Raw genomic sequence first — 447,127 nt, 5'->3', positions numbered from 1 at the left:
CGGCGACCTTGCCCCGACGCATTTCCGAGCCGTCGACGATATCGTCATGCAGCAGGGTGGCGGTGTGGATGAACTCGACCGAAGCGGCCAGTTTCTTGGGGCCTTCGATATCGCCCGTCTGTCCCGTCGCGCGGGCCGCAGCGACGGTCAGGAGAGGACGCAGACGCTTGCCGCCCGCCGACACCAGATGCTCGGCCAACAGGGGGATCACCGGCACGTCGGACTGCATCCGCGCGATGATCAGGGCGTCGACCGCCGCCATGTCGTCCTTGGCCAGACGAACCAGGGCGTCCACGTCGCCCTTGGGCCGGGAGGCGACGGCGAGAGCTGCGTCCACGAAAATCTCTTTCAGCACAGGGGCGAAGGGGAGATCGCCCGAAATTCACACGCATCCGCTTGCCCGGACGCGACGCGGCGCACAATGGTGGCGGCGTCATGATGGGTCAAGCCGAGTCATCCCTTACAACCGCCGCTGAAGTTGCGGAATCCGCCCTGCTGGGCGGACGCGTCCGCCTGCGCCAGCCGGCGCGCGGCTATCGCGCCGGTCTGGATGCGGCTCTGCTGGCCGCTGCGGTAAGCGCTCGGCCGGGCGAACGGGTGATCGAGGCCGGTTGCGGCGCCGGGGCGGTGCTGATGCAGATCGCGGCGCGACGGCCCGAGGCCCTGCTGACCGGGCTGGAGCGCGACGCCGCCGCCGCCGCCCTGGCCCGCCAGAACGCCGAGTTGAACCGCGCCGCCTCGCGCACGACCATCCTGGACGGCGACGTGGCCCACGCCTTCCGCGCCCTGGACCTGCCGCCGTTCGACTGGGCTGTCAGCAATCCGCCCTTCTTCGACGACCCCGGCGCCCTGCGCGCTCCGGCAGAGGGCAAGCGCGGCGCCTGGATGGCCGACGACGGCCTGGCCGCATGGACCGGGTTTCTGTTGAAGGCGGTGCGCGAGGGCGGACGCATCGTCATCATCCACCGCGCCGACCGGCTGGCCGACATCCTGTCGCTGCTCGCGCCCAAGGCCGGCTCGTTCGCCATTCGCCCGATCCAGCCCTACGTCGATCAGCCCGCCAAGCGGGTTCTGGTTCAGGCCATCAAGACGGGCAAGGCGCCGCTGCGCCTTCTGCCGCCGTTGATCGTCCACGACCGGGCGGGGGCCAAGCACACGCTCCAGGCCGAGGCCATTCTGCGCGGCGAGGCCGAACTCGGCTTCTGACCGCCGGGCCTCTACTCCTTCAGCAGGCGATCGCGCGCGGCATTGACGCGGGCGGCCAGCCCTTCGGTGCCGCCCTGATCGGGATGGGCGCGCGCCATCAGACGTCGCCAGGCGGCCTGCACCGTCTGGGCGTCAGCGCCTAGAGACACGCCCAGGATCGCTCGCGCCTCGGCTTCGCTCATCCGCTCTGAGGGCTGAGCCTTCGGCGCGACGGGCCGGACGCGCGACTGCACCGCCAGCCAGACCCCGGCCAGCGCCATGCCGCCGCCGATCAGCCACGCCCCGCGCGCCGCCGCCAGCACCGCCCCGGCCAACAGGGCCGCGCTCAATATGGTCGCCGAGATGCGCCAGTGGCCGCGCCGCGCGCGCTCGGTCTGACGGCCCAGCCGCACCAGAGCCCACAGGGCCACGGCGGCCAGGCCCAGCCAGATCAGCCCCATGAAGCTCTATCGGCCCATGAAGCGATCAAGCCGCCGCGTCCATCGCCGAGATGGCGTCGTCCAGACCCAGGGCCTGCATCAGGTTGCGCATCTCCTGACGCGCGGCGACGTGCGCCAGGGACACCGACACCGGGCGGATGTCATTCGACAGGTCCGCCACCGTCAGGCCGAACGGGAAGAGTTCGCGATAGATGACCCGGTCGCGCAGGCCGGGCCCGACCCGGAAACCGACCCGCTTGGCCAGCTTGGCCATCCGCGAGGCCAGACGGCGACGGTTGCGCGCCTCGGCCACGGCCAGACGGTTGGTGACGACGATCCAGTCGATGGTCACCTGGCGGCCCTCGGCGATGGCGCGGTGCTTGCGCGCCTCCCAGACGCTTTCCGAATAGATGGACGGACGGATCAGATCCAGCGTCACCGGGTCCACCTCGCCGAGCAGGTCGAAGTCGACGAAGCTGTCGTTCATCGGGGTGACGATCTGATCGGCCCGGCCGTGCGCGGCGCGCGACAGCGGGGTGTCCCCGCCCGGCGTGTCGATGACGATGACGTCCGCCGACGACTTGGCGTAGCTGAACGCCGCCTCGAAGCGCGACATTTGCTCGGCCTCGTCCGCCTTATGCAGCAGCTTGCCGTCGCCCATGTCCGGAACGATGGGCAGCGGCAGCTCATGGCCGTTGGCCTTGGTCCAGGCGATACGGTTGGCGAAGAAGCGCTCCAGCGAACGCTGGCGCAGGTCCAGGTCGATGATCGCGACCTTGCGCCCGGCGTGCAGAAGGCCGGTGACGATATGAATGGCCAGGGTGGACTTGCCCGCCCCGCCCTTTTCATTGCCGATGACGATGACCTGAGGCTGCGCCATGTGAAATCCCACTGTGATCAGCAGGCGCGACTCATCTCTGTCCGCAGCCCGCCCATGCCGCGCAGGATCGGGCCGCGAGGGCCAATCGTCAACGAAACCTTAAGCTGAGCCTGTGGACGATCAGGCCGCCGCGCCGCCGGCGCGCGCGCACCAGGGGTCCGACGCCGCCAGATCGCGGCACAGAACCTGCGCCTGTTCAGCCGTGGCGGCGACCTTCAGCCGGACCAGCCGGCGCCCGCCGACCTCAACCGCTTCATAGGCGGGCTGAAGCCCCGACAAGGCCGCGCCGCCAGCCCCTGGCTCATCCGTCGCCATGCCGCCCGGGCGCTGTCCTCGCTGGAGAAGGCGCCCAGTTGCACATGGCGGGCCGTCGGCGCCGGCGCGCCTGGCGGGGGAACGACGGGCGCAGCGGCGACGGGCGGGGGGCCTCGAAATCGTGATAGCCGGTCGGAGCAGGCGCAGGAGCCGACATCCGGCGAACCTTTGCGCCCAGCCCGTCGCGGGCGTCCCACAGCTCGTGCGGGGTCATCAGCTCAACCTTCAGAGGCGCTGCGCGCTGCTGTGAAGCGCCGGGAGCGGCGGCTGGCCGCGTCGTGTCGTCCCTCTCCCCGTCCTCGTCTGCCGATACAGGAATAGCCGCGACCGACTGGGCCAGGGCCTCGAACCGATGCGGGTCGGCTTCGTTCACGCCGCACCCCGCAAGCGCCAGAGCGGCCGCCGAGAGGGCGACGACACGCGGCAGTCGATGCAGGACGGGCTGGGCCATGTCGCCACACTCGCCCGCCCTGCTTTGAGACGGAGTTAACGCCCTGCGTCAGCCGATGGCGCCGACGCCGCCCTCGACCTCGCCCGGCGCCACATCGGCGTCGGTCAGGGCCAGGGTCCAGCCGTGGTGGGTGTTCAGGCCCCAGCGGCGCGCGCCCGACCCGTCGCCCGCATCCCCGCCCGCCGTGACGACGACGCGACGCCCCTTGGGCAGAGCCGGCGGATCGATCTTGCCGACAGCCAGAGACGTCGGCGTCTCGCCGCCGTAGCCGTCGAACACGCTCAGCATCGACCACTCGCGGCGCAGGCCGATCCACCAGGGATCGTCGCCGCTGATCGACAGGACGGCCACGCCCTTGCCCTCGGCCGCGTGGGCCAGCGCGGCCTGCGGGTCGAGGACCAGCTTGATGTCGGCTGCGGCGCCGAAACGCAGCCGGGCGCCGTCCACCGCCTTGGACGGGTCGATCGGGGCCCAGACTTGGACCTGCAGGCGCCCCTGACGCGCCAGGCCCCAGCCGACGATCTCGCGCCACAGATGCTCGACGGCTTCACGGTTCGCGGGATCGCACTGTTTCAGGATGCGGGCCTGAACGGCCTGCTCGCGGTCGGGACGCAACTTGGTGTGGGGGCCGACGGGCGCGTCCTTGGCCTGGCCCACCTGGGCGGCGACGGCCAGACGGCGCTCGAACAGTTCGAGGATCTGATCGTCCAGGCTGTCGATTTCGGCGCGCAGGGCGGCCAGCGCCTTCTGTTCGGCGCTCATTTCAGTGATTTCAGCGGGCCAGACTTGCTGGATGGCGGATTGCGGCATGGGAGATGGCTTTCGGCATAGGATTTCGATGGGAGGTCGCGTCCCGCTGACAGAAGGTCAGGCGTGAACGCGCGTACTGGCCGCTTGGGGAGAAGCGGTCGCCAGCGAGACAGTCAGGGTTTGGTTAGAAGCCCGACGCCTCAGCCGGCGTATCGAAAGCCGTAATAGCCGTAGCCAAAATAAAAGCCGGCCACCGCGCGCGTGGTGGTTTCAGGGGTCATTTGTGCGCGCAGCGAGGACATTAATCCGGTCCGGTTTCCGGATCAGGGTTGATCCGACCGGGCCTTACAACAGCAAATTTTATGCGCGGTCAAGCCTCAGGGGCCGTGAACAGGACAAAACGCGTCCGGTTGTCGCTGAAATCCTGCAAATCGTTGCGTAGAACCATCAGCCCATAAACCTCGGCCGCGCGCGCTGGCGCGACGGCGGCGCGCGAGACGTCACCCGCCTCGGCGACGGCGGCGGCGGCGCCCCGGTGTCGAACACTTCAATCGCCGAGATTTTCATCTCGTTCAGAGCCTTGGAGCACTGCTGCAGGGCGACGGGATGGCTCTCGGCCGTTTTTATGTCGGACAGGCGCGCGTCAGGCACGCCCATCAAGGCCAATCGGATCGGCCGCCAGGCGTCGCTGACCGCCACCAATCCCGCCTCCCGCACCAGAGTTGCGGCGGGCTCGACCACGCCCACGGTCGAGTTCTCGACCGGGATCAGGGCGCAATGGCAGTCGCCGCTCAGGACCGCGTCGATCGCCCCCTGAAAGGTTTCAAAGCCGACCGCTTCGTCCCACGGGCGCAGGTCCAGGCAGGCCTCATGGCTGAAGGCGCCCGGCGCGCCCTGATAGGCGACGCGGCCGGGCGTGTGGTCTTCTGCCGTCATGCGGCCTCGGACCGGGCCTGCCGCCCGGCCTTGAGACGCTCGGCGACCAGGAAGGCCAGCTCCAGCGCCTGATCCGCGTTCAGGCGCGGGTCGCAGTGGGTGTGATAGCGGCTCGACAGGTCGTCCTCGGTCACCGCCTGGGCGCCGCCGATGCATTCGGTAACGTTCTGGCCCGTCATCTCCAGGTGGACGCCGCCGGGATGGACGCCCTCGGCCTCGGCCACGTCGATGAAGGTGCGAACCTCGCCCATGACGCGGTCGAACGGACGGGTCTTGTAGCCGTTGCCCGCCTTCAGCGTATTGCCGTGCATCGGGTCGATCGACCAGACGACGCGCTTGCCCGCCGCCTTCACCGCCCGCATCAGGCCCGGCAGGCGGTCGCCCGCCTTGTCGTGGCCGAAGCGGCCGATCAGCGTCAGACGGCCCGGAATATTGTTCGGGTTCAGGGCGTCGATCAGCGGCAGCAGGTCGTCCGCCGTCATGGTCGGCCCGCACTTGACCCCGATGGGGTTGGAGATGCCGCGCATGAACTCGATGTGGGCGCCGTCCAGCTGGCGGGTGCGCTCGCCGATCCACAGCATGTGGGCCGAGGTGTCGAACCATTCGCCGGTCGAGCCGTCCAGGCGCGTCAGGGCGCTCTCGACGTTCAGCAGCAGGGCTTCGTGGCTGGTGAAGACCTCGACGCGCGACAGGTCGGGATGCGTCTCGGGCGTGACGCCGACCGCCTCCATGAAGGCCAGGGCCTCGGTGATCTTGTCAGCCAGTTCGCGGTAGGCCGCGCCCGCGCCGTCGTCGGCGAAGCCCAGCGTCCAGCGATGGATGTTGTAGAGATCGGCATACCCCCGCCCGCAAAGGCGCGCAGCAGGTTCAGCGTCGAGGCCGACTGGTTATAGGCGCGGATCAGGCGCCGCGGGTCGGGCGTGCGCTCTTCCGGGGTGAAGCCCATGCCGTTGATGATGTCGCCGCGATAGGACGGCAGCTCGACCCCGCCGATCTCCTCGACCGGGGACGAGCGCGGCTTGGCGAACTGGCCGGCGATGCGGCCTACCTTCACCACCGGCTTGCGGCCGGCGAAGGTCAGGACAACCGCCATCTGCAGGATCAGGCGGAAGGTGTCGCGGATGTTGTCGGTCGAGAACTCCTTGAAGCTCTCGGCGCAGTCGCCGCCCTGCAGCAGGAAGGCGTCTCCCGCCTCGACCTGGGCCAGATGGCTGGTGAGCTTGCGCGCCTCGCCCGCAAAGACCAGGGGCGGCATCGCGCGCAGCTCGTCTTCGACGCGCGCCAGTTCGGCGGCGTCCGGATAGTCCGTCGGCATATGCAGGACGGGCTTGTTTCTCCAGGATTCGGGGGTCCAGCGCTTACTCATTTCGCCAAGATAGGCTTTTCCCCGACCCGGACAACAAAGCTAGCGCGAAATCAGTCGATCAGCGGTTTCCATGCCTCAGCGGCGGACAGCGGCTCGAACAAGGCCTCGATCTGGGCGTCGGAAACCGAAGAAAGCTCGGCGGGCGACCACTTCGGCGCATTGTCCTTATCGATGATGACGGCGCGCACGCCTTCCTGGAAGTCATGGGTCTGAACCACGCGGCCGCCCAGGGCGTATTCCATCGCCATGTTGTCGGCGAAGTCGGTCAGCGTCGCGCCAGTGCGGATTTGGCGCAGCGACACCTTCAGCGACTGCGGCGACTTGGTCTTCAGAATATCCAGTTGCTTCAGCGCCCACTCCGAACCGTCGGCCTGAAGCGCGGCGACGATCTCCTCGACCGTGTCGAAGGCGAACAGGCGGTCGATGGCTTCGCGGTGCGCGGCCAGCGGCGACGGCCCGGCGTCTGCGGCGACGCGGTCCGCGACCGCTTTCGGGTCGGCAGGCGTGGCCAGCAGTTCGGCCTTGAACGCCTCGACGGCCTCCGACGCGACGAAGTGCGTATGGATATCCAGCGCCACCGTATCCGCCGCCTTCAGCCGCGCGCCGGTCAGCGCCAGCCAGACGCCCGTCTGGCCTGGCAGGCGCGGCAGGAACCAGCCGCCGCCCACGTCGGGGAACAGGCCGATGCCGGTCTCGGGCATGGCGTAGGTGGTGCGCTCGGTGGCGATGCGGACGTCGGCGGGTTCGCTGATGCCCACGCCGCCGCCCATGACGATGCCGTCCACCACCGCCGTGATGGGCTTGGGATAGACGAACATCAGATGGTTCAGCTGATACTCGGCCTTGAAGAAGGCCCTGGCCTCTGACGCGTCCCCCGCCCCGCTCTCGGCGATCATGCGGATGTCGCCCCCGGCGCAGAAGCCGCGCTCGCCCGCGTGGTCGATCAGCACCGAGGCCACGGCGGCGTCGTCCCGCCACGCCAGCAGCGCCTCGATCATCGCCTCGCACATGCCCCGGTTCAGCGCATGGATCGCCTTGGGCCGGTTCAGGGTGATGCGGCCGACGCCGTTTTCGATGCGGGTGATGACTTCTTCCATGATCACGGGGGCTTCGCTCATTTCGCCAGCTCCCGCGCGATGATCACCCGCATGATCTCGTTCGTGCCTTCCAGAATGCGGTGCACCCGCAGGTCGCGCACGATCCGCTCCAGCGGATAGTCCTTCAGATAACCGTAGCCGCCGTGCAGTTGCAGCGCCTGGTCGGCGATCTGGAAGCAGGCGTCGGTCGTCAGGCGCTTGGCCATGGCGCACCACTTGGTTTTCTCGGGGTGGCCGGTGTCGATAGCCCAGGCGCCGCGCAGAACCATTAGGCGGGCGGCCTCCAGATCCGTGGCCATGTCCGCCAGCTCGAACTGGGTGTTCTGGAACTGGCCGATGGCCTGACCGAACTGCTTGCGGCCGGCGACGTATTCCTGCGCCGTCTCCAGCGCCAGACGCGCCCCGCCCAGCGAGCAGGCGGCGATGTTCAGACGCCCGCCGTCCAGACCGGCCATGGCGTATTTGAAGCCCGCGCCTTCCTCGCCCACCAGATTGGCGACCGGCACGCGGCAGTCGTCAAAGCTGACCACGGCGGTCGGCTGGGCGTTCCAGCCCATCTTCTTCTCATTGGCCCCGAACGACAGGCCGGGCGTGCCCGCCTCGACCACCAGGGTCGAGATGCCCTTCGGCCCCTCCCCGCCCGTGCGGACCATGACGACATAGACGTCCGACGTTCCGGCGCCGGAAATGAAGGCCTTGGAGCCGTTCAGCACATAGTGGTCGCCGTCGCGCACCGCCGTCGTCCGCAGCGCCGCCGCGTCCGAGCCCGAGCCCGGCTCGGTCAGGCAGTAGCTGGCGATCTTCTCCATCCCGACCAGCGACGGCACGAAGCGCGCCCGCAGTTCGTCGGAACCGAACTTATCGATCATCCACGTCGCCATGTTGTGGATCGAGATGAAGGCCGCCGTCGCCACATCGCCGCGCGACAGTTCTTCAAAAATCAGCGCCGCCTCGACCCGGCCCAGACCCATGCCGCCGTGTTCCTCGCCCGTATAGATGCCGGCGAAGCCCATTTCGGCCGCGGCCTTCAGCACGTCGACGGGGAAATGCTTGTCCTCGTCCCAGCGGGCCGAGTGCGGAGCCAGTTCGGCCTCAGCGAAGGCGCGGGCCGCGTCCTGAATGGCGCGTTGATCGTCGGTGAGGGCGAAGTCCATGAAAGCTCCCGCATTACAAGCCTGCCCTCTGACGGGGCGTTCGGGGCGCTTCTAACGGCTGGCGGCGCGCGCGTCACCTTGCTGTCGGCGCCTGCTCAAGATTTCCGCTCATCCCGGCGGACGCCGGGATCCAGTACTTTGGCTTCAAACCTACCCATTCAAGTTCATGCTATGGCGCCCTCAATGTCAGCGATGCGCGCGTGGCGCTCACTGGGTCCCGGCGTCCGCCGGGATGAGCGGAGAGAAAGGGTGTTCGCCCGCTTGGACAGTTCGTCTTTTGCCTCTCCCCCGGTTTGTTTTAAGCCCCGCCCATGACCATGCCCTTCCAGCCCGCCGCCTTTCCCTACGCCCGCCCGCGTCGCCTGCGTTCGCAGCCCTGGGTGCGCCGTCTGGTCGCCGAGACGACCCTGACGCCGGCCGATCTGATCTGGCCGCTGATCGTCCACGACGGCCCGGAAGACCGTCAGCCGGTCGCCTCCATGCCGGGCGTCTTCCGCCTGTCGCCCAAGGAAGCCGCCAAGGCCGCCGTCGAGGCTCGCGACCTGGGCATCCCGATGGTCGCCCTGTTCCCCAATGTGAACGGCGGCCTGAAGGACAATGTGGGCGCCGCCGCCAGCGATCCGGACGGCCTGATCCCCGACTGCATCCGCGCTATCAAGGACGCCGCGCCCGAGATCGGCGTTATGACCGACGTGGCTCTGGACTGCTACACCGACCACGGCCACGACGGCGTTCTGGAGAACGGCCGCATCGTCAACGACCCGACCTTGGAGCGGCTGGCCGAACAGGCCTTCATCCACGCCCACGCCGGCGCCGACGCCGTGGCGCCGTCCGACATGATGGACGGCCGCGTCCAGGCTATCCGCGAGGCGCTGGAGGCCAATGGCCTTAGCGACACCCTGATCATCAGCTATGCGGCCAAATACGCCTCGGCCTTCTATGGCCCCTATCGCGACGCGGTCGGCTCGTCCAAGTCGCTGACCGGCGACAAGAAGACCTATCAGATGGACTTCGCCAACGCCGAAGAGGCCCTGCGCGAAGTGGCGATGGACCTGTCGGAAGGCGCCGACGCCCTGATCGTCAAGCCGGGCCTGCCCTATCTGGATATCGTCCGGCTGGTGTCCCAGACCTTCAAGGTGCCGACCTTCGCCTATCAGGTGTCCGGCGAGTACGCGATGATGCAGGCCGCCTTCGCCAACGGCTGGCTGGACCCGGACCGCGCCATCCTGGAAAGCCTGCACGCCTTCAAGCGCGCGGGGGCATCCGGCGTCATCAGCTACTTCGCGCCGCAAGCCGCGCGGATGATGGGCTGATCTTTTCCTTCTCCCCTTGTGGGAGAAGGTGGGCCCGAAGGGCTCGGATGAGGGGTGTTGGCGGGCGGTATGAAGCGGGAAACGCGAGCGCGTGTCTTCGCACCCTCATCCGTCTGGCTCCGCCATCCACCTTCTCCCACAAGGGGAGAAGGAAGCGTCACGCCGTCGGATCGACCGCCTTGCCGTACTTGCCTCGGAAATAGGTCAGAGCATCCCCCGGCCGCGTATCGAACGCCTCGACCCGGCCGACGATAACCAGATGATCGCCCATGACGATGCGGTCGTGGGTCCGGCAGGTGAGACGCGTCACGGCGTTCCGCAGGCGCGGCGGCTCCGGGTCGTCCACCGCGAACTCATCGTCCGACAGGCGGCACGCGCCCCAGGCGAAGCGGTCGGACATGGCCTTGTCCTCGACCGGCAGCATATGGACGGCGAACCGCTCCGCGCCGGCGAAGGCGTCGTGGCGGTCGGATTTGACGTCCATGCACCACAGCACCAGGGGCGGGTCCAGCGAGACGGAGGTGAAGCTGTTCACCGTGATCCCCAACGGCCCGTCGCCCGTATGGGCCGTCACCACGCACACGCCCGTCGCAAACCCGCCCAGCGCCCGACGATAGGCGCGAGGATCGAAATCAGCGGCGGGAGAAGCGGACGCATTGGTCATGGCCATCAGCTAGGCCGTGAAGTCCGCATCGGCAAGGGCGCGGCGCGCCGCCGCAGTTCGCCGCAACCGCTTCTTAAGCCCCGCATGGGATGTAAGGCGAACGAACACGGTTAAGACGGACCCGCCCCCATGGCGCTGAACGATCGCCCGATCCTGATCAAGAAGGTGAAAAAGGTTTCCGGCGGCGGGCACCACGGCGGCGCGTGGAAGGTGGCCTATGCCGACTTCGTCACCGCCATGATGGCCTTCTTCCTGCTGATGTGGCTAATCAACACGACCGACCCGGAACAGAAACGCGGCATCGCCGAATACTTCGCCCCGGCCAGCGTATCCGCCTCCACTTCGGGCTCGGGCGGTATCCTCGGCGGCACGTCGCTGGGCGATTCCGAAGGGGCCAAGGGCGCCGGCTCCAACGCCGTGATTGAACAACTGGCCCCGGCCGCGCCCGACGCCCCCAGGACGCTGGCCAGAATCCCAACCTGGCCTCGGCCAGCGAAGCCGCCCTGCGCGCCGAGATCGCCCGGCGCGAGGCCGCCGACTTCGCCAGCGCCGCCGAATCCCTGCGCCAGGCCATGCAATCCATGCCGGAACTGGCCGAGCTGTCGAAACAGCTGATCATCGATCAGACGCCCGAAGGCCTGCGCATCCAGCTGGTCGATCAGGAAGGCCGCTCGATGTTCGAGAACGGCTCGGCCCGCCCCAACCCGCGCGCCCAGTTGCTGCTGCGCGCGGTGGCCAAGGTCATCAACCAGCTCCCCAATCGCATCTCCATCACCGGCCACACCAGCGCCGTCGCCGGCTCCAGCCGCGCCAGCAGCCCCGGCGACTGGCCCCTGTCCTCGGCCCGCGCCGACGCCTCGCGCCTGACGCTGCAAAGCGCGGGGGTGAACGCCGACCGCGTCTATTCCGTGGCGGGCAAGGCGGGCTCCGATCCCCTTTATCCCGACGACCCGTCGCTGGCGGGCAACCGCCGCATCGCCATAGTCCTGCTGCGCGAAGCGCCGGTCCTGCCCATGGACACCAGCCTGTGACAAAGCGCGGCGAGACGCCCGCCGCGCGAAGAAGGCTTGCGAAATCGGCTGGTTGCGCGCCAAATCAGGACATGAGCCGCGCGTACCCATCCAGCCCCTATGCGGGCGCTGACACCGTCACGGAGCGACAGCCGTGACCCAGCACTTCTTCTCGCGCCAGCTCCGCTTCTTCATGACGGCCAGCGCCCCTTGCCCTTACCTGCCGGGCAAGTTCGAGCGGAAGGTCTTCGCCAACCTGCCGTTCAGCGACGGGGCGGACGTCAACGACGCCCTGACCCAGGCTGGCTTCCGTCGCAGCCAGAACATCGCCTATCGCCCCGCCTGCGAGGCCTGTGCGGCGTGCGTTTCGGTGCGGATTCCGGTGGCGGATTTCGAACCCTCTCGCTCGCGCCGCCGCATCCTGGCGCGCAACGGGGACCTCTCGCGCGGTCTGGTCGAAGCCGAGGCGACGACGGAGCAGTTCGACCTGCTGCAACGCTATCTGAACGCCCGCCACCCCGGCGGGGGATGAGCGACATGGGCTGGTCCGACTATGTTTCCATGGTCGAGGACACGGCCGTTCGCACCCATCTGATCGAATACCGCCTGCCCAGCGAAGACGACGGCCCCGGCCGTCTGGTCGGCGTCTGCCTGACCGACCTGCTGCATGACGGGCTGTCCATGGTCTACAGCTTCTTCGACCCGGATCTGGAGCGCCGCAGCCTGGGCCGCTTCGCCATTCTGGATCACCTGCAGCAGGCCGAGACGGTGGGGTTGCCCTATGTCTATCTCGGCTACTGGGTCCAGGGCTCGCCCAAGATGGACTACAAGGCCGAGTTCCGCCCGCTGGAGGCCCTGCGGCCGTGGGGCTGGGAGCGGTTTTAAAGCCGCACCTTCCTTCTCCCCTTGTGGGAGAAGGTGGCTGGCGAAGCCAGACGGATGAGGGGTGTCAGCGCCCCGTATCCAATGAAATCTAATTGTCAGAGCGCAACGGCCCGCCGCCGCGCCGACACCCCTCATCCGCCCCTGACGGGCCACCTTCTCCCACAAGGGGAGAAGGAAAACCTACGTCGTCGGCACCGCCGTGCCCGTGGCTTGGGACGCTCCGCCCCAGGGGCCATCATCACGGCCGCCAGCGAACTGCACCAGCGCGGCGATACGCTTCTCGATCGGCGGGTGCGTGGCGAAAAGGCCCGAGAACCCCGTCTTCTCGGCCGTATTGTCCAGGAACATCCCGCGCAGTTCGTCCGGCGCCTCAAGCTTTGACTGACCCGACACCTTCCTCAGCGCCGAGATCATCGCGTCCGGGTTCTTGGTCAGCTCCACCGCCCCCGCATCCGCCACATACTCACGCGTCCGCGACAGGGTCATGCGGATGACGGCGGCCAGACCAAAGCCGATCACCCCGATGGCCAGGCCGATCAGGATCAGCGGCATGGCGTTCTTGTTGTCCCGCCCGCGCACGCCGCGCATGTAGAACAGGCTGCGGAACACCAGTTCGGCGATCACGCTGATGATGCCGGCAAAGATCGAGGCGATCACCATGGTCCGCACGTCCTTGTTGATGACGTGGGTCAGTTCGTGGGCCAGGACGCACTCCATCTCGTCCCGGCTCAGGGTCTGCATCAGGCCGCGCGTGACGGTGACGCTGTAGTTGCCCTCATGCAGGCCTGACGCATAGGCGTTCAGCGACGGGCTCTCGATGATGCGCAGGGTCGGCGTCTTCATCCCGCGCGAGATCGCCAGATTCTCCAGCAGGTTATAGAGTTCCGGCTCGACCCGGCGCTCGACCTTGCGCGCCCCGGTCATGACGTCGATCATCATCTGATTGCCGAAATAGGCGATGACGAACCAGATCGCCGCGGCGATGGCGGCGAAAGGCACGGTCCAGCCCAGCATGGAGGCCGCCAGCGCCAGGTCCTGGCCCAGATCGCCGCCCGAGTTGGGCAGCAGGCCGAACCCCATCATCAGCACCTGAACGCCGAACAATATGCCGACCAGCAGCACCGGGAACCCGGCCAGCAGGATCGCTGACCGGGCGTTGTTCTGCCAGATGTGGGTCTTGAGGCCGACGGCCTGACCGAAAACCGCCATTGGGGCTTAGAACTGCACCGTCGGCGGCGCGGCGTTCAGACCGGCGCGCTCGCTCTCGCCCACGTCAAAGAAGGGCTTGTCGACGCCAAAGCCGAACATCCCGGCGAACAGGACGGTCGGGAACTGGCGGCGCACGGCGTTGAACTCGCTGACCGCATTGTTGAAGAAGCGGCGCGCGGCGGCCAGCTTGTTCTCGATGTCCGACAGGTCCATCTGAAGTTGCTGGAAGTTGGCGTTGGCCTTCAGGTCAGGATAGGCCTCAGACACGGCGAACAGGCGGCCCAACGTCGCCGTCAGCATGTTCTCGGCCTGCACCTTTTCATCGACGGTGCGCGCCCCGCAGCGGCGGCGCGCGCCTGGGTGACGGCGTCCAGGGTGCCGCGCTCATGCGTGGCGTAACCCTTCACCGTCTCCACCAGATTGGGGATCAGGTCCTGACGCTGCTTCAGCTGCACGTCGATATCGGCGAACGACTGGTTCGCCGTCTGATCCAGCTTCACCAGCCGGTTGTAGGCGCCGACCACGACGAACAGCAGAATGGCGACGATGACGCCGATGATGATCAGGGTGATCATTGAGCCTCCTCCGAAAGAAGGGCGGAGTATGGGGTGCGATCCCGCCCCAACCAATGAATTCGCCGTCACCTCTCCTCCCCATGCAATGGGGAGGTGGCGCGGAGCCGAAGGCGACGTGACGGAGGGGCGTCTTGGTTCCGCGGTCCCCCTCCCCACAAAGTGGGAAGGAAAGACGCGCACCAACCTTCTCCCTCCCCGTCCCGGGGAGGGTTGCTGAGCCCGAAAGGGCGAAGCCGGGTGGGGACGGCAAGGCTATTCAAGCGCACCCTGATCACCAAGCCCTCCCCACCCGGTCGCTGCGCGACCCCCTCCCCGGGACGGGGAGGGAGACAGGGATCAGCGGAATTTCCTTAGCCCGCGCGGACCCTGCCGCCCGGCCCCGGCGCGCTTGCCCAGCCAGTCCTTCCAGTCCGGCCAGTTGCGGCGGCGGCCGCCGCCATCGACCCATTCCGGTCCCTGCTCGGCGTTGAACACCGTCACATCGGCCAGGCCGCCCTGCTTGTAGTTCTGCAGCTTCACGCCCTTGCCCCGGCCCATTTCGGGAAGTTCGGCCAGGGTGAAGACCAGCGTCTTGATGTTCTCGCCGATGACGGCGACGTGGTCGGCCTGCGGGTTCGAAGGCACGCGCAGCATGGCCAGCATCTCGCCGTTCAGCACCTGCTTGCCGCCGCGCTTCTGCGCCAGAAGGTCGTTCTCGGGGGCCACGAAGCCGTAGCCGGCCTTCGACGCGATCAGCAGCTTGGCGCCCGGCTCATGCGCCACGACGTTAATGATGTCGGCCTTCTCGTCCAGGTCGATCATCAGGCGCAACGGCTCGCCGTGGCCGCGCCCGGAGGCCAGCTTGTCGGCGCCGATGGTGAAGATGCGCCCGTCCGAGGCCCCGACCAGCAGCTTGTCCGTCGTGAAGGCGGGGATCAGGAAGCCCAGCTTGTCGCCTTCCTTGAACTTCAGCTCGGAGGGATCGTCGACCTTGCCCTTGGCGGCGCGGATCCAGCCGCGATCCGACAGGATGACGGTGATGGCTTCGCGCGGGATGAAGGCTTCCGGCGCAACGAAGGCCGAGGCGTCGACCGCCTCTCCGATCACGGTGCGGCGCGGCGAGATCAAGGCCTTGCGCACGGCCTCAAGCTCCTTGCCGATCGCCTTCCACTGTTTCGCCTCGGAGGACGTCAGCGCCTGCAACGCTGCAAGTTCTTCCGACAGCTCCTTGAATTCCTTCTCGATCGTCATCTCTTCGAGGCGGGCCAGCTGACGCAGGCGGGTGTCGAGGATGAAGTCGGCCTGAAGCTCGCTCAGCCCGAAGGTCGCGATCAGGGCCGCCTTGGGCTGTTCTTCCTCGCGGACGATGCGGATGACCTCGTCCAGGTTCAGGAAGACGATGCGCAGGCCTTCCAACAGGTGCAGGCGCTTCTCGACGCGGGCGATGCGCCACTGGCTGCGGCGGTTCAGCACTACCCGGCGGTGATCCAGGAAGGCCCACAGGCATTCCTTCAGCCCCATGACGCGCGGCGTGCCGGTAGCGTCCAGCACGTTCATGTTGATGGGGAAGCGCACCTCGAGATCGGACAGCTTGAACAGGCTTTCCATCAGCATTTCAGGCTCGATGGTGCGGTTCTTCGGTTCGAGGATGAGGCGGATGTCTTCGGCCGACTCGTCGCGCACATCGCCCAGCAAGGGCGCCTTCTTGCTCTCGATCAGATCCGCCAGCGCCTCGATCAGGCGCGACTTCTGCACCTGGTACGGCATCTCGGTGACGACGATCTGATAGGCGCCGCGATCAAGCTTTTCCTCGACCCACTTGGCGCGCAGGCGCACGCCGCCGCGGCCCGTCTCATAAGCGTCCAGAATGGCGGCCTGGCTCTCGACCGACACGCCGCCGGTGGGGAAGTCCGGTCCCGGCACGATCTGCATCAGGTCGACCGTCGTCGCGTCCGGCCGCTCCAGCAGCAACTGGCAGGCGTCGATCAGTTCGCCGACGTTATGCGGCGGGATCGAGGTCGCCATGCCCACGGCGATGCCCGACGAGCCGTTGGCCAGCAGGTTAGGGAAGCCCGCCGGCAGAACAACAGGCTCCTCGTCCTGATCGTCATAGGTGGGGCGGAAGTCGACGGCGTCCTGATCGATGCCGTCCAGCAGCAGGACGGCGGCGGGCGTCAGCTTGCACTCGGTATAGCGCATGGCCGCCGCGCTATCGCCGTCGATGTTGCCGAAGTTCCCCTGCCCGTCCACCAGCGGATAGCGCTGGGCGAAGTCCTGAGCCAGACGGACCAGCGCCTCATAGATAGAGGCGTCGCCGTGCGGGTGATAGCCGCCCATGACCTCGCCGACGACCTTGGCGCATTTACGCGCCGCCGCCTGCGGGTTCAGCCGCATCTGGTGCATGGCGTACATGATGCGCCGATGCACCGGCTTGAAGCCGTCGCGCACGTCGGGCAACGCCCGGTTGGTGATGGTCGACAGGGCGTAGGCCAGATAGCGGCGCGACAGCGCCTCGCCCATCGGTTCTTCGACGATGCGGCCGCCGTCGGGCGTCGGGGTGTGGATGGTCATACGACTTCGAATCAATGATCGGACGAGGAAAGTCTAGCGCAGCGGAGGCCTGACGCCGGGATTGTCCGCGCCTAACTGTGCAGAAACGCGCGAAGGGGCTTTGACGCGGGCAGGCGCTACAGCCGCCCAGCCTCGCCCAGCTTGTCGATCATCCAGACGCGGGCAGGCGGCAGCGGCCGGTTCAGGGCGTGGAAGACGAACTGCTCGAGGAAATGCCCTGTCAGCTCCAGCCCCGCCTTCACGTCGCCCGCGCCCAGCCCCGCCTGCGCGCCCAGCATGAAGGGCGGCAGGACCAGCAGCTTGTCGGCGTAGGGCGCGCCCGCCTCGCGGCTGACGGCGCGGCCGGTGCGGGGGCTGACCCAGACCAGATCGTCCATCGACCCCGTGGAGGCGCACCGCGACAGATCGAGACCAAAGCCCAAATCCTCCAGCAATCCGGCCTCGAACCGCACGAAAATGGCGGGCCAGACCTCGGGCATGGCGAAGGCCGTCATCAGCGCCTCGAAAGCATAGAAGGCGCCGGGATGCGGCTCTCGTTCCGGCAGGGCGCCCTGCGCCACCGCAGCGGCGGCGCTCAGCCCGGTCAGGGCCAGCGGATCGTCGAACAGGGCGGCCGGCCCTTCGCCCACGGGCTCCAACCGCGCCGAACCCAGTTGATCCGAGGTTCGCGACCTCAGATCCGCCACGACCCGTGCGCCCGGCTGAAGGAAGGGCCGCATCTTGCGCGAGGCCCCGCCTGCGACATAGGCGGCGCGGCGGCCATGCCGCTCAGTCAGCAGATCGACCACCGCCCCCGTGTCGCCATGCGCCCGCGCCGACAGCACGAAGGCGTCGTCCTGAACCTCCATCAGTCGGCCTTGATGGCGTCGACGACGGCGCGCGCCCGGTCGTTCGGCACGGCGAAGCTGAGGACGTACTGCTCGATCTTCCAGCCGTCGTCGGTCAGGCGCAGCACGCCCGAACCGCGCGTAGTCCCATAAGCGTCGTTGTCCAGCACCTCGTCGAACCAGGCGACGCAGCGGCAATCGATCGGAGCGATGGTCACGGTTCGCGCGGTTGGGCGATAGGTCCAGCCACGCCCTTGCGAGAAGTAGGGCATGGCGTAGGCGCGGAACTCCGGCAGGGTCCAGCGCTCAGCCGCATCCGTGCCGATGAAGCGCGCGTCCGGCGTGAAGGTCGCGAAGTAGGCCTCGCCGTCCGCGACGGAGGCGGCGGCGTGCATGGCGTCCAGCGTCCGCTCGATCGGCGCGGTCTCGGCAGGCGCGGCGGACAGTTGAAGCATCATCAGGGCGGCGGTGATCATGGCTTTGTTCTAGTCCTGTTCCGTCCGTGGGGGAAGCACGGCTCGCCTCGTCGCATTCCTGATCCGTCCCCGCCTGCTGACGCCTTTGTGATCACAGACTGTTACGACCAAAGCCGTATTGGAATCAGGGTGATGCGGCGCCTATGTCCGCTTCGTTTTCCGAGCCCTTCCCGGCTCCAGTCGTCAGGTTTGCGATGTCCCGCGTCCGTAACGCCGCCCTCAAGTCGAAGATCATGTCCGCGCAGGACGCCGCCGCCCTGATCCCGGCGAACTCGACCGTGGGCATGAGCGGCTTCACCGGCTCGGGCTATCCCAAGGTCGTGCCGATGGCTCTGGCCGAACGGATCGAGGCCGAGCACGCGGCCGGCAATCCGTTCCGGCTCAAGGTCTGGACCGGCGCCTCGACCGGGCCTGAGCTCGACGGCGCCCTGGCCAAGGCGGACGGCATCGAGTTCCGCCTGCCCTACAACTCAGACCCCATCGCCCGCGAGAAGATCAACAAGGGCGAGATGGAATACCTCGACATGCACCTGTCGCAGGTGGCGCCTGTGGCCTGGCAGGGCTTCCTGGGGCCGTTGGAGACGGCGGTGGTCGAGGTGTCGGGCATCCGGGAAGACGGCGCCCTGATCCCCTCCTCCTCCATCGGCAACAACAAGACCTGGCTGGACCGCGCCGACCGCATCATCCTTGAGGTCAACAGCTGGCAGAATGCGGCGCTGGAAGGGATGCACGACATCTACTACGGCACCGCCCTGCCGCCGAACCGGGTGCCGATCCCTCTGACCAAGCCGACCGACCTGATCGGCGAGACGGTCTTCCGCGTCGATCCGTCCAAGATCGCCGCCATCGTCGAGACCGACAGCCCCGACCGCAACCTGCCCTTCGCCGCGCCGGACGCCAGCGCCAACGCCATCGCCGGCCACCTGATCGAGTTCCTGCAGCATGAGGTGAAGGTCGGGCGCCTGCCCGCTCATCTGCTGCCGCTGCAATCGGGCGTGGGCAATGTCGCCAACGCCGTGCTGGCCGGACTTCAGGATAGCCCCTTCGAGAACCTGACCGCCTATACGGAGGTGCTGCAGGACGGGATGCTGGACCTGCTGGACTCGGGCAAGCTGACGGTCGCCTCGGCCACCGCCTTCTCGCTCAGCCCCGAAGCCGCCGCCGATCTGAACAGCCGCATGGAGCAGTTCCGCGGCAAGATCATCCTGCGCCCGCAGGAGATCTCGAACCACCCAGAGATCATCCGCCGTCTGGGCTGCATCGCCATGAACGGTCTGATCGAGGCCGACATCTACGGCAACGTCAACTCGACCCACGTCATGGGCTCGCGCATCCAGAACGGCATCGGCGGTTCGGGCGACTTTGCGCGCAACGCCTACATCTCCTGCTTCGTCACGCCGTCGACGGCCAAGGGCGGCAAGATCTCGGCCATCGTCCCCATGGCCAGCCACGTCGACCACATCACCCAGGACGTGCAGGTCATCGTCACGGAGCAAGGCCTGGCCGACCTGCGCGGCCTGTCGCCCAAGCAACGCGCGCGGGTCATCATCGCCAACTGCGCCCACCCCGACTATCGCGACGCGCTGGCCGACTACTACGCCCGCGCCATGAAGGGCTCATACGGCCTGCAGTCGCCGCACCTGCTGACCGAGGCCCTGTCATGGCACCAGCGCTATATCGAAACGGGGTCGATGAAGCCGTGACCGCCTCTACTCCCCACTTCGTGGGGAGGGGGACCGCGTAGCGGTGGAGGGGCTTAATCACGGCGCAACCAAGCGGCCCCTCCGTCTCGGCGGCTATCGCTGCCGATCCACCTTCCCATGAAATGGGGAGGAGAAACCCGCACCTCAGCGGCTCAGCGCGGCCGGGACCGGACGACCGAGAGCCTCGGCCATCGCCTGCTGATTGATCAGCAGCACCAGATCGCGCAGGTGGTAGTTGTTGGACAGCACCACCACCGTCACCTGCTCGTCCGGCTGATAGGACACCAGGTTGCGGAAACCCGCCCAACTGCCGGTGTGATAGATCTGGCGATCGCTGAACGGCGCCGAGGTCCGCTCGCCCAGGGCGCTGACATAGAGGCCATAGCCATAGGCCCGGTGCGGTCCGCGCCGCTCAGGCATGTCGTCGGGCGCGTGGTCGGCGATCAGGTCGGCATAGGCCTTGCGGCTCAGCACATGGCCCTGATGCAGGCCGCGGTTCCAGGCCAGCATGTCGTCCAGCGTCGAATACAGCGCCCCTGCCCCCGCCACGATGCTGACGTTGGCGATCGGCTGCGGCGTCAGCCCGGCCGGGAACAGGCCGTAGCCCATGGCCAGGCCCTGAGCATCGTCGTGCACGTCAGACCCGGTATCCTTCATGCCTAGCGGCCGGAGGATGGACTTCTCCAGATAGTCTTCGAACGTCTGGCCGCTGGCCTTGGCCACGATTACGGCGGCCAGATTGAAGGCGGCGTTGTTGTAGCGGACCTTGGTCCCCGGCTCGAACTGCAGGCCATAGCGGGCCGAGGCCTCGGTCAGCTCCTGCGGCGTGCGATGGGTGACGCGAATACGCCCCCATTCGGCCTGAGCCATCAGGTCTGGAATGCCCGAGGTGTGCGACAGCAGGTGGTGAATGCGCAGCGGCGCCCATGCGGCGGGGCACGGCTCAATCCATTTGCAGACGGGATCGTCAACCGACAGCTTGCCCTCGTCCTGAAGCTTCAGGACAGCGACGGCCGTGAACTGCTTGGACACCGAGGCCAGGCGGAAACGGGTGTCCAGGGCGAACGGCGTGTCCTGCTCATAGTTCGCCTTGCCGTAGACCTGGCGGAATAGCACCTGATCGCCCTTGGACACGAGCACGGCGCCGGTGAACTGCTTGGCCGCGGCCAGGCGATCCAGTCGTTCCTTCAACTGCGGCAGGGCCTCGACCACCTCGACCGGCGGGCGCTTCGGCGCAGCCGGTTGGTTGACGACCGCCGCCTGGGTCTCAGGCGCAACGGCGTTGAGGAACCACGCGCCCGCCCCGGCCGATATCAGGCCGGCCGCGACGAGCGAGCCGAGAAACCAGGGCCTGCCGCCCGCAGTCTTGGGAACGATGAACACGAGACTAGACGTCAAACTCCAGGCCGAACTGGGCGTACAATGCCTTTGAGTCTTGCCATTTGGGATCGACTTTGACGGTCAAAAACAGGTGAACGGGCCGATCCAGGATCTCGATCAGCTCCTCGCGCGCCTTCTGACCGATCCATTTCAGGGTCTGGCCGCCCTTGCCCAGGACGATCGGGCGCTGGCTTTCCCGCTCGACATAAATGGTCTGTTCGATGCGGGCCGAACCGTCGGCGCGGTCCTCGAAGCTGGTCGTCTCGACCGCCGCCGAATAGGGCAGCTCCTCGTGGACGCGCAGATAGACCTTCTCGCGCGTGATCTCGGCGGCCAGCACGCGCAGGGGCACGTCCGCCGACTGGTCTTCGGGATAGAGCCACGGCCCCTCGGGCATGGCCATCGCCAGCCGCGTCATCAGATCGTCGACGCCGTCGCCGCTAAGGGCCGAGATCATGAAGACCTCGGAATAGACGCCCGTCTCGAACAGGCGCTGCGACAGGGCCAGCAGCGTATCGCGGCGCATCCCGTCAATCTTGTTCAGCGCCAGGATGACCTTGGTGTCCGTCGCCTGCAGGTTGGCGATGATGGTCTCTGTGTCCTCGGCCGAGCGACGGTCCGCAGGTGTGCCTTCACGTCCTTCCGCGTCGATATGCGACTGGGCGTCGATCAGGTGCACGACCACATCGGCGTCCTGCGCTCCGCCCCAGGCCGAGGCGACCATGGCGCGATCCAGACGGCGGCGCGGCGTGAAGATGCCGGGCGTGTCCACCAGAACGATCTGGGCGTCGCCCTTGATGGCGATGCCGCGCACAGGAAAGCGCGTGGTTTGCACCTTCTGGGTGACGATCGAGACCTTGGAGCCCGTCAACCGGTTCACCAGCGTCGATTTGCCCGCATTGGGCGCGCCGATGATGGCGGCGAAGCCCGCGCGCTGGTTGCTGATCTCGGTGGTTTCGGGGTCTCGGTCAAATCACGCCTTCACGTTTCAAAAGAGCGACGGCGGCGGCCTTTTCCGCCTCCTGTCGCGAACGCCCTTGAGCTCGGGCGGGTTCATATCCTGTCACCGTCGCCTCGACCGTAAAGGTCGGCGCGTGGTCCGAACCGGTGCGCTGGACCACCGCATAGGTCGGCAGCGGACGGCCCTGGCCTTGCGCCCATTCCTGCAGGGCGGACTTGGGATTGGTGATGGCCGGCGCCGGGGCGCAGCCAGTTCCTCGGCCCAGGCGCGCTCGAACACGGCCTGCGCCGCGATCAGGCCGCCGTCGCGATAGACGGCCGCCAAGATCGCTTCAACAGCATCGGCGATGACTCCGGCCTTTCTGCGGCCGCCGGTCTTGGTCTCGCCGGGCGACAGGCGCAGGGCGTCGCCGACGCCCAGTCGCTCGCCTACGCGGGCGCAGGCGGTCTTATCCACCAGAGCGTGCAGACGGGCGGACAACTGCCCCTCGTCCGCCGCCGGAAACTCGTGCACCAGCCGGTCCGCGACCAGCAGGCCCAGCACCCGGTCGCCCAGGAATTCCAGACGCTCATTGTCGGCCGGAACCTGCGGCCCCGCGCCCTCGCCCACGCTGGAGTGGGTCAGGGCGCGTTCCAGAAGCTCAGGCTCGGCGAAAGCATGGCCAAGCCGACGACGCAGAGCCGCCACGGCCTCGGCGCGCACATTCGTGCGTCCGCCCGCCATCAGTCGAGGATCTTGAAGAACCGGCTGAAGCGCACGTTGGCGAACCAGCTGACCGGGTTGAACAACGAGGCGCCCGGCGTCCACGAGAACATGATGATCTCGGCCTTGCCGACCAGGTTCTCGGCCGGAACCATGCCCACGCCCGACGACATCTCGACGCGGCTGTCGATCGAGTTGTCGCGGTTGTCGCCCATCATGAAGTAGTGGCCGGCCGGGACCTCATACAGCGGCGTGTCGTCCAGTTCGTTGCCGGGGCCGAAGTCCTGGGTCATGAAGCTCTTGCCGCCGGGCAGGGTCTCGCGGACCTGGGTCACGGCGCGCGGGCCGAACATGTCCGCCATCTCGGCGCGGGTGACCACCACGTCCTGCACCGGCGCGCCGTTGATGTAGAGCTTGTTGGCGATCATCTGCACCTTGTCGCCCGGCAGGCCGATCACGCGCTTGATGTAGTCGGTCTTGTTGTCGCGCGGCAGCTTGAACACGGCGATGTCGCCGCGCGCGGGCTCGCGCCCCAGGATGCGGCCGTTGAACACCGGCGGGCTGAACGGGATCGAGTGCTTGGAATAGCCGTACGACCACTTCGACACGACGATGTAGTCGCCTTCGTACAGGTTCGGCTCCATCGAGGCCGACGGGATGGTGAAGGGCTGGAACAGCAGCACCCGCAGCACCAGCGCGATCAGCAGGGCGAAAACGACGGTCTTGATGATCTCGACCGTTTCGTTGCTCGCGGACTTTTCTTTCTTCACTCGCTTGGCCTTCCTGGAGCGCCGAGGCGCATAGATCGGGGTCTCGCTATCGAGAGCCTCGGGGTCGTCCCCGATGTCGAATGGCGCGTCGCCGTCATCGCTCCAGATCGGCCGTTGTTCAGCCGGATGAAGAGCTGGGTTGGCCGCTCCGCCGTTCGCCTTGGGGTCGTCGCTCATCGTCTGCTCGAATCCCCCGCCGAACGCGGGGTTTGAAGGTCGAGGCGTAGTCTCTGAAACGGCCGCGAGCAAGACTTTGGATGATGAAGGAACCGCAACCTTCGCGGCGGCGTCAGGCCTTGGGCAGGGCCTCGATCACCACGAAGGCGAGCGCATAGGGATGCTCGTCGCTAAGCGTCAGATGGATGCGCGCCTCATGACCTGCCGGGGTCAGGCGGGCCAGATGCTCGGCCGCGTGGCCGGTCAGGGCCAGGGTCGGCTGGCCGGACGGCAGGTTCACCACCCCCATGTCGCGCCAATAGACGTCGGAGCGCATCCCGGTGCCGAGCGCCTTGGCGCAGGCCTCCTTGGCCGCGAACCGCTTGGCGTAGCTCCACGCCGGGTCGGCCTTGCGGTCCGAGCGGGTGCGCTCCAGCTCGGTGAAAACCCGCTGTTTGAAACGGTCGCCGAACCGGTCCAGCGAGGCCTGAATGCGCCGAATGTCCGACAGATCGGCGCCGACGCCGATAATCACGACCCGGCTCCGGAAGTCGCCCCGAACGAGGCCTCGTCCATCGCCGCCCGCATCCGGCGGATGGCGGCGTCCAGCCCGACGAAGACCGCCTCGCCGATCAGGAAGTGGCCGATGTTCAGCTCGACGATCTCGGGAATGGCCAGGATCGACCCCGCCGTGGCGTAGTTCAGACCGTGGCCCGCATGGACCTCCAGCCCCAGAATATCCGCCTGAGCGGCGGCGGCGGCCAGGCGCTCGAACTCGGCTTCACGCTCGGCCGGATCGCCCAGCAGGCAATAGCGGCCGGTATGGAACTCGACCACCTGGGCGCCGACCGCGGCGGCGGCCTCGACCTGATCCTCGGACGGTTCGATGAACAGGCTGACGCGGATGCCGGCGTCCGACAGGGCCTTCACCACCGGGGCGATGCGGGCCTCATGACCGGCGACGGCCAGGCCGCCCTCGGTCGTCACTTCCTCGCGGCGTTCAGGCACCAGACAGGCGGCGTGCGGCGTGTGGCGCAGGGCGATGGCCAGCATCTCCTCCGTCACAGCCATCTCGAAGTTCAGCGGCTTGTCCGCGCGGCGGCACAGGGCCGTCAGCACGTCGATGTCGGCGTCGGTGATGTGGCGGCGATCCTCGCGCAGATGGGCGGTGATGCCGTCGGCTCCGGCCGCCAGCGCCGCATCGGCCGCGCGGGCCGGATCGGGATGAGCGCCCCCGCGCGCGTTACGAACCGTGGCGACGTGGTCGATATTGACGCCCAGACGAACCCGCTGACGCTTCATCCCGTTCTCTCTTCTCTACTTTGACCGTCTCTTTTATTTGGAAAGGCGGCGGCTGCCCGGATCCTCGACCGGCAGGGCGGCCAGTTCCGGCGGCAGGGCGTCGGCCGGATAGGCCGGCACTTCCATCGAAGCCAGGGCGATAAGGGGCACGCCCACATCGACCTTCCCGCCCGAACGGTCGACGATGCAGGCGGCGGCGACGACTTCGCCGCCCGCGTTCTGGATCGCGGCGATGCATTCGCGCGAGGAAAGCCCCGTGGTGACGATGTCCTCGACCATGACGATCTTCTCGCCCGGCTCGACCGAGAAGCCGCGACGCAGTTTGAACTCGCCGCCCTCGCGCTCGACGTACATGGAGCGGACGTTCAGGTGCTTGGCGGTCTCATAGCCGGGAATGATGCCGCCCACGGCGGGCGAGATCGCCGCATCGACCGGGCCGACCGTGGCGACGATCTTTTCCGCCAGCGCCTTGCACAGGCGCTCGCAGCGAGCCCCGTCCATGAAGACCAGGTTCTTCTGCAGGAAGACCGGGCTGTGCAGGCCGGACGAGAGGACGAAATGGCCTTCGCGCAGGGCGCCGGCGTCGCGGAATTCGTTGAGGACGTCTTCAGTGTTCATGAACGCCGTCCTTAGACCCTGTGACGACGCCCCTCAACCCACGCCCTATTTGATCTCGGCGTTGGGCTTCAGCCCGCCTTCCAGCAGCTTGGCCCAAACCGTCTCCGCGTCGTCGGCGAAGGCGAACAGGTCCATGTCCGAGGCCTTGACCATGCCGTGCTCGATCAGGGTGTCAAAGTTGACGACCGAGCGCCAATAGGCCTCGTCGAACAGGACGATGGGGATCGGCGGCGCCTTGCCGGTCTGGCGCAGGGTCAGGATCTCGAACAACTCGTCCAGGGTGCCGAAGCCGCCGGGGAAGACCACCAGCGCATTGGCCCGCATGGCCAGGTGCATCTTGCGCATGGCGAAGTAGTGGAACTGGAACGTCAGTTCCGGCGTCGACCACGGATTCGGGAACTGTTCGTGCGGCAGGGTGACGTTGAAGCCGATCGACGGCGCCCCGGCCTCGTGCGCGCCCTGGTTGGCGGCCTGCATGATGCCCGGCCCGCCGCCCGTGGCGATGACGTTGTCGCGCACCTCGCCCGGCTCGCCGCGGAAGGCGCCGCCGCGTTCAGAGGCGATGCGGCCAAACTGGCGAGCCTGTTCGTACCAATAGGCGTGGCGGCCGTCGCCGTTGGCGCCCACGCGGGCGCTGCCGAAGACGACGATGGTCGAGCGCACGCCCCAGGCCTTCAGCGCCTGCTCCGCCTTTTCATACTCCATCAGGAAGCGCACGCCGCGCATGGATTCGCCCAGCAGGAAGTCCTGATCCAGGGCGGCCAGACGATAGGAGGGCGAGGCCACCTGGGCCTCGTTGGCGAGTCTTTGTTGTTCGGGGGACATTTCGACCTTTGAGAAAATGGATAGCGTCGGCGCGGCTCAGCCGCGCGCGCGATCGACCGTATCGACGTAAGGGTTGGCCCTCAGCGCCGCAATGATCATGGTGGCGTGGCGGGCGTCCTCGACCTCCACATCGATGTCGACGTCGTAGAAGTCGTGCTGACGATGGGCCATCGACAGGTTCAGGATGTTGCCGCCCGCCTCGCCGATGATGGAGGCCACCTGTCCCAGCACGCCGCGCGTATTGGTCAGGGTGGCGTGCAGCTTGACCGATCCGACGGCGCTGCGCTCGGCCTGCGGCGTCCATTGCAGGTCCTGCCAGACAGAGTCGTCATCGGCGAAATCGGCCAGGGTCTGGCAGTCGATGGTGTGGACCGTCAGCCCCTTGTCCGGCTCAAGGATGCCGACGATTCGGTCTCCCGGAACCGGCGAGCAACACTGGCCGAAATGGATGCTGACGCCGGGCGTCAGCCCGCCGCCGCGCACGAACAGACGCGGCGATTCCTCGCCGATGCGCTTGCGCTCGGGTCCCGCCTTCAGCTGCCCCTTCAGCGCCGGGAACAGGGTCTCGGCCACGCGCGTCGCGGCCAGTCGGCCGCGACCGATAGCGTCGAACATGTCCTCTTCGGACGGCATGGCGAAGGTCTTCAGCACCTCCGTCAGCTTGACTTCGGCCAGCGACTTGCCCGCCCGCTCCAGCGTCTGCTCCAGCGTCGTCTTGCCCAGACGCACGAACTCTTCACGCTCGGAGGTGCGGATGTGGCGGCGAATGGCCGAGCGGGCCCGGCCCGTGACCGTCAGACTGCGCCAGTCGGTGGGGACTTCCCGCTTGGTCCCGCGAATGATCTCGACCACGTCGCCGTTCTGAAGCGCCGTGCGCATGGGCTTCAGCTCGCCGTTGATCTTGACCCCCACGGCCGTGTCGCCGACCTCGGTGTGGACGGCATAGGCGAAGTCCAGCGGCATCCCGCCGCGCGGCAAGGTGATCAGCGTCCCCTTGGGCGTGAAGACGAAGACCTGGTCCAGGTACATCTCGAGCTTGGCGTGCTCGACCCAGTCCTCGCCCCCTCCCCGTGCTCGATCACCTGAACCAGATGGCGCAGGTTCAGCAGGGGGTCGCGGCCGCCATCGGCTTCCATCGCCTCGCGGTCAAAGCCATAGGACTGGTTCTTGTAACGCCAGTGCGCCGCCACCCCGTCCTCTGCCACGCGGTCCATCGCCTCGGTGCGGATCTGCATCTCGATGCGCAGACCGCCCGGCCCGACCACCGTGGTGTGCAGCGAGCGGTAGTTGTTCGACTTGGGCGTCGAGATGAAGTCCTTGAACCGCTCCGGCACCATCGGCCAGGCGCGGTGGATGACGCCCAGGGCGCGGTAACAGTTGTCCTCGCTCTCCACGATGACGCGGAAGCCGTAGATGTCCGACAGGGACGAAAAGCCGACCGTCTTGCGCTGCAGCTTGCGCCAGATGGAATAGGGCGTCTTTTCCCGTCCCTTGACCCGCGCCTGCACGCCAGCTTCGGCCAGAACGCGCTCGATCTCGGGCGAGACGGCCTCGATGGCGCTGCCGTTCTCAAGCTTCAGGGCCTCCAGACGACGCTGGATGGCGACGCGGGCCGTGGCGTTCAGATGCTCGAACGCCAGTTCCTCCAGCTCGGCGGCGATGGAGTGGATGCCGATAGAACGGCCCAAAGGCGCATAGACTTCCAGCGTTTCGCGGCTGATGCGCTCGCGCTTCTCCGGCTTCACGAAGTGAAGGGTCCGCATGTTGTGCAGACGGTCGGCCAGCTTGACCAGCAGCACCCGCACGTCCTTGGAGATGGCCAGGATGAATTTGCGCAGGTTCTCGGCCTGGCGCGTGTGTTCGGCCTGAAGCTCCAGCCGCGACAGCTTGGTCACGCCCTCAACCAGGATGGCGATCTCCTCGCCGAACATGGCGGCGATATCGTCGCGGGTGGCGGAAGTGTCCTCGACCACGTCATGCAGCAGGGCGGTGACGATGGTCGCCGTGTCCAGCCGATAGTCGGTCAGAATCCCCGCGACCTGGATCGGATGGGCGAAATAAGGATCGCCCGAGGCCCGCAGCTGCGAGCCGTGCATCTTCATCGCATAGACATAGGCGCGGTTCAGCAGCGCCTCATCGGCGGTCGGGTCATAGGCCTTGACCGCCTCGATCAGTTCGAACTGGCGCATGATCGGTGCGCGCTTGGTATCAGACAATGCAGGGCCTTCAGACGACTTCGGCGCCGCCTCGGGAAGAGACGACGCCGATGTGTTGTCTTGCAGATTCGCGGCGGGGTCCATCGGCGTGTCCATCTGAGGCCGCGCCGTCCGCCTGGCTACCTTGGTGACCGGGTCGGTCGTCAGTAGCGCTCCTCCTGGCCCCCGTCGCGGTCGCTTTGCAGCGCACGGATCAGTTCGGCTTCGGCCATGTTCATGTGCTGCGGCTCGGCCAGCAGGGCCACGACTTCGGCTTCGTCCTCGGCCTCGGTGCGCTCATCGACGCGCTGCAGGGTGGTGATGATGTTCTCGCGCAGTTCTTCCGGCACGACGGTTTCGTCGGCCAGTTCGCGCAGGGCCACGACCGGGTTCTTGTCGTTGTCGCGGTCCAGCGTCAGCGCGGCGCCGTTGGCGATGTTGCGGGCGCGGTGGCCGGCCAGCAGAACCAGACCAAAGCGGTTCGGCACCTTTTCGATGCAGTCTTCGACAGTGACGCGGGCCATGAAAATCCTCTGGCGGCAGGGAGAACCGCACAAAATATAGGTTGAAAGCCGATTGTGCAACGCCGCGAAGGCGTCATTGAGGCGGATCGGCGTCCGTCATCCCTCCCCTCGCCCGACAGCCCGCCCCGCGTCAAGCCCTGTGCAGCGGGAAGGCGTCGCGCCCGACCGGCGCCGCCGCGGCCAGATCGCGCGCCATCCGGCCGCACACGGGGTGCCTCCACTCGGGCGCCAGCTCGGCCAGCGGTCCCATGACAAACAGCCGTTCAGCCGCGCGCGGGTGCGGCAGGATCAGCCCATCCAGGTCGCCGCTCAGCCGTCCATAGGCGATCAGATCCAGATCCAGGGTGCGCGGGGCATTGCGCGTCGTGCGCACCCGCCCGCAGACATCCTCGATCCGCGCCAGCGTCCGCATCAGGGTCCGGGCGTCCTGGGCGGTGCTGACGATCGCTACCCCGTTCAGGAACGGCGGATCGGTCGGATCGGGCCAGGCCTGCGACGACCACCAGGAGGACCGCGCCAGCACGTCGATCCCCTCGGCGCGAAATCGGGCCAGGCCCGCCTCCAGCGCCTCGACGCAGGACGACCATGCGCCCTTGTCATTGCAGCCCAGGGCGACGATGACTGCGTCATCCAGACCAGACGCCGTTTCGGCCGCGTCGTTCCGGGCGTTCATTTTCTCGATCATTCCGACGGACTCATTTTCTTCATGACCGACCATCCCGACGACCGCATCGCCCTGTTCATCGACGGCGCCAACCTCTATTCGGCGGCTCGCGCCCTGAACTGCGATCTGGACTTCAAGAAACTGTCTCAGCGCTTCACCGGCGAGGGCCGGCTGATCCGCGCATATTATTACACAGCGGTGATCGAGGGCGAGGAATTCTCGCCGATCCGCCCTCTGGTCGACTGGCTCGACTACAACGGCTTCACCGTCGTGACCAAGCCGGTCAAACGCTATGTCGATGCTCAAGGCCACAGCCGCACCAAGGGCAATATGGACATCGAGATCGCGGTCGACATGCTGGAACTGGCGCCGCGCCTCGACCACGCCGTGCTGTTTTCCGGCGACGGCGACTTCCGCCGTCTGGTGCAGGCCATGCAGGCCAAGGGCGTGCGCGTCACCGTCGTCTCGACGGTCAAGAGCCAGCCGCCCCAGATTTCGGACGACCTGCGCCGTCAGGCGGACGCCTTCATCGACCTGGCCGACATCGTCAATGAGGTGGGCAAGCCCAAGGCCCCGATGAATCAGGGCGTGACCCGCACCCTGGATCGGAACGACCGCGCGTGAGCGCTTCTGTGAACCCCGAGCCGCCCCGCGACTGCCCCCTGTGCCCGCGACTGGTCGCCTATCGGGCCGAGAACGCGCGCCAGAACCCGGACTGGTGGAACGGCCCCGCGCCCTCGTTCGGCGACCCGAACGCGCGCCTGCTGATCGCAGGTCTGGCCCGGCCGCACCGGCGCCAACCGCACCGGCCGCCCCTTCACCGGGGACCACGCAGGCTGGCTGCTGTACGACACGCTGAAGAAGACCGGCTTCGCTGAAGGCCGATATGATCCGAACGGCGACGACGACCTGCGGCTGATCGACTGCATGATCACCAACGCCGTGCGCTGCGCCCCGCCGCAGAACAAGCCGACGGCGGCGGAGGAGAACACCTGCCGGCCCTTCCTGGTGGACCGGCTGGCCGCCCTGCCCCGCCTGAAGGTGATCGTCACGCTGGGCGACGTGTCCCGGCGCAGCATCCTGCGGACGCTGGGCTATCCCGGCTCGGCCATTCCGGCCGGGCATGGGGTCGAGGGCAAGGTCGGCCCCTACACCCTGATCAACAGTTATCATTGCTCGCGGCTGAACACGAACACCGGCCGACTGACCGCCGAAATGTTCGAGGACATCTTCCGGCGCGCGAAAGCGGCGCTGGAGGAATAACGCAAGGCCTTTTCCCCTCCCCATCGCATGGGGAGGACATCAGCCCCGGCGATCTCGCCGGCGACCATCACCGGGGCGGCGGGTTCGCGGAAATAGCGGTCGATGCCCTCGGCGACCGAGCGCATCAGGCGGCGGCGGGCGCGTTCGTCGGTCAGGACGCGTTCGTCTTCCGGATTGGTGATGAAGCCCATCTCCAGCAGCACGGCGGGCACGTCGGCCAGCAGCACCGCCAGACCCGCGTCGCGGTGGCTGCGGCGCAGCAGGGGATGGTTGTCGCCCTCGATATGGGTCAGCAGCACCCGCGCGAACTGGGCCGAGCGGTTCTGGGTGGCGCGCTGGGTCATGTCCAGCAGGATGCGGTCGACGGAGGGATCGCGCCCCGGCAGGCGCAGGTCGCGCTGCCAGTCTTCGCCCTTGGTGAACTCGCGCACGGCCCGTCCGGCGCCCTGTTCAGACAGGGTGTAGACGCTGGCGCCGCGCAGGGCCGGATCAGAACCGGCGTCGGCGTGCAGGGAGATGAACAGGTCCGCGCCCGCATCGCGCGCCACCTGAACCCGGCGGCCGTGAGCGACATAGACGTCGCCGTCTCGCGTCAGCCGCACGCGATAACGGCCGGTGCGCTCCAGCGCGGCCTTCAGCTCCTGAGCGGCGGCCAGGGTGACGGCCTTTTCCTGAACATGCTGGCCTTGCGCGCCCGGATCGCGGCCGCCGTGGCCTGCGTCGATGACGATCAGGGGCTTTTCAGCCCGAACCTGTTCGCGCCGCGGGGCGACGGCGGGCGCAGCGGCCGCGCCGGTCGCCTTCAGGTCGATGACATAGCGATAGTGAGCCACCCCATCGCCGGGCGGCAGCAGGAAACGGCGCTCGATCTCCGCGCCGCGCGCCAGGTCCAGCCGCACGCGCGACGAAGAGCCCGAAGCCGACACCTCATAGCCGCGCACCAGCCCGGAGCCTGAACCGTCCAGACCCCGCCCCGGCTGAACGCCCGACATCGCCAGGATCACCCGCCCCGACGACCCGTCCTCAATCACCTGACCGCGCGTGCTGCGGCCCAGATCGACGACGATACGGGTGCGCTGGGCGTCGCCGCCGAAGCGCAGGCGCATGACCTCTCCGTCCGGCCCGAAAGCCAGCCCGCGTCCGGCCGCCAGCACGACGACGCACACGACGAGAACGGCCACGGCCGTCATCGCCCATTCGCGGACGCCCCAAAGGGCGAGATTGTCGCGCCACCGACCGGCCATGAACCGAAGTTACCCTGTAGTTTGTCCTTGCAGGATGCCGCCGCAGTTTAAGGATTTCGTTAAGACCTCTTATCGTCGCGGTTCTTTTATTTTCCGCCGCATGTGCCTATTATGAGTTCCGCATGCGACTGATCGCGCCGCCCGCAGTTCTGCGGGACCGGCCGCGCCCTCCTCGCGGCGTTGACTTTCACCTATTCCGAGGATCGCCCGGCCTGGCCGACGATCCGGAGAACGGGTTCAGGACGCAGCCTTGATCGGCGCGTTCGGGCCCAGGACCGACAACCTTATGGGCCACTACGCCTGCGATCCTCTTCGGCAAGACCTTGCCGCACTCGCTTTCTGCGAGGGGATGACGCGCGCCCCGGCCCCCATTTCCATTCGGCGAGCCGCCCCCATTCCCGCGATTGAACTCGCGGCGCACGGCCTGGCGCGCCTGAGAGAGACCCTTCATGTCAAAAACCATGTTGATCGACGCGGCGCACGCGGAAGAAACGCGCGTCGCGATCGTAGACGGCCGCCAGGTTGAGGAATTCGATTTCGAATCCCGCGCGCGTCGCCAGCTTCGCGGGAATATCTATCTCGCCAAGGTCACCCGCGTAGAGCCCAGCCTGCAGGCCGCCTTCGTCGAGTACGGCGGCAACCGCCACGGCTTCCTCGCCTTCAACGAAATTCACCCCGACTACTATCAGATCCCGGTCGCCGACCGCGAAGCCATCATGGCCGAAGCGCAGTCGGACGACGACGACGATCACGATGATCTGGGCCGTGAGAGCGACGACGGCGATCGGAAGGCGGCCTGGCCGACGAGGAGCGCCTGAAGCGTCGCCTGATGCGCCGCTACAAGATCCAGGACGTCATCAAGCGCCGTCAGATCCTGCTGGTGCAGGTCGTCAAGGACGAGCGCGGCGCCAAGGGCGCGGCCCTGACCACCTGGCTGTCGCTGGCCGGCCGCTACTGCGTGCTGATGCCCAACACCGGCAAGGGCGGCGGCATTTCGCGCAAGATCACCAACACCTCGGACCGTCGCCGCCTGAAGGCCGCCGCCGCCGCGCTGAAGGTGCCGCAGGGCATGGGCCTGATCATCCGCACGGCGGGCGCCAAGCGCACCCGCGCCGAGATCAAGCGCGACTATGAATATCTGCTGCGCCTGTGGTCGACGATCGCGAGACGACGCTGAGCTCCAACGCGCCGGCGATGATCTACGAGGAAGAAAACCTGGTCCGTCGCGCTGTGCGCGACATGTACGACAAGGACTTCGACGGCATTCAGGTCGAGGGCGTCGAGGGCTTCAAACAGGCGCGCGATTTCATGCGCGTGCTGATGCCCTCCCAGGCCAAGAAAATTCATCTCTATCAAGGCTCGCGCCCGCTGTTCGCCGCGAACGGCATCGAAGAGGTGCTGGCCCAGATCCACCAGCCGGTCGTGCCGCTGAAGTCGGGCGGCTATCTGGTCATCAACCAGACCGAGGCCCTGGTGGCCATCGACGTGAACTCGGGCCGCTCCACCAAGGAGCGCAACGTCGAGGCCACGGCCACCAAGACCAACATGGAAGCCGCCGTCGAGGCCGCCCGCCAGCTGCGCCTGCGCGACCTGGCCGGTCTGATCGTCATCGACTTCATCGACATGGACGAGGGCAAGAACAACCGCGCGGTTGAGAAGGCCGTCAAGGACGCCCTGGCCAAGGACCGCGCCCGCATCCAGATGGGCCGCATCTCGGGCTTCGGCCTGATGGAGATCAGCCGTCAGCGCCGCCGTCTGGGCGTGATCGAAGGGGCCACCGAGGTCTGCGAATGCTGCCAGGGCGCCGGACGCGTCCGCTCGGCCGAATCGGCGGCCCTGACCACCCTGCGCGCCGTCGACATCGAGGCCGGCAAGAACGGCGCGGGTTCGGTGAACCTGCGCGTCTCGACCGCCGTGGCGCTGTACATCCTGAACCACAAGCGCGCCTATCTGCAGTCCCTGCTGGAACAGCGCGGGTTGAACGTCGTCATCCAGATCGACGACAGCCTGGCTCAGGGCGAGCACTCGATCGAGCGCACCGAAACCAACGAGGACTTCGTCGCGCCGGAAAGCCACATCGACCTGGCCGACCTGGACGACGGCTTCGACGACAGCGCGTTCGACGATGAAGACGAGGATCACGACGAGGACGAGGACTTCGGCGACGATCAGAACGAGGCCGAACTGGAGTCTGAAGACGAGGACGACGACGAAAGCCGCGCTCGTCAGGAACAGGACGATGACGGCCGTGGCGGCCGTCGCCGCCGTCGCCGTCGCGGCGGAGGTCGGGAGGATGAAGCCGAAGCCGTCGTCGCAGACGACGATGACGACGGGCGCGGCGGCCGTCGTCGCCGGGGCCGCCGCGGCGGTCGCCGGGTGCGCGAGGAAGGCGAACGCGACGTCTTCACCTGGGTGCGCGGCCGTACGCCGTCGCTGCAGGACCCCTATGTCTGGTTCGACCCGATCAACCCGGCGCCGGTGCGCGCCGAACGCGTCGCCGAGGATGACGCCGAGCGCAGCCACGAGCCGCGCGATGTTCACGCCGAACCGGCGACCGAGGGCGAAGGCCGCAACGGCCGCTCGCGCCGTCGTCGCGGTCGTGGTCGCGGCCGGGGCGAGGTGACGCATGAGGCCAAGGTCGAGGATCGCGCCGTCAACGAAGGCCTGCCGCCTGTCGGCTCGCCCGACACGCCCATCGCCGTGGTGATCGACGACGAAACGTCGAACGCTTCGCCCGAAACGGCGACCGAGGCCGTCCCGGTGCTGGAGCCCGTCGAGGCCCAAGCGTCGCCGCGTGCGCCGCAAGGTCACCTCGGCCATCGCCGAGGAGCTGAACGAGGTCGCCGCCGAGCAGCAGGCCGAAGCCGCCGCCCCCGAGGCGATCGCTGCCGAGGCTGAGGCTGCCGCAGAGGCCGAGCAATCGGCCCCGGTCCCGGCCGAGCTGGACGTCACGCCCGCCGTGGCCGCCCGCATCGAGCAGGCGATCGAGGAGGTTCTGGCCGAGGAAGCCGTCGTCCTGGCCGAGCCGGTCACGGCGCCGACGCCCGAAGTCGATATCGCCGCCATCATCGCCGAGGATCCGAACCAGATCGTCGCCCCGCCGACCAAGCCGAAACGCGGCTGGTGGCGCCGTTGATCGGACACGATTAGGCTGGAAGCTGCGGGGGAGACGATCGCTCTGGAGTTCTTCATGACCAGGACGCCCCCCGCCGCACCCCGCTTCCGGCGCTATCTGGCCGCCGGGGTCGGCGCCCTTGCGGTGCTGGCCTCGGCCGCTGCGGCCCAGGCCCAGAGCCTGATCCGCGACACCGAGATCGAAGGCATCATCCACGACTGGTCCGAGCCTGTGCTGGACGCGATGGGCCTTGACCCGAACGAGGTCGAGATCCTGCTGGTCAACGACAACGACCTGAACGCCTTCGCCACGCGCGGGCGGATCATGGGGTTGAACACCGGCCTGATCCTGCGGACCAAGAGCCCCAATCAGCTTCTGGGCGTGATCGCTCACGAAGCCGGCCACATCAAGAACCGCCACACCCTGCGCGACGGCGCCCAGAACGCCGGCATGCAGCCGATGATCATGACCATGGCCCTGGGCGCCCTGGCCGCGATCGCGGGCGCCCCGGACGCGGGCGCAGCGCTTTTGGCCTCAAGCCAGTATTTCGGCACGCTGGGCGCCCTGCGCTACATGCAGAGCCAGGAGGGCGAAGCCGACATCACCGGGGCCCGGGCCCTGGAGCGCGCCGGGGAATCCGGGCGCGGCATGGTCGAGTTCTTCGAGAACTTCCGCTCGCAGGAAATCTTCTCGGATCAGCGCCGCTATCCCTATTTCCGCAGCCACCCCCTGTCGTCACAGCGGATCGAGGCCCTGCGCCCCGCCGTCGAGGCCGCCTCCCACTACGACAAGCGCGACAGCACGCAGCGCATGGCTGAGCACGCCTTGGTCGTGGCCAAGATCCGCGCCTTCATGGACGCGCCCAACGCCACCTTGCGCGACTATCCGTCCAGCGACGCCTCCCTGCCCGCCCGCTACGCCCGCGCCATCGCCTGGTACCGGGACGGCCAGACGCAGAAGGCGTTGGACGCGGTCGACGTCCTACTGACCGAACAGCCCGAAAACCCCTACTTCTGGGAGCTCAAGGGCCAGATCCTGTTCGAGGAAGGCCGCCCGGCCGAGGCCATCGGCGCCCATGAACGCTCCGTCGAGCTGAAGCCGGACGCGCCCCTGCTGCGCATCAACCTGGCCCATGCCCTGATCGAAACCAACGACACGGCCCGGCTGACCGAGGCGGAAGACCAGTTGAAGCGCGCCCTGGCGCTGGAGGCCGACAACAACCTAGCCTGGCGCCTGCTGTCTCAGGCCTACTCCAGCCAGGGCAAGGAGGGCGAGGCGCGCCTGGCTTCGGCCGAATACTGGTTTGCCCTGCGTCGCCCGGATCAGGCGGCCCAGTTCGCCATGCGCGCGCGCGACATGCTGGACCGCAACTCCATCGAATGGCGCCGCGCCACCGACATCGTCCTGGCCTCGGGCGCGACCGAGAAGGACATCACCGACGCCGAGCGCCGCAACGAACAGCGCAGCCGCTCGGGCGTCATCCCGCCCGGCGGGGAATGATCCCGGCCCGCCCTACCGCCCTGACACCTGAGACGAGACCCTGATGACTGACGACGCGCGCCCCGAACCGACCCCGACCGCCACGCCGAAGAAGGCGCGGCTGGGCCTGTCGGGCACGACGCTGGGCTGGGCCGCCGCCGGCATGTCGGCTGTCGCCCTGGCCCTGTCAGCTGCGCCCTATCTGACCGGCGGTTTCGGCGAGCGGGTGCGGGCCTATCTGATTCAGAACCCCCAGGTGCTGGACGAAGTGCTGGCTGCGCGTGAGACGGCCGAATCCCAATCGCGCGTGCAGAGCATCAACGCCGCCGCCGCCGCCAATCCGACCCTGCTGGCCGCCGATCCGCGCGACCCGGCGTTCGGCCCTGAGAACGCCAAGGTGACGGTGATCGAGTTCTTCGACTTCCGCTGCCCCGGCTGCAAGGCGGTTGCGCCCGAATACCGCGCCCTGATGGCCGCCCACCCCGAGGTGCGCTTCGTCTTTAAGGATTGGCCGATCCTGGACCGGGGCGAGGATGTGACGTCCCAATACGCCGCGCGCGCCGCCTTGGCCGCGCATCAACAGGGCAAATACCTGGCCGTCTATGACGCCCTAATGGCCGAGCGCGCGCTGGACCGCGCCGCCATCGACCGCATCCTGACCGACAACGGCGTCGACATGACCAAGGCGAACGCCGCCATCTCGGCGCCAGAGATGACGCGCCACGTCACCGACATCCACACGGCGGCGGCGGCGCTGGGCCTGCAGGGAACGCCGACCTTCTTCATCAACGGCGTCGCCAGCCCCGGCATCGACCCCCGCGAAGTCGGCGCCCTGATCGAGGCCGCCAAGAAAAAGGGCTGACGCCTTTCCTCCCCATTTCATGGGGAGGGGGACCGCGAAGCGGTGGAGGGGGCTCAGCAACGGCTGAGCCAAGCAGCCCCTCCGCCAGTCGCCTATCGGCGCCGCGCCACCTCCCCACGTCGTGGGGAGGAGATCAGATCAGCCCCGCCAGCGGCGAGGACGGATCGGCGTAGAACCGCTTCTTCATCCGCCCGGCCAGATAGGATCGCGCCCGGCGATAACCGCGTGCTTCATGGCGCTGGCCATCAGGATCGGATCGCGCGCCTCGGCGATGGCGGTGTTCATCAGCACGCCGTCGCAGCCCAGTTCCATGGCGATGGCCGCGTCCGAGGCCGTGCCGACGCCCGCGTCGACCAACACCGGCACCTTCGATTGCTCGACGATCAGGCGAATGTTGATGGGGTTCTGCACCCCCAGCCCCGAGCCGATCGGCGCGCCCAGCGGCATGATGGCCACGGCGCCCGCGTCCTCCAGCTTGCGCGCATAGACCGGGTCGTCGGTGCAATAGACCATGACTTCAAACCCCTCGGCGGTTAGCAGCTTCAGCGACCGCAGGGTCTCTTCCATGTCGGGGAACAGGGTCTTGGGGTCCGACAGGACCTCCAGCTTGACCAGGGTCCAGCCGCCCGCCTCGCGCGCCAGACGCAGGGTCCGCACGGCGTCCTCGCCGGTGAAGCAGCCCGCCGTATTGGGCAGATAGGTGTATTTCTTGGGGTCAATGAAGTCCGTCAGCACCGGCTGGTTCGGATCGGTCAGGTTCACCCGGCGCACGGCCACGGTGACCATCTCGGCGCCCGACGCCTCGGCCGCCGCCGCGTTCTGGGCGTAGTCGCGATACTTGCCGGTGCCCACGATCAGGCGCGAGTTGAAGGTGCGGCCGGCGACGGTCCAGCTGTCGGTGCGGGGAGCGGTGTCAGTCATGCCTAGGGAAGTAGCGCCGCCCGCCGCCGGGGGAAGCGCCGTTGCGGGATTTGATGAGCTGTCCCCCTCCCGCTCCTCCCGGCGGACGCCGGGATCCAGTAAGAGCCTCACGCGCAACCTTTGAAGGGCGAACCTGTCGCCAAGGACTGGATCCCGGCGTCCGCCGGGAGGAGTGTAGGGTCAGCCCCCGCCCACGAACTGCACCAGTTCGATCTTGTCGCCCTCTGCCAGCGCCGTCTCGCCATGCAGCGAGCGCGGCACGATCTCCAGATTGCGCTCGACCGCCACCTTCTTGGGGTCCAGCGACAGCTCCTGAACCAGACCCAGAATGGTCGTGGCGGCGGTGTCCCGCGCCTCGCCGTTGACTTCGATACGCAAACTGTTCGCTCCAGAGGATGCAGGGTGGGCGTCAGATATGGGGGTTTAGGCGCGAGACATCAAATGCACGGCCTCAGCCGCTTTCGACCCTTCGCAGACATCAAGAAACATGGTTCTTTAAGTTGATGGCACCTAGGCTGATCACGGCGGCTGCGCTTGGACTAGCACTTTCTGCGTGCTCGGACTTCAGGATAGAGGGCCGCTCACGTGAGTTCTCTGGCGTCTGGCTGTACGAGTTCGAAGGGTCTACATTTGTGGACGGCGCAACCACGGTGCCAACACAACGTCCACCGTACAAAGCGACGGATTGGCTGGACCACCCGGCGGAACAAGAAATCCGCGTAGGAGAACCGGCCGATGAAAGCCTAAACTGCTATCCAGTCCAGCCATTTTTGGTCACCTTCATCGGATACAGGACACGCTACCTGTTCGGGTCGGGTCATCTGGGGCTGTGGCGCTCAGAGATCACTGTACAAAAGCCGATCTCAATTGAATCGCTCGGTCCCGCTTTTTGCTACACTAGCTGAGTCCGCTTTCTCCCCTTGGCGGACTTCCCCAAGGTCCGCTCCCAGTCTCAATCCTCCCCCTACGTCACCCTTTTTCCTCGCCCGCTTTGCGCCGCGCGCCACCTGGGCTACAACGCGCGCTCGATTCCGCGCGGCGGCGCGCCTGTTTTGCGAGCGAATGCCCGAAACCCTCACCCTGTATGTCCTGAACGGGCCGAGCCTGAACCTGCTGGGGGTTCGGGAGCCAGACATCTATGGCCGCGAGACGCTGGCCGACGTTCAGGCCATGTGCGAGGCGGCGGCCGACGGCGCGCGCGTGGTGTTCCGTCAGTCGAATCATGAAGGCCAGCTGGTCGACTGGATCCAGGAAGCCAGGACCGAGGCCGACGCCCTGGTCATTAATCCTGCCGCCTTCACCCATACCTCGGTGGCCCTGCTCGACGCGCTGAAGACGCTGAGCATCCCCGTGGTCGAATGCCACCTGTCGAACCCCGCAGCGCGCGAGGCGTTTCGGCATCACTCCTATGTGTCCCTGGCCGCGACCGGCGTGATCGCCGGCTTTGGCCCCCACAGCTATGAATTGGCCGTCCGGGCCGCTCTGGACCTGGCGCGTCGCGCCGGGGCCAAGGGCTGACCGCCGCGCGCCGTCAGAAGATCAAGTAGAAGAGACCCCCATGTCCGACGACAAGAACAAGCACATCGACGCCGATCTGGTCCGCAGCCTGGCCGACATCCTGAACGACACCGATCTGACCGAGATCGAGGTCGAGCGCGGCGATCTGAAGATCAAGGTGAAGCGCGAAGTCACCGTCGCCGCCGCCCCGATCCAGTACGCCGCAGCGCCTGCCCCGGTCGCCCACGCGGCCCCGGCCGCCGCCCCGGCCTCCATGCCGTCGGACCCGGCCACTATCGTCGCCCGCGCGGGCGAAGAGGTGAAGTCGCCGATGGTCGGCACCGCCTATCTGCAGCCGGCGCCGGGTTCGGATCCCTTCATCAAGGCCGGCGACAAGGTCAAGAAGGGCCAGACCCTGCTGATCGTCGAGGCCATGAAGACCATGAACCCGATCCAGGCGCCGCGCGACGGCGTGGTTGCTGAAATCCTGGTGGGCGACGCCCAGCCGGTCGAGTTCGGCGAAGCCCTGGTCGTGCTGGAAGCCTGAGCCCCATGTTCACCAAGGTCCTGATCGCCAACCGGGGCGAGATCGCGCTGCGCATCCACCGCGCATGCAAGGAGATGGGAATCTCCACCGTCGCCGTTCACTCCGAGGCCGACCGCGGCGCCATGTGGGTGCGTCTGGCCGACGAGAGCGTCTGCATCGGCCCTGCGCCGGCGGCCAAGTCCTATCTGAACATCCCCTCGATCATCGCGGCGGCCGAGATCACCGGCGCCCAGGCGATCCACCCGGGCTACGGCTTCCTGGCCGAGAACGCCCGCTTCGCCGAGATCATCGAAGCCCACGGCATGACCTTCATCGGTCCCAAGCCGGAGCATATCCGCGTCATGGGCGACAAGATCACCGCCAAGCAGGCCGTGAAGGACGCGGGCATTCCCGTCGTCCCCGGCTCTGACGGCGAGGTCGAGACGGTCGAACAGGCCATCGAGGCGTCCAAGGCCATCGGCTTCCCCTGATCGTCAAGGCGGCCGCCGGCGGCGGCGGTCGCGGCATGAAGGTGGCCCAGACGGCCGACGACCTGGTCGAAGCCGTGCAGACGGCCCAGGCTGAGGCCTTGGCCGCCTTCGGCAACGGCGCCGTCTATATGGAGCGCTATCTCCAGAAGCCGCGCCACATCGAGATTCAGGTCATCGCCGACAGCCACGGCAACGTCGTCCACCTGGGCGAACGCGACTGCTCGCTGCAGCGCCGCCACCAGAAGGTGCTGGAAGAGGCCCTCTCCCGCCCTGTCCGCCGAAGGCCGGGTCAAGATCGGCGAGACGGTCAACAAGGCCATCGCCGCCATCGGCTATCTGGGCGCCGGGACCATCGAGTTCCTGTGGGAGGACGGCGAGTTCTTCTTCATCGAGATGAACACCCGCCTGCAGGTCGAACACCCGGTCACGGAAATGATCACGGGCGTCGATCTGGTGCGCGAACAGATCCGCATCGCCGCGGGCCTGCCGCTGTCGTTCAAGCAGGAAGACATCACCTTCGAGGGCCACGCCATCGAGGTGCGGATCAACGCCGAGAACGCCGAGACCTTCACCCCTTCCCCGGGCACGATCACCGAGTTCCACGCCCCAGGCGGCCTGGGCGTGCGTCTGGATAGCGCCATCTACGCCGGCTATTCGATCCCGCCCTATTACGACAGCCTGATCGGCAAGCTGATCGTCCACGGCCGCGACCGCGAAGAGGCGCTGGCCCGTCTGAAGCGCAGCCTTGGCGAGACGGTCATCAGCGGCGTCGACACCACCATCCCCCTGTTCCAGAAGCTGTTGCAGGAGCCGGACATCCTGTCGGGCGACTACGACATCCACTGGCTGGAGAAGTGGGCGGCGGCGCAGAAGGCCAAGGCCTAAGCAGCCCCTTGGACGAACCCGGCTTCAGCGCGAGCGGCGCCTCTGACGTCTTCGGACCGGAGGCGCTGCTCGCCTGCTACGCGCGGGGCGTCTTTCCCATGGCCGAGGCGCACGACGATCCGCGCGTCTTTCTGGTCGAGCCGGACCAGCGCGGCCTGATCCCGCTGGATCGCTTTCACATCCCCTCGCGCCTGCGCCGCACCGTGCGGGGCGAGCCGTTCGAGGTGCGGGTGAACACGGCCTTCGCCGCCGTGCTGGACGCCTGCGCCGCCTCAGCGCCGGGCCGCGAAGACACCTGGATCAACGCCCCGATCCGCCGCCTCTATGTCGAACTGCATCAGCGCGGCTTCGCCCACAGCATCGAATGCTGGCGGGACGAGGCGTTGGTGGGCGGGCTTTACGGCGTGACGCTGGGGGCGCCTTCTTCGGCGAGAGCATGTTCAGCCGGGCGACGGATGCGTCAAAGGTGGCGCTGGTCCATCTGGTCGCGCGCCTGAAAAAGGGCGGCTGGCGGCTGCTGGACACCCAGTTCCTGACCGAGCACCTGGGCCAGTTCGGCGCCGTGGAGACGCCGCAAGAGGCCTATTTGCGGATGCTGCCCTGGGCCACGCAGGCGACGCCCGACATGGAAGCCTTTACGGCGCCCCTCAGCGGGGCCGAGGCCGTGGCTTACGCCTTACAGCCGACCACCCAGGCGTCATAGACCGGGTGCTGCAGGCCGCTGACGCTGGGCGATGAGGCGAACATCCAGCCCTTGAACACCTGACGCGCCTCGGTCGGCGCCGCCAGGCCGCGCGGCTGAACCCCGACCTCCAGATAGGCGATGGCGTCCTCGGTCATTTCGTCAGAAGCCGAGACCTCGCAGGCGCGGGCCTTGAACAGCAGGGTCCTGCCGAACCGTACCGGACGGCCGCCCACCTCGACCTCGAACCGCATGGTCTCGGCCGTGGTCTTGTCCACCGCCTGAATGACGGCGATGCGGCGACGCTGACGCACGCCCGGCGGCGAGGCCGGCTCCGTGGGCGCAGGCGCGACCTCTTCGGCCGGAATTTCGTCCGGCGCCTCTTCCTGAACCGCCACTTCCTCGCCCGGCGTGACGATAACGGGCGTCGCGGGCGTCGCGGCGGGCGCGGTCGGCATCACAATGGCCGGGCTATTGGACGACGCCGGTTGCTGCGCTTGCGTCGCCGGGCCCTGCGGATTCTGCAGCGGCGTGCGGTTGGTGTCGCGCAGCATGTCGCCGACAGGATCAGCCGGCGCGGGCGTCGCGTCCTGCGGCAGGTCCATCAGGACGCTGGCCACGCCGGCGCCCGATATCGCCAGTCCCGCGACGACCACCCCGGCCAGCAGGACATGGCGAAGGCTCATTCCGGGCTCCAGGCCTGATAGTCGCCGGTGGCGGCCGGGCGTTGGCCCAGTGCGGCCAGCGACCCTTGCGGACGACGCGCCATGGGCGTGCCCGTCATGTTCGGCAGGTGATCCTTTTCCCACGCCTGACGCGGCAGCGGGCGCTCAGTCGGCGTCTCGTCATAGGTGTAGCGCAGCCAGCCCTGCCATTCCGGCGGCACCTTGGTCGCCTCGGCATAGCCGTCATAGATGACCCAGCGGCGCTTGCGGCCGTCATAGCTGACGGTGTCGCGGGATTCGTAGTAGCGGTTGCCGAACTCGTCCGTGCCGACCTGCTGGCCGCGTTTGCCAATGGTGAACAGGGTGCCGATCGTGGCGCCGTTCCACCAGGTGAAGATCTTGCTCAGCACGTCGTTGAACTCACTCGAATCCACCGCCCCGGGGAGGTCCGGCGGCGCGGGCCGATCATAGAAACCGCGACGCCCTACGTCCAGCGTCGAGCGCATTGGAAACGCCTCAACATCTTGTGGGCAACACCCACGACAGCCGCAACATCTATTGAACGCCGTCATGATCGCCCGATAGGTTGTCTTCAGGACACGCTCCACCTCCAGCGTGGGAGACGCCTGATGCGCTTCAAGCCCCTGTTTGCTCCCCTGGCCGCCGCCGTCCCCGTCGCGCTGCGCGAGATCGAGCGGCCCGACGTCGTCGACAGGGTGCTGGCGCCCGACGCCTGGACCGATGTGCAGGTCGAGACCTGGCTGGACTGGGCCGACGCGTCCTCCTCTCGCCCCGACCTGCCCCTGAACGGCGCCGTGCACGACTGGGCGGCACGTCTCGCCGCCGCCGGGCAAAACAGCGCGGTCTTCGCCAAAGCCGCCGAGGGCGCCCGATTCGAGGCGGAACTGACGGGCGCGGTCCTGCTGGGTCTGGCCGCCGTCAGCGATGCGGATACACCCGCCGTAACCGCCCTTCGTCTGGACCTGTCCGAGCCCGAGGCCGAGCGCCGTCTGGCGCAGGAGGCCGCCGCCTGGCGCCGCGAGCGGCTTGCCGGTCAAGCCGCCGAGGCGCTGGCTCAAGCGCTGGCCAACGTCGCCGACGCCGTGGCGCGGTGCGAGGGCGACGCCGCCGCCTGCGCCGACCCCGCCTCCAACCCCGCCCTGACCCGCGCCGCCCATGTCGCGCGACAGTGCGGCGCCGCCGATGCGGACATCCTTCGCGCCATCAAGGGCGAGGGTCTTTCAGCGACCGCCGCGCCGCTGGCTGACGCCCCGCCGGCGCCCCTGATCGTGCTGGTCCAGCCAGACACGGCCGCCGCCGGCGGACCTCTGGCGCTCGCCGTGGCCGAGGCGGCCCTGGAAGGCCCCGTCGCCGCCGTCTTCACGCCCGCTGACGCCGACGCTGCCGCCGATACGCCTCTGGCCGCACGCGCGGCGATCAACCTGCCCGCGCTGGCCGCCGCCTTCCCGCAAGCGTTCGACTCGGCGCTGGCCGCCCTGACCGAACTGCTGGTCACCGCGCTGGACCTGAAGCTGGACGCCCAGGAGCGCCGCGCCGCCGCGCGCCCCATCGCCCTTGGTCTGAGCGGTCTGGCCGACTGGGCCGTGTCGCAGGACGCCGCTGAGCCGGCCCTGCCCGCCGCCGCCCTGGCCGCTCAGGTTGCGCGCCTCGCCAACGCCGCCTCGGCCGATCTGGCCGCTCGCCTTGGCCCCTGCGCTGAGTGGGAAGCGGCGAAGGACGAAACCCTCGCCGCCCTGACCGAACGCGGCGAGCCGGTCGATGCCCTGCACGCCCATGGGCGGCGCCATGCGGCCATCAGCCTGTTCGCCGACGACGCCGAACTGGCCTTGCGCCTCGGCCTCTCGCCCTTCACGGCGACGGATGTCTGGCAGACGGCGGACGGCGAGGTCGAACGTCGCCTGCGCCCCGCCCTGGCCGACGCCCTGACCCGCGCAGGCGCCGACGTCGAGGCCGCCGAGCGCCACCTGTTCGGCCGCCGCAGTCTCGCCGAGGCGCCCGGCGTCAACCACGCCCGCCTGCGCGAACTGGGCTTCACCGACCTGGAGCTTGAAGGGATCGAGCGCGCCCTGTCCTCGGTCGAGGATTTCGCCGCCGCCTTCGCTCCGCCTGTGCTGGACGAGGGGTTCATCGGCGACGTGCTGGGCCTGACTTTGGCGCCGGGCGAAGCCCTGCTGCCGCGCCTGGGCTTTGACGAGGCGGCGATCCGGGCTGCGGCGGACTACGTCTTCGGTCGTCCCGACCTGTCCGACTGGGCCGAAGCGCCCGAGGCCCTGCGGCAGTTGCTGTCGCAATCCGGCGAGGCGCTGGAAGCCGGCCTGCGCCGCGCCATTGAGCCGTTCAGCGACGCGCCCGACCTAGCGCCTGTCACGCTGGACTGGCGCGCCGACCGGCTGGACCTAGCCCGCGCCCTGGCCGATGCGGCGCTGGACGGCCGCCGCGCCGTCGCCCTGCGCCGCGCCCCGGCCCCCGCCGATTTCCGCCTGCGCCTGCCCGAGGTCGAGGCTCCACGCCGCGCCGAAGCGGCCCCCGCCCCCGAGGCCGCGCCCCGCACCGTCGAACGCGTGGTCGAAAAGGTGATCGAGCGCGACCGCACCCGCCGGCGCCTGCCCGATCGCCGCAAGGGCTATATCCAGAAGGCCTCGGTGGGCGGCCACAAGGTCTACATCCACACCGGCGAATACGAAGACGGCGAACTGGGCGAGATCTTCATCGACATGCACAAGGAAGGCGCCGCCTTCCGCTCGATGATGAATAACTTCGCCATCGCCATCTCCATAGGCCTGCAATACGGCGTGCCGCTGGACGAGTTCGTCGACGCCTTCGTCTTCACCCGGTTCGAGCCGTCGGGGCGGGTCACGGGCAACGACTCCATCCGCTCGGCGACCTCCATCCTCGACTATGTGTTCCGCGAGTTGGGCGTCTCCTATCTGGACCGGCGCGAACTGGCCCAGGTGACGCCGGAGGCGGCCAATCTGGACGGCGTGGACGGCGTTCCCGCTGAGACGCCTCAGCCCGTGCCCGCCGCCCGCTTCATCTCCAAGGGCTTTGCGCGGGGCGCGGCGCCCGACAACCTGATCGTCGCCCCCTTCGGCCGCAAAGAGCCGTCGCCACGCGCCACGCCGCAGGTTCAGGCCGGCCCCTGCCCTGAGTGCGGCGATCTGATGCTGACGGATCGGAGCGGGACGCCCGCGTGCGGTTCCTGCGGCGCGGCGCCCAAGGTCCAGGGTTGAAACGGGACGCACTGTCCCGAAACGGCGGCCCGCTTCTTGCTGCAACAGGCGCAAAGCCTGGAGCCATTCGCATGATCCGTCCCGCAATCGCCCTTCTCGCCGCCGTCGGCCTGACGCTGACGGCCCTGCCCGCCTCGGCGCAGAACGCCTCGCAGATCGCCCAGGTGCGTCGCGGCGCCTCCTGCCCCGGCTGCAACCTGTTTCAGGGCGACTTTTCCGGCATGGAGCGCACCGGCCTGAACCTGTCCGGCGCCCGCATCCGTCAGGCCGACATCAGCCTGTCGGTGATGAACCGCACCAACTTCAGCCGCTCTGACCTGCGCGATGTCGAAGCCTATGGCGCCGTCCTGTCCAGCTCGAACTTCAACGGCGCCGACCTGACCAACGCCAGCTTCGTCGGGACCTTCCTGGAAGGCGCCTCCTTCACCGGGGCCAAGCTGAACGGGACCAATCTGTCGGGCGCCGAAATGGCGCGCGCGCGCGGCCTGACCCAGTCGCAGCTCAATCAGGCCTGCGGCGACCAGAACACGGTTCTGCCTTCTGGCCTACGCATTCCCGCCTGTTGAGCGTCGCCTTCGTTACCGCGATTTAAGTAGGGTTTTTACCGACTAAGGCGCATTCAATAAGGGTGATGAAACGCTCGATTTCTCCCCTGCGCCGTCTGGCCCTCGCCGCCTCAGCCCTCACGGGACTGATGGCGGCCGCCCCCGCCTTGGCCGGCGCCGTGGAGATGACCTGGGCCCAGGATCGCGACGTGGCCCGCATGGTGTCGCTGGGCGGAAGCTGCACGCGTTGCGAACTGTCGGGCCGCGACCTGTCGGGCGCCACCCTGACCGGCGCCAACTTCGCCCAGGCCACCCTGGTGGGCGCCAATCTGCGCGGCGCCGAACTGGTCGGCTCCAACTTCACAGGGGCGGACTTCAGCCGGGCCGACATGCGCGGCATTGAAATGGTCGGCTCGAACTTCACCAACGCCAAGATGACCGGCGTCCAGTTGATGGGCGCCGAAGCGACGGGCGCCGTGCTGATCCGCGTCGACCTGAGCGGCGCCAACCTGAGCGGGGCCGAGCTTCAGGGCGTGAACATGAACAGCGCCAACCTGACCCGCGCCCGCCTCAACGACGCCGAGATTTTCGGCGCCACCCTGGCCAACGTCAACGCCAGCGGCGCCGACTTCGGAAACGCCGACATCAAGGCCTCGAACCTGACCGGCGGCAACTTCAGCGGGGCCTCCTTCCGGGGCGCCGATCTGGACAGCGCCCGCCTGTCCGGCGGCGACTTCACCCGCGCCGATTTTCGCGGCGCCTCCATGCGCCGCACGGACATTCGCGGTCTGGACCTGACCCGGGCGCGCGGGCTCAGCGCCGATCAGGTGTCCGAAGCCTGCGGCGACGCCGCCACCCGCTTGCCCGGCGACATGACGGCCCGCAACTGCCGCATCGGCGGCGTGCGCGTCATCCGCACGCCAGCGGCCCCTCCGGCTCCGCCATCGCCCCCTATTCCGCCGCGCCAGCGCAACCTGGTGATCGTTTCCGGCAACTGAAGCCGGGATGCAAAAGGGAGGGGTCGCCCTCCCTTTTCCACCGGCGCTCGCCTGGATCAGACCTTGATCGGCAGCTGGGTGCGGATCGACAGCTCCTTCAGCTGACGCTCCTCGACTTCGGCCGGAGCGTTCATCATCAGGTCCTGACCCTGCTGGTTCAGCGGGAAGGCGATGACCTCGCGGATCGCCTGTTCGCCCGCCAGCAGCATGACGATGCGGTCGATGCCCGGCGCTAGGCCGCCGTGCGGCGGCGCGCCGTAGCGGAAGGCGTTCAGCATGCCGCCGAACTGCTCCTCGACCACCGAGGCGTCGTAGCCGGCGATCTCGAAGGCCTTCAGCATGATCTCGGCCTTGTGGTTCCGGATCGCGCCCGAACACAGCTCATAGCCGTTGCAGACGATGTCGTACTGATAGGCGCGGATGGTGAGCGGGTCCTGAGTCTCCAACGCCTCCATGCCGCCCTGCGGCATCGAGAAGGGGTTGTGGCTGAAGTCGACCTTCTTCTCTTCTTCCGACCATTCGAACATCGGGAAGTCGACGATCCAGCAGAATTTGAACTGATCCTCGTCGACCAGCTTCAGCTCGGTGCCGACGCGGGTGCGCGCCAGGCCGGCGAACTTGGCGAAGACGGCCGGGTCGCCGGCGGTGAAGAAGGCGGCGTCGCCCTGGCCCAGGCCCAGCGAGGTCATCAGGGCCTGCGTCGGCTCCTGACCCAGGTTCTTGGCGATCGGGCCGCCCCACGACTGCTGATCGTCCGACCAGAAGATGTAGCCCAGGCCCGGCTGGCCCTCGCCCTGCGCCCAGGAGTTCATGCGGTCGCAGAAGGCGCGCGAACCGCCCGTGGGCGCCGGGATGGCCCAGACGGCGTTCTTTTCGTCCGCGCCCAGGATCTTGGCGAACAGGCCGAAACCGCCATCGCGGAAATGGTCCGACACGTCCTTCATCTTGATCGGGTTGCGCAGGTCCGGCTTGTCGCTGCCGTACCACTTCATCGACTGGGCGAACGTCAGGCGCTCGAAGCCCTTGTGCTCCATCGTCTGACCGAAGTCGTTGGTGAAGGTCTTCACGTCGTCGATCGGCGAGACCGGCTTGCCCTCGCCGAACTCGGTGAACAGGCCGTGCATCAGCGGCTCGATCGCCTGGAAGACGTCTTCCTGGGTGACGAAGCTCATTTCCACGTCGAGCTGGTAGAATTCCAGAGAGCGGTCAGCGCGCAGATCCTCGTCGCGGAAGCAGGGCGCGATCTGGAAATAGCGGTCGAAGCCCGACACCATCAGCAGTTGCTTGAACTGCTGCGGGGCCTGCGGCAGGGCGTAGAACTTGCCCGGGTGCATCCGGCTCGGCACCAGGAAGTCGCGCGCGCCTTCCGGCGACGAGGCCGTCAGGATCGGCGTCTGATACTCAAGGAAGCCCTGCGCCACCATGCGGGTGCGGATCGACTGGATGACGCGCGAACGCAGGACGATGTTCTTGTGCAGACGCTCGCGACGCAGGTCCAGGAAACGGTTGCTCAGGCGATCTCTTCCGGGTACTCCTGCTCTCCGAAGACCGGCATCGGCAGTTCGGCCGCTTCCGACAGGACTTCCAGCGACAGGACGCGCACCTCGACCTCGCCGGTCGGCAGGTTGGCGTTGACGGTCGAACCTTCGCGCAGGACCACTTCGCCGTCGATCTTGATGACGCTCTCGGCGCGCAGGCGCTCGACCACGTCAAAGCCCGGCGTTTCGGGGTGCAGGACCAGCTGGGTCAGGCCGTAGTGGTCGCGCAGGTCGATGAACAGCAGGCCGCCATGGTCGCGCTTGCGGTGGATCCAGCCCGACAGACGAACATTCGCGCCGGCATCCGTCGAACGGAGGGCGCCGCAGGTGTGGGTGCGATAGGCGTGCATGATCGGATTTCGTCTGAAAACGGCTGTCGAACAGCGTGAATTAGGAGCGGGGAAAGGCCCATCATCGCCCCCGAAAGTCAAGGCTGACGCCTCAAACGCCCCTGATACGCCATCCACAGCGGCGCGCAGGTTGTCCCCGTGATCCCGCCCTATCAACAGAGACGCCCGCATCCCCGCCCGGCTAGGGTTCATCGTCATGAACGCCCCAGCCGCCGAGATCCGTCAACTGCGCCTGCCGCTGCAGCAGGAGACGCCCCAGCGCGCCTCCGACCTGGCGATCTCGGAAGCCAACGCTGGGGGCGTGGCGACCCTGGCCGTCTGGCCCGAAGCGCCCGGCGCCATGCTGGCCCTGTTCGGGCCGGCGGGCTGCGGCAAGAGCCACCTGGCCGCCGCCTGGGTCGAGCGCACCGGCGCCATCGCCCTGCACGGCGCCGAGGCGGCCCTGGTCGACCCGCTGGAGCTGGAAGGCCGCCCCGTCCTGCTGGACGACGCCCAAGACGCCGATGACGAGAGCCTGTTCCACCTGATCAACCTGACACAGTCGGGCGGCGGCGCCCTGCTGCTGGTGTCGCGCGATCCGCCAGGCGCCTGGCCGACGGACCTGCCCGACCTGCGCTCGCGCCTGAACGCCATCCGCACCGTGGGGATCGAGGCGCCCGACGACGTCGTCTTCGCCGCCATGCTGCGCCGCGCCTTCGCCAGCCGAAACATCACCCCGGCCGATGAACTGATCGAGTATCTCGTCCGCCGCATCGACCGCTCGGCCGACGCCGCCGAGGCCGTGGTCGACCGCCTGGACGCCCTGCACCGTCCCGTGACGCGCGTTTTGGCTCGCCAGGTGCTGGACGGGGAATAAGCGCCCCTCCACCACCCCTCATCCCGGCGGACGCCGGGATCCAGTAAGAGCCTCGGACGCCCCACTAAAAAACCTGCTCACCAATACACGCGTGAGTTTGTAGCCAAAGCACTGGGTCCCGGCGTCCGCCGGGATGAGCGGAATTGCAGGTAGCGTTCCAAAGTCCCGCGCGCCGCGACACAATCGCGGTTGCAGCCGTCACAGGCGCGCGCGACAACGGAATCATGACCGATATCGCGCCCATCGCCGTCGACACCACCGGTGAGGAAGTCCCCTCCTCGCGCGCGCCGCAACTCAAGCTGTCCGAGGCGCTGATGGCCTCGCCCGAGCGGTTCATCAACCGCGAGCTGTCGTGGCTGGCCTTCAACGGCCGGGTGCTGGAAGAGGCCGCGAACGAGGGCCACCCCTGCTGGAGCGCGTGCGCTTCCTGTCCATCTCGGCCAACAACCTGGACGAGTTTTTCATGACGCGCGTCGCCGGTCTGAAGGGCCAGGTCCGTGAGCGCATCCGCGTCGTCTCGCCCGACGGCCTGACGCCGGCCGAGCAGTTAGAGCAGGTCAATGCGGCGGCGGGCGGCCTGATGGCCGAACAGCAGCGCCAGTGGCGCGTCCTGCGCAAGGAGATGGCCGCCGCCGGGATCGAGATCGTCGAGCGCGCCCGCATCACCAAGACCGAGCGCGAGCGGCTGGAGCCGGAGTTCCTGAACCAGCTCTTCGCCGTCTTGACGCCGATGGCGATCGACCCGGCGCACCCCTTCCCCTTCCTGCCGAACCTGGGCTTCTCCCTGGCGCTGAAGCTGCGCCGCAACAGCGACAACCGCGTGCTCTACGCCCTGGTGCCGGTGCCGACGCAAGTGCGGCGCTTCTGGGCGCTGGCGACGGACGGGCGGTCGACGCCGGGGCGGACGCGCTATGTCTCGCTGGAAAACCTGCTGCTGCTGTTCATCGACCACATGTTCCCGGGCTGCGAGATCCTGGAAAAGGGCCTGTTCCGCCTGATCCGCGATTCCGACATCGAAATCGAGGAAGAAGCCGAAGACCTGGTCATGGAGTTCGAGGAGGCGCTGAAGCAGCGCCGCATGGGCTCGGTCGTCCGCATCAAGATTCAGGCGGACATGCCCGACGACCTGCGCGACTTCATCATCGCCCAGTTGCACGCCCAGCCGCAGGACGTGGTGCTGGTCGACGGCATGCTGGGCCTGGCCCAGTTGTCCGAACTGATCCCCGGCGGCCACCCCGACCTGAAGTTCAAGGGCTATGAGCCCCGCTACCCCGAGCGGGTGCGCGACAACGGCGGCGACATCTTCGCGGCCGTGCGCGAAAAGGACATGCTGATCCACCACCCGTTCGAGAGCTTCGACGTGGTGGTCCAGTTCCTGCGTCAGGCGGCGCGCGACCCGCACGTCATCGCCATCAAGCAGACCCTGTATCGCACCTCCAAGGACAGCCCCATCGTCGCCGCCCTGATCGAGGCGGCCGAGAACGGCAAGAACGTCACCGCCCTGGTGGAGCTGAAGGCCCGCTTCGACGAAGAAGCCAACCTGCGCTGGGCGCGCCAGATGGAGCGGGCGGGCGTCCACGTCGTCTTCGGCTTCGTCGAGTACAAGACCCACGCCAAGATGAGCGTCGTCGTGAGGCGGGAGGGCGAATCCTTGCGCACCTACTGCCACTTCGGCACCGGCAACTATCACCCGGTCACGGCCAAGATTTACACCGACCTCAGCCTGTTCACCTGCGATCCCGCGCTGGGCCGGGACGCCACGCGGGTGTTCAACTACATCACCGGCTATGCCGCGCCGGACGAGTTGGAGGCTCTGGTCGTCTCCCCGCTGAACATGAAGACCAGCCTGATCGAGATGATCGGCAAGGAGATGTCGGCCGCCGCCAAGGGCAAGCCCGCCGCCATCTGGGCCAAGATGAACGCCCTGGTCGATCCCGAGATCATCGACGCCCTTTATCGCGCCAGCCAATGGGGCGTGCGCATCGAGCTGGTCATCCGCGGCATCTGTTGCCTGCGCCCCGGGGTGCCGGGCCTGTCGGAGAACATCCGGGTCAAGTCGATCGTCGGCCGCTTCCTGGAGCACAGCCGCATCGTCGCCTTCGCCAACGGCCACGACCTGCCCAGCAACCGGGCGCGGGTCTACATCTCCTCGGCCGATTGGATGCCGCGCAACCTGGAACGCCGCGTCGAGGTGATGACGCCGATCCTGAACGCCACCGTTCACGACCAGGTGCTCGACCAGATCATGGTCGCCAATCTGAAAGACGACGCCCAGAGCTGGGTGCTGGAGCCTGACGGCTCCTATCGGCGGGTGATCCCCAGCGGGTCCGAACGGCCCTTCTCGGCGCACAAATACTTCATGACCAACCCCAGCCTGTCGGGGCGCGGCCGCAAGGTGAAGACCCTGCCCGGCGCCCTGTCCTATCCGGGCCTCAAGCCGCGGAAGCGCCGCTGATGAGTCCCGAGCGCGAATACGATCAAAGCAAATCGCCGTCATCGACATCGGCTCCAACTCGGTGCGTCTGGTGCTGTACCGGCTGGAAGGCCGGGCCGTCTGGACCATGTTCAACGAGAAGGTGCTGGCGGGTCTGGGCCGCGACCTGGCGGCCACCCGGCGCCTGTCTGAGCCGGGCGTAGTCATGGCCATGACGGCGCTGCGCCGCTTCGCCGCCGTGATCGAAGGGGTCCAGCCCGATCAGGTGCTGGTCGCCGCCACCGCCGCCGTGCGTCAGGCCGAGGACGGCCCCGAATTCTGCGAGCGCGTAGCCGCCGAGACGGGCTTGCGCATCCGCGTCCTCAGCGGCGAGGAAGAAGCGAAATATTCCGCGCTGGGCGTGTTGGCAGGCGACCCCGGCGCGCGCGGCGTGGCCGCCGACATGGGCGGCGCCAGTCTGGAGCTGACGCGGATCGGCGACGGTCCGCGCGGCAAGGGCGCGACCCTGCCGCTGGGGCCCTTCGCCCTGCTGGACGACAGGGGCTTCGACGCCGACCGCCTGCGCGGCCGCATCGCCAAGCGGCTGGAGCCGATCGAGGACCATTACGCCACGTCGACGCTCTACGCCGTCGGCGGCGCCTGGCGCAGCCTGGCCCAGATGCATATGGCGATGGTCGAGCATCCGATCCGCATCGTCCACCAATACGCCATGAGCGCAGCCGACGCCCGCGACATGGCCCGGCTGGTCGCGCGCCAGTCCCGCGCCTCGCTGGAGAAGCTGCCCGGCCTGTCCAAGCGCCGCGCCGAGACCCTGCCCTACGCCGCCCTGGTGCTGGAGGGGCTGATCGACCGCCTGGGGCTGACCTCGGTCAGCTTCTCGGCCTGGGGCGTTCGCGAGGGACTGCTGTATCACGGCATGGACCCCGCCATGCGCGTGGTCGATCCCCTGCTGGCAGGGTGTTCGGCCTGGGGCGGCCGTCAGGGCGTGGACCCGGCCCTGCCCCGCGCTCTGGACGGCTGGCTGCAGTCCGTGGTCTCCGCCCTGCCCGAAGTGTTCGGAGAGGAGCGCGACGCCCTGCTGACCTCCTCGGTGTGCCGTCTGGCGGACCTGGGCGCGCGCCTGCACCCCGACCACCGCGTCAGCCTGGTGTTCGATCAGGTTCTATGGTCGCCCATTCCCGGCCAGACCCACGCCGAACGCGCTTTCATGGCCGTGGCGATGAACGCCCGCTACGGCGGCGAGGCGCGCACGCCGGCGCCCGAAACGGTCGAGCGCCTGCTGTCGGAAAAGGGCCAGAAGCGCGCGCGAGCCCTGGGGCTGGCTATGCGGCTGGCCTGCGACCTGTCGGGCCGCTCGCCGCAGTTGCTGGCCAACGCCGCGGTCACGGTCGAGAAAGGCGCCCTGCGCGTCACCGCCGCCAATGGCTACGCCGACATGCTGCTGGGCGAACAGACGAAACGGCGCGCCAAGGCGCTGGCGGAAGCGATGGATCTGACGCTGAAGATCTAGCGCAACGCATCTCCCTCCCCTTCATGGGGAGGGTGGCTGAGCCTGAAAGGCGAAGCCGGGTGGGGGCGGCAAGGCTATTCAAGCGCTGAGGGCCGATCACCCAGCCCTCCCCACCCGGTCGCTTCGCGACCACCCTCCCCTTGAAGGGGAGGGAGAAAGGGCTACCCCTCGATCTCGACCACTTCGACGCGGGCGCCGTTCAGCACCAGGGCGATCTCGCCCTTTTTCAGCTTCAGCGCGTCTTCGCCGAACAGTTCGCGGCGCCAGCCCTTCATGGCCTCGATGTCCGCATTGTCGTTCAGAGCGATCTTTTCCAGGTCCGAAACCGTGGCGATCAGCTTGGCGGCCACGCCGGCGTTGTCGCTCTTGGCCTTCAGCAGCACCTTCAGCAGCTCCACCACCGAGGGCGGCGCGGGCTGGCTGTTGGCCGGGCGCTCCAGCTTGGGGGCATGAGCTTCCGGGTCGGCCAGGACGCGCTTCAGTTCCGCCGCCAGCTCCAGCCCCAGACGCGAGCCGCCGAAGCCCTTGGGCACCGAACGCAGACGATTGAAGGCGTCCGGGTCGGTCGGCCTGGACGGCGATCTCGTCGATGGCCTCGTCCTTCAGGATGCGGCCGCGCGGCTGGTCGCGCTCCTGCGCCGCGCGCTCGCGCCACACGGCGGTGGCGACGAAACCGGCCAGATATTTGGCGTTGAACTTCTTCGGCTTCAGACGCTTCCAGGCGTTCTCGGGGAGGTGTCGTAGAGCGCCGGATCGGTGACCGCGCCCATTTCCGACATGACCCAGTCCAGACGGCCTTCCTTCTGCAACCGGTCGCGCAGTTTGGGATACAGCGCCGACAGGTGCGTCACGTCGCCCAGCGCATAGGTCAGTTGCGCCTCCGACAGCGGACGGCGAGCCCAGTCGGTGAAGCGGCTGCCCTTGTCCAGCTCCTGACGCAGCATCTGGCGGACCAGCTGTTCATAGCTGACCTGATCGCCAAACCCGGCGGCCATGGCGGCGACCTGGGTGTCGAACAGCGGGCGCGGCATGGCGCCCAGCTTGTTGAAGATCTCCACGTCCTGCCGGGCCGCGTGGAAGACCTTCAGAATCGATTCGTCGCGCAGGATGTCGAGGAAGGGCTCAAGATCCAGCCCCTCGGCCATCGGGTCGATGATGGCGGCGTCGGACGGCGAGACCGCCGCCTGAATCAGGCACAGCTTGGGCCAGTAGGTGGTTTCCCGCATGAATTCCGTATCGACGGTGATGTACGGGGCCTTGGCCAGACGATCGCAGAAGGCGATCAGCGCGTCATTGGTGGTGATTAGCGTCATTCCGATGCTATAGCCCCGCGCGACGCCGTCGTGGCAAGAGCGCCGCGACATATTTTCGCCCCCGATTTCGAGCCGTGACCGATGAGCGACACCCCTGAGGCCCAAAAAGCGGTCTGACCTACGCCGACGCAGGTGTGGACATCGACGCCGGCGAGCAGCTGGTCGACGCCATCAAGCCGCTGGCCAAGTCCACCCGTCGTCCCGGCGCGGAGGCCTCTCTGGGCGGTTTCGGCGCCTTGTTCGACCTGAAGGCCGCCGGTTTTGAAGACCCGCTGATCGTCACGACGACGGACGGCGTGGGCACCAAGCTGAAGATCGCCATCGAGACCGGCCGTCACGACGGCGTGGGCGTCGATCTGGTCGCCATGTGCGTCAACGACCTGCTGGCGCAGGGCGCCGAGCCGCTGATGTTCCTGGACTACTACGCCACGGGCAGGCTGGACGTGGACGCCGCGCGCCGCGTCGTGGCCGGCATCGCCGAGGGCTGCCGCCAGTCGGGCAGCGCCCTGGTCGGCGGCGAGACCGCCGAAATGCCGGGCATGTATTCGGGCGGCGACTATGATCTGGCCGGGTTCTCGGTCGGCGCGGTCGAGCGCGGCAAGGTCCTGCCCTATCTGGAGCAGCAGAAGGCCGGCGACGTCATCATCGGCCTGGCCTCCTCGGGGCCGCACTCGAACGGCTATTCCCTGATCCGCAAGGTGGTCGAGAAGTCCGGTATGGCCTGGGGCGACGACGCCCCCTTCGCCAAGGACCTGTCCCTGGCCCAGGCGCTGATGGAGCCGACCCGCATCTATGTGAAGCCGGTCCTGCCGCTGATGAAGGCCGACCTGATCAAGGGCGCGGCCCACATCACGGGCGGCGGCCTGATCGAGAATCCGCCGCGCTGCATCGCCGAGGGCCTTGAGGCCAGCTTCGACTGGGACGCCTGGCCCATGCCCGACGTCTTCCAATGGCTGGCCGAGACGGGCGGAATTTCGGACCACGAGATGCGCCGCACCTTCAACTGCGGCGTCGGCTTCATCCTGATCGTCGCGCCCGAGAACGTCGAGCCGGTGCTGGCCGCCCTGCTGAACGCGGGCGAGACGGCCTTCGTCTGCGGGCAGCTTCAGGCGGCGTAAAGCCACCCCATTCCGACAAGACAAAAGCCCCGGCCAACGCGGCCGGGGGCTTTTGCGACCTCGCCTCCAACCGCTCACCCCGGCGGACGCCGGGGCCCAGTGAGAACCGCAAGCGCCGCGCCCTTGGCCAAAGGACTGGATCCCGGCGTCCGCCGGGATGAGCGGACATGAAGGGTTTCAGCCAAGAAAAAGGCCCCGGTCGCGCTGACCGGGGCCTTCTTCATTTCAGACTGTCGCCGGGATCAGCGCAGACCGCCGTTGACCGTCTCGTCGTAGAATTGGCCATGTCGGTGTAGAGCTGCTCCAGCGCCGGGCGGGCCGTGTACATCATGTGGCCGCCTTCATAGTAGGTGAACTCCAGGTTCCGGCGCAGGTGCGGCTCCAGCATCATCTGGGCCAGGTCGTACTCCGTGCTGAAGAAGGGCGTGGCGGCGTCGTAATAGCCGTTCAGCGCCAGCACCTTCATGTGCGGATTGCGGCGGATGGCGGTGGCCAGGTCGACGGCCGTGTTCGGCGTGGTCTGCGGACCGCCGACCGGCGGGCGGTGGCTCCAGTCCCAGTTGAAGCCCGGCAGGCCACGCGCCGACTGGCGGTAATCCACATCGGTGCGATAGTTCAGCGTCGTGGCGATGTAGTCGCGGAAGATGCTGAAATAGGCCCCGGTGATGGCGCTGCTGGACGGGTCTTCCTCGGGCGAGCCGCCCACAGCACTGGCGTCCATGCCCAGGTAACGCGTGTCCAGACGGCCGATCGTCTGGCGACGGTCGCGCAGCAGTTCCTTGCGGAAGGGGCTGAGCTCAAGGCGCAGGTTGGCCTGATCCAGCACCGTCGGCGAAATGCCGATCAGCGCGCTCATCTGCTGGGCGATCTGAGCGCGCTCGGCGTCCGAGATCAGGTGTCCCTTCGACAGGGCCGCCGCATAGGGGCCGATGGCGAATTCGCGGGCGCGCTGGACGTGTTCTTCCAGGCTGGGCTTGTTCGGGATCTTGTTGTGATACCAGGCCGTGGCCGCATAGGTCGGCAGCAGGGTGACGAAGTTCTGCGGATAGCCCGGCTGGCGCACGCCGTAGTTCATGATCGACGACAGCAGCACCACGCCGTTCAGCGACATGCCGCGATCTTCCAACTGGTGCACCAGGGCGCCGGCGCGCAGGGTGCCGTAGCTTTCGCCCAGAACATATTTCGGGCTGGACCAGCGGTCGAACTTGGTCGTGTAGCGCATGATGGCGCGGGCGAAGGTGTCCGCATCCTGATCCACGCCCCAGAAGGCCGAACCCGGCGTCTCGCCCAGCGGACGCGAATAACCGGCGCCGACCATGTCGATGAAGACCAGGTCGGTCTTGTCCAGCAGGGTCATGTCGTTGGGCGCCAGGTTGAACGGCGCCGGGCGCTCGACCACCGGCTCATCGGTCTGGACCCGCATCGGGCCGAAGGCGCCCATGTGCAGCCACACCGTCGGCGAACCCGGCCCGCCGTTGAACATATAGGTGATCGGACGACGACCGACCGGCTGTCCGTCCAGCGTATAGGCCACATAGAAGAGGCTGGCCGTCGGCATGCCCGCATCATTGCGGACCGTCAGCGTCCCCGCCGTCGCCTTGTAGCGCAGGGTGCGGCCGTGGGCGTTGATCGAGTGGCTGGTGGTCACTTCCGATTCATCGGCCGTGGCGCGCGCCCAGTTCTTTTCGATCTGTTCGGCGGTGACGTTGCGCAGGCGATCAGAGGCCGAGCGGACCGGCCCCGAGCCGCCGCTGGACGCGGCTTCCTGAGCCATGGAAACGGCCGGCGCGGCCAACAGGGCCGCTGCGCAGGCGGCGGTCAACAGACGACGCATATAGGATACTCCCCCTTGGATGCCGGACTCCCCGGCGCATGGACGCTAACGCCGCTGTTTCCGAAGAAGCAACGGAGTTTACGTCAGTTCAGCAACAATGGTTCGGCGGCGACCCGCCCTTCCCCTCGACCCTGCCGCCCCTCTTGCTAAGTCGCCTTCGGGGCCGCATGGCAGTCACGCCATATTCCACGCGTGAGCCGCCCATGTCCGTCGCCAAAGCCCGTGTCGCCGTCCTGATCTCCGGGACCGGCTCCAACATGGTCAGCCTGATCGAGGCAGGACAGGCGCCGGATGCGCCGTATGAAGTCGTGCTGGTGGTCTCCAACATCGCGAGCGCCGCCGGCCTCGACAAGGCGCGGGCGCTGGGCGTTCAGGCCGTCGCCGTCGAACACGCCCCCTTCGGCAAGGATAGAGAGGCGCACGAACGCGCCGTGGACGCCCTGCTGCGCGAACATGGCGTTCAGGTCGTGGCCCTGGCCGGTTATATGCGCCTGCTGACGCCGTGGCTGGTGCGCGGGTGGGCGGGCCGGATGCTCAACATCCACCCGTCGCTGCTGCCGCTCTATCCCGGCCTGAACACCCACGCCCGCGCCATAGAAGCGGGCGACCAGGAGGCGGGCTGCACCGTTCACATCGTCACCGAGGGCGTGGACGAAGGCCCTGCTCTGGGCCAGGCGCGCGTGCCCATCCTGCCCGGCGATACGGCTCAAATTCTGTCTGAGCGGGTCAAGGCGGCGGAACATCAGCTTTACCCCCGAATTCTGATGAATTTTCTGGACGCTCCGAAACCTTAACGATTTTTAATGCGACAGCCGGTCGCACGCAGGCGCAGGTTGCCCGCAAGCACGAACGCGCCTTCCTGACGGCGCTATCGCGCACGTCTGCACCACTGGGAAAGACCCGATGATGAAAACCCGCCTGATGGGCGCCGCCGCCATGGCGCTCGCCCTCGCCTTCACGGCTCAACCGACCCTCGCTCAACACGCCCACGCCTCGACGGCGGCCTCCACCGCGCCCGAGATCAAGCCCTGGGGCTTCGACCTGGACGGCCGCGACCTGACGGTGAAGCCGGGCGACGACTTCAACGCCTACGCCAACGGCGTCTATCTGAAGAACACCGAGATTCCGTCCGACAAGGCCCGCTTCGGTCCGTTCGACGTCCTGTATGAGAATTCACAGGCCCAGCTGCGCGCCATCATCGAGGCCAGCGCCGCCAATCCGACCAACGCCAACGCCCAGAAAGTCGGCGCCCTGTACGCCAGCTTCATGGACGAGGCCCGCGTCAACCAACTGGGCGCCCAGCCCCTGGCCGCCGACCTGGCCGCCATCCGCGCCGTGACGAACCATAGCGACATGGCCCGCCTGATGGGCGCCAGCCACGAAGGCTTCGGCGGCTCACTGTTCGGCCTGGCGGTGTTCGAGGACCTGCAGGACCCGAACATCAACTCGGCCTATCTGGGTCAGGGCGGCCTGGGCCTGCCGGACCGGGACTACTACCTGAAGCCGGACTTCGCCCCCCAGCGTGAAGCCTACGTCGCCTATGTCACGCGCGCTTTGACCGCCGCAGGCTGGGACAACCCGGCGCAGGCCGCCGCCGACATCCTGGCCTTCGAGACCAAGGTGGCCGAGAAGCACTGGACCACGGTCGAGCGTCGCCAGATCGACAAGATCTACAACCCGACCCCGGCCGCGCAACTGGCGACCTTCGCGCCGGGCTTCGACTGGGCCGCCTTCCTGCAGGCGTCCAAGGTCGAGAGCGTGCCGACCCTGGTGCTGATGGAGAACACCGCCATCCCAGGCATCGCCCAGGTGTTCGCCGATGCGCCGATCGAGACGCTGAAGGCCTGGCAGGCCTTCCAGACCGTCGATCAGGCCAGCCCCTATCTGTCCGACGCCTTCGTCGACTCGCGCTTCGAATTCCGCGGCAAGACCCTGCGCGGCCAGCCTGAAAACCGTCCGCGCTGGAATCGCGGCGTGGTTCTGGTCGACGGCCAGCTGGGCGAGGTTCTGGGCCAGGAATACGTGCGCCTGCACTTCCCCGCCTCGTCCAAGACGCAGATGGAGACGCTGGTCGCCAACCTCAGGGACGCCATGACCGAGCGCCTGAAGGCGCTCGACTGGATGAGCGAGGCCACGCGCGAGCAGGCCCTGCTGAAGATGTCCAAGTTCGGCGTGAAGATCGGCTATCCCGAGAAGTGGCGCGACTATGACGGGCTGGAGCTGAAGGCCGACGACCTCTACGGCAACGTCGAGCGCGCGGCCGCCTTCGACTGGGCCTGGAACCGCGGCAAGATCGGCCAGCCGGTCGATCCGCTGGAGTGGGGCATGACGCCCCAGACGGTGAACGCCTATTACAACCCGCCGCGCAACGAGATCGTCTTCCCGGCCGCCATCCTGCAGGCGCCCTTCTTCGACCCGAACGCCGATCCGGCGGTCAACTACGGCGGCATCGGCGCCGTGATCGGCCACGAGATCACCCACGGCTTCGACGATCAGGGCCGCAAGACCGACGCCAACGGCGTGCTGCGCGACTGGTGGACGCCCGAGGACGCCGCCCGCTTCGAGGAGCGCGCCAAGACCCTGGGCGCCATCTACGCCGCCCAGGAGCCGGTACCGGGCACGCCCATCAACGGCGACCTGACCATGGGCGAGAACATCGCCGACCTCGGCGGTCTGCTGATGGCGCTGGACGCCTATAAGCGCAGCCTGAACGGTCAACCGGCGCCGGTGATCGACGGACTGACGGGCGAACAGCGCGTCTTCCTGGGCTGGGCCCAGGTGTGGCGCGAGAAGTCGCGTGAAGAGGCTCTGAAAGAGCAGCTGACCACCGACCCGCACTCGCCCGGCATGGCGCGGGCCGCCACTCCTCCGCGCAACATCGACGCCTGGTACGCCGCCTTCGGCGTCACCCCGGATCAGGCGCAATACATCGCCCCCGAAAAGCGCGCCCGGATCTGGTAGGCGGCGCGTCCGGCGACGGACAAAGGAAAGGGCGTCGGCCGCAAAGCCGACGCCCTTTTTCTCCTCCCCATTCCATGGGGAGGTGGATCGGCGCCGAAGGCGGACGGAGGGGCCGCTTGTTTCCGCTGAGCTGGGATTAATCGCCCGCCCCAGCTCGCCCCTCCACCACTTCGCGGTCCCCCTCCCCACTTTGTGGGGAGGAAAGCGGTTACTCGTTCGGCTTCTTCGGCGTGGTGGCCGCGCCGGCGACGGCGCCGATGACGCCCCCGGCGACCGTCGCGCCGGTGTTGCCGCCGATCGCCTGACCAGCGACCGCGCCGCCCAGGGCGCCCGTGGCGGCGCGTTGTTCCGTGGTGGTGCCGCAGCCGGCCAGCAGAGCCGTCAGGCCCAGCACAGGGGCAAGCTTCAGCATCGTCTTCATGGCGGTCATCCTTGTTGTTGCGAGCGAGCGTAACGAGACCGTGAAAACGAAACGGCCCGCCCCCGGTTCCGGGAGCGGGCCGAATTGTCACACAGCTTGACCGCAAACGATCAGGCCGCGTCGGGTCGGGAGGTCCCGAAGGGCCGACGAGCGCGGCCCTTCAGCATCAGCCGACGATGTCGGCGTCCGTGAAGAACTGCTCGATCTCGATCTTGGCGTTTTCCAGCGAGTCCGAACCGTGGACCGAGTTCTCGCCGATCGACAGGGCGAACAGCTTGCGGATGGTGCCTTCAGCGGCGTCGTTCGGGTTGGTGGCGCCCATGACTTCGCGGTATTTGGCGACGGCGTTGTCGCCTTCCAGCACCTGCACGACCACCGGCTCGGCGATCATCTGCGACACCAGCTCGCCGTAGAACGGACGCTCGGCGTGCACTTCGTAGAACTTCTTGGCTTGCTCTTCGGTCAGCTTGATGCGGCGCTGGCCGACGATGCGCAGGCCGGCGCCTTCGATGACGGCGTTGATGGCGCCCGTCAGGTTGCGGCGCGTGGCGTCGGGCTTGATGATCGAGAACGTGCGTTCGGTCATGGGAGTGACTTCTTGTTTGGGTGTTTGAGGGTCGGCGGCTTATAGCGAGCGCCGCACATCTTTCCAATATCCCCGCTTGTAAGCCTTTTTCGGTCCGGATCCCATGCTGCAGATCAAAAACCTGACCTACAACGCTTGGGGCCGCGAGTTCCTGGACGACGCCTCCGTCAGCCTGCCGCCGGGGTCCAAGGTCGGCCTGGTCGGCCGCAACGGCATCGGCAAGTCCACCCTGTTCAAGCTGATCCTGGGCGAGCTGGCCGCCAACGGCGACGAAATCTCCCTGCCCAAGACCGCCCGCATCGGCTCGGTCGATCAGGAACACCCCGCCACGCCCGTCAGCGTTCTGGACACCATCCTGGAAGCCGACGTCGAGCGCCACGACCTGCTGACCCGGCTGGAGACCGCCGAACCCGAGGAAATGGGCGAGATCTGGGGCCGCCTGATCGAGATCGACGCCGACAGCGCCCCCTCGCGCGCCTCGGAAATCCTGGTCGGCCTGGGCTTCAGCCAGGACGACATGCAGCGCCCGATGGCCGAGTTCTCGGGCGGTTGGCGGATGCGCGTGGCGCTGGCCGCCGCCCTGTTCGCCGAGCCGGACATGCTGCTGCTGGACGAACCGACCAACTACCTCGACCTGGAAGGCGCCCTTTGGCTGGAGCAGCGGCTGAAGCGCTATCCGCACACGGCCCTGATCATCAGCCACGACCGCGAGCTGCTGAACGGCGTCTGCACCCATATCCTGCAGCTGTCGAACCGCAAGCTGGACCTCTACACCGGCAACTACGACACCTTCGAAAAGACGCGGGCCGAGAAACTGCGCCTGATGGAGGCCAACAAGTCCAAGCAGGACGCCGAGCGCGCCCACCTGCAGAAGTTCATCGACCGCTTCAAGGCGAAGGCCTCCAAGGCCACCCAGGCCCAGTCGCGCGTCAAGCGGCTGGAGAAGATGCAGCGCATCGAACTGCCGCCCGAAGAGCGCGTCGCCCCCTTCACCCTGCCCTCGCCCGAACGCCCCCTGCCCCCGCCGCTGATCCGGCTGGAAAAGGCCAATGTCGGCTATGAGCCGGGCAAGCCGATCCTGAAGAACCTGAACCTGCGGATGGACCTGGACGACCGCATCGGTCTGCTGGGCGTCAACGGCGCGGGCAAGTCGACCTTCGCCAAGCTGATCGCCAAGGCGCTGACCATCGAGACGGGCGAGTTCCACCGCGACGGCAAGATGCGCGTGGGCTGGTTCCACCAGCACCAGATCGAGGCGATGGACCCGACCGACACGCCGCTGGAGATCATCCGCCGCGCCATGCCGGACGCCTCGGAAAGCAGCCGCCGCAGCCGTCTGGCCCAGTTCGGCCTGCCCTTCGAGAAGCAGGAGACCACCGTCGGCTCCCTGTCGGGCGGCGAGCGTGCGCGCCTGCTGCTGAACCTGGTGGCGATGGATGCGCCGCACATCCTGATCCTGGACGAACCGACCAACCACCTGGACATCGACAGCCGCCGGGCCCTGCTGGACGCGCTGAACGAATATACCGGCGCGGTCATCCTGATCACCCACGACCGCTCGCTGATGGAACTGGTCGCGGACCGCCTGTGGCTGGCCGCCGACGGCACGGTGAAGCCGTTCGACGGCGACATGGACGACTATCAGAAGTTCGTCCTGGACCGCGCCAAGCAGGCCGGCATGAAGCCGAGCCAGGTCAAGCACGAGGAAGCCGTGGCCGAGGCCCCCGCGCCCTCCGCCGCGCCCAAGGCCGAGAAGAAGAAGGGACCGTCCCCGTCCACCCTTCGCCATGCGGTGAAGAAGGCCGAGGACCGAATGGCCCAGCTGACCGCCGATCTGGCGCGTCTGGACGACGATTTGGCCAACGCCGCCGTCAGTGACCCGAAGAAGCTGGAAGGCCTGACTCGCGCCCGCGCCAAGGCCCAGGCCGACCTGGATCAGGCCGAGGCCGACTGGATCGCCGCCGAGGAAGCTCTAGCCGAGGTGTCGTAATGAGCAAGGCGCCGCCCCTGTTGACCAAGGACGAGATGCAGGAGGCGGTCGCCCGCCTGCAGACCTATCTGCGCGACGAAATGGAGGTCGAGGTCGGCCGCCTGCCCGCCGAAATGCTGGTCGAGTTCATCGGCCGGGACATCGGCCGCTTGATCTACAACCGCGGCCTGCGCGACGCCGAAACCGTGGTGCGCAAGAAGGTCGAGGACGTCGCCGACGCCCTCTACGGCCTGGAACGATAAGTCCCCCTCCGTCATCCCGGCCGTAGCGCAGCGCAGAGCCGGCACCGCCCAAGTCTCGACGGACGGCGTATTTTGCGGTCACTGATAGCGGTTGCGCCGCTTCCGGGGTGCCGATGAGAATTGCCCCCACCATAACATATCGAAGTTATGTCAGCGTCATGCTACCCGTAGCCTCGCCACTTGAAAGGACGCCGACATGCACCGCCTGTTCGCAGCGATCACGCTCGCATCCGCCCTGATCGCCCTTCCCTCTCTGGCTCAGGACGCGACGCCTCAGCGTTACGCGGTCGAACTCCAGTTCATTGAGGCAGGCAAGGACGTGGTTCAGGCCACGACCTTTGTCGCGGTCGGCGGCTCGGCGAAAGTGACGCTGATCGGCGACCAGGATCAGTTCGAGTTCAACGCCAGCCTCGACGCCCAGCAAGGCGACGGCGCAGACGACCTATTGATCAGCGAGATCAATCTGGTCCGCAACGGCGAAGAGATCGCCTCCCCTCGCCTGATGATGCGGCGCACCGGCACGGCCCGCTATGAAGTGGGGGCCGAAGGGGCGGAGGTGGTCCGGGTCACGATCAAGCCCGCCCCCTGATCCCGATCAGCCGCAGCTGACGCGCGTCACGATGTCCGTCTTGTCGTCGTAGGTGAAGGTCACGCGGTTGTCGCGATAGTCCATCGTCGCCGCGCAACTGCTGCACAGGACGCGGAAGATGCGGCCTTGTGGTGCGGCCGGAATGGTCGAGCGATTGCGGCCGACATACTCCTGATAGTCGCTGGCCTTGCAGGCCACCGGCGTCGCCTCGCCGCCCGGCGCGGTCGTCGTCCCGCCCCTTGCGTCGGCGCACAGGCCGCCAGGACCAGGAAGCCTGCGGCGGCGCTCAGCGTCAGAAATGACTTCATAACGTCGTCCCTCATGATCATCCGCAGCGGACCTGTTCGATCAGGCCTGTGCGCTGGTTGTAGAAGATGTTGAGCCGATAGGGCGAATAGTCCTCGGTGATCGGGCAAGTCGTGCAGGCGACCCGACGGTTCACCACATCCACCGGAACGGGGATTTCAGTGCGAGGTTTCCCGATCAGCCACTGAAACTCATCCGCCTTGCACATGGCGACGCCCGAAGCGTTGCGGATGCCCGGCTCGGATAGATAGGGGCGCTCGGTCGGCGATGCGGGCGCGGCCGGCGTGACCGGCGGATAGTTCGGATGGGCGGCCGTCCGCATCGTAGTCGTGGCGTTCGGGGGCGGCGCAGCGCAGGCCGCGACAGCCAGCGCGCCAAGCGTCAGGATCAGGCCGCCTTTTCCCAGCGCCCTTCGTCCGACTGTTTCCAATAGGCCAGGTCGGCGCCGTCCGCCTTCAGCGTCCGCCAGCGCCCGCGCGCATGGTTCAGCGCCTGCTCGTCCCGACCGTCGAAGATGATGAAGCAACGTGCGAACTCCTGCGTGGCCCCAAGCTCTGAATCATCGACGATGAACAGCGCCTGAGCGCCATTCAGATTTTCGCCCGATTCGGACAGAAGCACAGGCTGGCGCGCGGCGTGGTCGCCGTCGGCCCGTCCGTGAGGCAGGAAGCTGTCGTCGCGGTAGGTCCACAACAGCTCGTCGATATCGTCGAGCCGATGCGAGGTCGCCCCCGGATCAGGGCGCGCCAGCCCCGCTGAAGCGTGCGCTCCAGCAGGGTCGGCAGCACCTGTTCCAGCGTCGACCGCTCCAGGTGGTAGAACCAGATTTCCGGCTTGGCGTCAGACACCCGGCCCTACCCTCCTGAACAGAACTTAGCCTTCGTAGTGGTCGGCGACCATGCGGTCGAGCAGACGCACGCCATAGCCGACGGCGCCGTCCGGCACGGTCGGGTTCTGGAGTCCTTCACCCAGGCGGTCGAGGCGATGTCGAGGTGCGCCCACGGCACGCCGTTGGTGAAGCGTTGCAGGAACAGGGCCGCGGTGATCGAGCCGCCGGCGCGGCCGTTGCCCATGTTCTTCATATCGGCGATCGGGCTGTCGATGTGGCGGTCGTATTCGGCCGGGATCGGCATGCGCCACGACTTCTCGCCCACCTTCGGACCAGCGTCGGCGATGTTGGCCGCCAGTTCGTCGCTGTTGGTGAAGACGCCCGCATATTCCAGGCCCAAGGAGATGATGATGGCGCCCGTCAGGGTGGCCAGGTCGATCATGAACTTCGGCTTGAAGCGGTCCTGCGTGTACCAGAGGGCGTCGGCCAGAACGAGGCGGCCCTCGGCGTCGGTGTTCAGCACTTCGATGGTCTGGCCCGACATGGAGGTGACGACGTCGCCCGGACGCTGGGCGTTTCCGTCCGGCATGTTCTCGACCAGGCCCAGGACGCCGACGGCGTTCACCTTGGCCTTGCGGCCGGCCAGGGCGTGCATCAAGCCGGCCACGGCGGCGGCGCCGCCCATGTCCCACTTCATCTCTTCCATGCCCTCGGCGGGCTTCAGGCTGATGCCGCCGGTGTCGAAGCAGACGCCCTTGCCGACGAAGGCGATGGGGGCCTCGCCCTCCTTGCCGCCGTTCCACTGGATGACGGCCAGCTGGCTTTCACGCACCGAGCCCATGCCGACGCCGAGCAGCGAGCCCATGCCCAGCTTCTCCATCTCGGCCTCGCCCAGGATCTCGACCTTGGCGCCCAGGGCCTCCAGCTCCTTCACGCGGCGCGCGAACTCGGCCGGGTGCAGGATGTTGGCGGGCTCCGACACCAGATCGCGCGAGAACAGCACGGCGTCGGCCACGGCCGACAGCGGGCCGAAGGCGGCCTCGGCGGCCTTCACGTCCGAGGTCACGACGCGCACCGTCGTCACCGACGGAATCTTGTCGGCCTTCTGCTTGGTCAGATATTTGGCGAAGCGATAGGCGGCCAGGCGAACGGCGAAACCGGCGCGGGCGGCCAGCTCCGGCGACAGGTGGGACGCCTCGATGGTCAGGACTTCGGCGCCCGACATCTTGGTCGCCTGATAGGCGGCGGCGGCGGCGGTTTCGACCGCCAGATCGTCCTGCTTGTCCGCCGCGCCCGCGCCGACCAGCAGCACGGCGTTCGCGTCGATCCCGGCCGGGGCCGCCACGTTCAGGCTGCTGTTGGCCGCGCCGTTGAAGCGGCTGTTCTTCATCGCCTTGGTCAGGGCGCCCGAGGCCGCCTGATCCAGCGCCGAACCGGCGCCGGCGAGGGCTCGTCCTTCATGCACCAGCACGGCGAGAATTTCTGCGGCGCCGGGCGAAGCGACGAATTCGATTTTCATGAAACTGACTCCAGACCGGAAGAACCTGTCCCGATCACGCTTGAATTTGCCATGGTCGCGGCGACGGTTTCGTCGGGGCGGCCGGATGTGTATTACATGGCTCGCATCGCCCCGGGCTGCAACACGTTCGCAGCCGATTATACGACCTTTCCGGCCTTATGACCCTGATCCAGAGGTATCTTTTCCGCCAGATCGGCCTGCCCGTCGTGGCGGCGGTCGCGGCGCTGGCCGGCATCGGCCTGCTGAGCCAAAGCCTGGATCAGCTGGAAGTCATCGTCGAGCGCGGACAGAGCGTCTGGGTGATGGTCAAGCTGACCCTGCTGGCCCTGCCGCAACTGATCGCCGTCATCCTGCCCATCGGCCTGTTCGTCGGCGCCCTGATCGCCCTGACGCGGCTGCAGCGCGAGCAGGAGCTGACCGCCGCCTACGCCGCCGGGGTCAGCCGCTGGGCCCTGATCCGGCCCGCCCTGCAGATCGCCTTGATCGTCACCGTCATCGCCCTTTTGGTGAACGTCTTCGTCCAGCCGTGGGCCCAGCGCGAAGGCCGTCGTCAGGCCTTCGCCATCCGCACCGACCTGGCCGCCCTGCTGGTCGAAGAAGGCCAGTTCGTCCAGGGGCCCGACGGCCTGACCGTCTACGTCCAGCAGATCGAGCAGAACGGGCTGATGAAGAACCTCTTCGTCTATCTGGACAACGGCAAGACGGTCACCACCTGGGACGCCGAAACCGCCCGATTCGGCCGCGTCGACGGCCTGCCTGTGCTGACCATGCAGAACGGGTCGATGCAGCGCTATTCCTCGCGCGAGGTGTTGAACCAGCTGTCGTTCGACCAGCAGGTGTTCGACCTGTCGCCCTACGCCAAGACCACCGAGCGCATCCGCTTCAAGCCCTCGGACCTGTGGCTGACCGACCTGTTCGACCCGACGCCCGCCCTGCTTGAGACCGCCGGAACGCGGGGCGAGCTGGCGGCCGAGGGCCATTCGCGCCTCGCTTCGCCCTTCTACGCCCTGGCGGCGATGGCCTTTGCCCTGGCGGCCATTCTGGGCGGCGCCTTCAGCCGGACAGGCTACACCGGCCGCATCGCCAAGGCGGCGGGCGCCTTCCTGCTGCTGCGCGTCATCGGCTACGGCCTGGTCGCGGCCAGCGCCTGGAACGGCGCCCTGAACATCCTGCAATACGTCGTGCCGTTGGCCGCCACGGCCCTGGCCCTGCGCGTCCTGTTCCGCGCGCTCAAGCCGCGCCGTCGCCGCCCCGGATCGCCGCTGGCCCGCGTGAAGGCGAGGCTCGCATGAAATTCCGTCTCGGCCGCATCGAACGGTATGTCCTGATCCAGCAGATGAAGTCGCTGGGCGTAGCCTTCGCCGTCATCGCCGCCCTGGTCATGCTGATCGACTTCGTCGAGGTCTCGCGCGGGCTGAACTCCTCGGGCGAGCTGTCCAGCGCGAGGATTTTCGGCCTGGTGCTGGTCAAGTCGCCCTCGGTCATCCTCCAGCTCCTGCCCTTCGTCTTCCTGTTTGGGACCCTGGGTGCCTTTGTCAGCCTGAACCGGCGCAGCGAACTGATCGCCATGCGGGCGGCGGGCGTGTCGGCCTGGCGCTTCGTCCTGCCCGCGGCGGGCGCCGCCGTGCTGCTGGGCGCCCTGACCGTCACCGTTCTGGGCCCAATGGCCGCCGCAGGCGACGGGGTCTGGCAGCGCGAGCGCGGCCGCATCTCCGGCTCGACGCCCGGCGGCGACTCGCGCGAATCCGTCTGGCTGCGCGAAGGCGACGAGAACCGCCAGATGATCATTCGCGGCGGGCGGCAGGACCCGGCCACCGGCCGCCTGCTGGACGCGACCTTCTTCATCTACACCACCACTTCGGGCGGCCATCGCGTCTTCACCGAGCGGGTCGATGCGGCCACGGCCACCCTGAACGCCGGGCGCTGGCGCTGACCGACGCCTCGGGCGCGCAGACGGGCCAGCGGGCGGTCCGCTACGCCACCCTGGATCTGCCGTCCAACCTGGCCGACAAGGAAGCCTTCCAGCGCTTCGCCCGGCCCCAGTCGACGCCCTTCTGGTCTCTGCCCAATCAGATTCGCCGCATCGAGGACGCCGGCTTCGCCTCCACCGCCTATCGCCTGCGGTTGCAGCAGTTGCTGGCCACGCCGCTGGTCTTCGGCGCCATGTCGATCCTGGCGGCGGCCTTCTCGCTGCGGCTGATGCGTCTGGGCGATCTGGCGCGGATGACGGTGGCGGCCGTGGTGCTGGGCTTCGCCTTCTTCTTCCTGAATCAGTTCTCCTCGGCCATGGGCTCGGCTGAGGTCGTGCCGCCGGTCATCGCCGCCTGGCTGCCGCCCATATTGACGGCTCTCGCCGCCTTTACCTTGCTGTTCTATACCGAAGACGGCTAATCGGGCGGTTTCCGCCCGGCCGGTAATGAGTGGACTCCGCATGACCCATCGCCGCCTCCCCCGTATGGGAGCCCTGCGCCTTCGGCTGTTGACCGGCGCGGCGTTGGTCATAGGCGCGCCCCTCTCATCGCTGGCGTTCGCCTCGGCCGCACAGGCCCAGACGGCGCCCGTCCCCGTTCAGGCCCCTGCGCAGACCACGACCGAGGCCGCCCCCGGCGCCGACGGCCTGACGCCCGACGCCGTCTTCGTGGACGCCGATTCCGCTCAGCGTCAGGGCGACGTCATCTCGGCCCAGGGCTCGGCCGAGGATCGGGTCATGGCCCGCTTTCAGGACCACAGCCTGCGCGCTCAGGACCTCACCTATGACCTCCAGAACCGCGTGGCCACGGCCTCGGGCGACGCCGAACTGACGGCGCCGGACGGTTCGGTCGTCCACGCCCAACGGATCGAACTGGATTCCGACCTCAAGGCGGGCGTCGCCGTCGACCTGGCCACGCGCCTATCCAACGGCTCCAGCCTGATGGCCGCCACCGCCGTGCGCCGCTCCGAGACGGTTAGCGAGCTGAACAACGTCATCTTCACCCCCTGCCCGATCTGCACCGTGGACGGCGCGGCCAAGACGCCCAGCGTCTCCATCCAGGCGTCCAAGGCGGTGCAGAACGAAGAGCTGCGCGCAATCCTGTATCGCGACGTGGTGTTCCGGCTGGGCGGGGTGCCCATCTTCTATCTGCCGGTCTTCTCGCATCCTGATCCGACCGTGGATCGCGCGTCGGGTTTCCTGGTGCCGTGGGGCGACTATCAGGCGGGACGCGGGGTCTCGCTGGAGATTCCTATCTGCACGTCATCTCGCCCTCTGAAGACGTGCTGGTCAGCCCCCAGTTCAACACCAAGGTCGCCCCGCTGCTGAACCTGCAGTGGCGCAAGCGATTCACCGACGGGATGATCGTCGCGCGCGGCGGCGCCACCTACGGCCGCAGCTTCGGCGACTTCGACCTGGACGGCGACGGCCAGGCGGAAAGCAACGTCCGTTTCGGCGACACGACGACGCGCAGCTATCTGCTGGCTCACGGCAAATTCGATCCCGACGGCCCGTGGCGCTGGGGCTTCACCGCCGAGCGGGTTTCGGACAAGACCCTGTTCGACCGCTACGACATCCGCGACGCCTATCAGGACAACGGCCTCTACTACGGCGACAGCCGCCGCCTGATCAGCCAGATCTACGCCGAGCGCCAGACCGAGCGGTCCTATCTGTCGGTCGCGGCCTTCACCTTGCAGAGCCTGCGGGTGGCCGAGTTCAACCCGATCACCCCGGCCCTGAACGTCTTTGAAGACGACAACACCCTGCCGCTGGTCGCGCCGCTGATCGAGGCGCGCTGGGAGCCTGAAGGCCCCGTGCTGGGCGGTCGCCTGCGCCTGCGCGGCTCGGCCGTGGCGCTTACGCGCGACGCCTATGTCGGCTTCCCGACCCTGGCGCCCGAACTGATTCCCGCCGGGCCGACCGACGGCCTGCCCGGCGTCGACAGCCGCCGCATCACCGGCCAGGCCGAGTGGCGCCGGGTGCTGACCTCGCCCATCGGCGTGCGGTGGGAGCCTTTCGTGGACCTGCGCGCCGACGTCTATTCGGTCGATGATCTGCCGCCCGCCCTCGGCGTCGAGGACGAGACCCATTTCCGCGCGCGGACCAGCGCCGGGGTCGATGTCAGCTATCCGCTGTATCGCGGCCTCAGCGCCTCGTCCGACCTGATCCTTGAGCCGATGGCCCAGCTGTCGATTTCCAACAAGGCGGACCTGGACCCGCGCATCCCGAACGAAGACAGCCAGATCACCGAGCTGGACCACCTGTCCCTGTTCCGCATGGACCGTTTCCCCGGCTACGACCTGCTGGAGGGCGGCCTGCGCTTCACGGCGGGTGCCCGCGCCACCTTGCGCTGGGACGAGGTGCGCTCGGCCAGCCTGTTCATCGGCCGCAGCATGCGCGCCGACGACCAGGACGAATATCTGACGCCGATCCCGGACGATCCGGCCCGCCTCTATGACCCGTCGGGTCTAGCCAGCCGGACCTCGGACTGGGTGGTTCAGGGGACGTTCAATCCGTCGGACCGGATGCGCGGCTGGTTCCACGCCACCGTCGACGGCAATGGCGAGATTCGCCGCGCCGAAGCGACGGTCGACGGCCGCTGGGGTCGCCGCAACCTGGCCAGCGTCAGCTACATCGTCGACCGCTCCAATCCGCTGGACGGACCCGAGAACCGCAACTACGAATTCGTCCAGCTGTCGGCCAACCAGTTCGTCTATGGCAACTGGGGCGTGGCGGTGACCGGCATCGCCGATCTGGAACGCGACATCATCACCCGCTCGGAGGTCGGCCTGTTGTTTGACGACGACTGTTTCCGCATCGAGCTGGGCTGGCGTCGCGACAACACCCGCGTGCGCCCCACCGGCCCGGCCGAAGGCGTCTACATCCGTCTTAACCTCGCCACTTTTGGAGGTTCAGGCTATGATCGCGGCAATATGCGGTAGGCATGGCGTGGATTGCGGCTTACGGGGACGTGCGCCCTGGCGCGGCGGCGCGGACAGCGTCGCTTACCGGATTGGGCCGGATTGGGACCGCTTTAGGGAATCAGGACTGACGATGCGTTTGAAGCGTTACTCTACGGGAGCCGCCCTGGCCGCCCTCATGGTCGTGACGGCCGTGGAGCCTTCATGGGCCCAGACGGCGCCGGCGGCTCAGGCTCAGCCCGCCGCCCCGCCCGCAGCCGGCGCCCTGAATCCGGCGGCGGAAGAAGCGCCTCAGCGCGCGACGCCGGCGCCTCAGTTCCGCATGGCCGACGGCATCATCGCTACGGTCAACGACCGCATCATCACGGGCTTCGACCTGCGCCAGAGGATGCTGGTCGTCATGGCCATGTCCCAGTTGCAGCCGACCGAAGAGAACATCGCCGCCATCCAGCAACAGGCGCTCAACGACCTGATCGAACAGCATCTCCAGGCGCAGGAAATCGCCAAGTTCGACCAGTTGAAGATCACCGACGACGAGGTTGATCGCGAAATCGCCGACATGGCCCGCCAGGCCGGCGCCAGCCCCGAATCCTTCCTCGCCTTCCTGCAACAGGGCGGCATCGCCCTTCCCGCCTTCCGCGAACAGATCCGCACCGAGGTGGGCTGGCGCGAACTGGTTGGCGGCCGCTTCCGCGACCGCGCCCGCGTCAGCAAGAGCCAGGTCGACCAGGCCGTGCGCCAGCTGACGGAATCAGCCACCAAGCCCCAGTATCTGGTCGGGGAGATCTACCTCGAAGCGGCCCGCGTCGGCGGGATGCAGGAAGCCATGAACGGCGCGCGCCAGTTGGTGCAGCAGATGATCCAGGGCGCCCCTTCATGGCCGTGGCGCGCCAGTTCTCGGCCGCTCCTTCAGCCGCGCGCGGCGGCGACGCCGGGTGGATCGTCAAGGGCGCCGCCCAGCCCGCCCTGGAAACGGTCATGGAGACCCTGGAAGTCGGTCAGCTGTCCAACCCGATCCCCGTCGATGGCGGCGTCTACATCCTGTACATGCGCGACAAGCGCTCGGGCGCCTCGACCAGCATGGTCAAGATGAAGCAGGTCATGATCGAACTGCCCGAGACCGCCGACGAGGCTCAGGTCGCCGCCGCGACCCAGCGTCTCGAGGCCCTGCGCGGCCAACTGACGTGCGACAACATCCTGACCCGCGCTCGCTCTGAGACGGGCCTGCTCGGCGCCGACCTGGGCGAAAGCGACGTCGACGATCTGGCGCCGCAGTTCCAGCAGGTCGCCCGCTCGGCCGAGATCGGCTCGGTCAGCACGGCGGTGCGTACGCCTCTGGGCGTCCACCTGCTGGCTGTCTGCGACCGCCGCCTGGGCGGCCCGGAAGCCCCCTCGCCGCAACAGGTCGAAGCGCGTCTGCAGAATCAGAACTACGCCATGCTGGGCCGCCGCTATCTGCGCGACCTGCGTGAAGACGCCCTGATCGAAATCAAGCAATGACGATGCTCCGGCCGCTCATCGTCACGATGGGCGACCCCGCCGGGGTCGGGCCGGAGATCATCGCCCGCGCCTGGTCGGCGCTGTCGTCGCCGCCCGGCCCTGTGGCCCCGATCACGCCCTTCGTCGTGGTCGGCGACGTGCAGGTGCTGAAGGCCCAGGGCCAGCCGGTCGAGGCGGTGCTCAGCCCGTCGGACGCCGCCTCCGTCTTCGACCGCGCCATCCCTGTCCTGCACCATCCGGCGCCCGCCCCCGTGACGCCCGGCCAGCCCGAACCCGCCAACGCCGTCGCCGTGGCGGACTGGATCGAGCGCGGCGTCGATCTGGTGCTGTCGGGCGAAGGCTCCGGCCTGGTGACGGCGCCCATCGCCAAGGCGCCCATGTACGCCTCCGGCTTCCGCTTTCCGGGCCACACCGAGTTCATCGCCGAACTGACCGCCGACGTCCCGTTCAGCGGCACGCGCGGCCCGGTGATGATGCTGACGGCGAAAGACCTGCGCGCCTGCCTCGTCACCATCCATGTGCCGATCGACCAACTGCCCGAGCTGGTGACCGGCGAGCGCGTCGCCCGGGTCGCCCGCGTCGTCCACGAATCGATGAAGCGCGATTTCGGCATCCACGCCCCGCGCCTGGCCATGGCCGCTCTGAACCCCCACGCGGGCGAAGGCGGCGCTATCGGCCTGCAGGAGACGACGGTGCTGCGCCCCGCCGCCGAGGCTCTACGCGCCGAGGGATTGAACATCACCGACCCCCTGCCCGCCGACACCCTGTTCCACGAAGAGGCGCGGGCGCGCTACGACGCCGTGGTCTGCCTCTATCACGACCAGGCGCTGATCCCGGTGAAGACGCTCGACTTCTGGGGCGGAGTGAACGCCACCCTTGGCCTGCCGATCGTCCGCACCTCGCCCGACCACGGCACCGGCTTCGACATCGCCGGCAAGGGCGTGGCTCGCGCCGACAGCTTCATCGCCGCCGTCCGCCTGGCTTCGGAGATGGCGTCCGCCCGCGCCAGCCGATAGCCTTCTCCCCTCGGGGAGAAGGTGGGCGCCGAAGGCGCTCGGATGAGGGGGCGGTCAACCATGTGGCAAACGCCAGCCCGGACGAAGCGCGCCCGTCGGCAACGCCGAACCCTCACCCATGCCGAGGAAATTTTGGCGTCTTGTCCGCGACCGTCGCTTCGATAATCTCAAGTTTCGCCGCCAGACGCCCGTCGCCGGCGCGATCTGCGACTTCGCCTGCACGGAAATTCGACTCGTCGTAGAACTGGACGGCGGCGTCCATAAGCTTCATGAGGCGCAGGATGTGGAACGTGACGCCAGACTGGAGCAGGCGGGATTCATGGTGCTGAGATCGGGCAACGAGGCCTTCCTGTCCGACCCTAACGTCCTGTTGGGCGCGATCCGCCTTCGGGCCGACCAGATGCGGACCCAGCCCCTCATCCGTCTCGCTCCGCGAGCCACCTTCTCCCCCGAGGGGAGAAGGGCGAATGACCTTGCCCTCCCTGCGTGAAACGCTCGACGCCCACGGCCTGTCGGCCAAGAAGAGCTTCGGCCAGCACTTCCTGCTGGACCTCAACGTCACGCGCAAGATCGTCCGCTACGCCGGACCGTTTGACGGCCGCGCCGTCATCGAGGTCGGCCCCGGCCCCGGCGGCCTGACCCGCGCCCTGCTGGAAAGCGACGCGGGCAAGGTGGTCCTGGTCGAGAAGGATCCGCGCTTCATCCCCCTGCTGTCCGAACTGGACGACGGCTCGGGCCGCCTGACCATCGTCGAGGCCGACGCCCTGAAGGTGAAGGAAGCCGAACTCGTCGAGGGCCCCGCGCACCTCGTCTCCAACCTGCCCTACAACGTCGGCACGCCGCTGCTGATCAAATGGCTGACGGGGCCGTGGACGCCGTGCGCCCTGACCCTGATGTTCCAGAAGGAAGTCGCCGAGCGCGTGGTGGCCCAGCCCGGCGAGGACGCCTATGGCCGTCTGGCCGTCATCACCCAGGCCGTGGCCGAGGCGCGCATCGTCATGCACCTGCCCGCCGCCGCCTTCACCCCGCCGCCCAAGGTGGCCTCGGCCGTGGTGCATCTGATACCCTTGGCGGAGCGCCCCGCCCCCGACCGCCTGAAGCGGCTGGAACGGGTCACGGCGGCCGCCTTTGGCCAGCGTCGCAAGATGCTGCGCTCCAGCCTGAAACAGCTCGGCGGCGCCGCCCTGTGCGAAGCCGCTGGAATCGAACCCGACGCCCGCGCCGAGACCATCGACGTGGCGGGCTTCCTCAGATTGGCCGACGCTTTGACATGACAGTAGAAATCCAACCCTTCCGCGCCATCGCCATCAGCCGCATCGCCCATGAGATGAAGGCCCGAGGCCAATCGGTCATCCACATGGAGTTCGGCCAGCCCTCGACCGGCGCCCTGCGCCCGCCCTGGCTGAGGCGCACCGCGTGATCGACGCCGAAGCCGGCGGCTATTGGGAAAGCCCCTGCTGCGCGCCCGCGTGGCCAAGCTGTACAAGGACCGCTACGGCGTCGAGATCGATCCCGAGCGCGTCATCATGACGGCCGGCGCCTCGCCCGCTCTGGTGGTGGCGTTGAACATGCGCTTCGCCCCCGGCGACCGCGTCGCCATCGCCCGCCCCGGCTATGTCGCCTATCGCAACACGATGAAGGCCCTGCACATCGTCCCGCAGGAGATCGACTGCGGCGCCGACGTGCGCTTCCAGCTGACGGCCAAGGCCCTGCGCGACCTGGACCCGGCGCCCCAGGGCGTCATCATCGCCAGCCCCGCCAACCCGACCGGCACGGTCATCGCCGAGGACGAGCTGAAGGCCATCGTCGAGGTCTGCCGCGAGCGCAACATCAGCATCATCTCGGACGAGATCTATCACGGCATCACCTACGGCCACGACACGCCCTGCATGCTGCAGTTCGACGACAAGGCCATGATCGTGAACAGCTTCTCCAAATACTGGAGCATGGCCGGCTGGCGCCTGGGCTGGCTGATACTGCCGGAAGAAGAGGTCCAGCAGGCCCGCGCGCGCATGGGCAACATGTTCCTGACGCCGCCGACGCTCAGCCAGTTCGCAGGGCTCGCCGCCATGGACTGCGAAGACGAGCTGGAAGCCAATATCGACGTCTATCGCGCCAACCGCGAGTTGATGCTGAACGCCCTGCCCGCCATGGGCCTGCGCTCGATCGCGCCGCCGGACGGCGCCTTCTACATCTATGCGGACATCGGCCACCTGACCAACGACAGCATGGCCTTCTGCGAGAAGCTGGTTCGCGAAACCGGCGTGGCCACGGCGCCGGGCGTCGACTTCGACCCGGTCAACGGCCACCGCTTCATCCGCTTCAGCTTCGCCGTCTCGACGCCCGAGATCGAAGACGCGCTCAGCCGGCTGAAGCCCTTCTTCGCCGCCCGCACCGAAGAGGCGCAGGAACAGCACACAGCGTAAGGACGTTCGACAAGCCCCGGACCCTTCGGAGCTTTCATGTCGAAATCGCGCCTCGCCGCCTCTGCCCTGCCCTTCATCGCGGCCGCCCTGGCGGCCTGCGGCTCTCCGGCTGAAACGCCCAAGCCGCAGCAGCCGCCGGCGTCGGCCCAACCCCGGCGCCCGCCGCCCTGACCCGCGACGCCGTCGAAAGCGCCGTCTTCGAGGCCGCCCCCGCTCCCGTAGAGGGCCAGCCCGCCCGTCCCGACGCGGCGACGGCGCGCGCGCAGATCCTGCTGGACCGCGCCAACTTCTCGCCGGGCGTGATCGACGGTCTGGGCGGCGACAACACCCGCCAGGCCATCGCCGCCTTCGAGAAAGCCGCCGGCCTGCCGCAGGACGGGGTGCTGGACGCCGAGGTCTTTCGCCGCCTGACGGCAAGCGACGACGGCCGCGTCCTGACCGACTACACCATCACCGCCGCTGATCTCAGCGGTTCCTTCATCGGACAGGTTCCGGCGATCTGGCCGACATGGCTAAGCTGAAGACCGTCGGCTACGCGACGCCGCTGGAGATGCTGGCCGAGAAGTTCCACATGACCGAGGGCCTGCTGCAGGCGCTCAACCCCGGCGTCGACTTCGCCAAAGCGGGTCAGACCATCGTCGTGGCCGCTGTCGCCCAGACCGATCTGGCGGCCGAGGTGGCCCATATCGTCGTGGACAAGGCCGAGCGCTCGGTGCGGGTCTATGACGCGGCGGACAAGCTGCTGGCCTTCTATCCCGCCACCATCGGCAGTTCGGCGCGCCCGGCGCCCTCGGGCGAAGTGACGGTCGTCGGCGTCGCGCCCGAGCCGAACTACACCTACGACCCCGACCGGGTCAGCTATGACCGGGGCGACCGCAAGGTCATCGTGCCGCCGGGGCCGAACAATCCGGTGGGATCGGTGTGGATCGACCTGTCGCGCGACACCTATGGCATCCACGGCACGCCAGACCCGTCCAAGGTCGGCAAGACCTTCTCCAGCGGCTGCGTGCGCCTGACCAACTGGGACGCCGAGCAACTGGCCTCAAAGGTCAAGCCGGGCGTGCGCGTGACCTTCCGCTAGGCGCCGTAAAGCTCCGCCGCCGTCCGCCCCGGCACGTTCAGTTGCGTCAGCGGCAGCGGCGGCGGGTCCAGCCTCACCCCCAGCGTCTGATAGGTCGCCGCGCTGGAGAAGCCGTAGGGCTCGGCGTCCGCATTGCTGAAGGCGTAGTAGACGGCGCTGACCCGCGTCATCACTGCCGCCGCCAGGCACATCGGGCAAGGGTGGCCGCTGGCGTAGAGGACCGCGCCCGACAGGTCCACGCCGCCCAGCGCCGGTCCCGCCTGACGCAGGGCCTCCATTTCGGCGTGTGAGCTGGGATCGTTCGTCGCCAGCATCCGGTTGACGCCGCTGGCGACCAGCGCCCCGTCCTTGACCAGCACCGCGCCGAACGGCCGCCCGCCCGCCCGGACGTTCTCCAGCGCCAGATCGACGGCCTGGGCCAGCCAGCGGCGGTGTTCGGCCTCGTTCATGGGCGTCAGACCACTTCCTTCAACAGGGCCGCCTTATAGCCGTCGACCCACAGGTTGCGGCGCCGGCAGCTGCGCTCGGCGTGGTAGATGTGGGCCAGCTCGGCGTAGGATCGGTCGAAGTCCTCATTGACCAGCACATAGTCGAACTCGTCGCAGTGCTCGATCTCGCCCTTGGCGTTGGCGACGCGGCGCTCGATCACGTCCTCGGCGTCCTGAGAACGCGTCACCAGGCGGCGGCGCAGTTCCTCAAGGCTGGGCGGCAGGATGAAGACCCGCACGGCGTCGCCGGGGCATTTGGCGGCCACGTCGCGGGCGCCCTGCCAGTCGATGTCGAACAGGACGTCGCGGCCCTCGGCCAGCGCGCGCTCGACCGGGGCGCTGGGGCTGCCGTAGCGGTTGCCGTGCACATCGGCCCATTCCAGGAAGGCGTCGGCGTCGATCAGACGCTGGAATTCCTCGGCGGAGACGAAGTTGTAGTCGCGCCCGTCCACCTCGCCCGGACGGATGTCGCGGGTCGTCATGGAGACCGACAGTTCCAGCCCCTTGTGGTCAGCCATCAGGCGGCGGCACAGCGAGGTCTTTCCGGCCCCCGACGGGCTGGCCACGATCAACAGGACGCCACGGCGGGGAGTGCGGTTATTCGACATTCTGAACTTGTTCTCGAAGCTGTTCGATGACGGCCTTCAACTCCAGGCCGATTCCGGTGAGCGCGGTCGTAGCGGATTTCGAACAGAGGGTGTTCGCCTCACGCATGAATTCCTGCATCAGGAAGTCGAGTTTTCGACCGGCGGGGGTTGCTGCAACAGTGCGCGGGCCGAGGCGACGTGGGCCGTCAGCCGGTCCAGCTCCTCGCGCACGTCGGCCTTGGTCGCCAATGCGGCCGCCTCAAGGAAGACCCGCTCGTCCAGACCGGGCGCATCGGGCGCCAGTTCGCTGATCCGGCGGGTGAAGCGGTCGCGGATGGCCTCGACCTGGGCCGACGCCTCAAGCTCGGCGCGCGCGACCAGGGCCTCGATGGTTCCGACGAAGTCGTGGATCACCGGCGTTAGTTGCTCGCCCTCGCGCTGGCGCGACGCTTTCAGCGCATCCAGCGCCTGCTCGACCGTGGCGGCCATGGCGCTTTCCAAGGCGGCGCGGCCTTCCGCGTCCTCATCCTCTTCGGCGACCTCGATGACGCCGCGCAGGGCCAGCAGGCCGTCAGCGGAGGGCGCAGTGGCCCCTCCTGCGCCAACTGGTTGGCCAGCCGCAGATAGGTCGCCAGCACCGCCTCATTGACGCGCGGCGCGGGCTCGAACCCCTCGGCGCGCTTGGCCTGCAGGCCCAGCGTCACCTGGCCCCGGTTCAGGCGCGCCTGCGCCGCCGCCTTGGCCAGCCGCTCCAGATTGTCGAAGCCGCCGGGCCCGCGAAAGCGCGTCTCCAACGTCCGCCCGTTGACCGAACGCGCCTCGACCGTCCAGGTCCAGCCGTCCAGCCCGCCGTCGGCCCGGCCGAAGCCGGTCATGCCGCAGATATGACTTCCGCTCATCGCCCGGCCTCCGTCGGCACGCGAATGACCTTGGCGCCGGGCGGGATGGCGATGGCCGGGACGGCCTCATCCGTCATCGGCGCGGGCGAGGTTTCCGGCGCGCCTTGGCCCGGCGCCAGGCCGGCCTTGCGGCGCTCGATCTCGCGCCAGCGGGCCACGTTCAGCAGGTGCTCCTGATAGGTGCGGGCGAAGACGTGTCCGCCCGTGCCGTCAGCGACGAAGAAGATGTATTCCGAACGCGGCGGGTTCAGCACGGCCTTCAGCGCCTCTTCGCCCGGATTGGCGATCGGCGTCGGCGGCAGGCCGTCGATCAGATAGGTGTTCCACGGCGTCGGCTTGCGCAGCTCCGACAGCAGGATGCCGCGCCCCAGCGGCCGCCCCTTGGTCACGCCGTAAACGATGGTCGGGTCGCTCTCCAGCCGCATCCCCAGCCGCAGCCGGTTGGTGAAGACGGCCGCCACCTGGGGCCGTTCGGAGGCGATGCCCGTCTCCTTCTCGACGATGGAGGCCAGAATGACCGCCTCTTCGGGCGTCGTCACCACCGTGGCGGGCGAGCGGGCGGCCCACAGGGTCTCCAGCTTGGTCTTGGCGGCGCGCTGCATGCGGGCGACGACGGCGGCGCGGGTTTCGCCGCGCGTGACTTCATAGGTCTCGGGCCACAGGCTGCCCTCGGGCGGAACCTCGACCTCGCCGGTCAGGACCGGCTGCTTCATCAGGATGTCGACCGCCTGGGCGCTAGACCAGCCTTCGGGCAGGGTCACGTAGTGGCGCACCGACTTGCCGTCGACCAGCAGGCCCACCACCGTCGCCAGAGAGCGCCCGACGGCACCTCATATTCGCCCGCGCGGATCTTGCGGTCGGCGCCGGTCAGGCTGATCGCCGCACGAAACAGGTCGGTCGAGCGGATCACCCCCGCCGATTTCAGATTGGCCGCAATGGCCGGAACGCCCGCCCCGGATGGCAGGGTGACGATGGTCGCCTCCCCTTGCGCCGCTCTCGGCCCCGGCCCCCAGTAGATGGCCCACAGCGCCACCAGCGCCGCGACCAGGAACAGGCCCAGCGTCCCGGCGGCGGTGATCAGGCCGACGCCCAATCCTGTCTTGGGGCCGGAACGACCGCCTCCGCCCCCGCTTCCCTTTTTCGGAACGCGCGACTTGGGAATGCGAACCTTGGGGGTGCGGCGGGACGGAGCCTTGGCCAAGTCAGTCGACCTTCTTGAAGATCACAGAGGCGTTGGTGCCGCCGAAGCCGAAGCTGTTGGACATGGCGACATCGATCTTCATGGCCTTGCCCTTGTGCGGGACCAGGTCGATCGGCGTCTCCATCTCCGGATCGTCCAGGTTGATGGTCGGCGGCGCCATCTGATCGCGGATGGCCAGGACCGAGAAGATGCTCTCGATGGCCCCGGCGGCGCCCAGCAGGTGCCCCGTCATCGACTTGGTGGACGACACAGCCAGGTCCTTGGCGTGGTCGCCGACCAGCCGCTCGACGGCCTTCAGCTCGATCCAGTCGGCCATGGTCGAGGTGCCGTGGGCGTTGACGTAGTCCAGGTCGGACGGCTGCATCCCGGCCCGCTTCAGCGCCGCCTTCATGGCCCGCAAGCCGCCGTCGCCGTCTTCCGACGGGGCGGTGATGTGATAGGCGTCGCCGCTCATGCCGTAGCCGACGACCTCGGCGTAGATATTGGCGCCGCGCGCCTTGGCGTGTTCGTATTCTTCCAGAACCATGACGCCAGCCCCCTCGCCCATGACGAAGCCCGCGTGACCACGGTCATAGGGGCGCGAGGCCTTCTCGGGCGTGTCGTTATAGGCGGTGCACAGGGCCTTGCAGGCCAGGAAGCCCGCGATGCCGATCGGCACGACCGAGCTTTCGCGCCGCCCGCCACCATGACGTCTGCGTCGCCCAGGGCGATCATCCGGGCCGCGTCGCCGATGGCGTGGGCGCCGGTAGCGCAGGCGGTGACGACCGAGTGGTTCGGTCCCTTCAGGCCGTGGCGGATCGAAATCTGGCCCGAGGCCAGGTTGATCAGGGCCGAGGGGATGAAGAAGGGGCTGACGCGGCGGACGCCCTGTTCCTTCAGGATGATGGCCGTGTCGGCGATGGGGCCCAGGCCGCCGATGCCCGAACCGACCATGACGCCGGTCGCTTCCTTGTCGTCTTCCGTTTCCGGCTTCCAGTTCGCATCGGCCAACGCCTCGTCGGCGGCGGCGATGGCGTACAGGATGAAGTCGTCCACGCGCTTGCGGTCCTTGGCGGACATGACCTGATCAGGATCAAAGACGCCCGGCTGACCAGGCTCGCCGCCGCCGCGCCCGTCGACGCTGGGGACCTCGCCCGCGATGGTGCAGCCGTAGCCCTCGGTGTCGAAGGCGGTGATCGGACGGATGCCCGAGCGGCCTTCCAGGATGCCCTTCCAGACGTGCTCGACGCCCGTGCCCAGAGGCGTAACCAGGCCGAGGCCCGTGATGACGACGCGGCGCATGGTTCGCGCTCCTTCTTGGTCAGAATCGTAACCAGAAACACTAATGGCCGCCGGACGGTCCCGCTAGGGGTCCGTCACGGCGGCCATCAGCTGGTAAGTGCGACGAATCGCAGCCGGATCAGGCGGCCAGCTTCTCGTCGATGAACTTCACCGCGTCGCCGACGGTCTGGATGTGCTCAGCGGCGTCATCCGGGATTTCGACGTCGAATTCTTCTTCGAAGGCCATGACCAGTTCGACGTTGTCGAGCGAGTCAGCGCCCAGGTCGTCGATGAAGGAAGCCTTCTCGGTGACCTTGTCCGGATCGGCGTCCAGGTGGTCGATCACGATCTTGCGGACGCGTTCGAGGGTGTCGGACATGAGTGTCTCTCTTGCCTGTTTGAAATCGCCGTGATGGCGGGTCGTGGGTTGTTTCGCCGTGTCACGGCTGCCTGCCGGGATCAAGCCTCAATGAGACTCACCCCCGAAAGACGTCCGTGCCCTTTAGCACAGGGTGCGGAAGTGGAAATAGTCTGTTGCGCGTCGTGATGACACTTCACGCCTTGATCAAATCATCGCCATGCCGCCGTTAACGTGCAGCGTCTGGCCCGTCACATAGCCCGCTTCATCCGACGCCAGATAGACGGCGGCCGAGGCGATTTCGTCGCCCTCGCCCAGGCGCCCGGCCGGAATCTTGGTCAGGATGGCCTCGCGCTGCTGGTCGTTCAGCACGTCGGTCATCGGCGAGGCGATGAAGCCCGGCGCGATGCAGTTTACCGTGATCCCGCGCGAGCCGACTTCCTGGGCCAGCGACTTGGAGAAGCCGATCATCCCGGCCTTGGAGGCGCAATAGTTGGTCTGGCCGGGGTTGCCGGTGACGCCGACGACCGAGGTGATGCCGATGATGCGGCCCGAACGGCGCTTCATCATCCCCTTCACCGCCGCGCGGGTCAGGCGGAAATAGCTCTCAAGATTGATCTGGATGACGGACTGGAAGTCTTCGTCCTTCATCCGCATCAGCAGGCCGTCCTTGGTGATGCCCGCGTTGGCGACCAGGATGTCCAGCGGGGCGCCGGCCGCTTCCTCGGCGCGGGCGACCAGACCGTCGACCGAGTCCGCATCCGACAGATTGGCGGCGGCGAAGAAGGCGCGCTCGCCCAATTCCTTGGCCAGATCGGCCAGCACGGCTTCACGCGTGCCGGACAGGACGACCGTCGCCCCTTGCGCGTGCAGGGCGCGGGCGATGGCCCCGCCGATGCCGCCGGTCGCGCCGGTCACGAGGGCGGTCTTTCCCGAAAGATTGAACATTGAAATCTCCGCTCATCCCCGCGGAGGCGGGGACCTAGGCTTTAGCTTCAAGCGCCGCATCTCGTTCCCAAAGAACTGGGTCCCCGCCTCCGCGGGGATGAGCGGCTTCAGATGGATTTCGCGAAGGCTTCCAGCTCTTCGGCCGTGTTCAGCGCCAGGGCCTCGGCGGTGGGGGCGATGCGCTTGGCCATGCCGGTCAGCACCTTGCCCGAGCCGACCTCGACGAAGCGGGTCACGCCGCCTTCAGTCGCCATCCACTCCATGCTCTCGCGCCAGCGTACGCGGCCCGTGACCTGCTCGACCAGCAGGCGGCGGATGACCTCGGCGTCGGTTTCCGGGCGAGCGGTGACGTTGGCGACCACAGGCACGACGGGCGCGACGATCTTGGCGTCGGCCAGAGCGGCGGCCATCTCGTCCGCAGCCGGCTGCATCAGCGGGCAGTGGAAGGGCGCCGAGACGTTCAGCGGAATGGCGCGCGCGCCCAGCTCCTTGGCTTTCTCGATGGCCAGATCGACAGCGGCCTTGTCGCCCGAGATGACGACGTTGCCCTTGTTGTTGTCATTGGCGACGACGCAGACGCCCGCCGCCGAACCGGCCCTGGCGGCTTCCTCAGCCAGCGCCAGATCGGTCTTGGGCCCGATCAGCGACGCCATCGCCCCCTTGCCCACCGGCACGGCGCGCTGCATCGCCTGACCGCGCAGCTTCAGCAGGCGGGCGGTGTCCGACAGGCTGATCGCGCCCGCCGCCGCCAGGGCCGAATATTCGCCCAGCGAGTGACCCGCGACGAAGGCGGCGCGCGCCACGTCGACGCCGAACTCGACCTTCAGCACCCGCGCCGTAGCGACCGACACGGCCATCAGGGCCGGCTGGGCGTTCTCGGTCAGGGTCAGCTGATCGTCCGGCCCTTCGCGCATCAGCTCGAACAGCTTCTGGTTCAGGGCGTCGTCCACCTCGGCGAAGACCTCGCGCGCGCTGGCGAAGGCCTCCGACAGGGCGACGCCCATGCCCACCGACTGGCTGCCCTGACCGGGAAAGAGAAGCGCGAGGCTCATCCGGGATCGTCCGTCATCCGTTGAATCAAGCCGCGAGGGGTAGGCGAATCCCTCCCCTACGGCAAGAAGAAGGGCGGATGGACGCGCCGCTCGCCGCGCCCGCGCCTTGCCCTTTCACAGGTTTTCCCGTATAGGCGCGCCCTTTCCAGGGCTTCGGTCCTGCTGCGGAACGTCAAAGGGCCGGGAAACTCCCGTCCGCCGCATCAGGAGCCATCGTGGACGAACTCCCCGGTTCGCTCGCGCCGATGTCCGCCAAGGGAGAATACCGCATGGCTCTTTACGAGCACACGGTCATGACGCGCCAGGATATCTCGGCGCAACAGGCCGAAGCGCTGAACGACACCATCAAGGCTCTGATCGAAGAAGGCGGCGGCTCCGTCGCCAAGATCGAGTACTGGGGTCTGCGCAACCTGACCTACCGGGTCAAGAAGAACCGCAAGGCTCACTATTCGCTGATGGCCGTCGACTGCCCGCCGGCCGCCATGGCCGAAGTCGAGCGCCAGCTGTCGATCAACGAAGACGTGCTGCGCTGGCTGACCATCCGCGTCGAGGAACTCGACCTGGAGCTGTCGCCCCTGCTGGCTCGCCGCGAACGCGAGCGTGACCGCAGCGCCCCGCGCGGCGAAGACGCCGCGGCTTCGGAATAAGGAACCGGATCATGACCGATACGACTGCCCCCATCCCGGGCGCTCCGGCCGGCTCCGGCCCGGCCCGTCGCCCCTTCTATCGTCGCCGCAAGGTGTGCCCGTTCTCGCGCCAACGCGCCGAAGATCGACTACAAGGACGTGAAGCTGCTGCAGCGTTACGTCTCCGAACGCGGCAAGATCGTGCCCTCGCGCATCACCGCCGTTTCCGCCAAGAAGCAACGCGAATTGGCCAAGGCCATCAAGCGCGCCCGCTACCTGGCCCTCCTGCCGTACGTGGTGAAGTAAGATGAAGGTCGTTCTGCTGGAACGCGTCGAGAACCTCGGCGCCATCGGCGACGTCGTCACCGTCAAGGACGGCTTCGCCCGTAACTACCTTCTGCCGCGCGACAAGGCTCGTCGCGCCACCGAAGCCAACCTGAAGGCCTTCGAAATCGAGCGCGTCGCCATCGAGCAGCGCAACGAGAAGAACAAGGCCGACGCTCAGAAGATCGCCGACAAGATCGACGGTCAGAGCTACGTCATGATCCGTCAGGCGGGCGAAACCGGCCAGCTGTACGGCTCGGTCGCCGGCCGCGACGTCGCTGAGGCCGTCCGCGCCGAAGGCGGCAAGGTCGAGCGTTCGCAGGTCGTGCTGAACACGGCGATCAAGACGCTGGGCGTCCACGAGGTGCTGGTCCGCCTGCACCCCGAGGTCTCGGCCACCGTCAAGATCAACATCGCCCGTTCGGCCGACGAAGCCGAGCGTCAGGCCAAGGGCGAGGACGTGATCCGCAGCCAGTTCGACGACGAGCGTCAAGCTGCTGATCAGGCCGCTCAGGAGCTGCTGGAAGGCGGCGCCGGCCAACAGGAAGGCTTCGGCGACGAAGCCTGATCCTGTCGCTTCGGCGAGATGATCCAGGGGCGCTTCCGCAAGGAAGCGCCCCTTTTCTTTGCCCGGGTCCTGCCCTGCCGACAGGACGAGGCCGCCGCCTACCCTTAGCTTTTCTAACTAAGCCGTGAAGTAATCTCGATACCCGACGCCGTCTTCGCGCCGCAGTATCGCCGCGCCTCGCCACATTCGACGCGCCGGAGACGCCATGCCTTCAGTCCAGCCCCGCCCGACCCGGGAGCCGCGTTCGCAGGCCGCTCCCTGTCGCCGATGGGACTGATTTCGCCTCCCCGGAAACTTCTCGTTAGTCTTACCGACGCAGGCTTGGACCGTCGCGCTTTCAGTATGCGGCGCATTCCCCGCGTCCAACCAGAAAAGCTGATCTCTCCCATGCCCATCGCCTCGTTCCGTCGCCCCGCCCTTTTGGCCGCCGCGTCCGGCGCCGTCCTTCTGATCGCCGGCGCGGGCGCCGCCCAGGCCCAGAACGCGCCCGGCAGCGCCACCTCGGTGGACGACATCGTGGTCACCGGCACCCGCGTCGCCAACCGCTCCCGCCTGGACACGGTCGCTCCCGTCGATGTCGTCACCGCCGAGGCGCTGGAACAGCGCGGCACCACCGAACTGGCGGCCCAGTTGGCGGCGACGGTTCCGGCCCTGAACTTCCCCGCCCGTCGGCGACCGACGGCACGGACTCCATCCGCCCGGCCACCCTGCGCGGTCAGGGTCCCGACCAGACCCTGGTCCTGGTCAACGGCCTGCGTCGTCACCAGACCGCCCTGGTCAACCTGAACGGCTCGGTCGGGCGCGGCTCGTCCGCCGTCGATCTCAACGCGATTCCGTCCACGGCTGTCGAGCGGATCGAGGTCCTGCGCGACGGCGCTGCGGCCCAATACGGCTCGGACGCCATCGCCGGGGTCATCAACCTGCGCCTGCGCGAGGCCCGCGAAGGCGGCGGCGCCAGCGTGACCTACGGCTCCTATGTCACCGACTTTACCGGCTTCTATGGCCGCGAAGGGGACATCCGCGACGGCGACACCGTCACCGTCTCGGCCTGGCAGGGCTTCGGCCTGGGTCAGGACGGCTTCCTGACCGCCTCGGTGGAATACCGCGACCGCGACAGCACGAACCGCTCCGACATCAACCCCACGCTGGGTCGGGTCACCGGCGGCCAGGGCGACGCGGCGGTCGAGGATCTCTCGGCCTATCTGAATGCAGGACTGCCGCTGGGCAATGGCTGGGAGGCCTACGGCTGGGCCGGGTATCAACAGCGCGACGCCTCGGCGGCCGCCTTCTACCGCACCCCCACCGACAACGCCCAGAACCCGGACTATGGCTCCGGGCGCAAATATCCGAACGGCTACCTGCCCTACATCCTGACCGAGACCACCGACTGGACCGCCGCAGGCGGCCTCCGCGGCGAAGCCGGCGGCTGGGCCATCGACGTCAACCTGGGCTATGGCTCGAACAAGATCGAGTTCGGCGCCGAAAACACCATGAACCCGACCTATGGGATCAACGGCCAGACCTCGTTCGACGCCGGTTCGCTGGAATACGGCCAGCTGGTGTTCGGCGCCGACGCCGCGCGCCAGTTCGATCTGGGCTGGGCCGGTCCGCTGAACGTCGCTGTCGGTCTGGAAGCGCGCCGCGAAACCTACAAGATCGGCGCGGGCGAAGAAGCCTCCTATGCCCGCGGCCCCGTCCTGAGCGCCGGCGGGACGGCCCTGAGCTGGGGCTCGCGCGGCTTCACCGGCTTCACGCCCAGTAATGAAATCGACGAGGACCGCAGCAACGTCGGCGTCTATCTGGATCTGGAAGGCGAGGTCGTCGAAAACCTGACCCTGTCCGGCGCCCTGCGTTACGAGAACTATTCGGACTTCGGCGACAACGTCTCGGGCAAGATCGCCGGCCGCTACGACTTCAACCCGCACTTCGCCATCCGGGGCGCCCTGTCGACAGGCTTCCGCGCGCCCAGCCTGCAACAGCAGTATTACACCCAGACCGCCGTCCTCTACATCAACAACGTCCCCTATGAGACCGGCACCTATCCCTCTGTCAGCGACGTGGGTCTGGCGCTGGGCGGCACGGCGCTGGAGGCCGAAACTTCGGTCAACTATTCGCTGGGCTTCGTCGTGCGCAACGGCCCGTTCGAGCTGACGGCCGACGCCTACCGCATCGACATCGACGACCGGATCATCCTGTCCGAGACCCTGACCGGCAGCAACACCGCTGCGCCGGGCAGCAACGCCAAGACCATCTTCGACCTCTTGGCCCCCTATGGCGCCACGGCGGCGCGCTTCTTCATCAACGGGGTCGACACCGAGACGACCGGCCTGGATGTCGTGGCCCGTTATCGCGCCGAAACCTCGGTCGGCCACCGCCTGGACTTCACGCTGGCGGGCAACGTCAACGACTTCAAGGTGACCAAGACGCCGATGACGCAGACGGGCGTCCTGCCGACGCCGACCTCCCTGTTCGGGCGTCAGGCGGTCACCCGCTTCGAAGAAGGCACGCCGCCGTGGAAGGTCGTCTTCCAGACCGACTGGGAGGCGCAACGTCTGGGCGGCACCTTCCGCCTGACCGGCTATGGCGACGTTCTGGCCGCCGGCGCGACCGAAGCCACCGACCTGCAACTGGGCGACGCCCTGGTGGCCGATGTCGAGGCCCGCTACCGCTTCAATGATCGCGTCACCGTCTCGGTCGGCGCCGACAACATCCTGGACCAGTATCCGCGCCAGAGCCTGCGGGAAAACAATACCACCGGCGCCTTCCCCTTCTCCAACTTCTCGCCGTACGGCTTCAACGGCCGCTTCGTTTACGGGCGACTGGCGGTGAAGTGGTGATCGCTGCACAGCGCGCGCCCGAAGGCTTCCCCTCCGGCCTTTAGAGCCTACCTGTCTCGTCAGGCGCGGCGGGCATCGCAGCCGCCGCGCCTGACAAAAACTTAATGCACGACGGCGTTCGACGGGCATGGTTCCGCCGCAAGCGGCACGTTAGGCTTCATCGTCGCTCGAGAGGAAAGCCATGAAAGCCGCTGCATTCGCCGTCGTCGCCGCCCTGGCTCTGTCCGCCCTGCCGGGAGCCGCCGCCGCCATGTCGGTTCAGGAGTTCCTGACCTCGGCCAACCGCATCCCGCGCAATCCGACCGCCCTGCTGCGGTCGGACACGCGGCGGCTGATGAATGAGATAGGTGGGGCCTTCAAGGCCGTGCGCGACGATCAGGCCGCCGCCAGGGCCGCCGGCCGTCGCCCCGCGACCTGCATCCCCGAAGGCAAGATCAGCCTGTCGGCAGAGCAGATCCTGGCTCGCTTCAACGCCATCCCCGCCCAGCGGCGCAACATCAGCGTCAATCAGGCCGTCCGCGAATGGATGGGCGAACGTTATCCCTGCCCGGCCTGACAGGCGCCCGCACTTGCACGGCGGCGTCGGCGAGCGCATTTATCGCCTCATGTCGCGTTTCGTTCCCGCCCTCATCGCCGCGCCGCTGGCTTCGGCGGCGCTGTTCGCCGCCGCTCCCACGGCCCAGGCCCAGTCGTCCGACATGACGGTCCAGCAGTTTCTGACCATCGGCCAGAACATCCCGCGCAATCGCGCCGTGGCCATGATGCGGCCGGACACCCGTCGCCTGATCCGCGAAGTCACCGGCGCCGTCAGCACGGTGAAGGCCGAGCAGGCCTCGGCCGTCTCGGCGGGCGCCGCCCGGCCCACTGCATCCCCGCCTCCGGCACCGGCATCACGCCTGAGACGCTTGTCGCCCGCTTCGAGACCATGCCCGAGACGCGGCGTCGCGTCACCGTGACCCAGGCCGTGCGCGACTGGATGGTCGAGCGCTACCCCTGCCGCAACTGACGACCCCGCACTGATCCGACAGCGGTTTTCCGCGCCCGTCCACAGGCGCAGGCGACTGTCCACGACCACGACCGCGCCCGCGTCTGACGCAGGGCGCGCCTATGGCTATTGATGATGTCGATGAACGCTTTCGCCCCTCTGCCCTATGATTCCGCCCACGACCCCGTGCAGGTGTCGTCCATGCCCCACAACCTGGAGGCGGAGCAGGCCCTGTTGGGCTCGCTGATGTTCGACAACGCCGTGTTCGAGCGCCTGTCGGACCGACTGCGCGGCAGCCATTTCTACGAGCCCTTCCACCAGCGCCTGTTCGACGCGATCGAGGACCACATCCGGCAGGGCCTGCTGGCCGAGCCGACCATCCTGATGGAGCGGTTCAAGCAGGACCCGGCCTTTCAGGAGTTCGGCGGCCTGCGCTATCTCGCCGACCTGGTGGACCGTGCGCCGCCCGCGGCCAACGCCCCCGACTACGCCCGCGTCGTCTATGATCTGGCCTTGCGCCGCGAGCTGATCCGCATCGGCGGCGAGATCATCAAGGAGGCGCCCAACCCCGAGACGCCCGCCGACGAACAGATCGAACAGGCCGAGCAGACGCTGTATTCCCTGGCCGAGACGGGCAAGCCGTCGTCGGGCTTCGTGTCCTTCTCGCAGGCGCTGTCGGGCGCCGTCGAAATGGCGGGCGAGGCCTATCAGCGCGAGGGCAAGCTGGCGGGCCTGGCCACCCGTCTGGACGACCTGGACCAGAAGCTGGGCGGCCTGCACCCCTCCGACCTTCTGATCCTCGCGGGCCGTCCGTCGATGGGCAAGACGGCGCTGGCGACCAACATCGCCTTCAACGTCGCCCGCAACTATCGCTGGGAGCCGACGCCGGACGGCGGGCGCAAGACCGTCGATGGCGGCGTCGTCGCCTTCTACTCGCTGGAAATGAGCGCCGAACAGCTTGCCATGCGTATTCTGGCCGACGCGTCAGGCGTGTCCTCGGACAAGCTGCGTAAGGGCGAGATCGACGCCTCGGACTTCGGCAAGATCCGCGACGCCGCCATCGAGATCGGCGAAAGCCCGCTCTACATCGACGCCACCGGCGGCCTGTCCATCTCCAAGCTGGCGGCGCGCGCGCGCCGGCTGAAGCGGATGGAAAACGGTCTGGACCTGATCGTGGTCGACTACCTCCAGCTCGTCACCACTGGCGACAGCGGCGGCCAGAAGAACCGGGTGCAGGAAGTCTCCGAAATCACCGGCGGCCTGAAGGCGCTGGCCAAGGAGCTGAACGTCCCCATCATCGCCCTGTCGCAGCTGTCGCGTCAGGTCGAGCAGCGCGAGGACAAGCGGCCGCAACTGTCCGACCTGCGGGAATCGGGCTCGATCGAGCAGGACGCCGACTGCGTCATGTTCGTCTATCGCGAAAGCTACTACCTGGGCCGCGCCGAGCCGCGCGAAGGCACCGAAGAACACCTGAAGTGGCAGGAAGACATGGACCGCCTGCAGCACCAGGCCGAGGTGGTCATCGGCAAGCAACGTCACGGCCCCATCGGCATCGTCAAGCTGGCGTTCGATTCCAACACCACCCGCTTCGGCAACCTGGCCCACGACGGCCGCTACGGCGGCGCCTATGCGGATATCCCGGAGTAGGGCGAGGCGTCGCCCCTCGCCCCTACGCGCGCCATCTCGCCCCCCAATCTCCGTCATCCTCGGGCTTGACCCGAGGATCGAGCGCAGGGCGCGCTCGGCCTTTTCCAATGTCGCGCAGGCGGACAGCCCGATCCTCGGGTCAAGCCCGAGGATGACGATGTGGAAGCCTTGAAGCAAAACCCGGTAGCGCCGCCTGAGCAGCGGCCTATAACCCTTTTCATGACCTCCCCGCCCTTGCTCCCGCCGTCCTCAACGTCGATCTGGACGCGCTCGCCCGCAACTATCGCACGCTTGAAACCGTGACCGGCCGTCCCGTCAATCCGGTCGTGAAGGCCGACGGCTACGGCTTGGGCGCCGCCGCCGTGGCGCGTCGACTGATGGCCGAGGGCGCGCGCACCTTCTTCGTCGCCCGCGCGGCCGAGGGCGTGCGTCTGCGCGAGGCCATCGGGCCCGAGCCGATCATCTACATTCTGGACGGTTGCCACGGCGGTGGGGCCGCCATGCTCAAGGCCTCGAACCTGCGGCCCGTCATCAACCACCCGACCCAGCTTCAGACCTGGCAGGCGGCGGGCGGCGGCGCCTGCGCCCTGCAACTGGACACCGGCATGAACCGGCTGGGCTTCCGCGTCGAGGACGCGCCTGAAGCGTTCGAGGGCCTCGAACTGGTGATGACCCACCTGGCCTGCGCCGACGAACCGTCTAACCCGCTGAACCGCGCCCAGCGCGACGCCTTCGCCGCGGCGGTCCAGCGCTATCCCGGCGTGACGCGCTCCTTCGCCAACTCGGGGGCTGCTTCCTGGGCCCGGACTTCGCCTTCGACGTGGTGCGGCCGGGCATCTGCCTGTACGGCGGCGGGCCGGAAGGCCGACCGCATGAGAAGATCGCCCCCGTCGCCAGCCTGATCGCCCAGGCGGTGCAGGTGCGCGACGTGCCGGCAGGCGAAACGGTCGGCTATTCGCAGGGCTACAAGGCGGAAAGGCCCATGCGCGTGGCGACCTGCGGCGCCGGCTACGCCGACGGCGTGCTGCGGTCCTACAGCCCCAGGGGACAGGTCTTCATCGCGGGCGAGATGCGGCCGATCATCGGCCGGGTGTCGATGGACGTGCTGGCCGTCGACGTGACCGGCCTGGACGTCACGGCGGGCGATCCGGTCGAGATCTACGGCGCCAACCGCCTGATCGACGACGCGGCTGCGGCGGCCGGGACCATCAGCTATGAGTTGCTGACCTCGATCACCCCGCGAGTGCCTCGCGTCTACAAGGGCTGAGGCGCACCGCCCCAGCCCTCTCTCTGACTCAGCTCAGCGCGAAAGCTGCGGCGCCCAGGCCGACGATGGCGAAGCTGGCGATCACCGCCGCGACCAGCGACCAGACGATCGCCCACAGGATGATGGCCGCCACGACCACGACGATGGTGTAGCCCAGCGCCTTTTCGGCCGTCGTCTTCATCAGCACCGGCAGGCCCAGATACATCAGGTAGAAGCCGTAAAGGCCGATCAGCAAGGCTAGCCAGCCCAGCGTCGGGATGATGTTCAGCACGCCCGCCACCCACATGGGCGTCATGGAATAGACAGCGACCTGCATCGCCTTCACCGGGTTCTTGGTCCCGCCGAAGGTCGGCGCCAGCGCGTCGATGATCATGCCTAGGATGTAGACGCTGATCAGGCTCAGCACATAGCTGAGCGCACCCGCCAGCAGCGGTCCGACCAGACCGCGATGACCGAAGGCGATCTGGCCCACCACGGTCGCCACCGCCGGAATAGCCGCCAGGACGACGGCGTAGTTCGTGAACAGCCCCTTGATGGTGGCGCTCTCGGCGTCGATCACCGGCCATTCGAACTTGGGCCGGGTCAGGATGTATTTGACCCGCGCGACAAGCGACGGATCGACGGCGGGGGATTTTCCAGGGTCATTCGATTTGCCTTCCAGGCGTTGAGTCGGATCACGGCCGTATCATGGCAGAATGACGGCCCTGTGGACGCCAGCGCAACCCCGCCGTCGCCCTATGACAAATTGGGACGCAGCGTGGTCCAACCCGCCTGCCCTCGCCCGTCTGATCTGCTAGGTCTGACACATGGCGCGCGACTCTCTTCTCTTCGTCTGCAAATCCTGCGGAGCGGTTCATTCCAAATGGGCGGGGCAATGCTCGGCCTGCGGCGAGTGGAATGCGCTGGTCGAGGAAACCAAGGCCGCCCCGCCGGGCGCCATGAAGCCCGCCTCGACCGCGCGCGGGCGCGGGGTGCAGTTCGAGACGTTGCAATCCGACACGCCTGAGCCGCCGCGCATCGTCACCGGCGTGACCGAGTTCGACCGCGTCTGCGGCGGCGGCGTGGTGCCGGGCTCCGCCATCCTGCTGGGCGGCGACCCCGGCGTCGGCAAGTCGACCCTGCTGCTGGAGGTCACGGCCAAGGCCGCCCGCAACGGCGCCAAGGTCGCCTATATCTCGGGCGAAGAGGCGATCGAGCAGATCCGCGCCCGCGCCAAGCGCATGGGCGTGGCCGACGCCGAGGTGTCGCTGGCCTCCGCCACGGCGCTGCGCGACATCCTGACGACGCTGAAGCGCGATCCGTTCGACATCGTCATCATCGATTCCATCCAGACGCTGTGGAGCGACGCGCACGACGCCGGTCCCGGCTCCATCACCCAGGTGCGCGCCTGCGCCGCCGAACTGGTGCGGCTGGCCAAGAACGGCGGCCCGGCCATCGTCCTGGTCGGCCACGTCACCAAGGACGGCCAGATCGCCGGGCCGCGCGTGGTCGAGCACATGGTCGACGCCGTGCTCAGCTTCGAGGGCGAACGCGGCTATCCGTTCCGTATCCTGCGCGCGGGCAAGAACCGTTTCGGCGCCACCGACGAGATCGGCGTGTTCGAGATGGGCGACGCCGGCCTGCGCGAAGTGCCCAATCCCTCGGCCCTGTTTCTGGGCGAAGGCAAGGACCGGGCGCCCGGCGCCGCCGTTTTCGCCGGCATCGAGGGATCACGCCCGGTTCTGGTTGAAATACAAGCTCTTGTCGCCCCCTCTGCATACGGCACGCCAAGACGCGCCGTGGTCGGCTGGGACTCCGGCCGCCTGGCCATGCTGCTGGCGGTGTTGGAGGCGCGCTGCGGTCTGGGGTTCGGAGACAAGGACGTCTATCTGAACGTCGCGGGGGGATGCGAATCAACGAGCCCGCCGCCGATCTGGCCGCCGCCGCCGCCCTGATCTCCTCCGCCCTCGACATGCCCCTGCCGCAGGGCTGCGTCGTCTTCGGCGAGATCGGCCTGTCCGGCGAGGTCCGCGCCGTCGGCCGCGCCGAGGCCCGTCTGCGCGAGGCCCAGAAGCTGGGCTTCGAGCGCGCCCTCGCGCCGCCACAAGCCAACGGCAAGGTGAAGAAGGGCGATGTCGCCCTGACCGTCGTCACCCGCCTGACCGATGCGGTCGAGCGAATCTCCCAGAACCGCTACTAAGGCGCGTTCCCCATCCTCCTTGAGGCCCACAGCGCGCGTGACCGGCTACGACGTCTTCGTGATCCTGGCCCTGCTGGCCTCGGGCGCCGCCGGATGGTTCCGCGGCGGCATGCGCGAGATCACGTCCCTGTTCAGCTTCCTGCTGGCGGCGCTGCTGGCGCTGATCACCCTGCCGTGGACGGCGCCGGTCGGACGTTCTCTGGTCGATCCCGACTGGGCCGGATCTGTGCTGGCCGTGGGGCTGGTCTTCGTCCTCCTCTATTTCGGCCTGCGCTTTATCGGTTCAGCCATTTCTCAAGGCGCGCGCGGCCATGCGCTGGGCGTGCTGGACCAGACGCTGGGCCTGGCGGTCGGTCTGGTTCGCGCCCTGGCCCTGATCGGCGCGGTCCACCTGATCATTATGGGCGCCATGCAGGACAACCCGCCGCGCTGGCTGTCCGAGGCCGCGACCGCCCCCGTCAGCGAAGGCGCCGCGCGGGCCATCCAGATCGTTTTGCCTACCCTCGGAAAGGGCGCCGACGCCCTCACCCCCGTGGTCGGTTCTTCCGTCCGCGAAGGGTTTTCCACCCCTTAAGCCTTGCCCCCGACGCATTCGCAGACTACGTGCGCGTCGCCGCCCATTGAGTTATCTTCCCCCGGTCATCGGAGCCTGACGATGCGCCACCATATCGCCGAACCCGTCGTTCACCGTGAGCATTGGCGTGAGCCGGAGGACGACCAGCTTCGTCTGGAATGCGGCGTCTGCGGGGTCTGGGGGCGCCGAAAAACGAAGCCTCGTCCATCGTCGCCCTGGGCCTGCACGCCCTGCAGCATCGCGGCCAGGAAGCCTGCGGCATCGCCAGCGTCCACGACGAACTCTTCTATACCGAGCGGCATCAGGGTCTGGTCGGCGAAGCCTTCGGCAACGCCGAGCTGAGCAAGCGCCTGCCCGGCACGGCCGCCATCGGCCACACCCGTTACTCGACCGCAGGCGGCAGCTTCCTGCGCAACATCCAGCCGATGTTCGCCGACCTGGACCAGGGCGGCATCGCCATCGCCCACAATGGCAACCTTACCAATTTCAAATACTTGCACGCGCAACTTGTGCAGGAAGGCGCGATCTTCCAGTCGACCTCGGACTCCGAGGCCATCCTCCACCTGATCGCCCGCAGCCGAAAGGCCAAGATCGTCGACCGCTTCATCGACGCCCTCAGCCGCATCGAGGGCGGTTACGCCCTGATCGCTCAGACCCGACTGAAGCTGATCGGCGCGCGCGACCCGCTGGGCATCCGCCCGCTGGTGCTGGGCAAGGTCGGCGAGGCCTGGGTGTTGGCGTCCGAAACCTGCGCGCTGGACCTGATCGGCGCCACCTTCGTGCGCGATGTTGAGCACGGCGAGGTCGTGGTCATCGACGATGACGGCCTGACCTCGATCAAGCCCTTCGCCGCCCGCGCCGCCCGTCCCTGCCTGTTCGAATACGTCTACTTCGCCCGCCCCGACTCGGTCGTGAACGGCCGCGCCGTCTATGAGGTCCGCAAGGAGATGGGCCGTCGCCTGGCCCGCGAACATGTGGTCGAGGCCGATGTCGTGGTGCCAGTGCCCGACTCGGGCGTCCCCGCCGCTCTCGGCTATGCGCAGGAAAGCGGCCTGCCCTACGAGATGGGCATCATCCGCAGCCACTATCTGGGCCGCACCTTCATCCAGCCCAGCCAGGGCGCCCGTCAGAAGGGCGTGCGCATGAAGCACAGCCCAAACCGCGCCGCCCTGGAAGGCAAGCGCGTCGTGCTGATCGACGATTCCATCGTGCGCGGCACCACCTCGCTGAAACTGGTCCGCGCCGTGCGCGCGGCGGGCGCCAAGGAGGTGCACCTGCGCTCGGCCAGCCCGCAGATTCTCTACCCCGACTTCTACGGCATCGACATGCCCGAGCGGTCGCAACTGATGGCCGCCACCCACAGCATGGAAGAGATGCGCGCGGTGCTGGAGGTCGATTCCTCGGCTTCCTGTCCATCGACGGCCTGTACGACGCCCTGGGCGCCGGGCCGCGCGATCCCGCCAACCCGCAGTTCACCGACCACTACTTCACCGGCGACTATCCGACCCGCCTGCTGGACCGTGAGATCGAGGAAGGCGGCCGCGATCCGCGCGGGAAGCAACTTTCTCTGCTGGTGACCGCTTAAGGCTGGATGATCCAGCTCGGCTACTTCACGCTCGACACCCCTGACGTCGACAAGGCCCGCGCCTTCTATGCGGGCCTGTTCGGCTGGCGCTTCGACGACGCCTCGTCCAGCCCGACCTACGCCCATGTGGCGGAGGGGACCCCGCCGTTCGGCCTCACCAAGGGCGAGCACAAGGCCTTCCCCAACCTCTATTTCCGCGTCGACGACATAGAGGCGGCCTGCGCCCGGGTGGTCGAACTGGGCGGCCGCGCCGCCGTGCCGGCCGAAAGCCCGTCCGGCCTGTCCGCGGTCGTAAGCGACGACCAAGGCGTCAGCTTCAGCCTGTGGCAGCCCGCGCCGGGTTACTGAGCCTTTCGCCGGACGGCCTGCCGCGCTATCAGCGGGCTATGTCCGAGAACGCTTCCTCCCCTCGCCAATCGCGTCGCCCTGGTCGTCGGCGCCTCGCGCGGCATCGGCCGCGAGGCCGCCCTCGCCCTGGCCAAGGCCGGCGCCCACGTCATCGCCGCCGCCCGCACCCAGGGCGCGCTTGAGGAGTTGGACGACGAGATCTTCGCCGCTACCGGCCAGCACGCCAGCCTGGTCCCCTTCGACCTGGTGGATGGCGGCGCCATCGACCGGCTGGGCGGCGCCCTGTTCGAGCGGTTCGGCAAACTGGACATCTGGGTTCAGGCCGCCGCCACGATGGGCCCGTCGGGCCTGACGCCGGTCGCCCACGCCGAGCCGCGCGAGTTCGCCAAGGTCGAGAAGATCAACTTCACCGGCGTCTATCGCCTGATCCGCTCGCTGGAGCCTCTGCTGCGCGCCTCCGACGCCGGTCGCGCCATCCACCTGACCACCAGCGTCGCCAGCCAGCCGCGCGCTTTCTGGGGCATGTACGCCGCGACCAAGGCAGGCGCCGAGGCCCTGGTCAAATGCTGGGCGGACGAGATCGAGAGCACCCCGGTTCGCGCCTGCATCGTCGATCCGGGGCGGATGCGGACCCAGTTGCGCGCCCAGGCCTTTCCGGGCGAAAATCCCGAAACCCTGCCTCATCCTTCGGAGATCGGCCCCCTGATCGTCGAACTGGCCCGCCCCGACTTCACCCCGCCCCTGACGGTCAGCTTCAAGGAATGGAAGCAGGGTCTGTCGGCAGACGCGCTGATCTGACGTCACCATGTTCAGGGAGGCGGGCGCAGACGAACAGGTGATCCCGCCCTCGGCGGCGAAGCGCCCGGCGCTGCCGCTGGCGCGCGCCGCCCTCTGGCCGACATCGTGGCGGTCATCGCCTCGATAGGACTGGTCCTGACCTACGTCGGCTTCTGGAGCGCCCCGCTGACGGGGTATGGCGCCCGCTCGGCCGACTTCCTGCGCAACTTCTACTATCCGGCCTATCTGCTGGCCCTGGTGCTGGTCTGCATGCGCCCCGGCCGTGCGTTGAAGGGGATGCTGCGCTCGCCGCTGCTGATCGCCTTGCTGCTGCTCACGGCGGCGACCTATTTCTGGTCGATCATGCCGGACCTGACGGCGCGGCGCATTCCGGCTCTGGTCTTCACCACTCTGGCCGGGGTGGCGCTGGCGTCGCGCTGGAGCTGGAAAAGCCTGACCGAGATCATCGCCGGGACGCTGGCGGTGCTGGCGGTGATTTCCTTCCTGTTGGGCCTGTTGCTGCCCGACATGGGCCGGATGCAGGAACTGTTCCCCGGCGCCTGGCGCGGCCTGTGGCTGGAAAAGAACTCGCTCGGCAACGTCATGGTGAAGTCGACCGTCTTCATGCTCGCCGCGGGCATGATGGCGCCGGAACGACGCAAGCTCTGGTTCGGCCTGGCGCTCCTGCCTGTCATGCTGATCTTCCTGTCGACATCGAAAACCGCCCTGGTGGTGCTGTTCCTGTCGATGGCCGCCATGGGCTTCGTGGCGATCGTGAAGTCCGGCCCGCTGCGCGCCGTCATCGCCACCTGGCTGGCGGTCGTGGTGGTGATCGGGGCGGGTCTGCTGATCGCGACGGAGACGGACACGTTCTTCGCCCTCCTGGGCAAGGACGCCACCCTGACCGGACGGACCGAGATCTGGTCCGGCATCATGCAGCAGATGTCCGAGCATCCGTGGCGCGGCTTCGGCTATGGCGCGGTGTGGGACGACCCCAGCTTCACCGGCCCCAAGGCGTGGATCGGCTATCAGGCCCACTTCATTCCCGCCGACGCCCACAGCGGCTGGCTGGAGCTCTACATCGCCCTGGGGCTGGGCGGCGTCATCCTGTTCGCCCTCTTCCTGCTGCAGATCTGGGCTCAGTCCTTCTGGGCGGCCTATACCAGCCCGGCGGGATGGCTGGTCCTGCCGATGATGACCTCCTACACCATCACCATGATGACCGAGAGCATCGCCATGAACTGGCATGAGCTGCGCTGGGTGGTCGTCGTCGCCATCGCGCTCAAGCTGGCCCTCGGCGACGAGCCCGAGGCCCCGAACGCGCCAAGACGGCTATAGCGCAGGCGGATTCATCAGGGCGTCAGCCCTGTATCAGCCCCTCTGGCCCAGCCAGCTTACGTTCGCATATCCAATAGCGGCTGGCGGCCGCCGCATAGTCGGACAAGACCGCCGTATAGTCGTTCAGCGTATCGACACAGGCGTTGAAGGCTCGCGCCCGCGCCTGATCGAAACCGGACGACGTCGCAACCCTGCAGACGCCGTCCTGACGACGCCCGCTTGAAAGAAGCGGCGCCTTAGCGCTGGCGCCGCCCTTCTGGCCCGTACGGACGCGGCCCGAGCGTGACACTTGCCGCGCGCCGCCCCGGGCGCCCTTGCCGATGAAGGCGTTGGAGCCCGACTTCTTGGACGCGCTGGCTTTCAGCCCGCCCAGCGGCTTCACCTTGGGCTTGATGCCGGCCTTGGCCTTCTGCTCCAGCGCCTTGCCGGGCAGGTTGGACAGCTTCTCGGCCTTCTCGGCCTTGATGACCCGACGCGGCGCGGTCTTGGCGTCGCCTTTGAAGCGTTCCGGCCCCGACTTGGCGCCGCCCGCGGCATAGGGGTTGGCCGAGCCCGACTTGACGTTCAGGCGGATCGGCGTGCCCTGCAGGTCGAAGCTCTCGCGGATCGAGTTAACCAGATAGCGCTTGTAGTGGTCCGGCATCGCCTCGGCCCGGCTGGCCATCATCACGAACGTCGGAGGACGGGCCTTGGTCTGGGCGATGTATTTGGGCTTGATGCGCTTGCCGTCCACGGCGGGCGGCGGGTGCCTCTGCGTCGCCAGGGACAGCCAGTCGTTGAGGTCCTTGGTCTTCACCTTGACCGACCAGGTGTCATAGGCCTGAAGCACGGCGGGCATCAGGCGCTCGACGCCCCGGCCGTTGAACGAGGACAGGGCGACAAACGGCGAGCCGCGCAGCTGCGGCAGCTTTTCGTCGGCCAGACGCTTCAGCTCGGCCAGACGCGACTGGGGCTCTTCTTCCAGGTCCCATTTGGCGGCGACATAGACCAGCGCCCGCCCTTCCCGCTCGACCAGATCGGCCAGTTGCAGGTCCTGGGTGTCGAAGGCGTCGTCCTTGTCCATCACCATGATCACCACCTCGGCGAAGGTGATGGCGCGGATGGTGTCGGCGACCGACAGCTTTTCCAGCTTCTCCTGGACGCGGGCCTTGCGGCGCATCCCGGCGGTGTCGATCAGGCGGATATTGCGGCCTTCCCAGACCCAGTCCACCGAGATGGAGTCGCGCGTGATCCCCGCTTCCGGCCCGGTCAGCAGGCGGTCGTCGCCGATCAGACGGTTGATCAGGGTCGACTTGCCCGCGTTCGGGCGGCCGATCACGGCGATGCGGATCGGCTTTTCGGGCTCGTCGACTTCCTCGATGAAGATGTCCGCCGAGGCCGCCAGAACCGCCTGATACAGATCGGCCATGCCCTCGCCGTGCTCGGCCGAGATCGGCACCGGCTCGCCGAAGCCCAGGCCGTGCGCCTCGCCCACGCCGCCGCCGCTCTCGCGGCTTTCGGACTTGTTGGCCAGCAGGATGATCGGCTTGTGCACCTTGCGCAGGCGATCGGCGAAGATGCGGTCCAGCGAGGTCACGCCTTCGCGCGCGTCCATCATGAACAGGATCAGGTCCGCGTCGTCGATCGCCGCCTCGGTCTGCTCGCGCATCCGGGCTTCCAGGCTTTCGTCGGTGACGTCCTCATACCCCGCCGTGTCGATCAGGGTCAGATCCATGTCGCCGATCACCCCGTCGGCGTAGCGGCGGTCGCGGGTCACGCCGGGGCGATCATCGACCAGCGCAAGGCGCTTGCCGACGAGGCGGTTGAACAGTGTCGACTTGCCCACATTGGGGCGGCCGACGATGGCGACCTTCAGAGCCATGTCGGCCTTCTAGCTTAAATCGAGGGAAAGGTCAGCGGATGCTGACCAACTGACCCTTGTCGGTCAGAACGTAAAGCGCGCCGTTATAGGCGGCCGGGGCGATATAGGCGGCCGAACCCAGCTTCAGGCTGGCGGTCTGCGCGCCGGTCTTCGGATCAAAGGCCACCGCCTCGCCGTCCGAGTTGACCAGAACCAGACGGTTGGACGCCATGATCGGACCCGACCAGACCGGACGCACGGTGCGCTTGCCGAAGCCCAGGAAGCCGCCTTCCTTGCGCACGCGGCCTTCGTTCAGGTCGCGGGTCCAGTAGACCTGCCCCGTCTCGCGGTTGACCACGGTCAGCTCGCCCGACTTGGACACCACATAGAGCACGTCGCCGACCGGCAGGGGCTGGTTCACGCCTGCGACCGGCAGGGACCACTTCGGCTGGCCGCTGCGCAGATCCATCGACTGCAGCACGCCCGACTGGCTGACGGCGTAGACCTGGCCGCGGCTGACCACCGGGCGACCGGCGATGTCGCGCAGTTCCGACAGGGCGCTGGTGCGGCTGGTGCGCGACAGCACCTGCTCCCACACCGGCTGGCCGTTCGAGGCCTGCAGGGCCACGATCTGACCCGAGGAGAAGGGCGCGACCACCGTGCCGCCGCTAACCGCCGGGCTGGAGGCGCGCATGATGCGGGCCGGCTCCGTGATGCCGCGATAGGACCAGTCCTGCTGGCCGTTGGCCACGTTGAAGGCCATCAACTGGTTGTCGACGTCGACGACATAGACCCGCTGGCCCGACACCGTCGGCGCGCCGTGGATCGGCAGGTCGACCGAGGTGCGCCACAGCTCGGCGCCCGTATTGGCGTCGAACGCCGTCATGACGCGATAGCCGGACGAGACGAAGACCTTGCCGTCGCTGACGGCCAGCCCGCCGCCGAAACCGCCGCCGCCCGCGCCGCCGCCGAAGCCGACGCCCAGGATGCGGCGACCGCGGTCGGCCTCGTCGACCTTGACGCTGGCCTTCCAGGCCACTTGGCCGGTGCCGGCGTCAACAGCCGTCACGCCCGCCTCGCCGTCCAGCACGAAGATCTTGCCGCCGTCGGCGACGACCGGCGACATCACCTGATTGGTCCGCCCCGATCCGGCGCCGATGTCGCGACGCCAGGCGACGGCGAAGTCCGGCGCGGCGATGACGTGCTCGACGGCGTTCTCGGCGTTGCCGCCCGGCTGGCTCCAGCTGGTGGCCGCCTGCGGTCCGGGCAGGAAGAAATCACGGCCCGACAGAGCGGCCGACGGCGTCAGCTGCTGTTCGAACTCAAGAATGGAGATCCGCTGGCCTTCGCTGGCGGTCGCCACCGGCTCCTTGTCGCCGCCCAGGCCGAACGGCAGGACCTTGCGAACGGTGCCGCAGGAGGCGACGGTCATCGCCAGGCCGCACAGCAGAGCGACTTTCAGGGTTTTGTTCATGCGAATCATCCCGAAGGCGTCAAATCAAGGGCGAGCGGCCGGGGCCGCAGCGGCGGGAGCGGCGTCGGCCGCAACCGCAGGAGCCGCCGTCGCGGCGGGCGTCGGCAGGGCCGCCGCGGCCTTGACGATGGCGGGCAGGCTGGCCGCCGTGCCGGTGTCGATCGCCTGAACGGCGGCCTGGGCGCGCTGACGCACCGGGTCGGGCACGTCCTGTCCCAGTTGCAGCTGAACGAAGGCCTGACGCGCCTCGGCGGTCTTGCCGTGCTGCAGCTGCGCCATCGCCAGCGCCTCCTGGGCGAACGGTTGCAGCGGGCGCTTGTCGCCGGCCAGCGGCTCCAGACGTTTCTGCACGTCTTCCAGCGAACCGGTGTCCATGACCAGGAAGGCGGCCTTCAGCGCGGCCATGTCCGACAGGATCGGATCGCGCGTCGCCTTGGCGGCTCCGTCGAACAGGGCGACGGCTTCAGTCGTCTTCTTGTCGGCCAGCGCCAGTCCGCCCTGTTGCATCAGGGCCAGGACCTTATAGCCGCCCCCGGCCTTGGCGGCCTCGGCGAAGGCGGCGTCGGCTTCGGCCGACTTGCCCGACTGCAGGGCTTCGACGCCCTTTTCATAGGCGGCCGAGGCCTTGTCGGCCTGCGAGGTCACGTAGGACTGCCAGCCCCACCAGGCCAGGGCCGCGACCAGGGCGACCGCCAGAACGCCGCCCAGAACGGGCAGCCAGGTGCGGGCCAGACGCCGATAGCGTTCGGAGCGAAGCTCCTCCTCGACTTGTTCGAAGACATCAACCACGAAGCGTCGCCCCAAAAAATGCAGCCAAGGCCGAACATTAAAAACGCCGCGACCCTAGAGGTTCGGCGTCATCGCCGCAACGCAGGCATTGGGCGCGAAACGGCTTTTTCCAGCCCTAAGCCGGGACTGGGGCGGGAAAACGGCGCTCAGATCTGTTGCGACAGCTTCACCGCCCCCGCCGCCAGCAGGGCGACCAGCACCCCGGCCGTGGCCCAGAACATCTGCATCCCGCCCATTGAGCCCATCGCGCTGAGCGCTGCATCGCCCAGTCCGGACCGCTCCAGCAACGACTGTATCGCCACCCCGCCCTGAGCGCCGGCCGAATCGAGCGACCCGGCGGCGGCCTCGGCGGCGAAGCCTTCGGGGCCCAGATGGAAGTTGACGTTCAGCAGTTCGCGCACGGCGATGACCCCGCCCGCCAGCCCCGCCACGGACAGGGCCATCGAGCGGAACCGCGACGCCTTGTTCAGCCGCGCCGCCACATCGGCTTCAAAGAAGACCGAATCGGGACCGGCGCCTGGGCGAACAGGCGCTCGATCGCAGGGTCGAATTCATCAGCCGACATGGGATGCGCTCCCGAGTGCAACCGGCCCCGGCTGGAGCCGGGCCCGAAGTTTATCCAGACCACGCTTGACATGAGATTTCACCGTTCCAAGCGGCAAATTCATGGCCGCGGCGATTTCCGGGTGCGACAGCCCCGCGCCATGGCACAGAGAGACGCACAGGCGTTCAGCCTCGCTGAGGCCCTTGAGCGCCTCGTCCAGATCGACGCGGCCGGCGCTGTCGACCGCGGGCGCGGCGTCTTCTGTTTCCGTTTCAGCCACATACCGCGCCTCCTTCGAGATACGCTTTAGGTACAGGCGCGCGGCGATGCGCTTGATCCAGGCGGCGAAGGTGCCCTCGCCCCTGAACTCGGCGCATTTCTCGAACGCGAGCAGAAAGGCGTCCTGAGCCACGTCGTCGGCCAGCGCCGGCTGGGCGCCCATGCGGCGCAGCAGGCCCCGCACCGTCGAGCCGTGCCGACGAACCAGCTCGCCGAACTCGCGGCGGCCGCCCGCAGCCGCCAGCCCGGCCAGCTCGACATCGTGCAGATCGCGTAAAGGTTTAGCCATGACGGCATCCCTGCCCCGATCCGCCTTAGCCCCTGTTCTTGTTGAAGATGCTCAGGATGATGAAGGCCAGACCGATCATGCCCGGAATCGCCGCCCCGCCCGCGATGGGATAGAAGGCGTCGCCGGCCTTGAAGCTGATCATATAGCCCATCAGGCCGATGCCGATCGCCACCGACAGCAGGATCACCCCCGTCCGCAGATCGCGCATCGCCGTGGCGGGCGGCTTCACGTTCTCCTTGCTGATGGCTTCAATCACCTCCGGCGGCAAAGACTGACCTTTTTCAATCGAAGCGCGCAACGTGGCCTGCATCTCTCGCCGTTCCTTGCTCTTGAGCCACGTCGGCACAATGACAATGGCGGCGATCATCGCAAACAACGTGAGAGGGATGAGGATTTCATTGTCCATGATGTCGACCTTTTGGATCCCTGTTCGGCCGAGCCTGATACGGCGGCCTTCTGATCACAAGAGGCGGCGATGATGGCCTACGGATGCAGCCGCGCGCATGAACTCTTCGTAATGCGTCACCACAGCGTGACTCGACACGCTCCGGGCCGCGTTCAACGGTGTCGCCAGACCCTTCGGAGGCGCCGAATGAACATCACCTATCGCATCGTCCAGCACGACGGCGGCTGGGCCTATCAACTTGGCGACAGCTATTCCGAGACCTTCTCCAGCCACGCGGCGGCGTTGGCGGCGGCCTCAGCGGCGGCGCGCGAACAGCGCGTGCCGGACCGCACCTCCTGGATCGAGTATGAAGACGCCTCGGGCCAATGGATCACCGAACGCGCCCATGGCCGCGACCGCCCCGACGCCGTCGTCGAGGACTGAGCCCCAGCCGCGTCTCAGCCCTTCAGCGCCTCGGCGTAGATGTCCGGCTTGAAGCCCAGCAGCGTCCGCCCGTCGCCCAGATCCAGCACCGGCCGCTTGATCATCGACGGCTGGGCCAGCATCAGGTCCACCGCCTTGGCCGCGTCGATACCGGCCTTGTCGGCGTCGGGCAGCTTGCGGAAGGTCGTGCCCGCCCGGTTCAGCACCTTTTCCCAGCCATGCTCGGCCACCCAGCGCTCCACATCGGCGCGATCCGCGCCTGCGGCCTTATAGTCATGGAAATCATAGGCCACGCCGTTCTGATCCAGCCAGACGCGCGCCTTCTTCATCGTGTCGCAGGCCTTGATGCCATACAGGGTGCGGGTCATGGGCGAACTCCAAGCGTGACAGACAGCCGGGGTCTGGCATCGAAGCGCGGAGGGGTCAATTTTCTCGTCACATGAAGAAATCTTCACTCGACGGACCAACGCTCACTTGAAAGAGTCAAGTTATCAAACGGATGCGGAGGCAGAGATGAAGCTTGCAGCGGCCTTAACGACCCTAATGCTCATATCGGCCTGCTCCGAGCCCCGTCATGAAGTCAGTGTAAAGGTGACGACGCCTGTTGAGGCGGGCAAGGTCGCAGGCGTCCAACAATCTGTCGAAGCTCGCGCCGAAGTCCCCGCAGAAGCGACAGAAGCCATTGAATCCCATCTTCGAGCGCAAGCGCGGGAATCTGAAGCTCAGAAGCCCGCACGCCCCTAAAGCACCTCCAGCACCGCCTCCACCGGCCGCCCGATCGCTGCGCCCTTAGGCGTCTCGACGAGGGGACGCTCGACGATGACCGGGCTTTCGATCATCGCGGCCAGGATCGTCGCCTCATCCGCGTCCTCGGCCAGAAGCTCTGCGGCCTTCGCCTCCTTCTTGCGCAGCAGGCCCTTCAGCCCCCACCCGTCCCGCGCGCCAGACGGTTCAGCGTCTCGGCGTCCCAGCCGGTCTTCAGATACTCGACCACCGTCGGCTCGAGTCCCCGGTCGCGCAGCAGCTCCAGCGCCTTGCGCGAGGTCGAGCATTTCGGGTTGTGATAGAGGGTGACGGTCATGGACGAACTCCTGTCTGCACCCTGACCTAGGCCGTGGGGCCGTCTTTCGCCAGCGCCGTCGCCCCGCGCAGGCCGCCGATGTGCAGCAGCAGGCACAGGACCATCGCCGCCCCCGCCACGCCGAAGCTCCAACCCGGCAGGCCCGCCGCGCCCAGCGGCGCGCCGACCATCAGGCTGACCAACAGGGCGCTGAGTTCATAGATGGCCCACACCATGCCGAAGCCCGGCAGCAGCCGGTTCGGACGGCGCCATTGCACCCATCCCAAGCCAAAGGCGATGGCGGCGAAGACGACCGCGAAGCCTGCCGTCGTCCCGCGCATGGCCTCATGCTCGGGCGTAGCCAGAAACCAGACCAGCCCCGCCTGCATCAAGCCGACCGCGCCCCAGATCCAAAAGGCGATGGCGCTGCCGCGCGCCAGCGCCGCCGCCGTCTCGGCCGAATCGACCGGGGCGAAGGGTTGGGGCGGTGCGATCCGACGGTTCATGCGCGACTCCTGACTGAGGCGGCGAAACTATCCCGCCGGGCGCCGAAATCCCAAGTGCGTGAGAGAGATATCGCCCCGCCTTCACCTTTTTCCTCGCCCCGTCTAGGGTCGCCGCCATGCGGATCGAACCTCAGGATCAGGCCGTGCTGGACCACGTCGCGGCCCGTGGCGACGCCATTGTTCAACGCGCCATAGACTGGTCCGACATCAACTCAGGCAGCCGTCACGCCGAAGGGCTGGCGCGGGTTCTCGACGTTCTGGACGCCACAGCGCGCGCGGCGTTCGGCGCGGCGGCGACGGTCGAGCGCGTCCCGACCCAGGGCTCCACCACCGTCGCCGACAGCGGCGCGGTGATCGCCGAGAGCTATGCCGATTGCTTGAAGATCACCGCCCGGCCCGAGGCGCCGCTTCAGGTCGTGCTGACCGGCCACTATGACACCGTCTTCCCCGCCGACAGCGCCTTCCAGCGCGTCGTCACGCGCGACGACGGCGCCCTGAACGGCCCCGGCATCGCCGATATGAAGGGCGGGATCAGCGTCATGCTGGCGGCGCTGGAAGCCTTCGAGACCCATCCTGACAAGGCCCGCGTCGGCTGGACCGTGCTGCTGTCACCGGACGAAGAGATCGGCTCCCCGCCTCGGCCCCCTGCTGGCGGAACTGGGCGCGCGCGGCCACGTCGGCCTGACCTATGAGCCCGCCCTGCCCGACGGGACCCTGGCGGGCGAGCGCAAGGGCAGCGGCAACTTCCACCTGATCGTCACCGGCAAGGCCGCCCATGCGGGCCGCGCCTTCCACGAGGGCGCCAACGCCGTCGCCGGCGCCGCCATCATCGCCGCCCGCCTGCACGGCCTGAACGGCCAGCGCGAGGGCGTCACCGTCAATGTCGCTAAGATCGCCGGCGGCGGCCCCCTGAACGTCGTGGCCGACAACGCCGTGGTCCGCTTCAACGTCCGCGTGCCGGACGCGCAAGCCGCCGCCTGGATCGACCAGACGGTGCGCGCCATCACAGCCGAGCCACCCTTCCCCGGCCTGACGCTGGACCTGCACGGCGGCATGACCCGCGCGCCCAAGCCGATGGACCCATCGCAGACGGCCCTATTCCACGCCGTGCGCGACGCAGGCGAACTGCTGGGCCAGGCCATCGCCTGGAAGCCGTCGGGCGGCGTCTGCGAAGGCAACAACCTGCACGCTGCGGGCCTGCCCAACGTCGACACCCTGGGCGTCGTCGGCGGCGACATTCATTCGGATCAGGAGTTCGCCTGGCCCGCCAGCTTCGTAGAGCGCGCCCAGTTGTCCGCCCTGATCCTGTGCAAGATCGCCTCGGGCGAGATCGACGCCCTCAAACTGAAACAGCTCCGACTGGAGACGATGTAACCGCATGCTCGTTGTTCGCCCCGCCGGCCCCGCCGACCTCCATCACCTGCTCGAACTGGCCATCCTGTCCGGCCCCGGCTTCACCAGCCTGCCCGAGGACGCCGATGTCCTGAGCGAGCGGCTGGAACTCAGCAAGGCCAGCTTTGAAGGCAAGGTCGCGCCCGAAGAGGCCTGGTACACCCTGATGCTGGAAGACGGCGACACCGGCGATGTCGACGGCATCGGCTCGGTCAAGGCGACGGTGGGGCTGAAACGGCCCTTCTTCAGCTTCCGCGTGGTCAACAACACCGTCCAGTCGCCGTCGCTGAACGTGAAGCTGAACCATCAGACCCTGGTGTTGGTCAACGAGTGCACCGGTTGGACCGAAGTCGGCTCCCTGTTCCTGAAGGCCGACCGGCGCAAGGGCGGCGCCGGGCGCCTGCTCAGCCAGTCGCGCTATATGCTGATCGGGGCCCAGCCGGACCTGTTCGCCGACAATGTGCTGGCCGAGCTGCGCGGCGTCTTCACGCCCGACGGCTACTGCCCCTTCTGGGACCATGTGGCGCACAAGTTCTTCCCGATGGACTTTGACGACGCCGATCGCATGACCGGTTCGACTGACAAGCAGTTCATCCTGGACCTGGCCCCGCGCCACCCCATCTACATCGACCTGCTGCCCGAACCCGCCCGCGCCGTGATCGGCAAGGTCCACCCCCAGGGCGTGCCCGCCATGGCCCTGTTGGAAAGCGAAGGCTTCCGCCCCAACGGCCTGGTCGACATTTTCGACGCCGGGCCGACCGTGGCCTGCGGCCGCGACAACATCCGCACCGTGCGCGACGCCCGCGTCCTGACCGCCCGCATTGAGAACGAGGTCGAGGTCGACCTGCCCTCCCTCGTCTCGACCGACAGCGTCGCCGCCTTCCGCGCCGTGCGCGCCCGCGTCCTGGTCGACGGCGACCTGGCCCGCATGACCCCCGACGTCGCCGCCGCCCTGAAGATCAAGGACGGCGCCACGGTGCGGGTGAAGTCGTGATGAGCATCGCCGCCCTCTCCCTTCTCCCCTTGGGGAGAAGGTGGCTCGCGCAGCGAGACGGATGAGGGGAACGCTCGCCTCGCACTCGACACTGGCTGACCGTAAGCCCATTTCCACCCGCCCCCTCATCCGAGCGGCTCCGCCGCCCACCTTCTCCCCCGAGGGGAGAAGGGGAGACTTGATATGACCCGTTTCACCTCCACCAACCCCGCCACCGGCGAAACCGTCTGGGAAGGCCAAGCCGCCTCCCAAGCCCAGGTCGGCGCCGCCGTCGAGGCCGCGCGCGCCGCTTTCCCCGACTGGGCCGACCGCCCGCGCCAGGACCGCATCGACGCGGTGAAACGCTATCAGGCCGTGCTCAAGGAACGCGCCCCCGAAATGGCCGAGGCCATCGCCAGAGAGACCGGCAAGGCCCTGTGGGAGACGAAAACCGAACTGGCCTCCATGCAAGGCAAGGTCGACATCTCGATCCGCGCCTATGACGAGCGCACCGGCGAGCGCACCACCGACACCGCCTTCGGCCGCGCTGTCCTGCGTCACCGCCCGCACGGCGTCTCGGCGGTGCTCGGCCCATTCAACTTCCCCGGCCACCTGCCCAACGGCCACATCGTCCCGGCCCTGCTGGCGGGCGACACCGTGGTGTTCAAGCCCTCCGAGGAAACGCCCCTGACCGGCCAGCTGATGGCCGAATGCCTTGAGGCCGCCGACCTGCCCAAGGGCGTGTTCAACATGGTGCAGGGCGGGCGCGACACGGGCGCGGCCCTGCTGGACCAGCGCATCGACGCCCTGATGTTCACCGGCTCGGGCGCGGCGGGCGCGCACTTCCGGCGCAAGTTCGCCGACGATCCCCACGTCATCCTGGCGCTCGAGCTGGGCGGCAACAACCCGCTGGTCGTCTGGGACGCCGCGGACACCGAGGCGGTCGCCGGCATCGTGGTCCAGTCCGCCTTCGTCACCACCGGCCAGCGCTGCTCCTGCGCGCGCCGCCTGATCGTGCCGGAAGGCGGCCAGGGCGACGCCATCGTCGAAGCCGTCGCCGCCCTGTCCGACCGCCTGACCTTCGCGCCGTGGGACAGCGACCCTGAGCCCTACGCCGGCCCGTTGATCTCGGAAAAGGCGGCGACCGCTGCCCTTGCCGCCCTGCAACAGCGCATCGACGCGGGCGCCAAGGTCATCCGCGCCTCCGGTCCCGTCGACAACCTGCCCGGCGCGTTTGTGAAGCCCGCGATCATCGACGTCACCGGCGTCACGGTCGAGGACGAGGAGATGTTCGCCCCCTTCCTCCAGGTCGTCCGCGTCCCGACCTTCGACGCCGCCATCGCCGCCGCCAACGCCACCAAATACGGCCTGTCGGCCGGTCTGGTCAGCGACGACGCCCGAAACTGGGACCGCTTCATCAACCGCATCCGCGCGGGCGTGGTGAACTTCAACCGCCCGACCACGGGTGCCGCCGGCGACATGCCCTTCGGCGGCCTCGGCGCCTCCGGCAACCACCGCCCCAGCGCCTACTACGCCGCCGACTACTGCGCCTATCCGGTCGCTAGCTTCGAGGCCGGCTCGGTCAAGAACATCGAAAGCGAGATCAAGGGCTTGCGCTAATGTCTTCTCCCCTTGTGGGAAAAGGTGGCTCGCGGAGCGAGACGGATGAGGGGTGTCAGCGCCATGTTGGATAGTTCAAACTCAAGGTCCCGGATGATCGGAAGCGGCGCCGCCGTCACCCCTCATCCGAGCGCCTCCGGCGCCCACCTTCTCCCACAAGGGGCGAAGGAAGCATGACCGCCATCGAAGCCAACGCCGACGGCCTGATCGGGCCGACGCACTCCTATGCGGGCCTGTCGCCGGGCAACCTCGCCTCCAGCCTGAACAAGGGCGAGGCGTCGAACCCGCGCGCGGCGGTGCTGCAGGGCCTCGACAAGATGAAGACCCTGGCCGACCTGGGCCTGCCCCAGTTCGTCCTGCCCCCGCATGAGCGGCCGAGCATCCCCTTCCTGCGCGACCTCGGCTTCTCGGGCTCCGACGCCCAGGTGCTGGAGCGCGCATGGAAGGACGCCCTCCTTCGCCGCCGCCGCCTGTTCGGCCTCGCCCATGTGGGCCGCCAACGCCGCCACGGTGACGCCCAGCGCCGACAGCCGTGACGGCCGCGTCCACTTCACCCCCGCCAATCTGATCACCAACCTGCACCGCTCTCTGGAGCACGATCAGACCAGGCGCGCGCTGGACGCCCTCTTCCCCGACGCCAGCCGCTTCGCCGTCCACGACGCCCTGCCCTGCGTCGCCCATCTGGCGGACGAGGGCGCGGCCAACCACGTCCGCCTGTGCCGCGACCACGGCGAGCCGGGCGTCAATCTGATGGTCTGGGGCCGCGAGGCCTGGGAGCATTGGGACGGCCCCTACCCCGCCCGCCAGACGCGCGAGGCGTCTGAGGCGATCATGCGCCGCCATGGCGCGTCCGGCGCCGTCCTGGCCCGTCAGGGCAAGGCCGCCATCACGGGGGTGCCTTCCACAACGACGTGGTCTGCGTCGGCGCCCTGGACACCCTCTTCTTCCATGAGCTGGCGTTCGAGGACACGGACGCCACCAAGGCCGCCATCCGCGGCGCCGTCGTCGGCTTCGAGCCGCAGTTCGTCGAGGTCTCGGCCGCCGACCTGCCGCTGGCCGACGCCATCAGCTCCTATCTGTTCAACTCCATGCTGATCCGGGTTCCGGGCCAGGACCGCCTGACCCTGATCTGCCCGACCGAAACGCGCGACAACCCGCGCAGTCATGCGGTGGCGCAGAGCCTCGCCGCCTCCAACGGGCCGATCGGCCATGTCGAATACGTCGACGTGCGCCAGTCGATGCGCAACGGCGGCGGCCCCGCCTGCCTGCGTCTGCGCGTCGTCCTGACCGAGGCCGAACTGACCGCGACCAACCCGGCCATGCGCCTGACCGAGGCGCTTCACGCCCGCCTCAGCGACTGGGGCCGCCGCTGGTATCGCGACAGCCTGACCGCCCGCGACCTGGCCGACCCCGCCCTGCTGGACGAGACGCGCGGCGCGCTCGACGAACTGACGCAGATCCTGAACCTGGGAGGGGCTTCTACCCGTTCCAGCGCACTTAGGCCCTTCTCCCCTTGTGGGAGAAGGTGTCAGGCGACAGCCTGACGGATGAGGGGAAGCGCCGTCGCTCACCGATCACCCGCGCCGTCTCTGTCGCACGCCCTCATCCGACCCGCTACGCGGGCCACCTTCTCCCACAGGGGGAGAAGGAAGAAGCTACGGCATCGCCGACCATCCTAGTTCGATCTCCCAATCCCGGAAAAACATGGGCTCTGCGAGCGCCCGGCAGGCTTTCACCCGCCCGCCCTTCGCCGCGCGCCATCATCGCCTCCCGCCCGCGCCGCGATGGAGATTTCAGACGATTCAGACGAATTGGACTCTGTTTTTCGTCAGCCCCGTCAGGCCGCGAACCGCCCGCCCTTCCTGGCGTAGGCCTGGGTGCCCTGCGTGAAGACCTTGTCCGTCGGCAGCACAGCCTCGATCGGCAAGGCCTCGGCGCCCTTCAGCCGCTCATAGACCGGGCCGAAGTCCTGCAGCGTCACCGTCTTCAGCGCCTCAATGCTGTCGATAACGAAATAAACCTGCTGGAAGTCGTCGATCCGATAGAGGGTCTTCATCACCCGCTCCAGGTCGAAGCCCAGGCGGTTCGGCGAGGGGTCTTCCAGGCTGAAAACGCTCTCGGTCGCCGACGACACGATGCCCGCGCCATAGATGCGAAGGCCGCCCGCCTCCTGCATCAGGCCGAACTCGACCGTGTACCAGTACAGGCGCGCCAGATTCGGCAGCATGCCCAGCGACGCCGCCCGCTGCCCGCCCTTGCCATAGGCCTCCATATAGGCGGCGAAGTCGGGGTCGGTCAGCATCGGCACGTGGCCGAACACGTCGTGGAAGATGTCCGGCTCCTGCAGGTAATCCAGTTGGTCCGGCTTGCGGATGAATTGGCCCGAGACGAAGCGGCGGTTGGCCAGGTGGTCGAAGAAGACCTCGTCCGGCACCAGGCCCGGAACGCAGACCACGCTCCAGCCGGTCAGGGCCTGAAGCTTGGGGTTGATGACGTCGAAGTCGGGGATGCCGCCCGCGTTCAGGTCCAGCGCGTCCAGGCCGCGCAGGAAGGCCTCGCTGGCGCGACCGGGCAGGATCTTCATCTGCCGCTCGTACAGGGTGTTCCAGGTCTGGTGCTCGACCTCGGTGTAGGCCGCCCAGTTCTGGGGGATGGTCCAGTCGGCGGCGGCGCCTTCCGGCGGCTGCTCGAAAACGTGCTCGAAGTCGGACATGGAACGCTCCTCACGGCTCTGATGGCCTTTCGGGGCAGATTAGCGCGGCGGTTCGCCGTCGTCACGCATGACTGTTGCAACGCTGGGCCGAGGCCTCTCATTCGTCACCGCATGCGACGACGGACTGGCGCGACAGGGAGTCGCGGTCTAACCTGTCAGGGACGGGCGCCGCTTCGGACCGCCCACATGAAAGCTCGGCCCATGCCGGAGACCCCTGGCGCGCCTGAACGGCGCGACGCGCGGTCCCTGCCTCGGCGTTCCCGCAGCGGCGGGAGCATCGATCGAGACGCCCCTCTGTACGGCGCGCTCGACCTGGGGACCAATAACTGCCGCCTGCTGATCGCGCGTCCGGCGCGTGACGGATTTCGCGTGGTGGATTCCTTCAGCCGCATCGTGCGCCTGGGCGAAAGCCTGTCGCGCACCGGCCGGCTGGACGACCGGGCGATGGACCGGGCCTATGACGCCCTGGCCCTGTGCGCCGAGCGTGTGGTGCGCAAGGGCGTCGATCCCAAGCGCCTGACCGCCGTCGCCACCCAGGCCTGCCGCATGGCCGAGAACGGGCCTGCCTTTGTTGAGCGCGTGCGGCGCGGCACCGGCCTTCGCCTGCGCATCATCGACCCTTCCGAAGAAGCCGCCCTGTCGGTCGCGGGCTGTCTGAACCTGTTCGATCCGCGCGCCGAGGCTGTGCTGGTGATCGACGTGGGCGGCGGCTCGACGGAACTGTCCTGGCTGATGAAGGGCGCGCGCGGGATTGAAACCGTGGCGTGGATGTCGGCGCCGCTGGGCGTCGTCAGCCTGGCCGAGCGCCACCCGGAACCCGAGGGCGAAACCAGCCAATGGTATGAGGCTATGGTCGCCGACTTCGGCGCGGCCATCGCCTCTGGCGGACCGGGCCCTGAATTCCTGGCCCGTATCGAGGCGGGGCGCGGCCATATGGTCGGCACCTCGGGCGCCATCACCAGTCTGGCCGGGATTCATCTTGGGCTGAGGCGTTATCAGCGCGATCTAGTCGACGGTCTGTGGATGACGCGCGGCGACTGCGAAAAAGCGGCCGACCGCCTCATCGCGCTCGGTCCCGCGGGACGGGCGGCGGAAAGCTGCATCGGGCCGGACCGGGCCGATCTGGTGCTGGCCGGGGCCGCGATCCTTGAAGCCGTCCAGCGCGCTTGGCCGTGCGAGCGGGTCCGCGTCGCCGACCGCGGCCTGCGCGAAGGGCTTCTGTTGCAGAAAATGCGCGAGGATCGGCAGCCGAAGCCGCGCCGTCGCAGGCGGCGCAAGCGCGGCGGCGCAAACGGCGGCGGGGGCGCGGCTGAATAGGCGGCGCCTAGTCCACCGCGACCGGCAGGTCGATGTCGCAGGCTGAGAAATCCCCCTCTGGCTGCTCTTGTGCTCTCGACCAGAGTGCGGAAACGGGCGCTGTCGGTGCTCAGCACCCGCACGGACGGCCGCTCGCTCTGCGCCAGATCGCCCGCCACGCGCACCCGCGTCATCCGGTCTGGGTCCGCGACGATGCCGTCCGGATTGGGGCTGAACTTCAGGGCGCGCACCACATCCAGCCCCGACACGACCCGGCCCCAGATGGTGTAACGCTTCTCCAGCGCCGGATAGGGCTGGCGCATCAGGAAGAACTGGCTGTTGGCGCTGTCGGGCGCATCGTCGCGGGCCATGCCCGCCACGCCCGGACAGTACAGGCCCCAAGCGTGAACCTTACGATCCGCCGTTGTCGCCATCACGGCGTCAGGCTGGGTCTGGACCGGCAGCGACTGCATAAAGCCGATCAGCGCGCCCGCCGGCGCAGCTATGGGAGCGAAGGGCGTCTGGGCGTCGCGGCGGAAGGTGAACTCGGCCTTGAGGTCGGGATGCCAGCTCTGGCCCTCGCCCGTGCCCAGCGGATCGCCGGTCTGGGCCATGAAGCCGTCGATGACCCGATGCCAGGGTATGCCGTCATAGAAGCCCGCCTTGGCCAGCAGGCGAATGCGGGCGACATGGCCGGGGGCCGCCTCGGGCGTCATCTCGACCAGGATGCGGCCCTTGTTGGTGTCGATGATCAGCAGATTGTCCGGCGCCACAGGGCGCCAGTCGCGGGCGGCGATGGCCGCCGCCCGGTCTTGCTCATCCGCAATCGCGGCGGCGTCCTGAGCCACGGCCGAACCGGCCAGCATGGCGGCCAGCAACGCCGCCCCGATCGTGTGAAGTTCCCGCTTCATGTCCCCGCACCTCCCCGAGCGCGGCGCGCGCCTCAGCCGCCCTGCACAGGCGGCTGGACGTCGCAGATGTTGAAGGTCGCGCCCTTCTCAGCGCGCGCCGCCTCGACGGCCGCGTTGAACGGCGCCGAACCGGGCACGGCCACGCGGATCGTCGGCCGTTCGGCCTCCGGCATGGCCGAGGCCAGACGCACGCGGCCCATCGCGTCCGCATCCGGCCCGACGGCGCCGTCGCCGGCGTCATTGCCCTTCTTGAGCGACTTCACCACGTCCAGCCCTTGAAGCACGCGCCCGAAGACCGTGTAGGAGCCGTTCAGATTATCGTTCTGGCCGGTCATCAGGAAGAACTGGCTGTTGGCGCTGTCGGGCGAGCCGGCGCGCGCCATGCCCGCCACGCCAGGGCAGAACAGCCCTTGCGCCGAGGTCTTGAAGTCGGCGGTCACGAACATCTGGGCGTCCGGCTGGGTCACGATGGGAATAGAGCCCATGACGCCGCGCAGGCCCGGCCCGCTGTTCTCGACCGGGGCGAAGCCGCTGTCGCGCCCGCGCCGGAAGGTGAACTCGCCCTTCAGATCGGGCAGTTCGCTGCCGCCCTCGCCCGTGCCCTTGGGGTCGCCGGTCTGGGCCATGAAGTCGGGAATGACGCGGTGAAATTTCAACCCGTCATAGAAGCCCTGATTGGTCAGGGTGCGGATGCGCTCGATATGGTTCGGCGCCGCGCGCGGCTCCAACTCCACCAGGATGCGTCCCTTGGCCGTGTCGATCACCCACAGGTTCTCGGGCGACACCGTGCGCCACTCACTCGACTGGGCGACCGCTCCGCCAGCCAGCAGGGCCACGCCCGTCGCCAGCGCCATCACAGACTTGATCTTCAAACCCGACCTCAAACCTTCTTGACCTTGGCCAACACGCTCGCGGCGACCGCAGGGCTGACGAAGCTGTCGATCCGGCCGTCCAGCCGGGCGATTTCCTTCACCAGTCGCGAGGCGATCGCCTGATGCCGCGGATCGGCCATCAGGAACACCGTCTCGATGTCGCTGTTGAGGCGCTGATTCATCGCCGTCATCTGGAACTCATACTCGAAATCGGCGACCGCGCGCAGGCCGCGCACGATGACGCTGGCGTTCAGTTCCTCAGCGAAGTGCATCAGCAGGCTCGAGAACGGCCGCACCTCGATGTCGGCGTTGAAGCGCGCGACCTCGGCCTTGATCATTTCGACCCGCTCGGCGGTCGAGAACAGCGGGCCCTTGTCGTCGTTCTGAGCCACGCCGATGACCAGACGGTCCACCAGCTTGACCGCCCGCCCGATAATATCGAGGTGACCGTTGGTGACCGGATCGAAGGTGCCCGGATAAAGTCCGATACGCATGGCCAGCGGCCTCCCCATCGTTTGGGCCCGTTTAGCAGGTGCGAAATGAACGGCCTAGATTTTCTGACGCGGCTGTGATCGCCAAAGCGCGTTTAAATGCTGCACTGCATCAGTCGCGCCGGTGAAAACATGGTCGTCGATGGCCGCGATCGCGGCCGCGGGCGTGGCGCTGTTGCACGCGAAGGCGCCGTCGAAGCGCGGCAGGTCCGATAGGCGCACGGCTTCGATCCGTTGCGGCGAACCTGCTTGATCCAGCGCCCCGCGGATCATGGTCTGCGTTACGCCGTCCAGCATGGGCGCATCGGGCCAGACCACCGTATCACCCTGAATAAAGCCGATATTCCACAACGAGCCTTCGCAAATCTGGCCCTCAATGTCGGTGAAAAGGGCGTCGTCATAGCCCGCCAGCCGCGCCATGCGCCGCGCCCCCAACAGGCCCATCGCGGCGACATGCTTCAGATGCGGCGCCTCGCGGGCGTAGGTCTGGCTTTGCAGGCGCACCCCGTCGGCCAGCGGCGATGGAGGCGGCGAAACGCTGATCATCACCTGCGGCGCGCCGATCCAGTCCGGCTGACGCAGGGACAGGTCGCGGGAGAACAGGCTGACCCGCAGCCAGGCTTCGGTTCGCCCGCCTAGAGCTGCTCGCATCTGATCACGCAGGCGCTCCTCGGCGACAGCCTCGCCGAACAGTTGCAACGCCGAGCGGTTCAGACGGTCCAGATGCCGGTCCAGCCCGCGCACGCCGCCCTGCTCCACAACGAAGGAGGTCAGGGCGCCGTAGTTGATCAGGGCCTGATGACCCAGGTCCTCAAGCCCGGCAGGACGGCCGTCGATCCAGAGTTCAGGAGCGACGGCCATACAGGATCAGGCCTCCCCGCCCTCGACCGCCGGGGCCTCGCCCGCGTCGCCGTCTTCATCGTCGCCGCCGGAATCGACCAGACGCTCGACCGAGACGACCTTCTCGTCCTTGCCGGTGCGGAAGATGGTCACGCCCTGGCTGGAGCGGCCGACGATGCGGACCTGGCTGACCGGAGTACGGATCATCTGACCGCCGTCGGTGACCAGCATCAGATCGTCCGACTCCTCGACCGGGAAGGCGGCGGCCAGGCGCGTGCCCGCGCGGCCGCCCAGGCCGTGGGCCGTCAGACCCTGCCCGCCACGCCCCGTGCGGCGATACTCATAGGCCGAGGACCGCTTGCCGAAGCCGGTTTCCGTGACCGTCAGGATGAACTGCTCGGCCGCGCCCAGCTCAGCAATGCGCTCCACCGACAGGGCGGCGTCGCCGGCCTCTTCATCGTCCGCCTCGACCGTGACGCCTTCGTCTTCTGCATCGGCCCCGGCCAGCGCCTTGCGCATGGCGTTGGCGTGTTTGACATAGGCGGCGCGTTCTTCCGGCGTCGCATCGACGCGACCGAGGATAGCCATCGAGATGACCTCGTCGCCGTCCTGCAGGCGGATGCCCCGCACGCCGGTCGAATCGCGGCCCTTGAACACCCGCACGTCGTCGGCCTTGAAGCGGATGGCCCGGCCCAGCGCCGTGGTCAGCAGCACATCGTCTTCAGCCGTGCACAGGCCGACGCCGACCATGCCGTCGCCGTCTTCCAGCTTCATGGCGATCTTGCCCGCGCGGTTCACTGTGGCGAAGTCGCTGAGCTTGTTGCGGCGCACGTCGCCCGACTTGGTGGCGAACATGATGTCGTAGTCGCCCCAGGTCGCCTCGTCCTCGGGCAGGGGCAGCACGTTCATGATGCTGTCGCCCGGCTCGATCGGCAGCAGGTTGACGAAGGCCTTGCCGCGTGACTGCGGATTGCCCAGCGGCAGGCGCCAAGTCTTCAGCTTATAGGCCTTGCCGTTGGTGGCGAAGAACAGGACCGGCGTGTGGGTCGAGGCGCTGAACACGCCGGTGATGGCGTCCTCGTCCTTCATCGACATGCCGCTGCGGCCCTTACCGCCGCGATGCTGGGTCCGATAGGCGTTCAGGGCCACGCGCTTGACGTAGCCCGAGTGGGTGACGGTCACGACCATGTCCTCGCGCGGGATCAGGTCTTCGTCCTCCATCTCGGCGTCGCCCTCGCCGATGAGGGTGCGCCGGTCCACGCCGAACTGATCCTTCACCAGCAGCAGGTCTTCGCGGATGATGGCCAGGACGTTCTTGCGGTCCGACAGGATGGTCAGATGGCCCTGAATGGTATCGGCCAGGCTGCGCGCCTCACCGAAGATGTCGTCGCGGCCCAGGCCGGTCAGGCGCGACAGGGTCAGGGCCAGGATGGCGCGGGCCTGTTCGTCGGTCAGGCGGATCTTGTCGCCCTCGACCAGCACGGTGCGCGGATCGGCGATCAGCTCGACCAGGGCCATCATGTCCCCGACCGGCCAGGCCTTGCCCTGCAGCCGTTCGCGCGCCTCAGCCGGGTCGGCCGAGCTGCGGATGATGTGGATGACCTCGTCGATATTGGCGACGGCGACGGCCAGACCGACCAGGACGTGGCCGCGGTCGCGGGCCTTGGCCAGCTCGAACTTGACGCGGCGGACCACCACCTCCTCACGGAACTCGAGGAAGGCTTCCAGCAGGGCGCGCAGGCCCATCTGCTCGGGGCGGCCGTGGTTCAGCGCCAGCATGTTGACGCCGAACGAGGATTGCAGCGCCGTATAGCGATACAGCTGGTTCAGGATCACATCGCCCGACGCGTCGCGCTTCAGCTCGATGACGATGCGCATCCCGGCGCGGTCGGATTCGTCGCGAACGTCAGCGATGCCTTCCAGACGCTTCTCGCGCACCATTTCGGCGATGCGCTCGATCAGGGTCTGCTTGTTCACCTGGAACGGCAGTTCGGTGATGATGATGGCGTCGCGATCCTTGCGGATCTCTTCGATCGAGGCCTTGCCGCGCACGATGACCGAGCCGCGCCCGTCGCGCAGGGCGTTGCGCGGGGCCGTGCGGCCCATGATCTCGCCGCCCGTGGGGAAGTCAGGCCCCGGAACGATATCCAGCAGGGCGTCGTCCGAGACGTTAGGATCGTCCAGCAGGGCGACCGAGGCGTCGATCACTTCGCGCAGGTTGTGCGGGGGATGTTGGTGGCCATGCCGACGGCGATGCCGCCCGCGCCGTTGACCAGCAGGTTCGGAATCCGCGCCGGCAGGACGACAGGCTCCAGCTCCTTCTCGTCGTAGTTCGGCTGGAAATCGACCGTGTCCTTGTCGATGTCGGTCAGCAAGGCCACGGCGGCCGGGGCCATCTTGGCCTCGGTGTAACGCATGGAGGCCGGCATATCGCCGTCGACCGAGCCGAAGTTGCCCTGGCCGTCGACCAGCATCAGCCCCATGGAGAAGTCCTGGGCCATGCGCACCAGGGCCATATAGACCGAAGCGTCGCCGTGCGGGTGGAACCGGCCCAGCACGTCGCCGACCACGCGGGCGCACTTCGAATACGACCGCTCGGGCGTCATGTTCAGGTCGTGCATCGAATACAGGATGCGGCGATGCACAGGCTTCAGACCGTCGCGCGCGTCCGGCAGAGCCCGGCTGACGATCACGCTCATGGCGTAGTCGAGGTAGGAGCGCTTCAGCTCCTCCTCGATGGTGATGGTCGAGATATCGCCCGGCGCCGAAGGGGCGGCGTTTTGGTAGCTGTCGTCGGTCAAGGAAATCAGGCTTTAAATGGCCGGAATCGGAACGTGATCCGCTGTTCCGGTTTCTATCATCCGGGGGCCTGCTGGCAAAGAAACGCCGCTGAAATCCCCATGCCGAAAAGGACAGGAAAGCCATGCGTCTAGCCGCTTCGAAACTGATCGCTCCCAGCGCTCTCGCCATCACCCTGATCGCCGGGGCCGCTTGCAGCCAGAGCCCGGCCGCGCCGCCGGCTTCCGACGCCGCTCCTGCAGCTTCCACCGAGGCCGCCGCCCGCACGACGCCGGGTCAGACGGCGCAGGTAGCCATCATCAACGGGCAAGGAGCCGAAGCGGGCAAGGCGACGCTGACGCAAGGCGCCACGGGCCTGCTGATCAAGGTCGAAGCTGCCGGCCTGACGCCCGGCTGGCACGGCATCCACATCCATGCGACGGGCCAGTGCGAAGCGCCCTTCACCTCGGCCGGCGCCCATATCAACCACGGCGATCCGAAGCAGCCGCACGGCCTGCTGAACGCCGACGGGCCCGACGACGGCGACCTGCCCAACGTCTTCGCCGACGCGACAGGCGCGGTGAACGCCGAAGTCTTCACCACCCGCGCTCGCCTGGCCGACGCCGGGCCGGGCCAGTGGCTGCTGGACGACGACGGCTCGGCCCTGGTGATCCACGCCAACGCCGACGACCATTCCAGCCAGCCGATCGGCGGCGCGGGCGACCGCGTGGCCTGCGCCGTCATCAAGGCGCAGTAAGCGAACCTAAACCTTGGCGGGGCGCCGGCGCGCAGGCCGCGCTCCCCCAGGGCCACCGTCACTACGCCCAGCAGGGAAATGGCGACGCCTGTCAGGATCTGCGGCGTCAGCACGTCGCCCATGAACAGGCCGCCGATCATGATCGACACCAGGGGCGACCCCAGCAGGTAGGGCGTCACCCGCCCAGCCTCGCGCCGCTGGACCAGCCAGAACATCAGGCTGGTGGCGAACACGGACGAGATCACCCCCGCCCAGATCAACGTGCCCCACACCAGCGGCGTCGCAGCCTTGGCGGCTTCCCACTGCCCGTTCTCGAACAGGACCGACCCCAGGGTCAGGACCGGAAAGGCCATCAGAGCCAGCAGCCCCTGCATCTTCAAGGGCGGGATGGAGGTCGTCCGGCGCGCGATCACCGTCGTCAACGCCCAGGCCGACGCGCCCAGCGCGCCAACCAGAATGGCCTTCCAGTCGTTCAGCGCGTGGGGGTCCAGCGTCATCCACGCCACGCCTGCGAAGGCGATCACCAGACCTACCGTCGCCATCCTCGAAATCCGCTCGCCCAGCATCAGAAAGGCGAACAGGGAGGTCAGGGGAATCCACAGCTGGGTGGCGACCGTCACCGGGCTGACGTCATGGGCCAGCCAGAAGGCCAGATAGATCAAGCCATAGTGGATCGGGCCGCCCACCACGGCGATGATCAGCAGGCTTTTCCAGTTTGGGAACGGCGGCTGCACGAACCAGACCAGACAGGCCGCGGCGATGGCGAAACGCAGCGCGCCCGTCATCAGCGGCGGCAGCATCTCGGTGGCGACCTTGGCGGCGGCGTTGTTCACGCCCCAGATGACCAGAACGGCCACGATGGCTGCGATTTCAAGCGGCGTCAGCGCGTGCGGGGAGGAGGAGGAGGAGCTGGACACGCCCTCATGCTTGCCACAAGGCGCGACCTTTCGCCTCTCACGAAGCATGAGCGGAGGTTACCCCTCCCCTCGCATCTCAACGAAAAAGGCCGCGCCCCCAGCGGAGGCGCGGCCTTCATTTTTCGATCCCGCGAACCTTTAGAACGGAATGTCGTCGTTCAGGTCGTAGCTTTCCTTCGGGCCCGAGGGCTTGTTGGCGCCGCCGGTCGAGAAGCCCGAGGAATAGTCGTCGTCGCGACCGCCGCCGTAGCCGCCGCGATCACCGCCGCCCTGGCTGTCGCCGCGGCCGCCCAGCATGGTCAGCTGACCGTTGAAGCGCTGGATGACGATCTCGGTCGAATACTTCTCGACGCCCTGCTGATCCGTCCATTTGCGGGTCTGCAGCGAACCTTCGATGTAAACGGTCGAGCCCTTCTTCAGATAGTTCTCGACCACCTTGACGATGTTGTCGTTGAAGATGACCACCGAGTGCCACTCGGTCTTTTCCTTGCGCTCGCCGGTCGACTTGTCGCGCCAGGTTTCTGAGGTGGCGATGCGCAGGTTGGCGACGCGGTCGCCGTTGTTCAGCGAACGGATTTCCGGATCGCGGCCCAGATTGCCGATGAGGATGACCTTGTTGACGCTGCCCGCCATGACGAATGTCCTTTTATCTTCTTGCGTCGATTCTAGCGGATTTCGACGAGATGTTCCAGTTTTGTTCACGCCCAATTCCGGGCGCTGAAATCAGTTCGGAGCGACTGCGACCGGGCGTCCGTCGATCTGGCGCTGGATCGCGCCCGGAATGGCCAAGCGGCCATCCCCCGTGCGCGCCAGGGCGAAGAAGCGCGGGCCGTCCAGGGACTTGCCGAACTTGACCCCCGCGCGGTCGATGAAAATGAACTGCCCCTGATAGGCGCCGACCATCTCGGTCTTGCTGCCGCCCAGACGCAGGAAGCGCAGACGCATCTCTTCCAACCGCGCGGCGCAGAACTCGATCTGCGGCTGGTCGCGGGCGACGACGTTGAAGCGCACGCCCCCGCCCTCGGCGTCCTGGCCCATATGGTAGCAGACGCCCGTCCCGCCCGGCGCCTCCGCCTTCTTGGCGCAGGCGCCCAGAGCCGCAGACACCGCGACAATCGCCAGCAGGGTGATCGAAGCGCGGCCCATGCTCACAGCTCCGGGAACTGACATTGGCGGTCCTGCTGGGCCAGGGTGCGGAAACGGTTGTTGTCGGTCGACTGCTCAACGCGGCGCGGGACCAGACGCAGGGTCGTGTCGCCCCACCGGCCATAACGCGCCTCGCCCGGCGCGACGCAGGTTCCCGAATAGAGAGCCTGGACACAGGCCGCCAGGCTCATATTGCCCGACACCTGGCGCCATTCCGAACCGGTGTGACGCAGGCAGGCCGTGCCCGAGGTCGAAGGCGCCGCGCGCGTATCCTCGACGGCGCCCGGCTGGCCCGCAGGGGCGATCTCGACCGCCGGGTTCGAAGGCAGTTCCGGCGGCGGCGCGAAGGAGGCGGTCGGCGCCGCGACGAGCGAGCCCGAAGCATCCAGCCCCACGTCCAGGGCGCTGGTGGCCACGCCGTTGCGCTGGGCGCAGTCGGCCAGGGTCGCCAGGCCGACGAACTGGCCATCCACGAAGCAGCGCAGTTCGCGCGTCGGCTCCAGCGTCGGGGCCTCGGCCACGTCGATGGTCAGGCCGCCCTTGGACGCAGGCGGCGGCTCGGACGGCGCATCCTTCCCGCCGCTGAAGACCAGGGCGGCGGCCACGGCGCCGACGACGGCCAGGCCGGCGCCGACGATCAGAACCGTACGATTGTCTTTCGAAAGGGCCATGCAGCTCTCAACGCGCCAAAGAAGGCCCCACTAACCCCGAGCGCCCCACAGCCGTCAACCGAAAGCGCCCTCAACCCCGGCTTAGCCTGTGAGTCTCGCCAGGGCGGCCTGGTAGTTGGCCAGTTGCGCCTGCAGATAGGCCGGGGCCTGACCCGTCACCTTGGGCTTGTCGCTTGCCGGGTCCAGGGCGCGATAGGCGTCGCGCATGGCCTTGATCGCCAGTTGCACCTGATCGCGCGACTTGGCGATGGCCTCTGCGCCGGACAGGTTCAGCAGCGGCGACAGGTCGATGCCGAAGGTCTTGGTCTTGTCCTGCGTCTTGCCGATGAAGCCGGGCGTCAGGCCCAGTCCCGCCAGGGCGTCCCTCCCCGCTTCGCCTGGCGTCAGAACCGCCCCGGCCCGCCCGTCGGCGCTGGTGATGGAAAGGCGCTGGACCCCGCCGCTGGTCACCCGCGCGTCGCCGTCCATGCCGGTGACATAGTCGCGATCGGTCTTCACCGTGACCTTCAGATAACGCCCCGACGCCATTTCGATCTTGCGCGCCAGCGACTGCAAGGTGTCCTTGGCGTCGATCGTCACCGCCGTTTTGCGGCCCGTCGCCGGGTTCTGCACATAAAAACGGTCGCCCGCACGCACTGCCGTCGCATCCACCAGGGTCTTGGACTGGCTCTGGCTGATCTCGCCCTGCGGCAGGCCCAGCCGGTCCAGCACGCTGGCGCCGCCCGAAGACACCGTCAGGGCCAGGGCTTGGCCTGGCCGTCAGCCGCCGTCCAGGTCTGGCTCCACTCTACCTGCCCCGTCTGCACGTCCAGTCGCGCCAGATATCCGCGCGAGGGGTCTTCGGCCTTGGCCCCGATGGCGCGATCCGACACGCCGGTCAGCCAGACCTTGCCCTCATGCACCTTGACGTCGGCGGCGGTGTCGTCGCCCGCGCCGCCGTAATAGGTCACCCGATCCGCACCCGATGCGGCCAGGTCCGTGGACAGGACGGCGACAAAGGCGTCCTGACCGCCGGCATGAGCATTGGCGACCTGACCCGCGTTCAGGGCGCCGTTGCCGGACGCGCCCGAGATGATCAACCGCCCGTCCGCCACCGCAAGACCAGCGATCTCGCCGCCCGATGAGGAGCCCAGATTGCGCACGCTCAGAAGCTCGGGCGCGCCCGTCGCCCCGATACGGAAATGACGCACGACAAAGGCGCCGTTCTCGACGCCCGCCGTGTACAGATTGTCGCCGTCGACGGTCATGGCCTGGACGTTGTCGTCGCCGGCCGTGCCGAACTGGGTCGCCCCGGTCGCAGTCGCCGTGATCGGCGCCAGACTGTGGACCTGGCTTTCGCTGAAGGCCTGAACATAGCCGTCCCAGCCGCCCACGGCCAAGGTCCCCGGCATGGCCGACTTGGCCCGCCCGGCCACATAGACCCGCCCGTCCGCGCCGAAGGACACGGCGGTGGCTTCATCCTCGGCCTTGGCGCCGCGCCTTTGGGTCCACTGTTCGCGGCCCTGGGCGTCGAAGACGGTGACGAAACTGTCGGCCGTCGTGGCGGAAGCGCCGGCCTCGCCGGGCACAAGGGCGCCGATCACCGACCCGGCCACGGCCACCCGCCCATCCGCATCCACGGCGATGGCGTAGCCGCTGGCCTTGGACGCCGCGCCCAGAGCGCGACTGACGACCACATTGCCCGCCGAATCCAGCTTCATCAGAACGACGTCGCCCTGGCCCTTGATCGGCTGGGTCGAGGCGCCGGTGCTGACATCGGCCACGATCCACATCGAACCGTCCGGCCCGGCCGCGCTGGCCCGCACCGTCTCGACGCCGTCCGGCAGGGACGAGACGCCGCTGCGGCCCTCGACCCAGAACCCGCCGCCGGCGCCCGCCACCGGATTGCCGTCCGGGTCGAACTTCAGCACCTCATGGGCGCCCTTGCTGCCTGCGCCCTGTACGACCTGAATCGAATCCCGCGCCTCGGCGGGGGTGAAGCTGATCGTCTCCAGCGAGACGCCGGCGACCGTCAGCCCCCAGCGCGCCGGGCCGGCCGGAAGGGTGATAGTCTTGTCGCCCGCCTTGACCGTGCGCGGCTCGGCCTCGATCATCTGACGGTGGATGCGGGTCTGGACGCCCGCCTCTTCCAGCTTGCCGTTGATGTGCTGCACCACCGCATCCATCGTGCGCGGCGTCGCCCCCATCTCCGCCAGGTCGATATCGACCGTCTGGCTTCCGGTCGTGGTTTTCACCGTAATCCCGAACCGCACATCGCCCTGGAAGGCGGCGACCTCGTCGGTCAGGGCGCCGTCGTGGATCGGGCCGGTCAGATATTTGGGATTGTCGCGTGGTACGGCCGCGGTCGACTGGCTCTGCGAGGCCGAGACGCCCTGAACCACCCGCACGCCCTCGAACTGGGCTGAATTGAGGAAATCCATCACCTCCGCCATGCCGGAAGCGAACCGTCGCGACAGTTGCTCGGACTCCATACGGGTGACCCCGCGTTCGCCCGCGCGGGTCGTCAGGGCTTCAAGCATGGACAGCCCCTGATACAGGGCGAAAATCTTGCGGTAGTCGCTTGAGGAGACGCCCTTGACGTCGAGAACGGCATTGTCCTCGTTGACGAGCTTTCGCCCGCTCAAGGCCGTACGCAGAAGGTCCGACTGGCTGGGCTTTTCCTTGCCGCTCAAGGTCCACGGCGCGGTCGGCTGCGTCTTCGGCTTGGGCGCGCTTTGCCCAGCCGAGCCCGCGCCCGCTCCTCCGGCGAGACCATAAAGACCCAGCAGATAGCTGTTGTTGATCACCGCCACGAAAGCCTCCGCGGGCCAGCTTGTCTCAGGCGCGGTAACGAATTGTTTAACCGCCCCACGCAACCGGCTAGCGCCAGCCACAGTTCCACTTCGTCTACAGCCTGATGTGGAGATGTTTCATGTCGCGCGTACGCTGGTTTTTGATGCGGCTGATCAGCCTGTACGGCCTGATCCCCCGCCCTTCTCCGCCCCGCCGACGGCCGCCCGTTCTTTTGGGAGACTGGCCGACCCGGCGAATAGGCTAGCGCCTTTAGCCCTTGAACAGCGACAGGATGATCTGCGGCGCCTGATTGGCGATCGACAGAGCCTGGGCGCCGAGCTGCTGCTGCACCTGCAAGGCCTGAAGCCGCGCGCTTTCACGGGCCATGTCCGCGTCCACCAGATTGCCAACGCCGACTTCCAGCGAATCCATCAGCTTGGTGACGAACAACGTGTGCTTTTCGATCTGCTTGGACTGAGCGCCCAGCTCGGCGAGCTTCGAACTGGCCGTCGCAAGCGCCGTCTCGACGGCGGCCAGAACCTCCGTCGCACTCGCTTCCGTCAGCAGGCTGGGCGCAGCCGTTCCGGGCACCGGCGCCACGTCGTCCCCGCCCCCTGGAACCCCATCCGGCCCATTATTACCGGGGGTACCACCGAAAACGTTGTTCAGGCCAAGCCCCTCCAGCGTCATGTCCTGGCGGTTCATGGTGATCGACTCTGACGCGTCAGCATTGGCCAGGAAATCCAGAGGCGTCAGCGTGGCCGGAGCCACAGGCCGCACGCCCCCAACCTTGCCGTTCAGGATGTTCTCGCCGTCAAAGGTGGCGTTGTCCGCAAACGACTGCAACGACTTCAGCAGCGACTGAAATTCATCGTTGTAGGCCTTGCGCGTCGCATCCGACGCTGACGGGTCGGCCGCGGCCGTGGCCTTCTGGCGAAGCTCGACGAGGATGTCGGAAATCTGCTGACCGGCCGCCAGGGCCACATCGGCGACCGATGTGGCGCGGTTCAGGCTGGTCTTGACCGATTCCAGCGCGTTCATGTCGGCGCGCTGGTTCTGGGCGATGGCCCAGGTGGCGGCGTTGTCCTTGGCGCCCTGGACCTTCAGCCCGGTGTTCACTCGGCTCTGGGTCGCCGCCAACTTGGAGTTGGTGGCGTTCAGGTTCTGAAGCGCGATAAGCGCCGACGCATTGGTGATTACGCTGTTGGTCATGGCCATTCTCGCCTCAGATCCGATTCTGGCGAGTAGTAATGACTCTGATTCCTGAGCGTATGGTTAACGGCGCAGCAACGCCTGTTAACGCCGCCGCCTTCCGTCGCCCAGACCGCCGCTCAGATCTCGGTCTTGATGATCTTGCCCACGTCATAGGCCGGGCTTTGACGCAGCTTCAGGACCTCTTCACGAGGGAACTGGCGAACCACCTCCCCGGTGACGCGATCCAGGGTCTTGTAGACGTACCCGGTCGACTCGCGCTCGATCGTCAATCGGTAACGACCTGCGTCGTCGCTATCTTTCTGCGCGCCCTGCACAGGTTGCTGCGCCTCGACAGCCCCACCCTGCGGTTCGCGATTGAGGTAGGTTACGCTGGACACTCCCACGACATTGTCAGCCATATCCCTTCGCGCGGACCTGCCGCGCCTCCCGTATCGAACGACACGAGAAAGGGGCGAACCTTGCGGCCCGCCCCTTCCTAATCGCGTCGGATTAGCGGAACAGGCCCAGCAGGATCGAGCTGGACTGGTTCGCGATCGACAGCGCCTGCACGCCCAGCTGCTGCTTGGTCTGCAGAGCCGTCAGGCGAGCGCTTTCCTTGGCCAGGTCGGCCGCCACCAGGTTGTCGACGCCGACTTCAAGAGAGTCCTGCATCTTGCTGACGAAGGTCAGCTGGCGATCCATCGACTTGGACTTGGTACCCAGGTCACCCAGGACGGCGGTGAAGGCGGTGATGGCGCCCTCGACCGCAGCGGTAGTAGCGGTAGCCACGGTCGCCCCGCCGCCCGCGGTGGCGACGGCGGTGTCGGCCGCGGCGATCGCCTTCACGGTGAAAGTGTCGGCCGCGCCGGTGCCGGTGCGGACATCCACAGCCGCCGCGTTGGCCTTGAACAGGTTCACGCCGTCGAAGGTCGCGCCGCCCAGGGCCTTGGTGATTTCATTGCCCAAGGCGTTGAAGTCAGCCAGGTAGGCCGTTTGAGCCGCGCCGGTCGACGACGCGATGGCGACCGCCAAACCCTTCTGTTCTTCAAGAGCCTTGGTGACGATCTCGCCGGCGGCCAGTGCCACATCGACGATCGACTGACCGCGCTGGATCGACTGCTTCACCGAGTCCAAGGCGCCCATCTCGGCGCGCTGCGACGTGGCGATAGCGAAGATGGCGCCGTTGTCCTTGGCCGTCGAGACCTTCAGGCCGGTGTTGACGCGGTTCTGCGCGACGTTGAGGTCGCGGTTCGTCGCGTTCAGGTTTTGCAGGGCGATGAGAGCGCCCGCATTGGTGTTGATGCTGTTAGCCATTTTGGCTGTCCTTTGTCTTCAGACGATGGCCGACGCCGTTTTGACGTCGGTGAGCATTCTGCTCGGTAGCGAGAGGTGATCAGGCGGCGGCCTCAACCGCCGCCTTCAGCGTTAGCGGAACAGGCCCAGCAGGATCGAGCTGGACTGGTTCGCGATCGACAGCGCCTGCACGCCCAGCTGCTGCTTGGTCTGCAGGGCCGTCAGGCGAGCGCTTTCCTTGGCCAAGTCGGCCGCCACCAGGTTGTCGACGCCGACTTCAAGAGAGTCCTGCATCTTGCTGACGAAGGTCAGTTGACGTTCCATGGACTTCGACTGGGTGCCCAGCTTGCCAAGTTCGGCAGTGAAGGCATTGATAGCGGTGTCGACGGCCGTGATCGCGGCTTGGGCGGCCGCTGCGTTGGCCGGAGCCGCCAGAGTGGCCGTGGTGGCGACAGTGATCGCCGCGCCCGTGCCGATGTTCTGGGTTCCGCCCGAAGTGCTGGTCAACACCGACTGCTGGGCGGTGTTGGTGAACAGGTTCACACCGTCGAAGCTGGCGCCAGCCAAAGCCTTGGTGATTTCACCGCCCAAGGCGTTGTAGTCGGCTATATAAGCCGTCTGCGCTGCCCCGGTCGACGAAGCGATGGCGACCGCTAGGCTCTTTTGTTCTTCCAGCGCCTTGGTAATGGTCTCGCCGGCGGCCAAGGCCACATCGACGATCGACTGACCGCGTTGGATCGACTGCTTCACCGAGTCCAGAGCGCCCATTTCAGCGCGCTGCGACGTGGCGATAGCGAAGATGGCGCCGTTGTCCTTGGCCGTGGAAACTTTCAGACCCGTGTTCACGCGGTTTTGCGCGACGTTCAGGTCACGATTCGTCGCGTTCAAATTTTGCAGGGCGATGAGAGCGCCAGCATTGGTGTTGATGCTGTTAGCCATTTTGGCTGTCCTTTGTCTTCAGACGATGTCCGACGCCATTTTGGCTGCCGGGAGCTTTCTGCTCGGAAAGACATGTCGCAAGAGGCGGACCAACACAGCGCCGCCTGCTCCAGAGGCCATCGCATTGATTCTTCGATGTTAGATTCTGGAAACCATACGAAAACACCCGGCACTTCCTGCCCCTGGAGGACGCGGGCGGCAATAAATGCCGAGCGACCCGGCAGAACTTGCCGCCCGCCCCTTCGGCTTGGGCGAACTCACGGGCGCGAACGCACCCATTCGTCGATCAGCGAGCGTTCAGCCTGAAGCGTCTCCACCGCCAGCCGCCGCGCCGCGTCGCAAGCGAGGATCTGCCCGCCGCGCCGGACATAGGCCGCCTCAAGATCCGCCGCCGTGGCCGTCTCGGGCAGCACAGCCAGGTCACAGGGCCGCGTCACGGCGTCAGGAAGGATCAGACGCGGCGGCGCAACCAGCGACGGCGGGCGCGAGGCGGCACAGCTCGCGGTCATGATCACGCAGGCGCTGAGCGCGAGCGGGGTCCAGAGGGGTATCGGCGTCATCGGCGGTCCTCGCTCGGGTTTCGGCCGTCGCGGTCGCCCGCGCCACGGCCTCGGCTTGCTGGTGAAAGGCGTCCAGAGCCTCGATCTGACGACCGCGCGCCGCGGCCTCCAGCGCGCGGGCGGCGGTCTGGGCCTCGGCCTGATCCGCGCGGCGCTGAACCGCCTCAAGACGGCGCGCCTGCAGGTGCAGCGGATCCCACCGCACCCCCAGACCTCGCCCGAGGATCAGCATCAGAACCACGACCAGTCCGAACGCCGCCAGCCAGCCCAGCGGCGTCAGGGTGCGAAGAAGGCCGCCGTTCATGGGTAGGCTCTCCGGTCCAGTTCGAAATGCGGACCGTCGCGCAGGCGCGGCCAGTCGCCGCCCCAGATCAACCGCACGCCCCGGGTTTTCGCCGCCGCCTTAAAGGCCTCGGCGATGCGCGGATAGAGCGGCCAGTCCCAGCGGACCTGCCCATCGACCCAGGCGGCCACATCGACCGCGTGCCCGGTCAGGTGCCGCGAGTTCAGCGTCCGGCTGGCCCCCGCCCGCACCAGTTCCGCCTGACGCGCCGCCGTGCGCAGGCCCTCGGAGACCATGAAGTCTACTGGCGTCAGCTCGATGGCCGCTTCGACGACCACGACCAGATCGGGATGCACCCCCTGCAGCGCGGCGCGGGAGCGCTGCGAAAGCCGGAAGCTCATGGCCGCCCGCCCGCGCGCAGGCGCATCATATTGACGATCTGCTGGGCGCTGGGCGCCACCAGATAGAGCAACAGCATCAGGGCGATCAGTCCCATCAGCCCATCAGCGATGCGCGGCAGGTCCGAGGCCTCCGCCCGGTTCACCGCCAGCCGCAGCAACAGCCACAGGGCCAGGCTGGCGCCATAGACATAGATCCGCCGCCACAGCCAGCGGCCCTCGGCCAGATCATGCGTCGGTTCTTTCGGCGTCGTCATTGGTCGTCCTCCGGGTCAAGGGCGCGGCGGAGACCCGCCAATCGGCGCCCAGATGGTCGAAACAGTCGTCGGCGCTGAGCCGGTCAGGCGCGGACCAGGTCTCCTCATCCGGCAATTCGGGCAGAGGAGGCGCGGCCTCGTCCCACGGCTCCACGGTCTGGATGATGCGATGCAGGCGCTGGGGCATGACGTCACCCGATCGCCGTCAGCCGGACCACGCCGGGCGCGCCCGCGCCGCCTGCGCCCGCCGCCGTCACGCCCGCGCCGCCGCCGCCGCCGCCCCCGCCGTAAAAGCCCCCGTCGCCCCCGGCCCGCCCGGCTCCGGACGCCTGAGCGCCGCCCCCGCGCCGCCGCCGCCCGCCCAATGCAAATCGTTCAGAGGCGCGTTCTGTCCGGCGTTTCCGGCTCCAGATCCGCCCGCACCGCCGGTCGCCTTGACCGACAACAGGCCGCCGTCGCCCCCGGCGCCGCCCGACTGGACGACGTTGGCCGCGCCGACGCCGCCGCCGCCGCCGCCGCCGCCCGGGCCGTCGGGTCGCGCGGCGGACTGGCCCGCCATCCCCGTCGCCGTGACTGCGGAAGCTCCGCCCGCATTGGACGCTGTCAGGCCGCTTCCGCCGGCGCCGCCAAGCCCGGCCGCTGACGCGCCGCCGGCCCCGCCGCGTCCGCCCTCGCCGGTCAACAGCGTCACGGAGCCCAGGGCGATGCGGCTGTCTCCGCCCGACGCGCCTGCAGCGCCCGAACCGGAGCCGCCGCCCCCGCCTGCGCCAACGGAGATGCTCAAGGCGGCGCCGAGAGCCTCGGCCGGCCAAAGGGCGCTCATCACCCCGCCCGCACCGCCGCCGCCGCCGCCGTGGCGGCTGGTCCCGGCCGGACCGGACAGCCCGGCCCCGCCGCCTCCGCCGCCGCCGACGCACACGGCCTCAACCCATCGCGCCCACTCAGGCGGCGACCAGGCGCCGCCGGTCGTCAGCGTCGTCGTCTCGCGCCGCGTCGCGCCCTTGGCGAACCAGGCGCGCCCCGTGTGACGGTCGGCCATCAGCACCTCGCGCCAGGCGCCGCCGTCCGGGCTGACCTTCAGCCGCAGGTCGTCGTCGCCGATCAGGCCCAGTTCGGCCCGGCCGCCCCAGCCGCTCTGGAACAGCAGGGACAGCACGTCCGCCGATGCCTGCTTGTTGAAGGTGAAGCGCAGATCGCCGTCGCCGCCGCTCTCGCTTTCTAGGGCGGTCCACAGGGCCTTGTTCGCCCGCACCGTCACCACGTTCGTCGCGTCCGCCGTGGCGTTGACGCCCAAGCGGGTGATCTGCTGCAGTTCGTCCGGCGTCGCGGTCTGAAGCGGCGTCCAGTCACCATTACGGCGCACGACGATCTCTTCGCTGTCCAGAACCACGGCCAGATGCCCGTCCGGCGTGGCCACGACCGTCCAGCCGCCCATCTCGTGACGCATCAGCGCCCCCGCCGCCCGGCCCGACCAGTCATCGCCCGTCGCGCCTTCCGGCAGGATGTAGAGGTCGCCGTCCGACGCGCTTGCCGGTTGGGTCGCCGTGGTGCGGCTGACCACCGCCGTCTGGGTCAGGGCGTCCAGAAAGGTCAGCGCCTCGTTCAGGGTGACGTGCTTCTGCAGCTGTCCGGCCGCCAGATAGGGCAGGCCCAGCCGCGCGCTGGCGTCGATGCTCATGTTCAGTCTCCGTGGATCAGGAGACGTCAGTCTGTGCAGCCGCCCGATGCAGGCGCGTTGATCGGGTCGAGGCGTCGCCAAAGCCGGGAATTTTCAGGGATCGGCGTATTCGGTCGCGATAGCCGCGCCGTTTCTGCGCGCGCAAAGGCCGCCTCGACAGCGCCCGGATCGGCGGCTAACCGGATCAGCCCTCTCCCGCCGTTCGCGATCTGCTGCATGACCCTGTTTCAGGCCCTGACGCGCCTGGCCGCCTTGGCCGTTCTGGCGCCGCCCGCCCTGATCGCCGTTTCAGCGCTCAGCCGTATCGGGCACCGGCTGCCGGATCTGCTGACGCAGTTCACCGCCCCGGCCCTGATCGCGACGGGGGCGGTTTGCGTGGCCTTCCTGTTGCTGAGGCTGTGGGACATGGCGGCGCTGGGCGTGGTCGTCGCAGGGCTGCTGCTTGTCGCCGTCTGGCCGCAGTGGGCGCCGCCGCGCGGGACGCCTGCCGATGGCGCCGAAACGCTCACCCTCTATTCCGCCAACCTGTGGGCCCGGAACAATGATGCGGACGCGATCGCCCGCTCCATCGCCGCCGCAGACGCGGACATCGTCATGCTGATCGAGCTGGGCGACGGCCCTAACGCCCGGCTGGACAAGGTTCTGGCGGGCTATCCCCACCGCGTCGCCACTCCGCGCAAGGATCGCCCCAGCGGCGCGGCGCGCTCGGTGATCGCCTCGAAACGGCCGCTGCGCCGCGTGCGCGACGCCGACGGTCAGGGGCTCGCCGCCCTGGTCGCCGAGGCCGAGACGGCGCTGGGGCCGGTTCATCTGATCGCCGTCCACATGACCCGCCCCTGGCCCTTCCAGCATCCTTACGGCCAGATCAGCCAGGCCGAGCGGCTGGCCGGACTGCGCCACGGACTGACGGGGCCGATCGTCATCGCGGGGGACTTCAACAGCGTCTCCAGCGGCCGCATCGGCCGTCAGATCAAGGCGGAGGCAGGCCTGACCCCCGCCCCGGCCTGGCCTGGCACCTGGCCTGCCATGGCCCCGTCGCCGCTGGGCATCACCATCGATCATGTGTGGCGCTCGCCCGATCTGGCGCTTTTGGACCGGCGGCTGGGCGACAGGACCGGCTCGGACCACCGCCCCGTCATCGTCGAGCTTACGCGGGCGACGCAATAAGCGCCTTCAGCCGCGCCTCATGACCGTGGTCGGGGAAGTCGTCGGCGATCCAGCCGTCTTCAAAGGCCTTCAGGACGCGCCCTGTCTCAGGCCCCGGCTTCAGACCCATTCGCGCCAGATCACGCCCGCCGACCGGCAGCTTCGGCGGCGTCCAGTCGGCCGCGAGGGCCAGAAACGCCTGCATCCTCGCCGCCTCGCCGCCCGCCGCCCAGGCGCGCCTTACGCGATCCTCGAACGCCTGCCGCCCCTCGCGCCAGATGACGGCGCGCGCCTGGGCGTCGTTCATATCCGGGTCAAGCGGCGCGCGGACGGTGGCGATCAGCCGGTCCTTCTGGGCGTTGGACAGCCGCAACCGGTTCGCCGATGCGCGCACCGTCTCAACGTCCGCCGGCAACAGGGCCGACAGTCGCAGCACCGGGTCCGGGCTGACCCCGACCATCGCCTCGAACAGCGTCACGCTATTAGACGGCGGCAAGATACGGCCCAGGACCCCGGCATCCCGCATCAGCCGCACCGCCGGGCGCGGATCGGGCGCGGCCAGCAGCTTGAGCACCTCCTTCGACACCCGTTCGGCCGACAGCCGCTCGACCCCTTCGGCCAGGGCGGCGCAGGCGGCCACCGCCGCCGCGTCCGGCGCGCCCCGCCCGTACCAGGCGAAGAAGCGGTAGAAGCGCAGAATGCGCAGATAGTCCTCTTCGATGCGCTGTTCCGGCTCGCCGACGAAGACGATCCGTCCGGCCAGGGCGTCGTCATAGCCCGCGCCCGTCGGATCCAGGATCACGCCATCGGAGTCGGCATAGAGGGCGTTCAGGCGGAAATCCCGCCGCGCCGCGTCCTCGGCCCAGTCGTCGGTGAAGGCGACCGTGGCGCGCCGCCCGTCGGTCGAGACATCGCGGCGCAGGGTGGTGATCTCGAACGGCTGGCGCTCTGATATGGCCGTGACCGTGCCGTGCTCCATGCCGGTCGGCACGCTCTTCAGGCCCGCCGCCTTCAGCGCCCTCACCACCGCCTCGGGCGTCAGCACCGTGGCGATGTCCACATCGTCGATCGGCGCGCCCAGCACGGCGTTGCGTACGCAGCCGCCGACGAAGCGGGCGCAATCCGCCCCGCCCGCCGCCGCCAACGCCGCCATCACCGCCTGTGTCGCACTGGCGGTCAGCCAGTCCTGCCCCTCAAGGACGCGGCTCATCCGACGCGCTCGCTGGCGTCGGCCTCGGCGGCCCTGTGCGGCGCTGCCTCCTCGCCATAGAGCCGGTTGAACAGCCCTTTCAGAATGCCCGCCGTCGCGCCCCAGATGTAGCGCTCGCGATAGGGCATGGCCCAGAACCAGCGGCGCGGCCCGTTCTCCTGATCATAATAGTCGCGGCGATGGTTCACCGGATCCATCAGGAAGTTCCACGGCGCCTCGAACACCTCGGCCACCTCGGCGGGCGACGGGGTGACTTCAGGCGGCGTCTTCAGCCAGCCCACCACCGGCGTCACCAGAAAACCAGTGCCCGTCTCATAGGGATCGCCCAGCCCCAAGGGCTCGACCACGGCCGGATCCAGCGCAATCTCCTCCCACGCCTCCCGCAAAGCGGCGTCCAGCGCCGTCTCGCCCTCATCCAGCCGCCCGCCCGCAAAGGCGATCTGCCCCGTATGGCTGGCCAGACTGTCGGATCTGCGGGTCAGCAGGACGCTGGGCCCGTCGTCGCGCGCGATGATGGGGATCAGCACCGCCGCCGGTCTCAGCTTGACCTGCGGCCGACTGAGATCGGGGTTCAGGTCATAGTCGGATCGCACCGCCACACGCTGCGGCGACCAGTCTGACACCGGGTCCAGCCGCCGTTGCAGCCGGGCCTTCAAACCGGAACAGGTCAAAGCCCCGCCCCTTCCGGCCCCAGCGGAAACGTCACCCCGCCCGAGCGCACGGCCAGCCGTCCGTCCGCCTCCTGCGCCCGCTCGACCAGTTCATAGAAGACCGGCCGCACGATCCGCGCCCACAGGTCGCCGCGCACATGGACGCGCGGCGCAGGCTCGCCCGTCGTCGCATCCGTCTCGACGATGATGGCGTGGTCAGGACCGGCGGCGGCCTCGTCGCCCTGATCCGTGGTGAAGACCAATGCCTCGCCCTCTTCGCGCACGGCCACGGCGCGAAACGGCAGGTCCTCGACCGCGATCTTCAGTTTCTCGACCGGCGTGACCAGATGATAGCCGTCAGGGTCTTTCCTCAGCACCGTGGAGAACAGCCGCACCAGCTCGGCCCGGCCGATGGGCGATCCTTCATGCATCCACACGCCGTCGGCGCGGATCAGGATGTCGATCTCGCCGCAATGGTCAGGATGCCACAGATGAACGGGAGGCAGCCCCTGCCCGGCGCCTGCCGCGCGGCCTCGGCCACGCCTGTCAGACCCGAGGATGTCGGTGGGTTCGTCATGTCTGAACTATGGGATGCGTCGCCCTGCAAAGGAAGGCCGCGCCCGGCTCAGACGTCGGGTCGGACCGCTCCGACCGGCGCAGCTGCGGTAAAGGGCAGCCACATGACCCGGCGCTGATCCACCGGCCCCGGCAGCACGGCCTCCGGCGCCGGTTGAAACCCGAAACGCGAGAAATAGGGCGGATCGCCCACCAGCAGGATGCCGTCCAGTCCCAGCGTCTTCGCCTCTTCGATGCACGCGCGTACCAGTTCGCCGCCCAGGCCGGTGCTGCGGCTGGCCTTGTCCACGGCGATCGGCCCCAGAAAGACCGAGCGCGCTTCGCCCGTCAGGATCGACCACAGCCGCACCGAGCCGATCAGGCGGCCGTCTTCATGGAGGCAGAAACCGGCCGCCAGCGGCGCCGCTCGCGCAGACGCTCGGCCGTCTTGGCGAAGCGGCCGGGGCCGAAGGCGGCGATGACCAGGGCGTCGACCGCGGCCGCATCGGCCGGCGTCTCGCGCGTAATCGGCCCCGCGATCTGCGGGTCGTCTGAAGAAGCGGAGGCGGGCGCGGCGTTCATGCGCGGCCCCTAGTCCCCCGCGCCCGTCAGATCAATCGCGATCTTCGGCGCAACCGCGAGAAATCAGCCCAGTTTGGAGAAGTCCGGAGCCCGCTTCTGGCTGAACGCCATGAAGGCCTCCATCGCCTCAGGGCTGCGCATCTGCGAGCCGAAGGCCTCCGCCTCCCGCTGCATGACCGTCCACAGCACCTCGGCGTCGCGCATCAGGGCTTTGGTCTTGCGGATGGAGTTGGGCGCCCGCGCGGCCAGCTTGCCCGCCAGATCCGCCGCCGTCGTCTCGACCTGATCGGCCGGAACCGCGCGGTTGGCCAGCCCCAGGCCAGCGCGGTCTTGCCGTCGATGGCCTCGCCCAGGGCGAAGAGCTCGAACGCCCGCTGATGTCCGATATTGGCGCCCAGCAGCAACGACGACGCCGCTTCCGGCGCCAGGGCCAGGTTGACGAAAGGAACGGACAGCAGGGCGTCCTCGGCCACCACCACCATGTCGCAGTGCAGCAGCAGCGTCAGGCCGATGCCCACCGCCCGACCGCGCACCGCCGCCACGGCTGGCTTGTCCAGTTCGGCCAGCGCTTTCAGGAAGCGGAACACCCCCATCTCGACCAGATCGCCCTCGGTCTGGCCCAGGGAAATGAAGTCGGCGATGTCGTTGCCCGCCGAAAAGGCATCGCCTTCGCTGCGGAACAGGATGACGCGCACGGCGTCGTCGGCCTTCGCCTTCTCTGTCGCATCGGCCAGCGCCGTATACATGGCCTGGGTGATGGCGTTCTTCTTGTCGGCGCGGTCGAAGACGACCGTCAGGACGCCGCCTTCCAGATGGGTCCGAATATGTTCGCTCATTGGCCTGTCTCCGAAAGGCTCCACCAGTCCACGCCGTCCCCGTCCCGCACGCGGCGGACCCGTTCCTGGCGTTCAAGATAGTTAAGGTGCGCAAGCGCCTCGCCGGTCGCCATGCCCAGCACGGCGTCGCTCACCGGGCGTGCGAACAGGGCGCCGAACACGTCCACGGCGCGGCACGGCGCCCGCAGAGTCTTCTCCAGCCGCTTCAGCGCCACCTCATGCCCGCGCATCAGCGCTTCCAGCCGCAGGGTCACGCCATAGAACGGCTCTCCATGCGACGGCAGCACCAGCAGATCATCCGGCAGCCGTTCTTTCAGCGCCGCCAGCGACCGCAGCCAGTCGCCCAGCGGATCGGCCAGCGGCTCCGTCGGCCAGATCGAGATATTCGAGGAAATGCGCGGCAGGATCTGATCGCCGGCGATGAAGACGCCGTCCTTTTCGCGCCATAGACAGACGTGTTCGGGACTGTGCCCCTCGCCGACCACGACGCGCCATTCGTCGCCGCCAAGGCATAGGACCTCGCCGTCCTGCACCCGGCGATAGTCGCGCGGGAAATCCTGAACCATGCGGCCGAAACCGCCATAGCCGTCGCGCCAGCGCTTCACATGCTCATCCGACCAGCCCGCCGCCCGATAAAAGGCCTCGGCGCTCGCTGGAGGCCCCAGGGCCTCGTCGCCGATCAGCAGCCGCGCCGTCACATACTCCGTCCGCGACATCAGCAGCGGCGCGTCGAACCGCTCGCACAGCCATCCCGCCAGCCCAATGTGATCCGGGTGCATATGGGTGCAGATCACGCGCGTGATCGGCCGCCCGCCCAGCATGCCCGTCAGAGCCTGTGTCCACCTCTCACGCGACGCCTCCGTCGCCAGTCCGGCGTCGACGACGGCCCAGCCCTCGCCATCCTCGATCGCGTAGAGATTGATGTGGTTCAGCGCCATCGGCAGCGGCAGGCGCAACCACAGGACGCCAGGGGCCACGACAGTCGCCTCGCCCGGTGCGGGCATCGGAAATGCGGGATAGGTCAGACCGCGTTCCGTGCGGGTTCCTGCAAGGGTTTCGCCGTCAGACAAGTCCGTCTCCAATCGCAACTATGGTTCTTATGACGGAATCCAGGTCGCGTCTATTCTTGACCCGGGGGCTTAGCGCGGTCAGGGATATGCAACTTTCTCAAGGAGCGCCCTCGTGTCCCGTAATGCTCGTACTATGATCGCTGTGACCGCGGCGGTCCTGATCTCCGGCCTGACCTCGCCCGCTTTCGCCCAGCGCTCTACCCAGGATCAGGACGGCGTCCGGGTCACCGAGGCCCAGAGCCGCACCTCGCGCAACCGCGAACGCCAACCGCGCAACCAGCCCAAGCCGCCCAGCGCGGAAGAAATCAAGCCGGCGCCCAGGCCGTGCTGACGGCCACCAACACCGACTGCCAGATCACCGAGGCCACGCTGCGTGGCCAGTCCGCGGCCAAGGAGTCGCTGTACGAAGTCTCGTGCGCCGCCGGTCCGGGCTATCTGCTGCTGACCTCCACGCCGCCGCAGGCGACGGATTGCATGGTGCTGGCCTCCTCGGCCGAGCAGGCCCGTGCGCGCGACCCCAACGCCGATGTCGGCTCGCAGTGCACCCTGCCCGCCAACGACAACGCCATGGCCGTCTTCACCGCCTACGCCAAGGAAGCGGGCGTGGCCTGCACGGTCGACCAAGGCCGCATCGTCGGCGCCAAGTCGGGCGGCGCGGTGGTCTATGAAATCGGCTGCGCCGGCGTCGACGGCGCCCAGATCAACAAGGCCGGCGCCGGCTGGGAAGTCGTGGACTGCCTGGAACTGGCCTCGGCCGGTTCGACCTGCCGCTTCACCACGCCGCAGGAACAAGCCGCAACGGTCAAGGCCATGCTGGCCGGATCGGACGCCGCTTCGTGCGACGTGACCCAGGTCCGTTACATGGGCAAGAACGCCAACGGCGCCTTCTATGAAGCCGCCTGTAACGGCGCCGACGGCCTGATCGCCCGCGTGAACACCGAAAACGCCGTCCAGCAGGTCTATCCTTGCGAAACCGCCTCGCAGATCGGCGGCGGCTGCAAGCTGACGACCACGCCCCCGGCTGCGACGCCGAACAGCTGATCTTTGGCATCAGACTGACGTTTCAGACGCCGTCGGAGCGATCCGGCGGCGTCTTTGTTTTGTCCGCCCCTCTTCCCGAACGCAGCGGCTCACCTTAGCCTTGCGTCCCATGCGCATCGCCACTTGGAACGTGAACTCGGTCAACGCCCGCCTGCCGACGGTGCTGGAGTGGATTCAGGCCGCCAATCCCGACGTCGCCTGTTTCCAGGAGATCAAATGCGTGGACGAGAAGTTCCCGCGCGAGGCCTTTGAAGACCTGGGCTACAACGTCGAGACGCACGGCCAGAAGAGCTACAACGGCGTCGCCCTGCTGTCGAAATTTCCGCTGTCGGACGTGCGGCGCGGCCTGCCCGGCGATGATGCGGACGAACAGGCCCGCTACATCGAGGCCCTGATCGAGGCGCCCCGGCCGATCCGCGTCGCCTCCATCTATCTGCCCAACGGCAATCCCATCGGCACCGAGAAGTTCACCTACAAGCTGGCCTGGTTCCAGCGGCTTCAGAACCACGCGCGCGAACTGCTGGCGCTGGAAGAGCCGCTGGCCCTGTGCGGCGACTACAACGTCATCCCCGAGGCCGAGGACGCCAAGAACCCCGCCGCCTGGACCGAAGACGCCCTGTTCCAGCCGCAGAGCCGCGAGGCCTTTCGCGCCCTGAAATGGCTAGGCCTGGCCGATTCCCACGAACTGGGCCGCGAACCCGCCGGGACCTTCACCTTCTGGGACTACCAGGCTGGCGCCTGGCGCCGCGACCACGGCATTCGCATCGACTTCGCCATGCTGTCGCCCCAGGCCGCCGACCGCTTCCGCGGCATCGAAACCCACCGCGACGCGCGCGACATGGATAAGCCCAGCGATCACGTGCCCGTCGTCGTCGACCTGGATCTGGAGGCCTGATCCATGGGCGACACGTTCAGGGCCATTCTGCTTATCGCCCTGATCGCCGCCTTCCTGACCACCAGCGTCCTGCTGTTTTCCTGGTGGATGGAATCCGAGCGGCGGCTGCGACGCGCGATGACCAAGGCGCTGGGAGCGCCGGCCGACACCCTGGCGCTTTCGCCTTATGAAGGTCGCGCCGCTGGGCTCGACCTTGAGGGCGGCCAACTTGTCGTCCTGTGGAACCGAGGCGCCATGGGGCTGGTCTACGCCTTCGAAGAAGTGCTGGGGGCCGAAATCATCGTCGACAGCCATCTGGTCGCCCGCGTCCTGCGCGGCCAGAGGCGCAAGGAGATCGAGCTGGACGCGCCCGACGCAGAACTGGTCGTGCTGCGGCTGATCTTCAGCGACCCGCACAACGCCGAGTTTGAGATCGCCCTGTGGAACGGCACGCACAACGCGCCCGCCTCGGAGGCCGAAAAGACCAGCGGCGCCCGCTCGCCGGGCGAGGGGCTGCGGCTGGGACGGCGCTGGTTGTCGCACGTCGAAGCCGTGATGCAACGCTGATCGCCCTTCACGGCTTGAGTCCGGGCGGCTAGAACCCCTCGTCCCTCCTTTGCTTCTTTCTTCAGGAGCCCCCGTGGCCCGCCTTTTCGACGCCTACATCATCGCCAACTGGACCGCCGCCGAGGGCAAGAAGCTGGGCGAACAGACCCTGTGGGTCGGCGTCGCCAAGCGCGACGTGCGTTTCCGCCTGTATGCCGAGACCCACAACGTCGCCACGCGCGCAGAGGGTGAGAAGCTGATCGCCGACCTGCTGGCCGAACATCGCAAGCGCGGCGACCGCGTGCTGGTGGGCTTTGACTTCGACTTCGGCTTCCCGACCGGAACCGCCGCGCGCCTAAAGCTGGACGGCCGTCCGTGGGACGCGATGGGCAAGTTCCTGGCGGCCAACATCGTCGACAAGGCCGACAATTCGAACAACCGCTATCAGGTCGCGGCCAAGATGAACCGCCTGATGACGGACGAGCCCTGGCCCTTCTGGGGCGCGCCCGCCAGCCAGGCGCAACGCTGGCTGACCACGACCAAGCCGCCAGAGGGCGCGGGCGCCGACATCCCCGAGTTCCGCGCCACCGAACTGGCCGCGCGCAAGGACAAGCTGCCGCCCAAGAGCGTCTGGCAGATGCACGGCGCGGGCGCGATCGGCGGCCTGACGCTGGTCGGCGTGCCCATGCTGCGCCGCCTGCTGGACAATCTGGGCGCCTCGGCCGCTGTCTGGCCCTTCGGCACCGGCTGGCGCGAGCTGACCGAGGCCGACATCGCGCCCCTGTCGGCGATCGTCGTCGAGGTCTGGCCGCTGATGTTTGAGGCCAAGCGCGGCGTGAACGCCGAAGGCGTCAAGGAGTACAAGACTCAGGCTCAGGTCCGCGCCGCCGCCGAAGCCTTCGCCCGCATGGACGATGCCGGGACCTTGCAGAAGGCCTTTGCGCCGCCTGCGAGTGCGGACGACGCCGTGATCGCCCAGGTCGAAAACGAAGAAGGCTGGATTCTGGGGGTCTGAGTCTTCCTTCTCCCCTTGTGGGAGAAGGTGGGCGCCGGAGGCGCTCGGATGAGGGGTGTCAGCGCATCGGTCGTGAAAGCCGTACTGACGCCCGCTCATCGAACTTCGAGAAGATGGAGTCGGCGCCCCTCATCCGTCAGGTTCCGCCTGCCCCCTTCTCCCACAAGGGGAGAAGAAAACGTCAGCCGATCAGCACCCGCGCCGCCGCGCGCGCCTCGTCGGTGATCTCCGCGCCCGACAGCATCCGCGCGATCTCTTCCTGGCGCGGGCCTTCTTCCAGCACCTCGATGGAGGTCCGCGTATGACCCTCCACATCCGCCTTGCGGACCTTCCAATGCGCATGACCGCGCGCCGCGACCTGCGGGCTGTGGGTTACGACCAGCACCTGCGCGCCGCGCGACAGGCGTTGCAGGCGCCCGCCCACGGCCTCGGCCACGGCGCCGCCGACGCCCTGATCCACCTCGTCGAAGATCATGACCGGCTGGCGCTGGTCTTCGCGGCTGGCCAGCGCCGCCTTCATCGCCAGAGCAAACCGCGCCAGCTCTCCGCCCGAGGCCACCGTATCCAGCGGGCCGAAGGCGGTCCCGGCGTTGGTCGCCACCTCGAACCGCACCGTCTCGACGCCCAGCGGGCCACGACGACCCTCGATCGGTTCGAGCGTCACGCGGAAGCGGGCGCGTTCCAGCTTTAAGGGGCCAAGCTCGTCCATGACGGCGGCCACCAGTCGATCCCCCGCCGCCTCGCGCTCCGACGTCAGCAGCAGAGCGGCGACGTCATAGGCCTCGATCGCTGCGGCGACGTCGCGGCGAGCCTTGGTCAGGGCCTCCTCCCCGTCCTCGATCAGGCGCAACTGCTCGCGCAGGCGCACCCGCAGCGCCGGCAGGGCGTCGACCGTCGTGTTCAGCTTGCGGGCCGTGGCGCGCAGGGCGAACAACCGCTCCTCCGCCTTGTCCAGTCGACCCGGTTCGAAGTCGAAGGCGTCAGCGGCGGCGTCGACGCAGGCCACAGCCTCGGTCGCCTCGACCAGGGCGCGGTCCACTGCTTCAGCGGCCTGGGCCAGTTTGACGATGATGGGGTTGTCGCCCTCGGCGCCCGCCTGCGCGGCGCGCTGGCGCGCGTGTTCCACTGCACGCAGGGCCGAAGCCAGACGCTGGCTCAACTTGTCCCCGCCCAGCAGGTTGCGCGCGTCGGCCAGGTCGGCGACCGCCTTTTCCGCCGCACCGAGGATGGCCCGTTCACCCGCCAGTTCCGTCTCTTCGTCCGGCTTGGGGTCCAGGGCGTCGAGATCCGCCAGATTCAGCGCAATTTCCTCAGCCTTGGCCGCCGCCTCGGCGGCGGACGCCTCAAGCTCGTCCAGATGGGCCTGCGCCGCCTTCAGGCGCTCGGCCGCCCCGCCACGCCTGTCAACTGCGGCTGCAGCCCGCCGTAGTTGTCGAGCAGGGTGCGGTGCGTCTTCCAGTCCAGCAGGCCGACCGTCTCATGCTGGCCGTGCACCTCGACCAGCAGGGCGCCGATCTCGCGCAGGGCCGTCACCCCGGCGGGCTGATCGTTGACATAGGCGCGGCTGCGGCCGTCGGCGAACACCACCCGGCGCAGGATCAGTTCCTCGCCCGGCGCAACCTCAAAGCCGCGCTCGGACAGCAGGGCGATCAAGGCTTCATCGTCGGGCGCCGTGAAAACAGCCGTGGCCGAGGCCTGCTTGGCCCCATTACGCACCAGTCCGGCGTCGGAGCGCGCCCCCAGCGCCAGGCCCAGCGCATCAAGGATGATGGACTTGCCCGCCCCCGTCTCGCCCGTCAGCACGGTCAGGCCGTCCTCGACCTCAAGGTCCAGGGCGTCGACAAGAACGATGTCGCGGATCGAGAGCGTGGTCAGCATGGGCGATCTGATTCGAGGTTTCGCCGCATCCTAGCCGGAAACAGAACAGGAACGCAGCGACTTAATCACCGCGCGCCTGTTTTGCTGAGACCGGATCAGGCGCCGCCGGGGATCAGGCGTTGCAGCCAGGATCGCGCTTGCCCTCAGGCTTGACGTCAAGGCCCTGACCCCGCTCGTTCAGCAGAGCGTAGGCCTCGGCGTACCAGGGGCTGCCGGGATAGTTGTGGCCCAGGACGGCGGCGTTTCGCGTCGCCTCCTCGGTCAGGCCCAGGCTCAGATTGACCTCAACCAGGCGATAGAGCGCTTCAGGCGTGTGCGAGGTGCGCTGGAAGGCCTCATTGTTGATCACCGCCTTGTAGCGGTTCAGGGCGCCCAGCGGCTGATTGGCGCGCTGATAGAAGCGGCCCACGGCCATTTCCTTGCCGGCCAGCTGGTCGTTGACCATGTCGATCTTGACCCGCGCATCGGTGGCGTAGGTCGACCCCGGATAGCGGCGCACCACATCGCGCAAGCCCGCCAGAGCGGCCTCGGCGTAACCCTGGTCCCGGCCCACATCGACGATCTGTTCGAAGTTGCAGACCGCCTTCATGTAGAAGGCGTAGCCCGCCGAGGGATTGCCGGGGAACAGGGCGATGAAGCGGTCGGCCGCGGCGATCGCGTCCTGATAGGCGTTGTTCTGATAATAGGCGTAGACCTGCATCAGGATCGCCCGGCGCGCCCATTCCGAATAGGGGTGCTGGCGTTCGACTTCCTGGAAATAGTCGACGGCGTCCATCCAGCGCCTGGACTGCAGCCGCTGATAGCCCGTGTTGTACAGGGCCTCGACCGGACGCTCTTCATAAGCCAGGCGCTGGCGGGGCTTGGTGCCCGAGCAGGCCGAGACCGTCAGGACCGCCGCAGCCGCCGTCAGCAGGATCAGGCCGGACCGGGATTTCGAAGCGAGCCGAGTGTTCGAAGCAGGCAAGTGCGACCTCATCAAGATGCCTTCGGGACGCGGACACGCGACACGCGCCCTCGTTAGCAGGATGCGTCCTCTATAACAGCGCCCGCGTCCAAGCCAATCGGCTGAAATCGAAGATACGTCCGGAACACGGCTGGACGCCGCCCCGTTCGCCGCCTAGAGAGCGCGTCCAGAAACGCCTTCGCGACTATTGGCGGGGCGATGACGGCGAAAGGATGACCGGTCAATGAAGCTGCTCGCAGGCAATTCGAACCGGACGTTGGCCCAGGCCATTGCGGCCCACCTGGACATGCCGCTGACTAAGGCTCAGGTGAAACGTTTCGCCGACAATGAGGTGTTCGCCGTCGTCGAGGAAAACGTGCGCGGCGAGGATGTCTTCATCATCCAGTCGACCTCGTATCCGGCCAACGACAACTTGATGGAAATGCTGATCATGACCGACGCGCTGGTACGCGCCTCGGCCAAGCGGATCACGGCCGTCATGCCCTATTTCGGCTACGCCCGTCAGGACCGTAAGACCGGGGGCCGCACCCCGATCTCGGCCAAGCTGGTCGCCAATCTGATCACCCGCGCGGCGCCGACCGCGTCCTGACGATGGACCTGCACGCCGGCCAGATTCAGGGCTTCTTCGACATTCCCACCGACAATCTGGTGGCCACGCCCGTGCTGGCGCAGGACATCAAGGAAAACTATCCGCGCGGCGACGATCTGATGATCGTCTCGCCCGACGTCGGCGGCGTGGTGCGCGCCCGCACCCTGGCCAGCCGCCTGGACGCCGACCTGGCCATCGTCGACAAGCGCCGCCCCAAGGCGGGCGAGAGCGAAGTCATGAACATCATCGGCGACGTCGAAGGCGCCGCTGCATCCTGTTCGACGACATCGTCGATTCGGGCGGCACGCTGGTGAACGCCGCCAAGGCGCTGATCGACCGCGGCGCCACCGAGGTTTCGGCCTATATCAGCCACGGCGTCCTGTCCGGTCCGGCGGTCGACCGCGTCACCAACGGCCCGCTGAAGGAGTTGGTGATCACCGACTCCATCGAACAGCCTGACGAAGTTTTGAACTGCCCCAAGATCCGCCGCGTGTCCGTGGCGCCGCTGATGGGCGAGGCCATTCGGCGCATCGCTAACGAAGAGTCGGTGTCCAAGCTGTTCGATTAAGGTTCGGCTAACCATTCCCTCGGCGATATAAGGGCGAATAGTCTGAGGCGTCACGCGCCTCGGACAGCCCTCCAAGTGCGTATCGCTTATTTCAAGGGAAGACCGCCGATGACCAAGGCCTTCTTGCGCCACGGCCTCTCTGTCGCCGCCGTCGCCGCAGCCGCCGTTCTGGCCAGTTGTTCGACGCCGGAACCGGAAGCGCCCCCGCCGCCGCCTCCCCCGCCGCCGCCTCCGGCTCTGGCGCTGAATCAGAGCGTGGCCGAGGCCGCCTCGGTCTATGTCGCCTTTGTGCGCGAAGTCCGCTCGATCCAGGCCGGCTTCCCTGACGCCGAGACCATTCAGGCCGCCGTCCGCAGGGCGCCGCCGTCGAAGCGGGCCAACTGTCGCGCGGCATGATCGCCTATGGGGCCATTCTGGCTCTGCAGTCGCCCGAATACGTGGCTGGGGTTCGCCAGTACGCCGTCGATCCGGCCCAGCGCCAACAGATGGTGGCGCAGATCGTCGCCGACCCGGCCTACGCCGCCACCCTGCCCGGCGCCGAATCAGCTGCAGGCCTGATCGCCAGCACCATGGGCAAGGACGCTGAAATCATGACCGCCCTGGCCGAAGCGGTCGAGACGGACGCCTATACCATTCAGGAGCGCACCGACCCGCGTCGCCGCTGGGCCACTCAGCCGGTCGCCGACCGCAATGGCCGGCTGGAGAGCGCCAAATCCCTGTCGGCCGTGCCTCGTCTGCCCTCGGCCGAGGACAGCGCCCGCTTGTTCGCCGCCGCCAACAGCGGCTCGGGCCTGAACCTGGCCGCCGCTCAGCGCGGCGCGCCCTTCACCCCGGCCATCGTCAACTCCCTGGCCATTGCGGCCCTGGCGGCGCTGGGCGCGGCGGGCGAAGACGCCAAGGCGAACACCGACGCCCTGACGACCGAATCGAACAATGAGTTCTGCATCAACATGTCCAAGCTGATGCTGTTCCAGTGCCTGGCGGCGGCCAAGCCGAACTATGAGGACATCTTCTGCGCCGGTCGCCACATCGTGCGCGACATGGCCCAGTGCACGGCCCAGTACACGGGACCGATGCCGACCATCACCGTGGCCGTGCCGCCTGCGGGCGCGCCCACGCCTATGGCCCAGGCGCAGAACCAGTCGGGGCCGACGCCTTCGCCGCGCGGTTGAGGCTGAATATCGCTGCGGGCTGAGCCGGGGCGGTTGCGTCCGCCCCGTGTTCCGTGTAATAGCCCGCCCTCTTGAATTCGAAGGGTTCATGACCCCGCCGCGCGGGACCCGGTTCCGCGCAGGCGTTTACTTGTATTGAAGGCGAGCCCGATGGCCGAGATCATTCTGAACGTTGATGTCCGCGAAAACGTGGGCACCGGCGGCCCGCGCCGCGCGTCGCGACGGGGCTGTGCCCGGCGTCCTGTACGGCGGCGACAAGGCCCCGGTGGCCATCTCCGTGAACGAACGCGAGTTCCGCAAGTCGCTGTACACCGGCAAGCTGATCGGTCACCTGGTGACCCTGAAGCACGGCAAGGAATCGCAGCCGGTCATCGCCAAGGACATCCAGTTCGACCCGGTCACGGACCGCCCGCTGCACTTCGACCTGATGCGCGTCGGCGCCAAGGAAGAGATCAAGATCGAAATCCCGGTCGCCTTCGTCAACGCTGACGAAGCTCCCTACACCCGTCAGGGCGGGATGCTGGAAGTCGTGCGTCACACCGTCGAGATCCTGGTCCGCGCCGACCGCATCCCGGCCGAACTGATCGTCGACTTGAAGGGCCGCGAGATCGGCGAGAACATCCGCATCTCGGACATCCAGCTGCCGGAAGGCGCCACGCCGGTCATCACCGACCGCGACTTCATGATCGCCGCGATCAAGAACTCGGCCGCTGGCCAGTCGGACGCCGGCGACACCACCGCCGAAGGCGAAGCCGAAGAGGCCTGATGTTTCTTCCCCTATCGCCCTGCGCGCGACGCAGGGCTGGGTGAGGGGTTCGAACGACAAGACACAGCCCCGCCGGGTTCGCCCGGCGGGGCTTTTCTTGCCTGAAGCACGGGGCATGAGGACCGCATGATCATCATCGCAGGCCTGGGGAACCCCGGCGCCAAATACGAAAAGAACCGCCACAACATCGGCTTCATGGCCGTGGACGAGATCGCCAGCCGCTGGCGCTTCGGCCCCGCGCGCGCCAAGTTCCAGTCCATCGTCGCCGACGGCGAGGTCGAGGGGACCAAGGTCCTGCTGATGAAGCCCCAGACCTATATGAACGAGAGCGGCCGGGCCGTGGGCGAGGCGGCGCGCTTCTACAAGGTGAAGCCCGAGCACGTCATCGTCTTCCACGACGAGATCGACCTGGCGCCGGGCCGCTTCCGCATGAAGAAGGGCGGCGGCGCCGCGGGCCAGAACGGCGTGCGCAGCCTGATCAGCCACCTTGGCGCCGACTTCCGCCGCGCCCGCATGGGCATCGGCCATCCCGGCGAGCCGCAGCTGGTCATGCACCACGTCCTGGGCGACTTTCACAAGGCGGACAAGCCATGGCTGGACGCCCTGCTGCAAGCCTGCGCCGACGCCCTGCCCTTCGCGGTGAACGGCGATGACGAACGCTATCAAGGCGAAGTCATGCGCCTGGCCCCGGCGCCGAAGTTCAGCCCCAGACAGGCGGCGCGGGGGAGTAAGCGCAACGCCTCTCCCTCCCCTTCATGGGGAGGGTGGTCGCGCAGCGACCGGGTGGGGAGGGCATGGTGACCGGTCCTCAGCGCCTAAATAGCCTCGCCGCGCCCACCCGACTTCGGCCTTGCGGCCTCAGCCACCCTCCCCATGAAGGGGAGGGAGAATCACGGCCTCAATCCGTCGTCGTCCACGTCGCCTTCAGCGTCGCCGCGCCGTTGGCAGGCACGCTCAGCGTCCAGACCGGATAGCCGGTGTCGTCCACCCGACTGCGCATCGACTGACTGCGGATGCGGAAACCGCGCTGCATGGCGGCGTCAGCGACCAGTTCCACGGTGACGTCCTCGGAGCGGGCGTTGGTGACCGTGGTCTCGATTTCGGAACGCTGGGTCGTCACCGCCCCCGTCGAGAACTGCCGCTCTTCACCAGCCGCGTCTGCACCCGCACGTCGGCCGACTGGCCGAAGTTCAGCCGCACCGGCAGACCCACGCCCTTGTCCTCGAATCGGTCCTGACCAGCCAGCAGCACGCCGCCCCCGCCATCCGGCTGCATCACCGCCACCGAGCCGCCCGGCAGGGCCACGCCGAGCCCTGCACGCTCCTCATTGCGCAGCTTCAGGACGACGCCCGTCGGACGGGATTCTTCGTCTGCATTCAGCACTCCGGCGCGATAGATCCGCTCATAGGTCACGCCGTCGCGCTCCAGAAAACGCACCTGCTTGGTCTGGCGCGCCGCGACGGTGGTCGGTTCGGGCAGGGAGTAGATCTTGTAGTCGCCGAGTTCGCCCTGACGGGCGATCCGGCTGCCGGTCACAACCACTTCATCCAGCGCCTCATTGGCGACCATCCGCAGCATGGGAGCAGAAGGCGCTGGAGGCGGCGGCGGCGGAGGTGGCGGAGGAGGCTCCGCCATAGCCCGCGAACTGTCCCGATCCAAACGTCGTGGTGCCCTGCGGCCAGCACTGGTTCTGCTGATAGCGGACCAGAGGCTCGACCGGCGTGGTGCCTGCGTCCTTCCTCAGCGTGCCCGCCACCACCTGCACCGGCGCGTCGGGAAAGCCCGTGCCGCCGAAATTGGCCAGCGTCACCCAGCCGGTCAGGTCCAGCGTGCCGTCACTCGGGTCCAGACGCGCCACATAGTCGGCCGACCACTGCAGCCCCGTGGTCAGATAGGCCAGCGTCACCGTGTGCCGCCCGGCGCGCTCGGCCCGTGTGCGCACCGACAGGGTCGGCTGGTCGCCCAGCCCCTCGGGCACGCGGTCGAAGACGACACGCTCGGTCTGGCCCGAGCAGTCCAGCGCCTCGAACCGGCCGTCGATCTCCAGCACCACGCCTTGCGCGCCTGCGCGGATGACGGCGGCCTTTTCGACCTGTTCGCCGGTCGCAGGGTTAGTGCGGACGACACGCACCACCTCGCCCACCGACTTCTCCATCAGGCTGGACGGCGACAGCAGGTCAAAGTCGGCGTTGCGCTCGACCACATGGGCGGGCAGCCCCTCCAGCACCGCGCTCTGGGGCACGACGCCGGTGGCCAGTCCGCGAAAGCGGATGATCCCGTCCCCGGCGGGCAAATCGACGGTGCGCGTCTCGACGATCAGGGCCAGTCCCTGCCGGTCCAGCTGGCTCCACGGCTGCCGCGACTGTTCCATCAGGGCGACCGTATCGACCGGCCGGTCGCGATAGATCACCACCGTCGCCCCATCCGGGCGCGCGGACACGCTCTCCGTCTGCGCCCATGCGGAAGGCGCCAGAAGGCTCAGCGCCGTGGTGATCGCCAGAAGGCGGCGCATGGGATCAGCCGCCCGTCGTGATGGTCGCGGTCAGCTTCGTCTCGCCGTTGGCGGGCACCGGCACGCGCCAGACGACAGTGCGCGCATCGCGCATCTCGCCCTCGATGCTCTGGTCCGTCAGCTCCGTGTCGCGGCCCAGACCGCGCTGGCGCACCTCGACCGTCACCGGCTCGGGCCGAGCGTTGCGGACGGTGTACTCCATCGCATAGCGGGTGCGGGAATAGTCGACCAACCGCTTCGACACCCGCTCGGACGACACCAAACGCGGCTGCACCGTCACATCGAAGGCGTCGCCCGTCGTGACCACGATCTCGGACCCGGCGGGCGAGTGGTCGACCTGGCTTTCGCCGATGAAGCGCGGCTCGCCCGCCTCATCCTTCACATAGACGCGGATCACCCCCGCCGGCAGGGCGCGCGCGGCGGCGCTGATCCATTGGCGAAGATGACCCCGACCTCGGCCGCGATCGGCTGTTCGGCGGTGGAGAAGCCGTTGATGACCCGCAGATAACGCTTGGTCGCCGGCACGCCGGCCGCGTCGATCAAGCCGACCTGCTTGGTCTGATTGTTGGCCACGGTGACGGCCTCAAGCAGCGGATAGACATAAACGTCGGCCAGGGCGCCCTGCCCGCCCGTCTGGGTTCCATTGCCGCGCACGCTGCCGCCGCGAACCGGCTGGCGCGGATTATAACCGCCGCCCTGATTGCCGATCAGATTGACGTCGCCCGCCACTACCCGCGTCTGGGCGTTGCTGAAGGTCGCGCCGGAGTTGTTGGTCAGCGTCACCCAGCCGGTCAGATCCAGCTTGCCCGCCTTCTCATCGAACCGGGCGACATAGTCCGCCTTCCACGTCAGGCCCGAGGTCAGATAGGACAAGGTCGTCTCGCGCCGTCCGCCGCCCTCGGCGTCCAGGGTGACGCTGAGCGTCGGGCGCGGGCGCAGGTTCTGCGGCACCCGGTCGAAGATGACGCGCGTCGGCACGCCGTCGTCGCGCAGCACCTCGATACGGTCGCCGATCTGCAGCACCACGCCCTGATCGCCGCAAGGACACGCGCGCGCTCGGTCGTTTGCGCCCCCGAGCCGGGGTTGGTGCGGACGATGCCGATCTCATTGCCGACCGCGCTTTCCATCAGCTTGCCGGGCGTCAGCAGGTCATAGTCGAAGTTCTGCTCGACCACCGACAGACCCCGCCCCGACAGGCCGACCGTCTCGGGTCGGATGCTGGCGGAAACGCCCGGAAACTCCTGCCGCGAGCGCCCGGCGGGCACGTTCAGGTTCCGCACGTCCTCCACCAGGGCGATGTTCTGGTTATAGACCGTCAGGGAGACGCGGTCGGGACCGCCCGGCCCCTCCTCGACCTGTTGCGCGTTTGCGGGCGCCGCGAGAAGCAGGGCGAGAGCGAAAGGTCCGATGGCGCGGATCATGCGTGTCCTCGATGGCTGTTCGACCGCCACGCTGGCACGGGTAAAGCGGCATTGTCGAGGCGCCGCGCGACCGTCCGCCGCTCCGCACGGTCTGGCTTCCCCGCATGGGAAGGTTTAAGGGGCCTGCATCGTGACCCGCTCTCAGGCAGAAAACTGGTCGACCTGGCGCTCGCTGGCCTTCCTGGCCGCGACGTTCGCCATCGTGATCGGCAGCCTGATGCCGTTTGCGGCTCTGGCCGCCTCCACGCCCGGCCAGCCCATCGTCATCTGCTCGGCCGACGGTCCCCAGACCATCCAGTCCGGCGGCGTCGACGGCCCGATCAAGGCCGAGATGGGCGCCAAATGCGCCGCCTGCGTCATGCCTCTGCTGGCCGCCCTGCCTGCGCCGCCTGCGCCGGAGCCGTCGCCGGTCGTGCGTCTGTCGCAGGCCGTCGTCTACACCCCCTTCATCGCCAGCCCGCCGCCCCCGGCCCGGGCTCCGCCGCGTCCTCCGTCGCGCGCGCCGCCTCACGCCTGAAAACCAGAAACCCCTGCCGCCTCGCCCGCGTCCAATAGCGACGCCTGCGACTGCACCTCTGTTTTCAGGACTTCAGTTTCATGTTTCTCAAGACCGCTGCGGCGCCATGCGCCCTGCTGATCGGCGCCTGCCTGGCGCCCTCCTCGCCTTCGCCTACGACCTGCCCGGCGCTGACACCCCCACCGTCGTCGACAGCATCATCGTCACCGGCCGCCGCAACGCCGAAGACCCTGCCGTCGTGGCCGAGGCCCGCGACCGTCTCAGCCGCACCCCCGGCGCCGTCGCCGTGGTGTCGGCCGAAAGCTATTCCGACCGCTTCGTGCAGGGCTTTGCCGACACTCTTCGCAACGTCCCCGGCGTGCTGGCGCAAAAGCGGTTCGGCGAGGAGAGCCGCCTGTCCATCCGCGGCTCGGGCATCGCGCAGGGCTTCCACCAACGCGGCGTCCTGTTCGCCCAGGACGGCGTGCCCTTCGCCGACGCCGACGGCTTTTCCGACTTCCAGAGCGTGGACTCCTCAGCGCCCGCTATGTCGAGGTGTGGAAGGGCGCCAACACCCTGCGCTTCGGAGGCGCGCAGTTGGGCGGGGCGATCAATCTCGTCACCCCCACCGGCCGCACGGCGAACCAACGCGCCCTGATCCAGGTCGAGGGCGGCAGCTACGGCTTCGTGCGCGCCCACGGCGCCGTCGCCGAGACCCATGGCGGCTGGGATGTCTACGCCGCCGCCACCGCCATGCAGGGCGACGGCTGGCGCGACCACAGCCAGCAGTCGCAAGGGCGCTTGACCGTCAACGCGGGCCGCTCGTTTGGCCAGGACCGCGAGGTGCGTCTGATCGCCCAGGCCGCCGACATCAAACAGGACATGCCCGGCTCCCTGACCCTGAAACAGGCGCTGGAGACCCCGCGCATGGCCTCGGCTAGCGCCCTGTCCGGCGATCAGGCCCGCGATCTGACGGTCAAGCGGCTGACGCTTCAGACCCGCTGGCGCTTCAATGACTCCACCCTGTTCGAGGGCGCCGTCTGGGGCTGGGAGAAGTCGCTCTATCACCCGATCTTCCAGGTGATGGATCAGGACAGCACGACGCGCGGCGCGTTCGCCCGCATCGACTGGACCGGCCAGGTGGCGGGCCTGCGCGCCGACGCCTTCTACGGCTTCTCATTGCGTGACGGAGAGGTCGAGGCCCTGCGCTATGTGAACCTCGCCGGACAGCGCGGCGCCAAGACCGCCGATGCGCGTCAGGACGCCTCCGGTCTGGACGTCTTCGCCGAGGGGCGGCTGTTCGTCACCGACCAACTGGCCCTGGTCGCGGGCGGATCGTGGGGACGCGCCACGCGCGACTATCTGGACCGCATGACCCCGGCCAACAACGCCAGCCGGGACTATGAGTGGTTCTCGCCGCGCATGGGCCTGCTGTGGGAAGCCGAAGACGGCGCCCAGGTCTTCGCCAACGTCACCCGCTCGGTCGAGCCGCCGACTTTCGGGGCCCTGGTGCAGGCGCCGCTGACCGGCTTCGCCCCGGTCGAGGTTCAGGACGCCTGGACCGGCGAGATCGGCACGCGCGGCCGGCGCGGGCCGCTCGCCTGGGATCTGGTCGCCTATCGCAGCCGGATCGAGGGTGAGATGCTGAACTTCATCACCGGCCCCGACATTCCCGCCGCCACCTTCAACGCCAAAAAGACCATCCACCAAGGGATCGAGGCCGGGCTGGACTGGACCCTGCCGCTCGAACTGGCGGACGGATCGCTGATGCTGCGTCAGGTCTATAACTGGAGCGACTTCCGCTTCGACGGCGACGCGCGCTGGGGCGACAACCGCCTGCCGGTCGTGCCCGTGCACCAGTACCGGGCCGAAGTGACGTGGCGCCACCCGACGGGTGTCTTCGTCACGCCTTCGGTCGAGTGGCGGATCAGCAGCCCCTATGTCGACTACGCCAATACGATGAAGGCGCCCGACTATGCGGTGCTGGGCCTGACCGGCGGCTTCAACATGGGCCCGAACGCCTCGATCTACATCGACGCGCGCAACCTGACCGACAAGCGCTACGTCGGCGAGTTTTCGGCTGTCACCGACGCCCGCACGACACAGACGGCCGTCTTCTTCCCCGGCGAGGGCCGTTCGGTCTTCATCGGCCTGCGGTTGGCCTACTGATGACCGCCCCTCTCAACAACAAGGCGCCGGACGTGATGTCCGGCGCCTATCGGGCCGTCTGGCGCTGGCACTTCTACGCCGGGGTGCTGGTCATGCCGTTCCTGATGCTGCTGACGCTGACGGGCGGCCTGTATCTGTTCAAGGATGAGATCGACCACGCCGTCTATCGCTCCATGACCCAGGTTCCGGCCAGCGCCCGGCAGGCCGATCCCGATCAATGGCTGGCCGCCGCCGCCCACGCGGGCGAAGGCCGGACGGCGAACGTGCTGGTCCCGGCCCGCGCGGATCAGGCCCTGCGCGTCCGCGTGGACCGTCCGGACGGGTCGCAGCGCACCGTCTTCGTCGACCCTCACACGGCCACTGTCACCGGCGTCACCGCCTATGGTGGGGTGACGGAGACCATCAAGAAACTCCACTCCCTCAGCCTGTTCGGCGGCCCGATCGGGACGGCGCTGAACATTCTGGTCGAGATCGTCGCGGGCTGGGCCATCATCCTGTGCGCCACCGGCCTTTACCTGTGGTGGCCGCGCCGCCGCACCGGCGCCGTGCTGAAGCCGAGCGAAGCCGACGCCCGCCGCCGTCCCTTCTGGCGCGACGTCCACGCCTTGACCGGCTTCTACGTCGGGGTGATCATCTTCCTCGCCGTCACCGGGATGCCGTGGTCGGCCGTCTGGGGCGATCAGTTCATGGGCGTCATGCGGAGCACGGGACTGGGCCGCCCGCCCGCTCCCGCCGCCGCCAGCCCCTGGAGCCACGCCAAGCCCCACGACGCCCCGTCGGGCGTGGGCTGGACGCTGGAGAACGCCGTCCTGCCCGCCGATGATCACGGCCACGCGCACGGCCCTTCAGCCCCCAGCCTGACGCGCGTGCTTCAGACGGCGCACGAACAGGGGCTGCCGCGCCCATTCACCGTCAGCATCCCCCAGTCGCCCGATCTGGCCTGGACCGTCGCCCGCCAGACCCGCAAGGCCGAGGACGCCCGCAGCCTCTATGTCGACGGCGTCAGCGGCGCGGTGAAGGCCGACCTCCGCTGGAGCCAGTTCGGCGTCATGGCCAAGGGCTTTGAATGGGGCATCGCCGTCCATCAGGGGATGCAATACGGCTGGATCAACCGCATCGTCATGCTGCTCGGCTGCCTCGCCGTCTGGCTTCTGGCGATCAGCGGCCTGATCATGTGGTGGAGGCGCCGCCCGCCCAGCTTGGCGCGCCGCCGCTCCGGCGCCCGCCCGCTCCGCCCGGCCCGCGCGCGAGAATCGCCGTGCTGTGCATCGTCATCCCCCTATCCATCCTCTATCCCTTGACGGGACTGAGCCTCGTGGCCGCCCTGCTGCTCGACCGAGCGGTGCGTGCGCTCACCGGGTCCAAGCCCGCCGCAGCCTCTTGATAAGGAGCTTCCACATGAAACGCCTGTTCGCCCTGACCGCCCTTTCAGCCGCCGCCCTGGCCCTGGCCGCCTGCGGCCAGCCCGCCGAGAAATCGACCGAAGCCGCCAAGGATGCGGCCGTCGCCCCCGGCACGGTCCAGGTCACCGACGCCTGGTGCCGCCCCACGCCCAACGGCGCAAAGGCCGGGGGCTGCTACCTGACCCTGACCGCCGGGTCCGACGACCGCCTGGTCAGCGTCTCCACCGCCCTGGCCCAGTCGGCCGAGGTGCATGAGATGAAGATGGAGAACGGGATCATGAGCATGGGTCACTTGGCCGACGGCCTGCCCCTGCCCGCCGGAACGCCGGTCGAGCTGAAGCCGGGCGGCAACCACATCATGCTGATGGGTCTGCGCGATCCTCTGGTCGATGGCCGGATCGCCTCCTTCACCCTGACCTTCGAAAAGGCCGGTCCGATCAGCGTTCATGCGGCGATCAAGCAACCGCCGGTGGTCGATTCGGAGGAGTAAGCCTCTCTCTTGAAGGCGCGAGCCTGACAAACCGGCCCGAACCGGCTAAAGGCTCGCGCTCACGAGGAATACCATGGCCCTGAAAGTCGCGATCGTCGGCTTGCCCAACGTCGGCAAGTCCACCCTGTTCAACGCCCTGACCAAGACGGCGGCGGCCCAAGCGGCCAACTATCCGTTCTGCACCATCGAGCCGAACACCGGCGACGTGGCCGTGCCGGAGCCGCGCCTGAACGTCCTGGCCGGCATCGCCGGGTCCAAGGAGATCATCCCCGCGCGGATCACCTTCGTCGACGTGGCCGGTCTGGTGCGCGGCGCGTCCAAGGGCGAAGGCCTGGGCAACCAGTTCCTGGCCAACATCCGCGACTGCGACGCCATCGCCTTCGTCGCCCGCTGCTTCGTCGACGACGACATCACCCACGTCGAGAACCGCATCGACCCGATCTCGGACCTCGAGATCATCGAGACCGAACTGATGCTGGCCGACCTGGAGAGCCTCGAGCGCCGCCGCGTCCAGATCGAGAAGCGCGCCAAGGGCGGCGACAAGGAATCCCAGCTGAACCTGAAGCTGATCGACGCCGCGCTCGAGAAGCTGCGCGACGGCAAGCCCGCGCGTCTGGCCGAGGTGTCTAAGGAAGACCGCAAGGCCTGGGACATGCTGCAACTGCTGACCGCCCTGCCCGCCCTCTACGTCGCCAACGTCGAGGAAGGCTCGGCCGACAAGGGCAATGAGCTGTCCGACCTGGTCGCCAAGCGCGCCGCCGAGGACAACGCCAACTCGGTGGTCATCTCGGCCCAGATCGAGTCTGAAATCGCCGTCCTGGACGACGAGGAGCAGAAGGAGTTCCTCGAAACCCTGGGTCTGGAAGAGCCCGGCCTGAACCGCCTGATCCGCGAGGCGTACAAGTTGCTGGGCCTGCAGACCTACTTCACCGTCGGCCCCAAGGAAGCGCGCGCCTGGACCATCCCCGTCGGCGCCACCGCGCCGCAGGCGGCGGGCGTGATCCACACCGACTTCGAAAAGGGCTTCATTCGCGGCGAAACCATCGCCTTTGACGACTACGTCGCGCTGAAGGGCGAAGCGGGCGCCAAGGAAGCGGGCAAGATGCGCGCCGAAGGAAAGGCCTATATCGTCAAGGACGGGGATGTGATGCATTTCCTGTTCAACAACTAGGGCATTTTCTCAGGGCGGTTAGAAAATCTGACCGCCCTGATAGAATTACTGCAAACTTATGCCCTTGCGGGTATCGCCAAAGCCCTGGATGAATCAGCCCGACTGACGCTGAAAATTCTCCAGGGAAGCCATGAAGTTCGATACCCTCGCCGTGCATGCGGGCTATGCGCCCGATCCGACCACCAAGTCGGTCGCCGTGCCCATCTATCAGACCACCAGCTACGCCTTTGACGACACCCAGCACGGTGCCGACCTGTTCGACCTGAAGGTGGCGGGCAACATCTACACCCGCATCATGAACCCGACGTCCGATGTGCTGGAGCAGCGTCTGGCGGCGCTGGAGGGCGGAGTCGCGGCCCTGACCGTGGCCTCGGGCATGGCGGCCATCACCTATGCGATCCTGACCATCGCCGAGGCCGGCGACAACATCATCGCCACGGGCGCCCTGTATGGCGGCACCTACAACCTGTTCGCCCACACCCTGCCCCAGTACGGCATCGAGGTGCGCTTCATCGACGCCGACGATTTCGCAGCGGTTGCAGCCAATACGGATGAGCGGACCAAGGCGGTCTTCTGCGAATCCATCGGCAATCCGCTGGGCAATGTGGTGGACTTCGCCGCCCTGGCGGACGCCGCCCATGCGCAGGGCCTGCCGCTGATCGTCGACAACACCGTGCCCACCCCTACCTGACCCGCCCGCTGGAGCATGGCGCCGACATCGTCGTCCACGCCCTGACCAAATATATCGGCGGGCACGGCACCAGCATCGGCGGCGCCATCATCGACGGCGGGACCTTCCCCTGGGCCGAGCACAAGGAGCGCTTCGCGCGCCTGAACACGCCCGAGGTCAGCTATCACGGCGTGGTCTATACCGAAGCCTTCGGCCCGGCAGCCTTCATCGGCCGGGTGCGGACGGTGCTGCTGCGCAACACCGGCGCGGCCATCTCGCCGTTCAACAGCTTCCTGATCCTGCAGGGGCTCGAGACGCTGGCCCTGCGCATGGACCGCCACGTCGAGAACGCCACCGCCATCGCCCAGTGGTTGAAGGCCCACCCCAATGTCGACTGGGTCAACTACGCCGGCCTGCCCGAGCACAGGGATCACGCCCTGATCCAGAAGTATTTCGGCGGCAAGGCCTCGGGCCTCCTGACGTTCGGGGTGAAGGGCGGCCGTGACGCAGGCGCCCGCTTCCAGGACGCGGTCAAACTGTTCACCCGGCTGGTCAATATCGGCGACGCCAAGTCGCTGGTCTGCCACCCGGCCTCGACCACCCATCGCCAGCTGTCGCCAGATGAACTGAAGAAGGCCGGCGTAACCGAGGACACCGTGCGCCTGTCCGTGGGCATCGAGCACATCGACGACCTGATCGCCGACCTGGATCAGGCGCTGGCGGCGGTCTGACCGTCAAAGGCTGACACGAGAAGGCCCTCTGCCCGGCGATGGACAGAGGGCCTTTCTCCTTGCGCGTAAGCCGCCTCTAGCGCCGCGCGGCAGCGCTGCGGTCGCGGACCTGACCAAACTCCGACGTCGGCTTCCAGGTCGGCCACTCGTCGCCGTTGGCGAGCTCTAGACCCAGGCGATACAGCAGGGTCAGATTCTCAACCGCCGAGCGCAGATCCCAGTCCGCCGACCATTCGTCGCTGGGACGGTGATAGTCGGCGCCGAACTTGGCCTTCCACGCCGCCAGTCCCGCCTCGCGGCCGCCCTCGACCCATTCCACGCCGTGCCAGGGCATCAGCGCCGGGACGCCCGCACGAGCGAACGGGAAGTGGTCGGAGCGATAGTAGAAGTTCTGCTCCGGCTGGCCATCGTCGGAGACGTAGCGCCCCTCCCTCTCGGCCAGAGCCTGCAGATCGTCCTCAAGGCTGTTCTGCCCCTTGCCGAAGATCGGCACGTCTTTCGTCGGGCCGCTGAGGGGCAGCATGTCGATGTTGATGTCGGCCACCGTCGTCTCCAGGGGATAGACCGGATCGGCGACATAGGCGTAGGCGCCCAGCAGGCCCATTTCCTCCGCCGCCATATGGGCGAAGACAATGCTGCGTTTCGGCGTCGGGGCGGCCTTCAGCTGACGCGCCATCTCGACCACGCCGATGGTGCCCGAGGCGTTGTCCCAGGCGCCGTTGAAGATCTTGTCGTCGCTGGCGGCGTTCTCATTGACGCCGACATGGTCCCAGTGGGCCGAATAGATGATGGCCTCGTTCGGGCGCTCGCTGCCGGTGATGCGGGCCAACAGATTGTGGGTGCGCAGGATTTCGACCGTCTCCTCGGCCGAGGCGGTGATCCGCACATCCAGCGGGAAGGCGCGGAAATCGCCGGTCTGGAGCCGGGGCTTCAACGTCGCAAGATTGACGCCCATTTCGGCCGCGATATCACGGTTGACTGCGCCGCTGAGCGTCAGTTCGGCCGAACCGGGCGTCAGGGTGCGGGTGCGCGTCGCCCCGCCGGTTTCGCGTCGCCAGGCGGCGGCGCCCGCGTCGCCGTCGATCACCGTCAGCACCGCGACCGCGCCGCGCCGCTTGGCCTCGTCGGCCTTATAGGCGGCGGACTGATAGTTGGTGGCGTAGGGGCCGTTGAACAGTTCGCCCTCCGGCTCGCCGGCCACGACCAGCACGACCGCCCCCGTCACATCCAGGTCGCCATAATCGTCCCAGCCCCGTTCAGGCGCATGGATGCCGTAGCCGGCGAAGACGACGGGCGCGTCGATCACCGCACCAGCCGCTGCGTCGTTCATGGCGCGCAGTGTGAAATCCGCGCCCGCGATCAGGGCTCGCCCCTGAGACGTCGCGCCAGACCAGGTCAGCGTCGGCTGGCCCTTGGGCGTCAGCCGCTTCAGGTCGATGACCTGCAGCCATTGGCCGTTAGGACCGCCCGGCTCCATCCCCATGGCTTCATACTGGGCCTGCAGCCAGTCCAGCGTCTTCTTCTCGCCGTCGGTGCCCGGATAGCGGCCCTGGAAGTCATCGGCGCTGATGATGCGGATCTCATCCGACAGGCGTTGGGCCGAGAAGTCCTGAGCCGACACGGCGCCCGCGACGAGCAGCAGAGCCGCAGCGGCGACGCCGCGAATGAAACGATGATGCATGGTGATTCCCTTGGCCTCCCCCACGAGGCTCTTGCACACAGTCATAGGGCGGCCCCTTGCGAGGCCGCCCCTTACATTTTCGCCATGTTCGTCTCGAAAGACGGATCAACGGCGCTGAGCGGCGCTCTTGGCGCGCTCGGGACCGAACTCCGAACCGGCCTTCCATTCGGGCCAGTCGCGGCTGTTGGCCAGGCCCTGACCGACCTTGAACATGACCTCCAGGTCCTGAAGCATGCCGGCGTAGTCCCAATCGGCCTCCCACTCATCCGCCGCCTGGTGGTAGCGGTTGGCGCGATAGTCGGCGGCCTTGGCCTGACGCGGCTCGATCGGCGCATCGACGAAGTCGCCAGTCGACGACAGATAGGCCATGGGCACGCCCTTCTTGGCCAGCGGGAAGTGGTCCGAGCGGAAGTAGATGCCCGCTGCGGCCCCAGCATCGCCGACAAAGCCGCGCCCCTGCGCCGCCGCCGCCGCGATCACCGGCTCGTCCAGCTCCGAATGGCCGTAGCCGGTGACGCCCAGCTTGTTCATGCGGCCGAACACGGCCGCCGAGTCCAGATTGAAGCCGCCGACGGTCTTCTCCAGCGGGTACAGCGGGTTTGCGGCGTAGAATTCCGACCCCAGCAGGCCGCTTTCCTCGCCGGTGAAGCTGATCATGACGATGGTGCGTTCCGGCTTCGGTCCGGCCGACCACTGACGCGCCAGTTCCAGCAGGCCCGCGGTGCCCGACGCGTTGTCGATGGCGCCGTTGAAGATGCGGTCGCCATTGGCGTCCGGCTCGCCCATGCCGATGTGGTCCCAGTGGCCGGTGTAGAGGATGGTCTCGTCCGGGTGGGTCGAGCCTTCCAGCTTGGCCACGACGTTGTGGGTGACGATGCGGTCAGTGGCGACGTCGAAGCTGGCGTCGACCGTCGCGCCTTTCAGCTCGACCGGCTGGAAGTCGCGGCTGCGCGCCTTGATCTTCTCCTGCTCGAAATCGAGCCCGGCGCGGCGGAACAGATCGACGGCCAGATCGCGCTGGATCCAGCCCTCCATCGCCACGCGCTCAGACGCCGGATCCGCGCGCACGATGTCGAACTGCGGCACGCCCCAGGAGTTGGCGACCGTGGTCCAGCCGTAGGACGCCGGCTTGGTCTCGTGCACGATCAGCACGCCGGCGGCGCCTGACGCGCGGCTTCCTCGAACTTGTAGGTCCAGCGGCCGTAGTAGGTCATGGCATCGCCGCCGAAGGTGTTCAGCGACGGGTCTTCAAAGTCGGCGTCGTTGACCAGGACGACGATGACCTTGCCCCGCACGTCGGTCTTGAAGTCGTTCCAATCACGCTCAGGCGCGCTGATGCCGTAGCCGACGAAGACCAGCGGCTTGTCCTTCAGGTCGACCGCAGCGCCCGGCAGGCGTGTCGTCATGGTGACTTCCTGGCCCTGCGTCAGCGACTGGCTCCAGTCGCCCAGCTTCAGCCGCCCCGCCACGTTGGAAACGGCGAAACGGTTCAGCCCGACCGCCTGGGTCCAGCCGCCGTTCTCGCCGCCCGGCGCGAAGCCAGCGGCGGCGTACTGGCGGCTCAGATAGTCGATGACCTTCTGCTCGGCCGGGGTGGCGATGCCGCGCCCTCGAAGCTGTCATCCGACAGGACGCGGATGTCTTCGGAAATGCGCGCGGCGTCGAAGGCGGGCGTGGTCTGGGCCTGGGCGGCGGCGGACGCGCCCAGGGCGGCGGCGAAGGCCAGAACGGCGATGGAAGACGAGATACGCATACAGGTTCACCCCTCGAAGAATTCGATGACGGGACCGTAGTCAGCCGGACCGCGGGTGTCGACCGCCGACAGGCGCCGACCGGCCATGAAAAAACCCGCCGGATCGCTCCAGCGGGTTCATTTCATTTCGATCCGACGAGCGCGGCTCTTAGTGAGCGACGCCCTTCCAGATGCGGCGGTAGCTGGCGTAGGTCACGCCCGCGAAGGCCAGCAGGACGATCAGTACGCCGAAGCCCATCTGCTTGCGCTCGACCATCTTCGGCTCGGAGGTCCAGGCGATGAAGGCGGCGACGTCCTTGGACATCTGGTCCACGGTCGCCTCGGTGCCGTCGTCATAGGTGACCTGACCGGCGCTCAGCGGCGGCGGCATGGCGATAAAGCCGCCCTTGGGCACGTCGCCCTTGCCGGTCCAGAACGGGGTCATGTCGCCGGCCATATAGGGGTTGTAGTGCTGGGTCTCGGTCATCTTCAGACCCGCCGGCGGAGCCGAATAGCCCGACAGCAGCGAGTAGATGTAGTTGGCGCCGTCGTGACGGGCCTTGGCCATGACCGACAGGTCCGGCGGCATGGCGCCGCCGTTGGCCGCAGCCGCCGCCGTCGCATTCGGATAGGGGTTGGGGAAGCGGTCGGCCGTGGTGGCGTCACGCATCAGGGCCTCGCCCGTTTCCGAGTCGATGTCAGCAACCTGGATTTCCTTGGCCAGAGCCTTCACGACCGGGTTGTCGTTCGGGTTCGGATACTTCGGGTTCCAGAACGGCCCGTGCTTGTCGCCCAGGTTACGGAAGTGCACCAGGTCCATGCCGTGGCAGGAGGCGCAGACCTCCTTGTAGACCTTGTAGCCGCGCTGCAGCTGGCCTTGATCGAAGGTGCCGAACGGCCCGGCGAAGCTGAAGCCGCCGTCGCGCGGATGCTTGGCCCCCGGCGGCCATCGCCGGGGCGGCGATGGCGACCAGGCCGACAGCGGCCGTCACAGAGACAAGGATCTTGCGGAAGGACACGGTCTTTTTCTCGTTGCTCATCATCGCGCTCACGCCTTCTCGGCTGCGGTCGACGGGAGCACGGGCTCCGAGATCGTCGCCGGGATCGGCAGCGGCTTCTCACGCAGGCCGATGACCGGCATCAGCACCAGGAAGAAGACGAAGTAGTAGGCCGTGAACAGGCGGGTCAGCCACAGGTAGGAGTTCAGCTGGCCGTCGATCAGGTTGAAGCTGGGCATGCCCGGCACCACCGGGGCGTCCGGCAGTTGCGCGCCGCACCAGCCCAGGCCGAAGCAGACGAACAGGAAGATGATGAAGAAGGTCTTCATCGTCGGCCGGTAGCGCATCGAGCGCACCTTGGACGTGTCCAGCCACGGCAGGACGAACAGGACGCCGATCGCCGCGAACATGGCCACCACGCCGCCGAACTTGTCGGGAATGGCGCGCAGGATCGCGTAGAAGGGCAGCATGTACCACTCAGGCACGATGTGCGCCGGGGTCTGCAGCGGGTTGGCCGGGATGTAGTTGTCGGCGTGGCCCAGGGCGTTCGGCTGATAGAAGACGAAGACCGCGAACAGGATCAGGAACAGGATGATCGCGAAGCCGTCCTTGACCGTGAAGTACGGGTGGAAGGGCAGCGTGTCCTTGGCCTGACGGTCCTTCGGGATCAGGATGCCGACCGGGTTGTTCTGACCGGCGGCGTGCAGGGCCCACAGGTGCAGCACCACGCAGCCGGCGATGACGAACGGCAGCAGGTAGTGCAGCGAGAAGAAGCGATTCAGCGTCGCGTTGTCGATCGCCGGGCCGCCGCGCAGCCAGATCAGGATCGGCTCGCCGACGACCGGAATGGCGCCGATCAGGTTGGTGATGACCTCAGCGCCCCAGAAGGACATCTGGCCCCACGGCAGGACGTAGCCCAGGAAGGCGGTGGCGATCATCAGGAAGAAGATCACGCAGCCGACGATCCAGATCATCTCGCGCGGCGCCTTGTAGGAGCCGTAGTAGAGGCCCCGCAGCATGTGCAGATAGACGGCGATGAAGAACATCGACGCGCCGTTGGCGTGCACGTAACGGATCAGCCAGCCGCCGTTCACGTCGCGCATGATGCGCTCGACCGAGGCGAAGGCCATGTCGACGTGCGGCGTGTAGTGCATGGCCAGGACGATGCCGGTGATGATCTGGGTCATCAGGCAGAGCGCCAGGATGCCGCCGAAGGTCCACCAGTAGTTCAGGTTCTTCGGGGTCGGCAGGTTGGCGTAGTCCATGCCGAAACGAATGATCGGCAGGCGCGTGTCCATCCACCGCTCAACAGCGGTTTTCGGGACATAGGTGGATTCGTGATCGCTCATGGTTCCTCTGTCCGTCCTCAGCCGATCTTCACGCGGGTGTCGGACATGTATTCGTAGTTCGGCACGATCAGGTTCAGCGGCGCCGGGCCCTTACGGATACGCCCCGAGGCGTCATAGTGCGAACCGTGGCACGGGCAGAACCAGCCGCCGTACTCGCCGGCGTTGAAGGTCGGCACGCAGCCCAGGTGGGTGCACGAGCCGATGACCACGAGATACTTCTCGTGACCGGCCTTGGTGCGCTCGGCGTCGGTCTCGGGAGGAGCCGACGGCGCCCTCGTCGATGACCTTGGTCAGCTCGGCCGGGGTGCGATAGCGCACGAAGACCGGCTTGCCCTGCCACTTGATGACGACCTGCTGGCCTTCCTGAACCTTGGTCAGATCGAATTCGATCGACGCCAGGGCCAGGGTGTCGGCCGCCGGATTCATCTGGTTGATCAGCGGCCACGCCACCATCACGCCAGCGCCGGCCGCAGCCGCACCTGCCGCAATGTGGATGAAGTCGCGGCGGGTGGCGTCGCCACCCCCGTGTTGGCCGTCAGGCCCGTCAGCATTCACGACCGATTCGGCCACGCGTTTCACCTCTGCATCGCCGGTCGTCCGCCCCAAGATGGAACGTCAACCGAATGGAACCCTTTGTGCGAAGGCAAACCCCTGCCCGTCCGGCCTTGGTTTCGGCTGCTTCAGACAAGTCGCGAAAGCGATTTGCGAAACAGTCGCAACAAAAGCCGCGACAAGGCCCCGCCCCGCGCGTATGAGGGCCTTAGAATGCGTCTCGCCCTTTTTCAACCTGACATCCCCCATAATGTCGGCGCCTGCATCCGTCTGAGCGCCTGTTTCGGCGTGGAATTGCACGTCATCGAGCCCACGAGCTTTAATTTCGACGATCGGGCGATGAAGCGGGCGGCGCTGGATTACGGGCCTCTGTCCCATATGACGCGCCATGCCGACTGGGAGACTTTCCAGCGCGACCGCGCGCCGGGTCGTCTGGTGCTGTTCACGACGCGCGCGGCTGAGCCGCTGACGGATTTCGTCTTCCAGCCCGACGACGTCCTGCTGTTCGGCAAGGAGAGCGCCGGGTCGCCCGACTACGTCCACGCGGCGGCCGATGCGCGATCTATATTCCGATCCGGCCGGAAGCCCGGTCGCTGAACCTGTCCGTCAGCGCCGGGATCGGCCTGCATGAGGCGTTGAGGCAGATGCAGGGCTTGCCGAGACGATAAACGCCACGCCTCTCCCTCCCCATGAAGGGGAGGGAAAAGTCAGAGTGCGATTTTACTCCGGCGCGCCGTCGTCCGGCAGCTTGGCCAGGCTCGGCCGCTCGCCGCGCTTGCTCTCAGCCACCCGCTCCACCGCCCGCATGACGCGCAGCAGGTTCTCGCCTGAAATCTTGCGGATGTCCGCCTCGCTCCATCCCCGGCGCATCAGCTCGGCCAGCAGGCGCGGATAGCCGTCCACACCCTCTAGGCCGACCGGCAGACTGTCCACTCCATCATAGTCGCCGCCCAGACCCACGTGGTCGATGCCCGCCACATCGCGGACGTGCTGGATGTGAGCGATGACGTCCTCCATCGTCGCCTTGGGCGCCGGGTTGGCGGCGTTCCAGGCGTCCATGCCCGCCTTCACCGCAGCGGGATCGCCGGGGTTGAGAGCGCTAAGCCGCGTCAGCTCAGCCGCGCGCGCCGCGCCTGAAGCCCGCACGGCCTCGCTGATGAAGCCCGGCACGAAGGTCACCATCACGATGCCGCCGTTGCTCGCCATCTGGCGCAGCACCGCGTCCGGCACATTGCGCGGATGGGCCGTCACCGCCCGCGCCGAGGAGTGGGAGAAGATCACCGGCGCCGAAGACACCCGGATCGCATCGACCATCGTGTCTTCGGACACGTGGCTGAGGTCGACCATCATGCCCAGACGGTTCATCTCCCGGACCACGTCCTCGCCGAAGGCGTTCAGGCCGTTCCATTTGGGGGCGTCGGTGCCGCTGTCGGCCCAGGTGGTGCTCTTGGAGTGGGTCAGCGTCATGTAGCGCGCGCCCGAATCATAGAACTCGCGCAGCAGGCCCAGGGAATCGTCGATGGAATAGCCGCCCTCCATGCCGATCAGGCTGGCGATCCTGCCCGCGCGGTGGATGCGGACCAGGTCATCGGCGGTCGTGGCGATCTCGAAGGTCTCGGGATAGGCGGCGGCGATGCGCTTGACGGTGTCGATCTGCTCGAAGGTGGCCTTGGCGGCCTCGACCGGCGCCATGCTGGCCGGGACGTAGACCGACCAGAACTGACCTCCCACGCCCCCGGCGCGCAAACGCGGAATATCCGTATGCAGGCGCGTCGAGCTCGACAGATCGCATTCAGCTCAACGCCTTGCGGGTCGTTCCCAAAGCCCTGGCGCAAGGCCCACGGCAGGTCGTTGTGCCCGTCGATCAAGGGCGTGCGCTTCAGAATCTGCATCACCCGCGCTTCTTGCGGCTGGGTTTGAGCCAGAGCCGGTTCCGCCAGAACGGCGATGGAGGCGGCGGCCAGCAGACTGGCGCGCAGTCTGGCGTTCAGGGCGATGCGGATCATGGTTTCCCCTCTTTGATACTTGGCCCGCCCGGGCGCCCTCGGCGCTGCTTCTTGCGGGTGCGGCAGGCTGGCACAGCCGGACCGCAGAGGGAACCGTTGGTATACCGCCTTACGCCAGCGGATTGTGATCTGGATCAAGGCCCCTGCCCCCGCCTGCGGCATGAGGCTGTCGTCCGCGCACCCCGCCGGACTGTTCAGAAAGGCCGCGTCATGGTTGAAGCCCTCATGATCCAAGCTGACCCCGCCCTGATGATTGAGCGCCGCGAGCGCGCCCGAGTCTGGTTCGAGACCCTGCGCGACAAGATCCACGCCGGTTTCGAGGCGCTGGAAGACGCCGCCCCCGCCGAACTGTTCGCCGGAGAGGCCGGCCGCTTCGTCCGCACGCCCTGGGATCGCCCCGAAGGCGGCGGCGGCGTCATGGGCATGATGAGCGGCCGCCTGTTTGAAAAGGTCGGCGTCCACTGCTCGACCGTCCACGGAACCTTCCCCGCCGACTACGCCAAGAAGGTGCCGGGGGCAGAGGAAGACCCGCGCTTCTACGCCACCGGCATCAGCCTGATCTGCCACCCGGTCAGCCCGCGCGTGCCCGCCGTGCACATGAACACGCGGCTGATCTCGACGACCAAGACCTGGTTCGGCGGCGGCGGCGACCTGACGCCCGTGCTGGATGCGGACCGCCGCGACGACCACCCGGATACCGTCGATTTCCACGCCGCCATGAAGGGCGCCTGCGACGCCTTCGACCCGTCGTGGCACGCCAAATACAAGCAGTGGTGCGACGAGTATTTCTTCCTGCCCCACCGCAACGAGCCGCGCGGCACCGGCGGCATCTTCTACGACCACCACGACAGCGGCGACTGGGAGAAGGACTTCGCCTTCACCCAGATGGTCGGCGAGGCCTTCCTGAAGGTCTATTCAGAGATCGTCGCCCGCCGGATGCACGAGCCCTGGACCGACGCGGAGCGCGAGGAACAGTTGATCCGTCGCGGCCGCTACGTCGAGTTCAACCTGCTCTACGATCGCGGGACCATGTTCGGCCTTAAGACCGGCGGCAATGTCGACGCCATCCTCAGTTCCATGCCGCCCGTGGTGAAGTGGCCCTGATCCGCACGGATCAGGCCGGGACCTGATCCGCCTCCTGCATAACGGCCGCCTCGATCGCCTGGGTCAGGGCGGTCACGGTCAGGGGCTTGGTCAGGTGGCCGTCAGCGCCCGCCGCCCGCCCGGCCTCGACGTGTTCCTGCAGGGCGTTGGCGGTCAGCATCAGCACGGGCGTGCGCGGCGCGTGCGTCGCCCGCTCGTGCTCGCGATTGCGGCGGTGGCGGTCAGGCCGTCCATGACCGGCATCTGCATATCCATCAGCACCAGGTCGAATCCGCCTTGCCTGAAGGCCTCCAGCGCCTCGGCGCCGTTCTCAACGCTGACCAGATCGACCGGCATGGCCTCCAGCATGACCTGAACCACCAAGCGGTTGGCCGGATGGTCATCCGCCAACAGAATCTTCAGGCGCTCATGGCGCGCGATGGGTCGCGCGGCGGGGGCAACAGTCTGGACCTCAGCCTCAAGCGCAGGCGGCAGAGACAGTTCGAACCAGAACCGCGCGCCTCCATCCGTCGGCGATCGCAATCCAGACGCCCGCCCATCAGCCGCACCAGATCGGCCGAAATCGCCAGCCCCAGGCCGCTGCCCCCGAACCGGCGGGTGATCGATCCATCCGCCTGCTGGAAGCGATGGAAGATGCGCTGCTTGAACTCTTCGTCGAAGCCGATGCCTGTATCCGAAACCACGAACAAAGCCCGCCCCTCCGCGGCGCGGCGCGCTTCAAGCCGCACCTGACCGGTTTCGGTGAACTTCACGGCGTTGCTGACCAGGTTGGTCAACACCTGCCGCAGGCGCACCGCGTCACCGATGAAGGCGGCGTCGAGATCGGGGTCCAGCTCCAGCGTGAGCGCGACGTCCTTCTGCATGGCCATCGGCGTCCACAAGGCCATGATCTCCCGCAGCATGACGCCCAGATTGAAGGGCGCCGGGTCCAGCCTGATCTCTCCGGTCTCAACCCGAACCGTGTCGAGAATATCCGACAGCAACCGCTCCAGAGTGACGCCGGACGACCGGATGATGTCGACCAGTTCGCGGTCCTTGGCGCCAGGTCCCGCCGCGACAGCACGTCGGTCATCGCCACGACGCCGTTCAGGGGCGTGCGGATTTCATGGCTCATATTGGCCAGGAATTCGCTCTTGGCCTGATTGGCCTCTTCGGCCCGGCGCTGGGCGGCGCGCAGACGCCGCGACTGGCGCCGCTGCCAGATGACGACGAACAGGGCTGACAGAACAAACAGCAGGCCGATGCCCATGATCCAGTTCTGGCCCCGGATGACCGCGCGCTGAAGCTGGGTGTTGGCGCGCGCGGTCTGGAGCTGGCGACGACGCTCGGCCAACTGTTCCTGCATGTCGCCGGTGACCTGATGGATGCCGGCGCTGAAGCGCTGCGCCGCCTGCACGGCGCGGCGCTGTTCATAGTCGCGCAGCACGTCAAAAGCCTCGGCCGTGCGCCCGGACGCCCTCAGCACTTCCGCTTCCACCAGGCGTTCGCGCGGGTCGACGATACCTTCCGGGGCCAGCTGGCGCAGGCGCTCCAGATCACGCCGGGCGCCTAGGATGTCGCCCGTCCGCGCCCGCGCCACGCCGCGTAGGGGCAGGATGTCGAGCGCCAGGAAGGCCTTGCGGTCGATCAGAGCCTCATGAGGCGCCAGACATTGCAGAATCCTGGCCGATGACTGACGCATATCGGCCACCGCAGCGCACAGGGCGGCGTCATAGGCGTGAATGGCCGGAATGCCCGCCCGTTCAGCCAAGCGGTGGTGCGCCGCATAAAAATGCTCGGCGCGCGCCAGGTCGCCGACCTGCACCGACATCCGCGTCAGATTATACAGGCTGTCGAAATCGGGGCGGGGATAGGCCGGATTGGAGTAGTCGATCTCAAACCGACGAAAGGCCGCAGCGGCGCCGGACACGTCGTTGAGCTTCATCAACCCCATGCCGGTCATTTCCCACACCCCGGCGCGGGCGGTGTTGGCGAAGGGATCATGAACCGGGATTTCAGCTTCGACCCCGGCGAGCAGGCGCAGCCCCTCGCCCACCTGATCCTGATCCATGAGCGACAGCGCGAAGAGCCGCGCGGCGTGCGCCTTGACGAACCAGTCGCCGGTCGTCGCCGCCACGCCCCCCATATCAGCGGCGACGGCCAGGTCGCCCTGGTCATAGCGCGCGGTCAGCCTATTCAGCCGCGCGATCTCAAGATAGCGCCGGTCGTCCGCCGCCCTGGCCTGCGCCTCCAGTCGACCGTTCCACAGGGCCGCCCGCTCAAAATCACCCTGATTCAGAAAGGTCCAAGCGACGTGATACAGGCGATTCCGTCCCTCACGGTCGTTTCGCTTGAGCGCCTGACGGCCAAAAGCCTCAAGGGCGTCGAAGTTCGTGCGCATCGCCCGCTGCTCGACCGCGCGAGCCAGTTCGATCGCCGCCGGAGGCGGCGACGCCTCGGCCTGCATGGGCGGCTCGGCGACGGCGACCGAGGCCGCCGCAACGCCCGCGAGAACGAAGCCCCTGAACAAAACACGGCGCCTCAACATCTTCCTCCCGCCTGACTTGGGCGTGACAGTGGAGGCGAGATATTGAGCAAGGCTTATCGCCCCGCCGCAATCACGCCTTATTTTCCTCTGCGTTCGATACGCCCAGATATTTGCGGATCCAAGCGCCTAGTATCGCCCTGTCGTTGGGCTGTTTCAGGCTGGCCTGCGCCTCGTCCACCAGATGCTCGGCGATCCGCCCGCGCCGTCCTTCGGTCAGGGCTGCGGCGAAGGCGGGGTCAAACTCGGGATGGCACTGAAAGCTGATGGCGTCGTCCCCCCAGGCCACGCCAGCATGGGGCGTGAAGGGGCTGGCCGCGATCACTCGCGCATTGTCCGCCAGTGCGATCACCTGGTCCTGGTGCGAGGCGGGAATAGATAAGGTCGCAGCGGGCGGCTGCATCCATGTCTCGTCGCCGGTGACCTCATAGGCATGAAGCCCGACGCCCCAGCCGCGCCCCGACTTTTCGACCCGCCCGCCGAACGCCTGAGCCATGATCTGATGTCCGAAGCAGATGCCGGCCAGACGCGTCCTGCCCCGCGCATCGCGCAGCCACTGCGCCAGCGGCTCGATCCACGGCAGGTCCTCGTAGACGCCCGCCGCCGAGCCGGTGACGATGACTCCGGCGAAGGCCGCAGGGTCATCCGGCAGTTCGCCCGCCTGAACGTCAAAGCGGCGCGTGGCCACCCCGTCGCCCAGCAGCGCGCGGAACTGATCGACATAGTCGCCGTATCGGGCGGCCAGATCCTCTGGCGGTCGCCCGGTCTCAAGAATGGCGATGACGTTCATGCTCGGTTCTCACTCCCGCAGACGCACGATGAAGGAGGCGTCAGCCCCTGGATTGGGGTAGAAGATCAACCAAGGCAATGGGACGAACCGTCATGACCGCTACCGATGATCCGGTCGTGCTGATCAACATCTTCAAGTGCGACCAGCGCCACCTGGACGAACTGATCGAGCGCCTTGCGGCGCTGGCGAAGGTGCAGTCCGAACTGCCCGGCTTTGTCTCGGCGACCCTGCATCGGGGGCTGAACGGCCGCGTCGCCGCCAATCACGCGGTGTGGGCCAGCGCCACAGACTGGAAGGCCATGACGCGCCACCCCCAGGTCGTCAACGCCATGGGTCCGATCCTGGCCATCGCGACCTTCGAGCCTCACCTCTATGAACCAGGCGAGGTGACGACCGGCTAGCCGGCGCGCCAGATCTCGGCGCGCGCCCCCGCGTCGCCCAGCGCCTGAACCGTCCAGCCGCAGATTTCAGCCGCCGCCGCTTCGGCCCCCGACGGCGCATTGACCACCGTCATCGCGCAGCCGTTCATCTTCATCGGATTGTTGAGCGGCCGCAGACGCGCCTCGGCGACCAGCACCCGCGACAAGCCCGCCTGCTCCAGCCGCCGGATGAAGCCGTCGAACGTCTCCAGATCCTTCAAGGGCGTCCAGATCGCGACGCACGCCGTCGGATCCGCGCGCACCACAGCCGCCGCCGTCTCGGCCGAGCGGACATAGTCGTCAGGCCGCTCGAACGGCGGGTCGATCAGCACCAGCGGACCCTTGACGCCCCTGGCCGCGCGCACCGCCTCTTCATAGCCGTCGCCCGCCTGTCCCTGCGCGTTCGGCCACGCGGAGAGCGCCTCATTGAGCAGGGCCTCAATCGGCGGATTCAACTCAAAGCCGCGATAGGAATCCTCGGCCCGCAACGCCCGCGCCGTCAGCACCGGCGAGCCCGGATAGAACCGCACGCCGCCTTGAGGATTCAACGCGGCCACTTCAGCGGCCAGCGCCTCGATCAACGGAGGCCGCGCTTCGGCGGTCATCAGCCGCGCCACCCCGGCCTCGGCCTCGCGCGAACGCTGGGCGTCTCCCGACAGATCATAGAGGCCCGCCCCCGCGTGGGTGTCGAGCACCGTCACCGGCCCCCTGCTCTGGCGATCCTTCAGCAGCCACAGCACCAGGGCGTGCTTGACCAGGTCGGCGAAGTTTCCGGCGTGAAAGCTGTGACGATAATTCATGCCGCTCCGTCCCTCGCCCGCGCCCTCAGGTCAAGCCATCGGCGCCCCGGTGAAGGAACCGCGCGACGCCGCCGCCGTTGCGATATGCCGCTTGAGAAGAGCCACGATGATCGAACGCCCGGCCCCGCCCGACGACGACCACGCCCCCGCGACGCCGCCCGGGCCCTCCTGGCCGTTGGCGGACGACATGGGCGCGGCAGAGTGAAGGTTGGCGCGTGACGCCTCCCTATCCCGCCCCGCCCAAAGGGTTGACCTGGTGCAATGACGACAGCCCCGGCCTGACGCGCCGTCGCTCCGGTCGCGGCTTCTGCTATCGGGATGCGGACGGCGACCTGATCCGGGACGCCGCCACGCTGGACCGTATCCGCAGCCTGGCCATCCCGCCGGCCTGGACCGATGTCTGGATCTGTCCGCGCGCCACCGGCCATATTCAGGCGACGGGGCGCGATGCGCGCGGGCGCAAGCAGTACCGCTATCATCCCGACTGGACGGCCCATGCCGCAGAGAACAAGTTCGAGCGCCTGCCCGCCTTCGCTCGCGCCCTGCCCCGTCTGCGCAAGCGCGTCGAGGACGATCTGTCCCGGCGCGGCCCGTGCCGGGAAAAGGTGTTGGCCACCGCCGTGCGCCTGCTTGAGATCACCCTGATCCGTGTCGGCAACGCCCAGTATGCGCGCCAGAACCGCTCCTATGGCCTAACCACCCTCAGCAAGCGGCACCTCGAAATGGACGGCGCCGCCCTGACCTTCGCCTTTCGCGGCAAGAGCGGGATCGAACACAGCGTCAGCCTCCGCGATAGGCGCCTGGCCACGGTCGTCCGGGCGCTGCGCGACCTGCCCGGCCAACAGCTGTTCAAGTACCGCGATGCGGACGGCGCCCTGCATCCCGTCACCTCGGACGAGGTCAACGCCTATATCCGCGAGGCAGCGGGAGAGGAGTTTTCAGCCAAGGACTTCCGCACCTGGGCCGGCACGGTGTCCGCCGCCCGCGCCCTGCGCGACGCCGAGGCCCCGACCTCGGCGGCCGACGCCAAACGCAAGGTCACGATCTGCATCAAGGCTGTGGCGGGTCTGCTGGGCAATACGCCGACCGTCTGCCGCTCGTCCTACGTCCACCCGGCGGTCGTCGCCCTGTTCGAACAGGGTCGGCTGGCGCAAAGCCTGCCGAAGTCAGAAGCGGCCTCTTTCGAGACCGCCCTGATCAAGCTGCTGGCGGCCTGAACCAGGCCGCCCCGCTTCAGTCGGCCCAGTTCAGGACGACCTTGCCGGACTGGCCCGACTTCATAGCCTCAAAGCCGGCCTCGAAGTCCTGGTATGGCATCTGGTGGGTGATCAGCGGGGTCAGGTCCAGACCGGCCTTCAGCAGGCCCAGCATCTTGCGCCAAGTGGTGAACATCTCACGCCCATAGACGCCCTTGATGGTCAGGGCCTTCAGGATGATCGTGCCCCAGTCCGTCTCCATCGGCTTGGACGGAATGCCCAGCATGGCCATGCCGCCGCCCATGATCAGGGTGTCGACGCACTGTTTGAAGGCGATGGGCGAGCCCGACATCTCCAGCGCCACGTCGAAGCCGACCTTCAGGCCCAGCTCGTGCATGACGTCGCGCAGATCTTCCTTGGTCGTGTTCACCGTGCGCACGCCCGGCGCGACCTTTTGCGCAAGTTCCAGGCGGAAGTCATTGATGTCCGTCAGAACTACCGTGCGCGCGCCGGCATGACGCGCCACAGCCGCCGCCATCATGCCGATCGGACCGGCCCCGGTGACGATCACATCCTCGCCCAGCAAGTCGAACTGCTGCGCCGTGTGCACGGCGTTCCCGAACGGGTCCAGGATCGAGCCGATCTCATAGGGCACGTCGTCCGGCAGTTCGATGACGTTGAACGCCGGGGCCACCACATATTCGGCGAAGGCGCCTTGACGGTTCACGCCGATGCCGCGCGTGTCGGGGTCGAGGTGAAAGTGACCGGCCCGGGCCGCCTCGGAGTTCAGGTCGATGACGTGCCCCTCGGCCGAGACGCGCTGGCCCACCTTCAGGCGGCGGTCCACGTCCTTGCCGATGGCGACGATCTCGCCCGAGAATTCATGGCCGGTGATCATCGGCACGGGCACGTTCTTCTGAGACCATTCGTCCCAGTTCCAGATGTGAATGTCAGTGCCGCAGACAGCGGTGCGGTGCACCTTGATCAGCACGTCCTCGTCGCCCGCGACGGGGATGGGGGCGTCGATCAGCTCCAGCCCTTCGGCCGGTTTCGTCTTGGCCAGGGCCTTCATGGTGTCGGTCATGGTGGGTGCTCCCGTTGCTCGGCTTCAGCCGCTAGGCCGCCTTGGCGCCGACCGCAAGCGGTCGAGTGCGAAAAGCATCAACGGCGACGATCCACGAGCACCCAGGATAACAACAGTCGAGCCTAGCTGTCAGACATGCCGTGAATCAGCTAGCTATGACGATCTTACACGCCGATCTCCTATCCGGCGGACCCGTCCACAAGGATCAGTTCGTCGCCCATGCCGCGTTTCCTCAAGTCGCCTGCCGTTCAATATCTGGGCCTGTTCGCCCTGTTGGCCCTCGCCCTGTTCAGCGCCCTGGCGACGCCCTGGGCCGAGAGGCTTTTCGTCCAGCCCTTCACCCAGCTGCTGGTGGATATCTGCGCCGCCGTGCTTCAGCCGTTCGACGGGCGCGTTCAGGCGCAGGGCGACATCCTGCGCTTCAGCGACGGACGCGGCGCCGTTCAGGTGCTGGCCGGCTGCAATGCGGTCGAGGTCTGCGCCCTGCTGACCGCCGCCATCCTGGCCTTTCCGGGACGGCTGCGCGACGGGGTGATCGGCGCCGTCGTGGGGGTGGGCGCGCTGCAGTTGGTGAACCTGCTGCGGATCATCAGCCTGCTCTATCTCTCGCGCGGGTCGGAATCGCTGTTCGAGTTCTTCCACCACTACGTCTGGGACGCGATGATCGGCCTTGAGGGGCTGCTGGTCTTCTTCTTCTGGACGCGCTGGCAGGGACGTCAGCCGGCCAAGGCCGCCGCCGAGGAGACTGTCTGATGACCGGCTGGCTGCAAACCCTCGGCCCGCACGCCGGAAGAGGCCGCACGTCGTCGCTTCGGCCTGTGGTCGCTGGTGATGTTCCTGCTGCTGCTGCCGCCCTGGTGGCTGTGGGGCGCGGACCTGGCCACGGCTGCGCTGCGGCCGCTGGCGAGTTTGGTCTTCCCGATCTTCGGCCTGTCGGGCGAGATCATCACCCGCGCCGATGGCGGGTGGGGCGTCGGCACGCGCCTGACCTCGGACGGCGCGCCGGTGGTTTATGAGGTGGCCCATACGGCCATCCGCCGACTGCTGCTAGGCGTTCCGCTGGCCGTCGCCTTCCTGACGGCGCCCCGCGCACTGATCGTCCGCTGAGAGCGGCTCTGATCGCGGCGGCGGTTCTGACCGCGCTGTTCCTGCTGTCGCTGGTCTGCCTGATCTGGGGCGAGCTGGCGGCGCAGCTGAACCCCGAACTGGCGCCCGCAGCGCTGGCGCGCTGTCCTCGCTGGATCAGCCGCCGCTGCATCCGATCGCGGCCCAGGTCGCCATCGTCGGCCGCTATATCGGCATGTCGGTAGCGCCGCTGATCGCCGCCATCCTGCTGTGGGCGGCGCTCAATCCAACAGGCCGGTCGGTGGTCATGGCCGACGACAGCCTGAAGGACTGAACCGGCTCCGCCCGCTTGCGGGGGTCAGATGACCCCCAGCTCCCTGCCCGCCTGGGTGAAGGCGGCGACGGCGGCGTCGATCTGCTCGAAGGTATGGGCGGCCGACATCTGGGTGCGGATGCGGGCCTGACCGCGCGGCACCACGGGGAAGCTAAAGCCGATGACGTAGACGCCCAGTTCCAGCAGGCGCGCCGCCATGTCCTGCGCCAGCTTGGCGTCGCCCAGCATGACCGGGATGATCGGGTGCTCGCCCGGCAGCAGGTCGAAACCGGCCTGCGCCATCGCCGAGCGGAAGCGCGCGGCGTTGGCGAACAGTTGAGTCCGCAGCTTGTCGCCTTCCTCGCCCGCAGCGATGCGGATGGCCTCCAGCGACGAGCCGCACACGGCGGGCGCCAGCGCGTTGGAGAAGAGGTAGGGCCGCGCGCGCTGCTTCAGCAGCTCCACCACGTTCTTGCGGGCGCAGATGAAGCCGCCCATGGCGCCGCCCAGGGCCTTGCCGAAGGTGCCGGTGACGAAGTCGACCTCGACGCCGCAATGCGCAAACGAGCCCTTGCCCTTGTCGCCCAGGAAGCCGGTCGCGTGGCAGTCGTCGACCATGATCAGGGCCTGATACTGGTCGGCCAGGGCGCGGATCTGGTCGATCTTGCCGATGTAGCCGTCCATCGAGAAGGCGCCGTCGGTGGCGATGATGATGTTGCGGCGCCGGCGGCCCGCGCCTCCTTCAGCTTGGCCTCCAGATCGGCCATGTCGGAGTTGGCGAAGCGGTAGCGCTGAGCCTTCGACAGGCGCACGCCGTCGATGATCGAGGCATGGTTCAGGCTGTCCGAGACGATGGCGTCCTCGGCCCCGAACAGAGGCTCAAAGATGCCGCCATTGGCGTCGAAGGCGGCGGCGAACAGGATGGCGTCCTCAAAGCCGAGGTAGTCGGCGATGGCGCGCTCCAGCTCCTTGTGGATCTCCAGCGTGCCGCAGATGAAGCGCACCGAGGCCGTGCCCGCGCCCCACTTCTCCTGCGCCTTGATCCCGGCCTGGGTGACGCGCTCGTCGCCGGCCAGGCCCAGATAGTTGTTGGCGCAGAAGTTCAGCACGTCGCGGCCGTTGACGGAGATCACCGGCCCTTGGCGCGAGGCGATCACGCGCTCGGGCTTGGTCAGCCCCTGAGCGTCGATATCAGCCAGCTCGGCGGAAACACGGTCGTAGAATGCCTGGTTCATATTCTGGGTCATGCTTGCTCCGCTACGCTGAATCTCGGCAGGTTTGAACCCCTAGCCTGCGGCGGGCCCAGGCGCCTGAGCCGAAGCCTCGGCCACGGGGCGCAGAGGGCTGACCTCAACCTGCCCGCCGCACGGCGTGAAGGCCAGCGGCAGGGCGATGGCCGTGGCCGCCCCCGGCGCCGTGACCCGCACCGTCTTGGCCGAGGGACAGGCCGTCTCGCCCTTGTCCTCATGCGGGATGACGGTCCAGGCCAGATCGAACCAGGCGGCCTGTTGCGGACGGATTTCGACCGGCGTCGGCGCGCGCCCCTGCGCGAAATAGTTGCCCGGCGTCTGCACCGCCCGAACGCCCGTCAGCAGCCTGCCGTCGCCGTCCAGCAGGCTTACGGACGGATAGCCCGTGACCGTGCAGGCGGTCGCGCCTGTATTCCTCAGCGCCAGAGTGGTCACGCGATGGCCCATGCCCGCATCGCCGCCCTCGACCGCCAGACGCAGGGTCTCGGCGGCGCAGGGCGCGCGGGCGGGCGGCGGCGCCACCGCGGCGACCGGGCGGCTGCAGCGTTCGATGATGAGGCCGCCCGCCTGATCCCCCTGCCCTGCGGTCTGGCCCATACGGCTCAGCGTGCCGCTCTCCGTCTCGCCGCGGCTGGCCGTCCACCACTCCAGCCCCTGCCCGGCATAGCGGGCGCCGCTGGCCGAAACGACATTGGTCAGAGCATAGTCCTTGCCGTCGTAGGAGACGCGGGCGGTCTGGGCGTCGGGATAGGCCACCACGACCGTCCTGCCGCTTTCGCAGGCATAGCCGACGGCGGCCGCGTCCTGGCTCGCCGGAGCCTCGATCGGCGAGGTCGGCTCAGCCGGCCTCTCCTGCGAACAACCGGCGGCCAGAATGCCCAGCCCGGCTGTGACGGCGATGGTCTGGAACCCGGCGGATCTGGTCATGGCGGCCCCCTTGAAACAGCGACCCTGCTGCAACGTCGGGGGCTTGTGAAGGCTCCGGCGGGATGAAATCGTCGCGAAGGGCGGTTGCGTAATGATATACTATAACATATCAAGCCTCCCATCATTGTAACGGGGATGCGTGATCATGCGTTTTCAGACCTTCCTACTGACCGCCGCGAGCGCGGCCGCCCTGGCCAGCCTGGGCGCCGCTGCGCCCGCCTTCGCCGAGGATACGCTTCAACGTCAGTCGCAGGCCGATCCGCATGATCACGCCCCCACCGCCGCCGACGCCTATGAGGTGGACGAGGTCGTGGTGCGCGCCCTGCCCCTGGGCCGCGCGGGCGACGACGTGGGCTCGCACGTCGCCCTGCTGAGCGGCGACAACCTGGTCCACCGGCGCCAGTCAACGCTGGGCGACACCCTGAACAGCATTCCCGGCGTCAACTCCGACACCTTCGGCGGCGGGGCCAGCCGCCCGGTGGTGCGCGGCCAGACCTCGCCGCGCGTCAAGGTGCTGAGCGAGGGCGCGGGCCTGATGGACGCCTCTGAAGTCTCGCCCGACCACGCCGTCAGCGGCGAGCCGCTGCTGCTGGAAGGCGTCGAGATCCTGCGTGGCCCGGCGGCCCTGCTTTACGGCGGCGGCGCCATCGGCGGCGCGGTGAACCTGCTGGACAAGAAGATCCCGACCCGCGTCCCGGCCAACGGCGGCGAGGGCGTGGCCGAATACCGTCGCGGCTCGGTCGACAATGAGGAAGCCGGCGTGGTCGGCATGACGGTCGGGGCTGGAAACTTCGCCCTGCGCGTCGAAGCGGCGGCGCGCAAATCGGACGACTACAAGGTTCCCGGCTGGGACGAGCCGCGCCTGGACGGCTCCTACAACGAGACCTCGACGGCGACTCTGGGCGGCTCCTGGATCGGCTCGCGCGGCTACCTGGGCGCGGCCTTCACCGAACAGACCAGCCGCTATGGCCTGTCCGGACACACCCACGAGTACGAGGGCTGCCACCCGCACGGCGACCACCTGCACTGCGGCGGCGGTCACGACCACGGTCACGACGACGATCATGGCCACGGCGACGACGATCACGGCCATGAGCATGAAGGCGACCACGACCACGCCGCCCCCGAAGTCCGCCTGAAGAGCCGCCGGGTCGATCTGCGCGGCGAACTGCGCGATCCGCTGCCGGGCATCGAGAACGTGCGCCTGCGCGCCGGCTACACCGACTATGAGCACAGCGAGCTGGAAGAAGGCGTCGTCGCCACCACCTTCACCAACAAGGGCTATGACGGTCGGATCGAGGCCCAGCATCGCGAGATCGCCGGCGTCCGCGGCGTGGTCGGCCTGCAACTGAGCAAGAGCGACTTCGCCGCCGTCGGGGACGAAAGCTATCTGGCGCCCAGCACGACCAAGAACACCGGCCTGTTCGTGATGGAGGAATACGAGATCGGCCTGTGGCACCTGGAAGGCGCGCTGCGTCAGGAATGGCAGGAGGCCTCGGCCGTCGGCCTGCCCGACGTCGAGCACAAGCCCTTCTCCATCTCCGGCTCGGCCGTGTGGCACTTCACCCCCGGCTGGTCCGGCGCCGTATCGCTGTCGCGTTCGCAGCGCGCGCCCTCGGCCCAGGAGCTCTATGCCGACGGCGTCCACCTGGCGACCAACACCTATGAGATCGGCGATTCCGATCTGAGCGTCGAGACGGCCAACTCGATCGAGCTGACCCTGCGCAAGACCGAAGGCTCCCTGACCGGCTCGGTCAGCGCCTATCACTATGTCTATGATGACTACATCTTCGCGCGGACGCTGGATCAGTACGAGGACTTCCGCCTGATCCGCTACAGCCAGGCCGATGCGACCTTCACCGGCATCGAAGGCGAGCTGACGCAACAGTTCACGCCATGGCTGTCGGGCACGGTCTTCGGCGACTACGTCCAGGGCGAGCTGAAGGGCGACGGCGGGAACCTGCCGCGATCCCGGCGGCGCGGGCGGGCGTGCGTCTGGCCGCCTTCCAGGGACCGTGGTCGGGCGACGTCGAATACAGCCGCACCTTCAAACAGACCGACATCGCCGCTTTCGAGACCGAGACGCCGGGCTACGACATGGTCAACGCCACGATCGCCTATGACGTGGATCTGGGGCCTGTCCGATCGCAGATTTTCCTGCGCGGGACCAATCTGCTGGACGAGACGGCCTTCAACCACGCCTCCTTCCTGGCCGAGACGGCGCCCCTGCGCGGGCGCAACCTGACGGTCGGCCTGCGCGCTCGCTTCTGAGCCTTTTCGCCACCGCAAAAAACAGGGGACGGGATCCGACGGATTCCGTCCCTTCGTCCGTTGGACCCATGTCGGTTCGGACGGGACTAAGCCTCTTATTACAGGAGTTTAATCCCAGAGTGCGATTGCGCCCATTTTCGGCGCACATCGTTCTCTACCTGGGCCGATGCGGTGGATGAGACAGGGCGTCCGCCGCGAACGTGCCTATTTCCCGGTTGCCTTTAGGACTCGACATGTCGCCAGTCGCTTTGCTGTTCGCCCTCGCCTCCCTGTCTCCTGCCGACACGGCGGCGGCGTCCTCCTCCCCGCCCAGGCTGCGCCCGCCCAGACCGCAACCCCTGTGCCGCAGGAGGAGATCGACGACGACGCCTATGACCTGGGCACGCTGGAGGTGGTGACGACCGCCCGGCGCGGCGCGGCCTTGGGCGATTACGAGCCGGAACTGGTCCTCGACGAAGAACAGATCAAGGCCTACGGCGCCAGCAGCATTCAGGAGCTGATGACCCTGCTGGAGCCGGTGACGCGCAGTTCGCGCGGCGGTTCGCCGGTCTTCCTGGTCAATGGCCGCCGCATCTCGGGCTTCCGTGAAATTCGCGGCATTCCGCCCGAGGCGATTGAGCGCACCGAAATCCTGCCCGAGGAAACCGCCCTGTCTTACGGCTACAGCGCCGACCAACGGGTGGTGAACTTCGTGCTCAAGGCCGATTTCCGCTCTCTGACGACGCAGGCCAGCGTGCGCCGGCCCGATCAGGGCGGCCGCACCTCGACCCAGATCGACAACAACGTCCTGCGTATCGCCGGCAAACAGCGCTGGACGCTGGACCTCGGCTATCAGAACGACAGCCCCCTGTTCGAGACCGAGCGCAACATCCGCCGCGACGGCGTTCCCTATGACCTGATGGGCAATATCACGGCGCCCGGCGGCGGCGAGATCGATCCCGCCCTGTCGGCCCTGCTGGGCCAGAGGGTGACGACCGCTTCGGTCGGCGCGGGCGCAGGCGGCGGCGCCGATCTGGGCGACTTCGGCGTCGGGCCGCGCACCGACGACCTGACCGCCTATCGCACCTTGTCGCCCAAGCGCGAGAACAGCTCCATCACCGGCTCGCTGGTGCGTGACCTGAACCAGACCATGTCCCTGACGCTCAGCGGGGAGCTGTCCGATACGACCAGCTTCTCCTATCTGGGCCTGCCGGGCCTCAGCCTCGCCCTGCCCTCGACCAGCCCCTATTCGCCCTTCGCCAGCGATGTGCTGCTGCACCGCTATGTCGATGCGCCGGGCGCCTTGGGACGGAGCAGCGACACCCTGTCGGGTCAGCTGGGATTCCTGGTCGACGGCTATCTGGGCGACTGGCGCTGGACGGTGAACGGCGGCTATGACCGCGCCGAGACCAAGACCCGCACCGGACGCGGCCTCAATGACGACGCGCTTCAGGCCGGCGTGACGGCGGGGGTCATCGACCCCTTCGGCGACCTGGGCCAGTTGCCGACCAATCCGTTCGACACCGCTCGCTCCGTCTCCAGCAAGTCCAGCATCGAAGGCGTCATCAACGGCACGGCCTGGGAAGGTCCGGCCGGTTCCCTGACCTCGACCTTCAAGCTCGGCTTCGACAGCCAGTCGCTGGATTCCGAGACCCTGCGCTTCTCCGAACAGGAACAGGCCAGCGTCTTCTCCGAACGCTCCCTTTCGCGTGACCGCGCCAGCGCCTCGGGCAACTTCAACATGCCCATCGCCAGCCGCGACCGCGAAGTGCTGGGCGCCCTGGGCAATCTGTCGGCCAATCTGAACCTGGCCTATGAGGACCTGTCCGACTTCGGCGGCCTTTCGGCCTATACGTTCGGGCTGAACTGGTCGCCGTGGGAGCCGCTCAACTTCAACGCCAGCTGGGCCGACGAGCAGAAGGCCCCGTCGATGTCGCAGCTGAACGACCCGACGCTGTCGACGCCGAACGTGCCGGTCTATGACTTCGCAACCGGCCAGTCCGTCACCATCACCCGGATCGAGGGCGGCAATCCCAACCTGTCCGAAGAGACCAAGCGCGTCCTGAAGTTCGGCGTCAACCTGACCCCGTTGAAGGACAAGGACCTGCGGTTCACGGCCAACTACACCCGCACAGAAACCGAAGGCTCCATCGCCTCCTTCCCGACCATCACGCCGGAGCTGGAGGCCGCCCTGCCCGAGCGCTTTACCCGCGATCTGGACGGCAATCTGCTGTCGATCGATGCCCGGCCGCTGAACTTCCAGAAGGCCGAGCAGCAGGAAATCCGTTGGGGCCTGAACTTCTCCACCGCCTTCGGCAAGCCGGACCCGGCGGCCATGGCCCGGATGAACGCACGCAGCGGCGGCGGTCCCCGGGGACCGGGCGGTCCCGGAGGCGGAAGCGGCGGCCGCAGCGGCGGCGCGCCGACCGTCATGCGGGTCGAGGGCGGTCGCCCGCCCGGCGGGTCTCCCGGCGCGGGCGGCCCTCCTCCGGCGGGAGCAATGCGGATGCAGGTCGGGGGCCGGGAGGCCCCGGCGGTCGTGGTCGCGGCGGCGGCATGATGCCCGGCCAGGGCCGGTTCAACATCTCGCTGTATCACACCTATCGCATCCAGGATGAGATCACGATCCGCGACGGCCTGCCGGTGCTCGACCTGCTGGACGGCGCCGCCATTGGCGCGCGCGGCGGCCAGTCCCGCAACGAAGTCCAGTTGCAGATGGGCGTCTTCAAGAGCGGCATGGGCGGCTTCCTGAACGCCAACTGGAAGGAATCCACCCGCATCAACGGCGGCGCCTCGCCCGACGACGACCTCAGCTTCTCGGACCTGACGACGGTGAACCTGAACCTGTTCGCCGACCTGTCGTCGCGCGAAAACCTGGTCTCGCGCTATCCGTGGCTGAAGGGGACGCGCGTCAGCCTTGGCGTCGAGAATATCTTCGACCAGCGGCTGGACGTGCGCGACGGCCTGGGCGAGACGCCGCTGTCATATCAGCCCGACTACCTCGACCCGCTGGGCCGGACCTTCCGCGTCAGCCTGCGGAAGATTTTGTACTGAGCCTTGTCCTCACCCACCGTCATCCTCGGACTTGATCCGAGGATCGAGGGGCTCTTCCTGTCCGCCGTCCCGCAGGCGGATAGCCCGATCCTCGGATCAAGTCCGAGGATGACGGCGGAGTAGGCATCAAGAAAAAGCCCGGTCTCGCGACCGGGCCTTTTGCTCGCATCGGTTTACAAAACCGAAGCTCAGTGCGCCTCTTTCGGCGTCTCCATCAGTTCGACCAGCACCCCGCCCATCTCCTTAGGGTGCAGGAAGACCACCGGCGTGCCGTGTGCGCCGATGCGAGGCTCGCCGGTGCCGAGGATGGTCACGCCCTTGGCGCGCATCCCGGCGATAGCCGCGTGGATGTCCGCCACCTCGAAGCAGACATGGTGCTGGCCGCCCTTGGGGTTCTTGGCCAGGAAGCCGGTGATCGGGCTGGTCTCGTCGTAGGGCTCGATCAGTTCGACCTGGGCCGTGGGTGTGTCGATGAAGCAGACCTTCACCCCTGGGCCGGCAGGTCGAACGGCTCGCCGATCTTCGTCGCGCCCAGGATGTCGCGGTACAGTTTGATCGACTCGGCGATGGAAGGCGTGGCGACGCCGACGTGGTTGAGAGCGCCGATCATTATTTCTTCTCCGCAGGCGCGGGCTGGGCATAGCCCAGGCGCTGGTTCAGCTTTTCGATCAGGTCCACAGCCGTCTCGGCGATGACCGAGCCGGGCGGATAGACGGCGGCCGCGCCCATATCGAGCAGAGGCTGCACGTCCGACGGCGGAATGACGCCGCCGACCACGATCATGATGTCCTCGCGCCCCAGCTTAGCCAGTTCGGCCTTGAGTTCGGGCACCAGCGTCAGGTGCCCCGCCGCCAGCGACGAGGCGCCGACCGCATGGACGTTCTTCTCGACCGCATCGCGCGCGGCCTCGGCGGGCGTCTGGAACAGCGCCCCCGCCGTGACGTCGAAGCCGATGTCGCCGTAGCCGGTGGCGACGACCTTCTGGCCCCGGTCGTGCCCGTCCTGGCCCAGCTTGGCGATCAGGATGCGCGGCGGGCCGCCGTCGTTCTCGACAAAGGCCGCGACCATCGAGCGGGCGCGGGCGACTTTGGGATCGTTCCCGGCCTCCTTGGCGTAGACGCCCGACACCGTCTTCACGGTAGCGATGTGGCGGCCGAAGGCGGCCTCGAGCGCGTCGGAGATTTCGCCGACGGTGGCCTTGGCGCGGGCCGCCCGCACCGCCAGCTCCATCAGGTTGGCGTTCCCGCGCGCGCCCTCGGTCAGGGCGTCCAGCGCACCTTGCGTCGCCGCCTCGTCGCGCTCGGCCTTCAGCCGTTGCAGCTTCTCGATCTGGCGAGCGCGCACTTCGGCGTTGTCGACCTTCAGCATCGGAATGTCGTCGACCACGGGGTTCAGATATTTGTTCACCCCCACGACCGTCTGCTGGCCGGTGTCGATGCGGGCCTGGGTCTTGGCGGCGGACTCTTCGATCCGCAGCTTGGGGATGCCCGCCTCAATGGCCTTGGCCATGCCGCCATAGGCCTCGACCTCCTCCATCAGGGCGCGGGCCTTGGTCGCCAGCTCCTGGGTCAGGCGCTCGACGTAGAAGCTGCCGCCCCACGGGTCGATGACGCGGGTCAGGCCCGTCTCGGCCTGCGCCAGAATCTGGGTGTTGCGCGCGATCCGGGCGGAGAAGTCGGTCGGCAGGGCCAGCGCCTCGTCAAGCGCATTGGTGTGCAGGCTCTGCGTCTGGCCGCCCGCCGCCGCCATGCACTCGACCATGGTGCGGGGCACATTGTTGAACACGTCCTGCGCCGCCAGCGACCAGCCCGAGGTCTGGCAGTGGGTCCGCAAGCTGAGCGACTTCGGATTGACGCCGCCTTCGCGCTTCACCGCCTCGGCCCACAGCAGGCGACCGGCGCGCATCTTGGCCACCTCCATGAAGTAGTTCATGCCGATGGCCCAGAAGAAGCTCAGGCGCGGCGCGAAGCGGTCGATCTCCATGCCCGCCGCCTTGCCCGCGCGCAGGTATTCGATCCCGTCCGACAGGGTATAGGCCAGCTCGATGTCCGCGGACGCCCCCGCCTCCTGCATGTGATAGCCGGAGATGGAGATGGAGTTGAACTTGGGCGTTTCCTTCGCCGTCCACTCGAAGATGTCGGCGATGATCCGCATCGAGGGCGCGGGCGGATAGATGTAGGTGTTGCGGACCATGAACTCCTTCAGAATGTCGTTCTGAATGGTCCCGGTCAGCTTGGCGTGATCGACGCCCTGCTCCTCGCCCGCCACGACGTAGAGCGCCAGGATCGGCAGCACCGCCCCGTTCATCGTCATGGACACCGACATCTGGTCCAGCGGAATGCCGTCGAACAGGGTCCGCATGTCCAGAATGCTGTCGATGGCCACGCCCGCCATGCCGACGTCGCCCTTCACCCGCGGGTGGTCCAGATCATAGCCCCGGTGGGTGGCCAGATCGAAGGCGACCGACAGGCCCTTCTGACCGGCGGCCAGGTTGCGGCGATAGAAGGCGTTGGACTCCTCGGCGGTCGAGAAGCCCGCATACTGGCGGATGGTCCACGGCGCGCCCGCATACATGGTCGGATAGGGCCCGCGCACGAAGGGAGCGAAGCCAGGCAGGCCGTGGATGAAGTCCAACCCCTGGACGGCCCCGGGGCCGTAGGCGGTCTCGACCGTCAGACCTTCGGGCGTGGTCCACGGCGCGCGCTCAGGCCCGGCGCCGGTGGCGTCGAGGTCGAGGGCGATCTTGGAGAAGTCAGGGAAACTCATTGGGCGGCCTCCTCGAAGGCGGCGGCGAAGCGGACAGGCGACAAGGCCTCGAACGCCCCGATGACGGCAGGCGCGGCGGGCGCAGGCGTCACGTGCGCGGGGCGCACATCCGGGTCGACGAATTTGGTGACGCCGACGATCTGAGCAGCGCCGTCCCGATACGCCTTCTCAGCCATGTCGCGGGCGCGAGCGATGCGGGGCTGGATCACCCCGCCCTCCAGACAGGCGATGACGCCGCCTTCGGCTTCATAGACCTGAAACTCGGCCCAGGCGGCCTCGGCCAGTTCGCGGGTGCGCGCGTCCAGATACCAGGAGCCGCTGGCCGGATCGTCCACGCGGCCCAGGTTGGACTCCTCCATCAGGATCAACTGGGTGTTGCGCGCCTGACGCCGGGCGAAGTCGTCCGGCAGGCCGGCCGCGCGGGTGAAGCTGTCCAGCACCACCGCATCGGCCCCGCCCACGGCCCCGGCGAACCCGGCCGCCGTCAGACGCAGCATGTTCGGCCACGGATCGCGCGCCGACAGCATCCGCCGCGACGAGCGCGCTTCGATCTTTGCTTGAACTTCAACGCCAAAGGCCTTGGAAAAGCTGGCCCAGATCAGGCGCAGGGCGCGGATTTTCGCCAGAGAGTCAAAATAGGCCTGATCCACGGCGACGCCCAGAACCACGCCCTTCAGCGCCGCCTCGACCGACAGATCTGCCTCGACGGCGGCCTTCACATAGGCCACGGCCGACGACGCGGCGAAGGCCAGTTCCTGCGCGATGGAGCCGCCCGCCTCATGCGCCACGCGGCCCGAGGCCATGAACAGCGTCGCCTCGGGATAGGTCGCCGCGTGGGTCGCCGCCGCGTTGGTCGTCTCGCCCATGATCGCCGCGAAACCGCCCGGCGCCCCGCCTGCCTCGGCATAGGCCGAGATCGGGTCGAGGTGGAAGGCCAGCTTGGCGCGGGGCGAGCCCTTGGCGGCCGCCGACAGGGCCTCCGCCGCCTTCACGCCGTCGAACCCCGCGTCCAGCGCCACCGGCGCCAGCTCCAGCGCCACCCCGTCCAGCGCGCGAGCCAATCGGCCTGCGTCCGCCGCGACCGGCCCGGCGATCAGGACGGAGGCCGCCCCGTTCTCCAGATCGGTCAGGATGGCGCGGTTCAGGGCGTCCGCGTCCTCGCCCTCATTCAGCGCCCGCACGTCCCACGCCCGGCCTTCGGAATCCGAGGGCCGGGGCGCGAACACCGGCTCGCCGCCATTCGCCGCCCCATACAGCGGCTTCGTCGCCAGATGGTCCGCATCCAGATGGATGAGGCTCTCCAGCGGACGCTCCTTCAGCGCCTTGACGGCGGCTTCGCGCCACTCCAGCGGGGTCGGGACGGCGAACTCGGTCATTTACTCGAACTCCACCAGCACGTCGTCGGCGGCGACCGGATCGCCGGCCTTGGCCTTGACCGCCTTCACCTTGCCGTCGCGCTCGGCCTTGAGGATGTTCTGCATCTTCATAGCCTCGATGATGGCGACCGTCTCGCCGGACTTGACCTCCTGGCCCTCGGCCACGGGGATGTCGACCACCAGACCCGGCATCGGCGACAGCACCAGTTTGGAGGTGTCCGCCGCCTGCTTCTCGGGCAGCAGGGCGTAGAGATGCGCCACGTCGGGGCGCAGCACGCGCACCCGCGCCTTGGCCGCGCGGTGGCGGATGTCGAAGCCGTCGGCGGCGCGCCTCACCTCGGCGGTGAAGGCGTCCTCGTCCAGCACCGCCTTGAACAGCGACAGGCCCGGACGCCAGTCGATCTCGGACAGGGAGACCTCTTCGCCGTCGATGGCGACGATCAGGTCTTCGGCCTCGTCATAGCCGACCTCGACCTCATAGGCCGTCTTGTCGACCAGGACGGTCCAGTCGGTGCGCTCGCTGGGATCGCCGTCCTGTTCGGCGATGACCTCGTTCATGGCCACAGCCGAGGCGATCAGGATCTTCACCTGCTCGGGGCTCGGCGCCAGGCCGTGGAAGCCCTCGGGGAACTCGTCCTTGATGTAGCTGGTCGACAGCTGGCCGGACTGGAAGCGTTCCTGATCCATGACGGCGGCCAGGAAGGGCACATTGTGGCCCAGCCCCGCTAGATGGGTGTCCTCCAGCGCGCGGGCCATGCCGCGCACGGCGTCGTCGCGCGTCTCGCCCCAGGCGCACAGCTTGGCGATCATGGGGTCGTAGAACATGCTGATCTCGTCGCCCTCGCGGACGCCGGAATCGTTGCGGACCGTATAGTCGCCCTGATCGCCCTCTTCCGGCTGCTCATAGCGCACCAGACGGCCGATCGACGGCAGGAAGCCGCGATAGGGGTCTTCGGCGTAGATGCGGCTCTCGATGGCCCAGCCGTTGATCGACAGGTCGTCCTGCTTGATCGCCAGCTGTTCGCCCCAGGCCGAGCGGATCATCTGCTCGACCAGATCGACGCCGGTGATCAGCTCCGTCACCGGATGCTCGACCTGCAGACGGGTGTTCATCTCCAGGAAGAAGAAGGACTTGTCCTGACCGGCGACGAACTCGACCGTGCCCGCCGAGTCATAGTTCACCGCCTTGGCCAGGGCGACGGCCTGCGCCCCCATGGCTGCGCGGGTCGCCTCGTCCAGCAGGGGCGACGGCGCCTCTTCGATGACCTTCTGGTTGCGGCGCTGGATCGAGCATTCACGCTCGAACAGGTGGATGACGTTGCCGTGCTTGTCGCCCAGCACCTGAATCTCGATGTGGCGCGGGTCGACGATGAACTTCTCAAGGAAGACGCGGTCGTCGCCGAAGGCGTTCAGCGCCTCGGCCTTCACGGCGGCGAAGCCCTCGGCCATGTCGTCGTCCGAATGGGCGACGCGGATGCCCTTGCCCCCGCCCCCGGCCGACGCCTTGATCATGACCGGATAGCCGATCTCGCGCGCGATCTTCACCGCCTCGTCCGGCGTTTCGATCAGGCCCATGTGGCCCGGCACGGTCGAGACGCCCGCCTCGGCGGCGAACTTCTTCGACGTGATCTTGTCGCCCATGGCGTCGATCGCCTCGGGGGTCGGCCCGATGAAGGCGATGCCCTCGGCCTTCAGCCGGCGCGCAAACCCGGCGTTTTCCGACAGGAAGCCGAAGCCAGGGTGCACGGCCTGCGCCCCCGTCTGCTTCACGGCGTCCACGATCTTGTCCTGGATCAGATAGGACTGGGCGGCGGGCGACGGGCCGATGTGAACCGTCTCGTCCGCCATCTCGCAGGCCAGCGACCCGGCGTCGGCGTCGGAGTAGACGACCACCGTTTTGATGCTCATGCGACGGCAGGTCTTGATGACGCGAACAGCAATCTCGCCGCGGTTGGCGATCAGAATTTTATCGAACATTTCTGGGCCTTACAGCGGGATGTTGTCGTGCTTCTTCCAGGGATTTTCCTGGGTCTTGTTCTTCAGCGTCTTCAGCGCCTTGATCAGGCGACGGCGGGTGCCGTGGGGCATGATGACGTCGTCGATGTAGCCGAGCCCGGCCGCTACGAAGGGGTTGGCGAAGCGTTCCTTGTATTCGGCCTCGCGCGCGGCCAGGGCCTCGGGATCGCCGGCCTCCTTGCGGAAGATGATCTCGACCGCGCCCTTGGCGCCCATGACCGCGATCTCGGCGGTGGGCCAGGCGTAGTTGACGTCGCCGCGCAGGTGCTTGGCTCATGACGTCATAGGCGCCGCCATAGGCCTTGCGCGTGATGACCGTCAGCTTGGGCACGGTGGCCTCGGCATAGGCGAACAGCAGCTTGGCGCCGTGCTTGATCAGGGCGCCGTACTCCTGCTTGGTGCCCGGCATGAAGCCCGGCACGTCGACGAAGGTCACCAGCGGGATGTGGAAGGCGTCGCAGAAGCGCACGAAGCGCGCGGCCTTGCGGCTTGAGTCGATGTCCAGCACGCCCGCCAGGGTCTGGGGCTGGTTGCCGACGATGCCGACCGGCTGGCCGTCCAGACGGCCGAAGCCGCAGATGATGTTCTTGGCGAAGTCGGCGCCGATCTCGAAGAAGTCGGCCTCATCGACCGTCTTCAGGATCAGCTCCTTCATGTCATAGGGCTGGTTCGGATTGGCCGGGACCAGGGTGTCGAGGCTGGCCTCGTCGCGATCCGGCTCGTCATAGGTTTCGCGGACCGGCGGCGTCTCGCGGTTCGACAGCGGCAGGAAGCCGATCAGGCGGCGCACCTCCGACAGGGCCTCCAGATCGTTCTCGAAGGCGCCGTCGGCGACGCCCGACTTGCCCGCGTGGACGCGGGCGCCGCCCAGGTCCTCGTGGCTGACCACCTCGTTGGTGACCGTCTTCACCACGTCGGGGCCGGTCACATACATGTAGGAGGTGTCCTTCACCATGAAGATGAAGTCGGTGATGGCGGGCGAATAGACGTCGCCGCCCGCGCACGGCCCCATGATGACCGAGATCTGCGGAATGACGCCGCTCGCCAGGGTGTTCTGCAGGAAGATGTCGGCGTAGCCCGCCAGCGACTCCACCCCTTCCTGAATGCGCGCGCCGCCGGCGTCGAACAGGCCAATGATCGGCGCGCCCGCCGTCAGGGCCATCTTCTGGATCTTGACGATCTTGGCCGCGTGAGCGCCCGACAGCGAGCCGCCGAACACGGTGAAGTCCTTCGAAAAGACATAGACCAGACGGCCGTTGATGGTGCCGCGCCCGGTGACGACGCCGTCGCCCGGGATGCGCTGCTTCTCCATGCCGAAGTCGTGGCTGCGATGCTCCACGAACATGTCGGTCTCTTCGAAGGAGCCTTCGTCCAGCAGGACGCCGATGCGTTCGCGGGCGGTCAGCTTGCCCTTGGCGTGCTGGCTGGCGATGCGCTTCTCGCCCCCGCCCAGCTTGGCGGCGGCGCGACGGCGCTCGAGGCTCCTCGAGGATGGCCTGGCTCATGGTTGGGCGACTCCCTGACTTCGTTCAGAGTCCAACAAGCCGCTTGGTTGCAAAAAGGCAATCGCAACTTTGCAAAAGGCTTCCAAGTGCGTAAGCCTGCCAAGGCGGACAGGCGTTTTTGCAAAGTTGCAATGCCCAACAACCATGGCTGAAAAACTCTACCTCGGGACCAAGGTCCGCAAGCTGCGCGAAGCGCGCGGCTGGACGCTGGAACAATGCGCGGGGGCTGGCGCTGTCGCCGTCCTATCTGTCGCAGATCGAGACCAACCAGCGCCCGGCCACGGCGCGGGTGCTGATCGCCCTGACGCGCGCCTTCGACGTGGATGCCAGCCTGTTCGATCTGGACGGCGACGCCCGCCTGATCGCCGACCTGCGCGAGGCGACCACCGACGTCGCCGGCCACGCCGAGGCGCCGACGGCGGGCGAGCTGAAGCAGGCGGCCATGAACGCGCCCCGGCTGGCGCGACAGTTCCTGGCCCTGCACCAGGACTATCGCCGCCTGGACGAGCGGTTGAAGACCCTGAACGAGACCCTGGGCCGCGACGAACGCGCCACGGTCGCCGCCCCAGCCCTGCCCTATGAGGCGGTGCGCGACTTCTTCCACTATCGCGACAACTACATCGACGCCCTGGACCGGGCGGCGGAGGATCTGGCCGCTCAGCTGAACCTCGGCGACGGCGTCCACCCTGAGCGCGAGTTGGAGACGGCCCTCAACGACCTGTGCGGCGTGCGCGTCGCCACGGGCCAGGCGCGCGGCGCCATGCGGCGCTTCGATCCGAGCGCGCGCATCCTGTACGTCGACGCCAGCCTGCCGGGCGCCACCCGCGCCTTCCAGATGGCGCACCAGCTGGTTCGCTTACGGTTCGAGGATCTGATCGAGCACGAACTGGACCGCGCCGCATTCGACATTCCCGCCGCGCGCGACGTGTGCCGGGTCGGTCTGGCCAACTATGCGGCGGGGGCGCTGCTGCTGCCCTATCGCGCCTTTCTAGAGGCGGCGCGGGAGCTGCGGCACGACGTGGACCGCCTGCGCAACCGCTTCCACGTCAGCTTTGAGCAGGCCTGCCACCGCTTGAGCACGCTACAGAGGCCCGGATGGCGCGGCGTGCCCTTCTACTTCGCGCGGGTGGACATGGCGGGGAACATCACCAAGCGGCACAGCGCGACGCGCTTCCAGTTCGCCCGCTTCGGCGGCGCCTGCCCGCTGTGGAACGTGCACGAGGCCTTCAGCGCCCCGGACCGCATTCTGGTCAATCTGTCGGAAATGCCGGACGGCGCCCGCTACGTCTGCATCGCCAAGAGCGTGTCCAAGCCGGGCGGGTCGTTCCTGGAGCCGGACCGGCGCTATGCGCTGGGTTTGGGATGCGAGATCGAGCACGCCGCGCAGTTGGTCTATGCGGATGGACTGGACCTCAACGGCCCCCCGACCCGCATGGGCGTGAACTGCCGCATCTGCGAGCGGACGGACTGCACCCAGCGGGCCTTCCCGCCGATCGACCGGATGCTGGCCGTGCCGGAGAACGAGCGCGGGGTGATCCCCTATACGCTGAGCTGACTTTCTCCTCCCCATGAAATGGGGAGGTGGATCGGACGCGGAGCGGCCGAGACGGAGGGGCCGCTTGGTTCCGCTGTCCCAAGAGGCCCCTCCACCACTTCGTGGTCCCCCTCCCCACTGACGTGGGGAGGAAAGGCGTTAGCTCATCGTCGGGATGATGAAGCTGGAGTCCTCGTGCTCCAGCGCGCTGTCGGGCCAGCGGGCGGTGACGGTCTTGGTTTTGGTCCAGAACTTCACGCCTTCCATGCCGTACTGGTTGGTGTCGCCAAAGCCCGAACGCTTCCAGCCGCCGAAGGAGTGGTAGGCCACCGGCACCGGGATCGGCACGTTGATGCCCACCATGCCGACGTTGACGCGGGCGGCGAAGTCGCGGGCCGCGCGGCCGTTCTGGGTGAAGATGGCGACGCCGTTGCCGTACTGGTGCTTGCTCGGCAGGCTCAGCGCCTCTTCGAAGTTGGCGGCGCGGACGATCTGCAGCACCGGGCCGAAGATCTCTTCCTGATAGGAGGACATGTCGGTCGTCACGTGGTCGAACAGCGACGGGCCGATGAAGTAGCCCTTCTCATGCCCCTGCAGGCTGAAGTCGCGGCCGTCGACGACCAGTTCGGCGCCTTCCTCGACACCCTTGCTGATCCAGCCGGCGACGCGGTCGCGGTGCTGGGCCGAGACGACCGGGCCGTAGTGCGCCTGATCATCGGTCGAGACGCCGACGCGCAGGGTCGGGATTTCGGCGACCAGACGCTCGCGCAGTTCATCGGCGGTCTTCTTGCCGACCGGAACGACGACCGGCAGAGCCATGCAGCGCTCGCCCGCCGAGCCATAGGCCGCGCCTGACAGGTCCTTGATGACCTGATCCAGATCGGCGTCGGGCATGACGATGCCGTGGTTCTTGGCGCCGCCCATGGCCTGGACGCGTTTCCCGTGCTGGGCGCCGGTCTGATAGACGTAGTGGGCGATGTCCGACGAGCCGACGAAGCTGACGGCGTGGATGTCGGGGTGGGCCAGGATGGCGTCGACCGCCGTCTTGTCGCCGTGGACGACGTTCAGCACGCCCTTGGGCGCGCCCGCCTCCATCATCAGTTCGCCCAGACGCACCGGCACGGACGGATCGCGCTCGGACGGCTTCAGGATGAAGGTGTTGCCGACGGCGATGGCGACGCCGAACATCCACATCGGGATCATGGCCGGGAAGTTGAACGGGGTGATGCCCGCCACCACGCCCAGGGCCTGACGCGAGGAGTAGACGTCGATGCCCGGACCGGCGCCCAGCGTGTATTCGCCCTTCAGCGCGTGCGGGATGCCGCAGGCGAACTCGATCACTTCCAGACCACGCTGGATGTCGCCCTTGGAGTCAGCGATGACCTTGCCGTGCTCGCTGGACAGCATCTCGGCCAGTTCGTTCATGTTCGCCTCGACCAGGCGCTTGAACTCGAACATGACGCGGGCGCGGCGCTGCGGGTTGGTCGAGGACCAGCCTTCGAAGGCGGCCTGCGCCGACTGCACCGCGCGGTCCATCTCGCTGACGGTCGCCAGCTGGACCCGGGCTTGAACCTCGCCGGTGTTGGGGTTGAAGACGTCGCCGAAGCGGCCCGACGCCCCTTCGAAAGCCGCACCGTCGATGAAGTGGCGAATGTCGCGCATTGGCGTCTCTCCCGCTGATTATGGTTCTTCGTGAGCCTGCCCTAGCAGAGCGGACCGGTCAGGCCCATTGCAATCTTGCAGGTGATGATGTGCATATCTGCATATGTTCGACTGGGATGATCTGAGAGTATTCTTGGCCGCCGCCCGCGCCGGGTCTCTGGCCACGGCGGCGCAGCGGTTGGGCGTGGACGCAGCCACCGTCGGGCGACGCGTGGCGCGGCTGGAGACGGCGCTGAAGTCGACCCTTCTGGTCCGCTCGGCCGCCGGGCTGCACCTGACGGCCACCGGCGCCCAGCTGCTGGAGCGAGCGCTGGACGCCGAAAGCGCGATGGAGGCCGCCGGGCGCGTCACCCAGCCCGACCTGGTCGCGGGCGCCGTGCGGATCAGCGCCTCGGAGGGCTTCGGCGGCGCGGTGCTGGCTCCCGCCCTGCCGGGCCTGCTGGCGGCGCATCCGGGACTGAACGTCGAACTGGCGGCCAGCTCCGGCTTCCTGTCGCCCAGCCGCCGCGAGGTGGACATGGCCATCACCCTCAGCCCCGCCGACAGCCCGCGCCTGATCGTCGAGCCGCTGACAACCTATCAGCTGGCGCTCTACGCCGCCCCCGAACACCTGGAACGGCACGGCGCCCCGCAGAGCATCGACGACCTGAACCGCTTCGACATGGTCGGCTATGTTGACGACCTGATCTATGCGCCCGAGCTGCGCTACCTGGAGGAGATCCGCCCCAACCTGCGGCCGCGACTGGCGTCCTCGTCCATCCGCGCCCAGCGGGACATGGTGGCGGCGGGCGGCGGCATCGGCGTCCTGCCCTGCTTCCTGGCCGAGGGACTGACGCGGATTCTGCCCGATCAGGTGCTCATCGAGCGCCGCTTCTGGCTCAGCACCCACCGCGAGGTTCACGGCGCCGCCCGGCTGAAAACAGTGCGGCGCTGGATCAAGTCCCTGTGCCGCGATCAGGCGCCCCGCTTGACGCCGCTGCCAGGCTTGTCACAGTGAATTTCAACCTTTCCGCGAGGTGACTATATTTTACATTTTACACTCGCCTAATGCGCCACTTCCACGGCTATGGTTCAGCCATTCCCCGGAGCGTGCAGAACTATGAAAATCGCGGTGTTGGACGACGATCCTGTCCAGTTGGAGTTCATCTCCGACGTGGTCGAGGACGCCGGTTATCGCGCCACTCTTTTTCGCGAGGCCAGGCGCTGATCTCGGCGCTGCGCAAGGACACCTTCGACATGATCATTGTCGACTGGAACCTGCCGGATCGGTCGGGGCTGGAAATCCTGACCTGGGCGCGGAACAATCTGAAGCCCGCGCCGCCCATGCTGCTGGTCACCAGCCGCGCCGAGGACGAAGACGTGGTCGCGGGCCTGGACGCCGGGGCTGACGATTATCTGCCCAAACCTCTGTCCAAGCCGGTGCTGGCCGCACGTATCAACGCCCTGATCCGCCGCGCCTACGCCCAGCCGGTCACGCCGGGCATAGAGACCTACGACGACATCGTCTTTCACCAGGCGGCAGGCAGCGTGGCGCGCAATGGCGAGACCATCGCCTTGACGGCCAAGGAATACGCCCTGGCCCTGCTGCTGTTCCGCAACCTGCATCGGGCGCTGTCGCGCACCTATATTCTGGAAACGGTCTGGGGCAATGAGCCCAACCTGAACAGCCGCTCGCTGGACATGCACGTCTCGCGGGTGCGCAACAAGCTGGAGTTGCGGCCAGAGCAAGGCTTCCGCCTCACACCCATTTACAGCTACGGTTACCGCCTTGAGCGCGTCGCGGGGGCCGATTCCGCCATCGACGCCTGAGGTCCGCGGATGAGGCGAGGCATGAAGTCCAACTGGTCCTGTGTTCTGGCGGCTGCGGTTCTGCTGTCGGCGGCCCCGGCGGCGGCGCAGTCGACCGCCCCTGCACGCCCGACCGAGACCCTCGACTATGTGGTTCGCCCCGGCGACACCCTGATCGACCTCGCGACCGCCTATATGAACCGGCCGCTGGATTACCGTCGGGTGCAACGCGAGAACCGCGTCGTAAACCCGCGCCGCCTGTCGATCGGACGCACTCTGGCCTTGCCCGTGGATCTGCTGCGCGCCGATCCGGACGAGGCGCGCATCGCCGGCTTTCGCGGGGCCGTAACCTTGCATCAGGGCGGCGTCGCGGCCGCGCCCACAGCCGGTCAGATCGTTCGTGAGTCCGCCGTCCTGAGCACCGGCGCCAACGCCTTCGTCCGCCTGTCCCTGTCGGACGGCAGCCATGTGGTGGTGCCTTCCAACAGCCGCGTGCGCGTCAGCCGCCTGCGCCGCTACGCCATCAACGGCACCGTCGATCACGCCCTGACGGTCGAGGCGGGCCGCGCGGAATCCAGGGTCACGCCGCGCACCCGCCCGGGGGCTTCGCCATCCGCACCCCCGTCTCGGTTTCGGCCGTGCGCGGCACCGACTTCCGCGTCTCCTTCGACGAAGCCAGCGAACGGTCGGCCACCGAAGTGCTGGAAGGCGCTGTCGTCGTGGCCTCCGGCGAGGACGAAGCGCTGGCCGCCGCCGATCAGGGCGTCAGCGCCGCCGCAGGCGCCGTTCGCCTGCTGCCTCTGTTGCCCGCGCCCGCCCTCGCCCGCCCCGACGCGCCTCAGACCCAGGCCCAGGTCGTGTTCGAGATCCAGCCCCTGGCGGGCGCCGAGCGCTATCGCGGCCGCATCGCCCAGGACGCCGGCATGATCGAATCCTTCGCAGAGGCCGACAGCGCGCCCGGCGGCCTGCTGGCGTTCGGAGACCTGGACGAAGGCGCCTACTTCCTGCGCCTGACCGCCCTGTCGCCCGAGGGGCTGGAGGGCAAGGCCACGACCTACAGCTTCATCCGCGTCCGCAACGGCGTCGGCGGACTGGCCTCGGCGATGGACCAGCGCGACCGCAGGCGTTTCTATCGCTTCCGCTGGGAGGCCGAGGGCGTGGGCGAAGCCGCCTTCCGCTTCCAGTTGTGGCGCGAGGCTGAAGACGGCGGCGTCGACGGCCCGCTTCTGATCGACCAGCCCGGCCTGACCGACGAAGCCTTCACCCTCAGCGACCTGCCGCCGGGCGTCTACAGCTGGCGCGTGCAGAGCGCACGTCACCGTTTCGGCCGCCTGCTGGAAGCCTGGTCCGAGCCGCAACAGCTGCGCATCGGGCGCTAGGGTGGCGCCCGCGCCTTCCAGGCTGAAAGGCGGCTGGAAACGCTGGTTCGGCGCTCGCCTCACCGGTCGCCGCGCCCTGGTCGAATGGGTCGTCGTTGCGGCTTCATCCGCCCTGCTGATCAGTTGGCTGGCGCTGACGCCGGTCGCCGACGGGCCCGACCACCTAGTCTATGACGCCCTGATGCGGGCCAAGGCCGGGCCGGCTGACGAGACCATCGTCATCATCGCCATCGACGACCGCAGTCTGGAGGCCCTGGGCCAATGGCCCTGGCCGCGCGACCTGCACGCCCGCCTGATCGACCGCCTGACCGAGGCGGGCGCCGGGCCGGTCGCCTACGATGTCCTGTTCACCGAGCCCTCGTCGCAGGATGAGCCGCTGGCCGTCGCCTTGACCCGCAACGGCAAGGTCCAGCTCCCGGTCGTCGTGGATGCGCCGGGCCTGAACGGCTCCGCCTTTCGCGAAGACGCCCCCGCCGCCCGACTGGCCACGGCCGCAGCGGGAATGGGTCACGTTAATCTGACGGTCGACAACGACGGCGTCGTGCGCCGCCTCCCCTTTATCTCCAGTCGGGCGATCAGAGTTGGCCGCATCTGATCCTGCCTCTGGCCGCCACGAGAACCGCCATCCCGCCGCCGCCCGCGCCACAGGCCGATGACGCCCTCTATCCCGCCGCATCGGAGGCCGTGGTCTATCGCGGCCCGCCAGGCGCCTTCCGCACCCTGTCTTTCGTAGACGTTCTCAACGGCGAGACGCCCGCCGACTTTCTGAAAGACCGTATGGTGCTGGTCGGGGCCACCGCGCCGGGACTGGGCGACCGCTACGCCACTCCGGCCACGCCGCAGGGCGAGCTACGCCCCGGCGTCGAGGTGCAGGCCGCCCTGCTGCAAACCCTGCTGCAAGGCGGCGGCCCGCGCAGCCTTTCGCACGGGTGGGTGCTGGCCTTGTCCCTGCTGCCGCTCAGCCTGCTGATCGTCGGCTTTCTGATCCTGCGTCCGGCGGCCAATATGGCGCTGGGCGTCGGCCTGATCATCCTGACCCTGTTCGCCACATCGCTGGCCTTCCTGGCCGGCGGGCTGTGGTTCCCGCCCTCGGCGGCCGTGGCGGGTCTGGCTCTGGCCTATCCGCTGTGGAGCTGGCGTCGTCTGGCCGCCGCCTCGGCCTATATGCAAAGCGAGGTCGAGGCCTTCGAGCGCGACGGCGTGCGCCTGACGAGCCCGGCCCGAGGCGGCGACGTCGTGGCCCGTCAGGTCGACGCCCTGCGCGCCGCCGTGCGCCAAGTCCGCGACCTCGAACGCTTCATCTCCGACGCTCTGCGCAGCCTGCCCGACGCCACGGTGGTGGCCGACCCCTACGCCCGCATCATCCTGTCCAACGACCGGGCCGAGGCCCTGTTCGGCGACCAGTTGCAGGGGACTCCGACCTGCCCCTGCTGTTCCAGTCGCTGGGCGAGCCCGCCTGGCGCCGCTTCCTCGACCCGGACGGCGATCCCGGCGAGATCGCCACGCCCGACGGCCGTATCCTGAAGGCGGCGGCCTCGGTCCTGACCGACGCCGAGGGGCAGCCGGTCGGCCACATCGTGCGCTTCGCCGACATGACCCGTTTCCGCGCCGCCGAGCGCCAGCGCACCGAGGCGCTGCAACTGCTCAGCCACGACATGCGCGCGCCCCAGGTGTCGATCCTGACGCTGCTGGACGGCCCCACGCCGCGTCTGGACGCAGCGGTCCAGAAACGCATCGCTGATTACGCGCGTCAGACCCTCGACCTGGCTGAAGGCTATGTGCAGCTGGCCCGCGCCGAGAGCCAGCCCTATCGCTCAGAGCTCATGGACCTGGGTCAGGTGGCGATGGACGCCGCCGACATCCTGTGGCCCCAGGCGTCGAAGAAGGGCGTCCGCATCCTGACGCCCGACGGCGAAGAAGAGTTCCTGGTTCAGGGCGATCCCGCCCTGCTGCGTCGCCTGACCACCAATCTGCTGGACAACGCCCTGAAATACGGCCCCAGCGGCGGAACCATTCAGGTCAGCCTGAGCGGCGCCGAAGAAAACGGCCGCCCGGTCTGCGTCCTCAGCGTCAGCGATCAGGGGCCCGGTCTGTCCGAAGACGCCGCCCGGCGCCTGTTCCAGGCTTTCGGTCACGGCGGCGCCGACCACCGAGGCGCGGGCCTGGGCCTCGCCTTCGTCCGCACGGTCGCAGAGCGCCACGGGGGAAGCATCCGTCACCAGGCCGGATCGCCAGGCGCGACCTTCATCCTGACCTTGCCCCGGGTGATGGACCCCCAGGCCAGTCCGGTCAGCTAGTCAACTGCGCCCAGCTGGGACACAGCCGCATCCGCCAGCAGGCCCGGCGCCTCGTCGGCCTGACCTCGCCCCAGGACCGAAGTCGCCGACACGCGATAGGCCCCCGGCGCATCACCCGGCCCTGTCAGGATCAGGCTCAACGTATGAACCTGACGGCGGCGGCTCCAGAACTGCGGCAGGCGCGGCGCCTCGGTCCATTCGCCGTCTCGCGCATCGACATCGGTGAAGACGCCGGTCTTCTGAGGCCGCACGGCATAGGCCGTCTCGACCCGCCAGGCGGTCTTGTCGTCGACCTCGCGCCAGCCGCGCGCGGCCAGCGCCTGTCGTACCGCCACAGCCGCCGCGCGGTCGGTCTCGGTCGAAGCTTCCCCTCGAACAGGCGATAGGCGGTCACAGCATCGGGCACGGCGGCCGATCGTACGGTCTCGACACGCGGCGGCGAGGCGCATCCCGCCAGGACCGCCAGCGTGATCAAAGGAAGAGCCAGACGAGATATCATGATTGCGATACCTGCCCCGCCCGGACGCTCAAGTCCACAACCCACCAACGGGCCGAGACGGAAAAGCCGCTAGGCGCCGGAAGCGAGCGCCCCGCTGACGCCCAGCGTCCCGTCGGCGTTTTCGACAACGCCCAGTTCTTCGATCCGCGCCCCGCCTTCCTCGAGCGCCGCCAGCCAGCCGAAGGCCTGGGCCGTCGTGACCCGCTCCAGGCGAAAGCCGAGCCGCCCGCCTTCGGACATGCCTAGCGTCGGCTGCACGCCCGCCGTCAAGGCCGTCGACGCGACGAGCGCCTGCAGGTCAACCGCCTCAGTCGGTCGCGCGCCTCGTTGGGCCACAGCGGTCTGAACCTGCGCCATCTGCCGCTCAGCCGCGACGCGGGCGCGCGCCTGATCGGCCTTCCAGCCCTCCAGCGGACGCACCACGCCCAGCCACGCGATGACGCCCAGCACCACAACGCCCATGACCGCCAGCATCCGCCGTTCGCGTAATGACCGCCCGTCCCACCAGGCGCCGGTGGAAGAGAATAGGGCCTTCATCGGTCGCCTCCTATCGTCAGCGTGCTGATCATCCGTCCGCCCTCCTCAGCCGAGGTTTCGTCGACCACCGCCAGACCGGCCTCGGCCAGATCGGCGCGCACGGCGTCCAGATCATTAAAGGCCGCGTGGTTCATCGTGACCCGCAGCCCTTCGCCGCCCAAGGTCGCGTCATCCAGTTCGGCGCCCGGCACGCGCTCGACGGCGGCGAAAACGGCGGACATCGCGCGCGCAGTTCCGCCCGGCGGCGGCCCAGCGTCCAGACGGCGCAAGGCTTCGGCCGCCGCATCCTTCGTCGTCGCCAGTTCGGGATAGAGTTTCACCGCCCCGATCCTCGCCTCCGCTCCGGCGCCGTCCGCCGCCGCCCGATCACGCAGACCTTCCGCCGCCATCATGATCAGCGGCGAGATCAACAGGGCCGCCGCCAGACCCGCCGCAAGACGCCAGCCCTTCGCCGCCTGCCCGCGCTCGCGCCGATCATGGACCTGCAACAGATCGACCGGCACCGCCATCGCCCCCGCCGCCAGAGCCGCCTCCAGGGCCTCGCCTTCCACCCAGTCGAGCGCGCGCCCCGCCGCCATCGCCTCCACCAGATCAGGCTGAACCGTCACGGCGAAGGTCGGACCGCGCAAAGCCACGTCCGCGCCCATCTGCGCAGCGGTCCACGTCTCAGCCTCCAGCGGCGCGGGCAGGCAAAGATTGTCCGGCACGACGGCGTCAGGCCGGATGTCGAAGGTCTCCATCCAGCGCAGCCAGGCCTGCAGCAGCTTGGACGACACCGCCGCCGTCAGGCGCAGGCCGCCGTCGGCAGGCGCCGCGCTCAGGGCCACGTCCAGCCCGTCGACCTCGCCCGCCGCCTGATCGCGCAGCGCCCAGCGTGCGGCGGCTCTGGCCTGGGCCATATTGCCCTGCGGCAGATCCAGCCAGCGCGTCATGACGTCGGCACCGGGCGCCACAGCGATTGTGCGGATCGACGGCGGGGCTTCGGCCTGATGCGGGTCCAGCTCGCCGCGCGCGACGACGCGGCCCTCGCGATCAACCAGTAGGAAACGCGCGGGCAAGGTCGCGTGGGTCGGGATGAACAGGATGCGGGCGTGGCTCATGTCCTGGGGCTCATTCTTCTGGCGTCCAGCGGCGGATGACGGTGCGCGCCGCGCCATCGGGCGCGACGTGGATCAGGGCGGTGCGGACGGCGCGGGCGTCGCCGTGCTCGATCTCGACCCTCAGGTCGAAATAGCGGGTGGCCAGGGTGATCTGACCTTTGGCTTCTTCATCGACGACCACGCCTGACAGGGCGGGCTGGGCCCAGAAGGCGTCGGGGCTGGACCAGCCCGCGGCCGGGCGCGCCGCGATCGCCGACTTGGCCGCATTCAGCCCCACCACGCCCCGGCTGATCGCGACCAGAAGCACGGCGTCCTGCGGCTCCAGCGTATTGGGGTTCAAGGGCGACAGCCGCGCCTCGGGCAAGGCGCACAGATGCGGCCTCAGACGCCGATAAAGTTCGTCGTCCACCCCCGTCACGGCGCGCAGTTCGCTAACCTCGGCCAGCATTACCCCGCCGGTGCGATAGGGCGTCGGGCGGCTGGCGTAGGTGGAATCTTCCGCCCCCTGCGGCGACACCTGGGCGTCGCCGTCCATCCAGTCGGTCAAGGCTGCCGCGACCGCCGCCATCCGCCCGCGCGGCACGCCCAGCGCCTCGCCGAGCGCGATGAACTGCGCCGCCCCTTCAGGCCTCGCGATCAGATCCTCGCCCTGGCCCAGCACCAGGCTGTTCAGGTTGAAGCAGGACTGGCCGTCGCGGATCACCGCCCGCCCCTCGCCGTCTTCCAGCGGCAGCGCGAACACGCGGCCGTTCCAGTGCGGCTGAAGCGACGTGCGCGCGGGATCGGCGCGGACCAGATCGGACAGTCGTCGTCGCGCCAGCGCCTCGGCCCCCGCCGCAAAGCCTTGCGCCTGCGCCTGACTCTCGGCGTTGGTCGTGCGGCGCACCGAAAAGCGCACATCGTCCAGCAGCACCACGCACAGCGCCGCCATCACCGCCACCAGCAACAGGACGGTCAGCAGGGCCATGCCCCGGCGATCGCGCGCGCCCCGCTTCATGCGGCGGCGACCAGAAACAGCTGCTCGACCGGGCCGAAGCCGTCGAGCGTCAGCGTCACCCGCACCGCGTCCGGCAGGGGCCGGTCGCTGCTGGCGGAAAAGGCGGGCGCCTCGGAGCCGTTCTGGATGAAGGCGACGCGGGCGTCCTTCACCCCGCGATACAGCACCTGCGGCGGCCCGGCCCGCGCCCCATCCAGATAGGGGGCCACCCGGCGCTCCAGCCGATCCTCGACCAGCCGGTACTCGATCCGTTGCAGGGAGGCGCGCGGCGCTCCGTCCGGGTTGCTCCAGCCGCTGCGGGCCAACACCAGCAAAGGATCGCCCGGCAATGCGGGCCCATGATCGCCTGAGGCGCCGGACGCCCCGTCTGCCCGCGCACCCGTCGGCCCGTCGCCTGAGCCAGATCGGCGCGCAGCAGCGCCCGCGTGCGTTGCAGCGCCGCCACTCGGTCGGCGTTCGTCTTCACCGCGAACCGCGTCTCGATCGACTGCCCCAGCACCAGCGCGCCCGCCCCCGCCAGCAGGGCGAAGATCAATAGGGCGATCAGGACCTCAACCAGCGTAAATCCGGCGCGCGACTTCATGCGCCCGCCGCCCGGAACAGCACGCGCGCGGCGGCCTGTTCCTCATCGGCGAAGACGCGCACGTCGATGCGGCCGACGCCGGGCATATCCGTCGCGCTGACCACCCGCACCCATCGCCACTCGCGCCCGCCCAGCGACGCCTGACCAGCCGTACTGCCGCTGGGCAGGTCGCGCGCGATCATCGCCTCAGCGGCCACATTGTCGGCGACGATACCGCCCAGCGTCCGCGTCTCGACCCGCGCCGCCGAGCGCGTGCTCTCGCCCGACAGGTTCAGCAACGCCATCGCCGCCAGGCCGAACACGGCCAGCGCCACCAGACACTCGATCAGGGTGAAGCCGCCCCTAATAGCCCTCCCCTCGAGGGGGAGGGTTGGGTGGGGGGCAGGCAAGGCGATGGCCGTCCAGGCGCGGAGACGCCGCGCCTCCTGCGCCCTTTCCCGCAAGGTCGCGGCCACACCCCCATCCCCGCCCCTTCCCCCTCGAGGGGGAAGGGAGCAGACGCGCTATTCATGGATCGTCACCTCGCCCGCCCCGTCGATGGCGACGGTGACGGCCTTGCCCTCGCGCTCCAGCCGTACGCTGGCGGCGTCGGCGCCGCCGGTAGGGTCGAACACCGCGCGGGCGGGCGCGCCGACGGCTGCCCCCTCGCCCCACGCCTTGGGCGCCAGCACGCCGGTCAAAGGCGTCCAGACGGCGCCGTCGAAGCTCTCAAAGCCATAGCCGGCGGCATCGGCGCGCAGGGCCACCGGGCGGTTGGTCATCACCGCCTCCTCCCGCGCCAGCGTCAGGCGCGCGGCGAACCGCTCCGCCTCGACCGCCAGCGTCGGGCGCGGGTCCGGCATGGACAGCACCACCGCACCCGCCGCCACGCCGATGATGGCGATCACGACCATTAACTCGACAAGGGTAAACCCTTGTCGTGCGCTACCGCTCGCCGCGCGGCGGCTCGCTTCTTCAGCGCGTTTGTGCGCTTCCACGGTAGCCGGACGAGCCGACCGAGCGCGCGCCTTAGCCCTGCCAGTTGCCGATGTCGGCGTCATTTCCCTCGCCCCCTTCCTGGCCGTCGGCGCCGAAGGACCAGATATCGAACTGGCCGCCATGGGCGCTTCGGCGGCGGTACTGGTAGGGGTTGCCCCACGGGTCTTCGGGCAGGCGGCGGACATAGCCGCCCTGGCGATAGCGTTCCGGCCGCGCCAGATCGGCGGGCGGCGCCGCCAGGGCCTTCAGCCCCTGCTCGTCCGTGGGGAAGGTCAGGTTGTCGAGGCGATAGGTCTCCACCGCCTGCTCCAGCACCGAGATATCGGCCCGCGCCTTGCCGACCATGGCCTTGTCCTGACTGGGCAGGACGTTGATCGCCACCACCGTGGCCAACAGGCCGATGATGACGATGACGACCATCAGCTCGACCAGGGTGAAGCCTTGGCGTTTCTGGCGCTTGTCCTGAATATCTTCACTGCGCATGGAAGGTCTCCTCACCCCAAAGCCAGGGTGTTGATCTGAAGGATGGGAAGCAGGATCGACAGCACGATCACGGCGACGATCCCGCCCATGACCACGATGATCGCCGGCTCCAGCAGGCTGAGCATCACAGCGGTGAAGTTGGAGAACTCGCGCTCCAGATAGTCGGCCGCGCGCTCCAGCATGGGCTCCAGCCGGCCGCTGCTTTCGCCGGACGCGGTCATGTAGACGAGGATGGGCGGAAACACCTCGGCGCGGCGCATGGCGGCCGACAGGCCGCCGCCCTCGCGGACGGCCTCGGCCATCTGTTCGGTGGCGCGGCGCAGGGCGCGGTTGGAGACGGTGCGGGCGGTGATGGTCAGCCCCTCCAGCACCGGCAGGCCCGCCGCGATCATGGTCGACAGGGTGCGGGCCATGCGCGCCCCGTGCAGGTCGCGCGTCAGCCGCCCGACCAGCGGCAATCTCAGCACCCAGGCGTCCAGCTTCAGCCGCACCGCCTCGCGCCGCCGCGCGATCAGCCCCGCCGCGACCACGGCGGCGAGGACCAGCGCCATCAGCCAGCCCCAGTCGCGCATCAGGTCCGACAGGCCGATGACAAGCCGCGTCAGCAGCGGCAGGGTCTGGCCCATGCTGTCGAACTGATCGACCACCTTGGGCACGATATAGGTCATCATGGCGACGATGACGCCCAGCGCCACCACCGCCAGCACGCACGGATAGACCAGCGCCGTCAGCACCTTGCCGCGCACGACCTCGTCCCGCTCCAGCCCGTCAGCGAGACGCTCAAGGATGGGCTGGAGCGCGCCCGACTGCTCGCCCGCCGCCGTCATGGCGCGATACAGCGGCGGAAAGGCCGCGCCCTGCTGGCCCATGGCGTCGGACAGGCGGCGCCCCTCGATCACCCCGGCGTGGACGCCTTCCAGCACGCGGCGGACGTTGGGCCGGTCCGCCTGAAGCATCAGGTTGCGCAGCGCCTCTTCCAGCGGAGAGACCGAGATCAGCGTCGCCAACTGCCGCGTGGTCAGCGCCAACGCCTTGGGCGACAGCCGCCCGGCCCTGCCCGCCTTCGCGGAGGCAACGACCACACCCGAACGGCCGGGCGTCAGCTGCAACGGCGCCAGCTGACGCTTCGCCAGCGCCTTGCGCGCGGCGGCCTCGTCGGCGGCGGTCACGGAGCCGCTGACTGTCCGCCCGGCCGCGTCGGCCGCGATGTAATCGAAAGCCGCCATCAGGCCGCGACCTCTTCGGCGGCGGTTTCCTGACGCGCCACGCGCAGGGCTTCCTCGACCGAGGTGACGCCGTCCAGCACCAGCGCCCGCGCCCGGTCGGCCAGCGTCCCGCCGCGCGCGAAGGCGGCGTCGAACACCGCATCCTCATCCGCGCCCGAGGCGATCAGGCGGCGCACCTTATCGTCCACTGCCAGCGTTTCATAAAGGCCGATGCGCCCGACATAGCCGGTCGAGCCGCAGTCGGCACAGCCATGCGGCCGCCAGACGCGCGCGCCTTCCTCGGCGCCGATCAGGCGCGCCGTCGCCCTGTCCGCCGTCTCCTCGATCCGGCAGTGCGGGCACAGGCGCCGCACCAGCCGTTGCGCCACCACCAGCCGCAGGGTCGAAGCCAGCAGGAAGGGTTCGACCCCCATGTCGCGCAGCCGCGTCACCGCCCCGGCCGCGTCATTGGTGTGGACCGTCGACAGCACCAGATGGCCCGTCAGCGACGCCTGAACAGCAATGGCCGCCGTCTCCGTGTCGCGGATCTCGCCGACCATGACCACGTCCGGGTCCTGGCGCAGGATGGCGCGCAGACCGGCGGCGAAGGTCATGCCGACCTTGGGATTCACCTGCGTCTGGCCGACGCCCTCCATGGCGTATTCGACCGGATCTTCGACCGTCAGGATGTTGCGCGAGCCGTCGTTCAGCAGCGACAGCCCGGCATAGAGGCTGGTCGTCTTGCCCGAGCCGGTCGGCCCGGTGACAAGGATGATGCCGTTCGGCTCGGCCAGGGCATGACGGAAGGCCTCCAGCGCCGCCGGGTCCATACCCAGCCGATCCAGCGTCAGCCCGGCCTGATCCTTGTCCAGAATCCGCAGCACCACCCGCTCGCCCGCCCGCGACGGCAGGGTCGAGACGCGCACGTCCAGCGACTTGCCGCCCAGCGTCAGGGGGATGCGCCCGTCCTGCGGCTTGCGCTTCTCGGCGATGTCGAGCCGCGCCATGACCTTGATGCGCGACACCAGCAGCGGCGCCACGCGCGGGTTCAGGCTCAGCGCCTCGCGCAGCACCCCGTCCACCCGCATCCGCACCAGCAGGCGCGTCTCATAGCTTTCCAGATGCACGTCCGAGGCGCCGATGCGGGCGGCCTCGGCGATGACGCCGTTGATCAGGCGGATGACCGGCGCGTCGTCCGTCGCGTCCAGCAGGTCGGCCGCCGCCGGAATGTCATCCACCAGACTGTCCAGCCCGACCGGCAGGGACATGTCGTCGCCGTCGGCCGCCGTCAGCTGTTCGCCCGCATAGACTTCCGACAGCTTGCGGTCGAAGGCGGCGGCGCTGAGAGGCGTCGCCTCCAGCGGGCGGCCCAGCGCGCGGCGCGCCTCGACCAGCGCCAGAGGGTCAGCGCCTTCGCGCACCCCGACCGCCATCACTTCGCCCGCCGCCAGCAGCAGGACGCCGTGGGTCTTGGCGAAGCCGTAGGGCAGACGCGGATCGACGACGGTGATCACCGGGCGGCTCCCGCTGCCGGCGGCAAGGGACGCGCCGCGACCGGCGCGACAGGGGCGATGACCAACGGCTCCCCCGCTGCCGGAGCCGCAGGCGGCTGCGCCTGCATATAGTCGCGCAGCAGGGCGTCGAGGCTCGGCTCACGATCGGGGTGAACCCGCTGCTGCTCGCCACGCATATAGCCCCAGCGATCCGCCGCCAGCCCCTGCGCATCCGCCGTGTTGCGCAGGATGGTCGGACGCAGGAAGACCATCAGATTGGTCCGTCCCCGCTCGCGGCTGGTCGAGCGGAACAGGACGCCGACGCCCGGAATGTCGCCCAGCCCCGGCACCTTGCTGGTCTCCAGCCGGTCGTTCTGATCCAGCAGGCCGCCCGCCACGGCGATGTCGCCGTCATCGACGACCAGCGTCGTCTCCAGCTCGCGCTTGTCCAGGATCAGGTCGTTGGCGCCGCTGGTCAGCAGACCGTTGATGCTCGACACCTCCTGCCGCAGCGTCAGGGTGATGGAGCCGCCGGCGTTGATCTGGGGCCGCACCGTCAGGCGCACGCCGATGTCCTTGCGCTCGGTCGTGGTGAAGGGGTTGGAGTTGCCGTCCAGAATGGCCCGGCCGGTGGTGATCGGCACCTCCTGCCCGACCAGGAAGGTCGCCTCTTCATTGTCCAGCGTCATGATCGACGGGGTCTGCAACAGGTTGGAGCCCGCGTCCGTCTTGGCCGCATTGATGATGAAGCCGAACAGGCCGTCGCCCCATTTGCCGCCCGCCCCGCCGACAAAGCCGTTGGCGCCCAGCAGGCTGTTCAGCGCCAGGTTCTGCAGCCGTTCGCGCAGGGGATCGTCCCTGTCGAGCTGGCCCGCCGCCGCCCCGCCCGCGATGGGGACCAGCGGCGCCGCGCGGTCGGAATAGTTGGTCAGGCCGACACCGTTTTCGCCCGCCATCAGCCACTGGACGCCCAGATCGCGCACGGCCTTGTCGCTCAGTTCGACGACGATGGCCTCGATCAGCACCTGCTGGCGGCGCACGTCCAGTTGGCGGATCACCTCCGTCAGGGTGCGTTGCAGGTCCGCCGGGCCGGAGATGACCAGGGCGTTGGCGCCGGGGAAACGGGCGATCGTGGCGCGCTGGCCGGTGGCGGTCACGGTGGTCGAGCCGATCGGGCCGCTGTCGCCCTCGCCCGTCGTGGTCAGGCCGCCCTGCCCCATGCCGCTGGTCGTCTGGTTCGCCCCGGCGCGGGCGGTGCGCAGGCGCGGGGTCGAGGTCGCCGCAGCATCCGCAGGCTGGCCGACGATCTGTTGCAGGACGGGCAGAAGCTGCTCGGCGTCGGCGTGCTCCAGGAAGACGACATTGACGTCCTGGCTGGCCCGCGCCCGGCCGTCCAGGTCAGCGATCAGGCCGCGCACCCGCGCCAGCGCCTGACCGTCGCCGCGCAGCACCAGCGCATTGGAGCTTTCGACCGGGGTGATCGTCACCAGGCCCGGCCCGCCGGGGCCGCCCGTCACCTGTTGCAGCACGCCCGCAATCTCGCGCGCCGAGGCGTTCTCCAGCGCCACCACCTCATAAGCGGAACGGTCCACGTCGATGCGGCCGACCAGCGCCCGGATGCGCGACAGGTTGTCGGCGAAGTCCGCCACGACCACGCTGTTGGCGCCGGGGTTGGTCAGCACCTGCCCCTGCGCTCCGACCAGAGGCCGGATCGTCTCGGCGGCCGAGGCGGCGTCGATGTGGCGAAGGGTGAAGACCTCGGTCGAGAACCGCTCGGCGCCGACGGTAGCCGGACCCTGCGCCGCACCCTGCGCCGGACTGATGCGATAGGCCTGACGACGTCGGCGTCACCACCAGACCATTGGCCCGCAGCGTCGACAGGAAGACCTCGAACAACTGGGCGCGGGTCAGGGGGCGTGGGCTGGACACCGTCACCGTGCCTGTGACCGCCGGATCGACGATGAAGGTGCGCCCTGTCGTGCGCGCCACATCCTGCACGAAGGCGCGGATGTCGGCGTTCTGGACGTTCAGCGTCTGACGCGCCTCTTGGGCCATCGCCGGCGCAGCGGCCAGCGGCTGGACCGCCAGAACAGCGGCCAGAACGCCGGTAAGAATACTGCGGTTACGGGCCTTCATGGGCGCGTCCTTACGGTGGTGGAGCGGACCTGACCGTCGCGCTCGAACTGGATCTGGGCCGAGGGGACGTCGGCCAGTTGGCCGCGCAGGGCGGCCAGCGCCTGCGGGCTGTTCAGGGCCGTGCCGTTGACAGACAGGATGACGTCGCCTGAGCGCAGGCCGGCGTTGCGCAACTCGCCCCCGTCGCCCGAGGCGGAGACGGTCAGGCCGTTGACGCCGAGGCCTTTGATGCGCGGACGCAGGCCCGCCTGGGCGATCAGGCGCTGGGGATCGACCACCGCGCCCTCGGCCGAAGCCGGTTCGGGCGAAGGCGCAGCCGGTTGCGTCGCAGCCTCGGGCGCTGCCGCGCCGGACGCCATGTCAGGAAAGTCGAGACGGAACGGCGCGCCGCCGCGCGACAGCATGACGTGGTCGGGCGCGACGGCGTTCAGGGTGAGTCCCGGCTCCAGCTCCTCGCCCGCGCCGACCGAAACCTGGCGGCCATCGGCCAGGCCGATGATGGCCGAGCCGCCGCCCGCACCATCCGCGCGCACCCCGAACAGGGTCAGCCCCCCGCCATCCGATGGCGTGGCCTCGGCCCCGCCCCCGCCGTTTCGGAAGAAGGCGTCGAAGCGCGACAGTACGCCCAGATCGACGTCCGGCAAGGGCCGCGCCTGCGGCGCTTCCGGGCTCGGCGCGGCAAACAGCCAGATCAGCCGCCCGCCCTGCACCAGAAGAAGAAGGATCAGCGCCGCCTCGACCACGCGCCGCAGAGGCGGACGGCGAAGGGACAGGCCGCCCTTGCCCAAAGAAACGGCGCTCAATTTGCGAAGGCCAGCGAGCAAGGAAAACATCCCCAACGGCCTCTCGCGGCCGCCTCGCCTCCCTAGGCGGATGCTCCGTACCCGGCTCGCTCCGAACCATGACAGCGTCGAGAAGTTGTCACGACATATGACGCGTGTTCGGATGAAATGACGCGCAACCGTCACCCGCCGCTCCCACCCTAGAGAGGCAATAAAAAAGCCGGGAGACCGCTGAGGGCCTCCCGGCTCAAATGTCAGACGCGATCCGCGCCTAGAAACGCGAGGTCAGGCTGACCGAGGCGCTCTGGCCCAGGTCATACTGGTTGATGCGGATCCGGTTGCCCTGCTCCTGATACTCCTCGAACTCCGTGCCGAGCAGGTTGCGCAGCTCCAGGGCGAAGCCCAGGTCGCGGCCCTTCACGGTGAAGTCCTTGCGATAGACGAAATCGAGGAAGGCGCCCGGCTCCTGCAGATAATCCGGCTCGCGCGCCGTGCCGACGCCAGCGCCGCGCGCGGTGATCCGCTCCGAGACGTAGTTCAGGATGAAGGTCGCCTGCGAGCGGGCCGTGTCGTCTTCCCATCCCAGTTGCAGGTTGGCGACGTGCTCGGACTGGCCTTGCAGACGGCTGCCGTCCTGGATGAAGAAGGCCGCCTGTTCGGGACGTCCGCCGCCGCCCAGGGTGATGACGGTGTCGCCCTCGCCCACCGAGACGTCAGAGTCCGACCAGGTGTAGTTGGCCTGCACCAGCCAGCGCTTGTTGGAGATGAAGGAGGGCTGGTCGGCGAACTCGAAGTATTTCTTCACCTCGGCCTCGACGCCCATGACCGTGGCTTCCGGCGCGTTCAGGAAGGTCTGCTGGCGCTGGTTGCCGACGTCGACGATCACCGCCTCGACCGGCTTGTCCAGCTTCTTGTAGAAGACGCCCGCCGTCACGAACTGCTGGCGGCCGAAATACCATTCCCAGCGCGCGTCCAGGTTCAGGATTTCGGTGTCGGTCAGATACGGGTTGCCGATGAAGACGCGGTCGCTTTCCGGGTCCGTATAGGCCTGGGGCGCCAGCTCGCGGAACTGCGGACGGCCGATGGTCTTGGACGCGCCGAAGCGCAGCTGCTGGTCCTCGGTGAAGTTCCACGTCGCCGTGAACGACGGCAGCCAGTACTGCTCCTCGATCTCCGTCGCCTCATAGGACGTCGTGCCGCCGAACAGGTCGCGCGGGGTCACGCTCTGTCGGCCGTCCTCAAAGCGGACGCCGAAGGTGGTGCGCACGGTCGGCACGAACTCGGCGGCGACCATGGCGTAAACCGCGTTGACCTTCATGTCGGCGTCGTAGGCGTTGGCGCCGTTCGAGCCGGCGATCTCACGCAGCTGCAGGGTCCACGGATTGATGTTGAAGTCCGAGAACAGATAGTCGATGCGCGAGTGCCGCTGACTGTCGGTCAGGCCGTTGACGGCCTCGAACTGCAGGTCGTGACGCTCGGCCGAGCGGGTGTTGTCCAGGGTCGAGGCGCCGACGCTGATGGTCGCCTCGCGGCCCGCCGCCATCGGCAGCTTGTAGGCCAGGTCCACGCCGCCGGACCAGACTTCGTCGTCCAGTTCACTGAACGAAATCTGATTGCCCTGGACGTTGTGGATGAAGCGGTCCTGAGCGTCCACGCCGTACTGGAAGCGCGATTCATAAGGGGCGTCGCGCGACGTTGTGGCGTAGGCCGCGCGCCAGTCCAGCTTCCACGCGCCGTCGGCGCCGAAGTAGTGCTCGCCGGCCAGCTGGCTGGTGAACAGCTGACGCACGAACCACTCGGTGTAGTCGTTGCGGATCACGCTGCCGCCGGCGTCAAAGTCCGGCCCGGCCGAGGTGCGGGCGCGCTTGGTCGTGGTGCGAACGTAGAGGTTGGTCCACTTCACCTCATGGTCGTCGGTCGTCAGCGACAGACCGCCCAGCAGGTTCAGGCGCACGTCGTTCTGGTTCGACTCGACGTCGAAGGTCGACACCGGCACCAGGTCATCGCCCTGGAACTGGCCCTCTTCCTGGATCGCCTGACGGGTGCGCCAGGAGTTGTCGTAGCCGGCGACGGCGATGACGCCCAGGTCGCCGATCTCGGTCGGCGTGCGGAAGCCGCCCGCCAGTTCCAGGCTGCCGTCGACGGGCGTCTGCTGACGCTGCATCAGGCGCAGGGGCGCATTGACCAGCGAGCGGCCCATCGCCTGCACTTCAGAGGCCGAGAAGTTGGCCAGGTTGATCTGCTTGCCCGTGCGGAAAGCCATGTCGATGGCGCCGGGGACCTTGCGGGTGTCATCGTCGAAGCCGGTCCAGTCGGAATCCGAGCCGTAGTAGACGAGGTTGTCGCGCGCGGTGGTCTCAGTGTTGCCGCCGACGCCGACCTTGAAGGTCAGGAAGGGTTCGGCAGGGGCGTCCACGGTGCGCAGGTCGATGACCCCGCCGCCGAACTCGCCGGGATAGTTGGGGGAATAGGACTTCTGAACCGTCACGCCCGCCAGGATGCTGGAGGGGAACAGGTCCAGCGGCACAACGCGCTGCAGCGGCTCGGGGCTGGGCAGCGGCGAACCGTTCAGCAGGGCCGAGGAATAGCGCTCTCCGAGGCCGCGCACATAGACGAAGCGGCCATCGACGATCGACAGGCCGGTCACGCGGGTCAGGGCGGCCGCGGCGGTGGAATCGCCGGTGCGTTGCAGGTCCTCAGAGGTCAGGAAAGCAGCCACTTCGGCGCTCTGGCGATTCTCCTGCGGGATGTTGCGGCCCAGGACGACGATGTCGCCCAATTGCGTGGCCGGGGTTTGCGACACCTGATCCGGGCTCTCCGGATCGGTGGGCAGTTCGGCGCTCAACGCCACGGCGGCGGCGGGGGCGGCCGTCTGTGCGACAGCCTGGGCGAGCGCGAGGCTGGGCGCGCCGAATACGGCGACGAGGGCGCTGCTGGCCAGCAGCACCCCGTTACGGGTCAGGGTCTTGTTCTTCATGTTCGGCTGCCTTGCGAAGGTCGAGAGAGGCTGGACGCTCAATGGGTCGGCGGCGGCCCTTTCGGACCGCCGCCTCGCCAGAGGGTTCATCAGCACTTCAGATTGGCCGTCAGGCCGCAGGTCCAGCCCTGCCACCAGGTGTCCGAGGCGTTCTTCACGGCGCCGATGTAGTCGGTGTCCGTGAAGGCGGCGTGGACGCTCGAGGCCTTGACCGGGGTTACGGCGGTCTCGTTGGCGCCGTTGATGAAGGTCAGGGTCTGGTTGGTGATGGTGACGCCCGAGGTCGGGGCGGCCAGGGTCGAGATTCCCTTGACCGTGTTGTTCGAACCGGCCGTGAAGACCGGCCCCGAACGGGCGGCGCCGCTGGCGCGGTAGGAGACGCCGCAGGACATGAAGACCGAGTTGAACACCGGGTTCACGCTGGCGGTGTCGGCGTCGGCGATGTCAAGGCAGCCGGCCAGCGAGCCGGCGGCGCTGGTGAAGACCGAGTTGACCACGGTCGCCTTCGTGCCCGTGTCGAAGTGGGCCACCGTGTGGGCGTCGGTCGGCGAGTTGCGGCCCACGAGCGTCCAGTTGGCGATCTTCGGCTGCGAGTTGTAGCGCTGGGCCAGCGGCGTCGAGGCCGGGGCGGCCGAGAACTCGAAGCCGGCCGAGCGGCTGGTCGCGTTCGGGGCGCGCTGGGTCACGATGCCGAACTGGGCGCCGCCGCGCCAGCCGGTGTCGGTGTCGAAGGCGTCGTCGTCGGCGCCGTTGATGACGATGTGCTTCAGGTTGACGTTGCCGCCGAAGATTTCGATGCCGTCGTCCGACGAGTTGAAGGACTGGACGTATTCGATGGTGGTGCCCGCGCCGACGCCGGCCAGGGTCAGGGCCTGCAGTTCGTTGCCGGTCGAGATTTCAAAGCCCGAATAGCGGATCTGGACGTAACGCAGACGGCCCGAATTGTCGTTGGCGTTGCCGCCGCCGTAGAAGGCGTTGGTGCCCTCGACCTGGCCGGTGCAGGTGACCGGGGCGGTCAGCTGGCAGTTGGCCTGGGGCGCGCGGCCGGCGATGACGATGCCGCCCCACTGACCTTGCGAGGTCTCGGTCGTCGTGCCTTCCACGTTCTGACGGCTGGTGAAGATGATCGGCTGGGAAGCCGTGCCTTCGGCGTAAATCTGCGAGCCGCGGTTCACCAGCAGATAGTCGCCGCCGCCCGATGCGAAGATGGTCACGCCCGGCTCAACCGTCAGGATGCCTTGCGTGCCGGCATTGGCGGAGGCGTCGACGCCTCCGTCGGTGCCCACGGCCGTGCGGCCCGAGATCGAGTAGATGGTGCCGGCGCGCAGCGGCACGGTCAGCGAGCCGTTGATCTGCTGGGGCAGCTGGCAGTTGCGAAGGGTGCCGTTGGCGATGGTGCCCACGTTGGCGAAGCCGGTCGGGCAATCCGCCGCCGCCTGGCCCGTGCCCGGCGTGCCCGGACCGCCGGGGTTGCCGCCGCCGCCATTGCCGAAATCGCCTTCGCCGGGCGAGGCCACCTCGGCGGAGCCGCCGCAGGCCGCCAGGGCCAGGGTGCTGGCCGCCGCCACGAGCAGGGTCTTGAAGCTGCTGTTCATCATCGTTCCACCGATTGGGTCAAATAGCTGCGGCGGGAGACGGTCTTTGCCGACGATGACGTCGACGCCCCTCCTGCCTGGCGGCGAGGGATAGCGAAAAGCGGGGCGGAAGCTTGCGCGAGGCGGTGACGGATCAGCCTCGGTTTCGTGCCGTTTCAACTGAGAAACCGTGACGAAAATTCCGATATCGGAACAGAAACCAGAGCCGCCTGTCGGCCGATAGGCCCACGGCCCTTGTATTGCCCGGCCATCCGCCGCAAACCGGCGAGCTTTATGACCTCCCCCAGACAGGAGCCACCGATGGGCGGCCCAGACGCGCAACCGCGCCCCACCTCAAGCCTTGGCGCAGAGCCCGGCGCCACGAGCCTGGCGCGCAACCTCAGCTGGCCGCATCTGGTGGCGATGGGCGTGGGCGCCATCGTCGGCACCGGCATCCTGACCCTGATCGGCATCGGCGCGGACAAGGCGGGCCCCGCCGTCCTGCTGTCTTTCCTGATCGCCGGCTTCGTCTGCGCCTGCGCCGCCATGTGCTACGCCGAGATGGCCAGCACGGTGACGGCTTCGGGCAGCGCCTATACCTATTCGCGGGTGGTGCTGGGCCAGATGGCCGGATGGGTCATCGGCTGGAGCCTGATCCTGGAATACAGCCTGGTGGTCAGCGCCGTGGCCGTCAGTTGGTCGGGCTATGCGGCGCCCCTGCTGCGTGACTGGCTGGGCCTGCCTATGGCTCTGATGCAGGGGCCGCATGCGGGCGGAATCGCCAACATCCCCGCCCTGTTCATCATCATCGCCGTCGGCGCCCTTTGCTGACGGGCGCCAAGAAAAGCGCCACGCTCAACCTGATCCTGGTGGCGGTGAAGCTGTCGGCCCTGGCCCTGTTCGTCTGGTTCGCCCTGCCCCACTTCAACGCCGCCAACCTGGAGCCCTTCAGCCCCTATGGCTTCGCCCGTCACATGGGCCCGGACGGCGTCGAGCGCGGCGTGATGGCGGCCGCGGCCATCATCTTCTCGGCCTTCTACGGCTTCGACGCCATCGCCACGGCGGCCGAGGAGACGCGCAATCCCAAGCGCGACCTGGCCATCGGCATCGTCGGCTCCATGCTGGTCTGCGCGGCGATCTACACCATCATCGCCACGGTCGCCCTGGGCGCGACGCCCTTCACCCGCTTCGCCAACAGCCCCGAGCCGCTCGCCCTGATCCTGCGCGAGATCAGCCAGCCCGGCGCCGCTCATTTCCTGGCGGTCACGGCGGTCCTGACCCTGCCCACGGTGATCCTGGCCTTCTTCTACGGTCAGAGCCGCATCTTCTTCGTCATGGCGCGCGACGGCCTGCTGCCGCGCGGTCTGGCCCGCGTCTCCAAGGGCGGCGCCCCGGTGCGCATCACCGTGTTCACCGCCTGCGTGGTGGGGACCATCGCCCTGTTCTTCCCGCTGGACGAAATCGTCGCCCTGGCCAACGCCGGCACTCTGGTGGCGTTCAGCGCCGTGGCCCTGTGCATGTTGATCCTGCGTCGTCGCGCGCCGGACATGGCGCGCGGCTTCCGCACGCCGCTGGGCTGGGTGGTCGGTCCGGTCGCCATCGCCGGCTGCCTGTATCTGTTGGCCAGCCTGCCGCAGAATACGCAGATCTGGTTCGTGATCTGGAACGTGGTCGGCCTTGGCGTCTACTTCATCTACGGGCGCAAGCGGGTAGCGAAAGCAGCCCAGGGCGACGACACGGAAAGCTGAACCGACAGCTTGCAACGAACAAAAAGGCCGCCCGAGCGAATCGGGCGGCCTTTTCATTTGCATCTGTGCGCAAGCTTAGTCGTCAGCGCCCGTCACGGCCGGTCCGTAAAACAGCGCATTGAACAGCAGGCGCGAGGACGCCCGCGCCTGCGCCCGGTTCACCACGTCGGGGCCCAGAACGATCACGCGGCCTTCGCCGTGCTCCAGGTCCAGCACCGCATCGGCGCCCGACAGTTTGTCCGCCCCGATCGCCCAGCCGCTGGAGACCTCGACCTGTTGCGGATAGCGCACCATCGACGCCCCTTCGCCCCCAGGACGGAAGCCCGCATTTCGGTTGAAGAAGACGTTCATCCGCGACGGCGCCCAAAGGTGAGCGGACGGCTGTTGTCGACCTCGGTCTGCATCACCGCGCCGGGAATGAAGAAGTCGGTCGAGGCCACGGGCTTGCCGTCCGGTCCCGTCAGCACGTCCTGCACCGGCGCGCCCATGGCGGCGGCCAGTCGGTGGGCCGAGCCGATGGTGACGACGCTGCCGCCCGCCCGCGCGAAGGCGTCGATCTGAGGCACCGTTTTCTCGGCCGTGATGTGGCCCAGCCAGCCGCGATACTCTGCGGGAATGCTGTCCGGCGCCGGCTGTTCGCGCTGGGCGGCGGCGGAGAGGTCGGTCGGGATCATGTCCGAGGCGAAGACCAGAACATCGAAGTCCTTGTTCAGGTCGCCTGCGTCGAGGCGCTGGGGATAGATGACCTCGAACGGATATTCGAACTGCTCCAGCATCCACTGGGTCCAGCCCGAGGCCATCGAACCGCCGTAGCGATCGACCAAGCCCACGCGCACCGGCTTCAGTGCGATGCGCTCTCCGCCCGGCGCGCGGGCGACGGCGTGGGCGTTCAGGCCGAGGTCGCGCACCGCCGCCTCGACGATCGGCCGGGCCTTGTCGTCGGCCGGGATCCACAGGGCGCCGGGCGCGAGGGTCTGACGACCCGCGCGGGTCTCGCCTTCCTGCCAGAAAACCGGCACGCCCGCCGCCAGAAGGCGGTTGGTCAGGACATAGCCGTTGATCGGCGCATGATCGATCAACCAGCCTGCGCGGCCATTGCCCTCGATCTTGCCCGGCGGCGGGGCCATGACGTCGGCGACGCGCTCGGTCGGCGCCTCGAAGCCGTCCAGGATGCGGTCGAACTGCACGCCCATCTGCATCGCCAGGGTGTAGCCGGTCGCGTCGTAGGGCAGTTTGGGCGGGCCGCCCGGATACTGCAGGTCGTGCGGGTGGTCCTGCGGCTCGAACATGTCCAGCACGTGCGGGCGGTAGGCCTGAGCCGTCTTCACCAAATAAGACCCGGCCGGATAGGTCTTAGCTCCGATGGTGAAGGCGCGCGTCGCCCGCTCCACGTCCACGCCGGTCTTGATTAGGCTGTTCAGGAAGGCGACGGCGGTGGGCAGGTCGGCCTGATCCGCCGGGATGACATAGCCGCGCGGATCGCGCCGGGCCGGGTCGCGCAACACGCTCTCATACAGCGCCGGATCCACCCGGCGGGCGTTCTCGCCGGCCGCTGCGTTCAGGGCGTCGATCGCGGAGGGCGTGATCCGCCAGGTGTCGGTATTGCCCTTGTCGATGGCGTTCTGGCCCATGCGCCAGATGTTGAACAGCACCCTGTCCTTGTTGCGCGATGCGTAGTTCAGCACCGCCCGGTTGATCGATTGCGAGTATTCAATCGACTGGGCGAAACGCCAGGTTTGCGGCGCGACCGGCAGGGGCAGGTCGTTGCGCGGCAGCTGGTTGTCCGGGATCAGGCTGATCTGGCTGGGCGTCGGATGGCCGGTGATCTCGGTCAGCAGGCCCACGGCGTTGTGGAAATAGGTAACGGAGCGCTCCATCCCGTTGTTCCACGTCGAATAGTTCGCCCCGCTGCGCATGGTCGAGCCGGGCTTGCCCTCCTCGATGAGGCGGCTGTGCATGGCGGCGCCGACCTCGGACAGGGTGCTCATGACCAGCGGGTCGTAGTTGTAGTTGAACGGGTCCCGGAACGGCGGCATGAACACCACGGTCCCCGCCGGCGCCGTCTGGTGATGGTTATAGATGATCTGCGGGAACCACTCGCGGAAGAACTGCCGATTGACATTGGTCGTCTCGGTCATCGCCGACAAATAGTAGTCGCGGTTGTTATCGTGACCCACGTACTTCTGATACAGGCGAGGAATAGAGGCGTACTCGCGCTTCAGCGGGTCCTCGTTGCGCATATACCAGGTCGAGACCAGCTCCCATCCGTCCGGGTTCAGCGGCGCGAACAGGATGACCACGTCGTCCAGGATGCGCCTGGCCTCGGCGTCCTCGGCCGTCAGCCATTCATAGAGGGCGGCGATCAGGGCTTGGGGCGGCACGGTTTCTGTGGAGTGCAGACCCCCGTCGATCCAGACCACGGCCTTGCCCTCGGCGGCCAGGGCGCGGGCCTCCTCCTCGCTGACGCCCTCGGCCTTGGCCAGCCGGCGCGCGATCTCCTGATAGCGGTCGATGTTCGCCAGGTTCTGCGGCGAGGAAACGACCGACAGATACTGCGTCCGCCCCTCGGACGATTTGCCGATCTCCAGCAGTTTCATCCGGTCCGACTGCTCGGCCAGTGTCTGCAGATAGCGTTCGAACTGGCTGTAGGTGATCAGGCGATAATCGGCGCCGACCTCGTGGCCAAAGGCCTCCAGCGGCGTGGTCAGGCCCCGCGCGGGCGCCGCCTGCGAGACGACCCCCGTCGGCGCGGAAGCGGCGTCGAGCGCCAGGGCGCTGACGGATGACAGGGCCAGAATGGCCAGGCTGGCCGCGAGCACGGCGGGCGGACGGGTCATGGAATCTCCTGATGCGTTCACTCTCAGCCTTCCGCGAGGCTTGGCGACAGCTTGGCGTCTTCGCGACCCGGACGCAATTTACCCTCAGCCTGAAAAAGCCGGCGACGGCGATTACCCACAGCCGAGCCACGGCGGAGGCAAAAAAGAAAGGGCGACCGGATCGCTCCGGCCGCCCCTTCGGCATTTCAGCAGTGAAGTCTGAAATCAGGCCTCGTCGTCGCCCTCGATGGCGAAGACCGGACCAGGTCCAGGCCCTTGGCCGCGACGTCGCGATCGACGAACTCGATCACCGCCATGGCGGCGTTGTCGCCGTGACGGAAGCCCGCCTTCATGATGCGGATGTAGCCGCCGTTACGCTCGGCGTAACGAGGAGCCAGGGTCTCGAACAGCTTGCCGACTTGCGGCACGTCGCGAACGGCGCTGATGGCCTGACGACGAGCGTGCAGGTCGCCCTTCTTGGCCAGGGTGACCAGCTTCTCGACGAAGGGACGCAGTTCCTTCGCCTTGGGCAGAGTCGTCGTGATCTGCTCGTGCTTGATCAACGAGGCGGCCATGTTGGCGAACATGGCCTGGCGGTGGCTGGCCGTGCGGCCGAGCTTGCGATAGGCGGCGCCGTGGCGCATCGGGGTCTCTCCTACTCGACCCTGGTTTCTCGTCCCTACTTTTCGGACGAGACCTGGGGCCTCTCATTCTAACCGCCCCAACCGATCCACGCGGGACCTGGGCGGAGGGTTAATGATCAGATCTGGTCGTCGAACTTCTTGGCCAGATCTTCGATGTTCTCCGGCGGCCAATCGGCACATCCATGCCGAGGCTCAGGCTCATGGACGCCAGAACTTCTTTGATCTCGTTCAGCGACTTGCGGCCGAAGTTCGGGGTGCGAAGCATTTCGCCCTCGGTCTTCTGGATCAGGTCGCCGATGTAGACGATGTTGTCGTTCTTCAGGCAGTTGGCCGAACGGACCGACAGCTCCAGCTCGTCCACCTTCTTCAGCAGGGCCGGGTTGAAGGGCAGTTCGGGCTTGCCGTCCGACTGCTCGACAGCCTTGGTCGGCTCATCGAAGGTGATGAAGATCTGCAGCTGGTCTTGCAGGATGCGCGCGGCGTAGGCCACGGCGTCAACCGGCGAGACGGCGCGGTTGGTTTCAACTTCCAGGATCAGCTTGTCGTAGTCCAGCGACTGGCCCTGCCGGGTCGGCTCGACGCGATAGGCGACGCGCTTCACCGGCGAATACAGGGCGTCGACGGCGATCAGGCCGATCGGAGCGTCTTCCGGGCGGTTCAGTTCGGCGGCGACGTAGCCCTTGCCGTTCTGGACCGTCAGTTCCATGCGGACCGAGGCGCCGTCATCCAGGGTGCAGATCACGTGATCCGGGTTCAGCACCTCGATGTCGGCCGGCAGCTCGATCTGAGCCGCGGTCACCGGGCCGGGGCCCGTGGCGCGCAGCGTCATCCGCTTCGGACCCTCAGCGTGCATGCGCAGGGCCAGTTGCTTGATGTTCAGAACGATGTCGACGACATCCTCGCGAACGCCTTCCAGCGACGAGAACTCGTGAACAACGCCGTCGATCTGAATGGCCGTGACCGCCGCGCCTTGAAGCGAAGACAGCAGAACGCGACGAAGCGCGTTGCCGAGCGTCACACCGAAACCGCGCTCGAGAGGTTCGGCGATCAGACGCGCCTTGTGCTGCGGGTCAGACCCGCCCTCGACTTGCGGTTTCTCGGGACGGATCAGCTCTTGCCAGTTTCTTTCGATCATAAAGTCCCTCGAACGGGTTTCGACGGCTCCGTGTCCTCACGTTCAGAACAACAGGAGCCGCCGGGAGAAGGGGTAGGCGGCGTGAACCTTAGACGCGACGGCGCTTCGGCGGACGGCAGCCGTTGTGCGGCATCGGCGTCACGTCGCGGATCGTCGTGATCGTCATGCCGACGGCCTGCAGGGCGCGCAGGGCCGACTCACGGCCCGAACCCGGACCCGAGACGTTCACTTCCAGCGTCTTGACGCCGTGCTCGGCGGCCTTCTTGCCGGCGTCTTCCGCAGCCATCTGAGCGGCGTACGGCGTCGACTTGCGCGAGCCCTTGAAGCCCATGTGGCCAGCCGACGACCAGGAAATCGCGTTCCCTTGAGCGTCGGTGATGGTCACCATGGTGTTGTTGAACGAAGCGTTCACGTGGGCGACGCCCGAGGTGATGTTCTTGCGTTCGCGGCGCTTAACGCGACCCGGTTCCTTAGCCATCCGTCAGGCCTCTCTCTTACTTCTTCTTGCCGGCGATCGGCTTGGCCGGACCCTTGCGGGTGCGAGCGTTGGTGTGAGTGCGCTGGCCGCGGACCGGCAGGCCCTTGCGGTGACGCAGGCCGCGGTAGCAGGCCAGATCCATCAGACGCTTGATGTTCATCGACGTCTCGCGGCGCAGGTCGCCTTCGACGGTGAAGTCGCGATCGATGGTTTCGCGGATCTGCAGGATCTCCGCGTCGGTCAGCTGGTTCACGCGGCGAGCCGGCTCGATGCCGATCTTGGCCGTGATCTCCTTGGCGTTGTGCGCGCCAATGCCGTGGATGTACTGAAGCGCGATTTCAACGCGCTTGTTGGTCGGAATGTTGACGCCTGCGATACGGGCCACGAAATTCTCCAAGTACGCGTTAATCAGACGCAGAAACCGCTCCGGTCAACAGACCAGGAGCGTGTACGCCCTTCGCGGAAGGCCGCCCTTATACAGGGGATTCCCGATGCGTCAACGGGCAAGCGCCGTGAGCAGGATGGTTCAGGGCCATTCGACCCCCACCCGGACCTCTCGACCATCAATCGGCGCTCCGTTCTGCGTCGGAGGACGAAAGCGGAAATATCGGGAGGCCGCAAGGGCCGCCTGGCCGAATCCCATTCCCGGGGGCGTTTCGTCCACCAGGCGGCAGTCGCTCAAAGTGGTGTCCAGACGAACCCGGCAGGCCAGCGTCGCCCGCCCTCCCCGGCGCTGGCGGAAGGCGTCGCGCGGGTGCAGGCCCCGCAGTTCGCCAACCGTCGGGCCGCGAATGATGCGCGGCGGGCCCTCACCCTCGCCTGGGCCGACGCCGGACCCGCTGCCGCCGCCGCTGCCCGTCCCCTGCCCGCCCTGACCTTGACCCGGTGTCGGGCCGGGCTCGGGCGCCGCGCCGACGACCAGCGGCTGTTCGGGAGCGGGACGCGGGGGCGCGACGACTTCGGGCGGAGGCGGCGCCGGACGCGGTCGCGCGGGACGCACGCTTGAGGCGGCGGCGGGCGCTCCGCCCCCTTGCGTCACGGCCGGCTCTGCAGGCGGAGGCGGAGGCGGCTCAGGGCGCTCAAAGGGAAGCAGATCGACAATGATCAGCGGCGGCGGCGCGTCCAAGGTCGTCTCGGGCCGCCCTACGCCCAAAAGCACAAAGGCGCCGAGGTGCAGCAGAGCCACCAGCCCCGCCGCGCCCCAGCGCCATTGTTTCATTCGTTCCGGTCGCAACCGTCTCTCCCGCACAGGCTTCCGAACGCTAACGCTTCAGAAGTCGAGGAGATCAGATCGCGCGCCCGATCAGGCGTCCAGCGCCGCGTCGATGGCGGCGGCCACGGCGGCGATGTCGCCCATCCCGTCCACCTCGGTCAGCTTGCCCTGGCCTTCATAGTAGGGAAGCAGCGGCGCGGTCTGACGGTTGTAGACGGCCAGCCGGTCCTTGAAGGTCTCGGGATTGTCGTCGGCCCGGCCCTGTTCGGCGAACCGCTTGCCGATCCGGTCGGTCAGGGCGGCGTCGTCGACCTTCAAGCGGATGACGCTGTCGATCTGGGCGCCGCGCTTGGCCAGCATGGCGTCCAGGGCCTCGGCCTGAGCCACCGTGCGGGGAAGCCGTCGAAGATGGCCCCGCCGGCGGCCTCAGCCTCCGGCAGACGGGCTTCGATCAGAGCGATGACGATCTCGTCGGTGACGAGGTCGCCGCGCGCCAGCACGTCCTTAACCTTCAGCCCCAGTTCGGAGCCGGAAGCGATCGCCGCGCGCAGCATGTCGCCGGTCGAGAGCTGGACCATGCCCCGCCCCTCGACCAGCCGCTTGGCCTGGGTGCCCTTGCCGGCCGCAGGCGGCCCGAACAGGATCAGGTTCATTATGTCTTCGGGCCCCCTACCCGATCAGCGACGGGCAGGAGCGGAACCGCCCCGACCACGACCGCGCAACTTGGCCTTCTTGATCAGGCCCTCATACTGGTGAGCCAGCAGGTGCGACTGGATCTGGGCGACAGTGTCCATCGTCACCGAGACCACGATCAAGATAGACGTTCCGCCAAAATACACGGCGTTGCCCAGGCTGCTGATCATGAACTCCGGCAGCAGGCAGACGGCGGTGATATAGCCGGCGCCGATCACCGTCAGGCGGGTCAGCACATAGTCCAGATACTCAGCCGTGCGCTTGCCCGGACGGATCCCCGGCAGGAAGCCGCCGTATTTGCGCAGGTTCTCCGCCGTGTCCTCGGGGTTGAACGTGATCGAGGTGTAGAAGAAGCAGAAGAAGATGATCAGGGCGGCGTACAGCACCATGAAGACGGGCTTGCCGTGCGTCAGCTGCGCCGTCACCAGGGGCAGCCAGCTCATCCACTCAGGCAGGTTCGCGTTCGCCGTAAACTGAGCCACCGTCGTCGGCAGCATCAGCAGCGACGAGGCGAAGATGGCCGGGATCACGCCTGCGGTGTTGACCTTCAACGGCAGGAAGCTGCGCTCGCCGCCGGTCATGCGGTTGCCTTCCTGGCGCTTCGGATACTGGATCAGAAGGCGGCGCTGGGCGCGTTCCATGAAGACGATGAAGACGATGACCGCCACCGCCATGATGGCGATGAAGAACAGCGTGAAAGCCGACATCTGGCCCTGCTGGGCCAGGCCCAGCATCCGCGCCACCGTCGACGGCAGAACCGCCACGATGCCCGCGAAGATGATCAGGGAGATGCCGTTGCCGACGCCGCGCGCCGTCACCTGCTCGCCCAGCCACATCAGGAACATGGTGCCGCCCGTCAGGACCGTGACCGTCGAGATGATGAAGAACAGGCCGGGCTGGTCGATCAGGCCGGGCTGGGCGTTCAGGCCCACCGCGATGCCGAAGGACTGGGCCAGCGCCAGGAACACCGTCAGATAGCGGGTGTACTGGTTCAGTTGCTTGCGGCCCGACTCGCCGCCTTCCTTCTTCAGCTTCTCCCACGGCGGATACACCGCGCCCATCAGCTGGACGATGATCGACGCCGAGATGTAGGGCATCACGTTCAGCGCGAACACGGCCATGCGCTCGACGGCGCCGCCCGAGAACATGTTGAACATGTCCAGGATGCCGCGCTGGCCATCCGGATTCTGGAAGAAGGCCAGGAAGGCCTCGCCATTGATCCCAGGGATCGGAACATAGGTGCCGATCCGATAGACCAGCAGCGCGCCCAGCGTGAACAGCAGGCGCTTGTGCAGCTCGGTCGCTTTCGCGAACGAGCCGATGTTCATATTGGCAGCAAGTTGTTCAGCGGCCGAAGCCATCAGGCGCTCCCCACACGGTCACCATAGTCATGCCCGTGCTCAGATAGGCGGAAAGCGGCGCTCTTGCGAGGGCCGCTTTCGGAAAATCGTCATCCCTGTCCGGACGTTCCCGGCGGAGGCGCAGCGAACCGCGCCCCCGACGGATGACGATATCGGATTTTAGGCCTTGGCCGCGGCGCGCTTGGCGCGAGCCGAGACCTTGTTGGCGTCGCCCAGCGGAGCCTTCGGCGCCGGGGCCTTGCCGCGAGCGGCGTTGCGCTTCTCGAGACGGGCGGCAGCCTTGGCTTCAGCCTCGATGCGCTCTTGCTTGACCGAACCGCCGGCGGCTTCCACCGCCTTGATGGCGCCGGCCGAGGCCGACCAGACCACCAGGTTCAGCTTGGCCTTCAGCTCGCCTTCGCCCAGGACGCGCACGCCGTCCTTGACGCGACGGATCACGCCGGCGGCGACCAGGGCCGCGCCGTTGATCTCGGCCTTGGCGTCCAGCTTGCCGCCGTCGATGGCTTCTTGCAGGCGCCACAGGTTGACTTCAGCCAGCTTGGGGGCGTTCGGCACGTTGAAGCCGCGCTTGGGCATACGCATGTACAGCGGCATCTGGCCGCCTTCAAAGCCGACCTTGCCGCCGCCCGAACGCGAGTTCTGGCCCTTGACGCCGCGACCGGCGGTCTTGCCCTTGCCCGAGCCCGGCCCACGGCCGACGCGCATGCGCTTCTTGGTTGCGCCCTCGTTATCGCGGATTTCGTTCAGTTTCATTGCCTGATCCTTTCGGGTTCTAGCGCCAGGTCCGCCAGGCGGTCCTGACTCGGCGTTGGATAAATTGAAGGGCCGCTGATTAAGCGACCCGCGTCTGCATCGCAAGATGCTTCTTCATAAAGCGAAACGCCCTCCCCGCGAACGGGAGAGGGCGAAGCGTCTTATTTCTCGACCACTTCCACCATGTGGGCGACCTTGGCGATCATCCCACGGACGGAGGGTGTCTTCCAGGGTCGACTCACGGCCGATCTGGTTGAGACCCAGGCCCACCAGGGTGGCGCGCTGATCGCCCTTGCGGCGGATCGGGCTGCCGACCTGACGGACGGTCACAGTCTTGTTCTCGGTCTTGGCCATCTATCAGCCCTCCACGGCTTCCGGCGCCGAAGCGCCGTCATTGCGGCGGCCCATCAGGTCGGACACCTTCTTGCCCCGCTTGGAGGCGATCTGGCGCGGCGACGACTGAACCTTCAGAGCTTCGAAGGTGGCGCGGATCATGTTGTACGGGTTCGACGAGCCGGTCGACTTGCCCACGACGTCCTGGACGCCGAGGGTTTCGAGGACTGCACGCATCGGACCGCCCGCGATGACGCCGGTGCCCGGAGGCGCCGCACGCATCATGATCTTGCCGGCGCCCCAACGGCCGTTGCCGTCGTGGTGCAGGGTGCGGTTCTCGCGCAGCGGAACCTTGATCATGGTCTTCTTGGCTTCTTCGGTCGCCTTGCGGATGGCTTCCGGCACTTCGCGCGCCTTGCCATGACCGAAGCCGACGCGGCCTTTGCCGTCGCCGACGACCATCAGGGCCGCGAACGAGAACCGGCGGCCGCCTTTGACGGTCGCGGCCACGCGGTTGATGTGCACCAGCTTCTCGACGATGTCCGAATCCGGACCATCAACGGGAGCGTTGCGGTTGTCGCGACGGTTGCGGTCGCCGCCGCCGCGTTGGGGTTCACGAGCCATGCTTGCCGTTCCCTTAGAAGTTCAGGCCGGCTTCGCGCGCGGCTTCCGCCAACGCCTTGACCCGGCCGTGATAGATGTAGCCGCCACGGTCGAAGACGACGTCGGTGACGCCCTTCTCGATGGCGCGCTCGGCGATCAGCTTGCCGATCATGGCAGCGGCTGCGACGTCCGAACCCTTGGACCCCTTGCCGCCTTCCAGCGACGAGGCGGCAGCCACCGTGACGCCCTGGGCGTCGTCGATGATCTGGGCCGAGATGTTCTTGTCCGAACGGTGAACCGACAGACGCAGGCGACCGTTGGCGACAGCCTTCAGGCGACGGCGAGTGCGCTCGGCGCGGCGCTTGGCTTGTTGTTGAAGAGAGAGAGCCATGACTTACTTCTTCTTGCCTTCCTTGCGCCGGACGAATTCGCCCTGGTAGCGCACGCCCTTGCCCTTATACGGCTCCGGCGGACGCATCTTGCGGATGACGGCGGCGATTTCACCAACGACCTGCTTGTCGGCCGAGATCTTGATCTCGGTCTGCTTCGGCACAGCGAAGGTGACGCCTTCCGGCGGAGCGATGTCGACGTCGTGCGAGAAGCCGAGCTGCAGCGAGAGATCCTTGCCCTTCAGGGCGGCGCGGTAACCGACGCCGACCAGTTCCAGGGTCTTCTCGAAGCCGTCGGTCACGCCGGTCACCATGTTGGCGACCAGGGTGCGCGACAGGCCCCACATGGCCTTGGCGCGCTGCGTGTCCGAACGCGGGGTCAGCGACAGTTCGTCGCCTTCCTGCTTGACTTCGATCTCTTCGGCGACGGTCCAGGAGCGTTCGCCCTTGGGACCCTTCACGGTGATGTCCTGGCCGTTGAGCGTGACAGTCACGCCCTTCGGCACAGCGATGGTTTTCTTGCCGATACGAGACATATCAGTAGACCCTGCACAGGACTTCGCCGCCGACGTTAGCGTCGCGCGCGGCGGCGTCAGACATGACGCCCTTCGAAGTCGAAAGGATCGAGATGCCGAGGCCGTTCTTGACCGGCTTCAGATCGCCGATGGCCGAATAGACGCGACGGCCGGGCTTCGACACGCGGGCGATCTCGGCGATCACCGGCTGGCCGTCGAAGTACTTCAGCTCAATCTCGAACTGCGGGAACTCGCCGGGGTTCTGAACCAGCGAATAGCCGCGGATGTAGCCCTCGTCCTGCAGCACGTCCAGGACGCGCTGGCGCAGGCGGGAAGCCGGGGTGAGCACCGTCGAACGCTTGCGGGTGGCCGCGTTCTTGATGCGAGCGATCATGTCGCTCAGGGGATCGTTGATCATCATGTCTGTTCGCTCCCCTTACCAGCTCGACTTCGTCAAGCCGGGGATCTGACCCATGTTGCCCAGCTCGCGCAGGGCCACACGGCTCATCTTGAGCTTGCGGTAGTAAGCCCGCGGACGACCCGTCACTTCGCAACGGTTGCGAATGCGGCTCGGAGCCGAGTTGCGCGGCAGAGCCGCCAGCTTCAGGCGCGCATCGAAACGCTCCTCAAGCGGCAGGCTCTCGTCGTTGGCGATAGCCTTCAGGGCGTCCGCTTCGCGGCATACTTCGCAACCAGGGCCTTGACGGCTTCGTTGCGGTTTACGGCGCTTTTCTTAGCCATTGTTCTCTTCCCTTCCCGCTCAGTTCACGAACGGGAACTTGAACTCGGTGAGGAGAGCCTTGGCTTCCTCATCGGTCTTGGCCGTGGTGCAGACGATGATGTCCATGCCCCACATCTGATCGATCTGGTCGTAGTTGATCTCCGGGAACACGATGTGCTCCTTCAGACCCGTGGCGTAGTTGCCGCGACCGTCGAACGAGGTGCCCTTCAGGCCACGGAAGTCCTTCACGCGCGGCAGGGCGATCGTGATGAACCGGTCCAGGAACTCGTACATCTGGGCGCCACGCAGGGTGACCTTGCCGCCGATGATCATGCCTTCGCGCAGCTTGAAGCCGGCGATGGAGTTACGAGCCTTGGTCGGCACGGCCTTCTGACCGGCGATGGCCGTCAGGTCCTTGAGGGCCGCAGTGGCCTTCTTGGAGTCAGCGACGGCTTCACCGATGCCCATGTTCAGGACGATCTTGTCCAGCTTGGGGATCTGCATCTCGTTCGTGTAGCCGAACTTTTCCTTCAGGGCGCCGCGGATGCGGTCCTGATATTCGGTCTTGAGACGCGGCATGTACTTGGTGTCGGCCATCAGATGACGTCTCCCGTCGACTTGGCGAAGCGGACCTTCTTGTCCCCCTCGACCTTGAAGCCCACGCGGGTCGCCTTGCCGTTGCCGTCGACGATCGCGACGTTCGACAGGTGAAGCGAGGCTTCCTTGTGCTTGATGCCGCCTTGCGGGTCAGCCTGGGTCGGGCGCGTGTGGCGCTGGACCATGTTGACGCCTTGCACGACGACGCGGTTCTCGGTCGGCAGGACCCGGATCACCTGGCCGGTGCGGCCCTTGTCCTTGCCGGTGAGGACGACGACGTTGTCGCCCTTCTTGATCTTCGCGGCCATGGTTACAGGACCTCCGGAGCCAGCGAGATGATCTTCATGTGGTTCTTGGCGCGCAGCTCGCGCGGAACCGGGCCGAAGATACGGGTGCCGACAGGCTCGTTCTGCTTGTTGACGATGACGGCGGCCGACTTGTCGAAACGAATGACAGAGCCGTCCTTGCGTTGGATGTCCTTCGCGGTGCGCACGACGATGGCGCGAACGACGTCGCCCTTCTTCACGCGGCCGCGCGGAATCGCTTCCTTCACCGAGGCGACGATGGTGTCGCCGATCGAGGCGTAACGGCGCTTAGAACCGCCGAGCACCTTGATGCACATGACCCGGCGAGCGCCCGAGTTATCGGCGACCTCCAGGTTAGTTTGCATCTGGATCATGGGATCCGATCCTTCTTCTTACGAAGCCGAAGACGGGGAAATGATTTCCCAGCGCTTCAACTTGGACTTGGGGGCGCATTCGATAATGCGCGCGATATCGCCGACTTTGAGAGCGTTCGCCTCATCGTGAGCGTGGTAGTTCTTGGACTTACGAACCGTCTTGCGGAGCAGCGGGTGCAGCAGGGTGCGCTCGACCTTCACGACGACGGTCTTGTCGCCCTTGTCGGAGACGACCACGCCTTCAAGAATGCGTTTGGGCATCGGTGTTTCCTTACGAGGCCGCACGCTTCTCGCGCAGAAGCGTCGAGATGCGAGCGATGTCCTTGCGCACTTCCGAGACCCGGTGGGTCTTTTCCATCTGGCCGGTGGCGGCCTGGAAGCGCAGGTTGAACTGTTCCTTCTTGAGCTTCAGCAGCTCGTCGGACAGTTGGTCGACGGTTTGCGACCGGAGATCGGCGATCTTGGTCATTAGGCGGCTTGCTCCGTAACGATGCCGGCGTCCAGGCGGGTGACCACCTTGGTGCGGATCGGCAGCTTGGCGGCGCCGAGGCGCAGCGCTTCACGAGCCACGTCGTCCGGCACGCCGTCGATTTCGAACATGATGCGGCCCGGGGCCACGCGAGCGGCCCAATGGTCCACCGCGCCCTTGCCCTTACCCATCCGCACTTCGGCCGGCTTGCCGGAGACCGGCACGTCGGGGAAGATACGGATCCAGACGCGGCCCTGACGCTTCATCTGACGGGTGATCGCGCGGCGAGCCGCTTCGATCTGACGCGCCGTGATGCGCTCCGGCTCGACGGCCTTCAGACCGTAGGAGCCGAAGTTCAGCGAGAAACCACCCTTGGACGAGCCGTGGATGCGGCCCTTGAAGGCCTTGCGGTACTTGGTCTTTTTCGGTTGCAACATGGCCTATCAGCCCTCACGACCACGGCGAGGACCGCGATCACCGCGGGGGCCGCCACGGCCTTCGTTGGACGACGGACCCGAGGCTTCCTGGGCCCAGCGCTTGTCCTGAGCCATCGGGTCGTGCTCGAGCACTTCACCCTTAAACACCCAGACCTTCACGCCAATGATGCCGTAGGTCGTCTTGGCTTCATAGAAGCCATAGTCGATGTCGGCGCGCAGGGTGTGCAGCGGCACGCGACCTTCGCGGTACCACTCCATCCGAGCGATTTCGGCGCCGCCCAGACGGCCCGAGACGTTGATGCGGACGCCCTTGGCGCCCAGGCGCATGGCCGACTGCATCGAACGCTTCATGGCGCGGCGGAACGCGATGCGGCGCTCCAGCTGCTGAGCGATGTTCTCGGCGATCAGCTGAGCGTCGGTTTCCGGCTTGCGGACCTCGACGATGTTCAGGTGAACTTCGCCTTCGGTGCGAGCGGCGATGTCCTTGCGCAGCTTCTCGATGTCAGCGCCCTTCTTGCCGATCACGACACCCGGACGGGCGGCGTAGATCGTCACGCGGCACTTCTTGTGCGGACGCTCGATGATGATACGCGACACGCCGGCGGCCGACAGGCGTTCCTTCAGCCACGTGCGCAGCTTCAGGTCCTGGTGGAGCAGTTTGGCGTAGTCGGCGCCGCCGGCGAACCAGCGGCTGTCCCACGTGCGGTTCACGCCGAGGCGCAGACCGATCGGATTGATTTTCTGACCCATCAGGCGGCCTCACCTGCTTCGCGAACCACGATGGTGATTTCGCTGAACGGTTTCAGGATGCGCGACGAGCGGCCGCGAGCACGGCTCGCGAAACGCTTCATCACCAGGTTCTTGCCCACGAAGGCCTCGGCGACGACCAGGTTGTCGATGTCGAGGTTGTGGTTGTTCTCGGCGTTCGAGACGGCCGAGTACAGGACCTTGCGGACGTCGCCGGCGATGCGCTTGCGGCTGAATTCCAGCTCGTTGAGAGCCTTCTGCACCGGCAGGCCGCGGATCGATTGGGCCACCAGGTTCAGCTTCTGCGGGCTGATACGGACGTTGACCAGCTTGGCGCGGGCCTCGGTCGCAGCAACGCGACGGGGTTCTTGGTCTGGGCCATGGATTACTTCCTCTTGGCCTTCTTGTCCGCCGCGTGGCCCGGGAAGTTCCGGGTCGGGGCGAACTCGCCGAACTTCATGCCGACCATTTCTTCGGAGACCGACACCGGCACATGCTTCTGGCCGTTGTGGACGCCGAACGTCAGACCGACGAACTGCGGCAGGATGGTGGAGCGGCGCGACCAGGTCTTGATCACGTCCTTACGGCCCGACGATTGAGCGGCGTCGGCCTTCTTGAGCAGATACCCGTCGACAAACGGGCCTTTCCAGGAGGAGCGGGCCATTCTTAGCGAGCCTTCTTCACGTGGCGAGTACGGATGATGAACTTATCCGTAGCCTTGTTCTTGCGGGTGCGGGTGCCCTTGGTGTCCTTGCCCCACGGCGTAACCGGGGTACGACCACCAGAGGTCCGGCCTTCACCACCACCATGCGGGTGGTCGATCGGGTTCATGGCGACGCCGCGGACGTGCGGACGCCAGCCCATGTGACGCTTGCGACCAGCCTTGCCCAGGTTCTGGTTCATGTGCTCGGGGTTCGACACCGCGCCGACCACGGCCAGGCACGAGTCCAGAACCATGCGCAGCTCGCCCGAGCCCAGACGGATCTGGGCGTAGCCCTGGTCGCGACCGACCAGCTGGGCGTAGGCGCCGGCCGAACGGGCCAGCTGAGCGCCCTTGCCCGGCTTCATCTCCACGTTGTGGATGATGGTGCCCACCGGCATCGAACGCAGGGGCATGGCGTTGCCCGGCTTCACGTCGACCTTTTCACCCGCGACGATGGTGTCGCCGGCGTGCAGGCGCTGAGGCGCGATGATGTAGGTCTTCTCGCCGTCGGCGTAGTTCACCAGAGCGATGAAGGCCGTGCGGTTCGGGTCGTATTCCAGACGCTCGACCGTGCCGACCACGTCGAACTTGCGACGCTTGAAGTCGATCTTGCGGTACAGCTTCTTGGCGCCGCCGCCGCGGAAGCGGACAGCGATGCGACCGCCCTGACCACGGCCGCCCGACTTGGTCAGGCCCTCGGTCAGCGACTTCTCCGGGCGGCCTTTGTGCAGCTCGGAGCGGTCGACCAGCACCAGGGCGCGGCGGCCCGGCGACGTCGGATTGTAATGCTTCAGAGCCATGGTCTTAGAGCCCCGTCGTGACGTCGATCGACTGACCATCGGCCAGCGTCACGATCGCTTTCTTGATGTCCACGCGGCGACCGAGGATGCCCCGGAAGCGCTTGGTCTTGCCCTTTTGAACCAGGGTGTTGACCTTGAGGACGTTGACTTTGAACAGGCTTTCGACCGCAGCGGCGATCTCGTCCTTCGTCGCCGTGCCGGCGACGCGGAACACGACCTTGTTCTGCTCCGACAGGATCGTGGCCTTCTCGGTGATCACCGGAGCCAGGATGGTGTCGTAGTGCTTGGCGGTGGGTTGAGCGGCGGCCATTATGCGGCTTCCTTCTCAGCGAAGCGGGCCTCGATCGCCTCAACGGCGGCCTTGGTCAGCACCAGTTTGTCCGCCCGCAGGATGTCATAGACGTTCAGGCCGGCGTTCGGCAGCACGTCGATGTGCGGGATGTTGCGCGCGGCCAGGCCGAAGTTGGCGTCGACTTCCGGACCCGCGATGATCAGAGCCTTGGTCCAGCCCAGCTTGCCGAAGGTTTCGCGCAGGGAAGCCGTCTTGGGCTCCTTGACCGAAACGCTGTCGACGACGACCAGGTCGCCGGCCTTAACCTTGGACGACAGGGCGTGCTTCAGCGCCAGGGCGCGGACCTTTTTCGGCAGCGAGAAGCCGTGGTCGCGAACGACCGGGCCGAACGCCGGCGAACCGCCGACGAACTGGGGCGCACGACGCGAGCCGTGACGGGCGCCGCCCGTGCCCTTCTGCTTGTACATCTTCTTGCCCGTACGAGAGTTCTCGTTGCGGGTTTGAACCTTGTGGGTGCCGGCGCGGCGCTTGGCCAGCTGCCAGTTGACGTAACGGGCCAGCAGGTCGCCGCGGATGTCGGAGATGCCGAAGACGGCGTCCGACAGCTCAACGTCGCCAGCAGCCTTGCCGTCGAGTTTGATGACCGAGAGTTTCATTACGCTTCACCGCCTTCGGTCGCTTCCACGGCCGGAGCTTGTTCAGCCGGCGTCGAAGCGGGTTGAGCAGCAGCCGACTTGACGGCGCCCGGGAACGGAGCGTCCGCAGGGCGGGCCTTCTTGATGGCGTCGCTGACCTTGACGTAAGCGCCGTCGTGACCGGGGACAGCGCCCTTGATCATGATTAGGCCACGCTCGGCGTCCACGCGGACGACGGTCAGGTTCTGGGTGGTGACGACTTCCTGGCCCAGGTGACCGGCCATCTTCTTACCCTTGAAGACGCGACCCGGATCCTGACGCTGGCCGGTCGAACCGTGCGAGCGGTGCGAAATCGACACGCCGTGCGAAGCACGCAGACCGCCGAAGTTCCAGCGCTTCATGGCGCCGGCAAAGCCCTTACCAATGGTATGGCCCTGGATGTCGACCTTCTGACCCGCGAGGAAGTGGTCGGCCGACAGTTCGGCGCCCACGTCCAGCAGGGCGTCTTCGCCCACGCGGAACTCGGTCACATAGGCCTTCGGCTCAACCTCGGCCTTCGCGAAAACTTCGCGTTGAGCCTTGGCCGTGTTCTTGGCCTTCTTAACGCCAGCGCCCAGCTGAAGGGCGACGTAACCGTCGCGCTCCTTGGTACGTTGGCCGACGACTTGGCAGCCGTCGAGCTGGAGTACAGTGACCGGAACGTGTGCGCCGTCATCGGCGAACACGCGGGTCATCCCCAGCTTCTTGGCGATCACGCCCGTGCGCATGTCGGATCCCGCCTCTTTCTTTCTTAGATCTTGATCTCGACGTCCACGCCGGCGGACAGGTCGAGCTTCATGAGCGCGTCCACGGTCTGCGGGGTGGGGTCGACAATGTCGAGCACGCGTTTGTGCGTGCGGATTTCAAACTGCTCGCGCGACTTCTTGTCGACGTGCGGCGAGCGGTTCACGGTGAACTTTTCGATCAGGGTCGGCAGCGGGATCGGACCGCGAACGGTCGCGCCCGTGCGCTTGGCGGTGTTGACGATTTCGCGCGTCGAAAAGTCGAGGACGCGATGATCGAAGGCCTTGAGCCTGATGCGGATGCTTTGATCCATATCGGTTGTTATTCCCATGCGGCCGGAGCCGCGTCCCTGTGAACCATTTCAAAGACCGAAGCCCCGAGACGAAAACTCGTCCCCAGGAAACGCAAATCCGCAAAAACGAGCGGCCCACGCAGTCCCCCGCGAAGGCCGTAAGTTCCCAAGAAGCTGCAAAGAACAGTAACTTAGGTCGTTCCTGCGAACCGCGTCTGCACCCGAAAGTGCACAGCCGGTCCAACAAGAGGGGCGCTTATGCCCTCCGATTCCGTTTCCGTCAAGCGTGGAAATCCCCGTCCCGTCAGGGTTTGCGACTCACCGCCCGCGCGGCCCCTGAAACGGTGCGCCGCAACATAACGCGGGCTGATCGTTAGGGACTGCGGCCGGAAAGCGGCCATATGAACGCCCCGGAAAGCCGCCGCCGCAATGATCGCCGTATACTGACGCAGTTATGCCTCAATGCGTCACTTTTGGGCAACATCGCCCCCAGTGTGACAGCGCCACGACATGTTTGTTACGGCAAAGCGCCAAACTGCGACCTATGTCTTGCCCATCGCCGGGCGGCTCAGCTTCCTGGCGGCAGTACATAAGGACAAAAAAATGAAAACCGTCTTTCTCGCTTCGGTCGCCGCCGCGACCCTGATCGCCGCTCCCGCCTTCGCTCAAGACGCCATCGGCTCGGCCGGCATCGCCTATAACTACGCCGACGTGGACGGCACGGACGTGAACCGCGGCGTCATCGACGGCACCGTCGCTTCGTCGGTGTTCGGCGACTGGACCGTGACCTTCAACGCCGAAGCCGCCTACACCGACGTCAAGGACGCTGGCGACGAAACCACCCTGGCCGGCGCCGTCCACCTGTCGAAGAAGATCGAAGACATGCGCTTCGGCGGCTTCTACGGCGCTTCGGAACTGGGCGCGACCACGCTGAACACCTTCGGCCTGGAAGGCCAGAAGTACCTGGACCGCGCCACCCTGACGGGCGTCGTCTCGTACGGCACGGCGGCTGACGCCGACATCTGGACCGTGGCCGGCGACGCCGCCTTCTACGCCACGCCGCAACTGCGCCTGAGCGGCGGCGCCGCCTACACCAACGTCGACGCCGACAACATCTTCATCGGCGCTGGCGACGTGGACGCCTGGTCGGCCGGCGTGGCTGCTGAGTATCAGTTCGCCAACTCGCCGTACTCGGTCTTCGGCGGCTACGACTACGTCAAGTCCTCGGACCTGGACGTCGACGCCAACGTCTTCAAGATCGGCATGCGCTACAGCTTCGGCGGCGGTCTGCAAGCCCGCGACCAAGCCGGCGCCAACCTGGGCCGCACGCACAACGGCGTCGCCGCCCTGTTCGGCTACTAAGACGTCTACGCGGTCCGCAAGGGCCGCCTGGAATGACGAAACCCCGGCGGAGCGATCCGCCGGGGTTTTTGTTTGGCTCATGCCCGACTGCAGACATGAAAAAGGCCCGGAGGGTTCCACGCTCCCGGGCCTTTTCCTTCAGAAACCTTTCGCGGCGTCAGCGGCCGATACGCAGGTCTCCTGATCCGACGATCGAGCGCGACACGCGGCCGGTCGCCTCGGCCACCCGGACATCGCCCGACCCGGCGATGGCCGCTGAGACATCGCCGGCCGTTCCCTCGAAGCGGACATCGCCCGAACCGCCGATCGACACCTTGAGCGACGGAGCGCGTCCCGCTCGCACCCGCACGCCGCCCGAACCGCCGATGGCGATTTCGGTTTCCCCATCCACCCGGGCCACTTCAATACTGCCTGAGCCGCCGACATTGGCCTCCAGCCTGCCTGTCGCCCCGGCAAAGACCGAGCCGGAGCCGCCGACCGACGCTTCCAGATTGCGGGAGGTCCCCGCACGGATGCTGCCCGATCCGCCGACCGACAGGTCCACGTCGCCCTCGACATTGGCCACCGTCCACGATCCGCAGCCGCCAGAGCCAAGGTCGACCGAGCGGGCGCCGCGCCCGATGGAGCCGAACACAGCCCCTCCCCGTTGACGTCCACGTCGCGCGGCGTGCGCAGGACGATCATCGGGGCATCCTCCATCCGGATCCGCCCCTTGCCCCGCACCTCGACCGTGGCGCCGTCGCCAGGCTGGCGAGCGTCGGCCCGGCTATTGTTGCAGGATCCGATAAGCCCGCCGCCCATGCCGCGCGCGCGGCCCAGGCCGCCGTCGATCCGCACCTGATCGCCGCGACGTTCGATGCGCAGTTCCGGCAGATCGGCTGCGCCCTGGGTGATCTCCACCCCGACATCCGCGCGGTCTTCCGGAATGACGATCACACGCGCCACCGCATTGCGGATGGTCACTTCAGCGGCGAGCGCCGGAGCCGCCAGAACGGCGGATGCGGCCAGGGCGGATCCCAAGGCGGCGGCGATAGCGGCGGGTTTCATCAGCGAGCTCTCCCTGTCTCTGTGTCGAGACGAGACTGGGGGCCCCACGTCGCAAAGTCAGTTTAAATCGAGGTCATGAACCCCTTTTAACCTTGGCCTCCCGCCGCCTCTGCGTTCAGCCGCCCGGCGCCGTCCACGGCGCCCGCCTCAGGCACGAAGTCACGCTCGAAGTTCTCCAGGCGGCTCTTCAGGGCGCCGGTCTTCTTCAGCAGCACGGACGCCGCCCAGCGCGCGGCCAGTTCAGGCGTTCCCATCTGGTCGGTCGAGCGGGGCGCCCCTCCCCGGCTGCGCACCACGGCGTTGGTGTAGAGGGCCCCTCGTCTCAGTCGCGAACTCCAGGTCTGGAAGTCGACCGACAGGGAGACGCAGAACCGGTCCAGATTCTCGACCCGATGCGGCGCGAAGAAGGGCCAGGTCAGCGCTTGGCCAGGCTCCAGGTCGATCGCCTGGGCGTCCTGTTCGAAGGCGCGGACATAGGGGATTTCCTCGGTCGTCTGCCGTGCGATCACCTGCTCCATGCTGCGCTCCGGCAGATGCGCCTCATCGCCCGGGAAGACGAACAGCCGCTTGCGGCCGCGCATGTGGAACAGGATCACCCCGGACGCGTCGAAGTGATAGGGCACCCGAGCCTTCGGCGACGACAGGATCAGCTGACCATTGCGGCTGACCGCCTTAAGACCCGGATAGGCCTCGCCCATGATGCGGTCGAACTCGGCCATCGTCGCCTGCCACAACTCGGGCCAGCCGCGCTCGACGTCGCGCATATTGACCCATAGCCGGCCCTGCTGGATCGCCTCCAGCAGTTCGGCGCCGTTCAGCCGCCCGCGCGCGCCCGTCCTCAGGCTGACCTGCCCTTCGTCGTCGTAGTCGTACAGGTTGATGTCGAACAGATCCGCAGGATACCGGTCCAGCACCTCGGCCAGGGCCTGATCCTCAGCGAAGCCGTTGGCGACCAGGGCATGCGCATGGACTGCCGCCTGGCTGATCGGACCCGCATAACGCGTCATGGAAGCCGTCATTCCGTTTCCTCCTCTACGGGCCTGTCCGGCCACCCGCTATTTCCGCACCATGTCGACGGCGGCGCGCAACGCCCCGAAGCTCGGCCCGTCAAACTCGTTTCACACGCCTCGATCACGGCCCAGCGGCGCCGCGTACTGGTGCGCAGACGCTGCGCCCGGTCACGGCCCGCCAGGCCGACCGCGGCGCTCATCGTGGCGCACAGGGCCCTGGACACGCCGGGCCGGGCCACGACGCCTTCGACGGTCACCAGGCCCCCGTCATCGTAGTATTTCTTGTAGTAGCCGCCTACGCCGACGCCGTAGTCGAAGACTCGGTAGCCCCGTTCGGACCCCAGCCGGATCGTCTCCTGCGTCAGCACTATGCCCGGCGACCAGCGCGCGACTTCCTGGTTATAGACCGGGAACCACAGGTGGAAATGACGCCCCGCGTGCATGGAGTATTCCATCGCCACCACCCGGCCATCGACGCGCAGCACCGCCATCGAGGCGCCGAAACCGTCTTCGCCCTCGCAGTCCATCAGGGCATGCAGGACCTGGCCGGTCCAGCCGCAGGCGAAAATGTCATGCAGACCGGTGCGGCGATACTGTTCGCTCTTTTCGATGATCAGCCGCTCCAGCAGGGCGTGATCGTGCAGGCAGATCTCGATCTCGACCGTCTTGAAGGCGCCGTCCAGCCCCGCCGCGAACGCTCCTTGTCCTTGAAGTATTTCGGAAAGGCCTTCCTGCGCCGCGCGTACCAGGCGTCGAAGCCGCCTTCGTCCGGCACGATCGAGACGACACTGTTATTACGGGGCATCTGTTCCGGCGCGTCGCCGATCCAGGCGGCGGCGGCGAAGCGCGGTGCGCCCAGCAGGCGCGCCGCTTCCTGCATCGAGGGCTTCTGATCCTTGGGACCGATGACCCCGTGATAGTCGTTCATCGGCGCCGCCAGCGGCTGGATCGTCCCGCCCCGGCGTTGATACGGATAATAGCCTACGACGCGGCCGTCCCGTTTGAAGACAGCCACGGCCGAGCCGGGACAGATCGCCCCCGCCGTGCGTGCGAACTCCCAGCGGAAATAGGGGCTGCTCAGGTCCGGATCCGCGCGCGCCCAGTCATTCCACTGCGCGCCGTCCTCGGCCGTCAGCTCGGCCAGGCTGCGGATTTCGACTGACAGTGTTTCCGACATGACGCTCCCTTCGGAACGATCACAGCAAGTCCCGTTCCATCCCGGCCTGATAAGGCCAAGCTCTTGAGGCGGGGTTAGCGCGCAGCCGCGTTGGCGCAGAAACGGAGCCTCTTGTCGCCCCCGGCATTGTCTTGGGCAGGAGGTCCCCATGACAACGCCCCGCCCCAAGAGCCGCGACACCGAGAACGAGAACCAGCGCCCCGACAAGGCCGGTCATCCGCCGCGCCCCGCGACCGAACCGAAAGGCGCCGAAGGCAGCAGCAACTCCGGCCGCACCGAAACCGACCCTGCGACCGGCGAACCGAACCACTGAATGCAAAACGGCCCCCGGATCGCTCCGGGGGCCGCTCTGTTACGCTTACGCTTACTCGTTACTGGCGAACCAGCGAGGGCCAAGGCCCCCGCTCATTCTGACGTCGATATTACTCGACGATCTTGGCCACGACGCCGGCGCCGACGGTGCGGCCGCCTTCACGGATGGCGAAGCGCAGCTTCTCTTCCATCGCGATCGGCGTGATCAGCTCGACGTCCAGCTCGGCGTTGTCGCCCGGCATGATCATTTCCACGCCTTCCTTCAGGCGCACGATGCCGGTCACGTCGGTCGTGCGGAAGTAGAACTGCGGACGGTAGTTCGTGAAGAACGGCGTGTGACGGCCGCCTTCTTCCTTGTTCAGGATGTAGGCCTCAGCCACGAACTTGGTGTGCGGGGTGATCGAACCCGGCTTGCACAGCACCTGGCCGCGCTCGACGTCTTCACGCTTGGTGCCGCGCAGCAGCACGCCCACGTTGTCGCCGGCTTGACCCTGGTCCAGCAGCTTGCGGAACATTTCGACGCCCGTGCAGGTCGTCTTCTGGACCGGACGGATGCCGACGATTTCGACTTCTTCACCGACCTTGACGATGCCGCGCTCGACGCGACCCGTCACCACGGTGCCGCGGCCCGAGATCGAGAACACGTCTTCGACCGGCATCAGGAACGGCATGTCGATCGGGCGTTCCGGTTGCGGGATGTAGGCGTCGACCGCCGCCATCAGCTCCAGGATGCGCTCTTCGCCGATCTGCGGGTCGCGGTCTTCGACAGCGGCCAGGGCCGAGCCCTTGATCACCGGGATGTCGTCGCCCGGGAACTGGTACGAGCTGAGCAGCTCGCGCACTTCCATTTCGACCAGCTCCAGCAGCTCCTCGTCGTCGACCATGTCGACCTTGTTCAGGAACACCACCAGGGCCGGAACGCCGACCTGACGCGACAGCAGGATGTGCTCGCGGGTCTGCGGCATCGGGCCGTCAGCGGCCGAGCACACCAGGATCGCGCCGTCCATCTGGGCGGCGCCCGTGATCATGTTCTTCACGTAGTCGGCGTGGCCCGGGCAGTCCACGTGCGCGTAGTGACGGTTGGCCGTCTCATATTCCACGTGCGACGTGTTGATCGTGATGCCGCGCGCTTTTTCTTCCGGCGCGTTGTCGATGTCGGCGTAGTTCATCGCCTTGCTGCCGCCGGCCTTCGCCAGCGTCATCGAGATCGCCGCCGTCAGCGTCGTCTTGCCGTGGTCAACGTGGCCGATCGTGCCGATGTTCACGTGCGGCTTAGTGCGTTCGAACTTTTCCTTGGCCATTCTCTAGCTCCTGGAATCCCCAAAGCGGGGGTCCAAATGGGTTTGGGGATAGGTGGGGCGATTTGTGCTCAAACCGCCCCGTTTTCAAGTGCGTCCGTCGGAAAGACGGATTTAGGCGTACTTCTTGATCACTTCGTCGGCGACGTGTTGCGGCACCGCTTCATAGTGGTCGTACTGCATGGTGAACTGGGCGCGGCCCTGCGACATGCCGCGCAGCGTGTTCACATAGCCGAACATGTTGGCCAGCGGCACGAAGGCGTTCACGACGACGGCGTTGCCGCGCATGTCCTGACCCTGGATCATGCCGCGACGGCCGTTCAGGTCGCCGATGATCGAGCCCAGGTACTCTTCCGGGGTCACGACCTCGACGGCCATGATCGGCTCGAGCAGCTTCGGTCCGCCCTTCTCCTTCAGTTCGCGGAACGCGGCCCGCGAGGCGATTTCAAACGCCAGCACCGAGGAGTCGACGTCGTGGAAGGCGCCGTCGATCAGGGTCGCCTTGACGTCGATGACCGGGAAGCCGGCCAGCAGGCCGTTGTCCTTGGCCGACTTCAGGCCCTTTTCCACGCCCGGGATGTATTCCTTGGGCACGGCGCCGCCGACGATGGCCGACTCGAAGACGAAGTCCGAACCCGGCTCGCCCGGCTCGAACACCAGCTTGACGCGGGCGAACTGGCCCGTACCGCCGGTCTGCTTCTTGTGGGTGTAGTCGATCTCGGCCTTGCGGCTGATGGATTCGCGATAGGCCACCTGCGGCGCGCCGATGGTCGCTTCGACCTTGTAGGTGCGCTTCAGGATGTCGATCTTGATGTCCAGGTGCAGCTCGCCCATGCCCTTCAGGATCGTCTGGCCCGACTCGTGGTCGGTCGAGACGGTGAAGGACGGATCTTCCGAAGCCAGCTTGGCCAGGGCGACGCCCAGCTTCTCTTGGTCGGCCTTGGTCTTGGGCTCGACGGCGATCTCGATCACCGGCGCCGGGAATTCCATCTTCTCGAGGATGACCGGCGACTTCAGCGGATCACACAGGGTGTCGCCGGTGCGGGTTTCCTTCAGGCCGGCCAGGGCGACGATGTCGCCGGCGTAGGCTTCCTTGATGTCTTCACGGTTGTTCGAGTGCATCAGCAGCATGCGGCCGACGCGCTCACGCTTGTCGCGCGACGAGTTCAGCAGCGACTGACCGGTTTCCATCTTGCCCGAGTAGATGCGGCAGAAGGTGATCGAGCCGACGAAGGGGTCGTCCATGATCTTGAACGCCAGGACCGACAGGGCTTCATCGTCCGAAGCCTGACGCGAGGTCGGCTCTTCGGTCTTGAAGTCGATGCCCGGGATAGCGGGGATGTCCACCGGCGACGGCAGGTAGTCGACGACGGCGTCCAGCAGGGGCTGCACGCCCTTGTTCTTGAAGGCCGAGCCGCACAGGATCGGATAGAAGGCCCGAGATGACGGCCTTGCGGATGCAGCGCTTCAGCACTTCCACCGACGGCTCTTCGCCGCCCAGGTAGGCCTCCATGGCCTCGTCGTCGATCTCGACGGCGTTGTCGACCAGGTACTGGCGGGCTTCGGCGGCGGCGTCGGCCAGGTCAGCCGGGATGTCGCGCACATCGGCCGAGGCGCCGACTTGGTCGGTTTCCCAGACCAGGGCCTTCATCTCGACCAGGTCGATCACGCCCTTCAGGTTCGATTCCGAACCGATCGGCAGTTGGATCGGCACAGCCTTGGCGCCCAGACGGTCGCGGATCGACTCGACCGACTTCTCGAAGTCGGCGCCGATCTTGTCCATCTTGTTGACGAAGACGATGCGCGGAACCTTGTACTTGTCGGCCTGGCGCCAGACGGTTTCCGTCTGCGGCTCGACACCGGCGTTGCCGTCCAGAACGGTCACGGCGCCATCGAGCACGCGCAGCGAACGCTCGACTTCAATGGTGAAGTCCACGTGGCCGGGGGTGTCGATGATGTTGAGGCGCTTCTCTTTCCAGAAGGCGGTCGTCGCGGCCGACGTGATGGTGATGCCGCGTTCCTGCTCCTGGTCCATCCAGTCCATGGTGGACGCGCCATCGTGCGTCTCGCCCATTTTGTGGTTCTTGCCGGTGTAGAACAGGATCCGCTCGGTCGTCGTCGTCTTGCCCGCGTCGATGTGGGCCATGATGCCGAAGTTGCGGTAGTCTTCGATTTTATGTGTGCGGGGCATTGGATTTGCCTTCCGGGAGCTTCGCGGACGCGCGAGCGCCCTGGGATGTCGGATATGACGGCGCGGGCGGTTCAGTCTGAACGCCCGCGCCGGATCGTCTGATTGGCGACCGCCCCATTATCCGAAGAAGAGGGACGGTTTTAAGACGTTACCAGCGGTAGTGACTGAAGGCGCGGTTAGCTTCGGCCATCTTGTGGGTGTCTTCGCGCTTCTTGACGGCGGTGCCACGGTTGTTCGAGGCGTCCAGCAGCTCGGCGGCCAGCTTTTCGGTCATGGTGTTCTCGCCGCGGTTGCGCGCAGCGTTGACCAGCCAACGGATGGCCAGGGCGCGACGACGGTCCGGACGGACCTCGACCGGCACCTGATAGGTGGCGCCGCCGACGCGACGCGAACGAACTTCGACGGCCGGAGCGACGTTTTCCAGCGCAGCGTGGAAGGTCTCGACCGCAGTCTGCTCCTTCTTCTTGTCAGCCAGGATGTCGAAGGCGCCGTAAACGATGTTTTCGGCGACGGCCTTCTTACCTTCGTACATGACGTAGTTCATGAACTTGGTGACCACCAGGTCGCCAAACTTCGGATCCGGCAGAACTTCACGCTTCTGAGCGCGGTGACGACGGGACATGGATGTATCCTCTTAAATCTGTAGGGCGCTAGGAGCGGATTACTTCGGACGCTTGGCGCCGTAGTGCGAACGACGCTGCTTGCGGTCCTTGACGCCCTGGGTGTCGAGCACGCCGCGCAGGATGTGGTAGCGAACGCCGGGCAAGTCCTTCACGCGACCGCCGCGGATCAGCACGACCGAGTGCTCCTGCAGGTTGTGGCCTTCGCCGGGGATGTAGCACACGGCTTCGACGCCGTTCTTGGCCAGACGGACCTTGGCGACCTTACGCAGAGCCGAGTTCGGCTTCTTCGGGGTCGTGGTGTAGACGCGGGTGCAGACGCCGCGGCGCTGGGGCGAACCCTCCAGGGCCGGGACCTTGTTGCGGACCGGCTTCGGCTTGCGGGGCTTGCGGATCAGCTGGTTGATCGTGGGCATTCGAATTCGTCTCTTTTCGATGTGGAGGCGTGTGTCTTTCGACCGGAGCGCCTCATGAGCCTTCTTTTGAACGGGACCGAAGCCCCGCCCGGGTGTTATCGAGCCGAACGAGACGCCCAAACAGAAAAACCGGAACGCGCGCTTTGGGCGTTCCGGCGGGCGCAGCCCGTCCGTTCGATTGTCACGATCTGAGCGAACGGCGAACCGCCCACCTCTCGAAAGTGCGCGGCTTCTACGCGCGATCCGTTAACAGGTCAAGAGATTCGCAGAGGCGCCAGCCTTATCGCACGCCGTTCGTCCTGTTCAGCGCTCCGCCCACATATCGCCACGCTTGCAAAGCCATGTTCTCATTGAGGGATGGGGAGGTCGCATGACCGTCGCGGTTCTGGACAGATTGACCTTGGGCCGCCCGTCGGGCCGACAACGCGCGGCCACGATCGGCGTCTCGGTGCTGATCCACGGCCTGCTGCTGGCCCCCTTGCCTTCCAGACCGTCAGACCGGCGCCGAATCTGGTCACAACCACGCTTCCGATCGTCTATCTCGATATAGAGCCGCGCCCTCTTCTGCCCGATGAGCGGCCGCGCCTGCCCGCCGTCGCCCCAGCCCCCGCGCCGCAGGTCCGCCCTGCGGGTCCGGTCAGCCGCGAAACGGCGCCCGCTCTTAGCGCCGCCGAACGCCCCGCGCCGCCGGCGCCGCGCCTGGCCCGCGAAGCCCCCGAGGGCGCGCCCGCCCCGCCCGCCGCGCAAGCCGCCGATCCTTGGCAGGTGACGCCCGAAAGCCAGGCCGCCGCCACGGCGCGTGCGCTGCGCACCTCTCCGGCGGGCTGCCGCTCGACGGAACTGCTGACCCGCGCCGAACGGGCCCTCTGCGACGAGCGGTTCAACGAGCGCGCCGCCGAGGCTGCGGCGCGTCGCACCATCACCGGCAGCGGCAATTCAGAGCGCGACGCCCGCTTCGCTCGCGAAGGCGCGCGGGAGCTGCAACGCTATGAGGCCAAGCGCCGCCCGCTCAGCGGGGGCGTCGGCGTCCTGGCGCCGCAGGACTGCCCCGGTTCCAACTTCGGCACGGGCTGCGCGGGCGCCCATCTAGATTCCTCGATGCAGATGGACTCCAGCCGCAATGTCCAGACCCGCCGCGACGGCGCGCCCGCCTCGGGCCGCCCGATGACGCCCGGCGCCGCCGGCCCCCGCGAGCCGATGCGGCCGCAGTAGGCCTCCAGCACACGGCCCCCATGAGCCTCGCCACGCCCAACAGCGTCAAGCAGCGCAAGGCGCGGTAGGCCGACAAACGGCCTCAAGCAGCGCAAGGCGCGACAGGCCAAACAAACGGCCTCAAGTAGCGCAAGGCGCGATAGGCCAACAAAAGAGCGGCGCCTTTCGACGCCGCCCTCTTCAGTCTTTCAGGTCTGAACCCGGATCAGTCGGCCGACTGTTCCAGCTCCAGGGCCAGATCCGCGGGAAGCGGCTCGACCGCCTCTTCGCGGGCCTGGGTCAGCACAGCGTCGCGCTCGTTGGCGATCTTCTGCAGGCTGCGCAGGTAGGCGCCGGTGCCGGCCGGGATCAGGCGGCCGACGATGACGTTTTCCTTCAGGCCTTCCAGCATGTCCTTCTTGCCGTGGACCGAAGCCTCGGTGAGGACGCGGGTGGTCTCCTGGAACGACGCCGCCGAGATGAAGCTGCGGGTCTGCAGCGACGCCTTGGTGATGCCCAGCAGGACCGGCTGCGTGATCGCCAGACGGCCGCCACGCTTCTCCACCTTGGCGTTTTCGACAGCGGCTTCAGCCACTTCGACCGTGTCGCCACGGATCAGGGTGGTTTCGCCGGAGTCGATGACCTCGACCTTCTGCAGCATCTGGCGAACGATCACCTCGATGTGCTTGTCGTTGATCGGCACGCCCTGCAGTCGGTAGACCTCCTGCACTTCGTTCACCAGATACTCGGCCAGCGCCTCGACGCCCTGGATGCGCAGCAGGTCGTGCGGATCCGGGTTGCCGTCGATGATGTAGTCGCCCTTCTGGATCAGATCGCCGTCGTGGACGGAGATGTGCTTGCCCTTGGGGATCAGGAACTCGACCGCTTCGCCCTGGTTGCCGTCGGCATCCGGCTCCGGGGTGATCTTGATGCGGCGCTTGTTCTTGTAGTCGCGACCGAATTCGACGCGGCCGTCCATCTCGGCGATGACCGCGCAGTCCTTCGGACGACGAGCTTCGAACAGTTCGGCCACGCGCGGCAGACCGCCGGTGATGTCGCGGGTCTTGGCGCCTTCGGTCGGGATACGCGCGACGATGTCGCCCGGCTTGACCTCGTCGCCGTTGGCCACCGACAGAATGGCGCCGACGGGCAGCAGGTAGCGCGCGTCAGAACCGCTCGACAGCTTGGCGTAGCTGTCGCCCTGGGTGACGCCCATGGCCGGACGCAGGTCCGCGCCGCGCGGGCTGGCGCGCCAGTCGGAGACGACGCGCTGGGCGATGCCCGTGGCCTCGTCGGTCTCTTCCTTGACGGACAGGCCGTCGACCAGGTCCTCGAAGCGCACCACGCCGCCGACTTCCGTCAGGATCGGGGTGGTGTACGGGTCCCACTCGGCCAGACGCTGGTTCTTGGCCACTTCGGAGCCTTCCTTGACGCGCAGGCGCGCGCCGTAAGGCACCTTGTAGGATCGCGGTCCTTGCCGTCGACGGTCACGGTGACCACGACGTTGCGGCTCATGGCCACCGGATCGCCGTGGGCGGCGATAACGGTCGGCCCGACGACCTTGATGACGCCGGCGTTGGTCGCCTCGAAGAAGGAGGTTTCCGCCACCTGGGCTGTACCGCCGATGTGGAAGGTCCGCATCGTCAGCTGGGTGCCCGGCTCGCCGATCGACTGGGCGGCGATGACGCCGACCGCTTCGCCGATGTTGACGTTGGTGCCGCGCGCCAGATCGCGGCCGTAGCAAGTCGCGCAGATGCCGGTGTCGGCTTCACAGGTCAGGGCCGAACGGACCTTGATGGACTGGACGCCCACCTTGTCGATCAGCTCGACTTCCTCTTCCTGCAGATAGGTGTCGGCAGGGAACAGGACTTCGCCGCCCGGCTCCTTGATGTCCTCGGCCGCGTAACGGCCCAGCACGCGCTGGCCCAGCGAGACGAGCACGTCGCCGCCTTCGACCACGGCGCGCAGGGTGATGCCGCGCGTCGAGCCGCAGTCTTCCTCGGTGACGATGGAGTCCTGCGCCACGTCCACCAGACGACGGGTCAGGTAACCCGAGTTGGCGGTCTTCAGCGCGGTGTCGGCCAGACCCTTACGGGCGCCGTGGGTGGAGTTGAAGTATTCAAGGACGGTCAGGCCTTCCTTGAAGTTCGAGATAATCGGCGTCTCGATGATCTCGCCCGAGGGCTTGGCCATCAGGCCGCGCATCCCGCCCAGCTGCTTCATCTGCGCCTGCGAACCACGGGCCCGAGTTGGCCATCATGTAGACCGAGTTGATGTCCGGCTCCTGACCCTTGATCAGGACGCGCGGCTGGGCGATTTCGCCCATCATCTCATCGGCGATCTTGTCCGTAGCCTTGGCCCAGGCGTCGACGACCTTGTTGTACTTCTCGCCCTTGGTGATCAGGCCGTCGGCGTACTGTTGCTCGTACTCCTCGACCTGAGTGCGGGTTTCGTTGACCAGCTGTTCCTTCTTGGCCGGGATGACGATGTCGTCCTTGCCCACCGAGATGCCGGCCTTGGCCGCTTCGCGGAAGCCCATCTGCATCATCTGGTCGGCGAAGATGACCGTCGCCTTCTGACCGCAGTGGCGATAGACCTGATCGATCAGGTTGCCGATTTCCTTCTTGGTCAGGTTCTTGTCCAGAAGGTTGTAGCCGATGTTGGCGTTGAGCGGCAGCAGAGCGCCCAGCTTCATCCGGCCCGGCGTGGTGTCGATCACCTTGGTCACGACTTCGCCTTCCGAGTTCATCTCGGTCCAGCGCGCCTTGATCTTGGTGTGCAGGGTCACGACACGGGCGTCCAGCGCCGCGTCGATTTCGCCCATGTTGGCGAACAGCTTGCCCTCGCCCGGCTGACCTTCCTTGACCAGCGACAGGTAGTAGAGGCCGAGCACGATATCCTGCGACGGCACGATGATCGGCTTGCCGTTGGCGGGCGACAGGATGTTGTTCGTCGACATCATCAGCACGCGCGCTTCCAGCTGGGCCTCGAGGCTCAGCGGGACGTGCACGGCCATCTGGTCGCCGTCGAAGTCAGCGTTGAACGCCGTACAGACCAGCGGGTGCAGGCGGATGGCCTTGCCCTCGATCAGCTTGGGCTCGAACGCCTGGATGCCCAGACGGTGCAGCGTGGGGGCGCGGTTCAGCAGAACCGGGTGCTCGCGGATGACCTCGTCCAGGATGTCCCAGACGGCGGGCTGCTCGCGCTCGACCATGCGCTTGGACTGCTTGACGGTGCCCGACAGGCCCTTGGCGTCCAGACGCGCGTAGATGAACGGCTTGAACAGCTCCAGCGCCATCTTCTTGGGCAGGCCGCACTCGTGCAGCTTCAGCTCCGGGCCCACGGTGATGACCGAACGGCCCGAGTAGTCGACGCGCTTGCCCAGAAGGTTCTGACGGAAGCGGCCCTGCTTGCCCTTCAGCATGTCGGCCAGCGACTTCAGCGGACGCTTGTTGGCGCCGGTGATCACGCGGCCGCGACGGCCGTTGTCGAACAGGGCGTCGACCGACTCCTGCAGCATCCGCTTTTCGTTGCGGATGATGATGTCCGGCGCGCGCAGCTCGATCAGGCGCTTCAGGCGGTTGTTCCGGTTGATGACCCGGCGATACAGGTCGTTCAGGTCCGACGTCGCGAAGCGGCCGCCGTCCAGCGGCACCAGCGGGCGCAGCTCGGGCGGGATGACCGGCACGATGGTCAGGATCATCCACTCGGGCTTGTTGCCCGACTCGATGAAGGCCTCCAGCAGTTTCAGGCGCTTGGACGCCTTCTTGGCCTTCAGCTCCGACGGGTTGTCGGCCAGTTCGGCGCGGTGCTTCTCGGCCTCGGCGTTCAGGTCGATCGCCATCAGCAGGTTGCGGACGGCTTCAGCGCCGATCTCGGCCGTGAAGCCGTCGTCGCCGAACTCTTCCTGATAGTGGTAGAACTCGTCTTCCGTCAGCAGCTGGTTCTGCTTCAGCGGGGTCAGGCCCGGCTCGGTGACGATGTAGTTCTCGAAGTACAGGACGCGTTCCACGTCCTTCAGCGCCATGTCCAGCATCAGCGAGATGCGGCTCGGCAGCGACTTCAGGAACCAGATGTGGGCGACCGGGGCGGCCAGGTCGATGTGGCCCATGCGCTCGCGGCGGACGCGGGCCAGGGTGACCTCAACGCCGCACTTCTCGCAGATGATGCCCTTGTACTTCATGCGCTTGTACTTGCCGCACAGACATTCGTAGTCCTTGGTCGGGCCAAAGATACGGGCGCAGAACAGGCCGTCACGCTCGGGCTTGAACGTGCGGTAGTTGATGGTTTCCGGCTTCTTGATCTCGCCGAACGACCACGAGCGGATCTTCTCCGGCGAGGCCAGGGCGATCTTGATCTGGTCGAAGGTCGGGGTGACCGGGACCGGGTTGAAGATGTTCAGGACTTCCTGGTTCATCTTTTTCCTTCTGCGGGAATGCCCCGCGAAAATCATTCAGAGAGGAGAACAGGCGGACCGCCCTCCCCGCCGAGGCGAGGAAGGGCGCTTGATCCGATCAGCTGTTTTCCAGCTCCACGTTCAGGCCCAGCGAGCGCATTTCCTTCACGAGCACGTTGAACGACTCGGGGATGCCGGCCTCGAAGCTGTCGTCGCCGCGGACGATGGCCTCGTAGACCTTGGTCCGGCCGGCCACGTCGTCCGACTTCACCGTCAGCATTTCCTGCAGGGTGTAGGCGGCGCCGTAAGCTTCCAGAGCCCAGACCTCCATTTCCCCGAAGCGCTGACCGCCGAACTGCGCCTTACCACCCAGCGGCTGCTGGGTGACGAGCGAGTACGGGCCGATCGAACGGGCGTGGATCTTGTCGTCGACCAGGTGGTGCAGCTTCAGCATGTAGATGTAGCCGACCGTGACCGGACGCTTGAACTGTTCGCCGGTTTGACCGTCATACAGGATCGACTGGCCCGAACGGTCCAGGCCGGCCGATTCCAGCAGGTCCTCGATGTCCGAGATGCGCGCGCCGTCGAAGACCGGGGTCGCGAAGGGCACGCCCTTGGACAGGTTCTTCGCCAGTTCGATCAGGTCTTCCTCGTCGTCCGGCAGCGGGGTGTCGGCGCCATAGACTTCCGTCAGACGCTCGATCAGAGCCTGCTTCTGACCGCCGTGCTGCCAGGCTTCCAGCAGACCGGAGATCTGCTTGCCCAGACCGGCGGCGGCCCAACCCAGGTGGGTCTCGAAGATCTGACCGATGTTCATGCGCGACGGCACGCCCAGCGGGTTCAGCACCACATCGACGTGGGTGCCGTCTTCCAGGTACGGCATGTCCTCGATCGGCAGGATCTTGGAGATGACGCCCTTGTTCCCGTGACGGCCGGCCATCTTGTCGCCCGGCTGCAGCTTGCGCTTCACGGCCACGAAGACCTTGACCATCTTCATGACGCCAGGCGGCATCTCGTCGCCGCGCTGCAGCTTCTCGACCTTGTCTTCGAAGCGGCGGTCGAGGGCCTTACGGGCGTCCTCGAACTGCTTCTTCATGGCCTCCAGCTCGCCCATCGCCTTCTCGTCGTCGAGGGCGACCTGCCACCACAGGCCCTTGGACACTTCGGCCAGCTTCTCTTCGGTGACCTCGCCGCGGCCCATGCCCTTCGGGCCGGACACGGCGGTCTTGCCGAGCAGCAGCGGCTTCACGCGGCCGTAGACGTTGCGCTCAAGGATCTTGAGCTCGTCGTCGCGGTCCTTGCCCAGACGCTCGATCTCGGCGCGCTCGATGGCCATGGCGCGCTCGTCCTTGTCGATGCCGTGGCGGTTGAACACGCGCACGTCGACGATGGTGCCGGCGACGCCGGGCGGCAGGCGCAGCGAGGTGTCGCGCACGTCCGAAGCCTTCTCGCCGAAGATGGCGCGCAGGAGCTTCTCTTCCGGAGTCATCGGGCTTTCGCCCTTCGGCGTCACCTTGCCGACCAGGATGTCGCCCGGCTGGACTTCGGCGCCGATGGCCACGATGCCCGCCTCGTCGAGGTTGCGCAGGGCTTCCTCGCCGACGTTCGGAATGTCGCGGGTGATCTCTTCCGGGCCCAGCTTGGTGTCGCGGGCCATGACCTCGAACTCTTCCAGGTGGATCGAGGTGAAGATGTCGTCGCGCACGATCCGTTCGGAGATCAGGATCGAGTCTTCGAAGTTGTAGCCGTTCCAGGGCATGAAGGCGACCAGGGCGTTGCGGCCCAGAGCCAGTTCGCCCAGGTCCGTCGACGGGCCGTCGGCGATGACGTCGCCGGCCTTCACCGCATCGCCCACGCGCACGATCGGGCGCTGGTTGATGCAGGTCGACTGGTTGGAGCGCTGGAACTTCGACAGGCGATAGATGTCGACGCCCGAACGGCCGGCTTCCACATCGCCCGTGGCGCGCACGACGATACGGGTGCCGTCGATCTGCTCGACCACGCCTTCACGACGGGCGACCACGACAGCGCCGGAATCCACGGCCACGACGGCTTCCATGCCGGTGCCGACCAGCGGCGCGTCCGACTTCACCAGCGGCACGGCCTGACGCTGCATGTTGGCGCCCATCAGCGCGCGGTTGGCGTCATCGTTTTCCAGGAACGGGATCAGGGCGGCGGCGACCGAAACGACCTGCTTGGGCGACACGTCCATCATGTCGACCGCTTCCTTGGTCAACAGCTGGGAATCGCCGTTGATCCGGCCCGGCACCAGCTCCTCGACGATCTCGCCGTCCTTCAGCTCGATGTTGGCCTGGGCGATGACGTGCTTCGCCTCTTCCATGGCCGAGATGTAGACCACCTCGTCCGTCGCCTTGCCGTCGACCACGCGACGGTACGGGCTTTCAATGAAGCCGTACTTGTTCACGCGGGCGTGGGTGGCCAGCGAGTTGATCAGACCGATGTTCGGGCCTTCCGGCGTTTCGATCGGGCAGATGCGGCCATAGTGCGTCGGGTGAACGTCGCGGACTTCGAAGCCCGCGCGCTCACGCGTCAGACCGCCCGGGCCAAGCGCCGACAGACGACGCTTGTGGGTGATTTCCGACAGCGGGTTCGTCTGGTCCATGAACTGCGACAGCTGCGACGAGCCGAAGAATTCACGCACCGCGGCGGCGGCCGGTTTGGCGTTGATCAGGTCGTGCGGCATGACCGTGTCGATATCGACCGAGGACATGCGCTCCTTGATGGCGCGCTCCATGCGCAGCAGGCCGACGCGGTACTGGTTTTCCAGCAGTTCGCCGACCGAACGGACCCGGCGGTTGCCCAGGTTGTCGATGTCGTCGATCTCACCGCGGCCGTCCTTCAGGCCGACCAGGATCTGCAGCACCTTCAGCACGTCGTCCTTCTGCAGGACGCGGATTTCGTCAGAAACCTCAGGGGTTTCCAGACGCATGTTCATCTTCACGCGGCCCACGGCCGACAGGTCGTAGCGCTCGGCGTCGAAGAACAGGGAGTTGAACATGGCCTCGGCCGCTTCCGGCGTCGGCGGCTCGCCCGGGCGCATGACGCGATAGACGTCGAACAGCGCGTCCTCGCGGCCCGTGTTCTTGTCCACGCGCAGGGTGTTGCGCATGTAGGCGCCGACCGTGACGTGGTCGATGTCCAGCACGTCGATGGTGGTGAAGCCGTTGGCTTCCAGCAGCTCGATCGCCGCGGCGTCCAGCTCGTCGCCCGCCTCGGCGTAGATTTCGCCGGTCTGATAGTTGACGGCGTCGGAGGCCAGATACTTGGTCAGCAGGGCGTCAGCCGCCAGCGACAGCGACTTCAGACCGCCGTCCGCCAGCTTCTTGGCGGCGCGGGCGCTGATCTTCTGACCGGCCGGGGCGACCACTTCACCGGTGTCGGCGTCGACCAGGTCGAACTCCGGCTTCACGCCACGCCAGCGTTCCGGCTTGTAGGGCGTGACCCAGCCTTCGCCGCGCTTCTCGTACGGAACGGTCTCGTAGAAGGTCTTGAGAATCTCTTCCCCGTCCATGCCCAGGGCATAGAGGAAGGTGGTGGCGGGCAGCTTACGGCGACGGTCGATACGGACGTAGACGATGTCCTTGGCGTCGAACTCGAAGTCCAGCCACGAGCCGCGATACGGGATCACGCGGGCGGCGAACAGCAGCTTGCCCGACGAGTGGGTCTTGCCCTTGTCGTGGTCGAAGAAGACGCCCGGCGAACGGTGCATCTGCGAGACGATCACGCGCTCGGTGCCGTTGACGATGAAGGTGCCCTTGTCCGTCATGAGCGGGATGTCGCCCATGTAGACGTCCTGCTCCTTGATGTCCTTGACCGAACGTGCGCCCGTTTCTTCCTCGGTCTCGAACACGATCAGGCGCAGCTTGACCTTCAGCGGCGCGGCATAGGTCATGTCGCGCTGGATGCATTCCTCGACGTCGTACTTCGGGTCCTCGAACTCGTAGGAGACGTATTCCAGTACGGCGCGCTCGTTGAAGTCCTTGATCGGGAACACCGACTTGAAGACCGCCTCGATGCCCTCGTCGTTGCGCAGGCCCGGACGCGACTCGCGCTGCAGGAACTGCTCGTACGAAGCGCGCTGAACCTCGATCAGGTTCGGCATCTGCACGGCTTCGGGGATGCGCCCGAAGCTGTAGCGAATGCGCTTCTTGCCGGTAAACGACGTGGCGGCAGCGATCTTACCCAAGGCGAGACCGTCGGTGGACTTGGCCATTCTGTTTTCCCAATCGCGGCCCCTTGCGAGGCCCGCTCTCAATGCAGCAGCCACGGCGCGCCGACCGGCGATCCGTGACCGTTAAATGTCTCTCGGCGTCCACCCTCGATCCTCACGCGGATCAGGACGCCTGGATGTATCCGCCCCCTTGGGGAGGGGCGACGCCTTCGCACCGGTCGGAGGGCGACAAACCGGGCCTCGGCGCTTTCGCGCGGGATTCATGGAATCTGCGAAGCGCGCATATATACGCCCTTCTTCGGCGAAATAAAGGCCCTGTGCATAATCTGATCCTGGACCGTCATCCAGGCGATGCGGCCCAGCCGCGCGGAGCCGGGACCGCCCAAGACGCGGCGCTTCCGGGCGGTCCCGGATAGCCGCTATGCGTCTTCCAGGATGACAAGAGCGGGGCGTTCGCTCAATCATCTGGCGCGATGACGCTGATATGATAAGCCTTGCGTTATGAAGCACATCGCCCTGCCCCTCCTCGCCGCCCTATCGCTCACCGCCTGCGCCTCGACGTCCGATGTCGGCTACCCCGGCCTGCGCGAGGCGGTCGGACCCGCGACCCAGGAAAATTGGGAGGTCGGCCAGGCCGCCTATCTGATGTGGAACAGCCAGCGTCGCGGCTGGACCTCGACCCCGTCGGGCCTGCAATATCGCCTCGTCAGCAAGGCCAATCCGAACGGCGCCCAGCCGACCGCGACCGACACGGTCAAGGTCCACTATCGCGGCACCTTCATCGACGGGCGCGAGTTCGACAGCTCCTATTCGCGCAACGAGCCCGCGACCTTCCCCTGAACCGCGTCATCAAGGGCTGGACCGAGGGCGTGGCTCTGATGCGCGAGGGCGAGACCTATGAGTTCGTCATCCCCGCCGACCTGGCTTACGGCTCGCGCTGGATGGGGACGGAAATCCCCGCCAACTCGGCGCTGCGCTTCACGGTCGAACTGCTGGACGTGAACCCGCAGGGCTGACGGGTCGTCCGCGACAGGGAATCGTCATTCGTCTTGACGACGCCGGCGACACGCTGTCGTCTGCGCCTCCTTGTCGAGGTCGCGTGGGGGCGGCCGTCCTGAGATAGCCGTCATGCAACGTTTCCTCCTGGCCGCCAGCGCCTCGGTCCTCCTGTTCGCAGCGGGCGCGCCAGCGCTGGCCCAGGTCGGCACGCCCGCCCTTCCCGTCGCCCTGGCGCCGATTCCGGCCGCCAAGGACGAAGCCTATCCCGGCGTCATCAAGCTGCATGTCGACGCCACCGACATCGAGCGCCGCCTGATCCAGGTGCGCCAGACCATCCCCGTCAGCGGCCCCGGCCCGCTGGTCCTCTTCTATCCCCAGTGGATTCCCGGCAACCACGGCCCGGTCGGCCCAGTCGCCAACGTCGGCGGCCTGACCTTCACCGCCAACGGCCAGCGGCTGGAATGGGTGCGCAACACCGTCCAGCCCTGGGCCTATCAGATCGAGGTTCCGGCCGGGGTGAGCGAGGTCGATGTCGCCTTCCAGTGGCTGACGCCGATTGAGGGCGCTCAGGGCCGCGTCGTCGTCACGCCCGAGATGCTGAACATCCAGTGGGAGAAGGCCCTGCTCTATCCAGCGGGCTATTACTCGCGCCAGATCACCTTCCAGCCGACGCTGAAGCTGCCGCAGGGCTGGAACTACGGCGCCGGGCTCGACACCGTCAGCTTCGAGAACGGCCTGGCGACCTTCGCCCCCATCACCCTCGAGCACCTGGCCGACAGCCCGGTCTTTGCGGGCGCCCACTATCGCCAGATCGACCTGGATCCGGGCGGCCGCTCGCCAGTGCGCCTGAACGTCGTGGCCGACACGGCCAAGATGCTGGAGGCTACGGACGAGCACATCCAACTGCACCGCAATCTGGTGCAGCAGGCCGACCGCCTGTTCGGCGCGCGCCACTTCAACCACTACGACTTCCTGCTGGCGGTGACCGACAAGCTGGGCGGCATCGGCCTGGAGCATCACCGCTCGTCAGAGAACAGCGTCGATGTGAAGTATTTCACCGACCGCGAGGCGACCCTGGCCGACCGCGATCTGCTGGGCCACGAATACACCCACAGCTGGAACGGAAAATGGCGCCGCCCGGCCGACCAGCTGACGCCCAATCTGAACGAGCCGCTGCAGAACTCCCTCATGTGGGTCTATGAGGGCCAGACGCAGTATTGGGGCCTTGTCCTGACCGCCCGCGCGGGGCTGATGAGCAAGCAGCAAGCGCTGGACGTGCTGGCCATGAGCGCCGCCAGCTTCCAGAACATCCCCGGCCGCCAGTGGCGCGCCATGCAGGACACCACCAACGACCCGATCATCAGCCAGCGCCGCCCGCAGCCGTGGGGCTCCTATCAGCGCAGCGAGGACTATTACCGCGAGGGCTCCCTGATCTGGCTGGACGCCGACACCCTGATCCGCGAGCAGACGGGCGGCAAGAAGTCGCTGGACGACTTCGCCCGCGCCTTCTTCGGCGTCGAGGACGGGAACTGGGATCCAGCCCCTACACCTTCGCCGACGTGACCTCGACCCTGAACGGGGTGCAGGCCAACGACTGGGCCGCCTTCCTGCGCGAGCGGCTGGACGCCGTCGGCCCCGGCTCGCGCGGCCCCTTGGACGGCATCGAGCGCGGCGGCTACCGCCTGGTGTTCAAGGAGGAGCCGTCCGGCTACATGGGCGCCCTGTATAAGGAACTGGGCCGCAACGACTTCACCTATTCGCTCGGCTTCATGATGAACAAGGCGAACAAGATCACCTCCGTCCTGTGGGGCGGCCCGGCGTTCGAACAGGGCCTGACCTCGGGTTGGGAAGTCGTCGCCGTCGGCGGCCGCGCCGCCTCGGCCGACGTGCTGAAGGAGGCCGTCACCGCCGCCAAGGGATCGCCCGAACCGATCGAGCTGATCCTGAAGAACGGCGACGTCTTCAAGACGGTGCGCTTCGACTACCACGACGGCCTGCGCTACCCGCACCTGGAGCGCATCGAAGGCACGCCGGATCGGCTGGGCGAGATTCTGGCTCCGCGCCGGCGGTAAAGCCACGCGCGGCGTCTCTCCCTCCCCTTCATGGGGAGGGTGGCTGAGGCCGTCAGGCCGAAGCCGGGCGGGGGCGGCAAGGCTGATCAAGCGCCGGCGTCCTGCATCGCCAAGCCCTCCCCACCCGGTCTCCGCTTCGCTGCGACCACCCTCCCCATGAAGGGGAGGGAGAAGGTCGCGCTCCGTCGCCGCCCACCTTCTCCCCCGAGGGGAGAAAGGTTACGAGAACAGTATGATCATCACCCGACGCCTGCCCGCCGCCGCCCTCGCCCTGCTGCTGACCTCGGCCGCCTCGACCGCCCTCGCCCAGCAATGGACCGGCCCGCAGGCGCCCGCCGCACCGACGCCGCAGAACACGCCCTTGGCCCTTCCGCGCGCCCTGCCGCCGATCCCGGCGCCGACCGCCGAGGCCTATCCTGGCGTCATCCGCTATGAGGTGGACGCCACCGACGTCGAGAAGAAGATCGTCCGCGTGCGCCAGACCATCCCGGTCCAGCCCGGCCATCTTGTCCTGCTCTATCCGAAGTTCTTGCCCGGCAACCACGCCGCCACCGGCCCGATCCAGCTGGTCTCTGGCGTGACGGTCCAAGGCGGCGGACAGCGCATCGACTGGCTGCGCGACACAATCGACCCCTACGCCTTCCACCTCGACGTGCCGCAAGGGGTCAGCGAGATCACCGTCGACTTCCAGTGGCTGAGCCAGCCCGACAACTCGACCTGGCGTGTCGTCATGACGCCCGAGATGGTCAATCTGCAGTGGGAGAAGGCCCTGCTCTATCCGGCGGGCTATCGCTCGACCGGCATCACCTTCGCCCCGTCGATCCGCCTGCCGCAGGGCTGGAAATACGGCGTCGCCCTCGACACCGAAAGCTTCGTCGACGGTTTGGCCACGTTCAAGCCGACCGACCTCTACACCCTGATCGACAGCCCCCTGTTCGGCGGCGCCCACTTCCAGCGAATCGCCATCGACCCGCGCCGGGGCGACGGCGAAGGCGCCGTGCACCTGAACATCATCGCCGATACGGCCAAGGATCTGGCGCCCACGGCCGAGCAACTGGGCTGGTTCGAAAATCTGGTGACCCAAACCGACCGTCTGTTCGGCGCCCGCCCCTATGACCGCTACGACTTTCTGCTGGCGGCGACGTCAAAGCTGGGCGGCATCGGCCTGGAGCACCACCGCTCGTCCGAGAACTCGGTCCCCGCCGACTTCTTCACCAACTGGGGCAAGAGCATGGGCGCCGTCGGCCTGCTGCCGCACGAGTTCACCCACGCCTGGAACGGCAAGCGCCAGCGCCCGGCTGACGAACTGACCGCCAACCACAACATTCCGACGCAGAACACCCTACTGTGGGTCTATGAGGGGCAGACGGAATATTGGGGCGACGTGCTGACGGCGCGCTCGGGCCTGGCCTCCAAGGCCGACATCCTGACCAGCTTCGCCGAGGTTGCGGCTTTCTACGCCAACCAGCCGGGCCGCGAATGGCGTCCGCTGCAGGATACGAACAACCACAACTTGCTCGGCTATCGCACCTCGAACCCCTATTCCTCGTGGATGCGCGGCACCGGGGACTACTACCGCGAGGCCCTGCTGATCTGGCTGGACGCCGACACGCTTATTCGCGAGGCGACCGGCGACAAGAAGTCGCTGGATGACTTCGCCAAGGGTTTCTTCGGCGGCGACGACGGCTCCTGGGCGCCGCGCGGCTATACGTTCGACGACGTTGTGACGGCGCTGAACGCGGTCCACCCGCACGATTGGGCGACCTTCCTGCGCACGCGCCTCGACGCCAGCGGGCCGGACGCCAAGGCGCCGCTCGACGGTCTGACGCGCGGCGGCTACCGCCTGTCCTACACCGACAGCCTGACCGCCGATGAAAAGCGCGTCCAGTCGGGCTGGGCCAACGACTTCCAGTATTCCCTGGGCTTCACCCTGTCGTCCTCGAACAAGCTGACCGGCATCCGCTGGGGCGGCCGCGCGTTCGAGGCGGACATCGGGCCGGGCTGGGAGCTGGTCGCCGTCAACGACGTCGCCGCCTCGGCCGAGAAACTGCGCGACGCCGTCACCGCCGCCAAGGGAACCGACGCCCCGATCCGCCTGCTGCTCAAGAACGGCGACCGCTATCGCACAGTCGACTTCGACTACCACGACGGCCTGCGTTACCCGCGCCTGGAGCGCATTGCCGGCACGCCGGATCGGCTGGGCGACATCCTCAGCCCGCGCCGACGGTAATCCGCGTAGAACGCCTCTCCCTCCCCGTCCCGGGGAGGGAGAGGCGCGAAGCGGAGACCGGGTGGGGGCGGCCAGGCGATCCCGACCTCGGCGTCCTAAGAGCTTCGTCCCCCACCCGGCTTCACCCTGTCGGGCTCAGCCACCCTCCCCGGGACGGGGAGGGAAAAACGCAGCGCATATCTTTACCGCCCAAAGAAAACGGGCCGGAGGTTTCCTCCGGCCCGTCTTGCTTTGAAAGCTGTCTCTGGCGAACCAGAGGCCAGATCCGAAATCTTACTTGATTTCGACCTTGGCGCCGGCTTCTTCCAGCTTCTTCTTCAGCTCTTCAGCGGCTTGCTTCGAGACGTTCTCGACGACCGGCTGCGGAGCGCCTTCGACCAGGTCCTTGGCTTCCTTCAGACCCAGGTCGGTGCGGACGCCGCGGACTTCCTTGATGACGTTGATCTTCTTGTCGCCGCCGTCAACCAGGACAACGGTGAACTCGGTTTGCTCTTCAGCGGCTTCAGCCGGAGCAGCGGCGCCGGCGACAGCAGCGACGGCGACCGGAGCAGCAGCCGAGACGCCCCACTTGTCTTCCAGCAGCTTCGACAGTTCAGCGGCTTCCAGGACGGTCAGAGCCGACAGTTCTTCAACGATTTTGGCGAGATCAGCCATGTTAGTCTTCCTTCGGTAGGATGAGGTTCAGAGAGATATGCAGAGATGACGGGGCTTAGGCGGCGTCTTTGGTCGCGTACGCGTTGAAGACGCGAGCCAGTTGGCCGGCCGGCGCCTGCAGGACGCCAGCAACCTTGGTCGCCGGGGCTTGCAGCAGGCCGATGAGCTTGCCGCGCAGTTGATCCAGCGACGGCAGCTTGGACAGGGCCTCGACGCCCTTGGCGTCCAGAACCTTGTCGCCCATGAAACCGCCAAGGATGTTGAACTTGTCGTTCCCCTTGGCGATCGGCCGTGACCTTGGCGGCGGTGACCGGGTCGGCTGCATAAGCGATGCCCACGGGACCCTTGAACAGGTCGTGGTACTCGCTGCCTTCCTCGACGCCCAGCGCCTTGAGCGCCAGACGGTTCTTCACCACCTTGAACGCGCCGCCTTCTTTACGAAGGCGACGGCGCAGGTCTTCCATCTCCACAACGGTCAGACCCAGGTTGTGGGTCACGACCACGCGCCCGCGTCGGCGAACACGCTCTTCAGCTGTTCGATCGACTCGGCTTTTTGTGCGCGGTCCATTGTGGTCTCCAGTTTTGGCATTCGCCGCCGGGCTTATTCCCGACGACGGATTTGGCTTAAGCGCCATGCATCGCTGCACAGCGTTCAGGCCGGTCTTATTGTCCGAAGGAAGCGCGGCCCGCCCGCCGGATACCGGCAGGACGAAAGCTCTTTGCATCCCCATCTCCCCACGGCGCCAGAGGGCTCTCTGGACGATTATGACGCGGGCGACCCCCGCATCCCGAAGTTCTCGGACAGGCATCGTCAGAACCGAGGCCCTGACGAGATGCGGGCTCTATACACGGCCCGGCGGGAAAATCAACCGCAGGGCTTGGGTGGAAGGCAATCGCCCTACTCGGGCGCGCCGCTAGGCTGAAAGTGAAGGATCAGTTCCGCCAGTTCCGCCTCGTCCACCACGGCTGCAGCGTCCTCAGCCGACATCCAGCGGCGTTCGCGCTGGGCGTCCTCGGGCCAGGCGCCCAGCTGGATGAAGACCTCCAGCGGATAGACGCTGGCGATGGTGGCCTGAACCCGTCCCGACTTCAGCCGCTTGCCATAGCGGAACCAGCCGATGGGCGCGCCCATGACGTCGCCTTGAACGCCCGCCTCCTCATAGGCCTCGATCACGGCGGCCTCGGCGTCGGTCTTGCCCGCCATGCGGTTGCCCTTGGGGATGACCCAGCGCCGCGTCTCGCGCGAGGTGATCATCATGATCTCCACGCCGTCCGGCCCGTGCCGCCAGGGCAAGGCCGCGACCTGGCGCGTCTCCGATGAAAGGGTCCGGGGCTTGTTCGACATCAGGTCAGGAACAGGCCGCCCAGGGCGTAGAACAGGGCGCCGATGGCGGCGGCCGCCGGCATGGTGATGAACCAGGCGGTGACGATGCTGCGCGCCACGCTCCATCGCACGGCCGAGACCCGCTTGGCCGCGCCCACGCCGACGATGGCGCCGGTGATGGTGTGGGTGGTGGACACCGGAATGCCCATACTGGTCGCCGCGAACAGGGTGATGGCCCCGCCCGTCTCGGCGCAGAACCCCTGCTGGGGGCTAAGCCGCGTGATCCGCGACCCCATGGTGTGAACGATCTTCCAGCCGCCGAACAGCGTGCCCAGGGCGATGGCCGCCTGACAGGTGATGACCACCCAGAAAGGCACATGGAACTCGCCCCCCAGCATGCCGCGCGAATAGAGCAGGATGGCGATGATGCCCATCGTCTTCTGGGCGTCGTTGCCGCCGTGCCCCAGCGAATAGGCCGAGGCGGAGACGAACTGCAAACCACGGAAGATTCTGTCGGCGAAGTTCGGATTGGCCTTGGCGAACAGCCAGGACACGATCAGCACCAGCAGCAGCGCCAGCAGGAAGCCGATGGCCGGAGACATGAAGATGGCGCCGACCGTCTTCAGCACGCCGCTGATGACCACGGCTCCGCTGCCCGCCTTGGCGATGCCGGCCCCCAACAGGCCGCCGATCAGGGCGTGCGAACTGGACGACGGAATCCCGAACATCCAGGTGATGACGTTCCAGAGAATGGCGCCCATCAGGGCGCCGAAGATCACCTGATCCGAAATGACGTCGGGCGAGATGATGCCCCGGCCGATCGTGTCCGCAACGTGCAGCCCGAAGAACAGAAAGGCGATGAAGTTGAAGAAGGCCGCCCACCCGACCGCATAGATCGGCGGCAGGACGCGCGTGGCGACGATGGTGGCGATGGAGTTGGCCGCATCGTGCAGGCCGTTCAGGAAGTCGAACAGCAGGGCGACGCCGATCAGGAAGACCAGGATCAGGAGGGCGTGATCCATGATGGTCCTACAGGTGCTCGACCAGAACGCCGTTGATGCGGTTGGCCACATCCTCGAACCGGTCGATCACCTTCTCCAGGTGATCCAGCAGTTGGCTGCCGATGATGAAGCCCAGTGTGTTGCCGCCCGTGACGTCATGGCGGTGCGCCTCATACAGCGCCTTCATCCCGGCGTCGTACAGGTCGTCGCTGCGCGCCTCCAGATCGGTGATCTGTTCGGTCAGGACGTTCAGCCGGTCGTGATTCTTGCGCATGGCCGGCAGCAGGGTGAAGGCTTCCTGCGTCAGGGCCGCGCACTGCACGGCGATGTCGGCCAGTTCCTGCATCTTCGGCGAGAAGTCGCGCATCTCGTACAGGGTGACGACCTTGGCCGCCTTCTGCATCTGGTCGATGGTGTCGTCCAGAGAGTTGGTCAGGCCGCGAATGTCGGCGCGGTCGAACGGGGTGATGAAGCTGCGGCGCACGGCGAACAGCACCTCGCGCGCGACCTCGTCGGCTTCCTCTTCATGCGCGACCACCTTGGCGCACCATTCGCTGGTCTCGGGCCCGCCGTCCATCATCTTGCGCATCGCGGCCGCGCCGTGGGCCAGGCTCAGAGCATGGGCGTCGAACAGCCGAAAGAAGTTGTCTTCCTTAGGCAGCAGCGCCTGAAACCAGTTGAGCATGAAGCCTCTCCGATACGGTCGCCGCCGGGGCGCCGGGCTCCAAGACCGGATTCCCACCCGCCTCGTCAAGTCATCCGGGTACAGAACGGTGGATTAGCCTCGCTGTTCCGCTCTGCGGGGTCCGCCTACCGTGCGTCTGCGCGCCCCGCGAACAAAGAAAACGGCCCCGGAAGATCGCTCTTCCGGGGCCGTCGTCATTCTTAGCCGTGAAGCCTATCAGGCGCCCAGCGAAGCCGGGTCGACCTTGAAGCCCGGGCCCATCGTCGAGGACAGGGCGATGCGCTTTACATAGGTGCCCTTGGCCCGACGGCTTGGCGCGGACGAGAGCGTCCACGATGGCCTTGACGTTGGCTTCCAGGGCGTCCTGGGTGAACGAGGCCTTGCCGATGCCGGCGTGGACGATGCCCGCCTTCTCGACGCGGAACTCAACGGCGCCGCCCTTGGCGTCCTTGACGGCCTGAGCGACGTTCGGGGTCACGGTGCCGACCTTCGGGTTCGGCATCAGGCCGCGCGGGCCCAGCACCTTACCCAGACGGCCGACCAGGGCCATCATGTCCGGCGACGCGATCACGCGGTCGAACTCCATGAAGCCGCCGGCGATCTTCTCGTACAGGTCTTCAGCGCCGACGTGCTCGGCGCCGGCCGCCTTGGCTTCTTCAGCCTTGGCGTCCTTGGCGAAGACGGCGACGCGGACGTCACGGCCGGTGCCCGAGGGCAGGTTCACCACGCCGCGGACCTGTTGGTCGGCGTGACGCGGGTCGACGCCCAGGTTGATGGCGATTTCGATCGACTCGTCGAACTTGGCCTTGGCGTTGTCTTTCACCAGCTTGATGGCGTCCGAGAAGACCAGCAGGTCTTCGGTCACGCCCGTGCGGGCCTTATGGGCTTTGGTCTGCTTAGCCATGTCTTAGCCCTCCACCACTTGAATGCCGATGGCGCGGGCCGAGCCCTCGATGATGCGCGACGCGGCGTCCAGGTCGTTCGCGTTCAGGTCCTTCATCTTCTTCTCAGCGATTTCGCGCAGTTGCGTCTGCGTGATCTTGCCGGCGAACTCGCGGCCGACGAGCTTGGAGCCCGACTTGATGCCAGCGGCCTGCTTCAGATACCAGGTCGCCGGGGGCGTCTTGGTGATGAAGGTGAACGACTTGTCCTGATAGACGGTGATGACGGTCGGAAGCGGGGTGCCCTTGGCTTCCTTCTCGGTCCGCGCGTTGAACTCCTTGCAGAAGCCCATGATGTTCACGCCGCGCTGACCCAGAGCCGGGCCGATCGGGGGCGAAGGCGTGGCCGAGGCGGCCGGCACTTGCAGCTTGATATAGCCGAGAATCTTCTTGGCCATTGGTCTCTCCTATGAATGACCCGATGACGATGCGTCGGGCCGGTGAGCCGTGGTGCGGCATGGCTGCCTCCCACGGATTTGACGCTGGGCGACTCCAGGGTCGTCCAGCGAAGGCGCGCGTTTAGCAGGCAGACCCTGAAAACGCAAACGGGACCGCCCGGAGACGGTCCCGATCTCTGCGTGGCGTCAGCGGCCGATCAGGCGCTGACCTTCTCCACCTGATTGTATTCCAGATCGACCGGGGTCGGGCGGCCGAAGATGGAGACGGCCACGCGCAGGCGGGCGTTCTCTTCGTCGACGCTCTCGACCTGGCCGTCGAAGCTGGCGAACGGGCCGTCGGTGACCTTGACGTTCTCGCCGATGTCGAAGCGGATGGTGGGTTTCGGACGCTCGACGCCCTCTTCCACCTGGCCGATGATGTTCTGGACTTCGCGTTCGGAGACCGGCAGCGGCTTGGTGCCGCCCGCGGCGCCCAGGAAGCCCGTGACCTTCGGCGTGTTCTTGACCAGGTGATAGGCCTCGTCGGTCATCTCCATCTTCACCAGCACATAGCCAGGGAAGAATTTGCGCTCGGCGTTGACCTTCTTGCCGCGACGGATCTCGACGACATCCTCGGTCGGGACCAGGATTTCGGAGAAGGCGTCTTCCAGGCCCTGTTGCCTGGCCTGGTCGCGCAGCTGTTCGGCGACCTTCTTCTCGAAGTTGGAATAGGCGTGGACGATGTACCACTTGTGGCGGGGATTGGCCGCCGGCTTGGGCGCTGCATCGGTCATGTGCGCGTCTCCTTTATTGGCCAAGGCTGAGGATGATGCGGGACGCGAAGCCAAGGCCCGTATCCACGATCCAGAAGAAAGCGGCTGCGATCAGCACCATGATGAAGACCATCACCGACGTGATCCAGGTCTCCTTGCGGCTGGGCCAGGTGATCTTGCGGGCCTCAGCGCGGACTTCGCTGATGAACTGGGGGATGGACGTCTTTTTCTTCGGCGCGGGCGCGTCGACGGCCACGGTCGCTGCGCCTTGCGCGGCTGCTGCGGTCTTGGTCCCCGTGGTGCGGCGGCCGCCGGGGGTCTTCGCCTTGGCCATTTGACGTCTCTTCAACCTCTGGATCCTGCTGCCCCACATGGGAAGTCCCAGGCGATAACAACAGGGGGAATGGCAGGAGTGGAGGGACTCGAACCCCCGGCCCTCGGTTTTGGAGACCGATGCTCTACCAGCTGAGCTACACTCCTAGTGTCCCGGACAAAGATCAGCGCGCCGTGGAAATCGTTCCAGCGGCGCGACCCTCGCCAGAGGGGGCGTATGCCCGAGCCCTACGGCCATTTCAAGGGCCATCTGCGCCGCAGACGCATGAAGCCGTGGATTTTCCTCAGAACAACCGCGCCACCGCGCTCGGCTCATAGCTCAGGCCTTTGACCAGATCGTCGGCGTCGCCGATCGAGAAGGTCTGGGCGCGGCTGCGGCCATCGATCACCGCCACAGCCTCGATCTCCTCGGGAACAACCTTAACCACAGCCACGGCGTCCCCGCCCGGCGCCCAGGGGCTGACTTCCGGCGCGCGCTTGATGATCAGATCGTTGACCCGCTTCACCTCGTCGCCGTCCGTGACCTCTTCGGCGCGACCGTCGATGGAGACGCCGACCGCCTCGCCCTCTTCGCCCACGCCGCGCACGGCCACGCCCACGCGCGGATCTGCGGTCAGGTTCTTCAGCTTCTCGCTGTCGCGGCCAGTGACGAAGTAGAGGTTCAGCCCGTCGTTCAGATAGCCGAGCGTCGCAGCCTGAGGCCGCCCATCCGCCCGATTCACCGCCAGGGTCATCAGCTTCTGACTATCCAGCAGCTTCAGGATGGCGGCGACCGCCCCGCCATGGATCGGGGTCGTACGCGAGGTCGAGGCTCATGGCGATTCTCCAACAGAAGGCGACAGCAGACTGGGGCGGCAGCTTCGCCCCGGCCTTGACGCAGATCAAGGCGACTGGACGCCGCTTCGGTTCCAATCGTCCCATGACAGAGTCCCGCCTCGCGCCCGAAGCGCCTCGTCTCGAGGTGTCCCCCTCAGCAAAGCCGAGGCGCCCGCCGCCTTTGCGCTGGCGCGGTTGTGGCGCCCCAGTCTGGAGCCCGCCCAGTGGGACGCCTTCCTGTCGGCCTGGCGCACCGCGCCGGAAAGCCGCGGCATCCTCAGCGCCCGCAATCAGCGCGGCGGGGTGCTGGGCTTCGTCAGCTGGTGGCGCCAGCCTGATCTGGAGTACGGCGAAACGCTGTGGGCCGGTCCCTTCGTGGTGCGCGAGATGGGCGTGCGCCCGCTGGTGCGTCAGAGCCTGGCCGTCGAGCTGACCGCCTTGGCCGCCCAACTGGGCGCCCGGCTGCGCTATGCCGAAGAGGCCCAGACGCCGGACTGCGCCGTCGAAAGGACGGCTAGGACAGGCTGACCTATTCGGAATCGACGACGCTTGGCCTAGACTGCTCCGTCATCCGGGAGACGACCTTCGTGAACACCGCTGCGGCCCAGACCCAAATCGAAGAGGTGCGTCTGGAGGACGTGCATCCGTGCGCCAGCTGCGGCGCCCGTCCGCTGGGCGTCTGCGCCGACCTGAGGGGGCACGAGTTGCAGAGCATGGCCTGCGCCAGCGAGACCGTCACGGCCCAGCCGGGGCAGGCCCTGTTCCACGAAGGCGACCCCAACCCCTTCGTCTTTAACGTCGTGGACGGGGCGGTGAAGCTGTATCGCCTGCTGCCCGACGGACGACGCCAGATCACCGGCTTCCTGTTCCAGGGCGACTTTCTGGGCCTGGGCGGACGCGGCGCGTCCAGCTTCACGGCCGAGGCGCTGACGCCGCTGAACGCCTGCCGCTTCCGGCGCAGCGATTTCGATCAACTGCTAAACGCCCTGCCCGCGCTGGAGCACCGGCTGGTGGCCCTGGCCGGGGACGAACTGATGGCGGCGCAAGAACAGATCGTGCTGCTGGGCCGCAAGACCGCGCGCGAGCGGCTGGCCAGCTTCCTGACCCGTCTTGCGGAACGTCAGGTTCAGTTGGGCGGCCCGGAGGGTCAGGTCCACCTGCCGATGACGCGGCTGGACATCGCCGACTACCTGGGCCTGACGATCGAGACCGTCAGCCGGGTCTTCACCCAGTTCAAGACCTCGGGCCTGATCCAGCTGCTGCCGGGCAATGACGTCGCCCTGCCCGATCCGGCCGCACTCAAGGCTCTGGGCGAAGGCGCCGCCTGATCCATTTCGACGAATAGGGTGAAGGGGGCGCGGCCTGACGTTCCGCGCCCCTCCCCGCATCGGCTCTTAGAACTTGCGGCCGACGCCCACCGACACGACCCAGGGATCCAGACTGACGCTGCTCTTCAGCGCGCCGCCGTTGATCTTGGCGTCCGTGTCGAACCACACCTTCTTGGCGTCCACGTTCAGCGTCCACGGGCCGGATATGTTCCAGTCGGCCCCGGCCTGAAGCGCGACGCCGAAGCCGTCATCCAGATCGACCTCGAAGCCGTTTTTGTCCTTGCCGCTGAAGAAGGCCATGTAGCTGACGCCCGCCCCGACATAGGGGCTGACCGTCCCGTTCGGCGTCGGCCGGTATTGCAGCGTCACCACCGGCGGCAGCACCCAGGTCTCGTGCACGGCCACATCGGTCGTCCCACCCTTGGCGCGCACCTCGTGCTGGGTGGCGCCCAGAATGGCCTCGACGGCCCAGTGGTCGGCGACGAAATAGGTAAAGCCCAGCGTCGGCATCCAGTCGTCGCCCACATCGACCTTCAGGCCGCTGTCAGCCCCGGCGGCGGTGACGATGGCGTCGTCGGCCTGGGGCAGGACGCCCGTCATGCGGGCCGTCACAATCAGCGAGCCCTTGCCCACCGGTTCGGGGGCGGTCGTCTGGGCGGATGCGGCGCCCGCGACGGCCAGCAGGCTGACGGAGGCGATAAGGGCGGCGGCGGTTTTCATCGGTTCAATCCCCGACATTCGCCGGGTCGGAAGAGGGCCCGGCTTCGATGTCCCGATCACTGTGAACACACGCCGCCTGCTCCGCCTTGATCCATCGCAAGCGACGGATATTTCATCCGTTTCACCCAAGAAAAATCCCCTCCGGCGGGCGCCGAAGGGGATGATTCAGTCCAGTCCGTCAGAGGACGGGGATCAGGGCTCGGAGTGCCCCTCGTCCCCTTCGTCGAACAGGCGGAACTCGTGCCACAGGCCGTTCAGAACACCGAAGGCCACCGCCAGGCCGAGGCCCAGGATCCAGGCGAAATACCACATGAGATGATCTCCTTTCGCGGGATCAGTAGAGGTCGGGGTTGGTCTTCAGCGCGTCCATCGTCGAGCGGCCCCACAGCACCTTATAGACCCAGGAGGTGTAGAGCAGGACGAAGGGCAGGAAGACCACCGTCGTCACCAGCATGATGAACAGGGTCGTATGGCTGGACGAGGCGTTCCACACCGTCAGGCTGGACTGGGCGTCGATCGAGCTGGGCAGGATGAAGGGGAACATCGACAGGCCGACCGTCGAGATGATCCCGACCGCCGAGGCCGACGATCCGCCGAAGGCCAGGGCGGCCGACTTGCGCCACATCCCCAAAAGGCCGACCGCAGCGCCAGCAAAGCCTAGAACGGGTGCGATGATCATCCACGGATAGCGGCCGTAGTTGTCCATCCAGGCGCCCGGCGCCGCCTCGACCGCCGTGCGCAGCGGGTTGGAGGCGCCCGCCGTATCGACCACGCCGGTGATGCGGAAGCCCATGTCGCCGAAGGCCACCATCGCCCCGCCGATGGCGAACAGCACCAGGCTGGCCACGCCGGCGGCGGTGCCGATGGCGCGGGCGCGTTTCAGCACCGGACCCTCTTCGCCCTTGATCGCCAACCAGGCGGCGCCGTGCAGGACCAGCATGGACACCGACAGCAGGCCGCACAGCAGGGTGAAGGGCGTGAACAGGCCCAGCAGGCCGCCTTCATAGAAGCTGCGCAGGTCGCTGGTCAGGCGGAAGGGCGCGCCGATGAGGACGTTGCCGACCGCCACGCCGAACACCAGAGCCGGGAAGAAGCTGCCGATGAACAGGCCCCAGTCCCACATGGAGCGCCAGCGCGCCTCAGGCCGCTTGGAGCGGTATTTGAACGACACGGGCCGCAATATCAGCGCGGACAGCACCAGGAACATCGCCAGGTAGAAGCCCGAGAAGCTGACGGCGTAGACCTGCGGCCAGGCGGCGAAGATCGCCGCCCCGCCCACGATCAGCCAGACCTGGTTGCCTTCCCAGGTCGCGCCGATGGTGTTGATCACCATGCGACGCTCTTCATCCTTCTTGGCGACGAAGGGCAACAGGGCGCCGACGCCCATGTCGAACCCGTCGGTCAGGGCGAAGCCGATCAGCAGCACGCCCAGCAGTCCCCACCAGATCAGGCGGAGGGTGGTGTAGTCGAGGGGAGTTCCATCTCTTTTCCTTCAACGACCGGGTCAGGCGACCGCGGGCTCGCCTTCCGTGCGGGCGTCTTCTTCACAGGCTTCCTGTTCGGCGAACGGCCCCTTCTTGACCGCGCGCAGGATCAGGCCGACCTCGACGACGGCGAGGGCGCCGTACAGCAGGGTGAAGCAGATGATCGTGGTCCACAGGTGCGCCACCGTCAGGCTGGACGCGCCCAGGAAGGTCGGCAGGACGCCTTCCACGGCCCAGGGCTGACGACCCACTTCGGCCAGCAGCCAACCGGCCTCGATCGCGATCCACGGCAGCGGGATGGCTAGGACTGCCAGGCGCAGGAACCACTTGGTCTCATGCTTGCGCAGGGTGCACAGCACGAAGGCCGTGCCGAACAGGCCGATCATCAGGAAGCCGATGCCCGCCATGAAGCGGAAGACCCAGAACATCAGCGGCACGTTCGGCACGGTCGACCAGGCGGCCTGCTTGACCTGGTCCGGCGTGGCCGTGCGCGGATCTTCGACATAGCGTTTCAGCAGCAGACCGTAGCCCAGGTCGTTGCGGACCGTCTCGAACTGACCGCGCGCGGCCATGTCGGTCGGATCAGCCTTGACCTTCTCCAGCGCGTCATAGGCGACGACGCCGCGTTCGATGCGGTCCTCGGCGACCGCGACCAGCTCCAGGATGCCCTCGACCGGCTTGTCGATGCTGCGCGTCGAGATCAGGCCCAGGACATAGGGCACCTTGACCTCGAAATGGGTGTGACGGTCCTCAAGGCTGGGCAGGCCGAACAGGGTCAGGCCGGCCGGCGCCGGCTCGGTGCGCCACATGGCTTCCAGCGCGGCCAGCTTCATCTTCTGGTTGTCGGTCAGAGCGTAGCCCGACTCATCGCCCAGAACGACCACCGACAGCGAGGACAGCAGGCCGAACGCGGCGGCGACCGTCATCGACCGCTTGGCGAAGCCCTTGTGCTTGCCCTTCAGCAGATAGAAGGCCGAGATGCCCAGCACGACCACGGCGGCGCACACGTAACCGGCCGACACGGTGTGCACGAACTTGGCCTGGGCCACCGGGTTGAAGATCACCGCCATGAAGTCGGTGATTTCCATACGCATGGTGTCGGGATTGAAGGCCGCGCCGACGGGGTTCTGCATCCAGCCGTTGGCCACCAGGATCCACAGGGCCGACAGGTTGGTGCCCAGGGCGACCATGAAGGTGACGAACAGGTGGGCGTGCGGCTTCAGCTTGTCCCAGCCGAAGAACATCAGGCCGACGAAGGTCGCCTCCAGGAAGAAGGCCATCAGGCCCTCGATCGCCAGCGGCGCCCCGAAGATGTCCCCGACGTAGTGGGAATAGTAGCTCCAGTTCATGCCGAACTGGAATCCATCGTCAGGCCGGTGGCCACGCCCAGCACGAAGTTGATGCCGAAAATCACGCCCCAGAAACGGGTGATCGTCCGCCAGATCGGCCGGCGGGTCATCACATAGATGCTCTCCATGATGACCAGCATGAAGGAGAGGCCCAATGTGAGGGGCACAAACAAAAAGTGGTATAGCGCCGTCAGTGCGAACTGAAGGCGTGAAAGGTCTACGACCGCCAGGTCGATCATCGTTCCAGGCTCCTGACCGCCAGCCCCCATCGACCGGCGTTCTACTCTAACCTAAAGCCACGCGGTTTGGCGCGCCTTGATCCTGATCAAAGCCGACAGGGCCGACTCGGACTAGACGGCGTTTCGCCCAAGGTCCTTTCGTCCCATGGGCCTTTTGCCCAATCCCGCGTCGTCGGCGATCATGGCTGATCCGCTGATCGACCTTGGAGACAAGATGACGGCCCAGCCGATCGCCCCCAACGCCCCGGCCTTAGACGAGACGCCGCCTGCCGCCTGGCTGAAGGCTGCGCTGGCGCCGTGGCGGCGGCTGATGACGCTGGGCGGGGCGCTGGTCATCGCCGACACCGTGCCTGCGGTCGGATCGCAGCCGGTCTGGCCCTGGCGGTCGGCGCCCTGCCTCAAGGCATCGACGGCGCCCTGCCGGGCCTGGGTCTGGCGGCCGTCTCCTTGCTGGCGCGCGGCGCGCTCAGCCACACGGCGGTCAGGGTGAACACTCGCGCCGCCCGCGCCGCCAAGAACGGGATTCGCCGCTCCATCCTGACGGAGGCCCTGTCCGGCCGCCTGTCCGACGCCGCCGCCATGACCGCCGTCGTCGAAGGGGGCGAGGCGCTGGACGGCCATGTCGCGCGCTTTTCGCCCGCCCGCACGGCGGCCGCCGCCTCGCCGCTGATTCTGATCGCCGTGACCGCCGTGGTCAGCCCGTTCACCGCCGGCATACTGATCTTCACCCTGCTGCCCTTCATCATCGGCATGGCCCTGACCGGCATGGCGGGCGCCGAAAGCCGCCGTCAGTTCCAGGCGCTGGAGCGCCTGTCGGGTCTGTTCCTGGACCGGGTGCGCGCCCTGCCCGCCATCCTCGCCTTCCAGGCCGAGACGCAGCAGAGCCGCGTCATCGCCCGCGCCTCGGACAACCTGGCCCGCCGCACCGGCAAAGTGCTCAAGGTCGCCTTTCTGTCATCGGCGGTGCTGGAGTTCTTCTCCGCCCTGGCCGTGGCCCTGGTGGCCGTCTATTGCGGCTTCAACCTGCTGAAGCTGCTGCCCTTTCCGGCGCCGGAACAGCTCAGCCTGACTCGCGCCTTCTTCGTTCTGGCCCTGGCGCCGGAAGTCTATCAGCCCATGCGCCGCCTCGCCGCCGCCTACCACGACCGTCAGGCCGCCGAGTCCGCCGTCCCCAGCCTGCGTCGCCTGAGCGTCGAAGCCGCGCGGACCACGCGCCCGCCTCGCCCCGGCCAGGCGCCCGCCATCGCCTTCCGCGACGTCGCCATCGCCTATGACGGCGCGCCTGTGATCGAGGGCTTCACTCTGGATGTCGCCCCCGGCTCCATCGTCGCCCTGACCGGCCTCAGCGGTTCGGGCAAGAGCAGCCTGCTGCACTTGTTTCTGGGCCTGTCGCCCCTCAGCGCGGGAGAGATCATGGTCGGCGATACGCGCCTGTCGCAGGCGGGCGACCTGACCGAGTGGATCGCCTGGGCCGGGCAAGCCCCTGTCGTCATCCGCGGAACCCTGGCCGAGAACATCGCCCTGGCCCATCGCGGCGCGACGCCCGAGGCGGTGGAGCAGGCTGCGCGCAAGGCGGGCCTGAACGGCGCGCTGGCCCGTCTGATCGACGAACGCGGCGGCGGCCTGTCGGGCGGCGAGCGCCGCCGTCTGGGCCTGGCCCGCGCCTTCCTGAAGCCCGCGCCCCTGCTGCTGCTGGACGAACCCACCGCCAACCTGGACGCCGAAGCCGAAGCCGCTCTGCTGCCCGTCATTCGCGAGGCCGCGCGCGGCCGCACCGTGCTGATCGCCACCCATTCCGACGCGGTGGCCGCCCTGGCCGACAAGGTGGTGCGCCTGTGAGCCGTTCTGATCGCCCGGCGTCGTCCGCCTGAAGGCCATGATCCGCGCGCAGGAGAAGGCTCAGCGCCCGCGCCTGCTGGCCGCCTCCGTCACCGCCGCCCTGGTGTCGGCCGGCGCCGTCCTGCTGCTGGGCCTGTCGGGCTGGTTCATCACCGCCGCCGCCCTCGCCGGCGCCGCCGGACCCGCCGTGGCCCACGTCTTCAACTACATGGTGCCCAGCGCCATGATCCGCTTCTTCGCCATCGTGCGCACCGCCTCGCGCTATGGCGAGCGCGTCACCGGCCACGACGCGGCGTTGAAGGCGCTAGCCGCCCTGCGTCCGCAGCTGTTCATCGGCCTGGCGCGCGCCCCCACGACCAAGGCCCTTTCCTTGGCGGGCGGCGAAGCCTCCGCCCGGCTGGTTCAGGACGTGGACGCGATTCAGGACCGTTTCGTGCGCCTGTCGACGCCCTGGGGCGCGGGGACCGGCCTGATCGCCGGCGTCGGCATGGCGGCCCTGGCCGGATGGGCCCCGGCGCTCGTCGTCGCGGGCGCCGCCGCTCTAGGCGTCATCCTGGCCGTCGTGATCGGGCGCCGCTTCGCCGAGCCCGCCGGCCAGCGCCTTCAGCAGGCGTCCGGTGCCCTCAAGACCGAGTTCGCCGCCTTGGCCGCCGCCGCGCCCGAGCTTCAGGCCTATGGCATGAAGGCCTGGGCCGCCGACCGCCTGGCCGAGCACGGCGACGCGGTCGAGGACGCGGCCGAACGGCTGGCCCGCGCCGGCGGTCTGATCATGGCCAGCCAGAGCCTCGCCATGGCCGTGGGCGTGGCGGGCGCGGCTCTGGCGGCGGGCGCCGGCACCCCTGCGCTGACTGCCCTGTCCATGCTGGCCGCCGTGGCCACGGTCGAAAGCGCAGGAACCCTGCTCAACGCCCTGCGCCAGAACGGCGCGGTGAAGGCGGCGGTCCAGCGCCTGGGCGAGCTTCTGGACGAGGAAGCGCCTGCATCGCCGATCTCCGCCGTCTCCCCGACGCTGCGCCTGCCCAGCGCCGAGCTGACGGTCGCCCCGCCGCAACGTCTGGCGATCGCCGGCCCGTCCGGGGCGGGCAAGACGACCCTGATCGAACGCCTGATGAGCCTGCGCCCCGCCTCGCCCGGCGAAATCCTGCACGGAGAGGTCGACGCCGCCGCCCTCGGCGCCGAGACCCTGCGTCCCCTGTTCGCCTATGCGCCGCAACAGGCTGTGCTTCTGACCGGCAGCGTGCGCGAAAACCTGCGCCTGGCCGCCCCGTCGGCTGCCGACGACGATCTATGGGCCGCGTTGGAAGACGCCGCCTTGGCCGACCGCGTCCGCGCCGCGCCGGGCGGGCTGGATGCGTCCGTAGGCGAGAACGGAGCCCGCCTGTCGGGCGGCGAGCGCCGCCGTCTGGGCCTCGCCCGCGCCTATCTGCGCCCTGCGTCCTGGCTGGTGCTGGATGAACCGACCGAGGGTCTGGACGCCGCTACCGAGGCGCAGGTTCTTGAACGGCTGGCCGCCCGTCTGCACCACAGCGGCCAGGGCCTGATCGTCGTCAGCCACCGCCCGGCGCCCTGGCCCTGTGCGATGTCGCCCTGACCGTTTCAGGCATAGCCGCCGACGGCCGCATCCAGATCAGCGCAAAGCCCCGGCAGGCCGCCGCCTGATAGGGCGATATCTTTGATCTCTATCAAGGCGACGCTTGCCGTCACCCGCTTTTCTGTCGGCAGAGGAGAACACCCATGCCCGCAGACATCATCGCCCCCGTCATCGCCATCGGCGCCTTCTTCATGACCTTCATCGTCGGCATGGCCTACGGCTGCATCGCCAGCAGCCTGGCCAAGCCTGAGAAAGGCTGAGCATCATGGCCCTGCATCACATCCGCCTGGAACTGGCGCGCGAGCCTGACCATCCGCACGGCAACGCCGACGACGGCTATGACCTGGTGTTGACGCTGGACAAGGACGCCCGCCTTGACGCAGCCGCTATCGCCGCCGCGCCAGAGAACACCCGCGTCCGCCGCTTCAAGGGGACCCAGACGCTGGCCGTCGGCCAACTGACGCGCGCCGAAGACGGCCGGTGGGTTCTCGACCTTCCAGGCGAAGATACGGACGCAGAAGGCTTCCGTCTCGACGACGAACAGTTCGTCGTCGGCGAATACGTCTCCCTGGCCCAGCCGGGCGGGGATATGCGCGCCTATCGCGTCACCCTGGCCCAGCCGCTTCCCACAGCCTGACGACCGCCGACAATCGAAGGCGTCCGCGCGACGCCGCCTGAGAGATCAGGCGGCGTCGTCGGCGTGTGTGGATCATCGGACGGAACAGCAGCTTGTCGATGCGGCGGTCGTCCATGTCGATAACTTCGACCTCGAAACGGCCCAGTTGCAGGATGTCGCCCTCGTTCGGCACGCGCGACAGGTGGTGCAGCACCAATCCCGCCACCGTGTGGAAGCCTTCGTGTTCGCCGAAGTCTTCGCCCAGGATTTCACCCAGTTCGTCCAGGTCGACCTGACCATCGACGGCCCAGGTGCCGTCGGTGCGCTTGCGCACGGCGGTCTCGGTCTCGTCGTGGCTTTCGTTGAAGTCGCCGGCGATCATCTCCAGCAGGTCCGTCGCCGTGACTACGCCTTCAAAGGCGCCGTATTCGTCGACGACGAAGGCCATGTGCACCTTCGATCCCTTCAGGATCTCCAGCGCTTTCAGCACCGAGGTCGACTGGGGGATGAAGGCCGGTTCGGCCACCAGCGTCTCGACGTTGAACTCGCCATTGGTCAGCAGGCTGTCCAGCAGGTCCTTCTTGTGGACCACGCCCAGCGGATTATCGATGTCGTTGTCACGCGCCACGACGATGCGCGAATAGGGACAGGTGCGGATTTCCTCGCGCAGCGTCTCTTCGAATCGTCCAGCGCGATCCAGTAGACCTCGTGACGCGGGGTCATGGCCACGCGGACGGCCCGGTCGCCCAGACGCAGGATCTCTTCGATCATCTCCTGCTCTTCCGGCTCGATCAGGCCCGCAGAGGTGCCTTCGGCCAGAATGCTCTCGACCTCTTCCTGGGTGACATCCGAACCATCGCGGTCCTTCACGCCCATCAGCTTGAGGATGCCCGAGGTCGAAGCCGTGAGCAGCAGCACGAACGGCTTCATCGCCAGGGCCAGGGTCGCAATCGGGCCGGCCATCTTGGAGGCGATCGCCTCAGGGAAGATCAGGGCCAGACGCTTGGGCACCAGCTCGCCGACGATCAGCGAGACATAGGTGATCAGCACCACCACCACGGCGGTGGCGATGATCTGCGAATACGGCGCCAGGGCGGGCAGGTTCGCCTTGAGGATTTCATCCAGTTGGCCGGCGATGGCCGCTTGACCATAGGCGCCCGCCAGAATGCCGATCAGGGTGATGCCCACCTGGACGGCGGAAAGAAACTGCGTGGGCTCCTCGGCCAGCTTCAGCGCGGCTCGGGCGCCCCGGTCGCCTCTTTCGGCGCGGCTCTGCAGCTTGGACTTTCGGGAAGACACGACCGCAAGTTCGGTCATGGCGAAAAGGCCGTTCAGCACCACAAGCAGCAGCACGACGACGATAGCGATGGTCAACATCGAAAAGGGAGAAGCCCTGACGCGGCGCGACTAACGGCGTCCGCGCAGCCTATAGTAAAGATGAACTTCGGTCTGCGCCAGCGTTCTTGTCCGCTATGCGGCGGGCATTACGCCGGCCCGCATCAGGCCGCCGTTGAAATCGCGACTTCCGACCAGGCCTCGGCCGCTGCTGCGCCCCGTTCCATCCCGTCCAACAGAATCTGCAGCGTCACCGGCTTGGCTGTCAGATGGTCCGCCCCGGCTTGCATGGCCTTCACATGATGCGCCTCGGTCGTGTTGGCGGTCAGCATGACGATCGGCGTACGTCGCCGGCCTGATTGCGCCTCGGCCGCCCGAATTCGCCGCATGGCCTCAAGCCCGTCCATGACGGGCATCTGCATATCCATCAGCACCATGTCGAACGGCTCAAGCATGAAGCGCTCGACGCCCTCGGCGCCGTTGTCTGCGGTGACGATGTCAAAGCCCAGCGGCTCCAGCAGACAACGCACCACCATCTGATTGGCCGGATTGTCTTCCACCGCCAGCACGCGCAGGCGTCCAGGCGCTTCAGACTCGTCCCCCGTCGCCGTCGGAGCCTCGGCGGGAATCGACGCCTGCCGCTCGATGGGTATGGCCACGCGGAATACGCTGCCGCGTCCCGGGGCCGACTCCGCTGAAATCGCGCCGCCCATCAACTCCGCCAGCAGGCGACAGATCGACAGACCCAGGCCGGTCCCGCCGAACTGGCGAGAGATGGCGTCGTCGGCCTGGACGAACGGCTGGAACAGGCGCTGCGCCGCCTGTTCGTCGAAACCGATCCCCTCATCCTCCACTTCGATCAGCAGGCGTTCAGCCTGCGCATCGCCGGCCACATCGACGCGGACCGCCACATGGCCCTGAGCCGTGAACTTCACCGCATTGGACACCAGATTGGATACGATCTGCGCGATTCTACGCCGTCGCCGACCACCATGCCGTTCGCCGCGTCGCTGAAGGTCGCCGCCAGCGTCAGTCCCTTGGCCTCCGCGCCCGCGCGGCGCATCTCCACGACCGCGCCGATGTCGGCCCTCAGGTCAAACGGCGCGGGCGCCAGGGTGAACTGGCCCGCCTGCATTTTCGACAGGTCCAGCATGTCATCCAGCACCCGCCGCAACGCATCCCCCGCCCCCGTAATCAGATCCAGCATCTCGTTCTGACGCGGCGTCAGGGCCGTGTGCGTCAGGGCCGACGCCAGCCCCAGCACGGCGTTCAACGGGGTGCGGACCTCATGGCTGATGTTGGCGAAAAACCGATCCCGCGCCTCGGCGGCCACGCGCGCCTCGGACTGGGCGACCTCCAGCGCCTTCAGCGCGCGCACGTGATCCGAAACCTCGAACCGAATGGCGGTATAGGTTTCCGGCCGCCCGTCAGGCCCGAGGTTCGGCACAATGGTGGTGTCCACCCAATAGGGCTCGCCAGCCTTGCTGCGGTTTTCAATGGTGCCGCGCCAGACCTGCCCGCTCGCGATAGTGCGGTACAGATCGCGAAAATAATCGCGCGTGTGGGCGCCTGAGTTCACCACCCGGTGCGTCTGGCCGATCAGTTCCGCCCGCGAGTAGCCGCTGACCGCCTCGAATTTGTCGTTGCAATACAGGATCCGACCCGCGCGATCGGTGATCGCCACAATGGCGGCCTCGTCCAGTGCGGCAGAGAGCCCTGCCCGGCGGGGCCAATCGACGTCAGACATAGGGTGGGAGGTCCTTTCAGACCGCCACATGCGCCCATCATCGCTGCCAAATGCTTAATCTTAACCACCGACCAAGGTCAGGGTTACGCTTTGATCCCGCGCAACGCGCCCGTCGGCCATGCAAAACGGCCCCCGGATCGCTCCGGGGGCCGCTCTGTTACGCTTTACGCTTGGCCTAACGCCCTTGCGGGCTGCTTGAGGCCGTTACTGCGGCCTAAGGCCTTTGCGGGCTGCTTGAGGCCGGTACGCTTACGCTTACTCGTTACTGGCGAACCAGCGAGGGCCGAGGCCCTCGCTGGTTCTGACGTCGATATTACTCGACGATCTTGGCCACGACGCCGGCGCCGACGGTGCGGCCGCCTTCACGGATGGCGAAGCGCAGCTTCTCTTCCATCGCGATCGGCGTGATCAGCTCGACGTCCAGCTCGGCGTTGTCGCCCGGCATGATCATTTCCACGCCTTCCTTCAGGCGCACGATGCCGGTCACGTCCGTCGTGCGGAAGTAGAACTGCGGACGGTAGTTCGTGAAGAACGGCGTGTGACGGCCGCCTTCTTCCTTGTTCAGGATGTAGGCTTCGGCCACGAACTTGGTGTGCGGGGTGATCGAACCCGGCTTGCACAGCACCTGGCCGCGCTCGACGTCTTCACGCTTGGTGCCGCGCAGCAGAACGCCGACGTTGTCGCCCGCTTGACCCTGGTCCAGCAGCTTGCGGAACATTTCGACGCCCGTGCAGGTCGTCTTCTGGACCGGACGGATACCGACGATTTCGACTTCTTCGCCGACCTTGACGATGCCGCGCTCGACGCGACCCGTCACCACGGTGCCGCGGCCCGAGATCGAGAACACGTCTTCGACCGGCATCAGGAACGGCATGTCGATCGGGCGTTCCGGTTGCGGGATGTAGGCGTCGACCGCCGCCATCAGCTCCAGGATGCGCTCTTCGCCAATCTGCGGGTCGCGGTCTTCGACAGCGGCCAGGGCCGAGCCCTTGATCACCGGAATGTCGTCGCCCGGGAACTGGTACGAGCTGAGCAGCTCGCGCACTTCCATTTCGACCAGCTCCAGGAGTTCCTCGTCGTCGACCATGTCGACCTTGTTCAGGAACACCACCAGGGCCGGAACGCCGACCTGACGCGACAGCAGGATGTGCTCGCGGGTCTGCGGCATCGGGCCGTCAGCGGCCGAGCACACCAGGATCGCGCCGTCCATCTGGGCGGCGCCCGTGATCATGTTCTTCACGTAGTCGGCGTGGCCCGGGCAGTCCACGTGCGCGTAGTGACGGTTGGCCGTCTCATATTCCACGTGCGACGTGTTGATGGTGATGCCGCGCGCTTTTTCTTCCGGCGCGTTGTCGATGTCGGCGTAGTTCATCGCCTTGCTGCCGCCGGCCTTCGCCAGCGTCATCGAGATCGCCGCCGTCAGCGTCGTCTTGCCGTGGTCAACGTGGCCGATCGTGCCGATGTTCACGTGCGGCTTAGTGCGTTCGAACTTTTCCTTGGCCATGGCCAAACTCCTGTGGCCCGGGTCCGGAACGGAGGGGCGCTGTGCTCAGTTCATAAAACCTGGAGCGGGTAGCGGGAATCGAACCCGCATATTCAGCTTGGAAGGCTGCTGCACTACCATTGTGCTATACCCGCGCGAAGAATGCGGCTGCACCGCCCTTCGTTTGAAGAGCGACGTTTCCGCACCCGATTCCTTTCTGGACTCCCGGCCCGGCGGGCATTGAAGGCGCGTGGTGGGGGAAGCAGGACTCGAACCTGCGAAGCTTACGCAGCGGATTTACAGTCCGCCCCCTTTGCCGCTCGGGACATTCCCCCAGCGCGCCTTATGTCAATGCCGGTCTGGAAACGCCGAAAACAATCTTTCGATCATTTCGCGACGAAAGCCTTCGCTGTCGGGCGACGCCTGCAGTAGAGGAAGCGCCTGAACCGAAAGCCCTGGGGCCCAAATCGGAGGCCGTCTTATAGTGTCGTCATTTCGAGAACGCAACGACCGGAAAACCGGTAAAAAACAATCTTTCCACAAGAGGGACGAAACACGCCCAAATCCGGCTCAAACCCCCGCGCCGCAAGGCCGCCACCCCGCCGAAAACGAGCGCAAACCCGCCCGGTCGCGCCCGGACGCCGATAATTTTCTTTGGGGACGCCACCCGGTTCTGGCCGCTTTGGCGAATCCGGCGCGTCGCGGAATGGGCCGTCTGATGGTCACAGAAGACCGCGCCGAAGAGATTCAGCGCGAGAATCTGGCGAACGGCCACCGAATCGAAGTGGTCGATTCGGTCGCCCTGGGCCGGATGTTGCCGGCCGGCGCCGTACACCAGGGCATGGCCTTCAAGGTCCAGCCGCTGGACGGCGTCGATCTGGAAGACCTGGCCGAACCGGCTGAAGGCGTCATCGTCATGCTGGATCAGCTGACGGACCCTCAGAACGTCGGCGCCATCTTCCGCTCGGCCCTGGCCTTCGGCGCGCGCGGCATCGTCGTGCAGGACCGCCATTCGCCCGCCCTCGCCGGCGCCCTGGCCAAGGCCTCGGCCGGCGCGACCGAGCGCCTGCCCTGCGCCCGGGTGACGAATCTCAGCCGCGCGCTGGAGAAGCTGGCCGATCACGGCTGGCGCGCCATCGGCATGGACGGCGGCTCGGACCTGACGCTGGAGCAGGCGCTGGACGCCAGGCCGACCGTCATCGTCATGGGCTCCGAAGGCGACGGCGTGCGCCGTCTGGTGGCCGAGCACTGCGAGGCCATGGCCCGCATTCCCATGCCCGGCGGCTTCGAGAGTCTGAACGTCTCCAACGCCGCCGCCATCGCCCTGTATGAGGTCGCCAGGGCCCAAAGCCGCGCGAGCTAAGAAGGCGAACGCCCGCGTCAACTCGCCCCTGCGGCGTCTTGGCGCGGGCCCCGCCGGGCATTAAGAGTCGCGCATGGACTTCCTCTCAAATCCCGAATTGATCAGTCAGGCCTCCGCCCTCGGCAAGGTGCTGATGATCGACCTGGTGCTGGCCGGCGACAACGCTGTCGCCGTCGGCCTGGCCGCCGCCGCCCTGCCGCAGGAACAGCGTCGCAAGGCCATCCTGATCGGGCTGGCCGCCGCCGTCGTCATGCGCATCGGCCTGGCGCTGATCACCGTGCAGTTGCTGGCCATCGTCGGCCTGCTGCTGGCGGGCGGCTTCCTGCTGCTGTGGGTCTGCTGGAAGATGTGGCGCGAGCTGCGCGAACAGGCCACCCACGATCAGGCCGAAGCCGAGGCCGAGATCGAACGGGCCATGGCCATTGAACACGGCGGCGGCCCCTCGCCTGAGGAGTTGGGCCTGAAGCGCAAGACCTTCGGCGCCGCCCTGATCCAGATCATGATCGCCGACCTGACCATGAGCCTGGACAATGTGCTGGCCGTGGCCGGCGCCAGCCATGACCACCCGTGGATCATGGTGTTCGGCCTGATCCTGTCCATCGCCCTGATGGGTCTGGCGGCCACCTTCATCGCCAAGCTGCTGAACCGTTATCGCTGGATCGCCTATGTGGGCCTGGTCATCGTCCTGTACGTCGCCCTGCACATGATCTGGGACGGCGGACGCTCGGTCATCGTGCGCACCGGCCACACAGACCAGTTCAACGCCTCGGCCCCCGCCTTCCTCGACATCAGCGCCGAGGAAGAGGCAAAGCACCTGCGCCACAGCGGCGAGGGTCCGGGACGGCACACGCCCGAAGCCTTGCCCGGCGGCCGCGAGCGACGCGATCCGCCCCCGCCGACTGTCGCGCCGACGGATGCCGCCTCCTAGAAACACAAAAGGCCCGGATCGCTCCGGGCCTTTTTTCATTTTTAGACCGGCGCTTTCAGACCTCGGCGCCGCCGAAGCGCTCGGTCCATTCCGCGACCTGGGCGTCCTCGATCTTGGCGAACAGAACCTGGGGCGCCGCCACTACTTGGCCCACAGGAACCAGGCTCAACAGGTCGCCCTCAGCGTCAGGCCATGACAGATGGGTTGCGCCGACCGTGGCCGCGATCCGCCCCGCCGCATCGGGCATAAAGGGCGCCGTCACGCGGGCGAACAGGGCGACCAGGCTCAGCGCCGTGCGCACCACAACGGCGGCCCGCTCGCGGTCCGTTTTCAGCGCCGTCCACGGGGCCGCGACCTGCAGATACTCATTGCCCAGGACCCACAGGGCGCGGGCGGCCTGGGCCGCCTTGCGGAACTCCATCGCCTCGAACTCGTCAGTGAGGCTGGCGAGAGCCGCCTTGACGTCGGCGGCCAGCTTCTCTTCCAGCGCGCCCGGCTCTCCGCCCTCGGGCACGACGCCGTCGAACTTGGACTCGGTGAACTTGACGATGCGGTTGACGAAGTTGCCCAGCACGTCGGCCAGGTCCTTATTCGTCGTCGACTGGAACTGCTCCCAGGTGAAGGCCGCGTCGGAATGCTCCGGCCCATAGGCCGTCAGGTGCCAGCGCCAGTAATCGGCGGGCAGCAGCTCCAGCGCCTGATCCATGAAGACGCCCCGGCCCATGCTGGTCGAGAACTTGCCGCCGTACCAGTTCAGCCAGTTGAAGGCCTTCAGCTGGTCCACCGTCTTCCACGGCTCGCCTGAGCCGAGGATGGTCGACGGGAAGCTGACGGTGTGGAAGGCGACGTTGTCCTTGCCCATGAACTGGACGTAGCGCACGTCCTCGGCGCCCTCGTCGAGACGCCACCACGAGCGCCAGTTTCCGCCGGTCTTGTCGGCCCATTCCTCGGTCGCGCCGATGTATTCGATGGGGGCGTCGAACCAGACGTAGAAGACCTTGCCCTCCATCCCCGGGCGCGGGCCGCCGTCGGGACCGACGACCGGCACGCCCCATTTCAGATCGCGGGTGATGCCCCGGTCGATCAGGCCCTCGTCCAGATGCTTATAGGCGATGGAGCGGGCCAGCGGCTGCCACTGCGGCGAGCGGGCGTCGACCCAGGCGCGCACTTCGTCGGCCACCTTGGTCTGCAGCAGATAGAGGTGGCGCGTGTCGCGGACCTCCAGGTTGCGACTGCCCGACACTGCTGAATAGGGGGCGATCAGGTCGGTCGGATCCAGCAGGCGGCCGCAGTTGTCGCACTGGTCCCCGCGCGCCTTCTCATAGGCGCAGTGCGGGCAGGTCCCTTCGACGTAGCGGTCGGGCAAGAAGCGGGCGTCGTCGATCGAATAGATCATCCGGTCGACGCGCTCTTCGATCAGGCCGCGCTCTTCCAGCACCTTGGCGAAGTGCTGGGTCAGGCGGGTGTTCGGGGCGTTGGAGCTGCGGCCGAAGATGTCGAACGACAGGTTGAAGGCCTCGCCCGCGCGGCGCTGCACCTCGTGCTGTTCGTCGCAATAGGCGCGCACGTCCTGGCCGGCGGCGGCGGCGGCCAGTTCGGCCGGGGTGCCGTGTTCGTCGGTGGCGCAGACATAGAGGACGTCATGCCCCCTCGCCCGCATGAAACGCGCCCACACATCGGCGGGCAGCATCGACCCGGCCAGATTCCCAAGGTGCTTGATGCCGTTGATATAGGGCAGCGCCGAGGTGATGAGGATGCGGGCCATGATTATCCGAGTGACAAGTGACGAGTGACGAGTGGTTAGTGGCGAGTGAGGCGAGCTACCGCAACACCGAACGGCGCATTAATGCGTTTCGCTCGCCACTCGATACCCGCCACTCGCCACTTCTCAAAGCCTCCGCGCGATGCGCACGAAGCGCCCGGTCAGCAGGGCGCCCGAGATCAGGCTGGCGACGATCACCGACCAGACCAGTCCGTCCACCCCGATCCGATGCGCCAGGAACCAGCCCAGCGGGATCATGATGAGGCCATAGGACAGCAGGTGCATCAGCGTCGGCCACACCACGTCGCCCGCCGCACGGTTGGCCTGCGCCGCGACTACCTGCATGGCGTCGGCGACGAAGAACAGGGTCGCCAGCACCAGCGCCGGCGCCGCGATGGCGAGGATCGCCGGGTCGGTCGTATAGGCGCCGACGATCAGCCGCGCCGAAGGCCAGATGACCAGGGCGATGATGAAGGCCAGCACCGTTACCACGCCGATGCCGGCCAGGCCGCCGCGCATCACACCCGCCTTGTCCGCTGCGCCATAGCTGCGGCCGACCAGCACCGCCGTCGCGGACGACAGTCCCATCGGCACCATGAAGACGATGGCCGAGATGTTGATCACGACCGCCCAGCTGGCGGTCTGGGCGGCGCCCAACTGACCGGCGAACAGGGTCATGGCGGCGAATGCGCCGACCTCGATGAAGTTCGACGCGCCCGCGCCCAGGCCGACCTTCATCTGCTGGCTCTCAACCGCCTTGTCGCGTTGGGGCTTCTTGAACACGCCCCAGGCCCGCGCCTCGGGCAGGCGCAGGATGAAGATGACCAGAAAGATCGCCAGCGCCGTTCGCGCGCCGAACGTCGCCCAGGCCGAGGCCACGGCGCCGTGCAGGCCAATGCCCAGCAGGTCGGGCACCAGCAGCAGGTTCAGCGCCAGATTGACCGCATTGGCCACCCACATGGCGACCATGCCCGCCTTGGGCCTGTGCAGTCCCTCCAGGAAGAACTGGGCGCAGACCGAAATTAGATAGGCCGGCATCGACAGCGCAAAGACCATCAGGGCGGGCGTCGCGCCCTCGCCCAGACCGTCCTCCAACCCCATGTGCACCAGCCCGAACGGTCCGAGCAGCAGCAGACCGATCATCGAGACCAGACCGATCTGCAGCGAATAGGTCATGCCGCGCCTCAGGACGGCGCCGACCTCGTCGCCCCTGCCCTCGCCCAGCAAGCGGGCGGTCATGACCTGCACCCCCATCATCAGGCCGACCGCCGTGGTCAGCACGACTGAGGACGGCGCCCAGGCCAGGGAATGAAAGGCCAGCTCGCGGCTGGCGTAGTGGCCGACGACGATGGCGTCCGTCAGCCCCATGGTCATGATGCCCAGACGCGCCATGACGACCGGCCAGGCCAGCTTCAGCAGCTCGGACAGGGTGGCGCGGGTTTTGAAGCTGAACAGGGCGTGGGTCATCGGAGGCCGCAACAGCCACGCGCCCATGCGCGCGTCAATCGATTTTCCGAGCGCTTCGGGCGCCTACCAGGCGCCCAGTTCGCGCAGCTCCCGCGCTAGCTCGGGCGGCAGGTCCGTCGGCTCGGCCACCGACAGGTCCGGCGGGACGTCCTTGTCGAAATAGCGCCAGCCCTGAAACGGCCGCCGGGCCAGCGGCGCGGTGCGGATGACCTCGCTGTCCAGCTTGATCTCGCACCGGCTGGCCTTGCCCTCGCCCACCGTCGTGATGTCCAGAATGCGCTGACGGCAGGTCACGACGCCCTTCATCACCCAATAGAGCGAGCCGCCGTCCTCGATCTCAGCGGCGCGCTTGGGCGTCATGCGGGTGTGGACGATGCGCCAGTCGGACCGCTTGGCGTTCGCTTCCAGGGTCTCGACCTCGGAGACGCCGACGCAGAGCTTGATCATGTGCAGGGGCATGAAACGCCGCCTCTACTCCGTTCATCCCGGCGGACGCCGGGACCCAGTAAGAGCCCCGCACGCGACGCTCGACAAAACGCTCAGCCCAGTTCCCGACCTCGGCGATGAGACCAGAGAACTGGATCCCGGCATCCGCCGGGATGAGCGGGGTTTAGTCCGCCGCCTTTACTACGGCCAACACCGCGCCGTCCGCGACCTGATCGCCGACAGCGACGTTGAACTCGGCCACCACGCCGTCGAAGGGCGCGGTCAAGGCGTGCTCCATCTTCATGGCCTCCAGCACCAAGACCGGTTGCCCCTTGGTCACCGCGTCCCCGGCCTTGGCGGGCGCAGCGACGATCTTGCCCGGCATGGGCGCGCGAAGGCCGCCGTCGGATGCGGCGACGCCGGCCGGGCCGCTGGACTTGCGGCGCCGGAACTCGACCACGTCGCCGCCGTCGAACACCAGCACCCGCTCGGCGTCGGGCGACAGGGTGCTGACCACCTCGCCGTCAACTACAACCATGCCCGGCTCGCCATAGACCTGAGCCGAGCCGAAGTCGCCGTTCACCGTGAAGCTGGACGACCGGCCGTACCAGCCCGGCTCGCCCGTCAGGGTCAGGGCGTGGGCCACGCCGTCATGGTGAAACGCCGTATGCGCTTGCGGCGCTGCGTTCAGGCGGAAACCGAACAAGCCTGCGCGGGCGGGCGCAAGCACATTGTCCGGCGCGTCAAAGGCGGCGGCGTCCGCCTCGAGCCCGATCTGACCGGCCGCAGCGGCCAGGGCGCGAGCGGAAACCTGAGCCGGGGCGATCAGCGCTCCCTCCTCCGCCGCGATGAAGCCCGTGTCCACGTCGCCCTCAATGAAGCGCGGATGCTCCAGGCAACGCGCCATGAAGCCCGCATTGGTCTTCACCGGCCAGACCTCGACCTCGCGGCAGGCGTCGGCCAGGCGGGCGGCGGCGGCTTCGCGGCTGTCTTCATGGACGATCAGCTTGGCGATCATCGGGTCGTAGAACTGGCTGACCTCGCCGCCCTGCATCACGCCGGTGTCGACGCGGATGTCATCGGGCATGACGAAGTGCTCCAGACGCCCGATCGACGGCAGGAAGCCGTGGGCCGGGTCTTCGGCGTAGAGGCGGGCCTCCATGGCCCAGCCCTTCATAGGGATGTCGGCCTGCGCCAGCGGGATCGGCTGACCTGCCGCGACGCGCAGCTGCCATTCGACCAGATCGACGCCGGTGATGGCTTCCGTCACCGGGTGTTCGACCTGCAGCCGGGTGTTCATCTCCATGAACCAGATGCGGTCGGCCTTCAGCCCGTCCGACGCGTCGGCGATGAACTCGATGGTGCCTGCGCCCTGATAGTCCACGGCCTTGGCGGCGCGCACAGCGGCGGCGGTGACGGCGTCGCGCGTGGCCTGATCCATCCCGGGCGCAGGCGCCTCTTCGATCACCTTCTGGTGGCGGCGCTGCAGCGAGCAGTCGCGTTCATGCAGGTGGACGACATTGCCGTGGCTGTCGCCGAAGACCTGCACCTCGATGTGGCGCGGACGGGTGATGTAGCTCTCGATCAGCACGCGCGGATCGCCGAAGGACGACTGCCCCTCGCGCTGGGCCGAGGCCAGATTTTCAGCGAAGTCCTCAGGCCGGTCGACCTTGCGCATCCCCTTGCCGCCGCCGCCGGCGACCGCCTTGATCAGCACCGGGAAGCCGATGCGGTTCGCCTCGGCGCTCAGGGTCTCCAGCGACTGGTCCTCGCCCTGATAGCCGGGGGTGACGGGCACGCCCGCCTCGATCATCAACTTCTTGGCCGCGTCCTTCAGACCCATGGCGCGGATCGAAGACGGCTTGGGGCCGATCCAGACGATGCCGGCCGCCGCCACCGCCTCGGCGAAGTCGGCGTTTTCGGACAGGAAGCCATAGCCGGGATGGATGGCCTCCGCCCCCGTCGCCTTGGCCGCCGCCAGCACCTTGGCCGCGTCCAGATAGGACTCGCGCGCCGCCGCCGGGCCGATCAGCACCGCCTCGTCCGCCTCGCGCACATGCAGGGCGTTGGCGTCGGCCTCGGAATAGACGGCGATGGTGCGCAGGCCCATGCGGCGGGCGGTGCGGAAGACGCGGCAGGCGATCTCGCCGCGATTGGCGACCAGGACGGATTTGAACATCAGGCTTTCCGAAGTGGCGAGGGACGAGTGGGGGGTGACGAGAAGGCGCGTGCGATCATGCGTCGGGCGAAAAGAGTCGGCGTGGCGAGATCCGTCGACGAGTCAGCCTCGCCACTCGTCACTCGCCACTCACCACTCATTGCGCCCAGTTCGGCGCGCGCTTGTCGAGGAAGGCGCGGACGCCCTCCTGGCCCTCGGGCGAGACGCGGGCGCGGGCGATGCGCTTGGCGGTCTCTTCCAGCAGACGGTTGTCGATATCCTCGCCCGCGACATCGTTGACCAGCCGCTTGGCGTCGCCCATCGCGCCCGGCGCATTGGCCGACAGGCTGTCGGTCAGCATGGAGATGAACTCCTCCACCGAGCCTTCGGGCAGGACCATGTCGATCAGCCCCGCATGGGCGGCGTAATCGGCGTCGAAGATGTTGGCCGTCAGGAACAGCTGGCGCGCGCGGCGCGCGCCGACCGCCTCGATGACATAGGGGGCGATGGTCGCCGGGATCAGGCCCAGCTTGACCTCGGAGAAGGCGAAGCGCGTCCCCTCGACCGCCACCGCCATGTCGCAGGCGGCGACGATGCCCGCCCCGCCGCCCATGGCCGCGCCCTCGACCAGGGCCACCGTCAACGCCGGCACGTCATGCAGAGCCTTCAGCATCTTGGCCAGGCCCATGGCGTCGTCGCGGTTGTCGCTCTCGGACCAGTCGGCCGCGTCGCGCATCCAGTTCAGGTCAGCGCCCGCGCTGAAGGTCCCGCCGGCGCCGCGGATGAAGACCACGCGCACCCGGTCGGCGCCTTGCAGGGTCTCAAACGCCTCGTACAGGGCGGCGATGGTGGCGGCGTCGAAGGCGTTCTTTTTCTGCGGCCGGTTGATGGTGACGAAGACCACGCCGTCGGCCGTGGCGTCGATCTGCACCAGATCGTCGTTCGCATCCGGCGCCGGGTCGGCGACGAAGGGATGGGCGATGGCGTTCATCTCCGCCGCCTCGGCGTCGGTGATGTCCAGAGCGTTCAGCTCGTCTTCGTTAGGGTTTTGATCAGTCATGGTCGGCTCCTCTCAGCCGGTAGAACGCATCAGGCGGCGTCACGGCGCGCCGCAGAGAAATATCCCGCCTAGACCGGATCACAGCGGCTGGCCCGAACGGTCTTGCCGTCCTGCTCGATCCGCAGCGACACCCCGGCCACCGGCGACAGGCGCAGGATCTGAACCATGGTCTGGTCGCCTTCAGACGACTGGTTCTCCAGCACCACCCGAATAGCCTCGCCCTGATCCTTCAGCGGCTCCAGCGCCACCAGTCTGGAGGTGTCTTCATAGCCCTTGATCTCGGTGGCTGTGATGACGAAGCGCGTGCCGCTTTCCTGTCTGGCGCAGCCGTCGTCGCTATAGTCCCACTCACCGCGATAGCCGACGGGAAAGACCGCCTGCGCCGGTTCGCCCGCGCGGGCAGCAGCCTCTTCCGCCGCCGAAACCGGGTCGGCCTGGGGCTGTGCCGCGGCTTCCAGCGCAGGCTCGGCCACCTCTGGCGTCGGAGCGTCCGCCTGCGATCCGCAGGCTGCGAGCAAGGCCGTCAAAGCGATCAGGGCCGCGGTCTTCTTCATGTCTCAGTCCTCGTGGCGGGCATTCGGCCCTGACGGGCCGCGGCGGTCATTACATCCGGAACACGCCGAAGGTCGTCTCGGGGATGGGGGCGTTCAAGCTGGCGCTGATGGCCAGGCCCAGCACGTCGCGCGTCTGGGCCGGATCGATGACGCCGTCGTCCCACAGGCGGGCGGTGGCGTAATAGGGATTGCCCTCGTCCTCGTACTTCTGACGGATCGGCGCCTTGAAGGCTTCGGCCTCCTCCGGCGTCCATGTGTCCGCGTCGCGGTGAACGGTGGCCAGGACGGAGGCGGCCTGCTCGCCGCCCATCACGCTGATGCGGCTGTTGGGCCAGGTGAACAGGAAGCGCGGCGAATAGGCCCGGCCGCACATGCCGTAGTTGCCGGCCCCGAACGACCCGCCGATCAGGACGGTGAACTTGGGCACCTCAGCCGAGGCGACGGCCGTCACCAGCTTGGCGCCGTGCTTGGCGATGCCTTCGGCTTCGTATTTGCCGCCGACCATGAAGCCCGAGATGTTCTGCAGGAACAGCAGCGGGATCTTGCGCTTGCAGGCCAGTTCGATGAAGTGTGCGCCCTTCTGGGCGCTTTCGCTGAACAGCACGCCGTTGTTGGCCAGAATGGCGACCGGCTGGCCCCAAATGCGGGCGAAGCCGCACACCAGCGACGTGCCATACAGCGCCTTGAACTCGTCCAGTTCCGAGCCGTCGACGATGCGGGCGATGACCTCGCGCACGTCATAGGGGGCGCGGACATCCTCGGGGATGATGCCGTAGAGCCTCGGCCGGATCGTAAGCCGGGGCGCGCGGCTCGCGCACGTCCAGGGGCTGGGGCTTGGTGGTGTTCAGATTGGCGACGATGGAGCGCACGATCTCCAGCGCATGCTCGTCGTTCTCGGCCACATGGTCGACCACGCCGGACCTGCGCCCGTGGGTCTCGGCCCCGCCCAGTTCCTCAGCCGAGATGACCTCGCCGGTCGCAGCCTTCACCAGCGGCGGCCCGGCCAGGAAGATGGTGCCCTGATTGCGCACGATCACCGTCTCGTCCGACATGGCCGGCACATAGGCGCCGCCCGCCGTGCAGCTGCCCATGACGCAGGCGATCTGCGGGATCGACTTTGCGCTCATCCGCGCCTGGTTGAAGAAGATACGGCCGAAGTGGTCGCGGTCCGGGAAGACCTCGGCCTGGTGCGGCAGGTTGGCCCCGCCCGAATCGACCAGATAGACGCACGGCAGATTGTTCTGCTCGGCGATCTCCTGCGCCCGCAGGTGCTTCTTCACCGTCATGGGGAAGTAGGCGCCGCCCTTCACCGTCGGGTCGTTGGCGACGATCATGACCTCGCGCCCCGACACCCGGCCGACGCCGCAGATCATGCCTGCGCCGGGCGCCTCATCGCGATACATGCCGTTGGCGGCCAGCTGACCGACCTCCAGGAAGGGCGAGCCCGGATCCAGCAGGCGCTCGACGCGATCACGCGGCAGCAGCTTGCCCCGCGCCACATGGCGCTCGCGGCTGGCGTCCGAGCCGCCCCGGGCCGCCATGGCGACCTTTTCATAAAGCTCGTCCCGCAGGGCGCGATTGTGCGCATCCAGCGACTTGAAAGCAGGACTGTTGCGATCGACGGCGGAAATCAGCTTGGGCATGCCTAAGGTTTAGGAGGCTTCCGCGCCGGGGGAAGCCGTTCGGTTCACCGAACGCGAAATCCGCTATATCTCCTCCTCATGGCCCCGCTTCGACCGGACACCCTCGCCGCCGCCCTGACCCGCGCCTTCGAGGGCGCGCAGGACAGCCGCGCCAGTTGGTTCGCCCTGACGCGGGGCGAGCGGCTGTTTTCCGCCGGCGACCGGGCCGACACCCTCTATCTGCTGCGCGCCGGGCGGCTGGGCGTCTTCCGTCGCGACGACGGCCGCGTCCCGCAGATGATCGCGGTCATCAAACCCGGCGAGCCGGTCGGCGAACTGGCCATGCTGGCGGGCACCTCGCACATGTCGGACGTGGTCGCCCTGCGCGACAGCGACGTGTTGGCCCTGCCGCGCGAGGCCTTCTTCGACGCGGCGCGCACTGATCCCCTGCTGATGTCGGAACTGGGTCAGATCATGCTGACCCGCGCGCGTGAGCGCGGCGGCGGGACCGAGCCCAACGTCTTCGGCTTCGTCTCAGCCCGCGACAAGCCGATCCGCGCCTTCGTCGAACGCGTCGCCCGCGCGGTCGAGGCTCAGGGCGCCACCTGCCACGTCATCGACAGTTCGGCCCTGTCATCCGCCGCCGAGTGGTTTTCGCGGGTCGAGGACGCCCACGACTACGTCCTCTATGTCGCCGAGGCGAACGAGCCGAACTGGGCCGCCCTGTGCGCGCGTCAGGTCGACCGCCTGTTCCTGGTCGGCGCCGCCGACCGCCCGCCGCCCCCGCCCCGCCTGTGGCCGAGGAATGGGACGACGCCGGGCAGCGCACCGATCTGATCCTGTTGCGCGACCCGCGGATGCCGCGCCCCAGCAACACCCGCGCCTGGCTGGACGTGCTCAAACCCGGCCGCTGGTTCCACGCGGTCGAGGGCTTGTTTGACGACACGGCGCGGATCGCCCGGCTGATCACCGGCTCCTCCGTCGGAGTGGTGCTGTCCGGCGGCGGCGCGCGCGCCTATGCCCACATCGGCGCGCTGAAGGCCCTGCGCGAGTCTGGCACGCCCATCGACTTCATCGGCGGCGCCTCAATGGGGGCGGTCATCGGCGCCGGTCCCGCCCTGGGCTGGTCCGACGAAGAGTTGGAGCACCACATCCGCCAGGCCTTCGTCCTGTCCGATCCTCTGGCCGACATCGCCCCGCCCATCATCGCCATGACCCACGCCCGCAAGGTCAAGGCGCTGATGAAGGAGGCCTTCGGCGACGTGCAGATGGAGGACATGCTGCTGCCCTTCTTCGCCGTCTCGACCAATCTGACCGCAGGCAGGCTGGAGGTGCACCGCGAAGGCACCCTGCGCCACGCCTTGCGCGCCTCCATCTCCATTCCCGGCGTCATGCCGCCTGTGGTGATGAACGGCCAGGTGCTGGTCGACGGCGCCGTTCTGCGCAACTTCCCCAGCGACGTGATGCGTCGGTTGAACAGCGGCCCGCTCGTCGGCGTCGACGTGTCCCAGTCGCGCGGCGTGGACGCCACCGCGCTGGAGAATCCCCCTCCTGGTGGCGCTGGATCCTGTCGGGGGCGTGGAAGCACGGCCCGCCGATCGTCTCTATCCTGATGCGCGCGGCCACCCTGTCCAGCGAGGCCGAGCGGATTCAGGCCCGCGCCGAGACCGATCTGTTGATCCTGCCGCCCTCCGACGGCGTCGATATCCGCGACTGGAAGGCCTATGAGCCCGGCGTCGCCGCCGGCTATGAGGCCGCGCGCGCCGCCCTGGACAGCCTCAACGGCCCGGTCGAGACCCTGCACCGGCGCCGCCGCGCCGACGCGCCACAAGAAACAGTCGAGGAAATGGCAGAAGCGTCCTTCCCTCAGGACGTTTTGGAAATGCCTGGCCCAACACCTGGCCCAGGCGCGTCAGGAAAGCGTCGCGGCTGGCTGGGTCTTCGCAAAGCGCGGTGAGATAGGGTCGCAGCGCCGTCCCCTTCATCCACTCCAGCACGGCGTCGTCGCCTTCCAGCACATGCAGATAGGTGGTGGACCAGGTGTCGACCTCCTCGCACAGATCCGCCACGGCGTCGTAATAGGCCTCGGCCCCCAGCAGAGGCTGAATGGTGTCCACGCCGCTCAGCCGCTCGCGCCACGGTCCCTCCGCCGCCGTCTGACGCATCAGCGTATGGTGGCGCGTCTCCCACGCCATCGGCATCTGCACCGCCAGCACGCCGCCCGGGGCCAGCGCCTCGGTCATCCGCCGGAACAGGGCCGCATGATCCTGCGCCCACTGTAGCGAGGCGTTGGCCAGGATCAGATCGACGGGCGCATCCGGCGCCCAGCTCTGCAGATCGTCCTGCACCCAGCGCACGTCGTCCGGCAGGCCGCGCGCCTGTTCCAGCATCGCCGCGCTGGAATCCAGCCCGTGCACCCGCGCGCCCGGCCAGCGTCGTTTCAGCAAGGCCGCATGCTGCCCCGTGCCGCAGCCGATGTCCCAGACCTCATGCGGGTCCAGATCGTCCGGCAGATGCGACAGCAGGTCGATGGCCGCGCGATCGCGCTGGCGCTCAAAACGATTGTATTGGTGGGGGTCCCACGCCGGCGACGTCATCGTCGTTATTCTCCTCGATCATCGCGAAAGCGATTCGAGGGAGAATGGTACAGCCTCTCAGGATTGAACTGAGGACCTCCGGCTCCACAAACCGGCGCTCTAACCAGCTGAGCTAAGGCTGCACATCTCTGCGCGAGGGCGGTTCTCTAGCGGGCCTCGCCGTCGGGGGCAAGCGGCCTTTTCGCCCTCGCGCGGATTTTATCTTCTTTACCCGTCAGTTCCAACCGCGGCTGGCGATATACTGCTGCAACTGGGCGATCCGGGTCTGGTCCGACGGGTGGGTCGAGGCGAACTCCGGCGTGCCCGACTGACGCCCCGCCGCCATCGCGCGCCACAGCGTCAGCGACTCAGACGGCTTGTAGCCGGCCGCCGCCATGTAATCGACGCCCAGCCGATCCGCCTCCAGCTCATGGCTGCGCGAAAAGGGCAGCAGCACGCCCAACTGGGCGCCCAGGCCGCCGAAGGCCTGCACCGCCTGGCCATAGTCCCCTGCCCGGCTCTGCACCGCGCCCAGCACCAGACCCGTCGTCTGCGTCGTCGACGCCCGCTCAGCCGCATGGCGCGCAACGACGTGGCCGACCTCGTGACCGATCACGGCCGCCAGTTGGTCATCGTTCTTGGCGATGGCGAGCAGGCCCGTCGTCACGCCCATATGGCCGGACGGCAGCACGAAGGCGTTCGGCGTGGCGTCGTCGAACACCGCATAGTCCCAGTGACGATTGGTCAGGTTCGCCGCCTGGACGATTCGATCGCCGACGCGGCGAACGCGCGCGTTCTGGGCGGCGTTGTTCGACACCTTCTGCGTCCTCAGCGTCTCGGCCCAGGCGGCCTGCGACTGCTGGATCAGGGCGCTGTCGTCCATCAGAACGAACTGGCTGCGCCCCAGCGCCTCATTATAGGCGCAGCCGCCGACGCCGACGCCGACGCCAAGAACGCTCGCGCCAACGGCCAGAGCAACGAGGATGGGTTTGTGGGACATGGGGCCTCCAGACAGCAATCGCTGTCCATAATGCACAGCCTGTCGGCTCGGCTCCACGCTCTCTTCACCTTGAGCGGCGGCAGCGCGGCTTGGACCGGCCTCATCATCGCCTTCGCGGCAAGGAACCAGTCCCTCAATGTGAGCCGTAATCCGCACGGATCGCTCAAAACGGCTTGTGAGCCGTGCTCGGACCCTCGGAACAGGCCCGAAGATGAGGGACGCAAGAGACCACGCCCATGCCCCTGCGGGTCCCCAAGCTCGATGCCGAAGACGGCCACAAAAAACGCCCCGAGGCAAAACCTCGAGGCGCTTCTTTTCGTTCAGTGCGATCGCTCGCTTAGTCCAGGTTAAACGGCACCCGGACCACGAACTTGGCGTTCGTTGCAGCGCCATCGACCGTGCGGGGCGAAAGCTGCCCGCGCTGGACGATGCGGACCGCAGCGGCGCCGAAGCCCATGCCCGACGGCTCTTCCGAGACGACACGGCAGTCTTCAGGACGACCGCTCGGGGTCACCGTACATTCGACCGTGGCCGAACCGCCCACGCCGCGATCAAGAGCGCGCTGCGGGAAGTCCCGTTCGGTCGGACGCGGCGGGCGAGCCCACTGCGGGTTGGTGATCACCGAAGGACGCGGCGGCGCGGGCGGCGCCGGCGGAGGCGGAGGACCTGGGACGATCACGGGCGGGCCCGTGTATTCGACGCGGTCTTCCTTCTTCGTCGGCTCGATCGGCAAGGTCACCGGCGGCGGAGGCGCCGAGGTGTTGACGACCGGCTCGCGCACCTGAAGCTTCGGCGGCGGAGGCGTGTCCGGCGGCGGAGGCGGCGGCGGCGGAGGCGGAGGCGGTGGCGGCGGCGCCATCAGCTCCACATCTACAGCCTCGTCCACATAGTTGAACTCCTGGAGTTCGAACTTGCTCTTGTAGAGGTAAAGACCCGCAAGAACGTGAACGGCGATAGAGATGCCGATCCCGATCATTGCGCCCGTCGAAAGTTTTTCTTTCTCGGAGCGTCGAGCAGAGGGTCGCGGTGCTCGCGATGTTCAGCAGTCATGCTTGCGTCACGCCCCCTTACGACTGATCTTCGCCAACCAGGGCGACACTGTAGAAACCATTATCCTGCAAGGCGTTCATGACCTGCATGAAGTCCCCGTAACGCGTTTGCTGGTCAGCGCGGATGAAAATCCGCTCCTGCTCAGGGTCACGTGTTCCGATCTGGACTTTCAGATCATCGCCCAACGAGCCCACCGTGGTCCGGAAGTCGCCGATCCACACTTCACCGCCATTCTGGATGGAGATGAAGACAGGCTTGGGCGGATTCTGGGCCGGCGGAGCGACGGCGCGAGGAAGCGTCACCGGCACCGACACGGTGGCGAGCGGAGCCGCCACCATGAAGATGATGAGGAGAACAAGCATAATGTCCACGAAAGGCGTGACATTGATTTCGCTGTTCGCCTCGACGGTGTACTTGCCGCCGCCGGAACCGGAAAGTTTGGCGGCCATTCGGCTTACGCTCCCTTGTCGAGTTGACGCGAGATCGAGTTGATCAGCTCAGCGTTGAACCCGTCGGCGCGAGCGCCGTACGAAGCGATGCGGGTGTTGAAGTAGTTATAGAAGATAACCGCCGGGATAGCCGCGAACAGGCCGATACCGGTGGCCAGCAGGGCTTCAGCGATACCCGGAGCAACGACGGCCAGGTTGGTGGTGTTCGATTCGGCGATGCCGATGAACGAGTTCATGATGCCGTACACGGTGCCGAACAGACCGATGAACGGACCGCCCGAACCGACCGACGCCAGGAACTGCTGGCCGCCCGACAGACGGATGCCCAGACCACCTTGAACGGCGCCGATGGCGTTGTTCGCGCGGTCGATCGTCGAGCCGCGGTGAACGCCGGCGACGTCCAGGCCGGCTTGACGCGACAGCTCCACTTCGCCGGTGGCGGCGGCGGCCATGTCGGCCAGCGGGTTGCCGTCGAACTCTTCCGAGGTGGCCAAGCGACGGATGTCAGCCAGGGTGCGAGCACCGCGGTACTCTTCCAGGAAGCGGTTGGTCTTTTTGCTCAGCGAGCTGAACTCGACCAGTTTGATGAGCAGCAGCGTCCAGGAGAAGATCGAGGCCAGAATCAGGCCGGCCATGACGACCTTAACGACCGGGTGCGCCATCATGAACATGGCGATCGGGGTCAGGCCCGCACCGCCGTGACCTTCTGCGGCGGCTTCTTCCGTGGCGGCTGCATCAGCGGCCGGGGTGGCGGCGTCGGCGGCCGGAGCGGCGGCGTCGGCAGCGGCGGGAGCCGAAGCGGCGGCCGGAGCGGCCGGAGCGGCTGCGTCCTGCGCCAGAACCGGCGAGCTCGCCATCAGGACGGCGGCGCCGGCCATTGCGAGGAGGATATTCGTCTTCTTATCGAGCATGTTTCGCCAGTTCCTGCTTTGGTCTGACTCGTGGAACCCAAGACGGCGGCCGCGTCAGTCGGCCGCGCCTTTACAGTGAAATCTTTTCCTCCCGCCGGATTTCTCCCCGCCGGTCGGCGCCGCAATCCTCCAAACGTCGAAACGTCTGCGGACCTGGCGACAGAGACAATATCTCGCCGCCCACAGCCTGCAAGCAGGAATGCGGTCCTGTCCCTTTGGCGAAGCCCTATCTTAGCGTCAAGGGCGGAAAATGTCTTTTCACCCCCGGCCGGACGCAGCGCGGCGCGACACGCACAAAAAATGCACGTCAATGTCATGGTCCGGCAACAAACTTGCCGTGTTACCGATTGTTAAGAAAAGTTTAGGCCCGTGACGAATTTTCGGCTTTTTTGCGGCCGAGGCGAAGATTCATCATTTAGGGGAAAGTGGTGCCTGGAGGCGGATTCGAACCACCGACACGCGGATTTTCAATCCGCTGCTCTACCAACTGAGCTATCCAGGCTTCGCTTTGCGTCGCGAGAGGCGGCTCTATAGGCGAGCCCGGGCGGGCTGTCCAGACGCCAATTCACTCAATTCCGCGATCTTTTTCATCATCGTGCGCTTCTTCGGCGGGAATGGCGTATCCGCCGGTGAACCAGCGTTGCAGATCAACGTCGGCGCAACGCTTGGAGCAGAAGGGCTTATAGGCTGCGACAGACTCGGCGCGGCGGCAAATGGGGCACTGGGCCATGCGTCAGCCCTCCTTGATATGAAATTCGCCCGGTGCGGCGTCGGGGCGGATATGGGCGCGCGGCCCCAGTTCAGCCGCCCAGGGCGACAGAATCATTTCAGAGGCCGGGCTGCAATGCAGCGTGAAACGCGGCGTCGCCCGATCTGTCGCCAGCGCCAGCCGCAGGCGATGCAGGGCGGCGCGTTCGGCTGCGCCCGGCCCGGCCAGCCGCTCGTCCGCCGGCGTTCGGCCCCACGGCAGGGACAGTTGCAGCAGCCCGAACCGGCTGAGCGGCCCCACCGCGACGCCTTGCGTCCCGGCGAAAGCCTGACGCGCCATGTTCAGGGTGCTTTCGGGGTGCAGGCCCACGCCCGCCAGATCGACCGCCGCCAGACCGCCCCACCCCGTCAGGCCCAGCAGGCGCGCGGTCTGGCGCAGGCCCTCGCGATTCACCGCCTCGCGCCCCTTGCGGGAATCACGACCGGCGACAGGGGCGTAATCAATGTCGACCGCGACCAGGGCGCGCGTGCGCTGGATCGCCAGATCCAGGCCGACCTCCGAAACAACGACGCCGCCCGCCAGCGCCTCGTCCTGAGCCTCGGTCGCGGCGCGAATGGCCGCGGCGCCGGTCTCTATAGGCATATCGGGATAGAGAGCCCGCAGGATCGCCTCAACGTCAGGCCCCGGTGCCAGCAGGCGCGGCTCGCCGCTCGCCTCGCCCAGACGGCGCAGCACCGGCCCCTTGCGCTCGCGGGGCTCGGCGGTGATTTCCAGTTCCAACTTGGCGCCTTCGGTCGGGCGATCCGCCTTGCCCAGAGGCAGGAAGCCGAACGGCTCGCCGCGGCCCAGGTCGACGAAGGCGCCGTGCAGCCCCGGCGCCAGACGCGCCACCCGGCCCACGAGGCGCGCGCCCAGGCAATGCTCGGGGCGGTCGTCCTCTCTATGAAGGATCAGCGTCTCGGCGCGGCCGTCGCGGAACGCCACGCCTCGGGTCTCGCCCGGAGCCGCGTCCAGGAAGACCTCGACATCGGCCATCAGGCCGCCCCGCCTCGCCATCCCGCGCCGCGAAGAAGGTTCGCCGCCTCATACAGAGGCAGCCCCATGACGGCGGGATGGCTGCCGACGATTCGGGTGACGAAGGCCGCCGCCCGGCCCTGGATGCCATACCCCCGGCCTTGCCTCGCCATTCGCCGGAGGCGACATAGGCGGCGATCTCGCCGTCCGACAGCGGCTTGAAGCTGACGCGGGTTTCCACCACCCGCCAGGAGGTCCGCCCGCCTCGCACTACGGCCACGCCGGTGAAGACGCGATGATTGCGGCCCGACAGCAGCTTCAGAAACCGGGTCGCCTCGGCCTCATCGACGGGCTTCTCCAACAAACGCCGCCCGACAGCCACCACCGTATCGGCGGCCAGGACCACGTCGTCGGGATGGCGTTCGGCCACGACAGCGGCCTTGGAACAGGCCAGGCGCTGGGCCAGACGCGGCGGCGTCTCGGCCCGCTGGGGCGTTTCGTCGATATCGGCAGGATCGACCACATCGGGCGCAATGCCGATCTGCGCCAGCAGCTCGATGCGGCGCGGGCTCGACGAGGCCAGGATCAGCCTCGGAGCCGGAGCGTCAGGACGCGACACGCGCGTCCTTACTTGAAGCGATAGGTGATGCGACCCTTGGTCAGGTCATAGGGCGTCATTTCGACCAGCACCTTGTCGCCGGCCAGCACCCGGATGCGGTTCTTGCGCATCTTGCCCGCAGTGTGGGCGATGATCTCGTGATCGTTTTCCAGCGTCACGCGAAACGTCGCGTTGGGCAGCATTCGCTGACCACGCCGGGGAACTCAAGCAGTTCTTCCTTAGCCATGCGGCCTCTCTCGCCCGGTGAATACGGCATAAGGCTCGCGCCGGGCGTGAGCGCGAGCCGTAAAAGTGAGGGCGCCTAATGCACCAAAACGCTTAGATAGTCGAGTTCAGCCCCGACGATAGAGGGCGCAGACCAAAGTAAAGAGCCGCCGGGCGGTCTCCTGGTCCATCTCGACCTTGCCTTCCAGACGCGCTTTCAGCAGGGCCGCGCCTTCGTTGTGCAGGCCCCGGCGCCCATGTCGACCGACTCGATCTGACTGGGCGAAGAGCCGCGCAACGCCTCGTAATAGCTTTCGCAGATCAGGCCGTAGTCGCGGATCACGGTCTTCATCGGCGTCAGCGACAGGACATGAGTGCGGCTGAAATCCGGGCCGGTGATGTCGAAAGCCAGGCGATTGTCCTGCGACGACAGCTTCAGCGCATAGGGGCCGCCTACGGCGCCTTCGGGCACGAAACGGTTCTGCTCCACCAGGTCGAAGATGGCGACGCGGCGCTCATGCTCGATCTCAGCCGTCGCGGCCGGCAGGGAGGCGTTGTCGATCTCGATCGCCGTCAGCTTGTGCGTCGCGCTCATCAGCCCGCCTCGTCCAGATGGGTGGGCGCCACCCGCGCAGGCCAGCGCTCGGACAGATCGGTCAGGACCGCATCCAGGCATTCGACGTCGATTCGCAGGTCTCCGCCCCCAGCGAACATCATGAACACGCGGCCGCCCGGCGCCTCGGTCGGCTGAAAGTCCATCGCCAGCAGCTCCAGCGCCTGCTCGGGCAGGCGCGGCAGACGGCGGCTCTTGACCGCCTGGACGTCCCCGAACTGCATGGCCGCCATCACGCGCGCGCCCCCGCATTCCCAACAGAAGCGCGACAGGACCACGGTCAGGCGCCGCGCCTCCTTTTCCCAGCGGATGTCGACCGGACGCATGATGGCGTCCTGAAGCGCGGCCGAAATGATCTGCAGGTCGTCCGCGTCCTCGGCCAGCAGGCGCAGCGGCGCGATCGGCGCCGCCTCCCCGCCATCGCCGTCGATCACCGGATCAGGGATGGATTCGCCGTCAGTGCTCATCGCCCTCCCCTTGATGCGTCGGACATCGGCGCCGCAGGCGCCAACTTCTCTTCCATGCGCTCGAAGCCGCGATCCAGGTGATAGACGCGGCCGACCGTCGTCTCACCTTCGGCCACAAGACCGGCGATGACCAGAGACATGGAGGCGCGAAGATCCGTCGCCATCACCGGCGCCCCTTCAGCTCCTCGACGCCGCGCACCACCGCCTGGCCGGCGTGGACGGTGATGTCGGCGCCCAGACGCGCCAGTTCCGGCGCGTGCATGAAGCGATTCTCGAAGATGTTTTCGTGGATGACGCTCGTGCCTTCGGCCGTCGTCATCAGGGCCATGAACTGCGCCTGCAGGTCGGTAGCGAAGCCCGGATAGATCTCGGTCGTGGCGTCGACCGCCTTCAGCCGCTGCGTCGGATCGCGGCGCACGATCAGCCCGTCGTCAGTCGGCTCGATCTCGACCCCTGTTTCGATCATTTTGTCGGTCAGGGCGGTGATCAGGTCAGCGCGCCCCTTGGTCAGGCGCACTTCGCCCCCGGCCATAGCCGCCGCCAGCGCATAAGAGCCCATCTCGATCCGGTCGGGAATCACCGACCAGGTCGCGCCCGACAGGGACGAGACGCCGGTGATCGTCAGCACGTCGGTGTCCAGGCCCTCGATCTTCGCGCCCATCGCGATCAGGCAGCGGGCCAGGTCGCCGATCTCGGGCTCGCGCGCCGCGCGCTTCAGCACCGTGGTTCCGTTCGCCAGCACGGCGGCCAGCAGGGCGTGTTCGGTCGCGCCGACGGAAACGAAGGGAAACTCGATCTCGGCCCCGCGCAGCCCCTTGCGCCGTGGCGGAGACATAGCCCTCTTCCAGCTCGATCGCCGCGCCCATCGCGGTCAGCGCCTGCAGGTGCAGATCCACTGGACGCGCGCCGATGGTGCAGCCCCCGGCAGGGAGACCTTGGCGTGCCCCGTGCGCGCCAGCAGCGGCCCCAGCACGTTGAACGAGGCCCGCATCTGACGCACCAGGTCATAGGGAGCGAAGGTCGAGGTCAGCTCTGGCGCGTGGAACAGGGTCTCCTGGCCGTCCGCTCCGTCGCGCTCGGTCACTTCCACGCCGAACTGGCGCAGCAGCTGGCCCAGGAATCGCGTGTCGGCCAGGCGAGGCATATTCGTCAGCAACAGGGGCTGATCCGTCAGAATCGACGCCGCCATCAGCTTGATCGCCGAGTTCTTGGCGCCGCTGACCGGAATGGAGCCGTTGAGGCGGTGGCCGCCGTGGATGACGATGCTGTCCATGAGTATCGGGGAAGTCCTGGGGGCTCGGACCCCTACGGCCCGGCGAACCGGCTATCTAGCAAGCCTGGCGGCGCCGGCGAAAGGCCGGAACGTCGCAAGAGGGATGACTTTCAGTTGCTTTCCTTGGCCGGGCGCGCGCCGCCGCGCCGGCGCCTTGCGGCGACGCAGATCGCACGCAGGGCGGCGGCCAACCGGGCCGCCCGCTCGGCCTTCGCTGCGGCGGCAGGTGCAGGTGAAGATGGGACGGCGGCCTCAGGGCCCGCCCCATCGGCGTCTTTAGTCGGCTTATCCATGGACGCAGCAGACCGCGCCGAAAGATTTTGATCAAGCGTGCATTTTTGGCTTGGCCCGGCCAAAACCTTTGGCTATACGGCCGCTTCCTCAGTGACCCGCCGCCGTAGCTCAGTGGTAGAGCGCATCCTTGGTAAGGCTGAGGTCGGCAGTTCAATCCTGCCCGGCGGCACCATCGGAGCCCAAACCTGCAAGGGTTTGGGCTCCGGCCATTTCTGGCTCCTGAAATCCTGATCTACAGCGCTACTGCCGATAACAGAGCAGGCCGCAGGCTTGGCTTTTGGACAGAGGCGCAGGGGTTCTGAGAGTTCTCCGAAGAATATTCGGCCTTATCGGTCTTATCCCGACTGGCCAAGATCCGGCCGCTGCCGCTAGCCTCGCCCCCCATCTGTATACGTTTGATAGCCGAGGGGGCTTTCATGAAGCGCGTTCTATTGACTACGGCTGCGGCTTTAACCGTAGCCTTTCCGGCGTTCGCCCAGGATCCGAACTCGGCGACCACGCCCAAATGGGACGTGCAGAACCCGACCGGCGGCGCCCAGCGCGACATCAACATCAACGTCGATGAAGGCACCTGGATGGCTGTCGACGTCAGCCCTGACGGCCGCGAGATCGTCTTCGACCTGCTGGGCGACATCTATGTGATGCCCATCGGCGGCGGCGAAGCCCGCCCCATCGCCTCGGGCGTCGCCTGGGACATGCAGCCGCGCTATTCGCCGGACGGCCGGTTCATCGCCTTCACCTCGGACCGTGGCGGCGGCGAAAACCTGTGGGTCATGGACCGCGACGGCTCCAACCCGCGCCAGGTGTCGAATGAAACGTTCCGCCTGCTGAACTCCCCGACCTGGACGCCGGACAGCCAGTTCGTCGTCGGCCGCAAGCACTTCACCTCTTCACGCTCGCTGGGCGCGGGCGAGATGTGGATGTACCACCGCTCGGGCGGCGGCAGCGGCGTGCAGCTGACCGAGCGCCGCACCCAGCAGAAGGACACGGGCGAGCCCGCCTTCTCGCCCGACGGCCGCTATATGTATTTCAGCGACGACGCCACGCCGGGCGGCGTCTTCGACTACTCCAAGGACCCAAACACCCAGCTCTATGTGATCCGTCGCCTGGATCGCGAGACGGGCGAGATCAAACCCTTCGTCACCGGCCCAGGCGGCTCGGTGCGCCCGACCCCGTCGCCGGACGGCAAGTCGCTCGCCTTCGTGCGCCGCGACCGTTACCAGTCGGTCCTCTACGTCATGGACCTGGAATCGGGCCGCGAGACGCCGATCTACGACGGCCTTGACCGCGACATGCAGGAGACCTGGGCCATCCACGGCGTCTATCCGGGCTTCGCCTGGACGCCGGACAACGGCTCCATCGTCATCTGGGCGGGCGGCAAGATCCGCCGCATCGACGTGGCCTCCAAGGCCGTCAGCGAGATCCCCTTCCGCGTCACCGACACCCGCCGGGTGCAGGAGACCGCCCGCTTCCCCGTCGAGGTGGCGCCGGACCAGTTCGAAGTGAAGATGATCCGCTGGGCGCAGACCTCGCCCGACGGCTCCAAGGTGGTGTTCGAGGCCCTGGGCAATCTGTGGGTCCGCGACCTGCGCAACGGCGTGGCCGGAACGCCGCGCCGCCTGACGCGCCAGAGCGACCATTTCGAGCTGTATCCGTCCTGGTCGCGCGACGGCCGCTCGATCGTCTACACGACCTGGAACGACGACAAGCTGGGCTCCATCCGCGTGGTTCCCGTCGCAGGCGGCGAAGGCCGGACCATCACGACCAACCCCGGCCACTATCTGGAGCCGCGCTTCTCGCCGGACGGCCAGACGGTCGTCTACCGCACGTCCAGCGACGGCTATCTGCGCTCGGCCCTGTGGAGCCGCGAGCCGGGCATCTACCGCGTTTCCGTCCGCGGCGGCGAACCGGTCAAGATCACCGATTCGGGCACGACGCCGCAGTTCGGCGCCAGCAACGACCGCATCTTCGTCAGCGCGCGTGAGGGCGACAAGCGCGTCCTGCGCTCGATGAACCTGTCGGGCGGCGACGTGCGCAACCACCTGAGCAGCGAATGGGCGGCCGAGTTCTCGGTCTCGCCGGACGAGCAGTGGATCGCCTGGACCGAGCGTTTCAACGCCTATATCGCGCCCTTCGCCTCCACGGGCCGCGCCATCACGGTCGGCGCCGACACCAAGGCCCTGCCGCAGACGCGCGTCACCCGCGATGCGGGCGAATGGCTGCACTGGTCGGGCGATTCCAGCCGTCTGCAGTGGTCTCTGGGACCGGAGCTGTTCTCGCGTCCGCTGAGCGAAAGCTTCGCCTTCGTCGACGGCGCTCCGGCTGATCTGCCCAAGCCCGCCGAGCATGGGATCAAGATCGGCTTCACCGCCGACTACGCCCGCCCCAGCGGCGTCACCGTCCTGTCCGGCGCCCGCCTGATCACCATGAAGGGCGAGGAAGTCATCGAGGACGGCGTCGTCGTCATCAACGGCAACCGCATCGAGGCCATCGGCCCGCGCGGCTCGGTCACGGTTCCCGCCGGCGCTCGCGTCATGGACATGGCCGGCAAGACCATCATCCCGGGTCTGGTCGACGCCCACTGGCACGGCCGCATGGGCTCCGACGAGATCATCCCGCAGCAAAGCTGGGTGAACTACGCCGCCCTGGCCTTCGGGGTGACGACGCTGCACGACCCGTCGAACGACACCAGCGAGATCTTCGCCCACAGCGAACTGGCCAAGGCCGGGCGTGTGGTGGCGCCGCGCATCTTCTCGACCGGCACCATCCTCTACGGCGCCGCGACGCCGACGACGGCGGTGGTCAACAACCTGGACGACGCGCGCTCGCACCTTCGCCGAATGCAGGCCGCCGGCGCTGGAGCGTCAAGAGCTACAACCAGCCGCGCCGCGAACAGCGCCAGCAGATCCTGCAGGCCGCCCGCGAACTGGGCATGATGGTCGTGCCGGAAGGCGGCTCGCTCTATAACGTCAACATGAGCATGCTGGTCGATGGTCACACCACCATCGAGCACTCGGTGCCGGTGGCGCGCATGTACGACGACGCCGTCCAGCTGTGGTCGCAGACGGGCACGGCCTATACGCCGACCCTGATTGTCGGCTTCGGCGGCGCCTGGGGCGAGAACCACTGGTATGAGGTCACCGACGTCTGGAAGGACCCGATCCTGAGCCAGTATGTCCCGCGCCGCATTCTGGACGACCGTTCGCGCCGTCCGGTGAAGACCCCGCCGGAAGAGCTGAACCACATCTCCATCGCCCGCGATCCAAGCGGCTGATGGATCAGGGCGTCTCGGTCCAGATCGGCGCCCACGGCCAGCGCGAAGGCCTCGGCGCCCACTGGGAGCTGTGGATGTTCGAACAGGGCGGCATGAGCGCGCACGAAGCCCTGCGTGTCGGCACCATCAACGGCGCCCGTGCGCTCGGCATGGACAAGGACATCGGCTCTCTGGAGGCCGGCAAACTGGCCGATCTGGTCGTGCTGGACGCCAATCCGCTGGTGAACCTGCGTGACTCGACCAAGATCAGCCACACCATGATCAACGGCCGCCTCTACGATAACCGCATGAACGAGGTCGGCGGGCCTCAGCGCAAGCCGTTCTGGTTCGAAAGCGAAGACGGTCAGGCCTGGAGCGCCTCGGGCACGGCCACGGCCGCCGAGAGCCACGGCCACACCCACGACTGATCCTGCCGCACGGCAGGAACGCGAAGGGCCCGGCGTCAGCCGGGCCCTTTTTCGTGAGCAGTTCAGTTGGAGCGTTGATCACGCCCTTTCATCCCGCTCATCCCGGCGTCCGCCGGGATGAGCGAGCTAACAGACGCAACTCAGAACAAGCCCGAGGATAGCCGAGGGCCGGCCTCTCGCCCCTGCGCCCCAAAACCGCACAATGAGCGAGTTGAGGTTACTCCCCCAGCCCGCGCACCGAGGCTTCCAGCAGGGCGTTGCGCCGCGCCGCGCGGCCTTTCAGCCAGCGCATGGCGAGGACCAGCGCCGCCACCACCGCGCCGAAGGCCAGCAGCCACAGGGTCGGGTTGTGCGCCTCGCTCATCATCTCCAGTCGGGCCAGCCCCTTGGCGGCCAGATAGCCGGGCGCCAGCATGGCCAGCACCCACACGAAGGCCGAGGTCACGTTGGCGAACTGGAACACGCGCTGGCGCATCTGCAGCACGCCCACCATCACCGGCACGAAGGCGCGCAAGGGACCGAAGAAGCGGCCGATGAAGATCGAAGCCACGCCGTAGCGACGGCAGTACAGGCGCGTCCAGGCCAGCTTACGGCGGTGCGGCACCAGCAGGTGATGACGTAGCACCCGCGTGCCCAGCCGCCGGCCGATCCAGTAGGAGATGGCGTCGCCCATGACGGCGCCGATCACGCACCCGCCAATGACGGTGAAGGGATCCAGCACGCCGGCCGCCACCAGTCCGCCTGCGGCGACCAGCAGGCCCGTCGCGGGCACGAAGGCGCCGATCACGACCAGCGACTCAAAGAAGGTCACTGCGCCAAGGATCACGCCGGCCCACATGGCGTTGCGGGCGATGAAGTCGGCGGCCGAACTAAGCAAACTGTCCATACTGATCCTTTGCACGAGGGCATATGGGATCAGGCGCTATCAAGGGAATGCGACGATGCGACGCCCGGCCCTAAAAAGGTCGGCGTGGCCTATGAGACGCACTTTACTGCCGGTCGGACTATCGTCCGGCGTCGCCATCCCGGTCGCGCGCGGGTTCAGCCTGCCGCTCGTCCGTGCTGAAGGGACGGATGCGGCTGGGGCGTTCATGCGGGTTGCGCACCCCCATCGGCCCCGGCACGGCGCCATAGGCGTCGCGCCAGCCGTAGCCGTTCAGCCCATAGCGGCCCGCGCCATAATAGCCGTAGGGACCGTAGCCATAGCCCCAGGGCGCGTTCTTGGTCTGGCTGACGCTCAGGTTCAGCGTGCCGTTTTCGCCCAGCGGCATGGAGACGGCGGCGGCGAAGTCGCTATAGCCGCCGGTGCCGATCCCGGCGCTGACCTCGCCGCGCATCTTGCGGGGCGCGGCCTCTTCCCAGGCGTCGGCCCATTGCTCGACCGGCGGCGAACCCGCCTTGCGCTCGCCGATCCAGCGAGAAATCTGTTCTTCGGTGCTGAGGCCGTGCGGCGCCGCCGTCTGCAGCGTCACAGCAGGCGAGGCCTCGCCCACGGTCTCGGCCAGGGCGGCCGCGCTGGCGGTCGGCACGGCGCCCGGACCCGCGCGCGGAGCGGTCGAAACCACGCCTTCGGGATCATTGCTCGCCAGCAAGAGGGAGGCGGTCATGAGTTCGATCAGCATACGCATCTACTCCCGTTCACAACCACCCTACCCCTAAATGCGGCCAAGGTCAGGCGGTCCCGTCGCCGCGCCCCAAAGGATCGGGCAAGGCTTCGCCTTCGGCCACGAAGCTCAGCGCCACCGAGTTGATGCAGTAGCGCAGGCCCGTGGGCGGCGGCCCGTCTGGGAAGACGTGGCCCTGATGGCTGTCGCAACGGGCGCAGCGCGTCTCGACGCGCACCATGCCGTGGCTGTCGTCGCGCACGGCGCGGACATGGGCCGGATCGACCGGCTCGGTGAAGCTGGGCCAGCCGGTTCCGCTTTCAAACTTGGTTCCCGAACGGAACAGCGGCAGGCCGCATTCGCGACAGCAGAACACCCCTGCCCGCTTCTCGCCCAGCAGGGTCCCGCAAAACGGCGCCTCGGTGCCGTGCGCCAGAAGCACGCGCTTCTCTTCAGGCGACAGGTCGGCCTCCAGCGCGACGCGCTGGCTGTCGGTCGGGGGCGTCAGGTCATAGCCGGAGGCGGAGCGCATGGCGGCGTGAGATTCGGTCTGGGTCATGGTCTGGAAATAGGAAGGGCCGGACGGTCGTTCCACCGTCCGGCCCTCGATAGGCTGATTTAGATGGTTGCGATCAGCCGAACAGGCCGGCGACCCAGGCGCGAACGGCCGTCTCGTCCGTGGCGTCGCCCGTGTAGGCCAGCGCGCCTGCAGGCGCGTAGGGCGAGTTGTTGCCGCGCTGACGCGTCGTCCACGCCTTATGACCATAGCTCAGGTCGGCGTAGTTGGACGGCAGACGCAGGGTCGTCGGCTCGATGAAGATGGTGTCCTCGGCCGTGGTCGAACCGGCGATGCGCACGTTCGGCAGGCGGCTCAGCAGGTCCAGCGTGTCCAGGCAGCCGCCCGAGCAGCCGGCGTCCACCAGAACGACCACCTGGCCCTGCACCGGATTGGCGGCGCCGGTGTCCGGGGTCGCCGGACGGCCCGGCATGACGAAGGTCGGCTGGCCAGCGGCGATGGCGCTGTCGAAGGCGGCGACGATGGCCTGGGTCTGTTCGATCACCGCGCCCGATTCCTGAACGAAGCGCGGATCAGACTGCATCCGGTTCAGGGTGTCGGCGAACCACTGGCGGTTGCCCGGCGTGGCGCGATAGGTGATCTGACCGGCTTCCGGCTGGCGGCTGACGGTGAATTCCGGCGACCAGATGCGGTTCGCCAGCCCATAGCCGCGCGAGGTGGCGTTGACCGAGGCGCCGTTGGCGCCGCGCAGGTCCAGCACAAAGCCCTGCGGCCCGCGAATAGCGGCGGACTGGGCCTCGACCTGGGCGAAGAAGGCGTCCCAGCCCGCGTCATCGGCCAGCGAGTGAACGCTGACCCACGGACGCCCGTCGACCATCTGAACCGACAGCGGCGCGCCCGACGGCACATAGACCGAGGCGCGATAGGCGGCTTCCAGATTCTGGGCCGTGGCCGGCTGCGGCGACAGGGTGAAGCTGCGGGTGCGGCGGCCGACCTGGAACTCGCAGGTCCCCGGCACGCCCGTCGTCATCGGGTTGTTGCGGTTCCAGAGCAGATAGGGGGCGCTGCGGACGCGACCGGCTTCGGTCGTCAGGTCGCCCTCGAACTGGTCCAGCTTGGCCTTGGCCAGATCCTCGATCGGCTCGGCGTTGCAGCTCTTCAGCACGGCGCCCAGCGGCGGCGCGCCGCGCACGCCGTCCTGAACATAGGAGACGACGTACTGGCCGTTGCGCCAGGCCGTGGCCACGCCCGGCCAGCTGGTGGCGAAATACGGGCCGAGGCCCTCATAGGTCGGGCGGGCGGCGATGTTGGAATCGCGGAAGCCGTTGGCGTACCAACGCAGCAGATAGGCGTGGCTGTCGCCGCTGTTGACCTGTCCGGTCTTGGCCAGGGCCTGTTGCAGACCCGCGTCCAACCAGCTGCGGAACGTCGCGCTGGCCTCGCCCGGCGTCACGGCGGCCGGATGGTTGTCGCGCAGGGCCGCGTGCATGGCCTGTAGATCCTGACGCGCCAGATCGCTGAAGTTCTGGGCCGAGGCGGCCGAGGCGGCGAAGGTCAGGGCCAGTGCGGCCGCCGACGCGGAAAGCAGGCGTTGCATGAGGGAATCTCCCGGTGTCCGTCTAAAACGCGGTATCGCCGGGTTTTAGACTCATTAACGGCGCCGTCGCCACCCCTGCGGCGAATTGCGCAGCTTATTCGCCGCACGCGGCTTCCGCTCGCGCCTGATCCATTTGATGGCTGGCGCCGCAGCCGCCAATGAGGTCAAAGGACGACGCTTATGATCGCCCTGACCGACCTTTTCCTGACTTCGACCGGCCGCGTGGGACGCAGCGGCTTCATGGCGGGCGCCGCCGTCCTGCTGGGCCTATGGACCGTCGTAGACCTCGTGCTCGGCCTGTCCGGGTGGCTTCACGCCCTGATCGCTGCCGCCCTGATTTATTGCGGCTTCTGCGTCTTGTCGCAGCGGCTGCATGACCGGGGGCGCTCCGGCTGGTGGAGCGGGCCGATCCTGCTGGCCTTCGCCCTGGCCTGGCCGCAGCCCATGACCCTGCTTGGCTGGATCGCCGTCGCAGGATTGGCCGTCGTCGCCGTCGACCTGGGGGTCCTGCCGGGCCAAAAGGCCTTTAACCGCTACGGCGCCGCGCCGGGCGCCCGGCGTCAGAGCGGCGCGACGCCCGGCTGAACCGGGCCGAACACCCGCTGGAAGGACGACTTCAGCGCGTCGTCCGCCTCATCCATCGTCGCCAGCACCCCCAGATCGACCAGGCTGGTCACGCCGTGCTCGGTGATGCCGCACGGCACGATGCCGCCGAAATGGTCCAGGTCCGGCTCCACGTTCAGGCTGATGCCGTGGAAGCTGACCCATTTGCGGACCTTGACGCCGATGGCGGCGATCTTGTCCTCACGGCTCCAGCCCGCGCCCTTGCGCTCGACCCAGACGCCGACGCGGCCCTCGCGCATGCCGGCCTCGACGCCGAAACGATCCAGGGCGCCGATGATCCAGTCCTCCAGCCCATGCACGAAGCCGCGCACGTCCTTGCCCCGCTTGTTCAGGTCCAGCATCACATAGGCCACGCGCTGGCCCGGCCCGTGATAGGTGAACTGCCCGCCCCGCCCGGTCCGGTGCACAGGAAAGCGATCGGGCGCCAGCAGGTCGTCGTCCTTGGCCGAGACCCCGGCCGTATAGAGCGGCGGATGCTCCAGCAGCCAGACCAGCTCCTCAGCCTCGCCGGCCGCGATCGCGGCCACGCGCGCCTCCATGGCGGCTTCGGCGGCGGCGTAGTCGACATAGCCGGACGACAGCGCCCATTGGACGGCGCGCTCATCCTCGCGGAGCAGGCTGTTTTGGACAGAGTTTAACGGGTCGGCAAGCATGATGCCCTCAATGTGGGGCCGAACGCGGCGGCGCAAGGGTCGCCCGGTGATTTGCGAGTATCTTCTTTGAGCCAGATCGAAGCCGTCGATGTCGAGATTTCGGTCGTGCTGGGCCGTTCGGTCCTGCCTATGCAGCAGCTGCTGCGCATGGGCCGTGGCGCGGTGATCCCGCTGGACGCCTCGGAAAGGGACGAGGTCTGGATCCTGGCCAACAACCACCCGGTCGCGCGCGGCGAGATCGAAATTCGCGACGACCGCATCGCCATCACGGTGACGCGGCCCGCGGATGTCTATGATTTCATGGCTGGCGCCGCCTAAGTGTTCCCTGTCCCCATCAGGAGAGTGAATTGCGCCGCCTGCCGCTATTTCCGCAAAACGCTCTTTTCTTTCCGTTCTCTCTCCGCTATTGCCCGCCCTCCGATGCGAGCGGTCGTGGCGGAATTGGTAGACGCGCAGCGTTGAGGTCGCTGTGGGGCAACCCGTGGAAGTTCGAGTCTTCTCGACCGCACCATCTGATCTGACAGGGCGATCTCGGCTAGATACGGCTGACAACTAACTCCAGAGGAGGCAGACACGTGACCCACACGGACCTTGCCCCTCTGCGCCCCGAAGACGCCCAGCTGGAAAACGAAAGTCACGCCGCCCTCGGCGAAGACTACGCCCTGACGGCGGCCTTCGTCGAAAAAGTGGTGGACGCGGCGGACGACGGCGACGGCCTGCGCCTGCGCAGCCTGCTGGAAGACCTGCACCCGGCCGACGTCGCCGATCTGATGGGCTTTCTGACCGCCGAGCATCGCTCGGTCGTCGTCCAGTGGCTGCCGCCGGACCTGCTGGCTGAATCCCTGCCCGAAATGGACGACGGCATCCGCGAGCAGGTGCTGGAGCGGGTCCCCTCGGCCACGCTGGCCGAAGCCCTGCAGGAGCTCGATTCGGACGACGCCGCCTCGGTGGTCGAAGACCTTGAGGACGATCAGCGCGAGCGCGTGCTGGCCGCCATGCCCGAGGTTGACCGGGCCGCCATCGAATCCTCGCTCGGCTACGAAGAGGATTCGGCCGGCCGCCTGATGCAGCGCGAGTTCATGGCCGCGCCGCAGTTCTGGAACGTCGGCGACACCATCGACCACGTCCGCGCCCAGGGCGACGACCTGCCCGAGCTCTTCTTCGACATCTATGTCGTCGATCCGATGAACCGCCCGGTCGGCGGGGTGGCCATCAGCCGGATGCTGCGCAGCCCGCGCACCACGCCGCTGACCGAGCTGATGGAGCCGGTCAACGTCATCGAGGTCGACGTCGATCAGGAAGAAGTCGCCTATATCTTCGAGAAGTATCACCTGATCTCGGCGCCCGTGGTCGATACGGGCGGGCGGCTGGTCGGCCAGCTGACCGTCGATGACGTCGTCAACATCATTCAGGAAGAGAACCGCGAGGACATCCTGCGTCTGGCCGGCGTCTCGGACGAGGACCGCTCGTCCAGCGTGCTGGAGATCGTGCGTGGCCGCGTGCCGTGGCTGGGCATCAACCTGTTCACCGCCGTCCTGGGCGCCAGCGTCATCGCCCTGTTCGAGGGCACCATCCAGCAGATCGTCGCCCTGGCCGTGCTGATGCCCATCGTCTCGGCCATCGGCGGCAATGCAGGGACGCAGGCCCTGACCGTCACCGTGCGCGCCCTGGCGACGCGCGAACTCAACGCATCGAACGCCCTGCGCACCTTCTGGCGCGAGATGGCCGTGGGCCTGGCCAACGGCTTCATCCTGGCGCCGCTGATCGGCCTGGCGGCAGGGTTCTGGTTCCAGGATTGGCGCATCGGCGCCGTCATCGGAACGGCCATGATCTTGAACCTGCTGGTCGCCGCCAGCGTCGGGGTGCTGACGCCGCTGACCCTGGCCAAGCTGAAGTTCGACCCGGCCGTGTCTTCGGCCGTGTTCGTGACGGCGACGACCGATTTCTTCGGCTTCCTGATCTTCCTGGGCCTGGCGACCATCGTCCTGCTGTAAATCTGGCCTGAAACGGCCCCGCCCGTTTCGGAACAAGGCTTGCTCCGCCCCGGTCAGGGCGAGAACGCCCGTTTCGAATTGGGTCAGTCCGTGTCCGCAGCCGCGCCGCAACGCCGCAAGGTCTCTCGTGAAGGCCTTCTGCTGATCAAGAGCTTCGAGGGCTTTCGCCCGCGCACCGTGCTGCGCCGCGACGGGACGCCAGTCATCGGCTATGGCCACTCGCGCTCGGCCCGGCCCGGCGCCGTGGTCAGCGAGGCCGAGGCCGAGCTGCTGCTGCAATACGACCTGATGCCCATCGTCGCCCTGTTGAACGAGCGGGTGCGCCTGCCCCTGAGCCAGCATCAGTTCGACGCCCTGGCCAGCTTCATCTTTTCCATCGGCCTTGAGCGGTTTCAGGCCTCAGACGTCCTGCAGAAGCTGGACGCCGACGCCCTGCCCGAGGCCGCCGTCGCCCTGTCCGCCTGGCCCGAGCGCGCGTCACCGCCGGTCGACGCCCTTTATCGCCGCCGCTCGGCCGAGCGCGCCCTGTTCGACACGGCGCCCGACCAGCCCGCCCCGCTGGACGCCCTGCTGACCGCCCCGGTGCGGGGCCCCGGCGCGGAGGCCGCCTCCGCCGACGCCCCGCCGCCCAGCGTGCCCGTCCTGCGTCACGAGAAACGCGCCGCCAAAGCCGCCGTCGGCGACGCCGCCCTGGGCGATAAGGGCGCCGTTCTGTTCATCGGCGGCGTCGGCGCCCTGGCCTTCGCGGCCGGAATCGCCGCCTTCCGACGCGCCCTGAACGCCCCCGCTTCGGGCGACGCCACGGTGGTGATCGGCGCCGGGCTGGCGGCGGCGGGGCTGCTCTTTATCGGCGTCGCAGCGTGGAGCTTCCTGCGCGCCAAGGACCATCCGCCAAAGCACAAACAGTCGCGCTAACAGGCGTCTTTGCGAAGGCCGCGCACGATGCTACGCCTTTGGGCATGAGCATTCCCTTCGCGCCCCAATCCATGGAATCGGCCTCGGCGAAACCGCTGACGCCATCCGCGACACCACCGCCCGCTGGGCCGCCGAGCGGCTGGCCCCCGCGCCGCCGAAATCGACGAAAAGAACGAGTTCGCCCGCGACCTGTGGCCCGAGATGGGCGAGCTGGGCCTGCACGGCATTACGGTCGAGGAAGAGTTCGGCGGTCTTGGCCTCGGCTACCTCGAACACGTGGTGGCGATGGAGGAGGTGTCGCGCGCCTCGGCCTCGATCGGGCTTAGCTACGGCGCCCACTCCAACCTGTGCGTCAACCAGATCCGCCGCTGGGGCACGCCCGAGCAGAAGGCGAAATACCTGCCCAAGCTGATCTCCGGCGAGCACGTCGGCTCCCTGGCCATGTCCGAGGCCGGCTCCGGCTCGGACGTCATGTCCATGCGCACCCGCGCCGAGAAGAAGGGCGATCGCTACGTCCTGAACGGCACGAAATTCTGGATCACCAACGCCCCCCACGCCGAGACCCTGGTGGTCTATGCGCGCACCGGCGACGGCAACGGGGGCGTCACCGCCTTCCTGATCGAAAAGGGCATGAAGGGGTTCAGCGTCTCCAAGAAGCTGGACAAGATGGGCATGCGCGGCTCGGACACGGCCGAACTGGTGTTCGAGGATTGCGAAGTTCCCGAAGAGAACATCATGGGCGGCGAAGGGCGCGGCGCCGCCGTGCTGATGAGCGGCCTGGACTATGAGCGCGCCGTCCTGTCGGCCGGTCCGCTGGGTATCATGCAGGCCGCGCTGGACGTGGTCCTGCCCTACGTCCGCGACCGCAAGCAGTTCGGCAAGCCTATCGGCTCCTTCCAGCTGATGCAGGCCAAGGTGGCCGACATGTACGTCGCCCTGAACAGCGCCCGCGCCTATGTCTATGCCGTCGCCCGCGCCTGCGATCAGGGCAAGACCACCCGCTACGACGCGGCGGGCGCCATCCTGCTGGCCTCCGAGAACGCCGTGAAGGTCACCCTGGAGGCCGTCCAGGCCCTGGGCGGCGCCGGCTACACCAAGGAATGGCCGGTCGAGCGCCTGGTCCGCGACGCCAAGCTCTACGACATCGGCGCCGGCACCAACGAAATCCGCCGCTTCCTGATCGGCCGCGAGCTGTTGGGAAGCTGACGGAACCACCAGGCGGGCCAGCGGTTGCTCCCTTCTCGAAAGGAGATCGTCATGCCCGCCAAATCCGCCGCCCAGCAGAAAGCCGCCGGAGCCGCCCTGGCGGCCAAGCGCGGCGATGCGCCCAAGTCCAAGCTCAAGGGCGCGTCGAAATCCATGATGGAATCGATGAGCGAGAAACAGCTGGAAGAGTTCGCCCACACCAAGCGCAAGGGCAAACCCGAACACGTCTCGAAACATTAGGCGTCTAGTGCACAGCAACCGTAGCGGTAGGGATGGCGCAAGGCGCTGCGGCCTCCTAACTACGCGTATGACACCGTTCTGAGTCTCGCTTTATGACGCTCGTTTCCGCCCCACCGCCCGATGAGGGACGGACCTTTTCCGACGTGCTGGAGCAACTGGGCCAGGGCGAGGCTGAAAAACTGTCTCTGCGCGAAATGATCGAGGCGTTCGGCGAGCGCGGCTTCGGCGCCGTCATCCTGATGCTGGCCTTGATGGCGCTGTTTCCCTGGCCGCCGGGCGGCAAGGCGGTGTTTTCCGTTCCGATCATCCTGATCGCCGCGGAGTTGGCGCTGCAACGCGACCGAGTATGGCTGCCCCGCTGGCTGCTGAAGCTGTCGGTGAGCCGCGCCGCCTATCGGACGGCCGTCGAAAAGGTCCTTCCGCGCCTGCGTCGGGTCGAGCGTCTGACGCGCCCCCGCTGGCCTGCTCTGACCGGCGAAGCCGCAGACGTTGGGATCGGCGTGATCTGCATCCTTTTGGCGCTGATGATGGCGCTGCCGGTGCCTTTCGGCGACGCCCTGCCCGGCCTGACCCTGGCCCTGTTCGGCCTGGGCATCATCCAGCGCGACGGCGCCTTCATTCTGGCCGGCATGTTCGGCACGGCGGTGTGCGGCGTCTATCTGGCTCTGGTGTGGACCACGGTGGTCGCGGTGGTCAGCGGCGTCGCCCACTGGGCCGCTAACCTGTTCTAGGGCCGCCTGACGGAGCCTCAGCCCGCGTCGGTCTGACCGCTGAGCCCCTGCATGATCATGCGGTTGATCTCGATCAGGGTCGAGAAATCATCCTCGCCGCGCATGACTTCGGACGTGTGCCGGCTGACGAACAGGCTCAGCGAAATGAATTGCGCCCGCATCGCCTGCGGCAAGGCGTTATCCGGGTCCGTGCAGGCGGTCGCCAGCGTCGACCACAGCCGACGGTTCCAGTCCAGCGCGTCCATCCGCCCGGCGACATCCGACCTTTCCAGGGTCGAGGCGTGCATCAGGGCGCGCGTCACCTGGCCGAACAGCCGGTATTCCATTTCACGCGGGGATTCAGCCCGCGTCGCCGCCGTCTTGTACGCCTGAAGCGACATTGCCGAGCCTTTGATCTTCGTAATCGACGATTTTGCGAGCGCCCATCAGGGCCTTGTAATACTGACGCGCCAGCACGTGTTTCGAGCAGGCGACGCATTCGGTCAGGATGTCCGGATTGCGCACCGCGCCCATGAACTCCGTCAGGCGCAGGGCGAACTCGTCATAGAATTTCGGCGCGTCGGCCTCATCCAGATACATCATCATGACGGGGAAATAGATGCGGCGCGCAGGGCTGGTGACGTCCTCGGGCTGCATGATGTCCTTTTCGCGCAGGACGCTGGCCTTGTTCTGCAGGATCAGCACGCCGCGACGGTCGCCGTTCTGGACGACGGCCCCGTTCAGGACGAATTTCTCGCCGGGTTTCAGCGACAGTTTCAGAGGCAAGGGAAGGTCTCCGTGGCGCCGCCCTCACCGTGACGGCCGGCCGCTGACGAACTGTAAACCGACGTGGTTAACCATCCCTTCACTTGGTGCCTCCGCCGCGTCGTGGCGGCGCAGGCGGGAACGCCCTGACGAGCCGCGCCGTTGATCTGTCGTAAGGGAGACAATGATGGCAGGACCCGACTTCGAAACCGACGCCCAGGATCAGGCCGAGGTTTATGACGAGACGCATATGGACGATGACGGCGACGGCGAGCTGTCGTTCGACGAAGCCGACGACGTTCTGGACGTGACCCAGTTGGACGGTGACGCAGACGCCGAACCCTTTGACGAAGACGACCCCGATCTCGACGCGGAACTGGCTCTGGACGGCATAGAGGCCGAGGCGGACGCCCTGCTGGGCGTCGACAGCGTCCGGCTCAGCCAGGCCGACGGCGACGGCGCCACCGCGTCGGGCGCCGACGAAGTGGAACTCGTCTACACCGGTCTGATGCGCAACCAGCGCGGCGCCCAGGCCAGCGCCGCCCATTGGGAAGCCAAACGTCTCTCCGACGACGACATAGAAGACCTGGGCTACGGCCCCGAACAATGAGGAAACCCATGACCGACAAAACTCACTCCAAGACCCAAGAAGACGCTGACCCCAACACCCCCCGGCCAAGCGCGCGCCCCACGAAAGCGGCAAGCCCGACCAGCTGAAAGACAAGGAAAAGGACGCCGAAAACCGTCAGGAAGCCCTGATCGACGAGGGCGTCGAGGAAACCTTCCCCGCCAGCGACCCGGTGTCGGCCAAGCGCATCACCTGATCCTGCCGCCTGTTCACGCCCATCTCTTTAAGCTACCTGCTCCCTTCCCCCGGAATGGAGCAGGTTTTGCATGAGCCGGTTCGAAGGCACGTCCAACTATATCGCCACCGATGACCTGAAGGTCGCCGTAAACGCCGCCGTAGCGCTTGAACGGCCGTTGCTGATCAAGGGCGAGCCCGGCACGGGCAAGACGGTCCTGGCCTATGAACTGGCCCGCGCGCTGAACGCCCCGCTGATCACCTGGCACGTCAAGTCGACGACCAAGGCCCACAACGGCCTCTATGAATATGACGCCGTCAGTCGCCTGCGCGACAGCCAGCTGGGCGACGAGCGCGTCCACGACGTGCGCAACTATCTGAAGAAGGGCAAGCTGTGGGAGGCCTTCACCGCCCCGACCCGCCCCGTCCTGCTGATAGACGAGATCGACAAGGCCGACATCGAGTTCCCCAACGACCTGCTGCAGGAACTCGACCGCATGGAGTTCTACGTCCAGGAGACGGACGAGACGATCCGCGCCGAGGTCCGCCCCGTCGTCGTCATCACCTCGAACAATGAGAAGGAGTTGCCCGACGCCTTCCTGCGCCGCTGCTTCTTCCACTACATCCGCTTCCCCGACGCGCAGACGATGCAGGACATCGTCGAGGTCCACTTCCCCGGCATCAAGCCGCGCCTGGTGTCAGAAGCGCTGAAGACCTTCTATGAAATCCGCAATACGCCGGGCCTGAAGAAGAAGCCGTCGACGTCGGAACTGCTGGACTGGCTGAAGCTGTTGCTGGTCGACGACGTGGCGCCTGAGACCCTGCGCGAAAAGACGCCGGGCAAGCTGATCCCCGCTGCACGGCGCCCTGCTGAAGAACGAACAGGACGTGCATCTGTTCGAGCGTCTGGCCTTCATGAGCCGTCGCGAAGGCGCCCGTCCCGGGGGCTGAAGGGGCGGCGGTTTTTCGCCCCTATCCCGCCGCCTTTCGATTACCGCGATTTCACTGGCCCCACGGCGCTTATGGCGCACAATCGGGACCTTGAGTGGAGCCGAACATGCAACAGATCACCTGGCCTGTTATCGCTTTGGCGCTGATGGCCGCCGCCTGCGACAACCCCGGCACGGTGCGCATCACAACGTCTTCGACCTCGGATTCGTCCGGGGTGCTGAAGGTCGTCGACGCCCTGCAGTGTCCCCAGACCCAGGGCGTGCTGACGCGCAAGGGTTCGGCCCGCGCCGACGGGTCGTGCGTCTATGGCGGGCCGCGCGGTTCGGAAGTCATCCTGCAACTGGTTCAACTGGACGGCCGCTCTTCCACCGAGGCTCTGAAAAGCTTTGAGAACCGCCTGACCTCCGACCTGCCCGAGGCCGTGGCCGAGGTGGAGGCTGAAAACGCCCGCGTGGAGGCCGAGGCCGTCAGGGCTGAGGCGGACGCCGCCCGCGCCGAAGCCGATGCGTCGCGCGCCGCCGCAGACGCCGAGGCCGCAGCCGGCGAAACCGCCCAGGTCATGATGCCGGGCCTGCGCGTCGATGCTCAGGGCGACAAGGCCACCGTCCGACTGCCCGGCATGCGCATCGACGCCGACGGCGACCGCGCCAACATCCGCATCGGCGGCCTGACCATCCGCGCGGACGACAAGTCCAGCCGCGTCAACGTCTCGTCCGGCGACGATGCGGTGAACATCGACGCGACCGACGGCGCCGCCCGCATCCGCACCAGCGGTTCCGGCGAGGCGGTGCGCGCCACCTTCCTGATGACCGGCAAAGAGGCCTCGGCCAGCGGCTGGCGCACGGTCGGATACGAGGCGCGCGGCCCGGTCGGCGGGCCGATCGTCGTCGCCACTGTTCGCAGCAAGGATCGCGACCCAGACCGCCTGTTCGACGCGGCCAAGGCGCTGGTGACGCTGAACGTCGGCGATTAACCCCCATCTATCGCAACGGCCGCCCTTGATCGCGCGTTCGGTCTGAGTCACCAGCCTGAGCATGCGCAACATCAAGACCTTGGCCGAAGAAATCGAAGACGCCGGCCCCGCGCCCCGAGTCCGCAAACCCAAGCCGCCGCGCGCCTGGCAGCGGATGCTGTCGGGTCGCCGCCTGGATTTGCTGGACCCCTCGCCGTTCGACATCGAGATCGAGGACATCGCCCACGGCCTGGCCCGCGTCGCCCGCTGGAACGGCCAGACCATCGGCGAGCACGCCTTCTCGGTCGCTCAGCACTCCCTGGTGGTCGAGGAGATCGCCGCCCACATCCGGCCGGGGCTGGAGCCGAAATGGCGCCTGGCCGCCCTGCTGCACGACGCCTCGGAATACGTCATCGGCGACATGATCTCGCCGTTCAAATCGGCGCTTGGCTCCAGCTACAAGGATTTCGAGGCCCGGCTGGAAGCCGCCATCCACGTCCGCTTCCAGCTGCCGCCCAAGACGCCGCAGACGATCAAGACCCTGATCAAGAAGGCCGACAAGGCCTGCGCCTTCTATGAGGCGACGCAGCTGGCCGGCTTCACCCGCCGCGAGTCCCTGCAGATCTTCGGCGCCCCGCCGCCCGGCTATGACCTGGTGATCGAGCCCCAGCCCGCCGCCATCGCCCAACAGCGCTATCTGGACCGCTACCGCGTTCTGGCCGAAGCTGTCGGCATCCTGCCCGGCGCCGACGCCTGGCACACCGAATAGGACGCTTGATGAAGCAGGGGGCGAACAGGGCGTGCGGATCGGCCTGTCGGCCGTGGTCATCGCCCTGCGCGACCGTCAGGCCGTGGTGCTGACCACCCATGCCTCGGACGGCGCCGCCGCCCTGCCCTTCGGCCCGTTCGATCCGGCGCGCGACCGCACCTTTGAACTGGCCCTGCGCGCCTTCGTCACCGAACAGACCGGCTTTCCGCTCGGCTTTGTCGAGCAGCTCTACACCTTCGGCGACGCCGGTCGCGCCTCGCCCCGCGCCACCCCGGGGCCGGAACGCGCGCGCGAAGTCTCTGTCGGCTATCTGGCCCTGACCGCCGAGGCGCCCGACGCTCCCGGCTTCGCCTCGGGCCGGGACGCCGCCTGGACGCCCGTTTTCGACATCTTCCCCTGGGAGGACTGGCGCCAGGGCCGCCCCGCCGTCCTGGCCAGCCTGCGCTCGGACCTGGCCGACTGGGCAGGCGATGATCCCGCCCGACGCGGCCGCGCCGAGTCCCTGTTCGCCCTCTCGCCCGACGCGCGCTGGAACGAAGAGCGCGTGCTGGAACGCTATGAGCTCCTCTATGAGGCGGGCCTGGTCGCCGAATCCGCCCGCGATCATGACCGGCCGATCCCGGCGCCGCTGGGCGACCTGTCCATGACCTCGGACCACCGCCGCATCGTCGCCACGGGCCTTGGCCGACTGCGCTCCAAGCTGAAGTACCGCCCGGTCCTGTTCGACCTGACGCCGCCGACCTTCACCCTATCCGCTCTGCAGAACGCAGCCGAGGCTGTGGCGGGCCTGTCCCTGCACAAACAGAACTTCCGGCGCGGCGTTGAGCGCACCGGCCTGGTCCAGCCCACAGGCGTTTTCGCCAGCGACACCGGCGGCCGCCCGGCCGAACTTTTTCGCTATATCGGCCCTGAACCGTCCGGCGGCGCCCCTCTGGACTGGCCCTTCCCGGACAGCGTTGAAGCGCCAGTCGATTTTCTTCGACATACGGCTTGCAGCCCGGCACGGCTTTCATTAGAGAGACCGCTCGCTCAGCCCCATTAGGGACTACCGACCCGCGGAGAGGTGGCAGAGTGGTTGAATGTACCGCACTCGAAATGCGGCGTACGTGGAAGCGTACCGGGGGTTCGAATCCCCCCTCTCCGCCACACACTTGTTTCCTGAAATTCCAGCTTGCTCACCGAAAGCCCGGTAGCGCAAGGATTCCAGCCCCGGCCCCGTCGCCGCTTGGGTTTGGCGCGCGCGTCCGGTTTTAGGGCGGAACTTAGGGTGGCGACCGATCCTGTCACTGCCCTATGTTCTCTGTCTGTTCTGGAGCGAGCATGGCGAGAGCGATCAACAGGCTTAACGCCCGCCAGATAGGCGGCATGAATGAACCCGGTCTGTTTGCAGACGGGAATGGCCTCTACCTGCGCATCGACCAGACCGGCTCCAAGCGATGGGTGTACATCTACTATCGGGGCGCCAAGCGACGCGAGATGGGGCTTGGGTCTGCCCTGACCGTCAAGCTCTCGGAGGCCCGCGCCGAGGCGGAGAAAGCAAGGCGAGTTGCCCGCGCCGGTGGAGATCCCATTGAAGATCGACGCATAGCCAACGCCCCTGTCGTCGAACAAACCTTCTCGGCTGTGGCGTCCGACCTGCTGGATGACCTGGAGAGGGGCTGGCGGTCCCCGAAACAGCGTCCTCAATGGGAGGCGTCGCTAAATCAGCACGCGCCGTCCGTCATGAAGATGGACGTAGCCAAGGTCGATACGGAGGCGGTTCTCACCGCGCTGCGGCCGATCTGGAACAAGCACCCTGAGACTGCCTCCAGGTTGCGCGGAAGAATAGAGAGGGTGCTGGACGCGGCGACGGCGAGAGGCCTGAGAGTTGGCGAGAACCCGGCTCGATGGCGAGGCCACCTGTCAATCCTCCTGGCGAGCGCTAAACGACAGCGCGGCCACCACGCCGCCATGCACTACGGAGACGTGCCAGCGTTTCTGGAGGCGCTGCAGAAGCGATCCAGCATATCGGCATCAGCGCTGCACTTCCTGATCCTGACGGCTGCGCGATCTGGCGAGGTTCGCGGCGCCACTTGGGAAGAGATCGACGGCGACGTTTGGGTCGTGCCGGCAGAGCGCATGAAAGCTGGACGTGAACACCACGTCCCTCTTTCTGCCCCAGCTCTGAGCCTGCTGGAGGACCATGGAAAGGCACGGCTGCGGAACGGCCTGATCTTTCCCGGCCTCAAAGGCCCCCTGTCCGACATGGCGCTAGCGATGGTCGTGAGGAAAATGGGCGTCACGGACGCCACGCCGCACGGCTTTCGCTCGGCCTTCAAGGACTGGGCTGTCGACTGCACCAGTTTCGCGGACGAGATCAGTGAAGAGGCTCTAGCTCACACTGTCGGTTCCGCGGTGCGTAGGGCCTACCGCCGCGGTCAAGCCTTGGAAAAGCGCCGAGCGCTCATGGACGCCTGGAGCGACTTCTGCACCGGCAAGGCCGGCGCCGTCACCCCCTTCCAGAAACGCGCATGAGGACGAATATGGAAACGAAACCCCTTGGCCCCGATGAGGCCTTCGCTCGCGATCTGGAGAAGCTGGACCGCGACCTGGAACAGCGCGAGCGCGCGGACATCCCTGCCCCGACTGTCGATCTGGTCGCCGGGCTCGTCGCCGGCATGCGTCTGGTGGGGCGACCGCAATGAGCGAGCGGGACAAGGAGCTTGCCGCGCTGATGCTTCGCCTGACCGGCCTGGACCTGACAACCGCAGACGGCCGGGCTGGGGCCGGGTGCATCCTGCGCGAGATCGAGTCGAAGGCGCCGGGCTCCATAGCCAGGATGCAGGCGGGCCTTGCCTTGCGACGGTCAGGAGCTTCGCTTCTGGCCGAGGGGCAGCCGGACGCTTGATCAATGGCCGAACTCATCAGCCGCATGATCGAGCGCGGTGCCAAGATCCGCTGGCATTGCGACGTGTCGGTGAACCACTACGGAGATGCGGACCTGAAACGCATCGCCAAGGCTAAGGGCGGGGATTACCGCTTGGCGAACAAGCATCCGCCGTGTCGCATTCCAGGCTGCCCCGGCATCGTTACCTTCAAGGACTGCAGCAGCCAGTTCCCCGTTCCACTCGACACCATCACAGATCGAGACGATGCATGGTGGGCGCTCAGCGAGAAGCGCCGGGCGCAACTCAAGGCGCTCGGCTACCGAATGGAGCTGGGACAATGGGTGGCGCCAAAGAAAGAAGCCCCTCGCTGATCATGCGAGAGGGTTATGTGCGCGTCACCGAAGGATGGGGCGGAGCGGCGCAATCTGGCGGGCCACCGCTCCAACAGCCGCCTCTGCGGTTGATGAACGGCAACAGTCATGGAAGAGTTCCGACCATGGACATTCCGGACGAGTGGGTGGCGAAGGTGCGATCTTGGGCCGAGGAGACTCCGGAGGTCCTGTCAGTTACCGCCTACGGGTCCCGTATAACGGGCTCTCGGAGAGAAAAGCCCAACCCGGCCCCAGTTCCCGACCTAGACCTTGCCGTTCAGACTCGAGCCGACGAGTATGGGAGCGCCTGCGGACATTTTGGCTTTCTTCGCGACGGCTGGCAGGAACACCTGACAGACGCCTTGGGTGTGTCAGTTGACCTCAAACACCACGACCCTAGTGACCCTGATGACGACGCGGCGCCGTATTTGGCTTTGGGGGCTAAGATCCTCTGGCCATGATGCCAGATGGGTGCGCCGTGAACGAAAACAGCCCCGCCACCCGGTGAAGGGCAACGGGGCGGAGCGGAGCCTGAGGGCTCGACGCTGGGCGCTTCCGAGATGGGATATCCCATAACGGAATAACTTCAATGGTTTACCCCGGCCTCAAGCGAGCCCACCACGGCCGTCCTATTCGCTCGACGGCCTCCGCGTCCCGCGCCTCACACGCCCGCACGATCCCGATCACGTCCGCCGTCCGGCCGTTGGCCTTGGCCAGTTGGCCCGACTGCTCGACCCCGAACACCTGCCAGTCGCGGACTGAGGCGGCGTCCTGCGGAAAGGCGGCGGACGGAACAGGATCAGCCCACCCGGCCGGCAGAAGGTTGCTGCATCCGACAGCGGGGGTCACGATCCGGGTAGAGCCGGCACAGGCTCCTAAGGCCGTGGTCGCCAGCAGCAGCATCGTCAGGCGCATTGCGGATTGCATCGGTCGTCTCCTGTGTGGACTGGTCGATCTGTTGGTCTCGGGCGTCAGCCCAGTCGCGGATGGCGCTGGCGTCGCGCGCAGCGGCCGTGCGGCCCTCGGCTAGGGTCTTGTGCGCCTCAGCCTGCCGAGGCTCTGTCAGCTGCCCTCTGACGGTCATCGGCGACGCACATGGTCAGCAGGATCAGGGCGAGGGCGAGACAGGCGACGGCGAGCCAGCCGGTGGCGGTGATGTCGCGGAGGCGGATCATTGCGCGGCCCGCCCCGTTTCCATCTCGCGCGCGAGGCGTTCAGCCCGCCCCTTGACCTGCTTGGCCCACAGGCTGGCGCGCATCCCGGCGGCGGCTTGGGCGTAGCGGCCGGCCTCGACATGCGCCAGCGTGTTGACGAACCCCGACAAGCCCTCGCGCTGCGGCGTCTTCGGATCGTCCCAGCCCATGTTGAAGTGCATGTTCTCGATCACGCGGCGGCGGACCGGATCGAGGCGCTTCAGCCAGGGCAAGGCGGCGTGGATCACTCGGTTGTGCTCACGGGCGTCCTCGATCAGCCAAGCCTCGGCGGTGGCTTCTGTGATGACCTGGCCTTCCTGAATGCCGCGCGCTCGGCCGTACCCGATCGTCCATGGGGCGCCGGAGCCCTTGCCGGTCCTTGCGCGAGGCGAAAGCGGATCGGGATAGGCTTTGAGCCGCAGCCCTTCGTCCTTCTTCAATGCAGCGATCAGTTCTGGGTCGGGATCGCCAGGAGCGTCGTCCGCCCGAGGCAAACCCATTGCGTCAGCCAGGGCGTCGATCATCGGCACCCAGTCGGGCTTCAGCTTTCCGCCTGGCGCATGCGGGCGCACGGCGTCGAACAGGGCCTTGCGGTCCATGTCGGTCTCCAGTTCGGATTGTGGGGGTATGGGTTGCGGCCGTGCTTAACCGCCGCTACGTGAACTGCTTAGTTCGTCAGGGGGTGGAAATGATCAGGTATCTTTGGGCTGCTTTGATCGCGCTTTCAGTGGTTGCATTTGCGCCCTCTGCACTGGCTCAGTGCGTCCAAAAGGGCGGCGGCACCGTTGAGTGCAGCGGAAATTCTGCCTCCGTCACAGTGGTAGGCTCGGCGGGCAGCGATACTTTCATCATCAAAGATGGGACGACTGGAACGATAACTCTATTGTCCAACGGCGGGGTCGATGTGTTGGACTTTTCCGACTTCTCGGGACCTGTATCGGTGGACGTCACGGCGGTTAATTTTACAGCCGTAGCGCCGGGCTTGAACATCAGTTTCATTGGCTTTGCGAGCGGTCCGGGCGTCGAAATGCGGGGCGGCGCTGGAGCGGATACCCTCATCGGAGGTGCTGGAGACGACGTGCTGATTGGTGGGCCTGGCGCCGACATTCTGAATGGCAACGCCGGCACGGATAGACGAGGCGATATCTCGCTGGCTGACTGTGGCGGCGACACGTTGAGTAGCATTGAGATTGACACCTGCCCTGTCGCGCCCGTGCCGACGATGTCCGAGTGGGCGATGATCCTGCTGGGCGTGATGCTGGCTGGGGGTGCGGCCCTGACGCTTCAGCGGCGGCGGGCGGCTTAGAAGCAAAGGCGCAGCTGCTCTTGCACGATGCGGACGCTCAACGCGGTCTCCAGCTCAGGTTGTCAGGAGGACGGCTCGCTGGATGGACAGGTGAGTCGCTCCAGGTTAAAAATCACCGTTCAGCAAAGGAGACGCGAGATGCCGGGCAAGCATCGAAACCGGGTCAGCTGGGTGATGGAGTCTGTGCTAATCGCCCTGTGTCTGGCGATCTTCGGCGTGCTCTTCTGGATCGCGGTGGGTTGAACCCGCCCGGTCCGGTGCCGCAACCTTAGCCGAGACATCTGCGTTAAGACTCGCCTGACAGGGGAGGTCTGGAATGACGCAAACGTCAGTGATCGAGCGCGCTTTGGAGTTGGCCGACAGCGGCAACTTCCGCATTCCTAGCGAAGTGCGCAGGGCTCTTTTGCGGGAAGGCTACACACAGTCAGACGTTTTCGGGATCGAGGGCAAAGCGACATGGGCTCAGCTCAGGCGCAGGTGCGAAGAGGCCAGCCAGCGGGATCGGTGCCTGCTCTAGCCCGTATCAGACGCCTGGTTCCGCCCGAAGTAGAAGCCCAGGATCAGCAGCATCCCGTCCTTGAACATGGACGCCACCAGCATGACGGCGTCGGCATAGCGCTCGGCCACCATGTCGCCCAGCCAGGCGATCATCGGCAGGAACAGCAGGTTGCCGGCCAGGAAGCCGAGGGCGAGGATCGTCGTGGTGCGCGGCAGGTTGATCACCTGAGGCCACCAGCGGGGCGGTTTGCGCCTCATGCTCCGGCTCCGTTCTTGATGCTGATGCCCGCGACGAAGGCGGCGATGCCGGCCAGCAGCCACGGCGCGGTCTGACGCAGCCAATCGACCAGGGCCTTGGCGCCCTTCTGCTGATCCCGCGTCCCCTCCAGATCGTCGATGCGCTTGAAAGCGGCCGACAGGCGGTCGTTCAGGGCCTCGATCTGGCGCTCGTACTCACGCGCCTCCAGCTTGATGACCCGCTCGCGCACGTCATCGACCTTGGCGTTCATCCGCTCGACCTGACGGCCAAGGGCTGACACCGCATCGGTCAGACCGCGCATGGCATGAATTTCGGCCATGCTGACGGCCTCCGGCTTGGTGACCGGAGTGATGATCTCGTCGCCTGCGGACATGCGGGCTCCTACGCGATGGGTTTGGAGAAGAGACGAACCGGGTTCGTCAGCGCCGGGTCAGCCGCCCGGTCGCAACGCCAGCGGCGAACACCGCCAGCAGGATCAGGCCCGCGATCAGGCCGACTTCTAGGATCAGGCGGTCAAACATCGCCGGGCCAGCCGGTCGTCCAGTCGACAGAGGCCGGGTCATCCGCCGCCCGCACCTGCGACTTCAGCGCCCCGCCGTGGAACAGCATGGCCGAGGCGTGCGCCGTCATCGCCGCCAGCACCTGGAGCACCTGCGCCGCCGTGGTCTGGATGTTCCAGTTGTCCTCGGCGCGCAGGGGCAGGGTGGTATCCGGCGCGCCCGACACGATGGCCGTCAGCGCCGCGCCTTGCAGGGCCTGCCAGTTGCGCTGATCCTCGGGCCGCATCTGCAGCAGGCGCTCGCCCGCCGCGATCTGGGCGCCGCTGTCGTCCACGGCCGGGGTCGCGCCGAAGTCATAGGCGAAGTCCAGAGCCGTGCGCCGGTCACGCTCTGCGTCGATCTGTCGGCAGATGTCCTCGGCCGTCAGCGCGGGCGGCTCGGGCTCGACCCACACCGCTCCCATCTCGATCAGGCGGGCGGGGTCGCTGGGAGGATATTGAATGCCGCCGATCAGCGGCCAGCCGCTGCCGGGGTCTAGCGGAAGGGGTTCACCGTTCAGGTGCCACATCATAGGTCTCCGGTGTTGGTGTTAGGGAAGGCTCGGCCTTCGCCCCAGATAATGCGGACGCAGCCTTTACCGCCCCATCCGAAACCATCGAGAAACTCGTACCCTGCCCCTCCCCCGTAATCTAACCCATTAGGCGTTGAGCTTGCTCCTGATGCAGCCCCAGGACCTCCTCCAAAAGGGGACGTTCCGCCACCACCGCGAGAGTCATTCGCCATGTGCGATCCGTTTTCTCCCGCGCTCGTATATCCACCAGCACCACCTCCTCGGATATTACCCCAGTATTTGTCACCACCAGTCCAACCCTCACCTCCGTTAAAACCAAATCCAATATTGCTGGCTCTGTTTCGTCCTGCCGAACCAGCATGAATGATATTGGTGCTCCCTCGGACCAGTCGCGTTGCTTGTTCATTAATCACGACCTGCAAAGTCTCACCAGGAACAACTGGAATATTGTTGAAATAGCGCAGATCGCCGCCTGGCTGGCAGACAAGAGACCCACCTTCACCGGCCTCATAAGCGGAGCCGCCGACACCAATCGCAACAACGCAGATCGTTGTCACGTTAGGAGGAACAACGAAACTCGCTGTCATATCCCAAGAGGCAAACAACTGCTGACCTACAGGACTATTCATGGTCCCCGCCGCCAGTATTCCCGGATTAGGAAGAAACATCAGGCGCTCCACTTCGAGGCAGGGAACAGGATCACAGCCCCGGCGCCGCCGATCATGTAGGGAATGCGAGTCGAGGCGTTGACGCCTGCCTCGATGGTGATCCCGCCCTTTGGCATCCGGTAGGCGGAAGCAAAGGCCAAGGTCGCAGAGCCCGTGGCGTTGGACACGTTGATGAGGCCGGTCTGCCCCGGATACCCGCCCGAGGGCGGTCCTAGCGTCCCGTTCGCGTCCAGCACGATTTGCGCGTTGATGAAAGTGCTGAAGTTGATCCCGACGGCCGCGTCCGCGCGCGTAATGACGACGGTGGCCAGAGCGTCCGCCATGACCTTTGGCGAGATGATCTTGCTGTCCACGTTCCCCGCGCGAACCTCGGCCACCGTGGCGAAGGTCGGGACTGCGGGCGGGTCCGGTAGCGCATCGAACGCCGCGTCCACCTCGTCCTTGGTGTAGGTGTCCGCCGCATCGGCAGGGGTGAAGCCGAGGGCAGTCTTGACCGCCTGCTCTGTGACAGTGGCGTCGGAGCCGTCTGCGCCTGGCGCTCCGGGATCGCCCTTCGGACCCTGAGGCCCCTCCTCGCCCGGATCGCCCTTGTCCCCCTTCTCGCCCTTGCCGAACGGGATGGGGGTGGACCAGCCGGAAGAGGCCACGCGGAAGTACAGGTTGCCGTTTTCAACATCGAGGTAGGAGAAGCCGACCGGCTCAGCGCCATAGGCATCGCGGCCCGCCAGATCGCCCTGGGCGTTGACGGCGAAGGCGTCGCCGCGATCGCCCTTGTCGCCTTTCGGCCCCTGAATGCCTTGGTCGCCCTTGTCCCCCTTCGGTCCAGTGTCGCCGGTGTCTCCCTTGGGGCCGGTCTCGCCCTGAATGCCGCGCTCGCCGGTATCCCCCTTGGGGCCGATGTCGCCGTGGTCGCCCTTCAGGCCTTGCGGTCCCTGATCGCCGGTATCGCCTTTGGGACCCTGGATGCCCTGATCACCCTTGTCGCCTTTGGGGCCGGTATCGCCTTTGTCGCCCTTGGGACCGGCAGGCCCAACAAGCGAGAAGGCCGAGTCCCCCATCCCGACGCCGCCTTCGGGCCGTAGAAGTCGCCCGAGAGGCGGTCAAAATACCACGTATTGAGTTCGCCAACGCCGGGATCGGGCGGCCCGTCCATGACGACAAGGCCGTTCAGCTTGGCGAGGAACCGACTCACGCGCTCGGACAGTTCGAGGATATTCGACGCGCTGACCGTCCATTGCGAGGTGACCAGCGCCCATTCCTGCGCCGCTTGAGCCTCAGTGATGGTTCCGGCGATCATCCGGTCCACAATGTCGGTGACGGCGGCTGCCCATTGGGCGTCAGTCAGGGCCATTTATGAAGCCTCCGTAGCGTTTGGATGTGTGGGGACAGTGGTTACGAGCCTTGCGCGTAGAGACCGTGGCCTTAGAGGGGGCGCTCATAGGGGAACGACGGCGAAGATCGACCCCGTCATCTCCATCGGGCGGACGATTGAGCCCCCGTCACGCTCATGATCTGCAGGGAGAAGCCGACCGAGCCGGACGCCGGGCTCGGCATGTTCGGCAACTGGAAGCTGGCGTAATTGGCTTGCCAACTGCCATCCGGGAGCATGTCGCCGGACGACTCAATGAAGAGGTTCGATTGACCCATGACGGTCACGCCAGCGTAGACGTAGACGAGCACGCTCACGCCGGATGGGTTGTTGATCGAGCCGCCGCCGACGGTGAACTGCATGTCTCTCAACAGCGTCCCGGCCGGGAGGTTCTTGGGCGGGGCCGAGGCTGCGCTGCCGACGCCGCTCCATCCGATAACGCCGGAGCCTCCTCCGCCGCCGCCAGTCGGCACGTCCGAACCTCCGAAGCGTGGCCCGCCGACGGTGTTCATGCTGATGTAGACGTAGGCGTTGGCCTTGGTCTCACCACCAAGGGGAACCGAGTTCGAGCCAGTCCACCAGACGAGCTTCTGCGCGCCTCCAAAGGCCTTGCCGTACAGCGTTCGGGTGTTCTCGCCGGGGTCCAGGATGTACCAGACGCCTGCGATGTAGGAGGTCTGGACCCCGCTGCCGGTCGAATAGAGGTTGAAGGCGGTCGAGAGAATATCGACCGAGCCGCGCACGCCATCGTTCTCGCTGCTGATCCCGGTAATCAGGCCGCCAACCTCGGTGACGAGGCCGACCTTGGCCTTGACTTTGCCGTCTGCAGCCACCGCAGTGTTCAGCGCCAGAGCGGCCGTCGCAGAAACCCCGTTGAGGCTGGATTGGCTCGCAAACAGCAGGCTAGCTTCGGACTTGTAATCGTCGGTGTAGGACTTGGCGCTTTGCAGCGTCGAGGCGTCTCCGTTCGCCCTCTCGGCCTTAGTCGCATAGGTCAGGCTCGCCGATGTGCTGGCCGCATCCGTGTAGGATTTGGCCTCCTGCAAGGTCGTCGCCCGACCTGCATCCACCTCAGCCTTGGTGTAGACCGTAGAAATCGCCGTCGCGACCTTGCCGTCCGTGTAGCTTTGGCTGGAGTTCAGGGTGGACGCCAGACCGGACGCCATTGCGGCCTTCGTGGCGTAGGTGAGTGACGCCTCGGACTTGAAGTCGTCGGTGTAGGCCTTGGCCTGGAGCACGGCGATTGCGTCGCCGCTCGCCCGCTCGGCCTTGGTCGAGAAGGTCAGGTTGGCTTCTGACTTGAAGTCGTCGGTGTAGGAGCGGGCGTCCTGAAGCGTCGAGGCCATCCCGGCGTCGGTTTCGGCCTTGGTGTAGACCGTGTTCATCGCCTGGGCGATCTTGCCGTCCGTGAACGACTTGCTTTCGTTCAGAACGCCAGTGTCTGCCGCCAGCCGCTCGGCCGCCTCGGCCTCAAGAGACTGTTGCTCGTTGAGGATCGTCTCTAGCGTCAGTTCAGCCTGACGCCGGGCCGTTTCGGTGTCTTCCTGCGCCTCGCCGACCTTGCCGAGGACCTCTTGCACGACCTTCTCGGCCGCATCCGGCGCCAGCCCGCCCGCGATCAGGTCGCCGGCCACGATCCCGCATTTGATGTCAGGATCGCTCTTGGCGCCGTTCTTCGCGACGTACTGGAGCGAGACGCAATAGGTCTGGCCCGGCGTCAGCCCGGCGATCTCATACCGCCCATCAGCCCGCGGCGAGCCCTCATAGCCATCGGTCCAGGGACCCGAGGCGCTGGGGCCGTGCTTGATGATGACGGCCACGATGTCCGTCGTCTCGACCGGCGCCTCAATGACGAAAATCGGCTGCGACACGCCGCCGTCGCCCGGCGGCTTCGGCAGGACGGTCCAGTCTTCCGCAGCGGGCGGCGGGACGTACTTGGGATCGACAGCCGACAGGCTGGGCGACGGCGCAGGCTGGGCGGCCTGACCCAGCGCCCACGCGTGCTTGCCGTCGCTCTCCGAGCGCAGTTCGAGCGTCACGCTCGCCGCCTGATGGTTCGTCGTGGCGCGGCGGACGATGAACTTCTGACCGGCCAGCGCTAGCTCAGGCACGTCCACAGTGATGCAGGCGCCCGGATGGACGTGCATCAGGTGGACCTTGGACGGCAGGGTCGCCGTCAGACCCTCGCGCAGGTTGGCCAAGTCATAGGCCGCCAGTTGCCCGGCCTGCTTGGCGTTGCGGACGTGGGTGTACTCGATCTCCAGCGAGCGCGGCTCGCCCCGGTCCTCGTCGCGGTAGACGGAAGACGTGACCTCGCCGGCCGGGACGTACTGCCAGCCGTTCGCCTCCGACTTGTACCGCGGGATGATGGTGTTCTTGCGCTCGCGGCGCGGCGTCAGCGGCCGGATCTCGGCCTGCCCGATCAGGTCGTCGCGGGTGTAGGTGTAGGTCGCGACGCGCGGGGCGTTGACCAGGACGCTGATCTGCGCGCCCCGGCTGATCGGCTCGCCGCCGCCCGCCTGGAGCATGGCCAGTAGGGTCTGGAATTTGCCGTCGCCAGTCGACCACTCGCCCGAGATCGTCCAGCCGTTCGCATCGGCGATGTTGGCGCCTTCCACGAAGGCCGGGATGTCGATGGCGCTGTCCGGCGCCCCGACGCCCGCGATCCGCTTCGTGCGGTCGATGGAGCCGTCGAGGTTCAGCTTGTAGTGACCGCGCACCCACGCGAGGGCGTGGTCGTAGGGGTTCTCTGACCACCCCCAGGTGCGCCAGTCGTCACGGCGCTGGGGACCGCTGCCGCCGGGATAGGTGCTGTCGTAGCGAGGCTGCCAGACCTTCATCCAGCGGCCGATCCAACGCGGATCGGGCACGCCGTTGGTGAAGACATCCCGGTCCTCCGGGTTCTTCGCCAGCACCATCGTCCAGAAGGAGAAGGCAGTCTGCGGCGCGGCGTGCTGCGTACCCCAGCCGGTCAGGCCGGGATTGCCGTACTTCAGCCCTGTCGGTGGAAGCAGCGCCGGATCGCCGGGCAGGCCCAGCGTCGTCCGCTGCCACATGTCGGCGGCGTAGAAGCCGGTCGCCTCGTTCTGCGGGCCGCTGAAGCTGACGGTCGCCCCGTCCGCCTCGAAGCGCGGGACCTGATCGATCGGGCCGAGCGACAGCGCCACGCCCAGAGACATAGCGACGCGCTTATAGCCCCAGGTTGCCTGAAAGACCTTGTTGCCGCCTAGCGCCGTGTAGCCCATGGCGCCGCGGATCGGGGCCTTGGGGTCGGGCTTGAAGTCGAGCGATGTGCCGGACGACGGGGTGTTCGGGCGCATCAGGGCGGCCGACGCTGCCGCCAGGCCGCCGAAAACGACGGCCTTGGTCGCGAAGTTCGCCACGGCGAGCTGGGCGCTGAAGGACAGGCCCGGCAGTGCTGCGCCAGCGGCCGCCACCATAGCCGTGTTCACGACCGTGACTGCCGAGGTCCAGGCGGTAACGGCCCATGCAGCAGCAGCGCCAGCCAGTTGAGGCATTACACGACCCTCCAGGCGGCCACGTACTCAGAGATGACGACTTCGCCGCAGACGCCGTTCAGGAAGGCCAAGGCGTTTTCGCGATGCAGACGGATCGCCATGGCGTCGCCCATGCCGTCCTCGGATGGCCCGCAGAGCACATCGCCCGTCCGCGCTTCAGCCGGGGCAATGCGCGGGAAATGCTTGTCCATGATCTCGGCGAGCGAAGAGACGCCCATGGCTTTCAGCGCTCGGCGGGCGCCCACCGGCGTGGAATACGATCCCGCTTTCAGCAGCGAGGCCTTGAAGCCCAACTGCTTCAGGTGGAAGGCCACCATGCGGGCGCAGTCCGTCTTTCCCAGGACCAAAAGCTGTCCATGGAACCGGCCGAAGGTGGCTTCAGTCGCAGCCACGCGCACTTCCAGTTCTGTCATTTGACAGCCTGATCGAAACCAGAGCCCGGCCCGCCGCCGATAGAGCCGTTGCCGCCGCCGTATGACCCGCCCGAACCGGACGAAGGGCCGTTGTAACCCCAGAACAGCTTCTTGCTCGCGTTGGTGACGTGCTGGAACGCGCGGGCGTTGGAGCCGTAGAGGTGGGTCCAGAAGGCGTCGTTCCAGCGGTGGCCCTCGTTATCGTCGAATAGCCGCTCCCAGATCGACGACACCTCAAACCAGATGACCGTCGTCTCTTCGCTCGCGTCGATATCCGCCGTGTCCAGTTCCCCCGCGAAGACCAATTCCGGCTCTCCGATCAGGTGGCCGGTGATCTGGTCGATCGCACCGAACCACAGGGAAACGGGCGAGCCCTGAGCGGTCGGGTGCACGAGCTTCGCCATCGCCGCTTCAGATTCCGGCAGCAGCACCATGCGCATCTTCGGAGCCTCGACGCCGATCTGCTCGCTGGTGTCCTCCACGGCGCTGAGCGTGCCGTAGATCGGGTCCTTGCTGTTGAAGGTGTGGCCGTTGAAGACGACCTGCCCCACCCCATCGATGATCCGGATGGTGTGGTCCGGGAGTTCGATCTGGAGCAGCAGGCACACCAAAGGAGCCGCGCTTTTCAGCGCAGCTTCCAGAGCCGCATTCATGGCCATGGGTTACTCTCGTTCGGTGATGGTGAAGCTCAGGCCCACGGTGCGGGCCACATCGACGGTCCAGGTGGTTTCCCGGCCGCTGAGAAAGCCCTCGACCTTAGGCTGAGCGAACTCGGCCACGGTGTTGTCGGCAGGCGAACGGCGAAGCATCGGGTTGATTTTCAGACCGGCCATCGCGCCCGATGGGGCCGTCTTGTCCTCGGCGACCTGGTGGACGTAGCGGCGCCCGCCCATGATCAGGCTGAACCACTGGCCGGCCTTGGCGGTATAGGGCGAGAAGCCGTCCAGGTTCAGCAGCGAGCCGAGTTGGCCGGCGCCATTGACCAACGGATTGCCGGGATTGCCCGTCGCGAAGCCGGGCTGCGGTAGGTTCAGCAGCACCGTGTCGGCCTCAGCGCTCGACAGGGCCGCGACCCAAGCCATCGCGTCCACGTACATCATCGGCGGAAGCTCGACCTCGAAGGCCCACTTGGAGCCGAGACGACGAACCCGGCTGACGCTGCCGCCGAAAGTCGGCTCCTGATCAAGGCGCTTGGACAGCATGCGGGGCGTAATGCCCCTGGGCGCAGGGCTGAGAGGGAGAACAATGGCCATCAGGCGAGCCTCTGACGTGAGCGGCGCTGCTGGGACTCGACCTGATGCTGAACGACCTTCACAGCGCCCATGGCGGCTTGGGCGGCAACAGGCGCGGCGGCGTCGGAAGCCAAGGCGATGAAGCTGTCCCGCTCCGGCCTGACGATGACCTCGTGCTGGACGCGCTGGGTCGCCGCGGCACCCGAGAAGCCGGGGATGCTAAGCGACGGCAGCGACATGCCGACGAGGCCGCCGAGGGAGTAACCCTTCAGGTTCTTGTGCATGGCGTCGAGACGAGCGGCGCCGATGCGCTGCACCGCCTCTTGGCTGAAGACGTACTCGCCCTTGTGGACCAGGCCAGCGGGCTCATGTTTGCCGCCCTCGCCGGTGTAACCGCCCTCCGAGAAGCCGAAGAGAGAGCGCCCCCAGCCTAGGGCTTTCTTCAGCCAGCCGCCGCCGTCAGAGCCGCCCGAGGCAGCCGGAGCAGCGCCGCCGCCTCCGCCGAACAGGGCAGCAGCGAGAGGCTCGACAATTGACTGCCTGACCGAGATCGACAGGAGGTCGGCCAGGATTTGCTTCGCCACCGCGCCGAAAACGTCGCCAAGCGAGCGGGTGTTCATGATGGCGTCGACGAGGCCGTCGTTCAGAGCGTCCAGGCCGCGCGTCGCGACACGCTCATAGGCCTCCTGCACCTCTGCGGCGGTGCGCAGGTTCGCGTCCCGCCACGCCTCCATCGGCCCCATGTTCTGGCGGTTAACGGCGGCCGTTTGAGCGGTCTGGTAGTTCCCCAGCGCATCTCGGCGCGCCTGCTTGTCAGCGTCGGACAAACCCGGCGTGCGAGCGAGGTCGCGCTCCAGGTCTTCCTTGCCCGCTGCTGGGCCATAGCCAGCAGTCGTAGCTCGATCTCCCGGCGCTCCTTGGCCGTGCGAGCGGCGCCAGACTGGAGAGACAGCAGGTCGGCCGTGAGGTCGGAGAGCATGCGCTCCTGCGCCAGTCGCTCGTCGGCCAGATCGCGGGCCAGAATGTCAGCAGCGACCCGATCTTCCAGCGTCGCCGTCTGGTCGTTGATCAGCTTGAGCTGTTCGTATTCCTTCGCCGTGATGTCCTTGCGGGCGAGGCGGCTCTCAAGCTGCTTCTGCTCCGCCTCCCGTTCCAGCTTCACCTGGGCCTGCTCGATGTCGAAGCGTTCCTGAACCGTCAGGGCCTCGCGGTCGAAGATGCCTAGAGCGCGCTGGCGGGCGCGGAAGATCTCCTGTTCCACACGCTCGGCGCGGCGGGCTTCGCGCTCGGTCTCGCGCTGGCCGGTGTTGCTGGAGCGTCCGGGCGGCAGTTGAAGGGAAGTGCCGCCCGGTCGGTCCTGGCGCTGCGGCGCCTGGTTCGTGGCCGCGCGGCTCGCCATCTCAGCATCGATTGCCGCGATCCGGCGCTGCGCAGCGTCGAACTGCTCGCCGGCATCGGTGTAGGACGCCTTGCCCCTTCGTTCGAACAGGCCCCAGCTATCGTTCGACGCCGATGGAAGGCGGGGGACGCTGCCGCCGAATGGGCGCGCCCCAGCAGCGACAGCCGCTCGGCCCGAGACATTCGAATAGTTCTCGCCCTCGATGCGTCGGGCGACCACAACTTGGCCGCTAAGAGGACGCGTACCGAACTGTCCCGCGATTGCATCGCGCTCGGCTACCAGCTTGGCCCTCTCGGACTGTAGGCCGCGCCCGGTGCGCTCATCCAGCCGCCGCCACTGATCGAGCGCAGCGTTCAGGTCCTGGGCCAGCTTTGCCACCAGTTCGATGGCTTTGATTATCGCGGGCGCCAGGTCGATGAATGCGGTCTTGAGCTGAACATCGATGACCCGGCTCAGGGTTTCGAACTGCTGCTGCGCCTCGGCCCCTCGCTTGACGACGTCAGCATCCATCACCGCGCCAAGCAGCCGCGCTTCGTCCCGCAGGCTCGCAATCTCATCCGCTCCACTTCGCACAGCCACAACGAGCGGTTCGAGACCGAGGCGATCAGCGATAGCAGCGCGATCGCTCTCCGATTTCAGGTTGCTGATGCGGTCGATCACCGCGTCGAGGGCCTCCTCAGTCGACTTGAACGACTTGAGCTGCTCGGGGCTAAAGCCGAGCGCCCCAAAATCCTTGACCGCCTGCTTGTTCAGTTGGGAGCCAGCAAGGGCCAGCTTCTCCGCGAACGAGCTTAAGGCTTGGTCGGCCGCCTTGGCGTCTTCGCCCGATTTGACGGCGACGTAGCGCCACTCCTGCAGAGCGTCAGTTGAGACGCCAATGCGGGTCGCCGTGTCTGCGATCTCCCCGGCCGCCTGCATAGCCGCACGACCCATGTCCCACATGGTCTTTGTGACCATCACCGCGCCGCCGATCAGCGCTCCGATGGCTGCACCGGTTAGCAGCGCGCTCTTGTCGATCTTCCCGAGGCCCTCGGCCGTGCTTTCGGCAGAGGGCTTAACGCCATCGAGCGCGTCTTTCAGCTTTCCAGCATCCCCGGCGGCCTCCTTGAGGCCCGGCGTAATCGGCACTGCCGTCGTGGGTGCGGATTGAGAAGGTCGACCGCCCGCCCCGTCCATTTTTGGCACCCAGGACTGCGCGCCATTGATCGGGTTGGTCACCAACCGATGAGTCGCCTCAGTTGGGACCGAAGGTGTTGGCAGCTTTACCTTCTGAACCTCTCGCGCCTTCTGGGCGACGCTCTCGAGGTCGGCTTTGGCTTTCCGGGTGCCGCGACCGATCGACTCCGCGATCTCAGCGCCCGCCTTCTTCATGGAGTCGCGGATAGCGGTGCCCGCTTCGATGCCGGCCTGCTTGGGCTCCTTAAGCGCCTCGGCAGCCTTCTTCGAACCCTTGGCCGTACCGGTACCGACGATGCCTTCAAGCTCCGCCTCGGTGCGCTTGGCGGCCTCGGCTACCTCACGGCGCGCCGCCTCCATGTCGCCTTGGATTTTGGACCGGGTCGCCCGCAGCTCGAACTCGGCCGAGCCGACGACATTGCCTTCAGCCATGGAGCCTCCAAAGAAAAGGCCCGCCGGAGCGAGCCTTGTTCGAATTGTTCAGGGGGACGGAGAGGAAAACGGGGTCAAGTTTTGGACTCGCGCTTAATAAGATCCGTCACCGACTTTCGCTGCAGAGCGAACGCTCCGGCCACCAAGAAGCAAACAACGCCGGCGATGAAGGCACCTTTCTGAACAAGGTTGGCCACCCTAAGCGCAGACGCATCTGCGGCATCGCCGATATAAATATCTTTAAATACGTCTAAAGACAAACCCAGAGCAAGACTTCCAAGACTAGAGAACAGCGTTACGAAGATCGCCGCTTGGCCAAGTTGCCTAAGCTCCATTTCTGTTACCGCATAGCAGCGCATTTCCCGCTCCGAATAAACCGGCCGCACAGAGCCCCGCCAACGCCGGCGTCGCCACGTTCAAAAGCATCAGCCATCGGAAGCCTCCGCGTTCACGGAGAGAACATCAATGCCGAGGATGCGAGCGACGTATTGCTCCAGGGAACCGCACTTCTGACAATATACGCCGACGGTTGGCAAACGAGTGTGCGCGCCTAGCGGCGAGAGCGTGTCCGAGCGATTTCCGAGTAGTGACGGATGGATGTAGTATTTTTCGTGCCCACAACTGGCGCACGGCTTTCTTCGACCGCCCCAGAGCTCGTGGAGCTTAAGGGCTATCGTCTGAAATTCTGCATCAGTAAGTGCGCCGTCGATGTTTGGCATGGCTATCCCCTCAGTTGAGGAAGCCTTGCCGAAACGACGTTACGGAGTCGAGTCCGGTACTTCTACGACCTCAGCCACCTTAGACATTGCCACCTCCCGCGCCATGGTCATCTCCTAGAGGCCGTTGCCGGTGCGGCCGTTAGCCTTGTAGGCTGCAGGCGCCGGCGGAGGGAATCATGATCGGGATGCTTCAGATCATCATCATCATGGGGTGCATCTACCTCGTGATGAAAGCCATTGCGATCACGCAGGTTGGCCTTGCGGTCCCGCCCGAGAACCGCCGCAAGGCGAACTTTTACACCCTCGCGGCGGCGGTGATCGGACTGGCGGGCGCAGCCTTCTGCTTCTGGCTGATGCTCCAGCAATCGGCTGCTGTTGAGCCGCCATATTGGGGCGGTTAACCCCCTCGACCTGCAGGCCCCAGTCTTCGGCCATCCGGTGGAACTTGGCGAGCGCTTCTGCCTCGGCAAGCTTAGGATCAGCAGGGTCGAGCATCTGCTGAATGTAGCCCTGAGGCCCAGACAGTCGCTCTTCCCGCGCGAACCGCTCGGCGAACCAGCCTGTCAGTAGAAAAGCCTCAAGTTTGGCGCGCTGGGCCGCCTTAATGCGCGTGACCGCTTGATAAGGCGTCGAGCGCCAGAACTCCGCTTCGTCTAGCCCTGCCTGGATCGTGGCGACCTGAACGGCTTCCACCACGTCCGGCGGCTCTTCCGAGGGTTTTCGGGGCCGTCCTCGGCAGGCCTCCTTGTGGGGCCAAATCGGGCGAGGAGCCACGCCTCCTCCAGAGCCTTGAATGCGACCTCGAAGCCCACGACCGGCTGTTCCTCCGACAAGACGTCGGATGGCTGGATTTCTCCGCCGGAGACCAGAACCAGCATGTCTGCCATAGCTGCCTGACAGCCCGGCTCCCCTTCACCATCTTGGCGAAAGAGTCGACAATCCACGCTCGGCCCATGGCGTCGATGCGCGCCCAGGTGAAGCGGAGCGGAACCGCCCGCCCATCCGGCAAGGGCAGGCGGACGATCCCGAGGCGTTCATCGGTCGGCTGCATCAGGCGCCCTGATTATCGCGAACCGGCGCGGCCATCGGCTCCAGCGTGCCCGAATAGGTGACCTTACCGTCGACGGGAGCGGACAGGGTCAGGTTCGGAACGGCGTTGAAGCTGATCTGCTTTGCCTGGGCGCCCGAACCGAACGTGATGCGATACGGCTCCGGCGTGTTGGACGCCATCGCGGCGAACATCGCTTCCTGTTGAACGTCGCCCTGCTCGTAGTGCATCGAGAAGGTGTACGGCGACGGCTCGCGCGGGCCAGAGATGTACTCGCGCGTGCCGGCCGGCGTGTCGAAGTCAGTGGCGTCGATCTTGTTGGGCGTGAACCCGCCGCCGTCGACGCCGAAGACGCCGCGGACAGTGTCATACGTCGGGGTCTCGCCAGTGCCCCGCAGCAGCTTCATGAAACCTTGGGCCAAAACAGCCATGGCGCTCTCCTATGTTGCAGGCATGGAAAAGGCCGCGCACAGCCTGCCCTGGGCGCGTTGGGGATGACCGGCTGGGCCGGGGTTCAGGTGTTGACGAGATCCAGTCGGATCGTGACGCGGCGGCCGGTGTAGGCCTCGTCCGTCGTCGGGGATTGGACCGGGCCGGTGACGCGGGCCACGTCGCACTTGCCGCCGGTGACGACGAGGTCGCCGGGGCGGTTATGGAAGAGGTCGCGGACCTGGCGCATCAGGGCGTCCAGTTGGGCCGCTGATCCGGTCCAGCGCTGATAGCCGCGCACGTCCTGCACGATCAGGCGGCCGGTCTCGCTGAAGGTTTCCATTGCCACGTCAGAGGTCGGCACGGCGATGATGAGGAACGGCTTGGAGGGCTTCGGCTCCTGGCCGAGGAAGTCGTCGGGCGCTGCCTCGTTGAAGATGGCCGGTGCGTTGTTCCAGGTGGCCAGCGACGGGGCGACGGCGGCGAGGCGGGCGAAGATCGTGGCGGTGCTATTCATCGTTCAGCACGATCTTGAAACGACCTTCGACGCGCTGGATGGCGGCCTGACGGGTTTCGGGGTCGACGTAGAATTTGCCCAAGCTGTTGCGCTTGAAACTGACAAGCCAGCCCTCGGTGGCACTACATTCGCGGACATCCAGAACTTCCTGGCCGGTGTCGAGGTCGAATACCTTGATCTTGCGCCACGGGAAGGGCGACGGAGCGACGCCTGCGAGCGCGTAGGCCAGTTCGGTCATTCCTTGGCTCCCTCGATGAAAGCCTGCCGCAGGTCGTCGGCATGGTCTGTCGCCAGCAGGCCAAGGAACGGACGCGGCGCCATGCGCTCGGTGCCGACTTCCAGGGCGTGGGCATAATCGACGTTCGCCACCACTCGGCCGACGATGTCGTCGCCATCCCGGCGGGCCTGCGTATCGGCTTGGGTCGCGTTGCGCAGGCGGCCGGTATCGACGGCCGGCGGCTCGCCCGGAGCGGAAGCCTGATGCTTCCCGTAGATGCGGCCGGAGCCGGGGCGCGACAGGTTGGCCTTGGTGATCGCCTCGCCGGCCAGAGCCGCGCGCTGGATGCCTTTCACCGCCTTCTCTTCGGCTATGCGCTCCAGTGCGGCGAGGTTGATCGTGACGGTGGCCATCAGCGCCCCTGAACCTCCCAGGTCGCCTTGGCTGGGTCGCGGGTCAGGGCGACGATCTGCCAGTCCCGCCCTTCTGCGTTGATGGTGTGCCCGACGGCCGGAGCCACGCTCAGACTGGCCGCCAGGATGATGATCTTTCGGTCGTGGGCCGGAATGCCCGCCGTCGCCCGCCGCATATCGCTGTAGTCATCGACCAGCGCCTTGCAGGGGTGTGAGGTCGGGGTTCCCGGTATCCAGCCGCCCTGCCCGTCCGAGGTCGGCTCGCCCGGCACCTTCAGCACGCCGTCGCGGAACACGTCGTCCAGCGCTTCGGCGATCACGTCGGGAAGGTCGTCGAGGATGCTCATGACTTGGCCAGCCGCACGTTCACGCCGGAGCCGATCGGATAGGCGCCCGCATAGCGCAGAAGACCCGCCACGAGCGCCAGCCGCGCCGCGCTACGACTTTCCGCAGATGACGTTTCATATTCCACGGCGACAGACCCAGCCTCCACCGACTTGCGGGCCGCCTGGGCCGCCTTGTCGCCGCCGATCAGGGGCGAGGTCAGAGACAGCCGGGCGGCCTCGACGACGGCCTCGCTGATCTGCTCCTCGACCGCAATGTTGGCCTTAGCCGGGGGCCGGTAGGAGGCCCGCACGTAGGTCGATGCGTCGAGAATGGCGCCGCTCTTCTGCTCAGGCGTCAGGGCGGCCCAATCGGACCAGCCCCGAGCCTGGGCGTAGGCGTCAGCCTGATCGACCGTAGCGAGCGGACCCGAAGGCCATCTCACCACGCCATTCTCGACGATCAGCATCAGGCGTCGCCGTTCTTAGGCTTCGACGGGCCTTCGCCGGCCGTCTTGGAAACAGCCTTGGGAGCGCTGCCGCCGACCTTGCCGTCGCCGTCAGGATCGAACTTCGACACCTGCTCGCGCAGCTGGCGGATCTCTTCGTCCTTGGAGGCGACGGAGCGGCGCAGGTCAGCGTTCTCGTCGTTGGCCTTCTGCAGGTCGCTGTTCGCTACCTTCGACGGCTCCCCGGCTTCGGCATCGGACTGGAAGATTTCGGTGGCCTCGCGCTTGGCCTCCTTCTTCTCCAGAGCCGAACGCTTCTGCGCGGCGGTCTCTTCCTCGGCGGTGTCCGGCTCATGCGGGCCAGTGGGGGCGCCGACGATGGCGAGGGCTTCTTCGCGCGCGAGACCATCCTTCAGGATCGGACCCTCGGGACCGCGCTTCACCGCCCAGGTGCCGTTGCCGTTGTTGTGCGCAGTGAGCGCGATCTGACCGTCCAGCGGAGCGCTGATCGGGACGTTCTTGTCGGTGTCGGCCATCGGCCGTCTCCTTCCATGAAAAAGGCCGCGCGAGGCGGCCGTCAGGTTCAGGTTGCGAAGTCGATCAGCCGTTGGTCTGGATGAACGCCAGCGGGATGTTCTTGCGGTCGAACACGCGGTTCCAGTTCGACGCCGTGGCCAGAGCCGAATAGCTCGGGGTGGCGTTGCTGCTGATCTGCGTGCCGGCGACAGCGAAGCCAGTCGGGTGGATGACTTCGTGGCGACGGTTCCACAGCGTTTCCACGCCTTCACCGTTACCCTCGGCCTCTTCACGCGAGACGGCGTTCGGGGTCTTCGGCGTGCCCAGGCCCGACCGGAAGGCCGCGTCCCCGAACAGGATTGAGGTGTAGGTCTTCCGGTTCGTGCCCTGAACCACAGGCATGTCGTCGTCGATGATGACGCGCTTGCCTTGGAAGGACTCGTACAGGAGGCGGCCGGTTTCCGGGTCGTAGTTCTCGACCAGGGCGCCGATCTTCTGCATGCGGGCGTGGATGACGGAGTGAACCGCGATGGCGCGCAGCGAGCCCTTGGCGTCGCCCATCGTCTGGGCAGCGTCGATCAACACGTCCGAGCCGAACAGTTCACCGTCGACCGCGTCTCCGCTGGCGTCGGTGGCGACGTTTTTCACCATGTCGCCGCCGTCGTTGGCGATGTTGTCGGCAAGGATGCCCTGGCAGATCTTGAGCAGGGTCGTCTGGTTCACGCCCGCCCAATAGTCCGCGATCTGGCTCGAAATGGCGTCCAGCGGGTCGCGGGCGATGAAGGCCGCCGTCAGGTCGGCCGAAGACCACCCTTGGTTTCGCATCAGCTTCCGGGCGATCTCGTTCCCGGTGCCGATCTTCTTCGGCACGGCGACGTCGGCCGGGTTGTCCGAAGACGCGTTCGGCTCATCGTTCGCCAGGCGCTTGAAGTGCGGCATGTTCACCAGGAAGCCCTGGCCCGCCATGAAGGCGGCGATGGCCGGGTCCACGACCATGACGCCAGCGGCCACGAAGGCGTTGCGGCGCGTCGATCGCTCGACGGTGTAGGTGTTGAAGTTCTCGCCGAAGACGAGATCGGAAAGCCGAGTGACGGCCATGTCGTTTCCTTTCGGTGGGATCAGACGCGGCCGTCAGAGGCGCGCGCTTCAGGGAGCGCCGAGGGTTAAGCCGCCTCGGCTTCGGCCATCAGGCGCTTCGCCAGGTCCGGTTTGTCCCGGGCGATGCGGTCCTGTTCGGTGAGGGAGAAGGACGGGCCTTGCTTCCAGGGGTTGGGGCCGGAGTGGGCGCCCTTGCCGCCGCCGGGGGCGCCGCCGCCGCTGTTGCCGGCCAGCACGAAGGGCTTGCCCTCGTCGCCCTCAGCCCAGAGCTTGATGGCTTCGGCCAGCGGGAGGCCGCCCTTGTAGGCAACGGGCTCGCCGTCATCGTCCTTGAGGCTCGACGCCTTCGCGCAGAAGGGCGGCGGCGGCGCGCTTCAGTTCGGGCTTCACGCGGGCTTCGTCCAAGGCGGCGGACAGGCCGTTGTCGATGACCAGCTTCTCGACCTGGCGCTCGGCTTTCTCAGCGCGGTCGGTGGCGGCTTTCAGCTCGCGGCCGTGCTTGGTCTCCAGTTGGGTGCGGACGGCTTCGACGTCGCCGCTGGCCTTGGCCTTGTCCGCCTCGGCCTGTTCCTTCTCGGCCTCGATGGCGTCCAGACGCTCTTTCATCTCCCTCAGGGCGTCGCGGTCCGCCTTCGCGTCCTTCTTCAGGCGCTCATGGGCCGAGGCCAGCGCTGCATGGGCGGCGGGATCGATGGGTTTCGGCTCGCCTTCCTCGTCCGCGCCGGGGTCAGCAGGTGGGTGATCGTCAGGCCCGCGCAGATAGCGGCCCATGGCGCGCTCGCGCGGCGTCATGCGGCCAATGACAGGCAGCACGGAGCCGCCGCCCAGAAGGCGGTTCTTGGTGGTGTTCATGGTGGGTAGTTCCTCCCGCTCAGCGGACAGAGGGGGCGCTGCTCAGCTCACGCCCTGGTGGATGCCCCGGCTCTGCTCGGGACATGAAAAAGGCCCCCGAAATGGGAGCCTGATGCCGTTCTGCATGGTGCCACGAACCTACGTGACGATGACATGCTCGCCGCGCGCCAGACAGGTCGCACAGACGATCTGCTTCTGACCGCCGGTCGGCTTTCCGCTCTTCCAGACCATGCCGAGCTTCACCTCGATCATCGCGAGGCCAGTGCAGCGAGGGCAGCGGACAATCGGCGTGACAGGAACCGACGACTTCATGCGCTTCAGCGGACCCTCCGGCTCCGGCGTCCCGTCGATGACCTTAAAGGGCGTGCTCACCCCCAAACTATAGGCCCTCGAACGCCGCGGCGTCACGCTTCTTCAGTTCCTCCAGCGTGAGCACCCTGCCCTTGCTGTCGACGAACCGGTCCAGCGTCAGCTTCCTCGAGCGGAACAGCTGAGCCTTACGGACGCCCAGCACCTCGTTCTGACCCTCAACGGGCTGGCGCATCAACCATTCCGAATAGGATGGCGCCTCAATGGTTGGCAGGCCCTTGATGACCGGCGCCGTCGTCGATCGGCAGTTCACGTGCCGAGGCGGCCAGGGAAAGCTCTCGAGCGGGTGGACCGAGTTGTGCAGCGCGCCGCAGGTGATGGTCGTCCGCGCATCTAGCGTGGCGATGAAGCGGACCTGATCAACGCCGAGCGCCGAGTAGGTCTCCTTCGATGCGACGGCGGCGGTGTGCGTCAGCGCCGTGCGGACCATGGCTTCGGCTCCGCGCCGGCTGATCTCAAGCACCCCGTCCTTGTATTGGAGCGCCCTCGTCCCTCTGATCTCGCGGACCAACGCCGTGACTGACCTGCCTTCGACAAACCCCTGCCTCAGCGTCTCCCTGACGCGCTTGGCGGCGCCCGCTTCTGCTTCGTCCAGCCATCCCCGGAGATAGCGGCCTTGGAAGGGTCTGGCGTTCACGGCCGCCACGACCTGGGCCGTTGTCGGTGCGTTCGTGACCGTGGCAAGGCCGACCGACCGCTGCCCAAAGTGGACCATTCGCTCCGTGAACAGCCGCTCGGCGTCCGCCAAGGCCGCCACATCCTCATTGAGCCGACCGCGCAGCACGGTCCATCCGTCAGACTGGAGCGCTCTGACCTCTTCCAGCAGCCGCTCCAACTGAACCGGATCGCGGCCTTCGTTGTCGGCCCGAAGGATGCGCTCGACCAGCCGTGCGTCGGTGCGGTTCAGCAGCGCGAGGACCTTGCGGACAGTCGCCGTCGAATAGCGGGACAGGGCGATCCGGTGCTTTACAGCCTCGTCGATAAGGCGCTCGGCTGGGGAGGCCATCAGGCGGCTTCCCGCTTAGCGCCCCGAGCCAGCATTTCGTCGGGTGCCGCGGTGTCCAGCCATGCCTGATAGAGCCCCTGGAAGATGGCCTGCATGGAGTAGGCCTCGAACTCGATAGACGGGTCCTTCTCGCCCATGACCTTGCGCACCTCCTGCCAGATGTGCGTCGCCTCGTGGCAAAGCAGGCCGGCGACCTCGACGCGGGTCCGGCCTTCAGCGTGCTGGGCCTTGCCGAGCGTCACGATGATGCAGACCTTGCCGTCCTTCTGAGTGAAGGTCGTGGCGCAGCCGTCGTTGGCTGGATACGGCTCCTTGCAGCCCATCTTCCGCATCTCGCGGCTCCAGGCCTTCCGTGAAGGGCAGAAGCCGAAATAGACCGGCTGCCAGCCCCGATCACACCAGATGACAGCAGCATCGCGGGCCAGGGCCTTCGTCATGCCGCGTCGTCCTTCACGGTGCCGAGCCCTTCGCCTTCGGCGTCCAGTTCTTCGCGGTGATCCTCGAAGCTCTTAGCCGGGTCCACGATCTCGGCCCTCTGCAGGTTCTCGAACAGGTCTTCCAGCGTGATGGCGCCCGACTGCCAGGCGGCAAGGAGAGCGGTCAGTTCCTGCGCCGATAGGCCGGCCGGGTTCAGATCGGTGTTGAGCCAGTACTGGATGCCCTCGCTCGACACACCAGCCCAATCCGCCATGAAGGTCAGCGCCTTCGTCAGGCAGTCCGACAGCGCATTGGCGATGCCGGAAACGACGGACGTTTCCCCTGCCCGCTCGATCCGCGCCGTCTCAGCCGCGATGGCCGCTCGTCCGGTTTCCAGCAGCATCCGGGCGCCCATGAGGGCCGCGTCTTTCCGCTTTGCCTCCAGCGCCAGGCGCAGCTCCGACAAGCCCGAGCCGGTGAACTCCATGAACTTGGCGTCGCCCTCGGCGGATACTGCAATCCCCTCGGAGGAGCCCAGGCGGACCGTCTCGCCCTCTCCGATGTTCAGGCCCTTGAATACGGGGGTCGGGTTGGCCGTCCACAGCAGCGCCCATTCCAGCGCTGCCGAGTTGTTCAGGTGCGCGACGCTGATGTCGGCAATGTCGTCCAGCGGCGGGCGGGCCGGATTGGGTTCGCCGTCCCGCGGGTTCGAGAAGAAGGCCGGTATGACGTTCAGGCGGGCGTTCTGGCGCTTGGGCTCGACGGTATCGCCGAACTGCACCCACTGGCTGTCCAACTGGCGGAAGATGCGCTGGCGGTAGAAGCCGGCGTCATCCAGATCCAGCACGCGGACCTGGGCGACCTGCTTCAGCTTGAACTCGTCCGCCGCGTCCTTCTCCTCGACGATCTCCGCGACACGGATGTGCGAGAGCTTCAGCGCCGCTCCGACCTTCTGCACGCGGGCCGCAAGGATCGCCGTGGCGTCGTAGAGCTTCAGTGTCGGCCTAACACCCTCGGCCTCGGCGTCAGCTTTGGTCGCCCCTGCCGGAGCGTCAGGATAGTCGACCAGCACCATCACAGCGCCGGTCGACAGGATGCCGTCAAAGCCCTGCTCGGCGAAGCGGTCGATGTCCTGGCCGGAGCCGGTCACGTCGCCGAGATAGGTGTCCAACGCAGTCAGGTTCGAGCGCGTCGGGGTCTTGCCGAAGACCAGCCCGCTGAAAGCCTCAGCCGTCCGCGCCGTCACCGGCAGATAGTAGGCCCCTTCGCGGAACCGCTGCGCCGTGGCCTCGTCGTGCCCCGGCAACGCTCGGATATAGCCCAGCGCATCCTCACGGCCGCTCAGCAGGTCGTGGACCTTCTTCCGGGCGTCTGCATGGACCGCCCAAGCCGGATCGCGTGCGTTCACCGCCATCAGAAGCTGACCTTCACCTTGCGGGCGGGACGAGAGCCGAGCGCCAGCTCGTTAAAGGCGTCGGCTGCGGCGTCGACCTGGTCGTCGTGAGCCGCTGACGGGAAGGTGCAGAGTTCATCGAGGAACGGCTCAATCCAGGCGTCGCGCATGGGGTCCCCGTCGTGAGGATGAAGACGTTTCCGGCCTCGGCCTGGGTGGCCAGGGCTGTGGCTCGGGTGAGCTTGGAGCCCGTGGGCTGTTCGTACCGGACGGTGTAGCCGGGCAGCTTCTTCACCAGCGTCTGGACGTAGCCCTTGCCGGCCGCGCCGGGATCTTGGGGAGGCGGACCGTGACCTCTGTCGTGTCGGCCGCCGCCGTCAGCTTCAGCTGGGCCTCAAACTGCGCCGGGCTCCACTGCCCGACCTTGGCGTCGGTGAAGTAGTAGGTGGCCTCTTCGCCATATCCGACCTGCGTACAGCGGACGCCGGCGCTGGGGTCGCCTCCGCCTTCAGTGGCACCCACGTCCCAGGCGCGGACGGTGCGCTTGGGCCCGGCCGGCATGACCGAGACCGGCTTGAACCACTCCCGCCGGAAAATGCCGCCCTCCCGAGGAGACGGGCGCTGCTGATACTGACCGGCCCAGGCGTAGGAACCCTTCGCCTTCTTAAGCTTGGCGACCTCGGCGGCGGGGAAGCGCTCGGGGAAGAGAAGCTCGCCCTCGTCTGTCCGCGGGTCCTCGAAGAACAGTTCGCCATCGACGTAGGTCCGACAGGCGCCGCCCGTCACCTTCCCGTCTTCGCCGATCCGCTCGGCCTCGAACTCCATCGGCAGGTTCAGGTGGACGAAGCCGATATCCAGTTCCAGGGCCACAGCCGCCACGTCCTTGGCGTGGAGCCGCTGCATGATGATGACGATGGCCGACGTGGTGACGTCGTTCAGACGGTCGGAGATGCCTTCGCGGAAGATGCGCACCGCATTGGCCCGCTCGGTGTCCGACTCGGCGGTCTCGGTCGAATGAGGGTCGTCGACCTTTACCCGGTCGCCCCGGCCGCCGGTCATCGAACTGAACGGCCGCGCCTCGCTGAACCCGTTCTCAGTGTTCTCGAACTTGCCCTTGGCGTTCTGGTCGGCCCGAAGCTGGATCGGCCAGAGCGCCTGATACTTGTCGCTCTCGACCAAGCGCCGGAGCTTGAGGTTATCCCGCAGGACGTTGGCCTGGCTGTAGGAGGTAGCCAGCGTCTGCAGGTCCGGCCGCGCCTTCGGGCCCCACTCCCATGCGGTCCAGAAGACCAGCAGCAGGGACTTCATCATGCCCGGCGGCACGGTCATCAACAGGAACTGGATGCGCCCTGCCGTCACCGCCTCCAGATGCTTGCACATCGCCCGGAGCGCCCAGCCCGACTTGAACGGACGCTTGGGCTCCAGGATCGACCAATGCTCCTCTATGAAGCCATGCAGGCTGTCGCAGCGGGCGCGGATCTCGCCCTGATGTTCGATCAGGCGCTTCCGGTCGGCCTCAGCCTTCCGACGCGCCCTCTCCGCCCTGATCTCCTCCAGCGTTGGCAGATCGACGAATGAAGCGCTCGATGACATCCAGCTCCTCGTCGCTCGCGCTTGTCAGGTCGAAGCTGTGTGATTGGCGGATCGGGGCGTCGGTCTTGTCGCCGCCGACGTGGGCCAGCTTGTCGCCGTAGACGTGGCGGTTCCATTTCCCGATCAGGCGAAGCCGCGTGTCGATGCGGATGCGCTTGTCGGCCGGGTCGCCCTTGCCGTCAGCGATCTCCAGGCACTCATCGGCCATGTAGTGGGTGCCGTCGACCTTGGCGCGCGTGGAAAGCGCCGAAAACTCGGGGTTCTCGGCCTCCCACTTCCTCACGGTCGAGTAGGCGGGCATCTCGTCGTCGGCGCAGATGCGCGCCAGCGGCTCGCCCATGGAGAGGCGGCGGCAGATTTCTTCAGCCACGCTCTCATTGAAGAGGGAGGGACGGGCCATCGGCGCTATCCTTGCCTTGGGAACAGCTACTTAGGCGCCACGTTGCGACGACATGAGCGATCTTGTTGCGAACATCGTAGGGTCAGCCGCTGCCGTGTGCTCGATCACCAGCTTCGCCCCACAGGGCCTTAAAATCTGGAAAGAGCGAGACGCTTCGGCCGTGAGCCTGAAGACCTACTCGCTGACCGTGACCTGCTTCGTGCTTTGGGTGATTTATGGCGTCATGACCAGCGCCTGGCCCGTCACTGTGGCCAACGCCTGCGCCTTGGTGATGGCGTCGGGTGTGCTTTTGATGAAGTGGCGCTTCAGGAATGGGGATCCAGAAGCGACTTAGATCGGGCTTTCACCTTCTCGCTGCCCTTGACTCGCTCCGCGACGCCCGACGCTTCCAGGCGGTCTGCGGCCTTGGCATCCTTGGCGTTGAAGGTGGCTCCGGCGGCGGCCGAGCCGTCAGCCAAGGAGAAGCCGACGAGGGTTTTCATGGGGACCATGGATTTCTCCGTCGCAAGAAATGCCGCTAATCCGAGAGCAAGGGCTCCAGGATGTCCGCGGTCGGGTCGGTTGGGCCGAACAGTTCATCTATGCGGCGTTCGATGCGGTACCGGTCGAAGAAGGCTGACCTCGATCGCTCAGGCGCTCTTAGCGTGGCCGTCGTGTAGAAATACAGATGCGCTCGGCCACCGGACTTCTGCTGAGCCAGCTCCATGAACTCGTCGTGCGTGAAGAGCCAAATCGAGTCGGATGACAGGTCTCCGAGGGCTACCAACTGCGCCGGACTGTCGAACCGGAGCCACCAGTCCAGCGCGAGTGCCCCCTTCCCGCCCCCAGGCTTTGGTCGGAGGTTGGTCTTAACCTGTATGGTCAGGGCCTGATGGAGCCTCGGCGAGTACGCCACGAGGTCGATACCGTCGTCGGTCGTCATCGCTGCGGAGTCGATGCCGGCCTTCAGCAAACGGTACTGGACGAGGAGGGCGCCCGCCGCGCCGATCTGTGCTGCCTTCATCCCGATAGCCTAGCGAAATCCAGCGCGGGCAATCTAGGGCAGACGGCAGGCCCGGCCGGGAACTCCCAACCCTAGGCCTGCCGCCCTCTCGCCCTTAGGGGAGGCGGATACGAAAAAGGCCCGCCGTTTCCGGTGGGCCTCGGTGATCACTTGGACTGCTTAGATCCGGCAGCGGCCTTATCGACCAGGTTCTTCACGCTCGGATTTGCAGCGTTTGTCTTGGGCGTGACCTTCTTCGGTTTGCCTTTGGATTCTTTCATGGCGCTTGGCCCTTCATGTGCCGGGGCACCCTATCAGGTGGATCCCTGGCAAATGAGGCGGCAATGTCCCGGCCACGAAAAAGGCCCCGGACACAGGGTCTGGGGCCTCTCGGCGCATTGCTGCACCATGGGTTGTGTCTGCGATTACCGTTCCGCTGTCAACCGTGGTAGCTCGTCCTTAGATGAACGATGAACTCTCAAAGTATGCCGAAGCGCTTCTTCGGGCTGATGAGCATGTCGCCGAAATCGCTAGGCGGCCCCACGGAGATCTCAGTTTCGGTAATCGGGACATGGTCCAAGGGGCCTTACAAAGCGCTTGTCATCCGCGGCGGACTGCTGTGGCGGAGCGAGGAAATTGGCCGGCTGGCCATCGCGGCCTACAGATCCAACGACCGGGCCGCAGCAGTATTGCTAACGAGAGCGTCGATGGAGAACGCTGGACTGCATTGGCGACTATCCGCCTTACTCGGTGAACGCGCGAACCTCACACGTAATCAGTTAGACGATACGCTGACGAGCATGCTGATGGGGTGGAAGGGAGACGAGGAGTTTCCTCAAGCGCTTAACGTCCTCGGCCTCATAGACCGCATTGATCGAGAGGTGCCGGGCATTCGCCACGCCTATAACTCGCTAAGCGAGATTGCCCATCCCAACTATGGCGGCGTCCATGGCCTATACGCCCGGATTGACCATGATCGGTTCGTCACCTCGTTCGGGAGAGACCTCCGCGGGAAGGAGGCGACCCATGCGGGAGCGTCCGCGCTCGCGGCCTCTCTCGGGCTCCAGCTGGTCGCTGACAAGCGAGTAACTGATCTGCTGCCCGTGTGGATTTCGGAGCTCCCCAGCCTCGATCAACCTCGAGAGCCTGACTAGTTCACTCAAGCCCATAAGCGATGGCCGCGCAGTCCAGCGAGACGCACAACGCTTCGGTCGTCCGCGCGATCACTGATCCGCTGGTCGATAAAGTGCGCAGGTTCGCCCCTTTCCCGGCCACCTCACGCAGCGCCCAGACAGCCCGCCCGACGCGCTCCACGTCCGAGGGGCCCAGTGCTCCACGGAAGGTGCGATCTTCCTCCTGGATCATCGCCTCAAGGTCGCGCACGAACTCCTCCCGCTCCCGGCGCTTCTGCGCGAAGCCTTCGCCGCCGCGGACGATGTTGCGCAGGGCCGGGTCGAGCGTCGGAGGGGTCAGGCCCTTCTCCGGGTCCAGCATCTCGTAGTCCGCCCGATAGCGCAGCCCGGCGGCGTGCTGGGTGCGCGTGATCGATCCGGCCGTCAGCAGGGTCTCCAGCCCGTCACGTGACGCTCGCGGCGCTCCCCTCGCCTTCTCATGATCCGAGACGCCGATGTCCAAACCGCGCAGGGCTTCAAGACTCCGCAGCTCCTCCAGGTTCGCCTTGGCGTCCCGCTCGAGGATGCGGGCGTCGATCTCGGCGTCCAGGGCGCGGAACATGCGCTGGCCGTCCCGCTGCTGGTCCAGGTCAGGGGACGCGACCTTGGCCTCGGCCGCCATGAACCGCAGAGCCTGGCTGTCGGTCAGTCGGACGCCCCGGATCGACACCGGCGCCGTGTTGTCGTTCGCCGCCTCGATGTTGTCGTTTGCCCCGATGGCCCTCGGCATGGAGGGCTTGGCGTAGCGCTTCCGTTGCTGGCGCTTCTTGGCGCGGTCGGCCTTGCTCATGCTGCGATCTCCGAGCGGGGGTTGTCGTTGGCGGCGTGGGGTGGCGTTTGCAGGGTCACGATCACGGTGTTCACGTTGGTTCCGCTCTCCGCGAAGGAGCCGAACGGGAGGTCGCGCATCTCACCGCCAAACCGTTCAACGGTGGCCCGAAAGTCAGAGGTTTTCCGATCGGCCCTATATTCGACCCCGGCCGCCATGATGGAAACGAGACGCCCACCGGGCTTCAGGAAGCGCATGGCGTGGGTGACGTGATCCACGTCCCGCCCGCGATCAAAGGGCGGGTTCATCAGGATGCGGTCGAACGTCCCCAGGGTTGCAGGGTCAGTTTGGAGGAAGTCGCGCTGGATCACCCGGGCATAACCGAGCGCGCGCAGATGGCCTGCATTGTCTGGCTGGATCTCAACGCAGGTCACATTGCCTCCAGCCGCGCGGGCCAAGTTTGCAAGCGCGCCCTTGCCGGCGCTCGGCTCCAGAACTGACATGCCGGGCTTCAGCCGTAGAGCCTCCAGCGCCCGCGCACCGGCGGCCATTGGCGTCTCGAAGAAGCCGAAGTTGCGGGCAGGAGTCTGCGCGACCTCGTGCTTACGATCGGCTACGTCTGGCGCTGCGCCGATAGCGGCGCCGTAGAAGTCGGCGAGGACCAGGTTGACCTTCTCGACTAGGTCGTCTCGCTTGAACCAGCAATGTACATTGCCGTTCTTGAACACGCGTATCTTGAAATACTCGCCATCGGCCTCGAAAGCCTGAGCGCCCCAGCCGCGCGGGCGAGCCGCGTCGATGGTTCCGATGATCCCGGCTGACCGCTCGGGCTGCTTCTTGCCATCGAGGACCGTGAAGACGCGCTCCACGTCGCGGAGGTCTTCGTCCTTCTTGGAGTAGTGGTTCCAGTGACCGTCGGAAAAGGCGTTGTTGAAGACGATCCGCGACCCGATCTTGAACCCGTCGTGCGAGCGGAAGCGACGGTCGAGGCGGCTGAAAGCCTGGGCCAGCCCCCGCTGGAAGATGATCTGCGCATCCCCCGCCAGCCTCTCGAAGGTCGCCAAGATGTTGTCGGACGTGGCCTCGGGCGGGTTCTCGGCTAGCTGAAGACGAAAAGCTTCCCGTTCCTGCTTGTCCATCAGCTGCTCGATACCGGTCGACATGATGAGGTGGTCCCACATCGCGCGGTCGATCTGTCGACGGCACTCCTCGAGAAACTCTTCTCGGTCCCCGCTCTTCGCGAAGCTGCGGTCGCCGTGATACCGCCCGGTGGAGAGGGAAGTCGCCAGAGCCCAGCCCTTCATGGTGGCGCGCCCATGCGCTCCGGCCGCTTCTTGCAGTGTGTCGAAGGCCTGGGCGTAGAGCTCCAGAGCGTGGTCCCGATGGGCTTCCATGTCGACGACAGTTGATCGAGCTATCAAAGCGCTCACGCCGCATCTCCTCGGGCAAACAGGTCAGTGGGATCGTTGGCGGCCGGCGGGGCGTGCCCGAACTCGGCCAGCAGGGCGGACGGCACGCGGCAGGCGGGATGGCCCGGCCTGGGCCCGGCGTCATCGGACGGCCAGTGGCCGTTGAGGCGGTACTCCCGCAGCCAGCGGCGCCAGCGGTCCGCCTCGGACGGGGTGGCCCGGCTCTGCGCGGCAGCCAGAGCCGTCTTCGGGGCGCGCTCGATCTCAGTCCGGCACCAGTTCCGCCATGCCGCAGGCCACTCGGCGTAGCGGTGATCCTTGGCGATGCACTGATCGCGGAACCTTGCGGCGAAGCGCTGGACGTCGAAGTTCGCTCCGACCTCACGGGCCTTGGCCTGTTGCTCGGCGATCAGCTCGGCAGTCGGGAAACCATCCGGCAGCGAAACCTTGGGCTTCCGACGAGCCCCGGCCTTGGGGGGTAAGGGGGATTATACTCGCGGGAGGGTGTGGGTGGTTGGGGGGTCTGGGGGAAGGAGGGAGAGGGAGGGAGGCGTCAGCTTCTGACGCGTCATTCCTGACGTCAGAACTGACGTTTTCTGACGCTTTCTGACGCTTCCGCTCTTCGTATCGTGCTTGGCGCTCGGCAGCCTTGGTCCGTTGGCGCGGGGTCTCGGCGGCTTCTGCCTGGGCTTCGGCCACGCGGAGGATTTGCTCGGCAGTCAGGCCGATGGCGACGAGCTCACGCAGGGCAGATAGGCTCAGGCTCATGCCGCGCTCCTGTCAGTGATGAGGTCGATCTCAGCCCGGTACTGCTGGGGCTCAGAGCCCTCGGAGCCGTGGCGGTTCTTGGCGATGATGACGTCCATCACCGTGCGCTTCAGGGCGACCTCGGCCTCCCAGAGCAGGTGCTCTTCGGTGCCCGCCTTCGGCTCGGCCTTCTGGAGGTAGTAGACCTCGCGGAAGGGGAAGAGGACGGCGTCGGCATCCTGCTCGATCGAGCCCGACTCCCGCAGGTCCGACAGCATCGGGCGCTTGTCGTCGCGCTGCTCGACCGAGCGGTTCAGCTGCGACAGCAGGATGATCGCGATCTTGGCTTCGCGGGCGAGCGTCTTCAGCGCCCCGGTCATCTCCGCGATGGCGGAGGCCTCGTTGCGCCCTGCCAGGGCTGGACGGCGCATCAGCTGGAGGTAGTCGATCCCGATGGCGGCCAAGTCTCCGCGGCGCTTCATGGCCCAGACAGCGCGAGACACGTCCTCGACGGACACCCCTGCCCTATCCCGCAGCCAGAGGTTCTTCGGGATCTCGCCCTTCACTGCATGGAGGGTCTGCAGGTCGAACGAGGTCAGCGGCGCCACCTTGGCGATGTCGGAGAAGCTGACGGGCTGCTCATGCGTGGCCGTCAGACGTGACAGGGCCCGGTCATTCAGCTGGTCGGTGTCCATCTCCAGCGAGAAGCCGGCGAAGAGCTTGGTCGGGTTCCGCAGGGCGGCGCCGTAGAGGACGTTGCCCAGAAGGGCCGTCTTGCCCATGCCAGGGCGCCCGGCCATGACGAGCACCGATCCCGGCATCAGGCCGCCGAGGCGCTTGTCGATCGACGACAGCCCTGTCTGCACGCCCTTCGGCTTGCCGGTGGCGACCTCCAGCTCCAGCCGATCCATCCGCGCCTGCGCGGCCTCATGGGCGTTCACGAACAGCGCATCTTCGGGCGCAGCGCCACGCTCGGCCGCTTCAAGCTCAGAGCGCGCCAAGGCCACGGCCTGATAGCCGGACAGTTCGGGATTGCGGGCCTGATGCATGGCGTCGGCCGCCATCTTGATCAGGCGACGGCGGACGGCGGTGTCAGCTACCAGGGCGGCGTAGTCCCGCGAGCGGTTGGACGGCGGGGACCTGTCGACGAGGTCGAACAGGTAGCTGAAGCCGCCGAACTCCTCGAAGGCCGGATCAGCAGTAAAGGCAGCCTGCAGCGTCGTCGGCTCGGCCAGCTTTCCGGCCGTCACAAGCCCGTCGATGGCAGCGTAGAGCCGCTGATGGAACGGCTCGCTGAAGTCCTCCGCCGTGACGACGTCATGCACCTGCCGGTGGACGTCGTTGTCGAACATCAGCTGGCCCAGCAGGGCTTGCTCAGCCTCCAGATTCAGCGGGAGGGCGTTGGCCGCATCTTCGGCGTCGCGGGGATCGTCCATCATGCCGAGCGCTCCGTGTCGAAGAGCGGGCCGGATCGGATGGCCTCGGCGCGACCGACAGCAGCGTCTGCCCAGCGGTTCAGTTGCTCAGCCACGGCCGGATAGCGCTTGGCGCGCGACTTGGCCTCACGGCGCAGCATCCGAGCGTAGTTCAGTTCGAGGTCGAGGAGGTCGCGGCGGTTCATGCGCCCCCTCCATCGATATGGTTTAGGGCGTCATCGACGTCCTTGAATTGCCCGGAGGCAAGAAGCTCGATCAGCTCGGGGTGACGCTGCCCATGCTGCGATAGACGCGGTCGTGCGGGACGCGCTCGTCGACGTAGACGACCTCGACGCCTTCCGTGGCGCCGGTCCGCTGCATGCCAGTCGCATCCCAATGGATCAGGACTTGGGGCCTCATTCCTCACCCCCATCATTCGCCGCCGTCAGCCTGCTCCAGGCGTGTTCGGCGGCAGCGTTCTTCACAGCCTTGGGCAGGCGGTAGATCGCGCACACGTCAGCCGCGACCGAGTTCAGAGCCGTGGCGGTCTCGACACGGCCGATCAGGGGCCAGCGGAACTCGGCGGCGATGTCGATCAGGTCGCCGAGGAGCGCGGCCTGTTCCTTCGGATCGGCCACATCCTGCATCAGAGAGCGCACTGTCCGGCGCGCGGTCATGCGCAGGAACATCGCGCGAGACGAGCGCGCCTGTTGGCTGGTCGCGGTCTCCCGGCTGCGGTCGATCCGTTCAACGAGGTACTTCTCGCGCTGGCTCACGCAGCCCTCCCCTGATCCCAAGGGGTGGACTCGGCGCGACGGGCCGGGCGCCGCTCACCGAACCCGAAAGCCTTGGACGCGGCTAGCACCCTGCCGACCGCTCGCTTGTGGTGGGTCGGGCAATAGGTCTCGGTCGCGCCAGTAGCGGCGGGGTCGACCGGCTGACCGCAGCACATCTGCCCGGCGCCCGAGATCTCTCCGACCGGCCACGAGCACTGGAACCGGCGGCGGTCGATCAGCAGGATCGAGGTGTCATTCGCAGCTTCAGCAAAGCCGTCGATGATCCCGGCGCCATGCTTGGCGAAATGCTCCCGCTTCTTGGCCGCCTCCTCAGGGCTGGACGGCGCAAACCGGCCGAAGCTGGAAGCCGGTGCAGGCTTGTCGATCCTGATCCCGCCCGTGGTGCGGTTGCGCTTCACGGCAGGGGCTCGGCCTGTCGAAGCTGGGGGCGACGCCTTCGCTTCCATGCGCTCGCGCGTCAGGCCGAGACGGTGCACCTTGGCGATGACAGAGTTTCTAGAGCGACCCGGCAACACCCGCGCGATCTCGGTGGCCGAACTCCCGGCCAACCACATCTTCTTCATCGTCTCGATTTCGTGGTCGTGCCACGCGTTCAGGATCGTGCTCATGCTGTCCTCGCTGCGTTCAGGGGTTCCCAGCGCCAGGCATGGGACGGATGACGAAGGCGGACGGCGCAGAGCCAGATGCCGAAAGCGTCCGCTTCATCTGAGGTTTTGGGGTCGAAGCCGTAGGCCCTGCAGGCGGCCATCATCGCGTGCTTCTCGGCCCGGCCGCTGCCGGTCAGGGCCTTCTTCACCTGCGATGTGGCCACCTCGGCGCACTCGATGCTTGCGCGGTGCGCCACCATTTCGGTGACGCCTGCCATGCCTTGCAGCTTCCGGGTGGTGGCGATCTGGGTCTGTCCCGCCAGGATTGGAGCTTCGAAGACGATCAAGCTGGGCCCGACCTCGCGCACCTGCGGCCGCAACCAGTCCTCCCAAGCTGAGAGGAACAGGCCGACGTCCGTGCCGGTAGACGGCAGGCGGAAGTGGCTCAGCGTCGGGCGCGCATCAGGAGCGCCGATGCAGAGCCCCGTCTGGGTTGCGAGGTCGAGCGCCATGATCATCAAGCGGCGTCCTGCTGATGCTCTGTGTCGTCGTTGGCCGCGTCCTCGATGTCGAGCTGGTCGTCAATTTCGGAGACCGGCGCCTGAGCCAAGCGAGCGGCGAAGGCGCGGCGCACGGTGGCCTGCCCTTCCTCGTGGCCCTCGCCATAGGACTGGATGCAGTCGTGCGGGCATTCCTTGGGCGCCTCGTTCGCCCAGCCCTTGCCGGCCAGACCATCGCGGAAGCCGATGTTGCGCCACTTCAGCTGCTCGCGGACCGGATCGGGCGTGGCGTCGGTGCCGTACAGCTCCAGTTGCGAGCCGATGGGCTGGCGCATGGCCTCTGCGAACCAGTCACGCTCGGCGTAGAACTGCTTGACCTCTTCCGGGGTCCATTCGAGCAGGCGGACCTGTTCGTCGAGGACGCCTAGTTTGATGCCCTTGGCCTTCAGGCCCTTGCGGAAAGCGCTGATCTCAGCGGTCAGCTTCTTCCGCTTCTCGTTCCACTGGACCATTTCGTTCGCGGCCATGCGGATGTCGTCATGCGACGGCATGCCGTTGTCCGGCTCGTTCGGAATGGCGCCGATCGTTCCTTGAACGTCGGGGTACTGGTCATTGTCAGCTTCGAGCTTCTTGGCCATCTGGCCCTCCATCAAGACCGCTCAACGGGGCGGTCAGTCCCGTTCGGTCATCGCCAGAGGGCGAAGGGCTTGGCGTTAAACAGCGACGGCTTGCGCGCCAGACGCAGGAACAGCGCGTGTCCGATGATCAGCAGGAATGCCATCAGGCGGCCCTCCGCGGGGTCGGGCTCGCCGCTTCGATGGCCCGGCGAACGCCGCGGACCCGCTCGAGGGCTTGCTCTGCATCGCGCTCAGCGGCAGCGATGGCGTCCAGATCGTTGTTGGACAGGCGCCCGTCCGCCAGCGCCTCGCGGACCACGGCGACGACGTCCATGCTCTCCTGGGCGAGGTCGAAGGCGAGCTCCTTCAGACAACCCGTGAGTGGCTTGGGCTTGCAGAGGTCCGCCAAGGCGGCGCTGTAGATCGCCCGCCCGCAATGACGCTCCAGATCAACCATCACGTCCGCCGGCATCGTCGACGGCTCATTCGGGTTCTCGTAGTTCGACAGCGACGACCTGCGGACCCGGCACGCCCTCGCCGCCTCCTCCAAGCCTCCACAGGCTTCGATCAGCTCTCCAGCGAGCCGGGCGTGTTCTCTGTGGCTGATCTTGTTCACTGGACGTTCCGTGGTCGTTTCCAACTGACCGGCGCTCTCGCTCAGGCGACGGTCGGGGTTGGCTGTTCGGGAGAAGGCGGTTGGGTTTCGTCGTTCGCGGCATTCGGCTTTTCAGCGGGTACGCGACCGAAGAAGGGAGCGAGCGTCCGCTGCGTGAGATCACGAGCCTTTGCGGCCTCGCGCTCGGCGGCGAGGATTTCGCGGATCGCATCGATCTCGAACGGCAGCGCGCCGGTGATCGTCGCCAGCGCCACCAGGGCATCCGCCTCGCGACCTTGGACGGCCAGTTCGTTGGCGCCGATGATCAGACCGTAGACTGTCCCGGCGTTGATCAGGGCTTCCTGGCGTCGAAACTGGAGGGCGGCCGATGACAGCATGTCACGCCGCCTCGCTGGCGGGGGCGTCGTCGTTTGCCGAAACGAAAGGCCGCGGCACGTCGGCAGGCCATGCGGCATCTTCGGGCCAATGCGCAGAGAACCAGGCCATGACCGCGTCGTACTTCCGCGCGGTAAAAGGCGCGCCTTCGTTCAGACGATCGAAAAATCGCCAGTCGCCTGTGGCCAACCGGGCTACTGTCGAGCCCTCCCGGTTCGTGGCTGTTGCGAACGCGGCAGCGCAGGTTTCGAGATGACGACGCAGGGTGCTTTCCATGCGCCAAACGATAGTCGGATGTTTCCTACTTGGTCAATCGGAAACATCCGTCTGGAGTTTCCCGCGCCGCCATCGGACAAATCCGACATGGCTTCGCTAAAAACTATCGTCTCAAGACGTCTTCAGCAGATCGGCAAGAACCCCTTCGAAGCCGCCCGTGACGGCGATCTCGAGAGGAATTTCGTCAACGATATCCTGAACGAAAAGAAGAAAAGCGTCCGCGGAGACAATCTCGCGAAGCTCGCAAAAGGGCTAAATGCAACGCCCCATGAGGTGCTGACGGGAAGGTTCAACGAAGCGTCGGAGGCCGACCTTCCGCCCGAAACTGACGCACACGCCGACTTATCTAACGTCGTGATGCTTCCAGAATACGATGTGCGCCTTTCAGCAGGTGACGGCTTCTATGTCGGAGCAGAGACCACCAAGCGGGAGTGGCCCTATCCTCGCTTCTTGGTCGTGGATCAGCTCGGCATGTCGCCCGGCAGCGCCACCGTTCAAGAGGTAATCGGCGACAGCATGGAGCCCACGCTTTCGAGCGGCGACTTTGTGTTGATCGACATGAACGACTCGCGGATCGGCCTGCCCGGCATCTTCGCCGTTTGGGACGGCGACGCCCTCGTCTGTAAGCGGGTCGAGCGCATCCCAGGCAGCGAGCCTCGTCAGGTCAGGATCAAGTCGGACAACCCGCTGCATGGCGAATATCAGGTGCCCGAAGACCAAGTGCGGATCGTCGGCCGCATCCGTTGGATTACGCGACGAGCCTAGACCGCCTGCAGCTGGCGGCGAACCGCAGGCTGCAGCGCTAAGGCGGGGGAGACGAAATGATTGGTTTGATTGCGGCGCTTTTGTTGATCGGCCAAGCAGAAGAGCGTTGGAGCGACGCAACCGTGACGCCGGTGTTTGGCGATGGCGCGCTTCGCGGTTGCGCGCTGAATTTCAAATCAGTGAAGCGGGACAACCTCTATTTTGGCGGACGGGCCGTCGGAGCAGACGGTTCATTTAACCTCTACCATTTCGGCGCTGGCGATGTGTCGGCCATGCTCAAAGTCACGATTTTGGACGGTCAGGCGCTGCGCCTTCCCGACACCGGATATTTGATCACCGGCTACGCTTCTAATGCCGGGGATATCAGATCAACGCTGGTCAGCGAGGATGCCGGCTACCGCCTAGTTTCGTTCACACTGGGAGCTGCGACCGCTGACGCAATCGGACATGTAGCCGTAGATTCTGCCATTACCGTCGGGGTGCAAATGAACGGCGGACGAAGCGCCATCCCCTTCCTTACCGAACTATCTGAAGATCAGGCCGCCGATTGGAGCGAATGTGTAGCTACGCTCCTAACGGACGCCGAAGACGCCTTAGGCGCAACGGACTGAAGTGGGGAGGCCGAAGCCTCCCCTAGTGCTTATGGCTTCCGCTTCCGATAGCCGAGGAGCGTTGGCCGCCTCATCATTCCCGGTTTGGGCCGCGAGGGGTCGGGAAGCAGTTTCGGTAGGTAAGGCAAAGCCGCAGGGTCGCGGGTCTTGAAGTACTCAGGCGCTCTCTGGGGTATCCAGACCGTGTCCACGTATTCCAGGAAGAGGGGTAGCATTGACATGGGGTACTGCCGAACCTCGCCCTCCCATTGGGCGGTCGTGTGGATGTAATAGGAAAATGATGTAGAGACCGTCGGATGGTTCTTTTTTAGCCAGTCTGAAAAGCAGCGCCCTACGCTCGAGTCGGGGCGCAATTCCGTGCCGTCGGGAGCCTTGTCAGCCATCAAGTGCCCCGCTTGCTCTAAGCGCCCCCAAACGCGGATAACCAGTTCGTTCAGAACCGAGAAATGTCCCTGTTCGATCCGGTTCCAATTTTCATTGTATCGCTTGATGAAGGTCGGCACGCGTCCGCCGTAGCTTCCGGTTTTCCTGATTGAAGGCAGGACTTCGGAAGTCACCCACTTCTTGAACCGCTTAGCCCCAGGTTTGTCCGATCGAAGGATCAACGAGAACAGGCCTGACTCGTTGATAATCGTCATTGAACGCGCCCCGCCGCGGACGCCTGATTGACCCTCGGTCAGAGCGAGGGTCATTTTCTCATCAGCATCTAGCCGGGAGGCGGCATCACTAGGATTGCGGAGATCCAACGCGCGGCAAACATCGACGAGGACGAACCAGGGCTCGCCGTCACGATCAACAATGCGGAAGTCGAAGTTGTCTTCGGTCTCAAAAACTTGGAGGGCGTACTGCATTGCCATCCCTTTCTGCCCGGCGTCCGGGCTTCAAAGTGATGGATTGACGAGGCCCTCAGCCCGTGAAAGAATTCACGGTGTTAGCGCTGAGACGGGCCTCGCCAACCCTTGGAAACCCATCGAAGCAAAGGCCGTCGGAAGTTGGCGCTTCCGGCGGCTTTTTCGTTGGGAGCAGAACGACGATGCAAGACACGACATCTAGTGTCTAGCGCACGGTCGCCAGCTACATGAAGAGGTACACATCCCTAATCGCAGGTAAAGCTCTTGACGAAAGCTTTTCTGACGAATCGGTGGGTGTGCAATCCCGCACTGTGAGCAAAATTGGGGGATCGACCCAATAGATATCGCGTCAGTTAAACTGGATCCTCGTCACTCCCGCGCAGTAGGTCTCGGCGGAGTTGATCAGCTTCGCGCCCAACATCTCCGTCAAGCGGAAGCATGGCTGAGGAATTATTTAGAGCGCGAGCGACCATTGCGCGCTCGAAAGGAGGCAGCTGGATCAGCCCTTGGTAAATGCGCTCAAGGGCTTCGGCTCGGTACGATAGGGTAATCATCTGTTCGTCTCCGTTACGGGACAACAGGCTGGGCGATCCTGCCACGCTCAACAATGCACCGTGTCACCCGCCCCACCAGGCGGGGTTTTTGTTAGGCGTCCTCATCCTCGTCATCGTCGCCGAACTCCGCGAACACGAGTTGCATCTCGACCCTCACCTCATCCATCGTCTGCTGGACCCAGGCATGAAGGGATCGGACGGTCTTCTCGGCCGACACGGCGTCAGGTGAGAACAGGCGCTCCATGACATCCGTCAGAGCTTGGTTCCTGCCCATGAGGACGCCAGCCCGATAGATCGGGTCGTCTGAAGGATCGATGTCGTCGTCTTCATCCATGATGATGTCAGAAGCAGCTGTCGCAGATAGGTGCGCGGTCGTCCGTGACCTGCCAGGCAGGAAACTGACGATTGCAGACGAGACAGCTCGGATCATGCGGTCCCGGCCGATACTCCGAGGCCTTGGTCCTGTTGTGGTCCCTGGCCAATTCCTCGGCCTTCCTGCGCTGCGCTTCTTCCCGCCGTTCGGCTTTAGTGAACCCGCCCACGCCCTACCCCCGTCGATCCGGGGGCAGCCTATCACCCGCAGCAGAAGGAAACGGCGGCCCCTGATGGAGCCGCCGTTCTGTTGTTCGCCCTTTAGGCGGCCTGCAAGGTGACCGCTTGGAAATCTTGGCGCACTGTTTGCCGAACACGGTCCACGACCCTGATCGTGACGAAGATATCGCCTTCCATTCCTGCCCAAGCGCTCGCCGGCAAGAAGCCGGCGCCATCGGTCCAACGCGCAGTTGTGGCCTCATGCTCGACGTCATGGAACCCGTCTACCAGGTCGGGATGATCCGCTGAAATCACTCGCGTTTCGAATCCATCGGTAACTTCGACGGCCGCGAGCTTCACGCCAAGCTCGCGCCGGTCTCCGTTTTTCGGATCCAGCAACGCCGGGATGAAGGTCTCGCTGCAAAGTGCGACTTTCTCGGACGTTGATTTAATCGCAAACCGGATTGCGTCGGCACGCTCGGTACCCTCGACGCGCTCTCCATCAACCATGAGGAAGGGGGATGCGGTGATGTCCTGCTTAACCCACCCCAGGGCCTCCGCGCGCCAGTGGAGGCGCTCAACGACGGCATCTACCAGCGCGCCCGATGTCAGGCGCGGGAATGCACCTTCGCCGTTCTCCAGACTGACGGCGGCCTCAGCCTGATCGAAGCTGGCGATCTCGAAGCGACGTCGGTTGCCGACATCAAGATAGCTTTCCGCAAGGACGCCCTCCGCAATCAGGAGTGAATGCTCCTCGACTTCGGCGTGCCAGTATTCTACCCACTCGGGCGTCTCGGTCGTGATCGTCATGCCGTTCATCAGAACGCCCGCCGGCACGACCACATCGCCCAGAAGCTGGAAGCCGATGCCATGGCCCGGCGAGACCAGCAAATCGCGCTCGGGTGAGTTCTGACCAAGCGCTCCCGCCGCAATCCTCACAGGCGCAACGTCGCGCTCCCAAGGCGTCCCTTGGCACTTGAGGCGCATCGACCCCACCCAAGTCACTTTCGAGGTTCCGCTCGAGGTCGAAACCACCTGTCCGACAACAAGCTCTTGGATCGGCACGTCACGAGTTGGCGTACGGATAAGAGTACCGGCAACAAAGCAAACAGGGTTTGGGGGTATAGGTAAAGCTCGTGTTGAAAATGATCCCGCCATCAGGGGGCGCGCCAGTGTTCGCGACCAACAAGGCCGGCGATGTAGTGGATATCGTTGTGCCGCCGATTTCCCGCGATGTTGTGATACCAAGCACAAGACTTTGCCCGTTCTGCCCGGCACCCATTATCTGGTAAGTCACGCCGCCGAACGAAACGACACCTTTTTCTGCATCGATGACCGTGAAGACGCCCCCATCCTCTTTCGCAGTAAAGCCAGCTACTTGGCCCGAATAGTAGACGTCATCATTGACTTTGCTCGTGTTCACATTTGAGACACTGATCCCGTACACGTAATTCGGGTGAAAGGTCTTCCCGGCTAATGCAGCAGCAAACTGAGAATAGGCGGGGACAGCCTGCGTTCCGATGTCTTGGTTCATGACGACCTCAAAGATACAGCGACGCTCAACGAACGGCGCTTTGATAAATCCCTGATACCATTGCCGGTTCGTCTGTCTAGCGTAACATCGCGATCTGTAAACTTTCAGACACACCGACCTAATCGGGTCGTAGTGGGATTTATCCGACTTTTATGTTGACAGTCGGAAACATCCGACTATAGGCTCTCTCCATCAACCGGAGAGACCTCATGTCCATCCAATTCACGCACGACCGCGCCCGAGCGGCTGCCCTGGCCGCCAACGACGACGCTCCGAAGCTGAACAAGCGCCAGCTCGCCAAAGCGGCGACGCGCGAGAAGCTCCTGCACACCGCCCGTGTTCTCTGGGCTCCGGCGGGCAGCTACGAACCCGTCACCATCCGCGACATCGCCGCTGCCGCTGGCATGTCCACCGGTTCGATCTTCGCGAACTGGTCCGGCAAGGAAGACTTGTGGCGCGACGCCATGGGCTACGAGCCGCCAGTGGACTGCGAGGCCGTCCGAGCCGCGCTGAAAGCCCAAGCCGCGCAAGCACGGTGGGCTGCGTAAATGGCCACGATCACCCCCGACGAAGCCCGCCGTCAGCTGCAATGGCTCAGCGGCCAGAACGAGGTCGGCACCGCCGCCCGTCAGGCCGAACTGCGCGCCGTCTTGGTGGCGGCCGATGAAGTCTTCGAGACGGACCCGGTGAAAATGCTCGCCATGGCCGATGCGCTGGAGCGCTGGGCCGCCGAGTACGAAGAGCAATGCCGCGACTTCCAGGCCGTCGAGAACCGCGAGAGCGCGGCTCGCTACCGCCGCTGCGCGGCTCGCGCTCAGACCGCCAACGACAATGCCGAGATTGGAGAGGCAGCGTGATGCAACACGTCTCCGAAATCATGCCCGGCGTCGTCGCCGGCATCGCCAAGGCCGGGAATGTGAACCTCGCCCTGGTCCCGCCCTCGAAACTGCCCCTCTTCAAGGTGGAAGGCCCGAAGATCCTGGACCGCCGCACCCGCCGCTGGATGACGGTCGACCAGGCCACGCAGGAAATGCTGCGCTTGGCCGGTGAACTGGCAGCCGCTGAAGACCCCGGCCTGCTGCTCCCGGTCATCAATGCGCTGGCCTGGGCGATCCGGGACGCGCGGGAAGCCGAGAACGATCCACTGCCGCCGGCAAGCATGGCGAGGGCGGCATGACGATGGCCGACTACCGCATCATCCCCTCTCATCCTTGGGAGGCCGTGCGCGAGCGCTATCGCGAACTCGCCGCCCAGGTCCGCCCTGGCGATCCGCGCACGGTGCCCTTCGAGCCGCGCCGCCTGCCCGTGAACCTGATCCGGGTTTCCCTTCAACTCGCCGCGGGCGCTGTCGTCCTGGGCTCTCTCTGGTGGCTGCTGTGAGCCTTCACAACCCCTCCCCATGCCCATGTCGGGCAAGATCAGCGAGCCGGGCGTCTACGACCTGAGCATGGCCGAGTATCACGGCGACTGCTGCGACAGTCCTTCCGTCTCGTCGTCTGGTCTGCGCACGATCTGGGCCAAGTCCCCGGCCCACTACTTCCACGCCAGCCCGTACAACGCCGAGGCTTTCGAGCTGCAGGTCGTGGATGGCGTCGAGGTCATGGTTGCGAAGGACCAGCCTGAACGGCCGCACTTCTCCATCGGCAAGGCAGCGCACCACCTTCTCTATCTCGGCCGCAAGGGCTTTGACGACGAGTTCGTTGTGCGCCCGTCGAAGTGGAAGGACTGGCGCACCGCTGACGCCCGTGAGTGGAAGGCCGACCAGATCAAGGCCGGGATGACCATCATCACCGACCATGAGCTGGAGCTGATCACCGGCATGGCTCGGTCTCTCGGCGCCCACCCGTTGGTCAAGCAGGGCATCCTCGACGGTGCCGTCGAGCGGTCGCTCATCTTCAAGGACACGAAGACTGGCGCCTGGCTCAAGAGCCGCCCCGACAACATCCCCTCGTCGTCAGGGCTTTTCGCGGACCTGAAGACGACTGAGAGCGTGTCGGATGACAGCCTTGAGCGGTCGTTCGCCTCCTTCGGCTACCACATGCAGGCCGCCCTGGTCGGCATGGCGTCCGAAGCCGTCCTCGGCCGCCCGATGGAGGAGTTCGCGCTCGTCTGGGTCGAGAAGGCCCCGCCATTCTGCGTTCGCGTGACAGTCCTGACCGGCGCCGATCTGGACCGGGGCCGGATGCAGCTGCGCCGCGCCATCGACCAGTTCGCCGAGTGCGTCGCCACCGGCATTTGGCCCGGCCCCGGCGGTGATCGCCAGGACGCCGAATACCTGACCCTCCCGCCCTGGGCGGCGAAGCAGATCGACCAGCGGCTCGAAGTCATCGCCGCGGAAGCCAACGACAACCATCCCCACCATGAGGCCGCCTGATGAACGCCGTCACCACTTCTCAGCCCCGGCCGCAGATCGTCGCCGGCGGCCAGGTCTCCGCCCTGGTCCCGCAGTCGCTCGATGAAGCATTCCGCGTGGCCAGCGCAATGGCTGCATCTGGCATGACCCCCAAGGGCGTCGACAAGCCTGAGCAGGTGTTGGTCGCCATCATGGCGGGCGCCGAACTCGGCTTTGCGCCCTTTCAGGCCATGCAGTCCTTCGCCGTCATCAACGGCAAGCCGAACATCTGGGGCGACGCCCTGCCCGCGCTGCTGTGGTCGCGCGGCTTCAAGATCAAGGAGTGGTTCGACAACGAGGACGAGCCGACCAAGGCGTTCTGCCGGATCACCCGTCCCGACGGCGATGAAATCGAGCGGTCGTTCTCGGTCGGGGACGCGAAGAAGGCAGGGCTTCTCGGCAAGCAGGGTCCTTGGCAGCAGTACCAAAAGCGCATGCTCCAGATGCGCGCCCGGGCGTTCGCCGCCCGCGACGGTGCCGCTGACGTCCTTCGCGGCATGCATGTCGCCGAGGAGGTCCAGGACTACCTGCCGATCACGGCCCGCGCCGTCCCGACGGAGCGCCCGAACCTCGCCGCGCGCCTGGCCGCGTCGAACGACGCGCCGCGCGAGGGCTTCACTTCGATCCATGGTGAGAGCCAGAACGTAGAACCACTGACCACTTTCGACGCGGGCCTTTCCCCGACGCCGCGTCGATACAGCCCGCGTCTGACGACTCCTCCCCGTTGGACGCGGGCGCCCTTTCCCCGGTGATCGCACTCCCACCGAGGAAACGGCAGCCGGCGACGTCGAGGACACCCCTGATGATGCGACGTCGCTGGCTGTCGACACCATCGCCTGGGCGGATCGTCTGATCGCTGACCTGCCCTTCCTGCGGCCCGAGCAGATCGAAGCCCTCGAAACCGACCGGAAGGAGCTGGCGAAGTTCGCCGTCCTTAAGGCGACCGACGTGGCGAAGGCGCGCGAGCTGGAAGCCGCCATCACTGCCGCGAAGGAGGGCTGAGCATGACGGTTCTCCGAGTCATCGATTTCGAGACGAGCGGCATGGAGCCCCCGGCCGCCCAGGTTGTTGAAGTCGGCTACTGCGACCTCTCGCGTGGCGAAGACGGCGTCTGGTCCGTGGGTCAGCCAGTGTCGTGGCTCTGCGGCGTCTCAGCTATGCCGCCTGAGGTCCGCGCCGTCCATCACATCACCCTGGCCGAAGTGGCCGGGCTGGCGCCGTTCGATCCCAAGTCAGTCGTCGCCCCGCATTGCGCCGCCGTCATAGCGCACAACTGGTCCTTCGAAGCCGCGTTCCTCGGCGACCAGCAGACGCCCGCGATCTGCACGCTGAAGGCAGCCCTTAGGGTTTGGCCCGACGCTCCGAGCCATTCGAACAGCGTCCTCCGCTACTGGCTGGAGGATCAGGGGCTGCTGTCTCTAGACCACGACACGGCCATGCCGCCCCACCGCGCCGGGCCCGACGCCTATGTTACCGCGCACATCCTTAAGGCGTTGCTGGCCGCCGGCGCCACTGGCCGCGAAATGATCGCGTGGACCCAGGAACCTCGGCTGCTACCGACCTGCCCGATCGGCAAGTTCCGCGGTCAGAAATGGGCCGACGTCGAGGCGGGCTTCCTGAACTGGATGCTAGCGCAGGCTTCGATGGAGGAAGACCTCAAGTGGAACGCCCGCCGCGAGCTTGAGCGGAGGCGCGCATGACTTACCTGCGCGCTCCTTCAGTTTCAGTTCCCCGGCTGCGGGCTGGTCGTGGTGATCACTGCTGGGCCGTTGGCCGGCGGGGCGGGTTCGACCTGTCGCTCGATGACAACCGGCGCCGCAGCCCGCGCCTCGGCGGCTCGCGCCTCTGCGGTAGCTCGGATCGCGTCGGCCCGAGCAGTAGCGGTCTGAGCCTGAGCGATGGCGACGTCCTCACGCGTGCGGCTGATCTGGTTCTGGATCAGAGCGGCCTCAGCGGTCTGGCGGGCGTCCTCAGCGGCAGCTTCGGCTTGCGCAACGCGCAGGTCTGCATCGGTCGGACCCGCCGGCCGGAACAGCAGGAAGAGCAGGCCAAACAAAACTGCCGAGAACAGGATGCCGACAATCCACCAAAGGGCGGTGTTGTTCTCCCGCTCGACGACAACCCTCTCTTGGTAAGTGCTGGTCTGAGCGCTGATGACGTTCGGGTCGATACGCTTGAACTCGTCCATGGGGCTTCCTCCTCAGTTCTCGGCTCAAACAGCGCCGCTACCGCGATGGTTCCGCTTGGCGAAGCGAGGGGCGCGGCATGACCAAGCGCCGAGCCCTCAACCGCACCGAGACGATCCTCGTCCTCCAGCGGCAGACCGCCGCGCCGATCCTCTGCGGCTGCGGCTGCGGCGAGCCCCTGGACCCGGTGAAAGAGCGCGTGGTGGACGAACATGTCATCCCGCGCGAGCTGTCCGAGGTCGGGCGTCAGAGTGAGCGGGATGACCTCGCGAACCGCCGCTTCTACCGCTGGCCGTGCGCGCTGGAGAAGACCCGCTCCGACCTCGCCAAGATCGCCAAGGCCAAGGCCCAAGCCGGCGAGACCGGCCAATACGCCCGCCGCCAGAAGCGCGGCCACGGCGCCATTCAATCACGCGGCTTCGACAAGACCCGGACCAAGCGGTTCGACGGCTCTGTTGTCGCGCGCCCTCAGAAGGCCCACGACCATGCCTGAATCAACCAAGAGCCCGGCAGAGGTGCTGGAACGTGTGCCGAACTTCTCCGATCTGGAAGTTGCTTTCGGCGCTAGGGCTGATGCCTTCCTGACGCGCGAACAGATGGGCGACGAGTTCTACGGCGACCGCAACGAGTTCACGCGCCACGTCGGCAGCCTCTTCTTCAGTGGCGGAAGCGTTCTGCCCGCCGGGCGGCGCTGGAAAGAAGGCGTGAACCCGAAGAAGGCTGGCCGGGCCGTCGCTGCGTGGCTCCGGTCGTTCGATCCGAAGCACGAAATCAAGATCGGCACCGTTGGATACGCACTGTCTCGGTGGACCGAACCTTCGGATGCCCGCCAAGCCTCCATCCGTGGGGGTGAGGCATCATGAGCAACTGGATCGACTACGCGGCGCGCCTAAAGGCCGAGCGAGACGATTTCGCAAAGCGGGCTGCTGACCGCCGCCGTGACGCCATCGACTACCGGAAGAAGGGGCGCTGGCTGGATGCTTTGGAAGCCGATGGTCGTGCTCGGGAATATCGAGCCAGCCAGGACCAGCGCGCTGCCGAGCTTAAGCGTGTGCGTCCGCTTGCGGCTCACGAAAAGGCCTCCCGCGCTGCGCAAGCTCGTTTGTCGCGCACTGACGAGCCACAAGCTGGAGACCGGGCATGAGCGGGGTGAAGCATACGCCGGTCGAACTGCTGCGCCGTCACGACAAGGGCGAGATCACGTCCAACGAATTCGACGTGCTGTGGGAGGTCGCGCACTTCGAGCCTGACGCTCAGTATCGGTCAGCGCGCGCGAACTTCGCCGGGACGAAAGCCATCTACACGATGGCAGATGGTTCCGAGCGAACCCACTGGGCGCCCGACTGGGCCAAGAAGAAAGACGAACTCCGTCAATCCCTCGCCCGCGCCCGTGGTGAGCAGGACGGGGGTGGGGAATGAGCCGCATGTCCGAAATCCACGCTGGCGTTTGGGCCTTCGCTGGTCCGGCTCAAGCCGCCCTCGACTTCACCGAAACCACCTTCGACGCAGCTCACAAAGGCGAGTTCGCCGACCAGGTCCACGGCCACACCTGGCACGTTCGGATCTACTGGCCAGCCGAGGCCTGCTGCGATGCGCGTTACATGCACGACCGTCTTACCGGCGTGGTGTCCGAGTGGGATCACACGCTGCTGGACGACAAGGTCGAGCCGAACAACTACGGCGTCTGCAAGGCGGTGGCCGAGCGTATTTCCGGACTGTCCAAGATCGCGTCTGGCGCGGCGGCAAGGTTCCGTGCGGCGCAGAGGTGGTGCTGTGATCCACTACCACGGCACCCCCATCACTCCGACGGCCGTCATGCTGACGCTGGCCGGGAAGCACTTCTGCGTCTCTCACATGCGGCCGGATCAGGTGGCTCTCTGCCATCAGATCGGGCAGTCGGTCATGCTCGACAATGGCGCGTTCTCAAAGTGGAAGAGCGGCAAAGAAGTCGATTGGGACGGCTACTACGACTGGTGCGACAAGTGGCTGGATTACCCGACGACCTGGGCCGTCATTCCTGATGAGATCGAAGCTGGTTCGCAGGAACAGGATTACCTGATCCGCCAGTGGCCGCACGGCGAGCGCGGAGCGCCGGTCTGGCACATGGACGAGCCCATCGACCGCGCCCTGCGCCTGGCCGACGAGTGGCCGCGCATCTGCATCGGAGCCAACGGCGAATACGCCGCCATCCCGTCGCCTGCCTTTGAGGCGCGCATGGACGACGTTTGGAACGAGCTGGCCAAGCGCCACAAGCGAACCCCCTGGGTCCACATGCTGCGCGGGATGCAGCTTACGACCTGGCGCTGGCCCTTCGCGTCAGTGGATTCGACCGACGTGGCCCAGAACCACAACCGGCCCCAGAACACCGCCCTCGCGATGGCCGACCGTTGGGACGCGGCTCAATGCCCCCGACCTGGACCCCGCGCGAGCCCCACCCCGATCTATTCATTGAAAGGCCAGCAGCATGACCACCCCTCGCGTTACCGTGCCGGTTGAAGACCTGCTGTTCTGCAAGCTCAAAGACCTGATCCTTGAGCAGTCCGAGGGCGAGTGGACCGACGAGATGATCGTGCGAGATGCGCATCATTTCGCCAATCACATCCGACCGCTTCTCTCCGCAGCCCCCGCGCCGGAAGGCGGGGCGGTGCGCTATCGTCACAAGAATCGCGGCACGGAGTACACGCTCATTGGCGTTGGCCGGGCGCAGGGCGAGCTGCAAGACGACGACCCCGTTGTGCTGTATCGCGGCGACGATGGTGGCCTATGGGTGCGCCACCAGGTTGAGTTCTGCGATGGTCGCTTCGAGCAGGTGTCAGCCCTCGCTTCCCGCGCGGAAGCCCCGGCAGATGCGGGGGATTTCGCCGAGGTGGCTGCTTTTGTCGAGGCTATGTCCGCAAAGGCGACCAGTGAGGTCCGCATACTGGATACTGCGGTTCCAGTTCAGGCGATCCGCTCCCTTCTCCGCGCCCAGCCGCCAGCCCGCGAGGACGCGCAGCCGGTGGACGGCGACTGGCAGTCTATCGCCATGTGGATGGGCTTCGCGGCGTCGGTCATCAAGTCTGGCGAGCCGTGGACCGATCAATGTCAGCGTGAGTTTGACGAGGCCAAGGCTGCATATGCCCGCCTGTCGGCCACCCACCCCGCCCCCGACGCGCTGCGGGTAGCGGTGGAGGCGTTGGAGCCGTTCGCTCGGGTTATGATTGACGTTGGCGAGAGCGAGTCCGACGACGATACGTTCCGAAACGCCCGACGAGAATACGCGAGGGGGCCGACCATTACGGTTGGCCATGTCCGCCGCGCCGCATCAGCCCTCGCCGCCCTGCAAGCCGAACAGAAAGGCGGCGCGTGATGGCTGGACCCTACTATGCCGAGTTCGGCGCGATCCACCATGAAGATGTGCGCGGCTTTCTCTTCACCGTGACGCCGCCCGAGATGGCTGATGAAGTCGCACGATCCCTGAACGTCGCGGAGCAGGTTGACGGTATGCGGGCAAACTTCCTTGCCCATTCGCGCAGCCACAAGCCCGCTCCGTCAGCCTTGCAAGCCGAACAGGGGGCGAAGTGATGGTCGCTTGGTCTCACTACCAGAACGACTTCGACGCCATGTCGGACGCAGAGATCGAATACGAAGCGCGCCGGTCTCAGGATCAGGTGGACGAAGCCGAGGACTGGCTTGAAGCCGTTGCGGCGTGGAAGGCGGCAGGCAAGCCGCGAACGAAACCGCAAGCCGAACAGGGGGCGAAGTGATGGCGGACCTGAATGCAGACAAGGGGCTGGCCAACGGCTCATGCAATCGAACTGCTTGCCAAGCGCCGCTCTCGCACGAGCCAACGCACCAGTTCATGGATGGCATCTTCACCGGCGGCCCGCGTCTTCACTACTGCGCCACATGCGCCGCTGATTTTGACGCATGGGATCGTAGGTCCGGCGACATGGTCCGCATCTCGCGTGAACCCAAGTCGGGGAGTGAGTGCGATGCGTGAATGGATCGCAGCCGCAGGCGTCATGGCCCTCGCGGCCGCTGCTGATTATCAGCGCGATGACTTCGGGCCTCGCACCAAATGGCGACACAAGGCCAAGCGCCCGAAGACTGCCGCACAGGTCAAGCGCGCCAAGTGCCAGAAGGCCCAGCGCATCGCTCGCAGGAAGAACAGAAAATGACCCACCCCCTCACCCCGCGCGAGAAGGTGGCGGAGATCGTCCGCAACGGCATGAACCGACTAGCCGCATCGCAAGCTGGTGCTCGGCCGGTCGTGTCCGCGTCAAAGGAGGCCGACCGCGTAACCGACGCCATCCTCACCGCCCTCGCATCCGGCTCCGGCGATCATGCGGAACTGGCGAGGCTAGCTGAGGCGGCGACGCCGGGGCCGTGGGAAGCGACCGGCACGACTGTCTGGCGAGAGGAGGCCGTGCCGATCCCGGTGACGGTGTGCTGCGGTAACGGACTCCCCAGCGGGGAATGTTGCGGCAACGGTGTCGAGGATTGCGAGTGGGATCGAACCCAAGGCGAAATCGCTAACGCCGGGTCTAACGACGCCGCCTTCATCGCCGCCGCCAATCCCGCCACCGTCCTAGCCCTCCTCGCAGAGATCGCGGCGCTGCGGGCAAGCGCGTCAGTCATCGAGCCTGAGCTTGGCGACTTGCAGGCCACCAATGCAGACCTGTCCGCTCGCCTCACCGAAGCAGAGCGCAAGCTGGCTGAGGAAGAAGCCGAGGTTCAGCGCTGGAAATCAGCCTACGACATCACGCACGAACAGGCGACGGAAAACGGCTCGGCGGCAAACGCCCTTCGCGGAAAGCTGGCTGAGGCGGTGAGGCTGTTGCGTCGGATCGACTGCATCTACGCGGATATGCAGGACGGCAATGGAAACCACCCGACCGAACTTCGCAAAGTCCGCACCTTCCTCAGCAAGGAGGCCGAACGTGGGTGAGAGATTTCTCGCATGGCCGACCAGCGCGGGACCCGTTGTCCTGCGATGGGACGACGACATGGCTCCAGACGAAGCCGCCGCTGCCCTTGAGGCGGTCATGCTGGCCTGCCGGTCCATACAGAAGATCGCGCACCTCAAACTCCCGGCCGAGGCATACGGCCGAGCCATGAAGGATGCGATGGAGGCCATCAATGACTGATTTTATGGAACTGGCCGAGCGGCTGGAGCGCAACAGCAAGCAGACCATCACGCGATACTGTGGTGATCTGAACGGCGCAATCGTTCCGCACGACCTTCTCACCGAAGCCGCCGCCTGCATCCGAGAGATGGTGGAGTGGCGGCCTATTGAGACGGCTCCGAGGGATGGGACGGAGGTCATCGCCATGATCGCCCGAAAGCGCATCCGTCTCGCTTGGTATTTCAAGCCCTCAAGCCGGACTGAAGGATGGCTCGACGAGAACGGCCGCAGCATCAAACCCACCCACTGGCTCCCCCTCCCTCCAGAACCAGGAGCAGAAGCATGACCGCTGACTGGCAAGAGATAGCTACAGCCCCGGAGGATGGCCCGGCCTTTCTGGTCCGCACCGACCGACGCAACGTCTACGTCGTCTTCCGCCGTTCGGATGTCGGCTCGTCGTTCATGCACTTCGTTCCGGGCGTGACACGCGAGATGACTGAGCTTGCTCTCGGGTGGATGCCCTGCCCCGAGACGCCAGACGATCCGCGAGGTGTCGTTCAATGACCGCTGACCTGTCCGCCCTCATCGCTAGGCTGGAGGCTGCCGAGGTGGGGAGCCGGGAGCTAGGCCATGACGTGCTGCTGGCGCTAGGCTGGCACCGCGAGCAGATCGGAAACTTCTACGGACCGCTCTATCAGTGGTCGTCGCCTGACTTCTCGCCGCACCTGATCAGCGGCGACGAGGACAAGCTACCGAATCCCGTCCTGTCCCTCGACGCCGCCCTCGCGCTGGTGGAGAGGGTGTTGCCTGGGTGGCGAATTGGCCTGAACAGCGATCCCGATCGCGGGCCTCTTTGGGCGGCTCAAGTCAAGCGACGCGGGGAGACTTGGCGGCCTATTGGCGAACTAGCCCCAACCCCCGCCCTCGCCCTCTGCATCGCAATCCTTCGCGCCAAACAGGGAGAGGGGTGATGAGCCGCTATGAAATCTGGTTCCGAGCCGAGCCGTTTTATATGGCCTCCGTCTCGCGAAAGACGTTCAAGATGCTGCTGAAGCGAGAGCCTCAGAATATCGCGCGGTTCAAGCGACTTCCCGCCGATGTGAGGCCAGCATGACCCCCATCGTCCTGATCTGCGCCACGCTCGCCATGAGCGACGGAGACAGCGGCCGATGCCATACGGCTGACGGTGAGCGCCATCGTGTTCGTCTGGCCGGCATCGACGCTGGCGAGGTTGCGCCGTTCTCGCGCTGCCGCCAGCGACCGAACGTCTGGGCGTGTTCTGCGGAAGCGAAGGCCAGCGGACCGGCAGCAACGACCCGAGCCCGGCAGCTCGCAGCCAACGGCGCCCGATGCACCGTCCAGTCCAGCGACCGCTATCAGCGCATCGTGGCGACCTGCACGGTCAATGGCCGTGACCTGGGCTCGATCCTAGTCCGCGAGGGCCTGGCCATCTCCGAAACCAACCACGGCGATCCCTACCGCCAGCAAGAGAACGAAGCCCGAGAGAGAGGAAGGGGGTGTGGCAGTGAACGACGACTTCAAGCTCTGCTACTCCTACAAGGAGGCGGCCGAGGCGACGAGCATGTCACGGACGGCTCTGTGGCGCCTCGCGCGAGATGGCCGGCTGGAGGTAGTGCACGTGGGTTCGCGGGCCTTCATCACGGCTGAAAGTCTGAAGGCTGTTTTCGGGCCTGTCAGAAAGGCGGCTTAGGGCGCGTTTTAGGGCGGAGGCATTTCCTCCCCTGAAACCCAAGGAAATCCGGGGCAGTTCTACGGACCCCCTCTCCGCCACACGCTTTCCCTCCTGAAATTGTAGAATTGCGCTCCCGCCCGATAGCTTGGTGGTTGTAGGGCAGGCGTCGCTGTCTTCAGGCCAGAGCCACGGGCGGATCACTGCGGCGTCTGGGTTTCCCATCAGTTCCCGCCCGGTTCCCAAACTTTTCGTGTAGCGCTGCAGTAGGAACCGGCTTCACCCCTGTTGCTTGATTTCACTCAATCAACAGGGAGAAACGCCATGACAGACGTCCAACCGAACGATCCCAACCGCGACGACGAGACCGGCCTCGATGGCGACGAGGTCGAAGCTGGCCGCGCCGCTCGGAAGGCGGCCGCCAACCAAGATTCAGAGCAAACCAGCAACCCCGCTGACCGAAGCGCGACGCCCGCAACCGGCGGCGCTGGCGCGGCTGGCGCCGGCGGTCCCAAGGGCTTTGGCACAGGAACCTGAACGGCACGGCGGGGAGAGCGAGTCGCGAGCAACGACCTTGTTCTCCCCTCCTTCACAGGGAGAAAACAATGACGGCAAACGATCAAGACCCTCGCAGCCCCGCTGACAAAGACAGCCTTCAGGCGCAGGCCCGCCGCGAAACCGGCGATGCGGAACGCCGCGACCGACACCCCGATCCCAGCGTCACCACTCCTCAGCCGGACGGAAACCCTGACCAACGCCGAAAGTTGGAAGAAGAAGCCGCCAAGGCGCCCGCGCCGACGGCCGATCGCCAACCCGGATTGAGCCATTCGTTGAGATTGGCCAACATCGCTCAATATTTTGAGCATCACAAACGCTAAATCAACAACTTAGCCCCCGCGCAAAAAGGGCTTGTTGCATAATCCGTAATGCGGCCCACTCTCACGCTGGCGATCCCTCAGAGAAGATCGCAGGCAGGGTGGGCGGAAACGAGTGGCGGCGCCATTTTCCACGGACAAGGTTTTCATCAACGGCGTATGGCGGTCAGCCGCTGACGGCGCGACCCTGCCGATCGAAAATCCCTCGACGGGCGAGGTCATGGGCGCTCTGGCCGCTGGGACCGCCGCAGACGTAGACGCCGCTGTCCGCGCCGGGCGCGCCGCCTTCAACGGAGACTGGGGCCGCATGACGGCCGTCGATCGCGGCCGCATCCTGGCCCGCATGGGCCGCGAGGTCGAAGCTCGCATCGACACGCTGGCCGAACTTGAGGCGCTGGACGTCGGCAAGCCGCTGAAGCAGGCCCGCAACGACGTCGTCGCCCTGGCCCGCTATCTCGAATTCTACGCCGGCGCGGCGGACAAGCTGCACGGCGAGACCATCCCCTTTCAGGACGGCTACACCGTCTATACCCTGCGCGAGCCGCACGGGGTGACGGGGCACATCATCCCTTGGAACTATCCGATGCAGATCATCGGCCGCTCGGTCGTGGCGGCCCTGTGTGTCGGCAACGCCGTGGTGCTGAAGCCCGCAGAGCAGGCGTCGCTGACCGCCCTCGCCTTCGCCCATATCGCCGCCGACTGCGGCCTGCCCGCCGGCGCCCTGAACGTCGTGACCGGCACGGGCGCCGAGGCGGGCGCGGCGCTGGCCGCCCATCCGGGCATCAACCACCTGTCCTTCACCGGCTCGACGGGGGTGGGCGTGGCTATTCAGCAGGCAGCGGCCGTCAACGCCGTGCCGGTGACGCTGGAACTGGGCGGCAAGTCGCCCCAGCTGGTGTTCGACGACGCCGATCTGGACAAGGCCCTGCCCTTCCTCGTCAACGCGGGCGTCCAGAACGCAGGCCAGACCTGTTCGGCCGGATCGCGCGTGCTGGTTCAGCGCGGCGTCTATGACCAGGTCGTGCGCCGCATGGCCGAGCGCTTCGCCGCCCTGACTGTCGGTCCCGCGATGGACGATCTGGATGTCGGCCCGCTGGTGTCGAAGAAGCAGCAAGCCATGGTCGATGGCTTCATCGACAAGGGCCGCGCCGATGGCCTGATCGTGGCGCAGGCGACGCTGGCCGACCTGCCGTCAGGCGGCGCCTATGTCGCCCCGACCCTGTTCGCCAACGTCGCGCCGGATCATCCGCTGGCGCAGCAGGAAATCTTCGGCCCAGCCGTCGTCGTCATCCCGTTCGAAACGGAGGACGAAGCCGTCGCCATCGCCAACGGCACCGACTACGGCCTCGTCGCGGGCGTCTGGACCGCCGACGGCGGGCGGCAGATGCGGCTGGCCAAGCGGTTGCGGGCCGGACAGGTCTTCATCAACAACTACGGCGCGGCGGGCGGGGTAGAGCTGCCCTTCGGCGGCGTCGGCAGGTCGGGCCATGGTCGCGAGAAAGGGTTCGAGGCGCTCTACGCCTTCACCACCCTGAAGACCGTCGCGGCCCATCACGGATAGCGCAAGGGAGTGGCCTCTTGGGGGAGAACAGATCGAAGCGGCTGGAGGGCAAGCGAGCGATCGTCACGGGCGGAGCCTCCGGCTTCGGCGCCGGCATCGCGCGCCGCTTCGCCGAGGAAGGCGCCCGCGTCATCGTCGCCGACCTGAACGGGGAGGCCGCCCGCGCCCTGGCCGCTGAATGGGGCGACGCCGATCTGGGCGTGAAGGTCGACGTATCCAGCGCCGCCGACGTGGCCGCCCTGGCCGAGACCGCGAACCGCCTGCTGGACGGCGTCGACATCGTGGTCAACAACGCCGGCGTCGGCCACACGCCCCAGCCGCTGGACGAACTGTCGGACGAAGCCTTCGACCGCATCGCCAACGTCAATATGCGCTCCATCTATCTGATGTCGAAGGCCTTCGTCCCGGCGATGAAGGCGCAAGGATCAGGCGCCATCCTCAACATCGCCTCGACCGGCGGGGTCAGCCCCCGGCCCAACCTGACCTGGTACAACGCCTCCAAGGGCTGGGTCATCACGGCGACGCGGGCGATGGCGGTCGAGCTGGCGCCCTTCCAGGTGCGGGTGAACGCGCTGAACCCGGTGGCGGGCGACACCCCCTGCTGAAGACCTTCATGGGCGCCGACACGCCCGAGATGCGGGCCAAGTTCCTGGCCTCCATCCCCATCGGCCGCTTCTCGACGCCCGAAGACATGGGCGCCGCCGCTGCCTTCCTCTGTTCGGACGACGCCTCGATGATCACGGGCGTGGCGCTGGAGGTCGACGGTGGCCGCTGCATCTGACCGCGTCTTCAAGCTTCTGGTCCTGCCCGGCGACGGCATCGGGCCCGAGATCGTCCGCGAGACCCTGCGCGTCGTCGACTGGGCCCGGAACGCCGGGCTGCGAGTTGAACTGAGCGAGGCCCTCGCGGGCGGCGCCAGCATCGACGCCGTCGGCGCGCCCATCGCCGAGGATGTGGTCGATCAGGCCCTGGCGTCCGACGCCGTCCTGTTCGGCGCCGTCGGCGGCCCGAAGTGGGACCACCTGCCCCGCGCCCAGCGGCCCGAGATGGGCATCCTGCGCCTGCGTCAGTCGCTGGACCTCTACGCCAATCTGCGCCCCGCGGTCTGTTTCGACGAACTGCTGGACGCCTCGGCGCTGAAGCCCGAGCTGATCCAGGGCCTCGACATCCTGATCGTGCGCGAGGCCACGGCGGGCGTCTATTTCAGCTTGCCCCGCGCCAATGAGGTCGGCCCCGACGGCCAGCGCCGCGCCTATGACACCCAGGCCTATACGGAAGGCCAGATCGCCCGCGTCTGCCGCACGGCGTTCGAGCTCGCCCACACGCGCCAGCGCCGCGTCTGCTCGGTCGACAAGGCCAATGTCATGGAGACCGGCGCCCTGTGGCGCGCCGTCGCGACCGAAGTCGCCGCCGACTATCCCGACGTGGAGCTGTCGCACATGTACGCCGACAACTGCGCCATGCAGTTGGTGCGGCGGCCGAGCCAGTTCGACGTCATCGTCACCGACAACCTGTTCGGCGACATCCTGTCCGACGCGGCGGCGGCCCTGACGGGGTCGCTGGGCCTGCTGCCCTCGGCCTCCCTGTGCGGGCTTGGACAAGGCGGCCGCAGTCGGGGCCTGTATGAGCCGATCCACGGCTCTGCGCCGGATATCGCCGGGCAAGGCGTCGCCAACCCCATCGCGACCATCCTGTCCTTCGCCCTGTGCCTGCGCTGGTCCTTCGACCGGCCGGACCTGGCCGACCGGCTGGAGCGCGCCGTGCGTCACGTCGTCTATAGCGGCGTCCGCACCCCCGACATCGCCCATGCCGGCATCGCCGCCGTCTCCACCATCGAGATGACCGACGCGGTTCTGACCGCGCTGGACGCCCAGTGAGGTTCGACCCATGAGCACCCCCACCCTGCAGACCGTCATGGAGCTGATCGACGGCCGCACCGACGAACTGGTCGCCCTGACGCAGGACCTGATCCGTTTCCCGACCATCAACCCGCCAGGCGAGGCCTATCGCCCCTGCGCCGAATACATCGGCGAGCGGCTGAAGACGCGCGGCTTCACCGTCGAATATGTGCGCGGCGAAGGCTCGCCGGGCGACAGCGACGCCTATCCCCGCACCAACGTCATCGCCCGCTGGACCGGCAGCGAGCCCGGCCCTTGCGTCCACTTCAACAGCCATATCGACGTGGTCGAGGTCGGGTCCGGCTGGACCGTCGATCCCTTCGCAGGCGTAGTGAAGGACGGCCGCGTCTATGGCCGGGGCGCCTGCGACATGAAGGGCGGGCTGGCCGCCTCCATCATCGCGGTCGAGGCCCTGATCGATTCCGGCCTGCCCCTGCCCGGCGCGCTGGAGATCTCCGGCACGGTGGACGAGGAATCGGGCGGATACGGCGGCGTCGCCTATCTGGCCGAGCGCGGCTGGTTTTCAGAGCCGCGGGTGAACCACGTCATCATCCCCGAGCCGCTGAACGTGGACCGGGTCTGCATCGGCCATCGCGGCGTCTGGTGGGCCGAGATCGAGACCAAGGGCCGCATCGCCCACGGCTCCATGCCCTTCCTGGGCGACTCCGCCATCCGCCACATGGGCGCGGTGATGGAAGAGTTTGAATCCAAGCTCTATCCCGCCATGGCCGCCCGCCATTCCGACATGCCGGTGGTGCCCGAGGGCCCGTCAGTCGACGATGAACATCAACTCCATCCACGGCGGTCAGGCCGAGGGCTTCGACGGCCTGCCTGCGCCCTGCGTCGCCGATTCCAGCCGCATGGTCATCGACCGCCGCTTCCTGATCGAGGAGACGCTGGAGGATGTGAAGGGCGAGGTAAAAGCCATCCTCGACGGGCTGGCGGCCCAGCGCCACGGCTTCCGCTATGAGATGCGCGACCTGTTCGAAGTGGCGCCCAGCATGGCCGACCGCGACGGCCCCGCCGCCAGCACGACCGCCGCCGCCATTGAGACGGTGTTGGGACGCAAGGCCCAGTTCGTCTGCTCGCCCGGCACCTATGACCAGAAGCACATCGACCGCATCGGCCGGCTGAAGGACTGCATCGCCTATGGCCCCGGCGTGCTCGACCTGGCGCACCAGCCCGACGAATGGGTCGGCATCGCCGACATGACCAACTCGGCCAAGGTCATGGCGCGGGCGGCCTATGATCTGCTGACCCGCAAACGGAACTGACAGGGTGGCGCGCGGCGATATGGACGAAGAGAACATCATCGGACCGCGCCTGCGGGCGCTGCGGGATCGCCTCGGCCTGTCGCAGCGCGCGCTCGCTCGCAAGGCGGGCGTGCCGTCCAGCACCGTCAGCCTGGTCGAGAGCGGCCGCACCAGCCCCTCGGTCGGCTCATTGAAGCGACTGCTGGACGCGGCGGGCATATCGCTGGGCGACTTCTTCAGCTCCGAGTTCGAGACCCCGACCAAATACTTCTACCGCCACGACGAACTGACCGACATCTCACGCGGCGAGGTCTCCTACCGTCAGCTGGGTTCCAGCCAGGATTCCAGCCTGCAGATCCTCTATGAAACCTATCAGCCCGGCTCCGACAGCGGCCGGGTCATGCTGTCCCACGAGGGCGAGGAAGGCGGGCTGATCATCTCCGGCCGGCTGGAAGTCACGGTCGACGGCCAGTCGCGGGTGCTGAAGGCAGGCGACGGCTACCTGTTTCCCAGCGTCCTGCCGCACCGTTTTCGCAACGTCGGCGACTGCCCCTGCGTGGTCATCAGCGCCTGCACTCCGCCGACCTTCTGACCGCGCCGTTGCGGGCGATCATTATAACGATCACTGGAATATTTTTGCCATCAATCTCAGCGGTATAGTCCTATGAAGAAACAGGCTTGCCGCAATTAGCGATCCGTCGGCTACTCATTCCCGAAAGGGGAAGGCCGTGACGAAGGATGACTGCATGACCGCCGCCAGAGCCGCCAACGATCTCGATCCTTTCTGGATGCCGTTCACGGCCAACCGCGCCTTCAAAGCCCAGCCGCGCCTGCTCGCCTCGGCCCGGGACATGCACTACTTCACCCCCGACGGCCGGGCGGTGCTGGACGGCACGGCTGGCCTGTGGTGCGTCAACGCCGGCCACGCGCGCAAACCGATCGTCGAGGCCATCCAGCGTCAGGCCGAGATTCTGGACTACGCCCCGACCTTCCAGCTGGGGCATCCGCTGGCGTTCGAGCTGGCGTCGCGTCTGGGCATGCTGCTGCCCGGCGACCTGAACCACGTCTTCTTCGCCGGCTCGGGGTCCGAGGCGGTCGACAGCGCCCTGAAGATCGCCCTCGCCTGTCAGCGCGCCAGGGGTTCGAGAACCGCACCCGCCTGATCGGCCGCCAGAAGGGTTATCACGGCGTGGGCTTCGGCGGCATTTCCGTCGGCGGTCTGGAGAACAACCGGCGCGGCTTCCCCACCCTGCCCGGCGTCGACCACCTGTCGCACACGCTGAACCTTGAGGAAGCCGCCTTCACGCGCGGCCGGCCGACCTGGGGCCTGCACCTGGCCGATGAGTTGGAAGCCCTGATCGAGACCCACGGCGCCGAAACCATCGCCGCCGTCATCGTCGAACCCATGTCCGGATCGGCCGGGGTGATCGTGCCGCCCGTCGGCTATCTGGAGCGCCTGCGCGAGATCACGGCGCGGCACGGCATCCTGTTGATCTTCGACGAGGTCATCACCGGCTTCGGCCGTCTGGGCGCCCTGACGGCGGCCGAGGCGCTGGGCGTCACGCCCGACCTGATGACCTGCGCCAAGGGGCTGACCAACGGGGCCGTGCCCATGGGCGCCGTCGGCGTCAGCGCCGCCGTCTATCAGTCCGTGGTCGAGGGCGCCGCCGGGCCGGGCATCGAGTTCTTTCACGGCTACACCTATTCCGGCCACCCGCTGGCGGCGGCGGCCGGGCTGGCGACGCTGGATGTCTATGAAAGCGAAGGCCTGTTCCAGCGCGCGGCCGAACTGACGCCCTACTGGCAGGACGCTGTGCACAGTCTGAAAGGGCTGCCGCATGTCATCGACATCCGCGACATGGGTCTGGTCGCGGGCATTGAGCTTGAGCCCCGCGCCGGCGCGCCGGGGGCCCGCGCGACGGAAGCCTTCCACCGCGCCTTCGACGACGGCATTCTGATACGAGTGACAGCAGATGTCATCGCGCTGTCGCCTCCTTTGATTATCATCCGCGACCAGATCGACGAGTTGATCGATCGCCTTTCCAGCATCATCAAAACCATCAGATAGATATCAGTGGTATTGAGGGGGACGATATGAACAAATATATCTTGGCGTCTTCTGTCAGTTTACTGACAATCGCCGCATTCTCCAGCGCCAACGCTCAGAGCGCCGCCCGCTCAGGAGAACAGGCCACGCGCGTCGATGAAATCATCGTCACCGCCCAGCGCCGCGAACAGGCCAGCCAGGACGTGGGCGTCTCCCTCAGCGTCGTCGGCGGCGAGCAGTTGGACGAGAAGGGCATTTCGGTCGTCAACGATCTTGAGAACGCCGTCCCCAACATGGAGGTCGACAGCCAGTTCGGCGGCGGCCAGCCCCAGTTCCGCATCCGCGGCATCGGCGCGCGCGAATACTCCTCGAACAACGCCTCGACCGTCGGCATCTATGTCGACGAAGTGGCCCACCCCTATACCGTGACCACCCAGGGCGCGATGTTCGACATCGCCCGTCTGGAGGTCCTGCGCGGACCGCAGGGCACGCTTTACGGCCGCAACACCACCGGCGGCGCCGTCAACATCATCACCAACGCCCCGACGGCCGACTTCCGCGCCGGCTTCAACGCCGAATACGGGACCTTCGACCGCTATAAGGTCGAGGGCTATGTCTCGGGCCAGATCGCGCCGAACCTGCTGGGCCGCCTGGCCGCCGTCACCGAACAGGGGGCGCCTGGCAATACCACCGCGACACCGGCGAAAAGCTGGGCGACCTGAACAAGACCGCCATTCGCGGCCGCCTGACCTGGGACGTCAGCGAGACGATCACCGCCGACCTCAGCGCCACCTATTCGATCGACAAGTCCGACGGCCGCGGCTTCCGCCTGCTGGGCCCATACACCGTCTCGGGCAACAGCGTGACCTATCCCAAGGACACCGCCTGGCGCATCACCGGCTGGGGCATCTCGCCGGAAATGGCGGCGGTGGCCGGGGTCGGTCTGAACGCCAAACCCTTCCGTGACAACGACGGCTTCGACATCAGCGCCCGCATCAAGGCCGATCTAGGCTGGGCCGACCTGACCTCGATCACCGCCTACCAGACCTTCTCGCGCAGCGAGTTCAACGACTGGGACAGCACCCGCTTCAATGAATCGAACGTCTTCTTCTACAACGACATCGACGTCTTCGCTCAGGAACTGCGGCTGGCTCGAACGGCGACGGTCCGTTCAACTGGATGATCGGCGCCCACTATGCCGATGAAAGCATCGACGGCGGCTTCTACACCAACTTCCGGGGCAACCCGAACCTGATCAACACCGGCTATGGCCAGTCGGTGTCGGCCTTCGGGATCTTCACCCACAACTCCTACCAGGTGAACGAGCGGCTGAACCTGATCGCCGGCCTGCGCTGGGAGACGGAGGAACGCACACTGGACAGCAGCGGCACCGTTGTCGCCCCCAACCCGCCTCCGGCCCCCCAATCCTATGACACCGACCTCAACGAGGTTTCAGGCCGTTTGGGGCTGGAATACAAGCTGACGGACGACGCCCTGTTCTACGCCAGCGTAGCGCGCGGCGTGAAATCGGGCGGCTTCACCACCTATAACGCCACCTCTGCGACCCCGTTCAAACCGGAAATCGTCATCGCCTATGAGGCCGGGATCAAGTCCGACCTGTTCGACCGCCGCCTGCGTTTGAACGGCGCCCTGTTCTACTACGACTACAAGGACCAACAGGTTCAGGGGCTGGAGTACGACCGCATCACCGGCCGCCTGGGCAAGATCACCAATGTGCCCAAGTCGCACATCTACGGCGGCGAGATCGAGCTGACCTGGGTGCCTTTGGACGGCCTGACCATCAGCCAGAACCTGGGCTACAAGACCGGCGAGTATGACGAATACAACGCCATCGACGGCGCCAAGACCGACGCCGCCAACCCCAAGGACGGTCCCTGGGACATCATCATCACCAATGACCGTTCCGGCGAGCGCCTGTCCTTCCCCAAGATGAACTACGGCGGTTCGGTCAGCTATGATTTGGACATGGCGGGCTGGGAGCTGCGCGCCGAGACCAACTATAACTATCGGGACGAGCTGTATTCGGTCAGCTCCTCGTCGATCATCGACGCCTACTGGCTGTGGAACGCCAACTTCAGCGTCAGCCCGGCCGGCGCCAACTGGCGGGCGGGCCTGTGGGTGCGCAACATGTTCAACACCTACTACGAAGAGACGCGCAACGGCTTCAACGGCTCGGCCCGTCCGACCACCTCGCCCAGCCAGGGCCGCACCTACGGCGTGCGCCTGTCGATGGACTTCTAAGAGGCCTCCTCCCAAGCGGGGCGGGCCGGTTCCGGCCGGTCCGCCCCGCGCCTTTTGCTGATGGTATGATGGCTTACTCCGCCCCCGCCTTGATCGCCGCGCCCTGCTGACCGGTCTGGTCGTCGCGCCCGCCGTGCTGAGCTTCGGCCGGGCGCAGGCGGGCGGCGCCTATCTGTTTCCGCTGGGCGTCGCCAGCGGCGATCCCGCGCCGGACGGCTTCGTCATCTGGACCCGGCTGGCCGCCGATCCTCTGGCCGCCGATGGGCTGGGCGGCCTGTCTGGAGACGTTCCCGTGCGCTGGGAAGTCGCCGCCGACGACCAGTTCCGCCGCATCGTCGCCGCCGGAAACGTGACAGCCTCGACCGACGCCGCCCACAGCGTCCATGTCGAGGTCGCAGGCCTCGCCCCTCACCGCCCCTACTGGTACCGCTTCACCGCCCAGGGCCAGCAGAGCCCGACCGGCCGCGCCCTGACCACGCCCGCTCCGAACGCCAGCGCGGATCGCCTGCGTCTGGCCGTCGCCTCCTGCTCGCACTGGGAGCGCGGCTATTTCAGCGCCTACGGCCACATGGCCGACGAGGCGCCGGACCTGACCCTGTTCCTGGGCGACTACATCTATGAATACAGCCTGGGGCCGGACCGCGCCGACCAGGTGGTGCGCCCCTACAACCTCGAGGAAGCGACCACGCTGGCGGGCTATCGCAACCGCTACGCCCTGCACCGCACCGACGCGAACCTGCAGCGCCTGCACGCCGCCGCCCCCTGCCTCGCCGTCTGGGACGATCACGAGGTTCAGGACGACTATTCCGGCGTGTGGTCCAAGATCCGAGGCGTCGCCCCAACCGACTTCCTGCAGCGCCGCGCCGCTGGATACCAGGCCTTCTACGAGGCCATGCCGATCCGTCGCACGCGCCTGAGCGCCGCCCTGCAGATGCCGATCTATCGCCGCGTCCGGTACGGCAGGCTGGCCGAGTTCTTCATGCTGGACGGGCGGCAGTACCGCTCGAAACAGCCGTGCAGCGCCGGCGAGAACGGCGGCAAGGGTCAGATCGTCACCGACGCCGCCTGCACCGACCGGCTGGACCCGTCGCGCACCTTCCTCGGCTTCGAGCAGGAGCGCTGGCTCTATGACGGCCTGGCCCGCGCCGAGGCGCGCTGGAACATCCTGGGCCAGAATCTGGTCATGGCGGGCCTGCGCCTGGCCCGCAGCCCGGCCGAGGAAAACCGCTACTGGACCGACACCTGGGACGGCTTCCCCGCCGCCCGCGACCGCCTAACAAACGCCCTGTCCGAGCTGAGGCCGTCCAACCCGGTGGTGCTCAGCGGCGACTACCATTCGTTCTGGACCAATGACGTGAAGCTGGACAGCCGCGACCCGTCGTCGGCCACCGTGGCGACCGAGTTCGTCGGCACCTCCATCACCTCGACCGGCCCCAGCTACGACGGGCTGATGGCGGTCATGCCCAATAATCCGCAGGTGAAGTTCTTCGACAGCCGCCCGCGCGGCTATATGTCGATCGACGTGCGCCCCGACCGCATGGATACGCGCTATCAGGTCATCAGCGACGTGCGCGATCCCAAGGCGAGCCTGTCGACCCTGAAATCCTGGACCGTGGAATCGGGCCGCCCCGGCGCCGTCGCCGCATGATCACTGCCTACTGGAGTTTCCCCATGACCATCTCGCGTCGTTCTTCCTCTCTCATCGCGATGAGCCTGGCTCTCGCGCTTGGCGGAGCGTTGAGCGGTTGCGCCGGCACGGCCGGGACGCAGACAGCAGCCGCAACGCCCGCAACCTTCTGGGAAGGCTTCCGCGACCACCCGCACGGCTATCTGACGGCCGAGAACACGCCCAACGCCGCCAACTTCCTGCCGCCCCCGCCCGAAGAGGGCTCGCTGCGCGAACAGGCCGACATCGCCGCCTATCGCGCCATGCGGTCGCTGGAAGGCTCCGAGCGCTGGGCCATCGCCCGCGCCGACAATGAGATCGAGACGCCCGGCGCCCCGCGCGCCTTCGACTGCGCCCTCGGCTTCAAGTTCGAGCCGGAAAAGATGCCGACCCTGACGCTGCTGATGGGCAAGATGCTGGGCGATCTGGAGATGATCCAGACCCCGGCCAAGAAGGGCTATTTCCGCAAGCGCCCCTTCGTGGTCGAGCCCCTGCCGACCTGCATCGCGCCGGAGACCTGGCTGGCGGCCAGCGGCTCCTATCCGTCGGGCCATTCGGCGCTGGGCTGGGCCTGGGGCCTGGTGCTGGCCGAACTGGCGCCCGACCGCGCCGACGCCATCCTGCGGCGCGGTCTGGCCTATGGCGAAAGCCGCGCGGTGTGCGGCGTCCACTACCCCAGCGACGTCGAGGCGGGCCGCATCGTCGGCGCGACCATCGTCACCCGGCTGAAGGCCGACCCGGCCTTCCAGGCCGACTTCGCCCGCGCCAAGGAAGAGTTCGACGCCGCCCGCGCCGCCGCGACGGAGGCGACCGCCGCCTGCCCCGCCTCCCTGTCGCGCCAGCCGTGGTGAGGCGCGCTTAATCGATGGCGTGAGGGGAAAGCCATGACGTAGGCTGACGCAGATCGGCCACGTCGCAGGGGAGAGCGAGGAAGGTGACGAAGACAGGGGCGACACGCGTCGCGACAGCATCACGACGGCGCGGCCGGAACGGCGGGCTTCGGCCCGGCCTGATCACGCTTATGCTGTCGCTGGCCCTGTGCCTCGTCTGGGGCCTGACCGCGCCGCAGGTTCAGGCGCAGGCGCCGCGTGACCGTCTGGTCCTGGGCCTGCCGCTGGAGCCGCCGAACCTTGATCCGACCTCGGGCGCGGCGGCGGCGGTGGACGAAGTCGTCTACGCCAACGTCTTCGAGGGCCTGACCAGGCTGACCCAGAACGGCGCCGTCGCCCCGTCATTGGCCGACACGTGGGAGGCCGCCCCCGACGGCCTGACCTGGACCTTCCACCTGCGGCGCGGCGTGACCTTCTCCGACGGTTCGCCCTTCGACGCCTCGGTGGCGAAGTTCTCTCTGGACCGCATCACCGCCGAAGGCTCGACCAACGCCCAGAAAGCCCTGTTCGAGCCGATCCGCAACGTCGAGGTCGTCGACCCGGCGACCCTGCGCATCCACCTGTCGCGGCCCATGGCGACCCTGCCTTACGTTCTGGCATGGGGCGATGCGGTCATTGTCTCGCCCAGCAGCGCCACGACCAACGCCATCACCCCCATCGGCACCGGCCCGTTCAAGCTGCAGAGTTGGCAGCGCGGCAGCCAGCTGACCCTGATCCGCCGCGACGGCTACTGGGGCGCAGCGCCGCGCCTGAACACCGTCGTCTTCCGCTTCATCAGCGACCCGACCGCCGCCTTCGCCGCCGTCAGCGCCGGCGACGTGGACGCCTTCCCCAACTATCCCGGGCCCGAAAACGTGGACCAGTTCCAGCGCGACCCGCGCTTCCGCGTCGTCGTCGGCGCGTCCGAGGGCAAGGTCATCCTGGGGATCAACAACACCAAGGCGCCGTTCAACGACGTGCGGGTGCGTCGCGCCATCTCCTACGCCATCGACCGCGACGCCCTGATCCAGGGCGTCATGTTCGGCTTCGGCCAGCCGATCGGCAGCCACTATTCGCGCCAGGCGCCGGGCTATGTCGACCTCACCGGCCTCTATCCGCATGATCCCGCCAAGGCGCGTCAACTGCTGGCCGAGGCGGGCTATCCCAACGGTATCGACGTGACGATGCGCCTGCCGCCCCGCCCCTACGCCCGGCGCAGCGGCGAGGTGCTGATCTCGCAACTGGCGCAGGCGGGCATCCGCGCGAAGATCGAGAATCTGGAGTGGGCTCAGTGGCTGGATCAGGTGTTCAAGCGCCGCCAGTTCGACCTGACCATCGTCGAGCATGTCGAGCCGATGGATTACGACATCTATGGCCGCAAGGACTACTATTTCGGCTACGACAGCCCCGCCTTCGACGCCCTGCTGGCGCAGGTCAACGCCGCCCCTGACGAGCCGACGCGCAACCGCCTGCTGGGCGACCTGCAACGCCGCATCGCCGATGACGCGGTCAACGGCTTCCTGTTCCAGTCCTCGCGCATCGGCGTGTGGAAGGCGGACGTGAACGGCCTATGGATCAACGGCCCCATCGCCGCCAACGACGTTACCGGCGCCTACTGGACCGGCGCTGGCGCAGCGGGCGCCGCGACTGCCGAGCGCACCGGCGGCGGCCTGCCCTGGGGCTGGATCAGCCTGACCGCGGGCGGCGCCTTACTGGCCTTCGTCGCCTGGCGCTTCGGCGCGGCCTGGCTGCTGAAGAAGCTGGGCGGCCACGCCCTGACGCTGCTGGCGGCGACCGTGGTCATCTTCCTGCTGCTGCAGGTCGTGCCGGGTGATCCTGCCAGCTACATGATGGGGCTGAACGCCAGTCCTGAATCCATCGTAGCCCTGCGCCAGCAGATGGGCCTCGAAGGTTCGGGCCTTGAGCGCTACTTCGCCTGGCTGGGCGACCTGCTGACCGGCAAGTTCGGGACCAGCTACACCTATCAGGTGCCGGTCGGCGGCCTGATCGCGGAACGTCTGGCCGTGTCTGCGCCGCTGGCCCTGATGGCCACCGTCCTGTCGCTGCTGGTCGCCCTGCCCATCGGCGTCACCGCCGCCAGCCGCCGGGGAACCGCCGTCGACACCGGCCTGATCGGCGTGACCCAGGTCGGCGTGGCCCTGCCCAACTTCTGGATCGCCATGCTGCTGATCCTGCTGTTCTCGGTGAACCTGGGCTGGTTCTCGGCGGGCGGCTTCCCCGGTTGGAACGGCGGCTTCTGGCCCGCCTTCAAGGCCCTGATCCTGCCCGCCGTGGCGCTCGCCGCGCCGCAGGCCGCCATTCTGGCGCGCGTCCTGCGCACCGCCCTGCTGGACACGATGAACGAGGACTATGTCCGTACCGCCCGCGCCAAGGGGCTGTCGGTCAATCAGGCCCTGTGGCGCCACGCCCTGCGCAACGCCTGGATCCCGGTCCTGACCATCCTCGGCCTTCAGTTCCCCTTCCTGCTGGCGGGCGGCATCATCATCGAGAACGTCTTCTCCCTGCCGGGCCTCGGCCGTCTGGTCTTCCAGGCCATCACCCAGCGCGACCTGATCGTGGTGCAGAGCGTGGTGGTGGTGGTGGTCTTCGCCGTGGTCCTGGTCAGCTTCGTGATCGACCTGGCCTATCTGTTTGCTGATCCGCGCCTGAGGGGACGCCGCGCATGACCGACGCCCCCGCTGTCGCCGCCCCCGCCGAGCCCCGCGTGCGCTGGCCCCTGTCTCTGATCGTCGGCGCGACGCTGACGGCCATCGTGCTGCTAACCGCCCTGCTCGCCCTCGTCTGGACGCCCTATGACGTCGAGGCGGTGGACATCGCCGCCAAGCTGACCGCCCCGTCGACCGCCCACTGGATGGGCACGGACCACTTCGGTCGAGACGTGCTGTCGATGATCATGGCCGGGGCGCAGAACTCCTCGTCGTCGCCTTCGTCGCCGTCGGCATCGGCGTCGGCATCGGCACGCCTTTGGGCCTGACCGCAGCCGCGCGCGGCGGCTGGATCGACGAGCTGGTCATGCGCGGCAACGACCTGATCTTCGCCTTCCCCGCCCTGCTGCTGGCCGTGATGATCACCGCCGTCATGGGACCGGGCGCGATCAACGCGATCATAGCCATCGGCGTCTTCAACATCCCCGTCTTCACCCGCGTCGCGCGTGGCGCCGCCCAAGGCCTTTGGACCCGCGAATACGTCCTGGCCGCCCGCACGGCGGGCAAGTCGAAAGCTCTGATCTCGCTCCAGCACATCCTGCCCAATCTGATGAGCCTGCTGGTCGTACAGGCGGCGATCCAGTTCGCCGTCGGCATTGTCGCCGAGGCGGGCCTGTCCTACGTCGGCCTCGGCGCCCAGCCGCCCGCGCCCAGCTGGGGCCGGATGCTGGCCGAGGCCCAGACCATGATCGGCTTCGCGCCCTGGCTGGCCATCATGCCGGGGCTGGCCATCTTCGTGACCGTGCTGGCCCTCAGCCTGACCGGCGACGGCCTGCGCGACCTGTTCGACCCGCGCGTGCGGCGGGAGCGTTGAGCATGACCGTCCTCGACATCCGCGACCTCAGCCTGTCGATCGGCTCCACCTCGATCCTGAAGTCCGTCAGCCTGTCCGTCGCCCCCGGCGAAATCCTCGGCCTCGTCGGCGAGAGCGGTTCGGGCAAGTCGATGACCGCCCTGGCCGTGCTGGGCCTGACGCCCCCGCGCGCGACCATCACCGGCGAGATCCGCCTGAACGGCCAGCTCGTCTCGAACGCCCCCGACGCCGCCCTGCAAAAGGTGCGCGGCCGCGACGTGGGCGTCATCTTTCAGGAGCCGATGACGGCCCTGAACCCCGTCATGACCATCGGCGATCAGGTCGCCGAGACGGTGCGCCTGCACACGAAGACGTCGCGCAAAGAGGCCCTCGCCGTCGCCCGTTCCGTGCTGGACCGGGTCGGCCTGCCGGCTGAACGTTTCCCCCTGACCCGCTATCCGCACGAACTGTCGGGCGGCCAGAGACAGCGCGTCGCCATCGCCATCGCCATCGCCCTGACGCCGAAACTGCTGATCGCGGACGAGGCGACCACGGCGCTGGACGTGACGACGCAGGCTCAGGTGCTGGACCTGCTCAAGCGGCTGGTGCGCGAGGACGGCATGGGCCTGATTCTCATCACCCACGACCTCGCCGTCGTGGCCGAAACCGCCGACCGGCTGGCGGTGATGAAGGACGGCGAACTGGTCGAGGAAGCGCCCGTCGACCGCATCCGCACCGGCATGGCGCACGCCTATTCCCAGCGCCTTCTGGCCAACGCCACCCACGCCCCCACGCGGCGCAGCCGCCCGCAAGCCGACGCCGCCCCCGTGCTTCAGGTCGAGGGTCTGGTGCGCGAATACGGCGGCGCGCCCGCCCTGTTCGGCAAGTCCAAAGCCTTCCGCGCCGTCGATCAGGTCAGCCTGTCGATCCAGCCGGGCGAGAGCGTCGGCCTCGTCGGCGAAAGCGGCTGCGGCAAGTCCACCCTGCTGCGCGCCATCCTGGCGCTGGAGCCCCCGCAAGGCGGCCGCGTCCGGGTCAAGGGCCGCGACATCACCGCCGCGCGCGGCGCCGCGTTGAAGTCCATCCGGCGAGACATCCAGGTGGTGTTCCAGGACCCCTACGGCAGCTTTGATCCGCGCTGGAAGGTCAGCGATCTGGTGGCCGAAAACTTCCACCTGCTCGACGCCCGCCCCACCCCGCTTGAGGCCCGCCGCCGCGTCGATGAAATGCTGGAGCGCGTCGGCCTGACCAGCGCCGCCGCAGACCGTTATCCGCACGAGTTCTCAGGCGGCCAGCGCCAGCGCATCGCCATCGCCCGCGCCCTGATCACCGCGCCCTCGGTCATCTGTCTGGACGAGGCGGTCTCGGCGCTGGACGTTTCGATCCGTGCGCAAATCCTCGACCTGCTGGCCGACCTGTCGGACCGCCTGGGCCTGTCCTACCTCTTCGTCACCCACGACCTGACTGTGGTGCGGACGGTGACGGATCGCCTGCTGGTCATGCAGGCCGGCAGGATCGTCGAACAGGGCGAAACGGCCGCCGTCTTCGCCGCGCCGTCGCACCCCTATACGCAGAAACTTCTGGCGGCGACGCCGGATCTGGTCCGCAATAGAGCTCTGGAAAAGGAAACCGCCGGATGAACCGCAGAACCGTCCTCGGCTCGGCCCTGATCGGCGCCGCCGCCTCCGCCTCCGCCTCCGCCGCGGGCGCTGCGAGCGCCAAACCGGCCGCGCAAAGCGCCGCGCGCGCCCCAAGCCAATCTTCTAGCCGCACCGGGCCGCTGAACCTGATCACCGACGTCGAGGGCCTCAAGGTCGGCCAGGCTCACGACGCCAAGGTGCGCACCGGCGTCACCGTCATCCTCGCCGAAAAGCCCGCCACGGCCGCCGTGGACGTGCGCGGCGGCGGCCCCGCCGGGCGCGAGACCGACGTGTTGCGCCCTGAAAATCTGGTGCAGGAGGTGGACGCCATCATCTTGTCGGGCGGGTCGGTCTATGGCCTCGGCTCCGCCGACAGCGTGGCCGCATGGATGGGGATGCGCGGGCGCGGCTACGGCATGGGCGGGGCGCCGGGCGTGCCGCCCTCGCCCATCATCCCGACTGCCTGCCTCTACGATCTGGCCAATGGCGGGAACAAGCAGTGGGAGATGGAGCCGCCCTATCGCCGCCTGTCGGTTCAGGCGCTGGAGGCCGCGAGCGACCGCTTCGACCTCGGCACCGCAGGGGCGGGCTACGGCTCGGAGGCGGGCGCGCTGAAGGGCGGCATCGGCTCGGCATCGGCGGTCATGGCGGCGGGCTGGACGGTCGGCGCCATCGTCGCGGTCAACAGCGTCGGCTCGGTCGTGGCGCCGGGCGGCAAGAGCTTCTGGGCCGCCCCCTATGAGATCGGCGACGAGTTCGGCGGCCTCGGCTCATCGGGTCTGCACGCCTCGGCCGAGGACTGGGGCCTGTCCAAGTTCCGGCCCCAGCCGCGCGAGAACACCACCATCGCCTGCATCGCCACCGACGTGGCCCTGACCCGTGTCGAGCTTCAGCGCGTGGCCATCATGGCGCAGGACGGCATGGCCCGCGCCATCCGCCCCGCCCACGCCCCCTTCGACGGCGACACCCTGTTCAGCCTGTCCACGGGCAAGAAGGTGATCGCGGACCCGGCCATGCGCCAGATCGCGGTGGCTCAGCTGGGCAATGTCGCCGCCGACGTCCTGGCCCGCGCCGTGGCGCGCGGCGTCTATCACGCGACCAACTATGAGGGCGTCACCGGCAAGACCTGGCGCGAGATGGCCTGACCCCTCCCGCCGGGAGAGGGTCTTGATCGGCCGTCGGTTTAGCGCACGCCCAGCGCCAGGGCGTCCGGACGGCGGGTGTCGGCGGCGCCTAGGAAACGATCGCCGTCGACCATGATCGACTGGGTGCTGCCCATCGTCATCGACGGACGCACCGTGTGGCCGCGCTCGCGCAGCAGCCGCTCCACGTCGGGCGAGAAGCCGCCTTCCAGCTCCAGCGGGCTGTCGCCGCCGCCCTGGTTCAGGCGCGGACGCATGGCGGCCTCGGCCACGTTCAGCTGGTGATCGATGACGTTAGAGACCAGCTGCACCATCGTCGCGATGATGTAGCCGCCGCCCGGCGTGCCGGTGACCAGCCACGGCTTGTCGTCCTTGAACACGATCATCGGCGTGATGGTGGAGCCCAGACGCTTGCCCGGCGCGGGCGAGTTCGGCTTGCCTTCAGTCCCCCAGTAGAAGTTGTCCAGGTGGTTGTTCAGCAGGATGCCCGTGCCGACCGGCGCGACGTGGGCGCCGTAGGAGTTCGACAGCGTATAGGTGTTCGACACCGCATTGCCGTAGGCGTCGGCCACCGAATAGTGGGTCGTGTCCTTGCTCTCGAACGGATAGGGATTGCCCTCCGGCACGTCTGCGGCCTTCAGCGTCCTGTCCAGCGAGATCAGCTTGACGCGCTCGGCGGCGAATTCCTTGCTGGCGAGGCCCTTGGCCGGGGTCGTCCACTGCGGCGCCCCGCCGATCAGGTTGCGGTCGGACGAGGTGATCTTCATCGCCTCGGAGATCAGGTGCAGGCTGTCGACGCTGCCCCACCCCATCGCGCGCAGGTCGAAATGCTCCAGCAGGTTCAGCGCCTCGGCGACGCTGACGCCCGAGGCCGTCGGCGGCATGAAGGAGATGCGATGGCCGCGATAGCTGCCCCAGATCGGCTCTGACACATCGGCGCGATAGGCCGCCATGTCTTCCATCGTGATGACGCCGCCGCCTGCTTGGACGCCCGCCACGATCTGGCGCGCCAGTTCGCCCTTGTAGAACTCGTCCGCGCCGCCGCGCGCCAGCTTGCGTAGGCTCTCGGCCAGCAGGGGCTGACGGAAGACCTCGCCCGCGCGATAGGCCGTGCCGTCGGCCTTCAGATAGGCTTCGCGCGCGCCCGGATCGGTCGCCAGGACGCGGGCGCGGCCGCCGGTGGCGTCGGCCTCGCCGTCCGACAGGACATAGCCTTCCTCGGCCAGGGCGATGGCCGGGGCCACCAGATCCGCCCACGGCATGGAGCCGAAACGCTGGTGCGCCTCCCACAGGCCCATGACGGTGCCCGGCACCGCCACATTCTTGAAGCCCGACGGCTTGGAGCGGTCGAACTTGCCGTCCGGCCCCAGCAGCAGGTCAGGCGTCGTCGCCGCCGGGGCCGTGCCGTAATAGTTGATGGCGATGTCCTGGGCCGGACGATCCTTCGTGGCCGCCATGTGCACGACCATATAGCCCGAGCCGCCGATGTTGCCCGCGCGCGGCAGGGTCACCGCCTCGGCGAAGGCCACGGCGATGGCCGAATCCACGGCGTTGCCGCCCTGGCGCAGGATGTCGACACCGACGCGGGTCGCCGGATCGCTCTGGCTGACCACCATGCCGCCGCGTCCGACCACGGGGCTGTGGATCTGGCCGTAGTTGACGATGTCGCCGCCGCTGCCGGTGGTCGGCCGAACCTGGACCGCCGCCTCCTGAGCGATCCCCGGCGCCGCCAGCAACATCAGGGCCGCCGCCGAAACAGCCGTCGCCGACTTCATCAAACGCACACGCATGGAAAATCCCCGCCTCAAGTCCGCGCGTCGCTGAAGGCTGTCGCCCCCGCAATGCTTTCTCACAGGACAATATTATCAAGACCCTAGCGATAGCATTGCCGAAAACCGCAGTTCAAGGACGAGGTTGAGTGATTATCACGCCCATTATTTGGGATATCGGCAATATTTTTCCGGCTAAGGTTGACGTGTAGCACTGTGACCGCTTCAAGTCCGAACTGAGGCGATCTCTCCGCGCCGCGCCCGATTTCGATTCGTCGATGCGGCGTGCGCCGGGACCGGCCTCTTCGACATACAGATCAGTCAGCGATGCGACCCCTGCCCAAAAACAGGAGCGCAGAACGATGACCACAACGGGGATGATTATTTCTATGAGCACTGTCCTGGCGCGTCGCACCATGCGAACGGCCCTGCTGGCCACCACCGCCTTGTTCGGCGCGACCGCCGCCTTCGCCCAGGAGGCGCAGGACGACGTCACTCAGGTCGAGGAGATCGTCGTCGTCGGCTCGCAGATCCGCGGCTCCAAGGTGACGGCCGCCCTGCCGGTGACCGTCGTCAGCGAAGACGACATCATCGCCGCCGCTCCGGCATCGGGCGACGACCTGTTCCGCTCCATCCCCCAGATGGGCGATGTGACCTTCAACTCCTCCTACCTGCCCTACACCTCGAACGCGGCGCGCGGCGACACCGGCTCGGTGAACCTGCGCAGCCTGGGCATCGGCAACACCCTGGTGCTGCTGAACGGCCGCCGCGTCGTCGGCCACCCGACGTCGCAGGCCAATGAGCACCTGGTGCCGGTCCTGACCTACAACACCAACGCCATTCCGGTGTCGGGCCTGAAGCGCATGGAAGTCCTGCGCGACGGCGCCGCCGCCATCTACGGCGCCGACGCCGTGGCGGGCGTGGTCAACACCGTCCTGCGCGACGACATGGACGGCCTGACCGTCTCGACCCAGTATGGCGGCGCCGAAGGCACCGGCATGCGCGAGCTGAACCTGTCGATCTACGGCGGCAAGGACATTCAGGAGGGTCGCGGCAACATCTCGGCCTTCTTCAACTACGACCACCGCGACGAGCTGAACACGCTCGATCAGGACTACACCGCCTCCAACGACCTGACCTCGCTGTTCGCCGGCACGGGCTTTGAGAACAACAGCAGCCTGAACGGCACCTCGCCGCTGACGCCCTGGGGCCGCTTCACGGTCAGCGGCTCGGGCGCCACGATCAACGGCAAGGCCTACAGCGCCTTCACCGTCCTGCCGGGCACGCACAAGGACTGCGTCACCGCCATCGGCGACGGCCTGTGCGTCATGAGCGGCGCCAACCTGCCGTCGGAGCTGAACACGGACATGGCCAAGCTGGGCCTGACGGTCATGCCTGAGGTCGACCGTTTCAACCTGTTCGTCACCGGCAAATACCGCATCAACGACGCCGTGGAGGCCTTCGGCGAGCTGGGCGGCTACTACGCCGAATCCCAGGCCTGGCAGGAGCCGATCGCAACAGCCTCGGCCGTGCCCTTCATCATCCCCGGCACGAACTACTACAACCCGCTGGACGGCAATCAGAACCTGACCCTGACCGGCTATCGGTTTATGGACATGGGCCCGATCAGCGTCAATGTGGTCAACAAGCAGTACCGCATCCTGGGCGGCCTGCGTGGCGACTGGAACGGCTGGAACTGGGAAACCGCCCTGACCTGGTCGGAAGCGTCAGCCAAGGACGTCTCGGACAACATCTCCGCCACCAAGCTGCAGGAGTGGGCCGCCAAGTCGACCCCGGACGCCTACAACTTCTTCAACGGCGGCTCGCTGACCAACCCCAAGGTCGGTGACGACACCCTGTCGAACCAGGCGGCCCTGGACGGCATCCGCGTGGACATGGTCCGCAAGACCAAGACCGAACTGGGCATGTGGGACTTCCGCGTCTCGCGCCCCGACGTCTATCAGCTGCCCGCCGGTCCCGTCGGCGTCGCCGCCGGCATCGAGCTGCGCACCGAGACCCAGCTGGACGACCGCGACAGCCGCGTCGACGGCACGATCCGCTTCACCAACCTGCGCGGCGTCCAGTCTTCGGATCTGATCAACCAGTCGGAGAACCCGGACACCTACGGCGAGCGCGACGTCTTCTCGGCCTATGTCGAGGCTCGCCGCCCCGCTGATCTCGCCGGACATGGGCGTGCCGCTGGTCCACAACCTGGAAGTCCAGGTCGCTGGCCGCTTCGAGGAGTATTCGGACTTCGGTTCGGTCGCCAAGCCCAAGTTCGCCGCGGCCTGGGACATCGTCGACGGCTTCCGCATCCGCGGCTCGTGGGCCCAAGGCTTCCGCGCTCCGAACCTGGAGCAGATCAACGCCACCGTGATCACGCGCTCGAACACCAGCAACGACTGGATCTACTGCGAGGCCCTGCGCGTTCAGGGCGGCCTCAAGACCGCCACGGGCGCGATCGACAACACCCTGCGCGGCTGCGGCGCTTCGATGAGCTCCAGGGTCGCCGACGAGTTCAAGGCGAACTTCAGCCAGACCCACGCTCGCAAGTCGACGCAGGAGCGCCGCTCGGGCAACCCTGACCTGGCGCCGGAAGAGTCCGAAACCGTCTCGCTGGGCTTCGTCATCCAGCCGCGCTTCATCCCGGCTGAGTTCGGCGACTTCACCTTCACCGCCGACTGGTGGCAGGTGAAGCAGGAAGGCATGGTGGGCCTGTTCCGCGGTCAGAACGCTCTGACGCTGGACTACCTGCTGCGCAAGCAGGGCTCGTTCAACGAGAACGTCGTGCGCGCCGATCCGACCGCCGCCGACATCGCCATCTTCGCCGGCTCGGGCCTCGAGGCGGCGGGCGAAGTCCTCTACATCAAGGACGCCTATACCAACCAGCAGCCCCAGACGGTTGAGGGTCTGGACCTGGGCGTGATGTGGCGTCTGCGCGGCACCCAGTATGGCGACTTCAACGTCAATCTGAACGTCTCGCACCTGATCAAATACTATCTGGACATGGCGCCGGAGACCAAGATGCTGGCCGACGCCCAGGCTTCGGGTCAGCTGGACGAGGCCATCTTCCTGTCAGGTTCGTTCGGCGACATGATCGCCGACTTCGGCCGCCCGGAATGGAAGTGGTCGCTGTCGGCGACGTGGCGCAAGGACGACTGGACGGTCGGCGCCTTCACCCAGTACATCTCGTCGCTGTATGACGACAGCCTGACCAACTCGGCGGGCGATTACTGGACGGTGGACTCGACCATCACCGCCAACCTCTATGCGGAATACGCCTTCGACGGTTCGCGCTTCAGCGAGGCGCTGGCCGGCTCGGCCGTTCGCGTCGGCGTGCGCAACATCACCGACGAACAGCCCCCGCTGGCCAGCGGCGGTTATGTCGGTTCGGTGTACCAGCCCTACGGGCGCTACTGGTACGCCAGCTTCCGCAAGTCCTTCTGATCAGTCTCTGATTGGTTTCGGGGCGGTAGGCGATGACGCCTTCCGCCCCTTTTTCTGTTTTGCTCACGGAGTTCCCATGAAGCCCGTTTCAATGCGCGTCCTCGCCCTCGCCGCCGCGATGACCAGCCTGCCCCTGGCCCCCGCCGTCGCCGCTGAACTGTCGCCCCAGGCCAGGGCCCAGATCACCTCGACCGTCGAGCGCAACCAGGCCGCCCTGGACCACGCCGCGCTGGAGATCTGGAAGTTCGCCGAGCTGGGCTATCAGGAGACCCAGAGCGCCGCCCTGCTGCAGGATCAGTTGCGCGACGCCGGCTTTGTCATCACTCCCGGCATCGCCAATGAGCCGACCGCCTTCCTGGCCAGCTTCAAGAACGGCGCCGGCCCGGTCATCGCCGTCCTGGCCGAATACGACGCCTTGCCCGGTCTGTCGCAGACCCTGAACCCTGTCCAGGAGTCCGCCGGCGGCCACGCCGGCCACGGCTGCGGCCACAACCTGTTCGGCGCCGCCTCGGTCCACGCCGCCATCGCGGTCAAGGACTGGATGGTCGCCAACAACATCAAGGGCGAGCTGCGCGTCTACGGCACCCCGGCCGAAGAAGGCGGCTCGGGCAAGGTCTACATGGTCCGCGACGGCCTGTTCGACGACGTCGACGTGTCGCTGCACTGGCACCCCGGCAATGTGAACTCGGCCCGCCAGGGCGACACCATGGCCAACGTCTCGGGCAAGTTCCGCTTTTACGGCACGGCCTCCCACGCCGCCGCCGCGCCCGACAAGGGCCGCTCGGCCCTGGATGGCGTCGAGGCCCTGAACTACATGGTCAACATGATGCGCGAGCACGTGCCGGACCGCACCCGCATCCACTACGCCATCACCGACGGCGGCAAGGCGCCCAACGTCGTCCCGGCCTATGCCGAGGCCTATTACTACGTCCGTCACAACAACCCCGAGATCGTCCGCGACGTGCTGGAGCGAGTGAAGAAGGCGGCGGACGGCGCGGCGCTGGGCACCGGCACCCGTGTCGAGTTCGAGGCCATCGGCGGCGTCTATTCCATGCTGCCCAATCAGGCCCTGATGACGGTCATGGACCGCAACCTGCGCCATGTCGGCGGCATCACCTGGACGGCCGAGGAAACCGCCCTGGCGACCGAAATCCAGAAGACCCTGACCTCCAAGCCGGACCTCGCCAGCGTCGGCCAGATCGAGGACGCCGTGATCGGCGGCGACTTCGGCGGCTCCACCGACGTGTCGGACGTGTCCTGGGTCACGCCTACGGTCGGCCTGTCGACGGCGACCTTCGTGCCAGGCTCTGCGGGCCACAGCTGGCAGAACGTGGTGGCGGCGGGCACGACCATCGGCCTGAAGGGCGCCCATCTGGCGGCCAAGACCCTGGCCCTGACCACCGCCGAGCTGTTCCAGAGCCCGGACACCATCGCCGCCGCCAAGGCCGAGTTCGAACAGCGTCGCGGCCCGAACTTCGAATACCGCGCCCTGCTGGGCGACCGCGCCCCGGCGCTGAACTATCGCGACTAAAATCGCCTGAGGCCGCCTTCTTCCCTTGCGGGAGAAGGCGGACGGATAAGGGGCTGCCGGGCGTCAGGCTCGGCAGCCCCTTTTCATTCCGCCATAAAAAGCCTCAGTCGGCCTTCTGCGGCGCCCGCGTTCCGATGGTGCGGTCCAGGAAGTCCAGGTAGGTCCGCCACTGGTGCAGCTGGCGATCATTGCCCCGGATGCCGTGGCGCTGGCCGGGATAGAGCATGGTCTCGAAGGGAATGCTCTTTTCCTGCAGGGCGTTCAGCACCCGCGTGGTGTTCTCGAAGATGACGTTGTCGTCGGCCATGCCGTGCATCAGCAGCAGACGGCCCGTCAGATTATCGAGGCGCCCCAACACGTCCGACGCGGCGTAGCCCTCCACGTTCGCCTGCGGCGTCGACATATAGCGCTCGGTATAGGCGGTGTCGTAGAGGCTCCACTCCGTCGGCGGCGCCCCCGCCAGCGCCGCCGCCAGCCCCATCTTCGGCTCGGTCAGCGCCATCAGGCTCATGAACCCGCCGTAGGACCAGCCCATCATGGCGATGCGGCCAGCGTCGACATAGGGCAGCGAGCGCAGATAGTCCGCGCCGATCACCTGATCCTCGATCTCGGGCTGGCCCATCTTCAGATAGAGGGCCTGCTTGAAGGCGGCCGAACGGTCGCCCTCGCCCCGGTTGTCCAGACGGAAGACGATATAGCCCGCCTCGGTCAGCAACTGCGTCGTCGCCCCCTGCCAGGCGTTCTTGACGCCGCCGCCCGACGGGCCGCCATAGACCTGCATGACGACCGGATACTGCTTCGACGGATCAAAGCCCGGCGGCGTGGTCATCTGCCAGACCAGGGTCTGGCCGTGGCTCTGCAGCGTGCCGAAGGTCGGCTTCTGCTGGCGCTCGGCGTAGGGCCAGAAGGGGTGGCCGGGCTGGAGCCTGTTCTCCTCGATCCAGCGCACGCGCTGGCCGTTGATCGAATACAGGGCCGACTGCGCCGGGGTGTTCACGTCGCTGTAGTTGCCGACATAGGCCGTGCCGGTGCCGTTGACCGTGGCGCTCCACCAGCCGCCGCGCGGCGTGACCTCGCTCGGCGCCAGCGTGCGCTTATAGCTGGCGCGGAACAGCTGCTGCTCGATCGGGTATTCCTTGCCGTCGCGCATGGAGGCGGTGAAGAAGACCTCGCCGGTGTCCTGGTTGACCCCCGCCAGCGACTTGACCGGATAGTCGCCGCGCGTGATCGCGCGCAGGCGGCGGCCGTCCTTGGCGTAGAGATACAGGTGACGCCACCCGCTCTCCTCGCTGGACCAGATGAAGTTCCCGTCCTTCAGCGCCTTGAAGTCGTGGGTGACGTTGACCCAGGCCTTCGAGGTCTGGCTGGCGATCACGCGGCTGGCGCCCGTGGCCGGATCGACGCTCAGCAGGTCCAGCCGCTTCTGGTCGCGCGACAGGCGCTGGACATAGGCGACCGAGCCGTCCGCCGCCCAGTTCACCCGGCCCAGATAGATGTCGGTATCGGCGCCCAGGTCGACCTTGACCCGTTGGCCGCTCTGCACGTCCTGGACATAGAGCTCGACCACGGCGTTGGGCCGTCCGGCGCGGGGGTAGCGCTGCTGGGCGACCGAGGCCCCGCCGCCGGTGATGTCCAGACGCGGGATGACGTCGACCGTGCTCTCGTCCGTGCGCTGCAGGGCGATGTGGCGTTCGTCCGGGCTCCACCAATAGCCGGTGTCGCGGTCCAGCTCTTCCTGGGCGATGAACTCGGCCGTGGCCCAGGTGATCAGGTCCTTGCCGTCCGTGGTGATCGCCTGTTCGGCGCCCGTCTCAAGGTTGATCAGGAACAGATTCTGGTCGCGCACGAAGCTGACGAATGAGCCCTTGGGCGAGACCTTGGCGTCGATCTCGTCCGCCGTGGTTTCCGTCAGGCGGCGCACGCTGCCGTCGGCGCGGTTGGCCAGGAAGACGTCGCCTTCCAGCGGCGCCAGGATGTAGCGGCCCTGCTCGTCCCACGAATATTCGACCACGCCGCGTTGGGAAATCCGCATCCGCTCGCGTCGCGCCTTCTCGGCCTCGGACAGTTCGCCCGCGTCGGGGACCAGGGCGCGGGCGTCGATCAGCTTGAACGGTTCGCCCCCTTCACCGGCGCGGCCCACAGGTCCAGCACGTCCACGTCGTCCTCGCGCGAACGCAGGAAGGCGACCAGTTCGCCGTCCGGCGACAGGCTGACGCCGCGCGCCACCGGCCCGGCCAGCGACGGATTGGAGAAGACCCGCTCGACCGTCAGGATCGAGGAGGCGGCGCCGCGGCGGCGGGCGGCGTCGTGGGCTGCGGCGTGGATTGGGCGAAGGCCGAGGTCGCAGCCATCAGGATCGTCGAAGCAAGGAGAAAAGTGCGCATGGCGGCGAAGCTAGAGCCGGAATCCTCCGTCGTCATCCCTTCTTTCGCCCTTCCCTGTTCATGGCGGACGGAGGCTCGCCCCGATCGGCCAGCCTACCCTGCCGCCTGTGCTAAGCTCCCCCAGCCACGAGAGACACGACCGCCCGACGCAGGAGAATTTCAGACGATTCAGACGAATTGGACTCTCTTTTTCTTCCTTCTCCCCTTGTGGGAGAAGGTGGGCGCCGGAGGCGCTCGGATGAGGGGTGTCGGCGTGACGCTCGAAAGTCACTCAAGACAGGTCCGCGTCCGTCCGGATATCGAAGCGTTCACACCCCTCATCCGTCAGGCTCCGCCCGCCACCTTCTCCCACAGGGAAGAAGGATCGCCGCACCACCTTTCGCAATCGCCCTCGACCGCCTAGTTAGGCCCCATGTCTGACGCCTCCCTCGCCGCGCCGCCCGTCAAGGCCAGTCCGTTCCATGAGTTGGAAGTCCTGTGGGTCCGCCACTGGAACGACCAGTTGTTCAGCTTCGCCCTGAAACGGCCCGAGGATTTCCGCTTCCGTTCGGGCGAGTTCGTGATGATCGGCCTGCCGGGCGAAGACGGCGGCAAGCCCGTGCTGCGCGCCTATTCGATCGCGTCGCCCTTCTGGGCCGAGGAACTGGAGTTCTTCTCCATCAAGGTCGAGGACGGCCCTCTGACCTCGCGCCTGCAGAAGATCGTCGCGGGCGACAGCGTGCTGATGGGCAAGAAGCCGACCGGCACCCTGGTGCTGGACGCCCTGACCGGCGGCGAGCGCCTGTGGCTGATCGGCACCGGCACGGGCCTGGCGCCCTGGCTCTCGGTGGCGCGCGATCCGGAAACCTATTCGCGCTTCAAGCAGGTCATCGTCTGCCACACGGTGCGCAACGTCGCCGACCTGGCCTATCGCGACTTCTTCAGCCACGAGATCCACGACGACCCGCTGATCGGCGACGAGGCCAAGGCCCAGCTGACCTATTATCCGACCGTGACGCGCGAACGCTTCGAGACGCCGGGCCGCATCACCGACCGCATCAAGTCGGGCGACCTGTTCGCCGACCTGCAACTGCCCAGCGGCTTCTCGCCCAACAGCGACCGCGTCATGCTGTGCGGCTCGATGGCCATGATCAAGGAGACCGGCGAACTGCTGGAATCCCACGGCCTGAAAGAAGGCTCGAACGCCGAACCCGGCGACTATGTTCTGGAGCGCGCCTTTGTCGGCTGACCTGATGACCTCTCCCCGCACCGTCGCCATCGACGAGCGCAAGGCCCCGGAAGACTGCGTCACCATGGTCGACGTGCGTCAGGGCGTGGATGCGCTGGACCGCGCGCTGGTGACCCTGCTTGCCGAGCGTCAGCGCTATATGGACGCCGCCGCGCGCATCAAGCCGAACCGCGACGCCGTCTTCGATCAGGCCCGCATCGACGACGTGGTGGCCAAGGTCCTGGCGGCCGCTGGCCCCGCCGGCCTGTCGCCCGACATCGCCGAGCCGGTCTGGCGCCTGCTGATCGACCGCTGCATCGCCCACGAGTTCGGAACCTGGGACCAGACGCGGGTCTAGCCTCGCTTCAGCCCTTCAAACTCCTAAGCGCCAGCTCATGGCGATACGCCGCCACATCGGCCAGGGCCGCGTCCAGCGCCGTGCGCACCCGCTCCAGGCCCGCCGGGGCGGCGGCCTGTTCGCCATGCTCCACCTCGGCGCAGATCTGAGCCAGAGCCTTGGCCCCGATGCCGGCCCCAGCGCCGCGAATGGTGTGCACGGCGTCGCGCCAGCCCTCGCTGGACGCATCCAGCAGAGCCGACCACATGCGGGCCTGTTCAGCGAACAGGCCCAGCACTTCTTCCGTCACCTCATCCATGCCGCCGGTCATGGCTTCGAGGACGGTGAAATCCACCGCCCCCGACAGGTCGCGCCTGGCCATTAACCCTCAGCCTCTTCGCCCTTGGCGAGGCGCGAGTTACGCGACGACCAGACCAGGTAGACGGCCAGGCCGAACAGGTTCCACAGCAGGAAATACAGCTGCGTCGAGGCTCTTCAGGCTGAAGAAGAAGACGATGCAGCCGATGATGGCGACGCCGCCGACCAGCGGCCACAGCGGCGCTTTGAACTTGCGTTCGCGGTTCGGCTCACGCACGCGCAGCACGATCAGGCTGATCCCCACGGCCATGAAGGCCATCAGGGTGCCGGCGTTGGCCAGCGACGCCAGTTCGTCCAGACGCATGATGCCCGCCAGGAAGGCGACGACGACGGCGGTGAAGATCGTCACCACGGTCGGCACGCCGCGATTGGAGATCTTGGCCAGGCGATTGGGCAGCAGACCGTCCCGAGCCATGCCCAGGAAGATGCGGCTCTGGCCGAACAGGAAGGCCAGCAGCACGGTCGGCAGGGCGACGACGGCGGCGGCGGCGATCCACTGGGCGGCGACGCCCTGGCCCAGGCCGCGCATGATGTGCGCCAGCGGCTCGGGGCTGTCGGCGAAGCTGGCGACCGGAGCGGCGCCGATCGCAGCGGCGGCGACGGCGATGTACAGGATGGTGCAGACCACCATCGAACCGACGATGCCGATGGCCAGGTCGCGCTCGGGCTTCTTGGTCTCTTCGGCCGCCGTGGCGATGGCGTCGAAGCCGTAGAAGGCGAAGAAGATGATGGCCGCCGCCGCCATGACGCCCGTCTGAACAAAGGGCGCGCCGAAGCCGTAGGGCATGAAGGGCGTGAAGTTGGCCGCGTCGAAGCGCGGCAGGGCGATGGCCACGAAGGCCACAAGGGCGGCGATCTTGATGACCACCAGCACGGCGTTCAGCGTCGCGCTCTCCCGCGTGCCCAGCAGCAGCAGGCCGGTCACGATGCCGATGATGAAGACCGCCGGCAGGTTGATCAGCCCGCCCTCGACGTGCGGACCGACGGTCAGGGCGAACGGCAGGTCGATCCCCAGCCCGGCCAGGAAGGGCGCGGCATAGCCGGACCAGCCCACGGCCACGGCCGAGACGACCAGGGAGTATTCAAGGATCAGGCTCCAGCCCACGACCCAGGCGAAGATCTCGCCCAGGGCGGCATAGGAATAGGTATAGGCGCTGCCCGAGGCGGGCATGATCGTCGACAGCTCGGCATAGGCCAGGGCGGCGCAGGCGCACACCAGACCGGCCAGGGCGAAGCTGATCAGCACCGCCGGACCCGCCAGCCCCGCTCCGACCCCGATCAGGGTCAGGATGCCGGTGCCGACGATGGCGCCGACGCCCAGCGCCATGAGGTGCGGCCAGCTCAGGGTCTTTTTGAGCCCCGGCCCCGAACTCGGGGCCAGCATCGCGTCGATCGAGCGACGACGGTTCCAGAACGCCATAATCTTTACTCCCCCTCGCCGCGTCTTCCGGCGGCTGATTCAAGGCGCGACCTTAGCGCGCGTTGCAATCATGATAAAAGAAGCATTTGACGCTTGCACAGCCCCATCGCTGCGAGTAATAGGAGCCCCCTTCGCCGAGGTTGTTCACAACGCAGCGAAGGGCCGGCGCCACACCAAGGGCGCAGACGACGGTACGGGTGATTAGCTCAGTTGGTAGAGCAGCTGACTCTTAATCAGCGGGTCCACAGTTCGAACCTGTGATCACCCACCATCGTTTTCAAAGACTTAGATCCACTGTCAGGCCTGACAGTGGGTTCCCTTTGGGATTTTGATCTCTCGCGACCCGTAAAAAGCCCGCCGTCGCTGCCGTCGGCGCTTTTCGCCTGCCGACAAAAGCGCCGACATGCCGTTTGTCAGCCCGGACTGTCAGTGTCAGTCTGGTCGTTCGCTTTAGATATTCGCTTTCAGCACTGTCAGATCTCCGTCGCCAATCCAATGGCGCGGCGGTTCCCGTACAGAACCAGCTAGGGATCGAGCTACAGGCTTGACAGGCGCGCCCGTTTAGAGTTGGCTTCGTTCAGGCGCGCTGGGAATTCCGCGCTTCCGACCGATCAGGTCACCTTTTCCGACATTCTAATCTTATGGACCCGCCTCGCTGCAAAGATCGGGGTCAGGACCCTTAGTGATGCCCTGCCGCAATGGCCGAAGGTCAAGGCAAGCCCGCGCACCAACGAAGCGTGCCCTCAGGCAGCTGCGCCGAACAGCGCCCGTCCAACCCCATTTGGGCTTGCTTGTCCAACCTCCTGCAACGCCCGACGAGCCGCTCATGGAGTGCGAGTACGACTTCAGAACGACTTCCAGCCTTTCAACAGCCTACGTTCTCTCGATCCTGCCCGAACATATTTCGCGACTCGCATGCGACCGCGCTGAGGTCGGGCTCACGACCCCAACCCTATACGACGAGGTTAGACATGACGCGTCCTCGGGCTAAACCCCTTACCGAGGCCACGATCAAACGACTTCAGGCTCTCGCCGACGAAGGGCCGCGGGCCGAGTATAGCGACTGCGGACATCCAGGCTTGCGCCTACGTATCGGCCCAGGGAGCGCGAGTTGGTCGCTCTTCTTGCAGACCAATGGACAACGCTCCCGACACGCCCTCGGCGAATGGCCGGAAGTCGATGTTGATGAAGCCAGGCGGCGCGCCAAGCGGCTTCAGCAGGAAGCGAAACATAGCCGAACAACGCCAGCAACCTTGGCCGACTTGCTGGCAGATTACGCTGCATTAAAAGGCCCATCGTTACGGCGGAACCGCTCCACCATAAACTCCCTGAAAGACGCCATCGCTTCTATCCGCCATCGGCACCCGGCGACGCTTTCGCGGCGTGACATCGCGATGATCGTGGCGCGAAAAGCTAAGACAGCCCCGTCCCATGCCAATCGGCAACTGGCCTATCTCAAGGCTTTATTCAACTGGGCGATCGCGCAGGGGCTCATGGAGACTAATCCGGCATTGGGCGTCGGCAAGCCCGCTCGGGAATCGCCGAGAGAGCGAACCCCGACGATGGAAGAGATCGCAGCGATCTGGATCGGCGCTACGCTGCGTCCTCACCCCTACGGGCGCATTGTGCAGATGCTCATTCTCACAGCGTGCCGCCGCCAGGAGGTCGCAGAAATGCGATGGAACGAGCTCCGCCTGCCGCCTCAGTCGAAGGTCGGCGAATGGATAATCCCGGCCTCGCGGACTAAAAACGGAAGAGCAATCCGTATTCCTCTATCTGCGCCCGCACGCGAAATCATCGAAGACGCCGAAGTATATCGGATCAATGATCTCGTCTTCGCTACCTTGTCAGCGCCTCCTTTCAAAGTTGGTCCAAAGCCAAGATAGCGCTCGATCGATTGATCGCCGCCAACAGTTCAGAACTCATCGACTGGACTCACCACGACTTTCGGCGAAGCTTCGCGACGTATGCCTGCGATGAACTCAATGCGTTGCCGGAAGTCGTGGACCGCTGCCTCAATCATGTAGGCGCGGCTACCGCGTCGACAGTGGCTCGCGTCTATGCGCGCGGCGCCTTGTTCGACCAGCGCCGGAAAGTTTTGGACGCCTGGAGCGAGGCCATCTTGGACGCCGTAGATCGGGTTTAACTCTCCTCTTGAGCCTCTAAGACAGGCGCTAGACGCGCCATCTTCAATCGCAACCTCTGGCAAATCGCCAAGCCATGCGCCAAGAAGCGTCAGCCCCTGCACCCCGCCTTGACCCAGCGGCTATATCCATTGCGACGTTGATGTAGGATTCTGATGACCGACAAACCTCTCGCCGTCTCGCGCGCTCCTCTGAATAATGTGCGCGTGCTGGATTTGTCGCGGGTCTTGGCCGGTCCCTGGGCGACGCAGACGCTGGCTGATCTGGGGGCCGAGGTCATCAAAATCGAACGGCCCGGCGCCGGCGACGACACCCGCCACTGGGGCCCGCCCTTCACCACCACGGCCGACGGCGCGCCCGGCGACGCCGCCTATTTCCTGTGCGCCAACCGGGGCAAGAAGTCGGTCGAGCTGGACATCGCCAGCCCCGATGGCGCCGAGGCCGTGCGCCGTCTGGCCGCGACCTGCGACGTGGTGGTCGAGAACTTCAAGACCGGCGGGCTGAAGAAGTACGGCCTCGACTACGCCTCGCTGACGGCGATCAATCCGAGGCTGGTCTACTGCTCGATCACCGGCTTCGGACAGGACGGGCCGGACGCGCACCGCGCGGGCTACGACTACATGATCCAGGCCATGGGCGGGCTGATGTCCATCACCGGCCAGCCCGACGGCGCGCCAGGCGCCGAGCCGATGAAGGTCGGGGTGGCGGTCGTCGATCTGTTCACCGGCCTTTACGCCTCCAACGCCATCCTTGCCGCCCTGTGGCACGCGCGCGCGACCGGCGAGGGCCAGCACGTCGACATCGCCCTGTTCGACGTCCAGGCCGCCATGCTGGCCAATCAGGCGACCAACTACTTCGTGTCCGGCAAGGCGCCGACGCGGATGGGCAACGCCCACCCCAATCTGGCCCCCTATCAGCCCTTCGCCTGTTCCGACGGGATGGTGATCATCGCCGTGGGCAACGACGGCCAGTTCCGCGCTCTGTGCGGCGCCCTGGGGCTGGAGATCGAGGCCCGCTTCGCCACCAACGCCCTGCGGGTCGCCGAGCGCGAGGCGCTGGGTCCCCTGATCGCGGCGAAGACGGCGGGCTTCACCATGCAGGAGCTGATGCAGGCGCTGGAGGCGGCGGGCGTGCCCTGCGGCCCGGTCAACACCATCGATCAGGTGTTCGCCGAGCCTCAGGCCATCCATCGCGGCCTGACGGTGGAGCAATCGCGCCCCGATCTGGCCCAGCCGATCCGCACCGTCGCCTCGCCCATCCGCCTGTCGAAGACGCCGGTGCGATACGACGCCCCGCCGCCGAGGCTGGGGCAGGATACGGAAGATGTGCTGGGCGAGTTGGCACCGAAGGACTGAGCCTTGCTCTCCCGCTCATGCTCGTGGAGGCGCGGATAGGCGGACCATTTAGCTCACCTGCCGCTTCTCCAGCTTCCGCGCCAGGGTGCGGCGGTGCATCCCCAGACGTCGCGCGGCCTCGGAGATGTTGAAGTCGGTCTCGGCCAGCACCTCGTGAATACGCTCCCACTCCAGCGTCTTGATCGAGGTCGGGCGGGCGGTCAGAGGGGCGTCAGGGTCGCCCGCTGCGCGACCAAAGGCGGCCTCGATGTCATCCGTGCCGGCAGGCTTGGCGAGGTAGTGGCGGGCGCCCAGCTTGATGGCCTCGACCGCCGTGGCGATGCTGGCGAAGCCGGTCAGGACGACGATCACCAGGTCGGGGTCGAAGGCGTGCAGGGTCTGCACGCAGGTCAGGCCCGACGCCGTTCCCAGCTTCAGGTCCACCACGGCGTAGTCAGGATGATGCGTCTTCAACAGCTCGACCATCTGGTCGTGACTGTGGGCGGCCAGCACCTGATAGCCGCGCCGTTCGAACGAGCGCCGCAGGGTGCGCGAAAAGGACTCGTCGTCCTCGACGATCAGAAGCTGGCGGGGTTCGTCCGTCATTTCATGCCCTCTTTCCAGACTGCTTACTTCGGCGCCAGGGCGTCGATGGGCAAGGCCAGTCGCACCACGGCTCCGCGGCCGGTCGCGTCCGGACGGTTGGCGGCGACGACCGTGCCGCCCAGTTTGCGCACCACATTGACCAGCAGGAACAGGCCCAGCCCCGCCCCTGCCCGCGCCTTGGTCGACTGATAAGGCTGGCCCAGCTTTTCCAGAATGCCGGGCGCGAAGCCTGGACCGTCGTCCTCGAAGGCGATGAACAGGCCGTCCGCGTCGGCCACCGCCCGCACCTCCAGATTGCGCGCGCCCGCCTCCTGCGCATTGTCCAGCAGGGCGCTGAACACCTGTTTCAGAGCCGGGTCGGCGATGATGGAGGGATCGCGCGGCGTTGGACCGCTGAGGACGACCTGCATGGCGTCTGCGGGCCGATTGGCGGACCAGTCGTCGATGATCTCGCCGAGGAAGCCGCTGAGGGCGGTGACGGTCGGCGCTTCACCGCGCGCCTCGCCCGCCGACATCAGGATGTTGGTGACGATGGATTTGCAGCGGTCAACCTCGGCCTGCATCTGTTCGATGTCGTGGCGCAGGTCGTCGTCGCCTGTCAGGGCGGGCATGCGCCGCCAGTCGCTTAGGATCACAGACAGGGAGGCTAGCGGCGTGCCGAGTTCATGCGCGGCGCCCGAGGCCAGCAGCCCCATGCGCACGATGTGGTCCTGTTCCGCCGCCTGCTGCCGCGCCTCGGCCAGATAGGCGTCGCGGGCGCGCACGTTCTGGCTGGTGCGGGTGACGAAGGCCACCAGCAGCACGGCGATCAGGATGAAGTTGATCAGGGCGCCCTGCTGGATCAGGCCCAACCGCGCATCAGCTCCGGCAGGCAGGTCCAGCGGCTGACGCCACACCGCCAGAAAGGCCAGGCAGGCGCCCGTCGCCAGCACGAAGCCCCAGGCGTAGACCGGCCGCAGCAGCACCGCCGCCAGCACCACCTGCATCAGGTAAAGGGCCGCGAAGGGATTGGTCGCGCCGCCGCTGAAGTAGAGCAGCCAGCTCAGCGCCGCCACGTCGACGCACAGGGCCAGCAGGATCTCCGGGTCGGTGACGACCTTGCGCCGCAGGGTCACCGGCGCGCTGACCAGATTCATCACCGCCAGCGCCGTCGGCGCCAGCAGCAGCGGCCCCAGCGGGACGCTGATCTTCAGACCCCAGTGGACGATGACGATGGTCGCCACCTGACCGATCACCGCCAGCCACCTCAGCTGGATCAGCAGCAGCATGTTGCGCCGACCGGCCGCGCCCGGCGACACCGGCGTCTCGGCGTTGGCGTCCATGCCCAGAACGGTGCGGAAGAAGCGGTTCAAAGCCCCGGCTTGCATCAACGTCCCCCAGCCCTGCGGCGCCGCTCGTCACGCAGCCACAGAATGGCGCCGCCCGCCGACATCAAGGCCAGGCCGAACCAGGTCAGGGCGTAAACCAGATGGCTGTTGGCGAACCGCACCACCGTCAGCCCGCCGCGTGGCCAGCCGCCTGGATTGGGCGTCGCGTCGGCGTCAATAAAATAGGGCGCAACCGGGCCGTCCAGCCGCTTGGCCTGCGCGATCGCCGCCACGTCGCGCGAGAACCAGCGGTCGCCGGCTGGATCATTGTCGCGCAGGAAGCCGCCCTTCGGCTCGCTGATGCGCAACAGGCCGGTGACGGAGACCGGCCCCTCGACCTGCCCTTCCGCACGACTTTCGGGCGCCGCGCGCTCTGACGGGACGAAGCCTCTGTTGATCAGGACGGTGAAGCCGCGGCCGTCTTCCAGCGGCGTCACGACCCAGAAGCCCGGCCCCAGGTCCGTCACCGCCTTCACCCGCGCCTCGCGGTCATGCAGGAACTGCCCGCTGGCCGTGACGCGACGGTATTGGTCCGCCTCGCGCGTCACCGCGTCGAAGCCTGCAGGCCCCGGCGCTGGAACCGGATCGGCATGAATGCGGCTGTCGACCTGACGGATCAGCTCCTGCTTCCACGCCAGGCGCTGGACTTGCCAGACGCCCAACGCGCAAAAGCCCGCGATCAGTACGGCGAAGACCGCCAGTCCCGCGATCATCCGGCGGCGTGACGCCGGACGGGCGGCAAGCTCAGGGGCCGACGATGACGTCAAACGTCGTCTCCGCGTGCAAGCAGGCTCAGCCCATCCCCTGCATGTCGTGGACGGGCATCATGTTGGTGTTCAGGTGATACATGACCCAGACCGAACCGGCGACGGCGATGACCACGATCACCAGGGTGAAAATCAGCGCCAGCATGTTCCACCCGCCCTCGGACCGGTGGTTCATGTGCAGGAAGAAGATCATGTGCACCACGATCTGCACCACGGCGAAGCCGGTGATGATCAGACCCGTCAGCTGCGGCGCCAGCACCCCGGCCATGACCAGCCAGAAGGGAATGGCCGTCAGAACGACCGACAGGCCGAACCCGATCAGATAGCTTCTGTAGGTGCCGTGATCATGATCGTCGCCGTGGTGATCTTCGTGAGTCACGGCGTGCTCGTTGTGGGCTTCGGCGCTCATCGCAGCATCCCGAACAGATAGACGAAGGTGAAGACGCCGATCCAGATGACGTCCAGGAAGTGCCAGAACAGGCTCAGGCACATGAGGCGGCGGCGGTTGGCCGGGATCAGGCCCTTTTGCGCCACCTGCACCATCAGGGTGATCAACCAGATGCAGCCGAAGGTGACGTGCAGGCCGTGCGTGCCCACCAGGATGAAGAAGGCCGACAGGAACCCGCTGCGTTGCGGCGTCGCGCCCAGGTGGATCATGTGGGCGAACTCATAGAGCCTCGATGCCCAGGAAGCAGAGGCCGAACAGGCCGGTGATCGCCAGCCAGGCTTGCGTCTGCGCCACCTTGTTGCGGTACATCGCCAGCATGGCGAAGCCGTAGGTGATCGACGAGAACAGCAGCATGGAGGTGTTCACCGCCACCAGCGTCAGGTCGAACAGATCCTTGGGCGCCGGGCCCGCCGCATAGTTGCCGCCCAGCACGGCGTAGACGGCGAACAGGATCGCAAAGATGAGGCAGTCGCTCATCAGATACATCCAGAAGCCCAGCATGGTGCTGTGGCCTTCCGGGTGATGCGGATCCTCGGCCGGGTGGAAGATCGGCCGCCCGGCCTCGTCGATGTAGTCGGAGTGGATGGAAGGTGCGTGGCTCATCGGATCACCCCTGCGTCGCTGCGGCGGCCGCCAGGGCCTGGGTGCGCGCATTCTCGGTCGCCTGAACCGTCTCGGCCGGGATGTAGTAGTCGCGCCTGTAGTTGAAGGTGTGGAAGATGGCGTAGCCGATCAGGGCCGCGAAGCCCGCCGCCGCCAGCCACCAGATGTACCAGATCAGGGCGAAGCCGACGATCAGCGACAGCGCCGACAGGATGAATCCCGCGCCCGTATTGGCGGGCATGTGGATCGCCTTGAAGCCCCCGACCGGACGCTCATAACCACGCGCCTTCATATCCCACCAGGCGTCGCCGTCGTGAATGATCGGCGTCTTGGCGAAGTTGTAGTCAGCCGGCGGAGACGACGTCGCCCACTCCAGCGTGCGGCCGTTCCACGGGTCGCCCGTCTCGTCGCGCAGCTTGTCGCGGTTGATGATGCTGACGGCGAACTGGATCAGCATGGCCAGGATGCCCACGGCGATGATCGCCACGCCCACGCCCGCGATGATGAACCAGATCTGATAGGCCGGGTCGTCGAAGACCCGCATCCGCCGCGTCACGCCCATGAAGCCCAGGACGTACAGCGGCATGAAGGCCATCCAGAAGCCGACCACCCAGCACCAGAAGCTGACCAGACCCCACTTCTTGTCCAGCTTGAAGCCGAAGGCTTTGGGCCACCAGTAGTTGATGGCGGCGAACAGGCCGAACAGCACCCCGCCGATGATGACGTTGTGGAAGTGGGCGATCAGGAACAGGGAGTTGTGCAGCACGAAGTCCGCCGGCGGCACCGCCAGCATCACGCCCGTCATCCCGCCGATCACGAAGGTCAGCATGAAGGCGACCGTCCACATCATCGGCAGCTCGAAGCGGATGCGGCCGCGGTATATGGTGAACAGCCAGTTGAACAGCTTGGCCCCGGTCGGGATCGAGATGATCATCGTCGTGATTCCGAAGAAGGAGTTCACGGACGCGCCCGAGCCCATGGTGAAGAAGTGGTGCAGCCACACCAGGTAGGACAGGATGGTGATGACCACCGTCGCATAGACCATCGAGGTGTAGCCGAAGAGCTTCTTGCCCGAGAAGGTCGAGGTGACTTCGGAAAACACGCCGAACAGCGGCAGGATCAGGATGTAGACCTCGGGGTGGCCCCAGATCCAGATCAGGTTCACGTACATCATCGGGTTGCCGCCGAAGTCGTTCGTGAAAAAGTTGGTGCCGATGTAGCGGTCAGCCGACAGCAGGACCAGCGTCGCCGTCAGGATCGGGAAGGACGCCACGATCAGGATGTTGGCGCACAGCGAGGTCCAGGTGAAGACCGGCATCTTCATCAGGCCCATGCCCGGCGCGCGCATCTTCACGATGGTCGCGATCAGGTTGATGCCGGATAAGGTGGTCCCTACCCCCGCGATCTGCAGCGCCCAGATGTAATAGTCGACGCCGACGCCGGGGCTGTAGCCGATGCCCGACAGCGGCGGATAGGCCAGCCAGCCGGTGCGGGCGAACTCGCCGATGAACAGCGAGGCCATGACCAGCACGGCCCCCATCGTGGTCATCCAGAAGCTGAAGTTGTTCAGGAAGGGGAAGGAGACGTCGCGCGCCCCGATCTGCAACGGCACCAGATAGTTCATCAAGCCGGTGATCATGGGCATGGCCACGAAGAAGATCATGATCACGCCGTGGGCGGTGAAGATCTGATCATAGTGGTGGGCGTTGAGGTAGCCCTCGGACCCGCCGAACGCCATGGCCTGCTGCAGGCGCATCATGACCGCATCGGCGAAGCCGCGCAGGAACATGATCAGCCCAAGGATCATGTACATGATCCCGATCTTCTTGTGGTCCACGGTCGTGAACCACTCCTTCCAGAGATAGCCCCACAGCTTGTAGCGGGTGATCAGGGCCAGCACCCCCAGGCCGCCGATGACGACGACGGCGAAGGTGGCGACCAGGATGGGCTCGTGGAACGGAAGCGACTCCCAGTTCAACCGACCCAGAAGCGGCGATGTGGAATGTTCGACAGTCATGATCGTTCAGACGCTCAGGATTGCGACGCCGCCGGCGCGGAGAAGAGGGAGGCGAAACGCTCGCCCGGTTGAGATCGGCCGGGGCGCTCCAGCCCCTGGCCCATGACGCGGTTCAGCGGCGTGTCGCGGGCGATGTCCTCGCCGAAGGCCTGACGGCGACGGGCGGCCTCGACGGCGGCGGCCTCGGCCTCCAGCGGGGTGCAGATCGTCAGCACATAGGACTCGCCGGCGCCGAAGACGGCGTCGCCGCGACGGGCGTACTTGTCATAGACCAGCGGCAGGGTGTTCTTGACCGCCGTCAGACCCAGACCGCCCTTGCGGTCGATGTCCATCATCTCGCCCATGCACATCTTGCCCGGCTCGACGCACATGTTGACCACGGCGTCGAACAGGCGGTCGTCGACCGAGGCGTAGTGGATGACGGGGACCTTCTCGCTGGGCTTCTCCAGCTCCAGATAGGTCTCGCGGTCCAGACCCTGACCGGCGGCGCGAACGCCCGCGACCCACTGGTCGAAGCCCGCTTCATCCAGACCGTGGAAGGCGAAGCGCATGTTGGAGAAGCCGTCGCCCGAATAGTTGGCCGAGAAGCCGACGTATTCGCCCGGGCGGTTGATCACGGCGTGCAGCTTCGTCTCCATGCCCGGCATGGCGTAGATCTGACCGGCCAGGGCCGGGATGTAGAAGGAGTTCATCACCCCGGTCGAGGTGATGTGGAAACGGATCGGCCGGTCGACCGGCGCCGCCAGCTCGTTCACTGTGGCGATGCCGTATTCGGGGTAGATGAACAGCCACTTCCAGTCCATCGCCACCACCTCGACCTGCAGCGGGCGATGCTCCTCGGCCACGGCCTGCCCTTTGGCGATGCGGTCCAGCGGCCGATACGGGTCCAGCAGGTGCGTCCCGGCCCAGGTGATGGCGCCCAGGCAGATGATGATCAGCAGCGGCGCCGCCCAGATCACCAGCTCCAGATGGGTCGAGTGGTCCCAGTCCGGCTCGTAGCGAGCTTCCTTGTTCGATTCCCGATACTTCCAGGCGAAGAAGACGGTCAGGATCATCACCGGAATGATGATGATCAGCATCAGCACCACGGACATGACCAGCAGATCGCGCTGCTGTGCGGCGATGTCGCCGGCGGGCGCCAGCACCACGGCCTGACAGGCCGGCAGCATAGCCAGAAGGGGCAACAGCAACAGGGGGCGCAGTCGGCGCACAGCGGCTCCAGTCGAGATTTGAGACAAGGGCTCGGTCATCGTCCTGCCCCCGTAAACCCCACCTCCGGAGTGCGACATTGGACAATCTGCCCTATCCCCTCTGCGATCCGAGGGGAGCAAAGGGACGCTTTAGCCATTCTATGATCGCGGGCGTGTACGCGCCCCGGTGCAGGGAGCCTCATGGTCATGAACGCAGCCAGCGGCGCGCCTTCTTCAGAGCCCCTTGAACGGGACGCCAGCCGGATCAACGCGCGAGACGGCAAAATCGACGCGGGCGAAATCGCCATCGGCGTCATCATCGGACGAACGTCCGAGTTTTTCGACTTCTTCGTCTACGCCATCGCCTCGGTCGTTGTGTTTCCGCAGCTGGTGTTTCCCTATGCGGGGCCGCTGGGCGGGACGTTGCTGTCCTTCGCCGTCTTCGCCGTGGCCTTCATCGCCCGGCCCTTCGGCACGGCCCTGTTCATCGCCATCGACCGGCGCTTCGGGCGTGGCACAAAGCTGACCATCGCCCTGTTCCTGCTGGGCCTGTCCACCGTCTGCCTGGGCTTCCTGCCGAGCCATGCGCAGGTCGGCCACTGGGCGGCCGCCATGCTGATCGCCCTGCGGATCGGTCAGGGCGTCGCCCTGGGGGCGCCTGGGACGGCATGGCCTCCCTGCTGTCGGTCAGCGCCCCCGAAAAGCGCCGCGGCTGGTACGCCATGGTCCCGCAGCTGGGCGCCCCGATCGGCCTGATCGTCGCCAGCGCCCTGTTCGCCTATTTCCTGAGCAAACTGTCGGCCGCCGACTTCATGGACTGGGGCTGGCGCTACCCGTTCTTCGTCGCCTTCGCCATCAACGTCGTGGCCCTGTTCGCACGGCTGCGCATCGTGGTCACGCCGACCTTCCAGGCCGCCTTCGAGACGCTGGAGCTGCACCCTGCGCCTGTCGGCAAGGCGGTGCGCGAAGAAGGCGGCAAGATCGTCATCGGCGCCTTCGCCCCCTGGCCAGCTTCGCCATGTTCCACATGGTGACGGTGTTCCCGCTGTCGTGGGTGTTCCTCTACACCGACGAGGCGCCCAGCCGCTTCCTGATCATCGAACTGATCGGCGCCGTCTTCGGCCTGTTCGCCATCCTGGCCTCGGGTTGGCTGGCCGACCGCTACGGCCGCCGCGCCCTGCTGGCGGCCACGGCGGCGGGCATCGCGGCCTTCTCGGGCTTCGCGCCCCAGCTTCTGGACGGCGGCCCCACGGGCGAGCTGACCTATATGATCCTGGGCTTCATCCTGCTGGGCCTGTCGTTCGGCCAGGCCTCGGGCGCGGTGGCCTCCAGCTTCAGCCTGAAGAACCGCTACACCGCCTCGGCCCTGACCTCGGACCTGGCGTGGCTGTTCGGCGCAGGCTTCGCCCCGCTGGCGGCGCTGGCCCTGTCGGGCAAGTTCGGCCTGGTGGCGGGCGGCGCCTATCTGCTGTCAGGCGCGATCTGCACCCTTCTGGCCCTGTGGCTCAACCGCGAACTGGCCAAGGGCCGCGCGGGAGCCAGGACCTGATGAACGGCGCGGGCGGGCGCGGCGCCCTTGATCAACGCGCCGCTGAAGCGCGCGAGGTTCATGCCTTCCCTGCCCGGTCACGTCTCCTTCCTCCCCTTGCTCCTCGCGGCGGACCGAATGGTTATCGTCTATTCACGATAGGATTTAAGCCCCCGCTAAGCCTGTCTGATCGCCTGACGTTAAGAGCGGCCCCGTTATCGTCACCTCGAGATCAAGGGTGATGAGGACGTCATGACCAAGCTGATGCCGGCAAAACGCCGTACGCTTCTGGCGATCGCCGCCGGCCTGACGGTCGTGACGGCCCCACAGGTCGCGTCGGCCGGCCCCACGGCGGGCGGCTCCTATCAGTTGCGCGCTAACGTGCCAGTAGCCTGCTGGGTGCGCCCGAACACCGCCCTCATGGCGGAGACCGGCCGCACGGGCTCAGTGATCGAGGCCTGCAACAGCCCCGGCGGCTTCACGGTCTCGGCCCAGTACCGCCCGCTGGCGGAAAGCGAGAAGGCTCGGATCATCTACGGCGACCGTTCGCTGGATCTCACCGCCGCGCCCGGGTTGCTGGAGTTGCGCCGCTCGACCATGGCGTCCATACGCACTGTCGACTATCGCTTCGACGACGTCCAGTTGGAGGGGCCTCTAATCCTGGCGCTGACAATCCAGCCGATCTGATGCCAGACCCAGCGCCAAACGAAGAACGCCCCGCAGACCACTCTGCGGGGCGTTTGTCATTTCCAACCCTCCGCTTTGGTCGATCAGATCGCCGCGACGGTGAAGGTGATCGTGTCGCTGTACTCGCCCGCGCGCTTGCCCGTCACGTCGCCGACGCCGATGCTCAGCGGATAATCATCACGACGCGCGCGCAGCGACGGCGTCTCGAAGCTGCTTGGCGCCTTCAGCGTGAAGGCGTGCGCGCCCACCATCAAACTGTATTCGATGGCCCAGGCCGTACCGCGCTGCACCAGCCGCCCGGCGTTGGCGGAACTGATCGTCACGCGATAGCCGCCGGTGCTATGGACGTAGAGCTGCGTGTTAAGCGCCCGCGTCCCCGCCGACAGTTCGCCCAGGTCGATGACCGCCCGGCCCTGGACGCGATTAAACTCGCCCTTCAGCCCCATGACCGCCGCCGCCGCCACGTCCAAACCCAGGGTGATCGGCCGCGACGCGTGAATCTCGTCATTGGCGTGTTGCAGGAACAGGGACAGGGTCTGGGTGTAAAGGCCCCGTGAAAGAACATCGCCGGGAAGAGCGATGAAGGTCAGCCGCGCCAGTTTCTGCTCGCCGGCCTTGATCTTCACGCTGACACCGTTGCGCACGACTTGGCCACGCACCGGCGCGATGTCCGCGGGGCCGAAGTCGTCGTCGATAAGTTGATAGTCCACGCGCCCCGCGACGTTCGGCGACGTCAGCCCATAGGCCTCGCCCTGAAGCGTGGCCAAAAGGTTGCCGATGCATGGGGTCGAGCCGCGATTGATCAGCCGCACCTCGAACTGGCGCAGGGCCGCCTCGTCCTCATAGGGATTGTAGCGGATGATCCACTGGTCCTGGGCGGGTTCGATCGCCAGTTCGCAATGGGCCTGCGCGGCGGCCTGCGTCGGCGCCAGCATCACGGAGGCCAGCGCCGCTGCGGCAGCTAGGGCCGCCATCGAGCATTTGGAGACCATGTTCGTCTTCCTCCCGTTCATTGGTCGGTGATGTCGACCGGCACGGCGACAGTCTTGAGATCCAGCAAGCCTTGGTTGTCCGCCGGGACCGTGAACTCGAACCCGGCGGCGGGCGATGTGAACAACTCGACGCGATAAGTCTTGCCCGGGACCAGCTTCTGGATGGCGAACCGCCCAACCGAATTGGTAAAGAACAGTTCCGGCTCAGCTGCGGGATCATCCACCGGACGCACCCGGCCCGAGATCAACGCGGCGGGCTTGCCGGCGTTGCCGACCATGCGGCCCAGGGCCGAGACGAAGGCGTCGCTGCCCACTTGGATGGCGTAGCCGCTGCGGTAAGCCGGGCGCACCCGGCGCACGCCCTCGCCGATGTCATAGCCCGGCGGAACGCCCAGCACGTCGTATCGCACCGACTGGTCGACATAGGAACTCAGGGTGTTGGACACCGCCGGCCCCAAGGCGCCGCTGCGCGAGGTGTAATTCCCGCGCTCGAACGATTCCCCGACGATCACGGGCTTATCTTCCAGCGACTGGTGCGGATAAAGAATGGCGAAGCTGTCGTAGATGTTTCGCCCGATGGCGACCTTGCCGCCCGCCGTCGAGATCGAGGTGCCGATGCGCAGCGACGTCACCTGTTCGTCAGTGATGTTGCTGAAGCTCTGCCCAAAGCCCGTGTGCGACAGGCTGGCGTCGAAGCGGTTGGCGATATAGTCGACCTGGCCGCTGACCGACCCAGGGCCGCCGTCGTAGGTCGAGGCGAGTGAATAGCCGAAGGAGCCGACGCGGTTCTCTGTCGATTGCTGGAAGCGCAGGCTGCCGCTGTTGCGCGCCGAACTGTAGCGCGCCTCGGCCCGACGATCATAACGCGGCTGCCACACCAGGGCGACGGTCGCGCCGACACCGGTGGCCCCGCCGATATTTTTGCCATAGTCGACCCATTCGGCGCCGACCTGCAAGCTCCATTGCGGCGTAAAGCGATAGGCGCTCACGGCGCTGAGCGCATAAGAATCCGCAGTGGCGCCTCGGCCCATGCGGTAGGAGGCGCTCATAGTCGCCGTCCAGTCCTCGGAGAACTGATGCGAATAGCCGCCAGTGAACACCCAGGACGTCGGATTGGACCCGAACTCATTGCCCAGAGTGGCGTAATCCTCGGACGTGTAGTCGGCCACGACCGTCCAGCTGTCGTAAGTCTCCCCCAGATCAACGAAATGGTCGAAACTCACAGCGTAGGCGTAGCCCGCGCCGGCTTCGCCGTTGCTTGCCGAAGCGTTCAACTGAAGGCGCGCGCCATTGCGAAGGATGAACTGGGTCTGGCCCGTGAGGTTCTGGACAGCTTCCGAAGCCTGAAAGCCCAGCCCGACCGCCGGCCGGTTCACGAAGGCCTTGCGCCAGAATCCGCTGAACGCCAGATCGCCGTCCGAATAGTCGGGCGAGCCGAACGAGCCGACATTGATGAAGCCTAGATAGGCCCCGTATTCATAATCCCCGGGCTCCAGGTCGATGGAATCCAGATAGGCGCTGTAGGCGATAGTCTCGCGGCGGCCCGACTCGTTCTGAATCTCCAGCTGGATGTCGTTCGATCCGGTGTCGAGCGGCAGGTTGGAGACGTCGTACTGGCCTGGATCGAGCTGGAACTCGCGCACGAAGACGCCGTTGCGCAGCACCCGCACGGTCGAGGCTTCCTGCAGCACCAGCTGGCGCCCGCCAGCCAGGACGTTGTTGCGGAAGCTGTCGAAGCGCTGCCTCTGGCGCGTTACGCCGACGCCGCCCATTTCCGCGAATCCCTGGCGCCCGCGCGTCTCGACGTTCAGGTCGCCCAGGTACCAGCGGCGATAGTCTTCGGGCTGGTCGAAGACGAAGCGGGCATAGCGGCGCTCGATCTCATAGTCGCCCGAAAACTGGTTCTCGCGCCCCTGGACGTCGGCCTCCAACACCAGGCCCTTGTAGCGCACGGCGCCGTTCATGAAGACGCTGGGAGACGTCACTTCCCCGGTCGACTGACGCCGCGACACGGAAAGATTGCTGTTCAGATAGGCGCTGAAATCCTCAGGCGCCTCGCCCGGCTCCTCGGGGCGGCCGCCCTGGAACAGGGATTCGACTGACCGCTTAGTCGGGTCGATGCGCAACACCAGAACCGCCAGCTGATCGGGATCATAATCCAGCTTGATGCCGGTCTCGTTGATCTCCTCCGGCGCGAAGGACTCTACGCCCTCCAGCCGCTGCCTAAGCTCCACCTGCGCCTCGAGCGTCAGCAGGGGGTCGATCAGAGCGCGGAATCCGGCGCTGTCCACGATGAAGCGGTCGTCACGCGTCAGCACCACAGGCATTTCGCCCAGAACACGCCGGTTGAAGTTCAGCGGCACCGTCATGGCGATGTCGCGATCGTAGGGGTTGATGTTCGGACGCGTCTGCGGCGCCGGAACGGCCGCCGGAGCGACGGTCTCGGCCGCCTGCGCCGCGACCTGCGACGCCGCCTGCATCAGCCCCAAGGCTTGAGCATGCGCCCAGCCGCCCGGCGTCGCCATGACAGCCGTGGCCAGCGCGATCTTCGACCCTGCGCCCCGCAACGCCCTCGCCCCCGTCGAGCCTCATCGTGCGATCGCACACTTACGGGCTTGGCCGGGTCCAGCTCGACCCCGGTCGGCAGCTTGAATGTCCGCTTGCCCCCAAGGGAGCCAGATAGCCGACGCCCACAGTCTGGGCGATGTCGTTGCTGTTGTACTCGCGACGAAAGGCCTGGCCGGCTCTATCGGTCCCTTCCACGATCCAGGTTGCGCCACTCATCAGGGCGTAGCGTTTGCCGGTGTTGCTCACCACGACCTCGACGCCCGGCTCGGCCGGGGCGCGGGCGGCGGCGCTCGCCGCCGCTTAGCGCGGGATCAACTTCGGGCGTTGGCGGGGTCACCATGGCTGGCGTCACCGAGAGGACTTCGATCTTGGGCTGGGCCCCTGGCGGCGCCACGACGATCAGGGCCTTCATCGTATAAAGGACCTGCACGGACAACGCCCCGCCGCCTTCCGGGTCGGCCGGGTCCGTAGCGACGGGCAGTTGCTTCACCCACAGATAATAGGCTTGCGAAGCGTCGATGGTCGGCTCGCCGACCCACTGGACACGCACCACCTGACGCCCGCCGACCGGCACTAGGCCCTGCGGCGGGAAGACCAGGAAATCCTCGTCCGCCGGCGTCTCGACGATATTGCCGTCGGCGTCGATCTCCATGCGGGTGATCATGGTCTCGAACGGCAGCGCCGCCGAGCCGACATTGCCGACCTCGATCCGCGCGGCCGATCCGGCGCCCGTGGTCGTCAGTTCGGAAACCATAGGCGAGACCCGCATTGCCCAGGCCGTCGACATGACCAGCAGGCCCGCCGCCAGGCCGCCGCCGACCAGGGCGGCCAGATACCTCACACGCAAATAGCGAAAGCCGGATCGCAGCATCAATAGTTACTCCCCGAAGCTGTCCACGGACAGCCGTCTCAAGAAATCTATGCGGGCTTGACCAGCAAGAGCGGCACGCAGCGCGCGCAGTCGCCAACCTAGCGAGCAATGGTCACCGAAACGAAAACGGGGAGAGCCGCGAAGCTCTCCCCAAACTCGGTCGTGTTCGTTCGACTTAGATGCCGGCAGCGATCGTGACGCTGACCGAGCCGGTGTAGTTACCGGCCAGCAGGGCCTTCGACTGCTGCAGGATGCTGACGTTCAGCAACATCGGGGACTTCCAGGCGCCGTGCTTGCGGTTGTCCGTGGTATCCTGAGCGCCCACGGTCCACGACTGGTTCGACGCAGTCGTCGAATCGGTCGCGCCAGCCTTGTAGGAGGCAGTGACCGAGAACGGCAGGGTGTTCTGGAACACAGTGGCATCATAGCCGCTGGCGTTGTCGCTGACCATGTTGACCTTCGACACCGTGACGGTGTTGGCGGTGTTGCAGCCGGCCAGGTTGGTTGCGATCTCCAGGGTAGCAGGCCCCGTCATAGTGAAGGCAGCAGCCGGGCCAGTGCTGTCATCGGCATAGATACCGATGGCACCGAAGTTCAGGGTACGCCCTGCTTGGGTGCCGGCATAGTAGGCGCAATCCGTGGCAACTTGGCCCTTCAAAGTGAAGGTCGCGCCCTGCGAATTTGAAGCGGTGCCGTTGTCGCCTTGCGAGTTGCCGCGAGCGTGCCACGCCGTCGCAGCCGCGAACTGATCGCCAGCTTGCGGCGTACCCACAGCGCGCAACCAATTCAGGGCGTGGTTATCCGCACCGATCGTAGCGGGGTTTGGGAGACGGATATTCTGGCCATAGCTGATATCGCCGGCCGAAGCGGCCGAGGCGGACAGGGCGGCGATGGCGACGCCGGCGAGGATCGAAGCGATTTTCATAGGAATTCTCCAAACGAGGTTCTGACGAAATGTGCCGACCGAGATGGAGAAGCCCCTCGATCTGATGATTTATTTGCAAGATGTTAAGAAGCAAGTCAATGCAAATAAACCGTCGTTAGGCATGTTTTATTGAATTCGACCACCAGGTGGTAAATAAATTACCCCAATTAAACGCGATTAGCGACCAATCACTTCAGGATCGGTCGCCGAACAAATCTGCGAATACATGAATTACGTCAGCGAGGACGCTACACTCTCGGCGCCACCGTGACGCTAAGGACTTCCGAATACTCTCCGGCCAGAAGCCCCGCACCCTCCGGTCGATCGGTGCGAATCTGGATTTGGCCGCCGCCCTGGGCGATGCCGTCGCCGCTGCTGAGGATCTTCTTGCCCGTCAGGTTCTGGCTGGCGAAGACGCCGCCCAGCGTCGCCGCATGAGGGCTGAGGGTCGGGATGGTCACGCTCAGGGTATAGCCCAGCCGGCCCGCGAAGGGCCCTCGCCGCGCGGCTTGGTCACGTGAGCCAGGCCGCCGCTTTGCGACTGGAAGCTGATGTCGAAGGGCACGTTGCACGCCAGGGCGAATTCCGCATCGACCTGCTGGCCGCCGGTGAGTTCACCGAAATCGATGTCGCCGCCGCCCGCCAGGCGACAGCTGGCCGTGATGCGGCCCGTCACCTCGACGTCCAGCCGCGCGCCGTCGGCGACCATTGTCTCAGCTCTCGCCGGCGCGGCGGCCGCAGCGGCTAGCGCCATCGCACCGAATACACAGGCCGCCAGGCGCGTGCTTGCGCGCTTCGCAGTGGAAGTGGTCTCCCCGAGCTTCACCAGTCGCCTCCCCTTGACCGCGGATCGCGGCGCCCTCTCCGCGAGGGCTTCAGCGGTCAGCGTTCCAAGAGGCGTGCCATCCCATTTCGGCACACTTTCCAGCGTTCAGACGGCCGCGGCCGCCCGAGTGGTTAATGAAACGTTAACGTCAAGCTCTCTAGGGCGACGTCGCCAACAGGGCAAGCGAATGTTTCATTATGGGATTGCAGTGATTTTCTTGTAGGCTTCAGCCCGCCTTGGCCTTGCGGCGCCAGTGGGTCAGCAGGTGCTCGGTATAGCCGTTCGGCTGTTCCCTGCCCTTGAACACCAGATCGCAGGCCGCCTGCCAGGCGGGGCCGTCGTAGCCAGGCGCCAGGGGGCGATAGGCCGGATCGCCTGCGTTCTGGCGATCGACCACCACGGCCATACGCTTCAGCGCCGCCATGACCTCGTCCTCGGTCGTGACGCCGTGGCGCAACCAGTTGGCCAGATGCTGGCTGGAGATGCGCAGCGTCGCCCGATCCTCCATCAGGCCCACGTCGTGGATGTCCGGCACCTTGGAGCAGCCGACGCCCTGATCCACCCAGCGCACGACGTAGCCGAGGATGCCCTGGGCGTTGTTGTCCAGCTCCTGCCGGATTTCATTCGCGCCCGGCGTTCCGGTCGCGAACGGCGGGGTCAGCAAAGGCGTCAGGCCGGTCGGCGCGCGGGTAGCGATATCGACCTGACGCGCCCAGACGTCGACCTCGTGATAATGCAGGGCGTGCAGGGTCGCCGCTGTCGGCGACGGAACCCAGGCCGTCGAGGCGCCCGCGCGCGGATGCCCCGCCTTGGCCGCCAGCATATCGCCCATGCGGTCGGGCGCGGCCCACATCCCCTTGCCGATCTGCGCCCGGCCCGACAGGCCCGCCTTCAGGCCGATATCGACGTTGCGATCCTCATAGGCCGTGATCCAGCCGGTTTCGCGCACCGCCTCCTTGCGGACGACGGGGCCGCCTTCCATCACCGTGTGAATCTCGTCGCCCGTGCGGTCCAGGAAGCCGGTGTTGATGAAGACCACCCTGCCCTTCGCCGCCGCGATGCAGTTCATCAGGTTGACGCTGGTGCGACGCTCCTCGTCCATGATGCCCATCTTCAGCGTCAGGGCGGGCAGGCCCAGCATGGCCTCGACCGCGCTGAACAGTTCGTCGGTGAAAGCCACCTCGTCCGACCCGTGCATCTTGGGCCGCACCACATAGACCGAGCCCGCCGGACTGTTGCGCGCCTCGGCCGGACGGCGCAGGTCGTGCAGGCCGATCAGGCCGGTCATGGCGATGTCCAGCAGATGCTCGGGCGTCTCGCGCCCGTGGGCGTCCAGCACGGCGTCGGTCGTCAGGTGCAGGCCGACGTTGCGCACCAGCATCAGGCTGCGCGCCTTCAGCGCCAGCGACGAGCCGCCCGGCGCCGTATAGAGGCGGTCGGGGTTCAGCCGCCGCTCGACCGTGCGGCCGTCCTTTTCGAAATCGGCCTGAAGATCGCCGCGCATCAGGCCCAGCCAGTTGGCGTAAACCAGCCGCTTGTCCGCCGCATCGACGGCGGCGACGCTGTCCTCGGCGTCGGCGATGGCCGACAGGGCCGCCTCGACCACGACATCGGCGACGCCCGCCGGGTCGCCCTTGCCGATGCGGTGCGTGCGGTCGATGACGATCTCCAGATGCAGGCCGTTGTGGCGCAGCAGGACGCCCGACGGCGTCGCCGCCTCCCCCGCATGACCGGCGAAGACGGCCGGATCGGCCAGCCCTGTTTCACGCCCCCGGACAGGGCGGCGACCAATCGCCCATCCTCGACGCGATAGCCGACCGCTTCGGCATGACCGCCCTCAGCCAGCGGCGCGGCCTGATCCAGGAAGGCGCGGGCGCGGGCGATGACGCGGGCGCCGCGTTCGACGTCATAGCCGCCCGCCTTGGGCGCCTCGCCCAGCGCATCCGTGCCGTAAAGCCCGTCGTACAGGCTGCCCCAGCGCGCATTAGCCGCGTTCAGCAGATAGCGGGCGTTGGTCAGAGGCACGACCAGTTGCGGCCCGGCCATGCTGGCGATCTCGGGGTCGACGTTCGTTGTCTCGGCCTGCACGCCATCGCGTTCGGGCTCGACATAGCCGATTTCGCGCAAGTAAGCCTGATAGGCCGCCTGATCCGGCTGGCCCGGATAGGCGCGGTGCCAGTCGTCCAGCTTGCGCTGCAGTTGGTCACGATGTTCCAGCAGGTCGCGGTTGCGGCGGCCGAAGCGGGCCAGCAGCCCCTCGACCCCGGCCCAAAAGGCCTCGGCGCTCACACCCGTGTCCGGCGTCGCCTGATCGCGCACGAAGGCGTCCAGTTCGGCGGCGACCTTCAGGCCGCCATGGCGGACATAGGCGTCGGCGGGGGTCTTGGGGGCGTCGAACATGGCGGTCTCCTTCAGCCTGAAGACTACGCCGCCGCGGCCCGCGCTATCCACGGCGAAGAAAGACGCTTATCTTTGCCAAATCCGCAATGATAAGGCCCCGCCATGCTGGCCGAGTATGAAATCTTCGTCCGTGCGCTGGAGGAAGGCAGCCTGTCCGCCGCCGCGCGGCGACTGGACCTGTCGCCCGCCGTGGCCTCTCGCAGGCTGGCGCGGCTGGAAGACCGGCTGGGGGTGCGGCTGATCGAGCGGACCTCGCGCCGTCTGGCCCCGACCGAGGCGGGACGGCTGGTCTATGACCGCGCGGCGCAACTGCTGGAGGGGGTCGAGGACCTGGAGGCCGTGGTGTCGCGCCGCACCACCCAGGCGCGCGGCCTGCTGCGGGTCTCGGCGCCGACCTCGTTCGGGCGGCGACGGCTGGCGCCCTGCTCCAGCCGTTTCTGGCGGCGCAGCCCCGCCTGACGCTGGAGCTGAACCTGACCGACGCCTTTGTGGACCTGATGGCCGAGGACGTGGACGTGGCGGTGCGGATCGGGAGCTATGAGGCGGCTGATCCGCTGATGCACCGACTGGCGCCGAACCGGCGGGTGCTGTGCGCCTCGCCCGCCTATCTGGCCGAGCACGGCGCGCCGCAGACGTTGGACGACCTGCGCCGCCACGCCCAGCTGGCGGCCGAGAACCAGTCGACCTGGCGGCTGGAGGGTCCCGAAGGTCCTGTCGTCTTCCGCGCCCGCAGCCGGGTGCGGACCAACTCAAGCGAAGTGGCCCGAGAGTTGGCGCTGGCGGGCCTCGGCGTCGCCCTGCGCTCGACCTGGGATGTCGGCGACGAACTGCGCGACGGGCGGCTGAAGGTGGTGCTGCCGCAATATGCCGGCTCGTCCGACGTGGCGATCTTCGCTCTGACGGCAGGGCGGGCGCGGGCCGAAACCCGCGTCCGCGCCTTTATCGACTTCCTGACCGGCCTCTACGGAGAGACGCCGGAGTGGGACCGCTGACTATTCCTGAGACGAAGTAGTCGTCGGCTTCATCCAGCGGTCCAGCCAGGCGCCCATCTCATACAGGGTGTGGCCGACAGACTCCCGCGCGCGATAGCCGTGGTCCTCTTTGGGCAGAACCACATATCGAGCCGTGGCGCCATTGCCCTTCAGCGCGGCGTAGAAGCGTTCCGTCTGGATCGGGAAGGTGCCGGAGTTGGCGTCTGCCTCGCCGTGGATCAGCAGGATCGGCTCGTTGATCTTGTTGGCGTAGGTGAAGGGCGACATGGCGTTGTAGGTGTCGGTCGCCTCCCAATAGGACCGCTGCTCGGCCTGGAAGCCGAACGGCGTCAGGGTGCGGTTATAGGCGCCCGAACGCGCGATGCCGGTCTTGAACAGGTCGGTGTGCGCCAGCAGGTTGGCGGTCATGAATGCGCCGTAGGAGTGGCCGCCGACGGCGATCCGGTCGCGATCCGCCACGCCCAGCGCGACCACGGCGTCGACCGCCGCCTTGGCGCTGGCCGACAGCTGTTCGATGTAGGTGTCGTTCGGCTCGGCCCCGTCGCGGCCGATGATCGGCATCGTCGGGTTGTCCAGGATGGCGTAGCCCTGCGTCAGCAGGAACAGATGGCTGGAGCCGCCCGGCCGCACGAAGCGATTGTCGGTGTCGACGACCTGACCGGCCACAGCGGCGTCGGTGAACTCGGCCGGATAGGCCCACATCAGCAGCGGCAGCGGGCCGTCTCGGCCCTTGTCGTAGCCGGCGGGCAGATAAAGCGTCCCCGACAGCTCCACCCCATCGTCGCGGGTATAGGTGATCAGTTCGCGGCTGACCCCGGCCAGTTGCGGCGCCGGGTCCGGGAAAGCGGTCAGGGCCGTCACGCCGCCGTCCAGATCCCGCACGCGCAGGTTGGCCGGGTCGGTGCGGCTTTCGCGATAGGTGACCAGCTTGCGGCCGTTCTCGTCCAGCACGCCGACGACGGTCTCGTACTCGCCCTGGGCCGAGCGCCACAGACGCTCGAAGGCGCCGGTCTTCAGGTCCATCAGATCGAGGAAGGGATATTGCCCTCGCGCGTCGCGCCCCCGCCCTCGACGAAGACCTTGGAGCCGTCGGCGTTGAAGCGCATGACCGAGCGGCCGCGCGCGTTCGGCTCGGTCATCACCGAGCCCGGATCATTATAGCGGTCCTGATAGTTGCGATCGACCAGGATGCGGCCCGCGCCAGGGTTGGACGGATCGACCAGGGTGCGCGTCTCGTGGCGGGTGTTGAACCAGCGGCTGTTGACGATGGCCACGTCGTCACGGCCCCATGTGGTTCCGGCGTAGCGCTCCTTCAGGTCAAGCAGCACTTGCGGACGGTCGTTGAACGGCGCGCGCAGCATGAAGACGCGGTCGCGCACCTCGGCGGCGTTGCGCGGATCGCCGCCGTCCTGAGCCTCGGCCCAGACCAGGGTGGCGTCGGCGTCCGCCCGCCACTGGACCGAACGCGGCCCCGGCGCCACGGCGTCGAACGGCGTCGGCACATTGTCCCGCAGCGGCAGGTCGGCGACGCGGTGCGCCTCGCGCCCATTGAGGTCAGTCACGATGATGTCCGACGGGAACAGGCTGGCCGGCACCACATAGGAATAGGGCTTCTTCACCCGCGTCTGCAGGATGTAGCGGCCGTCCGGCGAGGTCGACAGGCCCAGCACGACGCCCGGCTGCCCCACAGTGCGGGCGCGACCGTTCAGCGACACCACGGTCGGCTGGCTGGTGAAATAATAGTCGAACAGGGCCTCGTCGCCCGCATTGGTCAGCAGGTCCTGATAGGTGCGCACGGGAGCGGCGCGGCCGCCGGTCTCGGTGATGATAGGGCCTTCGGGCGGATGATCCACGTTCGGGGCCACGCCTCGCCCGGCTGGAACCGCCAGGACCAGCAGGCCCGACGAATCCGGCAGCCAGGAGAAGCCCGAACCCGAGGCGGCGTTGACCATCGGCCCGTTCAGCTTGCGCGCCTTGGCCTGGGCGACATCAGCGACCCACAGCTCCAGTCCGTTGGGGACGTTGACCAGGAAGGCGACGGTCTTGCCGTCCGGCGCCCAGCTGGTGTTCGTCAGGCGCGCATTGGCCGGCAGGCCCGACACAGGCCGCGCGGCGCCGCCGTCGATCGATTGGAAGCTGAGCCCGGTCAGCCAGGAGACGCGGCTGTTAGCCGGGCCGTTGTTGCGCGGGTTGATGCGATAGCCCGCCAGCCGCAGCATCGGCTCAGACAACTCAGCGATGCTGGGCAGATTAGACCGGTCGGTCAGCAGCAGGGTCTTGCGATCCGGGCTGACGCTGACGCCCGGATTCGGCTTGGCGTCCAGAATCTGGGCGATCGGCGCCGGCGGTTGCTGATAGGTCGGCGCCGCATCCTGGGCGATCGCCGCGACCGGCAGCATCAGGGCCGGCACGGCCACAGCCAGAACCAAGGCGGGCAAGGCGGCCCCCATCAGTCGATTGCGCATAAAGTTTCCCCACTGAGTTCAGTCTTGTGCGGCCGTAGGTGTGTCGCCCCAAGGTCGCGCGGTCAACCGTCCGCCGTTTCGACGCGTGGCGCTTGCCCCCTTCGCCGCCCGCTTTAAGGACGAAGGAGACGGCGATATTCATCAGATGGTGAAAAAGGAGTCCGATGGGCAAGATTTACGCTGACGTGAAGTCCGCGCTGGAGGGGCTGACATTCGACGGCATGACCGTCATGTCGGGCGGCTTCGGCCTGTGCGGCATCCCCGAGAACCTGATCGCGGGCCTGCGCGATACGGGGGTCAAGGGCCTGACCGTCATCTCCAACAATGCGGGCGTGGACGGCTTCGGCCTGGGCCAACTGCTGGAGACGCGCCAGATCGCCAAGATGATCTCGTCCTACGTCGGCGAGAACAAGGAGTTCGAGCGCCAGTATCTGGCCGGCGAGTTGCAACTGGAGTTCAACCCGCAGGGCACCCTGGCCGAGCGCATCCGCGCGGGCGGCGCAGGCATCCCGGCCTTCTTCACCGCCACCGGCGTCGGCACCCTGGTCGCCGAAGGCAAGGAAGTGCGCGAGTTCAACGGCCGCCGCTACATCATGGAAACCGGCCTGATCGCCGACCTGGCCATCGTCAAGGCGTGGAAGGCCGATGAGCGCGGCAACCTCGTCTTCCGCAAGACGGCCCGCAACTTCAACCCGATGATGGCTGCGGCCGGCAAGGTCACGGTCGTCGAGGTCGAGGAGATCGTCCCCGTGGGCTCGCTGGACCCCGACCACATCCACACGCCGGGCGTCTATGTCGACCGCCTGATCCAGACCGTGTCCGAGAAGCGCATCGAACAGCGCACTGTCCGTCAGAAGGGAGCGTAACCATGGCCCGCACTCGCGAACAACTGGCTGAACGCGCCGCCAAGGAGCTGCAGGACGGCTTCTACGTGAACCTGGGCATCGGCATCCCGACGCTGGTGGCCAACTACATCCCGCAGGGCATGACCGTCACGCTGCAGAGCGAGAACGGCATGCTGGGCATGGGCCCATTCCCCTATGAGGGCGAGGAAGACCCCGATCTGATCAACGCCGGCAAGCAGACGATCACCGAGATTCCCGAAAGCAGCTATTTCAGCTCCGCGGACAGCTTCGCCATGATCCGCGGCGGCCACATCAACCTGTCGATCCTGGGCGCCATGGAAGTGGCCCAGAACGGCGACATCGCCAACTGGATGATCCCCGGCAAGCTGGTGAAAGGCATGGGCGGCGCCATGGATCTGGTCGCGGGCGTCAAGCGCGTGGTCGTGGTCATGGAGCACGCCAACAAGCACGGCCAGTCCAAGGTGCTGAAGGAATGCACCCTGCCGCTGACCGGCACGGGCGTGGTCAGCCGCATCATCACCGATCTGGCGGTGTTCGACGTCAAGCCGGACGGTTCGGGGCTGGAGCTGATCGAAATGGCCGACGGCGTCACTCTGGACGAGGTCGCGGCCAAGACCGAGGCCGAATACACGGTGGCGCCGGGCGTGGGCTGAGCCCACTTCCCGTCTGTTCCTCCCTTCTCCCTCGAGGGAGAAGGGGGCGCCGGAGGCGCTCGGATGAGGGGGCTGTGTCCACGTGTAGGACGGCTGACATCGAGGGCGAAGCCGACCTACCCCTCATCCGTCTCGCTCCGCGAGCCACCTTCTCCCCAAGGGGAGAAGGATTCTACTGTGCCGCCTGGCTGGCCTGCTGGTCGGTCCAGACGACGATCTGGCGGCTGGCCTCGGCCGTGGCGCGGTCGAAGGCGGCGACGATGGCCGACTGGCGGTTCTCGCCGGCGTTCTCGCTGACCGAGATGCGGTCTTCGGCCACGATGGAGCGGTCGCCCGGCCGAACCAGACGCAGCAGCACGACGATATTCGCATCCGGCACGGCGCCCGGCGCGGCGTAGACGGCCTCGAACCGGCGTACGTCCACGCTCAGCAGCAGGCCGTCGCGCGTCAGCGGACCGGCGCTCAGAACCGTGCAGGTCGCCCCGTCCAGAAAGGCGTTGCGCAGGGCTTCTTCGAACAGGGTCTCGGCCGGAGACACCCAGCGTGCGCCCTTGATATAGGCCGCCTCGGCCCCTGTGACGGCCAGCACGCGGTCGCCACGCGCGGCCTCAGGGAAATCGACGCGGCGCATGGCGACATGAACGTCAGGACAGGCCGAGGTCGCTCCCGTCCCGGCGAAGGCCGAGGCGCCGCCAAAGCGGTACAACTGCACCGGATCAGGCGACGACAGCAGGGCGCACCCGGACAGCGCGCCAGCCAGGGCGACCGACGCCGCCGCAATCATCAGAGTGGAACGGATCACGGCTGCACCTCGATTTCCTTGGACGGCGCCTTGGCGATGAAGTCGCGCGGGCTTTCACGCACATTGTCGATCAGCGACTGAAGCGAACGCGTCGCCTGATCCAGTTGGCGGATGGTGTCGTTCAGCTGCGGCACCGTCTGCGTGCCGAAGTCGCCCAGCGGCCCCTCAAGGCCCGACGCCGAGCGGTTGATGGAGGCGATGGCGGCCTGCGCCTCCTGCGTCGCCTTGTTGATATTGGCGATCGCCTGCCTGCCGTCGGTGTCGATCATCTGACGCGCGCTGACGCCCAGGGCCTGATATTCGCCGACAGCGGCGTTGGCCTTGGTGATCGTCTCTTCAAGCTGCTGGAACATGCCTTTGCGGGCTTCGAGTTCGGCCGTCAGGGCCTCGACGTTCTTCACGCTGGTCGAGAAACTGCGGATGTTGTCGTCGGACATGACCCGGTTGATGCGGTTCAGGGCGTCCACCGTCTGAGCCAGCACCGTGCCCGAGCCGCTCAGCAGTTCGGCGATGGGGCTGGGCTGGCTCTGGATCACCGGCACGACATTGTCGGGGTATTGATCTTTCAGCAAGGCGCTCTCGGGCGTGCCGGCCGTGATCTGAATGTAGTTCAGGCCCGTGATGCCCTGCGGCTCCAACTGGGCGCGGGAGGTCACCCGCACCGGGGTCGTGCCGTTCAGGCGGACGCGGGCGATGACCTGATCGCCCTTCTTGGGATCAAGGTTGAGGTTGGTCACCTCGCCGACGCGAATGCCGTTGAAGTGGACTTCCCCGCCCTCCGACAGTCCGCGCACGGGTCCGTAGAAGACGATGTCATAGACATCGTAGTCTTTGTTGAACTGCAGCCGCGCCAGCCAGATCGTGAAAACCGCCAGCGCCACCAGAAGGGCGACGGTGGCGATGCCGACGGCGGCGTAATGAGCGTCTCTTTCCATCGTTTCGCGTCCTCCTCAGGCCGCGGTCTTGTGGGCGGCGCGTCCGCGCGGCCCCAGGAAGTATTCCTTGATCCAGGGGTGGTCCGAGCGTTCCAGCTCAGCGACCGGCGCCTTGGCCACCACATGTTTATCGGCCAGCACCGCCACCTGGTCGCAGATGGCGTAGAGGCTATCGAGGTCATGGGTGATCATGAAGACAGTCAGCCCCAGGTCGTCCGACAGCTGACGGATCAGCTCGTCGAACGCCGCCGCCCCGATGGGGTCCAGCCCCGCCGTCGGCTCGTCCAGAAAAACCAGCTCGGGGTCCAGCGCCAGGGCGCGGGCCAGGCCGACCCGCTTGCGCATCCCGCCCGACAGTTCCGCCGGTTTCAGATAAAGCGCTTCGGGCTTAAGCCCCACCATGGCGACCTTCATCTCGGCCAGTTCACGGATGGTGTTCTTCGGCAGTTGGGTATGTTCGACCAGCGGCGAGGCGACATTGTCCAACACCGACAGGGAGGAGAACAGCGCCCCCTGCTGGAACAGCACGCCGGTGCGGCGCTCGACGGCGGCGGCCTCCTCCTTGGTCATGGCGCTGCGGTCCTCGCCGAACAGACGCACCTCCCCACCTTCAGGCTCTTTCAGGCCGATGATGGAGTTGAGCAGCACCGTCTTGCCGGTGCCGGAGCCGCCGACGACGCCCAGCACTTCGCCACGCATCACGTCCAGGTCCAGGTCCTGGTGGATGACCCGCTCGCCGAACTGGCTGAGCAGGCCCCGCACCTGAATGACGGCCTCGCGGTCGTCCGGTTTGCGCGTCTCGGCCGTCATATTTTCAGCTCGATGAAGATCAGGGCGAAGACGGCGTCCAGCAGGATGATGGCGAAGATGGCCTGCACCACGGCCGCCGTGACCCGGCGCCCCAGGCTTTCGACGTCGCCCGCCACCGACATGCCCTGGCGACAGCCGATCGCCGCGACGACAAGGGCGAAGACGGGCGCCTTGATCAGGCCCACCATCATGTGGGTCGGCATGTAACCGTCCTCGACCAGCCGCTGGAAGAAGAAGACCGGGCCCAGGTTCAGCTGGCTCCACGACACCAGCACCCCGCCCAGCAGCCCGCCCACCATCGCCAGGAAGGTCAGCAGCGGCAGCATCACCAGCAGGGCCGCCAGACGCGGAATGACCAGTGCCTGGAAGGGATCGACCCCCATGACCCGCATGGCGTCCACCTCCTGCGTCATGCGCATGGAGCCGATTTCTGCGGCGAAGGACGAGGCCGAGCGGCCCGCCAACAGCACCGCCGTGATCACAACGGCGAACTCGCGGAAGACGGCGACGCCGATCAACTGCACCGAGAAGACCCCCGCGCCGAACTGGGTCAGCAGGTCCACGCCGATGAAGGCCACGACTGCGCCAATGAAGAAGTTGGTCACCACCACGATGGGAATGGCGTCCAGCCCCGTGCGCTCGGCCTGACTGAACCAGGCGGCCCAACGGATCTTGCCGGGATGCTTCAGCGTCGTGACCATAGCGGCCATCAGCCGGCCCAGGAACGCAAGCGACAACATCGCCTCGGCGCCGAAATCGTAGACGCCCCGCCCGACCTTGGCGAAGCCGCGCGTCATTGCGCCGCCCGGCGGGGCGGCTCGGTCGTCATACAGTCCAGCCGGGCCACCATGCGGTACAGCCGACCCGCTTCGGGCCGCGCAGACCAGGCGGATTCGGGAATGGGTCTGCTCATGGCCTGAGCCACCGCCAGAGCGCCCGCGGTATCGAAACGGCCGAGGTCGTCCAGGTCCAGAACCGTGACCGGCCGACCGTCAAGCTCGGTTATCAGCCGGTCGCCGAGACGGCCGACGGACACGGTCGACCAGTCCCCGGCCAGGCGCAAGCGCGTCTGGCCGTCCTGCTGATCCTCAATCTGGAAATCCGCCCGCTTCATGAGTTCGACACTGACACAGGCCCGTTCGCGCGCCTACGCGGCTTAAAGCTATGCTTTTCGCCGGACGTCAACGACTGATGACAACTCTTGATCTCTTCCGGCCTTGCTGAGCGCAAGCCAAGCCCTCCCCCGTCACGGCGCAGCTTTGTGAACGTCGGGGAGCGATTTTTGTTCAGAGGCGTCGAAAAGCAAAGGTCTAGCGCAGATAGTCCAGCAGCGAGACCTGCCGCAGTTGGCTGATCACCTGGGCCGAAGCCTGCAGGGCGACCTGGGCCATCTCCAGCTCCACAACCGCCTCGGCCATGTTGGCGTCAGTCTTGCCAGACAGGATAGTGTCGACCGAGATCTTGCGCGCCTCCTGCGACTCCAGCAGGCGGTCCACCCGGTTCTGCATTCCGCCGTTGGCGGCCTGCAGCTGGACAACGCCCTTCGCCGCCGCCTCGAAGCGCCCCATCTGCGTCGTCAGAAAGGCTTTCTGCGCGTCGGTCATCTGTCCTTCCAGCGGCGCCGCCTCATGGGCCAGCTGAATGTCGCGGAAGATGGCGAACAACTCCGCCCCCATAGCGTCGGCCAGGAAGCCGGTGTCCATCGACACGTTCTCGTCCAGCCAGGACGATTGCTTCAGTTGATCGTTGCGGAAGGCCGCATTCTCATCAGGCAAAGCGGCCAGCTTGGCCATCATGGTCGCGCCAGGCTGGCCAGGGATGTCAGGCAGGTCCACGGGCGCGCGGTCAGAAGCCCCGCCGCCGAACAGATATTTGCCCTGATGCTTCATGTTCAGCCCGTCCTGAGCCTCCATGAACAGGCTTTCCAGAGAGCCCATCAGCGCGTCCATGCGTCCGGCCGCGATGGCGTCGGCAAGGGCCTGGCGCGCGGCGGTCGCGGCGTCGGCGACGCGGTCCATCGCCAGGTCCTGGGTCTCCAGCCGGGCGGCGACGGCCTTGTTGGTGTCGATGAAGGTCTGGATGCGGGTCTGGCTGGACTTCAGCGCGCTGACCGTTTCCGATCCCCGCCCGAAGCCGACCAGATCGGTGGCGTTCTTCTGGGTGTTGACCTTCTTCTGGGCCGTCTCGGCGCGCGACTGGGCCGACATCAGGTCCAACAGGGCCGATTGGTAGTTTCCAAAGGTCGAGACGCGGGTCATCGCACCATCCCCAGCAGGATATCGTACATGTCCTTGGCGGCCTGAACCATGCGCGCCGAAGCGTTAAAGGCTTGCTGATAGGTGGTCATCAGCACCAGCTCCTCGTCCAGATTGACGCCTTCGACCGAGGTTCGCCGCGCCGTCGCCTCCTTGGCCAGGGCCGTGGCGCTGACGGCGCTGTTCTTGGCCATTGCGGCGCGGCTGCCGATTTCGCCCGATAGTTCGGACGCATAGCGCGACAGCGACATGGAGCCGCCCGCCGATCCGCCCGCCGCCGAGAAGGTCGTGGCGTTCTCACCCGCCGCGGCCAGAAGCCGGGCGCCGCGCGCATCGTTCCGGCCGACGACGGCCGTGCCCAGACCGCCCGTGGCGTCCGCCTTGGCGAAGGCCATCAGCGCGGGATCACGCACAATGTCCGCCCGGACTGAAAAGGCGTCCGCACGCGAGGCGCGCGCACCGCCCAGGCCGAACAGGGCGCTCATCGATACGCCGGACGGAACCTGAGTGGTGCGGTCCTGCAGCACCGAAAGCTGGGCTCCGGAACCGGGCCGGGGCGTGAACGCCATCTCGCCCGCCGCATTGAGGCTGAAGGTTCCCATGCGTCCGGCGCCCGTCATCGGATCGTTCAGCGCGGCCAGCAGGCTGGTCATGTCGCCGCCGGCGGGGACCGCCACCTGGACATCGCGCAGCTTGGCGCCCGCCGCATCGCTGAAGCGGAAGGTGATGGTCTCCCCCGCCGGGAAGCCATGCTGCGACGCGCCCGTCATGCCGGTTTCGTACATCGCCGGCTGGTCGGTGGAGATCAGGTCGTTCAGGCCGAAGAAGTGCGAAAAGCCTCGCCCGCCCTTGTTCGTCGGCGCGGCGGGGTCGTCGACCACCACGACTCCCGTGCCCGGCGCGCCCTCGATCTTCAACCGCCCGTCGACGAAGCTGGCGCTGCCGTTGGTTCCCAGCTGGGCGTTCAGATCGGCCAGGAAGGTCGCCAGGTTCGCCGTCGCCAGATCCAGGTCCACCTTGTGCAGGGCGACGCCCTGGTCATTGGTGATGACGATGGAGGTCCGGCCGGTGAAGCCCGCCAGCGCGGTCTCCAGCGACTGGCCCACATTGCGCCCGGTCAGGCTGTTCGGCGGCGGCGCGGCCGAGGAGGCGTTGTGCGCCCGGTTCAGTTCATCCGCTAGCCGCGACATCAGTTCAGCCAGACGCTCGGCCGTGGCCGGGGCCTCGCCGTCGCGCAGTTCCAGCAGGCCCTTGATCTCGCCCGACCCCAGACCCTCGGCCAGAGAGCGGGCCTTTCCGGCAGGCGGTTCTATGACCGTGATCTCGTTGAACACCGTCTCGGCCGCGACAGCGCCCGCGCGCACATAGTCCAGCTTGGCCGCCCCCTGCCCCGCCAGCAGGATGCCGGCGCCGGTGCGGATTTCGACCCCGCCCACGGCGCGGCCGGTGATGCGCACGTCCATCAGGCCGGACAACTGGTCGATCAGGGCCGCCTGAGCCGTCTGGGCGCCGATGAGTCCGCATTGACCACCGTGGCCTTGGCGATCTCGACGTTCAGCTTTTCGATCTGCTCCAACAGGCTGTTGGCCGTCTCGACCGCGCTCTTGATGCGGGCGTCGGCGTCTTCGCGCACGGACTGGATCTGGCTGTTGATGCGGGCTGCTTCGTCGAACAGGCCTTGAGTCTTCCAGATGGCGTCCTGGCGTGCGGGGCCGGAGGTCGAATTCTCGGCCGAGGCGGCGAAGGCGGCGAAGACGCTGTCGATCTGCGAGAAGAAACCGCTGTTGGCGCCGGGGTCGCCGAACATCGACTGGATGCGGTCATAAAGCTCATAGCGCACCGTCTGACGCCCGGCGTCGGCGCTGGCGTTCAGGCTGGCGGCCTGGAGGAAGCGGTCGGTGGCCAGGCGGATGCGGGCGATCTCGACGCCAGCGCCGACGCCTTGACTGGCCCAGGACTGCTGGTCGGCGATCTTGCGGACATAGCCGGGCGTGTTGACGTTGGAGACGTTGTCCGAAACCACCCGCAGCTGCGTCTGGGCCGCATTCATGCCTGAGGTGGCGATGTTCATGATCGAGTTGAGGGACATCAGACGGCTCCTGCGCCCAGGCTGATCGATGGGCGGATCGACGGGCGCGCGCTCGGCAAGCCTTGCAGGCAAGCGTGCAGATCTTGCCCGGCGAATTGAGCGGGTCTTCTGACCATCTCTTTGATTTTCCTCGACATCGGCATCCGGCCCCTGTGCGTTCACAGGTGAGGGAGGCAAGGCGCGGGCCAATTCGCGCGGCGCCGTCTTCGCCCGGCAAAAAGCGACAGGCGCGGCAAGAAGCGCCCGGCGTTGGAGAGTGCGATCAACGTGCCGCCGAGATAGAACCTAGAGTTATATCAATGAGTTAGCGCCTGCACCTGCATTTGGCCCGGGGCTTGCGGAGGCTTTGCCGAATGACCCAGGCGCAGCAGGCGCCGCCCTACCGACCGAAAGCGCCTGCCTCCGCATGTCCGCCCTCAGCATCCTGTCTGTCCTGACGCCCGCCGCCCCTGACGGCGCCGGCCCGGACGCCTCGATCGAGGCGGCGGCGGATAGCGCCATGTTCGCGGACCTGATGCTCAAGGAAGAGGCGCCCGAGGCCCCATCCGCCGCTCCCCCGCCGGTCAGGGCGCCCGCCGCACAGACTGAGCCCGAGGACATGGGCGCGGCCATCGCCATGATTCCGATCTGGTTCGCTCCGACTCCTGAGCCTCAACAGCTGGCCGTCAGCGAACCGGCGCTGCCGGGTGAGAGCGACAGCGCGCCGCTGCACGCGCGCCCCGCGCCCGAACAGCCCGCACCAGAACAAATCGCCGGTGCGTCGCCCGAAGCAGAGGCCCCGAACGCAGACGCGGCCCCCGTCGCCGCGCCAATCGCTCCATCCGCACTTTCGCCGTCCGCCCTTTCGGCCCCCGTCGGTCCGGCGGTCGCTGCGACGCCCGCTGCGACTGCGCCTGCGGCCGACTCCTGGCCGGCTCCGTGGCCGCAGCTAAGACGACGCCTCTCCTCGTCGCCGAATATTCTGAAGCCCCGCCTGACGCCGCGCCTGCCGAGGGCGAAGAGCTGGCCGAGCCTCCCGCGCCCGCCCGTCCCGCCTCGCCTGCGTTGTCCAGCCCGATCCCCGCCCTGCCGGGCGTGACCGGCTTCCGCTCGGGCGCCGGAGAGCGACTGGCCTCAGCGCGCGAAGCCATCCAAGCATCAGCCTCGGCGGAGGGCGGCTCGGAGCGGTCGTCGGCCGAGCGCCTGACGTCAACCGATAATCCGGCGGCCGCCACAGCGCCCGCCGCTCGGCCCTCCCCCGCAACATCGCCCGCCGCGCCAACCGCGCCCCCGCCCGCGCTCGCCCCGCCTTCGGCTGACGCGGACGCGCCGGTTCCGCCCCCGGCCTTCGCCGAAACGGTCGGGCCCGAGGCGTCTGCCGCGTCGCGCGACCTCGGCCTGTCGCAGCTATCGCGCGCCACGGTCGAGACCACCGCCCAGATCGCCGCCCAGATCATCAAGAAGCTGGACGGCCGCTCGACCCGCTTCGACATGGCGTTGACGCCCGAGGGCCTGGGCCGGGTCGATGTCAGCCTTGAGATCGAGTCCGACGGTCAGGTCACGGCCCGTCTGGCCTTCGACACCCCGGCCGCCGCCGCCGACCTGCGCGCCCGCGCTGATGAACTGCGCCGCCAGCTGATGGAGGCGGGTCTTCACCTGTCGAGCGACGACCTGGAGTTCGCTGAACGCGATCCCTCGTCCGGCTTCGGCGGCGGCGCCTTCGAGCGCCAACCCGACCGCCGCGCCTTCACCGGCGCCGCCCGACTGGCCGCAGAGGCCGATTCCGTCGTTCCGCCGCCCAGCGCCTGGACATCCCTATCCCTGACGCCTGACCGCGTCGATCTGAAGGTCTGACGATGGTTGACGCCGTCTCCTCCAACAACGCCGCTGGCCGGGTGAACGCCGGGGGCCAGATGCTGGCCTCCAACTTCCAGACCTTCCTGTCGCTGCTGACCACCCAACTCAGGAATCAGGACCCGCTGTCGCCGGTCGACTCCAATGAGTTCACCGCACAGCTGACGCAGATGGCGGGCGTCGAGCAGCAACTGCTGACCAACGACCTGCTGACCGGTCTGCTGAAGGCTCAGCAGGGCGACGGCCTGACCGGCGCCGCGCCCTATATCGGCAAGGACGCCACCGCCGTCTGGTCCGCCACACGCTTCGAAGACGGCGAAGCCAGCTGGAGCTATGAACT

General features: G+C 67.1%; 430 protein-coding genes, 9 tRNA genes and 73 pseudogenes (2 of these 512 only partly in view). 204 read left to right on the top strand and 308 right to left on the bottom strand.

Annotation, left to right across the window (positions count from 1 at the left end; all coding sequences use genetic code 11):
- Positions 1–295: pseudogene (locus V8F63_RS11720) on the bottom strand (polyprenyl synthetase family protein); it reaches 679 nt to the left of the window's first position.
- 140 nt (positions 296–435) lie between these two features.
- On the opposite strand from V8F63_RS11720, the gene V8F63_RS11715 reads away from it, so the two are divergent.
- Positions 436–1,206 carry a tRNA1(Val) (adenine(37)-N6)-methyltransferase gene (locus V8F63_RS11715; protein WP_278070889.1) on the top strand — a complete coding sequence of 257 codons (771 nt, stop codon included), beginning with the start codon at positions 436–438 and terminating at the stop codon, positions 1,204–1,206.
- Positions 1,207–1,217: 11 nt separating this feature from the next.
- Here the strand turns inward: V8F63_RS11715 and V8F63_RS11710 are convergent, their stop codons facing one another.
- The 9 genes and pseudogenes from V8F63_RS11710 to V8F63_RS11670 form a co-directional block, all read right to left on the bottom strand.
- A complete protein-coding gene (locus V8F63_RS11710; RefSeq protein ID WP_134580569.1) occupies positions 1,218–1,646 on the bottom strand; it encodes a molecular chaperone DnaJ in 429 nt (142 codons plus the stop codon).
- A gap of 25 nt (positions 1,647–1,671) precedes the next feature.
- A complete protein-coding gene (locus V8F63_RS11705) occupies positions 1,672–2,505 on the bottom strand; it encodes a division plane positioning ATPase MipZ (protein ID WP_025976780.1) in 834 nt (277 codons plus the stop codon).
- A gap of 120 nt (positions 2,506–2,625) precedes the next feature.
- On the bottom strand, positions 2,626–2,820 hold the full coding sequence (locus V8F63_RS11700; RefSeq protein ID WP_392353293.1) for a hypothetical protein: 195 nt from the start codon (positions 2,818–2,820) through the stop codon (positions 2,626–2,628).
- Complete coding sequence (locus tag V8F63_RS11695) at positions 2,807–3,271, bottom strand: hypothetical protein (RefSeq protein WP_392353291.1); 465 nt, start codon at positions 3,269–3,271, stop codon at positions 2,807–2,809. Before V8F63_RS11695 ends, V8F63_RS11700 begins: the two co-directional genes overlap by 14 nt.
- A gap of 48 nt (positions 3,272–3,319) precedes the next feature.
- Positions 3,320–4,081, bottom strand: coding sequence for a chorismate mutase (locus tag V8F63_RS11690; RefSeq protein ID WP_392353289.1), 762 nt, complete (start codon positions 4,079–4,081; stop codon positions 3,320–3,322).
- A 310-nt stretch (positions 4,082–4,391) separates the two neighbouring features.
- Positions 4,392–4,957 (bottom strand): annotated as a pseudogene (locus V8F63_RS11685) (prephenate dehydratase domain-containing protein).
- A pseudogene (locus V8F63_RS11680) lies at positions 4,954–6,323 on the bottom strand (3-deoxy-7-phosphoheptulonate synthase class II). Before V8F63_RS11680 ends, V8F63_RS11685 begins: the two co-directional pseudogenes overlap by 4 nt.
- Before the next feature lie 50 nt (positions 6,324–6,373).
- Positions 6,374–7,441, bottom strand: coding sequence for an enoyl-CoA hydratase/isomerase family protein (locus V8F63_RS11675; protein WP_392353288.1), 1,068 nt, complete (start codon positions 7,439–7,441; stop codon positions 6,374–6,376).
- The gene (locus V8F63_RS11670) at positions 7,438–8,574 is read right to left on the bottom strand and encodes an isobutyryl-CoA dehydrogenase (protein ID WP_227157887.1); all 1,137 of its coding nucleotides are present in this window, start codon (positions 8,572–8,574) and stop codon (positions 7,438–7,440) included. Before V8F63_RS11670 ends, V8F63_RS11675 begins: the two co-directional genes overlap by 4 nt.
- A gap of 311 nt (positions 8,575–8,885) precedes the next feature.
- Between V8F63_RS11670 and hemB the strand changes: the two genes are divergently transcribed.
- Positions 8,886–9,887 (top strand): porphobilinogen synthase, encoded by a 1,002-nt coding sequence (gene hemB, locus V8F63_RS11665; protein ID WP_134580559.1) that lies wholly within the window; start codon positions 8,886–8,888, stop codon positions 9,885–9,887.
- 157 nt (positions 9,888–10,044) lie between these two features.
- Here hemB and V8F63_RS11660 read toward each other — a convergent pair whose 3' ends face one another.
- The gene (locus V8F63_RS11660; protein WP_227157889.1) at positions 10,045–10,557 is read right to left on the bottom strand and encodes a flavin reductase family protein; all 513 of its coding nucleotides are present in this window, start codon (positions 10,555–10,557) and stop codon (positions 10,045–10,047) included.
- Positions 10,558–10,680: 123 nt separating this feature from the next.
- Here V8F63_RS11660 and V8F63_RS11655 point away from each other — a divergent pair.
- Positions 10,681–11,582: pseudogene (locus tag V8F63_RS11655) on the top strand (flagellar motor protein MotB).
- A 133-nt stretch (positions 11,583–11,715) separates the two neighbouring features.
- A pseudogene (locus tag V8F63_RS11650) lies at positions 11,716–12,446 on the top strand (arginyltransferase).
- A gap of 180 nt (positions 12,447–12,626) precedes the next feature.
- Here V8F63_RS11650 and V8F63_RS11645 read toward each other — a convergent pair.
- The 6 genes from V8F63_RS11645 to V8F63_RS11620 all read right to left on the bottom strand — a co-directional run bounded on the left by V8F63_RS11645 (position 12,627) and on the right by V8F63_RS11620 (position 18,083).
- The gene (locus V8F63_RS11645; protein WP_392353285.1) at positions 12,627–13,655 is read right to left on the bottom strand and encodes a M48 family metallopeptidase; all 1,029 of its coding nucleotides are present in this window, start codon (positions 13,653–13,655) and stop codon (positions 12,627–12,629) included.
- A gap of 6 nt (positions 13,656–13,661) precedes the next feature.
- On the bottom strand, positions 13,662–13,970 hold the full coding sequence (locus V8F63_RS11640) for a LemA family protein (RefSeq protein WP_392353283.1): 309 nt from the start codon (positions 13,968–13,970) through the stop codon (positions 13,662–13,664).
- Positions 13,949–14,230, bottom strand: coding sequence for a LemA family protein (locus V8F63_RS11635; RefSeq protein ID WP_392353282.1), 282 nt, complete (start codon positions 14,228–14,230; stop codon positions 13,949–13,951). Before V8F63_RS11635 ends, V8F63_RS11640 begins: the two co-directional genes overlap by 22 nt.
- 336 nt (positions 14,231–14,566) lie before the next feature.
- The gene (parC, locus tag V8F63_RS11630) at positions 14,567–16,780 is read right to left on the bottom strand and encodes a DNA topoisomerase IV subunit A (RefSeq protein WP_392353280.1); all 2,214 of its coding nucleotides are present in this window, start codon (positions 16,778–16,780) and stop codon (positions 14,567–14,569) included.
- A 116-nt stretch (positions 16,781–16,896) separates the two neighbouring features.
- Positions 16,897–17,628: a DNA repair protein RecO gene (gene recO / locus V8F63_RS11625; RefSeq protein WP_392353279.1), complete on the bottom strand. Its 732-nt coding sequence runs from the start codon at positions 17,626–17,628 to the stop codon at positions 16,897–16,899.
- Positions 17,628–18,083, bottom strand: a complete 456-nt coding sequence (locus V8F63_RS11620) for a nuclear transport factor 2 family protein (protein ID WP_392353277.1) — start codon at positions 18,081–18,083, stop codon at positions 17,628–17,630. Before V8F63_RS11620 ends, recO begins: the two co-directional genes overlap by 1 nt.
- Before the next feature lie 194 nt (positions 18,084–18,277).
- On the opposite strand from V8F63_RS11620, the gene V8F63_RS11615 reads away from it, so the two are divergent.
- Positions 18,278–19,786, top strand: a complete 1,509-nt coding sequence (locus tag V8F63_RS11615) for an acetyl-CoA hydrolase/transferase family protein (RefSeq protein WP_392353276.1) — start codon at positions 18,278–18,280, stop codon at positions 19,784–19,786.
- Positions 19,787–19,930: 144 nt separating this feature from the next.
- Here the strand turns inward: V8F63_RS11615 and V8F63_RS11610 are convergent, their stop codons facing one another.
- The 11 genes and pseudogenes from V8F63_RS11610 to folK all read right to left on the bottom strand — a co-directional run bounded on the left by V8F63_RS11610 (position 19,931) and on the right by folK (position 29,904).
- A complete protein-coding gene (locus V8F63_RS11610; RefSeq protein ID WP_392353275.1) occupies positions 19,931–21,169 on the bottom strand; it encodes a serine hydrolase domain-containing protein in 1,239 nt (412 codons plus the stop codon).
- Between the two features lie 4 nt (positions 21,170–21,173).
- On the bottom strand, positions 21,174–22,112 hold the full coding sequence (era, locus tag V8F63_RS11605) for a GTPase Era (protein WP_029972402.1): 939 nt from the start codon (positions 22,110–22,112) through the stop codon (positions 21,174–21,176).
- A gap of 22 nt (positions 22,113–22,134) precedes the next feature.
- Positions 22,135–22,850 (bottom strand): annotated as a pseudogene (rnc, locus tag V8F63_RS11600) (ribonuclease III).
- Positions 22,850–23,776: a signal peptidase I gene (gene lepB, locus V8F63_RS11595; protein WP_025976760.1), complete on the bottom strand. Its 927-nt coding sequence runs from the start codon at positions 23,774–23,776 to the stop codon at positions 22,850–22,852. Before lepB ends, rnc begins: the two are co-directional and overlap by 1 nt.
- 112 nt (positions 23,777–23,888) lie before the next feature.
- Positions 23,889–24,290 (bottom strand): holo-ACP synthase, encoded by a 402-nt coding sequence (gene acpS, locus V8F63_RS11590; protein WP_253120082.1) that lies wholly within the window; start codon positions 24,288–24,290, stop codon positions 23,889–23,891.
- A complete protein-coding gene (locus V8F63_RS11585) occupies positions 24,287–25,057 on the bottom strand; it encodes a pyridoxine 5'-phosphate synthase (RefSeq protein ID WP_025976758.1) in 771 nt (256 codons plus the stop codon). Before V8F63_RS11585 ends, acpS begins: the two co-directional genes overlap by 4 nt.
- A gap of 33 nt (positions 25,058–25,090) precedes the next feature.
- Positions 25,091–25,675 carry an orotate phosphoribosyltransferase gene (gene pyrE / locus V8F63_RS11580; RefSeq protein ID WP_392353273.1) on the bottom strand — a complete coding sequence of 195 codons (585 nt, stop codon included), beginning with the start codon at positions 25,673–25,675 and terminating at the stop codon, positions 25,091–25,093.
- 45 nt (positions 25,676–25,720) lie between these two features.
- Positions 25,721–26,500, bottom strand: a complete 780-nt coding sequence (locus tag V8F63_RS11575; protein WP_253120086.1) for a TIGR00730 family Rossman fold protein — start codon at positions 26,498–26,500, stop codon at positions 25,721–25,723.
- A gap of 36 nt (positions 26,501–26,536) precedes the next feature.
- Positions 26,537–28,689: pseudogene (locus V8F63_RS11570) on the bottom strand (bifunctional (p)ppGpp synthetase/guanosine-3',5'-bis(diphosphate) 3'-pyrophosphohydrolase).
- Positions 28,690–28,859: 170 nt separating this feature from the next.
- On the bottom strand, positions 28,860–29,219 hold the full coding sequence (gene rpoZ / locus V8F63_RS11565) for a DNA-directed RNA polymerase subunit omega (RefSeq protein WP_003168108.1): 360 nt from the start codon (positions 29,217–29,219) through the stop codon (positions 28,860–28,862).
- 130 nt (positions 29,220–29,349) lie between these two features.
- Positions 29,350–29,904 carry a 2-amino-4-hydroxy-6-hydroxymethyldihydropteridine diphosphokinase gene (gene folK / locus V8F63_RS11560; protein WP_313632355.1) on the bottom strand — a complete coding sequence of 185 codons (555 nt, stop codon included), beginning with the start codon at positions 29,902–29,904 and terminating at the stop codon, positions 29,350–29,352.
- A gap of 21 nt (positions 29,905–29,925) precedes the next feature.
- Here folK and V8F63_RS11555 point away from each other — a divergent pair, with 21 nt between their 5' ends.
- A complete protein-coding gene (locus tag V8F63_RS11555; RefSeq protein WP_025976753.1) occupies positions 29,926–30,507 on the top strand; it encodes an NYN domain-containing protein in 582 nt (193 codons plus the stop codon).
- Positions 30,504–31,146: pseudogene (locus V8F63_RS11550) on the top strand (uracil-DNA glycosylase). Before V8F63_RS11555 ends, V8F63_RS11550 begins: the two are co-directional and overlap by 4 nt.
- Here V8F63_RS11550 and V8F63_RS11545 read toward each other — a convergent pair.
- Positions 31,053–32,336 carry an N-acetylmuramoyl-L-alanine amidase gene (locus V8F63_RS11545; protein WP_392355084.1) on the bottom strand — a complete coding sequence of 428 codons (1,284 nt, stop codon included), beginning with the start codon at positions 32,334–32,336 and terminating at the stop codon, positions 31,053–31,055. The pseudogene V8F63_RS11550 and the gene V8F63_RS11545 overlap by 94 nt on opposite strands.
- A gap of 503 nt (positions 32,337–32,839) precedes the next feature.
- Here V8F63_RS11545 and V8F63_RS11540 point away from each other — a divergent pair.
- The 3 genes and pseudogenes from V8F63_RS11540 (at position 32,840) to V8F63_RS11530 (ending at position 37,846) form a co-directional block, all read left to right on the top strand.
- Positions 32,840–35,526, top strand: a pseudogene (locus V8F63_RS11540) (ribonuclease E/G).
- Between the two features lie 54 nt (positions 35,527–35,580).
- A complete protein-coding gene (locus V8F63_RS11535) occupies positions 35,581–37,005 on the top strand; it encodes a M48 family metalloprotease (protein WP_025976749.1) in 1,425 nt (474 codons plus the stop codon).
- A gap of 43 nt (positions 37,006–37,048) precedes the next feature.
- Complete coding sequence (locus V8F63_RS11530) at positions 37,049–37,846, top strand: thioredoxin domain-containing protein (RefSeq protein WP_253120099.1); 798 nt, start codon at positions 37,049–37,051, stop codon at positions 37,844–37,846.
- Between the two features lie 133 nt (positions 37,847–37,979).
- On the opposite strand, the pseudogene V8F63_RS11525 reads toward V8F63_RS11530, so the two are convergent.
- Together V8F63_RS11525 and thiS are read right to left on the bottom strand one after the other, a co-directional pair.
- A pseudogene (locus V8F63_RS11525) lies at positions 37,980–38,767 on the bottom strand (thiazole synthase).
- Positions 38,768–38,947: 180 nt separating this feature from the next.
- The gene (thiS, locus tag V8F63_RS11520; RefSeq protein WP_003165397.1) at positions 38,948–39,145 is read right to left on the bottom strand and encodes a sulfur carrier protein ThiS; all 198 of its coding nucleotides are present in this window, start codon (positions 39,143–39,145) and stop codon (positions 38,948–38,950) included.
- Positions 39,146–39,829: 684 nt separating this feature from the next.
- Here thiS and aroQ point away from each other — a divergent pair.
- The 4 genes and pseudogenes from aroQ to aat all read left to right on the top strand — a co-directional run bounded on the left by aroQ (position 39,830) and on the right by aat (position 42,869).
- Positions 39,830–40,285, top strand: coding sequence for a type II 3-dehydroquinate dehydratase (gene aroQ, locus V8F63_RS11515; protein ID WP_392353268.1), 456 nt, complete (start codon positions 39,830–39,832; stop codon positions 40,283–40,285).
- A 40-nt stretch (positions 40,286–40,325) separates the two neighbouring features.
- Positions 40,326–40,811 carry an acetyl-CoA carboxylase biotin carboxyl carrier protein gene (accB, locus tag V8F63_RS11510; RefSeq protein WP_313632346.1) on the top strand — a complete coding sequence of 162 codons (486 nt, stop codon included), beginning with the start codon at positions 40,326–40,328 and terminating at the stop codon, positions 40,809–40,811.
- Between the two features lie 5 nt (positions 40,812–40,816).
- Positions 40,817–42,166, top strand: a pseudogene (gene accC, locus V8F63_RS11505) (acetyl-CoA carboxylase biotin carboxylase subunit).
- Positions 42,167–42,264: 98 nt separating this feature from the next.
- Positions 42,265–42,869 (top strand): annotated as a pseudogene (gene aat / locus V8F63_RS11500) (leucyl/phenylalanyl-tRNA--protein transferase).
- On the opposite strand, the gene V8F63_RS11495 reads toward aat, so the two are convergent.
- Entirely contained in the window at positions 42,836–43,534 is a 699-nt protein-coding gene (locus V8F63_RS11495) for a DUF2155 domain-containing protein (protein ID WP_392353266.1), read from the bottom strand. The pseudogene aat and the gene V8F63_RS11495 sit on opposite strands and share 34 nt — an antisense overlap.
- Positions 43,531–43,923, bottom strand: a complete 393-nt coding sequence (locus V8F63_RS11490) for an NADH:ubiquinone oxidoreductase subunit NDUFA12 (RefSeq protein WP_025976741.1) — start codon at positions 43,921–43,923, stop codon at positions 43,531–43,533. Before V8F63_RS11490 ends, V8F63_RS11495 begins: the two co-directional genes overlap by 4 nt.
- Before the next feature lie 219 nt (positions 43,924–44,142).
- Between V8F63_RS11490 and V8F63_RS11485 the strand changes: the two genes are divergently transcribed.
- The 3 genes from V8F63_RS11485 (at position 44,143) to V8F63_RS11475 (ending at position 48,307) form a co-directional block, all read left to right on the top strand.
- Positions 44,143–46,764, top strand: coding sequence for a TSCPD domain-containing protein (locus V8F63_RS11485; protein WP_392353264.1), 2,622 nt, complete (start codon positions 44,143–44,145; stop codon positions 46,762–46,764).
- A gap of 71 nt (positions 46,765–46,835) precedes the next feature.
- Positions 46,836–47,330 carry a pentapeptide repeat-containing protein gene (locus V8F63_RS11480; protein WP_119411823.1) on the top strand — a complete coding sequence of 165 codons (495 nt, stop codon included), beginning with the start codon at positions 46,836–46,838 and terminating at the stop codon, positions 47,328–47,330.
- A 65-nt stretch (positions 47,331–47,395) separates the two neighbouring features.
- On the top strand, positions 47,396–48,307 hold the full coding sequence (locus tag V8F63_RS11475) for a pentapeptide repeat-containing protein (RefSeq protein WP_134580494.1): 912 nt from the start codon (positions 47,396–47,398) through the stop codon (positions 48,305–48,307).
- 56 nt (positions 48,308–48,363) lie between these two features.
- Here the strand turns inward: V8F63_RS11475 and aspS are convergent.
- Positions 48,364–50,195 (bottom strand): annotated as a pseudogene (aspS, locus tag V8F63_RS11470) (aspartate--tRNA ligase).
- Between the two features lie 196 nt (positions 50,196–50,391).
- Here aspS and V8F63_RS11465 point away from each other — a divergent pair.
- The 3 genes and pseudogenes from V8F63_RS11465 to V8F63_RS11455 all read left to right on the top strand — a co-directional run bounded on the left by V8F63_RS11465 (position 50,392) and on the right by V8F63_RS11455 (position 54,995).
- On the top strand, positions 50,392–51,051 hold the full coding sequence (locus V8F63_RS11465; RefSeq protein WP_392353262.1) for a DnaA/Hda family protein: 660 nt from the start codon (positions 50,392–50,394) through the stop codon (positions 51,049–51,051).
- Between the two features lie 224 nt (positions 51,052–51,275).
- A pseudogene (locus V8F63_RS11460) lies at positions 51,276–53,506 on the top strand (RNA degradosome polyphosphate kinase).
- A 61-nt stretch (positions 53,507–53,567) separates the two neighbouring features.
- Positions 53,568–54,995 carry a Ppx/GppA phosphatase family protein gene (locus V8F63_RS11455; RefSeq protein WP_392353261.1) on the top strand — a complete coding sequence of 476 codons (1,428 nt, stop codon included), beginning with the start codon at positions 53,568–53,570 and terminating at the stop codon, positions 54,993–54,995.
- A gap of 161 nt (positions 54,996–55,156) precedes the next feature.
- On the opposite strand, the pseudogene rnd reads toward V8F63_RS11455, so the two are convergent.
- A pseudogene (gene rnd, locus V8F63_RS11450) lies at positions 55,157–56,308 on the bottom strand (ribonuclease D).
- Between the two features lie 113 nt (positions 56,309–56,421).
- Here rnd and purM point away from each other — a divergent pair.
- Positions 56,422–57,426 (top strand): phosphoribosylformylglycinamidine cyclo-ligase, encoded by a 1,005-nt coding sequence (gene purM / locus V8F63_RS11445; protein WP_392355083.1) that lies wholly within the window; start codon positions 56,422–56,424, stop codon positions 57,424–57,426.
- 220 nt (positions 57,427–57,646) lie between these two features.
- Here the strand turns inward: purM and V8F63_RS11440 are convergent, their stop codons facing one another.
- Positions 57,647–59,260 (bottom strand): peptidase S10, encoded by a 1,614-nt coding sequence (locus V8F63_RS11440; RefSeq protein ID WP_392353259.1) that lies wholly within the window; start codon positions 59,258–59,260, stop codon positions 57,647–57,649.
- A 203-nt stretch (positions 59,261–59,463) separates the two neighbouring features.
- On the opposite strand from V8F63_RS11440, the gene purN reads away from it, so the two are divergent.
- The gene (gene purN, locus V8F63_RS11435) at positions 59,464–60,054 is read left to right on the top strand and encodes a phosphoribosylglycinamide formyltransferase (RefSeq protein WP_392353257.1); all 591 of its coding nucleotides are present in this window, start codon (positions 59,464–59,466) and stop codon (positions 60,052–60,054) included.
- A gap of 109 nt (positions 60,055–60,163) precedes the next feature.
- Complete coding sequence (locus tag V8F63_RS11430) at positions 60,164–62,221, top strand: M13-type metalloendopeptidase (protein ID WP_392353256.1); 2,058 nt, start codon at positions 60,164–60,166, stop codon at positions 62,219–62,221.
- Positions 62,222–62,429: 208 nt separating this feature from the next.
- Here V8F63_RS11430 and V8F63_RS11425 read toward each other — a convergent pair whose 3' ends face one another.
- A complete protein-coding gene (locus V8F63_RS11425; protein ID WP_392353254.1) occupies positions 62,430–62,642 on the bottom strand; it encodes a hypothetical protein in 213 nt (70 codons plus the stop codon).
- A gap of 166 nt (positions 62,643–62,808) precedes the next feature.
- Positions 62,809–63,228 carry a nucleoside-diphosphate kinase gene (ndk, locus tag V8F63_RS11420; RefSeq protein ID WP_134580475.1) on the bottom strand — a complete coding sequence of 140 codons (420 nt, stop codon included), beginning with the start codon at positions 63,226–63,228 and terminating at the stop codon, positions 62,809–62,811.
- A gap of 103 nt (positions 63,229–63,331) precedes the next feature.
- On the opposite strand from ndk, the gene V8F63_RS11415 reads away from it, so the two are divergent.
- The 3 genes from V8F63_RS11415 to V8F63_RS11405 all read left to right on the top strand — a co-directional run bounded on the left by V8F63_RS11415 (position 63,332) and on the right by V8F63_RS11405 (position 66,049).
- Positions 63,332–65,218, top strand: a complete 1,887-nt coding sequence (locus V8F63_RS11415) for an ABC-F family ATP-binding cassette domain-containing protein (RefSeq protein ID WP_392353252.1) — start codon at positions 63,332–63,334, stop codon at positions 65,216–65,218.
- Positions 65,218–65,460, top strand: coding sequence for a DUF2164 family protein (locus V8F63_RS11410; protein ID WP_392353251.1), 243 nt, complete (start codon positions 65,218–65,220; stop codon positions 65,458–65,460). The genes V8F63_RS11415 and V8F63_RS11410 overlap by 1 nt, the downstream gene beginning before the upstream one ends.
- Positions 65,461–65,656: 196 nt before the next feature.
- A complete protein-coding gene (locus V8F63_RS11405) occupies positions 65,657–66,049 on the top strand; it encodes a hypothetical protein (protein ID WP_025976724.1) in 393 nt (130 codons plus the stop codon).
- Between the two features lie 6 nt (positions 66,050–66,055).
- On the opposite strand, the gene V8F63_RS11400 is transcribed toward V8F63_RS11405, so the two are convergent.
- The 4 genes and pseudogenes from V8F63_RS11400 to V8F63_RS11385 form a co-directional block, all read right to left on the bottom strand.
- Positions 66,056–66,247 (bottom strand): hypothetical protein, encoded by a 192-nt coding sequence (locus V8F63_RS11400; protein WP_392353249.1) that lies wholly within the window; start codon positions 66,245–66,247, stop codon positions 66,056–66,058.
- Positions 66,248–66,374: 127 nt separating this feature from the next.
- Positions 66,375–66,677 carry a hypothetical protein gene (locus V8F63_RS11395; RefSeq protein ID WP_392353248.1) on the bottom strand — a complete coding sequence of 101 codons (303 nt, stop codon included), beginning with the start codon at positions 66,675–66,677 and terminating at the stop codon, positions 66,375–66,377.
- Positions 66,678–66,742: 65 nt separating this feature from the next.
- Positions 66,743–67,203, bottom strand: a pseudogene (locus V8F63_RS11390) (DNA polymerase III subunit chi).
- Between the two features lie 25 nt (positions 67,204–67,228).
- Positions 67,229–68,703: pseudogene (locus V8F63_RS11385) on the bottom strand (leucyl aminopeptidase).
- Between the two features lie 158 nt (positions 68,704–68,861).
- On the opposite strand from V8F63_RS11385, the gene V8F63_RS11380 reads away from it, so the two are divergent.
- From V8F63_RS11380 to V8F63_RS11315, 14 genes and pseudogenes are all read left to right on the top strand, one after another.
- Positions 68,862–69,995, top strand: coding sequence for an LptF/LptG family permease (locus V8F63_RS11380; protein WP_392353246.1), 1,134 nt, complete (start codon positions 68,862–68,864; stop codon positions 69,993–69,995).
- Positions 69,992–70,636: an LptF/LptG family permease gene (locus V8F63_RS11375; RefSeq protein ID WP_392353245.1), complete on the top strand. Its 645-nt coding sequence runs from the start codon at positions 69,992–69,994 to the stop codon at positions 70,634–70,636. Before V8F63_RS11380 ends, V8F63_RS11375 begins: the two co-directional genes overlap by 4 nt.
- Positions 70,627–71,094, top strand: coding sequence for an LptF/LptG family permease (locus V8F63_RS11370; RefSeq protein WP_392355082.1), 468 nt, complete (start codon positions 70,627–70,629; stop codon positions 71,092–71,094). Before V8F63_RS11375 ends, V8F63_RS11370 begins: the two co-directional genes overlap by 10 nt.
- A 40-nt stretch (positions 71,095–71,134) precedes the next feature.
- A complete protein-coding gene (locus V8F63_RS11365) occupies positions 71,135–72,001 on the top strand; it encodes a hypothetical protein (RefSeq protein WP_392353244.1) in 867 nt (288 codons plus the stop codon).
- On the top strand, positions 71,956–73,614 hold the full coding sequence (gene lptD / locus V8F63_RS11360) for an LPS assembly protein LptD (RefSeq protein ID WP_392353243.1): 1,659 nt from the start codon (positions 71,956–71,958) through the stop codon (positions 73,612–73,614). The genes V8F63_RS11365 and lptD overlap by 46 nt, the downstream gene beginning before the upstream one ends.
- Positions 73,592–74,206, top strand: a pseudogene (locus tag V8F63_RS11355) (SurA N-terminal domain-containing protein); the annotation flags it as partial. The gene lptD and the pseudogene V8F63_RS11355, both read left to right, overlap by 23 nt.
- Positions 74,207–74,469: 263 nt before the next feature.
- Positions 74,470–75,093 carry a peptidylprolyl isomerase gene (locus V8F63_RS11350; RefSeq protein WP_392353242.1) on the top strand — a complete coding sequence of 208 codons (624 nt, stop codon included), beginning with the start codon at positions 74,470–74,472 and terminating at the stop codon, positions 75,091–75,093.
- Positions 75,090–76,109 (top strand): 4-hydroxythreonine-4-phosphate dehydrogenase PdxA, encoded by a 1,020-nt coding sequence (gene pdxA, locus V8F63_RS11345; protein ID WP_392353240.1) that lies wholly within the window; start codon positions 75,090–75,092, stop codon positions 76,107–76,109. Before V8F63_RS11350 ends, pdxA begins: the two co-directional genes overlap by 4 nt.
- Before the next feature lie 118 nt (positions 76,110–76,227).
- A complete protein-coding gene (locus V8F63_RS11340; protein WP_392353238.1) occupies positions 76,228–76,599 on the top strand; it encodes a DUF559 domain-containing protein in 372 nt (123 codons plus the stop codon).
- On the top strand, positions 76,577–77,383 hold the full coding sequence (rsmA, locus tag V8F63_RS11335) for a 16S rRNA (adenine(1518)-N(6)/adenine(1519)-N(6))-dimethyltransferase RsmA (RefSeq protein WP_134580456.1): 807 nt from the start codon (positions 76,577–76,579) through the stop codon (positions 77,381–77,383). Before V8F63_RS11340 ends, rsmA begins: the two co-directional genes overlap by 23 nt.
- A pseudogene (locus V8F63_RS11330) lies at positions 77,380–78,535 on the top strand (aminotransferase class I/II-fold pyridoxal phosphate-dependent enzyme). Before rsmA ends, V8F63_RS11330 begins: the two are co-directional and overlap by 4 nt.
- 36 nt (positions 78,536–78,571) lie before the next feature.
- Positions 78,572–78,706 (top strand): hypothetical protein, encoded by a 135-nt coding sequence (locus V8F63_RS11325; protein WP_392353237.1) that lies wholly within the window; start codon positions 78,572–78,574, stop codon positions 78,704–78,706.
- A gap of 128 nt (positions 78,707–78,834) precedes the next feature.
- Positions 78,835–79,056: a peptidoglycan-binding domain-containing protein gene (locus V8F63_RS11320; protein WP_392353235.1), complete on the top strand. Its 222-nt coding sequence runs from the start codon at positions 78,835–78,837 to the stop codon at positions 79,054–79,056.
- Positions 79,044–79,616 carry a L,D-transpeptidase gene (locus tag V8F63_RS11315; RefSeq protein WP_392353233.1) on the top strand — a complete coding sequence of 191 codons (573 nt, stop codon included), beginning with the start codon at positions 79,044–79,046 and terminating at the stop codon, positions 79,614–79,616. Before V8F63_RS11320 ends, V8F63_RS11315 begins: the two co-directional genes overlap by 13 nt.
- On the opposite strand, the gene V8F63_RS11310 is transcribed toward V8F63_RS11315, so the two are convergent.
- From V8F63_RS11310 to fabD, 10 genes and pseudogenes are all read right to left on the bottom strand, one after another.
- Positions 79,613–80,065: a nucleoside deaminase gene (locus V8F63_RS11310; RefSeq protein ID WP_392353231.1), complete on the bottom strand. Its 453-nt coding sequence runs from the start codon at positions 80,063–80,065 to the stop codon at positions 79,613–79,615. The genes V8F63_RS11315 and V8F63_RS11310 overlap by 4 nt on opposite strands.
- Positions 80,066–80,070: 5 nt before the next feature.
- Positions 80,071–80,712 (bottom strand): guanylate kinase, encoded by a 642-nt coding sequence (gene gmk, locus V8F63_RS11305; protein WP_025976711.1) that lies wholly within the window; start codon positions 80,710–80,712, stop codon positions 80,071–80,073.
- On the bottom strand, positions 80,702–80,818 hold the full coding sequence (locus V8F63_RS11300) for a DUF1732 domain-containing protein (protein WP_392355081.1): 117 nt from the start codon (positions 80,816–80,818) through the stop codon (positions 80,702–80,704). The genes gmk and V8F63_RS11300 overlap by 11 nt, the downstream gene beginning before the upstream one ends.
- An 11-nt stretch (positions 80,819–80,829) precedes the next feature.
- Entirely contained in the window at positions 80,830–81,237 is a 408-nt protein-coding gene (locus tag V8F63_RS11295; RefSeq protein ID WP_392355080.1) for a hypothetical protein, read from the bottom strand.
- Positions 81,144–81,590, bottom strand: coding sequence for a YicC/YloC family endoribonuclease (locus tag V8F63_RS11290; RefSeq protein WP_392353230.1), 447 nt, complete (start codon positions 81,588–81,590; stop codon positions 81,144–81,146). Before V8F63_RS11290 ends, V8F63_RS11295 begins: the two co-directional genes overlap by 94 nt.
- Positions 81,587–82,791: pseudogene (gene mltG / locus V8F63_RS11285) on the bottom strand (endolytic transglycosylase MltG). Before mltG ends, V8F63_RS11290 begins: the two are co-directional and overlap by 4 nt.
- A 1-nt stretch (position 82,792) precedes the next feature.
- A pseudogene (fabF, locus tag V8F63_RS11280) lies at positions 82,793–84,072 on the bottom strand (beta-ketoacyl-ACP synthase II).
- A gap of 118 nt (positions 84,073–84,190) precedes the next feature.
- Positions 84,191–84,430: an acyl carrier protein gene (locus V8F63_RS11275; protein WP_003165440.1), complete on the bottom strand. Its 240-nt coding sequence runs from the start codon at positions 84,428–84,430 to the stop codon at positions 84,191–84,193.
- Between the two features lie 186 nt (positions 84,431–84,616).
- A complete protein-coding gene (fabG, locus tag V8F63_RS11270; RefSeq protein WP_253108200.1) occupies positions 84,617–85,357 on the bottom strand; it encodes a 3-oxoacyl-[acyl-carrier-protein] reductase in 741 nt (246 codons plus the stop codon).
- A 107-nt stretch (positions 85,358–85,464) separates the two neighbouring features.
- Positions 85,465–86,409 (bottom strand): ACP S-malonyltransferase, encoded by a 945-nt coding sequence (fabD, locus tag V8F63_RS11265; RefSeq protein WP_392353228.1) that lies wholly within the window; start codon positions 86,407–86,409, stop codon positions 85,465–85,467.
- A gap of 269 nt (positions 86,410–86,678) precedes the next feature.
- On the opposite strand from fabD, the gene rpsF reads away from it, so the two are divergent.
- The 10 genes and pseudogenes from rpsF to alr all read left to right on the top strand — a co-directional run bounded on the left by rpsF (position 86,679) and on the right by alr (position 94,663).
- Positions 86,679–87,056 carry a 30S ribosomal protein S6 gene (gene rpsF, locus V8F63_RS11260; RefSeq protein WP_024353035.1) on the top strand — a complete coding sequence of 126 codons (378 nt, stop codon included), beginning with the start codon at positions 86,679–86,681 and terminating at the stop codon, positions 87,054–87,056.
- A gap of 11 nt (positions 87,057–87,067) precedes the next feature.
- Positions 87,068–87,341: pseudogene (gene rpsR, locus V8F63_RS11255) on the top strand (30S ribosomal protein S18).
- Position 87,342: 1 nt separating this feature from the next.
- Positions 87,343–87,927 (top strand): 50S ribosomal protein L9, encoded by a 585-nt coding sequence (gene rplI / locus V8F63_RS11250; protein WP_025976705.1) that lies wholly within the window; start codon positions 87,343–87,345, stop codon positions 87,925–87,927.
- 387 nt (positions 87,928–88,314) lie between these two features.
- On the top strand, positions 88,315–88,713 hold the full coding sequence (locus V8F63_RS11245) for a hypothetical protein (RefSeq protein ID WP_392353226.1): 399 nt from the start codon (positions 88,315–88,317) through the stop codon (positions 88,711–88,713).
- Positions 88,662–88,781: pseudogene (locus tag V8F63_RS11240) on the top strand (hypothetical protein); the annotation flags it as partial. The gene V8F63_RS11245 and the pseudogene V8F63_RS11240, both read left to right, overlap by 52 nt.
- A 105-nt stretch (positions 88,782–88,886) precedes the next feature.
- Positions 88,887–90,764: a TonB-dependent receptor gene (locus tag V8F63_RS11235; RefSeq protein ID WP_392353224.1), complete on the top strand. Its 1,878-nt coding sequence runs from the start codon at positions 88,887–88,889 to the stop codon at positions 90,762–90,764.
- Positions 90,765–90,945: 181 nt separating this feature from the next.
- Positions 90,946–91,320: a hypothetical protein gene (locus tag V8F63_RS11230; protein WP_025976703.1), complete on the top strand. Its 375-nt coding sequence runs from the start codon at positions 90,946–90,948 to the stop codon at positions 91,318–91,320.
- A 49-nt stretch (positions 91,321–91,369) separates the two neighbouring features.
- On the top strand, positions 91,370–91,720 hold the full coding sequence (locus V8F63_RS11225; protein ID WP_392353222.1) for a hypothetical protein: 351 nt from the start codon (positions 91,370–91,372) through the stop codon (positions 91,718–91,720).
- A gap of 170 nt (positions 91,721–91,890) precedes the next feature.
- Positions 91,891–93,396 carry a replicative DNA helicase gene (locus V8F63_RS11220; RefSeq protein WP_134580436.1) on the top strand — a complete coding sequence of 502 codons (1,506 nt, stop codon included), beginning with the start codon at positions 91,891–91,893 and terminating at the stop codon, positions 93,394–93,396.
- 260 nt (positions 93,397–93,656) lie between these two features.
- Positions 93,657–94,663: pseudogene (gene alr, locus V8F63_RS11215) on the top strand (alanine racemase).
- A gap of 28 nt (positions 94,664–94,691) precedes the next feature.
- Here alr and V8F63_RS11210 read toward each other — a convergent pair.
- Positions 94,692–95,222 (bottom strand): Yip1 family protein, encoded by a 531-nt coding sequence (locus V8F63_RS11210; RefSeq protein ID WP_392353219.1) that lies wholly within the window; start codon positions 95,220–95,222, stop codon positions 94,692–94,694.
- Positions 95,223–95,469: 247 nt separating this feature from the next.
- Between V8F63_RS11210 and radA the strand changes: the two are divergent.
- The 6 genes and pseudogenes from radA (at position 95,470) to V8F63_RS11180 (ending at position 101,464) form a co-directional block, all read left to right on the top strand.
- Positions 95,470–96,842, top strand: a pseudogene (gene radA / locus V8F63_RS11205) (DNA repair protein RadA).
- A 37-nt stretch (positions 96,843–96,879) separates the two neighbouring features.
- Positions 96,880–97,416 (top strand): CvpA family protein, encoded by a 537-nt coding sequence (locus V8F63_RS11200; protein ID WP_134580434.1) that lies wholly within the window; start codon positions 96,880–96,882, stop codon positions 97,414–97,416.
- Positions 97,417–97,497: 81 nt separating this feature from the next.
- A pseudogene (purF, locus tag V8F63_RS11195) lies at positions 97,498–99,001 on the top strand (amidophosphoribosyltransferase).
- Positions 99,002–99,007: 6 nt separating this feature from the next.
- Complete coding sequence (locus V8F63_RS11190) at positions 99,008–99,349, top strand: VOC family protein (RefSeq protein ID WP_025976695.1); 342 nt, start codon at positions 99,008–99,010, stop codon at positions 99,347–99,349.
- A 27-nt stretch (positions 99,350–99,376) separates the two neighbouring features.
- Positions 99,377–100,147 (top strand): SDR family NAD(P)-dependent oxidoreductase, encoded by a 771-nt coding sequence (locus V8F63_RS11185; protein ID WP_392355079.1) that lies wholly within the window; start codon positions 99,377–99,379, stop codon positions 100,145–100,147.
- A 105-nt stretch (positions 100,148–100,252) separates the two neighbouring features.
- On the top strand, positions 100,253–101,464 hold the full coding sequence (locus V8F63_RS11180; protein ID WP_392353217.1) for an O-antigen ligase: 1,212 nt from the start codon (positions 100,253–100,255) through the stop codon (positions 101,462–101,464).
- A 22-nt stretch (positions 101,465–101,486) separates the two neighbouring features.
- On the opposite strand, the gene der is transcribed toward V8F63_RS11180, so the two are convergent.
- From der to V8F63_RS11150, 6 genes are all read right to left on the bottom strand, one after another.
- Complete coding sequence (der, locus tag V8F63_RS11175; RefSeq protein ID WP_392353215.1) at positions 101,487–103,325, bottom strand: ribosome biogenesis GTPase Der; 1,839 nt, start codon at positions 103,323–103,325, stop codon at positions 101,487–101,489.
- A 31-nt stretch (positions 103,326–103,356) separates the two neighbouring features.
- Positions 103,357–104,778: a PQQ-like beta-propeller repeat protein gene (locus tag V8F63_RS11170; protein WP_025976691.1), complete on the bottom strand. Its 1,422-nt coding sequence runs from the start codon at positions 104,776–104,778 to the stop codon at positions 103,357–103,359.
- A gap of 24 nt (positions 104,779–104,802) precedes the next feature.
- Complete coding sequence (locus V8F63_RS11165; protein WP_392353213.1) at positions 104,803–105,567, bottom strand: tetratricopeptide repeat protein; 765 nt, start codon at positions 105,565–105,567, stop codon at positions 104,803–104,805.
- Positions 105,568–105,713: 146 nt separating this feature from the next.
- Positions 105,714–106,049, bottom strand: a complete 336-nt coding sequence (locus V8F63_RS11160; protein ID WP_392353212.1) for a hypothetical protein — start codon at positions 106,047–106,049, stop codon at positions 105,714–105,716.
- 72 nt (positions 106,050–106,121) lie between these two features.
- Complete coding sequence (locus V8F63_RS11155; protein WP_025976688.1) at positions 106,122–106,679, bottom strand: RNA polymerase sigma factor; 558 nt, start codon at positions 106,677–106,679, stop codon at positions 106,122–106,124.
- Between the two features lie 25 nt (positions 106,680–106,704).
- Entirely contained in the window at positions 106,705–107,085 is a 381-nt protein-coding gene (locus V8F63_RS11150) for a DUF6249 domain-containing protein (protein WP_025976687.1), read from the bottom strand.
- Positions 107,086–107,271: 186 nt separating this feature from the next.
- Here V8F63_RS11150 and V8F63_RS11145 point away from each other — a divergent pair, with 186 nt between their 5' ends.
- On the top strand, positions 107,272–107,508 hold the full coding sequence (locus V8F63_RS11145; RefSeq protein WP_392353210.1) for a DUF2188 domain-containing protein: 237 nt from the start codon (positions 107,272–107,274) through the stop codon (positions 107,506–107,508).
- 14 nt (positions 107,509–107,522) lie between these two features.
- Here the strand turns inward: V8F63_RS11145 and V8F63_RS11140 are convergent, their stop codons facing one another.
- The 4 genes from V8F63_RS11140 to V8F63_RS11125 all read right to left on the bottom strand — a co-directional run bounded on the left by V8F63_RS11140 (position 107,523) and on the right by V8F63_RS11125 (position 109,074).
- The gene (locus V8F63_RS11140; protein WP_392353208.1) at positions 107,523–107,876 is read right to left on the bottom strand and encodes an ArsC family reductase; all 354 of its coding nucleotides are present in this window, start codon (positions 107,874–107,876) and stop codon (positions 107,523–107,525) included.
- Positions 107,877–108,248: 372 nt separating this feature from the next.
- The gene (locus V8F63_RS11135; RefSeq protein ID WP_392355078.1) at positions 108,249–108,386 is read right to left on the bottom strand and encodes an ArsC/Spx/MgsR family protein; all 138 of its coding nucleotides are present in this window, start codon (positions 108,384–108,386) and stop codon (positions 108,249–108,251) included.
- Positions 108,387–108,427: 41 nt separating this feature from the next.
- A complete protein-coding gene (locus V8F63_RS11130) occupies positions 108,428–108,589 on the bottom strand; it encodes a hypothetical protein (RefSeq protein WP_392355127.1) in 162 nt (53 codons plus the stop codon).
- 26 nt (positions 108,590–108,615) lie between these two features.
- Positions 108,616–109,074, bottom strand: coding sequence for a hypothetical protein (locus V8F63_RS11125; RefSeq protein WP_313632307.1), 459 nt, complete (start codon positions 109,072–109,074; stop codon positions 108,616–108,618).
- 116 nt (positions 109,075–109,190) lie between these two features.
- Between V8F63_RS11125 and V8F63_RS11120 the strand changes: the two are divergent.
- The 4 genes and pseudogenes from V8F63_RS11120 (at position 109,191) to astB (ending at position 114,560) form a co-directional block, all read left to right on the top strand.
- A pseudogene (locus V8F63_RS11120) lies at positions 109,191–110,448 on the top strand (hydrolase).
- A 4-nt stretch (positions 110,449–110,452) separates the two neighbouring features.
- Positions 110,453–111,460: an arginine N-succinyltransferase gene (locus tag V8F63_RS11115; protein ID WP_392353206.1), complete on the top strand. Its 1,008-nt coding sequence runs from the start codon at positions 110,453–110,455 to the stop codon at positions 111,458–111,460.
- Between the two features lie 183 nt (positions 111,461–111,643).
- Complete coding sequence (gene astD, locus V8F63_RS11110) at positions 111,644–113,059, top strand: succinylglutamate-semialdehyde dehydrogenase (protein WP_392353204.1); 1,416 nt, start codon at positions 111,644–111,646, stop codon at positions 113,057–113,059.
- Positions 113,060–113,232: 173 nt separating this feature from the next.
- Positions 113,233–114,560, top strand: a pseudogene (gene astB, locus V8F63_RS11105) (N-succinylarginine dihydrolase).
- Between the two features lie 336 nt (positions 114,561–114,896).
- On the opposite strand, the gene phhA reads toward astB, so the two are convergent.
- Positions 114,897–115,772, bottom strand: coding sequence for a phenylalanine 4-monooxygenase (gene phhA, locus V8F63_RS11100; protein WP_392353203.1), 876 nt, complete (start codon positions 115,770–115,772; stop codon positions 114,897–114,899).
- A 201-nt stretch (positions 115,773–115,973) separates the two neighbouring features.
- Between phhA and V8F63_RS11095 the strand changes: the two genes are divergently transcribed.
- On the top strand, positions 115,974–117,089 hold the full coding sequence (locus tag V8F63_RS11095; protein WP_392353201.1) for a Ppx/GppA phosphatase family protein: 1,116 nt from the start codon (positions 115,974–115,976) through the stop codon (positions 117,087–117,089).
- 221 nt (positions 117,090–117,310) lie between these two features.
- On the opposite strand, the pseudogene V8F63_RS11090 reads toward V8F63_RS11095, so the two are convergent.
- The 5 genes and pseudogenes from V8F63_RS11090 to gyrA form a co-directional block, all read right to left on the bottom strand.
- A pseudogene (locus V8F63_RS11090) lies at positions 117,311–117,784 on the bottom strand (peptidylprolyl isomerase); the annotation flags it as partial.
- Positions 117,785–118,011: 227 nt separating this feature from the next.
- Positions 118,012–118,851: a peptidylprolyl isomerase gene (locus tag V8F63_RS11085; RefSeq protein ID WP_392353199.1), complete on the bottom strand. Its 840-nt coding sequence runs from the start codon at positions 118,849–118,851 to the stop codon at positions 118,012–118,014.
- Between the two features lie 8 nt (positions 118,852–118,859).
- Positions 118,860–119,345, bottom strand: coding sequence for a pantetheine-phosphate adenylyltransferase (coaD, locus tag V8F63_RS11080; RefSeq protein ID WP_025976674.1), 486 nt, complete (start codon positions 119,343–119,345; stop codon positions 118,860–118,862).
- A gap of 54 nt (positions 119,346–119,399) precedes the next feature.
- The gene (locus V8F63_RS11075) at positions 119,400–120,203 is read right to left on the bottom strand and encodes an aminotransferase class IV (protein ID WP_392353196.1); all 804 of its coding nucleotides are present in this window, start codon (positions 120,201–120,203) and stop codon (positions 119,400–119,402) included.
- 6 nt (positions 120,204–120,209) lie between these two features.
- Positions 120,210–122,983 (bottom strand): annotated as a pseudogene (gene gyrA, locus V8F63_RS11070) (DNA gyrase subunit A).
- A gap of 122 nt (positions 122,984–123,105) precedes the next feature.
- On the opposite strand from gyrA, the gene V8F63_RS11065 reads away from it, so the two are divergent.
- Positions 123,106–123,717, top strand: a complete 612-nt coding sequence (locus tag V8F63_RS11065) for a superoxide dismutase family protein (protein WP_278070817.1) — start codon at positions 123,106–123,108, stop codon at positions 123,715–123,717.
- A gap of 17 nt (positions 123,718–123,734) precedes the next feature.
- Here the strand turns inward: V8F63_RS11065 and V8F63_RS11060 are convergent.
- The 17 genes and pseudogenes from V8F63_RS11060 to V8F63_RS10980 form a co-directional block, all read right to left on the bottom strand.
- A pseudogene (locus tag V8F63_RS11060) lies at positions 123,735–124,682 on the bottom strand (EamA family transporter); the annotation flags it as partial.
- A gap of 90 nt (positions 124,683–124,772) precedes the next feature.
- A complete protein-coding gene (ssb, locus tag V8F63_RS11055) occupies positions 124,773–125,267 on the bottom strand; it encodes a single-stranded DNA-binding protein (protein WP_025976669.1) in 495 nt (164 codons plus the stop codon).
- Between the two features lie 90 nt (positions 125,268–125,357).
- Entirely contained in the window at positions 125,358–125,780 is a 423-nt protein-coding gene (locus V8F63_RS11050) for a hypothetical protein (protein WP_392353194.1), read from the bottom strand.
- Positions 125,781–125,782: 2 nt separating this feature from the next.
- Positions 125,783–126,451, bottom strand: a complete 669-nt coding sequence (locus V8F63_RS11045; protein ID WP_392353192.1) for a hypothetical protein — start codon at positions 126,449–126,451, stop codon at positions 125,783–125,785.
- 81 nt (positions 126,452–126,532) lie between these two features.
- On the bottom strand, positions 126,533–127,183 hold the full coding sequence (locus V8F63_RS11040; protein ID WP_392353190.1) for a hypothetical protein: 651 nt from the start codon (positions 127,181–127,183) through the stop codon (positions 126,533–126,535).
- Between the two features lie 2 nt (positions 127,184–127,185).
- Complete coding sequence (locus tag V8F63_RS11035) at positions 127,186–129,243, bottom strand: transcriptional regulator (RefSeq protein ID WP_392353188.1); 2,058 nt, start codon at positions 129,241–129,243, stop codon at positions 127,186–127,188.
- 250 nt (positions 129,244–129,493) lie between these two features.
- On the bottom strand, positions 129,494–130,435 hold the full coding sequence (locus V8F63_RS11030; RefSeq protein WP_392353186.1) for a flagellin: 942 nt from the start codon (positions 130,433–130,435) through the stop codon (positions 129,494–129,496).
- A gap of 119 nt (positions 130,436–130,554) precedes the next feature.
- Complete coding sequence (locus V8F63_RS11025; RefSeq protein ID WP_392353185.1) at positions 130,555–130,836, bottom strand: hypothetical protein; 282 nt, start codon at positions 130,834–130,836, stop codon at positions 130,555–130,557.
- 91 nt (positions 130,837–130,927) lie between these two features.
- Entirely contained in the window at positions 130,928–131,731 is an 804-nt protein-coding gene (locus V8F63_RS11020; RefSeq protein ID WP_392353183.1) for a flagellin, read from the bottom strand.
- A 111-nt stretch (positions 131,732–131,842) separates the two neighbouring features.
- Complete coding sequence (locus V8F63_RS11015) at positions 131,843–132,649, bottom strand: flagellin (RefSeq protein ID WP_392353181.1); 807 nt, start codon at positions 132,647–132,649, stop codon at positions 131,843–131,845.
- 257 nt (positions 132,650–132,906) lie between these two features.
- Positions 132,907–133,086: a hypothetical protein gene (locus tag V8F63_RS11010; protein WP_134580402.1), complete on the bottom strand. Its 180-nt coding sequence runs from the start codon at positions 133,084–133,086 to the stop codon at positions 132,907–132,909.
- 4 nt (positions 133,087–133,090) lie between these two features.
- Positions 133,091–133,513, bottom strand: a complete 423-nt coding sequence (locus tag V8F63_RS11005) for a hypothetical protein (protein WP_312448945.1) — start codon at positions 133,511–133,513, stop codon at positions 133,091–133,093.
- Positions 133,510–133,893, bottom strand: coding sequence for a M15 family metallopeptidase (locus V8F63_RS11000; protein WP_025976662.1), 384 nt, complete (start codon positions 133,891–133,893; stop codon positions 133,510–133,512). Before V8F63_RS11000 ends, V8F63_RS11005 begins: the two co-directional genes overlap by 4 nt.
- Positions 133,890–134,147 carry a hypothetical protein gene (locus V8F63_RS10995; RefSeq protein ID WP_003166816.1) on the bottom strand — a complete coding sequence of 86 codons (258 nt, stop codon included), beginning with the start codon at positions 134,145–134,147 and terminating at the stop codon, positions 133,890–133,892. Before V8F63_RS10995 ends, V8F63_RS11000 begins: the two co-directional genes overlap by 4 nt.
- On the bottom strand, positions 134,119–134,334 hold the full coding sequence (locus V8F63_RS10990) for a hypothetical protein (protein WP_392353179.1): 216 nt from the start codon (positions 134,332–134,334) through the stop codon (positions 134,119–134,121). The genes V8F63_RS10995 and V8F63_RS10990 overlap by 29 nt, the downstream gene beginning before the upstream one ends.
- A gap of 66 nt (positions 134,335–134,400) precedes the next feature.
- Positions 134,401–135,825 carry a DUF2793 domain-containing protein gene (locus V8F63_RS10985; protein WP_392353177.1) on the bottom strand — a complete coding sequence of 475 codons (1,425 nt, stop codon included), beginning with the start codon at positions 135,823–135,825 and terminating at the stop codon, positions 134,401–134,403.
- Between the two features lie 26 nt (positions 135,826–135,851).
- Complete coding sequence (locus V8F63_RS10980; RefSeq protein WP_392353176.1) at positions 135,852–136,043, bottom strand: hypothetical protein; 192 nt, start codon at positions 136,041–136,043, stop codon at positions 135,852–135,854.
- Between V8F63_RS10980 and V8F63_RS10975 the strand changes: the two genes are divergently transcribed.
- Positions 136,042–136,992, top strand: a complete 951-nt coding sequence (locus V8F63_RS10975) for an endonuclease/exonuclease/phosphatase family protein (protein ID WP_392353174.1) — start codon at positions 136,042–136,044, stop codon at positions 136,990–136,992. The genes V8F63_RS10980 and V8F63_RS10975 overlap by 2 nt on opposite strands.
- On the opposite strand, the gene V8F63_RS10970 is transcribed toward V8F63_RS10975, so the two are convergent.
- The 7 genes and pseudogenes from V8F63_RS10970 to V8F63_RS10940 all read right to left on the bottom strand — a co-directional run bounded on the left by V8F63_RS10970 (position 136,973) and on the right by V8F63_RS10940 (position 141,874).
- A complete protein-coding gene (locus tag V8F63_RS10970; protein WP_392353173.1) occupies positions 136,973–138,181 on the bottom strand; it encodes a CCA tRNA nucleotidyltransferase in 1,209 nt (402 codons plus the stop codon). The genes V8F63_RS10975 and V8F63_RS10970 overlap by 20 nt on opposite strands.
- Positions 138,178–138,852 (bottom strand): CoA pyrophosphatase, encoded by a 675-nt coding sequence (locus tag V8F63_RS10965; RefSeq protein ID WP_392353171.1) that lies wholly within the window; start codon positions 138,850–138,852, stop codon positions 138,178–138,180. Before V8F63_RS10965 ends, V8F63_RS10970 begins: the two co-directional genes overlap by 4 nt.
- Positions 138,849–139,408 (bottom strand): annotated as a pseudogene (locus V8F63_RS10960) (DUF1285 domain-containing protein). The gene V8F63_RS10965 and the pseudogene V8F63_RS10960 overlap by 4 nt, the downstream one beginning before the upstream one ends.
- Before the next feature lie 48 nt (positions 139,409–139,456).
- Positions 139,457–139,756, bottom strand: coding sequence for an N-acetyltransferase (locus V8F63_RS10955; protein ID WP_392353169.1), 300 nt, complete (start codon positions 139,754–139,756; stop codon positions 139,457–139,459).
- Positions 139,757–139,764: 8 nt separating this feature from the next.
- A complete protein-coding gene (locus V8F63_RS10950) occupies positions 139,765–139,968 on the bottom strand; it encodes a hypothetical protein (protein WP_392353167.1) in 204 nt (67 codons plus the stop codon).
- A gap of 63 nt (positions 139,969–140,031) precedes the next feature.
- Positions 140,032–140,804: pseudogene (locus V8F63_RS10945) on the bottom strand (enoyl-CoA hydratase).
- A complete protein-coding gene (locus V8F63_RS10940) occupies positions 140,801–141,874 on the bottom strand; it encodes an MBL fold metallo-hydrolase (protein ID WP_392353165.1) in 1,074 nt (357 codons plus the stop codon). The pseudogene V8F63_RS10945 and the gene V8F63_RS10940 overlap by 4 nt, the downstream one beginning before the upstream one ends.
- 133 nt (positions 141,875–142,007) lie before the next feature.
- Here V8F63_RS10940 and V8F63_RS10935 point away from each other — a divergent pair, with 133 nt between their 5' ends.
- The 5 genes from V8F63_RS10935 (at position 142,008) to V8F63_RS10915 (ending at position 145,350) form a co-directional block, all read left to right on the top strand.
- Positions 142,008–142,205: a hypothetical protein gene (locus V8F63_RS10935; protein WP_392353163.1), complete on the top strand. Its 198-nt coding sequence runs from the start codon at positions 142,008–142,010 to the stop codon at positions 142,203–142,205.
- On the top strand, positions 142,199–142,915 hold the full coding sequence (locus V8F63_RS10930; protein ID WP_392353161.1) for a hypothetical protein: 717 nt from the start codon (positions 142,199–142,201) through the stop codon (positions 142,913–142,915). The genes V8F63_RS10935 and V8F63_RS10930 overlap by 7 nt, the downstream gene beginning before the upstream one ends.
- A gap of 109 nt (positions 142,916–143,024) precedes the next feature.
- Positions 143,025–143,810, top strand: a complete 786-nt coding sequence (locus V8F63_RS10925; RefSeq protein ID WP_313632272.1) for an exodeoxyribonuclease III — start codon at positions 143,025–143,027, stop codon at positions 143,808–143,810.
- Between the two features lie 3 nt (positions 143,811–143,813).
- Positions 143,814–144,356 carry a hypothetical protein gene (locus V8F63_RS10920; protein ID WP_392353159.1) on the top strand — a complete coding sequence of 181 codons (543 nt, stop codon included), beginning with the start codon at positions 143,814–143,816 and terminating at the stop codon, positions 144,354–144,356.
- Between the two features lie 73 nt (positions 144,357–144,429).
- Positions 144,430–145,350 (top strand): cobalamin biosynthesis protein CbiG, encoded by a 921-nt coding sequence (locus V8F63_RS10915; protein WP_392353157.1) that lies wholly within the window; start codon positions 144,430–144,432, stop codon positions 145,348–145,350.
- A gap of 181 nt (positions 145,351–145,531) precedes the next feature.
- On the opposite strand, the pseudogene recN reads toward V8F63_RS10915, so the two are convergent.
- A pseudogene (gene recN / locus V8F63_RS10910) lies at positions 145,532–147,228 on the bottom strand (DNA repair protein RecN).
- A gap of 112 nt (positions 147,229–147,340) precedes the next feature.
- Positions 147,341–148,192: an outer membrane protein assembly factor BamD gene (locus tag V8F63_RS10905; RefSeq protein ID WP_392353156.1), complete on the bottom strand. Its 852-nt coding sequence runs from the start codon at positions 148,190–148,192 to the stop codon at positions 147,341–147,343.
- Between the two features lie 223 nt (positions 148,193–148,415).
- Between V8F63_RS10905 and V8F63_RS10900 the strand changes: the two are divergent.
- The 5 genes and pseudogenes from V8F63_RS10900 to pth form a co-directional block, all read left to right on the top strand.
- Positions 148,416–149,349, top strand: a pseudogene (locus V8F63_RS10900) (ribose-phosphate pyrophosphokinase).
- Between the two features lie 108 nt (positions 149,350–149,457).
- Positions 149,458–149,745 (top strand): hypothetical protein, encoded by a 288-nt coding sequence (locus tag V8F63_RS10895; protein WP_392353154.1) that lies wholly within the window; start codon positions 149,458–149,460, stop codon positions 149,743–149,745.
- A complete protein-coding gene (locus V8F63_RS10890; RefSeq protein ID WP_392353152.1) occupies positions 149,742–150,521 on the top strand; it encodes a hypothetical protein in 780 nt (259 codons plus the stop codon). The genes V8F63_RS10895 and V8F63_RS10890 overlap by 4 nt, the downstream gene beginning before the upstream one ends.
- 150 nt (positions 150,522–150,671) lie before the next feature.
- Positions 150,672–151,287 (top strand): annotated as a pseudogene (locus tag V8F63_RS10885) (50S ribosomal protein L25/general stress protein Ctc).
- 126 nt (positions 151,288–151,413) lie between these two features.
- Positions 151,414–152,010 (top strand): annotated as a pseudogene (gene pth, locus V8F63_RS10880) (aminoacyl-tRNA hydrolase); the annotation flags it as partial.
- Between the two features lie 175 nt (positions 152,011–152,185).
- Here the strand turns inward: pth and V8F63_RS10875 are convergent.
- Genes V8F63_RS10875 through V8F63_RS10855 form a run of 5 tightly spaced genes read right to left on the bottom strand, consistent with a single transcriptional unit; the run spans position 152,186 to position 154,825 of the window.
- Positions 152,186–152,407 carry a hypothetical protein gene (locus tag V8F63_RS10875; RefSeq protein WP_392353151.1) on the bottom strand — a complete coding sequence of 74 codons (222 nt, stop codon included), beginning with the start codon at positions 152,405–152,407 and terminating at the stop codon, positions 152,186–152,188.
- The gene (locus tag V8F63_RS10870) at positions 152,404–152,865 is read right to left on the bottom strand and encodes a hypothetical protein (RefSeq protein ID WP_392353150.1); all 462 of its coding nucleotides are present in this window, start codon (positions 152,863–152,865) and stop codon (positions 152,404–152,406) included. Before V8F63_RS10870 ends, V8F63_RS10875 begins: the two co-directional genes overlap by 4 nt.
- Positions 152,843–153,799, bottom strand: a complete 957-nt coding sequence (locus V8F63_RS10865; protein WP_392353148.1) for a hypothetical protein — start codon at positions 153,797–153,799, stop codon at positions 152,843–152,845. The genes V8F63_RS10870 and V8F63_RS10865 overlap by 23 nt, the downstream gene beginning before the upstream one ends.
- Positions 153,800–153,803: 4 nt before the next feature.
- Positions 153,804–154,196, bottom strand: a complete 393-nt coding sequence (locus tag V8F63_RS10860) for a hypothetical protein (protein WP_392353146.1) — start codon at positions 154,194–154,196, stop codon at positions 153,804–153,806.
- On the bottom strand, positions 154,193–154,825 hold the full coding sequence (locus tag V8F63_RS10855; protein WP_392353145.1) for a hypothetical protein: 633 nt from the start codon (positions 154,823–154,825) through the stop codon (positions 154,193–154,195). Before V8F63_RS10855 ends, V8F63_RS10860 begins: the two co-directional genes overlap by 4 nt.
- A 525-nt stretch (positions 154,826–155,350) precedes the next feature.
- Here V8F63_RS10855 and V8F63_RS10850 point away from each other — a divergent pair.
- From V8F63_RS10850 to V8F63_RS10815, 8 genes are all read left to right on the top strand, one after another.
- Positions 155,351–155,737: a DUF2946 family protein gene (locus V8F63_RS10850; RefSeq protein WP_392353143.1), complete on the top strand. Its 387-nt coding sequence runs from the start codon at positions 155,351–155,353 to the stop codon at positions 155,735–155,737.
- A 106-nt stretch (positions 155,738–155,843) separates the two neighbouring features.
- Positions 155,844–156,374 (top strand): Plug domain-containing protein, encoded by a 531-nt coding sequence (locus tag V8F63_RS10845; RefSeq protein WP_392353141.1) that lies wholly within the window; start codon positions 155,844–155,846, stop codon positions 156,372–156,374.
- A complete protein-coding gene (locus V8F63_RS10840; RefSeq protein ID WP_392353139.1) occupies positions 156,272–157,885 on the top strand; it encodes a TonB-dependent receptor in 1,614 nt (537 codons plus the stop codon). Before V8F63_RS10845 ends, V8F63_RS10840 begins: the two co-directional genes overlap by 103 nt.
- On the top strand, positions 157,885–159,186 hold the full coding sequence (locus tag V8F63_RS10835; protein ID WP_392353138.1) for a PepSY domain-containing protein: 1,302 nt from the start codon (positions 157,885–157,887) through the stop codon (positions 159,184–159,186). Before V8F63_RS10840 ends, V8F63_RS10835 begins: the two co-directional genes overlap by 1 nt.
- Positions 159,187–159,283: 97 nt before the next feature.
- Positions 159,284–159,778, top strand: a complete 495-nt coding sequence (locus V8F63_RS10830) for a copper chaperone PCu(A)C (RefSeq protein ID WP_392353137.1) — start codon at positions 159,284–159,286, stop codon at positions 159,776–159,778.
- A 73-nt stretch (positions 159,779–159,851) separates the two neighbouring features.
- Positions 159,852–160,949 carry a redox-regulated ATPase YchF gene (gene ychF / locus V8F63_RS10825; protein WP_392353136.1) on the top strand — a complete coding sequence of 366 codons (1,098 nt, stop codon included), beginning with the start codon at positions 159,852–159,854 and terminating at the stop codon, positions 160,947–160,949.
- A 130-nt stretch (positions 160,950–161,079) separates the two neighbouring features.
- Positions 161,080–161,640, top strand: coding sequence for an aminotransferase class I/II-fold pyridoxal phosphate-dependent enzyme (locus V8F63_RS10820; protein WP_392353135.1), 561 nt, complete (start codon positions 161,080–161,082; stop codon positions 161,638–161,640).
- Positions 161,523–162,350: a PLP-dependent transferase gene (locus tag V8F63_RS10815; RefSeq protein ID WP_392355077.1), complete on the top strand. Its 828-nt coding sequence runs from the start codon at positions 161,523–161,525 to the stop codon at positions 162,348–162,350. Before V8F63_RS10820 ends, V8F63_RS10815 begins: the two co-directional genes overlap by 118 nt.
- A 76-nt stretch (positions 162,351–162,426) precedes the next feature.
- On the opposite strand, the gene V8F63_RS10810 is transcribed toward V8F63_RS10815, so the two are convergent.
- The 7 genes and pseudogenes from V8F63_RS10810 to petA all read right to left on the bottom strand — a co-directional run bounded on the left by V8F63_RS10810 (position 162,427) and on the right by petA (position 168,680).
- Positions 162,427–164,076, bottom strand: a complete 1,650-nt coding sequence (locus V8F63_RS10810; protein WP_392353134.1) for a M28 family peptidase — start codon at positions 164,074–164,076, stop codon at positions 162,427–162,429.
- Positions 164,077–164,136: 60 nt separating this feature from the next.
- Positions 164,137–165,183, bottom strand: a complete 1,047-nt coding sequence (locus V8F63_RS10805; RefSeq protein ID WP_392353133.1) for a M28 family peptidase — start codon at positions 165,181–165,183, stop codon at positions 164,137–164,139.
- Positions 165,177–165,500 carry a hypothetical protein gene (locus V8F63_RS10800; RefSeq protein WP_392353132.1) on the bottom strand — a complete coding sequence of 108 codons (324 nt, stop codon included), beginning with the start codon at positions 165,498–165,500 and terminating at the stop codon, positions 165,177–165,179. Before V8F63_RS10800 ends, V8F63_RS10805 begins: the two co-directional genes overlap by 7 nt.
- 92 nt (positions 165,501–165,592) lie before the next feature.
- Positions 165,593–165,784: a hypothetical protein gene (locus V8F63_RS10795; RefSeq protein ID WP_392353131.1), complete on the bottom strand. Its 192-nt coding sequence runs from the start codon at positions 165,782–165,784 to the stop codon at positions 165,593–165,595.
- 148 nt (positions 165,785–165,932) lie between these two features.
- A pseudogene (locus V8F63_RS10790) lies at positions 165,933–166,806 on the bottom strand (cytochrome c1).
- A 5-nt stretch (positions 166,807–166,811) separates the two neighbouring features.
- The gene (locus V8F63_RS10785; RefSeq protein WP_025978100.1) at positions 166,812–168,110 is read right to left on the bottom strand and encodes a cytochrome b N-terminal domain-containing protein; all 1,299 of its coding nucleotides are present in this window, start codon (positions 168,108–168,110) and stop codon (positions 166,812–166,814) included.
- 17 nt (positions 168,111–168,127) lie between these two features.
- Positions 168,128–168,680, bottom strand: a pseudogene (gene petA / locus V8F63_RS10780) (ubiquinol-cytochrome c reductase iron-sulfur subunit).
- A 195-nt stretch (positions 168,681–168,875) separates the two neighbouring features.
- Between petA and V8F63_RS10775 the strand changes: the two are divergent.
- Positions 168,876–169,330: pseudogene (locus V8F63_RS10775) on the top strand (tRNA (cytidine(34)-2'-O)-methyltransferase).
- A 52-nt stretch (positions 169,331–169,382) separates the two neighbouring features.
- Here V8F63_RS10775 and V8F63_RS10770 read toward each other — a convergent pair.
- Positions 169,383–170,408 carry a dipeptidase gene (locus V8F63_RS10770; RefSeq protein WP_392353130.1) on the bottom strand — a complete coding sequence of 342 codons (1,026 nt, stop codon included), beginning with the start codon at positions 170,406–170,408 and terminating at the stop codon, positions 169,383–169,385.
- A 485-nt stretch (positions 170,409–170,893) separates the two neighbouring features.
- Here V8F63_RS10770 and hemF point away from each other — a divergent pair, with 485 nt between their 5' ends.
- The gene (hemF, locus tag V8F63_RS10765; RefSeq protein ID WP_392353129.1) at positions 170,894–171,772 is read left to right on the top strand and encodes an oxygen-dependent coproporphyrinogen oxidase; all 879 of its coding nucleotides are present in this window, start codon (positions 170,894–170,896) and stop codon (positions 171,770–171,772) included.
- Positions 171,773–171,782: 10 nt separating this feature from the next.
- On the opposite strand, the gene V8F63_RS10760 is transcribed toward hemF, so the two are convergent.
- The 5 genes from V8F63_RS10760 to V8F63_RS10740 all read right to left on the bottom strand — a co-directional run bounded on the left by V8F63_RS10760 (position 171,783) and on the right by V8F63_RS10740 (position 175,086).
- A complete protein-coding gene (locus V8F63_RS10760; RefSeq protein ID WP_392353128.1) occupies positions 171,783–171,932 on the bottom strand; it encodes a hypothetical protein in 150 nt (49 codons plus the stop codon).
- On the bottom strand, positions 171,932–172,162 hold the full coding sequence (locus V8F63_RS10755) for a response regulator (RefSeq protein WP_392353127.1): 231 nt from the start codon (positions 172,160–172,162) through the stop codon (positions 171,932–171,934). Before V8F63_RS10755 ends, V8F63_RS10760 begins: the two co-directional genes overlap by 1 nt.
- An 8-nt stretch (positions 172,163–172,170) precedes the next feature.
- The gene (locus V8F63_RS10750; RefSeq protein WP_392353126.1) at positions 172,171–172,635 is read right to left on the bottom strand and encodes an ATP-binding protein; all 465 of its coding nucleotides are present in this window, start codon (positions 172,633–172,635) and stop codon (positions 172,171–172,173) included.
- A complete protein-coding gene (locus V8F63_RS10745; protein ID WP_392353125.1) occupies positions 172,545–174,281 on the bottom strand; it encodes a histidine kinase dimerization/phospho-acceptor domain-containing protein in 1,737 nt (578 codons plus the stop codon). The genes V8F63_RS10750 and V8F63_RS10745 overlap by 91 nt, the downstream gene beginning before the upstream one ends.
- Positions 174,282–174,369: 88 nt before the next feature.
- Positions 174,370–175,086 carry a type 1 glutamine amidotransferase gene (locus V8F63_RS10740; protein WP_278070787.1) on the bottom strand — a complete coding sequence of 239 codons (717 nt, stop codon included), beginning with the start codon at positions 175,084–175,086 and terminating at the stop codon, positions 174,370–174,372.
- Between the two features lie 92 nt (positions 175,087–175,178).
- Here V8F63_RS10740 and V8F63_RS10735 point away from each other — a divergent pair, with 92 nt between their 5' ends.
- Positions 175,179–175,487, top strand: a complete 309-nt coding sequence (locus V8F63_RS10735; protein ID WP_134580373.1) for an antibiotic biosynthesis monooxygenase — start codon at positions 175,179–175,181, stop codon at positions 175,485–175,487.
- On the opposite strand, the gene rlmJ is transcribed toward V8F63_RS10735, so the two are convergent.
- Positions 175,484–176,305, bottom strand: coding sequence for a 23S rRNA (adenine(2030)-N(6))-methyltransferase RlmJ (gene rlmJ / locus V8F63_RS10730; RefSeq protein ID WP_025978108.1), 822 nt, complete (start codon positions 176,303–176,305; stop codon positions 175,484–175,486). The genes V8F63_RS10735 and rlmJ overlap by 4 nt on opposite strands.
- A 215-nt stretch (positions 176,306–176,520) precedes the next feature.
- Here rlmJ and V8F63_RS10725 point away from each other — a divergent pair, with 215 nt between their 5' ends.
- Positions 176,521–177,522, top strand: coding sequence for a DNA topoisomerase IB (locus V8F63_RS10725; protein ID WP_244093326.1), 1,002 nt, complete (start codon positions 176,521–176,523; stop codon positions 177,520–177,522).
- Positions 177,523–177,538: 16 nt separating this feature from the next.
- Here the strand turns inward: V8F63_RS10725 and tdh are convergent, their stop codons facing one another.
- The gene (tdh, locus tag V8F63_RS10720) at positions 177,539–178,585 is read right to left on the bottom strand and encodes an L-threonine 3-dehydrogenase (protein ID WP_303706027.1); all 1,047 of its coding nucleotides are present in this window, start codon (positions 178,583–178,585) and stop codon (positions 177,539–177,541) included.
- Positions 178,586–178,804: 219 nt separating this feature from the next.
- Between tdh and xrtH the strand changes: the two genes are divergently transcribed.
- Both xrtH and V8F63_RS10710 read left to right on the top strand, forming a co-directional pair.
- Positions 178,805–179,338: an exosortase H gene (gene xrtH, locus V8F63_RS10715; RefSeq protein ID WP_303706026.1), complete on the top strand. Its 534-nt coding sequence runs from the start codon at positions 178,805–178,807 to the stop codon at positions 179,336–179,338.
- A gap of 78 nt (positions 179,339–179,416) precedes the next feature.
- Positions 179,417–179,692 carry a hypothetical protein gene (locus V8F63_RS10710; protein ID WP_392353124.1) on the top strand — a complete coding sequence of 92 codons (276 nt, stop codon included), beginning with the start codon at positions 179,417–179,419 and terminating at the stop codon, positions 179,690–179,692.
- 316 nt (positions 179,693–180,008) lie between these two features.
- On the opposite strand, the pseudogene V8F63_RS10705 reads toward V8F63_RS10710, so the two are convergent.
- Both V8F63_RS10705 and V8F63_RS10700 read right to left on the bottom strand, forming a co-directional pair.
- Positions 180,009–181,198 (bottom strand): annotated as a pseudogene (locus V8F63_RS10705) (glycine C-acetyltransferase).
- 51 nt (positions 181,199–181,249) lie between these two features.
- The gene (locus tag V8F63_RS10700; protein ID WP_392353123.1) at positions 181,250–182,140 is read right to left on the bottom strand and encodes a DUF4232 domain-containing protein; all 891 of its coding nucleotides are present in this window, start codon (positions 182,138–182,140) and stop codon (positions 181,250–181,252) included.
- 145 nt (positions 182,141–182,285) lie between these two features.
- Between V8F63_RS10700 and V8F63_RS10695 the strand changes: the two genes are divergently transcribed.
- From V8F63_RS10695 to V8F63_RS10685, 3 genes are all read left to right on the top strand, one after another.
- Positions 182,286–184,385 (top strand): TonB-dependent receptor, encoded by a 2,100-nt coding sequence (locus tag V8F63_RS10695; RefSeq protein ID WP_392353122.1) that lies wholly within the window; start codon positions 182,286–182,288, stop codon positions 184,383–184,385.
- 366 nt (positions 184,386–184,751) lie between these two features.
- Entirely contained in the window at positions 184,752–186,950 is a 2,199-nt protein-coding gene (locus tag V8F63_RS10690) for a TonB-dependent receptor (RefSeq protein WP_392353121.1), read from the top strand.
- Entirely contained in the window at positions 186,947–187,444 is a 498-nt protein-coding gene (locus V8F63_RS10685) for a hypothetical protein (RefSeq protein WP_392353120.1), read from the top strand. The genes V8F63_RS10690 and V8F63_RS10685 overlap by 4 nt, the downstream gene beginning before the upstream one ends.
- Positions 187,445–187,632: 188 nt before the next feature.
- Here the strand turns inward: V8F63_RS10685 and mce are convergent.
- The 5 genes and pseudogenes from mce to V8F63_RS10660 form a co-directional block, all read right to left on the bottom strand.
- Positions 187,633–188,054: pseudogene (gene mce / locus V8F63_RS10680) on the bottom strand (methylmalonyl-CoA epimerase).
- Positions 188,054–190,210 (bottom strand): methylmalonyl-CoA mutase, encoded by a 2,157-nt coding sequence (gene scpA / locus V8F63_RS10675; protein ID WP_392353119.1) that lies wholly within the window; start codon positions 190,208–190,210, stop codon positions 188,054–188,056. The pseudogene mce and the gene scpA overlap by 1 nt, the downstream one beginning before the upstream one ends.
- A complete protein-coding gene (locus tag V8F63_RS10670; protein ID WP_392353118.1) occupies positions 190,207–191,586 on the bottom strand; it encodes a methylmalonyl-CoA mutase family protein in 1,380 nt (459 codons plus the stop codon). The genes scpA and V8F63_RS10670 overlap by 4 nt, the downstream gene beginning before the upstream one ends.
- Entirely contained in the window at positions 191,587–193,563 is a 1,977-nt protein-coding gene (locus V8F63_RS10665) for an acetyl/propionyl/methylcrotonyl-CoA carboxylase subunit alpha (RefSeq protein ID WP_392353117.1), read from the bottom strand.
- Between the two features lie 9 nt (positions 193,564–193,572).
- Positions 193,573–195,034: pseudogene (locus V8F63_RS10660) on the bottom strand (acyl-CoA carboxylase subunit beta).
- Here V8F63_RS10660 and V8F63_RS10655 point away from each other — a divergent pair.
- Together V8F63_RS10655 and V8F63_RS10650 are read left to right on the top strand one after the other, a co-directional pair.
- Positions 194,933–195,259 carry a hypothetical protein gene (locus V8F63_RS10655; RefSeq protein WP_392353116.1) on the top strand — a complete coding sequence of 109 codons (327 nt, stop codon included), beginning with the start codon at positions 194,933–194,935 and terminating at the stop codon, positions 195,257–195,259. The pseudogene V8F63_RS10660 and the gene V8F63_RS10655 overlap by 102 nt on opposite strands.
- Complete coding sequence (locus V8F63_RS10650) at positions 195,226–196,662, top strand: short-chain fatty acyl-CoA regulator family protein (RefSeq protein ID WP_392353115.1); 1,437 nt, start codon at positions 195,226–195,228, stop codon at positions 196,660–196,662. Before V8F63_RS10655 ends, V8F63_RS10650 begins: the two co-directional genes overlap by 34 nt.
- A gap of 138 nt (positions 196,663–196,800) precedes the next feature.
- On the opposite strand, the gene V8F63_RS10645 is transcribed toward V8F63_RS10650, so the two are convergent.
- Positions 196,801–198,303, bottom strand: a complete 1,503-nt coding sequence (locus tag V8F63_RS10645; RefSeq protein WP_119411716.1) for a CoA-acylating methylmalonate-semialdehyde dehydrogenase — start codon at positions 198,301–198,303, stop codon at positions 196,801–196,803.
- 133 nt (positions 198,304–198,436) lie between these two features.
- Here V8F63_RS10645 and V8F63_RS10640 point away from each other — a divergent pair, with 133 nt between their 5' ends.
- The 6 genes and pseudogenes from V8F63_RS10640 (at position 198,437) to V8F63_RS10615 (ending at position 203,767) form a co-directional block, all read left to right on the top strand.
- Positions 198,437–199,300, top strand: coding sequence for a LysR family transcriptional regulator (locus tag V8F63_RS10640; RefSeq protein WP_392353114.1), 864 nt, complete (start codon positions 198,437–198,439; stop codon positions 199,298–199,300).
- 239 nt (positions 199,301–199,539) lie between these two features.
- Entirely contained in the window at positions 199,540–200,112 is a 573-nt protein-coding gene (locus tag V8F63_RS10635) for a response regulator transcription factor (RefSeq protein ID WP_392353113.1), read from the top strand.
- Positions 200,113–200,729: 617 nt separating this feature from the next.
- A complete protein-coding gene (locus V8F63_RS10630; RefSeq protein WP_392353112.1) occupies positions 200,730–201,470 on the top strand; it encodes a hypothetical protein in 741 nt (246 codons plus the stop codon).
- 1 nt (position 201,471) lies between these two features.
- Positions 201,472–202,065, top strand: a complete 594-nt coding sequence (locus V8F63_RS10625; protein ID WP_392353111.1) for a CHASE2 domain-containing protein — start codon at positions 201,472–201,474, stop codon at positions 202,063–202,065.
- A pseudogene (locus V8F63_RS10620) lies at positions 202,050–202,994 on the top strand (CHASE2 domain-containing protein); the annotation flags it as partial. The gene V8F63_RS10625 and the pseudogene V8F63_RS10620, both read left to right, overlap by 16 nt.
- 53 nt (positions 202,995–203,047) lie before the next feature.
- Positions 203,048–203,767 carry a HAMP domain-containing sensor histidine kinase gene (locus V8F63_RS10615; protein ID WP_392353110.1) on the top strand — a complete coding sequence of 240 codons (720 nt, stop codon included), beginning with the start codon at positions 203,048–203,050 and terminating at the stop codon, positions 203,765–203,767.
- On the opposite strand, the gene V8F63_RS10610 is transcribed toward V8F63_RS10615, so the two are convergent.
- The 16 genes and pseudogenes from V8F63_RS10610 to V8F63_RS10535 form a co-directional block, all read right to left on the bottom strand.
- A complete protein-coding gene (locus tag V8F63_RS10610; protein WP_392353109.1) occupies positions 203,764–204,102 on the bottom strand; it encodes a hypothetical protein in 339 nt (112 codons plus the stop codon). The two genes, V8F63_RS10615 and V8F63_RS10610, sit on opposite strands and share 4 nt — an antisense overlap.
- Positions 204,103–204,335: 233 nt before the next feature.
- Positions 204,336–204,803, bottom strand: a complete 468-nt coding sequence (gene gspM, locus V8F63_RS10605) for a type II secretion system protein GspM (protein ID WP_082891463.1) — start codon at positions 204,801–204,803, stop codon at positions 204,336–204,338.
- The gene (gene gspL, locus V8F63_RS10600; RefSeq protein ID WP_392353108.1) at positions 204,800–205,903 is read right to left on the bottom strand and encodes a type II secretion system protein GspL; all 1,104 of its coding nucleotides are present in this window, start codon (positions 205,901–205,903) and stop codon (positions 204,800–204,802) included. The genes gspM and gspL overlap by 4 nt, the downstream gene beginning before the upstream one ends.
- Before the next feature lie 10 nt (positions 205,904–205,913).
- Positions 205,914–206,900, bottom strand: coding sequence for a type II secretion system minor pseudopilin GspK (gene gspK, locus V8F63_RS10595; protein ID WP_134580356.1), 987 nt, complete (start codon positions 206,898–206,900; stop codon positions 205,914–205,916).
- The gene (locus tag V8F63_RS10590; protein ID WP_392353107.1) at positions 206,897–207,208 is read right to left on the bottom strand and encodes a type II secretion system protein GspJ; all 312 of its coding nucleotides are present in this window, start codon (positions 207,206–207,208) and stop codon (positions 206,897–206,899) included. The genes gspK and V8F63_RS10590 overlap by 4 nt, the downstream gene beginning before the upstream one ends.
- Positions 207,209–207,436: 228 nt before the next feature.
- Positions 207,437–207,483, bottom strand: a pseudogene (locus V8F63_RS10585) (prepilin-type N-terminal cleavage/methylation domain-containing protein); the annotation flags it as partial.
- Positions 207,480–207,797, bottom strand: coding sequence for a type II secretion system minor pseudopilin GspI (gene gspI, locus V8F63_RS10580; RefSeq protein WP_392353106.1), 318 nt, complete (start codon positions 207,795–207,797; stop codon positions 207,480–207,482). The pseudogene V8F63_RS10585 and the gene gspI, both read right to left, overlap by 4 nt.
- Positions 207,798–207,986: 189 nt before the next feature.
- Positions 207,987–208,376, bottom strand: a complete 390-nt coding sequence (locus tag V8F63_RS10575; RefSeq protein WP_392353105.1) for a GspH/FimT family pseudopilin — start codon at positions 208,374–208,376, stop codon at positions 207,987–207,989.
- 115 nt (positions 208,377–208,491) lie between these two features.
- Positions 208,492–208,944, bottom strand: a complete 453-nt coding sequence (gspG, locus tag V8F63_RS10570) for a type II secretion system major pseudopilin GspG (RefSeq protein ID WP_392353104.1) — start codon at positions 208,942–208,944, stop codon at positions 208,492–208,494.
- Between the two features lie 11 nt (positions 208,945–208,955).
- A complete protein-coding gene (gene gspF, locus V8F63_RS10565) occupies positions 208,956–210,170 on the bottom strand; it encodes a type II secretion system inner membrane protein GspF (RefSeq protein WP_392353103.1) in 1,215 nt (404 codons plus the stop codon).
- Positions 210,170–211,663: a type II secretion system ATPase GspE gene (gene gspE / locus V8F63_RS10560; RefSeq protein ID WP_392353102.1), complete on the bottom strand. Its 1,494-nt coding sequence runs from the start codon at positions 211,661–211,663 to the stop codon at positions 210,170–210,172. The genes gspF and gspE overlap by 1 nt, the downstream gene beginning before the upstream one ends.
- Positions 211,660–213,465: a type II secretion system secretin GspD gene (gene gspD, locus V8F63_RS10555; protein WP_392355076.1), complete on the bottom strand. Its 1,806-nt coding sequence runs from the start codon at positions 213,463–213,465 to the stop codon at positions 211,660–211,662. Before gspD ends, gspE begins: the two co-directional genes overlap by 4 nt.
- 64 nt (positions 213,466–213,529) lie before the next feature.
- A pseudogene (locus V8F63_RS10550) lies at positions 213,530–213,697 on the bottom strand (hypothetical protein); the annotation flags it as partial.
- Positions 213,698–213,774: 77 nt separating this feature from the next.
- Entirely contained in the window at positions 213,775–214,581 is an 807-nt protein-coding gene (locus V8F63_RS10545; protein ID WP_392353101.1) for a type II secretion system protein N, read from the bottom strand.
- 250 nt (positions 214,582–214,831) lie between these two features.
- Complete coding sequence (locus tag V8F63_RS10540) at positions 214,832–217,537, bottom strand: TonB-dependent receptor (RefSeq protein ID WP_392353100.1); 2,706 nt, start codon at positions 217,535–217,537, stop codon at positions 214,832–214,834.
- Between the two features lie 89 nt (positions 217,538–217,626).
- Positions 217,627–219,132 (bottom strand): hypothetical protein, encoded by a 1,506-nt coding sequence (locus V8F63_RS10535; RefSeq protein WP_392353099.1) that lies wholly within the window; start codon positions 219,130–219,132, stop codon positions 217,627–217,629.
- Positions 219,133–219,432: 300 nt separating this feature from the next.
- On the opposite strand from V8F63_RS10535, the gene V8F63_RS10530 reads away from it, so the two are divergent.
- Positions 219,433–219,942, top strand: a complete 510-nt coding sequence (locus V8F63_RS10530; RefSeq protein WP_392353098.1) for an amino acid permease — start codon at positions 219,433–219,435, stop codon at positions 219,940–219,942.
- Positions 219,936–220,859 (top strand): APC family permease, encoded by a 924-nt coding sequence (locus tag V8F63_RS10525; RefSeq protein ID WP_392353097.1) that lies wholly within the window; start codon positions 219,936–219,938, stop codon positions 220,857–220,859. The genes V8F63_RS10530 and V8F63_RS10525 overlap by 7 nt, the downstream gene beginning before the upstream one ends.
- Positions 220,860–220,934: 75 nt before the next feature.
- On the opposite strand, the gene V8F63_RS10520 is transcribed toward V8F63_RS10525, so the two are convergent.
- The 30 genes and pseudogenes from V8F63_RS10520 to rpsJ form a co-directional block, all read right to left on the bottom strand.
- Positions 220,935–221,153, bottom strand: a complete 219-nt coding sequence (locus V8F63_RS10520; RefSeq protein ID WP_392353096.1) for a hypothetical protein — start codon at positions 221,151–221,153, stop codon at positions 220,935–220,937.
- A gap of 53 nt (positions 221,154–221,206) precedes the next feature.
- Positions 221,207–223,696 carry a M14 metallopeptidase family protein gene (locus V8F63_RS10515; RefSeq protein ID WP_392353095.1) on the bottom strand — a complete coding sequence of 830 codons (2,490 nt, stop codon included), beginning with the start codon at positions 223,694–223,696 and terminating at the stop codon, positions 221,207–221,209.
- 185 nt (positions 223,697–223,881) lie between these two features.
- Positions 223,882–224,319, bottom strand: coding sequence for a 50S ribosomal protein L17 (rplQ, locus tag V8F63_RS10510; protein ID WP_392353094.1), 438 nt, complete (start codon positions 224,317–224,319; stop codon positions 223,882–223,884).
- A gap of 116 nt (positions 224,320–224,435) precedes the next feature.
- Positions 224,436–225,454: pseudogene (locus V8F63_RS10505) on the bottom strand (DNA-directed RNA polymerase subunit alpha).
- An 88-nt stretch (positions 225,455–225,542) separates the two neighbouring features.
- On the bottom strand, positions 225,543–225,932 hold the full coding sequence (rpsK, locus tag V8F63_RS10500; protein WP_003164390.1) for a 30S ribosomal protein S11: 390 nt from the start codon (positions 225,930–225,932) through the stop codon (positions 225,543–225,545).
- Between the two features lie 16 nt (positions 225,933–225,948).
- Positions 225,949–226,317 carry a 30S ribosomal protein S13 gene (gene rpsM, locus V8F63_RS10495; protein WP_025978145.1) on the bottom strand — a complete coding sequence of 123 codons (369 nt, stop codon included), beginning with the start codon at positions 226,315–226,317 and terminating at the stop codon, positions 225,949–225,951.
- 141 nt (positions 226,318–226,458) lie between these two features.
- The gene (locus tag V8F63_RS10490) at positions 226,459–227,151 is read right to left on the bottom strand and encodes a TonB family protein (protein ID WP_392353093.1); all 693 of its coding nucleotides are present in this window, start codon (positions 227,149–227,151) and stop codon (positions 226,459–226,461) included.
- A gap of 84 nt (positions 227,152–227,235) precedes the next feature.
- A pseudogene (locus V8F63_RS10485) lies at positions 227,236–227,798 on the bottom strand (adenylate kinase).
- A 24-nt stretch (positions 227,799–227,822) separates the two neighbouring features.
- A complete protein-coding gene (secY, locus tag V8F63_RS10480) occupies positions 227,823–229,199 on the bottom strand; it encodes a preprotein translocase subunit SecY (RefSeq protein WP_025978147.1) in 1,377 nt (458 codons plus the stop codon).
- Positions 229,200–229,511: 312 nt separating this feature from the next.
- Positions 229,512–229,952 (bottom strand): annotated as a pseudogene (gene rplO, locus V8F63_RS10475) (50S ribosomal protein L15); the annotation flags it as partial.
- Positions 229,953–230,113: 161 nt separating this feature from the next.
- Positions 230,114–230,306: pseudogene (rpmD, locus tag V8F63_RS10470) on the bottom strand (50S ribosomal protein L30).
- A gap of 3 nt (positions 230,307–230,309) precedes the next feature.
- Positions 230,310–230,909, bottom strand: coding sequence for a 30S ribosomal protein S5 (gene rpsE, locus V8F63_RS10465; RefSeq protein WP_024353167.1), 600 nt, complete (start codon positions 230,907–230,909; stop codon positions 230,310–230,312).
- A 13-nt stretch (positions 230,910–230,922) separates the two neighbouring features.
- On the bottom strand, positions 230,923–231,279 hold the full coding sequence (rplR, locus tag V8F63_RS10460; protein ID WP_025978150.1) for a 50S ribosomal protein L18: 357 nt from the start codon (positions 231,277–231,279) through the stop codon (positions 230,923–230,925).
- Positions 231,280–231,282: 3 nt separating this feature from the next.
- Entirely contained in the window at positions 231,283–231,813 is a 531-nt protein-coding gene (rplF, locus tag V8F63_RS10455; RefSeq protein WP_392353092.1) for a 50S ribosomal protein L6, read from the bottom strand.
- Position 231,814: 1 nt separating this feature from the next.
- Positions 231,815–232,213, bottom strand: coding sequence for a 30S ribosomal protein S8 (gene rpsH / locus V8F63_RS10450; RefSeq protein ID WP_025978151.1), 399 nt, complete (start codon positions 232,211–232,213; stop codon positions 231,815–231,817).
- A 15-nt stretch (positions 232,214–232,228) separates the two neighbouring features.
- Positions 232,229–232,533, bottom strand: a pseudogene (gene rpsN, locus V8F63_RS10445) (30S ribosomal protein S14).
- Positions 232,534–232,552: 19 nt separating this feature from the next.
- Positions 232,553–233,110: a 50S ribosomal protein L5 gene (gene rplE, locus V8F63_RS10440; RefSeq protein ID WP_025978152.1), complete on the bottom strand. Its 558-nt coding sequence runs from the start codon at positions 233,108–233,110 to the stop codon at positions 232,553–232,555.
- Positions 233,110–233,418: a 50S ribosomal protein L24 gene (gene rplX, locus V8F63_RS10435; protein WP_025978153.1), complete on the bottom strand. Its 309-nt coding sequence runs from the start codon at positions 233,416–233,418 to the stop codon at positions 233,110–233,112. The genes rplE and rplX overlap by 1 nt, the downstream gene beginning before the upstream one ends.
- Before the next feature lie 2 nt (positions 233,419–233,420).
- Positions 233,421–233,789: a 50S ribosomal protein L14 gene (gene rplN / locus V8F63_RS10430; RefSeq protein ID WP_003164378.1), complete on the bottom strand. Its 369-nt coding sequence runs from the start codon at positions 233,787–233,789 to the stop codon at positions 233,421–233,423.
- An 18-nt stretch (positions 233,790–233,807) separates the two neighbouring features.
- A complete protein-coding gene (rpsQ, locus tag V8F63_RS10425; RefSeq protein WP_003164377.1) occupies positions 233,808–234,050 on the bottom strand; it encodes a 30S ribosomal protein S17 in 243 nt (80 codons plus the stop codon).
- Positions 234,051–234,060: 10 nt separating this feature from the next.
- Positions 234,061–234,258, bottom strand: a complete 198-nt coding sequence (gene rpmC, locus V8F63_RS10420; protein ID WP_003164376.1) for a 50S ribosomal protein L29 — start codon at positions 234,256–234,258, stop codon at positions 234,061–234,063.
- Positions 234,258–234,695, bottom strand: a complete 438-nt coding sequence (gene rplP / locus V8F63_RS10415) for a 50S ribosomal protein L16 (RefSeq protein ID WP_003164375.1) — start codon at positions 234,693–234,695, stop codon at positions 234,258–234,260. Before rplP ends, rpmC begins: the two co-directional genes overlap by 1 nt.
- Before the next feature lie 6 nt (positions 234,696–234,701).
- Positions 234,702–235,445, bottom strand: coding sequence for a 30S ribosomal protein S3 (rpsC, locus tag V8F63_RS10410; RefSeq protein ID WP_025978154.1), 744 nt, complete (start codon positions 235,443–235,445; stop codon positions 234,702–234,704).
- A complete protein-coding gene (rplV, locus tag V8F63_RS10405) occupies positions 235,445–235,828 on the bottom strand; it encodes a 50S ribosomal protein L22 (protein WP_392355075.1) in 384 nt (127 codons plus the stop codon). Before rplV ends, rpsC begins: the two co-directional genes overlap by 1 nt.
- Entirely contained in the window at positions 235,828–236,106 is a 279-nt protein-coding gene (gene rpsS, locus V8F63_RS10400) for a 30S ribosomal protein S19 (protein WP_003164372.1), read from the bottom strand. The genes rplV and rpsS overlap by 1 nt, the downstream gene beginning before the upstream one ends.
- Before the next feature lie 2 nt (positions 236,107–236,108).
- Positions 236,109–236,945 carry a 50S ribosomal protein L2 gene (gene rplB / locus V8F63_RS10395; RefSeq protein WP_025978155.1) on the bottom strand — a complete coding sequence of 279 codons (837 nt, stop codon included), beginning with the start codon at positions 236,943–236,945 and terminating at the stop codon, positions 236,109–236,111.
- Positions 236,946–236,949: 4 nt separating this feature from the next.
- Complete coding sequence (locus V8F63_RS10390) at positions 236,950–237,255, bottom strand: 50S ribosomal protein L23 (RefSeq protein WP_003170030.1); 306 nt, start codon at positions 237,253–237,255, stop codon at positions 236,950–236,952.
- Positions 237,255–237,893, bottom strand: coding sequence for a 50S ribosomal protein L4 (gene rplD, locus V8F63_RS10385; protein WP_025978156.1), 639 nt, complete (start codon positions 237,891–237,893; stop codon positions 237,255–237,257). The genes V8F63_RS10390 and rplD overlap by 1 nt, the downstream gene beginning before the upstream one ends.
- On the bottom strand, positions 237,893–238,639 hold the full coding sequence (rplC, locus tag V8F63_RS10380) for a 50S ribosomal protein L3 (protein WP_025978157.1): 747 nt from the start codon (positions 238,637–238,639) through the stop codon (positions 237,893–237,895). The genes rplD and rplC overlap by 1 nt, the downstream gene beginning before the upstream one ends.
- Before the next feature lie 23 nt (positions 238,640–238,662).
- On the bottom strand, positions 238,663–238,968 hold the full coding sequence (gene rpsJ, locus V8F63_RS10375; protein ID WP_003164367.1) for a 30S ribosomal protein S10: 306 nt from the start codon (positions 238,966–238,968) through the stop codon (positions 238,663–238,665).
- Between the two features lie 582 nt (positions 238,969–239,550).
- Here rpsJ and V8F63_RS10370 point away from each other — a divergent pair.
- Positions 239,551–240,309, top strand: a complete 759-nt coding sequence (locus V8F63_RS10370; RefSeq protein ID WP_134580346.1) for an outer membrane protein — start codon at positions 239,551–239,553, stop codon at positions 240,307–240,309.
- 157 nt (positions 240,310–240,466) lie between these two features.
- Here V8F63_RS10370 and V8F63_RS10365 read toward each other — a convergent pair whose 3' ends face one another.
- The 4 genes from V8F63_RS10365 to V8F63_RS10350 all read right to left on the bottom strand — a co-directional run bounded on the left by V8F63_RS10365 (position 240,467) and on the right by V8F63_RS10350 (position 243,543).
- Positions 240,467–240,943: a DUF2807 domain-containing protein gene (locus V8F63_RS10365; protein WP_392353091.1), complete on the bottom strand. Its 477-nt coding sequence runs from the start codon at positions 240,941–240,943 to the stop codon at positions 240,467–240,469.
- 499 nt (positions 240,944–241,442) lie between these two features.
- Complete coding sequence (locus V8F63_RS10360) at positions 241,443–242,363, bottom strand: cupin-like domain-containing protein (RefSeq protein WP_392353090.1); 921 nt, start codon at positions 242,361–242,363, stop codon at positions 241,443–241,445.
- Between the two features lie 8 nt (positions 242,364–242,371).
- Positions 242,372–242,977 (bottom strand): GNAT family N-acetyltransferase, encoded by a 606-nt coding sequence (locus V8F63_RS10355; RefSeq protein ID WP_392355074.1) that lies wholly within the window; start codon positions 242,975–242,977, stop codon positions 242,372–242,374.
- A 2-nt stretch (positions 242,978–242,979) separates the two neighbouring features.
- The gene (locus tag V8F63_RS10350; RefSeq protein ID WP_392353089.1) at positions 242,980–243,543 is read right to left on the bottom strand and encodes a hypothetical protein; all 564 of its coding nucleotides are present in this window, start codon (positions 243,541–243,543) and stop codon (positions 242,980–242,982) included.
- Between the two features lie 148 nt (positions 243,544–243,691).
- Between V8F63_RS10350 and V8F63_RS10345 the strand changes: the two genes are divergently transcribed.
- Positions 243,692–243,856, top strand: coding sequence for a hypothetical protein (locus V8F63_RS10345; RefSeq protein ID WP_167349647.1), 165 nt, complete (start codon positions 243,692–243,694; stop codon positions 243,854–243,856).
- 109 nt (positions 243,857–243,965) lie between these two features.
- On the opposite strand, the gene tuf (V8F63_RS10340) is transcribed toward V8F63_RS10345, so the two are convergent.
- From tuf (V8F63_RS10340) to rpsL, 4 genes and pseudogenes are all read right to left on the bottom strand, one after another.
- Positions 243,966–245,156, bottom strand: a complete 1,191-nt coding sequence (tuf, locus tag V8F63_RS10340) for an elongation factor Tu (protein WP_064108282.1) — start codon at positions 245,154–245,156, stop codon at positions 243,966–243,968.
- Positions 245,157–245,267: 111 nt separating this feature from the next.
- Positions 245,268–247,344, bottom strand: a pseudogene (gene fusA, locus V8F63_RS10335) (elongation factor G).
- Between the two features lie 148 nt (positions 247,345–247,492).
- Positions 247,493–247,966 carry a 30S ribosomal protein S7 gene (rpsG, locus tag V8F63_RS10330; RefSeq protein WP_025976278.1) on the bottom strand — a complete coding sequence of 158 codons (474 nt, stop codon included), beginning with the start codon at positions 247,964–247,966 and terminating at the stop codon, positions 247,493–247,495.
- A 39-nt stretch (positions 247,967–248,005) separates the two neighbouring features.
- Complete coding sequence (rpsL, locus tag V8F63_RS10325) at positions 248,006–248,380, bottom strand: 30S ribosomal protein S12 (protein ID WP_003165508.1); 375 nt, start codon at positions 248,378–248,380, stop codon at positions 248,006–248,008.
- A gap of 765 nt (positions 248,381–249,145) precedes the next feature.
- Here rpsL and V8F63_RS10320 point away from each other — a divergent pair.
- Entirely contained in the window at positions 249,146–249,592 is a 447-nt protein-coding gene (locus V8F63_RS10320; RefSeq protein WP_392353088.1) for a hypothetical protein, read from the top strand.
- A 205-nt stretch (positions 249,593–249,797) separates the two neighbouring features.
- On the opposite strand, the pseudogene rpoC reads toward V8F63_RS10320, so the two are convergent.
- Positions 249,798–253,988: pseudogene (rpoC, locus tag V8F63_RS10315) on the bottom strand (DNA-directed RNA polymerase subunit beta').
- Between the two features lie 97 nt (positions 253,989–254,085).
- A complete protein-coding gene (gene rpoB, locus V8F63_RS10310; RefSeq protein WP_253120414.1) occupies positions 254,086–258,201 on the bottom strand; it encodes a DNA-directed RNA polymerase subunit beta in 4,116 nt (1,371 codons plus the stop codon).
- A 459-nt stretch (positions 258,202–258,660) separates the two neighbouring features.
- Here rpoB and V8F63_RS10305 point away from each other — a divergent pair, with 459 nt between their 5' ends.
- The 4 genes and pseudogenes from V8F63_RS10305 (at position 258,661) to V8F63_RS10290 (ending at position 263,460) form a co-directional block, all read left to right on the top strand.
- A complete protein-coding gene (locus tag V8F63_RS10305; protein WP_392353086.1) occupies positions 258,661–258,999 on the top strand; it encodes an FKBP-type peptidyl-prolyl cis-trans isomerase in 339 nt (112 codons plus the stop codon).
- Between the two features lie 38 nt (positions 259,000–259,037).
- Positions 259,038–259,175 (top strand): FKBP-type peptidyl-prolyl cis-trans isomerase, encoded by a 138-nt coding sequence (locus tag V8F63_RS10300; RefSeq protein ID WP_392355073.1) that lies wholly within the window; start codon positions 259,038–259,040, stop codon positions 259,173–259,175.
- 112 nt (positions 259,176–259,287) lie between these two features.
- Positions 259,288–261,230, top strand: a pseudogene (locus V8F63_RS10295) (peptidase M61).
- 232 nt (positions 261,231–261,462) lie between these two features.
- A complete protein-coding gene (locus V8F63_RS10290) occupies positions 261,463–263,460 on the top strand; it encodes a M61 family metallopeptidase (RefSeq protein ID WP_134580338.1) in 1,998 nt (665 codons plus the stop codon).
- A gap of 273 nt (positions 263,461–263,733) precedes the next feature.
- Here the strand turns inward: V8F63_RS10290 and rplL are convergent, their stop codons facing one another.
- From rplL to V8F63_RS10235, 11 genes and pseudogenes are all read right to left on the bottom strand, one after another.
- Positions 263,734–264,114, bottom strand: coding sequence for a 50S ribosomal protein L7/L12 (rplL, locus tag V8F63_RS10285; protein WP_025976270.1), 381 nt, complete (start codon positions 264,112–264,114; stop codon positions 263,734–263,736).
- A 55-nt stretch (positions 264,115–264,169) separates the two neighbouring features.
- Positions 264,170–264,682: pseudogene (gene rplJ / locus V8F63_RS10280) on the bottom strand (50S ribosomal protein L10).
- A gap of 330 nt (positions 264,683–265,012) precedes the next feature.
- Entirely contained in the window at positions 265,013–265,372 is a 360-nt protein-coding gene (locus tag V8F63_RS10275; protein WP_303705996.1) for an NUDIX hydrolase, read from the bottom strand.
- A gap of 86 nt (positions 265,373–265,458) precedes the next feature.
- Positions 265,459–266,460 carry an inorganic phosphate transporter gene (locus V8F63_RS10270; RefSeq protein WP_134580335.1) on the bottom strand — a complete coding sequence of 334 codons (1,002 nt, stop codon included), beginning with the start codon at positions 266,458–266,460 and terminating at the stop codon, positions 265,459–265,461.
- Between the two features lie 7 nt (positions 266,461–266,467).
- Entirely contained in the window at positions 266,468–267,124 is a 657-nt protein-coding gene (locus tag V8F63_RS10265) for a DUF47 domain-containing protein (RefSeq protein ID WP_392353084.1), read from the bottom strand.
- A 216-nt stretch (positions 267,125–267,340) separates the two neighbouring features.
- A pseudogene (gene rplA, locus V8F63_RS10260) lies at positions 267,341–268,028 on the bottom strand (50S ribosomal protein L1).
- Between the two features lie 3 nt (positions 268,029–268,031).
- Positions 268,032–268,463, bottom strand: a complete 432-nt coding sequence (gene rplK / locus V8F63_RS10255; RefSeq protein ID WP_024355292.1) for a 50S ribosomal protein L11 — start codon at positions 268,461–268,463, stop codon at positions 268,032–268,034.
- Positions 268,464–268,660: 197 nt separating this feature from the next.
- Positions 268,661–269,236: a transcription termination/antitermination protein NusG gene (nusG, locus tag V8F63_RS10250; protein WP_025976265.1), complete on the bottom strand. Its 576-nt coding sequence runs from the start codon at positions 269,234–269,236 to the stop codon at positions 268,661–268,663.
- 13 nt (positions 269,237–269,249) lie between these two features.
- Positions 269,250–269,549, bottom strand: a complete 300-nt coding sequence (gene secE, locus V8F63_RS10245; protein WP_025976264.1) for a preprotein translocase subunit SecE — start codon at positions 269,547–269,549, stop codon at positions 269,250–269,252.
- A gap of 70 nt (positions 269,550–269,619) precedes the next feature.
- Positions 269,620–269,695: transfer RNA gene (locus V8F63_RS10240), tRNA-Trp, on the bottom strand.
- Positions 269,696–269,832: 137 nt separating this feature from the next.
- Complete coding sequence (locus V8F63_RS10235) at positions 269,833–270,282, bottom strand: pyridoxamine 5'-phosphate oxidase family protein (RefSeq protein ID WP_392353082.1); 450 nt, start codon at positions 270,280–270,282, stop codon at positions 269,833–269,835.
- A 277-nt stretch (positions 270,283–270,559) separates the two neighbouring features.
- Here V8F63_RS10235 and V8F63_RS10230 point away from each other — a divergent pair, with 277 nt between their 5' ends.
- Entirely contained in the window at positions 270,560–270,892 is a 333-nt protein-coding gene (locus V8F63_RS10230) for a hypothetical protein (RefSeq protein WP_392353081.1), read from the top strand.
- A 59-nt stretch (positions 270,893–270,951) separates the two neighbouring features.
- Positions 270,952–271,692, top strand: coding sequence for a helix-turn-helix domain-containing protein (locus tag V8F63_RS10225; protein ID WP_392353080.1), 741 nt, complete (start codon positions 270,952–270,954; stop codon positions 271,690–271,692).
- A gap of 66 nt (positions 271,693–271,758) precedes the next feature.
- Here the strand turns inward: V8F63_RS10225 and V8F63_RS10220 are convergent, their stop codons facing one another.
- The 4 genes and pseudogenes from V8F63_RS10220 to V8F63_RS10205 form a co-directional block, all read right to left on the bottom strand.
- Positions 271,759–272,412 (bottom strand): OmpW family outer membrane protein, encoded by a 654-nt coding sequence (locus V8F63_RS10220; protein WP_392353079.1) that lies wholly within the window; start codon positions 272,410–272,412, stop codon positions 271,759–271,761.
- 192 nt (positions 272,413–272,604) lie between these two features.
- Positions 272,605–272,724 carry a cytochrome bd-I oxidase subunit CydX gene (gene cydX / locus V8F63_RS10215; RefSeq protein WP_024355286.1) on the bottom strand — a complete coding sequence of 40 codons (120 nt, stop codon included), beginning with the start codon at positions 272,722–272,724 and terminating at the stop codon, positions 272,605–272,607.
- Between the two features lie 22 nt (positions 272,725–272,746).
- Entirely contained in the window at positions 272,747–273,862 is a 1,116-nt protein-coding gene (gene cydB / locus V8F63_RS10210) for a cytochrome d ubiquinol oxidase subunit II (protein WP_392355072.1), read from the bottom strand.
- A 54-nt stretch (positions 273,863–273,916) separates the two neighbouring features.
- Positions 273,917–275,481 (bottom strand): annotated as a pseudogene (locus V8F63_RS10205) (cytochrome ubiquinol oxidase subunit I).
- A gap of 184 nt (positions 275,482–275,665) precedes the next feature.
- Between V8F63_RS10205 and V8F63_RS10200 the strand changes: the two are divergent.
- From V8F63_RS10200 to V8F63_RS10185, 4 genes are all read left to right on the top strand, one after another.
- Positions 275,666–275,974: a hypothetical protein gene (locus V8F63_RS10200; protein ID WP_392353078.1), complete on the top strand. Its 309-nt coding sequence runs from the start codon at positions 275,666–275,668 to the stop codon at positions 275,972–275,974.
- Complete coding sequence (locus V8F63_RS10195; protein ID WP_392353077.1) at positions 275,932–277,323, top strand: ATP-binding cassette domain-containing protein; 1,392 nt, start codon at positions 275,932–275,934, stop codon at positions 277,321–277,323. Before V8F63_RS10200 ends, V8F63_RS10195 begins: the two co-directional genes overlap by 43 nt.
- Positions 277,324–277,360: 37 nt before the next feature.
- Positions 277,361–278,914, top strand: coding sequence for an ATP-binding cassette domain-containing protein (locus V8F63_RS10190; RefSeq protein ID WP_392353076.1), 1,554 nt, complete (start codon positions 277,361–277,363; stop codon positions 278,912–278,914).
- Between the two features lie 265 nt (positions 278,915–279,179).
- Positions 279,180–279,551 carry a hypothetical protein gene (locus tag V8F63_RS10185; protein WP_025976255.1) on the top strand — a complete coding sequence of 124 codons (372 nt, stop codon included), beginning with the start codon at positions 279,180–279,182 and terminating at the stop codon, positions 279,549–279,551.
- Here V8F63_RS10185 and V8F63_RS10180 read toward each other — a convergent pair.
- From V8F63_RS10180 to V8F63_RS10155, 6 genes and pseudogenes are all read right to left on the bottom strand, one after another.
- Positions 279,520–280,907 (bottom strand): annotated as a pseudogene (locus tag V8F63_RS10180) (hemolysin family protein). The gene V8F63_RS10185 and the pseudogene V8F63_RS10180 overlap by 32 nt on opposite strands.
- 122 nt (positions 280,908–281,029) lie before the next feature.
- On the bottom strand, positions 281,030–281,800 hold the full coding sequence (locus tag V8F63_RS10175) for a response regulator (protein ID WP_392353075.1): 771 nt from the start codon (positions 281,798–281,800) through the stop codon (positions 281,030–281,032).
- Complete coding sequence (locus tag V8F63_RS10170; RefSeq protein WP_392353074.1) at positions 281,797–282,612, bottom strand: histidine kinase dimerization/phospho-acceptor domain-containing protein; 816 nt, start codon at positions 282,610–282,612, stop codon at positions 281,797–281,799. The genes V8F63_RS10175 and V8F63_RS10170 overlap by 4 nt, the downstream gene beginning before the upstream one ends.
- A gap of 313 nt (positions 282,613–282,925) precedes the next feature.
- On the bottom strand, positions 282,926–284,116 hold the full coding sequence (gene tuf, locus V8F63_RS10165) for an elongation factor Tu (RefSeq protein ID WP_064108282.1): 1,191 nt from the start codon (positions 284,114–284,116) through the stop codon (positions 282,926–282,928).
- A 60-nt stretch (positions 284,117–284,176) separates the two neighbouring features.
- A tRNA-Gly gene (locus V8F63_RS10160) sits at positions 284,177–284,250 on the bottom strand.
- A gap of 96 nt (positions 284,251–284,346) precedes the next feature.
- Positions 284,347–284,430: transfer RNA gene (locus V8F63_RS10155), tRNA-Tyr, on the bottom strand.
- A gap of 371 nt (positions 284,431–284,801) precedes the next feature.
- Here V8F63_RS10155 and rlmB point away from each other — a divergent pair.
- Both rlmB and V8F63_RS10145 read left to right on the top strand, forming a co-directional pair.
- Positions 284,802–285,458 (top strand): 23S rRNA (guanosine(2251)-2'-O)-methyltransferase RlmB, encoded by a 657-nt coding sequence (gene rlmB / locus V8F63_RS10150; RefSeq protein WP_392353073.1) that lies wholly within the window; start codon positions 284,802–284,804, stop codon positions 285,456–285,458.
- A 73-nt stretch (positions 285,459–285,531) separates the two neighbouring features.
- On the top strand, positions 285,532–286,386 hold the full coding sequence (locus V8F63_RS10145; RefSeq protein WP_313632181.1) for a TerC family protein: 855 nt from the start codon (positions 285,532–285,534) through the stop codon (positions 286,384–286,386).
- A 55-nt stretch (positions 286,387–286,441) separates the two neighbouring features.
- Here V8F63_RS10145 and metG read toward each other — a convergent pair whose 3' ends face one another.
- The 7 genes and pseudogenes from metG to V8F63_RS10110 all read right to left on the bottom strand — a co-directional run bounded on the left by metG (position 286,442) and on the right by V8F63_RS10110 (position 295,456).
- Positions 286,442–288,151 carry a methionine--tRNA ligase gene (gene metG / locus V8F63_RS10140; RefSeq protein ID WP_392353072.1) on the bottom strand — a complete coding sequence of 570 codons (1,710 nt, stop codon included), beginning with the start codon at positions 288,149–288,151 and terminating at the stop codon, positions 286,442–286,444.
- Positions 288,152–288,274: 123 nt separating this feature from the next.
- Positions 288,275–289,642, bottom strand: a complete 1,368-nt coding sequence (locus V8F63_RS10135) for an MATE family efflux transporter (RefSeq protein WP_392353071.1) — start codon at positions 289,640–289,642, stop codon at positions 288,275–288,277.
- Between the two features lie 36 nt (positions 289,643–289,678).
- On the bottom strand, positions 289,679–290,074 hold the full coding sequence (locus V8F63_RS10130) for a DUF1489 family protein (RefSeq protein WP_278070729.1): 396 nt from the start codon (positions 290,072–290,074) through the stop codon (positions 289,679–289,681).
- A gap of 151 nt (positions 290,075–290,225) precedes the next feature.
- Entirely contained in the window at positions 290,226–292,220 is a 1,995-nt protein-coding gene (locus tag V8F63_RS10125) for a biotin carboxylase N-terminal domain-containing protein (RefSeq protein ID WP_392353070.1), read from the bottom strand.
- A 136-nt stretch (positions 292,221–292,356) separates the two neighbouring features.
- Positions 292,357–293,259 carry an enoyl-CoA hydratase-related protein gene (locus V8F63_RS10120; protein WP_025978299.1) on the bottom strand — a complete coding sequence of 301 codons (903 nt, stop codon included), beginning with the start codon at positions 293,257–293,259 and terminating at the stop codon, positions 292,357–292,359.
- Positions 293,260–293,327: 68 nt separating this feature from the next.
- Positions 293,328–293,813, bottom strand: coding sequence for a hypothetical protein (locus tag V8F63_RS10115; RefSeq protein WP_025978298.1), 486 nt, complete (start codon positions 293,811–293,813; stop codon positions 293,328–293,330).
- A gap of 49 nt (positions 293,814–293,862) precedes the next feature.
- A pseudogene (locus V8F63_RS10110) lies at positions 293,863–295,456 on the bottom strand (carboxyl transferase domain-containing protein).
- A 78-nt stretch (positions 295,457–295,534) separates the two neighbouring features.
- Here V8F63_RS10110 and V8F63_RS10105 point away from each other — a divergent pair.
- Positions 295,535–296,272, top strand: a complete 738-nt coding sequence (locus V8F63_RS10105; protein ID WP_392353069.1) for a cyclic nucleotide-binding domain-containing protein — start codon at positions 295,535–295,537, stop codon at positions 296,270–296,272.
- Positions 296,230–297,048, top strand: coding sequence for a patatin-like phospholipase family protein (locus tag V8F63_RS10100; protein ID WP_392353068.1), 819 nt, complete (start codon positions 296,230–296,232; stop codon positions 297,046–297,048). The genes V8F63_RS10105 and V8F63_RS10100 overlap by 43 nt, the downstream gene beginning before the upstream one ends.
- Before the next feature lie 165 nt (positions 297,049–297,213).
- Here V8F63_RS10100 and V8F63_RS10095 read toward each other — a convergent pair whose 3' ends face one another.
- From V8F63_RS10095 to murA, 14 genes and pseudogenes are all read right to left on the bottom strand, one after another.
- On the bottom strand, positions 297,214–298,032 hold the full coding sequence (locus V8F63_RS10095; RefSeq protein WP_392353067.1) for a methyltransferase domain-containing protein: 819 nt from the start codon (positions 298,030–298,032) through the stop codon (positions 297,214–297,216).
- Between the two features lie 45 nt (positions 298,033–298,077).
- Positions 298,078–298,154, bottom strand: a tRNA-His gene (locus V8F63_RS10090).
- A gap of 92 nt (positions 298,155–298,246) precedes the next feature.
- Positions 298,247–299,011, bottom strand: a complete 765-nt coding sequence (locus V8F63_RS10085) for a M48 family metallopeptidase (RefSeq protein WP_392353066.1) — start codon at positions 299,009–299,011, stop codon at positions 298,247–298,249.
- Positions 299,012–299,348: 337 nt separating this feature from the next.
- Complete coding sequence (locus tag V8F63_RS10080) at positions 299,349–299,987, bottom strand: energy transducer TonB (protein ID WP_244093320.1); 639 nt, start codon at positions 299,985–299,987, stop codon at positions 299,349–299,351.
- A gap of 91 nt (positions 299,988–300,078) precedes the next feature.
- A complete protein-coding gene (locus tag V8F63_RS10075; protein ID WP_025978292.1) occupies positions 300,079–300,510 on the bottom strand; it encodes a biopolymer transporter ExbD in 432 nt (143 codons plus the stop codon).
- A gap of 5 nt (positions 300,511–300,515) precedes the next feature.
- The gene (locus tag V8F63_RS10070; RefSeq protein WP_025978291.1) at positions 300,516–301,421 is read right to left on the bottom strand and encodes a MotA/TolQ/ExbB proton channel family protein; all 906 of its coding nucleotides are present in this window, start codon (positions 301,419–301,421) and stop codon (positions 300,516–300,518) included.
- 426 nt (positions 301,422–301,847) lie between these two features.
- Positions 301,848–301,923, bottom strand: a tRNA-Phe gene (locus V8F63_RS10065).
- 63 nt (positions 301,924–301,986) lie between these two features.
- Positions 301,987–302,151: a DNA gyrase inhibitor YacG gene (yacG, locus tag V8F63_RS10060; RefSeq protein ID WP_082891468.1), complete on the bottom strand. Its 165-nt coding sequence runs from the start codon at positions 302,149–302,151 to the stop codon at positions 301,987–301,989.
- A gap of 3 nt (positions 302,152–302,154) precedes the next feature.
- Positions 302,155–303,165 (bottom strand): RNA-binding protein, encoded by a 1,011-nt coding sequence (locus tag V8F63_RS10055; protein ID WP_392353065.1) that lies wholly within the window; start codon positions 303,163–303,165, stop codon positions 302,155–302,157.
- Positions 303,165–303,763 (bottom strand): annotated as a pseudogene (locus V8F63_RS10050) (nucleoside triphosphate pyrophosphatase). The gene V8F63_RS10055 and the pseudogene V8F63_RS10050 overlap by 1 nt, the downstream one beginning before the upstream one ends.
- A gap of 8 nt (positions 303,764–303,771) precedes the next feature.
- Positions 303,772–303,989: pseudogene (gene infA / locus V8F63_RS10045) on the bottom strand (translation initiation factor IF-1).
- A 106-nt stretch (positions 303,990–304,095) separates the two neighbouring features.
- Positions 304,096–304,562, bottom strand: a pseudogene (locus V8F63_RS10040) (UPF0262 family protein).
- Positions 304,562–305,047 carry a DUF2948 family protein gene (locus V8F63_RS10035; RefSeq protein WP_392355071.1) on the bottom strand — a complete coding sequence of 162 codons (486 nt, stop codon included), beginning with the start codon at positions 305,045–305,047 and terminating at the stop codon, positions 304,562–304,564. Before V8F63_RS10035 ends, V8F63_RS10040 begins: the two are co-directional and overlap by 1 nt.
- Before the next feature lie 6 nt (positions 305,048–305,053).
- Positions 305,054–306,320 (bottom strand): annotated as a pseudogene (gene murA / locus V8F63_RS10030) (UDP-N-acetylglucosamine 1-carboxyvinyltransferase); the annotation flags it as partial.
- Between the two features lie 391 nt (positions 306,321–306,711).
- On the opposite strand from murA, the gene V8F63_RS10025 reads away from it, so the two are divergent.
- The 4 genes from V8F63_RS10025 to V8F63_RS10010 all read left to right on the top strand — a co-directional run bounded on the left by V8F63_RS10025 (position 306,712) and on the right by V8F63_RS10010 (position 310,295).
- Positions 306,712–306,786: transfer RNA gene (locus tag V8F63_RS10025), tRNA-Thr, on the top strand.
- A 244-nt stretch (positions 306,787–307,030) separates the two neighbouring features.
- Positions 307,031–309,550: an amidohydrolase gene (locus V8F63_RS10020; RefSeq protein ID WP_392353064.1), complete on the top strand. Its 2,520-nt coding sequence runs from the start codon at positions 307,031–307,033 to the stop codon at positions 309,548–309,550.
- A complete protein-coding gene (locus V8F63_RS10015; RefSeq protein ID WP_392353063.1) occupies positions 309,547–309,888 on the top strand; it encodes a hypothetical protein in 342 nt (113 codons plus the stop codon). The genes V8F63_RS10020 and V8F63_RS10015 overlap by 4 nt, the downstream gene beginning before the upstream one ends.
- Positions 309,888–310,295: an amidohydrolase family protein gene (locus tag V8F63_RS10010; RefSeq protein ID WP_392353062.1), complete on the top strand. Its 408-nt coding sequence runs from the start codon at positions 309,888–309,890 to the stop codon at positions 310,293–310,295. The genes V8F63_RS10015 and V8F63_RS10010 overlap by 1 nt, the downstream gene beginning before the upstream one ends.
- 217 nt (positions 310,296–310,512) lie before the next feature.
- Here V8F63_RS10010 and V8F63_RS10005 read toward each other — a convergent pair whose 3' ends face one another.
- The 4 genes from V8F63_RS10005 to V8F63_RS09990 form a co-directional block, all read right to left on the bottom strand.
- A complete protein-coding gene (locus V8F63_RS10005) occupies positions 310,513–311,181 on the bottom strand; it encodes a DedA family protein (protein ID WP_025978283.1) in 669 nt (222 codons plus the stop codon).
- Positions 311,182–311,299: 118 nt separating this feature from the next.
- Positions 311,300–311,917, bottom strand: a complete 618-nt coding sequence (locus V8F63_RS10000; RefSeq protein WP_392353061.1) for a hypothetical protein — start codon at positions 311,915–311,917, stop codon at positions 311,300–311,302.
- A gap of 49 nt (positions 311,918–311,966) precedes the next feature.
- Complete coding sequence (msrB, locus tag V8F63_RS09995; RefSeq protein ID WP_025978281.1) at positions 311,967–312,458, bottom strand: peptide-methionine (R)-S-oxide reductase MsrB; 492 nt, start codon at positions 312,456–312,458, stop codon at positions 311,967–311,969.
- Between the two features lie 73 nt (positions 312,459–312,531).
- Entirely contained in the window at positions 312,532–314,013 is a 1,482-nt protein-coding gene (locus V8F63_RS09990; RefSeq protein ID WP_392353060.1) for a hypothetical protein, read from the bottom strand.
- A gap of 180 nt (positions 314,014–314,193) precedes the next feature.
- On the opposite strand from V8F63_RS09990, the gene V8F63_RS09985 reads away from it, so the two are divergent.
- Positions 314,194–314,598 (top strand): DUF805 domain-containing protein, encoded by a 405-nt coding sequence (locus V8F63_RS09985; protein WP_313632160.1) that lies wholly within the window; start codon positions 314,194–314,196, stop codon positions 314,596–314,598.
- Here V8F63_RS09985 and lipB read toward each other — a convergent pair.
- On the bottom strand, positions 314,574–315,290 hold the full coding sequence (gene lipB, locus V8F63_RS09980; protein WP_313632159.1) for a lipoyl(octanoyl) transferase LipB: 717 nt from the start codon (positions 315,288–315,290) through the stop codon (positions 314,574–314,576). The two genes, V8F63_RS09985 and lipB, sit on opposite strands and share 25 nt — an antisense overlap.
- A 66-nt stretch (positions 315,291–315,356) precedes the next feature.
- Here lipB and V8F63_RS09975 point away from each other — a divergent pair, with 66 nt between their 5' ends.
- From V8F63_RS09975 to V8F63_RS09945, 7 genes and pseudogenes are all read left to right on the top strand, one after another.
- The gene (locus V8F63_RS09975) at positions 315,357–315,608 is read left to right on the top strand and encodes a FliM/FliN family flagellar motor switch protein (RefSeq protein WP_025978277.1); all 252 of its coding nucleotides are present in this window, start codon (positions 315,357–315,359) and stop codon (positions 315,606–315,608) included.
- Positions 315,609–315,716: 108 nt separating this feature from the next.
- Positions 315,717–315,801 (top strand) — tRNA-Leu (locus V8F63_RS09970).
- A gap of 64 nt (positions 315,802–315,865) precedes the next feature.
- Entirely contained in the window at positions 315,866–317,284 is a 1,419-nt protein-coding gene (mgtE, locus tag V8F63_RS09965; protein WP_134580305.1) for a magnesium transporter, read from the top strand.
- 39 nt (positions 317,285–317,323) lie between these two features.
- The gene (locus V8F63_RS09960; protein ID WP_392353059.1) at positions 317,324–318,199 is read left to right on the top strand and encodes a lysozyme; all 876 of its coding nucleotides are present in this window, start codon (positions 317,324–317,326) and stop codon (positions 318,197–318,199) included.
- A gap of 67 nt (positions 318,200–318,266) precedes the next feature.
- Positions 318,267–319,405 (top strand): annotated as a pseudogene (locus tag V8F63_RS09955) (isovaleryl-CoA dehydrogenase).
- 51 nt (positions 319,406–319,456) lie between these two features.
- On the top strand, positions 319,457–319,645 hold the full coding sequence (locus tag V8F63_RS09950; protein ID WP_392353058.1) for a DUF3008 family protein: 189 nt from the start codon (positions 319,457–319,459) through the stop codon (positions 319,643–319,645).
- Between the two features lie 92 nt (positions 319,646–319,737).
- The gene (locus V8F63_RS09945) at positions 319,738–320,376 is read left to right on the top strand and encodes an exopolysaccharide biosynthesis protein (RefSeq protein ID WP_278070713.1); all 639 of its coding nucleotides are present in this window, start codon (positions 319,738–319,740) and stop codon (positions 320,374–320,376) included.
- Between the two features lie 17 nt (positions 320,377–320,393).
- On the opposite strand, the gene flaF is transcribed toward V8F63_RS09945, so the two are convergent.
- The gene (gene flaF / locus V8F63_RS09940) at positions 320,394–320,756 is read right to left on the bottom strand and encodes a flagellar biosynthesis regulator FlaF (RefSeq protein WP_029972678.1); all 363 of its coding nucleotides are present in this window, start codon (positions 320,754–320,756) and stop codon (positions 320,394–320,396) included.
- Positions 320,716–321,141, bottom strand: coding sequence for a flagellar biosynthesis repressor FlbT (flbT, locus tag V8F63_RS09935; protein ID WP_025978269.1), 426 nt, complete (start codon positions 321,139–321,141; stop codon positions 320,716–320,718). The genes flaF and flbT overlap by 41 nt, the downstream gene beginning before the upstream one ends.
- A gap of 163 nt (positions 321,142–321,304) precedes the next feature.
- Here flbT and V8F63_RS09930 point away from each other — a divergent pair, with 163 nt between their 5' ends.
- The 10 genes and pseudogenes from V8F63_RS09930 (at position 321,305) to V8F63_RS09885 (ending at position 327,832) form a co-directional block, all read left to right on the top strand.
- Entirely contained in the window at positions 321,305–321,730 is a 426-nt protein-coding gene (locus tag V8F63_RS09930) for a hypothetical protein (RefSeq protein WP_392353057.1), read from the top strand.
- A 284-nt stretch (positions 321,731–322,014) separates the two neighbouring features.
- Positions 322,015–322,873 (top strand): annotated as a pseudogene (locus tag V8F63_RS09925) (MoxR family ATPase).
- 106 nt (positions 322,874–322,979) lie between these two features.
- Positions 322,980–323,846, top strand: a complete 867-nt coding sequence (locus V8F63_RS09920; protein WP_392353056.1) for a methyltransferase type 11 — start codon at positions 322,980–322,982, stop codon at positions 323,844–323,846.
- A 154-nt stretch (positions 323,847–324,000) separates the two neighbouring features.
- Positions 324,001–324,594, top strand: coding sequence for a YfbR-like 5'-deoxynucleotidase (locus V8F63_RS09915; protein WP_025978264.1), 594 nt, complete (start codon positions 324,001–324,003; stop codon positions 324,592–324,594).
- Positions 324,595–324,625: 31 nt separating this feature from the next.
- Positions 324,626–325,636, top strand: coding sequence for an NAD regulator (locus tag V8F63_RS09910; RefSeq protein ID WP_392353055.1), 1,011 nt, complete (start codon positions 324,626–324,628; stop codon positions 325,634–325,636).
- Positions 325,637–325,651: 15 nt separating this feature from the next.
- Positions 325,652–325,740: transfer RNA gene (locus tag V8F63_RS09905), tRNA-Ser, on the top strand.
- A 174-nt stretch (positions 325,741–325,914) separates the two neighbouring features.
- On the top strand, positions 325,915–327,108 hold the full coding sequence (locus tag V8F63_RS09900; protein WP_392353054.1) for an integrase arm-type DNA-binding domain-containing protein: 1,194 nt from the start codon (positions 325,915–325,917) through the stop codon (positions 327,106–327,108).
- A gap of 8 nt (positions 327,109–327,116) precedes the next feature.
- Positions 327,117–327,278 (top strand): hypothetical protein, encoded by a 162-nt coding sequence (locus V8F63_RS09895; RefSeq protein ID WP_303683306.1) that lies wholly within the window; start codon positions 327,117–327,119, stop codon positions 327,276–327,278.
- Between the two features lie 29 nt (positions 327,279–327,307).
- Positions 327,308–327,481 carry a hypothetical protein gene (locus V8F63_RS09890; RefSeq protein WP_392353053.1) on the top strand — a complete coding sequence of 58 codons (174 nt, stop codon included), beginning with the start codon at positions 327,308–327,310 and terminating at the stop codon, positions 327,479–327,481.
- Positions 327,482–327,484: 3 nt separating this feature from the next.
- Entirely contained in the window at positions 327,485–327,832 is a 348-nt protein-coding gene (locus V8F63_RS09885) for a hypothetical protein (protein WP_392353052.1), read from the top strand.
- A 594-nt stretch (positions 327,833–328,426) separates the two neighbouring features.
- Here V8F63_RS09885 and V8F63_RS09880 read toward each other — a convergent pair.
- The 3 genes from V8F63_RS09880 to V8F63_RS09870 all read right to left on the bottom strand — a co-directional run bounded on the left by V8F63_RS09880 (position 328,427) and on the right by V8F63_RS09870 (position 329,549).
- Positions 328,427–328,759: a hypothetical protein gene (locus tag V8F63_RS09880; RefSeq protein ID WP_392353051.1), complete on the bottom strand. Its 333-nt coding sequence runs from the start codon at positions 328,757–328,759 to the stop codon at positions 328,427–328,429.
- Between the two features lie 116 nt (positions 328,760–328,875).
- Positions 328,876–329,007, bottom strand: coding sequence for a hypothetical protein (locus V8F63_RS09875; RefSeq protein WP_392353050.1), 132 nt, complete (start codon positions 329,005–329,007; stop codon positions 328,876–328,878).
- On the bottom strand, positions 329,004–329,549 hold the full coding sequence (locus V8F63_RS09870; RefSeq protein WP_392353049.1) for a hypothetical protein: 546 nt from the start codon (positions 329,547–329,549) through the stop codon (positions 329,004–329,006). The genes V8F63_RS09875 and V8F63_RS09870 overlap by 4 nt, the downstream gene beginning before the upstream one ends.
- A gap of 116 nt (positions 329,550–329,665) precedes the next feature.
- Between V8F63_RS09870 and V8F63_RS09865 the strand changes: the two genes are divergently transcribed.
- Positions 329,666–330,331, top strand: coding sequence for an IPTL-CTERM sorting domain-containing protein (locus V8F63_RS09865; RefSeq protein WP_392353048.1), 666 nt, complete (start codon positions 329,666–329,668; stop codon positions 330,329–330,331).
- A 513-nt stretch (positions 330,332–330,844) separates the two neighbouring features.
- Here V8F63_RS09865 and V8F63_RS09860 read toward each other — a convergent pair.
- The 12 genes from V8F63_RS09860 to V8F63_RS09805 all read right to left on the bottom strand — a co-directional run bounded on the left by V8F63_RS09860 (position 330,845) and on the right by V8F63_RS09805 (position 342,725).
- Complete coding sequence (locus V8F63_RS09860; RefSeq protein ID WP_392353047.1) at positions 330,845–331,087, bottom strand: hypothetical protein; 243 nt, start codon at positions 331,085–331,087, stop codon at positions 330,845–330,847.
- Positions 331,084–331,461 (bottom strand): hypothetical protein, encoded by a 378-nt coding sequence (locus V8F63_RS09855; protein WP_003170423.1) that lies wholly within the window; start codon positions 331,459–331,461, stop codon positions 331,084–331,086. The genes V8F63_RS09860 and V8F63_RS09855 overlap by 4 nt, the downstream gene beginning before the upstream one ends.
- Positions 331,462–331,601: 140 nt before the next feature.
- Positions 331,602–332,156, bottom strand: a complete 555-nt coding sequence (locus tag V8F63_RS09850) for a hypothetical protein (protein WP_392353046.1) — start codon at positions 332,154–332,156, stop codon at positions 331,602–331,604.
- Positions 332,156–332,827 carry a hypothetical protein gene (locus tag V8F63_RS09845; RefSeq protein ID WP_392353045.1) on the bottom strand — a complete coding sequence of 224 codons (672 nt, stop codon included), beginning with the start codon at positions 332,825–332,827 and terminating at the stop codon, positions 332,156–332,158. Before V8F63_RS09845 ends, V8F63_RS09850 begins: the two co-directional genes overlap by 1 nt.
- Positions 332,827–333,885: a hypothetical protein gene (locus V8F63_RS09840; RefSeq protein ID WP_392353044.1), complete on the bottom strand. Its 1,059-nt coding sequence runs from the start codon at positions 333,883–333,885 to the stop codon at positions 332,827–332,829. The genes V8F63_RS09845 and V8F63_RS09840 overlap by 1 nt, the downstream gene beginning before the upstream one ends.
- A 409-nt stretch (positions 333,886–334,294) precedes the next feature.
- Entirely contained in the window at positions 334,295–337,714 is a 3,420-nt protein-coding gene (locus V8F63_RS09835) for a hypothetical protein (RefSeq protein WP_392353043.1), read from the bottom strand.
- Positions 337,714–338,127, bottom strand: a complete 414-nt coding sequence (locus V8F63_RS09830) for a DUF6950 family protein (protein ID WP_303703670.1) — start codon at positions 338,125–338,127, stop codon at positions 337,714–337,716. The genes V8F63_RS09835 and V8F63_RS09830 overlap by 1 nt, the downstream gene beginning before the upstream one ends.
- Positions 338,124–338,786, bottom strand: a complete 663-nt coding sequence (locus tag V8F63_RS09825) for a hypothetical protein (RefSeq protein WP_392353042.1) — start codon at positions 338,784–338,786, stop codon at positions 338,124–338,126. Before V8F63_RS09825 ends, V8F63_RS09830 begins: the two co-directional genes overlap by 4 nt.
- Before the next feature lie 3 nt (positions 338,787–338,789).
- Positions 338,790–339,380 (bottom strand): hypothetical protein, encoded by a 591-nt coding sequence (locus V8F63_RS09820; protein WP_392353040.1) that lies wholly within the window; start codon positions 339,378–339,380, stop codon positions 338,790–338,792.
- A complete protein-coding gene (locus V8F63_RS09815; protein ID WP_392353039.1) occupies positions 339,380–340,093 on the bottom strand; it encodes a hypothetical protein in 714 nt (237 codons plus the stop codon). The genes V8F63_RS09820 and V8F63_RS09815 overlap by 1 nt, the downstream gene beginning before the upstream one ends.
- A complete protein-coding gene (locus tag V8F63_RS09810) occupies positions 340,003–342,366 on the bottom strand; it encodes a hypothetical protein (RefSeq protein WP_392353038.1) in 2,364 nt (787 codons plus the stop codon). The genes V8F63_RS09815 and V8F63_RS09810 overlap by 91 nt, the downstream gene beginning before the upstream one ends.
- Positions 342,367–342,440: 74 nt before the next feature.
- Positions 342,441–342,725, bottom strand: a complete 285-nt coding sequence (locus V8F63_RS09805) for a hypothetical protein (RefSeq protein ID WP_392353037.1) — start codon at positions 342,723–342,725, stop codon at positions 342,441–342,443.
- A 536-nt stretch (positions 342,726–343,261) separates the two neighbouring features.
- On the opposite strand from V8F63_RS09805, the gene V8F63_RS09800 reads away from it, so the two are divergent.
- Positions 343,262–343,486 (top strand): hypothetical protein, encoded by a 225-nt coding sequence (locus tag V8F63_RS09800; RefSeq protein ID WP_392353036.1) that lies wholly within the window; start codon positions 343,262–343,264, stop codon positions 343,484–343,486.
- 649 nt (positions 343,487–344,135) lie between these two features.
- On the opposite strand, the gene V8F63_RS09795 is transcribed toward V8F63_RS09800, so the two are convergent.
- The 17 genes from V8F63_RS09795 to V8F63_RS09715 form a co-directional block, all read right to left on the bottom strand.
- Complete coding sequence (locus V8F63_RS09795) at positions 344,136–344,540, bottom strand: phage tail tube protein (RefSeq protein WP_392353035.1); 405 nt, start codon at positions 344,538–344,540, stop codon at positions 344,136–344,138.
- A gap of 107 nt (positions 344,541–344,647) precedes the next feature.
- A complete protein-coding gene (locus V8F63_RS09790; protein ID WP_392353034.1) occupies positions 344,648–345,079 on the bottom strand; it encodes a hypothetical protein in 432 nt (143 codons plus the stop codon).
- Complete coding sequence (locus V8F63_RS09785) at positions 345,072–345,317, bottom strand: hypothetical protein (RefSeq protein WP_392353033.1); 246 nt, start codon at positions 345,315–345,317, stop codon at positions 345,072–345,074. Before V8F63_RS09785 ends, V8F63_RS09790 begins: the two co-directional genes overlap by 8 nt.
- The gene (locus V8F63_RS09780) at positions 345,314–345,709 is read right to left on the bottom strand and encodes a hypothetical protein (protein ID WP_392353032.1); all 396 of its coding nucleotides are present in this window, start codon (positions 345,707–345,709) and stop codon (positions 345,314–345,316) included. The genes V8F63_RS09785 and V8F63_RS09780 overlap by 4 nt, the downstream gene beginning before the upstream one ends.
- Positions 345,709–346,056, bottom strand: coding sequence for a hypothetical protein (locus tag V8F63_RS09775; RefSeq protein ID WP_392353031.1), 348 nt, complete (start codon positions 346,054–346,056; stop codon positions 345,709–345,711). The genes V8F63_RS09780 and V8F63_RS09775 overlap by 1 nt, the downstream gene beginning before the upstream one ends.
- The gene (locus V8F63_RS09770) at positions 346,053–346,502 is read right to left on the bottom strand and encodes a hypothetical protein (protein WP_392353030.1); all 450 of its coding nucleotides are present in this window, start codon (positions 346,500–346,502) and stop codon (positions 346,053–346,055) included. The genes V8F63_RS09775 and V8F63_RS09770 overlap by 4 nt, the downstream gene beginning before the upstream one ends.
- Complete coding sequence (locus V8F63_RS09765) at positions 346,502–347,017, bottom strand: hypothetical protein (RefSeq protein WP_392353029.1); 516 nt, start codon at positions 347,015–347,017, stop codon at positions 346,502–346,504. Before V8F63_RS09765 ends, V8F63_RS09770 begins: the two co-directional genes overlap by 1 nt.
- Before the next feature lie 64 nt (positions 347,018–347,081).
- The gene (locus tag V8F63_RS09760) at positions 347,082–348,095 is read right to left on the bottom strand and encodes a hypothetical protein (protein WP_313632751.1); all 1,014 of its coding nucleotides are present in this window, start codon (positions 348,093–348,095) and stop codon (positions 347,082–347,084) included.
- Positions 348,096–348,160: 65 nt separating this feature from the next.
- Complete coding sequence (locus V8F63_RS09755) at positions 348,161–348,331, bottom strand: hypothetical protein (RefSeq protein ID WP_392353028.1); 171 nt, start codon at positions 348,329–348,331, stop codon at positions 348,161–348,163.
- 85 nt (positions 348,332–348,416) lie between these two features.
- Positions 348,417–348,947 carry a hypothetical protein gene (locus V8F63_RS09750; RefSeq protein ID WP_392353027.1) on the bottom strand — a complete coding sequence of 177 codons (531 nt, stop codon included), beginning with the start codon at positions 348,945–348,947 and terminating at the stop codon, positions 348,417–348,419.
- Positions 348,948–349,085: 138 nt separating this feature from the next.
- Positions 349,086–349,319 (bottom strand): hypothetical protein, encoded by a 234-nt coding sequence (locus V8F63_RS09745; RefSeq protein ID WP_392353026.1) that lies wholly within the window; start codon positions 349,317–349,319, stop codon positions 349,086–349,088.
- 7 nt (positions 349,320–349,326) lie between these two features.
- The gene (locus tag V8F63_RS09740; RefSeq protein WP_392353025.1) at positions 349,327–350,322 is read right to left on the bottom strand and encodes a minor capsid protein; all 996 of its coding nucleotides are present in this window, start codon (positions 350,320–350,322) and stop codon (positions 349,327–349,329) included.
- The gene (locus V8F63_RS09735) at positions 350,322–350,759 is read right to left on the bottom strand and encodes a hypothetical protein (protein WP_392353024.1); all 438 of its coding nucleotides are present in this window, start codon (positions 350,757–350,759) and stop codon (positions 350,322–350,324) included. Before V8F63_RS09735 ends, V8F63_RS09740 begins: the two co-directional genes overlap by 1 nt.
- Complete coding sequence (locus V8F63_RS09730) at positions 350,756–352,153, bottom strand: DUF4055 domain-containing protein (protein WP_392353023.1); 1,398 nt, start codon at positions 352,151–352,153, stop codon at positions 350,756–350,758. Before V8F63_RS09730 ends, V8F63_RS09735 begins: the two co-directional genes overlap by 4 nt.
- A complete protein-coding gene (locus V8F63_RS09725) occupies positions 352,153–352,302 on the bottom strand; it encodes a hypothetical protein (protein ID WP_392353022.1) in 150 nt (49 codons plus the stop codon). Before V8F63_RS09725 ends, V8F63_RS09730 begins: the two co-directional genes overlap by 1 nt.
- A 121-nt stretch (positions 352,303–352,423) precedes the next feature.
- Complete coding sequence (locus V8F63_RS09720) at positions 352,424–353,725, bottom strand: hypothetical protein (protein ID WP_392353021.1); 1,302 nt, start codon at positions 353,723–353,725, stop codon at positions 352,424–352,426.
- On the bottom strand, positions 353,649–354,125 hold the full coding sequence (locus V8F63_RS09715; RefSeq protein ID WP_313632761.1) for a hypothetical protein: 477 nt from the start codon (positions 354,123–354,125) through the stop codon (positions 353,649–353,651). Before V8F63_RS09715 ends, V8F63_RS09720 begins: the two co-directional genes overlap by 77 nt.
- A 52-nt stretch (positions 354,126–354,177) precedes the next feature.
- On the opposite strand from V8F63_RS09715, the gene V8F63_RS09710 reads away from it, so the two are divergent.
- The gene (locus V8F63_RS09710) at positions 354,178–354,459 is read left to right on the top strand and encodes a PQ-loop domain-containing transporter (protein ID WP_392353020.1); all 282 of its coding nucleotides are present in this window, start codon (positions 354,178–354,180) and stop codon (positions 354,457–354,459) included.
- Here the strand turns inward: V8F63_RS09710 and V8F63_RS09705 are convergent.
- The gene (locus tag V8F63_RS09705; RefSeq protein ID WP_392353019.1) at positions 354,431–354,607 is read right to left on the bottom strand and encodes a hypothetical protein; all 177 of its coding nucleotides are present in this window, start codon (positions 354,605–354,607) and stop codon (positions 354,431–354,433) included. The genes V8F63_RS09710 and V8F63_RS09705 overlap by 29 nt on opposite strands.
- Before the next feature lie 35 nt (positions 354,608–354,642).
- The gene (locus tag V8F63_RS09700) at positions 354,643–355,128 is read right to left on the bottom strand and encodes a hypothetical protein (RefSeq protein WP_392353018.1); all 486 of its coding nucleotides are present in this window, start codon (positions 355,126–355,128) and stop codon (positions 354,643–354,645) included.
- Between the two features lie 464 nt (positions 355,129–355,592).
- Here V8F63_RS09700 and V8F63_RS09695 point away from each other — a divergent pair, with 464 nt between their 5' ends.
- Positions 355,593–356,261, top strand: coding sequence for a hypothetical protein (locus V8F63_RS09695; RefSeq protein WP_392353017.1), 669 nt, complete (start codon positions 355,593–355,595; stop codon positions 356,259–356,261).
- A gap of 1 nt (position 356,262) precedes the next feature.
- Here the strand turns inward: V8F63_RS09695 and V8F63_RS09690 are convergent, their stop codons facing one another.
- The 11 genes from V8F63_RS09690 to V8F63_RS09640 form a co-directional block, all read right to left on the bottom strand.
- Positions 356,263–357,069: a hypothetical protein gene (locus V8F63_RS09690; RefSeq protein ID WP_392353016.1), complete on the bottom strand. Its 807-nt coding sequence runs from the start codon at positions 357,067–357,069 to the stop codon at positions 356,263–356,265.
- Positions 357,066–358,478, bottom strand: coding sequence for a DUF4942 domain-containing protein (locus tag V8F63_RS09685; protein WP_392353015.1), 1,413 nt, complete (start codon positions 358,476–358,478; stop codon positions 357,066–357,068). Before V8F63_RS09685 ends, V8F63_RS09690 begins: the two co-directional genes overlap by 4 nt.
- 743 nt (positions 358,479–359,221) lie before the next feature.
- The gene (locus V8F63_RS09680; protein ID WP_392353014.1) at positions 359,222–360,643 is read right to left on the bottom strand and encodes a DnaB-like helicase C-terminal domain-containing protein; all 1,422 of its coding nucleotides are present in this window, start codon (positions 360,641–360,643) and stop codon (positions 359,222–359,224) included.
- Positions 360,640–360,825, bottom strand: coding sequence for a hypothetical protein (locus V8F63_RS09675; protein WP_392353013.1), 186 nt, complete (start codon positions 360,823–360,825; stop codon positions 360,640–360,642). The genes V8F63_RS09680 and V8F63_RS09675 overlap by 4 nt, the downstream gene beginning before the upstream one ends.
- A gap of 210 nt (positions 360,826–361,035) precedes the next feature.
- A complete protein-coding gene (locus V8F63_RS09670; RefSeq protein ID WP_392353012.1) occupies positions 361,036–361,395 on the bottom strand; it encodes a hypothetical protein in 360 nt (119 codons plus the stop codon).
- Positions 361,392–362,024, bottom strand: a complete 633-nt coding sequence (locus V8F63_RS09665; RefSeq protein ID WP_392353011.1) for a GcrA family cell cycle regulator — start codon at positions 362,022–362,024, stop codon at positions 361,392–361,394. The genes V8F63_RS09670 and V8F63_RS09665 overlap by 4 nt, the downstream gene beginning before the upstream one ends.
- Positions 362,021–362,521 (bottom strand): crossover junction endodeoxyribonuclease RuvC, encoded by a 501-nt coding sequence (locus V8F63_RS09660; RefSeq protein WP_392355070.1) that lies wholly within the window; start codon positions 362,519–362,521, stop codon positions 362,021–362,023. Before V8F63_RS09660 ends, V8F63_RS09665 begins: the two co-directional genes overlap by 4 nt.
- Positions 362,521–363,141, bottom strand: a complete 621-nt coding sequence (locus V8F63_RS09655; protein ID WP_392353010.1) for a hypothetical protein — start codon at positions 363,139–363,141, stop codon at positions 362,521–362,523. Before V8F63_RS09655 ends, V8F63_RS09660 begins: the two co-directional genes overlap by 1 nt.
- A gap of 142 nt (positions 363,142–363,283) precedes the next feature.
- Positions 363,284–363,736 carry a hypothetical protein gene (locus V8F63_RS09650; RefSeq protein WP_024354199.1) on the bottom strand — a complete coding sequence of 151 codons (453 nt, stop codon included), beginning with the start codon at positions 363,734–363,736 and terminating at the stop codon, positions 363,284–363,286.
- Positions 363,737–363,777: 41 nt separating this feature from the next.
- Positions 363,778–364,113 carry a hypothetical protein gene (locus tag V8F63_RS09645; RefSeq protein WP_392353009.1) on the bottom strand — a complete coding sequence of 112 codons (336 nt, stop codon included), beginning with the start codon at positions 364,111–364,113 and terminating at the stop codon, positions 363,778–363,780.
- A 1-nt stretch (position 364,114) separates the two neighbouring features.
- Positions 364,115–364,387, bottom strand: a complete 273-nt coding sequence (locus tag V8F63_RS09640; RefSeq protein ID WP_392353008.1) for a hypothetical protein — start codon at positions 364,385–364,387, stop codon at positions 364,115–364,117.
- Between the two features lie 18 nt (positions 364,388–364,405).
- Between V8F63_RS09640 and V8F63_RS09635 the strand changes: the two genes are divergently transcribed.
- Both V8F63_RS09635 and V8F63_RS09630 read left to right on the top strand, forming a co-directional pair.
- Positions 364,406–365,152 (top strand): S24 family peptidase, encoded by a 747-nt coding sequence (locus V8F63_RS09635; RefSeq protein WP_392353007.1) that lies wholly within the window; start codon positions 364,406–364,408, stop codon positions 365,150–365,152.
- A 56-nt stretch (positions 365,153–365,208) separates the two neighbouring features.
- On the top strand, positions 365,209–365,763 hold the full coding sequence (locus tag V8F63_RS09630; protein ID WP_392353006.1) for a hypothetical protein: 555 nt from the start codon (positions 365,209–365,211) through the stop codon (positions 365,761–365,763).
- 29 nt (positions 365,764–365,792) lie between these two features.
- On the opposite strand, the gene V8F63_RS09625 is transcribed toward V8F63_RS09630, so the two are convergent.
- The 4 genes from V8F63_RS09625 to V8F63_RS09610 all read right to left on the bottom strand — a co-directional run bounded on the left by V8F63_RS09625 (position 365,793) and on the right by V8F63_RS09610 (position 369,233).
- Positions 365,793–366,614: a Bro-N domain-containing protein gene (locus V8F63_RS09625; protein ID WP_392353005.1), complete on the bottom strand. Its 822-nt coding sequence runs from the start codon at positions 366,612–366,614 to the stop codon at positions 365,793–365,795.
- Between the two features lie 645 nt (positions 366,615–367,259).
- On the bottom strand, positions 367,260–367,502 hold the full coding sequence (locus V8F63_RS09620) for a hypothetical protein (protein ID WP_392353004.1): 243 nt from the start codon (positions 367,500–367,502) through the stop codon (positions 367,260–367,262).
- 299 nt (positions 367,503–367,801) lie between these two features.
- Positions 367,802–368,857, bottom strand: a complete 1,056-nt coding sequence (locus tag V8F63_RS09615) for a Hint domain-containing protein (protein ID WP_392353003.1) — start codon at positions 368,855–368,857, stop codon at positions 367,802–367,804.
- A complete protein-coding gene (locus V8F63_RS09610) occupies positions 368,766–369,233 on the bottom strand; it encodes a hypothetical protein (RefSeq protein ID WP_392353002.1) in 468 nt (155 codons plus the stop codon). The genes V8F63_RS09615 and V8F63_RS09610 overlap by 92 nt, the downstream gene beginning before the upstream one ends.
- A gap of 209 nt (positions 369,234–369,442) precedes the next feature.
- Here V8F63_RS09610 and V8F63_RS09605 point away from each other — a divergent pair, with 209 nt between their 5' ends.
- The 7 genes from V8F63_RS09605 to V8F63_RS09575 all read left to right on the top strand — a co-directional run bounded on the left by V8F63_RS09605 (position 369,443) and on the right by V8F63_RS09575 (position 373,325).
- On the top strand, positions 369,443–369,781 hold the full coding sequence (locus tag V8F63_RS09605; protein WP_392353001.1) for a helix-turn-helix domain-containing protein: 339 nt from the start codon (positions 369,443–369,445) through the stop codon (positions 369,779–369,781).
- A complete protein-coding gene (locus V8F63_RS09600) occupies positions 369,782–370,090 on the top strand; it encodes a hypothetical protein (protein ID WP_392353000.1) in 309 nt (102 codons plus the stop codon).
- The gene (locus V8F63_RS09595) at positions 370,087–370,410 is read left to right on the top strand and encodes a hypothetical protein (protein ID WP_392352999.1); all 324 of its coding nucleotides are present in this window, start codon (positions 370,087–370,089) and stop codon (positions 370,408–370,410) included. The genes V8F63_RS09600 and V8F63_RS09595 overlap by 4 nt, the downstream gene beginning before the upstream one ends.
- Positions 370,407–370,613, top strand: coding sequence for a hypothetical protein (locus V8F63_RS09590; RefSeq protein ID WP_392352998.1), 207 nt, complete (start codon positions 370,407–370,409; stop codon positions 370,611–370,613). Before V8F63_RS09595 ends, V8F63_RS09590 begins: the two co-directional genes overlap by 4 nt.
- A gap of 19 nt (positions 370,614–370,632) precedes the next feature.
- A complete protein-coding gene (locus tag V8F63_RS09585) occupies positions 370,633–371,607 on the top strand; it encodes a PD-(D/E)XK nuclease-like domain-containing protein (RefSeq protein ID WP_392352997.1) in 975 nt (324 codons plus the stop codon).
- Positions 371,607–372,377 carry a hypothetical protein gene (locus V8F63_RS09580; RefSeq protein WP_392352996.1) on the top strand — a complete coding sequence of 257 codons (771 nt, stop codon included), beginning with the start codon at positions 371,607–371,609 and terminating at the stop codon, positions 372,375–372,377. The genes V8F63_RS09585 and V8F63_RS09580 overlap by 1 nt, the downstream gene beginning before the upstream one ends.
- Positions 372,378–372,629: 252 nt before the next feature.
- On the top strand, positions 372,630–373,325 hold the full coding sequence (locus V8F63_RS09575; RefSeq protein WP_392352995.1) for a hypothetical protein: 696 nt from the start codon (positions 372,630–372,632) through the stop codon (positions 373,323–373,325).
- Between the two features lie 23 nt (positions 373,326–373,348).
- Here V8F63_RS09575 and V8F63_RS09570 read toward each other — a convergent pair whose 3' ends face one another.
- Complete coding sequence (locus tag V8F63_RS09570) at positions 373,349–373,813, bottom strand: hypothetical protein (RefSeq protein WP_392352994.1); 465 nt, start codon at positions 373,811–373,813, stop codon at positions 373,349–373,351.
- A gap of 77 nt (positions 373,814–373,890) precedes the next feature.
- Here V8F63_RS09570 and V8F63_RS09565 point away from each other — a divergent pair, with 77 nt between their 5' ends.
- The 34 genes and pseudogenes from V8F63_RS09565 (at position 373,891) to V8F63_RS09400 (ending at position 399,344) form a co-directional block, all read left to right on the top strand.
- Entirely contained in the window at positions 373,891–374,304 is a 414-nt protein-coding gene (locus V8F63_RS09565) for a hypothetical protein (protein ID WP_392352993.1), read from the top strand.
- Entirely contained in the window at positions 374,297–374,674 is a 378-nt protein-coding gene (locus tag V8F63_RS09560) for a hypothetical protein (protein ID WP_392352992.1), read from the top strand. The genes V8F63_RS09565 and V8F63_RS09560 overlap by 8 nt, the downstream gene beginning before the upstream one ends.
- A complete protein-coding gene (locus tag V8F63_RS09555) occupies positions 374,671–374,955 on the top strand; it encodes a hypothetical protein (protein WP_392352991.1) in 285 nt (94 codons plus the stop codon). The genes V8F63_RS09560 and V8F63_RS09555 overlap by 4 nt, the downstream gene beginning before the upstream one ends.
- A complete protein-coding gene (locus tag V8F63_RS09550) occupies positions 374,952–375,230 on the top strand; it encodes a hypothetical protein (RefSeq protein ID WP_392352989.1) in 279 nt (92 codons plus the stop codon). The genes V8F63_RS09555 and V8F63_RS09550 overlap by 4 nt, the downstream gene beginning before the upstream one ends.
- Positions 375,231–375,584: 354 nt before the next feature.
- Positions 375,585–376,307: a hypothetical protein gene (locus V8F63_RS09545; RefSeq protein ID WP_392352987.1), complete on the top strand. Its 723-nt coding sequence runs from the start codon at positions 375,585–375,587 to the stop codon at positions 376,305–376,307.
- Positions 376,276–377,160 carry a hypothetical protein gene (locus tag V8F63_RS09540; RefSeq protein ID WP_392352985.1) on the top strand — a complete coding sequence of 295 codons (885 nt, stop codon included), beginning with the start codon at positions 376,276–376,278 and terminating at the stop codon, positions 377,158–377,160. The genes V8F63_RS09545 and V8F63_RS09540 overlap by 32 nt, the downstream gene beginning before the upstream one ends.
- Positions 377,160–377,375 (top strand): hypothetical protein, encoded by a 216-nt coding sequence (locus V8F63_RS09535; RefSeq protein WP_392352983.1) that lies wholly within the window; start codon positions 377,160–377,162, stop codon positions 377,373–377,375. Before V8F63_RS09540 ends, V8F63_RS09535 begins: the two co-directional genes overlap by 1 nt.
- On the top strand, positions 377,375–377,557 hold the full coding sequence (locus V8F63_RS09530; RefSeq protein ID WP_392352982.1) for a hypothetical protein: 183 nt from the start codon (positions 377,375–377,377) through the stop codon (positions 377,555–377,557). Before V8F63_RS09535 ends, V8F63_RS09530 begins: the two co-directional genes overlap by 1 nt.
- A 228-nt stretch (positions 377,558–377,785) precedes the next feature.
- On the top strand, positions 377,786–377,971 hold the full coding sequence (locus V8F63_RS09525) for a hypothetical protein (protein ID WP_392352981.1): 186 nt from the start codon (positions 377,786–377,788) through the stop codon (positions 377,969–377,971).
- A complete protein-coding gene (locus V8F63_RS09520) occupies positions 377,968–378,741 on the top strand; it encodes an ead/Ea22-like family protein (protein WP_392352979.1) in 774 nt (257 codons plus the stop codon). Before V8F63_RS09525 ends, V8F63_RS09520 begins: the two co-directional genes overlap by 4 nt.
- 58 nt (positions 378,742–378,799) lie before the next feature.
- Complete coding sequence (locus V8F63_RS09515) at positions 378,800–378,940, top strand: hypothetical protein (protein WP_392352977.1); 141 nt, start codon at positions 378,800–378,802, stop codon at positions 378,938–378,940.
- A complete protein-coding gene (locus V8F63_RS09510; protein WP_392352975.1) occupies positions 378,933–379,265 on the top strand; it encodes a hypothetical protein in 333 nt (110 codons plus the stop codon). Before V8F63_RS09515 ends, V8F63_RS09510 begins: the two co-directional genes overlap by 8 nt.
- Positions 379,262–379,483: a hypothetical protein gene (locus V8F63_RS09505; protein WP_278070510.1), complete on the top strand. Its 222-nt coding sequence runs from the start codon at positions 379,262–379,264 to the stop codon at positions 379,481–379,483. The genes V8F63_RS09510 and V8F63_RS09505 overlap by 4 nt, the downstream gene beginning before the upstream one ends.
- Complete coding sequence (locus tag V8F63_RS09500; RefSeq protein ID WP_392352973.1) at positions 379,480–379,890, top strand: hypothetical protein; 411 nt, start codon at positions 379,480–379,482, stop codon at positions 379,888–379,890. Before V8F63_RS09505 ends, V8F63_RS09500 begins: the two co-directional genes overlap by 4 nt.
- A gap of 1,324 nt (positions 379,891–381,214) precedes the next feature.
- A complete protein-coding gene (locus V8F63_RS09495; protein WP_392352971.1) occupies positions 381,215–381,487 on the top strand; it encodes a hypothetical protein in 273 nt (90 codons plus the stop codon).
- A 112-nt stretch (positions 381,488–381,599) separates the two neighbouring features.
- The gene (locus tag V8F63_RS09490; RefSeq protein WP_392352969.1) at positions 381,600–383,045 is read left to right on the top strand and encodes an aldehyde dehydrogenase family protein; all 1,446 of its coding nucleotides are present in this window, start codon (positions 381,600–381,602) and stop codon (positions 383,043–383,045) included.
- Between the two features lie 17 nt (positions 383,046–383,062).
- On the top strand, positions 383,063–383,650 hold the full coding sequence (locus V8F63_RS09485) for a glucose 1-dehydrogenase (protein ID WP_392352967.1): 588 nt from the start codon (positions 383,063–383,065) through the stop codon (positions 383,648–383,650).
- Between the two features lie 8 nt (positions 383,651–383,658).
- Positions 383,659–383,826 (top strand): SDR family oxidoreductase, encoded by a 168-nt coding sequence (locus tag V8F63_RS09480; protein ID WP_392352965.1) that lies wholly within the window; start codon positions 383,659–383,661, stop codon positions 383,824–383,826.
- Positions 383,810–384,922 carry a 3-isopropylmalate dehydrogenase gene (leuB, locus tag V8F63_RS09475; protein WP_392352964.1) on the top strand — a complete coding sequence of 371 codons (1,113 nt, stop codon included), beginning with the start codon at positions 383,810–383,812 and terminating at the stop codon, positions 384,920–384,922. The genes V8F63_RS09480 and leuB overlap by 17 nt, the downstream gene beginning before the upstream one ends.
- A 10-nt stretch (positions 384,923–384,932) precedes the next feature.
- A pseudogene (locus tag V8F63_RS09470) lies at positions 384,933–385,649 on the top strand (acetylornithine deacetylase/succinyl-diaminopimelate desuccinylase family protein); the annotation flags it as partial.
- A gap of 73 nt (positions 385,650–385,722) precedes the next feature.
- A pseudogene (locus V8F63_RS09465) lies at positions 385,723–385,830 on the top strand (hypothetical protein); the annotation flags it as partial.
- 18 nt (positions 385,831–385,848) lie between these two features.
- Positions 385,849–386,217 (top strand): M20/M25/M40 family metallo-hydrolase, encoded by a 369-nt coding sequence (locus V8F63_RS09460; RefSeq protein ID WP_392355069.1) that lies wholly within the window; start codon positions 385,849–385,851, stop codon positions 386,215–386,217.
- A 4-nt stretch (positions 386,218–386,221) separates the two neighbouring features.
- The gene (locus tag V8F63_RS09455) at positions 386,222–386,788 is read left to right on the top strand and encodes a cupin domain-containing protein (RefSeq protein ID WP_392352963.1); all 567 of its coding nucleotides are present in this window, start codon (positions 386,222–386,224) and stop codon (positions 386,786–386,788) included.
- 154 nt (positions 386,789–386,942) lie between these two features.
- Positions 386,943–388,264: pseudogene (locus tag V8F63_RS09450) on the top strand (aspartate aminotransferase family protein).
- A gap of 26 nt (positions 388,265–388,290) precedes the next feature.
- Positions 388,291–388,965, top strand: coding sequence for a TonB-dependent receptor plug domain-containing protein (locus V8F63_RS09445; RefSeq protein WP_392352962.1), 675 nt, complete (start codon positions 388,291–388,293; stop codon positions 388,963–388,965).
- 140 nt (positions 388,966–389,105) lie between these two features.
- Positions 389,106–389,426 carry a hypothetical protein gene (locus V8F63_RS09440; RefSeq protein WP_392352960.1) on the top strand — a complete coding sequence of 107 codons (321 nt, stop codon included), beginning with the start codon at positions 389,106–389,108 and terminating at the stop codon, positions 389,424–389,426.
- Positions 389,423–390,505 (top strand): TonB-dependent receptor, encoded by a 1,083-nt coding sequence (locus tag V8F63_RS09435; protein ID WP_392352959.1) that lies wholly within the window; start codon positions 389,423–389,425, stop codon positions 390,503–390,505. Before V8F63_RS09440 ends, V8F63_RS09435 begins: the two co-directional genes overlap by 4 nt.
- A gap of 133 nt (positions 390,506–390,638) precedes the next feature.
- The gene (locus V8F63_RS09430; protein ID WP_392352958.1) at positions 390,639–392,153 is read left to right on the top strand and encodes an alkaline phosphatase D family protein; all 1,515 of its coding nucleotides are present in this window, start codon (positions 390,639–390,641) and stop codon (positions 392,151–392,153) included.
- Between the two features lie 89 nt (positions 392,154–392,242).
- A complete protein-coding gene (locus V8F63_RS09425) occupies positions 392,243–393,022 on the top strand; it encodes a phosphatase PAP2 family protein (RefSeq protein ID WP_392352957.1) in 780 nt (259 codons plus the stop codon).
- 170 nt (positions 393,023–393,192) lie between these two features.
- Complete coding sequence (locus V8F63_RS09420; protein WP_392352956.1) at positions 393,193–395,727, top strand: ABC transporter substrate-binding protein; 2,535 nt, start codon at positions 393,193–393,195, stop codon at positions 395,725–395,727.
- The gene (locus tag V8F63_RS09415) at positions 395,724–396,035 is read left to right on the top strand and encodes a hypothetical protein (RefSeq protein WP_392352955.1); all 312 of its coding nucleotides are present in this window, start codon (positions 395,724–395,726) and stop codon (positions 396,033–396,035) included. Before V8F63_RS09420 ends, V8F63_RS09415 begins: the two co-directional genes overlap by 4 nt.
- Positions 396,026–396,580, top strand: coding sequence for an ABC transporter permease (locus V8F63_RS09410; protein WP_392352954.1), 555 nt, complete (start codon positions 396,026–396,028; stop codon positions 396,578–396,580). Before V8F63_RS09415 ends, V8F63_RS09410 begins: the two co-directional genes overlap by 10 nt.
- 2 nt (positions 396,581–396,582) lie before the next feature.
- Positions 396,583–398,199 (top strand): dipeptide ABC transporter ATP-binding protein, encoded by a 1,617-nt coding sequence (locus tag V8F63_RS09405; RefSeq protein ID WP_392352953.1) that lies wholly within the window; start codon positions 396,583–396,585, stop codon positions 398,197–398,199.
- On the top strand, positions 398,196–399,344 hold the full coding sequence (locus V8F63_RS09400; protein WP_392352952.1) for a P1 family peptidase: 1,149 nt from the start codon (positions 398,196–398,198) through the stop codon (positions 399,342–399,344). The genes V8F63_RS09405 and V8F63_RS09400 overlap by 4 nt, the downstream gene beginning before the upstream one ends.
- 38 nt (positions 399,345–399,382) lie before the next feature.
- On the opposite strand, the gene ggt is transcribed toward V8F63_RS09400, so the two are convergent.
- Positions 399,383–401,131 (bottom strand): gamma-glutamyltransferase, encoded by a 1,749-nt coding sequence (gene ggt / locus V8F63_RS09395; RefSeq protein WP_392352951.1) that lies wholly within the window; start codon positions 401,129–401,131, stop codon positions 399,383–399,385.
- Positions 401,132–401,388: 257 nt separating this feature from the next.
- Here ggt and V8F63_RS09390 point away from each other — a divergent pair.
- From V8F63_RS09390 to V8F63_RS09380, 3 genes and pseudogenes are all read left to right on the top strand, one after another.
- A pseudogene (locus V8F63_RS09390) lies at positions 401,389–401,973 on the top strand (TonB-dependent receptor plug domain-containing protein); the annotation flags it as partial.
- Positions 401,974–403,261: 1,288 nt separating this feature from the next.
- Positions 403,262–404,557: a TonB-dependent receptor gene (locus V8F63_RS09385; RefSeq protein ID WP_392352950.1), complete on the top strand. Its 1,296-nt coding sequence runs from the start codon at positions 403,262–403,264 to the stop codon at positions 404,555–404,557.
- A 76-nt stretch (positions 404,558–404,633) separates the two neighbouring features.
- Entirely contained in the window at positions 404,634–406,088 is a 1,455-nt protein-coding gene (locus V8F63_RS09380) for an amidohydrolase (protein ID WP_392352949.1), read from the top strand.
- Positions 406,089–406,191: 103 nt separating this feature from the next.
- Here the strand turns inward: V8F63_RS09380 and V8F63_RS09375 are convergent, their stop codons facing one another.
- From V8F63_RS09375 to V8F63_RS09365, 3 genes are read right to left on the bottom strand one after another with little or no spacing between them, the layout of a single operon-like run.
- Positions 406,192–408,228, bottom strand: coding sequence for a S9 family peptidase (locus V8F63_RS09375; RefSeq protein WP_392352948.1), 2,037 nt, complete (start codon positions 408,226–408,228; stop codon positions 406,192–406,194).
- A complete protein-coding gene (locus V8F63_RS09370) occupies positions 408,189–408,314 on the bottom strand; it encodes a hypothetical protein (protein WP_392352947.1) in 126 nt (41 codons plus the stop codon). Before V8F63_RS09370 ends, V8F63_RS09375 begins: the two co-directional genes overlap by 40 nt.
- A gap of 41 nt (positions 408,315–408,355) precedes the next feature.
- A complete protein-coding gene (locus V8F63_RS09365) occupies positions 408,356–408,508 on the bottom strand; it encodes a hypothetical protein (RefSeq protein ID WP_392352946.1) in 153 nt (50 codons plus the stop codon).
- Positions 408,509–408,884: 376 nt separating this feature from the next.
- Here V8F63_RS09365 and V8F63_RS09360 point away from each other — a divergent pair, with 376 nt between their 5' ends.
- Both V8F63_RS09360 and V8F63_RS09355 read left to right on the top strand, forming a co-directional pair.
- Positions 408,885–409,700: a ferredoxin--NADP reductase gene (locus tag V8F63_RS09360; protein WP_025978243.1), complete on the top strand. Its 816-nt coding sequence runs from the start codon at positions 408,885–408,887 to the stop codon at positions 409,698–409,700.
- A 4-nt stretch (positions 409,701–409,704) separates the two neighbouring features.
- Positions 409,705–410,037, top strand: coding sequence for a chorismate mutase (locus V8F63_RS09355; RefSeq protein WP_025978242.1), 333 nt, complete (start codon positions 409,705–409,707; stop codon positions 410,035–410,037).
- Positions 410,038–410,044: 7 nt separating this feature from the next.
- Here V8F63_RS09355 and V8F63_RS09350 read toward each other — a convergent pair whose 3' ends face one another.
- Positions 410,045–410,398: an Hpt domain-containing protein gene (locus V8F63_RS09350; RefSeq protein ID WP_303683920.1), complete on the bottom strand. Its 354-nt coding sequence runs from the start codon at positions 410,396–410,398 to the stop codon at positions 410,045–410,047.
- Positions 410,398–411,814, bottom strand: a pseudogene (locus tag V8F63_RS09345) (amino acid permease). The gene V8F63_RS09350 and the pseudogene V8F63_RS09345 overlap by 1 nt, the downstream one beginning before the upstream one ends.
- Positions 411,815–412,009: 195 nt before the next feature.
- On the opposite strand from V8F63_RS09345, the gene V8F63_RS09340 reads away from it, so the two are divergent.
- From V8F63_RS09340 to V8F63_RS09325, 4 genes are all read left to right on the top strand, one after another.
- A tRNA-Lys gene (locus V8F63_RS09340) sits at positions 412,010–412,085 on the top strand.
- Between the two features lie 427 nt (positions 412,086–412,512).
- Complete coding sequence (locus tag V8F63_RS09335) at positions 412,513–413,700, top strand: integrase family protein (RefSeq protein ID WP_392352945.1); 1,188 nt, start codon at positions 412,513–412,515, stop codon at positions 413,698–413,700.
- Positions 413,701–413,711: 11 nt separating this feature from the next.
- On the top strand, positions 413,712–413,960 hold the full coding sequence (locus tag V8F63_RS09330) for a hypothetical protein (protein WP_392352944.1): 249 nt from the start codon (positions 413,712–413,714) through the stop codon (positions 413,958–413,960).
- Positions 413,961–414,113: 153 nt separating this feature from the next.
- On the top strand, positions 414,114–415,313 hold the full coding sequence (locus V8F63_RS09325) for a CaiB/BaiF CoA-transferase family protein (protein ID WP_392352943.1): 1,200 nt from the start codon (positions 414,114–414,116) through the stop codon (positions 415,311–415,313).
- Between the two features lie 48 nt (positions 415,314–415,361).
- Here V8F63_RS09325 and V8F63_RS09320 read toward each other — a convergent pair whose 3' ends face one another.
- From V8F63_RS09320 to cyoA, 7 genes and pseudogenes are all read right to left on the bottom strand, one after another.
- Positions 415,362–415,898 carry a response regulator transcription factor gene (locus V8F63_RS09320; protein WP_025978238.1) on the bottom strand — a complete coding sequence of 179 codons (537 nt, stop codon included), beginning with the start codon at positions 415,896–415,898 and terminating at the stop codon, positions 415,362–415,364.
- A gap of 23 nt (positions 415,899–415,921) precedes the next feature.
- Positions 415,922–417,265, bottom strand: coding sequence for an ATP-binding protein (locus tag V8F63_RS09315; protein ID WP_392352942.1), 1,344 nt, complete (start codon positions 417,263–417,265; stop codon positions 415,922–415,924).
- Complete coding sequence (locus V8F63_RS09310; protein WP_392352941.1) at positions 417,265–417,978, bottom strand: SURF1 family protein; 714 nt, start codon at positions 417,976–417,978, stop codon at positions 417,265–417,267. The genes V8F63_RS09315 and V8F63_RS09310 overlap by 1 nt, the downstream gene beginning before the upstream one ends.
- A gap of 79 nt (positions 417,979–418,057) precedes the next feature.
- Complete coding sequence (gene cyoD, locus V8F63_RS09305) at positions 418,058–418,441, bottom strand: cytochrome o ubiquinol oxidase subunit IV (RefSeq protein ID WP_025978235.1); 384 nt, start codon at positions 418,439–418,441, stop codon at positions 418,058–418,060.
- Positions 418,438–419,083: pseudogene (cyoC, locus tag V8F63_RS09300) on the bottom strand (cytochrome o ubiquinol oxidase subunit III). Before cyoC ends, cyoD begins: the two are co-directional and overlap by 4 nt.
- Positions 419,084–419,087: 4 nt before the next feature.
- Positions 419,088–421,100, bottom strand: coding sequence for a cytochrome o ubiquinol oxidase subunit I (gene cyoB / locus V8F63_RS09295; RefSeq protein ID WP_392352940.1), 2,013 nt, complete (start codon positions 421,098–421,100; stop codon positions 419,088–419,090).
- A gap of 14 nt (positions 421,101–421,114) precedes the next feature.
- Positions 421,115–422,389: a ubiquinol oxidase subunit II gene (gene cyoA / locus V8F63_RS09290; protein WP_392352939.1), complete on the bottom strand. Its 1,275-nt coding sequence runs from the start codon at positions 422,387–422,389 to the stop codon at positions 421,115–421,117.
- Between the two features lie 108 nt (positions 422,390–422,497).
- Between cyoA and V8F63_RS09285 the strand changes: the two are divergent.
- Both V8F63_RS09285 and V8F63_RS09280 read left to right on the top strand, forming a co-directional pair.
- Positions 422,498–423,839, top strand: a pseudogene (locus V8F63_RS09285) (MFS transporter).
- Positions 423,840–424,070: 231 nt separating this feature from the next.
- Positions 424,071–424,505, top strand: a complete 435-nt coding sequence (locus V8F63_RS09280; protein ID WP_392352938.1) for a hypothetical protein — start codon at positions 424,071–424,073, stop codon at positions 424,503–424,505.
- A gap of 83 nt (positions 424,506–424,588) precedes the next feature.
- On the opposite strand, the gene V8F63_RS09275 is transcribed toward V8F63_RS09280, so the two are convergent.
- From V8F63_RS09275 to V8F63_RS09245, 7 genes and pseudogenes are all read right to left on the bottom strand, one after another.
- Positions 424,589–425,479, bottom strand: a complete 891-nt coding sequence (locus V8F63_RS09275) for a hypothetical protein (protein WP_392352937.1) — start codon at positions 425,477–425,479, stop codon at positions 424,589–424,591.
- A 35-nt stretch (positions 425,480–425,514) separates the two neighbouring features.
- Complete coding sequence (locus V8F63_RS09270; protein ID WP_392352936.1) at positions 425,515–428,022, bottom strand: hypothetical protein; 2,508 nt, start codon at positions 428,020–428,022, stop codon at positions 425,515–425,517.
- Positions 428,023–428,243: 221 nt separating this feature from the next.
- The gene (locus V8F63_RS09265) at positions 428,244–428,912 is read right to left on the bottom strand and encodes a hypothetical protein (RefSeq protein ID WP_392352935.1); all 669 of its coding nucleotides are present in this window, start codon (positions 428,910–428,912) and stop codon (positions 428,244–428,246) included.
- Positions 428,913–429,111: 199 nt separating this feature from the next.
- Positions 429,112–429,861, bottom strand: coding sequence for a hypothetical protein (locus V8F63_RS09260; RefSeq protein ID WP_392352934.1), 750 nt, complete (start codon positions 429,859–429,861; stop codon positions 429,112–429,114).
- A gap of 248 nt (positions 429,862–430,109) precedes the next feature.
- The gene (locus tag V8F63_RS09255; protein ID WP_392352933.1) at positions 430,110–430,322 is read right to left on the bottom strand and encodes a hypothetical protein; all 213 of its coding nucleotides are present in this window, start codon (positions 430,320–430,322) and stop codon (positions 430,110–430,112) included.
- Between the two features lie 2 nt (positions 430,323–430,324).
- Positions 430,325–430,570, bottom strand: coding sequence for a hypothetical protein (locus V8F63_RS09250; protein WP_392352932.1), 246 nt, complete (start codon positions 430,568–430,570; stop codon positions 430,325–430,327).
- Positions 430,571–430,913: 343 nt separating this feature from the next.
- Positions 430,914–433,087 (bottom strand): annotated as a pseudogene (locus tag V8F63_RS09245) (malate synthase G).
- 102 nt (positions 433,088–433,189) lie between these two features.
- On the opposite strand from V8F63_RS09245, the gene V8F63_RS09240 reads away from it, so the two are divergent.
- Together V8F63_RS09240 and V8F63_RS09235 are read left to right on the top strand one after the other, a co-directional pair.
- Positions 433,190–433,546 (top strand): LysR family transcriptional regulator, encoded by a 357-nt coding sequence (locus V8F63_RS09240; RefSeq protein ID WP_392352931.1) that lies wholly within the window; start codon positions 433,190–433,192, stop codon positions 433,544–433,546.
- Positions 433,510–434,079 (top strand): substrate binding domain-containing protein, encoded by a 570-nt coding sequence (locus tag V8F63_RS09235; protein ID WP_392355068.1) that lies wholly within the window; start codon positions 433,510–433,512, stop codon positions 434,077–434,079. Before V8F63_RS09240 ends, V8F63_RS09235 begins: the two co-directional genes overlap by 37 nt.
- On the opposite strand, the gene V8F63_RS09230 is transcribed toward V8F63_RS09235, so the two are convergent.
- Both V8F63_RS09230 and V8F63_RS09225 read right to left on the bottom strand, forming a co-directional pair.
- Positions 434,080–435,102, bottom strand: a complete 1,023-nt coding sequence (locus tag V8F63_RS09230) for a prolyl oligopeptidase family serine peptidase (RefSeq protein WP_392352930.1) — start codon at positions 435,100–435,102, stop codon at positions 434,080–434,082.
- Entirely contained in the window at positions 435,102–436,544 is a 1,443-nt protein-coding gene (locus tag V8F63_RS09225; RefSeq protein WP_392352929.1) for a hypothetical protein, read from the bottom strand. The genes V8F63_RS09230 and V8F63_RS09225 overlap by 1 nt, the downstream gene beginning before the upstream one ends.
- 164 nt (positions 436,545–436,708) lie before the next feature.
- Here V8F63_RS09225 and V8F63_RS09220 point away from each other — a divergent pair, with 164 nt between their 5' ends.
- Complete coding sequence (locus V8F63_RS09220) at positions 436,709–437,410, top strand: CoA transferase subunit A (protein WP_392352928.1); 702 nt, start codon at positions 436,709–436,711, stop codon at positions 437,408–437,410.
- A gap of 2 nt (positions 437,411–437,412) precedes the next feature.
- The gene (locus V8F63_RS09215) at positions 437,413–438,063 is read left to right on the top strand and encodes a 3-oxoacid CoA-transferase subunit B (protein ID WP_392352927.1); all 651 of its coding nucleotides are present in this window, start codon (positions 437,413–437,415) and stop codon (positions 438,061–438,063) included.
- 172 nt (positions 438,064–438,235) lie between these two features.
- Here V8F63_RS09215 and V8F63_RS09210 read toward each other — a convergent pair whose 3' ends face one another.
- The 8 genes from V8F63_RS09210 to V8F63_RS09175 form a co-directional block, all read right to left on the bottom strand.
- Complete coding sequence (locus tag V8F63_RS09210; RefSeq protein ID WP_392352926.1) at positions 438,236–438,865, bottom strand: ABC-type transport auxiliary lipoprotein family protein; 630 nt, start codon at positions 438,863–438,865, stop codon at positions 438,236–438,238.
- Positions 438,862–439,800 (bottom strand): MlaD family protein, encoded by a 939-nt coding sequence (locus V8F63_RS09205; protein ID WP_312448865.1) that lies wholly within the window; start codon positions 439,798–439,800, stop codon positions 438,862–438,864. The genes V8F63_RS09210 and V8F63_RS09205 overlap by 4 nt, the downstream gene beginning before the upstream one ends.
- A gap of 15 nt (positions 439,801–439,815) precedes the next feature.
- A complete protein-coding gene (locus tag V8F63_RS09200; protein ID WP_392352925.1) occupies positions 439,816–440,610 on the bottom strand; it encodes an ABC transporter ATP-binding protein in 795 nt (264 codons plus the stop codon).
- Complete coding sequence (locus tag V8F63_RS09195; protein ID WP_392352924.1) at positions 440,607–441,407, bottom strand: ABC transporter permease; 801 nt, start codon at positions 441,405–441,407, stop codon at positions 440,607–440,609. Before V8F63_RS09195 ends, V8F63_RS09200 begins: the two co-directional genes overlap by 4 nt.
- Entirely contained in the window at positions 441,404–441,724 is a 321-nt protein-coding gene (locus V8F63_RS09190; RefSeq protein WP_392352923.1) for a hypothetical protein, read from the bottom strand. The genes V8F63_RS09195 and V8F63_RS09190 overlap by 4 nt, the downstream gene beginning before the upstream one ends.
- A 196-nt stretch (positions 441,725–441,920) precedes the next feature.
- Positions 441,921–442,868, bottom strand: a complete 948-nt coding sequence (locus V8F63_RS09185) for a flagellin (protein WP_392352922.1) — start codon at positions 442,866–442,868, stop codon at positions 441,921–441,923.
- Positions 442,865–444,340 carry a flagellar basal body rod C-terminal domain-containing protein gene (locus V8F63_RS09180; protein WP_392352921.1) on the bottom strand — a complete coding sequence of 492 codons (1,476 nt, stop codon included), beginning with the start codon at positions 444,338–444,340 and terminating at the stop codon, positions 442,865–442,867. The genes V8F63_RS09185 and V8F63_RS09180 overlap by 4 nt, the downstream gene beginning before the upstream one ends.
- Before the next feature lie 8 nt (positions 444,341–444,348).
- Positions 444,349–444,954, bottom strand: coding sequence for a flagellar basal body protein (locus V8F63_RS09175; RefSeq protein WP_392352920.1), 606 nt, complete (start codon positions 444,952–444,954; stop codon positions 444,349–444,351).
- Between the two features lie 918 nt (positions 444,955–445,872).
- Here V8F63_RS09175 and V8F63_RS09170 point away from each other — a divergent pair.
- Positions 445,873–446,787: a flagellar hook-length control protein FliK gene (locus V8F63_RS09170; protein ID WP_392352919.1), complete on the top strand. Its 915-nt coding sequence runs from the start codon at positions 445,873–445,875 to the stop codon at positions 446,785–446,787.
- 2 nt (positions 446,788–446,789) lie between these two features.
- Positions 446,790–447,127 carry the 5' end (the start) of a flagellar hook assembly protein FlgD gene (locus V8F63_RS09165; RefSeq protein WP_134580213.1) on the top strand. Its footprint extends 409 nt past the window's final position, so the window shows 338 of its 747 coding nt (coding positions 1–338); the start codon lies at positions 446,790–446,792; its stop codon lies off the right edge, out of view.

Source organism: Brevundimonas sp. LF-1 (genome assembly GCF_037055305.1).
Classification (GTDB): Bacteria; Pseudomonadota; Alphaproteobacteria; order Caulobacterales; family Caulobacteraceae; genus Brevundimonas; species Brevundimonas sanguinis.
The sequence above is the reverse complement of the archived record's forward strand: the minus strand, read 5'-3'. Positions and strand labels throughout refer to the sequence as shown.

Bases quoted from the DNA above. Each gene is read 5' to 3' on its own strand.
- V8F63_RS11715 (WP_278070889.1), top strand. From the start codon at position 436: ATGATGGGTCAAGCCGAGTCATCCCTTACAACCGCCGCTGAAGTTGCG.
- V8F63_RS11710 (WP_134580569.1), bottom strand. From the start codon at position 1,646: ATGGGGCTGATCTGGCTGGGCCTGGCCGCCGTGGCCCTGTGGGCTCTG.
- V8F63_RS11705 (WP_025976780.1), bottom strand. From the start codon at position 2,505: ATGGCGCAGCCTCAGGTCATCGTCATCGGCAATGAAAAGGGCGGGGCG.
- V8F63_RS11700 (WP_392353293.1), bottom strand. From the start codon at position 2,820: ATGGCGACGGATGAGCCAGGGGCTGGCGGCGCGGCCTTGTCGGGGCTT.
- V8F63_RS11695 (WP_392353291.1), bottom strand. From the start codon at position 3,271: ATGGCCCAGCCCGTCCTGCATCGACTGCCGCGTGTCGTCGCCCTCTCG.
- V8F63_RS11690 (WP_392353289.1), bottom strand. From the start codon at position 4,081: ATGCCGCAATCCGCCATCCAGCAAGTCTGGCCCGCTGAAATCACTGAA.
- V8F63_RS11675 (WP_392353288.1), bottom strand. From the start codon at position 7,441: ATGAGCGAAGCCCCCGTGATCATGGAAGAAGTCATCACCCGCATCGAA.
- V8F63_RS11670 (WP_227157887.1), bottom strand. From the start codon at position 8,574: ATGGACTTCGCCCTCACCGACGATCAACGCGCCATTCAGGACGCGGCC.
- hemB (WP_134580559.1), top strand. From the start codon at position 8,886: ATGACCATGCCCTTCCAGCCCGCCGCCTTTCCCTACGCCCGCCCGCGT.
- V8F63_RS11660 (WP_227157889.1), bottom strand. From the start codon at position 10,557: ATGGCCATGACCAATGCGTCCGCTTCTCCCGCCGCTGATTTCGATCCT.
- V8F63_RS11645 (WP_392353285.1), bottom strand. From the start codon at position 13,655: ATGGCGGTTTTCGGTCAGGCCGTCGGCCTCAAGACCCACATCTGGCAG.
- V8F63_RS11635 (WP_392353282.1), bottom strand. From the start codon at position 14,230: ATGATCACCCTGATCATCATCGGCGTCATCGTCGCCATTCTGCTGTTC.
- parC (WP_392353280.1), bottom strand. From the start codon at position 16,780: ATGACCATCCACACCCCGACGCCCGACGGCGGCCGCATCGTCGAAGAA.
- recO (WP_392353279.1), bottom strand. From the start codon at position 17,628: ATGGAGGTTCAGGACGACGCCTTCGTGCTGTCGGCGCGGGCGCATGGC.
- V8F63_RS11620 (WP_392353277.1), bottom strand. From the start codon at position 18,083: ATGATCACCGCCGCCCTGATGATGCTTCAACTGTCCGCCGCGCCTGCC.
- V8F63_RS11615 (WP_392353276.1), top strand. From the start codon at position 18,278: ATGTCCCGCGTCCGTAACGCCGCCCTCAAGTCGAAGATCATGTCCGCG.
- lepB (WP_025976760.1), bottom strand. From the start codon at position 23,776: ATGAGCGACGACCCCAAGGCGAACGGCGGAGCGGCCAACCCAGCTCTT.
- V8F63_RS11585 (WP_025976758.1), bottom strand. From the start codon at position 25,057: ATGAAGCGTCAGCGGGTTCGTCTGGGCGTCAATATCGACCACGTCGCC.
- pyrE (WP_392353273.1), bottom strand. From the start codon at position 25,675: ATGAACACTGAAGACGTCCTCAACGAATTCCGCGACGCCGGCGCCCTG.
- V8F63_RS11575 (WP_253120086.1), bottom strand. From the start codon at position 26,500: ATGTCCCCCGAACAACAAAGACTCGCCAACGAGGCCCAGGTGGCCTCG.
- rpoZ (WP_003168108.1), bottom strand. From the start codon at position 29,219: ATGGCCCGCGTCACTGTCGAAGACTGCATCGAAAAGGTGCCGAACCGC.
- folK (WP_313632355.1), bottom strand. From the start codon at position 29,904: ATGATCGAGAAAATGAACGCCCGGAACGACGCGGCCGAAACGGCGTCT.
- V8F63_RS11555 (WP_025976753.1), top strand. From the start codon at position 29,926: ATGACCGACCATCCCGACGACCGCATCGCCCTGTTCATCGACGGCGCC.
- V8F63_RS11545 (WP_392355084.1), bottom strand. From the start codon at position 32,336: ATGACGGCCGTGGCCGTTCTCGTCGTGTGCGTCGTCGTGCTGGCGGCC.
- V8F63_RS11535 (WP_025976749.1), top strand. From the start codon at position 35,581: ATGACCAGGACGCCCCCCGCCGCACCCCGCTTCCGGCGCTATCTGGCC.
- V8F63_RS11530 (WP_253120099.1), top strand. From the start codon at position 37,049: ATGACTGACGACGCGCGCCCCGAACCGACCCCGACCGCCACGCCGAAG.
- aroQ (WP_392353268.1), top strand. From the start codon at position 39,830: ATGCCCGAAACCCTCACCCTGTATGTCCTGAACGGGCCGAGCCTGAAC.
- accB (WP_313632346.1), top strand. From the start codon at position 40,326: ATGTCCGACGACAAGAACAAGCACATCGACGCCGATCTGGTCCGCAGC.
- V8F63_RS11495 (WP_392353266.1), bottom strand. From the start codon at position 43,534: ATGAGCCTTCGCCATGTCCTGCTGGCCGGGGTGGTCGTCGCGGGACTG.
- V8F63_RS11485 (WP_392353264.1), top strand. From the start codon at position 44,143: ATGCGCTTCAAGCCCCTGTTTGCTCCCCTGGCCGCCGCCGTCCCCGTC.
- V8F63_RS11480 (WP_119411823.1), top strand. From the start codon at position 46,836: ATGATCCGTCCCGCAATCGCCCTTCTCGCCGCCGTCGGCCTGACGCTG.
- V8F63_RS11475 (WP_134580494.1), top strand. From the start codon at position 47,396: ATGAAACGCTCGATTTCTCCCCTGCGCCGTCTGGCCCTCGCCGCCTCA.
- V8F63_RS11465 (WP_392353262.1), top strand. From the start codon at position 50,392: ATGAACGCCCCAGCCGCCGAGATCCGTCAACTGCGCCTGCCGCTGCAG.
- V8F63_RS11440 (WP_392353259.1), bottom strand. From the start codon at position 59,260: ATGCGTCGTCTGTTGACCGCCGCCTGCGCAGCGGCCCTGTTGGCCGCG.
- purN (WP_392353257.1), top strand. From the start codon at position 59,464: ATGTCCGTCGCCAAAGCCCGTGTCGCCGTCCTGATCTCCGGGACCGGC.
- V8F63_RS11430 (WP_392353256.1), top strand. From the start codon at position 60,164: ATGATGAAAACCCGCCTGATGGGCGCCGCCGCCATGGCGCTCGCCCTC.
- V8F63_RS11425 (WP_392353254.1), bottom strand. From the start codon at position 62,642: ATGAAGACGATGCTGAAGCTTGCCCCTGTGCTGGGCCTGACGGCTCTG.
- ndk (WP_134580475.1), bottom strand. From the start codon at position 63,228: ATGACCGAACGCACGTTCTCGATCATCAAGCCCGACGCCACGCGCCGC.
- V8F63_RS11415 (WP_392353252.1), top strand. From the start codon at position 63,332: ATGCTGCAGATCAAAAACCTGACCTACAACGCTTGGGGCCGCGAGTTC.
- V8F63_RS11410 (WP_392353251.1), top strand. From the start codon at position 65,218: ATGAGCAAGGCGCCGCCCCTGTTGACCAAGGACGAGATGCAGGAGGCG.
- V8F63_RS11405 (WP_025976724.1), top strand. From the start codon at position 65,657: ATGCACCGCCTGTTCGCAGCGATCACGCTCGCATCCGCCCTGATCGCC.
- V8F63_RS11395 (WP_392353248.1), bottom strand. From the start codon at position 66,677: ATGCGGACGGCCGCCCATCCGAACTATCCGCCGGTCACGCCGGCCGCG.
- V8F63_RS11380 (WP_392353246.1), top strand. From the start codon at position 68,862: ATGACCCTGATCCAGAGGTATCTTTTCCGCCAGATCGGCCTGCCCGTC.
- V8F63_RS11375 (WP_392353245.1), top strand. From the start codon at position 69,992: ATGAAATTCCGTCTCGGCCGCATCGAACGGTATGTCCTGATCCAGCAG.
- V8F63_RS11365 (WP_392353244.1), top strand. From the start codon at position 71,135: ATGACCCATCGCCGCCTCCCCCGTATGGGAGCCCTGCGCCTTCGGCTG.
- V8F63_RS11350 (WP_392353242.1), top strand. From the start codon at position 74,470: ATGGCCGTGGCGCGCCAGTTCTCGGCCGCTCCTTCAGCCGCGCGCGGC.
- pdxA (WP_392353240.1), top strand. From the start codon at position 75,090: ATGACGATGCTCCGGCCGCTCATCGTCACGATGGGCGACCCCGCCGGG.
- V8F63_RS11340 (WP_392353238.1), top strand. From the start codon at position 76,228: ATGCCGAGGAAATTTTGGCGTCTTGTCCGCGACCGTCGCTTCGATAAT.
- rsmA (WP_134580456.1), top strand. From the start codon at position 76,577: ATGACCTTGCCCTCCCTGCGTGAAACGCTCGACGCCCACGGCCTGTCG.
- V8F63_RS11325 (WP_392353237.1), top strand. From the start codon at position 78,572: ATGTCGAAATCGCGCCTCGCCGCCTCTGCCCTGCCCTTCATCGCGGCC.
- V8F63_RS11315 (WP_392353233.1), top strand. From the start codon at position 79,044: ATGGCTAAGCTGAAGACCGTCGGCTACGCGACGCCGCTGGAGATGCTG.
- V8F63_RS11310 (WP_392353231.1), bottom strand. From the start codon at position 80,065: ATGAACGAGGCCGAACACCGCCGCTGGCTGGCCCAGGCCGTCGATCTG.
- gmk (WP_025976711.1), bottom strand. From the start codon at position 80,712: ATGTCGAATAACCGCACTCCCCGCCGTGGCGTCCTGTTGATCGTGGCC.
- V8F63_RS11300 (WP_392355081.1), bottom strand. From the start codon at position 80,818: ATGCGTGAGGCGAACACCCTCTGTTCGAAATCCGCTACGACCGCGCTC.
- V8F63_RS11290 (WP_392353230.1), bottom strand. From the start codon at position 81,590: ATGAGCGGAAGTCATATCTGCGGCATGACCGGCTTCGGCCGGGCCGAC.
- V8F63_RS11275 (WP_003165440.1), bottom strand. From the start codon at position 84,430: ATGTCCGACACCCTCGAACGCGTCCGCAAGATCGTGATCGACCACCTG.
- fabG (WP_253108200.1), bottom strand. From the start codon at position 85,357: ATGTTCAATCTTTCGGGAAAGACCGCCCTCGTGACCGGCGCGACCGGC.
- fabD (WP_392353228.1), bottom strand. From the start codon at position 86,409: ATGAGCCTCGCGCTTCTCTTTCCCGGTCAGGGCAGCCAGTCGGTGGGC.
- rpsF (WP_024353035.1), top strand. From the start codon at position 86,679: ATGGCTCTTTACGAGCACACGGTCATGACGCGCCAGGATATCTCGGCG.
- rplI (WP_025976705.1), top strand. From the start codon at position 87,343: ATGAAGGTCGTTCTGCTGGAACGCGTCGAGAACCTCGGCGCCATCGGC.
- V8F63_RS11245 (WP_392353226.1), top strand. From the start codon at position 88,315: ATGCCCATCGCCTCGTTCCGTCGCCCCGCCCTTTTGGCCGCCGCGTCC.
- V8F63_RS11230 (WP_025976703.1), top strand. From the start codon at position 90,946: ATGAAAGCCGCTGCATTCGCCGTCGTCGCCGCCCTGGCTCTGTCCGCC.
- V8F63_RS11225 (WP_392353222.1), top strand. From the start codon at position 91,370: ATGTCGCGTTTCGTTCCCGCCCTCATCGCCGCGCCGCTGGCTTCGGCG.
- V8F63_RS11220 (WP_134580436.1), top strand. From the start codon at position 91,891: ATGAACGCTTTCGCCCCTCTGCCCTATGATTCCGCCCACGACCCCGTG.
- V8F63_RS11190 (WP_025976695.1), top strand. From the start codon at position 99,008: ATGATCCAGCTCGGCTACTTCACGCTCGACACCCCTGACGTCGACAAG.
- der (WP_392353215.1), bottom strand. From the start codon at position 103,325: ATGGCTCTGAAGGTCGCCATCGTCGGCCGCCCCAATGTGGGCAAGTCG.
- V8F63_RS11170 (WP_025976691.1), bottom strand. From the start codon at position 104,778: ATGAACAAAACCCTGAAAGTCGCTCTGCTGTGCGGCCTGGCGATGACC.
- V8F63_RS11155 (WP_025976688.1), bottom strand. From the start codon at position 106,679: ATGGCTAAACCTTTACGCGATCTGCACGATGTCGAGCTGGCCGGGCTG.
- V8F63_RS11150 (WP_025976687.1), bottom strand. From the start codon at position 107,085: ATGGACAATGAAATCCTCATCCCTCTCACGTTGTTTGCGATGATCGCC.
- V8F63_RS11145 (WP_392353210.1), top strand. From the start codon at position 107,272: ATGAACATCACCTATCGCATCGTCCAGCACGACGGCGGCTGGGCCTAT.
- V8F63_RS11140 (WP_392353208.1), bottom strand. From the start codon at position 107,876: ATGACCCGCACCCTGTATGGCATCAAGGCCTGCGACACGATGAAGAAG.
- V8F63_RS11130 (WP_392355127.1), bottom strand. From the start codon at position 108,589: ATGACCGTCACCCTCTATCACAACCCGAAATGCTCGACCTCGCGCAAG.
- V8F63_RS11125 (WP_313632307.1), bottom strand. From the start codon at position 109,074: ATGAACCGTCGGATCGCACCGCCCCAACCCTTCGCCCCGGTCGATTCG.
- V8F63_RS11115 (WP_392353206.1), top strand. From the start codon at position 110,453: ATGCTCGTTGTTCGCCCCGCCGGCCCCGCCGACCTCCATCACCTGCTC.
- astD (WP_392353204.1), top strand. From the start codon at position 111,644: ATGACCCGTTTCACCTCCACCAACCCCGCCACCGGCGAAACCGTCTGG.
- phhA (WP_392353203.1), bottom strand. From the start codon at position 115,772: ATGTCCGACTTCGAGCACGTTTTCGAGCAGCCGCCGGAAGGCGCCGCC.
- V8F63_RS11095 (WP_392353201.1), top strand. From the start codon at position 115,974: ATGCCGGAGACCCCTGGCGCGCCTGAACGGCGCGACGCGCGGTCCCTG.
- coaD (WP_025976674.1), bottom strand. From the start codon at position 119,345: ATGCGTATCGGACTTTATCCGGGCACCTTCGATCCGGTCACCAACGGT.
- V8F63_RS11075 (WP_392353196.1), bottom strand. From the start codon at position 120,203: ATGGCCGTCGCTCCTGAACTCTGGATCGACGGCCGTCCTGCCGGGCTT.
- V8F63_RS11065 (WP_278070817.1), top strand. From the start codon at position 123,106: ATGCGTCTAGCCGCTTCGAAACTGATCGCTCCCAGCGCTCTCGCCATC.
- ssb (WP_025976669.1), bottom strand. From the start codon at position 125,267: ATGGCGGGCAGCGTCAACAAGGTCATCCTCATCGGCAATCTGGGCCGC.
- V8F63_RS11050 (WP_392353194.1), bottom strand. From the start codon at position 125,780: ATGGGCCGCGCTTCGATCACCCTGCTGGCGATTGTCGCGGTGTCTGCG.
- V8F63_RS11045 (WP_392353192.1), bottom strand. From the start codon at position 126,451: ATGGCCCTTTCGAAAGACAATCGTACGGTTCTGATCGTCGGCGCCGGC.
- V8F63_RS11030 (WP_392353186.1), bottom strand. From the start codon at position 130,435: ATGACCAACAGCGTAATCACCAATGCGTCGGCGCTTATCGCGCTTCAG.
- V8F63_RS11025 (WP_392353185.1), bottom strand. From the start codon at position 130,836: ATGGCTGACAATGTCGTGGGAGTGTCCAGCGTAACCTACCTCAATCGC.
- V8F63_RS11020 (WP_392353183.1), bottom strand. From the start codon at position 131,731: ATGGCTAACAGCATCAACACCAATGCGGGCGCTCTCATCGCCCTGCAA.
- V8F63_RS11015 (WP_392353181.1), bottom strand. From the start codon at position 132,649: ATGGCTAACAGCATCAACACCAATGCTGGCGCTCTCATCGCCCTGCAA.
- V8F63_RS11005 (WP_312448945.1), bottom strand. From the start codon at position 133,513: ATGAACGGCGGCCTTCTTCGCACCCTGACGCCGCTGGGCTGGCTGGCG.
- V8F63_RS11000 (WP_025976662.1), bottom strand. From the start codon at position 133,893: ATGAGCTTCCGGCTTTCGCAGCGCTCCCGCGCCGCGCTGCAGGGGGTG.
- V8F63_RS10995 (WP_003166816.1), bottom strand. From the start codon at position 134,147: ATGACGACGCCGAAAGAACCGACGCATGATCTGGCCGAGGGCCGCTGG.
- V8F63_RS10990 (WP_392353179.1), bottom strand. From the start codon at position 134,334: ATGCCCCAGCGCCTGCATCGCATCATCCAGACCGTGGAGCCGTGGGAC.
- V8F63_RS10985 (WP_392353177.1), bottom strand. From the start codon at position 135,825: ATGAGCATCGACGCCAGCGCGCGGCTGGGCCTGCCCTATCTGGCGGCC.
- V8F63_RS10975 (WP_392353174.1), top strand. From the start codon at position 136,042: ATGACCCTGTTTCAGGCCCTGACGCGCCTGGCCGCCTTGGCCGTTCTG.
- V8F63_RS10980 (WP_392353176.1), bottom strand. From the start codon at position 136,043: ATGCAGCAGATCGCGAACGGCGGGAGAGGGCTGATCCGGTTAGCCGCC.
- V8F63_RS10970 (WP_392353173.1), bottom strand. From the start codon at position 138,181: ATGAGCCGCGTCCTTGAGGGGCAGGACTGGCTGACCGCCAGTGCGACA.
- V8F63_RS10950 (WP_392353167.1), bottom strand. From the start codon at position 139,968: ATGAACGCCGCGCCCGCCTCCGCTTCTTCAGACGACCCGCAGATCGCG.
- V8F63_RS10935 (WP_392353163.1), top strand. From the start codon at position 142,008: ATGATCGCTGTGACCGCGGCGGTCCTGATCTCCGGCCTGACCTCGCCC.
- V8F63_RS10925 (WP_313632272.1), top strand. From the start codon at position 143,025: ATGCGCATCGCCACTTGGAACGTGAACTCGGTCAACGCCCGCCTGCCG.
- V8F63_RS10920 (WP_392353159.1), top strand. From the start codon at position 143,814: ATGGGCGACACGTTCAGGGCCATTCTGCTTATCGCCCTGATCGCCGCC.
- V8F63_RS10895 (WP_392353154.1), top strand. From the start codon at position 149,458: ATGACCAAGGCCTTCTTGCGCCACGGCCTCTCTGTCGCCGCCGTCGCC.
- V8F63_RS10890 (WP_392353152.1), top strand. From the start codon at position 149,742: ATGATCGCCTATGGGGCCATTCTGGCTCTGCAGTCGCCCGAATACGTG.
- V8F63_RS10870 (WP_392353150.1), bottom strand. From the start codon at position 152,865: ATGCTGCGGATGGTCGCCAATGAGGCGCTGGATGAAGTGGTTGTGACC.
- V8F63_RS10865 (WP_392353148.1), bottom strand. From the start codon at position 153,799: ATGCGCCGCCTTCTGGCGATCACCACGGCGCTGAGCCTTCTGGCGCCT.
- V8F63_RS10845 (WP_392353141.1), top strand. From the start codon at position 155,844: ATGCGCCCTGCTGATCGGCGCCTGCCTGGCGCCCTCCTCGCCTTCGCC.
- V8F63_RS10835 (WP_392353138.1), top strand. From the start codon at position 157,885: ATGACCGCCCCTCTCAACAACAAGGCGCCGGACGTGATGTCCGGCGCC.
- V8F63_RS10830 (WP_392353137.1), top strand. From the start codon at position 159,284: ATGAAACGCCTGTTCGCCCTGACCGCCCTTTCAGCCGCCGCCCTGGCC.
- ychF (WP_392353136.1), top strand. From the start codon at position 159,852: ATGGCCCTGAAAGTCGCGATCGTCGGCTTGCCCAACGTCGGCAAGTCC.
- V8F63_RS10820 (WP_392353135.1), top strand. From the start codon at position 161,080: ATGAAGTTCGATACCCTCGCCGTGCATGCGGGCTATGCGCCCGATCCG.
- V8F63_RS10810 (WP_392353134.1), bottom strand. From the start codon at position 164,076: ATGACTGTGTGCAAGAGCCTCGTGGGGGAGGCCAAGGGAATCACCATG.
- V8F63_RS10795 (WP_392353131.1), bottom strand. From the start codon at position 165,784: ATGCGTATCTCGTCTTCCATCGCCGTTCTGGCCTTCGCCGCCGCCCTG.
- V8F63_RS10785 (WP_025978100.1), bottom strand. From the start codon at position 168,110: ATGAGCGATCACGAATCCACCTATGTCCCGAAAACCGCTGTTGAGCGG.
- hemF (WP_392353129.1), top strand. From the start codon at position 170,894: ATGATCCAAGCTGACCCCGCCCTGATGATTGAGCGCCGCGAGCGCGCC.
- V8F63_RS10760 (WP_392353128.1), bottom strand. From the start codon at position 171,932: ATGCTGACCGCCAACGCCCTGCAGGAACACGTCGAGGCCGGGCGGGCG.
- V8F63_RS10750 (WP_392353126.1), bottom strand. From the start codon at position 172,635: ATGCAGAAGGACGTCGCGCTCACGCTGGAGCTGGACCCCGATCTCGAC.
- V8F63_RS10740 (WP_278070787.1), bottom strand. From the start codon at position 175,086: ATGAACGTCATCGCCATTCTTGAGACCGGGCGACCGCCAGAGGATCTG.
- V8F63_RS10735 (WP_134580373.1), top strand. From the start codon at position 175,179: ATGACCGCTACCGATGATCCGGTCGTGCTGATCAACATCTTCAAGTGC.
- rlmJ (WP_025978108.1), bottom strand. From the start codon at position 176,305: ATGAATTATCGTCACAGCTTTCACGCCGGAAACTTCGCCGACCTGGTC.
- tdh (WP_303706027.1), bottom strand. From the start codon at position 178,585: ATGACCGACACCATGAAGGCCCTGGCCAAGACGAAACCGGCCGAAGGG.
- xrtH (WP_303706026.1), top strand. From the start codon at position 178,805: ATGCCGCGTTTCCTCAAGTCGCCTGCCGTTCAATATCTGGGCCTGTTC.
- V8F63_RS10710 (WP_392353124.1), top strand. From the start codon at position 179,417: ATGTTCCTGCTGCTGCTGCCGCCCTGGTGGCTGTGGGGCGCGGACCTG.
- V8F63_RS10700 (WP_392353123.1), bottom strand. From the start codon at position 182,140: ATGACCAGATCCGCCGGGTTCCAGACCATCGCCGTCACAGCCGGGCTG.
- V8F63_RS10695 (WP_392353122.1), top strand. From the start codon at position 182,286: ATGCGTTTTCAGACCTTCCTACTGACCGCCGCGAGCGCGGCCGCCCTG.
- V8F63_RS10685 (WP_392353120.1), top strand. From the start codon at position 186,947: ATGATGCCCGGCCAGGGCCGGTTCAACATCTCGCTGTATCACACCTAT.
- scpA (WP_392353119.1), bottom strand. From the start codon at position 190,210: ATGAGTTTCCCTGACTTCTCCAAGATCGCCCTCGACCTCGACGCCACC.
- V8F63_RS10670 (WP_392353118.1), bottom strand. From the start codon at position 191,586: ATGACCGAGTTCGCCGTCCCGACCCCGCTGGAGTGGCGCGAAGCCGCC.
- V8F63_RS10665 (WP_392353117.1), bottom strand. From the start codon at position 193,563: ATGTTCGATAAAATTCTGATCGCCAACCGCGGCGAGATTGCTGTTCGC.
- V8F63_RS10655 (WP_392353116.1), top strand. From the start codon at position 194,933: ATGCTCCACGAACATGTCGGTCTCTTCGAAGGAGCCTTCGTCCAGCAG.
- V8F63_RS10645 (WP_119411716.1), bottom strand. From the start codon at position 198,303: ATGCGCGACATTCGCCACTTCATCGACGGTGCGGCTTTCGAAGGGGCG.
- V8F63_RS10635 (WP_392353113.1), top strand. From the start codon at position 199,540: ATGATCATTGTCGACTGGAACCTGCCGGATCGGTCGGGGCTGGAAATC.
- gspM (WP_082891463.1), bottom strand. From the start codon at position 204,803: ATGAAGGCCCTATTCTCTTCCACCGGCGCCTGGTGGGACGGGCGGTCA.
- gspL (WP_392353108.1), bottom strand. From the start codon at position 205,903: ATGAGCCACGCCCGCATCCTGTTCATCCCGACCCACGCGACCTTGCCC.
- gspK (WP_134580356.1), bottom strand. From the start codon at position 206,900: ATGAAGCGGGGCGCGCGCGATCGCCGGGGCATGGCCCTGCTGACCGTC.
- V8F63_RS10575 (WP_392353105.1), bottom strand. From the start codon at position 208,376: ATGGTCGTGATCGCCATCATCGGCGTGGCGGCGGGTGCGGTGGTGCTG.
- gspG (WP_392353104.1), bottom strand. From the start codon at position 208,944: ATGCGCAGTGAAGATATTCAGGACAAGCGCCAGAAACGCCAAGGCTTC.
- gspF (WP_392353103.1), bottom strand. From the start codon at position 210,170: ATGGCGGCTTTCGATTACATCGCGGCCGACGCGGCCGGGCGGACAGTC.
- V8F63_RS10540 (WP_392353100.1), bottom strand. From the start codon at position 217,537: ATGAAGAACAAGACCCTGACCCGTAACGGGGTGCTGCTGGCCAGCAGC.
- V8F63_RS10535 (WP_392353099.1), bottom strand. From the start codon at position 219,132: ATGAACAGCAGCTTCAAGACCCTGCTCGTGGCGGCGGCCAGCACCCTG.
- V8F63_RS10530 (WP_392353098.1), top strand. From the start codon at position 219,433: ATGGGCGGCCCAGACGCGCAACCGCGCCCCACCTCAAGCCTTGGCGCA.
- V8F63_RS10520 (WP_392353096.1), bottom strand. From the start codon at position 221,153: ATGGTGCGCTATCCGCAACAGGTCGAGGTCTCCAGCGGCTGGGCGATC.
- V8F63_RS10515 (WP_392353095.1), bottom strand. From the start codon at position 223,696: ATGACCCGTCCGCCCGCCGTGCTCGCGGCCAGCCTGGCCATTCTGGCC.
- rplQ (WP_392353094.1), bottom strand. From the start codon at position 224,319: ATGCGCCACGGCGCCGCCTATCGCAAGCTCGGCCGCACGGCCAGCCAC.
- rpsK (WP_003164390.1), bottom strand. From the start codon at position 225,932: ATGGCTAAGGAACCGGGTCGCGTTAAGCGCCGCGAACGCAAGAACATC.
- V8F63_RS10490 (WP_392353093.1), bottom strand. From the start codon at position 227,151: ATGAAACAATGGCGCTGGGGCGCGGCGGGGCTGGTGGCTCTGCTGCAC.
- secY (WP_025978147.1), bottom strand. From the start codon at position 229,199: ATGGCTTCGGCCGCTGAACAACTTGCTGCCAATATGAACATCGGCTCG.
- rpsE (WP_024353167.1), bottom strand. From the start codon at position 230,909: ATGGCTCGTGAACCCCAACGCGGCGGCGGCGACCGCAACCGTCGCGAC.
- rplR (WP_025978150.1), bottom strand. From the start codon at position 231,279: ATGGCTCTCTCTCTTCAACAACAAGCCAAGCGCCGCGCCGAGCGCACT.
- rplF (WP_392353092.1), bottom strand. From the start codon at position 231,813: ATGTCTCGTATCGGCAAGAAAACCATCGCTGTGCCGAAGGGCGTGACT.
- rpsH (WP_025978151.1), bottom strand. From the start codon at position 232,213: ATGATGATCAACGATCCCCTGAGCGACATGATCGCTCGCATCAAGAAC.
- rplE (WP_025978152.1), bottom strand. From the start codon at position 233,110: ATGGCCGACACCAAGTACATGCCGCGTCTCAAGACCGAATATCAGGAC.
- rplX (WP_025978153.1), bottom strand. From the start codon at position 233,418: ATGGCCGCGAAGATCAAGAAGGGCGACAACGTCGTCGTCCTCACCGGC.
- rplN (WP_003164378.1), bottom strand. From the start codon at position 233,789: ATGATCCAGATGCAAACTAACCTGGAGGTCGCCGATAACTCGGGCGCT.
- rpsQ (WP_003164377.1), bottom strand. From the start codon at position 234,050: ATGCCCAAACGCATTCTTGAAGGCGTGGTCGTCTCCGACAAGGGCGAC.
- rpmC (WP_003164376.1), bottom strand. From the start codon at position 234,258: ATGACCAAGATCGCCGATCTCCGGTCGCAAACCGTCGACCAACTGTCC.
- rplP (WP_003164375.1), bottom strand. From the start codon at position 234,695: ATGTTGCAACCGAAAAAGACCAAGTACCGCAAGGCCTTCAAGGGCCGC.
- rpsC (WP_025978154.1), bottom strand. From the start codon at position 235,445: ATGGGTCAGAAAATCAATCCGATCGGTCTGCGCCTCGGCGTGAACCGC.
- rpsS (WP_003164372.1), bottom strand. From the start codon at position 236,106: ATGGCCCGCTCCTCCTGGAAAGGCCCGTTTGTCGACGGGTATCTGCTC.
- rplB (WP_025978155.1), bottom strand. From the start codon at position 236,945: ATGGCTCTGAAGCATTACAATCCGACGTCGCCGGGCCGCCGCGCCCTG.
- V8F63_RS10390 (WP_003170030.1), bottom strand. From the start codon at position 237,255: ATGGCCGCCGCTCAACCCACCGCCAAGCACTACGACACCATCCTGGCT.
- rplD (WP_025978156.1), bottom strand. From the start codon at position 237,893: ATGAAACTCTCGGTCATCAAACTCGACGGCAAGGCTGCTGGCGACGTT.
- rplC (WP_025978157.1), bottom strand. From the start codon at position 238,639: ATGCGCACGGGCGTGATCGCCAAGAAGCTGGGGATGACCCGCGTGTTC.
- rpsJ (WP_003164367.1), bottom strand. From the start codon at position 238,968: ATGGATCAAAGCATCCGCATCAGGCTCAAGGCCTTCGATCATCGCGTC.
- V8F63_RS10370 (WP_134580346.1), top strand. From the start codon at position 239,551: ATGAAAACCGTCTTTCTCGCTTCGGTCGCCGCCGCGACCCTGATCGCC.
- V8F63_RS10360 (WP_392353090.1), bottom strand. From the start codon at position 242,363: ATGACGCGTTATGCGGGTCCGATCAGCCAGGCGGCAGTCCATGCGCAT.
- V8F63_RS10350 (WP_392353089.1), bottom strand. From the start codon at position 243,543: ATGTCGGAAACACTGTCAGTCGAAATCCGCAGCCTGGCCGAGCTGACG.
- V8F63_RS10345 (WP_167349647.1), top strand. From the start codon at position 243,692: ATGACAACGCCCCGCCCCAAGAGCCGCGACACCGAGAACGAGAACCAG.
- tuf (WP_064108282.1), bottom strand. From the start codon at position 245,156: ATGGCCAAGGAAAAGTTCGAACGCACTAAGCCGCACGTGAACATCGGC.
- rpsG (WP_025976278.1), bottom strand. From the start codon at position 247,966: ATGTCCCGTCGTCACCGCGCTCAGAAGCGTGAAGTTCTGCCGGATCCG.
- rpsL (WP_003165508.1), bottom strand. From the start codon at position 248,380: ATGCCCACGATCAACCAGCTGATCCGCAAGCCCCGCAAGCCGAAGCCG.
- rpoB (WP_253120414.1), bottom strand. From the start codon at position 258,201: ATGGCCAAGTCCACCGACGGTCTCGCCTTGGGTAAGATCGCTGCCGCC.
- V8F63_RS10305 (WP_392353086.1), top strand. From the start codon at position 258,661: ATGAAGCACATCGCCCTGCCCCTCCTCGCCGCCCTATCGCTCACCGCC.
- V8F63_RS10300 (WP_392355073.1), top strand. From the start codon at position 259,038: ATGCGCGAGGGCGAGACCTATGAGTTCGTCATCCCCGCCGACCTGGCT.
- V8F63_RS10290 (WP_134580338.1), top strand. From the start codon at position 261,463: ATGATCATCACCCGACGCCTGCCCGCCGCCGCCCTCGCCCTGCTGCTG.
- rplL (WP_025976270.1), bottom strand. From the start codon at position 264,114: ATGGCTGATCTCGCCAAAATCGTTGAAGAACTGTCGGCTCTGACCGTC.
- V8F63_RS10275 (WP_303705996.1), bottom strand. From the start codon at position 265,372: ATGATGATCACCTCGCGCGAGACGCGGCGCTGGGTCATCCCCAAGGGC.
- V8F63_RS10270 (WP_134580335.1), bottom strand. From the start codon at position 266,460: ATGGATCACGCCCTCCTGATCCTGGTCTTCCTGATCGGCGTCGCCCTG.
- V8F63_RS10265 (WP_392353084.1), bottom strand. From the start codon at position 267,124: ATGCTCAACTGGTTTCAGGCGCTGCTGCCTAAGGAAGACAACTTCTTT.
- rplK (WP_024355292.1), bottom strand. From the start codon at position 268,463: ATGGCCAAGAAGATTCTCGGCTATATCAAGCTGCAAGTGCCGGCCGCC.
- nusG (WP_025976265.1), bottom strand. From the start codon at position 269,236: ATGACCGATGCAGCGCCCAAGCCGGCGGCCAATCCCCGCCACAAGTGG.
- secE (WP_025976264.1), bottom strand. From the start codon at position 269,549: ATGGCCAAGGCGAAGACCCCCGGCGGCCGCCGCACCACGGGGACCAAG.
- V8F63_RS10235 (WP_392353082.1), bottom strand. From the start codon at position 270,282: ATGACCCTGGCGGTGAATCGGGCGGATGGGCGGCCTCAGGCTGCGACG.
- V8F63_RS10220 (WP_392353079.1), bottom strand. From the start codon at position 272,412: ATGAAAACCGCCGCCGCCCTTATCGCCTCCGTCAGCCTGCTGGCCGTC.
- cydX (WP_024355286.1), bottom strand. From the start codon at position 272,724: ATGTGGTATTTCGCCTGGATCCTGGGCCTCGGCCTGGCGGTGGCCTTC.
- V8F63_RS10200 (WP_392353078.1), top strand. From the start codon at position 275,666: ATGGCTGATCCGCTGATCGACCTTGGAGACAAGATGACGGCCCAGCCG.
- V8F63_RS10190 (WP_392353076.1), top strand. From the start codon at position 277,361: ATGATCCGCGCGCAGGAGAAGGCTCAGCGCCCGCGCCTGCTGGCCGCC.
- V8F63_RS10185 (WP_025976255.1), top strand. From the start codon at position 279,180: ATGGCCCTGCATCACATCCGCCTGGAACTGGCGCGCGAGCCTGACCAT.
- V8F63_RS10170 (WP_392353074.1), bottom strand. From the start codon at position 282,612: ATGTCTGACGTCGATTGGCCCCGCCGGGCAGGGCTCTCTGCCGCACTG.
- tuf (WP_064108282.1), bottom strand. From the start codon at position 284,116: ATGGCCAAGGAAAAGTTCGAACGCACTAAGCCGCACGTGAACATCGGC.
- rlmB (WP_392353073.1), top strand. From the start codon at position 284,802: ATGGGCCGTCTGATGGTCACAGAAGACCGCGCCGAAGAGATTCAGCGC.
- V8F63_RS10145 (WP_313632181.1), top strand. From the start codon at position 285,532: ATGGACTTCCTCTCAAATCCCGAATTGATCAGTCAGGCCTCCGCCCTC.
- metG (WP_392353072.1), bottom strand. From the start codon at position 288,151: ATGGCCCGCATCCTCATCACCTCGGCGCTGCCCTATATCAACGGCATC.
- V8F63_RS10135 (WP_392353071.1), bottom strand. From the start codon at position 289,642: ATGGGCGCGTGGCTGTTGCGGCCTCCGATGACCCACGCCCTGTTCAGC.
- V8F63_RS10130 (WP_278070729.1), bottom strand. From the start codon at position 290,074: ATGCCCCTGCACATGATCAAGCTCTGCGTCGGCGTCTCCGAGGTCGAG.
- V8F63_RS10125 (WP_392353070.1), bottom strand. From the start codon at position 292,220: ATGTTCAAATCCGTCCTGGTCGCCAATCGCGGCGAGATCGCCTGCCGC.
- V8F63_RS10120 (WP_025978299.1), bottom strand. From the start codon at position 293,259: ATGACTGATCAAAACCCTAACGAAGACGAGCTGAACGCTCTGGACATC.
- V8F63_RS10115 (WP_025978298.1), bottom strand. From the start codon at position 293,813: ATGAAGAAGACCGCGGCCCTGATCGCTTTGACGGCCTTGCTCGCAGCC.
- V8F63_RS10105 (WP_392353069.1), top strand. From the start codon at position 295,535: ATGGCCCCGCTTCGACCGGACACCCTCGCCGCCGCCCTGACCCGCGCC.
- V8F63_RS10095 (WP_392353067.1), bottom strand. From the start codon at position 298,032: ATGACGTCGCCGGCGTGGGACCCCCACCAATACAATCGTTTTGAGCGC.
- V8F63_RS10085 (WP_392353066.1), bottom strand. From the start codon at position 299,011: ATGTCCCACAAACCCATCCTCGTTGCTCTGGCCGTTGGCGCGAGCGTT.
- V8F63_RS10080 (WP_244093320.1), bottom strand. From the start codon at position 299,987: ATGATCGGGATCGGCATCTCTATCGCCGTTCACGTTCTTGCGGGTCTT.
- V8F63_RS10075 (WP_025978292.1), bottom strand. From the start codon at position 300,510: ATGGCCGCCAAACTTTCCGGTTCCGGCGGCGGCAAGTACACCGTCGAG.
- V8F63_RS10070 (WP_025978291.1), bottom strand. From the start codon at position 301,421: ATGCTCGATAAGAAGACGAATATCCTCCTCGCAATGGCCGGCGCCGCC.
- yacG (WP_082891468.1), bottom strand. From the start codon at position 302,151: ATGGCCCAGTGCCCCATTTGCCGCCGCGCCGAGTCTGTCGCAGCCTAT.
- V8F63_RS10055 (WP_392353065.1), bottom strand. From the start codon at position 303,165: ATGGCCGATGTCGAGGTCTTCCTGGACGCGGCTCCGGGCGAGACCCGA.
- V8F63_RS10035 (WP_392355071.1), bottom strand. From the start codon at position 305,047: ATGAGCACTGACGGCGAATCCATCCCTGATCCGGTGATCGACGGCGAT.
- V8F63_RS10020 (WP_392353064.1), top strand. From the start codon at position 307,031: ATGAAGCGCGTTCTATTGACTACGGCTGCGGCTTTAACCGTAGCCTTT.
- V8F63_RS10015 (WP_392353063.1), top strand. From the start codon at position 309,547: ATGATGGTCGTGCCGGAAGGCGGCTCGCTCTATAACGTCAACATGAGC.
- V8F63_RS10010 (WP_392353062.1), top strand. From the start codon at position 309,888: ATGGATCAGGGCGTCTCGGTCCAGATCGGCGCCCACGGCCAGCGCGAA.
- V8F63_RS10005 (WP_025978283.1), bottom strand. From the start codon at position 311,181: ATGGACAGTTTGCTTAGTTCGGCCGCCGACTTCATCGCCCGCAACGCC.
- V8F63_RS10000 (WP_392353061.1), bottom strand. From the start codon at position 311,917: ATGCTGATCGAACTCATGACCGCCTCCCTCTTGCTGGCGAGCAATGAT.
- msrB (WP_025978281.1), bottom strand. From the start codon at position 312,458: ATGACCCAGACCGAATCTCACGCCGCCATGCGCTCCGCCTCCGGCTAT.
- V8F63_RS09990 (WP_392353060.1), bottom strand. From the start codon at position 314,013: ATGCAACGCCTGCTTTCCGCGTCGGCGGCCGCACTGGCCCTGACCTTC.
- V8F63_RS09985 (WP_313632160.1), top strand. From the start codon at position 314,194: ATGATCGCCCTGACCGACCTTTTCCTGACTTCGACCGGCCGCGTGGGA.
- lipB (WP_313632159.1), bottom strand. From the start codon at position 315,290: ATGCTTGCCGACCCGTTAAACTCTGTCCAAAACAGCCTGCTCCGCGAG.
- V8F63_RS09950 (WP_392353058.1), top strand. From the start codon at position 319,457: ATGCCCGCCAAATCCGCCGCCCAGCAGAAAGCCGCCGGAGCCGCCCTG.
- V8F63_RS09945 (WP_278070713.1), top strand. From the start codon at position 319,738: ATGACGCTCGTTTCCGCCCCACCGCCCGATGAGGGACGGACCTTTTCC.
- flaF (WP_029972678.1), bottom strand. From the start codon at position 320,756: ATGTCGCTTCAGGCGTACAAGACGGCGGCGACGCGGGCTGAATCCCCG.
- V8F63_RS09930 (WP_392353057.1), top strand. From the start codon at position 321,305: ATGATGGCAGGACCCGACTTCGAAACCGACGCCCAGGATCAGGCCGAG.
- V8F63_RS09920 (WP_392353056.1), top strand. From the start codon at position 322,980: ATGCAACAGATCACCTGGCCTGTTATCGCTTTGGCGCTGATGGCCGCC.
- V8F63_RS09915 (WP_025978264.1), top strand. From the start codon at position 324,001: ATGCTGTCGGGTCGCCGCCTGGATTTGCTGGACCCCTCGCCGTTCGAC.
- V8F63_RS09900 (WP_392353054.1), top strand. From the start codon at position 325,915: ATGGCGAGAGCGATCAACAGGCTTAACGCCCGCCAGATAGGCGGCATG.
- V8F63_RS09895 (WP_303683306.1), top strand. From the start codon at position 327,117: ATGGAAACGAAACCCCTTGGCCCCGATGAGGCCTTCGCTCGCGATCTG.
- V8F63_RS09890 (WP_392353053.1), top strand. From the start codon at position 327,308: ATGCTTCGCCTGACCGGCCTGGACCTGACAACCGCAGACGGCCGGGCT.
- V8F63_RS09885 (WP_392353052.1), top strand. From the start codon at position 327,485: ATGGCCGAACTCATCAGCCGCATGATCGAGCGCGGTGCCAAGATCCGC.
- V8F63_RS09880 (WP_392353051.1), bottom strand. From the start codon at position 328,759: ATGCAATCCGCAATGCGCCTGACGATGCTGCTGCTGGCGACCACGGCC.
- V8F63_RS09875 (WP_392353050.1), bottom strand. From the start codon at position 329,007: ATGATCCGCCTCCGCGACATCACCGCCACCGGCTGGCTCGCCGTCGCC.
- V8F63_RS09870 (WP_392353049.1), bottom strand. From the start codon at position 329,549: ATGATCGACGCCCTGGCTGACGCAATGGGTTTGCCTCGGGCGGACGAC.
- V8F63_RS09860 (WP_392353047.1), bottom strand. From the start codon at position 331,087: ATGAGGCGCAAACCGCCCCGCTGGTGGCCTCAGGTGATCAACCTGCCG.
- V8F63_RS09855 (WP_003170423.1), bottom strand. From the start codon at position 331,461: ATGTCCGCAGGCGACGAGATCATCACTCCGGTCACCAAGCCGGAGGCC.
- V8F63_RS09850 (WP_392353046.1), bottom strand. From the start codon at position 332,156: ATGTGGCACCTGAACGGTGAACCCCTTCCGCTAGACCCCGGCAGCGGC.
- V8F63_RS09845 (WP_392353045.1), bottom strand. From the start codon at position 332,827: ATGTTTCTTCCTAATCCGGGAATACTGGCGGCGGGGACCATGAATAGT.
- V8F63_RS09840 (WP_392353044.1), bottom strand. From the start codon at position 333,885: ATGGGGGACTCGGCCTTCTCGCTTGTTGGGCCTGCCGGTCCCAAGGGC.
- V8F63_RS09835 (WP_392353043.1), bottom strand. From the start codon at position 337,714: ATGCCTCAACTGGCTGGCGCTGCTGCTGCATGGGCCGTTACCGCCTGG.
- V8F63_RS09830 (WP_303703670.1), bottom strand. From the start codon at position 338,127: ATGACAGAACTGGAAGTGCGCGTGGCTGCGACTGAAGCCACCTTCGGC.
- V8F63_RS09825 (WP_392353042.1), bottom strand. From the start codon at position 338,786: ATGGCCATGAATGCGGCTCTGGAAGCTGCGCTGAAAAGCGCGGCTCCT.
- V8F63_RS09820 (WP_392353040.1), bottom strand. From the start codon at position 339,380: ATGGCCATTGTTCTCCCTCTCAGCCCTGCGCCCAGGGGCATTACGCCC.
- V8F63_RS09815 (WP_392353039.1), bottom strand. From the start codon at position 340,093: ATGGAGGCGTGGCGGGACGCGAACCTGCGCACCGCCGCAGAGGTGCAG.
- V8F63_RS09810 (WP_392353038.1), bottom strand. From the start codon at position 342,366: ATGGCTGAAGGCAATGTCGTCGGCTCGGCCGAGTTCGAGCTGCGGGCG.
- V8F63_RS09805 (WP_392353037.1), bottom strand. From the start codon at position 342,725: ATGCGCTGCTATGCGGTAACAGAAATGGAGCTTAGGCAACTTGGCCAA.
- V8F63_RS09800 (WP_392353036.1), top strand. From the start codon at position 343,262: ATGATCGGGATGCTTCAGATCATCATCATCATGGGGTGCATCTACCTC.
- V8F63_RS09795 (WP_392353035.1), bottom strand. From the start codon at position 344,540: ATGAAGCTGCTGCGGGGCACTGGCGAGACCCCGACGTATGACACTGTC.
- V8F63_RS09790 (WP_392353034.1), bottom strand. From the start codon at position 345,079: ATGAATAGCACCGCCACGATCTTCGCCCGCCTCGCCGCCGTCGCCCCG.
- V8F63_RS09785 (WP_392353033.1), bottom strand. From the start codon at position 345,317: ATGACCGAACTGGCCTACGCGCTCGCAGGCGTCGCTCCGTCGCCCTTC.
- V8F63_RS09780 (WP_392353032.1), bottom strand. From the start codon at position 345,709: ATGGCCACCGTCACGATCAACCTCGCCGCACTGGAGCGCATAGCCGAA.
- V8F63_RS09775 (WP_392353031.1), bottom strand. From the start codon at position 346,056: ATGAGCATCCTCGACGACCTTCCCGACGTGATCGCCGAAGCGCTGGAC.
- V8F63_RS09770 (WP_392353030.1), bottom strand. From the start codon at position 346,502: ATGCTGATCGTCGAGAATGGCGTGGTGAGATGGCCTTCGGGTCCGCTC.
- V8F63_RS09765 (WP_392353029.1), bottom strand. From the start codon at position 347,017: ATGGCCGACACCGACAAGAACGTCCCGATCAGCGCTCCGCTGGACGGT.
- V8F63_RS09760 (WP_313632751.1), bottom strand. From the start codon at position 348,095: ATGGCCGTCACTCGGCTTTCCGATCTCGTCTTCGGCGAGAACTTCAAC.
- V8F63_RS09750 (WP_392353027.1), bottom strand. From the start codon at position 348,947: ATGAACACCACCAAGAACCGCCTTCTGGGCGGCGGCTCCGTGCTGCCT.
- V8F63_RS09740 (WP_392353025.1), bottom strand. From the start codon at position 350,322: ATGGCCTCCCCAGCCGAGCGCCTTATCGACGAGGCTGTAAAGCACCGG.
- V8F63_RS09735 (WP_392353024.1), bottom strand. From the start codon at position 350,759: ATGACGAAGGCCCTGGCCCGCGATGCTGCTGTCATCTGGTGTGATCGG.
- V8F63_RS09730 (WP_392353023.1), bottom strand. From the start codon at position 352,153: ATGGCGGTGAACGCACGCGATCCGGCTTGGGCGGTCCATGCAGACGCC.
- V8F63_RS09725 (WP_392353022.1), bottom strand. From the start codon at position 352,302: ATGCGCGACGCCTGGATTGAGCCGTTCCTCGATGAACTCTGCACCTTC.
- V8F63_RS09720 (WP_392353021.1), bottom strand. From the start codon at position 353,725: ATGTCATCGAGCGCTTCATTCGTCGATCTGCCAACGCTGGAGGAGATC.
- V8F63_RS09715 (WP_313632761.1), bottom strand. From the start codon at position 354,125: ATGGCCCGTCCCTCCCTCTTCAATGAGAGCGTGGCTGAAGAAATCTGC.
- V8F63_RS09710 (WP_392353020.1), top strand. From the start codon at position 354,178: ATGAGCGATCTTGTTGCGAACATCGTAGGGTCAGCCGCTGCCGTGTGC.
- V8F63_RS09705 (WP_392353019.1), bottom strand. From the start codon at position 354,607: ATGAAAACCCTCGTCGGCTTCTCCTTGGCTGACGGCTCGGCCGCCGCC.
- V8F63_RS09700 (WP_392353018.1), bottom strand. From the start codon at position 355,128: ATGAAGGCAGCACAGATCGGCGCGGCGGGCGCCCTCCTCGTCCAGTAC.
- V8F63_RS09695 (WP_392353017.1), top strand. From the start codon at position 355,593: ATGCCGAAGCGCTTCTTCGGGCTGATGAGCATGTCGCCGAAATCGCTA.
- V8F63_RS09690 (WP_392353016.1), bottom strand. From the start codon at position 357,069: ATGAGCAAGGCCGACCGCGCCAAGAAGCGCCAGCAACGGAAGCGCTAC.
- V8F63_RS09680 (WP_392353014.1), bottom strand. From the start codon at position 360,643: ATGATGGACGATCCCCGCGACGCCGAAGATGCGGCCAACGCCCTCCCG.
- V8F63_RS09675 (WP_392353013.1), bottom strand. From the start codon at position 360,825: ATGAACCGCCGCGACCTCCTCGACCTCGAACTGAACTACGCTCGGATG.
- V8F63_RS09665 (WP_392353011.1), bottom strand. From the start codon at position 362,024: ATGAGCACGATCCTGAACGCGTGGCACGACCACGAAATCGAGACGATG.
- V8F63_RS09660 (WP_392355070.1), bottom strand. From the start codon at position 362,521: ATGATCATGGCGCTCGACCTCGCAACCCAGACGGGGCTCTGCATCGGC.
- V8F63_RS09655 (WP_392353010.1), bottom strand. From the start codon at position 363,141: ATGGCCAAGAAGCTCGAAGCTGACAATGACCAGTACCCCGACGTTCAA.
- V8F63_RS09645 (WP_392353009.1), bottom strand. From the start codon at position 364,113: ATGCTGTCATCGGCCGCCCTCCAGTTTCGACGCCAGGAAGCCCTGATC.
- V8F63_RS09640 (WP_392353008.1), bottom strand. From the start codon at position 364,387: ATGGAAAGCACCCTGCGTCGTCATCTCGAAACCTGCGCTGCCGCGTTC.
- V8F63_RS09635 (WP_392353007.1), top strand. From the start codon at position 364,406: ATGTTTCCTACTTGGTCAATCGGAAACATCCGTCTGGAGTTTCCCGCG.
- V8F63_RS09630 (WP_392353006.1), top strand. From the start codon at position 365,209: ATGATTGGTTTGATTGCGGCGCTTTTGTTGATCGGCCAAGCAGAAGAG.
- V8F63_RS09625 (WP_392353005.1), bottom strand. From the start codon at position 366,614: ATGCAGTACGCCCTCCAAGTTTTTGAGACCGAAGACAACTTCGACTTC.
- V8F63_RS09620 (WP_392353004.1), bottom strand. From the start codon at position 367,502: ATGGATGAAGACGACGACATCGATCCTTCAGACGACCCGATCTATCGG.
- V8F63_RS09615 (WP_392353003.1), bottom strand. From the start codon at position 368,857: ATGGCGGGATCATTTTCAACACGAGCTTTACCTATACCCCCAAACCCT.
- V8F63_RS09610 (WP_392353002.1), bottom strand. From the start codon at position 369,233: ATGAACCAAGACATCGGAACGCAGGCTGTCCCCGCCTATTCTCAGTTT.
- V8F63_RS09605 (WP_392353001.1), top strand. From the start codon at position 369,443: ATGTCCATCCAATTCACGCACGACCGCGCCCGAGCGGCTGCCCTGGCC.
- V8F63_RS09600 (WP_392353000.1), top strand. From the start codon at position 369,782: ATGGCCACGATCACCCCCGACGAAGCCCGCCGTCAGCTGCAATGGCTC.
- V8F63_RS09590 (WP_392352998.1), top strand. From the start codon at position 370,407: ATGACGATGGCCGACTACCGCATCATCCCCTCTCATCCTTGGGAGGCC.
- V8F63_RS09585 (WP_392352997.1), top strand. From the start codon at position 370,633: ATGCCCATGTCGGGCAAGATCAGCGAGCCGGGCGTCTACGACCTGAGC.
- V8F63_RS09580 (WP_392352996.1), top strand. From the start codon at position 371,607: ATGAACGCCGTCACCACTTCTCAGCCCCGGCCGCAGATCGTCGCCGGC.
- V8F63_RS09575 (WP_392352995.1), top strand. From the start codon at position 372,630: ATGACGGTTCTCCGAGTCATCGATTTCGAGACGAGCGGCATGGAGCCC.
- V8F63_RS09570 (WP_392352994.1), bottom strand. From the start codon at position 373,813: ATGGACGAGTTCAAGCGTATCGACCCGAACGTCATCAGCGCTCAGACC.
- V8F63_RS09565 (WP_392352993.1), top strand. From the start codon at position 373,891: ATGACCAAGCGCCGAGCCCTCAACCGCACCGAGACGATCCTCGTCCTC.
- V8F63_RS09560 (WP_392352992.1), top strand. From the start codon at position 374,297: ATGCCTGAATCAACCAAGAGCCCGGCAGAGGTGCTGGAACGTGTGCCG.
- V8F63_RS09555 (WP_392352991.1), top strand. From the start codon at position 374,671: ATGAGCAACTGGATCGACTACGCGGCGCGCCTAAAGGCCGAGCGAGAC.
- V8F63_RS09550 (WP_392352989.1), top strand. From the start codon at position 374,952: ATGAGCGGGGTGAAGCATACGCCGGTCGAACTGCTGCGCCGTCACGAC.
- V8F63_RS09540 (WP_392352985.1), top strand. From the start codon at position 376,276: ATGACCACCCCTCGCGTTACCGTGCCGGTTGAAGACCTGCTGTTCTGC.
- V8F63_RS09535 (WP_392352983.1), top strand. From the start codon at position 377,160: ATGGCTGGACCCTACTATGCCGAGTTCGGCGCGATCCACCATGAAGAT.
- V8F63_RS09530 (WP_392352982.1), top strand. From the start codon at position 377,375: ATGGTCGCTTGGTCTCACTACCAGAACGACTTCGACGCCATGTCGGAC.
- V8F63_RS09525 (WP_392352981.1), top strand. From the start codon at position 377,786: ATGCGTGAATGGATCGCAGCCGCAGGCGTCATGGCCCTCGCGGCCGCT.
- V8F63_RS09520 (WP_392352979.1), top strand. From the start codon at position 377,968: ATGACCCACCCCCTCACCCCGCGCGAGAAGGTGGCGGAGATCGTCCGC.
- V8F63_RS09515 (WP_392352977.1), top strand. From the start codon at position 378,800: ATGGCTCCAGACGAAGCCGCCGCTGCCCTTGAGGCGGTCATGCTGGCC.
- V8F63_RS09510 (WP_392352975.1), top strand. From the start codon at position 378,933: ATGACTGATTTTATGGAACTGGCCGAGCGGCTGGAGCGCAACAGCAAG.
- V8F63_RS09505 (WP_278070510.1), top strand. From the start codon at position 379,262: ATGACCGCTGACTGGCAAGAGATAGCTACAGCCCCGGAGGATGGCCCG.
- V8F63_RS09500 (WP_392352973.1), top strand. From the start codon at position 379,480: ATGACCGCTGACCTGTCCGCCCTCATCGCTAGGCTGGAGGCTGCCGAG.
- V8F63_RS09495 (WP_392352971.1), top strand. From the start codon at position 381,215: ATGACGGCAAACGATCAAGACCCTCGCAGCCCCGCTGACAAAGACAGC.
- V8F63_RS09480 (WP_392352965.1), top strand. From the start codon at position 383,659: ATGGGCGCCGACACGCCCGAGATGCGGGCCAAGTTCCTGGCCTCCATC.
- V8F63_RS09445 (WP_392352962.1), top strand. From the start codon at position 388,291: ATGAACAAATATATCTTGGCGTCTTCTGTCAGTTTACTGACAATCGCC.
- V8F63_RS09435 (WP_392352959.1), top strand. From the start codon at position 389,423: ATGATCGGCGCCCACTATGCCGATGAAAGCATCGACGGCGGCTTCTAC.
- V8F63_RS09420 (WP_392352956.1), top strand. From the start codon at position 393,193: ATGCTGTCGCTGGCCCTGTGCCTCGTCTGGGGCCTGACCGCGCCGCAG.
- V8F63_RS09415 (WP_392352955.1), top strand. From the start codon at position 395,724: ATGACCGACGCCCCCGCTGTCGCCGCCCCCGCCGAGCCCCGCGTGCGC.
- V8F63_RS09405 (WP_392352953.1), top strand. From the start codon at position 396,583: ATGACCGTCCTCGACATCCGCGACCTCAGCCTGTCGATCGGCTCCACC.
- V8F63_RS09400 (WP_392352952.1), top strand. From the start codon at position 398,196: ATGAACCGCAGAACCGTCCTCGGCTCGGCCCTGATCGGCGCCGCCGCC.
- ggt (WP_392352951.1), bottom strand. From the start codon at position 401,131: ATGCGTGTGCGTTTGATGAAGTCGGCGACGGCTGTTTCGGCGGCGGCC.
- V8F63_RS09385 (WP_392352950.1), top strand. From the start codon at position 403,262: ATGTCGAGGCTCGCCGCCCCGCTGATCTCGCCGGACATGGGCGTGCCG.
- V8F63_RS09380 (WP_392352949.1), top strand. From the start codon at position 404,634: ATGAAGCCCGTTTCAATGCGCGTCCTCGCCCTCGCCGCCGCGATGACC.
- V8F63_RS09365 (WP_392352946.1), bottom strand. From the start codon at position 408,508: ATGACGACGGAGGATTCCGGCTCTAGCTTCGCCGCCATGCGCACTTTT.
- V8F63_RS09360 (WP_025978243.1), top strand. From the start codon at position 408,885: ATGTCTGACGCCTCCCTCGCCGCGCCGCCCGTCAAGGCCAGTCCGTTC.
- V8F63_RS09355 (WP_025978242.1), top strand. From the start codon at position 409,705: ATGACCTCTCCCCGCACCGTCGCCATCGACGAGCGCAAGGCCCCGGAA.
- V8F63_RS09350 (WP_303683920.1), bottom strand. From the start codon at position 410,398: ATGGCCAGGCGCGACCTGTCGGGGGCGGTGGATTTCACCGTCCTCGAA.
- V8F63_RS09335 (WP_392352945.1), top strand. From the start codon at position 412,513: ATGGCCGAAGGTCAAGGCAAGCCCGCGCACCAACGAAGCGTGCCCTCA.
- V8F63_RS09325 (WP_392352943.1), top strand. From the start codon at position 414,114: ATGACCGACAAACCTCTCGCCGTCTCGCGCGCTCCTCTGAATAATGTG.
- V8F63_RS09320 (WP_025978238.1), bottom strand. From the start codon at position 415,898: ATGACGGACGAACCCCGCCAGCTTCTGATCGTCGAGGACGACGAGTCC.
- V8F63_RS09315 (WP_392352942.1), bottom strand. From the start codon at position 417,265: ATGCAAGCCGGGGCTTTGAACCGCTTCTTCCGCACCGTTCTGGGCATG.
- V8F63_RS09310 (WP_392352941.1), bottom strand. From the start codon at position 417,978: ATGATCGCGGGACTGGCGGTCTTCGCCGTACTGATCGCGGGCTTTTGC.
- cyoD (WP_025978235.1), bottom strand. From the start codon at position 418,441: ATGAGCGCCGAAGCCCACAACGAGCACGCCGTGACTCACGAAGATCAC.
- cyoB (WP_392352940.1), bottom strand. From the start codon at position 421,100: ATGACTGTCGAACATTCCACATCGCCGCTTCTGGGTCGGTTGAACTGG.
- cyoA (WP_392352939.1), bottom strand. From the start codon at position 422,389: ATGTCGCACTCCGGAGGTGGGGTTTACGGGGGCAGGACGATGACCGAG.
- V8F63_RS09280 (WP_392352938.1), top strand. From the start codon at position 424,071: ATGACCAAGCTGATGCCGGCAAAACGCCGTACGCTTCTGGCGATCGCC.
- V8F63_RS09275 (WP_392352937.1), bottom strand. From the start codon at position 425,479: ATGGCGGCCCTAGCTGCCGCAGCGGCGCTGGCCTCCGTGATGCTGGCG.
- V8F63_RS09270 (WP_392352936.1), bottom strand. From the start codon at position 428,022: ATGGCGACGCCGGGCGGCTGGGCGCATGCTCAAGCCTTGGGGCTGATG.
- V8F63_RS09260 (WP_392352934.1), bottom strand. From the start codon at position 429,861: ATGAAAATCGCTTCGATCCTCGCCGGCGTCGCCATCGCCGCCCTGTCC.
- V8F63_RS09250 (WP_392352932.1), bottom strand. From the start codon at position 430,570: ATGGTCGCCGACGGCGCGCGGCTGGACGTCGAGGTGACGGGCCGCATC.
- V8F63_RS09240 (WP_392352931.1), top strand. From the start codon at position 433,190: ATGCTGGCCGAGTATGAAATCTTCGTCCGTGCGCTGGAGGAAGGCAGC.
- V8F63_RS09230 (WP_392352930.1), bottom strand. From the start codon at position 435,102: ATGGACCTGAAGACCGGCGCCTTCGAGCGTCTGTGGCGCTCGGCCCAG.
- V8F63_RS09225 (WP_392352929.1), bottom strand. From the start codon at position 436,544: ATGCGCAATCGACTGATGGGGGCCGCCTTGCCCGCCTTGGTTCTGGCT.
- V8F63_RS09220 (WP_392352928.1), top strand. From the start codon at position 436,709: ATGGGCAAGATTTACGCTGACGTGAAGTCCGCGCTGGAGGGGCTGACA.
- V8F63_RS09215 (WP_392352927.1), top strand. From the start codon at position 437,413: ATGGCCCGCACTCGCGAACAACTGGCTGAACGCGCCGCCAAGGAGCTG.
- V8F63_RS09205 (WP_312448865.1), bottom strand. From the start codon at position 439,800: ATGGAAAGAGACGCTCATTACGCCGCCGTCGGCATCGCCACCGTCGCC.
- V8F63_RS09200 (WP_392352925.1), bottom strand. From the start codon at position 440,610: ATGACGGCCGAGACGCGCAAACCGGACGACCGCGAGGCCGTCATTCAG.
- V8F63_RS09195 (WP_392352924.1), bottom strand. From the start codon at position 441,407: ATGACGCGCGGCTTCGCCAAGGTCGGGCGGGGCGTCTACGATTTCGGC.
- V8F63_RS09190 (WP_392352923.1), bottom strand. From the start codon at position 441,724: ATGAAGCGGGCGGATTTCCAGATTGAGGATCAGCAGGACGGCCAGACG.
- V8F63_RS09185 (WP_392352922.1), bottom strand. From the start codon at position 442,868: ATGACCCGCGTCTCGACCTTTGGAAACTACCAATCGGCCCTGTTGGAC.
- V8F63_RS09175 (WP_392352920.1), bottom strand. From the start codon at position 444,954: ATGTCCCTCAACTCGATCATGAACATCGCCACCTCAGGCATGAATGCG.